Source organism: Azospirillum lipoferum 4B, assembly GCF_000283655.1.
In the GTDB taxonomy this organism is placed as follows: domain Bacteria; phylum Pseudomonadota; class Alphaproteobacteria; order Azospirillales; family Azospirillaceae; genus Azospirillum; species Azospirillum lipoferum_C.
The window spans coordinates 120,344-522,500 of sequence record NC_016585.1 but is presented as its reverse complement, the minus strand read 5'-3'; the positions used below and the strand labels follow the sequence as shown (position 1 = coordinate 522,500).

General features: G+C 67.4%; 359 protein-coding genes, 5 tRNA genes, 4 pseudogenes, 2 riboswitches and 2 other annotated features (2 of these 372 cut by a window edge). Of the genes and pseudogenes, 160 read left to right on the top strand and 208 right to left on the bottom strand.

What is annotated here, in order from left to right:
- The 4 genes in view from AZOLI_RS16170 to AZOLI_RS16155 are tightly spaced (at most 37 nt apart) and all read right to left on the bottom strand, a layout consistent with a single transcriptional unit that may run on beyond the window.
- Positions 1-695, bottom strand: partial view of a sulfate/molybdate ABC transporter ATP-binding protein gene (locus tag AZOLI_RS16170; protein ID WP_014188239.1) — the 5' portion only. It extends 343 nt beyond the left edge of the window; the window shows 695 of its 1,038 coding nt (coding positions 1-695); it begins with the start codon at positions 693-695; its stop codon lies off the left edge, out of view.
- Positions 696-726: 31 nt separating this feature from the next.
- Positions 727-1,578, bottom strand: coding sequence for a sulfate ABC transporter permease subunit CysW (gene cysW, locus AZOLI_RS16165; protein ID WP_085938486.1), 852 nt, complete (start codon positions 1,576-1,578; stop codon positions 727-729).
- Positions 1,579-1,615: 37 nt separating this feature from the next.
- Complete coding sequence (gene cysT, locus AZOLI_RS16160; protein WP_014188237.1) at positions 1,616-2,533, bottom strand: sulfate ABC transporter permease subunit CysT; 918 nt, start codon at positions 2,531-2,533, stop codon at positions 1,616-1,618.
- 3 nt (positions 2,534-2,536) lie between these two features.
- Positions 2,537-3,544 carry a sulfate ABC transporter substrate-binding protein gene (locus tag AZOLI_RS16155; RefSeq protein ID WP_014188236.1) on the bottom strand — a complete coding sequence of 336 codons (1,008 nt, stop codon included), beginning with the start codon at positions 3,542-3,544 and terminating at the stop codon, positions 2,537-2,539.
- A 479-nt stretch (positions 3,545-4,023) separates the two neighbouring features.
- Between AZOLI_RS16155 and AZOLI_RS16150 the strand changes: the two genes are divergently transcribed.
- The 5 genes from AZOLI_RS16150 (at position 4,024) to AZOLI_RS16130 (ending at position 10,538) form a co-directional block, all read left to right on the top strand.
- Positions 4,024-5,838, top strand: a complete 1,815-nt coding sequence (locus AZOLI_RS16150; protein WP_014188235.1) for a hypothetical protein — start codon at positions 4,024-4,026, stop codon at positions 5,836-5,838.
- Positions 5,839-6,034: 196 nt separating this feature from the next.
- Positions 6,035-6,697: an HAD family hydrolase gene (locus tag AZOLI_RS16145; RefSeq protein WP_014188234.1), complete on the top strand. Its 663-nt coding sequence runs from the start codon at positions 6,035-6,037 to the stop codon at positions 6,695-6,697.
- Between the two features lie 749 nt (positions 6,698-7,446).
- Positions 7,447-8,526 (top strand): aldose epimerase family protein, encoded by a 1,080-nt coding sequence (locus AZOLI_RS16140; protein WP_014188233.1) that lies wholly within the window; start codon positions 7,447-7,449, stop codon positions 8,524-8,526.
- A 70-nt stretch (positions 8,527-8,596) separates the two neighbouring features.
- Positions 8,597-10,096 (top strand): pyruvate kinase, encoded by a 1,500-nt coding sequence (gene pyk, locus AZOLI_RS16135; protein ID WP_014188232.1) that lies wholly within the window; start codon positions 8,597-8,599, stop codon positions 10,094-10,096.
- Between the two features lie 115 nt (positions 10,097-10,211).
- Entirely contained in the window at positions 10,212-10,538 is a 327-nt protein-coding gene (locus AZOLI_RS16130; RefSeq protein WP_014188231.1) for a hypothetical protein, read from the top strand.
- Positions 10,539-10,559: 21 nt separating this feature from the next.
- Here the strand turns inward: AZOLI_RS16130 and AZOLI_RS16125 are convergent, their stop codons facing one another.
- The 5 genes from AZOLI_RS16125 to AZOLI_RS16105 are packed head-to-tail and all read right to left on the bottom strand — an operon-like array spanning position 10,560 to position 14,700.
- Positions 10,560-11,273, bottom strand: a complete 714-nt coding sequence (locus AZOLI_RS16125; protein WP_014188230.1) for a histidine phosphatase family protein — start codon at positions 11,271-11,273, stop codon at positions 10,560-10,562.
- Positions 11,270-11,668, bottom strand: coding sequence for a DUF6285 domain-containing protein (locus tag AZOLI_RS16120; protein WP_014188229.1), 399 nt, complete (start codon positions 11,666-11,668; stop codon positions 11,270-11,272). The genes AZOLI_RS16125 and AZOLI_RS16120 overlap by 4 nt, the downstream gene beginning before the upstream one ends.
- Complete coding sequence (locus tag AZOLI_RS16115) at positions 11,665-12,711, bottom strand: phosphotransferase family protein (RefSeq protein WP_014188228.1); 1,047 nt, start codon at positions 12,709-12,711, stop codon at positions 11,665-11,667. The genes AZOLI_RS16120 and AZOLI_RS16115 overlap by 4 nt, the downstream gene beginning before the upstream one ends.
- Complete coding sequence (locus AZOLI_RS16110) at positions 12,708-13,904, bottom strand: acyl-CoA dehydrogenase family protein (protein ID WP_014188227.1); 1,197 nt, start codon at positions 13,902-13,904, stop codon at positions 12,708-12,710. The genes AZOLI_RS16115 and AZOLI_RS16110 overlap by 4 nt, the downstream gene beginning before the upstream one ends.
- Positions 13,905-13,920: 16 nt before the next feature.
- Positions 13,921-14,700 carry a glucose 1-dehydrogenase gene (locus AZOLI_RS16105; RefSeq protein WP_014188226.1) on the bottom strand — a complete coding sequence of 260 codons (780 nt, stop codon included), beginning with the start codon at positions 14,698-14,700 and terminating at the stop codon, positions 13,921-13,923.
- Positions 14,701-14,860: 160 nt separating this feature from the next.
- Between AZOLI_RS16105 and AZOLI_RS16100 the strand changes: the two genes are divergently transcribed.
- Positions 14,861-15,571: a TetR/AcrR family transcriptional regulator gene (locus tag AZOLI_RS16100; protein WP_014188225.1), complete on the top strand. Its 711-nt coding sequence runs from the start codon at positions 14,861-14,863 to the stop codon at positions 15,569-15,571.
- A gap of 227 nt (positions 15,572-15,798) precedes the next feature.
- Here AZOLI_RS16100 and AZOLI_RS16095 read toward each other — a convergent pair whose 3' ends face one another.
- The 3 genes from AZOLI_RS16095 to AZOLI_RS16085 all read right to left on the bottom strand — a co-directional run bounded on the left by AZOLI_RS16095 (position 15,799) and on the right by AZOLI_RS16085 (position 18,716).
- Positions 15,799-17,004 carry an ABC transporter substrate-binding protein gene (locus tag AZOLI_RS16095; protein ID WP_014188224.1) on the bottom strand — a complete coding sequence of 402 codons (1,206 nt, stop codon included), beginning with the start codon at positions 17,002-17,004 and terminating at the stop codon, positions 15,799-15,801.
- A gap of 37 nt (positions 17,005-17,041) precedes the next feature.
- A complete protein-coding gene (locus tag AZOLI_RS16090) occupies positions 17,042-17,974 on the bottom strand; it encodes a 3-keto-5-aminohexanoate cleavage protein (RefSeq protein WP_014188223.1) in 933 nt (310 codons plus the stop codon).
- Positions 17,975-18,059: 85 nt separating this feature from the next.
- Positions 18,060-18,716 (bottom strand): TetR/AcrR family transcriptional regulator, encoded by a 657-nt coding sequence (locus AZOLI_RS16085; RefSeq protein WP_014188222.1) that lies wholly within the window; start codon positions 18,714-18,716, stop codon positions 18,060-18,062.
- 214 nt (positions 18,717-18,930) lie between these two features.
- Between AZOLI_RS16085 and AZOLI_RS16080 the strand changes: the two genes are divergently transcribed.
- The 4 genes from AZOLI_RS16080 to AZOLI_RS16065 all read left to right on the top strand — a co-directional run bounded on the left by AZOLI_RS16080 (position 18,931) and on the right by AZOLI_RS16065 (position 26,085).
- Positions 18,931-20,475, top strand: a complete 1,545-nt coding sequence (locus AZOLI_RS16080; protein ID WP_014188221.1) for a fatty acyl-CoA synthetase — start codon at positions 18,931-18,933, stop codon at positions 20,473-20,475.
- 537 nt (positions 20,476-21,012) lie between these two features.
- The gene (locus AZOLI_RS16075; RefSeq protein WP_014188220.1) at positions 21,013-23,319 is read left to right on the top strand and encodes a 3-hydroxyacyl-CoA dehydrogenase/enoyl-CoA hydratase family protein; all 2,307 of its coding nucleotides are present in this window, start codon (positions 21,013-21,015) and stop codon (positions 23,317-23,319) included.
- Positions 23,320-23,330: 11 nt separating this feature from the next.
- Entirely contained in the window at positions 23,331-25,118 is a 1,788-nt protein-coding gene (locus tag AZOLI_RS16070) for an acyl-CoA dehydrogenase C-terminal domain-containing protein (RefSeq protein ID WP_014188219.1), read from the top strand.
- Between the two features lie 130 nt (positions 25,119-25,248).
- A complete protein-coding gene (locus AZOLI_RS16065) occupies positions 25,249-26,085 on the top strand; it encodes a universal stress protein (RefSeq protein ID WP_014188218.1) in 837 nt (278 codons plus the stop codon).
- 34 nt (positions 26,086-26,119) lie between these two features.
- Here AZOLI_RS16065 and AZOLI_RS16060 read toward each other — a convergent pair whose 3' ends face one another.
- From AZOLI_RS16060 to AZOLI_RS15990, 15 genes are all read right to left on the bottom strand, one after another.
- Positions 26,120-26,809 (bottom strand): TetR/AcrR family transcriptional regulator, encoded by a 690-nt coding sequence (locus tag AZOLI_RS16060; RefSeq protein ID WP_014188217.1) that lies wholly within the window; start codon positions 26,807-26,809, stop codon positions 26,120-26,122.
- A 70-nt stretch (positions 26,810-26,879) separates the two neighbouring features.
- Positions 26,880-27,761, bottom strand: coding sequence for a sugar phosphate isomerase/epimerase family protein (locus AZOLI_RS16055; RefSeq protein ID WP_014188216.1), 882 nt, complete (start codon positions 27,759-27,761; stop codon positions 26,880-26,882).
- Positions 27,761-28,921, bottom strand: a complete 1,161-nt coding sequence (locus AZOLI_RS16050) for a dihydrodipicolinate synthase family protein (RefSeq protein WP_014188215.1) — start codon at positions 28,919-28,921, stop codon at positions 27,761-27,763. The genes AZOLI_RS16055 and AZOLI_RS16050 overlap by 1 nt, the downstream gene beginning before the upstream one ends.
- 184 nt (positions 28,922-29,105) lie before the next feature.
- Entirely contained in the window at positions 29,106-30,257 is a 1,152-nt protein-coding gene (locus tag AZOLI_RS16045) for a Gfo/Idh/MocA family protein (protein ID WP_014188214.1), read from the bottom strand.
- Complete coding sequence (locus tag AZOLI_RS16040; protein ID WP_014188213.1) at positions 30,254-31,618, bottom strand: hypothetical protein; 1,365 nt, start codon at positions 31,616-31,618, stop codon at positions 30,254-30,256. The genes AZOLI_RS16045 and AZOLI_RS16040 overlap by 4 nt, the downstream gene beginning before the upstream one ends.
- A 192-nt stretch (positions 31,619-31,810) precedes the next feature.
- Positions 31,811-32,635, bottom strand: coding sequence for an ABC transporter ATP-binding protein (locus AZOLI_RS16035; RefSeq protein ID WP_014188212.1), 825 nt, complete (start codon positions 32,633-32,635; stop codon positions 31,811-31,813).
- 49 nt (positions 32,636-32,684) lie between these two features.
- Positions 32,685-33,701: an ABC transporter substrate-binding protein gene (locus AZOLI_RS16030; RefSeq protein WP_044551451.1), complete on the bottom strand. Its 1,017-nt coding sequence runs from the start codon at positions 33,699-33,701 to the stop codon at positions 32,685-32,687.
- Between the two features lie 96 nt (positions 33,702-33,797).
- Positions 33,798-34,607, bottom strand: a complete 810-nt coding sequence (locus AZOLI_RS16025) for an ABC transporter permease (RefSeq protein ID WP_014188210.1) — start codon at positions 34,605-34,607, stop codon at positions 33,798-33,800.
- 270 nt (positions 34,608-34,877) lie between these two features.
- Positions 34,878-36,197: a hypothetical protein gene (locus AZOLI_RS16020; protein WP_014188209.1), complete on the bottom strand. Its 1,320-nt coding sequence runs from the start codon at positions 36,195-36,197 to the stop codon at positions 34,878-34,880.
- A gap of 126 nt (positions 36,198-36,323) precedes the next feature.
- Complete coding sequence (locus AZOLI_RS16015) at positions 36,324-37,025, bottom strand: ABC transporter ATP-binding protein (protein WP_014188208.1); 702 nt, start codon at positions 37,023-37,025, stop codon at positions 36,324-36,326.
- Positions 37,022-38,722, bottom strand: a complete 1,701-nt coding sequence (locus AZOLI_RS16010) for a branched-chain amino acid ABC transporter ATP-binding protein/permease (protein WP_014188207.1) — start codon at positions 38,720-38,722, stop codon at positions 37,022-37,024. Before AZOLI_RS16010 ends, AZOLI_RS16015 begins: the two co-directional genes overlap by 4 nt.
- A 139-nt stretch (positions 38,723-38,861) precedes the next feature.
- A complete protein-coding gene (locus AZOLI_RS16005) occupies positions 38,862-39,734 on the bottom strand; it encodes a branched-chain amino acid ABC transporter permease (protein WP_014188206.1) in 873 nt (290 codons plus the stop codon).
- Between the two features lie 4 nt (positions 39,735-39,738).
- On the bottom strand, positions 39,739-40,875 hold the full coding sequence (locus tag AZOLI_RS16000) for an ABC transporter substrate-binding protein (protein ID WP_014188205.1): 1,137 nt from the start codon (positions 40,873-40,875) through the stop codon (positions 39,739-39,741).
- Positions 40,876-40,946: 71 nt separating this feature from the next.
- Positions 40,947-41,061: riboswitch (TPP riboswitch) on the bottom strand.
- Positions 41,062-41,094: 33 nt separating this feature from the next.
- The gene (locus AZOLI_RS15995; protein ID WP_014188204.1) at positions 41,095-42,009 is read right to left on the bottom strand and encodes a DMT family transporter; all 915 of its coding nucleotides are present in this window, start codon (positions 42,007-42,009) and stop codon (positions 41,095-41,097) included.
- A 243-nt stretch (positions 42,010-42,252) separates the two neighbouring features.
- Positions 42,253-42,585: a (2Fe-2S) ferredoxin domain-containing protein gene (locus tag AZOLI_RS15990; protein WP_014188203.1), complete on the bottom strand. Its 333-nt coding sequence runs from the start codon at positions 42,583-42,585 to the stop codon at positions 42,253-42,255.
- Positions 42,586-42,771: 186 nt separating this feature from the next.
- Between AZOLI_RS15990 and AZOLI_RS15985 the strand changes: the two genes are divergently transcribed.
- From AZOLI_RS15985 to deoA, 6 genes are read left to right on the top strand one after another with little or no spacing between them, the layout of a single operon-like run.
- A complete protein-coding gene (locus tag AZOLI_RS15985; protein WP_014188202.1) occupies positions 42,772-43,911 on the top strand; it encodes an ABC transporter permease in 1,140 nt (379 codons plus the stop codon).
- A gap of 3 nt (positions 43,912-43,914) precedes the next feature.
- Complete coding sequence (locus AZOLI_RS15980) at positions 43,915-44,889, top strand: ABC transporter permease (RefSeq protein WP_014188201.1); 975 nt, start codon at positions 43,915-43,917, stop codon at positions 44,887-44,889.
- A 4-nt stretch (positions 44,890-44,893) separates the two neighbouring features.
- Complete coding sequence (cdd, locus tag AZOLI_RS15975) at positions 44,894-45,313, top strand: cytidine deaminase (protein ID WP_014188200.1); 420 nt, start codon at positions 44,894-44,896, stop codon at positions 45,311-45,313.
- Positions 45,314-45,328: 15 nt separating this feature from the next.
- Complete coding sequence (locus AZOLI_RS15970) at positions 45,329-46,162, top strand: purine-nucleoside phosphorylase (RefSeq protein WP_014188199.1); 834 nt, start codon at positions 45,329-45,331, stop codon at positions 46,160-46,162.
- Positions 46,159-46,986 carry a deoxyribose-phosphate aldolase gene (gene deoC, locus AZOLI_RS15965; protein ID WP_014188198.1) on the top strand — a complete coding sequence of 276 codons (828 nt, stop codon included), beginning with the start codon at positions 46,159-46,161 and terminating at the stop codon, positions 46,984-46,986. Before AZOLI_RS15970 ends, deoC begins: the two co-directional genes overlap by 4 nt.
- Before the next feature lie 3 nt (positions 46,987-46,989).
- Positions 46,990-48,309, top strand: a complete 1,320-nt coding sequence (gene deoA, locus AZOLI_RS15960; RefSeq protein ID WP_014188197.1) for a thymidine phosphorylase — start codon at positions 46,990-46,992, stop codon at positions 48,307-48,309.
- Positions 48,310-48,483: 174 nt separating this feature from the next.
- Here deoA and AZOLI_RS15955 read toward each other — a convergent pair whose 3' ends face one another.
- On the bottom strand, positions 48,484-49,626 hold the full coding sequence (locus AZOLI_RS15955; protein ID WP_014188196.1) for a nicotinate phosphoribosyltransferase: 1,143 nt from the start codon (positions 49,624-49,626) through the stop codon (positions 48,484-48,486).
- A 448-nt stretch (positions 49,627-50,074) separates the two neighbouring features.
- Here AZOLI_RS15955 and AZOLI_RS15950 point away from each other — a divergent pair, with 448 nt between their 5' ends.
- From AZOLI_RS15950 to AZOLI_RS15935, 4 genes are all read left to right on the top strand, one after another.
- On the top strand, positions 50,075-50,575 hold the full coding sequence (locus AZOLI_RS15950) for a flagellar basal body-associated FliL family protein (protein ID WP_014188195.1): 501 nt from the start codon (positions 50,075-50,077) through the stop codon (positions 50,573-50,575).
- A gap of 121 nt (positions 50,576-50,696) precedes the next feature.
- A complete protein-coding gene (gene gor, locus AZOLI_RS15945; protein ID WP_014188194.1) occupies positions 50,697-52,064 on the top strand; it encodes a glutathione-disulfide reductase in 1,368 nt (455 codons plus the stop codon).
- Positions 52,065-52,215: 151 nt separating this feature from the next.
- Positions 52,216-52,698 carry a hypothetical protein gene (locus AZOLI_RS15940; RefSeq protein ID WP_014188193.1) on the top strand — a complete coding sequence of 161 codons (483 nt, stop codon included), beginning with the start codon at positions 52,216-52,218 and terminating at the stop codon, positions 52,696-52,698.
- A gap of 283 nt (positions 52,699-52,981) precedes the next feature.
- Entirely contained in the window at positions 52,982-53,884 is a 903-nt protein-coding gene (locus tag AZOLI_RS15935) for a manganese catalase family protein (RefSeq protein ID WP_014188192.1), read from the top strand.
- Positions 53,885-54,077: 193 nt separating this feature from the next.
- On the opposite strand, the gene AZOLI_RS15930 is transcribed toward AZOLI_RS15935, so the two are convergent.
- A complete protein-coding gene (locus tag AZOLI_RS15930) occupies positions 54,078-55,442 on the bottom strand; it encodes an AmpG family muropeptide MFS transporter (protein WP_162488222.1) in 1,365 nt (454 codons plus the stop codon).
- Between the two features lie 305 nt (positions 55,443-55,747).
- On the opposite strand from AZOLI_RS15930, the gene AZOLI_RS15925 reads away from it, so the two are divergent.
- The gene (locus AZOLI_RS15925) at positions 55,748-57,139 is read left to right on the top strand and encodes a class II 3-deoxy-7-phosphoheptulonate synthase (RefSeq protein WP_014188190.1); all 1,392 of its coding nucleotides are present in this window, start codon (positions 55,748-55,750) and stop codon (positions 57,137-57,139) included.
- A 57-nt stretch (positions 57,140-57,196) separates the two neighbouring features.
- Here the strand turns inward: AZOLI_RS15925 and AZOLI_RS15920 are convergent, their stop codons facing one another.
- From AZOLI_RS15920 to AZOLI_RS15905, 4 genes are all read right to left on the bottom strand, one after another.
- Entirely contained in the window at positions 57,197-57,652 is a 456-nt protein-coding gene (locus tag AZOLI_RS15920; protein ID WP_244442590.1) for a flagellar basal body-associated FliL family protein, read from the bottom strand.
- 115 nt (positions 57,653-57,767) lie between these two features.
- The gene (gene panC, locus AZOLI_RS15915; RefSeq protein ID WP_014188188.1) at positions 57,768-58,649 is read right to left on the bottom strand and encodes a pantoate--beta-alanine ligase; all 882 of its coding nucleotides are present in this window, start codon (positions 58,647-58,649) and stop codon (positions 57,768-57,770) included.
- Positions 58,650-58,789: 140 nt separating this feature from the next.
- A complete protein-coding gene (locus AZOLI_RS15910; protein WP_014188187.1) occupies positions 58,790-58,954 on the bottom strand; it encodes a hypothetical protein in 165 nt (54 codons plus the stop codon).
- 230 nt (positions 58,955-59,184) lie between these two features.
- Positions 59,185-59,259, bottom strand: a tRNA-Val gene (locus tag AZOLI_RS15905).
- A gap of 188 nt (positions 59,260-59,447) precedes the next feature.
- On the opposite strand from AZOLI_RS15905, the gene AZOLI_RS15900 reads away from it, so the two are divergent.
- Entirely contained in the window at positions 59,448-60,329 is an 882-nt protein-coding gene (locus tag AZOLI_RS15900; protein WP_014188186.1) for a DUF3108 domain-containing protein, read from the top strand.
- On the opposite strand, the gene AZOLI_RS15895 is transcribed toward AZOLI_RS15900, so the two are convergent.
- The 34 genes from AZOLI_RS15895 to AZOLI_RS15730 form a co-directional block, all read right to left on the bottom strand.
- Complete coding sequence (locus AZOLI_RS15895) at positions 60,274-60,507, bottom strand: hypothetical protein (protein ID WP_044551446.1); 234 nt, start codon at positions 60,505-60,507, stop codon at positions 60,274-60,276. The two genes, AZOLI_RS15900 and AZOLI_RS15895, sit on opposite strands and share 56 nt — an antisense overlap.
- Positions 60,508-61,606: 1,099 nt before the next feature.
- Positions 61,607-62,788, bottom strand: coding sequence for an ImmA/IrrE family metallo-endopeptidase (locus AZOLI_RS31270; protein ID WP_014188184.1), 1,182 nt, complete (start codon positions 62,786-62,788; stop codon positions 61,607-61,609).
- Positions 62,789-63,014: 226 nt separating this feature from the next.
- A complete protein-coding gene (locus tag AZOLI_RS15885) occupies positions 63,015-63,260 on the bottom strand; it encodes a hypothetical protein (protein WP_014188183.1) in 246 nt (81 codons plus the stop codon).
- Positions 63,260-64,021, bottom strand: a complete 762-nt coding sequence (locus tag AZOLI_RS30820) for a lysozyme (protein ID WP_014188182.1) — start codon at positions 64,019-64,021, stop codon at positions 63,260-63,262. The genes AZOLI_RS15885 and AZOLI_RS30820 overlap by 1 nt, the downstream gene beginning before the upstream one ends.
- 73 nt (positions 64,022-64,094) lie before the next feature.
- Complete coding sequence (locus tag AZOLI_RS15875) at positions 64,095-64,574, bottom strand: DUF4376 domain-containing protein (RefSeq protein WP_162488221.1); 480 nt, start codon at positions 64,572-64,574, stop codon at positions 64,095-64,097.
- 2 nt (positions 64,575-64,576) lie between these two features.
- Positions 64,577-66,397 (bottom strand): SPRY domain-containing protein, encoded by a 1,821-nt coding sequence (locus tag AZOLI_RS15870; protein ID WP_014188180.1) that lies wholly within the window; start codon positions 66,395-66,397, stop codon positions 64,577-64,579.
- Entirely contained in the window at positions 66,394-67,305 is a 912-nt protein-coding gene (locus AZOLI_RS15865) for a hypothetical protein (protein WP_014188179.1), read from the bottom strand. Before AZOLI_RS15865 ends, AZOLI_RS15870 begins: the two co-directional genes overlap by 4 nt.
- 3 nt (positions 67,306-67,308) lie before the next feature.
- Positions 67,309-68,883 (bottom strand): hypothetical protein, encoded by a 1,575-nt coding sequence (locus tag AZOLI_RS15860; protein ID WP_014188178.1) that lies wholly within the window; start codon positions 68,881-68,883, stop codon positions 67,309-67,311.
- Positions 68,883-75,629 (bottom strand): phage tail tape measure protein, encoded by a 6,747-nt coding sequence (locus AZOLI_RS15855; protein ID WP_014188177.1) that lies wholly within the window; start codon positions 75,627-75,629, stop codon positions 68,883-68,885. The genes AZOLI_RS15860 and AZOLI_RS15855 overlap by 1 nt, the downstream gene beginning before the upstream one ends.
- Before the next feature lie 30 nt (positions 75,630-75,659).
- The gene (locus AZOLI_RS30700) at positions 75,660-75,893 is read right to left on the bottom strand and encodes a hypothetical protein (RefSeq protein ID WP_014188176.1); all 234 of its coding nucleotides are present in this window, start codon (positions 75,891-75,893) and stop codon (positions 75,660-75,662) included.
- Positions 75,894-75,916: 23 nt separating this feature from the next.
- A complete protein-coding gene (locus AZOLI_RS15845) occupies positions 75,917-76,303 on the bottom strand; it encodes a hypothetical protein (protein ID WP_014188175.1) in 387 nt (128 codons plus the stop codon).
- Positions 76,304-76,387: 84 nt separating this feature from the next.
- On the bottom strand, positions 76,388-76,864 hold the full coding sequence (locus AZOLI_RS15840) for a hypothetical protein (protein WP_014188174.1): 477 nt from the start codon (positions 76,862-76,864) through the stop codon (positions 76,388-76,390).
- A gap of 77 nt (positions 76,865-76,941) precedes the next feature.
- On the bottom strand, positions 76,942-77,361 hold the full coding sequence (locus tag AZOLI_RS15835; protein ID WP_014188173.1) for a hypothetical protein: 420 nt from the start codon (positions 77,359-77,361) through the stop codon (positions 76,942-76,944).
- On the bottom strand, positions 77,361-77,663 hold the full coding sequence (locus AZOLI_RS15830) for a head-tail joining protein (RefSeq protein ID WP_014188172.1): 303 nt from the start codon (positions 77,661-77,663) through the stop codon (positions 77,361-77,363). The genes AZOLI_RS15835 and AZOLI_RS15830 overlap by 1 nt, the downstream gene beginning before the upstream one ends.
- Before the next feature lie 6 nt (positions 77,664-77,669).
- Positions 77,670-77,999: a hypothetical protein gene (locus AZOLI_RS15825; protein WP_014188171.1), complete on the bottom strand. Its 330-nt coding sequence runs from the start codon at positions 77,997-77,999 to the stop codon at positions 77,670-77,672.
- 3 nt (positions 78,000-78,002) lie between these two features.
- A complete protein-coding gene (locus AZOLI_RS15820; protein WP_014188170.1) occupies positions 78,003-79,028 on the bottom strand; it encodes a major capsid protein in 1,026 nt (341 codons plus the stop codon).
- A gap of 12 nt (positions 79,029-79,040) precedes the next feature.
- Positions 79,041-79,400: a head decoration protein gene (locus AZOLI_RS15815; protein WP_014188169.1), complete on the bottom strand. Its 360-nt coding sequence runs from the start codon at positions 79,398-79,400 to the stop codon at positions 79,041-79,043.
- Complete coding sequence (locus AZOLI_RS30425) at positions 79,397-79,918, bottom strand: hypothetical protein (RefSeq protein WP_014188168.1); 522 nt, start codon at positions 79,916-79,918, stop codon at positions 79,397-79,399. The genes AZOLI_RS15815 and AZOLI_RS30425 overlap by 4 nt, the downstream gene beginning before the upstream one ends.
- Complete coding sequence (locus AZOLI_RS15805) at positions 79,915-80,754, bottom strand: S49 family peptidase (RefSeq protein ID WP_052315461.1); 840 nt, start codon at positions 80,752-80,754, stop codon at positions 79,915-79,917. Before AZOLI_RS15805 ends, AZOLI_RS30425 begins: the two co-directional genes overlap by 4 nt.
- 15 nt (positions 80,755-80,769) lie before the next feature.
- The gene (locus tag AZOLI_RS15800) at positions 80,770-82,380 is read right to left on the bottom strand and encodes a phage portal protein (protein WP_048816526.1); all 1,611 of its coding nucleotides are present in this window, start codon (positions 82,378-82,380) and stop codon (positions 80,770-80,772) included.
- The gene (locus tag AZOLI_RS15795) at positions 82,380-82,613 is read right to left on the bottom strand and encodes a phage head-tail joining protein (RefSeq protein ID WP_014188166.1); all 234 of its coding nucleotides are present in this window, start codon (positions 82,611-82,613) and stop codon (positions 82,380-82,382) included. Before AZOLI_RS15795 ends, AZOLI_RS15800 begins: the two co-directional genes overlap by 1 nt.
- On the bottom strand, positions 82,610-84,694 hold the full coding sequence (locus AZOLI_RS15790) for a terminase gpA endonuclease subunit (RefSeq protein ID WP_014188165.1): 2,085 nt from the start codon (positions 84,692-84,694) through the stop codon (positions 82,610-82,612). The genes AZOLI_RS15795 and AZOLI_RS15790 overlap by 4 nt, the downstream gene beginning before the upstream one ends.
- Positions 84,678-85,208 carry a terminase small subunit gene (locus tag AZOLI_RS30695; protein WP_014188164.1) on the bottom strand — a complete coding sequence of 177 codons (531 nt, stop codon included), beginning with the start codon at positions 85,206-85,208 and terminating at the stop codon, positions 84,678-84,680. Before AZOLI_RS30695 ends, AZOLI_RS15790 begins: the two co-directional genes overlap by 17 nt.
- Before the next feature lie 89 nt (positions 85,209-85,297).
- Positions 85,298-86,044, bottom strand: a complete 747-nt coding sequence (locus AZOLI_RS15780; RefSeq protein WP_014188163.1) for a hypothetical protein — start codon at positions 86,042-86,044, stop codon at positions 85,298-85,300.
- A 69-nt stretch (positions 86,045-86,113) separates the two neighbouring features.
- Positions 86,114-86,380 (bottom strand): hypothetical protein, encoded by a 267-nt coding sequence (locus AZOLI_RS15775; RefSeq protein ID WP_014188162.1) that lies wholly within the window; start codon positions 86,378-86,380, stop codon positions 86,114-86,116.
- Complete coding sequence (locus AZOLI_RS15770; RefSeq protein WP_014188161.1) at positions 86,377-87,168, bottom strand: DNA-methyltransferase; 792 nt, start codon at positions 87,166-87,168, stop codon at positions 86,377-86,379. Before AZOLI_RS15770 ends, AZOLI_RS15775 begins: the two co-directional genes overlap by 4 nt.
- A 73-nt stretch (positions 87,169-87,241) precedes the next feature.
- Positions 87,242-87,748 carry a host-nuclease inhibitor Gam family protein gene (locus tag AZOLI_RS15765; RefSeq protein ID WP_014188160.1) on the bottom strand — a complete coding sequence of 169 codons (507 nt, stop codon included), beginning with the start codon at positions 87,746-87,748 and terminating at the stop codon, positions 87,242-87,244.
- Between the two features lies 1 nt (position 87,749).
- Positions 87,750-88,748 carry a tyrosine-type recombinase/integrase gene (locus tag AZOLI_RS15760; protein WP_014188159.1) on the bottom strand — a complete coding sequence of 333 codons (999 nt, stop codon included), beginning with the start codon at positions 88,746-88,748 and terminating at the stop codon, positions 87,750-87,752.
- Positions 88,745-88,927 carry a hypothetical protein gene (locus AZOLI_RS15755; protein WP_014188158.1) on the bottom strand — a complete coding sequence of 61 codons (183 nt, stop codon included), beginning with the start codon at positions 88,925-88,927 and terminating at the stop codon, positions 88,745-88,747. Before AZOLI_RS15755 ends, AZOLI_RS15760 begins: the two co-directional genes overlap by 4 nt.
- A gap of 12 nt (positions 88,928-88,939) precedes the next feature.
- Positions 88,940-89,194, bottom strand: a complete 255-nt coding sequence (locus AZOLI_RS15750; RefSeq protein WP_014188157.1) for a hypothetical protein — start codon at positions 89,192-89,194, stop codon at positions 88,940-88,942.
- 103 nt (positions 89,195-89,297) lie between these two features.
- Entirely contained in the window at positions 89,298-90,065 is a 768-nt protein-coding gene (locus AZOLI_RS15745; RefSeq protein WP_014188156.1) for a hypothetical protein, read from the bottom strand.
- A gap of 10 nt (positions 90,066-90,075) precedes the next feature.
- On the bottom strand, positions 90,076-90,351 hold the full coding sequence (locus AZOLI_RS15740) for a hypothetical protein (RefSeq protein ID WP_014188155.1): 276 nt from the start codon (positions 90,349-90,351) through the stop codon (positions 90,076-90,078).
- 125 nt (positions 90,352-90,476) lie between these two features.
- On the bottom strand, positions 90,477-90,713 hold the full coding sequence (locus AZOLI_RS15735; protein WP_244442589.1) for a helix-turn-helix domain-containing protein: 237 nt from the start codon (positions 90,711-90,713) through the stop codon (positions 90,477-90,479).
- 7 nt (positions 90,714-90,720) lie between these two features.
- The gene (locus AZOLI_RS15730) at positions 90,721-91,293 is read right to left on the bottom strand and encodes a hypothetical protein (RefSeq protein WP_044551429.1); all 573 of its coding nucleotides are present in this window, start codon (positions 91,291-91,293) and stop codon (positions 90,721-90,723) included.
- Between the two features lie 752 nt (positions 91,294-92,045).
- Here AZOLI_RS15730 and AZOLI_RS15725 point away from each other — a divergent pair.
- From AZOLI_RS15725 to AZOLI_RS31260, 4 genes are all read left to right on the top strand, one after another.
- Positions 92,046-93,152: a DNA cytosine methyltransferase gene (locus AZOLI_RS15725; protein WP_014188153.1), complete on the top strand. Its 1,107-nt coding sequence runs from the start codon at positions 92,046-92,048 to the stop codon at positions 93,150-93,152.
- A 62-nt stretch (positions 93,153-93,214) separates the two neighbouring features.
- Complete coding sequence (locus tag AZOLI_RS15720) at positions 93,215-94,297, top strand: DUF262 domain-containing protein (protein ID WP_014188152.1); 1,083 nt, start codon at positions 93,215-93,217, stop codon at positions 94,295-94,297.
- Complete coding sequence (locus AZOLI_RS31265; protein ID WP_014188151.1) at positions 94,294-95,049, top strand: MAE_28990/MAE_18760 family HEPN-like nuclease; 756 nt, start codon at positions 94,294-94,296, stop codon at positions 95,047-95,049. The genes AZOLI_RS15720 and AZOLI_RS31265 overlap by 4 nt, the downstream gene beginning before the upstream one ends.
- Positions 95,006-95,467, top strand: coding sequence for a very short patch repair endonuclease (locus tag AZOLI_RS31260; RefSeq protein WP_429725905.1), 462 nt, complete (start codon positions 95,006-95,008; stop codon positions 95,465-95,467). The genes AZOLI_RS31265 and AZOLI_RS31260 overlap by 44 nt, the downstream gene beginning before the upstream one ends.
- A gap of 73 nt (positions 95,468-95,540) precedes the next feature.
- Here the strand turns inward: AZOLI_RS31260 and AZOLI_RS30420 are convergent, their stop codons facing one another.
- The 10 genes from AZOLI_RS30420 to AZOLI_RS15675 form a co-directional block, all read right to left on the bottom strand.
- Positions 95,541-96,239, bottom strand: coding sequence for a DUF3102 domain-containing protein (locus AZOLI_RS30420; protein WP_014188149.1), 699 nt, complete (start codon positions 96,237-96,239; stop codon positions 95,541-95,543).
- 4 nt (positions 96,240-96,243) lie between these two features.
- On the bottom strand, positions 96,244-96,864 hold the full coding sequence (locus tag AZOLI_RS15705; RefSeq protein WP_014188148.1) for an AAA family ATPase: 621 nt from the start codon (positions 96,862-96,864) through the stop codon (positions 96,244-96,246).
- The gene (locus AZOLI_RS30415; RefSeq protein ID WP_014188147.1) at positions 96,861-97,679 is read right to left on the bottom strand and encodes a hypothetical protein; all 819 of its coding nucleotides are present in this window, start codon (positions 97,677-97,679) and stop codon (positions 96,861-96,863) included. The genes AZOLI_RS15705 and AZOLI_RS30415 overlap by 4 nt, the downstream gene beginning before the upstream one ends.
- A gap of 318 nt (positions 97,680-97,997) precedes the next feature.
- The gene (locus AZOLI_RS32550) at positions 97,998-99,224 is read right to left on the bottom strand and encodes a Shedu anti-phage system protein SduA domain-containing protein (protein WP_162488220.1); all 1,227 of its coding nucleotides are present in this window, start codon (positions 99,222-99,224) and stop codon (positions 97,998-98,000) included.
- 297 nt (positions 99,225-99,521) lie between these two features.
- A complete protein-coding gene (locus AZOLI_RS15695; RefSeq protein ID WP_014188144.1) occupies positions 99,522-100,091 on the bottom strand; it encodes a hypothetical protein in 570 nt (189 codons plus the stop codon).
- A complete protein-coding gene (locus tag AZOLI_RS15690) occupies positions 100,091-101,134 on the bottom strand; it encodes a hypothetical protein (protein ID WP_014188143.1) in 1,044 nt (347 codons plus the stop codon). Before AZOLI_RS15690 ends, AZOLI_RS15695 begins: the two co-directional genes overlap by 1 nt.
- Positions 101,135-101,435: 301 nt before the next feature.
- Positions 101,436-101,603 carry a hypothetical protein gene (locus AZOLI_RS32545; RefSeq protein WP_162488219.1) on the bottom strand — a complete coding sequence of 56 codons (168 nt, stop codon included), beginning with the start codon at positions 101,601-101,603 and terminating at the stop codon, positions 101,436-101,438.
- A complete protein-coding gene (locus AZOLI_RS15685; RefSeq protein WP_014188142.1) occupies positions 101,603-101,881 on the bottom strand; it encodes a hypothetical protein in 279 nt (92 codons plus the stop codon). The genes AZOLI_RS32545 and AZOLI_RS15685 overlap by 1 nt, the downstream gene beginning before the upstream one ends.
- 3 nt (positions 101,882-101,884) lie before the next feature.
- A complete protein-coding gene (locus AZOLI_RS15680; RefSeq protein ID WP_014188141.1) occupies positions 101,885-102,751 on the bottom strand; it encodes a hypothetical protein in 867 nt (288 codons plus the stop codon).
- Between the two features lie 1,057 nt (positions 102,752-103,808).
- On the bottom strand, positions 103,809-104,072 hold the full coding sequence (locus tag AZOLI_RS15675; protein WP_014188140.1) for a hypothetical protein: 264 nt from the start codon (positions 104,070-104,072) through the stop codon (positions 103,809-103,811).
- A 129-nt stretch (positions 104,073-104,201) separates the two neighbouring features.
- Here AZOLI_RS15675 and AZOLI_RS15670 point away from each other — a divergent pair, with 129 nt between their 5' ends.
- From AZOLI_RS15670 to AZOLI_RS15610, 14 genes and pseudogenes are all read left to right on the top strand, one after another.
- Positions 104,202-104,522, top strand: a complete 321-nt coding sequence (locus AZOLI_RS15670; RefSeq protein WP_014188139.1) for a hypothetical protein — start codon at positions 104,202-104,204, stop codon at positions 104,520-104,522.
- Between the two features lie 651 nt (positions 104,523-105,173).
- Positions 105,174-105,560 (top strand): ribbon-helix-helix domain-containing protein, encoded by a 387-nt coding sequence (locus AZOLI_RS15665; RefSeq protein WP_162488218.1) that lies wholly within the window; start codon positions 105,174-105,176, stop codon positions 105,558-105,560.
- Between the two features lies 1 nt (position 105,561).
- Positions 105,562-105,744, top strand: a complete 183-nt coding sequence (locus AZOLI_RS15660; RefSeq protein ID WP_044551418.1) for a hypothetical protein — start codon at positions 105,562-105,564, stop codon at positions 105,742-105,744.
- A complete protein-coding gene (locus tag AZOLI_RS15655) occupies positions 105,741-106,091 on the top strand; it encodes a hypothetical protein (RefSeq protein WP_014188137.1) in 351 nt (116 codons plus the stop codon). The genes AZOLI_RS15660 and AZOLI_RS15655 overlap by 4 nt, the downstream gene beginning before the upstream one ends.
- Positions 106,092-106,145: 54 nt before the next feature.
- Positions 106,146-106,343 (top strand): hypothetical protein, encoded by a 198-nt coding sequence (locus tag AZOLI_RS32540; RefSeq protein ID WP_146191605.1) that lies wholly within the window; start codon positions 106,146-106,148, stop codon positions 106,341-106,343.
- 46 nt (positions 106,344-106,389) lie between these two features.
- Positions 106,390-107,220 (top strand): tyrosine-type recombinase/integrase, encoded by an 831-nt coding sequence (locus AZOLI_RS15650; RefSeq protein ID WP_014188136.1) that lies wholly within the window; start codon positions 106,390-106,392, stop codon positions 107,218-107,220.
- A gap of 253 nt (positions 107,221-107,473) precedes the next feature.
- Positions 107,474-108,826, top strand: coding sequence for a bifunctional UDP-N-acetylglucosamine diphosphorylase/glucosamine-1-phosphate N-acetyltransferase GlmU (glmU, locus tag AZOLI_RS15645; RefSeq protein ID WP_014188135.1), 1,353 nt, complete (start codon positions 107,474-107,476; stop codon positions 108,824-108,826).
- Positions 108,827-108,878: 52 nt separating this feature from the next.
- Positions 108,879-110,705: a glutamine--fructose-6-phosphate transaminase (isomerizing) gene (gene glmS / locus AZOLI_RS15640; RefSeq protein WP_014188134.1), complete on the top strand. Its 1,827-nt coding sequence runs from the start codon at positions 108,879-108,881 to the stop codon at positions 110,703-110,705.
- Positions 110,706-110,987: 282 nt separating this feature from the next.
- A pseudogene (locus tag AZOLI_RS15635) lies at positions 110,988-111,333 on the top strand (IS5/IS1182 family transposase); the annotation flags it as partial.
- 370 nt (positions 111,334-111,703) lie between these two features.
- The gene (locus tag AZOLI_RS15630; protein ID WP_014188133.1) at positions 111,704-112,279 is read left to right on the top strand and encodes an RNA polymerase sigma factor; all 576 of its coding nucleotides are present in this window, start codon (positions 111,704-111,706) and stop codon (positions 112,277-112,279) included.
- Between the two features lie 20 nt (positions 112,280-112,299).
- Positions 112,300-113,364, top strand: a complete 1,065-nt coding sequence (locus AZOLI_RS15625) for a FecR family protein (RefSeq protein WP_014188132.1) — start codon at positions 112,300-112,302, stop codon at positions 113,362-113,364.
- Positions 113,365-113,591: 227 nt separating this feature from the next.
- Positions 113,592-116,081, top strand: coding sequence for a TonB-dependent siderophore receptor (locus AZOLI_RS15620; RefSeq protein ID WP_014188131.1), 2,490 nt, complete (start codon positions 113,592-113,594; stop codon positions 116,079-116,081).
- Positions 116,078-116,368 (top strand): hypothetical protein, encoded by a 291-nt coding sequence (locus AZOLI_RS15615; RefSeq protein WP_014188130.1) that lies wholly within the window; start codon positions 116,078-116,080, stop codon positions 116,366-116,368. Before AZOLI_RS15620 ends, AZOLI_RS15615 begins: the two co-directional genes overlap by 4 nt.
- Positions 116,365-117,912, top strand: a complete 1,548-nt coding sequence (locus AZOLI_RS15610; protein ID WP_014188129.1) for a PepSY-associated TM helix domain-containing protein — start codon at positions 116,365-116,367, stop codon at positions 117,910-117,912. Before AZOLI_RS15615 ends, AZOLI_RS15610 begins: the two co-directional genes overlap by 4 nt.
- A gap of 358 nt (positions 117,913-118,270) precedes the next feature.
- On the opposite strand, the gene AZOLI_RS15605 is transcribed toward AZOLI_RS15610, so the two are convergent.
- Positions 118,271-118,347: transfer RNA gene (locus AZOLI_RS15605), tRNA-Arg, on the bottom strand.
- A 226-nt stretch (positions 118,348-118,573) separates the two neighbouring features.
- Between AZOLI_RS15605 and AZOLI_RS15600 the strand changes: the two genes are divergently transcribed.
- The 8 genes from AZOLI_RS15600 (at position 118,574) to AZOLI_RS15565 (ending at position 127,376) form a co-directional block, all read left to right on the top strand.
- Entirely contained in the window at positions 118,574-119,659 is a 1,086-nt protein-coding gene (locus AZOLI_RS15600; RefSeq protein WP_044551795.1) for a LacI family DNA-binding transcriptional regulator, read from the top strand.
- Between the two features lie 7 nt (positions 119,660-119,666).
- Complete coding sequence (locus AZOLI_RS15595; protein ID WP_014188127.1) at positions 119,667-120,710, top strand: ABC transporter substrate-binding protein; 1,044 nt, start codon at positions 119,667-119,669, stop codon at positions 120,708-120,710.
- An 8-nt stretch (positions 120,711-120,718) separates the two neighbouring features.
- Positions 120,719-121,594: an ABC transporter permease gene (locus AZOLI_RS15590; protein WP_014188126.1), complete on the top strand. Its 876-nt coding sequence runs from the start codon at positions 120,719-120,721 to the stop codon at positions 121,592-121,594.
- A 5-nt stretch (positions 121,595-121,599) separates the two neighbouring features.
- On the top strand, positions 121,600-122,403 hold the full coding sequence (locus tag AZOLI_RS15585; RefSeq protein WP_014188125.1) for an ABC transporter permease: 804 nt from the start codon (positions 121,600-121,602) through the stop codon (positions 122,401-122,403).
- Positions 122,404-122,415: 12 nt separating this feature from the next.
- Positions 122,416-123,465 (top strand): ABC transporter ATP-binding protein, encoded by a 1,050-nt coding sequence (locus AZOLI_RS15580; RefSeq protein WP_014188124.1) that lies wholly within the window; start codon positions 122,416-122,418, stop codon positions 123,463-123,465.
- Between the two features lie 162 nt (positions 123,466-123,627).
- The gene (locus AZOLI_RS15575; protein WP_014188123.1) at positions 123,628-124,446 is read left to right on the top strand and encodes a phosphodiesterase; all 819 of its coding nucleotides are present in this window, start codon (positions 123,628-123,630) and stop codon (positions 124,444-124,446) included.
- 88 nt (positions 124,447-124,534) lie between these two features.
- Positions 124,535-125,521: an ABC transporter substrate-binding protein gene (locus tag AZOLI_RS15570; protein ID WP_014188122.1), complete on the top strand. Its 987-nt coding sequence runs from the start codon at positions 124,535-124,537 to the stop codon at positions 125,519-125,521.
- A gap of 121 nt (positions 125,522-125,642) precedes the next feature.
- A complete protein-coding gene (locus AZOLI_RS15565; protein ID WP_014188121.1) occupies positions 125,643-127,376 on the top strand; it encodes an ABC transporter permease in 1,734 nt (577 codons plus the stop codon).
- Positions 127,377-127,381: 5 nt separating this feature from the next.
- Here the strand turns inward: AZOLI_RS15565 and AZOLI_RS15560 are convergent, their stop codons facing one another.
- Positions 127,382-128,398: an oxidoreductase gene (locus AZOLI_RS15560; protein WP_014188120.1), complete on the bottom strand. Its 1,017-nt coding sequence runs from the start codon at positions 128,396-128,398 to the stop codon at positions 127,382-127,384.
- A 118-nt stretch (positions 128,399-128,516) separates the two neighbouring features.
- Entirely contained in the window at positions 128,517-129,590 is a 1,074-nt protein-coding gene (locus AZOLI_RS15555; protein ID WP_014188119.1) for an NAD(P)-dependent alcohol dehydrogenase, read from the bottom strand.
- 599 nt (positions 129,591-130,189) lie between these two features.
- Between AZOLI_RS15555 and groES the strand changes: the two genes are divergently transcribed.
- From groES to AZOLI_RS15535, 4 genes are all read left to right on the top strand, one after another.
- Positions 130,190-130,507: a co-chaperone GroES gene (groES, locus tag AZOLI_RS15550; RefSeq protein ID WP_014188118.1), complete on the top strand. Its 318-nt coding sequence runs from the start codon at positions 130,190-130,192 to the stop codon at positions 130,505-130,507.
- 19 nt (positions 130,508-130,526) lie between these two features.
- Positions 130,527-132,152: a chaperonin GroEL gene (groL, locus tag AZOLI_RS15545; protein ID WP_014188117.1), complete on the top strand. Its 1,626-nt coding sequence runs from the start codon at positions 130,527-130,529 to the stop codon at positions 132,150-132,152.
- A 458-nt stretch (positions 132,153-132,610) separates the two neighbouring features.
- Positions 132,611-133,750, top strand: coding sequence for a PQQ-dependent sugar dehydrogenase (locus AZOLI_RS15540; RefSeq protein ID WP_014188116.1), 1,140 nt, complete (start codon positions 132,611-132,613; stop codon positions 133,748-133,750).
- Positions 133,751-133,785: 35 nt separating this feature from the next.
- Positions 133,786-134,268, top strand: coding sequence for a GNAT family N-acetyltransferase (locus AZOLI_RS15535; RefSeq protein ID WP_014188115.1), 483 nt, complete (start codon positions 133,786-133,788; stop codon positions 134,266-134,268).
- 151 nt (positions 134,269-134,419) lie between these two features.
- Here AZOLI_RS15535 and AZOLI_RS15530 read toward each other — a convergent pair whose 3' ends face one another.
- The 7 genes from AZOLI_RS15530 to AZOLI_RS15500 are packed head-to-tail and all read right to left on the bottom strand — an operon-like array spanning position 134,420 to position 141,360.
- Positions 134,420-135,481, bottom strand: a complete 1,062-nt coding sequence (locus tag AZOLI_RS15530; protein ID WP_014188114.1) for an ABC transporter substrate-binding protein — start codon at positions 135,479-135,481, stop codon at positions 134,420-134,422.
- A gap of 39 nt (positions 135,482-135,520) precedes the next feature.
- Positions 135,521-136,648, bottom strand: coding sequence for an NAD(P)/FAD-dependent oxidoreductase (locus tag AZOLI_RS15525; protein ID WP_014188113.1), 1,128 nt, complete (start codon positions 136,646-136,648; stop codon positions 135,521-135,523).
- Complete coding sequence (locus AZOLI_RS15520; protein ID WP_014188112.1) at positions 136,645-138,243, bottom strand: NAD(P)/FAD-dependent oxidoreductase; 1,599 nt, start codon at positions 138,241-138,243, stop codon at positions 136,645-136,647. Before AZOLI_RS15520 ends, AZOLI_RS15525 begins: the two co-directional genes overlap by 4 nt.
- Positions 138,231-138,521, bottom strand: a complete 291-nt coding sequence (locus AZOLI_RS15515; protein WP_014188111.1) for a (2Fe-2S)-binding protein — start codon at positions 138,519-138,521, stop codon at positions 138,231-138,233. Before AZOLI_RS15515 ends, AZOLI_RS15520 begins: the two co-directional genes overlap by 13 nt.
- 40 nt (positions 138,522-138,561) lie before the next feature.
- Complete coding sequence (locus tag AZOLI_RS15510) at positions 138,562-139,356, bottom strand: ABC transporter permease (RefSeq protein WP_014188110.1); 795 nt, start codon at positions 139,354-139,356, stop codon at positions 138,562-138,564.
- 7 nt (positions 139,357-139,363) lie between these two features.
- Positions 139,364-140,269 (bottom strand): ABC transporter permease, encoded by a 906-nt coding sequence (locus AZOLI_RS15505; protein ID WP_014188109.1) that lies wholly within the window; start codon positions 140,267-140,269, stop codon positions 139,364-139,366.
- The gene (locus AZOLI_RS15500) at positions 140,269-141,360 is read right to left on the bottom strand and encodes an ABC transporter ATP-binding protein (RefSeq protein WP_014188108.1); all 1,092 of its coding nucleotides are present in this window, start codon (positions 141,358-141,360) and stop codon (positions 140,269-140,271) included. The genes AZOLI_RS15505 and AZOLI_RS15500 overlap by 1 nt, the downstream gene beginning before the upstream one ends.
- 190 nt (positions 141,361-141,550) lie before the next feature.
- Between AZOLI_RS15500 and AZOLI_RS15495 the strand changes: the two genes are divergently transcribed.
- The 9 genes from AZOLI_RS15495 (at position 141,551) to AZOLI_RS15460 (ending at position 149,254) form a co-directional block, all read left to right on the top strand.
- A complete protein-coding gene (locus AZOLI_RS15495; protein ID WP_014188107.1) occupies positions 141,551-142,408 on the top strand; it encodes an IclR family transcriptional regulator in 858 nt (285 codons plus the stop codon).
- Positions 142,405-142,584, top strand: coding sequence for a DUF2256 domain-containing protein (locus AZOLI_RS31240; protein WP_081505967.1), 180 nt, complete (start codon positions 142,405-142,407; stop codon positions 142,582-142,584). Before AZOLI_RS15495 ends, AZOLI_RS31240 begins: the two co-directional genes overlap by 4 nt.
- Before the next feature lie 362 nt (positions 142,585-142,946).
- Positions 142,947-143,957 carry a BMP family protein gene (locus AZOLI_RS15490; RefSeq protein ID WP_014188106.1) on the top strand — a complete coding sequence of 337 codons (1,011 nt, stop codon included), beginning with the start codon at positions 142,947-142,949 and terminating at the stop codon, positions 143,955-143,957.
- A 17-nt stretch (positions 143,958-143,974) separates the two neighbouring features.
- Positions 143,975-145,543: an ABC transporter ATP-binding protein gene (locus AZOLI_RS15485; protein ID WP_044551407.1), complete on the top strand. Its 1,569-nt coding sequence runs from the start codon at positions 143,975-143,977 to the stop codon at positions 145,541-145,543.
- Positions 145,533-146,582 (top strand): ABC transporter permease, encoded by a 1,050-nt coding sequence (locus AZOLI_RS15480; RefSeq protein WP_014188104.1) that lies wholly within the window; start codon positions 145,533-145,535, stop codon positions 146,580-146,582. The genes AZOLI_RS15485 and AZOLI_RS15480 overlap by 11 nt, the downstream gene beginning before the upstream one ends.
- A 6-nt stretch (positions 146,583-146,588) precedes the next feature.
- Positions 146,589-147,512 (top strand): ABC transporter permease, encoded by a 924-nt coding sequence (locus AZOLI_RS15475; RefSeq protein ID WP_014188103.1) that lies wholly within the window; start codon positions 146,589-146,591, stop codon positions 147,510-147,512.
- Entirely contained in the window at positions 147,512-148,804 is a 1,293-nt protein-coding gene (locus tag AZOLI_RS15470; RefSeq protein WP_014188102.1) for an amidohydrolase family protein, read from the top strand. The genes AZOLI_RS15475 and AZOLI_RS15470 overlap by 1 nt, the downstream gene beginning before the upstream one ends.
- Positions 148,805-148,820: 16 nt before the next feature.
- A complete protein-coding gene (locus tag AZOLI_RS15465; RefSeq protein WP_014188101.1) occupies positions 148,821-149,066 on the top strand; it encodes a DUF4258 domain-containing protein in 246 nt (81 codons plus the stop codon).
- Positions 149,063-149,254, top strand: coding sequence for a DUF2283 domain-containing protein (locus AZOLI_RS15460; RefSeq protein ID WP_014188100.1), 192 nt, complete (start codon positions 149,063-149,065; stop codon positions 149,252-149,254). The genes AZOLI_RS15465 and AZOLI_RS15460 overlap by 4 nt, the downstream gene beginning before the upstream one ends.
- 63 nt (positions 149,255-149,317) lie before the next feature.
- On the opposite strand, the gene hisC is transcribed toward AZOLI_RS15460, so the two are convergent.
- Positions 149,318-150,409, bottom strand: coding sequence for a histidinol-phosphate transaminase (hisC, locus tag AZOLI_RS15455; RefSeq protein WP_014188099.1), 1,092 nt, complete (start codon positions 150,407-150,409; stop codon positions 149,318-149,320).
- Positions 150,410-150,557: 148 nt separating this feature from the next.
- Positions 150,558-151,454, bottom strand: coding sequence for a chorismate mutase (locus AZOLI_RS15450; protein ID WP_014188098.1), 897 nt, complete (start codon positions 151,452-151,454; stop codon positions 150,558-150,560).
- Positions 151,455-151,648: 194 nt separating this feature from the next.
- Between AZOLI_RS15450 and metX the strand changes: the two genes are divergently transcribed.
- The 4 genes from metX (at position 151,649) to AZOLI_RS15430 (ending at position 154,683) form a co-directional block, all read left to right on the top strand.
- Entirely contained in the window at positions 151,649-152,881 is a 1,233-nt protein-coding gene (metX, locus tag AZOLI_RS15445; RefSeq protein WP_014188097.1) for a homoserine O-acetyltransferase MetX, read from the top strand.
- Positions 152,882-152,901: 20 nt separating this feature from the next.
- On the top strand, positions 152,902-153,513 hold the full coding sequence (metW, locus tag AZOLI_RS15440; protein ID WP_014188096.1) for a methionine biosynthesis protein MetW: 612 nt from the start codon (positions 152,902-152,904) through the stop codon (positions 153,511-153,513).
- A gap of 77 nt (positions 153,514-153,590) precedes the next feature.
- Positions 153,591-153,842, top strand: coding sequence for a DUF3072 domain-containing protein (locus AZOLI_RS15435; RefSeq protein ID WP_014188095.1), 252 nt, complete (start codon positions 153,591-153,593; stop codon positions 153,840-153,842).
- A gap of 274 nt (positions 153,843-154,116) precedes the next feature.
- Positions 154,117-154,683, top strand: coding sequence for a PRC-barrel domain-containing protein (locus tag AZOLI_RS15430; protein WP_014188094.1), 567 nt, complete (start codon positions 154,117-154,119; stop codon positions 154,681-154,683).
- A 37-nt stretch (positions 154,684-154,720) separates the two neighbouring features.
- On the opposite strand, the gene AZOLI_RS15425 is transcribed toward AZOLI_RS15430, so the two are convergent.
- Positions 154,721-156,157, bottom strand: a complete 1,437-nt coding sequence (locus tag AZOLI_RS15425) for an MFS transporter (protein WP_014188093.1) — start codon at positions 156,155-156,157, stop codon at positions 154,721-154,723.
- Between the two features lie 147 nt (positions 156,158-156,304).
- Between AZOLI_RS15425 and AZOLI_RS15420 the strand changes: the two genes are divergently transcribed.
- On the top strand, positions 156,305-156,490 hold the full coding sequence (locus AZOLI_RS15420) for a hypothetical protein (protein ID WP_014188092.1): 186 nt from the start codon (positions 156,305-156,307) through the stop codon (positions 156,488-156,490).
- A 3-nt stretch (positions 156,491-156,493) separates the two neighbouring features.
- The gene (locus AZOLI_RS15415; RefSeq protein ID WP_014188091.1) at positions 156,494-156,691 is read left to right on the top strand and encodes a hypothetical protein; all 198 of its coding nucleotides are present in this window, start codon (positions 156,494-156,496) and stop codon (positions 156,689-156,691) included.
- A gap of 407 nt (positions 156,692-157,098) precedes the next feature.
- Here the strand turns inward: AZOLI_RS15415 and cueR are convergent, their stop codons facing one another.
- Together cueR and AZOLI_RS15405 are read right to left on the bottom strand one after the other, a co-directional pair.
- Entirely contained in the window at positions 157,099-157,485 is a 387-nt protein-coding gene (gene cueR / locus AZOLI_RS15410; protein ID WP_044551783.1) for a Cu(I)-responsive transcriptional regulator, read from the bottom strand.
- An 8-nt stretch (positions 157,486-157,493) separates the two neighbouring features.
- Positions 157,494-159,947: a heavy metal translocating P-type ATPase gene (locus AZOLI_RS15405; protein ID WP_014188089.1), complete on the bottom strand. Its 2,454-nt coding sequence runs from the start codon at positions 159,945-159,947 to the stop codon at positions 157,494-157,496.
- 159 nt (positions 159,948-160,106) lie between these two features.
- On the opposite strand from AZOLI_RS15405, the gene AZOLI_RS15400 reads away from it, so the two are divergent.
- Entirely contained in the window at positions 160,107-160,667 is a 561-nt protein-coding gene (locus AZOLI_RS15400) for a hypothetical protein (protein ID WP_014188088.1), read from the top strand.
- Positions 160,668-160,743: 76 nt separating this feature from the next.
- Positions 160,744-161,388: a trimeric intracellular cation channel family protein gene (locus tag AZOLI_RS15395; RefSeq protein WP_014188087.1), complete on the top strand. Its 645-nt coding sequence runs from the start codon at positions 160,744-160,746 to the stop codon at positions 161,386-161,388.
- Positions 161,389-161,550: 162 nt separating this feature from the next.
- On the opposite strand, the gene AZOLI_RS15390 is transcribed toward AZOLI_RS15395, so the two are convergent.
- On the bottom strand, positions 161,551-162,813 hold the full coding sequence (locus tag AZOLI_RS15390; RefSeq protein ID WP_014188086.1) for an ABC transporter substrate-binding protein: 1,263 nt from the start codon (positions 162,811-162,813) through the stop codon (positions 161,551-161,553).
- Between the two features lie 278 nt (positions 162,814-163,091).
- Between AZOLI_RS15390 and AZOLI_RS15385 the strand changes: the two genes are divergently transcribed.
- Both AZOLI_RS15385 and AZOLI_RS15380 read left to right on the top strand, forming a co-directional pair.
- On the top strand, positions 163,092-163,856 hold the full coding sequence (locus AZOLI_RS15385) for a metallophosphoesterase family protein (protein ID WP_044551781.1): 765 nt from the start codon (positions 163,092-163,094) through the stop codon (positions 163,854-163,856).
- 252 nt (positions 163,857-164,108) lie between these two features.
- A complete protein-coding gene (locus tag AZOLI_RS15380; protein WP_014188084.1) occupies positions 164,109-164,843 on the top strand; it encodes a substrate-binding periplasmic protein in 735 nt (244 codons plus the stop codon).
- A 51-nt stretch (positions 164,844-164,894) separates the two neighbouring features.
- On the opposite strand, the gene AZOLI_RS15375 is transcribed toward AZOLI_RS15380, so the two are convergent.
- The 3 genes from AZOLI_RS15375 to AZOLI_RS15365 all read right to left on the bottom strand — a co-directional run bounded on the left by AZOLI_RS15375 (position 164,895) and on the right by AZOLI_RS15365 (position 166,399).
- A tRNA-Pro gene (locus AZOLI_RS15375) sits at positions 164,895-164,971 on the bottom strand.
- A gap of 203 nt (positions 164,972-165,174) precedes the next feature.
- Positions 165,175-165,251, bottom strand: a tRNA-Pro gene (locus tag AZOLI_RS15370).
- Between the two features lie 131 nt (positions 165,252-165,382).
- The gene (locus AZOLI_RS15365; protein WP_014188083.1) at positions 165,383-166,399 is read right to left on the bottom strand and encodes a polyprenyl synthetase family protein; all 1,017 of its coding nucleotides are present in this window, start codon (positions 166,397-166,399) and stop codon (positions 165,383-165,385) included.
- A 117-nt stretch (positions 166,400-166,516) separates the two neighbouring features.
- On the opposite strand from AZOLI_RS15365, the gene AZOLI_RS15360 reads away from it, so the two are divergent.
- The 3 genes from AZOLI_RS15360 to AZOLI_RS15350 are packed head-to-tail and all read left to right on the top strand — an operon-like array spanning position 166,517 to position 168,439.
- Positions 166,517-166,723 carry a putative signal transducing protein gene (locus tag AZOLI_RS15360; RefSeq protein ID WP_014188082.1) on the top strand — a complete coding sequence of 69 codons (207 nt, stop codon included), beginning with the start codon at positions 166,517-166,519 and terminating at the stop codon, positions 166,721-166,723.
- 32 nt (positions 166,724-166,755) lie between these two features.
- Entirely contained in the window at positions 166,756-167,502 is a 747-nt protein-coding gene (locus AZOLI_RS15355; protein ID WP_162488216.1) for a tRNA1(Val) (adenine(37)-N6)-methyltransferase, read from the top strand.
- Positions 167,503-167,551: 49 nt separating this feature from the next.
- Positions 167,552-168,439 (top strand): S49 family peptidase, encoded by an 888-nt coding sequence (locus tag AZOLI_RS15350; protein ID WP_044551397.1) that lies wholly within the window; start codon positions 167,552-167,554, stop codon positions 168,437-168,439.
- Positions 168,440-168,447: 8 nt separating this feature from the next.
- Here AZOLI_RS15350 and AZOLI_RS15345 read toward each other — a convergent pair whose 3' ends face one another.
- The 8 genes from AZOLI_RS15345 to AZOLI_RS15310 all read right to left on the bottom strand — a co-directional run bounded on the left by AZOLI_RS15345 (position 168,448) and on the right by AZOLI_RS15310 (position 176,440).
- Complete coding sequence (locus AZOLI_RS15345) at positions 168,448-168,855, bottom strand: hypothetical protein (RefSeq protein ID WP_014188079.1); 408 nt, start codon at positions 168,853-168,855, stop codon at positions 168,448-168,450.
- A 211-nt stretch (positions 168,856-169,066) separates the two neighbouring features.
- Positions 169,067-169,555, bottom strand: a complete 489-nt coding sequence (locus AZOLI_RS15340; protein WP_014188078.1) for a YajQ family cyclic di-GMP-binding protein — start codon at positions 169,553-169,555, stop codon at positions 169,067-169,069.
- 99 nt (positions 169,556-169,654) lie between these two features.
- Entirely contained in the window at positions 169,655-170,371 is a 717-nt protein-coding gene (locus AZOLI_RS15335; RefSeq protein ID WP_014188077.1) for a hypothetical protein, read from the bottom strand.
- Positions 170,372-170,463: 92 nt separating this feature from the next.
- Positions 170,464-171,477 (bottom strand): peptide ABC transporter ATP-binding protein, encoded by a 1,014-nt coding sequence (locus AZOLI_RS15330; protein WP_014188076.1) that lies wholly within the window; start codon positions 171,475-171,477, stop codon positions 170,464-170,466.
- Positions 171,477-172,466 (bottom strand): ABC transporter ATP-binding protein, encoded by a 990-nt coding sequence (locus AZOLI_RS15325; RefSeq protein ID WP_014188075.1) that lies wholly within the window; start codon positions 172,464-172,466, stop codon positions 171,477-171,479. The genes AZOLI_RS15330 and AZOLI_RS15325 overlap by 1 nt, the downstream gene beginning before the upstream one ends.
- Positions 172,467-172,470: 4 nt before the next feature.
- Positions 172,471-173,394, bottom strand: a complete 924-nt coding sequence (locus tag AZOLI_RS15320) for an ABC transporter permease subunit (RefSeq protein ID WP_014188074.1) — start codon at positions 173,392-173,394, stop codon at positions 172,471-172,473.
- 9 nt (positions 173,395-173,403) lie between these two features.
- Entirely contained in the window at positions 173,404-174,414 is a 1,011-nt protein-coding gene (locus tag AZOLI_RS15315) for an ABC transporter permease subunit (protein ID WP_014188073.1), read from the bottom strand.
- Positions 174,415-174,841: 427 nt separating this feature from the next.
- Positions 174,842-176,440, bottom strand: a complete 1,599-nt coding sequence (locus AZOLI_RS15310; RefSeq protein ID WP_014188072.1) for an ABC transporter substrate-binding protein — start codon at positions 176,438-176,440, stop codon at positions 174,842-174,844.
- A gap of 371 nt (positions 176,441-176,811) precedes the next feature.
- Here AZOLI_RS15310 and AZOLI_RS15305 point away from each other — a divergent pair, with 371 nt between their 5' ends.
- Positions 176,812-177,792 (top strand): DMT family transporter, encoded by a 981-nt coding sequence (locus AZOLI_RS15305; RefSeq protein WP_014188071.1) that lies wholly within the window; start codon positions 176,812-176,814, stop codon positions 177,790-177,792.
- 75 nt (positions 177,793-177,867) lie between these two features.
- A complete protein-coding gene (locus AZOLI_RS15300) occupies positions 177,868-178,734 on the top strand; it encodes a ChbG/HpnK family deacetylase (protein WP_044551778.1) in 867 nt (288 codons plus the stop codon).
- Positions 178,735-178,740: 6 nt separating this feature from the next.
- Here AZOLI_RS15300 and AZOLI_RS15295 read toward each other — a convergent pair whose 3' ends face one another.
- Both AZOLI_RS15295 and AZOLI_RS15290 read right to left on the bottom strand, forming a co-directional pair.
- Positions 178,741-180,375 (bottom strand): AMP-binding protein, encoded by a 1,635-nt coding sequence (locus AZOLI_RS15295; protein WP_044551777.1) that lies wholly within the window; start codon positions 180,373-180,375, stop codon positions 178,741-178,743.
- A 355-nt stretch (positions 180,376-180,730) separates the two neighbouring features.
- Entirely contained in the window at positions 180,731-181,234 is a 504-nt protein-coding gene (locus tag AZOLI_RS15290; RefSeq protein WP_044551392.1) for a hypothetical protein, read from the bottom strand.
- 1,012 nt (positions 181,235-182,246) lie between these two features.
- Between AZOLI_RS15290 and AZOLI_RS15285 the strand changes: the two genes are divergently transcribed.
- Positions 182,247-183,050 carry a response regulator gene (locus tag AZOLI_RS15285; protein ID WP_014188067.1) on the top strand — a complete coding sequence of 268 codons (804 nt, stop codon included), beginning with the start codon at positions 182,247-182,249 and terminating at the stop codon, positions 183,048-183,050.
- 142 nt (positions 183,051-183,192) lie between these two features.
- Here AZOLI_RS15285 and purU read toward each other — a convergent pair whose 3' ends face one another.
- On the bottom strand, positions 183,193-184,059 hold the full coding sequence (gene purU / locus AZOLI_RS15280) for a formyltetrahydrofolate deformylase (RefSeq protein ID WP_014188066.1): 867 nt from the start codon (positions 184,057-184,059) through the stop codon (positions 183,193-183,195).
- Between the two features lie 221 nt (positions 184,060-184,280).
- Here purU and AZOLI_RS15275 point away from each other — a divergent pair, with 221 nt between their 5' ends.
- A complete protein-coding gene (locus tag AZOLI_RS15275; protein ID WP_014188065.1) occupies positions 184,281-184,667 on the top strand; it encodes a hypothetical protein in 387 nt (128 codons plus the stop codon).
- A 321-nt stretch (positions 184,668-184,988) separates the two neighbouring features.
- On the opposite strand, the gene AZOLI_RS32895 is transcribed toward AZOLI_RS15275, so the two are convergent.
- Positions 184,989-185,156 (bottom strand): hypothetical protein, encoded by a 168-nt coding sequence (locus tag AZOLI_RS32895; protein WP_167331745.1) that lies wholly within the window; start codon positions 185,154-185,156, stop codon positions 184,989-184,991.
- Positions 185,157-185,413: 257 nt separating this feature from the next.
- On the opposite strand from AZOLI_RS32895, the gene AZOLI_RS15270 reads away from it, so the two are divergent.
- The 3 genes from AZOLI_RS15270 to AZOLI_RS15260 all read left to right on the top strand — a co-directional run bounded on the left by AZOLI_RS15270 (position 185,414) and on the right by AZOLI_RS15260 (position 188,525).
- The gene (locus tag AZOLI_RS15270) at positions 185,414-186,268 is read left to right on the top strand and encodes an N-acetylmuramoyl-L-alanine amidase family protein (RefSeq protein WP_014188064.1); all 855 of its coding nucleotides are present in this window, start codon (positions 185,414-185,416) and stop codon (positions 186,266-186,268) included.
- A gap of 94 nt (positions 186,269-186,362) precedes the next feature.
- A complete protein-coding gene (locus AZOLI_RS15265; protein WP_244442584.1) occupies positions 186,363-187,076 on the top strand; it encodes a BON domain-containing protein in 714 nt (237 codons plus the stop codon).
- A gap of 12 nt (positions 187,077-187,088) precedes the next feature.
- A complete protein-coding gene (locus AZOLI_RS15260; protein ID WP_014188062.1) occupies positions 187,089-188,525 on the top strand; it encodes a hypothetical protein in 1,437 nt (478 codons plus the stop codon).
- Positions 188,526-188,862: 337 nt separating this feature from the next.
- Here AZOLI_RS15260 and AZOLI_RS15255 read toward each other — a convergent pair whose 3' ends face one another.
- From AZOLI_RS15255 to AZOLI_RS15225, 7 genes are all read right to left on the bottom strand, one after another.
- On the bottom strand, positions 188,863-189,861 hold the full coding sequence (locus tag AZOLI_RS15255; RefSeq protein WP_014188061.1) for an NAD(P)H-quinone oxidoreductase: 999 nt from the start codon (positions 189,859-189,861) through the stop codon (positions 188,863-188,865).
- A 430-nt stretch (positions 189,862-190,291) separates the two neighbouring features.
- The gene (locus tag AZOLI_RS15250) at positions 190,292-191,227 is read right to left on the bottom strand and encodes an IclR family transcriptional regulator (RefSeq protein ID WP_014188060.1); all 936 of its coding nucleotides are present in this window, start codon (positions 191,225-191,227) and stop codon (positions 190,292-190,294) included.
- Between the two features lie 123 nt (positions 191,228-191,350).
- Positions 191,351-192,241, bottom strand: coding sequence for a succinate--CoA ligase subunit alpha (gene sucD, locus AZOLI_RS15245; protein WP_014188059.1), 891 nt, complete (start codon positions 192,239-192,241; stop codon positions 191,351-191,353).
- 1 nt (position 192,242) lies between these two features.
- A complete protein-coding gene (gene sucC / locus AZOLI_RS15240; RefSeq protein ID WP_014188058.1) occupies positions 192,243-193,442 on the bottom strand; it encodes an ADP-forming succinate--CoA ligase subunit beta in 1,200 nt (399 codons plus the stop codon).
- Positions 193,443-193,741: 299 nt separating this feature from the next.
- Positions 193,742-195,016 (bottom strand): formyl-CoA transferase, encoded by a 1,275-nt coding sequence (gene frc, locus AZOLI_RS15235; RefSeq protein WP_014188057.1) that lies wholly within the window; start codon positions 195,014-195,016, stop codon positions 193,742-193,744.
- Positions 195,017-195,078: 62 nt separating this feature from the next.
- On the bottom strand, positions 195,079-196,842 hold the full coding sequence (gene oxc, locus AZOLI_RS15230) for an oxalyl-CoA decarboxylase (protein ID WP_014188056.1): 1,764 nt from the start codon (positions 196,840-196,842) through the stop codon (positions 195,079-195,081).
- Between the two features lie 44 nt (positions 196,843-196,886).
- The gene (locus AZOLI_RS15225; protein ID WP_044551388.1) at positions 196,887-197,576 is read right to left on the bottom strand and encodes a GntR family transcriptional regulator; all 690 of its coding nucleotides are present in this window, start codon (positions 197,574-197,576) and stop codon (positions 196,887-196,889) included.
- A gap of 294 nt (positions 197,577-197,870) precedes the next feature.
- Here AZOLI_RS15225 and AZOLI_RS15220 point away from each other — a divergent pair, with 294 nt between their 5' ends.
- Positions 197,871-198,704: an IclR family transcriptional regulator gene (locus tag AZOLI_RS15220; RefSeq protein ID WP_014188054.1), complete on the top strand. Its 834-nt coding sequence runs from the start codon at positions 197,871-197,873 to the stop codon at positions 198,702-198,704.
- A 390-nt stretch (positions 198,705-199,094) separates the two neighbouring features.
- On the opposite strand, the gene AZOLI_RS15210 is transcribed toward AZOLI_RS15220, so the two are convergent.
- The 5 genes from AZOLI_RS15210 to uraH all read right to left on the bottom strand — a co-directional run bounded on the left by AZOLI_RS15210 (position 199,095) and on the right by uraH (position 205,177).
- On the bottom strand, positions 199,095-199,337 hold the full coding sequence (locus tag AZOLI_RS15210; RefSeq protein ID WP_044551381.1) for a hypothetical protein: 243 nt from the start codon (positions 199,335-199,337) through the stop codon (positions 199,095-199,097).
- 165 nt (positions 199,338-199,502) lie between these two features.
- Positions 199,503-200,423, bottom strand: coding sequence for a LysR family transcriptional regulator (locus tag AZOLI_RS15205; RefSeq protein WP_014188053.1), 921 nt, complete (start codon positions 200,421-200,423; stop codon positions 199,503-199,505).
- A 236-nt stretch (positions 200,424-200,659) separates the two neighbouring features.
- Positions 200,660-202,729, bottom strand: a complete 2,070-nt coding sequence (locus tag AZOLI_RS15200; RefSeq protein WP_014188052.1) for a methyl-accepting chemotaxis protein — start codon at positions 202,727-202,729, stop codon at positions 200,660-200,662.
- A gap of 209 nt (positions 202,730-202,938) precedes the next feature.
- On the bottom strand, positions 202,939-204,708 hold the full coding sequence (gene gcl / locus AZOLI_RS15195; protein ID WP_014188051.1) for a glyoxylate carboligase: 1,770 nt from the start codon (positions 204,706-204,708) through the stop codon (positions 202,939-202,941).
- 118 nt (positions 204,709-204,826) lie between these two features.
- The gene (gene uraH, locus AZOLI_RS15190; RefSeq protein WP_014188050.1) at positions 204,827-205,177 is read right to left on the bottom strand and encodes a hydroxyisourate hydrolase; all 351 of its coding nucleotides are present in this window, start codon (positions 205,175-205,177) and stop codon (positions 204,827-204,829) included.
- A 321-nt stretch (positions 205,178-205,498) separates the two neighbouring features.
- On the opposite strand from uraH, the gene puuE reads away from it, so the two are divergent.
- Both puuE and uraD read left to right on the top strand, forming a co-directional pair.
- Positions 205,499-206,428 carry an allantoinase PuuE gene (gene puuE / locus AZOLI_RS15185; protein ID WP_014188049.1) on the top strand — a complete coding sequence of 310 codons (930 nt, stop codon included), beginning with the start codon at positions 205,499-205,501 and terminating at the stop codon, positions 206,426-206,428.
- Positions 206,429-206,436: 8 nt separating this feature from the next.
- Complete coding sequence (uraD, locus tag AZOLI_RS15180) at positions 206,437-206,949, top strand: 2-oxo-4-hydroxy-4-carboxy-5-ureidoimidazoline decarboxylase (protein ID WP_014188048.1); 513 nt, start codon at positions 206,437-206,439, stop codon at positions 206,947-206,949.
- 201 nt (positions 206,950-207,150) lie between these two features.
- Here uraD and AZOLI_RS15175 read toward each other — a convergent pair whose 3' ends face one another.
- The 7 genes from AZOLI_RS15175 to oxlT (AZOLI_RS15145) all read right to left on the bottom strand — a co-directional run bounded on the left by AZOLI_RS15175 (position 207,151) and on the right by oxlT (AZOLI_RS15145) (position 214,504).
- Positions 207,151-208,545, bottom strand: a complete 1,395-nt coding sequence (locus AZOLI_RS15175) for an NAD(P)(+) transhydrogenase (Re/Si-specific) subunit beta (protein WP_014188047.1) — start codon at positions 208,543-208,545, stop codon at positions 207,151-207,153.
- 4 nt (positions 208,546-208,549) lie between these two features.
- On the bottom strand, positions 208,550-208,969 hold the full coding sequence (locus AZOLI_RS15170; protein ID WP_014188046.1) for an NAD(P) transhydrogenase subunit alpha: 420 nt from the start codon (positions 208,967-208,969) through the stop codon (positions 208,550-208,552).
- A 13-nt stretch (positions 208,970-208,982) separates the two neighbouring features.
- Entirely contained in the window at positions 208,983-210,152 is a 1,170-nt protein-coding gene (locus AZOLI_RS15165) for a Re/Si-specific NAD(P)(+) transhydrogenase subunit alpha (protein WP_044551768.1), read from the bottom strand.
- A gap of 218 nt (positions 210,153-210,370) precedes the next feature.
- Positions 210,371-210,844: a CBS domain-containing protein gene (locus tag AZOLI_RS15160; RefSeq protein ID WP_014188044.1), complete on the bottom strand. Its 474-nt coding sequence runs from the start codon at positions 210,842-210,844 to the stop codon at positions 210,371-210,373.
- A gap of 88 nt (positions 210,845-210,932) precedes the next feature.
- Positions 210,933-211,958 (bottom strand): 2-dehydropantoate 2-reductase, encoded by a 1,026-nt coding sequence (locus AZOLI_RS15155; RefSeq protein ID WP_014188043.1) that lies wholly within the window; start codon positions 211,956-211,958, stop codon positions 210,933-210,935.
- Between the two features lie 227 nt (positions 211,959-212,185).
- Positions 212,186-212,929, bottom strand: a complete 744-nt coding sequence (locus AZOLI_RS15150) for a sulfite exporter TauE/SafE family protein (RefSeq protein WP_014188042.1) — start codon at positions 212,927-212,929, stop codon at positions 212,186-212,188.
- Positions 212,930-213,199: 270 nt separating this feature from the next.
- The gene (oxlT, locus tag AZOLI_RS15145) at positions 213,200-214,504 is read right to left on the bottom strand and encodes an oxalate/formate MFS antiporter (protein ID WP_014188041.1); all 1,305 of its coding nucleotides are present in this window, start codon (positions 214,502-214,504) and stop codon (positions 213,200-213,202) included.
- 525 nt (positions 214,505-215,029) lie between these two features.
- On the opposite strand from oxlT (AZOLI_RS15145), the gene AZOLI_RS15140 reads away from it, so the two are divergent.
- The gene (locus AZOLI_RS15140; protein ID WP_014188040.1) at positions 215,030-215,473 is read left to right on the top strand and encodes a GNAT family N-acetyltransferase; all 444 of its coding nucleotides are present in this window, start codon (positions 215,030-215,032) and stop codon (positions 215,471-215,473) included.
- A gap of 85 nt (positions 215,474-215,558) precedes the next feature.
- Here AZOLI_RS15140 and AZOLI_RS15135 read toward each other — a convergent pair whose 3' ends face one another.
- Complete coding sequence (locus AZOLI_RS15135) at positions 215,559-215,774, bottom strand: hypothetical protein (RefSeq protein WP_014188039.1); 216 nt, start codon at positions 215,772-215,774, stop codon at positions 215,559-215,561.
- A 379-nt stretch (positions 215,775-216,153) separates the two neighbouring features.
- Between AZOLI_RS15135 and AZOLI_RS15130 the strand changes: the two genes are divergently transcribed.
- Complete coding sequence (locus AZOLI_RS15130; protein ID WP_014188038.1) at positions 216,154-216,609, top strand: CBS domain-containing protein; 456 nt, start codon at positions 216,154-216,156, stop codon at positions 216,607-216,609.
- A gap of 71 nt (positions 216,610-216,680) precedes the next feature.
- On the top strand, positions 216,681-217,610 hold the full coding sequence (locus AZOLI_RS15125) for a histone deacetylase family protein (protein WP_014188037.1): 930 nt from the start codon (positions 216,681-216,683) through the stop codon (positions 217,608-217,610).
- 206 nt (positions 217,611-217,816) lie between these two features.
- Here AZOLI_RS15125 and AZOLI_RS15120 read toward each other — a convergent pair whose 3' ends face one another.
- Together AZOLI_RS15120 and AZOLI_RS31225 are read right to left on the bottom strand one after the other, a co-directional pair.
- Complete coding sequence (locus AZOLI_RS15120) at positions 217,817-219,517, bottom strand: pyruvate, phosphate dikinase (RefSeq protein ID WP_244442583.1); 1,701 nt, start codon at positions 219,515-219,517, stop codon at positions 217,817-217,819.
- Positions 219,518-219,525: 8 nt separating this feature from the next.
- Positions 219,526-220,101, bottom strand: a complete 576-nt coding sequence (locus AZOLI_RS31225) for an NAD(P)-binding domain-containing protein (RefSeq protein WP_014188036.1) — start codon at positions 220,099-220,101, stop codon at positions 219,526-219,528.
- A 499-nt stretch (positions 220,102-220,600) separates the two neighbouring features.
- On the opposite strand from AZOLI_RS31225, the gene pyk (AZOLI_RS15110) reads away from it, so the two are divergent.
- A complete protein-coding gene (pyk, locus tag AZOLI_RS15110) occupies positions 220,601-222,067 on the top strand; it encodes a pyruvate kinase (protein ID WP_014188035.1) in 1,467 nt (488 codons plus the stop codon).
- Between the two features lie 36 nt (positions 222,068-222,103).
- On the opposite strand, the gene AZOLI_RS15105 is transcribed toward pyk (AZOLI_RS15110), so the two are convergent.
- Entirely contained in the window at positions 222,104-222,793 is a 690-nt protein-coding gene (locus AZOLI_RS15105; RefSeq protein WP_014188034.1) for a GntR family transcriptional regulator, read from the bottom strand.
- Between the two features lie 162 nt (positions 222,794-222,955).
- The gene (locus AZOLI_RS15100) at positions 222,956-223,597 is read right to left on the bottom strand and encodes a thiamine phosphate synthase (RefSeq protein ID WP_014188033.1); all 642 of its coding nucleotides are present in this window, start codon (positions 223,595-223,597) and stop codon (positions 222,956-222,958) included.
- 351 nt (positions 223,598-223,948) lie between these two features.
- Between AZOLI_RS15100 and oxlT (AZOLI_RS15095) the strand changes: the two genes are divergently transcribed.
- Entirely contained in the window at positions 223,949-225,256 is a 1,308-nt protein-coding gene (gene oxlT, locus AZOLI_RS15095) for an oxalate/formate MFS antiporter (RefSeq protein ID WP_014188032.1), read from the top strand.
- Positions 225,257-225,434: 178 nt separating this feature from the next.
- On the top strand, positions 225,435-225,734 hold the full coding sequence (locus AZOLI_RS15090; protein WP_014188031.1) for a cupin domain-containing protein: 300 nt from the start codon (positions 225,435-225,437) through the stop codon (positions 225,732-225,734).
- A 19-nt stretch (positions 225,735-225,753) separates the two neighbouring features.
- Here the strand turns inward: AZOLI_RS15090 and AZOLI_RS15085 are convergent, their stop codons facing one another.
- On the bottom strand, positions 225,754-226,149 hold the full coding sequence (locus tag AZOLI_RS15085) for a DUF1636 domain-containing protein (RefSeq protein ID WP_014188030.1): 396 nt from the start codon (positions 226,147-226,149) through the stop codon (positions 225,754-225,756).
- Between the two features lie 132 nt (positions 226,150-226,281).
- The gene (locus AZOLI_RS33645; protein ID WP_275451545.1) at positions 226,282-226,410 is read right to left on the bottom strand and encodes a hypothetical protein; all 129 of its coding nucleotides are present in this window, start codon (positions 226,408-226,410) and stop codon (positions 226,282-226,284) included.
- 283 nt (positions 226,411-226,693) lie between these two features.
- Positions 226,694-226,921: riboswitch (cobalamin riboswitch) on the bottom strand.
- Positions 226,922-227,074: 153 nt separating this feature from the next.
- Between AZOLI_RS33645 and AZOLI_RS15080 the strand changes: the two genes are divergently transcribed.
- The 5 genes from AZOLI_RS15080 to AZOLI_RS15065 are packed head-to-tail and all read left to right on the top strand — an operon-like array spanning position 227,075 to position 230,479.
- Positions 227,075-227,761, top strand: coding sequence for a DUF1826 domain-containing protein (locus AZOLI_RS15080; RefSeq protein ID WP_014188028.1), 687 nt, complete (start codon positions 227,075-227,077; stop codon positions 227,759-227,761).
- Positions 227,748-227,873: a hypothetical protein gene (locus tag AZOLI_RS33640; RefSeq protein ID WP_275451543.1), complete on the top strand. Its 126-nt coding sequence runs from the start codon at positions 227,748-227,750 to the stop codon at positions 227,871-227,873. The genes AZOLI_RS15080 and AZOLI_RS33640 overlap by 14 nt, the downstream gene beginning before the upstream one ends.
- A gap of 1 nt (position 227,874) precedes the next feature.
- Positions 227,875-228,645, top strand: coding sequence for a metal ABC transporter ATP-binding protein (locus tag AZOLI_RS15075; protein ID WP_014188027.1), 771 nt, complete (start codon positions 227,875-227,877; stop codon positions 228,643-228,645).
- Complete coding sequence (locus AZOLI_RS15070) at positions 228,642-229,526, top strand: metal ABC transporter permease (protein ID WP_014188026.1); 885 nt, start codon at positions 228,642-228,644, stop codon at positions 229,524-229,526. The genes AZOLI_RS15075 and AZOLI_RS15070 overlap by 4 nt, the downstream gene beginning before the upstream one ends.
- Before the next feature lie 32 nt (positions 229,527-229,558).
- Complete coding sequence (locus tag AZOLI_RS15065) at positions 229,559-230,479, top strand: metal ABC transporter substrate-binding protein (protein ID WP_014188025.1); 921 nt, start codon at positions 229,559-229,561, stop codon at positions 230,477-230,479.
- A 341-nt stretch (positions 230,480-230,820) separates the two neighbouring features.
- On the opposite strand, the gene AZOLI_RS15060 is transcribed toward AZOLI_RS15065, so the two are convergent.
- Positions 230,821-230,913 (bottom strand) — tRNA-Ser (locus AZOLI_RS15060).
- Between the two features lie 296 nt (positions 230,914-231,209).
- Here AZOLI_RS15060 and AZOLI_RS15055 point away from each other — a divergent pair.
- The gene (locus tag AZOLI_RS15055; RefSeq protein WP_014188024.1) at positions 231,210-231,446 is read left to right on the top strand and encodes a hypothetical protein; all 237 of its coding nucleotides are present in this window, start codon (positions 231,210-231,212) and stop codon (positions 231,444-231,446) included.
- Positions 231,447-231,485: 39 nt separating this feature from the next.
- On the opposite strand, the gene AZOLI_RS15050 is transcribed toward AZOLI_RS15055, so the two are convergent.
- Entirely contained in the window at positions 231,486-233,234 is a 1,749-nt protein-coding gene (locus AZOLI_RS15050; RefSeq protein ID WP_014188023.1) for a PAS domain-containing sensor histidine kinase, read from the bottom strand.
- A gap of 165 nt (positions 233,235-233,399) precedes the next feature.
- Positions 233,400-234,851 (bottom strand): Asp-tRNA(Asn)/Glu-tRNA(Gln) amidotransferase subunit GatB, encoded by a 1,452-nt coding sequence (gene gatB / locus AZOLI_RS15045; RefSeq protein WP_014188022.1) that lies wholly within the window; start codon positions 234,849-234,851, stop codon positions 233,400-233,402.
- A gap of 231 nt (positions 234,852-235,082) precedes the next feature.
- Between gatB and AZOLI_RS15040 the strand changes: the two genes are divergently transcribed.
- Positions 235,083-235,808: a hypothetical protein gene (locus AZOLI_RS15040; RefSeq protein WP_044551760.1), complete on the top strand. Its 726-nt coding sequence runs from the start codon at positions 235,083-235,085 to the stop codon at positions 235,806-235,808.
- On the opposite strand, the gene AZOLI_RS15035 is transcribed toward AZOLI_RS15040, so the two are convergent.
- Complete coding sequence (locus tag AZOLI_RS15035; RefSeq protein ID WP_014188020.1) at positions 235,789-237,048, bottom strand: diaminopropionate ammonia-lyase; 1,260 nt, start codon at positions 237,046-237,048, stop codon at positions 235,789-235,791. The two genes, AZOLI_RS15040 and AZOLI_RS15035, sit on opposite strands and share 20 nt — an antisense overlap.
- Before the next feature lie 157 nt (positions 237,049-237,205).
- The gene (gene fliN, locus AZOLI_RS15030) at positions 237,206-237,508 is read right to left on the bottom strand and encodes a flagellar motor switch protein FliN (RefSeq protein ID WP_014188019.1); all 303 of its coding nucleotides are present in this window, start codon (positions 237,506-237,508) and stop codon (positions 237,206-237,208) included.
- A gap of 258 nt (positions 237,509-237,766) precedes the next feature.
- On the opposite strand from fliN, the gene AZOLI_RS15025 reads away from it, so the two are divergent.
- Positions 237,767-238,609: a sulfurtransferase gene (locus tag AZOLI_RS15025; RefSeq protein WP_014188018.1), complete on the top strand. Its 843-nt coding sequence runs from the start codon at positions 237,767-237,769 to the stop codon at positions 238,607-238,609.
- A gap of 1 nt (position 238,610) precedes the next feature.
- On the opposite strand, the gene murJ is transcribed toward AZOLI_RS15025, so the two are convergent.
- Positions 238,611-240,161, bottom strand: a complete 1,551-nt coding sequence (murJ, locus tag AZOLI_RS15020) for a murein biosynthesis integral membrane protein MurJ (protein WP_014188017.1) — start codon at positions 240,159-240,161, stop codon at positions 238,611-238,613.
- Between the two features lie 132 nt (positions 240,162-240,293).
- Between murJ and AZOLI_RS15015 the strand changes: the two genes are divergently transcribed.
- Both AZOLI_RS15015 and eno read left to right on the top strand, forming a co-directional pair.
- Positions 240,294-241,076: an alpha/beta fold hydrolase gene (locus AZOLI_RS15015; RefSeq protein WP_014188016.1), complete on the top strand. Its 783-nt coding sequence runs from the start codon at positions 240,294-240,296 to the stop codon at positions 241,074-241,076.
- Between the two features lie 147 nt (positions 241,077-241,223).
- Complete coding sequence (gene eno / locus AZOLI_RS15010; RefSeq protein WP_014188015.1) at positions 241,224-242,501, top strand: phosphopyruvate hydratase; 1,278 nt, start codon at positions 241,224-241,226, stop codon at positions 242,499-242,501.
- Between the two features lie 196 nt (positions 242,502-242,697).
- On the opposite strand, the gene AZOLI_RS15005 is transcribed toward eno, so the two are convergent.
- From AZOLI_RS15005 to AZOLI_RS14995, 3 genes are all read right to left on the bottom strand, one after another.
- On the bottom strand, positions 242,698-243,774 hold the full coding sequence (locus AZOLI_RS15005; RefSeq protein WP_044551371.1) for an extracellular catalytic domain type 2 short-chain-length polyhydroxyalkanoate depolymerase: 1,077 nt from the start codon (positions 243,772-243,774) through the stop codon (positions 242,698-242,700).
- 7 nt (positions 243,775-243,781) lie between these two features.
- A complete protein-coding gene (locus tag AZOLI_RS15000) occupies positions 243,782-244,729 on the bottom strand; it encodes an extracellular catalytic domain type 2 short-chain-length polyhydroxyalkanoate depolymerase (protein ID WP_162488213.1) in 948 nt (315 codons plus the stop codon).
- A gap of 308 nt (positions 244,730-245,037) precedes the next feature.
- Positions 245,038-245,565 carry a peroxiredoxin gene (locus tag AZOLI_RS14995; RefSeq protein ID WP_014188012.1) on the bottom strand — a complete coding sequence of 176 codons (528 nt, stop codon included), beginning with the start codon at positions 245,563-245,565 and terminating at the stop codon, positions 245,038-245,040.
- Positions 245,566-246,035: 470 nt separating this feature from the next.
- Between AZOLI_RS14995 and AZOLI_RS14990 the strand changes: the two genes are divergently transcribed.
- The gene (locus AZOLI_RS14990; RefSeq protein WP_244442581.1) at positions 246,036-247,667 is read left to right on the top strand and encodes a type I secretion system permease/ATPase; all 1,632 of its coding nucleotides are present in this window, start codon (positions 246,036-246,038) and stop codon (positions 247,665-247,667) included.
- An 84-nt stretch (positions 247,668-247,751) separates the two neighbouring features.
- Positions 247,752-249,167: an HlyD family type I secretion periplasmic adaptor subunit gene (locus tag AZOLI_RS14985; protein ID WP_014188010.1), complete on the top strand. Its 1,416-nt coding sequence runs from the start codon at positions 247,752-247,754 to the stop codon at positions 249,165-249,167.
- Between the two features lie 209 nt (positions 249,168-249,376).
- Here AZOLI_RS14985 and AZOLI_RS14980 read toward each other — a convergent pair whose 3' ends face one another.
- Positions 249,377-249,706, bottom strand: a complete 330-nt coding sequence (locus tag AZOLI_RS14980) for a hypothetical protein (RefSeq protein ID WP_244442580.1) — start codon at positions 249,704-249,706, stop codon at positions 249,377-249,379.
- Positions 249,707-250,088: 382 nt separating this feature from the next.
- On the opposite strand from AZOLI_RS14980, the gene AZOLI_RS14975 reads away from it, so the two are divergent.
- From AZOLI_RS14975 to AZOLI_RS14960, 4 genes are all read left to right on the top strand, one after another.
- Positions 250,089-251,924, top strand: a complete 1,836-nt coding sequence (locus AZOLI_RS14975; protein ID WP_014188008.1) for a PHA/PHB synthase family protein — start codon at positions 250,089-250,091, stop codon at positions 251,922-251,924.
- A 170-nt stretch (positions 251,925-252,094) separates the two neighbouring features.
- Positions 252,095-254,134 carry a serine/threonine protein kinase gene (locus AZOLI_RS14970; RefSeq protein ID WP_162488212.1) on the top strand — a complete coding sequence of 680 codons (2,040 nt, stop codon included), beginning with the start codon at positions 252,095-252,097 and terminating at the stop codon, positions 254,132-254,134.
- A gap of 38 nt (positions 254,135-254,172) precedes the next feature.
- The gene (locus AZOLI_RS14965; protein ID WP_014188006.1) at positions 254,173-254,664 is read left to right on the top strand and encodes a hypothetical protein; all 492 of its coding nucleotides are present in this window, start codon (positions 254,173-254,175) and stop codon (positions 254,662-254,664) included.
- A gap of 54 nt (positions 254,665-254,718) precedes the next feature.
- Positions 254,719-254,952, top strand: coding sequence for a hypothetical protein (locus tag AZOLI_RS14960; RefSeq protein WP_014188005.1), 234 nt, complete (start codon positions 254,719-254,721; stop codon positions 254,950-254,952).
- 6 nt (positions 254,953-254,958) lie between these two features.
- On the opposite strand, the gene bla is transcribed toward AZOLI_RS14960, so the two are convergent.
- Entirely contained in the window at positions 254,959-255,846 is an 888-nt protein-coding gene (gene bla / locus AZOLI_RS14955) for a class A beta-lactamase (RefSeq protein ID WP_014188004.1), read from the bottom strand.
- 175 nt (positions 255,847-256,021) lie between these two features.
- Between bla and AZOLI_RS14950 the strand changes: the two genes are divergently transcribed.
- The 4 genes from AZOLI_RS14950 (at position 256,022) to AZOLI_RS14935 (ending at position 261,433) form a co-directional block, all read left to right on the top strand.
- Entirely contained in the window at positions 256,022-256,258 is a 237-nt protein-coding gene (locus tag AZOLI_RS14950; protein WP_014188003.1) for a hypothetical protein, read from the top strand.
- A 465-nt stretch (positions 256,259-256,723) separates the two neighbouring features.
- A complete protein-coding gene (gene adhE / locus AZOLI_RS14945) occupies positions 256,724-259,432 on the top strand; it encodes a bifunctional acetaldehyde-CoA/alcohol dehydrogenase (protein ID WP_014188002.1) in 2,709 nt (902 codons plus the stop codon).
- Between the two features lie 74 nt (positions 259,433-259,506).
- Positions 259,507-259,752, top strand: a complete 246-nt coding sequence (locus AZOLI_RS14940) for a hypothetical protein (protein ID WP_044551364.1) — start codon at positions 259,507-259,509, stop codon at positions 259,750-259,752.
- 58 nt (positions 259,753-259,810) lie between these two features.
- Complete coding sequence (locus AZOLI_RS14935; protein ID WP_014188000.1) at positions 259,811-261,433, top strand: ABC-F family ATP-binding cassette domain-containing protein; 1,623 nt, start codon at positions 259,811-259,813, stop codon at positions 261,431-261,433.
- 61 nt (positions 261,434-261,494) lie between these two features.
- Here the strand turns inward: AZOLI_RS14935 and AZOLI_RS14930 are convergent, their stop codons facing one another.
- On the bottom strand, positions 261,495-263,186 hold the full coding sequence (locus tag AZOLI_RS14930) for a methyl-accepting chemotaxis protein (RefSeq protein WP_014187999.1): 1,692 nt from the start codon (positions 263,184-263,186) through the stop codon (positions 261,495-261,497).
- 499 nt (positions 263,187-263,685) lie between these two features.
- Between AZOLI_RS14930 and AZOLI_RS14925 the strand changes: the two genes are divergently transcribed.
- The 13 genes from AZOLI_RS14925 (at position 263,686) to leuD (ending at position 278,094) form a co-directional block, all read left to right on the top strand.
- Positions 263,686-264,549: a GntR family transcriptional regulator gene (locus AZOLI_RS14925; protein ID WP_014187998.1), complete on the top strand. Its 864-nt coding sequence runs from the start codon at positions 263,686-263,688 to the stop codon at positions 264,547-264,549.
- Between the two features lie 5 nt (positions 264,550-264,554).
- On the top strand, positions 264,555-265,799 hold the full coding sequence (locus tag AZOLI_RS14920; RefSeq protein WP_014187997.1) for an ABC transporter substrate-binding protein: 1,245 nt from the start codon (positions 264,555-264,557) through the stop codon (positions 265,797-265,799).
- A gap of 110 nt (positions 265,800-265,909) precedes the next feature.
- Positions 265,910-266,782, top strand: coding sequence for a branched-chain amino acid ABC transporter permease (locus tag AZOLI_RS14915; protein ID WP_014187996.1), 873 nt, complete (start codon positions 265,910-265,912; stop codon positions 266,780-266,782).
- The gene (locus AZOLI_RS14910; protein ID WP_014187995.1) at positions 266,779-267,777 is read left to right on the top strand and encodes a branched-chain amino acid ABC transporter permease; all 999 of its coding nucleotides are present in this window, start codon (positions 266,779-266,781) and stop codon (positions 267,775-267,777) included. Before AZOLI_RS14915 ends, AZOLI_RS14910 begins: the two co-directional genes overlap by 4 nt.
- Complete coding sequence (locus AZOLI_RS14905; RefSeq protein ID WP_014187994.1) at positions 267,764-268,510, top strand: ABC transporter ATP-binding protein; 747 nt, start codon at positions 267,764-267,766, stop codon at positions 268,508-268,510. Before AZOLI_RS14910 ends, AZOLI_RS14905 begins: the two co-directional genes overlap by 14 nt.
- Complete coding sequence (locus AZOLI_RS14900; RefSeq protein WP_014187993.1) at positions 268,503-269,216, top strand: ABC transporter ATP-binding protein; 714 nt, start codon at positions 268,503-268,505, stop codon at positions 269,214-269,216. The genes AZOLI_RS14905 and AZOLI_RS14900 overlap by 8 nt, the downstream gene beginning before the upstream one ends.
- A gap of 110 nt (positions 269,217-269,326) precedes the next feature.
- A complete protein-coding gene (locus AZOLI_RS14895; protein WP_044551756.1) occupies positions 269,327-270,214 on the top strand; it encodes an isocitrate lyase/phosphoenolpyruvate mutase family protein in 888 nt (295 codons plus the stop codon).
- On the top strand, positions 270,211-271,956 hold the full coding sequence (locus tag AZOLI_RS14890) for a hydantoinase B/oxoprolinase family protein (protein ID WP_014187991.1): 1,746 nt from the start codon (positions 270,211-270,213) through the stop codon (positions 271,954-271,956). The genes AZOLI_RS14895 and AZOLI_RS14890 overlap by 4 nt, the downstream gene beginning before the upstream one ends.
- A 20-nt stretch (positions 271,957-271,976) precedes the next feature.
- On the top strand, positions 271,977-274,049 hold the full coding sequence (locus tag AZOLI_RS14885) for a hydantoinase/oxoprolinase family protein (RefSeq protein WP_014187990.1): 2,073 nt from the start codon (positions 271,977-271,979) through the stop codon (positions 274,047-274,049).
- A complete protein-coding gene (locus tag AZOLI_RS14880) occupies positions 274,046-274,660 on the top strand; it encodes a cysteine hydrolase family protein (protein WP_014187989.1) in 615 nt (204 codons plus the stop codon). The genes AZOLI_RS14885 and AZOLI_RS14880 overlap by 4 nt, the downstream gene beginning before the upstream one ends.
- On the top strand, positions 274,657-276,066 hold the full coding sequence (locus AZOLI_RS14875; RefSeq protein ID WP_014187988.1) for an FAD-dependent oxidoreductase: 1,410 nt from the start codon (positions 274,657-274,659) through the stop codon (positions 276,064-276,066). Before AZOLI_RS14880 ends, AZOLI_RS14875 begins: the two co-directional genes overlap by 4 nt.
- Entirely contained in the window at positions 276,063-277,484 is a 1,422-nt protein-coding gene (leuC, locus tag AZOLI_RS14870; protein WP_014187987.1) for a 3-isopropylmalate dehydratase large subunit, read from the top strand. The genes AZOLI_RS14875 and leuC overlap by 4 nt, the downstream gene beginning before the upstream one ends.
- Position 277,485: 1 nt before the next feature.
- Entirely contained in the window at positions 277,486-278,094 is a 609-nt protein-coding gene (gene leuD, locus AZOLI_RS14865) for a 3-isopropylmalate dehydratase small subunit (RefSeq protein WP_014187986.1), read from the top strand.
- Between the two features lie 22 nt (positions 278,095-278,116).
- Here leuD and AZOLI_RS14860 read toward each other — a convergent pair whose 3' ends face one another.
- The 7 genes from AZOLI_RS14860 to AZOLI_RS14830 are packed head-to-tail and all read right to left on the bottom strand — an operon-like array spanning position 278,117 to position 284,540.
- Complete coding sequence (locus tag AZOLI_RS14860; RefSeq protein WP_014187985.1) at positions 278,117-279,004, bottom strand: NAD(P)-dependent oxidoreductase; 888 nt, start codon at positions 279,002-279,004, stop codon at positions 278,117-278,119.
- Positions 279,005-279,050: 46 nt separating this feature from the next.
- Complete coding sequence (locus AZOLI_RS14855) at positions 279,051-280,310, bottom strand: TRAP transporter large permease (protein WP_014187984.1); 1,260 nt, start codon at positions 280,308-280,310, stop codon at positions 279,051-279,053.
- Entirely contained in the window at positions 280,307-280,867 is a 561-nt protein-coding gene (locus AZOLI_RS14850) for a TRAP transporter small permease (protein WP_014187983.1), read from the bottom strand. The genes AZOLI_RS14855 and AZOLI_RS14850 overlap by 4 nt, the downstream gene beginning before the upstream one ends.
- The gene (locus AZOLI_RS14845) at positions 280,867-281,850 is read right to left on the bottom strand and encodes a TRAP transporter substrate-binding protein (RefSeq protein WP_014187982.1); all 984 of its coding nucleotides are present in this window, start codon (positions 281,848-281,850) and stop codon (positions 280,867-280,869) included. Before AZOLI_RS14845 ends, AZOLI_RS14850 begins: the two co-directional genes overlap by 1 nt.
- A 56-nt stretch (positions 281,851-281,906) precedes the next feature.
- Entirely contained in the window at positions 281,907-282,953 is a 1,047-nt protein-coding gene (locus tag AZOLI_RS14840; RefSeq protein WP_081505965.1) for a transketolase family protein, read from the bottom strand.
- On the bottom strand, positions 282,908-283,783 hold the full coding sequence (locus AZOLI_RS14835) for a transketolase (protein WP_014187980.1): 876 nt from the start codon (positions 283,781-283,783) through the stop codon (positions 282,908-282,910). The genes AZOLI_RS14840 and AZOLI_RS14835 overlap by 46 nt, the downstream gene beginning before the upstream one ends.
- A gap of 7 nt (positions 283,784-283,790) precedes the next feature.
- Positions 283,791-284,540 (bottom strand): SDR family NAD(P)-dependent oxidoreductase, encoded by a 750-nt coding sequence (locus AZOLI_RS14830; protein WP_014187979.1) that lies wholly within the window; start codon positions 284,538-284,540, stop codon positions 283,791-283,793.
- Between the two features lie 208 nt (positions 284,541-284,748).
- Here AZOLI_RS14830 and AZOLI_RS14825 point away from each other — a divergent pair, with 208 nt between their 5' ends.
- A complete protein-coding gene (locus AZOLI_RS14825; RefSeq protein WP_014187978.1) occupies positions 284,749-285,696 on the top strand; it encodes a LysR substrate-binding domain-containing protein in 948 nt (315 codons plus the stop codon).
- Between the two features lie 37 nt (positions 285,697-285,733).
- Here the strand turns inward: AZOLI_RS14825 and AZOLI_RS14820 are convergent, their stop codons facing one another.
- The 3 genes from AZOLI_RS14820 to AZOLI_RS14810 are packed head-to-tail and all read right to left on the bottom strand — an operon-like array spanning position 285,734 to position 290,273.
- On the bottom strand, positions 285,734-286,105 hold the full coding sequence (locus AZOLI_RS14820) for a rhodanese-like domain-containing protein (protein ID WP_014187977.1): 372 nt from the start codon (positions 286,103-286,105) through the stop codon (positions 285,734-285,736).
- Positions 286,102-289,350 carry an efflux RND transporter permease subunit gene (locus AZOLI_RS14815; protein WP_014187976.1) on the bottom strand — a complete coding sequence of 1,083 codons (3,249 nt, stop codon included), beginning with the start codon at positions 289,348-289,350 and terminating at the stop codon, positions 286,102-286,104. The genes AZOLI_RS14820 and AZOLI_RS14815 overlap by 4 nt, the downstream gene beginning before the upstream one ends.
- Complete coding sequence (locus AZOLI_RS14810) at positions 289,347-290,273, bottom strand: efflux RND transporter periplasmic adaptor subunit (RefSeq protein ID WP_014187975.1); 927 nt, start codon at positions 290,271-290,273, stop codon at positions 289,347-289,349. The genes AZOLI_RS14815 and AZOLI_RS14810 overlap by 4 nt, the downstream gene beginning before the upstream one ends.
- Positions 290,274-290,507: 234 nt before the next feature.
- On the opposite strand from AZOLI_RS14810, the gene AZOLI_RS14805 reads away from it, so the two are divergent.
- From AZOLI_RS14805 to AZOLI_RS14795, 3 genes are read left to right on the top strand one after another with little or no spacing between them, the layout of a single operon-like run.
- Positions 290,508-290,711, top strand: a complete 204-nt coding sequence (locus tag AZOLI_RS14805) for a YgaP family membrane protein (RefSeq protein ID WP_014187974.1) — start codon at positions 290,508-290,510, stop codon at positions 290,709-290,711.
- A 29-nt stretch (positions 290,712-290,740) separates the two neighbouring features.
- On the top strand, positions 290,741-291,100 hold the full coding sequence (locus AZOLI_RS14800; protein ID WP_014187973.1) for a carboxymuconolactone decarboxylase family protein: 360 nt from the start codon (positions 290,741-290,743) through the stop codon (positions 291,098-291,100).
- Positions 291,101-291,120: 20 nt separating this feature from the next.
- Entirely contained in the window at positions 291,121-291,558 is a 438-nt protein-coding gene (locus AZOLI_RS14795) for a DUF2141 domain-containing protein (protein ID WP_014187972.1), read from the top strand.
- Here AZOLI_RS14795 and AZOLI_RS14790 read toward each other — a convergent pair.
- The 3 genes from AZOLI_RS14790 to AZOLI_RS14780 are packed head-to-tail and all read right to left on the bottom strand — an operon-like array spanning position 291,536 to position 294,214.
- On the bottom strand, positions 291,536-292,453 hold the full coding sequence (locus AZOLI_RS14790) for an alpha/beta hydrolase family protein (protein WP_014187971.1): 918 nt from the start codon (positions 292,451-292,453) through the stop codon (positions 291,536-291,538). The two genes, AZOLI_RS14795 and AZOLI_RS14790, sit on opposite strands and share 23 nt — an antisense overlap.
- 24 nt (positions 292,454-292,477) lie before the next feature.
- The gene (locus AZOLI_RS14785; protein WP_014187970.1) at positions 292,478-292,834 is read right to left on the bottom strand and encodes a DUF5368 domain-containing protein; all 357 of its coding nucleotides are present in this window, start codon (positions 292,832-292,834) and stop codon (positions 292,478-292,480) included.
- A 15-nt stretch (positions 292,835-292,849) separates the two neighbouring features.
- Positions 292,850-294,214: an NAD(P)/FAD-dependent oxidoreductase gene (locus AZOLI_RS14780; RefSeq protein ID WP_014187969.1), complete on the bottom strand. Its 1,365-nt coding sequence runs from the start codon at positions 294,212-294,214 to the stop codon at positions 292,850-292,852.
- Positions 294,215-294,330: 116 nt separating this feature from the next.
- On the opposite strand from AZOLI_RS14780, the gene AZOLI_RS14775 reads away from it, so the two are divergent.
- A complete protein-coding gene (locus AZOLI_RS14775) occupies positions 294,331-294,762 on the top strand; it encodes an ArsR/SmtB family transcription factor (RefSeq protein WP_162488211.1) in 432 nt (143 codons plus the stop codon).
- 111 nt (positions 294,763-294,873) lie between these two features.
- Here AZOLI_RS14775 and AZOLI_RS31215 read toward each other — a convergent pair whose 3' ends face one another.
- The 15 genes and pseudogenes from AZOLI_RS31215 to AZOLI_RS14700 form a co-directional block, all read right to left on the bottom strand.
- On the bottom strand, positions 294,874-295,422 hold the full coding sequence (locus AZOLI_RS31215) for an IS5 family transposase (RefSeq protein ID WP_275451542.1): 549 nt from the start codon (positions 295,420-295,422) through the stop codon (positions 294,874-294,876).
- A pseudogene (locus tag AZOLI_RS33635) lies at positions 295,380-295,628 on the bottom strand (transposase); the annotation flags it as partial. The pseudogene AZOLI_RS33635 and the gene AZOLI_RS31215, both read right to left, overlap by 43 nt.
- A gap of 78 nt (positions 295,629-295,706) precedes the next feature.
- Positions 295,707-296,405, bottom strand: a complete 699-nt coding sequence (locus tag AZOLI_RS14760; protein ID WP_014187967.1) for a class I SAM-dependent methyltransferase — start codon at positions 296,403-296,405, stop codon at positions 295,707-295,709.
- A gap of 87 nt (positions 296,406-296,492) precedes the next feature.
- Positions 296,493-296,969, bottom strand: coding sequence for a hypothetical protein (locus AZOLI_RS14755; RefSeq protein ID WP_014187966.1), 477 nt, complete (start codon positions 296,967-296,969; stop codon positions 296,493-296,495).
- Positions 296,966-298,345, bottom strand: a complete 1,380-nt coding sequence (gene pelG, locus AZOLI_RS14750; protein ID WP_014187965.1) for an exopolysaccharide Pel transporter PelG — start codon at positions 298,343-298,345, stop codon at positions 296,966-296,968. The genes AZOLI_RS14755 and pelG overlap by 4 nt, the downstream gene beginning before the upstream one ends.
- A 215-nt stretch (positions 298,346-298,560) precedes the next feature.
- On the bottom strand, positions 298,561-300,144 hold the full coding sequence (pelF, locus tag AZOLI_RS14745) for a GT4 family glycosyltransferase PelF (protein ID WP_014187964.1): 1,584 nt from the start codon (positions 300,142-300,144) through the stop codon (positions 298,561-298,563).
- Positions 300,141-301,277 (bottom strand): tetratricopeptide repeat protein, encoded by a 1,137-nt coding sequence (locus AZOLI_RS14740; protein ID WP_014187963.1) that lies wholly within the window; start codon positions 301,275-301,277, stop codon positions 300,141-300,143. Before AZOLI_RS14740 ends, pelF begins: the two co-directional genes overlap by 4 nt.
- Complete coding sequence (locus AZOLI_RS14735; protein ID WP_014187962.1) at positions 301,274-302,674, bottom strand: GAF domain-containing protein; 1,401 nt, start codon at positions 302,672-302,674, stop codon at positions 301,274-301,276. Before AZOLI_RS14735 ends, AZOLI_RS14740 begins: the two co-directional genes overlap by 4 nt.
- A gap of 14 nt (positions 302,675-302,688) precedes the next feature.
- Positions 302,689-303,333, bottom strand: a complete 645-nt coding sequence (locus AZOLI_RS14730; RefSeq protein ID WP_014187961.1) for a hypothetical protein — start codon at positions 303,331-303,333, stop codon at positions 302,689-302,691.
- Positions 303,334-303,377: 44 nt separating this feature from the next.
- Positions 303,378-304,949: a tetratricopeptide repeat protein gene (locus AZOLI_RS14725; RefSeq protein WP_014187960.1), complete on the bottom strand. Its 1,572-nt coding sequence runs from the start codon at positions 304,947-304,949 to the stop codon at positions 303,378-303,380.
- 205 nt (positions 304,950-305,154) lie between these two features.
- Positions 305,155-308,133 (bottom strand): tetratricopeptide repeat protein, encoded by a 2,979-nt coding sequence (locus AZOLI_RS14720; protein ID WP_014187959.1) that lies wholly within the window; start codon positions 308,131-308,133, stop codon positions 305,155-305,157.
- Positions 308,134-308,140: 7 nt separating this feature from the next.
- The gene (locus AZOLI_RS14715; protein ID WP_014187958.1) at positions 308,141-310,435 is read right to left on the bottom strand and encodes a polysaccharide deacetylase family protein; all 2,295 of its coding nucleotides are present in this window, start codon (positions 310,433-310,435) and stop codon (positions 308,141-308,143) included.
- Complete coding sequence (locus AZOLI_RS14710) at positions 310,432-311,346, bottom strand: endo alpha-1,4 polygalactosaminidase (protein WP_162488209.1); 915 nt, start codon at positions 311,344-311,346, stop codon at positions 310,432-310,434. Before AZOLI_RS14710 ends, AZOLI_RS14715 begins: the two co-directional genes overlap by 4 nt.
- 40 nt (positions 311,347-311,386) lie before the next feature.
- Positions 311,387-312,328 (bottom strand): SDR family oxidoreductase, encoded by a 942-nt coding sequence (locus AZOLI_RS14705; RefSeq protein ID WP_014187956.1) that lies wholly within the window; start codon positions 312,326-312,328, stop codon positions 311,387-311,389.
- Between the two features lie 116 nt (positions 312,329-312,444).
- The gene (locus tag AZOLI_RS14700) at positions 312,445-312,834 is read right to left on the bottom strand and encodes a response regulator (RefSeq protein WP_014187955.1); all 390 of its coding nucleotides are present in this window, start codon (positions 312,832-312,834) and stop codon (positions 312,445-312,447) included.
- Positions 312,835-313,174: 340 nt separating this feature from the next.
- Here AZOLI_RS14700 and AZOLI_RS14695 point away from each other — a divergent pair, with 340 nt between their 5' ends.
- Entirely contained in the window at positions 313,175-313,798 is a 624-nt protein-coding gene (locus tag AZOLI_RS14695) for a glutathione S-transferase family protein (RefSeq protein ID WP_014187954.1), read from the top strand.
- A gap of 144 nt (positions 313,799-313,942) precedes the next feature.
- Here AZOLI_RS14695 and AZOLI_RS14690 read toward each other — a convergent pair whose 3' ends face one another.
- The 7 genes from AZOLI_RS14690 to AZOLI_RS14660 all read right to left on the bottom strand — a co-directional run bounded on the left by AZOLI_RS14690 (position 313,943) and on the right by AZOLI_RS14660 (position 322,671).
- The gene (locus AZOLI_RS14690; RefSeq protein ID WP_014187953.1) at positions 313,943-315,172 is read right to left on the bottom strand and encodes a phenylacetate--CoA ligase family protein; all 1,230 of its coding nucleotides are present in this window, start codon (positions 315,170-315,172) and stop codon (positions 313,943-313,945) included.
- Positions 315,173-315,382: 210 nt separating this feature from the next.
- The gene (locus AZOLI_RS14685) at positions 315,383-316,237 is read right to left on the bottom strand and encodes an ABC transporter ATP-binding protein (protein WP_014187952.1); all 855 of its coding nucleotides are present in this window, start codon (positions 316,235-316,237) and stop codon (positions 315,383-315,385) included.
- Positions 316,238-316,327: 90 nt separating this feature from the next.
- Entirely contained in the window at positions 316,328-317,620 is a 1,293-nt protein-coding gene (locus AZOLI_RS14680; RefSeq protein ID WP_014187951.1) for an ABC transporter substrate-binding protein, read from the bottom strand.
- Positions 317,621-317,673: 53 nt separating this feature from the next.
- Positions 317,674-318,747 (bottom strand): branched-chain amino acid ABC transporter permease, encoded by a 1,074-nt coding sequence (locus tag AZOLI_RS14675; protein ID WP_014187950.1) that lies wholly within the window; start codon positions 318,745-318,747, stop codon positions 317,674-317,676.
- A 7-nt stretch (positions 318,748-318,754) separates the two neighbouring features.
- Positions 318,755-319,642, bottom strand: a complete 888-nt coding sequence (locus AZOLI_RS14670) for a branched-chain amino acid ABC transporter permease (RefSeq protein ID WP_014187949.1) — start codon at positions 319,640-319,642, stop codon at positions 318,755-318,757.
- Positions 319,643-319,828: 186 nt separating this feature from the next.
- Positions 319,829-321,775 carry a long-chain fatty acid--CoA ligase gene (locus AZOLI_RS14665; protein WP_014187948.1) on the bottom strand — a complete coding sequence of 649 codons (1,947 nt, stop codon included), beginning with the start codon at positions 321,773-321,775 and terminating at the stop codon, positions 319,829-319,831.
- The gene (locus AZOLI_RS14660; protein WP_014187947.1) at positions 321,775-322,671 is read right to left on the bottom strand and encodes an ABC transporter ATP-binding protein; all 897 of its coding nucleotides are present in this window, start codon (positions 322,669-322,671) and stop codon (positions 321,775-321,777) included. The genes AZOLI_RS14665 and AZOLI_RS14660 overlap by 1 nt, the downstream gene beginning before the upstream one ends.
- A 200-nt stretch (positions 322,672-322,871) precedes the next feature.
- Between AZOLI_RS14660 and AZOLI_RS14655 the strand changes: the two genes are divergently transcribed.
- A complete protein-coding gene (locus AZOLI_RS14655; RefSeq protein WP_162488208.1) occupies positions 322,872-324,599 on the top strand; it encodes an AMP-binding protein in 1,728 nt (575 codons plus the stop codon).
- A 90-nt stretch (positions 324,600-324,689) separates the two neighbouring features.
- Positions 324,690-325,259: a TetR/AcrR family transcriptional regulator gene (locus AZOLI_RS14650; protein WP_014187945.1), complete on the top strand. Its 570-nt coding sequence runs from the start codon at positions 324,690-324,692 to the stop codon at positions 325,257-325,259.
- Positions 325,260-325,366: 107 nt separating this feature from the next.
- Here the strand turns inward: AZOLI_RS14650 and AZOLI_RS33630 are convergent, their stop codons facing one another.
- From AZOLI_RS33630 to AZOLI_RS14625, 5 genes are all read right to left on the bottom strand, one after another.
- Positions 325,367-328,363: a methyl-accepting chemotaxis protein gene (locus AZOLI_RS33630; protein WP_014187944.1), complete on the bottom strand. Its 2,997-nt coding sequence runs from the start codon at positions 328,361-328,363 to the stop codon at positions 325,367-325,369.
- A 274-nt stretch (positions 328,364-328,637) separates the two neighbouring features.
- On the bottom strand, positions 328,638-329,132 hold the full coding sequence (locus AZOLI_RS14640) for an Lrp/AsnC ligand binding domain-containing protein (protein ID WP_014187943.1): 495 nt from the start codon (positions 329,130-329,132) through the stop codon (positions 328,638-328,640).
- 160 nt (positions 329,133-329,292) lie between these two features.
- The gene (locus tag AZOLI_RS14635; RefSeq protein WP_014187942.1) at positions 329,293-330,900 is read right to left on the bottom strand and encodes a sensor histidine kinase; all 1,608 of its coding nucleotides are present in this window, start codon (positions 330,898-330,900) and stop codon (positions 329,293-329,295) included.
- On the bottom strand, positions 330,881-331,753 hold the full coding sequence (locus tag AZOLI_RS14630; protein WP_081505964.1) for a response regulator transcription factor: 873 nt from the start codon (positions 331,751-331,753) through the stop codon (positions 330,881-330,883). The genes AZOLI_RS14635 and AZOLI_RS14630 overlap by 20 nt, the downstream gene beginning before the upstream one ends.
- A 28-nt stretch (positions 331,754-331,781) precedes the next feature.
- Positions 331,782-332,444, bottom strand: a complete 663-nt coding sequence (locus AZOLI_RS14625) for a hypothetical protein (RefSeq protein WP_014187940.1) — start codon at positions 332,442-332,444, stop codon at positions 331,782-331,784.
- A gap of 844 nt (positions 332,445-333,288) precedes the next feature.
- Between AZOLI_RS14625 and AZOLI_RS32890 the strand changes: the two genes are divergently transcribed.
- The 3 genes and pseudogenes from AZOLI_RS32890 (at position 333,289) to AZOLI_RS14615 (ending at position 335,341) form a co-directional block, all read left to right on the top strand.
- Entirely contained in the window at positions 333,289-333,462 is a 174-nt protein-coding gene (locus AZOLI_RS32890; RefSeq protein WP_014187939.1) for a hypothetical protein, read from the top strand.
- A 693-nt stretch (positions 333,463-334,155) separates the two neighbouring features.
- Positions 334,156-334,338, top strand: a pseudogene (locus AZOLI_RS33820) (IS110 family transposase); the annotation flags it as partial.
- Position 334,339: 1 nt separating this feature from the next.
- Positions 334,340-335,341 carry an IS110 family transposase gene (locus AZOLI_RS14615; RefSeq protein ID WP_275451546.1) on the top strand — a complete coding sequence of 334 codons (1,002 nt, stop codon included), beginning with the start codon at positions 334,340-334,342 and terminating at the stop codon, positions 335,339-335,341.
- Positions 335,342-335,406: 65 nt separating this feature from the next.
- Here the strand turns inward: AZOLI_RS14615 and AZOLI_RS14610 are convergent, their stop codons facing one another.
- The 4 genes from AZOLI_RS14610 to AZOLI_RS31205 form a co-directional block, all read right to left on the bottom strand.
- Positions 335,407-337,410, bottom strand: a complete 2,004-nt coding sequence (locus AZOLI_RS14610) for a sensor histidine kinase (RefSeq protein ID WP_044551337.1) — start codon at positions 337,408-337,410, stop codon at positions 335,407-335,409.
- Between the two features lie 80 nt (positions 337,411-337,490).
- Positions 337,491-338,267, bottom strand: coding sequence for a response regulator transcription factor (locus AZOLI_RS14605; RefSeq protein ID WP_044551334.1), 777 nt, complete (start codon positions 338,265-338,267; stop codon positions 337,491-337,493).
- 593 nt (positions 338,268-338,860) lie between these two features.
- Positions 338,861-340,092 (bottom strand): IS3-like element ISAli4 family transposase gene (locus AZOLI_RS14600; RefSeq protein ID WP_085938476.1). Its coding sequence is split into 2 segments (ribosomal slippage): positions 338,861-339,798 and positions 339,798-340,092, totalling 1,233 coding nucleotides; the frame shifts between segments, so codons are not numbered across the junction.
- Positions 339,692-339,808: a sequence feature (AL1L pseudoknot), on the bottom strand. Its footprint overlaps the gene before it by 117 nt.
- A gap of 84 nt (positions 340,093-340,176) precedes the next feature.
- The gene (locus AZOLI_RS31205; protein ID WP_044551732.1) at positions 340,177-340,350 is read right to left on the bottom strand and encodes a hypothetical protein; all 174 of its coding nucleotides are present in this window, start codon (positions 340,348-340,350) and stop codon (positions 340,177-340,179) included.
- A gap of 407 nt (positions 340,351-340,757) precedes the next feature.
- Between AZOLI_RS31205 and AZOLI_RS14585 the strand changes: the two genes are divergently transcribed.
- The 5 genes and pseudogenes from AZOLI_RS14585 to AZOLI_RS14565 all read left to right on the top strand — a co-directional run.
- Positions 340,758-350,765 (top strand): ELWxxDGT repeat protein, encoded by a 10,008-nt coding sequence (locus AZOLI_RS14585; protein ID WP_014187935.1) that lies wholly within the window; start codon positions 340,758-340,760, stop codon positions 350,763-350,765.
- Between the two features lie 74 nt (positions 350,766-350,839).
- On the top strand, positions 350,840-351,211 hold the full coding sequence (locus tag AZOLI_RS33275; RefSeq protein ID WP_048816523.1) for a hypothetical protein: 372 nt from the start codon (positions 350,840-350,842) through the stop codon (positions 351,209-351,211).
- Positions 351,208-351,474, top strand: coding sequence for a TolC family protein (locus AZOLI_RS33270; RefSeq protein ID WP_244442591.1), 267 nt, complete (start codon positions 351,208-351,210; stop codon positions 351,472-351,474). The genes AZOLI_RS33275 and AZOLI_RS33270 overlap by 4 nt, the downstream gene beginning before the upstream one ends.
- Positions 351,475-351,524: 50 nt before the next feature.
- A protein-coding gene (locus AZOLI_RS14570) for an IS3-like element ISAli4 family transposase (protein ID WP_085938476.1) occupies positions 351,525-352,756 on the top strand; the annotation gives its coding sequence in 2 pieces (ribosomal slippage) (positions 351,525-351,819 and positions 351,819-352,756; 1,233 coding nt in all).
- Positions 351,809-351,925, top strand: a sequence feature (AL1L pseudoknot). It overlaps the preceding gene by 117 nt.
- Positions 352,757-352,794: 38 nt before the next feature.
- Positions 352,795-353,586: pseudogene (locus AZOLI_RS14565) on the top strand (transposase); the annotation flags it as partial.
- Between the two features lie 558 nt (positions 353,587-354,144).
- Here AZOLI_RS14565 and AZOLI_RS14560 read toward each other — a convergent pair.
- A complete protein-coding gene (locus AZOLI_RS14560; protein WP_044551328.1) occupies positions 354,145-354,537 on the bottom strand; it encodes a hypothetical protein in 393 nt (130 codons plus the stop codon).
- Between the two features lie 110 nt (positions 354,538-354,647).
- Here AZOLI_RS14560 and AZOLI_RS14555 point away from each other — a divergent pair, with 110 nt between their 5' ends.
- Entirely contained in the window at positions 354,648-355,301 is a 654-nt protein-coding gene (locus AZOLI_RS14555) for a Wadjet anti-phage system protein JetD domain-containing protein (RefSeq protein ID WP_014187932.1), read from the top strand.
- A 107-nt stretch (positions 355,302-355,408) separates the two neighbouring features.
- On the opposite strand, the gene AZOLI_RS14550 is transcribed toward AZOLI_RS14555, so the two are convergent.
- Positions 355,409-355,777 (bottom strand): hypothetical protein, encoded by a 369-nt coding sequence (locus AZOLI_RS14550; protein WP_014187931.1) that lies wholly within the window; start codon positions 355,775-355,777, stop codon positions 355,409-355,411.
- A gap of 103 nt (positions 355,778-355,880) precedes the next feature.
- Positions 355,881-358,232 (bottom strand): tyrosine-type recombinase/integrase, encoded by a 2,352-nt coding sequence (locus tag AZOLI_RS14545; RefSeq protein ID WP_162488205.1) that lies wholly within the window; start codon positions 358,230-358,232, stop codon positions 355,881-355,883.
- A gap of 661 nt (positions 358,233-358,893) precedes the next feature.
- On the opposite strand from AZOLI_RS14545, the gene AZOLI_RS14540 reads away from it, so the two are divergent.
- The 7 genes from AZOLI_RS14540 to brxL all read left to right on the top strand — a co-directional run bounded on the left by AZOLI_RS14540 (position 358,894) and on the right by brxL (position 373,332).
- Positions 358,894-359,691 carry a hypothetical protein gene (locus AZOLI_RS14540; RefSeq protein ID WP_044551321.1) on the top strand — a complete coding sequence of 266 codons (798 nt, stop codon included), beginning with the start codon at positions 358,894-358,896 and terminating at the stop codon, positions 359,689-359,691.
- 1 nt (position 359,692) lies between these two features.
- Positions 359,693-360,256, top strand: coding sequence for a BREX protein BrxB domain-containing protein (locus tag AZOLI_RS14535; RefSeq protein ID WP_014187928.1), 564 nt, complete (start codon positions 359,693-359,695; stop codon positions 360,254-360,256).
- Positions 360,253-363,699 carry a BREX system P-loop protein BrxC gene (gene brxC, locus AZOLI_RS14530; protein ID WP_014187927.1) on the top strand — a complete coding sequence of 1,149 codons (3,447 nt, stop codon included), beginning with the start codon at positions 360,253-360,255 and terminating at the stop codon, positions 363,697-363,699. Before AZOLI_RS14535 ends, brxC begins: the two co-directional genes overlap by 4 nt.
- A 312-nt stretch (positions 363,700-364,011) precedes the next feature.
- Positions 364,012-367,233: an Eco57I restriction-modification methylase domain-containing protein gene (locus AZOLI_RS14525; protein WP_343206317.1), complete on the top strand. Its 3,222-nt coding sequence runs from the start codon at positions 364,012-364,014 to the stop codon at positions 367,231-367,233.
- On the top strand, positions 367,230-368,972 hold the full coding sequence (locus tag AZOLI_RS14520; RefSeq protein WP_014187925.1) for an AIPR family protein: 1,743 nt from the start codon (positions 367,230-367,232) through the stop codon (positions 368,970-368,972). Before AZOLI_RS14525 ends, AZOLI_RS14520 begins: the two co-directional genes overlap by 4 nt.
- Positions 368,969-371,284, top strand: a complete 2,316-nt coding sequence (pglZ, locus tag AZOLI_RS14515; protein ID WP_014187924.1) for a BREX-1 system phosphatase PglZ type B — start codon at positions 368,969-368,971, stop codon at positions 371,282-371,284. Before AZOLI_RS14520 ends, pglZ begins: the two co-directional genes overlap by 4 nt.
- The gene (brxL, locus tag AZOLI_RS14510) at positions 371,281-373,332 is read left to right on the top strand and encodes a BREX system Lon protease-like protein BrxL (RefSeq protein WP_014187923.1); all 2,052 of its coding nucleotides are present in this window, start codon (positions 371,281-371,283) and stop codon (positions 373,330-373,332) included. The genes pglZ and brxL overlap by 4 nt, the downstream gene beginning before the upstream one ends.
- 221 nt (positions 373,333-373,553) lie before the next feature.
- Here brxL and AZOLI_RS14505 read toward each other — a convergent pair whose 3' ends face one another.
- The 8 genes from AZOLI_RS14505 to AZOLI_RS14470 all read right to left on the bottom strand — a co-directional run bounded on the left by AZOLI_RS14505 (position 373,554) and on the right by AZOLI_RS14470 (position 384,479).
- Entirely contained in the window at positions 373,554-374,825 is a 1,272-nt protein-coding gene (locus tag AZOLI_RS14505; protein WP_014187922.1) for a hypothetical protein, read from the bottom strand.
- Positions 374,822-376,081, bottom strand: coding sequence for a hypothetical protein (locus AZOLI_RS14500; protein WP_014187921.1), 1,260 nt, complete (start codon positions 376,079-376,081; stop codon positions 374,822-374,824). The genes AZOLI_RS14505 and AZOLI_RS14500 overlap by 4 nt, the downstream gene beginning before the upstream one ends.
- Before the next feature lie 7 nt (positions 376,082-376,088).
- On the bottom strand, positions 376,089-379,118 hold the full coding sequence (locus AZOLI_RS14495) for a DEAD/DEAH box helicase (protein ID WP_014187920.1): 3,030 nt from the start codon (positions 379,116-379,118) through the stop codon (positions 376,089-376,091).
- The gene (locus AZOLI_RS14490; RefSeq protein WP_044551314.1) at positions 379,115-379,924 is read right to left on the bottom strand and encodes a serine/threonine-protein kinase; all 810 of its coding nucleotides are present in this window, start codon (positions 379,922-379,924) and stop codon (positions 379,115-379,117) included. The genes AZOLI_RS14495 and AZOLI_RS14490 overlap by 4 nt, the downstream gene beginning before the upstream one ends.
- A gap of 30 nt (positions 379,925-379,954) precedes the next feature.
- Positions 379,955-382,006 carry a protein kinase domain-containing protein gene (locus AZOLI_RS14485; protein ID WP_014187919.1) on the bottom strand — a complete coding sequence of 684 codons (2,052 nt, stop codon included), beginning with the start codon at positions 382,004-382,006 and terminating at the stop codon, positions 379,955-379,957.
- Between the two features lie 306 nt (positions 382,007-382,312).
- Positions 382,313-383,047 (bottom strand): hypothetical protein, encoded by a 735-nt coding sequence (locus AZOLI_RS14480; RefSeq protein ID WP_014187918.1) that lies wholly within the window; start codon positions 383,045-383,047, stop codon positions 382,313-382,315.
- Between the two features lies 1 nt (position 383,048).
- On the bottom strand, positions 383,049-383,888 hold the full coding sequence (locus AZOLI_RS14475; protein WP_162488204.1) for a hypothetical protein: 840 nt from the start codon (positions 383,886-383,888) through the stop codon (positions 383,049-383,051).
- Between the two features lie 75 nt (positions 383,889-383,963).
- Positions 383,964-384,479: a hypothetical protein gene (locus AZOLI_RS14470; protein WP_014187916.1), complete on the bottom strand. Its 516-nt coding sequence runs from the start codon at positions 384,477-384,479 to the stop codon at positions 383,964-383,966.
- Positions 384,480-385,001: 522 nt separating this feature from the next.
- Between AZOLI_RS14470 and AZOLI_RS14465 the strand changes: the two genes are divergently transcribed.
- Together AZOLI_RS14465 and mobF are read left to right on the top strand one after the other, a co-directional pair.
- On the top strand, positions 385,002-385,298 hold the full coding sequence (locus tag AZOLI_RS14465; RefSeq protein WP_014187915.1) for a hypothetical protein: 297 nt from the start codon (positions 385,002-385,004) through the stop codon (positions 385,296-385,298).
- Positions 385,298-388,564 carry a MobF family relaxase gene (mobF, locus tag AZOLI_RS14460; protein WP_014187914.1) on the top strand — a complete coding sequence of 1,089 codons (3,267 nt, stop codon included), beginning with the start codon at positions 385,298-385,300 and terminating at the stop codon, positions 388,562-388,564. The genes AZOLI_RS14465 and mobF overlap by 1 nt, the downstream gene beginning before the upstream one ends.
- 189 nt (positions 388,565-388,753) lie before the next feature.
- On the opposite strand, the gene AZOLI_RS14455 is transcribed toward mobF, so the two are convergent.
- The 4 genes from AZOLI_RS14455 to AZOLI_RS14440 all read right to left on the bottom strand — a co-directional run bounded on the left by AZOLI_RS14455 (position 388,754) and on the right by AZOLI_RS14440 (position 391,845).
- Positions 388,754-388,936, bottom strand: coding sequence for a hypothetical protein (locus AZOLI_RS14455; protein ID WP_044551308.1), 183 nt, complete (start codon positions 388,934-388,936; stop codon positions 388,754-388,756).
- 263 nt (positions 388,937-389,199) lie between these two features.
- On the bottom strand, positions 389,200-389,787 hold the full coding sequence (locus AZOLI_RS14450; protein ID WP_014187913.1) for a rhodanese-like domain-containing protein: 588 nt from the start codon (positions 389,785-389,787) through the stop codon (positions 389,200-389,202).
- A gap of 46 nt (positions 389,788-389,833) precedes the next feature.
- On the bottom strand, positions 389,834-391,117 hold the full coding sequence (locus AZOLI_RS14445) for a CAP domain-containing protein (RefSeq protein WP_014187912.1): 1,284 nt from the start codon (positions 391,115-391,117) through the stop codon (positions 389,834-389,836).
- 26 nt (positions 391,118-391,143) lie between these two features.
- Positions 391,144-391,845: a thioredoxin family protein gene (locus AZOLI_RS14440; RefSeq protein ID WP_014187911.1), complete on the bottom strand. Its 702-nt coding sequence runs from the start codon at positions 391,843-391,845 to the stop codon at positions 391,144-391,146.
- A gap of 139 nt (positions 391,846-391,984) precedes the next feature.
- Here AZOLI_RS14440 and AZOLI_RS14435 point away from each other — a divergent pair, with 139 nt between their 5' ends.
- Positions 391,985-392,341, top strand: coding sequence for a helix-turn-helix domain-containing protein (locus AZOLI_RS14435; protein ID WP_012978168.1), 357 nt, complete (start codon positions 391,985-391,987; stop codon positions 392,339-392,341).
- Between the two features lie 39 nt (positions 392,342-392,380).
- On the opposite strand, the gene AZOLI_RS33265 is transcribed toward AZOLI_RS14435, so the two are convergent.
- Positions 392,381-393,082 carry a hypothetical protein gene (locus tag AZOLI_RS33265; RefSeq protein ID WP_014187909.1) on the bottom strand — a complete coding sequence of 234 codons (702 nt, stop codon included), beginning with the start codon at positions 393,080-393,082 and terminating at the stop codon, positions 392,381-392,383.
- A gap of 503 nt (positions 393,083-393,585) precedes the next feature.
- Between AZOLI_RS33265 and AZOLI_RS32980 the strand changes: the two genes are divergently transcribed.
- The 7 genes from AZOLI_RS32980 (at position 393,586) to AZOLI_RS32525 (ending at position 397,509) form a co-directional block, all read left to right on the top strand.
- Positions 393,586-393,909 carry a hypothetical protein gene (locus tag AZOLI_RS32980; RefSeq protein ID WP_193353751.1) on the top strand — a complete coding sequence of 108 codons (324 nt, stop codon included), beginning with the start codon at positions 393,586-393,588 and terminating at the stop codon, positions 393,907-393,909.
- A gap of 9 nt (positions 393,910-393,918) precedes the next feature.
- Complete coding sequence (locus tag AZOLI_RS31195; protein WP_014187907.1) at positions 393,919-394,320, top strand: hypothetical protein; 402 nt, start codon at positions 393,919-393,921, stop codon at positions 394,318-394,320.
- Between the two features lie 810 nt (positions 394,321-395,130).
- Positions 395,131-395,430 carry a hypothetical protein gene (locus tag AZOLI_RS14420; protein ID WP_014187906.1) on the top strand — a complete coding sequence of 100 codons (300 nt, stop codon included), beginning with the start codon at positions 395,131-395,133 and terminating at the stop codon, positions 395,428-395,430.
- Positions 395,431-395,491: 61 nt separating this feature from the next.
- Complete coding sequence (locus AZOLI_RS30685) at positions 395,492-396,226, top strand: helix-turn-helix transcriptional regulator (RefSeq protein WP_014187905.1); 735 nt, start codon at positions 395,492-395,494, stop codon at positions 396,224-396,226.
- Between the two features lie 285 nt (positions 396,227-396,511).
- Complete coding sequence (locus tag AZOLI_RS14410) at positions 396,512-396,967, top strand: hypothetical protein (RefSeq protein WP_014187903.1); 456 nt, start codon at positions 396,512-396,514, stop codon at positions 396,965-396,967.
- A 15-nt stretch (positions 396,968-396,982) separates the two neighbouring features.
- Positions 396,983-397,294 (top strand): hypothetical protein, encoded by a 312-nt coding sequence (locus AZOLI_RS31185; RefSeq protein ID WP_014187902.1) that lies wholly within the window; start codon positions 396,983-396,985, stop codon positions 397,292-397,294.
- Positions 397,295-397,368: 74 nt separating this feature from the next.
- Positions 397,369-397,509 carry a hypothetical protein gene (locus AZOLI_RS32525; protein ID WP_162488203.1) on the top strand — a complete coding sequence of 47 codons (141 nt, stop codon included), beginning with the start codon at positions 397,369-397,371 and terminating at the stop codon, positions 397,507-397,509.
- A 226-nt stretch (positions 397,510-397,735) separates the two neighbouring features.
- Here AZOLI_RS32525 and AZOLI_RS32520 read toward each other — a convergent pair whose 3' ends face one another.
- Complete coding sequence (locus tag AZOLI_RS32520; protein WP_162488202.1) at positions 397,736-398,245, bottom strand: hypothetical protein; 510 nt, start codon at positions 398,243-398,245, stop codon at positions 397,736-397,738.
- A 454-nt stretch (positions 398,246-398,699) separates the two neighbouring features.
- Between AZOLI_RS32520 and AZOLI_RS14400 the strand changes: the two genes are divergently transcribed.
- The 3 genes from AZOLI_RS14400 to AZOLI_RS32515 all read left to right on the top strand — a co-directional run bounded on the left by AZOLI_RS14400 (position 398,700) and on the right by AZOLI_RS32515 (position 400,608).
- Positions 398,700-399,350 (top strand): hypothetical protein, encoded by a 651-nt coding sequence (locus tag AZOLI_RS14400; protein ID WP_014187900.1) that lies wholly within the window; start codon positions 398,700-398,702, stop codon positions 399,348-399,350.
- A 76-nt stretch (positions 399,351-399,426) separates the two neighbouring features.
- On the top strand, positions 399,427-400,104 hold the full coding sequence (locus AZOLI_RS14395; protein WP_014187898.1) for a hypothetical protein: 678 nt from the start codon (positions 399,427-399,429) through the stop codon (positions 400,102-400,104).
- 228 nt (positions 400,105-400,332) lie between these two features.
- Complete coding sequence (locus AZOLI_RS32515) at positions 400,333-400,608, top strand: hypothetical protein (protein ID WP_044551290.1); 276 nt, start codon at positions 400,333-400,335, stop codon at positions 400,606-400,608.
- 208 nt (positions 400,609-400,816) lie between these two features.
- On the opposite strand, the gene AZOLI_RS14385 is transcribed toward AZOLI_RS32515, so the two are convergent.
- Positions 400,817-402,157: the 3' portion of a DUF6538 domain-containing protein gene (locus AZOLI_RS14385; RefSeq protein WP_065814230.1), read on the bottom strand. It continues 804 nt past the right edge of the window; 1,341 of the gene's 2,145 nt are visible here — the last part of the coding sequence; the start codon falls outside the window, past its right edge; its stop codon occupies positions 400,817-400,819.

Sequence of the window (402,157 nt, the reverse complement as noted above, 5' to 3'; positions counted from 1 at the left end):
AAGGCGGAGGCCGGGTGGTCGTAGACCTCCGCCGGGGTGCCGATCTGCTCGATCCGGCCCTGGTTCATCACCACCACGCGGTCGGCCAGTTCCAGCGCCTCCTCCTGATCGTGGGTGACGAAGACGGAGGTGATGTGGATGTCGTCATGCAGCTTGCGCAGCCAGCGCCGCAATTCCTTGCGAACCTTGGCGTCGAGCGCGCCGAAGGGCTCGTCGAGCAGCAGCACCTTGGGCTCGATGGCCAGAGCGCGGGCGAGCGCCACGCGCTGGCGCTGGCCGCCCGACAGCTGCGCCGGGTAACGGCCGGCGAAGGGCGACAGTTGCACCAGTTCCAGCAGCTCGGTCACGCGCCGGCGGATCTCGGCGCTGCCCAGGCGCTGGCCGCGTGGACGCACCTTCAACCCGAAGGCGACGTTTTCGAACACGGTCATGTGCCGGAACAGGGCGTAGTGCTGGAAGACGAAGCCGACCTGCCGGTCGCGCGGCTTCAGCCCGAGCGCCTCCTCCCCGTTCAGCAGAAGCCCACCCGCATCGGGGCTTTCCAGCCCGGCCATGATGCGCAGAAGCGTCGTCTTGCCCGAGCCGGACGGGCCGAGCAGGGCCAGAAGCTCCCCCGACTTCACCTCCAGATCGATTGAATCCAGTGCGGTGAAATCGTTGAAGCGCTTGGTGATTCCTGAAACCTGGATCGCCATCGGTCGCGTTGTCCTCTCCAGAATCCGGCGATCAGTGCCGGGCCGCCGCCAGCTCGTCCCCGAATCGCCACTCCAGCGCGGTCTTCACGACCAGCGTGACCAGGGCCAGCATGGCCAGGAGCGAGGCGACCGCGAAGGCGGCGACGAAATTGTATTCGTTATAGAGAATCTCGACATGCAGCGGCATCGTGTTGGTCTCGCCCCGGATATGGCCGGAGACGACGGACACCGCGCCGAACTCGCCCATCGCGCGGGCGTTGCACAGCAGCACGCCATAGAGCAGCGCCCACTTGATGTTGGGCAGCGTGACCCGCCGGAAGGTCTGCCAGCCGGAGGCCCCCAGAACCAGCGCCGCTTCCTCCTCGTCGGAGCCCTGTTCCTGCATCAGCGGGATCAGTTCGCGCGCCACGAAGGGGAAGGTGACGAAGACGGTGGCAAGCACCAGCCCCGGCACCGCGAAGATGATCTGGACGCCCATGTCGCGCAGATGGGTGCCGAACAGGCCGTTCATCCCGAACAGCAGCACAAAGATCAGGCCCGAGATCACCGGCGAGACGGAGAAGGGCAGGTCGATCAGCGTGATCAGCAGGTTCTTGCCGCGGAAGTCGAACTTGGCGATGCACCAGGACGCGGCGACGCCGAACAGCAGGTTGGCCGGCACCGAGATGGCGGCGACGATCAGCGTCAGTTGGATCGCGGCGACGGCATCCGGTTCGACCAGCGCCGTCCAGTAGGCGTCGAACCCGCGGCGCAGCGCCTCGACGAACACCGCCACCAGGGGCAGCAGCAGGAACAGCGCCAGGAACAGCAGGGCTCCCCCGATCAGCGCGGCGCGGACCCAGGCGGGTTCGTTCAGGGCCGATTGCGCGGGCGGCATGGGCATGGAGGCCGGCGCGGAAATACCGGTGCGGGCCGGGATCTCAGCGGGCATGGCGCGACCTCATCCACTGCTGCAGAAGGTTGAGGATCAGGAGCATGACGAAGGAGACGCCCAGCATGGCAGTGCCGACCGCGGCGGCGCCGGCATAGTCGTACTGCTCCAGCTTGATGACGATCAGCAGCGGCAGGATCTCGGTCAGGCCGGGCATGTTGCCGGCGATGAAGATGACCGACCCGTATTCACCGACGCCACGGGCGAAGGACAGCGCAAAGCCGGTCACCAGCGCCGGCAGGACCGCCGGCAGGATCACGCTGCGGAAGGTCTGGAAGCGCGAGGCGCCGAGGGAGGCCGCGGCCTCCTCCTCCTCCGCCGGCAGGTCCTGCAGGATCGGCTGGACGGTGCGGACGACGAAGGGAAGGCCGATGAAGGTCAAAGCGATGGCGATGCCCAGCGGCGTGAAGGCGACCTTCAGGCCGAACAGCTCGTTCAGCGGCCTGCCCAGCCAGCCGTTCGGTGCATAAAGCGCGCTGAGCGCGATGCCGGCCACCGCGGTCGGCAGGGCGAAGGGCAGATCGACCAGCGCGTCGACCAGCCGCTTGCCGGGAAAGTCGTAGCGCACCAGCACCCAGGCCACCAGAAAGCCGAACACCGCGTTGGTCAGCGCCGCGGCGAAGGAGAGGCCGAAACTGACCTCGAACGCGGCGATCACCCGGGGCGTGGTCACCGCCGACCAGAAGCCGCTCCACCCCAGACCGCTGGCCCGCAGGATCAGGGCGGCCAGCGGAATCAGCACGATGAAGCCGAGATAGGTGAGCGTGAAGCCCAGCGTCAGCCCGAAACCCGGAAGCACGCTCGGCTTTCGGAAGAGGGGCTTCCGGAAGAGGGGAACCGGCGCGCGGACCGTCACCGCGCCACCCTTTCCCGCCGGAGCGCCGTCGCTGCCGGCAGCGGCGACCATGGATCAGCGCCCCTTCTGGAAGATCTGGTCGAAGACACCACCGTCGGAGAAATGCTTCTCTTGCGCGGCACGCCAGCCCCCGAATTGGTCGATTGTGACCAGCTTAACATCGGCAAATCGACCCGCATACCGGGTCGCGAGCTCCGGAAGTCGCGGGCGGTAATAGTTCTTGGCCGCGATCTCCTGCCCTTCACGGGTGTAGAGGAATTGCAGGTAGGCCTCGGCCACCTTGCGGGTTCCCTTGCGGTCGACGACCTTGTCGACGACGGCGACCGGCGGCTCGGCCAGGATCGACAGGCTGGGCACCACGATCTCGAACTTGTCGGCGCCGAATTCCTGCAGCGACAGATAGGCCTCGTTCTCCCAGGCCAGCAGGACGTCGCCGATCTCCCGCTGGGTGAAGGTCACGGTGGAACCGCGGGCGCCGCTGTCCAGGACCGGGACGTTCTTCAGCAGTTGCGACACGAATTCCTTGGCCTTGCCCTCGTCGCCGCCATTCGCCTGCAGGGCGTAGGCCCAGGCGGCCAGATAGTTCCAGCGGGCGCCGCCGGAGGTCTTCGGGTTCGGCGTGACGACCTGGACGCCCGGCTTCACCAGATCGTTCCAGTCCTTGATCCCCTTCGGGTTCCCCTTCTTCACCAGGAACACGATGGTCGAGGTGTAGGGGGCGCTGTTGTTCGGCAGGCGGGTCTGCCAGTCCTTCGGCAGCAGGCCGGCATCGGCGATGGCGTCGATGTCGTATCCCAGCGCCAGGGTCACGATGTCGGCGTCCAGCCCGTCGATGACCGACCGTGCCTGTTTGCCGGAGCCGCCATGCGACTGGCGCACGGTCAGGGCACGGCCGGTCTCCGCCTCCCACTTTCTGGCGAATGCCTTGTTGAACTCGACATAGAATTCCCGCGTGGGATCGTAGGAAACGTTCAGCAGCGTATCCTTGGAACCGGCTGCGGCAACACCCAGCCAGGCCATCGTCAGGCCGGCGGCGAGAAGGGTGAGGCGGCGAAGCGGCATCGTGGGGGTCTCCTTCCGTGTTTCCTGTATTGCACGAAATTCTTTAGTGGTATCCGTGTCGTTTTTTCTATTGCTGCTATAGAGTTTGCCCATAGGCGCGTTGCTTGGGAAGTGGTTTTTTCGCGTTTGTCCGCAGGAAAATTGCGGATGGCGATCAACCCTATGGCGTTAAAGCGGAAAGCTCCTCCGGCGACCTCGTTCGGCACGCCATGGCGGACGCTGCGCCGGATGGGGAACCGCATCCGGAACCGGCAACTTTGCCAGCCCTGCCCTGTTGATTACCGACAGATCGACGAATTCAGGAGCACACACGATGGCTGGCCCTTTCCGGAAAGTAGGCACTGAACTCCCGAAGGCCGGCACCTCGCGGGGCTTGGGTCGTCCCGCCATGTGGACAATTCTGGGCATCCTCGCGGTCATGGCCCTGCTGCTGCTGTTCTTCCCGACCTGGTGACGGGGCGGCCGGCGGGGAGGACGCCATGCTGGTCTATGGCGACCGGGACACCAGCGAGGATCCGCGCCGCACCATCGCACGGCTGGAACAGGGGCTTACCCGTGTCGCCCGGCTCGGCCGCGGAGCGGAGCGGCACGGCGCCCTGGTAACGTTGTTCATCGAAGCGGCGGAACTGGCGCAGGGTCTTGCGGATTGGGAATTCCACAGCAACGGCGAGGATGATTGCACGCCGTTGCAGCAGGCGGCCATGACGATTGTCATGGACCTCGCCCATCGCGTCGCCCGGTCCTGGCGGCCGGTGGAGCGGCAGGAAACCGCGGTTCCGCTCGACCCGCATCCTCTGGAAAGCCTCGCCGCTTTCCCCCTGCCGGTCATGATCCGCATGCGGCGGGCAGAGGGCTATGCCTTCTACAGCCTTTATCCCGAAGCCTACCTGGAGGCCGCAACGAAATTGCCACCGAGCTTTTCCGCCGGCCCGGTGGTGATCGGTCTGCGCAGCATCGGCACCGGACTGGCGGCTTTGGCGTCAGTGGCGCTGAAATCCTGTCCACCGATAACGCTGCGCCCGGTGGGGCATCCGTTCCGGCGGGAATTGCGGATCTCGAACCGGCTGCGCGCCAGGATGATGGCGGATCCAAGCACCGGTTACGTCATCGTGGACGAAGGGCCGGGGCTGTCCGGCAGTTCCTTCGGCGCGGTGGCCGACTGGCTTGAAGCACAGGGCGTCGCCGCGGACCGGATCGCCTTCCTGCCCGGCCATGGCGGCGAGCTCGGCCCCCAGGCATCCGAGCAGCACCGCCGGCGCTGGGCCGCGGCAGCGCGCCCGGTGGTCGATTTCGATTCGCTGTTCCGGTCGGGCGACGGGCCGTTCCCACCACTGGAGCGCTGGTTCGAGGATTTGCTCGGCCCGCCAATCGAACCGCTGGAAGACCTGTCGGGCGGGGCGTGGCGGCGGATGCACAACTCCACCGGCTCCCTCCCGGCCAATCCACGGCAGGAGCGCCGGAAGTTCCTTCTGCGCACCGGCAGCGGCCCGTGGCTGCTGAAGTTCGCCGGCCTGGGCCGGGCCGGGGCGGACCTGCTTGAACGCGCCCGTACGCTCCATGCTGCGGGTTTCACCCCCGAACCGGCGGGTCTGCGCCATGGCTTCCTTGCCGAACGCTGGCTGGAGGATGCCCGCCCGCTGACGGATGTTGCGCCGGGAGCCGTGGACCGCCTCGCCGATTATCTCACCTTCCGCGCCCGGCATCTGCCGGCCCTTCCGGGCTCCGGCGCACCCCTGCCCGACCTGTTGACCATGGCCCGCACCAATGTCGCGGAGGCGCTGGGCAGCGATGCCGCCATGGTGCTGGACCGCTGGACGCCGGACCGGCTCGCCGGGTTGGAGACCGCCATACGGCGCGTGGTCACCGACAACCGGTTGCATCGCTGGGAATGGCTGCGGCTGCCGGACGGGCGCCTGATGAAGGCCGATGCGCTGGACCATGCCGCCGCGCATGACCTGATCGGTTGCCAGGATGTCGCCTGGGATGTGGCCGGCGGCATCGTGGAGTTCGACCTGTCCGATGCGCAGGCGCGCACCCTGTGCCGCGCGGTTGACGCAGCCGTGGGGCTGGACCGGCGGCTGCTGGAGTTCCTCCTGCCCTGCTACATCGCCTTCCAGATCGGCTATTGGACCTTCGCCATGGGCAGCGATCCATCCGCCGCGGCCGAACGCCGGCGCTACGAAGACAAGTGGCGCCGCAGGGGTGGCAAGGTCGCCGTCCAATCGTCAGCCCCGTTTGGGGTAGCGCCTGCGTCGAAGGGCAGCAGACCGGCAAACGGGCTTTCCAAGGCTTGAGCATACTAATATATTGCAATCGGTGCCGCAGCCTGCCCCATATTTTGCCGCACGGCCGCTTCCAGTGACCGTTCCATGGGGCAGCTTCCGGATGCTCCACTCGGACCGAAGGCCCGCCATGCTATTATGGCCGGCGGCTTCCTTTCCGTCCTGCGGATGCTCCCCCCTTATCGAGACCTGCAAACGGGACCTGGATATGACCTTGCCCTGCCAAGCGGTCCTGTTCGACTTCGACGGAGTGATCGTCGACTCGAACGCGATCAAGCTTGAAGCCTTTCTCAGCCTGTACCGCGGGCATGGCCCGGAGGTGGACCGGGCAATCGCCGATTTCTACCACCGCAATGGCGGGTTGCCGCGGGGGCAGATGCTCCACCACTTCGACCGGGAATTGCTGGGTCTGCCGCGGGACGAGACGCGGATCGAGGACATGGTCCGGCGCGTCGGCGCGATGGTGGAAGACGCCGTCACCGCCTGCGAGGAGATCCCCGGCGCGCTCGACTTCATTCGCCGCAATGGCGAGCGGCACCCGCTGTTCATCGCCTCCGGCACGCCGGAGACGGAACTGCGGCGTATCGTGGAGCGCCGCGGCTGGACGCCGCTGTTCGCCGAGGTCGCCGGCAGCCCCCGCCACAAGACCATCGTCGTCGCCGACCTGATCGCCCGCCACGGCATCGACACCAGCCGCAGCGTCTTCGTCGGCGACGCCCTGACCGACCTGGAGGCGGCGCAGACCAACGGCCTGCCCTTCATCGGCATCGTCCGCCCCGGTGCGGAGACTGTCTTTCCCGCCGGAACCCACATCGAACCCGACCTGACCGCGCTGGAAAGCGCCATCGCGACGGTTCTGGGCCGGGCGTGAGCATTCCGCGCCGAGGCAATCGCATTTGACCGGCTGTTTCCCATGAGAGAACATCTGTCATCCCCGCGCTGGCTCTATCGGATGCACAGATCTCGCATTTGCGAAAGGACAGCAGCCTTTGGCAGCGAGTGGCCCTTCTCCCCTTGCGGGAGAAGGGTTGGGATGAGGGGTGCGGCAGGCCGAAGGCCAGGGAAATTCAGTTTGCGCCCCCTCACCCCAACCCCTCTCCCGCGAGGGGAGAGGGGCTGTCCTCAATGCCAAGCTGCACGTCATTTCGCAAGTGCGAGATCTGTGTATCCCATAGCGCGCAGGCGGGGATGACGAGATTCCTTGCGTGCGCTCATGCTCGCCAGATGCGATTTCCCTGATCTGTCGACGCGGAACAACCGGCCGTCGGCCACGATCCCGGTCGGTTCTATCCGCCATACTGACGGCTCCTGACGCGAGCTGGTCAGGATCAAGAGCTTCGAAGGCAAGGGCAATCCCCCACCTCACGCCCCGAAGCTTCGCAAAGTTTCCCAGCCTTACCACCCGCCCCCTGCGGCATACTGTCCGCACCGTCGTGAAAATGCCGAAGCGGTTTGCCTTCGGCTCTAATATATTAGTATAATAATACCACGATGCTTCCGGTGAGGCCCAAACCATGACCGCGGACCCATTGGAAACGGCACTGCTCCTGCGCGTCGTGATGATCCTGGGGCTGCTGCTTCTCGGTTTTCTGTAATTTCTTCCACGGGGATGCCTGGACCATGGCGACCTACACCGACTTAAAGCGCGACGATTACCGCGCCACCATCGACGGCAAGCCGGTGGACCTGTTCACCCTGCGCAACGGCCGGGGCATGGTGGTGCGGATCACCAATTACGGCGCCAAGATCGAACAGATCCTGGTTCCCGACCGCGACGGCACGCTGGGCGACGTCGTCCAGGGCTATGACACCATCGATGGCGCGATGGGCGGCCAGCCCTCCATGGGCTCCTTCATCGGGCGCTACTGCGGGCGCATCGACGGCGGACGCTTCACGCTGGACGGCGTGGAGCATCAGGCTTCGGTCAACAGCCCGCCCAACACCGTGCATGGCGGCCAGCGCGGTTCGCGCTTCCGCGTCTTCGACGCCCGACAGTTGGACGAATCCAGCCTGGAGCTGACCTACGTCTTCCAGGACGGCGAGGAAGGCTTCCCCGGCACCCTGCCGGTGCGGCTGGTCTATTCGGTCGGCGACGACAACGCCCTGACCATCGCCTGGACCGCTGTGGCGGCCGACAAGACCACCATCGCCAACTTCACCGACCACACCTTCTTCAACCTGTCGGGCGATCTCGGATCGTCCATCCTCGACCATGTCGCCACCGTCCATGCCGGCCGCTATCTGGCGCTCAGCGACACCGCGGTGCCGACCGGCGAGGTGGTGGACGTCACCGGCACACCGCTGGACTTCCGTACCCCGGCGGCCTTCGGCGACCGCATCGACGCCGACGACCGCATGCTGGCGCTCGGCAAGGGCTATGACCTGCACTATGTGATCGACAAGCCGGCATCCGGTTCGGCGCCGGCGCTGCAGGCCCGCATCCTCCACCCCGGCAGCGGCCGGACGCTGGAGGTGCTGTCGACCGAGCCCGGCCTTCAGCTCTACACCGGCAATTTCCTGGAGGGCAAAGCCCCCCGCGACGTCGGCAAGGGCGGCACGCTCTACACCAAACACAGCGCCTTCTGCGCCGAACCGTCGAAATTCCCGAACTCCGTCAACATTCCCTCCTTCCCCTCGACCGTGCTGCGCCCCGGCCAATGGTATGCCGGGTCCATCGTCTACCGGTTCGGGGTGGCCTGAGGCGGCGACGCCGCCCGCCCCCCTTCCTGTCCCGCACGGCCACCATCTTCTCTTCGGAGCCTGTTACCCCATGAGCACTGCCAAGCCGATCCGCCGTTACCGGCAGACGAAAATCGTCGCCACGCTGGGTCCGTCCTCCTCCTCGCCCGCGATGATCCGCCGCCTGTTCGAAACCGGCGTCGACGTCTTCCGCCTGAACTTCAGCCACGGCAGCCACGAGGACCATGGCGAGCGCGTCCGCGCCATCCGCGCGCTGGAGGAGGAGACCGGCCGCCCCATCGCCATCATGGCCGACCTGCAGGGACCGAAGCTGCGGCTCGGCCGCTTCGCCGACGGTCCGGTGACGCTCACCGCCGGCCAGTCCTTCTGCCTCGACCTGCTGTCGGAGCCGGGTGACGCCCGCCGGGTCGGCATGCCGCATCCGGAGATCTTCGCCGCCCTGGTGCCGGACGCCGAACTGCTGCTGGACGACGGCAAGGTGCGGCTGCGGGTGACCGCCTGCGGTGCCGACTTCGCCGAGACCGTGGTGGTTTCCGGCACGAAGCTGTCCGACCGCAAGGGCGTCAACGTCCCCGGCGTGGTGCTGCCGCTGTCGCCGCTGACCGCCAAGGACCGCGCCGACCTCGACTTCGCCCTCGACCAGGGGGTCGATTGGGTGGCGCTCAGCTTCGTCCAGCGTCCCGAGGACGTGGCCGAGGCGCGCAAGCTGATCGGCGGCCGCGCCGCCCTGCTGTCCAAGCTGGAGAAGCCGCAGGCGATCCAGCATCTCGACCGCATCGTCGAGATGTCGGACGGCGTCATGGTGGCCCGCGGCGACCTGGGCGTGGAAATGCCGCCGGAGGATGTGCCGTCGATCCAGAAGCGCATCGTGCATGCCGCCCGTCTGGCCGGCAAGCCGGTGATCGTCGCCACCCAGATGCTGGAATCGATGATCTCCGCCCCCGCCCCGACCCGTGCCGAGGCCTCCGACGTCGCTACAGCGGTGTTCGACGGCGCCGATGCGGTCATGCTGTCGGCGGAAACCGCGTCGGGCGAGTATCCGATCGAAGCGGTGGCCATCATGGACCGCATCGCCCGGCGGGTCGAAGGCGACACGCTGTATCGCACCATGATGGACGCGCAGCACGCCGATCCGGAGCAGACCGCGTCCGACGCCATCACCGCCGCCGCCCGTCAGGTCGCCCACACCATCAAGGCGGCGGCCATCGCGACCTATACCAGCAGCGGCTCCACCACGCTCAGGGCCGCCCGCGAACGGCCGGAGGTGCCGATCCTCTGCATGACCGAAAAGGCCGCCATCGCCCGCCGCCTCGTGCTGGCCTATGGCGTCCACGCCGTGCTGACCGAGGATGTGCAGAATTTCTCCGACATGGTGCACAAGGCCGCCCGTCTGGCCTTCGTCCATGGGTTGGCCGAGGAAGGGCAGCGGCTGGTCATCACCGCCGGCGTTCCCTTCGGCATGCCGGGATCGACCAACATCCTGCGCATCGCCTGGGTCGAGGCGCCGAGCCGCCAGGACCGCGAGCGCGATAGCCTCGCCCGCCAGACGATGGAGCTTACCGAAGCCTGATCGGCAGCAGGGCGGGCGGCAGACCCTGCGGCCCGCTGAACCCGCAACACCTTCCGGCGCCGGCTGTTCTGGTACGGGAATGCGTCCCGCCAGGACACCGACCCGGAGGATACCCATGGCAAAGACCACCACCGACCACGACGAGATCCGCCGCTGGGCCGAAAGCCACGGCGGCAAGCCCGCTGTCGTCCGCAGCACCCATGACGAAGACGGCGGCAAGAACCGCAAGACCGGCGTCGGCCTGCTGCGCCTGATGTTCCCCAAGGCCCGCCAATCCGACCATGGCGAGTTGGAGGAAATCGACTGGAACGAATTCTTCCAGCAGTTCGAGGACTCTCAGCTGGCGCTGCTCTATGAAGAGGGCTCCAACTTCAACAAGCTGATCGGCCGCGATACCGCCGAGAAGCGCGAACATGGCGACCACAAGGCGGCACGGCACTGACGGACTGCCCGGCGGCGGCCGTCAGTCCAAATCCAGCAGCGGACCGAAGGCCTCCTCCAGGCTGGTGCGGTGGAGGTTGAGCTTTGCCGGGTTCCCGGGGGTCAGGTTCACGGCACGGATCAGGCGGCGCAGCACCCGGCCGTCGGCCACATCGACGTCGATGATGTTGATGCAGCCGTAATCCTGTTCGAAGGCCGACAAGGCGGACAGCCCGGCCCCGCAGGCCCAGGACAGCAGCATGCGGTTCACGCCGTCATGGGCGGCCAGCGCCAGATGGGTCCAGCCGGGTTCCAGCACCAGCGCCTCGATGGCCGGCACCACCCGGTCACGGACCGCGGCGAAGCCGTCGCCGCCGGCAAAGCTGCCCTCTTCCGTCGCCGCATCGAAGCCGTAGACATAGGCGGCCTCGCGCTTCTCCTTCGGAACGCCGGCCAGCCGCCCGGCGCGGATTTCCAGGAAGGCCGGATGGTCCTCCACCGCCAGCCCATGCGGTTCGGCGACCAGTTCCGCCGTCTGCCGCGTCCGGGCGAGGCCGGAACAGAGCACGCGGTCGAGCGGCACGGCGGAGAGCAGCCGGCCGGCCGCCCGCGCCTCTTCCCGTCCGCGCTCGGTCAGGGCGGCCAGCTTCGGGTTCAACGGCTTGCCATCGGCATCGTAATAGGCGACATGGCCGTGGCGCAGCAGATACAGCCGCCGCCGCGCGACGGTGCCGTCCAGCGGGGCGAACAGGCTCATCTTACCGATCCCGGCGCATCGGATCGGGACGTTTCCGCCGCCAGCCGCTTCGGATTGCTCACCGCCAGCCTCGCCCGCGTGATGTCCTTCAGCACCGCCCGCAATGCCTGCTGCCGCTCGGGAGAATCGAACCGTCCGGCGTCGATGTCGGTGCAGAGCCGGGGCAGCAGCGCCCGCAGATCGCCCTTGGCATCGATGAGCTTCCCCACCGCGTCGGCAAGCTCCGCGTCGGCCTTGCCGCCGGCCGCCAGTTCCCGTTCGGCCACGCCGAGCGCGTTGGCGATCATCAGCGCGGTGAAGCGCTGGTCGGCCGGGATCACCGGCAGGATCGACTCGCGGAAACTGCGCAGCGCGATGGCGACGAGGTCGCCGGCCTTGGAATCGTCGTTGATCATAGGAAAACTCCGCGCGCCGCGACGGCGTCCAGGTGCAGCAACAGGTCCATTTCGATCTCCGGCAGCATCCGCCCGGTCAGCGCCAGTTCCAGCGACGGTTCGGTGCCGGAGATGTGGCGATTGGCCTGCTGGATGGCGATGACCGCCCAGCGCATGCAGGCCGCCGCTTCCCAATAGGCGACGGCATGCGGGTCCACCCGGCGGCCGGCGGTTTCCTCATAGCCCGCATAGAAATCGGCGCGGTCGGCAATGCCGCCGGCCTCGCGGTCGTTGCGGCCGAAGCGCCAGCAGGCGGCGCAGAACCAGCCCAGATCCTCCATCGGGTCGGACCAGCCCGCGAACTCCCAATCGATGATCGCGGACAGCTGGCCGCCCTTGACCATGTAGTTGCCGGTGCGGTAATCGCGGTGGCACAGCACGAGATCGCCCACCGGCGGCGCGTTCCGCTCCAGCCAGCGCAGGCCATAGGTCAGAACCGGATCGGTCACGGCATAGCGCCCGGCCCAGCGGCGGAAATCGTGGGCGGCCTGCAACGCCGCCGTCGGTTCGGGCAGGGCCAGGAACTCCAGCCCCGCGGTTCCCGGCCGCACGCGGTGGATCAAGCCGAGCTGACGCCCGAGTTCGCGAGCCAGATCGCGTTGCGGCTCCTCGCTCTTGACGATGCGGAATCCGGCGGCGATGCCCGCCGCCCGCCGCATGATGTAGAAGGGCGCGCCCAGCATCGCCGGGTCCGATCCGACGAACAGCGGCTCCGGAACCGTGGCGCCGGCCGCGAAGACGGCGCCGAGAACCGCCGCCTCCTGCACCTTGCCGAGGCTGGCCGACACGCCGGAGGCGGAGCCGGTGCGCAGCACGCAGGCATGGCTGCCGTCCAGCCGCCCCCCGTCAATATCCAGCGTCACCGCCAGATTGAGCGAGATGGCGCCGCCGCTGAGCCGCCCCTCCTCCGTCACCGTCACGGACTTGGCGCCGGCCTGCCCGGCCAGCCAGGATTCCAGCGCCGCCTTGCGCTCCGCGGTCAGGCCGGTGTCGCCGCCGCTCATCGCCAGCCCCAGAAATCGTCACCCTCGGCCAGATAGCTGCGGCTCAGCACCATCTTGTGGACCTCCGACGCGCCGTCTACCAGTTTGGCCTGACGGGCGTAGCGGTAGATCCATTCCAGCACCGTGTCCTTGGAATAGCCGCGCGCGCCGCAGAGCTGGATCGCCGTGTCCGCCGCCTTGAACAGGGTGTCGGCGACCTGCACCTTGGCCATCGACACCTCCTTGCGGGCATAGCTGCCGCTGTCCAGCGCATGGGCGGCCTTCATGGTCAGCAGCCGGCCGATCTCGATCTGCATCGCCGTCTCGCCCAGCATCCACTGCACGCCCTCATGTTCGGCCAGCGGCATGCCGAAGCTCTCGCGCTCCTTCACGTAAGCCGCGGCGATCTCCAGGCAGCGCTTGGCAAGGCCGGTCCAGCGCATGCAGTGGGTCAGCCGCGCCGGCCCCAGGCGGATCTGCGTCGCCTTCAGCCCGTCGCCGACCTTCATCAGCACGTTCTCGTCCGCGATCTCCAGCCCGTCGAAGATCAGCTCGCAATGGCCGCCATGCTCCTCCGGCCCCATGATGGGGATGCGGCGCTCGATGTGCCAGCCGGGCTGGTCCTTGTCGAACAGGAAGGCGGTCAGCCCCTTGCGCGGATCGTCGGACGTGCGGGCCATCAGGATGAAATGCTGCGCCGCGTCGGCCCCGGTGATGAACCACTTGCGCCCGGTGACGACCCAACGGTCGCCCTTGCGCTCCGCCCTGGTCTTCATCATCGACGGGTCGGAGCCGCCGCCGGGATGCGGTTCGGTCATGGCGAAGGCGCTGCGCACCCGGCCCTCGACGATGGGGGCGAGCCAGCGCTCCTTCTGGGCCGGCGTGCCGACCATGCTCAAGAGCCGCATGTTGCCGTCGTCGGGGGCGGCGGCGTTGAAGCAGACCGGGCCGAAGATGGAGCGGTTCATCTCCTCGTAGCAGGCGGCGACGCCGACCATCGGCAGGCCCTGCCCGCCCACCTCCTTCGGCAGTTGCAGCGTCCACAGGCCAGCGGCCTTCGCCTTGGCGCGCAAGGTCGCCAGGGGGGCGTCGGCGATGTTCTCATGCTCGTCCCAGTTGGCGCGGTCGGCCTCGACCGGGAGGATCTCCTCCTCGACGAAGGCGCGCACCCGGCGGCGGGTGTCGTCCAGCTCCGGGGGAAGGGTGAAGTCCATGGAACGGCTCCGTTCACTAGAGGGAGGACACCAGATGGCCACCATCGACGGCGAGGACCGATCCGGTCATGTAGGCGCCGGCATCCGACGCCAGCAGCAGAAGCGGCCCGTCCAGATCGGCCAGCCGACCGAGCCGGCGCTGCGGGATGCGCTTGACCAGCGCCTTGCCGGCGTCGCTGGCGAAGAAATCGGCGTTCAGTTCGGTCTCGACATAGCCGGGGCAGAGCGCGTTGACGCGGATGCCGTGGCGGGCCAGTTCCAGCGCCATCGCCTTGGTCAGATGCACCAGCCCGCCCTTTGCGGCGATGTAGGACGACACATGGCCGGCAACCCGCATGCCGAGGATCGACGCGATGTTGACGATGGCCCCGCCCCGACCTCCGCCCTGCGCGTCGTCGCGCATGCGCTGCGCCACCGCGCGGGCGACGCGGGCGCAGCCGGTCAGGTTGGTGTCGATCACCCGGTCCCACTCCTCCTCGCTCATGTCGAGGAAGGGGCGGGTTGCGGTCACGCCGGCATTGTTGACCAGAATGTCGATGCGGCCGTGCCCGTCCCAGGCCTGCGCCACCGCCGCGGAGACGGAGCCGGCATCGGTGACGTCCATCGCGACGACCTGGGCGGTGCCGCCGGCGGCCTCGATAGCGGCCTTCGTCTCGGCCAGCGCGTCGGTGCGCCGGGCGGCCAGCGCCACGCGGGCACCCGCCTTCGCCAGGACCCCGGCGAAATGGCGGCCCAGGCCGCTCGACGCGCCGGTGACCAGCGCCGTCCTGCCGGTCAGGTCGATGGTGAAGCTCATGCTTCCTCCGGTGATTGGGCCGTGGTTGGGATTTTTGGTGGGCGGCGCCGCAGGCGCTCCGAACAGCGAGCTTGAAAAAACGAGCGAGCGCTCGCTTTATATTCCTGACGGCCGTCTTGTGCAAGAACGATTAGCGTCACGAACGATAGGACCCGACCACATGAGCAGCTTTCAGGAGTTCCAGGCCCGGCACGATCTGTCGATGGAGGCGCTGTGCGCCCGCATCCTGGAACGCCATGCCGCGACGATCCGGGTGAAGAAGCCGGCGGTCGCCATCGCCAACCTCGCGCGCATCGTGGAGACGACGCTGACGCTGGCGAACCGCAAGGGCTTCCATTCCATGAGCCTGCGCGACCTGACCGAACAGTCGGGGCTGAGCATGGGCGCGCTGTACGCCTATTTCGACAGCAAGGACACGCTGCTGATGATGATCCTGGGTCAGGTCGTCGGCGTGGTGGAGGAGGTGCTGGACAACCCGCCGGAAGCACTTGCGACCGATCCCGCCGGCCGGCTGCGCTGGCTTTTGAAAACGCACCTCTACCTGACCGAGGCGATGCACCCCTGGTTCGTCTTCGCCTACATGGAGGCGAAGGCATTCTCGAAGGAAGGGCGCGAATTGGCCGTCAGCAGCGAGATGATGACGGAATCGATGATCGCCGATGCGCTGGCCGACGGCGTGGCCTGCGGGCTGTTCGCGGTGCCGGACGTGACGATGGCGGCAGTCCTTATCAAGCCGATGCTTCAGGACTGGTACGTGAAGCGCGCCAAGCACCGCCGCCGCGGCGTCACCCCGGATCTCTACGCCGAGCAGCTGATCGCCTTCGTCGAGGCGGCGGTGGGATCGAGGAGGGTCCAGGCGGCGGGGCGCTGATCCTAAGATGTCGTCTGTTAAAGCCCCTCTCCCCTTGTGGGAGAGGGGTTGGGGTGAGGGGGAGCAAGTTAGATTTCCAACGGCCTGCGGCCGCAGCACCCCTCATCCCAACCCGCGGGTCGGCAAAACGCCGTTGGCGTTTGGCCGATCCCGCCCCGCAAGGGGAGAAGGGCATTCGTAACCGCAATGTGGCTGCTCGGACCTGAGTACGATATCTTTGGTCCGACTTACTTCACCAGCGGGCAGCCACCCTTGTCCATCGGGCGGTAGGCCTCATCGCCCGGGATGGTGGTCAACACCTTGTAATAATCCCAAGGCCCCTTGGATTCGGCCGGGGTCTTCACCTGCATCAGGTACATGTCGTGGACCATGCGGCCGTCGGCGCGCAGCTTGCCGCCCTTGGCGAAGGCGTCGTTCACCGGCGTCGCACGCATCTTCTCCATCACCGCCTTGGCCTCGTCGGTGCCGGCGGCCTCGATGGCCTTCAGGTAATGGCGCACGGCGGAATAGCTGCCGGTCTGGATCATGCTGGGCATCTTGCCGGTCTTCGCCATATAGGCCTTGGCGAAGGCGCGGGCATCGTCGTCGCGGTCGGCGTTCCAGCCATCCATCAGCACCAGCCCCTGCGCCGCCTGCAGCCCGAGGGAATGCACGTCCGTCGGGAACATCAGCAGGCTCGCCAGGGTCTGGCCGCCCTGCGGCAGGCCGAACTCCTGCGCCTGCTTGATCGAGTTTGCAGTATCGCCGCCGGCATTGGCGAGCGCGATGACCTTCGCCCCCGACCCCTGCGCCTGCAGCAGGTAGGAGGAGAAGTCGGCGGTGTTCAGCGGATGCCGGACGGAGCCGGTGACCTTGGCGCCGTTGGCCTTCAGCACCTCGGTCAGCGACTGCTCCAGCGCATGGCCGAAGGCGTAGTCCACGGTCAGGAAGTGCCAGCTGTCGCCCAGGATCTTGGCGCCCGCCTTGCCCATGCCCTGGGCCAGCGCATAGGTGTCGTAGGTCCAGTGCGCCGTGGTCGGCGAACAGGCCTCGCCGGTCAGCTGCGCCGCTCCGCCGCCGGAGATCAGGAAGATGCGGTTCTTGCGCTTGGTGATGTCCTGCACCGCCAGCGCGACGGAGGAGGTGGGGACGTCGACGATGACGTCCACCTGCTCGGTGTCGATCCACTTGTTCACCAGCGACGCGCCGATGTCCGGCTTGTTCTGGTGGTCGGCGAAGATCACCTCCACCCGCCTGCCGGCGACCTTGCCGCCCATCTCCTCCACCGCCATCCGCACCGCCTCGACCGAGCCCATGCCGGTCGGGTCGGCATAGACGCCGGTCATGTCGTTCAGGACGGCGATCTTGACCTTGTCGTCCGAGATCTGAGCCTGTGCAGCCCCGGCGATCAGTGCGGCGGAACAGACACCGGCGGCCAGAATCCAGCGTTTCATGGATGTTTCCTCCCTGTTGGTTTGTTTTATCGGTCGGTCAGAAGGCGACGTTGTCGCCGCCCTTGGTCTGCAGCATCGCCCGCGCCTCCTCCGGCGTGGCGATCTCCAGGCTCAACTCTTCGAGGATGCGGCGGATCTTGGCGACCTGTTCGGCGTTGGAGGTCGCCAGCTTGCCCCGGCCGGCATAGAGGCTGTCCTCCAACCCGACGCGGACATTGCCGCCGAGGATGGCGCTCAGCGTGACGAAGGACATCTGGTGGCGCCCGGCGGCCAGCACCGACAGGTAATAGTCGTTGCCGAACAGCCGGTCGGCGGTGGCCTTCATGTGCATCAGGTTTTCCGGGTCCGGGCCGATGCCGCCGAGGATGCCGAAGATGCATTGCGTGAAGAAGGGCGGCTTGACGATGCCGCGGTCGGCGAAATGGGCCAGATTGTAAAGGTGGCCGACGTCGTAGCACTCGAACTCGAACCGGGTGCCGACGTCGCCAAGCTCACGCATGCCGCGCTCGATCTGGGCGAAGGTGTTGGACAGGATGAAGTCGGTGGTGGACTCCAGATAAGGCTTCTCCCAGTCGTGCTTGAAGCTGCCGAACTTCGCCGCGGCGCCGGAGATGTTGAAGTTCATCGACCCCATGTTCATCGACGCCACTTCCGGCTGGGCCCGCTTCGCCGCGGCCAGCCGCTCGTCCAGCGTCATGCCCAGCCCGCCGCCGGTGGTGATGTTCAGGATGGCGGCGGTCTGCTGCTTGATGCGCGGCAGGAACTCCATGAACAGGTCCGGCGAGGGCGAGGGCTTGCCCGTCTCGGGATCGCGGGCATGCAGGTGGAGCATCGCCGCACCGGCCTCCGCCGCCGCCACGGCGTCGCGGGCGATCTCGTCCGGCGTGACCGGCAGATGCAGTGACATGGTCGGCGTGTGGATCGAACCGGTCACCGCGCAGGTGATGATGACCTTGTCGGCGCGCTTCATGGGTGTCTCCTCCCTCGTTGTTCGTGATGTCGAGGCCGATTGGCGGCAGGCAGGCACGATGGCGACGGAGGCGCGTCGGGACCTGTCAGGTTGGCGGGCGTCCGTCTCCGGACGATGCGGCCTTGCCCAGTCCGTTCATCAGCAGGTCGATGCATTGGCCGGCGATGTCGTGGGCGCTGAGACCGCCGTTCGGTTGGTACCAGCGGGCGATCCAGCTGAGGGCACCCGCCACGGTGAAGGCGGCGATCTTCGGATCGCAGGGGGCGATGCTGCCCTCCTCGATGCCGCGTTCGATCAGGCGGCGGAACTTGCGGTCGATGCTGCGCTTCAGGGATCGCAGCGTGCGGCGGCTTTCCTCCGTCAGCGGCTCCTCGCCGACGCGGATCACGCACATGCCGAAATCCATGGTGACGATCTCGGCATATTTGCGCATCACCGCGATCAGTTCGTCATAGGTGCTGCCATCATGGCCGCTCACGTCGTTCGAGGCCTCGTCGAGCATCTCCAGCCCGATGCGCACGCATTCGAACAGGATTTCCTCCTTGTTCCGGACGTAATAATAGATGGTCGGCTTGGTGACGTTCAGCCGCCGCGCGATGTCGTCCAGCGAGGTGTTGTGATAGCCCATCTCGTTGAAGGCCCGCGCCGCCGTCCGCAGCACGGCGACGCGCTTCGCCTCCCGCTCCGTCTGGCGGTCGGCCGATGCCTTCCAAGGCGATTCGCTGTCTAAAGAATCCTGCATCGCGTCATCACTCCGTTCCGGCACGCGCTCATCCCCCAGCCTTTGCATTCCCCTCCGCCAATGTCCATCGCCCCGAAAGCCGCCGCCGCAGCCATGGCCGATTGATCGCCACACGCACTGTTGACCAGCGCATCGATCTGCCCCATCCTACTCACAAGTAACATGCCTTCCAACAAGTATGTTGAGGGCGCAAACAATGAGGGAGGAGGAACGCATGGACAGCATCGCCACGGCCCGGACCGACAGCATCGGCGCGGCGCTCGCCCGCAGCGCCCGGCGCAACGCCACGCGGACCGCCCTGACCTACGAGGAGCGGGACTGGAGCTTTTCCGGACTGCACCGTGCCGCGCTGCGGGTGGCGCGGCGGCTGGGCGACCTCGGCATGCGTCCCGGCGACCGGGTGGCGGCCTATGGCCGCAATTCCGACGCCTATGTGATCGCCTGGCTCGGCTGCGCCGTCGGCGGCTTCATCCATGTGCCGATCAACTACGCCCTCACGGGGGAGGAGCTGTCCTATATCGTCGAGCAGTCGGGCGCCCGCATGCTGCTGCACGACCCCGACCTCGCCGCGAACCTGGAGGGCGTGCGCGCCGCCGGCCGGGTGGAGCGGTTCGGCACGCTGACGGGCGGTGATGCCGGCGGCCTGGACATCCTCGCGGTGGCGCTCGACGAAACGGCCCCGGCGGAAGTCGATGCGGCGGTTCGCGCCGACGATGTGGCGCAGCTTCTCTACACCTCTGGCACCACGGCGGCGCCGAAGGGGGCGATGATGACGCATGGCGCGCTGCTGGCGGAGTATCAGAGCTGCATCTACAGCTGCCGCCTGGACCAGGACGACCGCTCGCTGGCCGCCTTGCCGCTCTATCATTCGGCGCAGATGCATGTGTTCGTCATGCCGCAGCTGCTGATCGGGACGACGACACGGCTGATCCAGGCCCCGGCGCTGAAGCGCTGCCTGGAGCTGATCGAGCGCCACGGCATCACCTCCTTCTTCGCGCCGCCGACGGTGTGGGTCGGGCTGCTGCGCCATGCCGATTTCGACGCGCACGACCTGTCCTCGCTTCGCAAGCTCTATTACGGCGCCTCGATCATGCCGGTGCCGGTGCTGCAGGAGTTGCGCCAGCGCCTGCCCAACGCCCAGGCCTTCAACTGCTATGGCCAGAGCGAGATCGGGCCGCTCGCCACCGTCCTGCGGCCGGAGGAGCATGAGGCGCGCCCCGCCTCCGCCGGGCGTCCGGTGCTGAATGTCGAGACGCGGGTCGTCGATCCCGACATGAACGATGTGCCGCCGGGCACCCATGGCGAGATCGTCCACCGTTCCCCCCAGCTGATGGTCGGCTATTGGGGCAAGGAGCAGGAAACGGCGGAGGCCTTCACCGGCGGCTGGTTCCATTCCGGCGACGTCGGCTATTTCGACGAGGAGGGCTATCTCTTTATCGTCGACCGCATCAAGGACGTCATCAACACCGGCGGCGTCCTGGTCGCCAGCCGCGAGGTGGAGGAAGCGATCTACACCCATCCGGCGGTGGCGGAGGTGGCGGTGGTCGCCCTGCCCGACCCGAAATGGATCGAGGCGATCAGCGCCTTCGTCGTGCTGCGCGATGGCCAGACCGCGACGGAGGAGGAGCTGGTCGCCCATGTCCGCCAACATCTGGCCCATTTCAAGGTGCCCAAGCGGATCGAGTTCCTCGATACCTTGCCCCGCAACACCGCCGGCAAGCTGCTGAAGCGCGAACTGCGCAAGTCCCACAGCGCCTGAGCGTCTTTATCGGTGGATATCGCGTTTGATGTTCACGCGCTGCGAAAGCCCTTCTCCCCTTGTGGGCTATGGCATTCACACATCTCGCCTCTGCGAAATGACGGCAACCACAGGCGGTGAAGGCCCTTCTCCCCTCGCGGGAGAAGGGTTGGGATGAGGGGTGCGACCGGCTGAAAGCCCGTGGAAATCAAGTTTCCGCCCCTCACCCCAACCCCTCTCCCGCAAGGGGAGAGGGGCTTTTCTCAATGTCAAGTTGCACATCTTTTCGCAAATGCGAAATGTGTGAATGCCGTAGCCCCTTGTGGGAGAGGGGTTGGGGTGAGGGGTTGCAAGCCTGATTTGCATCGGCCTTCGGCCGGGCAGCACCCCTCATCCCGCCCCGCAAGGGGAGAAGGGCATCCGATATGGATGCGTGACTGTTCGACGTTCAATGCGATCGCCCAACCTACCCCCTTGCACTCAAGGACCCAATGCGATGAACCACGCCTTCGCCGCGGGCAGCACCCGCTTGCCCGCCACTCTCCCGGAGCGCGCGTGATGAAAAGGGCGATCCGCAAGGTCGCGGTGATCGGCGCCGGCTCCATGGGATCGGGCATCGCCGCGCAATTCGCCAACGGCGGCGTGCCGGTTGTGCTGCTCGACGTCGCCGGCCCTGAAGACGACCGCACCGCCCCGGCCCGTGCCGGCCTGGAACGGCAGCTGAAGGCGCAGGGCTTCATGGACCCGTCCGCCGCTGAATTGGTCAGCGTCGGCAGCATCGAGGACGATCTGGACGCCGTCGCCGACGCCGATTGGATCGTCGAGGCCGTGGTGGAGGATCCGGTAGTCAAGCGCCGGCTGTTCGCCCGGCTCGATGCGCTGCGCAAGCCGGGAGCGGTGGTGTCCTCCAACACCTCCACCATCCCGCTGGCGCAGTTGACGGAGGGGGCGTCGGAGGCCTTCCGCCGCGACTTCGTCATCACCCATTTCTTCAACCCGCCGCGCCACATGCGGCTGATGGAGCTGGTCGCCGGCCCGGACACCGCGCCGGAGACCGCCGCACTGGTCCGCGATGCGGCGGAGACCGTGCTGGGCAAGACCGTGGTGGATTGCCGCGACACGCCGGCCTTCATCGCCAACCGGTTGGGCTGCCATTGGATGTCGGTCGCCGCCATCGAGGCGCTGCGCCACGGCCTGACGGTGGAACAGGCGGATGCCATGGCCGGTGCGCCATTCGGCGTGCCGCGCACGGCGATCTTCGGGCTGCTGGACCTCGTCGGCATCGATCTGGTGCCGCTGGTGTGGGGCAGCCTGCTGGGCGCCCTGCCCGCCGCCGATGCCCATCACCACCACGATTTGACCGCAGAGCCACTGATCCGCCGCCTGATTGCCGAGGGACGGATCGGCCGCAAGGCCAAGGGCGGCTTCTACCGTCTCGCCCCCGGTAGCAAGGCGCGCGAGGCGCTGGACCTCGCCACCGGGGAGTACCGCCCGCAGGTGGACGCCACCGCCAACCGCGATCTGGCGGCGCTGATCCGGCAGGAGGATGCGGCCGGACGCTATGCCTGGGCGGTTTTGTCCAACAGCATCGCCTACACCGCCGCCGTGGCGGGGGAGATCGCCGACGACGTGGCGGCCATCGACACCGCCATGCGGCTCGGCTATGGCTGGGCCGAGGGGCCGTTCGCGCTGGCCGACCGGGTGGGCTGCGCCGCCATCGCCGACCGGCTGGCGGCGGAGGGGCGCGAGGTGCCGCCGCTTCTCGCCGCCGCCGCGGTTGAGGGCGGCTTCCACCGCCGCGCCGATGCCGGGCGGGAGACCCGAACCACCACCGGCGCCTGGACGCCCGTCCGCCGCCCGCCGGGCGTGCTCGACCTTGCCGAGATGAAGGAGCGCGGGCCGCGCTTCGCCGGCAACGGCTCGGCGTCGGTCTGGGATTTGGGCGACGGCGTCGCCTGTCTGGAGTTCCACACCAAGATGAACGCCATCGACCAGCGCATCCTCGCCACGGTCGCGGAGGCGGCGGAGCGGGTGCCGGCGGAGTTCCGCGCCCTGGTCCTCTACAACGACAACCCGCGCGCCTTCTCCGCCGGGGCCAACCTCGGCTATTTCGTCGAGCGGTTGGAGGCGGAGGACTTCGCCGCGCTGGAACGCTTCGTCGAGCAGGGGCAGGCGGCCTTCCGTGCGCTGAAGCATGCCGCCATCCCGGTGGTCGGCGCGCCGGCCGGTCTGGCGGTCGGCGGCGGCTGCGAGGTGCTGCTGCATTGCGATGCCATCCAGGCCCATGCCGAGACCTATATCGGGCTGGTCGAGTTGAAGGTCGGCATCATTCCGGGCTGGCGCGGTACGGCGGAACTGCTGCTGCGCTGGGGCCGCAGGTCCGACCGGCCCGCCGGTCCGAAGGGAACGTCTCAGGCGGCATTCGGGACCATCGCCGGAGCCCGCATCACCGGTTCGGCGCTGGAGGCGCGGACGCTCGGCTATCTGCGGCCGGAGGACGGCATCACCATGGGCCGCGACCGGCTGCTCGGCGACGCCAAGGCGAAGGCGCTGGCGTTGGCCGAAGGCTACCGCCCGCCCTGCGTGGGCTCCGTCACCCTCCCCGGACCGGCGGGGCGGGAGGCGTTGCAGGCCATCGTCCGGGGCTGGCGGCTGGACGGGCGGGCCAGCCCCCATGACGAACTGGTCGCGGACTGGCTGGCCGGCGTGTGCTGCGGCGGATCCGAGGCTGGGCCGCAGACTCCGGTCGATGAGGACACACTCGCCGCGTTGGAGCGTGAGGCGCTGTCCGCCCTGATCCGGGAACCGGCCACCCGCGCCCGCATCCGGCACATGCTGGACACCGGCAAACCCCTGCGGAACTGAGGAGCACCATCATGGCCGTGTATCAGCCGCCGCTTCAATCCATGCGCTTCCTGGTCCATGAGGTGCTCCATGCGCCCGCCGTGCTGGCGGATGCCGGCTGGGAGGACATGTCGGGCGACCTGTTCGACGACGTGCTGGCACAAGCCGGACGCATCGCCGCGGAGGTCCTGTTCCCCCTCAACCGCTCAGGCGACGAGGAGGGGGTGCGCGTCGAGGCGGACGGCGTGCGCATGCCCGCCGGCTTCGCCGACGCCTACCGCGCATGGCGGGAGGGCGGCTGGAACGGGCTGGCCGGCGATCCCGCCTATGGCGGACAGGGCATGCCGGCGCTGCTCGACACGCTGGTGACGGAGATGGTGTGCGGCGCCAACCTCGCCTTCAGCATCGTGCCCGGCCTGACCCAGGGCGCCATCCGCGCCATCGCGGCGCATGCCGAAGAGGCGCTGAAGGACGTGTATCTGCCGCGGATGATCTCCGGCGACTGGACCGGGGCGATGGCCCTGACCGAGCCCCACGCCGGCACCGACCTCGGCCTGCTGCGCACGCGGGCCGAGCCGGCGGCGGACGGCAGTCATCGCCTGACGGGCCAGAAGATGTTCATCTCGTCGGCCGACCACGACCTGACCGACAATCTCGTCCATCTGGTGCTGGCCCGCCTGCCCGATGCGCCGCCGGGCACGCGGGGGATCAGCCTGTTCCTGGTGCCGAAGCGTTTGCCGGACGGATCCCGCAACGGCTGGGCGGTGCTGTCGTCGGAGCAGAAGATGGGCCTGCACGCCTCGCCCACCTGCGTGGTCTCATACGAAGGGGCGGTGGGCTGGATGGTCGGGCAGCCGCACCGCGGCCTGCCGGCCATGTTCACCATGATGAACCACGAGAGGCTGTTCGTCGGCATCCAGGGAATCGGCGTCGGCGAGTGCGCCGCGCAGTCCGCCCTGGCCTATGCGCGCGAGCGCGAGCAGGGACGGGCTCCCGACGGGCCGCGCAATCCCGACCGGCCTGCCGATGCGATCATCCACCTGCCCGACGTGCGGCGGATGGTGCTGACCGCCCGCGCGCTGACCGACGCCGGCCGGGCGCTGGCCGCCTGGACCGCCCTGTGGATGGACCGCGCCCATCACTCCGGCGACCCCGCCGTGGTGGAGGAGGCGGAGGACTGGGCGGCCCTGCTGACGCCGGTCATCAAGGCGGCCGGCACCGATTTCGGCTTCGAAGCGGCGGTGCTGGCCCAGCAGGTCATGGGCGGCCACGGCTATATCCGCGACAACGGGGTGGAGCAGCTGGTCCGCGACGTGCGGGCGACGCAGATTTACGAGGGGACCAACGGCGTCCAGGCGCTCGACCTCGTGCAGCGCAAGCTGACTCTGCATGGCGGCCGGCCGGTCGCCCGCCTGTTTGCGGCCATCGACGCGGCGGCGAGGGAGCTGGAGGCCGAACCGCTCACCCGCGACATCGCCGGCCCGCTGCGCGACGCGGCGGAGCGGCTGCGCGGAACGGTGGCGTGGCTGGCGGAGGCGGGGTCACACAGCCCCCTCGCCCCGGCGGCAGCGGCGACGGACACGCTGAGACTGATGGCACTGGTGACCTATGGCTGGATGTGGGGGCTGATGGCGACGGCGGCGGCACGGCGGCCGGAGGGCTACGACCGGGCCTATCTGGACGGGCGGATCGGGCTCGCCCGCGTCTTCGCGAACCGCCTGCTGCCCGAGACCGCGGCGCTGGAGCTGCGCATCCGCAGCGGCCACGACAGCCTGTTCGATCCCGGCCTGCCGGCCGACCTCGCCGCCCTGGACGGTTAGCCCCGAAGGACATGGGTTGACGCAGGTCAAGGCGGATTCCGCGGAGATCTGCTTTCCTTGTGGAATGGCACCGGTTCAACCAGGAGCGCCCCGATAACGGCCGACGCCGCCTGCTTTGGGAGGACGCGACATGAAACTGCGGATGCTCGTTCCCCTTCACACCTATCCCGACGGCAATCCCGACAGCATCGCCCGGCAGGTGGCGATGTATGCCGGTCACCTGCAGGCGGATGTCTGCGCTCTCGCCTGCAACATCGACCTGCCGAACCCGTCCAGCATCCTGGGCTCCCTGGCCATCAACGTGCCCGCGATGATCCGGGAGGCGAAGGCCGGAAGCCGCGCGCGGTCGGCGGCGCTGATCGACGCCATGAGGGCCGAGCTGGACCCGCTGGGGATCCCGCTGCGCAGCCTGGAGGCCGAGCGCTATCCAGCGGAGTTCGGCGACGTCATCGCCCGTCAGGCGCGCTATCACGACATCGTCCTGTTCGGCTTGGGCCGGCGCGACGGACTGCCGCGCCTGACCGCAGAAGCCGTGATCTTCGGGTCCGGCCGCCCCACCCTTCTGGTTCCGGAAACGGCGCCGACCGAGGCCCCGGACCATGTGGTGATCGCCTGGGACGGCGGGAGTGCCGCCGCGCGGGCCGTATCCGATGCCCATCCATTCCTGCGCCGCGCCGGAACGGTCAGCATCGTCACGGTGGCCGGTGAGAAGCCTCTGGCGGACGACCATGCGGGCGAACGGCTGGCGGAGTATCTGGCCGATCACGACATCGAGGCCCAGCCGTCCCGGCTGCAGGGCGACGACCGACCCATCGCGGACATCCTGCAGGCGCATGTCCGCGATGTGGGCGCGGGGCTGCTGGTGATGGGAGGCTTCGGCCATTCCCGGATGAGGGATTTCGTCCTGGGCGGCGCCACGCGGGGAATATTGGAGGATCTTCGGGTTCCCGTGCTCGTCTCGCACTGATCGCCGCAGACACTGCATTCGCCGCCACCGGCGGTCAGGGCCGCAATGCCTTCAGGACCAGTTCCACCATATGGCCGAGCCGCTCCTCCCGCGCCGGTTCGGCCAGCAGGTCGCGGCCGAAGATGACCGACAGCGTGTGGACGTTGGACAGGTAGAAATAGGACAGTCCGGCGATGGAGATATAGAGCTGCACCGGATCCACCCCGGCCCGGAACACCCCCTGCTCCACCCCGCGCGCCAGCACGTCGGCGATCATCTGGACGAAGGGCGAATGCATCGACTGGACATGGGCGGAGGTCTTCAGCAACTCCGCCCGGTGCAGGTTCTCGATGTTCAGCAGCGCCATGAATTCGGGGTGATCGATGAAATACTGCCAGGTGAATTCGATCAGCCGCGCGATGGCCTCGGGCGGGGCCAGCTTCTCCAGGTTCAGCGTGCGTTCGGTGGCGCGGATATGGGCATAGGCGCCTTCGAGGACCGCCAGATACAGCTCCTCCTTGTTGCCGACATGGTAGTAGAGCATGCGCTTGTTGGTGCCGGCCTGCTCGGCGATGCGGTCGATGCGGGCGCCGCCCAGGCCGTAGCGTGCGAACTCCTCCGTCGCGGCGGCCATGATGCGGGCCCGCGTCCCTTCCGGATCGCGGGTCGCCTTGGCCGGCGTGGCAGCTCTGTTCGGCGTCGGTGCGGGCTGCACCGGCTCGGGTGCGTCGGTCAGGCTGTCCATGCGGGAAGCCGGCTCCTGCGATACGGGTAGGTTGCGGTCTTCCCCGATGGTAGAGCGTCGGCCGGCGAATTCAAACCACGCTGCGGTGCCGCTCGATGCAGGTGTCCAGCACCTCGCCCATCGGCTTTTCCCACCAGTTGCCTTGCGAAAAGATCTCCACCTCCGAAAAGCCGGTGAAGCCGCTTTCCTCCACCCAGCCGCGGATGCGCGGAATGTCGATGACGCCGTCGCCCATCATGCCGCGGTCGAGCAGCAGGTCGGTGGTCGGCACCAGCCAGTCGCAGACATGGAAGGCCAGCAGCCGTTCCCTTCCGGCACGGCGGATCTGCGCCTCCAGCTGCGGATCCCACCAGACATGATAAACGTCGACCGCCACCCCCAGCGCCCCCGACCGCCCCGGATCCAGCCGGTCGCAGAGGTCGAGCGCCTGGGCCATCGTGTTCACGCAGGCGCGGTCGGCGGCATACATCGGGTGCAGCGGCTCGATGGCCAGCGGCATGCCGGCCTCGCGGGCATAATCCAGCAGTTCGGCGATGCCGTCCTCCACCTGCGAGCGGGCGAGGGCCAAGTCCTTGCTGGCCGGCGATCCGGGGCGGGAATATTGCGGCAGTCCGCCGACCACCAGCACGAGGCACACCGCCCCCAGCGCCGCCGCCTCGTCCACCGCGCGCCGGTTGTCGTCGCGGACCTCCGCCGCCTTCGACGGGTCGGCCGGGAACATGCCGCCGCGGCAATAGCCGGACAGCGCCAGTTCCCCCGTCCGCACCGCCCGCACCGCAGCGTCGAGCCCGACCGCCGCCACCTGATCGCGCCAGGGCGCAACCGCGCGGATGCCGCGGCGGGTGCAGGCGTCGAGGATCTCAACCAGATCGCCCTGCTTGCGGACCGTCGCGGTGTTGATCGACAGCCAGCGATGATCTCCGGAGAAGTCTCTTGTCTTGAAATCGGGCATCACGAAATCCCCCGCACCGCCAGCACCGCCGCCATCCGCTGCGCCGCCCGGTCAGGATCGGACAGCAGCCCGGCCTTGTCGGCCAGCCGGAACAGCTCCGCCAGATGCAAGGTGGAGCGCGTGCTCTCCTGCCCGCCGACCATGGTGAAGTGGTCCTGATGGCCGTTCAGATAGGCCATGAAGACGACGCCGGTCTTGTAGAAGCGGGTCGGCGCCTTGAAGATGTGGCGCGACAGCGGAACGGTGGGGGCGAGGATGTCGTGGAACGCCGCCTGGTCGCCGTCGGCCAGATGGGCGAGTGCCGATGCTGCGGCCGGCGCGATGGCGTCGAAGATGCCGAGCAGCGCGTCGGAATGATGCTGCCCGTCGCCCTCGATCAGCTCCGCATAGTTGAAGTCGTCGCCGGTATACATGCGGACACTACTTGGCAGGCGCCGCCGCATGGCGATCTCCTTGTCCTTGTCGAGCAGCGAGACCTTGATGCCGTCGACCTTGGACGCGAAGTCGCCGATGATCGACAGCGCGGTGTCCATCGCCGCGTCGATATCCTTGGTGCCCCAATAGCCGGCCAGCGCCGGGTCGAACATGTCGCCCAGCCAATGCAGGATCACCGGCCGCTTCACCTGCGACAGGATGCGGCCATAGACGCGGACGTAATCCTCCGGCCCCTTGGCGACGCGGGCCAGCGCACGCGACGCCATCAGAATGATGCTGCCGTCGAGATCCTCGATGGCCTCGACCTGCTCCTCATAGGCGCGGATGACGTCGTCGATGCCGCGGGCGTTTTCCGGCGGCAGATGGTCGGTGCCGGCGCCGCAGGCGATCACCCCACCGCGCGCCTTGGCGGCCGACAGTGAGCGGCGGATCAGCTCCAGCGAGGTCGGCCAGTCCAGCCCCATGCCGCGCTGCGCCGTGTCCATCGCCTCGGCGACGCCGAGACCGAGATCCCACAGATGCTCGCGGAAGGCGATGGTCCGGTCCCAGTCGATGGCCGGGGCCAGCCATGGATCACCCTCCGCCAGCGGGTCGGCGACCATATGGGCGGCGGCGAAGGCGATGCGGGTCAGCGGCCGCTCGGTGCGGGCGGGAAAGCCGCGCGGCGGGGAGAGGGTGTAGGTCTCGATGCTGCGGTCGGGACGGGGGAGGTGGATGGTGGGCATGGGATGGGGTTCCTGGGTAGGTCGTCGCCGCGTGCCCCCTCCCCATCCCTCCCCCACCTTCGGTGGGAGAGGGGGTAGGAGCTTCGCGGGAGTTCAGCGGCAGTCCCCTCTCCCGCCCTCGGCGGACCGAAGGTCCGTCCGATAGCGGGGGAGGGTTAGGGAGGGGGCATCGTCAGCCGACGCCTCACCCCTCGATGGCCGGCACATCCACCCAGCGGCGCTCGCGCCAGCTCTGCAGCGCGCATTCCACCAGCTGGACGCCCTTGGCGCCTTCGATCAGGCCGTGCCGGTACGGCGCATCCTCCACCACATGGCGGATGAAGGACTCCCACTGCACTTTGAAGCCGTTGTCGAACACGGCGTTGTCCGGCACCGGCTGCCAGGTGTCGTAGAAGTCGATGGTCTGCTTCTGGTCGGGGTTCCAAACCGGGCGCGGCGTGCCCTGGCGCGGCTGGATCACGCAGTCGGTCAGGCCGGCGACCGCCGAGCCGTTGGTGCCGTCGACCTGGAAGGTCACCAGATCGTCGCGATAGACCCGCGTGCACCAGGAGGAGTTGATGGTGGCGATAACCCCGCCCTCAAGCTCGAACATCGCATAGGCGGCGTCGTCGGCGGTGGCCTTGTAGGGCTTGCCCGTCTCGTCCCAGCGTTCCGGAATGTGGGTGGCGCCCAGGCAGGAGATGCTCTTCACCTGCCCGAACAGATTGTCGAGCACATAGCGCCAGTGGCAGATCATGTCGAGGATGATGCCGCCGCCATCCTCCTCGCGGTAGTTCCAGGACGGGCGCTGCGCCGGCTGCCAGTCGCCCTCGAACACCCAATAGCCGAACTCGCCGCGCACCGACAGCATGCGGCCGAAGAAGCCGCTGTCGCGCAGCATGCGCAGCTTTTCCAGCCCCGGCAGGAACAGCTTGTCCTGCACCGTGCCGTTCTTCACCCCGGCCTCCGCCGCCAGACGGACGACGCGCAGCGCCTCGTCCAGGTTGGTGGCGATGGGCTTTTCGCAATAGACATGCTTGCCGGCGCGGATCGCCTTTTCCAGCAGGGTCGGGCGCATCTGGGTGGTGCCGGCATCGAAGAAGATTACGTCGTCGCGGTTTTCCAGTGCGGCGTCGAGATTGTCGCTCCAGCGCTCGATGCCGTGGCGGTGGGCCAGTTCCTGCATCTTCTCGGCATTGCGGCCGACCAGGATCGGGTCGGGCATGACGCGCGTGCCGTCGGACAGGGCCACGCCGCCCTGGGCGCGGATCGCCAGGATCGAGCGGATCAGGTGCTGGTTCATGCCCATCCGCCCGGTGACGCCGTGCATGATGAGGCCAAGGCGCTTGGTGCTCATGGCGGAACTCCTTCGGAAAGCGCTGATGTCGGGTTTGAAAGGGGCGACAGGCCGGACCAGTCGGGGTCGGCGATATGAGCGAAGCCGGGGCCGGACAGCGGCGCCGTCGGCAGCCGCCCGGTGCCGGTGGCGAGCCTGACCGTCCCGTCGGCGTCGCGGGCGTAGAAGCCGGGATGCGCGGCGAGGAAGGCGTCGGCCTCCGCCTCGCTGCCGAAGCCCTCGCCATACTGGTGGCCGTTGCGTTCGGCGTGCGGGATTCCGAGGAAGGCGACCAGGGCGGTGTCCTGCTGCACCGACAGCCCGGCTTGGCAGGTCAGATCCTCCGCGGAGATGAAGTGCGGCGGCCCCCACGCCCCACAGCGGGCGCGGTTGAGCATCGCCTTGTAGAGGCCCTTGCAGGATTTGGACGACACGCCGCGATAGCCCATGGCGCGGGCGCGCGGAAAGGCGTCATAGCCGTCGTCGGACTCGTCGATGATGACCGGCGCCCGCTCCGCAACCGCGCCCAGCGGCCGGGCAAGCGCCGTCTCCCGTGCGATGGGCTGCTCCAGATAGGCGAGTGCGTTGCGGAAACCGGCCAGCGCCGGGGCAGCGTCCAACCGGTCGAGAAGCTCCGCGACATGACCGGCATCGCGGTATTGCTCATTGCCGTCCAACGTGGCGCGGTAGCCTGGAACGGCCCTCTCCAGCACGGCCGACAGTTCGCCAATCCGGTCGATGTCGGCGGAAACGTCGCCGCCCAGCTTGATCTTGAACCAGCGCAGCGGTGAGCGCTCCAGCAGGGCACGCAAGTCGTCGGGTTTGTCCAGCAGGCCGACGGTGTGACGCAGTTCCACCTCGGCAAGCGGGGAGAGGTCCCGCAGGAAGCCGTCCAGATCGCAGCCGGCGAGATCGGGCGTCAGCCGTGCATCCAGCCCGGCGGCATTGCCGCCCAGCCCGTCGAATGCATTCAGGCCCAGCACCCGCAGCAGCCCGTCGAACACCGCCTTGTCGATCTGCGCCGGCCCGAAGGCGGCGGCCAGCTTCGGCTCCAGCGCCGGGCTGTAGGCGGCGTGATGACCGAAGGCGGTGTCGAGCCGGTCGTCGGACAGATAGGCGTCGCGCGCTTCGATCAGCGAGCGGCGCAGGCCGTCCACCGTCTGGGCCGGGCTGCGGTCGCGCCGCTTGTCGAACCATTTCGGCATCATCATCTCGGCGGTCGCCCCCCAGGCCTCGCCCTGCCCCTCCACGTCGACCAGGGCGCGGACGAAGGCCTGCGGGGCGGCCTCCACCGTCACCGCGCCGAAGCGGAACGGCTTCACGAAACGGACCGGCCGCTCGTACAGCTCGATGGCGCGGATGCGGAGACGGGGGGCGGGCATGGTTGAGAGTCTTTCGTGGTGATGGGGCATGCCCCCTCCCTCCCACGGCTTCGCCGCGGGTCCCTCCCTCCCCCGCTTCGCGGGAGAGGGGAGGATTCGCAAGGTGGCGGAGTTCCCTCTCCCGCGATCGGATCGGCCTTCGGCCGACCGAGGGCGGGAGAGGGTTAGGGAGGGGGCAATCGCAGCCGGCGCCTAATCCAGATGCCCCTGCGCCGCGAAATGCTTGCGAATGGTTTGGGTCAGCTGGATGAAAACCGGGTCGCCCATGACGTCCAGCGTCCGCGGGCGCTCCAGCGGGACCTCGTAGGTGGCGGCGATGGTGCCGGGGCGTTCCGACATCACCATCACCCGGTCGGCCAGGAACACCGCTTCGGGGATGGAGTGGGTGATCAGGATCACCGTCTTGCCGGTCTCGAACTGGATGCGCTGCAGCTCGACATTCATCCGCTCCCTGGTCATGGCGTCGAGCGCGCCGAACGGCTCGTCCATCAGCAGGATCTTCGGGTCGTGCACCAGCGCCCGGCACAGGGCGGCGCGCTGCTGCATGCCGCCCGACAGCTGCCAGGGGTATTTGTTCTCGAACCCCGTCAGCCCGGTCATCCCGATCAGCTTGTGCGCGCGCTCCAGGTAGCGCTCCCGCGGCAGGCGGCGGATTTCCACCGGCAGCATGATGTTGCGCAGCACCGACCTCCAGGCCAGCAGGGTCGGGCTCTGGAAGACGATGCCGGTGTCGTCGTGCGGCTCGGTCACCACGTCGCCTTCGATGCTGATGGTGCCGCTGGTGACCGGCAGCAGCCCGGCCAGCATCTTCAGCAGGGTGGACTTGCCGCAGCCGGACGGGCCGACCACCACCAGGAACTCCCCCGGCCGCACGTCGAAGCTGATGGGGTGGAGCGACGGCACCTCGCCGTCGCGGCTGCGGTAGGTCTTGCTCACGCCGTCGATGCGGATCAGCGGCGCGCCGGACAGGCGCTGCGTTTCCGCCTCGCCCACCAGTTTCAACTGAGGCTGTGCCATGCTCTCCTCGTCGTGCCTTGCGGGGGGCCGGTCAGTCACCACGGGTCGGTCACTTGGCGGCGGCGTTCATCGCCTTCGCCGCGGGGTCGGCCGGCAGGAAGTCGCGGGTGTAGAAGCGCTTGGGGTTCTCCTTGGCCGAGGCGTCCAGCCCGCCATATTCGACCAGCAGCTCCACCGTCTCCTTCATGTTGGCGTCGGTGACCTGGAAGGGCCGCATGCCCTGCGTCTCCTTGGTGCGGTAGAGCGGGATGGTCAGCTCGAAGCCCTCCTGCAGGGTGTCGGGCTTGCCGCCCTTGGGGTTGGCCTTCAGGATTGCAGCCGCGGCCTCCTTCGGCGCCTTCTCCGCCTCCTCCACCGCCTTGGTGGTGGCGGCCATGAAGCGGCGGACGAGGTCGGGGTTGTCCTTCAGCGTGTCGGTGTTGGCGATGATGCCCGACGAGACCATGTTGACGCCGTAATCGGCGAAGCGGATCGGCGTCACCGACTTGCCGGTGGCGTCCTTGATCTTCATGCTCTGGTCCATGACATAGCCCAGCAGCAAATCGGCCTGTCCGTTGATGACGGCGTTCAGCTTGGTCTGGGCGTCGCCCGACACCACTTCGAAGTCACGCTCCTTCAGGCCGGTCTTCTTCAGGAACAGCGGCCAGATCTGGGACATGCTGTCGCCCGGCGTCATGGCGACGATGCGGTTCTTGATGTCTTCCGGCTTGCGGATGTTCTTGTCGCTGAAGCCCATCGCCGACATCGGGCTGGTCTGCAGCAGCACGCCCGGCGAGGTCACCGGCGCGCCCTTCACCGCGGCCTTGATCATGGTCGGCACGTCGACATAGCCGAAGGTGACGCCCTTGGCAGCGACCAGTTGGGTGGTGATCGCCGAGCCGCGGCCCTCCTGGATTTCCAGGTCGATGCCTTCGGCCTCGTACAAGCCCTTGTCCTTGCCGTAATAGAAGGGCGCGTGTTCGCCGTAGACGTACCAGTTCAGCATCAGCGTCACCTTGTCGGCGGCCTGCGCCGGCAAGGTGGAGGCGGCAAAGGCGCAGAGCGCCGCGACGATGGTTTTCTTCATCACGACCGGTGTCCTCCCATGGGTGGTGGATCGCCCCGTCGGCCGGCGCTGTGCGGCGTCGGGGTTCTTGTCGGTGAATCGGGTTTTGGACTGACGTCAGACGGTGGGGCTGAACTTGTCGCGCTGGCTGGCATGCCAGGGGATGGCGAAGCGTTCCAGCACGTCGATGACCCAGAACAGCAGCACGCCCATCAATGCCAGCACGGTCAGCGCCGCGAACATCAAGGGCAGTTCGAAATTGCCGATGGAGCGTTGCAGGACGAAGCCGATGCCGGAGTTGGAGCCGACGAATTCGCCGACCACCGCCCCCACCACCGCCAGGGTGATGGAGACCTTCAGGCCCGCGAAGATCGCCGGCAGCGCATGCGGCAGGCTGACCATCCGGAAGGTCTGCAGCCGCGACGCCTTCATCGAGCGGGCCAGATCCATCATCTCGCCATCCACCGACTTGAAGCCCTGCACCGCCGAGACGACGACGGGAAAGAAGCCCAGCAGGAAGGCGGCGATCACCTTCGGCATCAGGCCGAAGCCGAACCACACCACGAACAGCGGCGCGATGGCGACCTTGGGGATCGACTGCGAGAAGACCAGCAGCGGGTAGACATAGGCCTCCACCGTGCGCGATCCGGCGATCAGCATCGCGATGGGAATGCCGAACAGGACCGACAGCGCAAAGCCGCCCAGCGTCGCCGTGAAGGTCGGGACGGATTCGGACAGCAGCCGCGGCCATTCATCGATCATCGCCAGCACGACATCGCCGGGCTTCGGCACCAGATAGGCGGGCACCCCGAACAGCCGGACCGACAGATCCCACAGAACCAGCAGGATGACCATCAGCAGGATGGGGCGGACCCAGTCGGAATTGAGCAGGCGCAGCGCTGCGCCCGAGCGTGAGCGACGTTCCATGCGTCTTCTCCGGCCGGCGGGCTCAGGCAGCCGAGGGAGCGGCCGCAATGTTTTAACCGGCTGGTTAAAAGTACGCCCGCCCCGCCCGGCCGGTCAACGCATACAATGGTGATAGCGGATTGTTTTGTACGCGGAGCACATGGCGGCCGCGCCAGCCATCGACGGTCGACGACTTCCCGTGAAGTCCCGACCGCAGAAAGCCATGTTCAGTACATTTCCGGAAAGCGGCGGCACGGGAAGCCGGCGGCGGCAGGCCAGCCCCAAGAGGCGTCAGGGCTTGCCCGGCTGCGGCTTCGCCTGCGGTTTCACCGTGGGAGGAGCGGAGCCCGCCTGAGATGCGGCGGGGGGAGCGGCCTCGGCTGCCGGCGGTGCGGCGGGCGGTGTGGCCGGCGGAGTGGCGGGCGGTGTGACGGATGCGGCGTCCCCCGGTGCCGTGGCCGGAGCGGTGCCGGCGCGGCGCAGGACATGGGCGAGGTTGTCGCGCACCTTGTCGGCCAGCGCGAAGTCCGGTTCGGCCGCCTCGTGGAAGATCACGGTGAACAGGCGGCGCTGCGACAGCAGGAAGTTCAGCGTGACGTGCAGCGTGCCCTGGGGCATGGCGCAATCGACCGAGCCGGTGCGCAGCCAGACCGAACCGGCCTGTTCGGACGGGTTCAGGCTGACGGTCGGGGTGCCTTCGCACCGCTGCTTCATGGCATCGGCGAAGCCGTCCGACAGTTCGTCGATCCTGGCGTCCTCACCCACCGCGCGTTCCCGGATGCCGCCGACGATGGGGCCGAAGCGCCAGGCGACGTCGGCCGGGCGGCGCTCCTGCGGGATCTTGTCCATCGGCACCAGTTCGGCATCATGCACGCCGGCCGCGGTCAGCAGGCTGTCCAGCCCTTCCGGCAGACGGTTCTTCTTCTCCGCCGGGCGGCCCGCGGCGACCTTGATCGGCGGAACGTTGCCGCCCTTGTCGACGCAGGTCCTCAGGTCGCCCAGCACCTTCTTGGTGCCGGACAGCTTGAAGGCGATGCGGTCGGTGGCCGACGACACCACCAGTTCGTTCCCGCCCATCAGGGCATTGACCAGTTCCTCGTCCTTGCCGTTGGAGACCACCAGCATGTCCGGCTGCGAGGCGATGGCGATCCGTTCGCGTTTCAGCTTCTTGTCGACCTCGATGGTGACCGGCCATTCGCCGCCCTTGGGCAGGTCGGCGCCGGGGATGCCGATGCCGATGTTGGTCTCCCCCTGCGGACTGCGGGCGAACATCAGCACATGGCCGGAGGTGAATTCCCCCTCGGCCACGCAATAGGCGAAGCTGCCGTCCTTCTTCTTGGCGGCGCCGCCATCCCAGCTTTCGATCAGTTCGCCGGGGCCCTCCGGCTTCGCCGGCGCTGCGGTTCCCTGTTTCTCGGCCGGCTTGTCGCCGGGCCTGGCATCCTGCGCCGGGGCACCGGGGACCACGATCTCGGCCTCGGGCGTCGGCAGGCCGTAATAGACGGCGGGCGGAACGCTCGGCTCGACCGGCACCAGTTCGGCCATCGCCGGAGCCGACGCCACACCCAGCAGGAGAAGCGCGGACAGCGAAGCGACGGAACGGGCGGTCATGACGAGGTAATCCATAGATGGTTGCGGCGGCGAAGCTATCCGTGCCCGCCCCCATCCGCAAGCCCAACCGCCCATCCTGTTGCAGGAGACAGACACCTGTTGCACAGGACACGCAGGGGATTTGCGCTAAACGCCGAAGAAGGCCTCGCGCAGCACCTTATCCGACAGCGACGCCACCGGCCCGTCCCCCACCACGCGCCCCAACCGCAGCAGGACGGCGCGCGGGGCGACCGTCAGGGCGCGCGCCGCACTCTGTTCGGCCAGCAACACGGCGGTGCCGGCGGCGGCGATGCGGCCGACCGCGGCGAACACCTCGTCGGCCAGCTTGGGCGACAGGCCGAGCGACGGTTCGTCCAGCAGCAGCAGGTGCGGCCGGCCCATCAGCGCGCGGCCGAGGCTCAGCATCTGCTGCTGGCCGCCGGACAGGCGCCAGGCGCTGTCCCGGCTCTTGACCGCCAGATCGGGGAACAGGGCGAAGACGCGCTCGACATCCTGCGCGCGGTCGCGGGCGGCGGGCAGGCCGGCGACCTCCAGATTGTCGCGCACGCTCATGCCGGGGAAGACCCGCCGCCCCTCCGGCACATAGCCAATGCCGCGCCGGACCCGCACCTCCGTCGCCAGCGGCCCAAGGTCGCCGCCGTCGAAGCGCAGCTCCCCCTGCGCCGGCACGAGGCCGAGCAGCGCCTTCAGCAGCGTCGACTTTCCCGCCCCGTTGGCACCGAGCAGCGCCACCGTCTCCCCCGCCGCGACGCTCAGCGAAACACCATTGAGCGCCGTCGCCCCGCCATAGCCGGCGGTCATGCCGCGGATGGACAGCAGCGCGCTCATGCGGTTCCTGCCCGGCCGAGATAGGCCGCCGCCACCGTCGCATCCCGGCGCACCCCATCGGCCAGGCCGTCATAGATCACCTGCCCACGGTCGAGGCACAGCACCCGGCCGGCCAAGGGCAACAGGAAGCCCATGTCATGCTCCACCAGCAGGACCGCCATCCCCTCCCCCGCCAGTTCGCGCAGCAGGGCGGCAAGTTCCGCCTTCTCGCCGTCGGTCAGCCCGGCGGCGGGCTCGTCCAGCAGCAGCACGGCGGGCCGGCGGACCAGGGCGCGGGCCAGTTCCACCCGCCGCCGCAGCGCCGCCGGCAACCCGTCGCAGCCCTGCCCGGCAAGCTCGCCGACTCCCAGCCGGTCGAGCGCCCAGCGGGCATGCGCCTCCGCCGTCGCCGCGTCGGGATCGACGGCAAGGCGGGCGGCGGCCACTGCGTCCAGCACGCCGGCCCCTTCCGGCAGGATCGCCGCCTGGAAGCTGCGGGCCAGCCCGGCACGGGCCAGACGGTCGGCGCGGGCACCGGTGACGTCCCGTCCGCCGAGCCACACCCGCCCGGCATCCGGCCGCTCCAGCCCCGACAGCAGGTTGATGACCGTCGTCTTGCCCGACCCGTTGGGGCCGATCAGCCCGGTGATGCCGCCCGGCCGCAACTCCAGCGAAACGCCGTCCACCGCCCGCACGCCGCCGAAGGACTTGACCAGTTCCTCCACCGTCATCCCGTCTATGGCAACGGGCGGCGGCGGTTCGCGCGCCTCCGGCAGGGCACGGGCCGGACGGCCGAACAGGCGGCCGGCGGCACGGTCGAGCAGTCCGGTCAGCCCGTCGGGCGCCAGCAGCACGGTCAGCAGCAACGCCGCGCCATAGACGACCAGATAGCCGCGCTCCAGAAAGCGGAACCATTCCGGCAGATGCAGCAGCAGCACGGCACCCAGCACCGCGCCGGCCATCCGCCCCCGCCCGCCGACGATGGCGATGGTGAGGATGGAGACCATGACCGGGAACTCCAGCACCTCCGGCGAGACGACGCGCTGGGTGTGGACCGCCAGCGCTCCGGCCGCACCGGCGAACAGGGCGCTGATGCCGAAGGCCGCCAGCCGCAGCCGCCCGACGTCGAGCCCCAGCGTTCCCGCCGCCAGCGGATCGTCGCGCAGCATGGTCAGCGACCGTCCGAGCCGCCCGCGCGCCAGCCGCCACCCCACCAGCCCGCCGAGCGCCACCAGCCCCCAGACCAGCGCCGCCATCGGCAGCCCGCGCGGCACCGTCCAGCCGAACAGCACCACCGCCGGCACCCCGGCCAGCCCGTTGGAGCCGCCGGTCAGCTCCGGCAGGTTGACCGCCAGCAAATGCAGAACCTGCGCGATGCCCAACGTCGCCAGGGCGAAATAGTGGGATTCCAGCCGCAGCACCGCCAGCCCGACCGGCAGCGCCAGCAGGAGCGGCACCAGCATCGACAGCGGAAAGGTCGCCTCGAAGCCCAACCCATAGCGGCTGCCGAGAATGCCCGTCACATAGGCGCCGACACCGAAGAAGGCGCCCTGGGCGAGCGACAACGCGCCGCCGAGCCCGAAGACGATCTGGAACCCGAAGGTCGCCAGCGCATAGACACCGGCAACTGTCAGCACGCGCAGCCCATAGGGAGAGGCGAAGGCGAACGCGTAGACCAGCAGGGCGAGGGCGCCGGCGAGCAGCGCAAGCTTCTCCACCCCGACACTACTCCCTCTCCCCCCCGGGGAGAGGGTTGGGGTGAGGGGGACGCGCCGCGAGGATCGTTCGGCAAACGAATCCCCCTCACCCTGACCCTCTCCCCGGGGGGGAGAGGGAATCTTCACCGGGGGACGCGGCTCAGCCACGGCGGCGCACCGCTTCGCCGAACAGGCCTTGCGGCCGCAACACCAGGATCGCCAGCAGCGTCAGGTACAGCGCTCCCAGCGCCACTGGGTAGGACAGCACCGACGACACCCCCACCTCGAACAGCGCGATCAGCAGCGCCCCCACCACAGCCCCCGGCACCGACCCCCAGCCACCGATGGTTACCGCGATGTAGGCCTTCAAAATCAGGTCCCCGCCCGCGGTCGGCGTGACGAAATAGCGGTTGGCGAGCAGCAGCCCCGCCGCCCCGGCACAGGCGGCACCGATGGCGAAGGTCACCAGGATCATCGCCGTGACCGGCACGCCGCAGGCCCGCGCCATCTCCGGGTCCTGCGCCGTGGCGCGCAGCCGGCGTCCAAGCTGCGTGCGGGCGAACACCCATTGCTGCGCGCCGATCAGCAACGCCGCCACCGCGACGATGGCGAGCGACTGCTCCGGCACCGCCAGCCCGCCTATGGAAAGGGTGTCGTCGCCGAGCAGCGGCGGCGCAGCGCGCGGCTCCGGCCCGAACAGGATGGCGGCGCCGTTCTGCAGGATGATGCCGATGGCGATGGTGCTGATGAAGACCGACACCGGCGGCCGGCGGCGCAGCGGCAGATAGGCCGCCAGCGCCAGCAGCAGCCCCAGTCCCGCCATCAGCGCCAGCACCACCGGCAGCAGGGCGATGCCCGGCAGCGGGATCAGGGGCGCCAGCGCCACCGCCAGCAGCCCGCCGGCCATGACCAGATCGCCCTGGGCGAAATTCACCGCCGAGGTGGCGTTCAGCACCAGCACGAATCCCAGCGCCACCAGCGCATAGGCCGCCCCCAGCGCCACCCCGTTGACCAGCAGTTGAAGCGCCGCCATCCGCTCACTTCGCCGCGAGTGCGGGGTCGTCGTAGCGCTTCGCCAGCACCGGCACGCGGCTGGTCCCGTCATAGCAGACGATGACGGCGGAATGGGCCATGTTGCCCTTGCCGTCGGACTTGTAGGTCATGGCGAGGCCCTTGAAGGTCTCCGACGACAGAGCCTTGCGGATCGCGTCGGGGCCGCGGGCGCCGGCCTTCACCGCCTCCAGCACCATGGTCATGCCATCATACTGGCCGAGCGCGAAGGCATCCGGCTCCTTGCCGAAGACGGTGCGGTAGGCATCGGTAAAGGCCTTGACCTCCGGCGTGCCGCCGGAGATGGGCGAGGCCGCGGTCTCGGCACAGACGCCCTTCAGCTCCGCCGGTTCCAGCAGGGCGGCGGTGCTCGGCTGATGCATGGCGGAGCCGGCGACGATGGGCACCGCCACCCCGCTGGACGCCGCCTGCCGCAGCAGCAACGCGGTCGGGCCGGAATGCAGATGCAGCACCAGCACGTCGGGCTTGGCGGCCAGCGCCTTGGTCAACACCGGCAGCAGGTCCTTGGCGGCGGGGTCCACCCCCTCCTCGAAGACGGGGGTGACGCCCAGAGCCTTGAAGGCGGCGTCGAGATGGGTCTTGCCGCTCTGGCCATAGGCGGTGGTCTGGTAGATGACGGCCGGCTGCCGCTTGCCCAGCTCCTCCACCACATAGCGGGCATGGGCGGCCTTGGTCACGGCATCGCCGGGGAAGAAGCGGAAGACCCAGGGGTTGCCCTGCTCGGTGATCGAGGCGGTGCCCGAGACGGTGACCAGCGGCAGCTTCAGCTCCTGCGCCAGCGGCAGCATCGCCAGCATCTGGGTGCCGAGCATGCTGGCGGCGACCGCCCCGACCGTGCCGCTGCCGGCCGCGCGCTCCAGCGCCGTCACCGCCGCCTCGGGCGAGGTGCCGGTGTCGACGACTTCGGAGGCGATGGCGATCCCGGCCGGGGTCTGCTTCAGCGCCAGGACGGCACCGTTGCGCTGGCTGGTGCCCTCCAGCGACAGGAAGCCGGTCAGCGGCACCAGCACCGGAAAGGACAGCGTGTCGTCGGCGCGGGCGGCGGACGACAGACAGGAGGATGCGGCCAGCAGGCCGATCAGAAGGGGAAGCGCACGCCGCATGACCGAAAACTCCTCAACACGCGCCGGCAAGCGGAGCGACGCGGAGGGGACGGGGCATTTACGGCCGGTCCGTCGGGTTCCGGTCGGCTCCCTTCGCCGGCATGACCCGGATCAGGTTCGATGGGTGTTGTCTCAGCCCGCGCATCCGCCGATCCGGCATCCGCACAGGCACCCCAGCCGTGAACAGGCGGCGAGAGTGTCGCCGCCGGCCCTGTCCTGTCAAGAACCCAGCCGGCGGCGCGCCACCATGGTTTCACGATGCAGGATATAGAGCCCGCTGCCGATGATGACCATGGCACCGAGCAGCACCGGCGCGGTCGGCAGGTCGCCGAACACCATCCAGCCGAACAGGCTGGCCCAGACCATGCCGGTATATTCGAAGGGCGCCACCACCGCCGGCGGCGCGCGGCGGAAGGCCTGGGTCAGCAGCACCTGCGCCCCCGCACCCAGCACCCCGACCAGCGCCATAAGACCCAGCGCGTCGGCGGTCGGCGCGATCCAGACGGGAACCGTCAGCGCGCCGCTGACCACCGTCGTCGTCAGCAGCAGATAGAGCACGATCGACGCGCTGGTCTCGGTCCGCGACAGGCCGCGCACGGCCAGCGCCGCCAGCGCATAGAACAGCGCGGCGCACAGCCCGACCAGCACCGGCACCAGCGGCGCCCCGGCCGACGGCTGCGCCATCACCACCACGCCGCCAAACCCGACCACCACCGCCACCCAGCGCCGCCAACCCACCGGCTCCCCCAGCAGCGGGGCGGACAGCGCGGTGATGAACAGCGGCCCGGCGAAGCTCAGCACATAGACATCGGCCAGCGGCAGTTCCCGGAACGCATAGAAGAAGCATCCCATGGAGATCAGCCCGGCGAAGGCGCGCCAGACATGCCCCCAGGGCCGCTGCGTCCGCATCGCCGCGATTCCGCCGCCGCGCCACAGGGTGTAGCCGCCCACCAGCAGGAAGGCGACCAGCGAGCGCACGAACATCAACTGCGGCACCGGGTAGCCGGCGGTCAGGAACTTGATCAGCGTGTCCATCGCCGCGAACAGCAGGATCGCGGCCAGGAAGCAGCCGACGGCATAGGGAACCGAATCGGCCTCGGCAGGCAGCAGGTCGGCGGTTTCGGCGTCGGTCATGGGATCGGTTCGGACGGGCAATGGCGGAGGTTGCCCACAATATGGGCAAATCCGCCCGCGTCCCAATGCCGCAACCGCAGGTCTGATAGGCGTGGGATTTTGTTAAGCGTCGGCTGACGGTGCCCCCTCCCTAACCCTCCCCCGCTGGGCGGGGGAGGGGACAAGTGCTTGTTCGGGAAGGCTGCGGCAGTCCCTCCCCCGCCCAGCGGGGGAGGTTAGGTGGGGGCATCCGAAGCCTCCGCCTCACCGCGTCAGCACCATCACCAACCGCTCCACCGGCGTGTCCCCGACCAGATGCGACTCGACGATCTCGTCGATGTCCTCCGGTGTTTCCGGGCGATACCAGATGCCCTCCGGATACACCACCATCAGCGGCCCGGCGGAGCAGAAGCCGAGGCAGCCCGTCATCGCCATGCCCACATCCGTCAGGCCCTTGCCCTGGATTTTCTGGTCCAGCCGCTGCCACAGCGGATGCGCCCCCTTGGCGGCACAGCTGCCGCGCGGATGGCCGGGCGGGCGCTGCTGAGCGCAACAGAAGACATGGTGGCGGAAGGTCTGCGGCAGGTCGAGCGGCATCGGGCATGCTCCATAACCATAATTTCCATATGGGTAAGAAGCATGCCAGAATGCTGCGCTGCGGCAAGACTTTTGTGACGCTTCCAAGTCCTCGCCCCTCTTGGCTTTTCGGCGTGACGAAATGCTTGGTCAGCGGCGGGGTTGCCGGTTAAGACTCCCAGGCAAGGGGCAATCCAGGAGACGCCGGTGCTGCTGAGCGGGTCGGGGAAGGGGCAGCCGGGCGCCGTGCCGGGCTGGGTCGGGTATGCGCTGCTGCCGGTTCTCAACCTCGTCGCGGCCTTCGTGCTGTCGGGGCTGGTGATCCTGGTGATCGGCGAGAATCCGGTGGACGTGCTGTCGCTGTTGGTGACGGAGGCTCTGGGTTACCCGGAGGCCATCGGCTACACCCTTTATTACACCACCAGCTACATCTTCACCGGGCTGGCGGTGGCCATTGCCTTCCATTGCGGGCTGTTCAACATCGGCGGCGAGGGGCAGGCCTATCTGGGCGGGCTCGGCGCCGGGCTGGTGGCGCTGGCGCTGACCGGCTGGCCCTGGCCGGTGGTGGCGCTGCTGGCGATCCTGGCGTCGGCCCTGTTCGGCGCCGCCTGGGCCTTCATCCCGGCCTGGCTGCAGGCCAAGCGCGGCAGCCACATCGTCATCACGACGATCATGTTCAACTTCATCGCCGCGTCGATCATGACCTGGCTGCTGGTGGACGTGCTGATCCGCCCCGGCAGCCAGTCGCCGGAAACACGGGAGTTCGATCCCGGCGTCTGGCTGCCGTCGATGGACCGGGCGCTGGGCTGGATCGGCATCACGATTCCGGCCTCGCCGCTGAACCTGTCCTTCCTGTGGGCGCTGGCCTGCTGCCTTCTGTTCCATCTGTTCCTGCGCCGGACCCGCTGGGGCTACGAGCTGCGCACGGTGGGCCGGAACGAGCGGGCGGCGGTCTATGCCGGCATCTCGCCGGCCCGCAACATCGTCATCGCCATGCTGATTTCCGGCGCGCTTGCCGGCTTCGTCGGCGTGAACGAGATCCTGGGCGTGCAGCACCGGGTGATCCTGAACTTCACCGGCGGTGTCGGCTTCGTCGGCATCGCCGTGGCGCTGATGGGACGCAACCATCCGGTCGGGATCATTCTGGCGGCCTTGCTGTTCGGGGTTCTGGCGCAGGGCGGCGGCCAGCTGTCCTTCGAATACCCCTCGATCAACCGCGAGTTGGTGATGGTGATCCAGGGTCTGGTCATCCTGTTCGCGGGTGCGATGGAAAACCTGTTCAAGCCGCAGGTGGAGGCGCTGTTCCGCCGCCGCGGCGCCGCCGCGGTCGAGACGGGGAGGAGCTGAGCGATGGAGGACGCGCTTCTTCTGGCGTTGCAGCTGCTGGGCGCCACCGTCCGGGTGGCGACGCCGCTGGTGCTGGCGGCCTTCGCCGGCATGTATTGCGAGCGGGCCGGCGTGGTCGACATTGGGCTGGAAGGCAAGATGCTGGCCGGCGCCTTCTTCTCCGCCGCCGTCGCCTCGGCAACCCTCAACCCCTGGCTCGGGCTGCTGGCGGGCATCGCCGCGGGGGTGACGCTGGCGATGGTCCATGGCTTCGCCTGCATCACCCACAACGGCAATCAGGTGGTGTCGGGCATGGCGATCAACATCCTGGTCGCCGGGCTGGCGCCGACGCTGGCCTATGCCTGGTTCCATCAGGGCGGCCAGACCCCGCTTCTGCCCAACCAGGCGCGCATCCCCGCGGTCGATCTGCCGGGAGTGGACGCGCTGGCCGGCGTGCCGGTGCTGGGGCCGATCTATCGCGAGCTGTTCAACGGCAACAACATCCTGATCTGGGTGACGCTGGTCCTGGTGATCGCCACCCATTGGGTGCTCCACCGCTCCCGCTTCGGGCTGCGGCTGCGGGCGGTGGGCGAGAATCCGGCGGCGGTCGACACCGCCGGCCTGTCGGTGGCGACGCTGCGCTATCAGGCGCTGCTGGTGACCGGCGTGCTGACCGGCATGGCGGGGGCCTACCTGTCCACCGGCCATGGCGCCGGCTTCGTCCGCGACATGACCGCCGGCAAGGGCTATCTGGCGCTGGCGGCGCTGATCTTCGGCAAATGGCGGCCGGGGCCGACCCTGTTCGCCTGCCTGCTGTTCGCCTTCACCGACGCGGTGCAGGTGCGGTTGCAGGGCGTCGAGCTGCCGGTGATCGGGGTCATTCCGGTGCAGTTCATCCAGATGCTGCCCTATGTGCTGACCGTGCTGCTGCTGGCCGGCTTCGTCGGCAAGGCCATCGCCCCGAAGGCGAGCGGCATCCCCTATGTCAAGGAGCGCTGAGGCCATGACCGACACGCCCGAGCTGGCACGCCTGATCGAAGCGGCCCGCGTCGCCCGCGAGAACGCCCACGCCCCCTATTCCAAGTTCAAGGTGGGTGCGGCCATCCTCGGCGAATCGGGGCGCATCTTCGCCGGCTGCAATGTGGAGAACGCGGCCTATCCGCAGGGCCAATGCGCGGAATCGAGCGCCATCGGCGCCATGGTGACCGCCGGCGACCGCCGCATCCGCGCCATCGCCGTGATGGGCGGCGAGGCGGGAGCGGAGGAAATCTGCACCCCCTGCGGCGGCTGCCGCCAGCGCATCCGCGAATTCGCCACACTGGAAACGCCGATCCACATCTGCGACCCGGCCGGGCTGCGGCGGACCTTCCCGCTGGAAACCCTGTTGCCGGAATCCTTCGGCCCCACCAATTTAGCCTTCTGAGCGGAGTTTCCCGACATGACCGCAGCCCGCGCCGCCGCGGACATCCTTCACCGTGCCTCCGGCCACCGGCCGCGGGTCGGCATCGTGCTGGGCTCCGGCCTGGGCGGCATCGCCGACCGCATCGCCGATGCGGTCGCCATCCCCTACACCGACATCGCCGGCTTCCCCGTTCCCAGCGTGTCCGGCCATGCCGGGCGGCTGGTGGTCGGGCAACTCGGCGGGGTGGAGGTCGCCTGCATGCAGGGCCGCGTCCACGCCTATGAGGGCAATGGTTTCGACGCGCTGAAAACCGCGGTGCGGGCGCTGAAGCTGGCCGGCTGCGACACGCTGGTTCTGACCGCCGCCGTCGGTTCGCTGCGGCTGGAGGTCGGACCCGGCCGGCTGATGGCGATCAGCGACCATCTGAACCTGCTGGGCGCCAACCCGCTGACCGGCCCGAACGACGAGGCCTTCGGCGAGCGCTTCCCCAGCATGACCGACGCCTGGGACCCGGAGCTTCGCGGCCTGCTGAAGGATGTCGCCGCCGGGCTCGCCATCGATCTGGCGGAGGGCGTCTATGCCGCCTATCCCGGCCCGTCCTTCGAGACGCCGGCCGAGGTGCGGATGATGAAGCTGCTGGGCGCCGACGCGGTCGGCATGTCCACCGTCCCGGAATGCATCGTCGCGCGCCATTGCGGCCTGCGGGTCGTCGGATGCGCCGTCGTCACCAACCTGGGTGTCGGGCTCGGCGACGGACCGGTCGACCATCGCCAGACCCTGACCGCCGCATCGGCGGCAGCCGCCGACCTGGAACGCCTGCTGGTCGGTTTCCTCGAACGCCTGCATGAAAAGGACGGGTCCCGGTCATGAAACTGTCTGCCGACCTGCAAAGCGCGCTCGACGCCAGCGCGAACGCCCCGTCCGACGCCGATCTGGCGCGCCGGGCCGTGGGCATGCTCGACCTCACCAGCCTGAACGGCGACGACAGCGACCGGGTGGTGGAGGCTCTCTGCGCCCGTGCCGTGACGCCCGTCGGGCCGGTCGCCGCGGTCTGCGTCTGGGCGCGCTTCGTGCCCACCGCCCGCAAGGCGCTGGAGGGCACGCCGGTGAAAATCGCCACCGTGGTGAATTTCCCAACCGGCGAGGCCGACGCATCGTCGGTGGCGGCGGAAACCCGGCGCGCCATCGCCGACGGGGCCGACGAGATCGACGTGGTTCTGCCCTACAAGGCCTTCATCGACGGCGCCCGCACCCAGCCGATGAATGTCGTGAAAGCCTGCCGCGAGGCCTGCGCCGACAAGGCCCTGATGAAGGTCATCCTGGAATCGGGCGCCTTCCCCGACGCCGAGCTGCTGGCCTGGGCGGCGCGTGACGCCATCGCCGCCGGTGCCGATTTCCTCAAGACCTCCACCGGCAAGACGCAGCCGGCCGCCACCCTGCCGGCGGCGGCGGTGATGCTCGACAGCATCTATGAATCGGGCAAGACGGTCGGCTTCAAGGCCTCCGGCGGCATCCGCGACGCGGCGGAAGCGGCGCGCTATCTGGCGCTGGCCGACCAAATCCTGGGCGAGGGCTGGGCGACGCCGCAGACCTTCCGCTTCGGCGCCTCCAGCCTGCTCGACGCGCTGCTGGCAGCCGCCGGGCATGGAAAGCGGGAAGGCGAGCGCGAAGCGGCCCCGGCGGGAGGGTACTGAGCAATGCTTCCACAAGAGATCGTCCGCGCCAAGCGCGACGGCCAGCCGCTCGACGCCGCCACCATCCAGGACTTCGTCCGCGGCATCACCGACGGCCGCGTTTCGGAATCCCAGGCCGCGGCCTTCGCCATGGCCGTCTTCTTCCGCGGCATGAGCCTGGACGAGCGGGTGGCGCTGACCCGCGCAATGCGCGATTCCGGCACGGTGATGGAGTGGAAGTCGCTGGGCCTGCCCGGCCCGGTGATCGACAAGCATTCCACCGGCGGCGTCGGCGACAAGGTCAGCCTGATCCTGGCGCCGATGCTGGCCGCCTGCGGCGGATTCGTGCCGATGGTGTCGGGCCGCGGCCTTGGCCACACCGGCGGCACGCTCGACAAGTTCGAGAGCATCCCCGGCTACCGCGCCAAGCCAGACAACGAGCTGCTGCGCCAGGTGGTGAAGGAGGTCGGCTGCGCGGTGATCGGCGCCACCGACGACATCGCCCCGGCCGACAAGCGCCTTTACGCCATCCGCGACGTGACGGCGACGGTGGAGTCGCTCGACCTCATCACCGCGTCGATCCTGTCGAAGAAGCTCGCCGCCGGGCTGGACGCGCTGGTGATGGACGTGAAGTTCGGCACCGGCGCCTTCATGCAGCGATTCGAGGATGCCGAGGCGCTGGCGGACAGCATCGTCACCGTGTCGATGGGCGCCGGCCTGCCGGCGGTCGCCCTGCTGACCGACATGAACGAGGTGCTGGGCCGCAGCGCCGGCAACGCGCTGGAGATGCGCGAATGCCTCGCCATCCTGCGCGGCGAGGCGGCCGACCCGCGGCTCTATGAAGTGACGGCGGCGCTGGCAGCGGATCTGCTGGCGCTTGCCGGGCTGGCGCCGGACGCCGCGGCGGGACGGGTCATGGCCGACCGCTCCATCGCCAGCGGCGCGGCAGCGGAGCGCTTCGCCCGCATGGTGGCGGCGCTGGGCGGACCGGCCGATTTGCTGGAGCAGCCGGACCGCCATCTGGAAAGCGCGCCCATCGTCCGCCCGGTCTTCGCCGAGCGCGCCGGCTTCGTCGGCGCCATCGACACCCGCGGAGTCGGCATGGCGGTGGTGGCGCTGGGAGGTGGCCGGACCAAGACCACCGACGCCATCGACTTCGCCGTCGGCTTCGACGACGTCGCCGGGCTGGGCGACGCGGTGGGTCCCGGAGAGCGGCCGCTGGCGATCCTGCACGCCCGCACGGAGGCGCAGGCCGAGGAGGCGGAACGCCGCCTGAAGGCGTCGGTCACGGTGACGGACGCCGCACCGGAGCGGGGGCCGCTGATCGCTAAGCGTCTGGGGTGAAGGATAACGCCCTCTCCCGCCCCGGGAGAGGGAGGGGACCCGCGCCGTCAGGCGTGGGGAGGGTGAGGGGCTATCCGAACATGGACCTGATCCTTGGATCACCCCTCACCCTTCCCAAGCTCCGCTTGGGCCCCTTCCCTCTCCCGGGGCGGGAGAGGGAGGATTATCCGCAACCTAACGCCGGAACAGGAACTCGCGGCCGACCTTCACGCGGCGTTCGCCGTCATACTCGATGATGTCGGCGGTGGCGTAGGTCTCGGTCCAGCGTTCGGGCAGGTAGCTGCCGGTGCCGATCACGTCCACCGGGGCGTTGGCCTCCGCCATCAGGCGGCACTTGGCCGGGCCGAAGCCGCTGCTGGCGACGATCTTCACCGCCGGGAAGCCGGCCTCGTCCAGCCTTTCGCGCACGTAATGGATCGCCGCCGCCGACACGCCGGTGCCGATCAGGTAGCGCAGCTGCGTCTCGTCGCGATAGCCGCGGATGGCGTGCGGCGCATGGCGCTCCAGCACGGCGTAGGAGCCGGGCGGGTCCAGCCCCTCGACGAAGCGCCCGCCGGAGGTGTCGAGCCGCAGCGCCAGCTTGCCCTGGGCGGCGAGCTGCGGGAAGCGGCGGCAGACCTCCAGCCCGTCGGTGATCTCGCGGCCGAAATAATCGACCAGCACGGTCAGCGACAGGTCGGGGAAGGTCTCGTGGAACATCTCCGCCGCGCGCACGGTCGAGCCGGCATAGCCGATCAGGGCATGGGGCATGGTGCCCATCCCCTTCTCCTGCCCGAAATAGGGGGCGGTGGCGTCGGTGGCATTGCCGATGAAGCCCTTGGCCCCGACCTTGCGCTTGGCCCGGTCCGAGCCGACGGAGGCGGCATAGGCCATCATCTCCGCCATTTCCGTCCCGGCGCAGTGGCGCGCATCCATGGCAAGGAAGGCGACCTTCGGCAGGTCGGCGCACATGGTGAAGGCGTTGTAGGCCGCGACGCTTGCCGGCCCCAGCTTCTGCAGGAGGATCGTCTCGCAATCGACCAGATGATAGAAGGAGCCGGTGACATACATGATCGGCTCGCCGGCGCCGACCCATTTTCCCTCGGGGTAGTTCAGCTCGATCTGGAACGTCGTGTTGCGCTCGCGCGCCACCGCCTCCAGCCAGTCCACCGCCAGGCGCGGGGCGCAGACCACCGGACGCCGCATGAAGATGGCGTAGGTCACGGTCTTGTCGCCGAACTTGCCCACCGCTTCCCTGGTGCGGCGGAAATAGGTGTCCGTCCAGTCGGGGACCTGGGCGGAGGTCGGGTTGAGGGCGGTCGGCCCTTTGCCGGCCATCCCGCTTCCCGCTGCCCGGCTGCCAACTGATCGGTTGTCGGTGCTGCTCATACCGGTAACCCTCGCCTTTCGTCCCTGTCCCCGCCGGTGTCTGCGCATGGCATTGCGACGCTTCGTTCTGGATGGCCCGGCCGCCGGACAGGACAGCCGGCCGGTTGTGTTGGAATCCCAGCATTATACGCCCCGGGCAGGCGGGGGAAGAGGCTTCCCATCCTGCCAACCGGTAACGGATGGCAGAGTTGCATTTTCCGACGGGAATTCCGCTGCCGGCATTCCTGGCATACAGGTCAAATGCTCATGAAATCACCCCGCTGCTGCCGCAATCGTTGGCGCCCTTCGCCTGCCGTATTCATAGAAAAACCAGATCAAATACCATTATTTGACCTGCCACTTCCGCGCTTTTAAAGTCGTCCTACAGGCTTCGATCGCAACAGGGCGGCTGCACGGAATGGCGAACACGACCGCGACCGCCGAATCGGCTTCGCCCGCCCTGCCCTCCTTCGATGGGACGGGGAACCGGATCGTTCTGGTGCTGATCGGATTGATGCTCGCCTTCGCCGGCGCCGGGGTCGGCGGTGCGCTGCTGCTGCGCCCGGCCCCCGCCCAGGGCGCCTTCGCCGCGCACCGAATCGACGCCGCTCCGGCCCCGGCGGTCTATGCCGTCCTGCCCACCCTGACCCTCACCCTGAACGACGGCCGCCGCCTGCAGGAATTGCGGCTGCGCGCGGTGCTGGAGTTCGACCCGGCGACGCCGCTGGAAACGGTCACCCCGCACCTGCCGCGCATCGCCGACGCCATCAGCCGGCGCCTGCTGGAGGCCGATCCGGCCGAACTGCGCGGCGCCGACGGGCCGGTCTATATCAAGGATGCGCTGCGCCACGTCGCCAACAAGACCATGCGGCCGCTGAAGCTTCGGCAAGTGCTGATCCAGGATATGCTGCTGCGCTGACGGCGCGCTTCCCAACGCCCCTCGCCTCCCCATATCCTGCCCGACCACATCCGGCAGGCCCGCGACCGTTCGCGGGACCCGTTCGTGGCGTTCAAGCGTCAAGTTGCGGAAGGAGACGGCCGTGGCCGAGTTCGATTTCGACCTCTTCACCATCGGGGCGGGGTCCGGGGGCGTCGCCGCAAGCCGGCGCGCCGCGTCCTACGGCGCGAAGGTCGCGATCTGCGAAGGCAGCCGCGTCGGCGGCACCTGCGTGATCCGCGGCTGCGTGCCGAAGAAGCTGCTGGTCTACGCCGCCCAGTTCCGCGACGGTTTCGAGGATTCCTGCGGCTATGGCTGGAACTCCCACACGCCGGCCTTCGACTGGGAAACGCTGATCTCGCGCAAGGACCGCGAGATCGACCGGTTGAACGGCATCTACATCACCATGCTGAAGAACTCCGGCGTGACCCTGTATGAGGGGTTCGGCCGGATCGTCGACCGCCATACGGTGGAGGTCGACGGCAAGCGCTACACCGCCCGCAACATCCTGATCGCCACCGGCGGCTGGCCGTCGCTGCCGCCGATCGAGGGGATCGAGCTCGCCGCGACCTCCAACGAGGCGCTTCACCTCGAAAAGCTCCCCCATTCCGTGCTGATCGTCGGCGGCGGCTACATCGCCGTGGAATTCGCCAGCATCTTCCGCGGGCTGGGCTCCGAAGTGACGCTGATGATCCGCGGCGACGAGTTGCTGAACGGGTTCGACGACGACATCCGCGTCGCCCTGGCGCAGGAGATGCGCAAGCGCGGCATCAACATCGTTTCGCGCTGCAAGCCGGTAAAGCTGGAAAAGGGGGCCGGCGGCTATACCCTGACCGACCATATGGGCCGCGAGCATTCGGCGGGGCTGGTTATGGCCGCCACCGGCCGGCGCCCCAACACGAAGAATCTCGGCCTGGAAGAGGTCGGCATCACGCTGAACGAGGCCGGCGCGATTCCGGTCGACGACTGGTCGCGCACCAGCGTGGACAGCATCTATGCCATCGGCGACGTCACCGACCGCATGGCGCTGACCCCCATCGCCATCGCCGAGGGCCGTGCGCTGGCCGAGACGCTGTTCAACGACAACCCCATGCATATCGGCTACGACAATGTGCCGACCGCGGTGTTCTCGCTGCCGCCGCTCGGCACCGTCGGGCTGACGGAGATGCAGGCCCGCGCCAGATACCCGCAGGTCGACATCTACAAGGCCGGCTTCCGCCCGATGAAGCATACCCTGTCCGGCCGGGACGAGCGGGTGCTGATGAAGCTGGTGGTCGACGGCGAGAGCCAGCGCGTGCTGGGTTGCCACATGATGGGCATGGACGCGCCGGAAATGATGCAGCCGCTGGCCATCGCGCTGAACTGCGGCGCCACCAAGCGCGACTTCGACCGAACCATCGCGCTCCATCCCTCCACCTCGGAGGAATTCGTGCTGATGCGCGAAAAGGCGGAGCCGGAAAAGAAGATCTGAGCGGCCCGGCGCCCCGGTCCCTGCATCCGAATGCAAGGCCGGGGCGCTGATTTTCCTTCCCCGGCGGCAGACCGGCGAAGAGGCTGGACTTCTCTCGAATGCAATTCCTAAAGTGCCCCGATATAAGACTTTATCGGGAGTTTGTTTGCAAATGCGCGGAATTTTGGCGGCGTTCGCCGGCATGGCTGTCCTGGCGTCGGTCGCAACGGCCCAGGCCGACACGAAGATCGGCGTTTGGACCGTGCAGCTCGACAAGGACTGCGCGATCTCCCAGGAATGGAAGACGGACAGCAAGGACACCGCCGGCGTGGGGCTTGCCTACACCAACCAGGGACAGGCCATGGTGATGGTGTTCCGGGACACCGGTTGGAAACTGAAGGAGAAGGAGACGCTGTCCATCTCCCTGGCGGTCGACAAGTCATGGAGCGAGAAGGTCCAGGGCGTCGCCGTCGACAGCACGATGGCCGCCGTCGGCCTGCCCGCCTCCGCCACCGCGATCAACGCGCTGATGAACGGCAATGAACTGTACATGGAGATGGATGGGAAGAGCGACGATTACGCCTACACCTATTATCTCGACGACACCCGCAAGGCGATTTCGGCACTCGACGCCTGCCGCGCGCAGGCCAAGTAAGGCTTGCCGCAGAGCGGTTAAAGGATGGCGGAGGCCGGCAGAATGCCGGTCCCCGTCTCCCACGCCCCTTCCAGCCCAGCCAGTACACACCGGTCGATATAATACGCCGGCGCAGGACGATCTTCTGGAACGCTTCCAAAGTCTCCCGGTTGAGGACGGGTGAGCGATCCGGAACGGCCCCTCCTGCTGGTTTCCCCTGCATCCCCGGCGATGGGCCGGTCCGGATTTCTCCGATCCTCGGCCCCCGCCAGGCGGGCCATCAGACGCAGGAGGAGTCCCTCGCATGTTCATGCACAACAAAAAGCTCATGTACACGGTGCGCGTGTCGGAGCCCAACCCGGTGCTCGCCAGCCTGATGCTGGAACAGTTCGGCGGCCCGCAGGGTGAACTCGCCGCGGCCATGCGCTACTTCACCCAGGGTCTCGCCGACGAGGATCCGGGCCGCAAGGACATGCTGATCGACATCGCGACCGAGGAACTGAGCCACCTGGAAGTGATCGGCTCCATCGTCGCCATGCTGACCAAGGGCGCCAAGGGCAAGCTGGCCGAGGGGGCGGAGGAAACCACCGACCTCTATGCCAACATCACCCAGGGCAACGGCAGCCACACCCTGTCGCTTCTGTATGGCGGCGGCCCGGCCCTGGTGAACTCGGCCGGACAGCTGTGGACCGGCGGCTACATCGACAGCATCGGCGAGCCGACGGCCGACCTGCGTTCCAACATCGCGGCGGAAGCGCGCGCCAAGATCATCTACGAGCGCCTGATCAACGTCACCAACGATCCGGGCGTGAAGGATGCGCTGGGCTTCCTGATGACCCGCGAAGTCGCCCACCAGAAGAGCTTCGAGAAGGCGCTGTACGCCATCGACAACAACTTCCCGCCGGGCAAGCTGCCGGGCAAGCCGGAATATACCGACAAGTACTACAACATGAGCCAGGGCGAAGGCGACATGCGCGGCCCCTGGAACCAGGGCACCCAGTGGGAGTTCGTGGACATCAAGGGAACCGACGCCCCGGTCAACGGCGGCGACGGCAACCCGACGGTCAAGCTGGCCGCATCCGAAATGGCCGCGGTCAACGCGGTGGCCGCCCGCACCATGTCCAAGCCCGACGCCGATCCGATCACCGGCGCCGACCTGGGCGCCGGGCCGGGCGCCGGCAAGACCAAGACCACCACCGGGGGCTGACCACTCCCTTGAGCGGCGCATGCCGAGAAAGCCCCTCTCCCCTCGCGGGAGAGGGGTTGGGGTGAGGGGTCGCAAATCCATAACTCCCAGCGGGCTGCGGCCGTCGCCCCCCTCATCCCAACCCTTCTCCCGCAAGGGGAGAAGGGCATCCGTGATGGAGCGTGCCTGCTGGAGCTGTAAACCATAGTGCCAGTTACTGCGCGGGGACGGCGCTCTCCCGGTCCCGGCGGTGCAGACCCATCAGCCAGACCAGCAGGCACAGCGCCGGCAGGGCGCCGGCCATCGACAGCAAAAAGAAGCCGATCCAGTCCATCCGCTCCGCCAGCCAGCCGGACGAGGCGCCGAACAGGTCGCCGCCCAGCTTGTAGAAGCTCGACAGCAGCGCGTACTGGGTCGCCGTGTAGGCGACGTTGCACAGCCCCGACAGATAGGCGACGAAGGCCGCGGTGGCGATGCCGCCGCAGACATTGTCGATCACCACCGTCACCGCCAGGATCGAGACGTCATGGCCGGTCCAGGCCAGCAGGACATAGCCCAGGTTCGACACCATCTGCAGGATGCCGCCGATCATCAGGCCGCGCAGCACCCCGACCTTGCCGACCAGAAGCCCGCCCAGCAGCCCGCCGGCGATGGTCGCCCACAGGCCGAACAGCTTGCCGACCGTGGCGATCTCCGACTTCGTGAATCCCAGGCTGATGTAGAAGGTCGACGACATCTGGCCGGCCAGCACCTCCCCCAGCTTGTAGCTGGCGATGAAGGCCAGGATCAGCACCCAGGCGCGCCGCTCCATGAACTGCAGGAAGGGCGCCACCACTGCGCCATAGAGCCAGGCGAGCGCCACCGCGCTGCGGCCCGACAGGTGCGGCCGGCGCGCCAGCCACTCGGCGATCAGCCTTTCGCGGGCGCTGGGCGGCGGCTCCTTCGGTTCGCGGCACAGCAGGATGGTCGCCATCCCCACCAGCACCAGCGCCGCCATCGCCTCATAGGCCGTGCGCCAGCCATAGGCCTCCGCAATGAACAGGGCGCCCGCCCCTGCCGCCATCAGGCCGAAACGATAGCCCAGCACCAGCACCGCGGCACCGGCGCCCTGCTGGTGCTCCTCCAGCACCTCGACGCGGTAGGCGTCGACGACGATGTCCTGGCTGGCCGAGCAGAAGGCGACCAGCACCGCGCACAGGGCGGTCCACCACAGATCCTGTCCGGGATCGGTGGTGCCCAGCCCCAGCAATGCCGCGATCAGCGCTGCCTGTGCCGTCAGCGCCCAGCCGCGCCGCCGCCCGAACAGCCGCGTCATCACCGGCAGCCTCATGCGGTCGATCAGCGGCGCCCACAGGAACTTCAGCGCATAGGGCATGGTGACCAGCGCGAACAGGCCGATGTTGGTCCGGCTGACGCCTTCCTCGGTCAGCCAGACACTCAGCGTGGCCCCGGTCAGCGCCAGCGGCAGCCCTTCGGCAAAGCCCAGGAACAGGATCGCCAGCACGCGCGGGTCGCGGTAGACCGCCAGGGCCTGCCCCCAGGAGGACAGGCGATTTGCCCGCCAGGATGTCGCTTTCACCAAAATGGCTCCTCTCGGGCAATGATTGAGGCCAATGATCGGGGGGCGGTGACCGGTTGCCCCGATGTATAAAGGGCGCAAGCCCCCGCCGCCAGCGGCGCCGACGCGAACTTCCTTTCATCTGAAATCACTCCCGGTGGCGGAGCGTCGGGTGCCGCGGCACAGCATTGCCGGCAGCCGGGCCGAAACTGTGGAAAAGTTACCGCGAGTCGCGCTATAGAGTACCCCCCAACGGGATTCGCCGCCGGTCGTTCGCCGCCCGCCCGGCCCCCGTTCCGCAATCGTCAAGGAAGAGCAGGCGCGTCATGGTCGAGCGTTGGACACCCGCCAGTTGGAAGACGAAACCGGCGAAGCAGTTGCCGACTTATCCCGACCAGTCCAAGGTCGAGGCGGTCGAGCAACGTCTGTCCTCCTATCCGCCGCTGGTCTTTGCTGGCGAAGCCCGCCGGCTGAAGGCCAAGCTGGCCGAGGCCGCTGCCGGCCAGGCCTTCCTGCTGCAGGGCGGCGACTGCGCCGAGAGCTTCGCCGAGTTCCACCCCAACAACATCCGCGATACCTTCCGCGTCCTGCTGCAGATGGCCGTGGTGCTGACCTTCGGCGCCTCGATCCCGGTCATCAAGGTCGGCCGCATGGCCGGCCAGTTCGCCAAGCCGCGGTCGGCCGACATGGAAGACATCGGCGGGGTCGAGCTGCCGTCCTACCGCGGCGACATCATCAACGGCTTCGATTTCACCAGCGAGGCCCGCGTTCCCGATCCGGAGCGCATGATGCAGGCCTACACCCAGGCCGCCGCGACGCTGAACCTGCTGCGCGCCTTCGCCCAGGGCGGTTACGCCGACCTGCACAAGGTCCATCAGTGGACGCTGAGCTTCGTCGAGAAGTCGCCGGCCGGCGAGCATTTCCAGGAGCTGGCCACCCGCCTGGACGAGGCGCTGGCCTTCATGGCCGCCTGCGGCATCACCGCGGAGACGACGCCGCAGATCCGCGAGACCGACTTCTTCACCAGCCACGAGGCGCTGCTGCTGCCGTTCGAGCAGGCGCTGACCCGCGTCGACAGCACCACCGGCGACTGGTACGACGTGTCCGCCCACATGCTGTGGATCGGCGACCGCACCCGCCAACCCGACGGCGCCCATGTCGAGTTCCTGCGCGGGGTGAAGAACCCGATCGGCCTGAAATGCGGCCCGACCACCGACCCGGACGAGCTGATCCGCCTGATCGACATCCTGAACCCGACCAACGAGGCCGGGCGCCTGACGCTGATCGTGCGCATGGGCTCCGACAAGGTGGCGGAGAAGTTCCCGCCGCTGCTGCGCAAGGTTCAGCGCGAAGGCCGCACGGTGGTGTGGTCCTGCGACCCGATGCATGGCAACACGGTGAAGTCGACCACGGGCTACAAGACCCGGCCCGTGGACCGCGTGCTGGCCGAGGCGCGCGGCTTCTTCGAGGTGCATCAGGCCGAAGGCACCCATGCCGGCGGCGTGCATTTCGAGCTGACCGGCCAGGACGTGACGGAGTGCACCGGCGGCGCCCAGGCGATCACCGACCACAATCTGGCGCTCCGCTACCACACCGCCTGCGACCCGCGCCTGAACGCCAGCCAGTCGCTGGAGCTGGCCTTCCTGCTGGCTGAAAAGCTGAAGGAAGGCCGCCAGTCGCGCGACGCCCAGCGCCGCGCCGCCGTGGCGGCCGAGTGATAGGGGCAGAGTGATTGGAGCGGGCGGGCGTCCTCGCGGCGCCTGCCCCGCCCTTTTCTACCGCACCACCATCCGGTCCAGCAGAATCTCCTTCACCCGCACGCCGCGCAATTCGCGGTCGAGCACACCGGCGATCGTGCTCTTCATCAGCTTCGCCCCATCGGCGCCCGTCAGCTGTTGCGGGTCGATCTGGCGCATGCGGTCGGACAGTTGGTCGGAGATGCGGGGGACGAAGGGATCGGCGACCTTGCCGTCCACCGTCCGGTCGATCTCAAGCAGAACCTTGACGTCGACCATCCGCGCGCCGCCTCCCCCCAAGGTGAAGGTCATCATCGGCAGGGCGGCGTATTTCTTGTCGCCCCCCGGCTGTGCCTGGGGCGCAGGTGCGCGGTTCTTGCTTGCCACCACGGCACCCGTGGTGCCGAGTGCTGCCAGCAGCAGCAGCAGGCCGAACAGAACCAGCGGCATCAGGGACACCGTTTCCCCATGCCGGTTGCGACGGACGAGCCGCAAGATCGCCTTTCCGCCCCCGATCACGGGGGTCAAAAGTCCCATCGCCGGCGATTCTAAGCCTGCAACAAAGGCCGGTCAAATGCCGATCGAACCGTGCAGGAAACAATCCGCCCGATCAGCCGGCGGGCGCAACCGGTACGTTGTCGATCAACCGGGCCTTGCCCATCCAGGCGGCGGCCAGGAGACGGGCCGGGCGGACGACGGCGGTCACCGGCTCCAGCGTCGCGGCATCGCGCAGCTCGACATAGTCGATGGCGCCGAATCCAGCCTCGGAGATGCGGCTGCGGATCCCGGTTAGAACACCCTCGGCCTCGGCCCCGCGGGCCAGAGCCTCGGCCGCCGCGGTCAGTGCCCGGTGCAGCTCCGGAGCGCGTGCGCGCTCTTCGGCGCTGAGATAGGCATTGCGGGAGGACATGGCGAGCCCATCGACCTCGCGCACCGTCGGCAGTCCTTCGACGCGGACGGGGATGTCGAGATCGCGGGTGAAGCGGCGGATCACCATCAGCTGCTGATAGTCCTTCTCGCCGAACACCGCGACATCGGGCAGGGCCTGCAGGAACAGCTTGGTCACCACCAGGGCGACGCCACCGAACATCTGCGGCCGGAAGGCACCGCACAGCCCCTCCGCCGGGCCACCGACCGAGATGGCGGTGGCAAACCCCTCCGGATACATGGCGCGTACGGTGGGGGCGTACAGAGTGTGGCAGCCCGCCGACAGGAGCTTGGCGGAATCGCCGGCCTCGTCACGAGGATAGCGGTCGAAATCCTCATGCGGAGCGAACTGGGTCGGGTTGACGAAGACGCTGGCGACCACCCGGTCGGCCAATTCCCGCCCGCGCCGCACAAGGCCCAGATGCCCGTCATGCAGTGCCCCCATCGTCGGCACCAGGGCGACGGTCAGCCCCTGCGCACGCCAGGCCGCGACCTGTGCTCGCAGATCCTCGACCGTCCTCAGGATCGGCAGGTCGCTGGAGGTCTGGGCGGCGGTCAACGTCATGGCGGCGGTCCTTGCGCGTCGAATTCGCGGGCTGGATAACGCGTCGGACCGTTCCTGTCCAGAAAAGCTTTCCCTAAGACAGACTGTTGCCGAAGCGGCGGCGAAGGCATCCCCTTCCCCGCCGCGTCGACCCTGGAACATCAGCGCTTGATGGTGATGCCGACCAGATAGGCCAGGTTCGCCCAGGCCAGCAGCGTGGCGAGCAGGGCGGTGAAGGACGGGACGAAAACCACCGAGCCGATGATGATGGCGAGGACCACGACGAGCAGGGCAACAGAGAGCAGAGCGATGCGGGTATCGTCCATGAGGTGAGGCTTTCCGAAACGGGTGACAGGGAATGACCCTATCTACCGTATTGCAACGCAAACGGGGCTGATCTGCGTCAATCGACCGCGGATTCGCCCGCTATATAAGAATTATATAATGCGCGTTTTTCCTGTGGCTCCGCCGCGCCTCACCGCTTGCAGCGGCTGCGCCCCTGGCAGAATGGCCGGGAAAGGAAAAGGCTCCGGACTTTCGTCCGAAGCCTTTTTGATGGTGGGCGCGACAGGGATTGAACCTGTGACCCTTCGCGTGTGAAGCGAATGCTCTCCCGCTGAGCTACGCGCCCGAACCCTGAAACTCTTTGCCCCGTTCCGTTCAACCGATCCGGCTGACTTTCCCGGGAGCGTCGCGACCGTCTGTCGTCGGCCCCGCCGCTGCGGTGGGCGGGTTTCTACGGCCTTCCCTGCCGGGTGTCAAGCACCAGATTCATCACCATCTTAAAAAAGATTTCGCCGCCCGCAGGAGCCCCGGACCGTGCCCCATCCCAGCCCTCACCGCCTCCCCGACCGTTTCGGAACGGCCCTGCTGGCCGCCGGCCTGTCGCTCCCCCTGCTGACACTCGCCGCACCGGCGGCCATGGCAGAGCCGGTGAGGGCGACCTACCGCGTGTTCGTCGGCGGCGTCACCGCACTGGACGTGGATGCGACGCTGGAGGTGACCGGCGACCGCTACCGGATCGCGGTGTCGGCGGTGACCGGGGGCACCATCGGCCGCCTGTTCAGCTGGAAGACGGAATCGCAGAGCGACGGCCACCGCCAGGGCGAGGACCTGAGGCCGGCCAGCCACCGGCAATCCAGCCAGTTCCGCGGGGAGCCGCGCTCCGTAACGCTGACCTACGGGCCGCAGGGCGATGTATCCGCCACCGTCACTCCCCCGCCGGAGACCGACGACCGCGAGCCGGTGCCGCCCGCCCTGCAGCGCGGTACGCTGGACCCGCTGTCCGCCGTGCTCGACCTGCTGCTCGCGGTGGGGGCGAGCCAGCATTGCGACCGCTCGCTGCCGGTGTTCGACGGCCGCCGCCGCTATGACATGATGTTCACCGAGGTGGGGCGGCGGATCGTCGATCCGTCACGGTATTCGGTCTTCTCCGGGGTCGCCCAGCAATGCCGGGTCAGCTACAAGCCGGTGGCGGGATATGGCAAGTCGGGCCCGACCGGCCGCTTCTGGCAGCGGAGCAACCCGGCCGACCGGCCGCCGGTGGATCTGTGGCTGGCCCCGGTCGCCGCCGGCTATCCGCCCCTGCCGGTGCGGCTGGAGACGGACAGCGATTTCGGCAGCGTGGTCGCCCACCTGACCGGCGTCACGCCGCCATCGCCAGAGCGCCGGAGCGGAGCAGTCCGGCCGCCGATCCGTTGACCGTCACGGAGGTCATGGCCCCGACGGGCGAGCGGGTGTCGAGGATCAGGTCCGACGGCTGGATGCCGGCGCGCCGCATCGCCTCGCTCAGCGCCCCCGTCGAAGGCCAGAGCAGACGGCCGTCCAGTTCAAGCAGCGTGCCCTCCAGAAGAGCCGCATAGCCGCCCAGTTTTCCCATATGAACGATCCGAGCCATGCGAGAGACCATGGTGGATTTCCTTCCCGTTGGGAATCGCCGCAGGGCGGGGGCGATGGCGGCATGATGCACCGCCGCCCGGTCCGCACCCGGCAGGTTCTTGATTGCTTGTCTTGCCTGCCGGATGCGGCCAGCGTCAGTGGCAGGAACGTGGCGGAGATGGCCAGAGAACCGGCCGTCACGGCATCGTCCTGCAACATGGAACCCCTCCCGGATCGACCCTAATACTGTAGGGGCTTTGCCGCCGTCGCGGGCGCATCCTGAGGGATACCGCAGCTGTCCAAAAGGATAGTATCTGCGTATGCACCGCTCCGTTGCCCCGGCGGTTGCCGCGCTTGGCGGACCGCCCGCAGCTTTTGAGGCAAGTAAGGCGGGTCGGCGAAACGGTCAGGGACAGGCCGGTGCCCCTTCATACGCCATGGGCAGATCCCTACCGAAGCGGCTATTTCCGGCGTCCGGGCAGGACATGACCATGGCGCGCGCGGCTATGACAGATTGAAACAATCTGCAGAAAACTAGAATTTTCAATGGGTTAGACAAGGAAGATATACGTCTTTTCCTTTGATGGGCGGTCGCGGTGAAGCGGCCGCCCGTTTTGCATATGGTTCCACAGTCCCTTAGGATACGGTTTTCTTACTAAGAGCGCTGATTAGGACTGGTCCGAAGCTAAGCAAAATCAACGGTCTCAACCTGCCAGACGAGCATTTGACGGGAACTTTAAAGAAATAAGAATTTTCCTCACATCACTGAGAACTGTTCGACGAATTCGCATAGTTTTATGCATACTTCTCCGCAGAGAAGCGTAAAGTAAATAATATAGAAGAGCTTACATTATCACCGCTTTATTTGTCGAATTTAAAAAAATATGCTCACTAATATTTTATTGTGAATTTCAATCATCTCCCAAAACATAACATATTATTACGCAAATATGTTAACCTGACAGGTATAAGATTACGGAATTTTGTGCACGCGGTGACATCGTTGCAACCGCACTTTCTGTGTCAGAGAGCTCCAAAGCCTTCAGCAAGGAAGCACCTTCCTAAAGGCACTGAAGCCAAACTGCACAAATAGGTGCCATTCAGATGAGAGAAAGCCAGTCCACGCGAGCCTCTTCGCGGGGGGACAACTTCACCCCACCCACATGATGCATACCCAGCATTACGGGTTCAACAGCAGCCCAGATCACTTGCACGATGTCAAAAAAATCTTTTCTCATAGCAGAATACTGTTCATGGAACTCCTCGGGCGCAAAGCTATCGAATTCTCCAATGCGGATGATGCGCTCATGAAAGGGCGGATGGATCTTACGGGGAGGAAACGCGGTATTACCTGTCTCGAGTACGTGCCTAGCCCGTCGCACTAATTCGAGTGCTCCAAGCATCAGCACCGCACCAACTCCCGACGTTGCGAATGCATTTGGTGGTTCGCTAAGGCATCCGATCACCATTGAGATCATCCGTGCGAAGGTGTCGGCGTCATGCTCCATAGCAGTCCCGTCGCCCGACGGGCTGGAGCTTTCCACCACACCATGCATCAGAACGTGATGTCCATATTCATGAGCCACAGCAAAAAGCTCCATCGAATATAGTATACTCACTCTGGTGGATAACCTTTCATTGTCGATAGGCAATCTTGGTAACTTCATCATCTGACCTTCTATTGCGTAATGGGCGATTAATTCACTCCATATTGCGAGCATAATGTTATCATTGGCCAAAAGAACGCGTACACACTCAGGATCACAGTTTATGACTTTTTCATCCTCACTTCGCGAGTGTGACAGCAATCTGGTCACTAGAATTGCTACTTGGTTGCAGAACGAAAGGAACGGAATAGCAAAATCGATAATGCTAGCATCGGTCGCCAGCACCTCGCTCTGGTAGGCGTGCAACCCACTTGTTACGGAGACGCCCACAACAACGCCCTCACGCATGGGTATTTTGCATTCAGCACAAGCCTTATCAATTTTGCTAACGATGTCTTTGATTACTCGGCTCCCCGTAGGGTCGTCGTACTGTGAAATATCAGCTGTTGTTACCTCTTTCATAACTTTGTCGGCAAGGGCCTCTGCTTCTTGCTCACTGGATGTATAGGGTCGAGCAAGCTTGATCATCCGATCGCGACCTGTCTTCATGTACTCATGAAAACCCTCCCGAGCTTCTTTTGCGAAGCTATCACGACCGTAATCTGCCTCCTGCCTTTGCCGTCTATAGTCCTCTGCCGCAACCCGTCCGGGAACTTGCTTCTCATCCTCAGACATGATTCCCTCTTTATAAATGATCGCGTTGCTCTCCTACACATCGAGTGGGCAACGAGCAATGAATTTGTACGCACAGCGGTTGCAGTCAAAAGCCGACTTCGGTCAGAGGTATCCCGCCGCACAACCGGGCATGAGTCAGTTTGTGCGTCAGCAGTTGTTCGGCCGTAGCATCGTTGAACATATCGACCCGGCTGGTGTAGATCGGCAAAAGGCGGCACAGCCCTCCTCAGTCCCGGCTCCACCGGTCGTGCAGCCGTTCAGCAGCGCCAGCAGGATGCTGGCGCAGATCATCCTCAATCCCATGGCGCACCTCTGCGTTCCGGAGTGCCTGCGTGGTCGACTCGAGGACGGCGTCCTGCCGCCCGGCTTGGCGCTGAAGCGCGCCGAAGGTGGCGATCCCCGCCAGCACCAGGCTGGCGAGGATCAGGCCGGCGGCCACCCGGCCCCAGCCCGTGGTGAGGAAGGCCAGCATCAGGCCGCCTTGCGCTGGTCGTCCCAGCGCCGGTAGAGCATCACCGCCACCGCCAGCCCCAGCAGGGCGGCCACCGCCCAGCCCAGCGCGCCCGACGGCAAGGTCTCCAGCAGCCCCTTGATGGCGGTCGAGACGTCGCGCGCCTGGTCCAGCAGGACGGCGACGCCGGCGAGGCCGAGCGCACCGCCACCGCTGACGGCGCTGACCGACTTGGCCATCGGCTTCATCGCCGGTGCCGGCTCGGCAACCCGGCTCACCGGGTGGACCTCGTCCGACAGGAACAGGGCAGCCTCGGCCGCCCGGCGCTTGACCAGGCCGGGCATCACCTTGCCGTTGCCGCGCGTCCATTTGGCGAACTCGGCCGCGGCGCCGGCAGCGTCACCAAGGTTCAGCTTGCGCAGCAGGGTGGAGGGCTGGCCGCTCTTCAGAGTTACGAACCCGTCCTTGCCGGCGTCCTTGCCCTTGGCCTTCCGGCCGGCCCCGATGTTCATGACGAAAGCCACCAGCGCCCCGCGCTGGTTGTCGGTCAGGTCCACGGTGACGGCGCGGTCGACCACCGCCGCGGCGGTGTCGAGGTCGGCCTGCAACAGCCGCTCGGCCTGCGCCTTGTCGATGCGCAGGCCCGGCCGGACGTCCGGGCCGGTGTGGCCGTAGCCGATCGTCCAGGGAGCGCCGCCGGTGGCGGGATCCGGGTAGGCGGTGAGGCGCAGGCCTTCGGCCTCCTTCACCAGGTCGACGGCGGCTTGCGGAATGGCACGCATGGGATCCTCCAGGCATGAAAAAGGCCGCTCGCTGGCGGCCGGGTGGATCAGGGGTTGGAGTGTTGTCGCGGCGTCAAGGCCAGCCGGTGGCGATGTCCACAGCCCAAACCGCAACGGCTGTTTCCGCCGCGTCGATGTCCGCGATCAGGTCGAGTTCCCGGTCGAAACACGCTTGCACGTAATCGGAAACGGCATCCCCGATGGCGATCACCTGCCCGCTGGTCAGGGTGACTTCGCCTTCCGGTCCCTTCCATCGGTGGAGACGCTCCGGATACTTCTCCGCCGTGCGGTACTTCCCATTGAGCAGCGTCTTGGAGCGGTCATCGGTAGCGATGAAGGACCCGTCCGGCATCGTGATGCCGCTGCATTCCCGTTCCCAGCGCAATGCCGCAAGTGCTTCCTTGCGTGCGGCCCTCACCTCCGCCAGGGGAATCGGCTCGATGCGCTGCACCAGCTCGACGCCACCGGCCCCGTCGGGCATCTCATCGAAAGCGTCCGGAACAGGACGATGGGTCGCCGGATCGTACGGCGGGCATGTCTTGATCATCGTCATCCTCACGAAATCTGAGTGAACCCAGCCGGGGCAGAGTAGGACCATTGTGCCGCGGTAAATCTGGCGGTGGCTTGGCCGCCGTTCTTGAGCGTGATCGCCGGATAGAATGTTGCGGCAGAGATGGAAAAGGCAGGGTTGGCGCCCGTCGCCGGATTACCGGATGCCTGCCACACGCCATTTATGGACAGCCAAACTTTGACTGTGCCGGGCGTACTCACGTCATCGTAAGCGACGCCGACAACATGTCCGGCCGTACCCCAAGACGAGCTGTAAGCCGATTGCGACGAGTTGTTGAGTTTGTTGCCGGTGTCGCTCGCAAACCCGTAGCCGTTGGCGGATGTCGCGAGACCGAATGTGGACCCAAATGTCGCCGCCGCGGTCGCTATGCCGACGATGGCGGTAAGACCGGACGTGGCGACGATGTCGAGGGCGACTTCGAAATACTTCTGCCCCGACAACGCCACGGTGCCGCGGCCCGACTGCATCGCGCCACCGCTGGCAACCGACGCGGTCAGGCCACCGTTCGTGATGACCAGCCCGCTTTCCTTGTCGGTGGACGACAACACGCATGATGATCGCGTGGTCTGCGTCAGCGCCTTCCACGCCGACGCGGTGCAGGTGATGATAGCCCACTGCCCGGCCAAGAGCGTCAGCGTCGAGCCACCGTTGATCAGCTCCGAACCGCTCGGATCGACGATGACGGCCCCGGTGCTGTTGTTCCACGCCGCGAACGTGAACCCGTTACCCGCCATCGCCGCAGCGGTGAGCGCCAGCGTCAGACCGGCCGTGCACTCAATCAGCTTGCCCGCGTCGGTAGACAGCACGGTGTAGGAGGCCGACAACGTGGCGGGCGTGAAGCCGCCGGAAATCGGCAGGCCACCTACGGTCGGGCGCCGCGCAAAATCGACGATATCGCCATCTTTCAGCACCATAACTTCCGTTGCCACGGTGGTGCCCAAGCGGTTTTTGTGATGGAAGACCACCAGCGCGCCATCGCCGGCCCTTGAATAGACGTGCCAGTCTGGCCCAGACCCGGGGGTAAGCGTCAGTGCACTTCCAAACCCGTCGCCACGATCACCCACCGTCAGAGCGCCGTAGACCTTGGCTGCGTTCGGAGAGGCCCGAATAACTTCAGCGCCGCCGCCAACCATGCTCAAGCTGTCAGCCCCACCGACCTGCGCAAGGCCGGTGTTGCTATCGCCGGAAACTGCCAAGCCGGGCGCCGCAAGCGTCCCCGCCGGAAGGGTGGCGCCGCCGGCATCGCCCTTGTCGCCGGACCGCACCCAACCCAGCGCAATGGCATCGCCTGCGCCAAATCCACCGGGTCCGCCGATGCAGGTCACGGCGACCGTCCGGTAAGCCCCCGCGCCCGAAACGCCTGTAACCTGCAGGTCGAGGTACTTGGAGGCATCCCCAACCGCCACCAACCGCGCCCGCGCCTTGGTGGCCGAGCTGCTGCTGCCCAGCTCCGACAGCATGGCGCCGATACCGGCGCCGGCGGAGTCGGTGGCCGACACCAGCAGGCTGTAGCTGCCCAGCGCCGGAGTGGCGGTGGTGGCGCGCAGCTTGCCGGCGCCGGGGTCGGCCGCCGCGGTGGCGGCATCCCAGACCAGTGCAATGGTGGATTGCGCGGCGGCGATGGTGCCGGCGACCTCCCCCACCCCGTTGGCCACCGTGCCGATGTCCTGGATACAGGGTTCCCAATTGGTCGCCATGCCGCCGACACCGGACATGCCGCCCGGATTGTCGGCGCTGTAATCGTTGCCGTTGTAGTAGCCCAGCAGCCGCAAGGCCGCCGCCAGCATGGTGGCCAGCGTCGTCATGTCGTCACCTCACCAAGGGAAATCGTGGCGGCGCTGTGCAGGTCGTTCAGGTACTTCTGGCTGAAGTCCTCGATGACCTGGAAAAGCCCGCCGTAGCGGTAGCAGTCGAAGGCGCTGTCGGTGTCCGGCAGCCACACCGCCGGCCGGTCGGCGTCGAGGAAGGTGACCAGGTCGAACAGGCGGTCGCGGTCGCCGGCCTCGTTGACGGTGCGGTCCAGAGTGGCCGTGCGCCGGCCGCGCCCGGGCTCCACCGCCACCCCGCCGCCGGCCAGCTCGGTCACCTTGCCGCCGCGGCGGTAGCCCTCCGCCGACGCACCGACATGGCGGTCGATTGCCAGGCTGTCGCCGGCCCAGCCGAAGCCGATGCGATAGGCCTGCTCGGTGGTGCTGTAGCGGCTGCCGGTCACCCGGTAGGCCGGGCCGTAGATCGTCCAGCGCAGCACCTGCGCGCTGCACAGCGGCATCGTCACATGGATGTTGGTCGGGTAGCGCAGGAACTCCCGGGCGCCCAGCTGGCCCAGCACGGTGTTCTCACCGCCGAAGCGCAGCGTCTTGGGATCGTGGAGCCCAGGCAGCACCAGGCGGTCGATGCCGCCGGCGAACTGCGTGCTGAAGGCCAGCGAGGTCCGCGCGCTGGTCTTGAACGCCTCCAGCCGGATGCGGCCGGTCTTCCACAGGTTGGTGCGGTAGAGCCCGGCATAGGTCAGGTCGATCGGCCGCGGCCACTCCCATTCCAGCACCACCGGCTCATCCCGGGTGCCGATCCGGGTGGACACCGCGGCGTCCACCAGCGGCAGCGTCTTCAGCGCATCGAGCGGCGCCGTTGCCGCCCAGTCGGCAGCAACGCCGGTGATGGCGCAATCCTGTTCCGACAGCTCGTTGATATGGGCCAGCAGTCCGGTCGCCATGGCTCACCGCGCCACGTAGAGGGTGGCGCCGCCGCTGCGGTCGGCGACGGTGCGGCCATAGACCACCACCGGCGCCCCCTCGGCAAAGCCGGCGATGTCGTCCTCCACCGTCACGGTGTCGCCGATCCAGACGCCGGGCGCCCCGTCCAGCGCCGGCAGCTCGTAAAGGGTGGGCGGCGCCGACAGCTCGGCCACCCAGGCCGGCAGCTCGGCCGCGGCGTCGGCGCTGAAGGTCAGGGCGGTCTCGACGGTGGCCACCTTGGCCGCGCTGCCCCAGGCGGCGGCGATGGTTTCGTCCACCGTTGACGGCACCTCCACCCACTCCTGGGTCCAGCGGGTGGCGTCGGCCGCCGAGGCGTCGCTGGCGGCGCTGCTGGACGGGCTGGGGTTGTGGGCGCAGCGCAGCACCACCTGTTTGGCCGGCGGGTTGTGCTGGCCCTCGACATACTGCAGGCCCGTGGTGGTGCCGGCGGCGGCACTGTAGGCGCGCACCGCCGCCGCGGCGGTGGGACGGGGAACGCGGGTCACCACCAGCTGGCCGGCGGTGCCGACATACCAGCCGCCGCGCGGCACGCTGCCGACGAATTTGGCATAGGCGGCGGCGTGGGTGGTGGCGTCGCCGGCGGCGAGGAACAGCCCCACCGTGCGCGGAACGGCGTCCATGCCGGCGCTGTCCACCGTGCCGGCCAGCCCGGCGTCGGTGGCCAGGGCGGCGATCAGCTCGCCGATGTAACGGCGGTAGACCCCGCCGAAAATCCGGCCCAGCACCTCGACGCGGAAGTCGGCATATTTCACCGTGGTGGTGACGATCCCGCTGGCGAGGTCGACCGTGAAGTGGGCGTTGTCGCTCGGCACCCCGGCGGCCTCCCTGGTCACCGCGACACCGGAAGACCAGCCACGCGGCACGTCCTGCACCGGTTTGCCGCCGCCGACGGACCAGCGGTGGAAGCCGTCGACGATGCCGAGATAGGTCGGCCGCGCCATCGGGCAGTGCCCGAGCGGCAGCTCCTTCAGCGTGTCCTTCAGCTCGGCCGGCCCCTCATAGCCGCCGGTGCCCTTGTAGCGCTCGGTCTGGATCGGCGTGTCGTAGTCGAGGCGCCGGTCGTAGATCGGCAGGGCGATCTCGGTGCGCTTGGGTTTGGGCTGACCCACCCGGGCGGTCCAGACGGTCACCGCCTCGGCCAGCGGCGCCCCGTCCTCGATCTCGCGCTCGGTCACCGACTGGATGACATAGTCGCCGCTCAGCAGCAGGTTGAGCGGCCGGTCGTCGAGGGCGACGCGCAGCCACTCCCCGCTGTCGAGGTCCTGCAGGGTGGCGAAGCGCTGCGCCGGGTTGCGGGTGGCCTCGTTGCGCAGCACCAGGTCGCCGATCCGCAGCTCGGCCTGCCCGTCCGCCGCCCCCAGGCTGCCGATCGACACCGACGCGTCGGCGCCGGCGGTGACCAGCGGCAGCCAGGTGACGTTGGGCGGATCGTCGGCCGGGCCGGACTGGTAGCCGGGGAAGCTGGCCAGCGGCAGCCGGTGGCGGTGGCCGCTGGGGCGGTGGAACAGGGTGAGGTCGACGAGACGCACCGTCATCAGGCGGCCCTCCGGGTGTTGGCGAGTTTTCTGGGCAGGTCGCTGGTGGCGGCCTCGACGCGGGCCAGCAGGGCGGCGGCATCGGCGCCGATGCGGGCGCGCTGGGTGAGGGCGTCGCGGCCGATGGCGCGGACCTCGTCGCGCAGGCCCTCCACCGCCTCCAGCAGCTCGGCCACGCCGGCGCCGCCGGCATCGAGGTCGGGACGGCGGAAGGAGACCGTCGGTGCCGGCGGCTCCAGGCCGCTGCCGGGCAGCCGGAGGTCGAGCGCCACCGGGATGCGCCGGCCGTCCGGCAGCGGCACATGGGCCTCGGCGCTGTGGGCGCCTTCCGACACCCACGCCAGCTGCGGCCCGTAGGAAATACCGCCGGTGGCAAAGCCCGGGATGCCGGCGGCCCGGGCCTGCGCCAAAACATTCGCCTCGAAAGCGGGCCGATGGCCAAGTGCCGCCCAGGCGTTCAAGCCGCTGTCGATCCCACCGTCGTAACCGGCGCCGCGAACTGCTGCGAGCCGTTGCGCCTCCGTCAGTGCATCCCATGCCCGTTGCACCGTTTCGGAGGCGGCATAGCGAGCCCCGCCGGCGATGGCGGTGACGTCGGCGCCGAAAGTGCTTGCGCGCTGGGTGGAGGTGGCCAGCCACAGATTGAAGGCCTCGTCCAGCTGGCCGCCCCAACCCATGGCGCGGGCGATGCCGTGCTGCTGTTCGGCCGACAGCCCGTCCCAGGCCGACTGCACCGCCGCCGGCGCGCTGTAGTGCGGCCGGTTGTCGTTGGTGCCGGTCAGCTGCATCAGCGGCGTCAGCGCCGCCTGCCAGACGGCATAGCTCTGGTCCATGACGTCGCGCAGGCCGGACAGGCTGCCGAGCTGGCGCTGCCCGATCGCCGCGGCCTCGGCGCGGGCCTTCTGCAGCTCCTTCAGCTGGTCCTGCGCCACCTGCAGGTCCTGGGTGGCGGTGTCGAGGCTCAGCCCGCCGGTGTCGCCCAGCTCGGCAAAGACCTTGTCGACCTTGTCGAACAGCACCGACGCGGTGCCGCCGCTGGCCGCCTTCTCCAGCGCCACCAGGGTGGGGCCGACCTGCAGCAGGGTCTGCCGGGCGGCGCCCTTGTCGGCATCGGTCGAGCGGCTGTCCTTCAGCACCGCATAGGCGGCGTCGAAGCGGTCGGTTGCCTCCTGGATCTTCTGGCGCGGCGCCAGCGGCGAGTCGTCGCCTTCGCGCAGGGCGGCGCGGGCGTCCTTGAACTGCCGGGCGGCCTGCAGCAGGGCGATGGCGCCGGACTGGATGGAGTCGACCACCTGCTGTTTGGCGGCGATCTCGCGGTCGTAGGCGTCCAGCAGGTCCTGCTGGGCCAGGGTGAAGGCTTGGCTCGCCCGCTCGGCCATCTGCACCAGGCGCAGCTGGGTGGTGTCGTAGCCGGCCGCGGTGGCGGCAGCCAGGGCGGCGGCCTGCTGGGCGTCCAGCGCGATCAGCCCGGCACCGCGGCTGTTGCCGAGCGCCGCAACCATCCGGCTGGCGATGTCGCTCTGGTAGGAGGCAAGCGCCTTGGCCTTTTCCGCCGCCGTCTGGGCGGCGTCGGCGCTGTCCTGCCACGCCTGGGTCAGATAGCCCACCATGCCGGTGTACTGGTCGCCGGTGATGGTGCCGTCGTAGAGCGCGCTGTTCAGCCGGCCCAAGGCGGCCCGCTCGGCCTCGATGGTCAGCGTTCCGGCGGAGGCTGCCCGCTCCACCCCCTCGATGGTGGCCGCAAGGGCGGTCACCGCCGCGTCGGTGCGGTCGAGCCCCAGCCCCTGCAGCCGGTCCAGCGCGCTGGATTTGGCGTTGGGGTCGATCAGCGCCTCGATGGCGACGGCACCCTGCCGCTGCACATAGGCCACCGCGTCGGCGTAACTGTCCTGCAGGCGTCGGGTGTAGCGCGCCGCCAGCTCGGCCACCTCGCCGGTGGTGTAGCCGAGCGACAGCAGGGCCGGCCGGAACTGTTCGAACTCGATCTCGGCTTGCTTGGTCGCCGCGGCCATGCCCACCAGCGGCTTGGTGGCCGGGCCGAGACCCATCATCGCCTCGATGCCCTTGCGGGCGGAGGCGGTCAGCTCGGTCTCGGTGACCAGCCCCAGCTCGCTGGCCTTGCTGCGCCAATCGGTGATGTTGGTCTTCACCGCCTCGCCGATGGACTTGGCGTTCTCGGTGAAGGTCTTCAGCAGGTTGGCCGTCGGGTCGAGCGCCGCGTTCATGGCGTCGAACTGCACGCGGAAGCCCTGCGCGAAGTTGACGTCGGCCATGAACTCGTTGATGTCGTCGGTGGTGCTGTTGGCGACCGCCTTGGCGACGTCGGCCGACACGCTGACGAGGCCAGCCTCGATGTTGTGGCGCAGCCCGGCGATCACCGCCTCGTCGAGCGTGGCGAAGGACTCGCCCAGCTGACCGCCGGCACCGCCGTTGCGGACGCGGAACTTGCCCTCCTTCGCCTCGACGGCGATCCCGAACGCGCCGTTGGTCTTTCCGCCGGTCAGCGCGATGAACTGCTTGGTGGCGGCGTCGATGCTCTGGAGCAGCTGCTGGGCCTGCTGGGGGTCGCCCTCATTGTCCGTCGCCGCCCCCGCCCCGGTTTGGCGGGTGTCGGTGTATTCGACCGCGGCACCAGCCGCCGGCGCGCCGCGGTTCTTGCCGAAGAATCCCTGCAGAATCTGACCTGCAATCGCCGCGACCGGCGCGAAGGGTTGCAGGCCGGGGATGAACGACATGACAGCCGCAGCCGTGTTGCCGATGCCGCTGACCACCTGGCCGTTGGCGAAATTCATGATTGCGCCGACGCCGTACATGCCGCCGCCCAGCATGTCGCCGTATGTGACGCCACCGGCGCCGGGCGACCCGGCCAGGGGCATCGCCTCGCTGGCCAGCTCGCGGGCGCCGGTGCCGATCCCGGCAGCCTGCTGTGCCACCTGCCCGGTGTTGAGCACCGCGCCGCCGCCATAGGCCGGGGTGTTGAGCCAGCTGGCGGCGCTGCCGATGCCGCCGCCGAGCTGGCGGTCGAGCCAACCGCCGGACGCCTTCGACACCAGGTTGCCGAGACTGAGGGAGCCCGACCCGTTGGAGCCGCCGGTCAGGCTGAAGCCGCCGCCGGACTGTCCCTGCTGCTGTTGCGAGCTGCCGCCGAACAGGTCGAACAGTGTGGGCAGGTTGGTGCCCATCGCCATGTTCTTCAGCGGATTGATGACGGCCATCTTCAGCGCGAGCTGCTGCAGCTCCACGCTGACGGTGCCGATGGCGTCGGCCCATGACAGGGTCGACTTGCCGGCCGCGGACAGCTTCTGCAGGATGGCGTCGAAGCTGCGATCACCGAACTGCTCCAGCTCCTGGTAGGCGGCGTTGGTCCGCTCCAGCGCCAAATTCTGCCGAGCGAGCGCTTCGGCGTTGGCCAGATAGGCCTGCCCCTCCCGGCTGGCGGCGTCGATGTTGCGCTCGCGCAGGTCGATCAGGGCCTGGGTGCGCGCCAGCTCCACCGCCCGCCGGTCGGCCGACGCACCGATCAGCTGCAGCTGCTGGCGTCCCAGCTCCAGCTGGTCGCGCTGCCGCTGAAGCATCGGCCCGGCCGCCGCGGCCGACTCCAGCTGCTGCGCCTGGGTCAGCAGCGCGATGTAATGGGCCTTGGCCTCGTTGTATTTTTGGGTGCCTTCTTCGCCTTCCTTCAAGGCGAGGGTATGGGCCTGCTCGGCCAGCTCCGCCGCCTTCACCGCCTGCGGCCCCTGCCCGTAGGCAGCCACCAGCGCTTTCTGGGCCTCGATCCGGGCCAGGATCGGCTGGGTGGACTCGGTGCGGAGCTGCTGCTGGGTCGAGCGCTCCTGTGCCTCCAGATTGGTCCGGGTGGCCGCCGACAATCCACGAACCGCCGCAGCCGCGACCTGGTTCTCGATCGTCGCCCGCCGGGTCGCTGCCTCGCCCTTGCCGGCAGCCGCGGCCAGCCGCGCCTGCGCATCGGTCTGCAGCTGCAGCTGCAGCGTACCCTGTGCCGCCGCCCCGGCCAGTTGCGCCTGCGACGACGATTGCAGCACGGCCCAACGCTGCTGCAGGTCGAGCGGCAGCGACTTCAGCACCGCCCCGAAATCCTTGGTCGTCAGCAGAGTCTTCGCCGTCTCCGCCCCAAGGCCGGGGTATTCCAGCGCGACCTTGGCCAGCTCGATGCGGTTCTGCGCGTGCGCCTTGGCCGCGTCGGTGACCGCACCGGCCAACAGGCGCTGCCCGTTGGCCTGCCGCTCCAGCTCGGCGGTCTGGTCCCGGGTTTCCAGGCCGACGATCGGGCGCAGCGTCGCATCGGCGGCGTCGCGCTTGCGCCGCCACAGGTCGAGATCCTTGGCGTCTCCGTTCGTCGGCTCCGGCCCGACCAGCTCGGCCAGCCGCCGCTGGTAGCCGGCCGGCACCTCCAACTGCTTGGACTTCGCCACCAGGTCCGCGAGCTTCGCCGTCAGTCCGGCGACCTCACCGCCCATGCTCTGGAAGCCGGATGCCGCCGTCGCCGCGTCGGTGCCGACACCGAGCACGGCCTTGGCCGCATCGTCGGCGGTGCCGTCCAGCAGCGCCAGCCCGGCCTCGGTTTCCTTGACCTCCTGCTTCGCCTTGGCCAGCGGGGCGGCCCACTCCGCGAAGGCCTTGACCAGCGGCTTCAGCCGGGCGTCCTGGCTGGCCAGCTTGTCGATGGCGGCGAACAGCGCCTCGGCGTCGATGGCGCCGGCGAGAAACTGCTGCTGAAGCTCGCGGGCCGGGCCGAAGACCTTGGCGGCGTCCTCCTTCGACAGGCCGGACTCGTAGGCGGCGCGGTCGATCTTGTAGGCACCGGCACGCGCATAGGTCTCTTCCTGCTTCACCGCCGCCAGGGCGGCGTCGCGGGCAGCCTCCAGGGTCTGACGACGCAGGGCGGCGACCGCCTCCGTCATCGTCTTCACCTTGCCGGTGCTGCGGTCGAAGGCGGCGTCGAAGTCCCGCATCGCGTCGCTGTGCAGACGCGTCGCCTTTTCCGACGCGGTCATCCCGCTGGAAAACACCGCGACCGCCGCGGCGCCCGCCAGCAGGGCGGCACCCACCGGGCCACCCACCAGGGCCATGGCTCCCGACAGCAGGGCCATGCCGCGCGAGGCGACCGTGGCCGCCACACCGGTGCCGGCGATGGCGGAGGCCTGGGCACTCTGCGCCATGGTCAGCGCGACCGTGGTCTCCGCCACCCGCGCATCGGCCGCCGCCCGCGCATTGCGGGCGGCGATCAGCGCCTCTTCGGCCTGCACCAGGCGCGCGGTCTTGCCGATGGCGGCGTCGAGCGCCGCCGCCGCCTCGTACTGCGTCGCCCGGGCAGCCAGGTCGGAGCGGGCCTTGGCCTGGGCAGCCTGCGCCGCGGCGACGTCGGCCGCCGCCGCCTCCACCGTCGCGGCGGCGCCGGCGCGCAGCGCGGCCTCCTTCTGCAGCAGGTGGCCGGTGTTGGTCAGCAACTCCTTGCGCAGCGCCACCTGGGACGCGGCGAACTGCCCGGCAGCCTGGATCGCCGGCCCGATGCCGCGGGCGACGAAGGCCGCGCCCAAAGCCAGGGCGGTGGCTTCCGCCGCCGCCGTCACCCGGTCGAAGTTGTCGGCCAGCCCGGCCATGGCCGGCTGCACCGCGGACAGCAGCCGGTCGCCCAGCTCGACGCGGTAGACCTCGGCCGCCGCACGCAGGCGGCTGGCCACCTGCTCCCCGGTCTCGGCCAAGCGGCTGTAGGCGGCCTCGGTGGCACCGGCCTTGTTCTGCAGCTCCTGCTGCGCGTCGGCGAAGGCGGTGCTTTCCCGGCTGGCCAGGGCCATCACCGGCAGCAGCGCCTCGACACCGCCGAACAGCAGGGCCATCGACTCCGAACTGCCGCCGGTCTTGTCGGCCACCTCCTGGAGGAAGCCGGCAAAGCCCTTCGCCTTCAGCGCGCCGGCGTTGAACTCCAGCCCCAGCGCGCGGGCGGTCGCGGTGGCTTCCTGCGACGGCTTCAGCACGGCGGCGATCACCGACCGCATGCCGTCCATGGCGGTTGAGGTCTTGATGCCGTTGGCGGTCAGCGCCGCGGCGGCGGCCATCAGCTCGTCCAGCGACACCCCGGTCTGTGCCGCGATCGGGGCGACCTGCCCGATGTAGGAGGCCAGCTCCTCGATGTTGGTCTTGCCGGCGGCGGCGGACGCGAAGAAGGCGTCGGCGACATTGGCCGCACCGCCGGCCGCTGCACCGTATGAATTGAGCACGGAGGTCAGGCCATCGGCGGCGGTCTGCACGTCGGTGACGCCGCCGATCGCCAGCCGGTTGGCCTCGGTCAGCACCGAGATGGCATTGGCCGCACTGTAGGCGCCGGCGGAAATGACCTCGTAGAGGGCCTTGGCCTGATCGGTCGGCAGCCCACCGAACTGCCGCGCCAGATCCTTGACCTGGGCGGCGTAGCGGCTGGTATCGGCCCCCTTCAGCAGCGTGCCGACCTGGGCAATGGCGGTCTGGAACGCCATTGCGGCCTTGGTGGCTTCCACCAGGGAATCGGCGGCTCCGGCGCCGAGCTGCACGCCGGCCAGAGCCACCACGGCGGTGGCGACGCCGGACGCGGACCGGCCCAGCGCGTCGAAGCTGCCGGCAGCCTTGCGCACGGACCCGTCGACGCGGCCGGCGAACCGGTCGACGCGGGCTTCCGCCTGCGACAGCACCCGCCGCAGGCCGCTGTCGTCCGCACCGACCGGCACCATCATGCCGGGGAAATCAGCCATGCCGGTCTCCGGAAACGAAAAGGGCGCCGGTCACCCGGCGCCCCTGCCCTTGCCCTGTTGTGGGCGCTTCAGGCCGAACACGGCCCGCGCCCGCTCCTTCAGCTCCGCCGTGTCCTTGGGCTTGCGCCTCTGGCGCTTGGCCCCGGGAGTGGTGGCGGCGAGGAAATCGACCTTCCCGTCCAGGGCCAGCTGGATGTCGGGGAACGGGGCGTCCAGCGCCTCGCTGCGCGACCATCCCAGCCAGCCCGTGGCGTACTGGAACATCCGGTCCACGTACTCCGCGAAGGTCAGCCGGCTTCCCCCGATGCGGCGGCCTCGCCATCCACCTTCGGTTCGGTGGTGCCGCCCTCGACCTTCGGCGCCTTGCCGCCGCCGGCGAGGAAATTCAGGAACAGCAGCACCTGCGGCGCGACGACGACGACACCCTCGGCGAAGATCGCCTCGGCGGTGGCCTCGGCCTGTTTGCCGACGCGGCCCGCCGCGGCGTTGACGACATTCACCAGCGTGTCGAAGTCGAAGGCGTTGGTGTTGCTGAAGGCCTGCTGCAGGCCGCCATACAGGCGGCAGATGGTGCGGCTGGCGCGGACGTTGGCGAACAGCTCGACGTCTTCGCCGTCGAGGCAGATGGTCATCACGCCGTGCGCGAAGCGCGGCGCCGTGCTGGGGGCGGTCATGGCAGGATCTCGCTGTGGACGGGGGGAAGGGCCGGCAGCCAGGGCGGGCTGCCGGCATCAGGGGTGGGAGGTAGGCGCCGGCGCTTACGGCGCGTCGGCCGCCACCTCGATCGGCTCGGCGTCGATTTCCAGCCCGACGCTGGCCTCGATCACCTTGTCGTTGCCGCCGATTTCGGTGGTGTAGGACATGACGTAGGCGCGCAGGTAGATCGTGGTCGGCGTGCCGCCGTCCGGGGCGTCGTCGAACTCGATCTTGATGTTGTAGGCCGCCTTGCGGTTCTTGGCCGCGGCGCGGATCGCGATCTGGCCGGCGCCGGTCGGAACGCGGGCCAGCTTCAGCGTGCCCGAGCCATAGTCGACGGTGCCCTTCTTCTTGTGGACGGCACCATCGCCCAGCGTCTTGTAGGTGACCTTCTCGAAGGTCTCACCGAAGGCGCCGATATCCTCGATCTCTTCGACCTCGGTCCAGGCGAGCGCCTTGTACTGCGCTTCGGTGGTGCACAGGGCGGTGGTGGAAATGAACAGGCGCGTGCCGGCGCTCTGAACAGCGTTGCCGCTCATGGGAATGCCCCTCCTTCGGGCAAAGAAAAGCCGCCCGGAATCCGGGCGGCGGGGAAGCTCCGGAGGCTCCGGAAGGCTCAGGCGTCGGGCTGGCCGAACTTGGTCTGGTAGGTCACGGCGAACTGCAGGCGGGTGACGCCGGCCTTCAGCTCGCCGCTGGTCAGGCGGTCGGTGACGGTGCGCAGCAGCTCGATGCGGTCCAGCGTTCCGCCGAACTTGCCGCCGGCGGCGATGGCCCGCTCGATGCGCAGCGCCATGGCGTCGAGCTGGTCGTCCAGGTCGGCGCCGGCGCGGACATAGCCATCGACATAGAGGTCCATGCGCCGCATCTGGCGCCGGCTGCCCATGGTGAGTTCCTGGGTCGCCTCGTCGGGCGTGAACAGGCCGATGCAGGGCAGCGCGTCGGCCGGCAAGGGATCGTCCCGGTTGGCGGTGACGGGAGCGATGGAGGCAAGCGCCGCGGCGATGGCGCTGCGGATGCGGGTGCGGGCGTGCATCAGCGCGCCTCCCGCAGCAGCAGGACGGTCATGCCCTGCCCGTCCGGCCGCGGCTCGGACACCGTGAAGGTCAGGCCGCGCAGCTCGACGGCGGCGCCGGCGGGCACCGGCCCGCCGATGTCGGCGTCGACCACGGCCAGCGAGGTCATCAGGGTGGAGACCGGCCCGTCGTCCGTCTCCACCTGATAGTGCCGGCGGTCGAAGATGCCGATGACGGTGACGTCGGAGCGGCCGGCCCGGCGGATCACCGCCGGCTCACCGAAGGCGGCGATGCAGGCGGCGTTGAGGTCGTCGAAGACCATGGCCGGTCAGCCCTGCAGGGCGGCCCAGGCCCGGTCACGCTGGTCAGCGGTAATGTCCACCCCCAGCAGCTCGCCCAGCGCCTTCAGCTCCGGCTTGCCGCCCCTGAAGTGCTTGGCATTCGCCGGGTCCAGCTGGCCGATCGCCGCGATGATGCGGTCGAGCGGCAGCCCGTCCTCCTCGATCCCGTCGCCGGCCTTCACCCAGCGGGCGAAGCCGCGGGCCACCAGCGAGGCAGCCTGTTCGTCTTCCGGGTCCTTGACCTCGATGACGGCCCCCGGCCGCAGCGTGGTCTCCTTGGCCACCTTCACGGTGGCCAGCAGGCGCAGCTTGGCCATGGATCACCTCACCGTCGCGGCCATGCAGGCGTTGGGACGCCGCGGGTAGACCAGCGGCGCCGACTGGCTCAGCAGCAGGCGCCGGCCCGGGTTCTCTTCGATCCAGCTCTTGGGGAAGACCTCCAGGGCCTGATAGCCGGCGCGCGGGTCGAGGATGGCGCCATGGGCCTGGGTGCCCTCCATGGCGCCGGTGGCGCCCAGCAGCACCGTGTGGTCCGGCAGCAGCGGCTTGGTGACGCCGCCCTCGGTGTAGGTGTCGTTGTAGGTGTACAGCTCAACCATGCCGATCCGGCCCTTGTAGACCGGGGTGCCGGGCACGCCGGGCTGGAAGCCCATCTGGACGATGGCGGCCTGCCCCAGGTTGCGGTCGAGCACCTTCTCCAGCTTCGGGTCGGCCTCGAACAGCGCCCAGGCCTTGGCGTCCATCACCACGACATTCACCGCGGCGCCGGACTTCTGCCCCACCAGGTCGATCCATTCCGACAGGTCGGCATAGGGCGACACGCCGGCCTCGCCCCAGCGGGCGCCGGCGGACAGCACCAGCGACAGGTCGCCGGCGCGTTGGAAGTCCACCAGCACCTCCGGGTATTTCTCGCCCTTCACCACGCATTTGCCGGTGCGCAGGACCTCGGCCGCCATCACCTCCTTGCGGCGCAGAATCTGGGTCAGCTGGCGCTGCAGCTTGGCCCCCAGGATCGCCTGTTCGCGTGCCGCGGCCGACAGGCTGCCGGCCAGCGGTTCGCCGGCCAGCCGGCGCAGCGGCTCGTCCGGCTTGATGTCGTGCAGCGGCTTCACATAGGCCGGGGCGAACATCTTGGTTTCATAGCCGGTGTCGGTGCCGACGCGGCCGGCGGCCAGCGGCGAGACGAAGGGAGCGACCTCGATGTCGTCGACCTCGACGTCGAAGATGATCTTCTCGGTATCGCTGAAGCTGGCCAGCGGGAAGAACATGTCCAGCAGGAAGCGGGGAGCCTTGGCGCGCAGCGACCGCAGCACCCCCAGCATGGCGAGGGTGGAGTAGATGTCCATGGGTGGGTGTCCTCAGAGGAAGATCGACAGGTCGCGCAGCGCGTCGGCCGCCGACGCGGCGGAATGGCCGGCGCCGAAAGTCAGCTCGCCCGCGTTGAACTCGCCGCTCAGGTAGACGACGGCAACCACGTCGGACAGGCTGGCGTCCACCGGCTCGGCCAGCACCGCGCGCACCGCTTCGGAGCCGTCGCTGGACGCGGCGGCCGACAGGGTGAACTTGCCGCCGGCGGCGATTCGGCCGAGCACGGCACCGGCGGGCAGCACGCCGGCGCCGCTGGCGATGGTCACCAGCCGGGTGACGCGCGGGAAGTCGCCGGCGATCAGGGACGGCAGCGGCTGGCTGGTTTGGGAGGAGAAGCTGGCGGGGGTCATCGGGTGCCGTCCTTCTTCGCAATGAGCCCGACGGCGGCCATGCTCGACAGCACCGCGGCGGCGGCCTTCTCGTCGTCGCTCAGGCTGCCGGTGTCGGTGGAGGCGCCGACGGTCGGGTTGGGGTGGGCGTCCATGGCGGCGAGCGCCAGCGGGTTGCCGGTGGGGGTGGAGGCGCCGGGCGCGGTGGCGCCGATGGGGGCGGCCTCCAGCGCGGCGCAAGCGGCCTCGACCGTCAGGTCGGTGTTGAAGGCCAGATGGGCGGCGAGCTGGACGCGGCCGGCAGCGGCCGGCGCGGCGAAGATGGCGGCGCAGCGCTCGCGTTCGCTCGGTGCGGCGGCCTGCTGGCTGCCGGCTTTCGGTTCGTCACCGTCCGCCGGCTTCTCCTTGTCGTCCTCCTGGTCCTGCTGACCGGACTCTTCGCCCGCCTTGGGCGTGCTGTCGGTGCCCGCCTGGGTCTCCCCGTCCGCCGCCTTGGAGCGGCCGAAGGGGTTCAGGTGAGCGAAGCTGAAAGTCTTCACTGGATGTCCCTCACATGATCCACCAGAGCCGCAAAGGCCTGGTCGGGTGGCAGGACCGCATCGGCCAGCCCAAGGCGCACGGCCTCGGCAGTGCCGACCGGCCCCTCGAAACAGCGGGCCTCGGTGGCGAGGACCGCCGCCACGTCGAGCCCGCGGGCGCGGGCGACGGTTTCGGCGAAGAGCTGGCGCAGCGCATCGACCTGCCCCTGCCAGTCGGCGCGCACCGCGTCGGGCAGCGCGGCATAGGGGTGGCCGTCGGTCTTGTGGGCGCCGGACTGGATGAGGGTCGGTTTCAGCCCGGCCTCCTCCAGCATGCGGGAATAGTCCCAGTGCATCAGCCAGACGCCGATCGATCCCACGCCGCCGGTGCGCGGCACCGCGATGCTGTCGGCCGCGCAGGCGATGGCGTAGGCGGCGGAATAGGCCTCTTCGCTGCAGATGGCTCCCACCGGCTTGGCCGCGGCTTTCTTGGTGGCGACGATCCAGTCCACCAGGTCGAAACAGCCCTGGGCGATGCCGCCGCCGCTGTCGATGTCGAGGCAGACGGCGCGCACGTCCGGATCGGCGAAGGCGTGCGCCAGCTGAAAGCGCAGCCCGTCGTAACCGGTGGCCCAGCTGGCACCGATATAGCCCAGCTTGGGCACCAGCAGCCCGGCGACCGACACCACCGCCACACCCCGGTCCACCTCGTAGGGCCGGCGCGTGCCGTTAACCTCGCCCAGCCGGGTGCAGCCGGCCGGCAGCTCGGCCCCGGCCCGGGTCAGCTGCACCATGCGCGCAGCCGCCGTCTCGGCCCAGGCTGGGGCCACCAGCACGGGCTGCATCGTCTTCAGCATGTCGGGTGGACTCCGTTACGCGCCGGCGGCTGCCGGTTCGGGCTGGGCGTTTTCAATCGGGTCGGGCGTGGGCATGAAGTTGACCTCGGGCAGGGTCAGCCCGCGCGCCTTCAGCGCCTCCTGTTCCAGCGCGATCTGGTCCAGCAGGTCGTCGAGGTCGCGGCCCTGGTCCAGCGCCTCGTCGCGCAGGGTGGAGATGCCGAGCCGCACCCGCATCGCCGCGGCGGTGATTTCCTTCACCGGGTCCACCCAGCCGCGCGCCGGACCGCGCCACACCCCGCGCAGCCACGCCTGCCGCCGCGCCCGGCTTTCCGAGAAGCCCGGCAGGTCGATGTAGCCGCGCCACACCGCCTCCTCCAGCACCAGGTCGAGCGTCGGCCGGCACCAGGTCAGCGTCTTGTGCATGCGCAGGAACAGCACGAAGCGCCAGCCCTCCAACAGCGACGCGCGGGCGCTGGAGTAGTTGGTCTTGGAGAAGTCGCGCATGAAGGTCTCGTAGGTCATGCCGATGCCGGTGGCGATCAGCCGGCTGACCGTGGTGACGAACCCGTCCATCCCGGCGCTGGGGCGGTTGGACGAGTAGCCCTTCAGCGACTCGCCCGGCAGCAGCCGCGGGATGGCGCCGCCCGGGCCGATGCCGAGCTGCACCGACGGCTGGGTGTTGCGCATGTCCATGTAGCTGTTGGCGTCGCCGAACAGGTCCAGCAGCGTCTGCCCGTCCGCCGGGCTTTCCAGCACCGCGGCGATCACCGCGTTGACCACCGCCGCCTGCAGCTCGGCCCGCTGGAACCGGGCGCGCTGCTTCAGCTCGGTCATCACCGGCGCGAACACCGAAACGCCGCGGTGCTGGCCCGGCCGCTTCTGGTCGAAGGAGTGGATCACCACCCGCCGGCCGCCCGGCCCGCGCAACGGCACCCGCTGCCACTCCGCCGCCGCCATCGCCCAGGGCATGAACAGGTCGCCCGGATGGCTGCTGCGGATATGGTAGGCGACGGGTGCGCCATACCCGTCGATCTCGACACCGTCGCGCAGGCGCGGATCGCCGATGCGGTCCTGCGGGTTGGACAGCCGGTCCGCCTCCACCGTCTGCATCACGGTGGCGAAGCGGCTGCCCAGCCGGCGCTGCCGCTCCGGCAGCCACAGGGCCAGTTGCAGGCTTTCGCCGGCGACGAGGTCGGACTGCACCGACTGGCGCAGCATCGCGCCGAAGGGCAGCTGGCCGGTGACGTCGCAGGCGTCGCGGTCCTCGCTCCACTCGTGCCAGATGGATTCGATCCGCCGGGCGGCGTCCTGCGCCTGGTCGCGGCCGATGCCCAGCGCCCGGTAGTCCGGCATCGACTGGAAATCCAGACCGAAGCCGATGGCGCTGTCCTTCAGCGACTGGACCGCACCGGAGACCAGGGCGTCGTTGCGCTCCAGGTCGCGGGCGCGGGCGACGATGGTCTGGCGGTCGCCGTCGAGGTCGGCATCGGGCGAGCCCGCCGCCGGCGTCCAGTCGCGCAGCTCGGGCGCGTTGCCCGATCCGGCGAGAAAGGCGCCCATCGCTGCCTGCGCCCGAGCCCGCCGGATCTCGGCCTGCGGAATAGGCCGCCCGTGTTGGTCGAGGATGACGGGAGCGGTGGCCATCAACCGATCATCCGGACATAGGGCGACACCGCCGGACCGCGCCGGCCCTTCGCCGCGGCGATCTGGCGCTCCAGCGAGGCGATGTAGCTGGCGAGCTGGGTGGCGTTGGCCGGGGCGTATTCGACCACGCGGTCGCCGAAGCGCACGCTGACCTTCTGCTGGCCGATCCGCAGGGCATGGTGCGCGGCCCGCGCGTCGGCGAGCCACGCCTCCAGGATGGTGACGTCGGTCATAGGTAGAGTTCCCCTTTGTCGGTCGAGGCCGGCGGCGTCGGTGCCGCCGGTTGGACGGCTGCGGCCGGCCGGCTCAGCCGGCGCGCCCGCTCCACCGCCGCGGCGATGGCGTCGGCCGGAGTCGATTCCGTCATGGTCTCGCCGGCCGTATCGCCGGCTTCAGCCGGTGCCGCCTCGATGTCGGCCTCGCCCAGCTTGACGTATTTGCCGGACAGGGCCTGCAGGCCGCACACCGCGGCATAGGCGTAGACGAAGCACACCCCGGCCTCATGGGCCTCGGCCGGCTTCTGCCACACCGTGTATTGCTGGCCGCGCGGAACGATCAGCTTCTCGCGGGTCAGCTGGGCGAAGAACTCGTCGTCCAGCTCGCGGGCGCCGTCGATGGCGGCTTGCGGAAAATGCACATGGCGCGGCCCGGCCTTGTCCACCGCCAGGCTGCCATAGGCCCAGTCCCGCGCGGCGTTGCCGCCGATCATGTACCAGACATGGCCCAGCTTGCTGGACGGCTTGCGCGGCCACACCCTGCCCCGCTGGCCCCGGCTTTCCGACCGGCCCTTGATCGCCCACACCCGCCGGGAGCGGCGCTTGTTGGCGAAGGCGTAGACCTCCTGCGTGTGATGGCCGCCCGAGTCGATGCAGCTGGCCCGCACGTCCAGCGTGGTGCCGTCCGGCTTGCGGTAGCGGCGCAGCAGCACGCCCTCGTCCAGCGCCGCCCACACCTCGCCCTTGGCCGGATCGCCGGCCAGGACGAAATGGCCGATCAGCCAGACCTCCAGCCCGCGGCCCCAACCGTAGACGGAGGCCTCCAGCCGCGGGTTCACCGTGCCGGACTGGACGTCCACCCCGACGGTGATGAACTCGACACCCGCCGGCACTTCGGCCGGGTACGGCTCCATGCGGTCGATGAAGCTGCTGCTCTTGACCTCCTGCCCGTAGGTCGCCCGGTAGGGGCGGCCCAGCCGCAGGTTCATGAAGGGCTGCACCAGACTGGCCGGATCGGCCTGCGCCTCCAGCCACTCCTGGACGATCACCGTCCAGGCGGCGTTGGGGTTGAGCGACATGCCCGTCCACAGGTGCATGCCGACATGGCCGGGCACCTTTGCCTTGGCGGTCGGGCGCCACTCGCCGTTGGCGTCCATCCACGCCTTGTGCCGCTCTTCGATGATGCAGCCGCAGGTGCCGACGTACCACACCTTGTCCAGGGCGCCCTCGGCGTCCAGGCTCCATTTCAGCCCGTGCGGCACGTCCGGCCCGCCCCAGTCGAGATACTGCCAGCCGTCGAGCTGGCCGGCGGCGTCCGAGCATTGCGGGCACGGCACGAAGTAGCGGCGCTGGTCGGAAGCGAGCCACAGCTTCCACACCCGGCTGGTCTCGTACAGCAGCGGGGTCGAGCCGCGCACCATCGAGCGGTTCCAGAAGGTTTCGCCGCGCGTCCAGAACAGCTTCAGCTTGTCGCCCTGGGTCTTGGCCCCGGGCGTCCAGCCGTCGCCGTCGATTTCGTCGGCGAACAGGAAGCGGGCCGAGTAGCGGCGGAAGGCATCGTCCGACGCGGCGCCGACCACCCGCACGCTGGCGCCGTTGCTCAGCTGGTAGAAGGCGGCGTTGTCCTGTTTCTCCCCCTTCTTCACCGGCCGCATCAGCGGCTTCAGCACCGGCGTGTCGCGCAGCATCGGCGCGATTTCGCCGCTGCCGAAGTCTTCGGCGTCCGGTACGGTGGGTTGGGCGATGGCGCACAGCGTCGGGTCCTGGTGGAGGTGGTAGCCCACCGCCAGCGTGGCGCAGCGGGTGTAGCCGACGCGCGCCGCCTTCAGCACGGTCAGCAGCGGCACCGCCGGATCGCACATGGCGTCCAGCAGCCCGCGTTGATAGCCGTAGAGCGTCACCTTGCCGTGCTCGGCCCCGGTGCCCTTCGGGATCCAGCCATAGCGTTCGGCCCACACCGAGCCGCTCATGCGTTCCTGGAACTTCAGGCTGCCGTCGAACAGGGCCAGCAGCGCCCGGCGCAGCTCGCCCCGTCCGGTCCGGTAGTCGCCGTGACGGTGGGCGCTGACCCGCGCCGCCGCCTCATGCCCCCGGTTCATCGCCCACCGCAGCGCCCCAGCTCTTGACCAGTTCGTCGCGGGCGGCGTCGAAGGCCCGATTGATTTCCGTCTCGGCCATCGCCTGGATTTCCGGCGCCCCGGTCATCGCCGCGGCGCGGCCGGCGATCTTGGCCACCGCGTTGGACAGGCCGGTGCGCAGCCCAATGCAGAAGCCGGCGACGTCGGCCGCGGCCTCATGGCGGTTCACCACCTCATTCAGCGCCTCGTCGGCCTTGATCTCGGCCACCACCGCATCGGCCACCGCCTTGCGGCGCTTGGCCTCGTCGGCGGTGATGACGCCGATCTCGCCCTCATAGCCGGCGGCGACGTCGGCCACGGCGCGGTCCACCAGCCAGCGGTGAACGTCGGCCGTCGCAAAGGCCCATTCCCGGCCCTTGGCCCCCTTCTCCGCGAAGGGGCAGCCGTCGCGCACCCAGGCGTCGACGGTGGGCAGGCTGACGCCGAACAGGTCGGCCAGCTCCGCCCGGTTCACCCGTTGGCCCGGTTTGGACATAAACAAAAACCTCGATCCGAAAATTTCTCAGAGGGTGGACCGGTGCGGCCCGAATTACCCTCGTGGGTGGTACCCCCCGGAAGGACCCGTCACCGCCGGGCGGCGAAGCGGGCGTTGACCGTCCGCACCGCCTCCTCCAGCCGCCGGCCGATGGTGGCCCGCACCGCCCGCTCGACGATGTCGTGGAAGCGGAAGCGCGGGCGGTAGCTCGGCGCCCGGACGAAGATCACCACCGGCCGGGCGTCGGCGCCGTCGCGCCGGTAGATGCCCGGCGGCAGCCCGCCGGCGTTGCCCGGCAATGCTGCGAAGTAGCCGTTGCGCCGCCGCTTCTTCCGGCTGCGGGCGCTGTCGCTCCGGTTGGCGCTGTAGCCCTGTTCCCCGAAGGCCCGGGTCTGCGACAGGATGCGCACCACCTCCGACCGCCGCATGTTGCCGTAGGCGTCGAGGCTGGCCTCTTCGCCCGGAACGGCGAACATGCCGGCCGGCAGCAGACCGGCTGCCCGCAGCTGGCGCTCCATCCGCTTGTCCCGGCGCGGCCCGCCCTCGACGTTCGGCAGCAGGTAGCGCGCCGCCGGCGTGCCCTTGCCCCAGTCGTCCTTGAAGCCCACCCAGGCCACCGGGTCCGCCTTGCTGGCGGGCCGGACGAAGGTGGCGTTGACCGTGTAGGGCGTCGGCCGGTCGAAGGCCTCCGGCAGCGCCCGCTGCACCGCCAGCTTGGCGTCCTGCGCCGTCCTGGTCAGCGCCATCGGCAGCGCGTAGCGGGTGAGCTGGTCGCCGTACTGGCGGATGGCCGCCTTCACCTGCTGGGCAGAGGCCCGGATCCGTGCGTAGGCCATGGTGTTGCCTGTCCTTGGTCAGCGGGCAAAGTGTTCACGCGTGAACACTTTGGAGCGGCTGAAACCGCCTTACGGCTTGGGGGGGCGGTCGCCGTCAAAGTGTTCACGCGTGAACACTTTGGACTGGCCCCGGGCGCGGGCACGGAGGTCAAGGAGGAACAGCACGCCGCGGCCCAGGACGATGGCCAGGGACAGGTAAACCGTCACCCGCTGTGCCTCGCCCTGGACATCGCCAAGCCACATCCACATGCTGACCAGATAGCCCCAGATGACGCCGTCCACGGCGATGCGCTGGGTGTTGAGGTTGGCCATCAGCCCCTCCAGGTCGAAGCTCATGCCGCCATCTCCTCGGCAAGGTTGGCCAGCCGCTGCCAGCCGGCCTCGAAATAGCGCCGGTCGCGCTCGATGCCGATGAAGCGCCGCCCCGTGGTCAGGGCGGCATGGCCGGTGGAGGCGCTGCCGAAGAACGGGTCGAGCACCGTTTCACCGGGCGGACAGACGGTGCCGATCAGCTCGGCCAGCAGCCCGACCGGCTTCTCCGTCGGGTGGGCGCCCAGCCGCACCGGCGCATGGCGCAGCACGTTGGCCACGTTGCGGCGCAGCGGCTCCGTACCCTTGCCCTTGGTGAAGTGGTGGATCAGCTCATGCTGGTGGCGGAAATGCGTCCCCATGCCGAAATAGGTCTTGTCCCACACCAGCAGCCCAACCCGCTTCAGGTCGGCGCTTTCCATCGCGTCGGCCGCATGGCCATTGAGGAACAGCGCGGCCTCGCCTCCGTCGATGGCATCGGCCAGATGATCGCTCATGCGCCAGTCGATGAAGGCCAGCACATGGCCGCCCGGCTTCAGCACCCGCTGCCACTCCATGGCGCAGCTGCGCAGCAGGTGGAGGAAGCCGCGCGTGCTCAGGCTGTCGGAACCGAACCACCGGTCACCGCCGCCCTTGGTCGACCGCGTCATGGTCTTGCCGTAGGCGGTGCGGCCGGCCTCGCGGGTGGCGCCGCTGGAATAGGGAACGTCGGTCAGCACCAGGCTGACCGAGCTGTCGGGAAGCTCCCGCATCCGCTCGATGCAGTCGCCCAGCATCAGCGTCGCGGCGCCGATCGTCACGGAATGGGAGGTCATTGCGAAACCCTTGGATTTCAGCCGTTTTTCAGGGGTCAGCTTGCGATAATGCGGGTTTTCGCAAGCTTAGGACTCAGGCCGCCGACACCGTCAGCGGCTTGACGAAGAAGGCATCGTCGCCCCCCTCGATGGAGACGCCGGGAATGGTCACCGCCACCTTCGGCTCCGCCAGCAGCGCAGCCCGGTCGACCTCACTCTTGGTGCGGATGAAGCGCCGCAGCTTGCGGTCTTCCTCCAGCAGCGTCAGCAGCGTGTCGGCGTCCGCCACCACCAGCTTGGCCGTCGTCTTCTTCACGCCCATGGTGCCGGTGGACAGCGCCACCGACTTCTTGGTCCCGCTCAGCAGGCTGGCCCGGTTGGCGTCGAAGTAGCCGCGCAGCAGTTCCGTGTCGGCGGCGATGGCCGTGCGCAGCGGCGCCGCCGCAGTCTCATAGGCGAGATTGGCCTGTGCGACTGCCACGTCCAGCGAGGCCTTCAGCCGGCTCAGCTGCACCTGCGCAGCGCCGATCCGGCCCACCACAGCCGCAGCCTGGTCCTGGGTGCGCACCCGGCGCACGGGAGCGGCGACAGTCTCGCCCATGTCAATCCTCCGCAATGAGCGCCGCCATCTGGCCAGCCAGGTCGGCGCGGTTGTCATCATAGGTCTGCAGCACCCGGACGTCCCGGTGCCGCGAGAAGCGCTGCACCGCCCGGATGTTGCCGTTGCTGGCGTCCAGCGCCGCAGTGATGGCCGAGTGGCGCAGCCCGTGCGGCCGGGTGGCGATGCCCACCCCGGCGCCCAGTTCTCGGATGACCTGGTACACGGCGGCGCCGGTCAGGCGCCCTGTGCCTCGGCCGGCGGCATCGAGGCGGTGGAACAGCGGTCCGGCGGCCTTCCCCCGCACCGCAATCCACGCCTCGAGCGCCGTCCTGGTGGCGGCCGGCAGGGTGACCCGCTCGCGCTGGGTCCGCCCCTTGCCCAGCACCGCGACGGTGCCGCGCCGGCTCTCGTAATGCTCCAGGTCCAGCGACACCACCTCGCCGCGGCGCAGGGCCACGTCGTGCAGCAGCCGGACGATGGCGGTATCGCGCAGGCCTTTGGCGTCGGTGCGTTCCTTCGCCTGGGCCACCATCGCCCGCACGCCGTCCCGCCCCGGCCCCCGCGTGTCGCGGTAGGTGACGGAGTCGACGTTCTCGATGTCGAGCGCCCAACTGACCAGCCCCAGCGTGTTGCCCAGTCTGACCACCGACCGCAGGGCGGCCAGCCGGCGGTTCACCGTGGCCGGCTGCAGGCCGCGCCGGACCATGTCGTTGCGGTAGCCCAGCGCCAGAGCGTTGGCCTGCCCGTGTTCCACCGCCAGCAGCATCCGCACCGCCTGTTCGGCGGTGGCGGCGAAGGCGGCGAGCCCGTCCTGCCGGGCCACGAAGGTCCGGAAATCCTCATGATCCCGCCGGTAGGCCCGAACCGTGTTGGCCGAGCGCCCGGCATAGAAGGCGTCCAGGAGGTGCTCCTGGATGCGGTCCAGCCGCAGCGCCGGGGCGTGGCGGGCGTCGCTGACGTCCTGTCCGGCCGGATCGCCCGGAAGGACGGGAAGGCTCATCCGTCGAGCGCGTCGCGCAGCTCGGCCACGGTCATGTCTTCCGGCAGCTCGCGCAGCGTCGCCGCGACCTGCTGCCGGAAGAACTCGACCGCACCGTCCGACGGGCACACCGCCGCCGGGTCGTTGTCATGGGTGAGGCCGGCACCGGCGGCGACCGCCTCGCGGATCAGCTCGTCCATCCTGCTGTCCTGTCAGGGAAGCCGTGCGACCGCCCGCGCATCGGCCAGCCGGCCGGCGGCATGATCGCGCAGCATGTCGAAGAGAGGCGCGCAATCCTCCACCAGCTCGATCAGCCAGGGCGCCCGGATCCAGCCCTGCGCGGTCCGGATCTCGATGGCCTCGATGTCGGCGCGGAAGGGTCCGCCCTGGTAGATGATGCGCACGGCGAAGTGACGATCCACCGGGCCGAGCTGAAGGCACAGCCCGCCGTCCCATTCGGTCCGCATGGCCAGCCCCCGGACAGCGGAAGGCCCGCCGCGGCAGCTGCCGGGCGGGCCTTCCTTCACACGCAATTCGTCCCGCTCACCCTGTCAAGGAATTGACCTTTCGTCAAGGATAATATTCCCATGGCGCAGCCGGCGCGGTGAAGCCGGTCAGCACATGATCGTGCAGGCCCCAGCCGCCGATCCGCTCCAGCAGCGCCGTCATGCCGGCGTGCCAGCCGGCATAATCGGTGTTGGCCTCGACGATCTCGGCATCGCTGTGGGCGGGCTCCAGCGGGCACCACTTCACCTGCACCTGCCGGCGTCCATCACCGAAGGTGCGAAAGTGGAAGCCCCGCTCTTCCTCGACGATCCGACGCTGCCCGCGGGCGTCGAACAGCGACTGGCCGCGCAGAAGGTAGCGCTTGGCCAGCTCGGATCGGGTCGGCACGAACTCCCACCGCTCGGCCGTGACATGCCGGTAGCGGCCGCGCGCTTCGCTCGGCCGCTTCACCGCGACCAGGGGCGGCACCAGCGGCAGCCAGTCCGGCCGGGTGCCGGAGCGGCCATGGAAGCGGACGAGGCGCCGCTGCCATGGATCCAGCCACCCCACCGCGTTGGCGACGGCTTCCGCATCGGGATGGACCGTCACGGCGATGCCGCGCACCGGCCCGCCACCATCCACCCGGTCGCCGGTTTCATGACGGCGCAGCAGCTCGGCCACGCCGTCGCCGCTCACCCCTTGCGGTTCCCATCCATGATCGTTCGCAGCGGCCTCGATGTCGAAAAGGCCGGACTGGACGCGGTCGGCCTGCTGGTCGCGCAGCGCCCAGGTCACCAGGATTTCGAGGTCGAGGCGTCGGCGGGTGTCGCAGCGGGCGAAGGCGATGGCCATGGTCCAGCCCTCACGCCGCCGCCTGGGACATCCCCGGCCCCAGCAGCCGGGCCACCCCGGCCACCAGCGTGTCCAGGGCCTCCATCGGAATCAGGCCGGGGTCGATCCGCCCGCAATCCTGCAGATAGCGCGCCTTGGCGAACAGGTCGTCGGCCGACACCACCTCGCCGGCCGCCAGAGCTTGCTCCAACTTGCCCCGCAACCGGTCGGCCGTCTCGCATTCCGCGCAACCGGCCAATTGTTGATAGGCGAGGAACACCGGCATCAGCGACGCGGACTTGGACATGGGCAACCTCCGGGCAATCCCCCGGCACGATGGCGCCAGACCGGGGAGTTAGGATTGTTTGCCCAAAAAGGATTACCAATTCCTTGCTTAACGCTGAATGGCCAGAATTTTATTCGGACTATTCCTCACTTTGTTGCCAGACGTTCGGCTGCAAGGGCATGAGCGCCCATACCCGATTCCTTCTCGATCACGCGCAGGTAGGACTCCACGGCAGCATCCGGCTCCCGGCGGCCCTGTTCCCAATCCTGAAGCGTGCGCAGAGGGATGCCGAAACGTTCGGCGAACGCCGTCTGCGACAGCCCGGTCGAGCGGCGCACCCGCTTGGCCAGAGGCGGGTGCTTCATCGCGGCGAGAGTATCCACGCGCTCCCTACCCCACCCTGCCCGCCTGGGCGGCGATGGTCTGGCGGATGAGGGTCGTCTCACGCTCCAGGATTTCGGCGACGGTGTCGAGGGGGGAGTTGATCGCCTCGGTCGCGGCCTTCAGTGCCGTCAGGGCGTCGCTGTGGGCCTTGATGGCGTGCATCAGGCGGAAGCCCTCCTGCCGCAGCTCGGGCGGCAGGGCGCGCAGATGGGCAAGCGCGAGGTCCATGCTCTCCTCGCGCGTCCGGGCGGGCGGCGGGGGCAGAGCGGCGGGCTCATGCGGCCGGTCGGCAGACAGCGAGGCGATGTCGATCCGCTCGCCCCGGCGCAGACGGTCGAGCGCCCGGTCGGTCAGGGCGGAGCGCACCCGTTGTTGCTCCTCCTGCCCGATCCGTCGGGCGCGGCGGTCGATGGCGTCGAGGTCGGCGCGGGTGAGGGCCGGAGCCAGGGCGGAATGCACGGCCCCGCCGGTCACGGCGTCGAACAGCTCGACCATCTGGATCGTCACCAGCGCGGCGCGCTCGGTGTCCGACTTCGCCGTGATGTAGAGCGCTTGCCGTTTGGTGAGATAGAAGCTCATGGACGGACGGCCCCGCCCGAATTTCCGATCAGCGTCGGAAATTACCTCTCCGAACCTACCGAGCGCGTCCATGTGCCGCTCGATCAGCCGGCGGATGGCGTGGCGGTCCGCCATGCCCAGCGCTTCGGCAAGCCGAAGGTCACGGATGCGCGGCTCGTGATTGATCGTGATGTCGATATCGGTCGTTGATAACGCGGGCAAAGCTTGCCCGTTGTCGCTCATGGTTTCCACGGCGAATGCCCTCCTGTGCGGCATGACCGACGGAGGACCGCTTATCAAGGCAGCCCTGGCGCCGGGGGCTGATAACCTGCACAGGTCAGGCCGGACTATTCCCCTTGCGGGTGTTGTATTATCCGACCCCCGGCAAAGGGGCATGCTCCGGACAGAGTCCAGGCATAAAAATAGCCACATCGCGAAAAACGCGCGGGTGGCTTGCCGCCTGTGGGGAGTTATCAAGCTCCGGCCCGAAAGATCGCTCCGTTGGGGGCGCAGCGTCAAGGATGGCATTCACCTTCCCTCTGTCCATAGACCGCCGCTCAGCACAACCCAAGGCCGAGGAGGAGCGATGAACCGACCTCTTCGACATCCAAAACGATATTTCCTGGACCCTACTCTGATTTTTCCTCGCACCGCATACTCGATGGGTCGTTGCCCCTTTCCACCGAAGGCTCTAGATATGGATGGAAGGCGGCACGGGACGCTGCCGATCTGGTGTTCACGACGGCCGCCGTGTTTCGGACTGTATGAGAAAAATGGACCAGACGACGACATCGACGGAAGGAACCAGCAGCGACTCGATCGCAGTCGTTGACCTGTTCTGTGGCGCTGGTGGCCTCGCCTATGGCCTGAAACAAGCCGGACTGCATGTCGCGGCAGGCGTGGATCTCGATCCTTCATGCCGCTTCCCCCTGGAAACCAATACCGGGGCAACGTTCGTATGCAGGGACGTCTCGGCCGTGACAGCCGACGATGTGATCGGGTGGTTCGGCGAGGCTTCGATTCGGGTACTGGCAGGCTGTGCCCCGTGCCAACCCTTCTCGACCTATTCGCAAAGCCGTAAATCCGAAGACAACCGATGGACCCTTCTGCGGGAATTCCAGCGGCTCGCGGTCGCAATCCGTCCCGAAATCGTGACGATGGAGAATGTTCCTGGTCTCGCCAACCAGAGCATATGGAAGGAATTCGTCGCGGCTCTGGAGGCAGAGGGCTACAAAGTCACTTGGCGAGAGGTGCTGTGTACGGAATTCGGTGTGCCTCAGAACCGCCGCCGCTTGGTCCTCCTGGCCTCTCAACTGGGTAAGATCGAACTGGCCGGGCCGGATACGAAGGACCTTCGCACGGTAAAGCAGGTGATCGGTGAACTTCCTGCGATAACCGCCGGAGGAACACACCCTGATGATCGCCTCCATACCGCTTCGTCCCTGAGCCCGATCAACCTTCGCCGCATTCGCGCGTCGAAGCCCGGCGGAACTTGGCGCGATTGGCCCAAGAGCCTTCGGGCGAAATGCCATGTGCGAAAGACTGGCAAGACGTATCCAGCGGTCTATGGTCGGATGGAATGGAACAAACCCGCGCCGACCATGACGACCCAGTGCTATGGCTTCGGAAACGGTCGTTTCGGGCACCCCGAACAGGATAGGGCCATCAGTTTGAGGGAGGCTGCTCTTCTGCAATCCTTCCCTCCCGATTACCAGTTCCTCGACGCTGACGACGAGGTCACCTTCAATCGTTTGGGAACGCTGATCGGCAACGCAGTTCCGCCGAAGCTGGGAGAGGCGATCGGGCATTCGATTCGTACCCATCTCAGTCAAGTGCGTGATGGCCTACCCCCACCTCAAGGGCAGTTGTCCTTGTTCTAAAGTTCTTCCCGTCTGACGGTCGATGAGCTATGTAGCTTGGGGCCGTCAATGGGAGAAAGTAAATGGCGAGATCGCCCCGGACAAGGAACCTCTTCTCACAGGAAAGAGCCGAGGCGGCAGAGACCGAGATCATCGAGCGCTCTCGACGCATTGATTTTTACATGACCGAGTACTCTGTTGAGTATCTTGCGGACAAGATGAACCAGGGGCGTTTCGTGATCCCTGAGTATCAACGTGAATTCACCTGGGAATCAGAAAGACAATCCCGCTTCATAGAGTCCATCATCATGGGGCTTCCCATACCGTTCATCTTTTTTTGGGAGATGGAAAGTGGGCAGCTTGAAATTGTTGATGGTTCTCAGCGCCTCAGGACTATCCAGCATTACGTTAACAATGATTTGAAGCTCACCGAACTTGAAGAAATTCCGTCTATATCTCACACATATTTTTCTGACCTCCTTCCATCTCGTCAGAACAAGATTTTAAATCGATCGATCAGAGGCATAGTCCTGAACGAGCATGCCGATGATCAAGCTCGTTTCGATATGTTCGAGCGCATCAACACCGGGAGCAAGGTCACGAACACGGCGGAAGTTCGCCGGGGTGCTTTGCGTGGCCTGTTCCAAGATATGGTCACTGAGCTTGCCGACAGCGAAATTCTAGGTAGGCTTGCGCCAATCTCAAAGAAGTCAAAAAACGAGAGAATCAATGAAGAGTTGGTCGCTCGGTTCTTTGCTTATGGGGATGGGCTGGAAAATTATAAGGACAGCCCATCAAGGTTTATATTCGACTACACCAAGAGGATGAACGAAAAGTTCATTGAAGAGGCAGAGCTTTCGGCGATCTATAGGCGGCGTTTCTACGAGACATTGGAGTTTGTGGAGCGTGTCTTCCCAAATGGCTTCAAGAAAACAGCTGGAGCGACGACCACTCCGCGTGTGAGGTTCGAGGCCATAGCCATTGGGAGTTATCTTGCACTGAAAATTAACCCGCAACTAGCCCAGAATTGGCAAGCAATAGACGTATCCCCATGGATTGACGGAGACGATTTTAAAAAGAAAACCACATCAGACGCAGCAAATGTTAAATCCAAGCTTCAGAATAGAATGGATTTTGTCAAGGAAGCTCTGACAGGTGCATTATGATTGATGAACTCTCAAATAAATTTGAGGAGAGATTTGGAGAGATTTCAGCCTATCTTGATTTTCTGGATGGTATCGAAGCCGTAGTGCGCTCCGGCGTACCTCGCATTGGAGATGGAAACAATTTTGTAGTGACCACCCAGCAGCAGAGAATCCTGTATTCCGGCGTCTACCTACAACTCTACAATCTTGTAGAGGCGAGCATAACAAGTTGCCTGGACGCCGTAAGCAAAGCTGCAATGGAGGCAGCTCGTTGGACTCCCGGCGATCTCACCAACGAGCTGCGCCGGGAATGGGTAAAGCATGTGGCCCGAACCAATATCGATATGGGAGCGGATAAACGCCTGGAAGAAGCGCTCGTCCTCTGTGATCACTTGGTTGCTGCGTTGCCTGTCGACCCTTTCGACATCGATAAGGGTGGAGGTGGAAATTGGGACGATGCCGCCATATTTAGAATAGCCGATCGCATCGGATGCAGACTCGACATCAGCGCAACGGCAAAAAGCGGTGTGAAACGTAAAATAAGGAATGATCTGGGAGCTATGGCCCTAATCGTTCATCTAAGGAACAAATTGGCTCACGGAAACCTTTCCTTTGCTGAATGCGGCCAAGACGATGGCGTGCAAGATCTACGCGCACTTTCAAACAATGTTGCGGCTTACCTTCGTGAGGTCGTTCAAGCCTTCATAAAATATATAAAGGAGCATCAATATCTCCGCCCGGAACGAAGACCAGCCAACCAAGCCAACGCCTAACAAGCAGGATGCTGCGCCCTCGCCTGAACGATCTGCTCTCATGGCGCGCATAGGTCCGCGCGACTCCAAACCAGAGATGATCGTCAGACGCTTGGCGCATGCACTTGGATACCGCTATCGTCTGCACCGGCGGGATTTGCCTGGGACTCCGGATATGGTGTTCCCTCGTCTCCGGAAGGCGATCTTTGTTCACGGATGCTTCTGGCATCGTCATGATGGATGTAAATATTCAACCACCCCCAAGACAAGAACCGATTTCTGGGAAGATAAATTCAAAAAGAATACCGAGAGAGACACCAGAAAAGAACAAGAGTTGCGCGCATTGGGCTGGGATGTCCTGACCATTTGGGAATGTGAGACTCGCAATCCAGATTTCCTGAATAAAAAGCTGTCCCGCTGGCTTGGCTGCGAAAACTGATTGCAGGAACCATCTGTTTCAATCCCTGCAATGCCTGGATCCAAACGAAATTGCCGGTCGGGCCGGCGGCACGTCATGCCGCGTCGGAAGCCCCCCGCAGCACCGCGTTATGCAACTCCACCACATGCCGGACCACGTCCGCCGCCGCCGGATCGGGCGCCACCATCACCAGCAGGTAGCGGCGCACGCCGTCCAGCTCGACGGTGATGGCGCCGGGATCGTCCGGGTCCGTGCTCCAGGGCAGCGACAGCGCCGCGGCGAAGCGCGACTCGCGGGGTGGCGGGGGCGGTGCCGGCGGGCGCGCCGGCGGCGTCACCGCCGGCACCTTCAGCGCCTCTACCTCCCCTCTCGTCACCGCCGGGTGGATCGTGCCGGCGTCCAGGGCCTGCTGGCGGGTGTCGTTCGGCAGGGTGGCGATGGCGTAAAGGGTGCTCATCGCTTCCGGCAGACGGTCCAGAGGCACCTGCCCCTCGTCGACGAAGGCGGCGATCTCGCGCAGCTTGCGGGCGGTGGAGGTGCTGAACGGAAGGTCGGTCGCCACCATCGCCTCGTACTCGCCATGGGGCAGAGCCGCCTTGGCCTCGTTCAGGCGGCGGCCGACGGCGATGGTCGCCTCCAGCGCGTTCGACCATTCGCGGCGGATGTCGGCGGCGAACTCGGCCCGCGTGGTCAGCGGGCGCGGGGTGGCCAGCATCGACAGGCGGGCGTCGCCCAGGCTGCGGCGGGCGGGCGGCCTGGGATTGTGCTTCGGCCCGGAACCGGATCGGGACATGGGGTCAGCCCTCCATCGCGGCGGACAGGTGGAGCCAGAGGTCGCGGAACAGCGGGCCGGTGCGGGTGCCGGGGATCTCCGCGGTGCCCAGCCCGGCGATGAAGCTGCGCGGCACCTCCTGAAGCTGCGGGATCTCCACCGGCGCCACCGCCCCCATGGCGGAGACGATGGCGCGGGCGTCGGCGGTCTCGCGAAGGCGCGGGACGACCTGGCTCAGCAGCAGACGCAGCGGCCGGCGCCGGGCGCGCAGGTAGGGCAGCATGGCCTGCATGCTGACCAGATCCTCCGGGCCGGGGCGGACGGGCACCAGCACCAGATCGGCGCAGTCGAACAGCAGGGCGGTCGCCTGGGGGAAATTCTCCACCGCGGTCGGGGTGTCGATCACCAGCAGGTCGAGGCCGTGCGGAGTCGGCCGCTCCGTCACCGCGCCCAGCGGGCGCTGTTCGTGGATGATCGGGGCGGCGTCGGCCGGGCGCAGGCCGTGCCAGTGGGTCAGCGAGCCTTGCGGGTCGGTGTCGAGCGTGCCCACCCGCCGGCCGGCGACGGCGGCCGCGACGGCCAGATTGCGGACGGTGGCGGTCTTCGGCCCGCCGCCCTTCCCCTGGACCACCAGGATCGTCCTCATGCCCGGCCCCCCTGCCCGGCCCGGCCCGCCTGGGCGGCGATGGTCTGGCGGATGAGGGTCGCCTCGCGTTCCAGGATTTCGGCGATGGTGTCGAGCGGGGAGTTGATCGCCTCCGTCGCGGCCTTCAGCGCCTTCAGGGCGTCGCTGTGGGTCTTGATGGCGTGCATCAGGCGGAAGCCCTCCTCCCGCAGCTCGGGCGGCAGGGCGCGCAGATGGGCAAGCGCGAGGTCCATGCTCTCCTCGCGCGTCCGGGCGGGCGGCGGGGGCAGAGCGGCGGGCTCATCCGGCCGGGCGGCGGACAGCGAGGCGATGTCGATCCGCTCGCCCCGGCGCAGACGGTCGAGCGCCCGGTCGGTCAGGGCGGAGCGCGCCCGTTGCTCCTCCTCCTGCCCGATCCGGCGGGCGCGGCGGTCGATGGCGTCGAGGTCAGCGCGGGTGAGGACCGGCGCCAGGGCGGGATGCGCGGCCCCGCCGGTCACGGCGTCGAACAGCTCGACGATCTGGATGGTGACGGTGATGGCGCGTTCGGTCTCGGCCTTGGTGCAGAGATAGACGGCCTGCTTCTTCGTCAGCCAGAACTCGGTGGCGGGGCGGCCCCGTCCGCGAATTTGCGGTACGGTGCCGCAAATTCCGCCAAGCCTTTCCAGTGCCTCGCGGTGCCGCTCAATCAATTGGCGGATATCGCGGGGTCTTCCGAAGCCCAGCGCCTCGGCCAAGCGCAGATCCAGAATGCGCGGCTCGCCGTTGATGGCGATATCGATGTCGGTTGGTGATAAGGCGGGCATGATCTGCCCATTGTCGCCCATGCTTTCCATGGCGAAGCCCTCCAAGTCGGCGTTGCCGGCGACAGGAAGGCTTCTGAGGACCGCCCTGGTGCCGGGGGTTCAGAACCTGACTTGGACAGGCCGGACTATTCCCCTTGCGGGTGTTGTATTATCCGACCCCCGGCGAAGGGGCATGCTACGGACAGAGTCCGGGCATGAAAAGGGCCGCATCGCGAAAAACGCGCGGGCGGCCTGCCGCCAAGTGGAGGTTCTGAGGCTCCGGGGAGAAGGGTCGCTCCGTTGGGGGCGGGGCGTCAAGACAATGCGTTATAAGATGACATTGGTATGATAGAGCTTTCTACAATTAGTCTATTTATAAAATTGCGCCGAAACCCCATCCACCAAATCATCAAAATTCATTATACTAATATCTCTATAGTCAGAAACAATCTTTCTCCAAATATCTCCCTCAAAATCCCCTCTCCTTCCAACAACAACCCAGCGACGAGGCTTAATAACATTAAATCCATACTTGTCAAAAAACCACTTCCTGTTATTTGGATCATCGAAATACTCTGCATAATTTCTTGTTTGAGAAATATATGAGTTTAGCCAAGCAGAAAAGCTTTCTCTATTTTTTCTTCCTACAATAACATCGCCAGCGATATCAGGCAATTTAAACTCTACAATATCAGCGTACCCATCAGGATGTATTACAAAAAAATCTGGCTTGATAGATTCTCTGCGCTCGCTTTGCCATTCGCATATAAGCTCTGATGCAATTCTCGTCGCACCAAATTTCATTGTAAGAATGAACTCGTTTTCAGGTTTCGAAAGAAATGACGTAATATCTGTTTCTCTATTTCTTCTGTTTCCCCAAATCTCGATAAATCGGTTAATTTTCGGCAATTGCACGTACTTAAAATCGTCAGGCATGGGGTAAATGTATTTTGCATCATTCTCAACCAAACGCCTAACATTAGAAATGTTAAATCCAAACAACAATGCTCCATCCCTCCTTTCAGTAAAAATTGGAAAAAAATCCATCCACTTGATATGCCTTACAATCAATCCCGTTTCATCAGCATCAAAAAAACGGCTATTGACTATTCTACAAAATTTTCCAATCTGAGGCTTAGGATATCTCATATTGAAAAAAGTATAATTATTTTGCGCCTCAACATTCCAGCCAAGATTATGCATTTTTTCCCACCCTCTATTTGTAGGAAAAATCATATCTTCATTCATCTCAGCAAGAGGGATTTCAAAATTAGAGTTGGAGTCTGATTTAAAACCAATAATGTCCTCCAAAATATTATCAGTGTTAAATAAGATAGAAATCTTTATATCCCCAACCCCTTCTTCAGGAAGCCTGTCAATAACTTCGCTTCCACTGTACTCAACAGCAACGTGTGTCTTGCCCCAATATACTGAAATGTATTCAGGATTGAGCAAAAAACCCGTAAATTTACTAATCAAATGAGGATTGTGGGATAAAAAATTATACAGCGGCTGATAATAATGTCTCGTCAAACGAGCGATAAGATCATTGGTTGCAGCATAAATCATTCCATCCCTATCAAGAGAGCTTTCCATGGTAACACCTTTCGGCCTTAGAGTTCAGCGCTCGCAGAAACACCACATAATGCCACATTCTTCTTACCTATCAACCATGAGCCGCTTTCGATAAGCGAACAGCACGTTTCACTAATTTTTTGACGAGCAAGCTCCAACACGCCCAAGTGGCAATTTTTCTCAAGTAACTAATAATAAGACAATTCTATTCGCAGAATTTCATATATATTACGAAATAATTTATATCTGCTGCACAAAATATTTATGGGCTTTATATGAATATAAAGAAATAATTTTCAACACAATGCACAAACGCAATTACTGTTCCGACCATGGTTGAGGGTCAGCAGAGCTAATCTTCCTTAATCCTGCCGAACGAATATCGGCTACCCTCTGGCTCGATGCCTTCGTTTCGGCCTCCAGCTTCTCTCGAACGCCTGAGGCATCGATCAGCTTCTTTTGCAGTCGGACAATGTCGTAATCCCGCCAGATCACATAGCCCATCCGGGCAACGCTCAATGCGGCCAGGGCGCCGATCGCCGCGGATACGCCTAGCCCGGTCCAATCGCCCCACAGCTTGGCCTCTTCCTTGACGACCGTCAGGGAAACAAGCGTGGTGATCAGAACCGCCTTGATGCCCACGATGTAGGCGTATTCCTTGGTCAGCGCCACGATGCTGCCGGTGAGTCGCGAACGCTCCTCCGGCTCAAGGCTTTTCCAATCCAACGTGGGCATGCCGCGATTGAGCCGGACCAGGATGGCGGCAAGCATGATGGACAGCGCGACGATCATCGGTTGGAAGGCATCGAACAGGCGCAGCAATGGCACTCCCCAGCCGAACAGTGCGGCTGTGGCCAATACGGCGCCTATCGTGACCTTCTGAATCATCAGGCTTCTATCTTCCCATCGTGAACAAAACGAGAATACACCTCTTGGATCTGTTCCGCCACGTTGGCGAATTCAAGGATGCTGCTGCCGGGGTGAGGCTGGTTGAACGGCATGCGCGTCCGCAGGATCGCATCCTCGTCCGACAGCTTACCGTCTTTCCCCTCGATCTGAACCTTCTCCTCCGTCAGCTCGGCCAGCTCGCTGGCAAGATCCTTGAGCTTCTCCCGCGATTGGACCGTCCGCTTACCGCGCACCTTCACCGCCGCATCGACCGCCAGATACTCGTCCGGTCCAAGGCTGTCGACCAGGGCGTCGGTCTTCGCTTTGCCGAAGATGGCTTCCACAACGGAGCGGGCCTTCTCAGACATATAGGACAGTTCGGACAGCGTGCGGGACGTCGTGACGGCTTTTTTCCGTGGTCCCTCTTCAGGAAGCATCACGGCCATTTGTGGAGCCGATTTCCCACTGACGCGCAAGCTGGTGATATCGCCAATGTCGCCGGCCATCTGGGTCTTGTCAAATTCAGCCTGGAGCCTGACCGCCACGTCGGCCGCCAGGGTGGAGGTCCGGGTTTTCAGCAGCCAGTCGATATAACCTTGAAGGAAATTGGCCGTCATCGACTGGGTTTTTATGAAGAACAGATGGTTCTTGATCGCCATCCAATAGCAAATTCCGCGAATGAATTTCGTGCCATTGGGAGCGGACCGTTCGGCAAGATTGTAGATCTCGGCAACGGTGATGTTCGACAGCTGAACCTGGGACGCCTGCATTTCGAGAAGGGCTTGGTAGTCGTGCTTCTGAACGAGGCACATCTCACCGAACACGGCACTCGACAGGTCAGCAACTTTGTTGAGCACGATCTGCCGCTCGCTCGGGTCGCCCGGATCGTAGAGCCGATCCGTCGCCCGCCCCCACAGGGCCACTCCCGAGGCGTCCGTCTGGCCCAGCGCCGTCCGACACAGGCTTTCCAGCGTGGCCCCCGGCACGCCCACATCGCTGGCGTCGAAGCGACGGTAATGAACCATGTGATACGCAGTCGCCATCTCGCTTTCCCCAAGCCGCTTTTCCAACCCTGCCTATCGGCAGTCCGCCCCCACCGTCCATTGATCCGGACCAGCGGAAACACAACCTTAGGGGACTTACGAAAGGCCGCCGAGTCAAGCGCAGAGAGGCCCCTGCGTCACAGGTAACTTTTCCGAAGGTGCGCAAGGAAACCAATGCCCGCCTACCGTGAAGGACGGGCAATCTGCCCTATCCGTGGAGGGTTCCCGTCACCGCCGCCGACCATGGCGAGGAAATCCAGCGCAGCATCGCCCCCCGCGCCGCCTGACCGGGCCGGCGGCGTCACTCCGCATCGGATCGCTGGCGCTCCCGGCGCAGGCCCGGCAGCAGGATCGTCACGCCCGCCCGCCGCCCCAGCAGCCAGCGGGCGGCGCAGCGCCCCAGCTCCCACCCGAAGCCGCCAAGCATGGCGGCGCCGAGCAACGCGAAGACCAGCCCCAGCGCGCCCATCACTGCTCCCCCTCAAGCTGTCGGCAACGCGGATCGGCGTGGCGCATCCGGATCAGGTCCGCTGTGGTCAACAGGCGCTCGTCCACCCGGTGCAGCGCACCGCAGCGATAGACCCGATGGCCGGCGGCGCGCAGGGCCTGGACGGCGCGATAGAGGGCGTCGCCCTCGCGCTGGGGCTGCACCGGCCGGTGGCGCGCGGTGTGGGGCGGATCACCCAGATCCAGGCGGAACTGCCGGTCGGGCCGGCGGCGTGACAGGGTGCCGAGCTGGACGGGCATGGCTCAGGCCCTCCCCTCGATCAGCGGGAAGGCCGAATCGGCGGCAATCGGCGGAACGGCGACGGCGATGTCCACCGCCTCGACCTGGAACAGCCGCAGCAGCTCCAGCTCGTAAGCCGCCCGAATCCGGTCGGCGACGCAGCGATTCGGCGCGGTGACGGTCAGTCTGCGATCCCCGGATAGCCCAAGCCGGCATCCCCGGAACCACGTCGCATGCTGGACGGCGCCGATCCGGCGGGCGATTCGGGCGTGGCCGTCGCGCTCGATGTCGGCGGCGGATGGCGGCGGGCTGGTGCCGGCGCTCGCGTGTGGGCTCGCGCGCGTGGGTTCACGGGTTTTATCACAGGGTTTGGCCGACTCCGGTGTCGGTCGATGAAGGCCGGTTCCGGCGGACGATCCGGGGGCGGTTGGCGGGCGTTCGGCGCTTTGGCCGACTCGCGCGTCGGCGACACTGGTGTCGGGCGATGGATCGTCGGACGGATCGGGGGCGTCGCCGGCCGGGCCGTCCTCGCGCTCCAGCCAGTCCAGGCACAGGCGCATGCGGGTGGGCTGGCCCCGGCCGCCGGCGCGGTCGCGGACGATGACGCCGGCGGCCAGCAGCGCGCTGCGCGCCCGCTCCACATCGCGGGTGGACAGGGCGCAGAGCCGCGCCACCGCCTCCACCCCGGTCCAGGTCAGCAGCAGGCCCAGCGCCTCGAACATCTGGCGGTTGACGCGCTCCAGCATCACCAGGGCGACCAGCTTGTCGCGCGGCTTCAGCGCCGGGCAGGCCAGAACGGCGCAGCGGAAGCGGCCGACGGTCTCGCGGAAGGCGGCTTGCGGTTTGGCGGCGGGGGTTGCGGGGGTGGTCGAGGCAGATGGCGAGGACATGGGGGCACCTCCCCGGCGGCGCGGTGGCCGGCCGGCGGCAATGCGGCTCCCTGCGGGCGCACGAGTCCGTGGCTGCAAGGAACAGCGGATTTTAATCCTGATTTCTGTTAGCCTCTGGACGCAGATCGCCGCTTTCCCGCCGTGGGCACGGCAGGGGCATGGGGCATGGGCGATGATTGCGGTCCTAGCGGGGCGGCCTCGGCGGGGCCGTCCCGTCTCAGGGCGGGGCGCGCGGATTCACGGCAAGGCTCCGGCGTTCACCGCCGCGCGGGTGCGCAACGGTGGGGACAAGACGGGTGCGGCGCGGCCACCGGCAAGGGCGGACGCTGGGCACCGGATGACGGGGGCTTACGGGGAAAAGCCGGCGCCGGTCAGGGTGGCGCGCGTGGCGATGCCATCGGGCAAAGCTCCAGGGTTCACCGGCGCGGGGGCGCGCGGCGTCGGGGGGTGAAGACGCGCATCGCTTCCGGCCGTCTGGCGGCCGAAAGCGGCGCGGTCTTCAAAGTCGATGGGGGCGGCTGACTGGCGACCGTCGAGCGGCCGCACGGCGGGCCGCGCGCCATGGCGCAGCCGGCGCGATGGCGGGTCAACGGGCGGGCCTCACGGTGGAAGCCGTTGGTTTTCTGGATAGATCTGGGATCCGAAGGGGAATTGGCTTTCGGGCAACGCCCGATCATGCGGATCCCCGATGCGGGGATGCCGGCCGCAAGGCATACAGGCGGTCGGTGGCGCGCTGCGCGTCGGTGAGGGCCAGATCAGCGGGGGCCATGGAAGACCCCAGGCAGGGAAAGCGGCCGGAGTCGGCTGGCGACTCCGGCCGCAGCCGTTCCGCCGGTACGGACAAGGAACCGGGCGGATCGGTGGCTGTGGCGACGGACGGCGCGGCGGACCGGACTCGGGACGCTCCCGATTGACCGGGCCGGGCGGCCGGCGCCTGATTCGGCGATGGGACAGTGTCGCCGCCAAGCCGGAGCTTCGGGGTTGCGCAGTCGCTCAGTGCGAGCGATGCTTCCCGCCGAAACAACCGAGGGTGTGGCGCCTTGCCGAGTCTCCCTGTTCATTTCCGCCTCTTCCTGCGCGGCTTTCCCAGGATGGGCGCGCAGAGGTCGCTGGCGGCCAGTGCGATGGGATCGGTCATGAAGTCGGGGGGAATCACCGCCTCCATGGCCCGCAGGGTCATGGCGGTGGGGTTGCCTTCCTGGCGAAGCACGTCACGCGCGGTGCTGGGCGGCACGGCGGCGGCTCGGCCGAATGACTGCGCGGTCCACCCCTGATGCCGGGCGAAGGCGCATATCCGATGAATCGAGGCATCGATGTGCATGACGTGCTTCATGCCCGTCAGAATTCAACGCTATACCGTGAATGTCAAGGGGGTGCGTCGGTGTTGCACGAGATAGAGTCATCGGTACGGCGTTCTCGCGCTTTTGCACGAGGTCCGCATAATGCCGACATGGAAACTGCGCCTAAGACCGACATCGCCGCAGCACTCAATCGTGTTCTGCTGACGCATAAAGAGCGTTTGCGGTCCAAGAACCATTGGGCTGGATTATCGAAGCTGCCAGCCACAACGGTTCTGGACGCATTCAATGGCGCGAACAGCACCATCGACACCTTGACCAAGCTTGCGGACGGCGCCGGCATGTCGCTGGCCGAGCTGCTGGCCTACGGCGACCCCGATTGGGAAATGCAGGTGAAGACTCGCCGGACCTTCCGCTCATGGTCTACCGAGGATTTCGATGCCCTGATCCGGGTTCTTGAGCGGCGCACCTAGCCGCTCGGCTCCGGCGCATTCTCATCCAGCGGTCGATCAAGGGCAGGATCTTGTCCGCGCCTTCGCGGCGACACAGCTGGGTCACCAGCTCGACCGCGCGGTCCTCGCGCGCCTTGCGATGCAATACGTCTTCGGTCGTTTCGTTCTTCGGTGTGTTCGGCACCGCCAACCCCCATAAATCAACACTCTACCTGGGCCGGCCCCGGCAGGCGGACAGGTGTGCGGCTGGGCACGGGTGTGCGCCCTGGCTCAGCACGGCTCATCGATGCGGTTGGCAGCCGCGTGGGTGGGGAGATGGCGTCTCCCTGCCTCCGCCTACCTGGATGGGAAGGCGCGAGGCCGCGGCATCCTATGGCACCACCCAGGCCAAGCAAAAGAAAAAGGTGCATCCTTTCTCGAACCATTTCCGAAGGTTGCGCGATTGCGACCGGCGGCGTAGGTGAACCCCGCCGAGCGGCACACAGGCGAGGCTCCAGAATGATCGCTTTACCGTGATTTTTGCCATTGACGAAATCACGGTATACCGACCATCCTAATACAGGGTATGGCGTGAACGCCAGCACCCTTGGATGCAGGTGTTGTGGAGAGCGACCGATGAAGGGAGCGATCAAAGCCCCGCTGCAACGCAGGGACGGGCCGCAGAACGTGCCGATGGACCGAAGCTTCGGCGATCTGTCCGGGAAGATGGAGCGCACGCTGCGCCACATGGCGCCGGCACTGCCCAAGGACGGCGCGACGCCGCTGGTCACCTACAACGTGGTGATCGCCAACCGCCGGACCTCGCACCGGACGTCCATGCGACTGGACGTGACGTCCTGGCTGTTGCTCGATCACATTGCCGAGCTGGAGGGCTACGCGAACCGCGACGTTCTGATCAGCGCGGTGCATGAGCGGTTCCACGCCACCGATCTGCCGCTCACGGCGATGGTGCGGCTGTTCCTGCAAACCTACACAGCGCCGGCAGCGGTGCTGGAGTTCCTGGGCGAGGCGCGGCGGCCATACGGGCGCGGCTTCGTGGTCAGCCCGCTGAAGAACTGAAATGACCGGCGCAGGGCAGGAGACAGTGATCGTCGCCGATCTCGTCCAGTGGCATCTGGAGGAAGCCGGCCGGGCCGAGCGGGAGGCGGGGAACACCAGCCTCCCCTTCCGTCGTCAGCGTCTGCTGTCCGCCGCGCGCTACCACCGCGACTGCGCCGAACTGGCGCGGGAGGAACTGCCATGAACATGACTCTGTCGGATTTCCTCGCGGGACCGGGCGGCGATCTGGTCCGCCGCCTCGGACTGCCGGCGGACCTCATTGCCGGCTGCTCGTGCTGGGCGATGCTCACCGCGGCGGCGATCGCCCACAACAGTCGGACCGACGGCGGTGTGTGGCGGGGGGCAGAGCAGCTGTTCGGCGTCCTGTCCTCCGGCGAGCGGGCGGTCCTGCTGGCACTGCTGGGGGCACTCGATTTCAGCAGCCTCGCGGACCAGCTCGCCAGCAGGTCCGGCACCTGGGCCCTGATGGACGTCACCCATGGCAGGCACCGCGACGCGGTCGCGGCCTGCATCCTTCGTCACGATTCCTGACATGCCCTTTCAACGGACTGGCCGCAGGGAGCGGCAAAAGCGGGAGGCGGACCGGTGAACGCCCAGGAACGCGAACTGGCCTTTCTCCGCCGCCGGGTGGCCGATCTGGAACAGGCGATCCGCACCCTGAGAGAGACATTCGACCGGGTATACACTCCCCGCGGTCGGCGTTTCGCCGATCCCGATCAGGCATTCGAAAGGGCAAGTCATGCCGCGCGAGAAAATCGTAAGGCGGCGCCTGGCAAGCGGTGAAGTGAGAGAATACCGCTATCCAGAGCGCCGTTACGAACCAAGAACCGTGGGCGCCATCGTCGAGGAATACCGGCGGTCGCCCGAATACACCAAGCTCGCCTCCTCGACGAAGAAGGACTATCTGGGCGTCCTCGGCAAGTTCGAGGAGGTGCTGCATGTGCCGATCAGTGATGTCCGGCGGCGGCACATCCTCGGCATGCGCGACAGCTACGCGGACCGGCCGGGGCTGGCGAACAGCATCGTCAGCATGTGGTCGATCCTGCTGAAGTTCGCAGTCGACCGGGAATATGTGCTGGCGAACCCGGCCGCCGGCGTCGAGCGGTTGCAACTCGGCGAATGGGAGCGGTGGCCGGACCGGGCGGTCGATTTCGCCCTCACCCACTTCAAGGAGCCTATGCGCCGCGCCGTGGTGCTGGCGCTCTACACCGGCCAGAGGTCATCCGACCTGATCAAGATGCGGTGGGATGACTATGACGGCTCCGCGATCCAGGTTACCCAGAAAAAGACCGGTACCCGGCTGTGGGTACCGTGCCACGCGGACCTAAAGGTTGAGTTGACGGAGTGGAAGAGAAACGCTACCTCCGTGACAATACTGGTTAACCCCGCTTCCGAACAGCCCTGGAACAGAATAGGATTTTCCAATGCCGTACGTCTGGCAATCAAAGCTCATCGGGAGCTGAAGGGTTACGTGTTCCATGGACTGCGGAAAGCCTCTGCCTCGCTGCTGGCGGAGGCCGGCTGTTCGGCTCTGGAGATCGCGGCCATCACCGGGCATATGTCGCTGAAAAACCTCGAAATTTACACACGTCAGGCGGACCAGAGACAAAGGGCGAACGCCGCCATCGCGAAGCTGGAAAATTACCGACGGAAAACGTAGGAAAATTGGGCAGGTAACCCGTTGGAAACATTCGTTTATTGCAGATTGAAACAAAAGTTGACTTGGGCTTCCTTCGCGCGCTGTGGCACACCACTCTCGGAATTGCCGATGGCGCAGTGCGCACTCCGGAAGATGCGTCGCCCGCAGGATCAGTGATGTCTTAACCTTTCGCCGCTCAAGTACGACGTTTTCATCGATCGATTTCCTTCCACCCTGTCCCGTCCACACCCAAGGTCCGACCAGGAACACCACCATGGCCCAACGTCCGCTCGCCTGCGTGATCCTCGCCGCCGGCAAGGGCACGCGCATGAAATCCGATCTGCCCAAGGTTCTGCACCGGGTGGCCGGCCGGCCGATGGTCGGACATGTGCTGGCCGCGGTGAAGGCGCTCGACCCCGATCATGTCGTGGTCGTGGTCGGCCCCGGCATGGACAGCGTCGCCGCCGCCGTCGCCCCCTACCCCACCGCCGTCCAGCACGAGCAGCGCGGCACCGCCGACGCCGTGCGTGCAGCCTTCGGCCTGCTGGAGGGGTTCACCGGCGACGTGATCGTCCTGTATGGCGACACGCCGCTGGTCACGCCCGATACGCTGCGTGCGCTGGTGCAGGCGCGCCGGCAGGCGGCCGACCCGGCGGTGGTGGTGCTGGGCATGCGCCCCGACGATCCCGGCGCCTATGGCCGCCTGATCCTGAACGCCCGCGGCGGGCTGGAGAAGATCGTCGAATATCTCGACGCCAGCGAGCAGGAGCGCGCCGTCACCCTGTGCAACGCCGGCCTGATGGCGTTCGACGGTGCGCGCATGTTCGACCTGATCGGCAGCGTCGGCAACGACAACGCCAAGTCCGAATACTACCTGACCGACGTCGTCCAGATCGCGCGGCGCGCCGGCATGGCCTGCGCCGTGGTGGAGGCCGCCCCGGCCGAGGTGGTCGGCGTCAATTCCCGCGCCGAACTGGCGGAGGTGGAAAAGCTGCTGCAGCGCCGCCTGCGCAAGGCCGCGATGGACAACGGCGCCACCCTGATCGACCCCGACAGCACCTTCCTCAGCGTCGACACCAGGCTCGGCCGCGATGTGGTGGTCGGTCCCGGCTGCTTCTTCGGCGCCGGGGTGACGGTGGGCGACCGGGTGGAGATCAAGCCCTACTGCCATCTGGAGGGCGTGCGCATCGACAGCGGCGCCGTCATCGGCCCCTACGCCCGGCTGCGTCCGGGTGCGGAGATCGGCCCGGACGTCCACATCGGCAATTTCGTCGAGGTGAAGAACGCGGTGATCGAGGCCGGCGCCAAGGCCAACCACCTGACCTATATCGGCGACGCCCGCGTCGGGGCCAAGGCCAACATCGGCGCCGGCACCATCACCTGCAACTATGACGGCTTCTCCAAGAGCCGGACGGAGATCGGCGCCGGGGCCTTCATCGGCTCCAACAGCGCGCTGGTCGCCCCGGTGGTCATCGGCGACGGCGCCATCGTCGGTGCCGGCAGCGTGGTGACGATGGCGGTGGAGGCCGACGCCCTGGTCGTTGCCCGCGGCAGCCAGAAGGCTTACGCCGGCTGGGCACAGCGTTTCCGCGAACGGAAGCAAAACGAGAAAGCGAAAAAGGCTTAAGGTCGGTTCGGGTCTTCTCTCCGGTCGGCATCTTTTCAGGAGCATCAGGTCCATGTGCGGCATCATCGGCATCAACGGCATCCACGACGCGTCCCCCCGGCTGGTGGAAGGCCTGCGCCGGCTCGAATACCGCGGCTATGACAGCGCGGGCGTCGCCACCCTGGTGAACGGCCATATCGAGCGCCGCCGCGCAGAGGGCAAGCTGAGCAACCTGGACATGAAGCTGCGCGACCAGCCGCTGTCCGGTACGGTCGGCATCGGCCACACCCGCTGGGCCACCCATGGCGGCCCGACCGAGAACAACGCCCATCCGCACGCGACCAAGCGCGTCGCCGTCGTTCACAACGGCATCATCGAGAATTACCAGGAGCTGAAGGACGAGCTGACCGGCCACGGCTATGTCTTCGAAAGCGCCACCGACACCGAGGTGATCGTCCACCTCGTCACCTATTACCTGGACCAGCAGGGCATGACGCCGGTCCAGGCGTCGGCCGCCGCCTTCAAGCGCTTCACCGGCGCCTTCGCCCTGGTGCTGATCTTCGCCGGCGAGCATGAGCTGATGATCGGCGCCCGCCACGGCACGCCGCTGGCCGTCGGCTATGGCGACGGCGAGATGTATCTGGCCTCCGACGCGTTCGCCCTGGCGCCGCTGACCAACCGCATCTGTTATCTGGAGGATGGCGACTGGGTCGAGGTCAGCCGCGCCGCCACCATCGTCCATGACGCCAGCGACGCGGTGGTCGACCGTCCGGTGAAGACCACCGCGGTGTCCGGCGCCCTGATCGGCAAGGACGGCTACCGCCATTACATGCTCAAGGAAATCTACGAGCAGCCGCAGGTCATCGGCGACACGCTGAACGCCTACATCAACCCGGAAACCGGCACTTTCACTCTGCCGGACTTCCCCTTCGATCTGGCCGGCGCGTCAAAGCTGACCATCGTCGCCTGCGGCACCGCCTATTACGCCGGTTTCGTCGCCAAATACTGGTTCGAGACGCTGGCCCGCATCCCGGTCGAAGTCGACATCGCCTCGGAGTTCCGTTACCGCGAGGCGCCGCTGCCGCCGGGCGGCATCGCGCTGTTCATCTCGCAGTCGGGCGAGACGCTGGATACGCTGGAGGCGCTGCGTTACTGCAAGCGTCAGGGCCAGAAAATCCTGTCGATCGTGAATGCGCCGGAAAGCACCATCGCGCGGGAATCCGACGCGGTGCTCTACACCATGGCGGGGCCGGAGATCGGCGTCGCCTCGACCAAGGCCTTCACCACCCAGCTGACCACGCTGGCCTGCCTTGCCGTCACCGTCGGCCGCGCCCGCGGCGCCATCGACCAGGAGCGGATGCAGCAGATCGCCCACGCCCTGCGCGAGGTCCCGGCCCGTGCCGCCGATGTCCTGGCCCATGACGAGCGGCTGAAGGAACTGGCGCAGGAGGTGTCGGAAGCCCGCGACGTGCTGTATCTCGGCCGCGGCGCCATGTATCCGCTGGCCCTGGAAGGCGCGCTGAAGCTGAAGGAAATCAGCTACATCCATGCCGAGGGTTATGCTGCCGGCGAACTGAAGCACGGCCCCATCGCCCTGATCGACGACAATGTGCCGGTGATCGTGCTGGTGCCGTCAGACGCGCTGTTCGAGAAGGTGGTGTCGAACGTGCAGGAGGTCTGCGCCCGCTCCGGCAAGGTCCTGCTGCTGGCCGACAGGAAGGGCATCGACAAGCTGAAGGACAAGGTCCGCTGGTCGGTGGAGCTCCCGGCCTGCGACCCGCTGGTGGCGCCGCTGCTGTATGCCATTCCGGTGCAGCTTCTTGCCTATCACACGGCAGTACTGAAGGGGACGGACGTCGATCAGCCGCGGAACTTGGCAAAGTCAGTGACCGTCGAGTAAAGCGAAAGGCGCTGAATATCGTATTGTTTGCGGAGAATAAAGTCTCATACTGAAGAATAAACCATCATACTTGAGAACAAAGCGTCATCCTGAATGACCTTGCACCGTCTGGGGATTCGGCGCGCCATCGAAAGAGGCAGCCGTACCCCGGCGGTGCCATGGCTCGCCGCCGTTACGCATTCGACGAGGACAGGATCGCCCTCTTCCACAAGGAAGGGCGCGGCACGGGACGAGACGACAATTACAAGCATTGGCTGACCGTGAAGGATGTGCCGTCATCCCAACCGCTTCGTCCGCTGGGCGGCCAAGGGCGTGTGGGAGGACCTCCTCCATGCGTTGCAGCGGCGGGTGGGCCGCGCCTGCCCAGGTGATGATCGACTCCACGGCGGTCCGCGCCCATCGTTCGGAAAGCGGCGGCAAAGGGGGGAACACGCCCAATATCCCGCCACGCGCCAACAAGCGCTGGAAAAACTGCTTCTCTCCCTACTTCCACCGGAACCGTAACGTCATCGAGCGCATGTTCGGACGCCTCAAGGATTTCCGGTGCATCGCCACCCGTTACGACCGCTCCGCCACCGACTTCATGGCCGCCGTCCACTTCGTGGCAACCGTCGCCTACCGGTTATGAGTCCGGACCCTAATCACCATGAGCGGCTGCGGTTCTGCAGGCTGCAACACCAGGATGCTAAAGACTGGACGGACATCAATGCGAAGGGGCAGCTGTCCAGCCTGCGACTGCGTCAGTGCGTGCGGTGCAAGTCTGTCCTCGCGGGGCCGCGGACCCGGCCATTGCGGCTGACATTGAGGATGATCTGGATGAACATCCTCAGGGCATCTCCCCTTGATACATGTCGTTGCGAATAATTCGCAATCTAACTACAGTTACGCCGTCATGCACCGGTCATGGCGCGGCCACGCCGCACTGCTTGTGGAGGATTGGGGCTAGGCCATGCCCGAACAGCATCGCATGAATGCACCGCTTCCCTGTGCGGTGGCGCATGGTTGACACCGCCAAGCCGACCCTGGATGCCGTTTTCATGGGGCACCGGGGAGCGCTCGTGCGCCTGCTGGTCCGCATGGTCGGCAGCGCGGCCACTGCGGAGGATCTGGCGCATGAGGCCTATCTCAAGGTTAGGGCGGCGGAACGCGAGCGGCCGGTCGAGCATCCCATTCCCTTCCTGTTCCAGACCGCGCGCAACTTGGCCTTCGACCATCTGCGGCGGGAGCGCCGGCACGCAGCGGTGGTGGTGCAGGACGTCACAGACGAGGGAATGGCGGAGGTCGCCGCTCCCTCGCCCTCTCCGGAAATCGAGGCCGGCGACCGCCAGCGCCTGGCCCGCATGGAAACCGCCCTGGCGGCCTTGAGCGAGCGGCAGCGCAGCATCCTGCTGCTGAACCGGATGGAAGGGCTGTCCCATGCGGAGATCGCCGAACGGCTCGACGTATCGGTCAGCACGGTGCAGAAGGATCTGAAGACCGCCCTGCTGGCCTGCCTGGAGATGTTCGCCCGGCTCGACCGCGAAGGATTACGGATTTCTCCTCGCCCGAACGTCTTATTAGGTGAAAGACCGTGACGGCACCACACGCGGGTTCCATGCCTGACGACACAGATCCCTCCCTGCCGCTGGAGCAGGCGCTCGACTGGTTCATCCGCCTGCAGGCAGATGACGCGGACGAAGTGTGTCGCCAAGCCTGCTCCGACTGGTGCGCCGCCGATCCCCGCAATGCCCATGCCTGGAATCTGACGCAGGGCATGTGGGCCTCTCCCCTCCTCACCGAGGCGCTGGCGTCGATCGCACCGCCGGATGTCATGCCCGGTGCCGGCCCGGCTTCCGCACCGCCGGCCGACGCGGCCATGCCCGCCCCGGTGCCGCAGCCCCGGCGGTCCCGATCGGGCAATCGATCGCGGTCCCGCCAGCCGGCGCGGCGCCGGACGATGGGCCGACTGGCGAAACGGGCGGCGGCGTGGGGGGCGGTCGCGCTGTTTGCGGTCGTGCTGGGATGGGCAGCCGACCTGCCCTTGCGCCTGCAAGCCGACCACCGCACCGCCACCGGCATGCAGGAGCGCGTGGTGCTGGCCGATGGCTCGCGGGTGCTGATGGACACCGGCACGGCGCTCGCCGCTGATGTCGATGAGACCGAGCGGTCCACCCGGTTGCTGCGTGGCGCCGCATTCTTCGAGGTGACGCCCGATCCCACCCGCCCCTTCCGGATCACGGCCGGCCCGGCCGTCGTCACCGTGGTCGGCACCGCCTTCGCAGTCCGCTATCTGGATGACCGGGTGACGGTGACGGTGCGCCACGGCACGGTCGATGTCGCACGGCCCGGCAGCCCCGCCGTGCGCCTGCGCGCCGGAGAGGAGGTGGCGGTCACCGCGACGGCCATCGGCGCCGGGCACCCCGCCGATCTGGCCGCCGCACTCGGCTGGGTCGATGGGCGGCTGGTCTTCGAGGACCGCCCGCTGGGCGAGGTGCTGGGCGAACTGGACCGCTACCATCCGGGCCTGATCGTTGTTCCGGACAGCCTGGCAAGTCGGCGGATCACCGGTAATTACCGGCTCGACGATCCGGTGAGGACCGCGGCATCCCTGGCCGAACTGGTGCGGGCCGAGATGCTGCGTGTGTCCGACGCCCTTCTGATCCTGCGCCCGCGCTCCTGACCGGGCGGCCTTTCCACTGCCACTGCCCTCTGCCGCCCTCTGCCGCCGCAGTCCATGTGCATGTGGCGATTCCAAGAACCCGCCAAAAATATTTTTCCGCTTTTCCCAGTTCGCGAACGTCAGGTCGGCATAGCATTCGGAATGCGTCGCAGTCGCAAATTGCGGCGCCTCTCCGGCCATTCGAGACGACGCGATCATGAGGAAAAGCCAGGATGGGTTGGGGGAGCATGGAAACGAGTGAACGGGGGCGCCGGGGGGCGGCCCTGCTGCGGGCGATGCTGCTGTGTTCGGCGACGATCGTCGTGGGAGCTGCTGCGGGGGACGGTGCCCTGGCGGCGTCGGCGAAGTCCGGCGGGCAGGTCGCCCAGGCCAACGGACAAACCTCGGGCGCGCAAATGGCGGGGCAGCGGTTCGACATCGCCCCTCAAGGGTTGGTGACCGCACTCAACGCCTTCAGCGCGGCCAGCGGCTGGGAGGTCGGGTTCCCGGCCGAAGTGGCGCGTGGCGTGATCTCGCCCGGCGTATCGGGCACCATGAGCGCCGACGACGCGCTGCGCCGGCTGCTGTCGGGCACCGGCGTCTCCTTCCGGATGACCGGCCCGGGCCGTGCAGTGCTGACGCGGCCGCAGACCGGCGGGGTGGTGCTCGATCCGGTGACGGTGCAGGGCACGCGCGAGCGGGCGACCGGCCCGGTGGTGGGCTATGTCGCCCGCCAGAGCGCCACCGCGACCAAGACCGACACGCCGATCCTGGAAACGCCGCAATCGGTTGCCGTCGTCACCCGCGACCAGATGGATGCCCAGGCGGCGCAGAATCTGGCGGACGCCCTGAACTACACGTCGGGCGTCACCACGGGGCGCAACGGCGAATCCTCCTCCTTCGGCGGTGACGGCATCTCGGTGCGCGGCTTCGGCGGCGACGGCACCACCGGCGTGTCCTTCAACGAGTATCTCGACGGGCTGCGGCTGAAGGGCAGCGGCTATCTGACCTCCGGCATCGATCCCTACCTGTTCGAACGGGTCGAGGTGCTGAAGGGGCCGGCCTCCGTTCTGTTCGGGCAGGCCAGCCCCGGCGGTCTGGTCAACATGGTGACCAAGCAGCCCTCCCCCGACGCCAAGCACGAAATCCTGCTGCAGACCGGCAGCAACGGTCGCAAGCAGGCCGCGTTGGATGTCGGCGGCGACGTCACCGGCGACGGCCGGCTGTCCTACCGCTTCGCAGGCGTCGGGCTGGACACCGAGACGCAGACCGACTTCACCGAGCGCCGCCGGCTGGCCGCCGCCCCGTCGGTGACCTGGAAGCCGACCGACGACACCAGCTTGACGCTCATCGGCCTCTACCAGCGCGACAATTTCGACGGCTCGCCGCTGAACTTCCTGCCGGCCCAGGGCACCCTGCTTTACAACCCCAACGGCAAGCTGCCGACCAGCTTCTTCATGGGCGATCCCAATTTCAACGAATGGGACCGCAAGACCATGAGCATCGGCTACCGGTTCGAACACCGGTTCGACGAGCATTGGACGGTGCGGCAGAATGCGCGCTACCTGCACAACGACCTCAGCTACAAGGGTCTCTATGCCGCCGGCCTACAGGCCGACCTGCGCACCATGCGGCGCAGTGCCTTCTCGCTCACCGAGCGCGCCGACGACCTGACCATCGACAACCAAATCCAGGCGACCTTCGACACCGGACCGCTGCGCCACACCGTGCTGGCAGGCGTCGACCACCAGCGTCTGAAGAGCGACACGGTGCGCGGGCTGGCCACCGCGCCGACCCTCAACATCTTCAACCCCGTCTATGGCCTGTCGATCGCCGATCCGCCGATCTACCAGAGCATCGCCACCCGCATCACCCAGACCGGCGTCTACGCCCAGGACCAGATCAAATGGGGCGGGCTGGTTCTGCTGATGGGCGGGCGGCAGGATTGGGCCGAGACCCGGCAGCGCAACCGGCTGAACCAGGGCACCTCGGCCCAGCAGTCCGATGCCTTCACAGGCCGGGTCGGCGCGCTCTACCTGTTCGACAACGGTCTCGCCCCCTATGCCAGCTACTCGGAGTCCTTCGAGCCGACCGCCGGCAGCGATTTCTTCGGCAGGCCCTTCGAACCGACCACCGGCCAGCAGTATGAGGCCGGGGTGAAGTACCAGCCTCCCGGCTCGAACAGCCTGCTCACCGTGTCGGCCTTCCACATCACCCAGCAGAACGTCACCACCGCCGATCCCCAGCACACCAACTTCAACGTCCAGACCGGCGAGCTCCGGTCGCGCGGCATCGAGGCGGAGGCGCGCATCAGCCTGGCCGAGGGGCTGAACGCGGTCGCCAGCTACACCTGGCTCGACGCCGAGGTGACCAAGAGCAACGACGTCAACCGCGGCAAGCGGCCGGTCGCCGTGCCAACCCATTCGGCATCGGCCTGGGGTGACTACACGGTGCAGGACGGCCCGCTGGCCGGCCTGGGCGGCGGCATCGGCGTTCGCTATGTCGGCTTCACTTATGGCGATCCGGCCAACAGCTTCAAGGTGCCGTCCCACACGCTGGTGGACGCCGCCCTGCGCTACGACCTGTCCCATCTGCATCCGCAGCTTCAAGGCATGCAGGCGGCGGTCAACGCCAGCAACCTGTTCGACAAGGAGTTCGTCTCGGCCTGCTCGCGGGCGACCAACTGCTATTACGGCCTGCGCCGCACCGTCATCGGCTCGCTGAAGTATTCCTGGTGAAACGGAAGGCCGAGATCGCGCTGCGGACCGTGACCGCCGTCGTCGGCGGATACGCCCTCGCGGCGGGGACGGCGGCGGCGCTGGCCCTGGCGCTGCCGGCCGTGCAGGACCGGTCGGAGGCGGTGCTCACCGCCACCATGGCAGGGTTGCTGCCCTGCGTCCTGACCGTGGTGATGGTGTTCGCCGCCGCCAGCGCCCTGCGCGCCCTGGCCTGGACCGCCGGCCTGACGGCCGCGGCCTGGGCGGCGGTCTCACTGTTGACAAGCATGACGGGGATCGGGTCGTGAACGGCAGCTTCCGCCTGTCGATGACGTGGCTGCACAATTGGGGCGGGCTGGTGGTCGGCTGGCTGCTGTTCTGCGTCTTCCTGACCGGAACCACCGCCTATGCCCGCCACGAGATCACCCGCTGGATGCAGCCCGAACGGGTCGAGGCCACGGACAGCCCCAATGCTGCAGCCACCGCCATCGCCACCCTGTCGCGCGAAGCGCCGCAGGCGCGCCGCTGGCTGATCATGCTGCCCGACGAGCGGGAGACCGCGACCCAGGTCTATGTCTACAACCGGCCGGGGGTGCAGCCCGGCTTCCGCCGGCTGGCGCTGGAGCCGGCGGACGGACGGCCGGTGCAGGCGCGGGCGACCTTCGGCGGCGATTTCCTCTACTACTTCCACTTCGACCTGCGGATTCCCGGCCCGGCCGGGCGCTATCTGGTCGGCATCGCCGGGGTGGCGCTGCTGGTGGCGCTGATCACCGGCTTCGTCATCCACCGCCGGGTCTTCTGGGATTTCTTCACCTTCCGCCCCGGCCGGTCGCGCACAAGGCTATGGATGGACGTCCACAACGCGCTCGGCATCCTGGTTCTGCCCTATCACGCGTTGATCACGGTGACTGGGCTGGTGCCGCTGATGCTGCTCTACCTGCCCTGGGGATTGCAGGCTGCGTTCGGCGACCGGCCGGCCGACTTCAACACCGCGGTCTATGCCGAACCGGTGCCGCCGCCCGCCTCAAACCGGGAGGCGCCCCTCACCGACATCGAGCCGCTGCTGGCGGAGGCGATCCGGCGCTGGGACGGCGGGCGGCCGGGACGGGTGGTCGTCGACAACCCCGGCGATGCCGCCGCCACCATCCTCATCAAGCGCACCGATTCCGACCGGGTGGCGATCACCCCGGAAGCCATCCTGTTCGACGGCACGACCGGCGCTGTGCTGAAGGTATGGAATGGAACGGGCGGTGCCGCGGCGACGCGGGCCGGCGCCTACGGCCTGCACATGATGCGCTTCGCCGACACGCCGCTGCGGCTGGCGATGATTCTGTGCGGGCTGGCGGGGACCGCGATGATCGGCACCGGACAGGTCTATTGGATCATCAAGCGGCGCAAGCGCGAGGGAGCGGCGTCCTTCGGCCTGCGTCTGGCTGATGGCGCCAATCTCGCGGTCATGGTCGGACTGCCCATCGCGATAGCTGTCTATTTCTGGGCCAACCGCCTGCTGCCCGCCAGGCTGGCCAGCCGCGAGACGCTGGAGGTTCTCGCCTTCTTCGCCGCTTGGCTGTTGGCGGCTCTGCACCCGGCGCTGCACGGCGTTAACCGAGCCTGGGGTGAGCAACTGGCCGTGGCGGCGCTGCTGTGGACTGCTCTTCCGCTGATGAACGCCCTTACCAGTCAAGCCCATCTCGGTGTGACACTGGCCCGCGGGCTGTGGGGGGTGGCGGGTATCGACCTGACCGCTCTAGCGACGGGAGGCCTCTTTGCGTTGCTGACCTGGCGCCGTTTCGGTGGCGCGCATTATCGGAACATCGGCAAACCGCGAGGGGCTCCGGCGCGGCACGGATGAACAACGCCCTCACCGGGTCGATCGCCAGGGCGCGGTAAGTCGTCGGCACTGCCGACTTGTCCGGAATTTCCGCCCCCGCCCCCTGCCTCGGCTTCGTGTGGCAATAACCGATGGATGGAATACCATCCCATACGTGTCTGTTGCGCCCGAGTCGGCTGGGATTGGACAATTCGTGGCGCATCGCCGATTGCCACATCACGTCGGCCAGCAAATCGTGGAGCGCGAGTTGACGACCGGACAATGTCCGCTACCGTCCACCGGCAGAAGCGAAAAAATGCGATAAAACCAAGTGGGGGGAGATACGCGCTAGAGCGGATTCAACTTTGAAATCAACGCTCTAGCGCAAATCGCAAATCTATGGCGGACCCGACGAGATTCGAACTCATGACCTCTGCCTTCGGAGGGCAGCGCTCTATCCAGCTGAGCTACGGGTCCATCGCTGGTGGAGGTGGAACATAGTCCAAGCCCTGCGGCGACGCAAACACTAAATTCAGCCTTTTTCGACGATACCGCAACGCTCCAATTCCGCCCCATGGAAACGTTTCCATTCTTCATGAAACCGTTTTCCTGACGTCACGCGATTGCAACACGCCGCCGTCACTCTGCCCCGCACCGGATCGGCCGGTGATGGAAGGACGGGTATTCGATGGTGCGGGACGGGATGCGGTTCACGGATGGACAGACGCCGCGGGGCACTGCCCGCGCGGTGGAGCGCGTGGCGACGATCCGCGATGTGGCGGCACGCGCCGGGGTGTCCATCGCTACCGTGTCGCGCGTTCTCAACGGCAGCGGCAATGCGACGCCGGAAACCATGGAAAAGGTCCGGGTCGCCGCCTCCGACCTGTCCTTCCGCCCCAGCACCATCGGGCGCAGCCTGAAGGCGGCGCGAACCCGCACCGTCGGCGTGCTGGTGCCGTCGCTGACCAATCCGGTCTTCGCCGAGAGCGTCGCCGGCATCCAGGAGGCGGCGGCGGAGGCAGGCTACAGCGTCCTGATCGCCTCCACCGATTACGATCCGGGCAAGGAATCCCGCGCCATCGAAGGGCTGCTGTCCAACCGGGTGGAAGGGCTGGTGCTGACCGTCGCCGACGCCGACCGCAGCGGCTCGCTCGACACACTGGACGAGGTGCGGCTGCCCTACGTCCTGGCCTATAACCAGCCTGAACGCCCATTCCGCGCCCATGTGTCGGTCGACAATGTCGCGGCCTCCCGCGCGGTGGTGGAGCGGATGGCGGTGCTCGGCCACCGGCGCATCGGTATGATCGCCGGGCGCTTCCGCCAGTCCGACCGCTCGCGCCGGCGCCATGCCGGCTGGCAGGCGGCCCTGGCCGACGCCGGCCTGCCGCCGGGTCCGGTGGTGGAGGTCGATTTCAACGATCTGCGGCTGGCCCACCGGCTGGCCCCCCATCTGGAAGGGCCGGAGCGCCCGACCGCCCTCTTCGCCTCCAACGACATGCTGGCGCTCGCAACCATCCGGGCGCTGCGCGACCTCGGCCTGTCGGTGCCCGACGATGTATCGGTCTGCGGATTCGACGGGATCGAGGTCGGCCGGCTGATGTCGCCCAGCCTCGCCACCCTGGTCCAGCCGGCCCGCGCCATGGGCGCCACCGCCTTCGAATGCCTGCGCACCGGCTTTTCCGGCGACCTGCAGGGTCGCGCCGTGATGCTGCCCTTTACCTTGCGTCCGGGCGAATCGCTCGGCCCGGCGCCTTCCGAACCGATCCAAACGCTTCCCGAACGGAGATAGCCCGATCATGTTGAAGCCGTTCCTGCCCCGCTCGTTGTTTCTGAGCGCCGCCCTTGGCGCTGTGTCGCTGGTTGCCGCCCTCTCCGCCACGGTCGCCCCCGCCACGGCAGCGGAACCGACCGCCATCTGCTACAACTGCCCGCCGGAATGGGCCGATTGGGCATCGCAGCTGAAGGCGATCAAGGCCGATCTCGGCATCACCGTGCCGTTCGACAACAAGAATTCCGGCCAGTCGCTCGCCGCCATGCTGGCCGAGAAGGACAAGCCGGTGGCCGACGTCGTCTATCTCGGCGGGCCGGTCGGCATCCAGGCCAAGGCGGCGGGCGTCGTCGCCCCCTACAAGCCGGCGGGCTGGGCCGGGATCCCCGACGGGATGAAGGACGCCGACGGCAACTGGTTCGCCATCCACAGCGGCACGCTGGGCTTCTTCGTCAACACCGAGGCGCTGGGCGGCAAGCCGGTGCCGCAGAGCTGGGCCGACCTGCTGAAGTCCGACTATTCGGGCATGGTCGGCTATCTCGACCCGACCAGCGCCGCCGTCGGCTATGTCGGCGCGGTGGCGGTCAATCTGGCGCTGGGCGGCGATTACGGCAGCTTCGACAAGGCGGTCGGCTGGTTCAAGGATTTGCAGAAGAACCAGCCCATCGTACCGAAGCAGACCTCCTACGCCCGCGTTCTGTCGGGTGAGATTCCGATCCTGATCGATTACGACTTCAACGCCTACCGTGCCAAGTATACCGACAAGGCCCCGGTCGCCTTCGTCATCCCGAAGGAAGGCACCGTGTCGGTCCCCTATGTAATGGCGCTGGTCAAGAACGGGCCGAACCCGGAGAACGGCAAGAAGGTTCTGGACTATGTACTGTCGGACAAGGGCCAGACCCTGTGGGCCAACGCCTTCATGCGCCCGGTCCGGGCCGAGGCGATGTCGCCGGAGACCGCGGCCAAGTTCCTGCCGGCCGCCGACTATGCCCGCGCCAAGCCGGTGGACATGGTCCGCATGGCCGAAGCGCAGAAGGGCTTCATGGACCGCTATCAGGCGGAGGTGAAGTGAGCGCCTGCGTGCAGGACGCTCCCCTCCCCCACCGGCCGGCGACAGGTTCGCCGGCCGGTGGGAGGTGGACGGGCGAACCGCTGCGGCTGGCGGCCCTGCTGGCGCCGGCGGCGGCGGTGTTCGCGGCCTTCTTCCTGCTGCCGCTGGTTCGCCTGATCCTGATCGGCGCCGGCGGGGCGGAGGGATGGTCGGCCTATGTGACCACGCTGGTCGATCCCGGCCATCTCGACAGCCTGCTGTCCACGCTGGCTCTGTCGGCCGGGGTGACGCTGGTGACGCTGGCGGTGTCGACCGTCGCCGGGCTGTTCCTGGTGCGCCATCACTTCCCCGGACATGCCCTGCTGGTGGCTCTGCTGACCTTTCCGCTGGCCTTTCCCGGCGTCGTGATCGGCTTCATGGTCATCATGCTGGCCGGACGGCAGGGGCTGATCGGCACGATCACCCAGGCGCTGACCGGGGGCAAGCTGGTCTTCGCCTATTCCATGGCCGGGCTGTTCCTGGGCTACGTCTATTTCTCGATCCCGCGCGTCATCCTGACGGTGATGGCGGCGGCGGAGAAGCTGGACCCGCGGCTGGAGGAGGCGGCGCGGTCGCTGGGGGCATCCCCCTGGCGCGTGGTGGCCGACGTCATCCTGCCGGCGCTGAAGCCGGCGCTGATCTCCGCCGGTGCCCTGTGCTTCGCGACCTCGATGGGCGCGTTCGGCACCGCCTTCACGCTTGCCACCCGGATCAACGTGCTGCCGATGACGATCTATACCGAATTCACGCTCCAGGCGAACATCGCCGCGGCGGCGGCGCTCAGCGTCCTGCTCGGCCTCATCACCTGGGCAGCGCTCGCGGTGGCGCGCAGCGTCGCCGGCACATCGGTTGCGGCGGCGGGGTAACGGCAATGCAGACTCTGTCGAATCGCCGGGGCTGGGGGTTCTGGCTGCAATTGGGCTTCACCCTGCTGGTCTGCGCCCTGCTGACCGTGCCGATGGTGATGTCGATGCTGGCCGGGCTGACCGCCAACTATTTCATCGGCCTGAAAAGCGGCCTCACCCTGCGCTGGGTACAGGAAGTGTTGCAGGTCTATTCCGGCACCATCCTGCTGTCCTTGCAGATCGCCTTTGCCTGCCTCGCCTGCACGCTGGTGCTGGGAGTGCCGGCAGCCTATGTGCTGGCGCGCCGCCCCGGCCGGATCGCCCGGCTGGTGGAGGAACTGCTGATGATGCCGGTCGCCATTCCCGGCCTCGCCACCGCTTTGGCGCTGATCGTCACCTATGGCGGCGTGGGCGATTTGCGCAGCAGCTGGCTGTTCATCCTGATCGGCCATGTGCTGTTCACCCTGCCCTTCATGGTCCGCGCCGTGCTGGCGGTGATGGGCTCCATCGACCTGACGACGCTGGAGGAGGGGGCCGCCAGCCTGGGCGCCGGCTTCCTGCGCCGCTTCGCCACGGTGGTGCTGCCCAACTGCCGCTCCGGCATCCTGGCCGGATCGCTGATGGTGCTGACCTTGTCGGTGGGCGAGTTCAACCTGACCTGGCTGCTGCATACGCCGCTGACCAAGACGTTGCCGGTCGGGCTGGCCGACAGCTATGCCTCGCTGCGGATCGAGATCGGCAGCGCCTACACCCTCGTCTTCTTCCTGATGATCGTGCCGAGCCTGATCCTGCTGCAGGGTCTGTCCAAGCGCGGCCGTCCGTCCGTTTGAGGCCACTTCCAGATGTCCGACAGCTTCCATCTCGACGCCGTGCCGATCCGCCTGGAGCGCTGCGGCAAGACCTTCGCCGGCAGCGCCCGCGCGCTGGAGCCGCTGGACCTCACCATCCGCGGCGGCGAGACCATCGTCTTCCTGGGCCCTTCCGGCTGCGGCAAGACCACCACGCTGCGCATCATCGCCGGGCTGGAGAGCCCCGATCCCGGCGGCCGCGTGCTGTTCGGCGAGGAGGACGTCACCGCGCTTCCCATCGAGCGGCGCAATGTCGGCATGGTGTTCCAGAGCTACGCCCTGTTCCCCAACATGACGGTGGCGGAGAACGTCGCCTATGGTCTGAAGGTGCGCAAGCTGCCCCGGCCCGAGCGCGCCCGCCGGGTCGAGGAGATGCTGGACCTGATGCATCTCGGCGAATTCGCCGGGCGGCGGATCGACCAGCTGTCCGGCGGACAGCGGCAGCGGGTGGCGCTGGCCCGCGCCCTGGTGGTGCGGCCGCGCGTGCTGCTGCTGGACGAACCGTTGACGGCGCTGGATGCCAAGCTGCGCGACAGCCTGCGGCTGGAGATCGACCGGTTGCTGCGCAGTCTGGGCATCACCGCCGTCTATGTCACCCACGACCAGGGCGAGGCGATGGCGCTGGGCGACCGCATCGTGGTGATGGCGAAGGGGCGTGTGGCGCAGATCGGCACCCCGCGCGAGATTTACTATCAGCCGGCCGACGGCTTCGTCGCCGACTTCATCGGCACGATGAACCGGCTGGGCGGCACGGTGCAAGGCGGGATGCTGTCGATTGGAGCGGCGACGCTGCCCTGGTCGGGGCCGGACGGTGCCGTGGAGTTGCTGGTGCGGCCGGAGGATCTGGCGCTCGCATCGGAGGCCGACGGGCATCTGGGCGGAAGCGTCGCCGCCGCGGTGTTCCTGGGCGACCGCACCCGTCTGGTGGTGGAGCCCACGGACGGGCCGGCGCTGACGGTGGACACCCTCGGGCGGAGCGAGCTGGGTCGCGGCGACCGGGTTTGGCTGCGCGTCGATCCGGCGAGGGTGCTGGCGGTGCCGTGAGTTCGGCCTTTGCAGCGACTTGCCCCCACCCCAACCCTCCCCCGCTTTGCGGGAGAGGGTGCCTAATGCGAAGCGGCGGCAGTCCCCTCTCCCTCGAAGAGGGGGAGGGTTAGGGAGGGGGCATCCGCCTCCAAATCAAACACTTAAGCCCAAGGCCCACCCATGATCATCGTCCAGATCACCGACACCCACATCAAGCCGCCCGGCCGCCTCGCCTACCGGCGCGTGGACACCGCCCCCTTCCTGGAGCGTGCCGTCGCCGCTGTCCTGGCGCTCAACCCCCGCCCCGACGTGATCCTCGCCACCGGCGACCTCGTCGATGCCGGCCATGCGGAGGAGTATGAGCGGCTGCTCGGCCTGCTGCGTCCGCTCGACATTCCGCTCTTCGCCGTGCCGGGCAACCATGACGAACGCGCCGGCCTTGCCCGCGCCTTTCCCGATCTGGCGGCGCGCGTCGGCGACAGCCCCTTCTTCCACTACACGGTGGAGGACTGGCCGGTCCGCCTGATCGCCATGGACACCGTTCTGCCCGGCTCCGGCGCCGGAGAGGTCTGTGCGGAGCGCCTGTCCTGGCTGGATGCCCGCCTGTCCGAGCAGCCCGACCGGCCGACAATCGTCTTCCAGCACCATCCGCCCTTCGCCACCGGCATCGGCCATATGGACCGGCTCGGCCTGAGCGGCGCCGACGCCATGGCCGCGGTGGTGCGCCGTCATCGCCAAGTGGAACGGGTGCTGTGCGGCCATCTTCACCGGCCGATCCAGGTGCGCTGGGCCGGCACCATCGCCTCGACCGCGCCCTCCACCGCGCATCAGGTGGCGCTCGATCTGCGCGACGATGCGCCATCCGCCTTCGTGATGGAGCCGCCGGGCTACCAGATCCACATGTGGCGCGCCGACACCGGCGTGGTCAGCCACACCGCGGTGATCGGCGAGTATGACGGCCCCTACCCCTTCTTCAAGGACGGAAAGCTGATCGACTGACTCGGGCTTTCGGCTTGGCTGTCACGCGCCTGTCACGGGCATGGCGTAAGACACAGCTCTCCCCGCTGCTCCCACGGAGACGACAGAGATGAAGGCGCTTCTCGCCACCCTCGCCACGGTCCTGACGCTTGCCCTCGGCCACACCGCATTGGCGGACGGCGCCACCGGCAAGCTGGTGCTCTACACCTCGCAGCTGGAGCCGGACGCCCGCCAGACGGTGGAGGCCTTCAAGGCGAAGAACCCCGGCGTCGAGGTGGAGTGGGTCCGCAACGGCACCACCGAGCTGATGAACAAGCTGCGCGCCGAGTTCGCCGCCGGTGCGCCGCAGCCCGACCTGCTGCTGATCGCCGACGCGGTGACGATGGAATCGCTGAAGGCGGACAAGCGGCTGCAGCCCTATGCCGGCGCCCCCGTTTCCGGCTACCGCCCCGGCACGCACGATGCGCAGGGCTACTGGTTCGGCACCAAGCTGATCACCACCGGCATCGTCTACAACACCGCCGCCCCGATGAAGCCGACCTCCTGGCAGGACCTGCTGAAGCCGGAGGCCAAGGGCACCACGGTGATGCCGAGCCCGCTCTATTCCGGCGCCGCCGCCATCCACATGGCGTCGATCAAGGCGCAGCCGTCGCTGGGCATGGCCTATTACGAGGCGCTGCAGCGCAACGCCGTCACCGCGGCGAAGGGCAACGGCGGCATCCTGAAGGATGTGGCCGGCGGGGCGAAGCTCTACGGCATGGTCGTCGATTACCTGCCGATCCGCGAACAGCTGAAGGGCGCCCCCGTCGCCTTCGTCTTCCCCAAGGAGGGCGTCAGCGCGGTCAGCGAGCCGGTGGCGATCCTCAGCACCGCCAAGAACCCCACTGCAGCCAAGGCCTTCATCGACTTCCTGCTGAGCCGCGACGGTCAGGACCTTGCCTCCCGCCAGGGCTTCCTGCCGGCGCTGCCGGGCGTGAACCCGCCGCCGGGCTTCCCCGATCCGGCGACCATCACCCTGCTGCCCTATGACCCGGCCAAGGCCCTGGCCGAGGACGAGGCGAACAAGCGCGCCTTCGCCGACCTGTTCGGCGGGTGAGGGTGCTTGTGCAAAGCAGGAAGTATCCCCTCCCCCCCGGGGAGAGGGTTAGGGTGAGGGGGGCGCGTTGCAGGGATCCTCAAGAATCGCGCACCCCGGCCCTCCGGTGAAAATCCACGCCATGCGTCCCCCTCACCCCGACCCTCTCCCCGGGGGGGAGAGGGAGATCGTCCCGGTAGGTCGAAGGGCGGGGGAAAGCACCCTGTCCTCCCTCCCCGGCTGGCCGCTGCTGGTCGGGCTGCTCGTGCTCCTGCCGGTCCTGCGCCTGCTGTGGGAGGCCGGCGATCCGGCGGTGATCGCGCGCGTGCTGGACTCCCCGGCCACTTGGCGGGCCACCGGCAACAGCATCGCCATCGCCGCGGGAGCCACTCTGGCGGCGGCGCTGATCGGCGGACCCTTCGCCCTGCTGATCGGGTTGACCGACCTGCGCGCCCGCACGGCGATGACCTTCGCCCTGATCCTGCCGCTGATGATCCCGCCGCAGATCGTGGCGATGGCCTGGACCCATCTCGCCGGCTCCGGCAGTCCGATCCTGAAACCGCTGGGTCTCGCCCCGCCGGTCGGCACGCCGAACCCGGTGCAGTCGGCGATGGGCATGGTGCTGGTGATGGGGATCGAACATGCCCCGCTGGTCTTCCTCGCCCTGCGCGCGGCGCTCCGTGCCATCCCCGGCGACGTGCTGGAGGCGGCGCGGGCCTCCGGGGCCGGTCCATGGCGCGCGGTGCGCGGCGTGGTGCTGCCGCTCTGCCTGCCGGGGCTAATCGCCGGGCTCGCCATGGCCTTCGTCGCGGCGCTGGGGAATTTCGGGGTTCCGGCGCTGCTGGGCGTGCCGGCCGGCATCCCGATGCTGCCGACGCTGATCTATCGGCGGCTTGCCGGCTTCGGCCCGTCCGCCCTGCCCGAGGTGGCGGTGCTGGCTGCCCTGATCGGCCTCATCGCCTGTCTGGGCATCGCCGCCCAGACCATCCTGCAATCGCGCATCGCCACCCGCCTGCCCGGCGGCGCCCGCCCGCTGGCGCCGCTGCCGCTCGGCACAGCCCGCGCAGCGGTCGAGACGATGGCCTGGGGCGTTCTTCTGCTGCTGGTCGCGGCGCCGCTGGCGGCGTTGCTGGCGACCAGCCTCGTCCGGGTCTACGGCCTGCCCATCGGTCTCGACACGCTGACGCTGTCCCATTACCGCGAGGTGCTGGCGCTCGATCAGGTCGGGCGCGCCTTCGCCAATTCGGTGCTGCTGTCGGGATCGGCCGCCTTGCTGCTCGCCCTGTTGGCGATCCCGCTGGCCCACACCATGGCGCGGGGCGGCGGTGCCGGGCGGATCGCCCGCGCGGTCGGCGTGCTGGTGGAATTGCCGCATGCCGTGCCGGGGGTGGTGCTGGGCATCGGCTGTATCCTGCTGTTCCTCAAGCCGCTGCCGGGGCTGGGCTTCAGCCTGTACGGCACGCTGTGGATCATCCTGGCGGCCTATCTGGTCCGCTTCGTGCCGCTGGCCCTGCGACCGGTGCAGGCGGCCTGCGCCGCGCTCGACCCGACGGTGGAGGAGGCCGCCCGTGCGCTCGGCGCCGGGCCGCTGCGCCGCCTGCTGACGGTGGTGGCGCCGCTGGTCGCGCCGGCGGCGGCGGCCGGCGGGCTGCTGGTCTTCCTGACCGCCTTCAACGAGCTGACCGTTTCCATCCTGCTGTGGTCGCAGGGGCGGGAGACGCTGGGCGTCGTCGTCTATGCGCTGGAGGAAGGCGGCAGCCCGACGCTGGGCGCCGCCCTGGGCGTCATCGCCATTCTGGTCGTGCTGGCCGCCATGCTCGCCGCCGGGGCGCTGGGCCGCCGCCTGCCGCCCGGCGTGGTGCCCTGGCGGGAATAGACATCTCAGGCTGGCAGCCCCGCCGCCTTGCGCACCGCCTCCAGCACCGTCAGCACGTCGCGCGCCTGCTCCGCCGTCACCGGCGGCGGTCCGCCGTCGAGGATCGCCGCCGCCACCCCGCGGTAGAAGGCGGGATAGTCGCCGCGCAGGGGCTCCACCCGCCGCTCCGTTCCGTCGGCCTTGACCAGCAGGGCGTGATTCTTCGGATCGTCCAGGCCCCAATCCGCTTCGGTCGGCATGCGACCGGCGCGCAGCGCCGCCTCCTGCCCGTCCATGCCGTGCTTCAGGAAGCTGCCGCGGTCGCCATGCAGCTGGAAACGCGGCCCCGGCCGGCAGACCACCGTCCCGCAATGAAGGATCGCCCGCATCGGGCCATAGCCCAACACGATGTGGAACCAGTCGTCGACCTGCGCGTCCGGCCGCTGGGCGCCGACATCGGCGAGGATGCGGTCGGGCATGCCGAACAGGGTCAGCGCCTGATCGATCAGATGCGCACCCAGATCGAACAGCACGCCCGATCCGGCCAGCGTCTGCTCCCGCCAGCCCTGCTTGATCTGCGGCCGGAAGCGGTCGAAATGCGCCTCGTAGTGATAGGGCCGGCCGACCTCGCCCTTCTCCAGGCAGGCGCGCAGCGTCAGGAAATCGTTGTCCCAGCGGCGGTTCTGGAAGACGGTCAGCAGCCGCCCCTGCCGCTCGGCCAGCGCGATCAGTTCGTCGGCCTCGGCCGCGGTGGTCGCCATCGGCTTGTCGATCACCACATGCTTGCCGGCCAGCAGCACCTCGCGCGCCAAGGGGGCATGGCTGGTGTTGGGGGTGGCGATCACCACCAGGTCGATGCTTGGGTCGCCGATCACCGCCTCGACCGTCGTCGTCTCCGCCCCCGGTGCGCTGCGGCGGATGTCGTCGGTACGCGAACTGGCGACCGCCTTCAATTGCAGGCGCGGCTCGCTCAGAATCAGCGGCGCATGGAACACCGACCCGGCAAGGCCGAATCCCAGCAGGCCGACCGACAGGCTCCTCATCGTCTCTTCCCTTCCTCAAGGCTGGCAACCGGCACAGCAGATGGGCGTCCGGCGGGGAGCGGCCAAGGGGCTATCGGCCAGGGCCGGGCGACGGCGCCCGGCCCCCAACGGTCCCGGCCTACGGCGTGATTGCCACCTTCAGCACGCCGTCGCGCTGGTGGCCGAACAGATCGTAAGCCTCCTCGATCCGGTCCAGCGTGAAGCGGTGGGTGACCAGCGGCTTCAGATCCACCCGGCGGGAAGCGACGACGGCCATCAGCCGGCGCATCCGCTCCTTGCCGCCGGGGCAGAGCGAGGTGACGATGGTGTGGTCGCCCAACCCGGCCGCGAAGGGTCCCAGCGGAATGCGCAGGTCGCCCGAATAGACGCCGAGGCTGGACAGCGTGCCGCCCGGCCGCAGGACGCGCAGCGCCGCCTCGAAGGTCGCCTGGGTTCCCAGCGCCTCGATGGCGACATCGACGCCGCGGCCATCGGTCAGCCGCATGATCTCCTCCACCGGATCGACGCTGCGGAAATCGACCACATGATCGGCGCCCATGCACCGCGCCATCTCCATCCGCTCCGGCACGGCGTCGACGGCGATGATGGTGGTGGCGCCCTTCAGCTTGGCCCCGGCGGTGGCGCACAGCCCGATCGGCCCTTGGGCGAACACCGCCACCGTGTCGCCGATGCGGATGTTGCCTCGCTCGGCCCCGGCGAAGCCGGTGGACATGATGTCGGGGCACATCAGCACCTCCTCGTCCGTCAGATCGTCGGGGACGGGAGCGAGGTTGACCATCGCGTCGGGCACCAGCAGATATTCGGCCTGGGAGCCGTCGATGCTGTTGCCGAAGCGCCAGCCGCCCAGCGGCTTCCAGCCATGCCTGGTGCCGGCGCCGTCCTGCGAATGACAGCCGCACAGGCAGGCGTTGCTGTGGCCGCTGGGGGTGATCGCCCCGGCGATGACCCGCTGCCCCTCGCGATAGCCGCTGACGGCCGAGCCCAGCTTCTCGATGATGCCGACCGGCTCATGTCCGATGGTCAGGCCGCGCGCGACCGGGTATTCGCCCTTCAGGATGTGGATGTCGGTGCCGCAGATCGTCGTCGTGGTGATGCGGATCAGCGCGTCGAGCGGTCCGACATCGGGGATCGGCTTGTCGTCCAGCACGATGCGGCCCCGTTCGACGAACACCGCCGCTTTCATCATGACCATGGCGTCCTCCCATTCTGGTGGCCGCCGGTTCCGGAGCTGTTTGGCGTGACCTTCGCAAACGGCCCGCGGCCGGCGCTGTGCTTCACGCTGGCCAGTATAGCGCAGCCGGGAGGACGCCGCGTTGATGCAGATTAAATATGAAGCGGAAGAGTGGGTTTCGATGCGTCGCCGCCCATCTTGACGCCCGCTGAAGCTCGATTAGATTTTGCCCGCGCCGGGGTGCCTCACGCTACCGGACCCTGGCATATTCGAAGACCGTGTCCTGCATGTTGCTCTGCGGAGGATGTGTGCGATGCCAGCGACCAGACCCTTGCATTCCCCAACCGGCCGGACCGGAGAGTGCGAGCGCCCGAGATAACGGCTGAACTCCGGCGCGGCCGACCGCAAAAAATCCCAAGAACATATCTTTTCCCGTGTCTGCAACGGCGGCCACGGGCACTCTGCGTTGCCCGATTGCTCCAAATAAAGCCGATTTTTCTTCTTCAAATTTCCTCTTGACTGCAAGGCCGGCCTGAGTAAATTCCCGAACCGAAAGCACGGCCCATTCGGGCGCGCTTGAGAAAGACCGACATTCGCTTAAGAAAAAGGAGTGTCACACCATGAAGTTCAAACCGCTTCACGACCGCGTTCTGGTCCGCCGCGTCGAATCCGACACCAAGACGAAGGGCGGCATCATCATCCCCGACACCGCCAAGGAAAAGCCGCAGGAGGGCGAGGTGATCGCCGTCGGTCCGGGCGCGCGGGACGAGGCCGGCAAGCTGGTGGCCCTCGACGTGAAGCCCGGCGACCGCGTGCTGTTCGGCAAATGGTCCGGCACCGAGGTGAAGATCGACGGCGAGGATCTCCTGATCATGAAGGAGAGCGACATCCTCGGCGTGATCGAGGCTGCCGCCGAACCCGCCAAGAAGGCCGCTTAAGCAGGGGAGGAACAGGACCATGGCTGCGAAGGACGTGAAGTTCGGCTCCATCGCCCGCGACAAGATGCTGCGCGGCGTGGACATCCTGGCCGACGCCGTGAAGGTCACGCTGGGCCCGAAGGGCCGCAACGTGGTGATCGAGAAGTCGTTCGGCGCCCCGCGCATCACCAAGGACGGCGTTTCGGTCGCCAAGGAAATCGAGCTGGCCGACAAGTTCGAGAATATGGGCGCGCAGATGCTGCGCGAGGTGGCGTCGAAGACCGCCGATCTGGCCGGCGACGGCACCACCACCGCCACCGTGCTGGCCCAGGCCATCGTGCGGGAGGGTGCGAAGTCGGTGGCCGCCGGCATCAACCCGATGGATCTGAAGCGCGGCATCGACATGGCGGTCGACGCCGTGGTGACGGAGCTGAAGGCCCGCTCCAAGAAGGTGACCACCAACGAGGAGATCGCCCAGGTCGGCACCATCTCCGCCAACGGCGACCGCGAGATCGGCGACATGCTGGCCCGCGCGATGGAGAAGGTCGGCAACGAGGGCGTCATCACGGTCGAGGAAGCCAAGAGCCTGGAGACCGAGCTGGATGTCGTCGAAGGCATGCAGTTCGACCGCGGCTACACCTCGCCCTATTTCGTCACCAACGCCGACAAGATGCAGGTGGAGCTGGACGACCCCTACATCCTGATCCACGACAAGAAGCTGTCCGGCATCCAGGCGATCATCCCGGTGCTCGAGAAGGTCGTGCAGTCGGGCAAGCCGCTGCTGATCATCGCCGAGGAGGTGGAGGGCGAGGCGCTGGCGACCCTGGTGGTCAACCGCCTGCGCGGCGGCCTTAAGGTCGCGGCGGTGAAGGCCCCCGGCTTCGGCGACCGCCGCAAGGCCATGCTGGAGGACATCGCCATCCTCACCGGCGGCCAGGTGGTCAGCGAGGATCTCGGCATCAAGCTGGACAGCGTCACCATCGACATGCTGGGCCGCGCCGGCAAGGTGGTCATCACCAAGGACAACACCACCATCGTCAACGGCGTCGGATCGAAGGACGACATCAAGGCCCGCTGCGGCCAGATCCGCCAGCAGATCGAGGAGACGACCTCCGACTACGACCGCGAGAAGCTGCAGGAGCGGCTGGCCAAGCTGGCCGGCGGCGTCGCGGTGATCCGTGTCGGCGGCGCCACCGAGGTCGAGGTGAAGGAGCGCAAGGATCGCGTCGACGATGCCATGCACGCCACCCGCGCGGCGGTGGAGGAAGGCATCCTGCCCGGCGGCGGCGTGGCGCTGGCCCGTGCGGTCGCGGTGCTGGAGAACGTCAAGCCGGCCAACGACGACCAGCGTGTCGGCGTGGAGATCGTGCGCCGGGCGCTGAGCGCGCCGGTGCGCCAGATCGCGACCAATGCCGGGGTCGACGGCTCGATCATCGTCGGCAAGCTGAACGACAGCAAGGAGTACACCGTCGGTTACGACGCGGCCAAGGGCGAGTGGTGCGATCTGGTGAAGGCCGGCATCATCGACCCGGCCAAGGTTGTGCGCACCGCCCTGCAGGACGCGGCCTCCGTCGCCGGCCTGCTGATCACCACCGAGGCGATGGTCGCCCAGCTGCCGGAGAAGAAGCCGGCGGTTCCGGCCCCCGGCGCCGACATGGACTTCTGATCCGGGCAACTTTCCCGACAGGCCTCCCAGCCGAACGGTTTCGGACTGGATTTTCCCTGGACGGGGCCGCGCCACACCGGCGCGGCCCCTCTTTTTTCTTGTGACCGGTCGGCTTCCCTGGCTCCGGCACCGGGAAGCACAGGATTGTTCTCGCCCCCTCCGCCGGCAGCGGGCTGCTGCATGATCTTACCGCCCAGCCCGGTCCCCTGCGGCTGGACTGACAGGAAGCCGCCTCCCCCAGTGGTCGCAGGCTCGCTTTACGACGAAGGGAATCCCATCAGCGGGACGGAGCCCATGACAGCCGAATACCTGTTCCGGCTGGCGCGAGCGTCGAAAAAGGAATGACAGTGTGTGGCCGTCATCAGTGCGGCCGGCCGGAGATTCTTTTGGCGAACCAACCTTGGCCGTTCGGCACGCACCCCCATCTGGAAGTCCAACCTGCCAACCGGAGGATCGTGATGCGCAGCACCCTGACCCTGTCGGCCGCCCTTCTTGCCGCCCTTGCCGCCTCGCCTTCCCTGGCCCAATCGGGCGGCGGGCCGGTGATCAAGACCGTCCAGACCAGCGCCGGCCCGGTGGCGGTCAGCCGCTTTGCCGACGGGCTGGAGCGGCCATGGGGCATCGATTTCCTGCCGGACGGCCGGGCTCTGGTGACGGAAAAGCCGGGACGGCTGCGCATCATGGCGCGCGACGGCTCCCTCTCCTCCCCGCTCGGCGGCACGCCGAAGGTTCTCGTCCAGGGCCAGGGCGGAATGTTGGATGTGGCGGTCGATCCGCAATTCGCCCAGAACCGGACGATCTATCTCGCCTATGCCGAGGCCGGCGACGGCGGCACCGCCGGGACGGCGCTGGGGCGCGGCACGCTGACCGACCGCGGGATCGAGAATTTCCAGGTCATCTTCCGCCAGTCGCCCAAGGTGGACGGCGGCAACCATTACGGCACCCGCATCGTCTTCTCGGGCGACGGCCACATCTTCCTGACGCTGGGCGAACGCTACAAATTCGATCCGGCGCAGAGCCGCGACAACACGCTGGGGAAGGTGGTGCGCCTGAACCGCGACGGCTCGCTGCCCAAGGACAACCCCTTCGCCGGCGAAGGCAAGGTGGCCGGCGCCATCTGGTCCTACGGCCACCGCAACATCGAGGCGGCGGCCATAGACCCACGCACCGGCTCGCTGTGGATCGCGGAGATGGGACCGTTGGGCGGCGACGAACTGAACCGGCCGGAAGCCGGCAAGAACTATGGCTGGCCGCTGGTCAGCTGGGGCAAGCATTACGACGGCCGCGACATCCCCGACCCGCCGACCCGCAAGGACCTGACCGACGCTGTGATTCATTGGACGCCGGTGATCTCGCCATCCGGCATGGCCTTCTACCAGGGAAGCCTGTTCCCGAACTGGCAGGGCAGCGCCCTGATCGGCGGCCTGAGCGCCAAGGGGCTGGTTCGGGTCGCCATCGACGGCACCAGCGCGAAGGAGGCGGAGCGCATTCCGCTCGACGCACGCATCCGCGATGTGGCACAGGGTCCGGACGGCGCCCTCTACGTGATCACCGACGCTTCCGACGGCGCGGTCCTGCGGCTGGCGCCGGCGAAATAGCCCCCAAATGGACGGGGCGCCAAGGACAGGGGCCGATGAGGATCCGCGATTACCGACCGTCAGACGCCCCGGTGCTGGCACAGATCTACGCCCGCTCCGTCCGCGGCATAGGCCCGCGCTTCTACACGCCTGAGCAGGTGGAGGCCTGGGCGGCGCTGGCGCCGACGGTGGAACGGGTGCGGGAGGCCTATGGCGACGGCCGCGTCGCCCTGGTCGCGGTGGATGACGACGACCGGCCGGTCGGCTTCAGCGATGTGGAGCCGGACGGCCACATCAACTTCCTCTACTGCGCGCCGGAGGCGGCCGGGCGCGGCACCATGTCGGCACTGGTCGACCTGCTGGAGGACCGCGCCGCGGCGCTCGGCTATCCCCGCCTGCATGTGGAGGCGAGCGAGGCCGCCCGCCCCTTCCTGCTGCGCCGCGGCTTCACCCTGGTGGCCCGCCGCGAGCTGCGGATCGGCGACGTGCCGATCCACAACTATGCGATGGAGAAGTGGCTGGGGAATGGCAGGGAATAGGCACAAGCAACGCTTGCCCCCTCCCCACCCCTCCCCCGCTTTGCGGGAGAGGGAACTCCGCCGCTCTCGTGCTTACCCCCTCTCCCGCGAAGCGGGGGAGGGTTGGGGTGGGGGCAACGATACAAGAACTCCCCCCAGATAAACTCCCCCCTTACCGTTCGATTTCCTTGTTCCAGCGCTGGTTCCAGTCCGGGCGCTTCTCGTTGATGACGTCCCAGTCCACCGTCACGGCGGTCTTCATGTAGCCCTGGAACTTGGTCATCTCGTCGGCGACGTCGGCCGGGGCCTTGACCGTGGTGTTGGACGGAATCTGCGCGCCGTACTGCAGGGCGGCAAGCTGCGCCTCCGGGCTCAGCAGATAGGCGGCGAGCTTCTGCGCGGCCTCGTTGTCCGGGTTCTTGGCGACGACGCATTCGCCGACCATCAGGACGACCGAGCCTTCCTTGGGCTGGACATACTCCACCGGGATGCCCTTTGCCTTCAGCGTGCCGACGCCGGTCGGGGTCAGCGGGAAGATGGCCGCCTCGCCGGTCTGCACCATTTCCGCGATCTTGGCGGAGCTGGGGATGTATTCCAGCACGTTCGGGCCGATGGTCTTGCGCCAGGTGGTGAAGCCCGGATCGACGTTGGTTTCGCTGCCGCCCTTGATGCGGTTGTACATCAGGAAGGCATGCAGGCCGAAGGAGCTGCTGGCAGCCGACTGGACGACGATCTTGCCCTTGTACTTGGCGTCGGCCAGATCCATCCAGCTGGTCGGCGGCGCCCAGCCCTTCTCCTCGAACATCGCCTTGTTATAAGCCAGCCCGGTCATGCCCATGTTGACGCCGACCGCCATGTCGCCCTTCATGCGCGAGGACGGATAGACCTGATCCAGCACCGGCGACGGTTCCATCTTCTGGCACAGGCCCATGCCGATGGCGCGGTACATCAGCCCGTCGTCCAGGAAGACGACGTGCATCTGCGGATTGTCCTTCTGCGCCTGCAGCTTGGCGAGGATGTCCGACGAGGTGCCGGGGACGACGACCACCTTGATGCCGGTCGCCTTCTCGAAGGCGGGGAAGACATGCTCGGTGTAGGTCTTCTCCATCGTGCCGCCGTTCATGCCGATATAGACCGTCTTGGTCTGGGCGGCGGCGGGGGTGGAGAGGGCTGCGGCCGCCGTGATGGCAACCGTGGCGAGACCGGTGAGCGACAGGGTACGCAAGCTGGGCATGCAGTCCTCCAATGGGCCAAGGGGTGAAGTCTTAGGCGGTCAGTCGGAAGTTGAGGGCGGAAAGCGGTCGATGCGGAAGGGCTCCAGCGGCATGGCCGTCTCGCCGGTGGTGACCAGTTCGGCCAGCGTCTGGCCGACGCCGGGGCCGATCTGGAACCCGGCACCGGAAAAGCCGAAGGCGTGGAACAGGCCGGAGGTGGTGCGGCTGGGACCGACGATCGGGTTGCGGTCGGGCGTGTAGCCCTCCACCCCGGTCCAGCAGCGGATGACGTGGGCGTGGCGCAGCTGCGGGAACAGCTCCGCCGCGTCGCGCATCAGGGTCAGCACGGCGTCGCGCTGCGGCCGGGCGCGGTCGGCGTCCAGCGCGAAGCCGCGCCCGCCGCCGACCACCATGTTGCCGCGCGGCACCTGCCGGCCATAGACGCCGCCGCCCTCCACCCCGATGTTGACGTCGAGGAAGCGGGGCAGCGGCTCCGTCACCGCCATGTTGGGGTGGAGCGATTCCAGCGGCACCGGTTCGCCGAAGGCTTCCGCCACCCGCCAGGACCAGGCGCCGGCGGTGTTCAGCAGGAAGCGGGCGCGGACCTCCAGATCGTCGCCGCTCAGCAGGACGAAGCGGTCGCCGTCCTTCTCCACCCGGTCGACCGGCGTCTGTTCGCGCACCACCGCACCCAGCCCGGCCGCGGCGTGGGCGAAGGCGGGGGAGACGAGGCGCGGGTTGGCATGGCCGTCCTCCGGGCAGAGCGAGCCACCGATGGCCCGGTCGCCCAGCGCCGGCCAGCGCCGGCGGAACTCCTCGCCCGTGATGATCTCCAGCCCCAGGCCGAAGCCCTGGCTGCGCTCGCGGTAGGCGATCAGCGACTCCAGATCAGGCTCGCTGCGCGCCAGCTTGAGATGGCCGGAGCGGATGTATTCGGCGTCGGTGCCCAGCAGTTCCGGCAGGCGGCCCCAGATGGCATGGGCGCGCTGGGACAGCGGCAGTTGCTCCAGCGGACGGCCCTGCCGGCGCACGCCGCCGAAATTGACGCCGCTGGCCTTGGCGCCACACCAGTCGCGTTCCAGCAGCGTCACCGACAGCCCAGCCTGCCGCAGGAACAGCGCCGCCGAGCCGCCGACGATTCCGCCGCCGACGACGGCGACGTCGCAGTCGATCCGTTCCCGCATCATGCGACCTCCCTGCCGCTGGAGCCCTCTCCCCCCCGGGGAGAGGGTTGGGTGAGGGGGACGCGCGGCGGAGCGCTTGTGGCGGGATGGGGCGTTGCGGATACCCGACCGGATCCTCGCGATGCGTCCCCCTCACCCTGACCCTCTCCCCGCTTTCGGCGGACCTCTGGTCCGCCTGTCGCGTCAGCGCAAACTTCGTTTGCGCGTGAGCGGGGGGGAGAGGGGACAACGGTCGCGATAGGAAGAGGCTTGATCGGCGGCTGCGCACGCAAACGCCCGACGCCATCCGGGCCGGTGCCGAGCGTGCGGGACAGCAGCTCCGCCGCGGTGGCGCCGCATATGCGACCCTGACAGCGGCCCATGCCGGCGCGGGTCAGCGCCTTGGCGCGGTTCATCTCACGGGCCTGTCCGCTGCGGGCGACCTCGCGCAGGGCGCCGGCCGTCACGCCTTCGCAGCGGCAGATCATGGTGTCGTCGGCAATGCTGTCGGCCCAATCCGCCGGGAACGGGAAGGCGGCGTTCAGCACCCGGCGGAAAGCGGCGATGCGGGTGAGCCGGCCGTCAAGCTCCCGCACCCGCGCACCGTCCACCGGCAACCCGCGATCCTCCAGCAGGGCCAGCGCCGCGCGCTCCCCCGCCAGTTCCGCCGCATCGGCGCCGGCGATGCCGCTGCCATCGCCTGCCAGATACACGCCCGGAACCGAGCTGCGCCCTGCCCCGTCCCGCTCTGGAATCCATGCCCGGTCGGCCTCGTCGAAACGGAAGCGGCAGCCGGCGAGGTCGGCCAGTTGCGTCTCCGACCGCAGCCCCAGTCCGAAGGCGACGGCGTCGCAGGAGGTGCGACGCTCCCGCCCGCGGGCATCGCGCCAGACCAGCGCATCGACCCGTTCCGCGCCCTCGGCACGCACCGGTCGGACGCCGTTGTGGATCGGCACGCCATGGGTGCGCAGCCAGCCGACGAACAGCAGCCCCTTCGCCAGCGTCACCGGGTCGCGCAGCATGCCGGGGGTGGCGCGCGCCTGCGCGGCGAAGGAGGTGGTGTCGAACACCCCCGCCACTTCGACCCCGGCCTTCAGATACTGGTAGGCGACCAGATAGAGCAGCGGCCCGGTGCCGAGGAAGGCCACCCGCCGGCCGACGGAACAGCCCTGGAACTTCAGCGCCACCTGCGATCCGCCCAGCGTGAAAACGCCGGGCAGCGTCCAGCCGGGGAAGGGCAGCACGCGGTCGGTGGCGCCGGTCGCCAGGATCAGATGGCTGAAGGGCAGAGTCTCGCTGCCGCCGTCGCACAGCAGGTCGAGCGCCCCATCCTCGCAGTTCCACACCAGCGTGCGCGGGCGGTAGTCCACGCGGTCGCGGATCGCCGCCATGGCGCGGTGGACCGCATCGGCCTTGCCCGCCTCGAACCCGTACAGCGCCGTCTTCGGCCGGGTGAAGCCTCCTTCCGGCGGCTGGCGGTAGATCTGGCCGCCCCAGCGCGCGGCTTCGTCCACCACCACCGGGCGCAGCCCGGCGGCGACCAGCCGCTCCGCCGCGCGGATGCCGGCCGGACCGGCGCCGACGATGACGGGAGGGAGAACCCCGCTCACGACGTCCACTCCCCGTTGCTGAGCAGCCGCATGCCGTCGGCGATGAAGGTGCCGCAGGCGCGCAGCCGCTCGCCCTCCTCCGTCCGCACCCAGCAATCCTGACAGGCGCCCATCATGCAGAAGCCGGCACGCGGGGCATCGGCGAACTCCGTGCGGCGCAGCCGCTCCCCGTTGGTGAGCATGGCGGTCATGACGGTGTCGCCCTCCAGCGCCTCCACCGGGCGCCCGTCGAGGGTGAAGCGGACCACGCGCCGGCCCTGTTCGGCCACACGCTGCAGCAAAGCCATGATGAATGGTCTCCGAAGAGAGGACGGCCGGAGCGGATGCTCAGTGCTGGCCGACGAGGATGCGGTCCAACCCATAGACACGGTCGAGCAGAAGCACGGCGACCGCGGTGATGCCGATGATCAGAGCCGACACCGCCGCCATCATCGGGTCGATGGATTCGGTGGCGTACATGTACATCCGCACCGGCAGCGTCACCGTGGACGGCGAGGTGATGAAGATGGACATGGTCAGCTCGTCGAAGCTGTTGATGAAGGCGATCAGCCAGCCGCCGGTGACGCCGGGCAGGATCATCGGCAGGGTGACGCGGCGGAACACCGTCGCCTCGCTGGCGCCCAGCGAGAACGCGGCCTGCTCCACGCTGCGGTCGAAGCCGGAGATGGCAGCGATCAGCAGGCGCATCACATAGGGCGTGACGATCACGATATGGGCCGCCACCAGCCAGCCGAAGCTACCCGTGGCGCCGATCACCGCGAACAGGCGAAGCATGGCGACGCCCAGCACCAGATGAGGGATGATCAGCGGCGACAGGAACAGCGCGTTGAGGAAGCCGCGGCCGGGAAACTCCCAGCGCGTGATGGCCAGCGAGGCCGGCACCGCCAGCGCCACCGCCAGCGTCGCCGCCAGGAAGGCCAGCCACAGGCTGTTCCAGAAGGACTGGACGAAGTCGGGGTGGTGGAACACCGCCTCGAACCAGCGCAGCGAAAAGCCCTTGGTCGGCAGCGACAGCGTGTTCTCGGGTGTGAAGGCGACGAGGCAGACGATGGCCAGCGGCGCCAGCATGAAGATGACGACCAGCGCATGGAAAAGAAGGGCGACGGGTCCGTTGCGGGTCATGGCATTCTCACCCCAGCCGGCGGCGGTAATGGCCTTCCACCATGCGGTGGTAGGTCAGCATGATGATCAGGTTGGCGGCCAGCAGGATCACGGCGACGGCGGCGCCCATCGGCCAGTTCAGGTCGCTGAGATACTGGTCGTAGACCACGGTCGCGACCATCTTCAGACGCCGCCCGCCCAGCAGGCCGGGGATGGCGAAGGCGCTGGCGCTGAGGCCGAAGACGATCAGGCTTCCCGACAGGATGCCGGGCAGGATCTGCGGCGCCACCACCCGGACGATGGCCGTCCCGCGCGAGGCGCCGAAGGACAGCGCCGCCTGCTCCACCGCCGGGTCCAGCTTCTGCAGCGAGGTCCAGACCGGGATGACCATGAAGGGCAGCATGACGTGGACCAGCGCCACCACCACCGTGCCTTCGGTATAGAGCAGCTTCATCCTGCCGATACCGAGCGCGATCAGCGCCGCGTTCACCGGCCCTTCCGGCCCCAGCAGCATGCTCCAGCCGAAGGCGCGGACCACGACGGAGACCAGCAGCGGCGCCAGGATCACCAGCAGGAAGATCGAGCGCCAGGGATTGCCCATGCGGCTGAGGATGTAGGCCTCCGGCACGCCGATCACCACGCAGATGGCGGTCGCCAGCGCCGAGATGCGGAAGGTGCGGAAGAAGATCTCCAGGTAATACTCGTCGGTCAGCACCGACAGGTAATGCTCCAGCGTGAAGCCGCCGGTGCGCCCGGTCGCATAGTCGAACTGGTTGAAGGACAGCAGCGCCGTCAGGAACAGCGGCGTCAGCACCAGCGCCACGAACAGCAGCGCCGCCGGCGCCGACAGGAACAGCGGGGCGGAGCGCACGCGGCGTTCCGGCGTCTCGTCGCCCGGCGATGCCGGGGCGGCGTCGGGAAGGGCGGCGCTCATCAGGTCACCTCGAGCGCGACATCGGGCGCCTCCGCCATGGCGCCGCGATGGACGCGCACCACGGACGGCGTCCATTCAAGGCCCACCGGCGCCCCCTGGTCGGCGGGGGCGGAGCCGTCGTTCGGCGTCACCACCATCACCGTGCCGAGCGGCCCGTCGATGTGATAGAGCCACTGGCTGCCCAGGAAGAAGCGGTCTGCGACCCGGCCGGTCAGCAACCCATTGGACGGCTGGGTCAACCGCAGCTTTTCCGGCCGGATGCACAGCGTCACCGTCTCGCCCACCGACAGGCCCGGCATTTCCACCGGCACGGCGATGCCGGCCAGCGACACCGTGGCGCCGGCACCGGTCGCCGTCGCAACCTTGCCCGGCAGCAGATTGGTCTTGCCGACGAAGCGGGAGATGAACTCCGTCTCCGGATGTTCGTAGATGCGATAGGGCTGGTCGATCTGGGTGATGCGCCCGGCCTCCATCACCACGACGCGGTCGCTGATCGAGAAGGCCTCCGCCTGGTCGTGGGTGACCATGACGGTGGTGGTGCCGACCTTGCGCTGGATCTCGCGCAGTTCGTACTGCATCGCCTCGCGCAGCTTGGCGTCCAGGTTCGACAGCGGCTCGTCCAGCAGCAGCACCGGCGGGCGGATCACCAGAGCGCGCGCCAGCGCCACGCGCTGCCGCTGGCCGCCCGACAGTTCGCGCGGGTAGCGCTTGGCATAGGGGGAAAGGTGGACCAGCGACAGCGCCTCTTCCACCCGCGGCTTGCGCTCGCCCTTGGGCACGCGCTGCATCTCCAGGCCGAAGCTGACATTGTCGAACACGGTCATGTGCGGGAACAGCGCATAGCTCTGGAACACGATGCCCAGCCCGCGGCTGTTCGCCTTGGCCCGCGTGATGTCGCGCCCGTCCAGCCGGATGGTGCCGGCCGACGGTTCGACGAAGCCGGCGATCATCTGCAGGGTCGTGGTCTTGCCGCAGCCGGAGGGGCCGAGCAGAGAGACGAACTCCCCCTTTTCCACCGACAGCGACACGTCGCCGACCGCGGTCAGCGGCCCGTAACGCTTGGTGATGTTTTTCAATTCGAGGAACGACACGGGGGAATTCTCCCTCTTGCTGACCCGGCCACTGTCTTTCGGGGCCTCACCTGTATGACCCGATGGTTCAGCGTCTCCCCCGATGGCGTCAATCCGATTTTTCCGTCAGTAGAAAAGATTTTGCAAAAGATTCCGATATGCGGAATAGATGGTGCAGCAAACATCACCGATTTTCACACGGAGCCGGAGCATGAGCGCCGATACCCGCGGCAAGCCGAACGAGAGTGCGGGCAGCGACGAGACGGGCGCGAAATCCAGCCTGCAGCGCGGGCTGGCGATCCTACGGCTGCTGGCGTCGTCGAACGAGACGGGGGCGCGGCTGACCGACATCGCCCGCGCGCTCGACCTCACGCCGCCGACCGTCCACCGCCTGCTGAAGATCCTGGCGGAGGAAGGGATGGTGGAGCCGGACCGCGCGACCAAGCGCTATCGCCTGGGCATCGACCTGTTCGGTCTGGCGGCGCAGGCCGGCAACCCCAACAACCTGCGCGACATCTGCCGGCCGATCCTGCTGCGCCTGTCCGCCACCCTGCGCGACACCATCTTCCTGCTGGTGCGCAGCGGCTTCGACGCGGTGTGCCTGGACCGCAGCGAGGGTCCCTTCCCCATCCGGTCCTTCACCGGCGACATCGGCGGCCGGGTGACTCTGGGCGTCGGCCAGGGCAGCCTCGCCATCCTCGCCTATCTGCATGCGGAGGAGCGGGAGGAGGTGATCCGCTTCAACCTGCCGCGCATGCAGGGCGTGGGCATCATCGACGAGGTCTATCTGCGCACGGAAATCGCACGCGTGCGGGATTTGGGCTATGCCAGCCGCTCCACCGGCCTGCTGCCGGGCATGTCCGGCGTCGCCGTTCCGGTGCTGGACCGCGACGGGCACGCGGTGGCGGCGCTCAGCGTCGGCACGATCAGCGAGCGGCTGAACGAGGAACGGCTGCCGGTGGTGGTCGACATCCTGAAGCGCGAATCCGCCGCCATCAGCCGCCAACTCAATCCCTTCGACCCGGTTCTGCGCCGGCCTGCCGCGGTGCTGGGTGGCGGTTCGGCATGAGGGGCGTGAAGAAGGCCGACCTCCCCGCCAAGATCTGCCCGGTCTGCAACCGTCCTTTCACCTGGCGGAAAAAGTGGGAGCGGGTGTGGGAGCAGGTGAAATACTGTTCAGACCGTTGCCGGGGCGACGCTCGCAGGCGCGGCCAGGGGTCGGAGGGCGACACGTCGCGATTCTGACCGGATCGCTAAGATAATGGCATATGGCGATAAACGCCCTCTCCCGCCCCGGGAGAGGGAGCTAAATGCGACGCGCCGCAATCCTGACCAAGTCGTCAAGACGCGTTGCCCTATTTATGGTCACATGCCAGCATTCTGACCGGCCGGATCACCGCATCCACAAAGCGCGTGGCGGTTCCGGCAGATGGCATTTTCATTGCATTTGCATGCGCGGCCCCGGTGGGATCGATGGATAGCGGGAGCATTCCCGAGTATTCATGTACCATGCGGGTCAGCCGCACTGCTGCCGACGATACGCGGCCAACGATACTCAGCGACGAAGGGGACTTACGATGTCGGTTCGGGGGATGGGGGATCGGGCAATGACGGTTCTGGGAATGACGCGCCGTGCAGTGCTGTGCGGCGTCGCCGCGGTGGCCTTCGCGGCGGTGGCCGGCGGCTCCCTGCCGGCACTCGCGCAAAGCAAGCTGAAGGTCGCCGGCATCTACACCGTTCCGATCGAGCAGCAGTGGGTCAGCCGCATCCATGTTGCGCTGAAGGCCGCCGCCGACCGTGGCGACATCGAGTATGTCTGGGCCGAATCGGTCGCCAACACCGACTATGAGCGCGTGATGCGCCAGTATGCCGAAGCCGGCCAGCAGTTGGTGTTCGGCGAGGTGTTCGGGGTGGAGCGCGCCGCCCGCACCGTCGCCAAGGATTATCCGAAGACCGCCTTCGTCATGGGCTCCAGCTTCAAGCCGCAGGAGCCGAACTTCTCGGTCTTCGACAACTACATCCAGGAGCCCGCCTATCTGTCCGGCATGGTCGCCGGCGGCATGACAAAGTCGAACATGATCGGCATGGTCGGCGGCTATCCGATCCCCGAGGTCAACCGCCTGATGAACGCCTTCATGGAGGGCGCCAAGGAGGTCAACCCGCAGGTCAAGTTCTCGGTCAGCTTCATCGGCTCCTGGTTCGACCCGCCGAAGGCCAAGGAAGCCGCCTTCGCCATGATCGACCGCGGCGCCGACGTGATGTATGCCGAACGCTTCGGCGTGTCGGACGCGGCCAAGGAGCGCAAGGTGCTCGCCATCGGCAACGTCATCGACACCCAGCCGCAATATCCGGACACCGTTGTCGCCAGCGCCCTGTGGCACATGGAGCCGTCGGTGGAGCGCGCCATCGCCGCGGTGAAGGCCGGCAGCTACAAGGCCGAGGATTACGGCCCCTACAGCATGATGGCGCACAAGGGCTCCAGCCTGGCGCCGCTCGGCACCTTCGAGTCGAAGGTTCCCGACGCGATCAAGGCGAAGGTCAAGGAGCGCGAGCAGCAGATCCGCGACGGCAAGTTCACCGTGAAGGTCAACGACGCCGAGCCGAAGTCGACGATGTGACGCCCGGCGCATTCCCGATGTCATCACCCGTGAAGGGCGGGCCGGAGGTCGTCCTCCGGCTCGCCGGCATATCCAAGCGCTTCGGTCCGCTGCTTGCCAACGACGGCATCTCGCTGACGCTCCGCGCCGGCGAGGTGCTGGCGCTGCTTGGCGAGAATGGCGCCGGCAAGACCACCCTGATGAACATCCTGTTCGGCCATTACGTCGCCGACGAGGGCAGCATCGAGGCGTTCGGCCGCCCCCTGCTGCCGGGCTCGCCCCGCGCGGCGCTGGAGGCCGGCATCGGCATGGTCCACCAGCATTTCACCCTGGCGGACAATCTGTCGGTGCTGGACAACATCGCCGTCGGCACCGAATCGCTTTGGCGCTGGCGCTCCGACCGGGGTGCGGCCCGCCGCCGGCTGCTCGACCTCTCCCAGAGATTCGGGCTGGAGGTTCGGCCGGACGCGCCGGTCGGCGACCTGTCGGTCGGCGAGCGGCAGCGGGCGGAAATCCTGAAGGCGCTCTACCGCGACGCCCGCATCCTGATCCTGGACGAGCCGACCGCGGTGCTGACGCCGCAGGAATCGGCCGGGCTGTTCGACACGCTGCGCAAGCTGACCGCCGACGGGCTCGCCGTGGTCTTCATCAGCCACAAGATGAACGAGGTCTTTGCCGCCAGCGACACCGTCGCCGTCCTGCGCAGCGGAAAGCTGGTCGCCACCCACGCCACCGCCTCCACCGACCGCGCCAAACTGGCCGAGTTGATGGTTGGCCGCAGCGTCAAGCCGCCTGCCCCGACCCCGCTCAGCCCTGGCGAGCCGGTGCTGGAACTGTCGGGCGTCACCGTCGCCTCCGGCCATGGCCGCCCGCTGCTGGACGGGGTCGACCTGACGGTGCGGCGCCATCAGGTGGTCGGCATCGCCGGTGTGTCCGGCAACGGCCAGACCGCGCTCGCCGAGCTGGTCAGCGGCCTGATCCGTCCCGACTCCGGCTGGCTGTCGCTGAAAGGCAGCGTGGTGGAGCATGGCGAACCGGCCGACATGGTGCGGCGCGGCGTCGCCCGCATCCCAGAGGACCGGCACAGCGCCGGCCTCGTCGGCGCCATGGCGGTTTGGGAGAACCTGATCGCCGAGCGCTATCACGACCGCGCCTTTTCCCGCTTCGGCGTGCTGCGGCGGGGGGCGGCGCGGGCCTACGCCCGCGAGGTGATCGAGGAGTTCGACGTCCGCTGCCCCGGACCGGATGCCCGCACGCAGCTGCTGTCGGGTGGCAACATGCAGAAGCTGATCCTGGGCCGCACGCTGGCCCATGGGCCGGACCTGATCCTGGCGAGCCAGCCGACGCGCGGGCTCGATATCGGCGCGGTGTCCTATGTCCACAGCCGGCTGCTTGACGCCCGCGCCGCCGGGGCCGGCGTGCTGCTGATCTCCGAGGATCTGGACGAAATCCTGGCGCTGGCCGACTGCGTCACCGTCGCCTATCACGGGCGCCTCACCCCGCTGCTGCCCCATGACCGGGTGACGGTCAGCCAGCTCGGCCTGCTGATGGCTGGGCATTGGGACGTTTTGCGCGACATTCTGCCGGAGACTGTTGATGCGGCTTGAACCGCGCACCGATACCCCGCTCGCCCTGCGGCTGCTGGCGCCGGTGGGCGCCGTGGTCGCGGCGCTGGCGCTCTGCGCTCTGCTGGTCGCCTGGACCGGCGCCCCGGTGCTGCGCGCCTATGGGCTGCTGTTCGAGGGCGCGGTCGGCTCCCGCTTCGCCCTGACCGAGACGCTGAACCGCGCCACCCCGCTGATCCTGACCGGCCTCGCCGCCGCCGTCGCCTTCCGCGCCAAGCTGTGGAACATCGGGGCGGAAGGACAGCTCTACATGGGCGCGCTGGCCGCCGTTGTGGTCGGCGGCGGTATGCTCGACCTGCCGGCTTGGGCGCTGATCCCGGTGGTGATGATCGCCGGCATGGCGGCCGGCGGCGTCACCCTGCTCGGCCCTGCGGTGCTGAAGGTCCGCTTCGGCGTCGACGAGGTGGTGACGACCCTGCTCTTGAACTTCGTCGTGCTGCTGCTGGTGTCGATGCTGCTGGAAGGCGCCTTGAAGGACCCGATGGGCATGGGCTGGCCGCAGTCGGCGCCGGTGGTCGAGACGGCGGAACTGCCCAAGCTGGTGGAGCGCACCCGCCTGCATGCCGGGCTCGCCATCGCGCTCGGCCTGTCGGTGCTGCTGTGGCTGGTCGATACCCGGACCATCTGGGGCTACGAGAACCGCGCGGTCGGCGCCAACCCGCGCGCCGCCGCCTTCGCCGGCATGCCGGTGACGCGGGTCATGCTGCGCACCGCCCTGCTGTCGGGCGGTCTCGCCGGGCTTGCCGGGGCGGCGGAGGTCTGCGGCTTGAAGGGCTATCTGACGCTCGACCTGTCGCCGGGCTTCGGCTACAGCGGGATCGTCGTCGCCATGCTGGCGCAGCTGCATCCCATCGGCGTGGTGGGTGCGGCGCTGTTCATCGCCGGCATCTTCGTCGGCGCCGACGCCATGAGCCGCGCCATGCCGGTTCCCAACTACATCGCCGACGTCCTGGTCGCCGCCAGCCTCTTGTGCATGCTGGTCGCCGGGCTGCTGGCGCGCTACCGGCTGCGGCGGGGGTAGGGGGTCATGGATTTCCTGTCGATCATCCTCGACATACTGCTATCCGCCGCCTTCTGGACCGCGGTGCTGCGCATCGCCACCCCCTATGTGCTGGGCACGCTGGGCGAGCTGCTGTGCGAGCGGGCCGGCGTGCTGAATCTCGGTATTGAAGGCATCATGACGCTGGGCGCCATGGCCGGCTGGATGGCGGTCTATCAGGGGGCCGATCTGTGGACCGGCGTGCTGGTGGCGGCATCCTGCGGCGCGCTGCTCGGCCTGCTGCATGCGGCGCTGACCGTACCGCTCGGCCTATCGCAACATGTGACCGGCATCGGCGTGACGTTGCTGGGGACCAGCCTGTCCTATTTCGTCTACCGCCTCGTCCTGCCGCAGGCCAGCACCCCGCCGACCGTCGAGCCGTTCCAGCCGCTGGGCCTGCCGGGCGCCCTGGCCCAGACGCCGCTGACCTACCTCGCCTTTCTTCTGGTGGCGGTGGTCGCCTATGTGCTGTACCGCACGCCGGTCGGGCTGGCGGTGCGGATGGTCGGCGAGAATCCGGCCGCTGCCGAGGCGCAGGGGCTGAACGTCACCGCCATCCGCATCGGCGCGGTGATGGCGGGCAGCGCGCTGATGGCGCTGGCCGGCGCCTTCCTGACCCTGTCGGCCTTCAACGCCTTCTTCTTCAACATGGTCAACGGGCGCGGCTGGATCTGCATCGCGCTGGTGGTCTTCGCCTCGTGGAGGCCGGGCAAGGCGATGCTGGGTGCCCTGCTGTTCGCGGTGTTCGACGCGCTGCAACTGCGGCTGCAGCAGGCGAGCGGCGGCGTCCTGCCCTACCAGCTGTTCCTGATGATGCCCTATCTGTTGAGCATCCTGGCGCTGGTTCTGGTGGCCCGCCGGGCCTCCTACCCGCGCGCCCTGATGATCCCGTACCGCAAAGGAGAACGCTGATGTTCGACCTGATCCTGCGCCGCGCCACCCTGCCGGTTGGCCGTGGCAGCATTGATGGCGGCATCGACATCGGCATCCGCGACGGCCGCATCGCCGCGGTCGAAGCGAATCTGGCGGGCGAGACGGTGGCGGAGATCGACGCCACCGGCCGGCTGGTCAGCCCGCCCTTCGTCGATGCCCATTTCCACATGGACAGCACGCTGAGCTACGGCCTGCCGCGGGTGAACCGGAGCGGCACGCTGCTGGAAGGCATCGCGCTGTGGGGGGAGCTGAAGCCGCAGCTGACCCAGGACGCCATCGTCGAGCGGGCGCTCGCCTATTGCGACTGGGCGGTCGGGCGCGGCCTGCTGGCGATCCGCAGCCATGTCGACATCTGCGACCCGCGCCTGCTGGCGGTGGAAGCCCTGCTGGATGTCAAGAAGCGCGTCGCTCCGTATCTCGACCTGCAGCTGGTCGCCTTCCCGCAGGATGGCGTTCTCCGTGCGCCGGGTGCCAAGGAGTTGCTGGTCCAGGCGCTGGACATGGGCGTCGACGTGGTCGGCGGCATTCCGCATTTCGAGCGCACCATGGCCGACGGCGCCGCGTCGGTCCGCCTGCTCTGCGAGATCGCGGCGGAGCGCGGGCTGCTGGTCGACATGCATTGCGACGAGACCGACGACCCGCTGTCCCGCCATGTCGAAACCTTGGCCTATGAGACGCAGCGGCTGGGACTGCACGGCCGGGTGACCGGGTCCCACCTGACCTCCATGCATTCCATGGACAACTACTATGTCTCCAAGCTGATCCCGCTGATGGCGGAGGCGCGGCTGGGGGTGATCGCCAATCCGCTGATCAACATCGTCCTCCAGGGCCGTCACGACAGCTATCCCAAACGCCGTGGCATGACCCGCGTGCCGGAGCTGATGGCCGCCGGCCTGACGGTCGCCTTCGGCCATGACTGCGTGATGGACCCCTGGTATCCGCTGGGCTCCGGCGACATGCTGGAGGTGGCGCATATGGGCCTGCATGTCGGCCAGATGACCGGCCAGGACGGCATCAAGGCCGCCTTCGACGCGGTGACGGTCAACCCTGCCCGCCTGCTGCATCTGGAGGGCTACGGGCTGGAGCCGGGCTGCAACGCCGATCTGGTGGTTCTGCAAGCCGGCAGCGCGGTGGAGGCGATCCGCACCCGCGCCGCCCGCCTGTTCGTCCTGCGCCGCGGCCGGATCGTCAGCCGCTGCGAGCCGGTGCAGGCGAGGCTCGACCTGCCGGGCCGGCCGGAGACGGTCGATTTCCTGCTGAACCGGGGGTGAGAGCGAGACAGCGCCAATGACGCTCAGCCTTACCGCTCACGCCCGTTTGACGATCCAAGAGCGGGGTTTGGCTCTGGAATGGATCGAACGCGCCATCGAAATCCCCGACCGGATCGAAGCCGATCCCAGCGGACCGGACGTATGGCGGTCGTTCAAGATCATCCCGGAAGCCGGCAACCGGATCATCCGGGTTGTTCATCGGCGGGACGGTGCGGATATACTGGTCATCACGGCCTTTCTAGACCGGGGAGCCAAGCTATGAACTCGCGATACGATCCCGAAGCCGACGCGCTGTTCGTGCGCTTTTCAGAGGGCACCATCATCGATTCCCAGGAGGTTGCCCCGGGCATCATTCTGGACTTCGACGATCAGAACCGGATCGTTGCTCTGGAGGTGCTCAATGCCAAGGAGAAGATGGCAGCCGGAGCGATACCAATCGCCGCGGAGTGAGAATCCAGCAAAAAGCCCACCGGAACGGTCGTTCCGGTGGGCTTTTCCTTGTCGGAAGGCCCATTACCCCTTCAAAAAGTCCCGCAGCGCGTCGGCCACCGCGCGCATTTCCTGCTCGGTGCCGATGGTGACGCGCAGGCAGCTCGGCAGGCCGTAGGAGGGCATCTGGCGGACCAGGATGCCGCGGGCCTTCAGGAACTGGCGGGCGGCCTCGGCATCGTCCTTGCCGGCGGGCTGGCCCTTGAAGTCGACCAGGACGAAGTTGGTGACGCTGGGGTGAACCGTCAGGCCCAGCTGCCGCACGGTGGCGGAGAACCACTCGCGCCACTGCTCATTGTGGCGGCGGGAGCGGTCGAGGAACTCGGCATCCTCCACCGCGGCGATGCCGGCGACATGGGCGGCGGTCGACACGTTGAAGGGACCACGCACCCGGTTCAGCACGTCGACGATCCCGGCCGGACCATAGCACCAGCCGATGCGCAGCGACCCCAGCGCGAAGATCTTCGAGAAGGTGCGGGTCATCACCACGTTGGGGAACTTCTCCACCAGCTCCTCGCCGGCGGTGTAGTCGTCCTTGTTCATGTATTCGGCATAGGCCGCGTCGATGACCAGGATGACGTCGGGCGGCAGGCCGGCATGCAGCCGCGCCACCTCCGACGCCGGCAGATAGGTGCCGGTCGGGTTGTTCGGGTTGGCGAGGAAGACCAGACGGGTGCGCGGGGTGACGCGGGCCAGCAGGTTGTCGACGCTGGCGGTCAGCCCGTCCTCCGGCGCCGTCACCGGGGTGGCGCCGACCGACTTGGCGCCGATCGGGTACATCAGGAAGCCGTATTGCGAATACAGCACCTCGTCGCCCGGCCCGGCATAGGAGCGGATCAGCAGGCTGATGATTTCGTCCGACCCGGCGCCGCAGACGATGCGGTCGGCATCCAGGTTGAAGCGCTTGGCGATGGCACCGCGCAACGCCGCCGAGGCGCCGTCGGGGTAACGGTGCAGGGTCGCGGCCGCCGCCGCATAGGCGTCCATCGCCTTCGGGCTCGGCCCCAGCGCCCCTTCGTTGGAGGCGAGGCGGATATGACCCTGATGCTCGCCGCCGACATAGGCGGCGATGTCGAGAATCCCCGGACGCGGCTGCGGGCCGTTCGGCTGGGTCATGGTCTGCTTACCTTCCGACAGATTGGATGGGCGTTAATGGAACGTTTGGAACGGTTTGGAACAGTCCTGGCGCCGCTGTTCAGTTTCAGGACACGGCGATGCAGGATAAGGCAGGATCCGCCCCGCCGGCTCGCCCCTTTCGCGCGCATCAGCCCAGAGCGAGCGGCACGGCATAGCCGCCGACGACGTTGACCCGCACCGGGATGTCGCCCGACCGTTCCAGCAGCATGGCAAGGCGGGGGTCGGCCTGCCCGACGAAGTCGGCGATCTCGACCAGATGGACGGATGGCCCGCCGGTGCTCATCCCGATGGCGTGGCCGGCCGGATGCCAGGTGCAGAAGCTGACCGGAGTCAGGCCGCAGGCCTCCAGCATGTCCTTCAGCCGGCCGCGGCTGAGGTCGCCGCCGATCTCGATGCTGAGCAGAGTGCGGTCGTCGCCGGTCGGCTCATGCGGGACGGCGGCGATGGCGAGCGCGTCGCGGTTCTCGCCGCGGGCATTGCCGCGCCCGCCGAAGGGCAGCCGCGCCACCACCTGCGGCCGGCCGGCGTCGGCGGACACCAGGAAGCGCCACCAGGGATCCGAATCGTCGTCGGCCGGATAGGGCACCACGGCGACGGTCGCCGTCCCCTCCGACACGGCGCGGAGCGCGGCGGCCGGGGTGTTGACGGCGGTCATCGGCACGAATCCGCCGAAATGGTCGCGGGCGACGTCCCAGAAGCCGCGGCGGTCCTCCGGCGCATAGACGGCGACGGCGAAGGGGCCCTGCATGCGGGTGAAGGCGGTGATCATCTCCCGCCAGATGCGCACCACGACCTGGGCCGGGAAGGTTCCGGCATGGCGGGCCATCAGGCGCCGCAGGATCGTCGCCTCCCGCGCCGGGCGCAGATAGACGGGCGGCGCCCCGTTTTCGGCCGCGCCATTGCCCTTCGCCGCCCCGATGCGTTCCACCACGGCGGCGCGGCGCATCAGCAGGTCATGGATCGCGTCGTCGATCTGGTCGATCTCGCGGCGCAAATCGTCGAGCGGGGTCCGGGCGGGGGCCATGGGTCAAGAAACCATCGAATGCAAAGCCGGTTAGTAGTAGTCCGCATGCGCTGCGAAATCAAAGAAAACATTGACACTCTTGAGCCCGGCTTCGTAGCTATACCCTCCCGTTCCGCCAAAGCTCACCGACGGTTTCCGCCAAGGCGCCGCAAGGCATCCGAATGCCGGAACCGCTTCCCAAGGCACGAAGCGACATGTCCGCGTCCCCCTCCGCGCCGCAGCATCCCCTGGTCACCCCCGCGGTCGCCGACAGCCCGGCCCCCGATGACCAAGTCATGCCGGGCAAGCGCGTGCGTCTGGCGGTGGACCGGCCGATGCGGCTGGACAGCGGCGTGGAGATCGGCGGCTTCCAGATCGCCTACCAGACCTACGGCACGCTGAACGCCGACAAATCCAACGCGATCTTCATCTGCCACGCCCTCACCGGCGACCATTTCGTGGTGGAAAAGCACCCCGTCACCGGCAAGCCCGGCTGGTGGGAAATGCTGGTCGGCCCCGGCAAGCCGGTGGACACCGACCGCTATTTCGTCATCTGCTCCAACGTGCTGGGCGGCTGCCTGGGCAGCACCGGGCCGAAGGACATCGATCCGGCCACCGGCCAGCCCTATGGCCTGTCCTTCCCGGTGGTGACCATCGGCGACATGGTGCGGGCACAGAAGCTGCTGGTCGAGCATCTGGGCATCGAGAAGCTGTTCTGCGTGATCGGCGGCTCGATGGGCGGCATGCAGGTGCTGCAATGGGCGGTGGCCTATCCCGACTCGGTGTTCTCCGCGGTGCCCATCGCCACCGCCGCCCGCCATTCGGCGCAGAACATCGCCTTCCACGAGGTCGGGCGCCAGGCGATCATGGCCGACCCGAACTGGCGCGGCGGCAACTATCTGCTGGAGGGCACCAAGCCGGAGGCCGGTCTGGCCGTCGCCCGCATGGCAGCGCACATCACCTACCTGTCGGAAGCGGCGCTGCACCGCAAGTTCGGCCGCAACCTGCAGGACCGCAAGGCGGTCACCTACGGCTTCGACGCCGATTTCCAGGTTGAAAGCTACCTGCGCTACCAGGGTGCGGCCTTCGTCGAGCGGTTCGACGCCAACTCCTACCTCTACATCACGCGGGCGATGGATTACTTCGATCTCGCCGCCGATGCGGGGGGTTCGCTGGCCAACGCCTTCCGGCCGGGCGGCGGGACGACGCCGGTGCGCTTCTGCCTTGCCAGCTTCTCCAGCGACTGGCTGTTCCCGACCTCGGAATCGCGGGCCATCGTGCATGCGCTGAACGCCGTCGCCGCCAATGTCAGCTTCGTGGAGATCGAAACCGACAAGGGCCACGACGCCTTCCTGCTGGACGAGCCGGAGTTCCATCAGGTCATCCACGGCTTCCTGGAGGGCTGCGCCGAGCATCGCGGCCTGTCCGCCCGCCGCCGCGCGCGCTGATTGGGGCAGAACGACCGACCATGGTGGACATTCGCGACGACCTGAAGCTGATCGCCGAGATGGTGGAGCCGAACAGCCGCGTGCTGGACGTCGGCTGCGGCGACGGCGCCCTGCTGGATTATCTGGCCCACGCCAAGAACGTCGACGGACGCGGCATCGAACTCAGCATGGACGGCGTGCGGCAATGCGTGGCGCACGGCCTGTCGGTGATCCAGGGCGATGCCGAGACCGACCTGAAGGACTATCCCGCCGACGCCTTCGATTATGTGATCCTGGGCCAGACCCTGCAGGCGATGCGGCAGCCGCGTGACGTATTGCAGATGATGTGCCGCATCGGCCGCCGCGCCATCGTGTCGGTTCCCAATTTCGGCTATTGGCGGGTGCGGCTGCAGCTGTTGCTGACCGGCCGTATGCCGGTGACGGAAAAGCTGGGCTACCAGTGGTGGGAAACGCCCAACATCCATTTCTGCACGCTGCGTGACTTCGTCGTGCTGACCGAGGAGATGGGCATCACCATCGAGCAGACCCGCATCCTCGACCATGCCGGCCGGGTCACCAGCCACGCCCATTCCGGTTTCGCCAACCTGTTGGGTGAACAGGGCGTCTTCCTGCTGAAGCGCAACGGCGGGTGAGTTTTCCGGCATGCGGGCGGGAACCTTCCGCCTGCGATGCTGTTCATGATGCGTTCTTTTTTGACGAGGTACGGATCATGACCGCCAAGCACACCGCCGATCCCCGCGACCAAGCGCGCGAGAATCCGAAAACCGGCGACGACACCTCCAACCGGGACAAGAACCCCGACGACTGGACCACCGGCGACGAGCCGATGACCGGCGCCCAGGCCTCCTACCTGAAGACGCTGAGCGAGGAGGCCGGGGAGTCCTTCGACGATGGACTGACCAAGGCGGAAGCGTCCAAGCGGATCGACGCGCTTCAGGACAAGACCGGTCGCGGGAAGTAATCCCGGATTTGTATTCCTCTCCCCCCCCGCTCACGCGCAAACTTCGTTTGCGCTGACGCGACAGGCGGATCGCAGATCCGCCGCAAGCGGGGAGAGGGTTAGGGTGAGGGGGACGCGCGGCGGGACCTTTGGGAAAGCCACGCCGTGCATCCCCCTCACCCCGACCCTCTCCCCGGGGGGGAGAGGGAGAGATCCGCAATTACCCCCCGGCAACCCATGGGCATGTCGGGCTGTTAATCAGGGTGATACCGAATCCGAACGGAAGGGTCGCCCCATGCTCCGCCCGATCTTGCTTCTGCCCGCCGCGCTGCTGCTGATGACCGGCACCGCCATGGCTCAGACCGCGCCGGCTCCCGGCACCCCCGACACCATGGCGCAGGGCGCCGCCCCGCCGCTGATGACGGCGCCGCGGCCGGACGACCAGCCGACCACGGGGCCGGTCGCTTCCCCGCCGGGCGTCAGCGGCGAGGCCCCCTCACGGGAAATGCAGAACCAGGCTCCGCCTGCAGGTTCGCCGCCGGTGGCCGCCCTTCCCTCTGCTTCCCTCAACCCCGATCAGGCCCGGTCGATGGTGGGGACGGAACTGCGCACGCGCGACGGCCAGCCGGGCGGCCGCATCCTCGACTTCACCCTGAGCCAGCCGGGCGACCGGATCGACCGCGTCGTCGTCGCGCCGAACGATGTGCTGGGATTGGGCGACACGCTGGTCGCGCTGCCGGCCGGCGCCCTGACCAACGGGCCGAATGGGCCGATGCTGGACATGGAACAGGCCGACATCGGCAAGGCACCGACCTTCGCCTATGGCAGCGAGCCGACGGTGACCCGCCCCGACAACCGGTAAAGCCGGACGGCCAATAACGCCCAACGGCCGGAGAGGCTCAGGCGGCCGGGCGGCGGCGGAAGAGGCCGGTCAGGCAGGCCACCGCGCACAGCCCGGCGCCCAGCCAAAGCACGGTGACGCTGCCGTCCGCCTTGCCCACCGCGCTGAAGACCAGCCCTACCGTCGCAGCACCCAGCGTCTGGCCCAGCAACCGGCCGGTCGCCTGGATGCCGCTGGCCCCGCCGCTGCGCTCCTTCGGCGCGCTGGTGACCAGCACCTTGTTGTTCGGGGTCTGGAACAGGCCGAAGCCGAAGCCGGCCAGCGCCATCCGCCACACAACGTCCAGCGTCGACGGATCGGGCGGCAGCAACGCCATCAGCGCCAGCCCGCTGGCGAACAGCGCCAGGCCGACGGCGGCCAGCCGCGTCGGCTCGTAGCGGTCGGCCAGTCGGCCGGAGATCGGCGCCACCAGCGCCACCATCAGCGGCCAGGGTGTCATCAGCAGCCCGGATTCGGCCAGCGACCGGTGCAGCACATCCTCGAAGAAGAAGGGCATCGCCACGAAGACGATGTTCTGCGAGGCGAAGGCGCAGACCGAGGTCACCACGGTCAGGGCGAAGACCGGCCGGCGCAGCAAATCCACCGGCAGCAGCGGCGCGGTTTGCGACAGCTCCCGCCGCACCAGCGTCACGCCCAGAACCACCGCACCGGCCAGTTCGGCGGCGACCAGCCAGCCGGGCTGACTGCCGTCCACCCCCTTGAAGCCGATGATCAGCAGGCCGAGCATGCCGGCGTTCAGCAGGGCGCTCACCCAGTCGAAGCGGTGGCCGGCGGGGGTGGAGACCGGCATCGCCCGCGCCGCCACCGCCAGCGCGGCCAGCCCCAGCGGCACATTGACGGCGAACAGCCAGGGCCAGGAGGCGACCGACAGGATCAGTGCCGCCAAGCTCGGCCCCGCGGCGGAGGACACCGCGACGATCATCGCGTTGTAACCGACCCCGCGCCCGAGATGGGAGGACGGGTAGATGTGGCGGACCAGCGCCAGATTGACGCTCATGATCCCGGCGCCGCCGATGCCCTGCAGGACACGCGCGGCGGTCAGCACCGGCAGGCTGGGCGACAGGGCGCAGGCCAGCGAGGCCACGGTGAAGACGGCAAGTCCGCCCCAGTAGACCTTGCGGTAGCCGATGATGTCGCCCAGCGACGCCAGCGGGAACAGCGAGACGGTGACCGCCAGCTGATAGGCGTTGACCACCCAGATGGCACCGGCGGCATCGACGCCGAACTCGCGCTGGATGGTCGGCAGGGCGATGTTGGCGACCACGCCGTCCAGCACCGCCATGATCAGCGCGACGGTCATCGCCGCCATCGCCCAATAGCGTTGCGGCACCGGCAGCCCGTCGGCGACGGCCGGCGGCTTCGGGACAGCGGACTGGGTGGCGGACGGGGTGGCGGAGACGGTCGGCATGGGGGGACTGGACATGCCGGTCAGCATAGAGGCCGACCGCTGTTGCGCGGTCGCAGCAATTTCGCATGAAAGCATTGCGGAAGCCGAGCGCAGGGGTGGGACTATGTCAGACCGGAACCCCTCCCCCGCCCTCCTGTTGGAATGGGACGCGAGCCAACATCAAGGAGCGCCACCATGACCAAGCACATCCCGCCCGTTCCACCCGAGGGCCGCAGCGACAAGGGTCCCGGCGAGCCGGCGACCAGCGCCTCGCCCGACGACGGCGCCGGCAACCGCGGCGCCCCCAACACCAAGGAACAGGGCCAGCCCGGCAATACCCGGCAGAACACCACCCACCAGGGCTATCAGCAGGATCGGTGAGGCATGACCAAGCACAGCGAGGCCACCGACCGCCACCATGGCGGTCCCGGCAGCAGCCACCAGAACGCCGACAAGCCGGAATCGCCGCCGGAAAAGCACCCGCATCCGGGTGAACCGACCAACAGCCGCCATTCCGGCAGCTCCAGCGGCGGCGGCGAACGCGACATCCACCACACGCACGACCCGAAGACGAAGCGGTAGGAGATAGAGCCCTCTCCCCAAGGGGATTCCCCCTCTCCCCCCCGGGGAGAGGGTCGGGGTGAGGGGGAAGCATGGGGTGGATTTTTCGATGACAGGGGCGTGGCTTCAGTTTCGATAGGTCACGCCACGCATCCCCCTCACCCTAACCCTCTCCCCGGGGGGCTATGGCATTCACACATCTCAGCGTCACTTAAAACGTTGAAATAAAGCAATTTTGTCGGCCGTCATTCCCGCGAAGGCGGGAATCCAGCCACATCCGCCGCTGATCTGTGGAGTTTCCTGGATCCCCGCCTTCGCGGGGATGACGCAAAGTTCCTTTTGTCTCAGAAGCTTAGCGATGCCTGGAGTTGTGTGAATGCCATAGCCCCCGGGGGGGGGAGAGGGGATTGTTGGGGGGGTGGCGTTCATCACGACGACAAGTCCTTCAGGATCGGGCATTCCGGCCGTTCGTCGCCGTGGCAGGCGTCGGCGAGCTCATGCAGCGTGTCGCGCATCGCCTGGAGTTCGGCGATCTTCGCCTCCAGTTCGTCGATGTGCTGCAGCGCGATCCGCTTGACCTCCGAACTGCAGCGAGTGCGGTCCTGCCACAGCCCGACCAGCTTCTGGATGCGCTCGATCCCGAAACCCAGCGTCCGCGCCCGCTTGACGAAGCGCAGCACGTTGACGTCCGTGCCGCTATAGACGCGGTAGCCCGACGCCGTGCGCCCGGCCTCCGGGATCAGGCCGATGGATTCGTAATAGCGGATCAGCTTGGCATTGACGCCCGATGCCTTGGCGGCGTCCCCGATGGTCATGCCGTCCTTCATCGCGCATCCTCCCGCTTCGGCGGTACCCAGCCGCGCAGGGTCAGGGCGTTCACCACCACGCTGACCGAACTGAGCGCCATCGCCGCCCCCGCCAGCACCGGGCTGAGATTGCCCGACGCCGCCAGCGGAATGCCGATCACGTTGTAGGCGAAGGCCCAGAACAGCCCCTGCCGGATCTTCGAATAGGTCCGCCGCGACACGTCGATGGCCCCGGCCACCAGCCGCGGGTCGCCACGCATCAGGGTGACGCCGGCGCTGTGCATCGCCACATCGGTGCCGGTCGCCATGGCGATGCCGACATCGGCCGCGGCGAGCGCCGGGGCGTCGTTGATGCCGTCGCCGACCATGCCGACGATTTTGCCCTCCCCCTTCAGTGTCGCGACCACGGCGGCCTTGTCGCCGGGCAGCACCTCGGCGAACACCCGCTCGATGCCGAGCGCCGCAGCGACGGAGCGGGCAGCGCCCCAGCCGTCGCCGGTCACCATCACCGGCTCCACCCCCTGCGCCTTCAGCGAGGTGACCGCCGTCACCGCGCTGTCCTTCACCGTATCGCCGAAGGCGACGAGGCCGAGCAGGCGCGGCGCATCGCCGACCTCGATCAGCCAGGACAGGGTGCGGCCGGTCGTCGCCAGCGCCTCCGCCTGGGCGGCGAGAGCGCCCGGCTGCAGTCCGGCCTCCTCCACCGCGCGGGCATTGCCGAGTTGCAGGCGCCGTCCCGCCACCGTACCGGCGACGCCGCGGCCGGGCAGCGCGCGGAAGTCGCTCACCGACTCCGCCGCCATGCCGGCCGCCTTGGCCCGCTCCCGCAGCGCGTGGGCGAGCGGATGCTCGCTGCCGGCCTGGAGCGCGGCGGCGAGACGCAGCAGGGACGGGCCGTCCCCCCCATCGGCCGGGAGCAGGTCGGTGACCTGCGGCTTGCCCTCCGTCAGGGTGCCGGTCTTGTCGAAGGCGATGGCGGTCAGGGCATGGGCGCGCTCCAGCGCCTCGGCGTCCTTGATCAGGATGCCGTGGCGGGCGGCGACGCCGGTGCCGACCATGATCGCGGTCGGCGTGGCCAGACCGAGCGCGCAGGGGCAGGCGATGACCAGCACCGACACCGCGGTGACGATGGCCGCCTCCAGATCGCCGCCGACGATCCACCAGCCGGCGAGCGTCAGCGCCGCCACCGCCAGCACCGCCGGGACGAACACCGCGCTGACCCGGTCGACCAGCCGCTGGATCGGCGCCTTCGATGCCTGGGCGCCTTCCACCATGCGGACGATCTGCGCCAGCATGGTTTCGGTGCCGACCGCCGTGGTCTCCACCACCAGCAGGCCGTCGCCGTTGATCGAGCCACCGGTGACGCGGGCTCCCGGCTCCTTGTCCACCGGCAGGCTCTCGCCGGTCAGCATCGACTCGTCGACGCCGCCGGAGCCCTCGACCACCCGGCCGTCGACCGGCACCCGCTCGCCGGGCCGGACCACCACATGGTCGCCGACGCGCACGCGCTCCACCGGCACTTCGGTCTCCACGCTGTCGCGGCGCAGCCGGGCAGTCGCCGGCCGCAAATCCATCAGGGCGCGGATCGCCGCCGCGGTCTGGCCCTTCGCCCGCGCCTCCAGCCATTTGCCGAACAGCACGAAGGTGATGAGGACCGAGGAGGCTTCGAAATAGAGATGCGGCTGGTGCCCGTCATGCGCGGTCAGCATCAGGTAGAGGCTGAGCCCCCAGGCCGCCGAGGTGCCCAGCGCCACCAGCAAATCCATATTGCCGGCCCCCGCCCGCACCGCGTTCCAGCCGGCGCGGTAGAAGCGCGCGCCGAGCCAGAACTGCACGATGCTGGCCAGGACCAGCTGCACCGAGCCCGGCAGCATCCAGTCCGCCCCGAACAGGTCACCGACCATGCCGGCCAGCAGCGGCAGCGACAGGGCCGCGGCGATCAGCACATGGCGCAGGTCGCGCCGGCCACGGTCGGCCCGCGCCTCCTCCTCGGCGTTGCCGCCGTCCTCGACGACCGGGGCGGCGCCGAAGCCGACCTTCTCCACCGCAGCGATCAGATCGGCACTGTCGAGGCTGCCGGCAAAGGCGACGACATGGGCGCGCTCGGTCGCCAGATTGACCGCAGCGGACTCGACGCCCGGCAGCCGGCCGAGCGCCTTCTCCACCCGGCCGGCGCAGGAGGCGCAGGTCATGCCGGTGACCGACAGGTCGAATTCCCGCCGTTCCGCCTGGAAGCCGGCGGCCTCCACCGCCTCGGCCGCGGCCTTGGCGTCGGGCCGGCCGGCGAAGGTCAGCCGCGCCCGCTCCGTCGCCAGATTGACCGAAACGGCGGTGACGCCCGGCACCCGGCCCAGCGCCTTCTCCACCCGGCGGACGCAGGACGCGCAGGTCATGCCCGACACGCCGAGGTCGAGGTCGGTCGGGGGTGCGGCGGCGGTCGCCGCGCTGCTGCTGGTCTGGGTCGTGGTCATGCCGGTTCTCCTTCGATTCCGCTCGGCATGGAGTGATATGGGGCTTCCAACCATTGGAAGGTCAAGGGGCCGATCGACGCAGAGTCGCCGATTCATGAACAAAAGGCCCGACGGGGGCGTTCGTGTCCTGACCGCAAGCCAGAGGAAGGGACCAGCCCCTTGACCCGCCTGACCATCGCCGAGGCGCAGAGCCGCGTTTCCCGCATGCTGACCCATGACGTCGTCGAGGATCTGCGCGCCGTGGAGTATGAGACGCCGCCACTGGCCGACGCCCCGTCCGCCACGCCGCTCTGCGAACTGCGGCGGGCGGAGGTCACCTTCAGCCACGCCCCCGGCTCGCCCGACTGCCTGTATCGCATCGGCGCCTTCGGCGATTCGCTGCTGATGAGGCTTCAACTGAATGTCTGGCGTTTCGTCGCGATCTATCAGGTGCCGGTGAAGGACCCCATCGACAGCAACACCATCGCCCCGCATTTCGAACGCTGGGCCATCGGCGCCGGCCATGCCGGCTGGACCATCGGCTGGCGCGACGGCGTCGATCCGTGGAAACAGGAGGTGCGGGTGGTGGAGACCTATTGCTACGCCATGATGCCGGAAGGCTTCCTGGACGATCCGCTGACTCAGCTCTATTGGCGCACCGACCTGCTGCAGATGACCCGCGCCTTCATGCTGGAAGCGCGGCGGATGGGCATCCGGCTGTCGGCGCCCGATTCGGTGTAGCACAGGTTTCGCTTGGCGCCGCGGGGGCGGCCGTGCTCAATCGGTGGGCATTTCCTTCCCCCATCCGAGCCCCGTCATGCCGCCGCTTCCCATTCCGATGCCGACCGACCTGTCCATCCTGCTGACGGTGATGGATTTCGTCGGCGTGTTCGTCTTCGGGCTCAGCGGCGGCACGCTGGCGGTGCGCAAGCGGCTGGACCTGTTCGGGGTGATGGTGCTGTCGCTGGCCGCCGCACTCGCCGGCGGGGTGATGCGCGACCTGCTGATCGGCGCGCTGCCGCCCGCCAGCCTGCACGATGACCGCTATCTGATGGTCGCGCTGGCCGCCGGATTGACCGCTTTCCTGTTCCACAAGCCGATCAACCGGCTGGGCAAGCCGGTGATGGTGCTGGACGCCGCAGGGCTGGCGCTGTTCACCGTCGCCGGCTGCGGCAAGGCGCTGGCCTATGGGCTCAGCCCGCTGCCGGCAGCTCTGCTGGGCGTGATGACGGCCTGCGGCGGCGGGGCGATGCGCGACATGCTGGTGGCCGAGGTTCCGCGGGTGCTGCGCGAGGAGATCTACGCCATGGCCTCGCTTCTGGGCGCCGCGGTGGTGATCGCCGGCCAGGAGCTGGACCTGCCGCCGGTGCCGGTCGCGGTGGCCGGCGCGCTCGCCGTGTTCGTGCTGCGCGTGGTCAGCGTGCGGCGGAACTGGAGCGCGCCGAGAGCGCCGGGGAGCTGAAGGAAACCCTCTCCCGCCCCGGGAGAGGGAGGGGACCCGCCGCGAAGCGGTGGGGAGGGTGAGGGGGATGCGCGGCAGGACGTTTGTTGAAATCCCGCCGCGCTTCCCCTCACCCCGACCCTCTCCCCGGGGGGGAGAGGGGGATTCTCCGGGATCGCGACCTTACCCCCGCTTGCCCCAGCCCGGCATCGGGAAGACCGGGTCGGCTTCGGCCGAGGCCTTCGGCAGAACGACGGTCGGGCGCAGCTTGTGGTTCTGGATGCAGGCGGACACCAGGCTGGTGTTCTGGCCCTTGTCGTCGAAGGTGATCGCCGGGCCGACCATCAGCTTGTCCGACAGGTTGGTCTGGCGCAACGCCGCCAGCAGGGCCGAGGACTCCGCGGTGCCGGCGCGCTTGAAGGCGTCGGCGGCGACCAGGATCGCCTCGAAGGTGAAGGCGACGTTGAAGGCATAGCCCTCGAAGCGGTCATTGGGGAACTGCTTCCTGAAGGCCGCCTCGACGCGCTTGGTCATCGCCGCCTTGGGATCGTACCAGGGCAGGTTGGTGATGGCGTAGTCGGCGTATTTGCCCAGCACCTTGTAGAACTGCTCGTCATACAGGCCGGGCGAACCGGGCGAGACGATGCCCTTCGGTTCCCACCGCTGCTTCACCATCTCGCGCACCATCATGATGGCGTCGTTGGCGCGGGTGGTGACGATGGCAAGCTCGGCACCGGTGGCCTTGGCCTTCGCCACCTCCACCGCCAGATCCTGCGCCTTGGGGTCGTAGGCGATCGATTCCAGGATCTGGAAGGGCATGTCGAGCTTGGGGAACAGCGCGTCGATGGCCGCCTTGTTCGCCATGCCGAAGGTGTCGTTGGCATGCAGGAACACCGCGGTCTTCGGCGTGGTGCCGGTGGCGGCGAACAAATCCTTCATCAGCGACATCCCGTTCGACACCAGCATGGTGGAGGTCGGGAAGTTGCGGAAGACGGTCTTGTAGCCCTGCTCCGTCAGCTTGTCGGCGGCGGCGATGTTCATCACCAGCGGCACGCCGCGCTGCTCGCACACCTGGGCGGCGGCGGCGGTCTGGCCGCTGTCGAAGGCGCCGACGATCACATGGGCGCCGTCGTTGATCAGCTTTTCCGTGCGCGAGCGGGCGACGTCGGCGTTCGATTCGGTGTCGGCCGACATCACTTCGATCTTGTAGCCGAGGTCGGACAGCACCGCCGGCGCGATGTCGGCGCCGCGCTGGCAGGCCTGGCCCGCCTGGGCCAGCAGGCCGGAGCGCGGCAGCAGCACGCCGACCTTCAGCGTGGTGTCCTGGGCGAAGACCGGAGCGCGGCCGAAGCCGGCCAGCACGCCGCCGGCGATGGCGGCCTGGCCGAGCGTGCGGCGGGAAAGGGCGAGTCCTCCGGTGGAGCGGTTCTTATGATCGTTGGTCATGATGCGACGGGGCCTTTTGGCTGGACGCGATGCGACTTTGGTCGACCGAAGAGTCCACCGGCACGGCCCTTCCTGTCAAAGTGGAATCGCCGAAGCCCTTCAATGCGCAAGGAAATGGCCGGGACGGAGAGCAAGTGGCGTTTTGCGGTGCAACAGGATGATCCTTTTGAAGAGGCACTTGAAGGAGGCACGGCCCGCCCAAAAGTTACGGAACGGGTTGTGACGAATTAGAGACCGATCTCGTGTTGAGCTTGGCACGCAAACTGTGGGCGGAGGCCATGTCGGGCGCTCCCTCGGCCGGTCCCTTCGGTGGCCGGGCCGGACCCGCGTCCGTGCCGCGCGGCATGCGAGTCTATGCGGTCGGCGACATCCACGGCCGGCTCGACCTGCTCGACCAGATGCTGGGCCAGATCGCCCACGACGCCGGTCAGGCGCCGAACCTTCTGAAATACCTTGTCTTCCTTGGCGACTATGTCGACCGCGGGCCGGATTCGCGGCTGGTGATCGAACGGCTCGCCTGCGGTCTGCCACCGGTCTTCGGCGCCGTGTTCCTGCGCGGCAACCACGAGGACACCATGCTGAGCTTTCTGTCCGACCTGCGCATCGCACCCGGCTGGCTGACCTATGGCGGCGACGCGACACTGGAAAGCTACGGCATCCCAGCGCCCGATCCCGACGCCCCGCCGGAGCATCTGCAGCAGGCGCAGACGATGCTGAACGGCCTGCTGCCGCCCCACCACCGCGCCTTCCTGACCGGGTTGCGCAACCACCTGACCATCGGCGACTATCATTTCGTCCATGCCGGCATCCGCCCCGGCATTCCGCTCGACCGGCAGGAGGACAAGGACCGCCTGTGGATCCGCGAGACCTTCCTGGCTTCGCGCGCCGATCACGGCAAGATCGTCGTCCACGGCCACACCATCGCGCCCGAACCGGAGCTGCTGCCCAACCGCATCGGCATCGACACCGGCGCCTATGCCACGAACCGGCTGACCGCCCTGGTTCTGGAGGGGACGGAACGGCGCTTCCTCTGCACCGTCTGATCGCCGCCGCCACCCATGGGTGGCATGGCTAAGAAACGATTAAGCCTCCGATGGGTTGCCCGGCAATTTGACAGGAGCGCCCGCGAACTACACCTGTTGAACGTTCGCCCACGATGCACCGGACCCCGACGGATTCCGCGGCGGCCCGGTGTCGTCAACGAGGTGTCGATACAAAACGATACTGTGCGGAACGCGGTCTCCCGGCACCATCCCAGTCCGGGCGTGCGTCACCGCCAGCTGGGGAGGATACGCATGCGGGCCAACCTTCTCGCCGCAGTGGCCGCCGTGCTGTCGGCCACCGCGGCTTCGGCCGGAGCCGAAACGCTCACGATCCACAGCGTCGATGCACCGCCGCTGACGATGGACAAGCCGGACGGGCCGGACCAGCGCGGCTTCATCGCGGACATCACGCTGGAAGCGCTGAAGCGCGCCGGCTATCGAAGCCAGATGAGTTTCATGCCGTGGAAGCGCGGGCAGCAGGAGGTCGCCGAAGGCGAGAACCTGCTGATCATCCCGCTTGCCCGGTCCCCGGCACGGGAGGCACACTATACCTGGATCGCCAACATCTTCACCGTGGATCGCAGCTTCGCCGCGGTGGGCAAGTCGATCGACAGCTACGATCAGGCCAGGACCGAGCTGACCAGCATCATCGTCGGCCAGGGCACCGCCCAGGAAGAGCTGTTGAAAAGCAAAGGCTTCCCGCCGAGCCAGCTTCGCATCATCAGGGTCGGACAGAAGGAAACCGAAGTCCTCAGCGCGAATGGCGACGAGGCCTGGTTCAACGGGACGCCGGAAACCCTGTGGAAATGGAAGAAATCCGGTCGTCCTGAAAAGATCGTGATCGGCAAGGCCCTCGACCGGGACGACGTCTATCTCGCCTGCTCGCTCAAATGCTCGCCGCAGATCGTCGAGAGGCTGAAGGCGGCGGTCGACGGCATGAAGGCCGACGGAACCGCCCAGCGCATCATCGATGCCTATCTGGAGTAACCGCCCCAAATGAAAAAGGGCTTCCGGATATCTCCAGAAGCCCTTTATCGATGGTCGGAGAGAGAGGATTCGAACCTCCGGCCCCTGCCTCCCGAAAGCAGTGCTCTACCAGGCTGAGCTACTCTCCGATCAGGTCACCGGCGGGCGGTGCCGTCCGCCGGTGGAGGGGGTGTATAAACGGTTCCGCACCGCCGCGCAATGCAAAGTCACAGGCGGGATGCTGCATCTTTGCCATTCCCGAAACACATGAAGTCAGGCGCTCTCGCTGCCGGGACTCCTGGGCGCAGAACGGAAAAAGGGCTCCTGGATTTCTCCAGAAGCCCTTTATCTATGGTCGGAGAGAGAGGATTCGAACCTCCGGCCCCTGCCTCCCGAAAGCAGTGCTCTACCAGGCTGAGCTACTCTCCGGTCATGTCACCGGCGGGCATGTCGTCCGCCGGTGGAGGGGGTGTATAAACGGTCCGGCCCCGGCGCGCAACGCAAAAAATGCGTCATCGTCAAAAAGATCCGGACCGCCGCCCACCCCCCTTGCCGCACTCTCAGAAATCGCGATCGATCACGAAATCAATGACTTCCAGCAGGGCCTGCTTGATCGGCCCCTCGGCGAACAGCCCCAGGCTGTCGCGCGCGATGGAGCCGTAATGGCGCGCCCGCTCCACCGTATCCTTCAAGGCGTTGTGGCGGGCCATCAGCGCCTGGGCATGTTCCAGGTCGCCGTCCTTCTGGTCGAGCTCCTCCATCACCCGGCGCCAGAAGGTGCGTTCCTCGTCGTTGCCGCGGCGGAAGGCCAGCACGACCGGCAGGGTGATCTTGCCCTCGCGGAAATCGTCGCCGACGGTCTTGCCCAGCTTCGCCTGCAGGGCCGAATAATCCAGCACGTCGTCGACCAGCTGGAAGGCGATGCCCAGATTCATGCCGTAATCGTAGAGCGCCAGCTCCTCCGCCTGCGGGCGGTTGGCGACGACGGCACCGACGCGGCAGGCGGCGGCGAACAGCTCGGCCGTCTTGCCCTTGATGACCTCCAGATAGGCCTGCTCGCTGGTTTCGGTGTCGTTGGTGGTGCGCAGTTGCAGCACCTCGCCCTCGGCGATGATGGCCGAGGCGCCCGACAGGATGCGCAGCACGTCGAGCGACTGCACCTCCACCATCATCTCGAAGGCGCGGGAGAACAGGAAGTCGCCGACCAGCACGCTGGCCTTGTTGCCGAACACCGCATTGGCCGAGGCCATGCCGCGGCGCAGGTCGCTTTCGTCGACGACGTCGTCATGCAGCAGGGTGGCGCTGTGGATGAACTCCACCACCGCGGCCAGCAGGCGGTGATGCTCGCCCTGATAGCCGCACATGTTGGCGGCGGCCAGAGTCAGCACCGGGCGCAGGCGCTTGCCGCCGGCTGCGATCAGGTAGCCGGCCAACTGGGGAATCATCTCGACCTGCGACTGCATCCGGTCGAGGATGATCTGGTTCACGGCGCTGAGGTCCTCGGCCACCAAAGCGGTCAGGTCGTCGAGCGGGGTAGACTTGCGCCGTTTCGGCTCGAAGTTGGTCACGACCGCCAAGGTCGACTCCACGGGTGATTGACGCCAGAATTTGCGCTAGGGAGCATAACGGCCTAGCCTCTTCGGTCAAGTCCGCAGGGGACCGTTCTTTCGAGACGCCCATTCCTCCGAGACACGATGATCGAGCTGCTGCGCACCACCGACCCCGTCCGCCTGTCCTGGCTGGTCGCCCTGCTGGCCGACGCCGGGATCGAGACCATCGTGCTGGACACCCATACCAGCATCCTGGAGGGATCCATCGGCGCCATCCCGCGGCGGCTGATGGTGGACGGCGACGATGCCGACCGGGCCGTCCGCATCCTGCGCGAGGCCGGCGAAGCGTGAGTGACGACCTCGTTCCGCAGGCGGAAGCATCCTTGGACCCACACGCGCAAGCACAGCCGGATTACCTGCTGAACGGGCGGGTGCGGCTGCTCCAGCCCGATGGCGGCTATCGTGCCGCCATCGACCCGGTCTTCCTCGCCGCCATCACCGCCGCGACCGATGGCGAGCGGGTGCTCGACGTCGGCACTGGCACCGGGGCTGCGGCACTGTGCCTCGCCGTCCGGGTGCCGGGCGCCGCCGTCGTCGGGCTGGAGCAGCGGGCCGACGCCTGCGCCTTCGCCCGCCGCAATGCGGTCCTGAGCGGGGTCGCCGAGCGGGTTGAGGTGGTGCAGGGCGACCTGCTGGCTCCGCCCGACGGCTTGCCCGCCGGCGGATTCGACCGGGTGATGATGAATCCGCCCTATCTGAAGGCCGGCGCGGCCAGCCGCCCGCCCGACGACTGGAAGGCCGCCGCGAACATGGAGGGAGCGGCGCGGCTGCCGGACTGGATCCGCTTCGCCGATGCGATGCTGAAGCCGCGCGGCACGCTGACGATGGTCCATCGCGCCGACCGCATCGACGACATCCTGCAGGCGCTGCGCGGCCGGTTCGGCAGCCTCGTGCTGGTGCCGCTGTGGCCGAAGCCGGGCGTGGAGGCCAAGCGGCTTCTGCTGGTCGCGCGCAAGGGCGGCAGGGCGCCGGCCCGGCTGACCGCCGGCCTGACCGTCCACAAGGCCGAAGGCGGCTACAGCCCGGCGGCGGAGCGGGTGCTGCGCGATGCGGAAGCGCTTATTTTTTAGCGCGGACGGAGCCTTTCAAACGGAAGACTTCAATCCCATCTCTGCCGGCATGAGCCTCAAATCCCTTCTCGCCAAACTCCCCTTCGGCCCCTGGCGCAAGGCCGGGCCGCTGGTGTCCGTCGTCCGCCTGACCGGCGTCATCGGCCAGGGCGGCCCGTTCCGCTCCGGCCTGTCGCTGGCCGGCGTCGCCCCGCTGCTGGAGCGCGCCTTCGCGCCCAAGGACCAGAAGGCGGTGGCGCTGATCGTCAACTCGCCGGGCGGGTCGCCGGTGCAATCGGCCCTGATCGCCAAGCGGATCCGCGATCTGGCGGAGGAGAAAAAGGTGCCGGTCTTCGCCTTCTGCGAGGATGCGGCGGCATCGGGCGGCTATTGGCTGGCCTGCGCGGCTGACGAGATCTGGGCCGACGAAAGCTCCATCGTCGGGTCCATCGGCGTCGTTTCGTCGGGCTTCGGCCTGCATGGGCTGATCGAGCGCCACGGCATCGAGCGGCGCCTCTACACCGCCGGCGACAAGAAGGTCCTGCTCGACCCCTTCTCGCCGGAACGCGAGGACGGCGTCGCCCATCTGAAGGCGCTGCAGGCCGACATCCACGAGGCGTTCAAGGCGATGGTCCGCGACCGGCGCGGCACCCGACTGACCGGGTCGGAGGAGGAGCTGTTCTCCGGCGCCTTCTGGGCGGGACGCAAGGCGCTGGCCCTGGGGCTGATCGACGGGCTGGGCGACCTGCGCTCGGTCATGCGCGGCCGCTTCGGCGAGAAGGTGCGGCTGCGCGTGGTGCAGCAGGAGCGCGGCATGCTGCGGCGACTCGGCCTGCGGACGGGGGGAAGCGCGCCGCTTCATGATGCGGGAGCGCCGGAAGCCTTCGCCGACGCCCTGGTTGCCGCCGCCCGCGCCTCGCTGGACGACTGGGCCGCGCGGGCAAGGCTGGGGCTATAGGCTCAAACTCACGCCGCCGAGTTCTGGGTCATCAGGGTGGTCAGCCAACGGAAGTTGGAGCCGTCGCCGGCCTGGATGGCGCTTTCCACCACCTGCATCGCGGTGGCCGGGTCCTGGGGATCGGGCACCGCCGCTGCGGCGTCCATGCCGAAGTCGGCCTGCCCCACATCCTGGGCGAACAGGGTGACCGCACCGACGCCGAGGCGAACCGCGGGCTGGGCGTTCGGCACGACTCCCGTTCCGTCCGCACCGGAGGTGCCACCCTCCCCCACCCCGTTCAGGGTCTCCAGCATCGCCGCGAACTGGCCGGCCAGCGCACCCGCCTGCCGGGACGCAGGCGTCCCTTTGCGCTCCAGGACGTCTTCCGCCCGGATGCGCATCGCTTGCGTGGCCTCGCTGTTGGCCATCATCGACATGGGACCATCCCCTGCGGTCAGTGGCGAACCGCAGGGGTACACGCAAAAATCACGCCATCAACACAACCGGCGGATCGCAAAGGTCAGGGGCGCCCCTGCGACGAATTGACCGGCAAAAATTTCCCAGCAGCCCGGCAGAAGTTACCCAGCGGCCGGCAAGGCTTGCCCATCCGCTGCGACTCGTCAGTCGCGGCCAATCAATCGCGGCCAATCAATCGCGAAAGTTCTGGTACTGCAGCGGCTGCTCAATGCCCAGCCGCTTGACCAGGGCGATGGCATCCTGCAGATCGTCGCGCTTCTTGCCGGTCACCCGCAGCTCGTCGCCCTGGATCGAAACCTGGACCTTCATCTTGCTGTCCTTGATCCCTTTGACGATGCTCTTCGCCAGATCCTGCGCGATTCCCTGCTTGATCGTCACGGTGTGGCGCAGCGCGTCGCCCGCCGCCCGTTCCGGCTTGGCGGAGAAATCCAGCGCCGCGGCATCCAGCTTGCGGCGGGTCACATAGACGCGCAGCAGCTCCTGCATCTGTTCCAGCTTGGTGGCGTCGTCGGCCAGCAGAACGATGTCGTTCTCGGTCCGCTCGACCGTGCATTTCGAGCCCTTGAAGTCGAACCGGGTCTCGATCTCGCGGCGGACGCCGGCGATGGCGTTGTCGACCTCGTGGACGTCCGTCTTGGACACGATGTCGAAGGACGGCATGGCGGTTCTCTCCTGGATAAGGACTTGTCACGAACGAATCGGGCGCACCGTAAAGAAGAGCGGCGCCACACTCAACAGCCGCCTGACGACCGGCACATCTCATTGCGAGGGTGGGCGGAACGGCAGGACGATCTCCCGCAATTCCTTGCCCGGCAGCAGCAGGGTCGCCACCGCCCGGTCGGGCTCGAACCGCCAGCTGCGCGCATCCTGCAACTCGGGACCGTCGCACTCCGCCGAAAGATCGGGGCCCAGCGCCGTCCGGCAGGCGGCGATGGCGGCCTTGGGCCAGGACGGGTCGCCGAACATCTGCGCCAGCGTCGGCACACGGCTCCGCTGGAGATCGACCGTCAGCCCCGCGGCATAGCGGAAGCCGTTGCCTTGCACCCCTTCGCCGAGGAACTGGACCGACAGCACACCGGGAGAAACGGCATAAACATCGGCCGTCAGGATCAGCTCGGCCTCCATCCCCTCGGGCAGTTCGGTCGCCTCCGTCCGGAACGCGGCAAGCTCGCCCTCGACGAAGCGGCGGAGTGTCTCGTTGAAGAAGGCCGCGCCGGGCGTGGCCGGGTCGGCGATCTCCGGCCGCTCGGCACGGATGTAAAGGCGGGTTCCGGGCTTCCCTTCGGTCAGCGGAACGGTGCATAGCCGGGCGCCGAGCGCCGGATCGGCCCGCAGGGCGGCAAGCTGCCTCGCCTGCCGTTCGGCTTCTTCCGCACTGCCGGATTGGGCACAGGTGAAGCCGGCCGCCGGTACCGGGCCGGCGCCGGCAAGCAGAAGCGGCAGGAAGAAGAGAGCGGCGGCGGAAAGGCGGGCCATGCTGCGGCGTCCATCGGGAAGGAGACCGCAACAGTGGAGCAAAGATAGCCCGGCCGCCGCAACAGCGGCCGGGGTCGACGGCTTCCCGCCGTTCAGTTCATCTCTTCGGCGTAATGGCAGGCGACCAGCCGCTCGTCGACACTGCGCAGCGGCGGAACCTCCGCGGCGCAGCGGTCGGTGGCGAAGGGACAGCGCTTGTGGAAGGCGCAGCCCGGCGGCGGGTTCAGCGGAGACGGCAGCTCGCCCTTCGGCACCACCCGCTCCAGCCGCAGGTCCGGGTTCACCCGCGGAGTCGCCGCCAGCAGGATGCGGGTGTAGGGATGGCGCGGCCGGGTGAAGACCACGTCCTTGGCGCCATGCTCCACCGGCTTGCCCAGATACATCACCATCAGCGAATCGGCGATGTGCCGCACCACGCTGAGATCGTGGGAGATGAACAGGTAGGCGAGGTTCAGCTCTTCCTGCAGATCCATCATCAGGTTCAGCACCTGCGCCTGGATCGACACGTCGAGCGCCGACACCGGCTCGTCCGCCACGACGACGCGCGGGTTCAGCATCAGCGCGCGGGCGATGGCGATGCGCTGGCGCTGGCCGCCGGAGAACATGTGCGGATAGCGGTCGACCTGATCGGGACGCAGGCCGACCTTCCCCATCATGGCCACCGCGCGGTCGCGCCGCTCGTGCTTGTCCATGTCGGTGTTGATCACCAGCGGCTCGGTCAGGATGGATCCCACCGTCTTGCGCGGGTTCAGCGAGCCGTAGGGGTTCTGGAAGACCATCTGCACCGTGCGGCGCAGTTCCTTCATCTCCGCCGCACTGCGCCCGACGACCTCACGGCAATCGTAGAGAAGCTCCCCCGAGGTCGGCGGTTCGATCATCGTCACGGCCCGCGCCAGCGTCGACTTGCCGCAGCCGGATTCGCCGACGACGGCCAGCGTCTTGCCGGCCTGGAGGCTGAAGGACACGCCGTCCAGCGCCTTCACCGTCGCCAGCGGCTTGAAGGCCCCGCGCTTGACGGCATAGTGCTTGCGCAGGTTGCGGGCTTCCAGCACGACCGAACGCTCGGCGGCGGCCTCGACGATGGGGAACTCGGATTCGGTGCTCATCACAGCGCCTCCCCGGCGGCGAGATGGCCGTCCGGCAGCGGGTAGAAACAGCGGGCGCGCCCATCGTCCACGTCGAACAGGGCCGGGCGCTCGGCACGGCAGCGGTCGTCGGCGAAACGGCAGCGCGGGCTGAACAGGCAGCCGGCCGGCCGGTCGGCGATGCCCGGCACCATGCCGGGAATGGTCGGCAGCCGACGCTTGCCCAGCGCCCGCTCCGGCAGCGCGTCGAGCAGGGCGCCGGTGTAGGGGTGGCGCGGCCGCTCGAACAGCGAATGGACCGGCCGCGTCTCCGCCACCTGCCCGGCATACATCACGACGACGCGCTGGGCCGTCTCCGCCACCACGCCCATGTCATGGGTGATCAGGATCAGCGCCATGCCGCGCTCGCGCTGCAGCTGGACCAGCAGGTCGAGGATCTGCTTCTGGATGGTGACGTCCAGCGCCGTCGTCGGCTCGTCCGCCACCAGCAGGCGCGGGTTGCAGGCGATGGCGATGGCGATCATCACGCGCTGGTTCATGCCGCCCGACAGCTGGTGCGGGAAGGCGGACAGGCGGGTCTCCGGAGCGGGGATGCCGACCTGCTCCAGCAGGGCGATGGCGCGGTTGCGCAACGCCTTGCCGGACAGCCCCTCATGCACCCGCAGGGTCTCCATGATCTGGAAGCCGACGGTGAAGCAGGGGTTCAGGCTGGTCATCGGCTCCTGGAAAACCATGGCGACGTCCTTGCCGGTGATCTTCCGGCGCTGGGCGGCGGGCATGGTCAGCAGGTCCCTGCCGGCGAACATCATCCGGTCGGCGACGACGTGGCCGTTGGAGCCGAGAAGCCCCATCACGGCCAGCGAGGTCACGGACTTGCCGGAGCCGGATTCGCCGACGATGCCGACGACCTCGCCCTCGTCCACGGTCAGGTCGATGCCATCCACCGCGCGGAAGGTGCCGGCGCGGGTGGTGAACTCGACCGACAGGTTCTTGATGTCGAGAAGAGGCATGGGGTCAACGCTTCAGCTTGGGGTCGAGCGCGTCGCGAAGACCGTCGCCCAACAGATTGAAGGCCAGCACGGTCACCAGGATGGCGATGCCGGGCCAGGTCACGACCCAGGGGGCGCGCTGGAGGAACTGCAGCGAGGAGGCCAGCATGGTGCCCCATTCCGGCGTCGGCGGCTGCGCGCCGAGGCCGAGGAAGCCCAGCGCCGCGGCGTCCAGGATGGCGGTGGAAAAGCCCAGCGTCGCCTGCACGATCAGCGGCGCCAGGCAGTTCGGCAGCACCACGATCAGCATCAGGCGCAGCGGACCGGCCCCGGCGACGCGCGAGGCGATGACATAGTCCTTGTTCACCTCCGCCAGCACGGCGGCGCGGGTCAGGCGGGCATAGTGCGGGATCACCACCACCGACACCGCCAGCATGGCGTTCACCAGCCCCGGCCCGAGGATGGCGGCCACCACCACCGCCAGCAGCAGCGAGGGCAGAGCCAGCAGGATGTCCATGGCGCGCATGATCAGCACGTCGGCGATGCCGCCGAAGAAGCCGGCCAGCAGGCCCAACCCCAGCCCGACGGCCAGCGACAGGGTGACGACGATCAGGCCGATCATCATCGACAGCCGGGCGCCGAACATCAGGCGCGACATCATATCGCGGCCGATGTCGTCGGTGCCCAGGATGTAGGTCCAGCTTCCGCCCTCCTGCCAGACCGGCGGCGTCAGGATGGCGTCGCGGTACTGGATGTCTGGGTCGTGCGGGGCGATCACGCCGGCGAAGATGGCGATCAGCGCGATCAGCACGATCACCACCAGACCGGCCAGCGCACCCTTGTTCTGCCTGAAATGATACCAGAACTCGGTCAGCGGATGCGGCGGGCGCGAGACCGCGACCGTTTCCGGGGTGGCGGGTTCTGCGTTGGTCGAGAAATCAGCGGACATGGATTGGCCTCACCGCGCGTGACGGATGCGGGGGTTGAGGACGCCGTAGAGCACGTCCACCAGCAGGTTGACCAGGATCACCGAGGTGGCGATCAGCAGGACACCGCCCTGCAGGGCCGGATAGTCGCGGCGGTTGATCGATTCGATCAGCCATTTGCCGACGCCCGGCCAGGAGAAGATGGTTTCGGTCAGGATGGCCCCGCCCAGCAGCGTGCCGACCTGCAGGCCGATGACGGTCACCACCGGGATCAGCGCATTGCGCAGCGCATGCATGCCGATGACCCGGCCGTCGGCCAGACCCTTGGCGCGGGCGGTGCGGATGTAATCCTCGCCCAGCACCTCCAGCATGGCGGAGCGCGTCATGCGCGCCACCACGGCAAGCGGCACGGTGCCCAGCACGATGGTCGGCAGAACCAGATGGCCGAGAGCGGAGCGGAACGCCTCGTATTCGCCGGCCATCAGCGTGTCGATCAGCATGAAGCCGGTCACCGGCTCGACGTAATGGATCAGGTCCAGGCGTCCCGACACCGGGGTCCAGCCCAGCCCGACCGAGAAGAACAGGATCAGCAGCAGGCCCCACCAGAAGATCGGCATCGAATAGCCGGTCAGGCTGATGCCCATCACGCCGTGGTCGAACAGCGATCCGCGCTTCACCGCCGCCAGGATGCCGGCGGGCAGCCCGACCAGCGTCGCGAACAGCATCGCGCACAGCGCCAGTTCCAGGGTGGCCGGGAACAGGGCGATGAACTCGCTCAGCACCGAATTGTGGGTGACCAGCGACAGGCCGAAATCACCGGACAGCACGTTGCCGACATAGTCGAGGAACTGCTGCCAGAGCGGCCGGTCCAGACCCAGTTCATGGCGAAGGGCGGCCAGCCGTTCGGGCGCGATGCCCCGTTCGCCGACGCGCACCTCGATGGGGTCGCCGGGAACCAGCCGGATCAGGATGAAGGTCAGAAAGGTGATGCCGAGAAAGGTCGGAATCACCAAGCTCACCCGCGTCAGGATGAAGCGAAGCATCGACGGGTACTCGTTTTTTAAAACTGTGGTGAAAACTGGAACGGAGCGCTGCCTCGACAACGCCCCGTTCCGTCAGGGGCACTTGCCCCACCCTGGCTCTTCCCCCGTTTGGGCACTACCGGACGCATACACCTTCGGTCGCTCGCAAGTCACCGGACTTCATGGGCCTTGCGTCATCCCCGCGAAGGCGGGGATCCAGGATACTCCGCGGATCAGCCGCCGAGCCGGCTGGAGTCCCGCCTTCGCGGGAATGACGGCCGAGGAAACCCGTGATCTCCGGTGGCCTGCATGGTCCTCAGATGCTGCGTCCCATAGCGCTTTCGCAGGGAAAGACACTGTCGCCCGATTCAAAGGAAGGCGGGTGCATGACGAGCACGCTCCCGCCCCCGCACTCAAACCGCGCCCTTCCGGGAAAGGGCGCTACGCATCACTTCAGGTCGACGCCCTCGAAACGATGGATTCCGAACGGATCCATCTTGTAGCCGACGACGTTCTTGGCGAGGCCCATGTAAACCACCGAGTGGGCGATGGTGTACCAGGGGGCCTCTTCCTTGAAGATGACCTGCGACTGTTCGTACAGCTTGGTGCGCGCGGCGATGTCGGTGGTGCGCTTGGCCTGGACGACGAGGTCGTCGAACTCCTTGTTGCACCACTTCGACAGGTTGTTGCCGCCCTGACGCGCCGCCTCGCAACCCAGCAGGGTGTAGAGGAAGTTGTCGGGGTCGCCGTTGTCGCCGGTCCAGCCGAGCATGCCCATCTGGTGCTCGCCCTGCTGCATGCGCTTGCGGTACTCACCCCATTCGTACTGCACGATCTTCGCCTTGATGCCGACCTTGGCGAGGTCGGCCTGCATCATCTCGGCGATGCGCTTGGCATTGGGGTTGTACGGGCGCTGCACCGGCATCGCCCACAGATCGGTCTCGAAGCCGTTGGGGTAGCCGGCGTCGGCCAGCAGCTTCTTGGCGCGCTCGACGTCGTACGGATAATCCTCGATCGCGGTGTTGTACGACCACATGGTCGGCGGGATCGGGTTCTTGGCCGGGACACCGGCGGCCTGATAGACCGCGGCGACCATCGCCTTCTTGTCCATCGCCATGCTGACGGCACGGCGGACGCGGACATCGTCGAACGGCTTCTTCGTCACGTTGAAGGAGACGTAGCCGACATTCAGGCCTTCCTGCTCCTGAACGACGATCGAGCCGTCCTTCTTCATTGCGTCGATGTCGGCCGGGTTCGGATACGGCATCACCTGGCACTCGCCGGCCTTCAGCTTGGCCAGACGAACCGCCGCGTCGGGCGTGATCGCGAACACGAGATTGTCCAGCGGCTGCCTGCCGCCCCAGAATTGCTCGAACGCCTTGTAACGAATGACGGCGTCCTTCTGGTAGGCGACGAACTGGAAGGGACCGGTGCCGACCGGAACCTGATCCAGCTTCTCCGGCGTGCCCTTTTTCTGCAGCATCGCGGCATATTCGGCCGACATGATCGGCGCGAACGGCATGGCGAGGTTCGCCAGGAACGGCGCCTCGACCGCGTTCAGCGTGAACCTGACCGTCAGGTCGTCGACCTTCTCGATCGACTTCAACAGCTTGGGCATCGCCATGTCGTTGAAGTAGTCGTAGGCGCCGCCCGACACCTTATGGAAGGGATGATCCGTCTTCCACTGGCGCTCGAACGAGAAGATCACGTCGTCGGCGTTGGCGTCGCGGGTCGGCTTGAAATCGCCGACGCTGTGCCACTTGGCACCGGCGCGCAGCTTGAAGGTGTAGACCAGGCCATCGTCTGAGATGGTCCAGGACTCGGCCAGGCCGGGAACGACCTTCGTGCCGCCATGCTCGAACTGGACCAGATTGTTGTAGACCGGGAGGGCCACGTCGAAGCTGGTGCCGGTCGTGTTCAACATGGGGTTGAAGTTTTCGGGGCTGCCCTCGGAGCAGTAAACAAGGGTCTTCGCCGCCTGGGCCGGCGCCGACAGCGCCAGCGCCGCGGCCATACCAAGCCCGGCACCCAGCAGGATGCGCTTCATTCGTCTTGCCTCCCGATTCCGGTTGGAGCGTACGGAAAATTTGCCAGAACGCCTTTGGAAATAGCGTCGACATTTGGCGCGTGCCCACGGCACCTGTCAACGTCAACATGCATACGTGGCTATACCGTGGCGCAGAGCTCAATTTGTGCCATCAATACGTCCGCATGGACACAGTTTCGACGCCAAAATTGAAACAGTTGCAAAGCCAACCATCCGGTTGACCGAATCGACAGGTCTCTTACCCTGCGAATCAGGTTATCCGGGTGGGCAGCCGCGGCTTTACCCGCAGCCGACGGGATCCGGCCGGCTGCCATGCACACCCGCCGTGAATCCCGGCCCCGGCCGCCATGCTAGGCTGGGTTGCACCATCCATGGAACCCCTTTCGGACACCGATCCGTCGATGCCCTTCCAGTCCCTGACGTCCTCCCTGCGTTCCGGCCCGCTGGCCGCCTACAGCCTTTACATCGTCGGATCGGCTCTGCTCGCCTCCAACCCGGTGGTCGGCCGGGCGGCGGCGCATGTGGTGCCGCCGATCGGACTGGCCTTCTGGCGCTGGCTGATCGCCTTCCTGATCGTGCTGCCCTTCGCCCTGTCCGGCCTGCTGGCCCATCGCCACCGGCTGAGGGAGGAGTGGCGCCGTTACCTGCTGCTGGGCGTGCTGGGACAGGGGATTTCCGGTGCCATCGTCTATTACGGGCTGGAACGGACCAGCGCCACCAACGCCAGCCTGATCTATGCCACCAGCCCGGCGATGATCCTGGCGCTGGCCGCCGTCTGGCTGGGCGACGCGATCCGGCCGCGGCAGATCCTCGGCATTCTGCTGGCAATGGCCGGGGTTCTGGTGATCCTGACCCGCGGCGATTTGGAGGCTCTGCGGCACCTGTCCTTCAATGTCGGCGATCTTCTGGTGCTGACGGGGGCGGTGTCCTGGTCGGTCTACACCATCCTGCTGCGGCAATCGGGCACACCCCTGCCGGTGGTCACCGCCTTCGCCGCCAACGCGCTGGCCGGCGTCCTGGTGCTGGCGCCCTTCTATGCGTGGGAAACGGTGGCGGTGCGGCCGGTGCCCTTCTCGGCCTCCACCATCCTGTCGATCGTGGCGGTGGCGCTGTTCGCCTCGGTCCTGGCACTTCTGGCCTATCAGAAGACCATCGCGATGATGGGGGCTGCCCGCGCCTCCACCGCACTGTATGTCTCGCCGCTGTGGGCGGCGCTGGCGTCCTGGCTTCTGCTGGCGGAACCGCTGCAGGGCTTCCACCTGATGGGGGTGCTGCTGGTGCTGCCGGGCGTGATGCTGGCCACCCTGCCCGCCCGCAAACCGCGAGCGCAGGCCGCGTCCGAAGCCGCTTGATCGGCAAGTCGCTTGATCGGCATCGCCGGCCCGCCCATCCTGGCCGGACTCCCCTGTCCCCAAGCCCATCCGGCCATGCCCCAGAACGCCCCGACCCCGCTCCTGCTCTGTGCCGACGATTACGGGCTGGCGCCCGGCGTCAACACCGCCATCCGCGACCTGATCGCCCGCGGGCGGCTCACCGCCACGTCGGTGATGAGCCTCTGCCCGCATTGGCGGACCGACGCCGCGGCCCTCTGCGCGTTGAAGGACAAGGCGGATGTCGGGCTGCACTTCACCCTGACCGACCAGCCGCCGCTGGGACCGATGCCGACGCTGGCGCCGGACGGACGGCTGCCGCCGCTGGGTCGGCTGATGGGATGGGCCTATCGCGGGAAATTGAATGCACCGGCCGCGCGGGCCGAGATCCGTGACGAACTGTCGCGCCAGATCGCCGCCTTCACCGACGCCTGGGGCGCCGCCCCCGACTACATCGACGGCCACCAGCATGTCCACCAGCTGCCCGGCGTGCGCGACGCGGTGGTGGAGGCGCTGGCAGCATTGCCCGGCGCCTATGTCCGCCTGTGCGGGGAGCCGGTGGCGGCGGTCCTGCGTCGCCGTGTCGCGGTGCCGAAGACCCTGCTGATCGGCGGGCTCGGCGGCGGGCTGGCCCGCATGGTGCGGGAGCGCGGCATTCCGGCCAACGACCGCTTCGCCGGAGTCTACGACTTCGCCGGCAGCCGCCCCTTCGCCGAACTGATGGCGCGCTTCCTGGAGGGTATGGGTGGCCGGACCCTGGTGATGGTCCACCCCGGCCTGCCCGACGAGGAGTTGCGCCGGGTCGACAGTCTGGTCGAGCCGCGGCGCACCGAATACGACTATCTCCGCGGGCCGGAGTTCGCCGCCCTGCTGGAACGGCGCAACATCCGGCTGACCCGCTTCGCCGGCCTGTGCGCCGGGTAGGCCCCCCTACTCGGCCTCGTCCGGCTGCCAGGCACGGCGGCGCAGCTTGAAGCGCTGGACCTTGCCGGTCTCCGTCCGCGGCAGCGCGTCGAGAAACTCCACCGCGCGCGGGTATTTGTAGGGCGCGATGTGGTCCTTGACGAAGCTCTGCAGCTCCTCGGCCAGACGCTCGTCGGGATAGACGCCGTCGCGGAGCACGACAAAGGCCTTCGGGATGGTGCCGCGCACGGGATCGGGCGCCGCGATCACCGCGCATTCCTGCACCGCGTCATGGCTGAGCAGGATGTTCTCGACCTCCAGGCCGGAGATCTTGTAGCCGGCCGAGACGATCAGGTCGTCGGTGCGGGCGTGATACCAGAAGAAGCCGTCCTCATCGACGTGGAAGGCGTCGCCGGTCAGGTTCCAGCCCTGCTGGACATAGCTTTCCTGCCGCGGGTCGTCGAGATAGAGACAACCGGTCGCACCGCGCACGGCCAGCCGGCCGACCTGTCCCGGCGGCAGCCGGCGGAACTGGTCGTCGACGACCATCGCCTCGTATCCCGGCACCGGCTTCCCGGTCGAGCCGGGCCGGACATCGCCGGGCACGGCATGGAGGACCGCGTTCAGCAGCTCGGTGGTGCCCAGGCTGTCGAGGATCTCCAGCCCGGTCGCATCGCGCCAGCCCTCGAAGGTCTGCCGGGGCAGCGGCTCCCCGGCGGAAACGCAGAGCCGCAGGGACGCCAGCCCCTTGGCCAGCGCCGGATCGGCGGCCATGCGGCCGATCATGCCACGGTAGACGGTCGGCACGGTGAACATCACCGTCGCCCTGTGCCGGGTCGCCGCCTCCAGCAGCCGGTCCGCGGTTCCGCGCTCCAGCAGGATCACGGAGGCGCCGATGCGCAGCGGGAACAGCAGCAACCCGCCCAGCCCATAGGCGAAGGCCAGCGTCGGCGAGCCGCAGAACACGTCGTCCGGCCCAGTCCCCAGCACCGAGCGCGGCGACAGGTCGGTGATCGCCAGCAGATGGCGGTGCAGGTGGGCCGCCGCCTTCGGCGTGCCGGTGGTGCCGGAGGTGAAGGCGATCAGCGCGACGTCGTCCTGCGCCGTGTCGGCAGCGTCGAAGCCCGCCGGCTTTGTGGCGATGCGGTGTTCCAGCTCGCCGTCGCGGAAGCCGACGATGCGCAGCGACGGCAGCGCCGCCTCTTCCAGATCGTCGAGGAAATGGGTGTCGCACAGCGCCATGTCGATGGCGGCGCGCTTCAGCACGTCGGCAAGTTCGGGCGCGCGCAGCAGCGGCATGGTCGGCACCAGCACGCCGCCGGCCTTGATTACCGCCAGCCAGCAGGCGGCCAGCATCGGCGTGTTGGGGCCGCGCAGCAGCACCCGGTTGCCGGTGACCAGCCCGTAATCCTCCGTCAGGACACGGGCGATGCGGTCGACGGTGTCGCGCATCCGGCCGTAGCTCCACACCTCGCCATCGCCGCCGATCAGGCAGGGGCGGCCGTCCCAGCCGCGCTCGCGCCAGCCGTCGATCAGGACGGAGGCGGCGTTGAGACGTTCGGGATACTGGAGTTCCGGGCGTTCGAGAATCAGGTCGGGGCGCTGGGACGGAGCCGGCAACCGGTCGCGAGTGAAGCTGTCGATATGTCCTGAGGGCGCCATGCGCTGGGATGCCTCCACCCGTTGGATCACGGGAGGAACGGGGCCGGCGTGATCGGTGGACGGGTTGACCCGCCACACGCGCGGTTCAGACACGGCCATGCCGTCGGCCGGCGCAAAAGCGCATCCCTTCATGGGCAATGCTCCATCTCCCCCCGCAGAGGACGCATGAACACGCCTCCGTCTTATCTTTTATGATCCGACTATAGTGCCAGGGAGCGGATGTGAGCCATGCAACGAACGAATGGTGGGTGCACCATCAATCGCCATTCATGCTGGGACAAATGGTCGAAAACGCCGGTTTTCCGTTGGTAAGACGCACGTTTCGCAACGAAAGTATGGGGCCGCCCAGAAAAACTCATCCGTTCTGCAGATAAAGATCGATCTCGCCCTGTTCCATGACATGGGCGGTGCCGTGGATGATACCGTTCGCCACCTGAATGATGCGGTGGATCATCGCGACGGAGGTCTGGCAGTCCATCCGGAGCTTGTCGGGGTCGCCGCTGTCGATGTCGGTTCCGATCCGCTCCAGCGTGTGGGCGATCACCTGATGGGCCTGGACGATGGTGTCCTCGAAGGGGCGGCGGAACTTGGACGGCACATGGCCGTAGGCTTCGATGGCCAGTTCCTTGTCGGAAAAGCCGCTGTCGCGGAAATGTTCGGCGTAGCTCTTGGGTTGCCAGATGCGGCATTCCTCCAGCATGTCCGGCATGTCCGGGATCATCTCGATCAGCATCACGATTTCGTTGAAGTGATTGAGATAATCGGTCGCGAGCAGAGTCTTTTCGGAGATGTTGGTTCCGCGCACGCGATCCCGCCACCGGCCGAAATCGGCCAGTTCATCCGGCGGAATGCCGTCCATCAGGGACCGATCCAACTCTTGGTCTTCCATGCACAAACCCGGACCCGATGCGGCAGCTAAGCGGTGCTCTGGCGCAGTGTTTCGGCGCGATGCTCAGGCCGGGAGACCGGCACGGATCGGCCGCTCTTCCACACCGACGGCACGCTTCAACGGTGAAGCGATGTCCTTAACGTTGGATTAAGCGCGTTGCAAGCATCGGGTTGCGAAAGCCCCCTATTGACGTGCGGAAACGGTGGACTAGATCGGATCGCGCAAAATCCGAATCGATTTGGAGCGTGAATCCGATCGCCAAACATAAAGCTACAGCGTCGTGCGTTTCATAGTAAACGCACGACGCTGTAGCCGGCCGGGCACAAAAAATCGCCGCCGGCACCAGCCCGCATGCTGCGGCAGCGCCCGGCGGCGATAAGGACTGGCGATTCAGGGAGGAATCACACCATTGATCGTTCAAACAGGACTACCGGCGGTTGGTTCCCACCTGTTTCAGTCGGATTTCCACCCGCGCATCTGTTGCAAAGAAAAAAGCGCCGGCCTGGGGGATGGCCGGCGCTTTCGAGGATCGGGAACACTCGCCTTGCCCTCAATACGCACATCGCCTGAGGGCAATGTCAAAGTAGCCGGCTAAGTCTTTCAGAACGGTTAAAACTCCCACTCCGCCACCCCCTATGCGGGGGTGGTCATAGGCCGCCTTTCCAAGCCGTCGGAACATACCCTGCCGGCTTTCATACTATGCATAGAGAGTAATTCGTTATCGGTATCTCGAATAAATCTTTCGGGTTCACTCCCGTTAGGCCGTGGACTGCGCCATATGAATTTGACCGTTGCAGGCCGGGATGCGTCAGTCTGTGCATCGAAACAACGTCAACGGCAGCGGGGCCATCACCGGCACCGCCCGCCGCATTCGCCGTCGGACACGCAAACCGGGTAAGGCGCCGCTACAGCCGGGTAACCGGGGGCGGCACAACGGTCAGGACGCCAGGAACACGCGCCGCAGAAAGGCACGGGGAGAGAGATGGAGCAGTACACCGGTCACTTCATGCAGCATTTGCCCTACCTGCGCCGCTATGCCCGCGCGCTGACCGGGACGAACGGGCGGGGGGACGCCTTGGTGACCCGCACCCTGGAATGGTATCTGGAGGCGGACGAGGATGAGACCGGCCGTGGCGAGGGTCTGTCGCGCGGTGCGCTCTACCGCCATCTGAACAAGCTTCAGGATGAAGAAGGCGCGGTGCCGGCGGTCGCCCCCTACCATCCGGTCGAATCCGCGCTGATGACGCTGGACGAGACCGACCGGCGGCTTTACCTGCTGGTCAATCTGGAGGATCTGCCGGTGGGTGACGCCGCCGCCGTCCTGGAGCTTGCCCCGGAAGACGCGCTGGAACGGCTGACCCACGCCCGCGAGCGCGTCCGCGCCCGCCTGACCGCCACCATCCTGATCGTCGAGGACGACGCGATCATCGCCTATGATCTGGCGGAGACGGTGCGCGGCATGGGCCACATCGTCTGCGGCAACGCGGCGACGATGGACGAGGCGCTGGCCCTGGCGGCGGAGCATCGGCCTACGCTGGCGCTGATGGATATCCGGCTGGCCGACGGCGACAACGGGCTGGAGGTGGCACGCGCGCTGCGGGCCCGCCGTTTCCTGCCTGTGATCTTCGTCACCGCCTTCCCCGACGATCTGGCAAAGCACGGGCTGGAGCATCTGGGGCCGGTCATCCCCAAGCCCTTCACCCGCGACCAGATCGAACAGGCGATCACCCGCGCGGTGTTCATGCCGCAGCCGGAGGACGCCCGCGAGACGGCGCAGCCCCACTGAGGGGCGGCGCCGCATGACCAGGGTGGCTTACAGCGTCGTGCGTTTAATATGAAACGCACGACGCTGTAACTTTATGTTTGGCGATCGGATTCACGCTCCAAATCGATTCCGATTTTACGCGATCCGATCTCGCGGAAGAGGCTCAGCGGAAAACGACGGTCTTGTTGCCGTTCAGCAGCACGCGGTGCTCCACGTGGTAGCGGACGGCGCGGGCCAGCACGATGTTCTCGATGTCGCGCCCGATGGCCACCAGGTCGTCGGGCGTCATCGTATGGTCGACTCGCTCGGCCTCCTGCTCGATGATCGGGCCTTCGTCGAGGTTCGAGGTGACATAGTGCGCCGTGGCGCCGATCAGCTTCACGCCTCTCGCATGCGCCTGATGGTAGGGCTTGGCGCCCTTGAAGCTGGGCAGGAAGCTGTGGTGGATGTTGATGACCCGGCCGGCCATCCGCTCGCACAGGGCACCCGACAGCACCTGCATGTAGCGGGCGAGCACGACCAGGTCGACCTTCTCCTCCTCCACGATCTCCAGCAGGCGGGATTCCTGCTGCGCCTTGTTGTCGGGGCCGACCGGCAGGTGGTGGAAGGGAATGTTGTGCCAGGCCGCCAGCTGGTAGAAGTCCCGGTGGTTGGAAACGATGGCCGGGATCTCGATCGGCAGGTAGCCGGTGCGGTAGCGGTACAGCAGGTCGTTCAGGCAGTGTCCGAACTTCGACACCATGATCAGCACGCGCGGGCGGCGCCGGGCGTCGTGGATCTTCCAGGTCATGCCGAAACGTTCCGCCACCTGGGCGGCGAAATCGGCCTCCAGCTGCTCCCTCGTCGGCCCGGCGTCGCTGCCGTTGAAGCTGACGCGCATGAAGAACAGGCCGGAGATGCGGTCGCCGAACTGCGCGCTGTCGATGATGTTGCAGCTCCGCTCCGCCAGGAAGCCGGACACCGCGAAGACGATGCCGACGGTGTCGGGGCAGGAAACGGTGAGGATATAGTCGGAGCCGGTCTCAGACATCGCGCGTCCACCATGACGTACAGCATGAAAAGGGGGAGGCTTCCCTAGCACGAACGCCACGATGTTGCACCCGCTTCATGAGCGGTCCCGCACATGGCTGCACCGTCAAGCGGGATTGTCCCCGATATCGGGCGGCCCACGCCGCTCTGGCGCCGGCCGCCCGGCGGTGCGACAATCGACCGGGCGCGCAACGCGCGGCAGCAACAGGGCGGGGTCACCCCATGGCATCCGGCGGCAAGATCATCGGCGAATACAGCAAGGGCAAGGTCGACAAGCTGCTGACGGCCGATGCCGCGGACAGCAGCCGGAGCCAGCGCATCCGCCGCTTCCTGGAAAACATGGATGCCGCCATCCTGGAGGCCAATTGCGAGGTCATCGGACGCGAGCTGCCGAACCTGGACCGGGACTCCTTCCTGCGGATGGCGGTGCGGGTCGCCGAACTGCGCGCCGACTATATCCGCGCCGGCCTGCACATGTCGGAGGCCCGCCATCCGGAACCGTCGTCCGTCGCCGAACTGGCCCGCCTGCGTACCGCTTACGAGGAGATGCTGGCGGTCTACGAGGCGGCAGAGCGGGTGATCGAACGTGGCTACGCCAAGCTGGGGTGAGTCTCACGAGTATCTTGAGGAGAACACCCTCAGCCGTCATTCCCGCGAAAGCTGGGATCCATCCGTTTCAGCCGCTTGATTGCGGAGTTTCCTGGTTCCCCGCCTTCGCGGGGATGACGGCCGAGAAACGGATCGGCCTGAACAGGAAGGGCACGGCCCGAATGCCCGTCTTCTATCGGAATGTCCGAAAACAAAAACCCCTCCCCCGCGGTCTTGCGGAGAAGGGGGGGCGACGGATCGATCTAGAAATCGGTCACGTCGAATTCGGTGGCAACCTCCACAGCGATGCCCGGCGGCCGGAGAAGCGGCCGGGAACCGGGGTCAGACGTCTTGGAAATGCTCCAACTCACGTCGCAGGCTGGTTGCCTCCTGCCGCAGGCCGACGATCCGGCGTGCATCAGGCCTCGGCTGCTGTTCCTCGCGTTCGAGCTCACCCTCGACTTCGCGCTGCTCTTGCCGGATGATGTTGAACAGGGCTTTCCTCAACATCGACACCTCCCGAGCTGATCGCTAAAATTTTAGCGCTTTCCCAGACCGCCATCAAGCAACCATTCACATCTGTCGAATCCTCGATCCGTCAAGTCTGCCCGGATGGCGGGACGCCCACAAATATTCAGGAATGGTAACCTGCCCGGCCTTGACAACACTTAATCGTGCCCGCATTGGTTAACGAATCGGGGTAGAGCAACGGACAGGGCGATCGCACGTCGCAGCCTTCCTCCACTTGCAGCACGGTATATTTCGCCATGGATCGTCGACAGCTGCTTGGGCTCGGACTGAGCAAGCTTTGGTTAACCGCATTCGGCACGGCGGGGCTGGCGCTGGCGCAGCCTCTTTCGTCCGGCTCCGCCCTTGCCGGCCAGCAGCGGCCGGAGCGCAAGCCGTCCGGCGGCACTTCGCCGCAGACCGCCCCGAGATCGCGGCTGGTCATGCTCGATCCCGGTCATGGCGGCGCCGACCCCGGCGCCATCGGCACCCGCGGCACCCACGAGAAGGCGGTGACTCTGGACATCGCCCGCGAGGTCGCCCGCCTGCTGGCCCAGCGGCACGGCATAACGGCGAAGCTGACGCGGCGCGACGACCGCTTCCTGGCGCTGGACGAACGGGTGGCATTGACGCGCAAGGCGGGAGCGGACCTGTTCGTGTCGATCCACGCCGACAGCGCCCCCAATGCCGACGCCCGCGGCATGTCGGCCTATATCCTGTCCGAAAAGGCGTCCGATGCCTTCGCCTCCCGCCTTGCCCAGCAGGAGAACGAGGCGGACCGATTCGGCAAGCGGGGGACGGGCAACGCCAACCGCATCGTCAAGGATATCCTGCTGGACCTGACGGCGCGCCACACCCGCCATGCCTCGCTCGCCGCCCGCCAGCTTCTGGTGGAGGGAGCGGGAAAGGAGCTTCGCCTGCTCGACAACCCGATGCGCGCGGCGAATTTCGCCGTGCTGAAGGCGCCGGACGTGCCGTCGGTGCTGGTGGAGACCGGCTTCCTGTCCAACCCCAAGGACGAGGAAATCCTGAGAGACCCCACGGCGCGACGGGTGGTTTCTAGCGTCCTGGCGCGAGAGATCGCGAGCGTGCTGTCCAGCCCAGCTTTCGCCTGATTCTGCCCTGAGACTGCCCGAGGCGTTGCGGCAATCATCCCTTCGCAGCCGCAGCGACTGCAACATCCGTGCATCACCTGGGGACAAAGTGACGATGACTGCTGAAGGCTCCGAATTTCCCCATTGCAAACGCCGTTCCGCCGTGACTTTTTCCGGCCGCGCGCCGCATCCGCCCGGCGCTCGGCACGCTGGCGAAGGGAGGCACGCTGTGACGGGTTTGAGCCGCCTTGGGACATTGTTCGCGCTCGCCTGCACGGCCGGTTTTTCGCTGGCCGGCTGCGGCCCCCTGCTGCTCGGCACCGCCGGCAGCGCCGCGGTCGTGGCGTCGCAGGAGCGCGGGTTCGGCGGGTTCGTCAGCGACACCGAAATCCGTGCCCGCATCAACTCGCTGTGGCTGCAGCATTCGGTCGACATGACCAACCGGATCGGGTTGACGATCGACCAGGGCCACGTGCTGCTGACCGGCCGCGCCGCCGACCCGCAGATGCGGCTCGACGCGGTGCGCCTCGCCTGGCAGGCCCAGGGCGTCAAGGAAGTCATCAACGAGATCCAGATCGACAACGGCTCCAGCATCGTCGACACCGCGCGCGACACCTGGATTTCAACCCAGATTCGCAGCCGGATCACGTTCGATGCGGATATACATAGCCAGAACTACAGCATCGATACCGTCGATGGCGTTGTCTATCTGATGGGTGTCGCCAGTTCACAGGAGGAGCTGGACCGCGCAATCCAGCACGCCCGTTCGGTTCCCAACGTTCAACGCGTCGTCAGCTACGTCCGTCTGCTCTCAAACCTCCAGGGTTGAAACCCGACCGCCATGGCCTCCGCCCTTTCCCGCCTCCTCGCCGCACTCCGCACCGCCACCGTCGCCGCCGCCCTGATCCTTCCGGCGGCGGCGGCCGTGGCCGGTCCCGTTCCGGCGCAGGACGCGGCGACGGCCGAGGCCGTGACGGCGGGCACCGCGACGGAGGAAGGCGGCGGGGCGGACAACCCGACCGCCGGAACGCCCGGCCCGGCCAACCGCATGTTCGTCCAGGCGCTGCAGCTGATCCGGCAGGCCGACAACACCTTCGACGTCGCCGAGGAGTCCCGCCTGCTGAAGGAGGCGGACAAGCTGTTCAACGAGATCGTGACGAAATACCCCGACAGCTCGCTGGCGGTGCAGCTCGTCACCAACCAGTTCGTCGGCGACTTCGACTTCTACGAATTCCGGTCGCGCATCCGGGCGCTGGTCTGCAACGACGCGCTCGGCAGCCTGTGCTTCCTCCACCGCATCGGCGAGATGCTGCCGCCGGTGGAAACGCCGATCAACGCCGCGCGCTGGGACTGGCTGTCGCTGGCCGTCGCCTACCAGCAGCTGGGCGATCCCGGCCGCGCCAAGGAGATCATGGCGCCCTTCGTCAGTGCGGTGCGCCGCGGCGGCGTCGCCGACAGCTCCGGCCAGGACCTGTTCGTCGCCCGCGCGCTGTCGCTGATGGGGCAGACGCCGCTGGCGCTCGACATCACCCGGCAGATCAACGACTGCTCCACCCGCATCTACAACCTCGCCGACATCGCCAAGGCGGCGTCCTGGCGCGGCGACGCCGCGCTGACCAACGCGCTGGCGGACGAGGCCAAGAGCTACGCCTCCAGCCACAACTGCGCCTGGGAGCTGGGGCTGGTCGCCCAGTCGCTGCTGCGCGCCGGCAAGGAGGCGCAGGCCCGCACCCTGTTCCTGAACACGGTCGAGACGCAGTTTTCCAAGTTCAAGGAAACCCTCGGCGACTGCTGTCCGCCGGAGCTGGCGGTGGCCGCCGCCGACATCGGCGAGCCGAAGCTGGCGCTGGGCCTGCTCAGCACCGTGCAGGACGAGAATCCCTGGACGATCCCGGCCGTGCTGGGGCGGCTGGCCAAGCGCGGCGAGACCGGCATGGCCGTCGCCTATGCCGAGCAGGTGGCGGACATCGACACCCGCGGCGAGGCCTTTGCCGAACTGGTCGAGGCCGCGATGAAACGCGGCGAGCCGGCCGCGGCCAACGACCTGATGAACCGCCTGAACAAGCTGGTCGACGATGCCGCCGGCCGCCGGCCGGGGTTGCTGGCGCAGCGGGCCAAGGCGGAAAAGGCCTTCTACAACGACGACCGCTGGCGCCGCAGCTTCCAGCTGGCGATCAACGCCGCGGAAAAGGCCAGCAACTTCGTCCGCCGCGACATCGGCGCCCCGCTGCTGGCCGCGCTGGTCCGGATCGAAACCGGCCTGCCGATGCTGGATTGAGGGGGCGGATTCCCCCTCTTCCCCCAGGGGCTATGGGATGCACAGATCTCGCATTTGCGAAAGGACGTGCAGCTTGGCATTGAGGACAGCCCCTCTCCCCTCGCGGGAGAGGGGTTGGGGTGAGGGGCGGAAACTTGATTTCCACGGGCTTTCAGCCGGTCGCACCCCTCATCCCAACCCGCGGGTCGGCAAAACGCCGTTGGCGTTTGGCCGATCCCGCCCCGCAAGGGGAGAAGGGCTTTTCACCACCTGTGGTTGCCGCCATTTCGCGGAGGCGAGATGTGTGAATGCAAAAGCCGGGGGGGAGAGGGGATGTTTGGGGCGGAGAGGGACCGCATCACCCCACCGCCAGCACCAGCTTGCCGACATGCTGGTTGCTCTCCATCAGCCGGTGGGCGTCGGCGGCCCGTTCCAGCGGAAACACCTCGTGGACGACCGGCTTGATCCGCCCCTCGACGATCAGCGGCCAGACGCGGGCCTTCAACTGCTCGGCCACCGCCTGTTTGTAGGCGACCGGGCGCGCCCGCAGGGTGGAGCCGGTCAGCACCAGCCGCTTGGTCATGACGGGGAAGAAGTTCACCGTCGCCGTCGCCCCGCGGACGAAGCCGATGCAGACATAGCGCCCCTCGACCGCCAGCGCGTCGATGCTGCGGGCGACGTAATCGCCGCCGACGATGTCGAGCACGACATTCACGCCCGCCCCGCCGGTCGCGTCCTTGACCACCGCGACGAAATCCTCCGTGCCATAGTCGATGGCGCGTTCGGCGCCCAGCCGGACGCAGGCCGCACATTTCTCCGGCCCGCGTGCGGTGGCGAAGACCCGCGCGCCGAAGGCGGCGCCCAACTGGATCGCCGTGGTGCCGATGCCGGACGTGCCGCCATGGACCAGCAGCGCCTCGCCGGGCTGGAGCGCGCCGCGCTCGAACACGTTCGACCAGACGGTGAAGAAGGTTTCCGGCAGGGCCGCCGCCTCTGCCATCGACAGGCCGGCCGGGATCGGCAGGCACTGGGCGGCGGGCACGACGCAGAATTCGGCATAGCCACCGCCGGCCAGCAGGGCGCAGACGGGATCGCCGATGGACCAGCCCTCCACCCCCTCGCCCAGCGCATCGACAGTGCCGGCGACCTCCAGGCCGGGAATGTCGCTGACGCCCGGCGGCGGGTTGTATTTGCCGAGCCGCTGGAGCACGTCCGGCCGGTTGACGCCGGCCGCCTTCACCGCGATGCGGATCTCGCCCGGCGCCGGATCGGGAACCGGGCGGCGCGCCGGGACCAGCACCTCCGGCTTGCCGGGCTGGCTCACCTCAATTGCCGTCATGCTTATGGTGTCTGTCATTCGGATCGCTCCCCTGCCCTGTCGTCGTGATTGGGCCCGCTGAAAGTTATTGCGAGGGCACTCTGTCGCCGTGGCGGACGGCCCGTCCACGCGGCGATGGATCCGATTTCGTCCTGCGGAAAAAACAAAAAAATGGCCGTGCTGCACACAGCACGGCCAGTCTCCGAGAGAAGCGCGAACATGCAAAACAACACATCCGCCCGATGAGAAAGGAACGCCTTTCCCGAGACAGACAATCGCACCAAACCGGCGCCAATTCCCGAGAATTCGACCTCTTTTCCATTCCGTGGAAACGGCTTTTTAGGCAAGAAAGAAGGCCGCACTCCATCGGGAACGCGGCCTCTAGTGCGCCAGGGAGGATATTCTGACGTGCACCACCTGCCGTCAGCTCTTGGCGTCTCGTAAATTGCTTGACCGTGTGCAGGCTGGATCAGTTCGGGACCGGGACGCGTCCGCCCAGTTCCTGCGTCACCGCGGCGGCGGCGCGCTTGACCATCTCGCCCAGGGCGCGCAGCCGCGCGTCCTCGATGCGCCGGCTGGAGCCGGACAGCGACAGGGCGCCCATCACACGGGAATTCTCGTCGAAGATCGGGGCGGCGACGCAGCGCAGGCCCGACACCCGCTCCTCCTGGTCCAGGGCATAGCCGCGGGTCCGCACCAGCGTCAGGTCGCGGTACAGCGCCGGCAGCGAGGACAGGGTGCTGCGGGTGAACTGGCGCATGCCGCGCTGGGTCACGATGGTCTGCACCTTGGTCTCGGTCATGCCGGCCAGCAGGGCCTTGCCCACGGCGGAGCAGTGCAGCAGCGTGCGGTCGGTCTGCGGCACCGCGACCTGGGCGGCACGGGGGCCGCCGACGCGGGCCAGATAGATCGCCTCGCCATTCTCCTCGACCGCCAGATTGACGATCTCGCTGCTCTCCTCCATCAGGCGGCGCATGCGCGGACGGGCGACGTCGACCAGATTGCGGGTCTTCAGGAAGTTGGCCCCGGTCATGTAGGCCTGGACGCCGACCACCCAGCCGCGCGCGCTCTGGTCGAAGCGGACATAGCGCTCATACTGCAGGGTCGTCAGCAGGCGGTGGGTGGTGGAGGGCGACAGGTGTGCGGCCTCCGCCAGCTCGGTCAGGGTCATCGGACCGTCATTGGCGCCAAGGATGGTCAGAATGTTCAGCGCGCGGCAGAGCGACTGCACCACCTGACCGCGCTCGGCCTTGGCGTCGGCCTTGCCGTTGTCGTTCTTCTCGCGCGGCGCCTCGATGATCGCCGTCTTGATGATCGCCGCGGCGCCCTCGCTGGGGTCGTCGTGGATGATCCGGCGTGCGATGGCGGCGGCGGTCATGCTGTTGGTGTGGGCTTGCGCTTTCATGTCCCATCTCCCTCGGGGTCCGGCGCGTTGGTTGCGCCTGTCTGTTGCGGCTGATGGCGTGAGTGACAGAAGCTTCGCTTGAACCGCGGGACCGTCGCGGACGGCGGCCCCGCGGCGTACCGGTCAGTTCTTGAAAATCGACTGCATGGTGGAGCCCAGGCTGGCGGGGCTGTCGGCGACGGCGATGCCGACCGACTTCATGAAGTCGATCTTGAAGTCGGCGGTGTCGTTGCCGCCGGAGATCACCGCGCCGGCATGGCCCATGCGGCGGCCCGGAGGAGCCGTGCGGCCGGCGATGAAGCCGACGACCGGCTTCTTCGTGCCCGACGCCTTGATGAACTCGGCGCCGCGGACTTCGGCGTCGCCGCCGATCTCGCCGATCATGATGATGCCCTCGGTCTCCGGATCCTTCACGAACAGCTCCAGGCTGTCGACGAAGTTGGTGCCGTTGACCGGGTCGCCGCCGATGCCGATGCAGGTGGTCTGGCCGAGGCCGGCCGCCGTGGTCTGCGCGACGGCCTCATAGGTCAGCGTGCCGGAGCGCGAGACGATGCCGATCTTGCCGCGCTTGTGGATGTGGCCCGGCATGATGCCGATCTTGCACTCGTCCGGCGTGATGATGCCGGGGCAGTTCGGGCCGATCAGGCGGGTCCCAACTCCATTTTTCCGGGAGCCGTCGAGCGCGCGCTTGACGCGGACCATGTCCAGCACCGGGATGCCTTCGGTGATGCAGACCACCAGCGGGATCCCGGCGTCGATGGCTTCCAGGATCGCGTCCGCGGCGAAGGGCGGCGGCACGTAGATCACGCTGGCGTTGGCACCGGTCTTCTCCACCGCTTCGGACACGGTGTCGAAGATCGGCAGGTCGAGATGCTTGGCGCCGCCCTTTCCCGGGGTCACGCCGCCGACCATCCTGGTGCCGTAGGCGATGGCCTGCTCGGAGTGGAAGGTGCCCTGGGCTCCGGTGAAGCCCTGGCAGATCACCTTCGTGTTCTTATCGACGAGAACGGCCATGTTACGCGGCCTCCTTCTTGACGGCGGCGACGATCTTCCGGGCTGCATCGTCGAGATTGTCGGCGGACAGGATCGGCAGGCCGGAGTCGGCCAGGATCTGCTTGCCGAACGCCACGTTGGTGCCCTCCAGCCGGACCACCAGCGGCACATGCAGTTTCACGTCACGGGCCGCAGCGACCACGCCCTCGGCGATCACGTCGCAGCGCATGATGCCGCCGAAGATGTTGACCAGGATGCCTTCGACCGCGCTGTCGGACAGGATCAGCTTGAAGGCCGCGGTGACGCGCTCCTTCGTGGCGCCGCCGCCGACGTCGAGGAAATTGGCCGGCTCGGCACCGTAGAGCTTGATGATGTCCATCGTCGCCATGGCGAGGCCGGCGCCGTTGACCATGCAGCCGATGTTGCCGTCGAGCTTGACGTAGTTCAGCTCGTGCTTCGCCGCCTCGATCTCCGCCGGATCCTCTTCGGCCTCGTCGCGCAGGGCGGCCACGTCCTTGTTACGGAACAGCGCGTTGTCGTCGAAGCTCATCTTGGCGTCGAGCGCCAGGATGTCGCCGGCCCCGGTGACGATCAGCGGGTTGATCTCGACGATGGCGCAGTCGAGATCGGTGAACGCCTTGTAGGCGGCCTGGATGAACATGGCGGCGGCACCGACCTGCTTGCCTTCCAGGCCCAGCGCGAAGGCGACCTTGCGGGTGTGGTGGCCCTGGATGCCGGTGGCCGGGTCGATGGCGACCTTGACGATCTTCTCCGGCGTGTTGTGGGCGACCTCTTCGATCTCCATGCCGCCTTCGGTCGAGGCGATGATGGTGACGCGGCCGGTGGCGCGGTCGATCAGCAGGCCGAGATACAGCTCGCGCTTGATATCGGCGCCTTCCTCGACATAGAGGCGCTTGACCTCTTTGCCCGCCGGGCCGGTCTGCTTGGTCACGAGGACGTGGTTCAGCATCTCGGCAGCGTTGGAGGCGACCTCCTCGACCGACTTGACGACGCGGACGCCGCCCTTGCCGGTCGGGTTGTCCTGGAACCGGCCGGCGCCGCGGCCGCCGGCATGGATCTGCGACTTCACCACCCAGACCGGACCGCCCAGCTCGCGGGCGACCGATGCAGCCTCTTCCGGGGTGAAGGCCACGCCGCCACGCGGAACGGCGACGCCGTACCCCCGCAGCAGTTCCTTGGCCTGATACTCGTGAATGTTCATGGCTTGCGTCTCTGAATTTGTCTTTTGGAGGCCGCGGGGAGCCGGAAATGCATCGGCTGACGGGCGGCGGATTTTTTGAAAGTCCGGGCTTCGGCTCTCAGGCGACCGGGAAGGGGACGGTCGGGGAAGAGGGGAAGCGGGGAAGCGGGGTAGTATTTTGAAGGCACTATGCGTGGTGGCGTTTTGCCCCCTCCCCGACCCTCCCCCGCTTCGCGGGAGAGGGAGTAAGTGCAAGGTCGGCGGCAGTTCCATCTCCCGCGAAGCGGGGGAGGGTTAGGGAGGGGGCAGCGGAGCGAAACTTACTCCGCCGCTAACCGCTCCACTACGCCGATGGCGCCGCTGTCGCGGATGTCCATGATCTCGCGCTCGCTGAAGCCCAGCACGTCGCGCAGGATCTCGTCGGTATGCTCGCCCAGCAGGGGGGAGCGGGTGACCTCTGTCGGGCTGTCGGACAGCTTGATCGGGTTGCCGACCGTCAGGTAACTGCCGCGGGTCGGGTGCTCCACCTCCACCAGCGTGCCGGTCTCGTAGAGCGACTTGTCCTCGGCAATCTCCTTCATCGACAGGATCGGGCCGCAGGGGATGTCGTACTTGTTGAGGATGTCCATGACCTCGAACTTGGTCAGGGTCTTGGTCCATTCCTCCACCGTGCCGAAGATCTCCATCAGGCGCGGCAGGCGGGCGACCGGGGTGGCGTAATCGGGATCGGTGATCCACTCCTCCTTGCCGATGACCTTGCAGATCGACTTCCACACCGGGGCCTGGGCGATGAAGTAGATGTAGGCGTTGGGATCCGTCTCCCAGCCCTTGCACTTCAGGATCCAGCCCGGCTGGCCGCCGCCCGACGCGTTGCCGGCGCGCGGCACCGTGTCGCCGAACTCGCCGTTCGGGTATTGCGGGTATTCCTTCATCGGCCCGTGGGCCAGACGCTGCTGGTCGCGCAGCTTGACGCGGCACAGGTTCAGCACGGCGTCCTGCATGGCGGCCAGCACCTTCTGGCCCCGGCCGGTCTCCCGGCGCTGGTAGAGGGCGGTGACGATGCCGAGCGCCAGATGCAGGCCGGTGCCGCTGTCGCCGATCTGGGCGCCGGTGACCATCGGCGGGCCGTCGTCGAAACCGGTGGTCGAGGCCGCGCCGCCCGCACACTGGGCGACATTCTCGTACACCTTGCAGTTCTCGAACGGCCCGGGGCCGAAGCCCTTGACCGACGCGACGATCATCGCGGGGTTCAGCTCCTGGATGCGTTCCCAGGTGAACCCCATGCGATCGAGTACGCCGGGGGCGAAGTTTTCGACCATCACGTCGCAGGTCTTGATCAGAGCCTCCAGCACCTCCTTGCCCTTGGGCGTCTTGGTGTCGAGGGTGATGGACCGTTTGTTGTGGTTCAGCATGGTGAAATACAGGCTGTCGGCGTCCGGCAGGTCGCGCAGCTGGCTGCGGGTGATGTCACCCTCGCCCGGCCGCTCCACCTTGATGACGTCGGCGCCGAACCAGGCCAGCAACTGGGTGCAGGTCGGCCCCGACTGCACATGCGTGAAGTCGAGAATCCGCACGCCCTGAAGTGCCTTGCCCATGTATTTCTCCCCCCTGCTTTTCAAAGTCGTGATGGTCGGCCTGATTTTTGGAGCCGTCTTTCTTAGGACGGCATCTTGCGGACCGAGCTGGTCGGGTTCAGGCTGCCGATGTTGCCGCTTTCCGTGCCGGCGGCCGGATCGATGACGGCGTTGATCAGGGTCGGACGGCCGCTGTCCATCGCCTCGGTCACGGCGCGGTACAGCTCGTCGGGATTGGTGACATGCACACCGACGCCGCCGAAGGCCTCCATCATCTTGTCGTAGCGCGAGCCGGGGACGAAGACCATCGGCGACGGGTCGGCCCCGCCGGTCGGATTGACGTCGGTCCCGCGATAGATGCCGTTGTTGTTGAAGATGACGATGCAGACCGGCAGGTTGTAGCGGCAGATCGTCTCCACCTCCATGCCGGAGAAGCCGAAGGCGCTGTCGCCTTCCACCGCCAGAACCGGCTTGCCGCTTTCCACCGCGGCGGCGACGGCATAGCCCATGCCGACGCCCATCACGCCCCAGGTGCCGACGTCCAGCCGCTTGCGCGGCTCGTACATGTCGATGATGCCGCGGGCGAGGTCGAGGGTGTTGGCGCCCTCATTGACCAGCATGGCGTCGGGCCGCTCCTTGATGACGCGGCGCAGAGCGCCGAGCGCACCGTGGAAGTTCATCGGCGACGCGTTGCTCATCAGCTTCGGCGCCATCTTGGCGACGTTCTGCTCACGCTTGGCGGCGACGGTGGCCATCCAGTCGGTCGGCGGGGTCAGCCCGCCCTCGATCCCCTTCAGCAGCACTTCCATGACGGACGCGATGTCGCCGACCAGCGGAGCATGGATTTCGACGTTGCTGTCCATCTCCTTCGGCTCGATGTCGATCTGGATGAACTTCTTGGAGCCGGGCTTGCCCCAGGTCTTGCCCTTGCCGTGCGACAGCAGCCAGTTCAGCCGCGCGCCGACCAGCATGACCACGTCGGCTTCCTGCAGCACCAGCGAGCGGGCGGCGCCGGCCGATTGCGGGTGGGTGTCGGGCAGCAGGCCCTTGGCCATGCTCATCTGCAGGAAGGGGATGCCGCTCTTCTCGACGAAGGCGCGGATGGTGTCGTCGGCCTGGGCATAGGCGGCGCCCTTGCCGAAGATCACCAGCGGACGCTTGGCCCCCTTCAGCAGGTCGAGCGCGCGGTTCACCGCCTCGGCCGAGGGATATTGCGCCGGGGTCGGATCGACCACCTTGACCAGCGACTTGGCGCCCTCGGCCGCATCCATGACCTGCGAGAACAGCTTGGCCGGCAGGTCGAGGTAGACGCCGCCCGGACGGCCCGACACCGCGGCGCGGATGGCACGCGCCACGCCGATGCCGATGTCCTGGGCGTGCAGGATGCGGAAGGCGGCCTTGCACAGCGGCTTGGCGATGGCGAGCTGGTCCATCTCCTCATAGTCGCCCTGCTGCAGGTCGACGATCTCGCGCTCCGACGAGCCGCTGATGAGGATCATCGGGAAGCAGTTGGTGGTGGCGTTCGCCAGCGCGGTCAGGCCGTTCAGGAAGCCCGGCGCCGACACCGTCATGCAGACGCCCGGCTTCCTGGTCATGAAACCGGCGATGGCGGCGGCGTTGCCGGCATTCTGTTCGTGCCGGAACGAGACGACGCGCATGCCCTCGGCCTGCGCCATGCGCAGCAGGTCGGAAATCGGAATGCCGGGGACGACATACAGATTGTTGATGTCGTTGAGCTTGAGCGCGTCGATGACGAGCTGGAAGCCGTCGGTCAGCGCCGGCGCGTCTTCGACAACAGATGCTTCCGTGGCCTGGTTCTTAGTGATCGTTGCAGCCGCAGTAGACATATGGGTGACTCCTCCCCGAGGCTCCGAAAAAGGTTCAAAGTTGGTTAGTCGAGGAAGGCGCAATGCCGTTCCACGTACTGTGCGAGACCGAGCGTGTGTTCCCGCACCCGACGTTCCGCGAGATCGGCATCGCGGGCGGCCAGCGCCTCGATGATGTCCCGATGCTCGTGGATGGACTGGTCGGCACGGTCGCCGAGGCCCATGGTCGCGCGGCGGATCGCACGCATATGGATGAAGAAGCGATCGGTCAGATCCGAGATCAGCGCGGAGCCCGAAGCCTGGACGATGCTTTGATGGAAGACGATGTTGGCGTCGGAATACTCGGCGACATGTTCCGCCAACTCGGCTTTCGTGTATTTGTCGAAGGCGGCATGCAGGAGTTCCAGCTTTTCCGTGGTGGCGTTTTCGACGAACAGGCGCGCCGCCATGCCTTCCAGGGCGGCACACACCGTGATCATCTCCACCAGTTCGGCCTTCGTCTTGCGCACCACGAAGATCCCGCGCCGCGGTTGGGAGCGGATGAACCCCTCCTGTTCCAGCAGCGCCATCGCCTCGCGCACCGGGGTGCGGCTGACACCCAACGCTTCGCACAGCCGGCGTTCGTCCAACCTGATCTCGCTGCTCTGGCCGTAGATGTTCATCTGCGTGATGGCCTGGCGCAGCGACTGGTAGGCCTTGGCCTTGAAGCTCATCCCCTGTTCCAGGGGTTCGACACTGAATCTATCGCGGTTCATCACGGTTCCGACCCTTTGCGCGCCGACGCCGGCGGCGCCGCTTGTTGTCGTGAGCGTTCTTGTGCGAGCGTTCGGATGATCGCCCTCTGGTGCGTCGTTTGGAGCGGCGCGTCGTTTTGAATTATCGATACGGTATACCAGATGCCAGACACCCGCAAGGCCAATTGCGGGAACATCGAACTATTTCCGTCGCCGACGGAGTTGGGGGCAGTTTCGTTCGTTTTTTCTGGTCAATGCGCGATAATCGCCCTATTTTGGCGCTTCAGGATCGTTTCTCGGGGAAGGGACCCGCGCATGGCCGAAACCCAGCATCTGGCCGGGGCCGCAGACAAGACGCCGTCCGCTGCGGCGGAAGAGGCGTCCGACCCGAACTTCATGACCTCGCTGGCGCGCGGCCTGTCGGTGATTCGTGCCTTTACCGAACGCGAGCCGAACCTGACCATCGCCGACATCGCGAAGATCACCGGCCTGCCGCGGGCGGCGGCGCGGCGTTGCCTGCTGACGCTGATGCAGCTGGGCTATGCCGGGTCGGACGGCCGGACCTTCTATCTGAAGCCGAAGATCCTGGCGCTGGGCTATTCCTTCCTGTCCTCGGCCCCGCTCGCGACGATCCTGGATCCGCTGATCGAACAGGTCAGCGGGGCCGTGCAGGAATCCTGCTCCGCCGCCGTGCTGGACGAGGATGACGTGGTCTATATCGCCCGCGCGGCGACCAAGCGGATCATGTCGGTCGGGCTGAATGTCGGCAGCCGCCTGCCGGCCTATTGCACGTCGATGGGGCGTGTCCTGCTGGCGGCCTTGCCGGAGCCGGAATTGGACGCCTACCTGTCGCGCGTCCCGTTGAAGCCCTACACGGAACGCACCATCACCGCGGCGGATGCGCTGAAGCGCGAGTTGGAACGGGTGCGCGACCGCGGATTCTCACTGGTGGACCAGGAGCTGGAACTGGGCCTGCGCTCCATCGCCGTGCCGATCCGCACCGCTGCCGGCGGCGTGGTCGCGGCGATGAACATCAGCGCCCAGGCCGCCCGAGTCACCTGCCCGGAGATGGAGGTGCAGTTCCTCCCCCACCTGCACCGGGCGGCGGAGGATGCACGGGTCCTGCTGGTGCGGTCGCGCGGGGTGTGAGGAAGGTGCCGCGGCGGATATCGACCGACGACGCGGATCGCCCAACCCTGATCGCTCCCCCTCTCGTCGCCTGTTCCGGGATGGATTCCCCGACTGCGACCGGGCAGCGGGCCAGCGCCCGCTCCACCACCAATGTCTTCAAGGGGCGCGGAATGCGGGTGCGGTCGATCCAGACCACGGTGATGCCGGCGGCCTTGCATTCGGCGGCGAGCTCCCGCCCATTCTCGTAGCGGTGCTGATCCAGCATCGGCCAGCAATCGAGCCGGCGGTAATCGAACGGCTGCCCCGCCTGAAAGTCTATGAATCCTTGGAAAAGCTTGGGGTGAAGCAGGACCGGCTTGGCCTGGCGCCAGGACCGCGCACCGTGGATGCGGTTGTTGGTCACGCCGCTCATTGCAGGGTCAGCGACGACGGCGTGGAGGTTTCGCCGACCGCCTCACCCAGGCGCGCCAGCAAGCGGCTGGTGCTGACGGGACCGTTAAGGGTGGCGAGGCGATTGACCGCCTCCACCACCATAGCCCAGGCCAGGGAGCGTTCCGGCACGTCGTCATTGCACCACAGGGTGCGCACGATGGCGACCGCACGCATGAAGTCTTCGGGAACGCTGAAGGGATCGTCGGCACTTCCAGCCATCGCCTGTCCTCAGGGCAGAATATGAAACGTTATATCGTTACATTTTCTACTCTGCACAGTTCGGCCACGGCTGGCAAGACCGGCTGTCGCAGGGCAAGGGATCACGTCGAGTCCGGGAGGCTCCCCTCCGGACTCCAATGCCCGATCCGGCAACGGGGGATGCGGTCAGACGATCGTATCCGGCGAAATCGCCGTCAGCGCAGCCTTGATCTTCGGCACCATATGGTCGGCGAAGGCACGCACCTTGGCCGGCACCAGCGCGCGGTGGGGGTAGAGCACCGCCAGCGTCACCGGCTCCGGCGGAAACTCCGGCAGCACCGGCACCAGGGCACCGCTGGCGAGATGCTCGGCCACCTCCCACAGCGGCTTCATGGCGATGCCGCGGCCATCCAGCGCCCAGCCGGTCAGCACGTCGCCATCGTCGGCATCGAAGCGGCCCGACACCGGCAGCTTCACCGGCTCGCCACCCTCCAGCACGCTCCATTGATATTGCTGGGTGCCGGGGAAGCGCAGAAGCAGGCAGTTGTGCCCGGACAAATCCGCCGGCACCGATGGCCGGCCGCGCTCCGACAGGTAGGAGGGAGCGGCCACCAGAACGCGCCGCACGTCCGCGATCTTGCGCACGACGAAGCTGGAATCCTTCAGCGCCGCCATCCGCACCGCCACGTCCACCGCCTCGCGCAGCAGATCGAGCAGATGGTCGGACAGGCGCAGCCGCACCTCCACCAGCGGGTGGGCGGCGCAGAAATCCGGCACCAGCGGCGACAGGATGCGGCGGCCGAAGCCGAGCGGCGCCGTGACCCGCACGCTGCCCGACGGCACGCCGGATCCGGCGGCGATGCTGCTGTGGGCGCGCTCCACCGCCTCAAGAACCTCCAGGCAGCTCTGGTAGAAATCCATACCGGTCTCTGTCGCCTGCAGCTGCCGGGTCGTGCGGTTCAGCAGCCGGACGCCGAGATGGGCTTCCAGCTGCTGGATGCGGTGGCTGACCATGGCCGGCGACATGCGCAGGTTCCGTCCGGCGGCCGACAGGCTGCCCAGCTCGACGACGCGGACGAAGATGCGCATGTTCTCTAGCAACGCCATTCTGACGCGGACTCCCTGCCGGACCGTTGGTTACGGGACGGCGGGAACGCTAGCACGCCCCCCGCGGACGGGGAATTGCGCATCGCAACATGCCTAGATCGGATCGCGTAAAATCGGAATCGGTTTGGAGCGTGAATCCGATCGCCAATCATAAGGCTACGGCATCGTGCGTTTCATAGTAAACGCACGACGCCGTAGACCGATGGACGCCCGGCCCGACCGGCTGGGATGGGGGATCACGCCGTCCCCATCTTCCGCATCAGTTCGCCGGTCGCCCGTTCCAGCTCCTCCGTGCGGATGGCGACGTTGCCGGCCGCCCCCTTCGTTACGCCGGATGCCTCGCCGATCATCCGCGCCGATTCCGACAGGCTGGCGACATTGCGGGCCACCTCATCCGATCCGACGGCCACCTGCTGGACATTGTGGGCGATCTCGCGGGTGGCGGCCTCCTGCTCCTCGACGGCGGCGGCGATGGTGGTGCCGAAACCGCTCATCTCGGAAATCGTCTTGGAGATCCGGGCGGTTGCCTCGACCGTTTCCGAGGAGACCTGCTGGATGACGGCGATCTGGGCGGCGATCTCCTCCGTCGCCCGCGCGGTCTGGGTGGCGAGCGCCTTCACCTCGCTGGCGACGACGGCGAAGCCCTTTCCCGCCTCCCCGGCCCGCGCCGCCTCGATGGTGGCGTTCAGCGCCAGCAGATTCGTCTGGCCGGCGATGTTCTGGATCAGCCCGGTCACTTCGCCGATGCGGCGGGAGCTTTCGGCCAGCCGCTCTACGGTCACGCCGGTGGCCGCGACCTCGTTTTCGGCATCGCGGGCGATGGCGATGGACCGGGTCACCAGCCGGGCGATCTCGGCCACCGATGCGGACAGCTCGTCAGCGGCCGAGGACACCGCCTGGACATTGGCGTTTGCCCGCGCGGTCGCATCGGAGGCCGCCGCCGTCCGGTTGTGCCCGTCGGTGGCAAGGCCATGCATCGCTTCGGATTCCGAAAGCAGGCGGGAGGATGCATCGGTCAATGTCGCGATCACTCCGCGCACCGTGCGCTCGAACTCGCCGGCGACCTCGACGATGCCCTCGCGGCGGCGGCGTTCGGCCTCCTCCTCCAGGCGCTTCTGCTCCGCCTCCAGCCGGCGGGCTTCCAGCGAGTTCCGCTTGAGGATTTCCACGGCGCGGGCCATCGATCCGACCTCGTCGCCGCGCTCCGCCCCCTCGACCGCGGGGGTCAGGTCACCTTCGGCCAAGCGGGTCATCGTGCCGGTCAGCCGGCCGAGCGGACGGCCGACGGACCGGGCCGCCGCCCAAAGCCCCGCGCACAGCAGCAGGAAGCCGGCGCCGGATGCGGCGAGCATGACCAGCCGTATCCGCTCCGCCGCGCTCATCACCACATCCAGCGGCACGTCCACCACGACCGCCCAGCTTTCCTTCATGCCCGGGAAGCGCACCGGCGCCACGCTGCGCAACAGGTCGCTGCCATCCGCCGCGACGGTACGGAGCGACAGGCTCCCCTCCGTCGCGACGCGCGTGACGGCATCGAGCAGCGCGCGGTCCTCGACCGGCTTGCCAAGCTTCCCCTCGTCGGCATTGACCACCCACAGGCCGCCGCCAACCAGCGATACCCTGCCGACGCCGAAGGGACGCAGGGCGGCCGACTGTTCGCCGAGTGCGGCAAGCGACTGATCGACGGTATAGATGCCGACCGGCTTGCCGCCATGGCGCAGCACGATGCTGGCCGTCGTCATCAGCACGTCCTTGCCGTTCACCGGATAGGTGTAGGGCGGCGTCATCAGGCTGCGGTTCTCGCGGATCGGCTTGTCATACCATTCCTCGGTGCCCGCCTCCTTGGTCATGACGAGCTTTTCGACCTCCACGCCCGCCGGCCCATGGAAGAAGTAGGGCAGCATGCGCCCGCCCGCACCGGAATAAGGATGGTCCTTGAAATCGGCGTCGCGTCCCTCCAGCCCGTTCGGCTCGAAGGCCAGCGCCATGCCGACCACGTCCTTGCGGGCACCCAGCGCCCCCTTCGTCAGATCGCCGAGCAGGTCGCGGCTGGTGTGCCCGGCATTCAGCAGTCCCTGGACGGCCGACGCGGCGCCCTCGGCCGCAGCGACCGGCGCACCGATCTGGGCACCCGCCCGCTCGGCCACACCCTCGGCCAGCGCCGTCATCTCGCGGGACGCGCTCCGCTCCGCTTCGCTCTCCATCGCGTTGGAGCCGATCCACGACACCCCCGCCAAGGCGGCGAAGGCGATCGGACCGGCCACAACCAGCAGCTTGCTGCCGATCGATACATCCACCCACTTCATGACTAGCCCCGTGAAGCTGCTCGACTGCCTTGCCGGGGACGATAATGAAGCCATGTTACGACCACGCGTCGTTTACATGACATGCAGCAGCACCCCGTCGATTCCGCCGGAGCGGCGGTCTGCGCCCCGATTGCGCTGCGTCCCGAACGCAAAAGCCGCCGGAGCGCATCGGCGCCCCGGCGGCTTTCCGGTCGGACGGGATGGGGCCGTCAGACCAGGACGGTCTCGCTTTCCTCCACCGGCAGGTCGAGGATTTCCTCGAACTCGTTGACGCTGTCGATGTCGGTGCCCATGGCGATGTTGGTCACCCGCTCCAGCACCAGCTCGACGACGACCGGCACCCGATACTCGTCCATCCAGGCCTGGGCCTGGGCGAAAGCGTCCTGGATGCGGTCCGGTTCGGTGACGCGGATCGCCTTGCAGCCCAGCCCCTCGGCCACCGCGACATGGTCGACGCCATAGACGCCGATCTCCGGCGCGTTGATGTTCTCGAAGGACAGCTGGACCTGGAAGTCCATCTGGAAGGCGCGCTGCGCCTGCCGGATCAGGCCGAGATAGGCGTTGTTCACCAGCACATGGATGTAGGGCAGCTTGTGCTGGGCGCCGACCGCCAGCTCCTCGATCATGAACTGGAAGTCGTAGTCGCCGGACAGTGCGACGATCCGCCGCTGCGGATCGGCGACGCGGACGCCGAGCGCCGCCGGCAGGGTCCAGCCCAGCGGGCCGGCCTGACCGCAGTTGATCCAGTGGCGCGGCTTGTAGACATGCAGGAACTGTGCGCCGGCGATCTGCGACAGGCCGATGGTGGTGACGTAGGTGGTGTCCTGGCCGAAGGCGCTGTTCATCTCCTGATAGACGCGCTGCGGCTTCATCGGCACCTGATCGAAGTCGCTGCGGCGGTGCATCGACCGCTTGCGGCCCTGGCAGTCCCTGACCCAGCCGCCGAGATCCTTGAAGCGGCCCTCCGCCTTCCACTCCTTCGCCACCTCGATGAACATGTCGAGCGCGGCGCCGGCGTCGGAGACGATGCCGAGATCCGGCATGAAGACGCGGCCGATCTGGGTCGGCTCGATGTCGACATGCACGAACTTGCGGCCCTTGGTGTAGACCTCGACCGAGCCGGTGTGGCGGTTGGCCCAGCGGTTGCCGATGCCCAGCACGAAATCGGACTTCAGCATCGTCGCGTTGCCGTAACGGTGGGCGGTCTGCAGCCCGACCATGCCGGCCATCAGCGGATGGTCGTCGGGGATGGTGCCCCAGCCCATCAGCGTCGGGATCACCGGCACGCCCAGCAGCTCGGCGAATTCCACCAGCTTGTCGGACGCATCGGCGTTGATGATGCCGCCGCCGGCCACGACCAGCGGACGCTCCGCCGCCGCGAACATCGCCAGCGCCTTCTCGACCTGGGCACGGGTGGCCGAGGGCTTGTAGACCGGCAGCGGTTCGTATGTCTCGTCGTCGAATTCGATCTCCGCCATCTGGACGTCGATGGGCAGGTCGATCAGCACCGGGCCGGGACGGCCGCTGCGCATCAGGTGGAAGGCCTGCTGGAAGACATAGGGCACCTGCGCCGGCTCCAGCACGGTCAGCGCCCATTTTGTCACCGGCCGGGCGATGTCGGGCACGTTGATGGCCTGGAAATCCTCCTTGTGCAGGCGGGCGCGCGGCGCCTGCCCGGTGATGCACAGGATCGGGATGGAATCGGCGATGGCCGAATAGAGGCCGGTGATCATGTCGGTGCCGGCCGGGCCGGAGGTGCCGACGCACACGCCGATGTTGCCGGCCCTGGCCCGTGTGTAGCCCTCCGCCATGTGCGAGGCGCCCTCGACATGGCGGGCCAGGACATGGCGCATGGTGCCGCGCCGCTGCATCGCCGCGTAGAAGGGGTTGATCGCGGCGCCGGGGACGCCGAAGCAGACGTCGATGCCCTCCCGCTCCAGCACCCGCACCGCCGCTTCCGCCGCCGTCATTCTCGCCATCGCTCGACTCCTCACCAAACGCGATTGTTCGTGAGGACAGCTAAGCGCGCCAATGGTGTGTGCGGCAAACCAATGGGTTGCCTTTTCCACAGGCTGGAAAGCGGCACCGAAAGGGGAATCAGCTGCCGCGGTAGGTCGAATAGGCCCAGGGCGAGACCAGCAGCGGCACGTGATAGTGCTGTGAGGCGTCCCTGATGCCGAAGCGCAGCGGCACCTCGTCGATGAAGTCGGGGCCGTCGCCGGTGATCGTGCCGATGCGGCGGAAATACTCGCCGGCCATGAACAGCAGCTCGTAGCGGCCGGGCTGGAAGGCGTCGCCCTGCAGCGCCGGGGCGTCGAGCCGGCCGTCGGCGTTGGTGGTGAACTCGCCCAGCACGGTGCCGCTGTCGAGTGCGGTCAGCCGGATGCGCATGCCCGGCGCCGGACGCCCGGCGGCAATGTCGAGGACGTGGGTGGTCAGGCGGCCCATGGGTGGGTGGTCTCCATTTTTCAGGCATCGGCTTCGAATGCCCCCACCCTGACCCTCCCCCGCTGGGCGGGGGAGGGAATCGGACCTTTGTCGGTGTTCGGCGGCAGTCCCTCCCCCGCCCAGCGGGGGAGGTTAGGTGGGGGCATCGTCAGCCGACGACATTTCACACCCCACAGCTTAAGCCCAACCACCCGCCCCTGCCCACCCGCGGAAATCCGGAAACTGTCTTCAGCCCCGCGCCCAATCGCCCGATTGAACCCCCTGCCGCCAATGGCTTAGCGTAGTCCCCGCTTCGACCGCAGCGTTAAGAGCGAGACGACGATGACCGAGACCGCCCATCCCCAGGGCTACCCCCGCGACATGATCGGCTATGGCGCCACCCCGCCGCAGGCCAACTGGCCGGGCGGCGCCCGGGTGGCGGTGCAGTTCGTCATCAATTACGAGGAGGGCGGCGAGAACTGCGTCCTCCACGGCGACGCGGCGTCGGAAACCTTCCTGTCGGAGATCGTCGGCGCCCAGCCGATCCCCGGCGCCCGCCACATGAACATGGAATCGATCTACGAATACGGCTCGCGCGCCGGCTTCTGGCGGCTGCACCGCATGTTCACGGAGCGCAACCTGCCGGTCACCGTCTATGGCGTCGCCATGGCGCTGGAGCGCAACCCGGAAATCGTCGCCGCCATGAAGGCCGCGGGGTGGGAGATCGCCACCCATGGCTGGCGCTGGATCGACTACCAGCATCTGCCGGCGGAGGTCGAGCGCGATCACATGCTGCGCGCCATCGAGGTGCACACCCGCGTGACCGGCGAGCGTCCGCTTGGCTGGTATCTCGGCCGCTGCAGCCCCAACACCTGGCGACTGGTCGCCGAGGAAGGCGGCTTCGTCTACAACGCCGATTCCTACGCCGACGACCTGCCCTATTGGGACGACAGCCATGGCCGGCCGCAGCTGATCGTGCCCTACACGCTCGACGCCAACGACATGCGCTTTGCGACGAACCAGGGCTTCAACAGCGGCGACCAGTTCTTCGCCTATCTGAAGGACAGCTTCGACACGCTCTATGCGGAGGGCGACAGCGCGCCGAAGATGATGTCGGTCGGCCTGCATTGCCGTCTGGTCGGCCGGCCCGGCCGCGCCGCGTCGCTGGCCCGCTTCCTCGATTATGTGCAGGGCCATGACAAGGTCTGGGTGGCGACCCGGCTGGACATCGCCCGCCATTGGATCGCCGAACACCCCTACGCCCCGAAGTGAGGCTTCCGATGCCCTACAGTCTCGACGATCTGAACCGTATGGACCGCGCCGCCTTCGTCGCGGCGCTGGGCGCGGTGTTCGAGGAAAGCCCCTGGGTGGCCGAGGCCGCCTGGGACCAGCGACCCTTCGCCGATGCCGCGGGTTTGCGCGCGGCGATGACCGGCATCGTGCGCGATGCGGGAACGGAGCGGCAGCGGGCGCTGATCCTGTCCCACCCCGACCTCGCCGACCGCGCCAGCCGCCCGGCCAATCTGACCGCCTTCTCGCAGACCGAACAGGCGAAGGCCGGCTTGAACGAGCTGACCGAGGCGGAGGCGGAGGAGCAGCGCGACCTGAACCGCGCTTATCGCAAGCGTTTCGGTTTTCCCTTCATCATGGCGGTGCGCTTCAGCAGCAAGCAGGAGATCCTGGCGGCAATGCGCGAGCGCGTGGCGAACGAGCCTGAGGTGGAGTTCGGCCGGGCGCTGGAGGAGATCTACAATATTGCCGGGTTCCGGCTGGACGATCTGGTGGTGGGATAGCGTCCGCTGGCGAATGCCCCCTCCTAACCTCCCCCGCTGGGCGGGGGAGGTACTGCCGCTGCCTTCCCGATCAAGCACTTATCCTCTCCCCCGCCCAGCGGGGGAGGGGTAGGGTGGGGGCACTCGAAGGCGATACCCCTAAAAAACAGAAAGTGCGCCGCCCCAACCGGAGCGACGCGCCTTCTCATAGAACAGCCCCCGTCACGCCTCCATCGCCTTCACGACCTCTTCGGTGACCTTCTTGGCATCTCCGAACAGCATCATGGTGTTCGGCCGGAAGAACAGCTCGTTCTCCACGCCGGCATAGCCCGCCGCCATGCCGCGCTTGATGAAGAACACCGTCTTGGCCTTCTCCACGTCCAGGATCGGCATGCCGTAGATGGCGCTCGTCGGGTCGGTCTTGGCGGCCGGGTTGGTCACGTCGTTGGCACCGATGACGAAGGCGACATCCGCCGTGCCGAAGTCGCGGTTGATGTCCTCCAGCTCGAACACCTCGTCATAGGGGACGTTGGCTTCGGCCAGCAGCACGTTCATGTGGCCGGGCATGCGGCCCGCCACCGGGTGGATGGCGTATTTCACGTCGACGCCCTCATGCTTCAGGCTGTCCGCCATCTCGCGCAGGGCATGCTGGGCCTGGGCCACCGCCATGCCGTAGCCGGGCACCACGATCACCGACTGGGCGTTCTTCATGATGTAGGCGGCGTCCTCGGCCGAGCCGGCCTTGACCGAGCCCTGCGGACCCTTGGTGGCACCGCCGGCAGCGGCACTCTCGCCGCCGAAGCCGCCGAGGATGACGTTGAAGATCGAGCGGTTCATGCCCTTGCACATGATGTAGGACAGGATCGCGCCCGAAGAGCCCACCAGCGCGCCGGTGATGATCAGCAGGTTGTTCTGCAGGGTGAACCCGATGCCGCAGGCCGCCCAGCCGGAATAGCTGTTCAGCATCGAGATGACCACCGGCATGTCGGCGCCACCGATCGGCAGGATCAGCAGGAAGCCGAGAGCCAGCGCCACAAGCACGATCAGCCACATCGCCGCCGACGAATTCGACTGCACCAGCCAGATGATCAGGATGACGGTCAGCACGCCCAGCGCCGCGTTCAGCGGATGCTGCATCGGGAAGACCAGCGGCTTGCCGGTGACGAGGCCCTGCAGCTTGGCGAAGGCGACCAGCGAACCGGTGAAGGTGATGGCGCCGATGGCGGTGCCGAGCGCCATCTCGACCAGCGAGCCCTTGGCGATGGCGCCGGCCACGCCGATGCCGTAGGCCTCCGGCGAGTAGAAGGCGGCGAGCGCCACGAAGACGGCGGCGAGACCGACCAGCGAGTGGAAGGCGGCGACCAGCTGGGGCAGCGCCGTCATCTCGATCTTCTTGGCCACCACATAGCCGATGGCGCCGCCGATGGCGATGCCCAGCACGATCATCCAATAGGACTGGACGATGGGGGATGCCAGCGTGGTCAGGATGGCAATGGTCATGCCGACCATGCCGTAGATGTTGCCCTGGCGCGAGGTCTCCGGGCTGGAGAGCCCGCGCAGCGCCATGACGAAGCAGATGGAGGCGACGAGATAGAGAAGGGCCGACAAGGTTTCCATGGTCTTACTTGCCCTTCTTCTTGAACATGGAGAGCATGCGCTGGGTCACGAGGAAGCCGCCGAAGATGTTGACGCTTGCCAGGATGACGGCGAGGAAGCCGAGAACCTTGGAGAAACCGAAGCCGGCCGGACCGGCGGCGATCAGCGCGCCGACGATGATGACCGAGGACACGGCGTTGGTGACGGCCATCAGCGGCGAGTGCAGAGCCGGGGTGACGCGCCAGACGACGTAGTAGCCGACGAAGCAGGCCAGCACGAGCACCGTCAGGCCGGTGACGAAGAAATCGCCGTGGCCGGCAACTTCGCTGACGGGAACCGGCGACAGCTGTGCCACCTGCACGGCCAGCGCGTCGACCTGATTGGTCAGCGACGCCAGGGTTTCACGGAATGCGGCGATGTTGCTTGCGGGATCCGGGTGTTCCATGGGATCCGCCTCCTCACGCGGGTTGCGCTTCGCGGGCGTCCGCGAAGGCAGGATGCACGATGGCGCCGTCGCGGGTCAGCGCGATGGCCTTGACGATCTCGTCGTCCCAGTTGACGGCCACGCCCGTCTCCTTGCCATGCAAGGAGGTCAGCAGCGCCAGCAGGTTCTTGGCGTAGAGCAGCGATGCGGACTCGGCGATGCGGCTGGCGTAGTTGGCATGGCCGACGATCTTCACGCCGTTGGCCGTGGTCACCACCTCGCCCAGCTTGGCACCCTCGACGTTGCCGCCCTGCTCCACCGCCAGATCGATGATGACCGAACCCGGCTTCATCGACGCCACATGCTCCGCCGTCACCAGGATCGGCGCCTTGCGGCCGGGGATCAGCGCGGTGGTGATGACGATGTCCTGCTTCTTGATGTGCTCGGCGACCAGAGCGGCCTGCTGGCGCTTGTAGTCGTCGGACATCTCCTTGGCGTAGCCGCCGGCGGTCTCCGCCTGTTTGAACTCGTCGTTCTCGACCGCGACGAAGCTTCCGCCCAGCGACTGCACCTGCTCCTTCACCGCCGGGCGCACGTCGGTGGCCGAGACGATGGCGCCGAGGCGCTTGGCGGTGGCGATGGCCTGCAGGCCGGCGACGCCGACGCCCATGATGAAGGCGCGCGCCGGCGGAACGGTGCCGGCGGCGGTCATCATCATCGGGAAGGCGCGGCCGTATTCCGAGGCGGCATCCACCACGGCCTTGTAGCCGGCGAGGTTGGCCTGGGAGGACAGCACGTCCATGACCTGGGCACGGGTGATGCGCGGCATGAACTCCATGGCGAAGGCGTTCACGCCGGCATCGGCATAGGCCTTCACATGGTCGCGGCTGTTGTAGGGGTTGAGGATGGCGAACAGCAGCGCGCCCTTGCGCATCAGCGCCAGCTCGTCCTCGCCACCTTCGGCGGCGATGAGCGGCCGCTGCACCTTCAGCACTATGTCGGCATCGGCCAGTGCCGAGGCCGCATCGGCGGCGATGGCGGCCCCCGCCGCCTCAAAGGCCGCGTCGGTGATGCTGGAACCGAGGCCGGCCCCGCTCTCCACCACCACGTCCAGCCCGAGAGCTTTGAGCTTCTTGACGGTTTCGGGAGACGCAGCGACGCGGCGCTCGCCCGGGCGGCGCTCCCTGGGTATGGCGATCTTCATGTCGTTTGCTTTCGAAGGCCAGCGCCGGCAGCAGGCATGGGACAGCAGACAGGGGGTGGCGGCCATGGCCCGCCCTCATCCGTCCACCCACATCGGTCCACCCGCTTCCGGTTCATGGCCGGGGATGCGCCGAAGCGGCGAAATTCACAAAAAGGCACTGTCGGGCGGGCGAAGCCGCGCGACCGGCGACGAAACCGCGCCGGCCACGCACGCGCCGCCTACTGGTTGGCGACGACCGGAAAGTCCCAGCCGTCCGACCCGGCGGCTGCGACCGGGGCGAGGTCGTCGGCCCGCATGTCTTCCAGCTGCTGGCGGATCAGGTCGCGGACGCTGACGACACCGACCAGGGTCGATCCCTCCAGCACCGGGACATGGCGGATGCCATGCTCGTCCATCAGGCTCAGCACATGGCGAACCGGGTCGGACGGGCTGCAGCAATAGGGATCGCGCGTCATCAGCGCCGACACCGCCTGCTCCAGGATGCCGGGCCCGCGGTCGACCAGCGCGCGGACCACGTCGCGTTCGGAAATGACGCCGACCACCGTGTTGCCCTCGGTCCGGCAGACGTCCTTGACCACCAGTGCCCCGGTGTTCTCCGCCTTCATCAGGCGCAGTGCGGTGGCGACGGTTTCGTTGATGCGCACCATGCCGATGCGCGTGCCCTTCTTGCGGAGAATGTCCTCGACCTTCATGATGGTCCTCCCCCATTCCATTGCGGCCGGCCCGGTCCTTCGGGATCCGCGCCGGCCGCGCCACCTGCGTTGCTCAGCGGTGCCCTGCTTACTGGGCCGCCACCACTTCCGGTGCCGGAGCCGCCGCGGGCTGCGGCCGGCTGTAACAGCCGGCGGTCTCGCCCCGCTGCTTCACCAGGGCGAGCACCACGTCGATGGTCGGGGTGGCCACGCCGACCATGCGGCCCATCTCCTGGACGACCGACAGCAGCGGGTCGATCTCCATCGGCCGCCCGCGCTCCAGATCCTGCAGCATGGAGGTCTTGTGCGCCCCCACCGCGGCGGCCCCGTTGATCCGGCGTTCGACATCGACGCGGAAATGGACCCCCAGCCTGTCGCCGATCTCCTTGGCCTCCAGCATCATCGCCTTGGCGACGGCGCGGGTTTCGGCATCGCCGCAGATGACCTCCAGCGTGCCGTGGGTGAGCGCGCTGATCGGGTTGAAGCACAGGTTGCCCCACAGCTTCAGCCAGATCTCGTCGCGGATGCGGTCGAGCACGGGGGCGCGCAGGCCGCCGGCCTCCATCGCCTTGGACAGGGCGACGACGCGGTCCGACGTCGACCCGTCAGGTTCGCCGAGCGAGAATTTGTCGCCATAGACATGCTGGATGACGCCGGGCTCCACCACCTCGGTCGCGGGATAGACGACGCAGCCGATGGCGCGCTCCGGCCCCAGCCCCTTCCACTGAACCGCACCGGGATCGACCGTCTCCAGCGTACGGCCGTCGAACGCGCCGCCGGTGCCGTAAAAATACCAATAGGGGATGCCGTTGACGGCGGTGACGACGGCGGTGTCCTCACCGAGCAGCGGCTGCATCGCGGGGACGACGCCGGGGACGGAATGGGCCTTCAGCGCGATGATGACGTAGTCCTGCGGGCCGAGTTCGGCCGGGTTGTCGGTGCAGCGGGGGTGGACGACGGTCTTCTCCTCCCCCATCAGCAGGGTGACGCCGTTCTCGCGCATCGCCGCCAGATGCGCACCGCGCGCCACCAGACTGACTTCGGCACCCGCTTGGTGCAGGCGAACGCCGAGATAGCCGCCGATGGCCCCGGATCCGTAGATGCAGATCTTCATGCCGGATTCCCCTCTCCCCCGATTTCGCTTTTTGAATGCTGTGGGGCTGGACGACGCCAGCCTGCCCACACCGGCCGCATCCATCGGCTGACCGGTTGCTATTGCAGCGGCATCCAACAGTCTGTTGCGCAAACTGTGCCTGGAGTTTGGTATACCACATACCGTATGTCAATGCGGAATGTGGGGGGACTGACGAGAATACGGCACCTGCTTTTTCTCCAACCGGATCAGGCTCCCTTCGCAAAGAAGTACAGGGTCAGCGCCGTTCCGATGAGGACGACCAAAGTCTTCAGACTCTTCGGATCGACCCGTTTCGCCCCCCTGGCGCCGGCATAGCCCCCCGCCATCGCCGCCACCGCCATCACCGTCGTCTCACGCCACGACACCGCTCCGGCGACGATGAAGGCGCCGACCGCCGCCGCATTCATCAGCATCGCCAGCAGCAGACGCAGCCCGTTCATGGCGTGGATGTCGCGCAGGCCGAACAGGGTCAGCGCCGCCAGCATCAGAAAGCCGATGCCCCCACCGAAATAGCCGCCATAGATCGAGATGACGAACTGCACGACCAGCACGCTCCGCCCGCCCAGCCGCAGCCGCGATACGATCCACGGCGCATAGGCCCCCACGGCGAAAACGGCGGTTGCGAACAACAGCAGCCAGGGCACGAAGCCCGCGAACACCGCATTCGGCGTCAGCAGAAGCAGCAAGGCGCCGATCAGCCCGCCGACGAGGCTGAGAACGGCGAAGACCGGGACATTCACCTGACCGCCGGCCGCGATCTCGCGCCGGTAGGCCCAGCTGCTCACCGCCTGCCCCGGAAACAGCGCCACCGTGCTGGAGGCGTTGGCCGCCACCGGCGGCACGCCGGCAAACAGCAGGGCCGGAAAGGTGATGAAGGCTCCACCCCCGGCAATGGCGTTCAGCGCGCCCGACGCGAAGGCGGCGAGCATCAGGACGACGAGACTCAGCATGATCGACCCATCCCTTTCGATCCGTGTTGACCGGCGCCTTCGTATTCTGTATACAGAATATCAGCCTTTGAAGCGGGCTTATGCCGGGATGCGGGATCTCCGATGCGGTTCATGCGAACCCGCTCCCAGAACGCGACAAACCGACGCCGGGACCAATGCGGTGGCCCCGACGCCGGTTTGTTTCGCAGCCGGTTTGCACTCCGGCGGCCAGACAATCTCTAAGCCCTGCCGTGGCTGGCCCCCCGGTCGGCCACGGCAGGCTCCCCCCATTCAGTCGGCACCCTCGGTCACCAGCTTGCCCATCGGCTGGCGGGTGTCCTCGGCGATCTGGCGGGCGCGCATCGGCTTCAGGACGAACAGGGCCATGAAGGCGGCGATGGCGTTGACCGCGGCGGCGAAGAAGAAGACCGTCTGCCAGCTGCCGGTGGAAGCCACGATCACGTTGGCGAAGGGAACCACCAGCGACGCCGTGCCCTTGGCGGTGTAGAGCAGGCCGGCGTTGGTCGTCGCGAACTTCGACCCGAAGCTGTCGGCGCAGCAGGACGGAAACAGGCTGTAGATCTCGCCCCAGGCGAAGAACACCAGACCGGTCAGGACAACGAAGGCGACCGGATGATGGCCCCACTGGTTCAGCGCCAGGATGCCGACGGCTTCGATGGCGAAGGCAACGAACATGGTGTTCTCGCGGCCGATATGGTCGGACACCCAGCCGAAGAAGGGACGGGTCACGCCGTTCAGCACACGGTCGATGGTGAGCGCGAAGGTCAGGGCCGGCAGGGTCAGGCCCATGATGCTGACCGGCATGCCGTCGAGGTGGAAGTCCTTGGCGATCGGACCGAGCTGGGCCGTGGCCATCAGGCCGCCGGCGGCAACCATGACGAACATCAGGTACATCACCCAGAAGACCGGCGACTTCAGCGTCTCCTGCGGGGTGTAGTTGCGGCGGCTCTGCACGATGTTGGACTTGTTCTTCGGCAGCAGGTCCGGGTTCGGCTCCTTCAGGAACCAGGCCAGCGCGAAGACGATCAGGCCCTGGCCCAGACCGAACACCAGGAAGGTCTGCTCGAAGCCCGAGGTCTGGATCATGTTGGCGATCGGCACCACGGTCAGCGCGGAGCCGGCGCCGAAGCCGGCTGCGGTCAGGCCGGCGGCGAGACCGCGGCGGTCGGGGAACCATTTCAGCGCGTTGCCGACGCAGGTGCCATAGACGCCGCCGGCGCCGATGCCACCGATGGCCGCACCCAGATAGAGGAGTGCCAGCGAGTCGGCGACCGAGTTGATGGCCCAGGCCAGCGCGCACAGAATGCCGCCGATCAGAACGACGATGCGGGGTCCAAATTTATCGACGAACCAGCCTTCGACGGGGACCAGCCAGGTTTCGGTCACGACGAAGATGGTGAAGGCGACCTGAATGGCGGCACGACCCCAGTGATACTTTTCTTCGATGGGGTTTACGAACAGCGTCCAGCCATATTGCAGGTTGGCGATCATCGACATGCAGATCACGCCGATGACCAACTGCATCCAGCGGCCGCCGAGCGGTGCGCCATGCGCCTCCGAATTCGTATGCTGCATCTATCTATCTCCTCCTAGGAAGCGGTTTTGTGCCGGTTCGGGCGTCGCTTCTGTTTTGATGCTTGAGCGTTTGTTTGACGCTTCAGAGTTCTGACGCGGTTCTTTGCTGTCGGTGGCCGTGCGGCGAGGATGCGGCCTCGGGGCACTCCACTGCTTTCGGGGGCGGTTTTTTGCCCCCCGCCAGACCGATGCGGTCCTGGGTTCGGTCTGGAATTATCAATATGGTATACCAGATGCCGAGCAGCAGACAAGTAGCTAGTCGGTCACGCGAACTGTTTCCGTTCCCCGCATTCGGGGCGGCTGGTATGCGGCTTCGGCATACGAATTTTCCGCCACGCGGAAAGCGGCGCTGCCTGCCTTTGGGCAACGGACGCATTGGCATATGGTATGCCAGCGTCGGCGGTGGACGAGCCCTGAAGGTCACCGGCCGAACCTGTTCCGAGAGCACGCTCTCAGAACCCGGCCTCAGGGGCCGACGCTCAGGCCCTTCCCGGCAGAACCCATTTTGATAAGGAGTCGACCGCCATGGACCAGCAGCAGAACATCGAGATCGCCGTGGCGCGGGACGATGCCGATATCGCAGCCAGCTACCCGGTCATGAAGGAGCTGCGGACCCACATGACCGACGCCGACGCCTACCGCGCGCAGATCCGCCGGCAGATGGACGACGGCTACAACCTCGCCCTGCTGCGGTTGGACGGCGAGATCGCCGGCTGCGGCGGCTTCCGCGTGCACGAGACGCTGTCGCGCGGTCGTTACATGTATGTCGAGGATCTGGTGACCAGCGCCGCCAAGCGGTCCTACGGGCTGGGCGACAAGCTGTTCGACTGGCTGGCCAACGAGGCGCGGGAACGCGGCTGCGCCCAGATGGAGATCATCTCCGGCATCCAGCGCGGCGAAGCCCACCGCTTCTATCACCGCAAGCGCATGACCATCAAAAGCTTCCAGCTGGTGCTGCCGCTCGCCTGAGACAGCGCAGGCACACAAACAAAAAGACGGCCTGAGGAGGCCGTCTTTTTGTGATGCCGCTGTTGCGGGTGCAGAAAGGCGTTGCTCAGAAGGCGCGCGGGAAGCTGGCCCAGGACGGACCCGGCGGCAGTTCGTCTTCCTGTTCCTTCAGGTCGGCCTCGGTCGGGTTGGCGAGGCGAAGCGGCGCCGCGGAGAAATCGCGCTGCGACTTGCCGGCATTGGCGACCTGCATCGACAGGATGTAATGGACCGTGCCGCCGAAGACGGACAGCACAAGCGCCAGAACCAGGATTTCCAACATGTTCATCGCTCCATGTGTCTCGGTGGGGTGCTTTTTTTGATTGAACGGCTTCGGCTTGGCCGGAGTGTTATGGCGCGCCGCAGAAGGCGGATCAAGTTTTTTGGTATACAAAGTACATGATACCGGTCATGCGCATACCGCATGCACTCATCCATTTGCATGCATAGCAAACATACCGCATAGCCAACTTTATCGCTCTGATCCCTTCGCGCAATGGATCCAACAGCTTGAGCCTCGATGGGCTCCGCCATTCCCGATTGGCAGACGAAATTGTTTGATTGGCGTACTGTATTTGGCATACCATATTCATAGCGTGGTGCGATCTCAGCGCCCCGCCGCCCCATCAGCCGTTCAGCCGCCAGCCGACAGGAGCCACGCCATGAACGTCGAACATATCCTGCGCACCAAGGAATCCCGCGTCGTCGCCGTGCGGACCAGCGCCACGGTCGCCGAAGCCATCGGCCTGATGAAGGCTGAGAACATCAGCGCCCTGGTCGTCAAGGACGTCTGCCGGACCGAAGGCAACACGCTGGCCGGCGTCCTGTCGGAGCGTGACATCGTCCACGCCCTGCTGGACCGGGGGGCGCCGCTGCTGTCCATGCCGGTGTCGCAGCTGATGACCCGCCAGCCGGTGACCTGCGCCCCGTCCGACAGCGTCCGGCAGGCCCTGCAGCTGATGGACCGGCATCATATCAGGCATCTTCCGGTTCTGGAGGACGGCCATCTGGTCGGCGTCGTCAGCGCCCGCGACTTCACCCGCCTGCAGTTGCAGGAGCTGGAAGGCACGGTCGCCGCGGCGCCGGAGCCGTCGGCGGGCACCGCCTACGCCCACTGATCCACCGCCCCGAACCCGGCGCCGCCGCCCACCGAGGCCGGCGGCGCCTTTCCCATGGGAGAGGCTGCCCCGTGACCACCCTGATCTTCACCCATCACGACTGCTTCGCCCACGACACCGGCCCCGGCCATCCGGAGGCCCCGGACCGGCTGGCCGTCGTCTGGCAGGTCCTCGACCGGCCGGAGTTCCGCGCGTTGGAGCGCCGGTCCGCCCCCAAGGCCGATGTGGATCAGCTGTCGCGCGTCCATGACCGCCAGTATGTGGAGGCGGTTCTGGCCGCGGTGCCCGACGAGGGATATCGCCGGCTGGACGGCGACACGCTGCTGTCGCCGGGGTCGCGCGGAGCCATCCTGCGCGCGGCGGGCTCGGTCTGCGCCGCGGTCGATGCGGTGCTGGCCGGTGAGGCGACGAACGCCTTCTGTGCCGTGCGCCCCTGCGGCCACCATGCCGAACCGGCCCGCGCCATGGGCTTCTGCGTCTTCAACAACATCGCGGTCGGGGCGGAACATGCCCGCAAGATCCATGGGCTGACGCGCGTCGCCGTGGTCGATTTCGACGTCCATCACGGCAACGGCACCCAGGCGATGTTCGCCGACGATCCCGACCTGTTCTTCGCCTCCACCCATCAGTCGCCGCTCTATCCCGGCACCGGCAATTCGTGGGAACGCGGGGTGGACGGCAACATCCTGAACCTGCCGCTGGAACCCTACAGCGGCTCCGTCGAGTTCCGCCAGGCGGTGGAGCGCGCGATCCTGCCGGCGCTGGAGGCATTCCAGCCCGAATTGCTGCTGATCTCGGCCGGCTTCGACGCGCACAAGCGCGACCCGCTGGCCCAACTCGGACTTACGAACGAGGATTTCGAGTGGGTGACCCGCAAGCTGGTCGATCTCGCCGACCGGGTCTGCGGCGGACGTGTCGTTTCGGCGCTGGAAGGCGGCTATGACGCGACCGGTCTGGCGGAGGGGTGTGCGGCGCATCTGAAGGCATTGATGCGGGGGTGAGATTTGGGGGGTTAGACCCCCACCCTGACCCTCCCCCGCTGGGCGGGGGAGGGAACAAGGGCTGATGCGAAAGAGTGGCGGCAGTCCCTCCCCCACCCAGCTCTCGCACAAAGCTCCGCTTTGTGCTGACGCGGCAGGCGGACCGTAGGTCCGCTGAGAGTGGGGGAGGTTAGGTGGGGGGTTAACTCCCCCACACCCCACAACTCTCAATCCGCCGCGAGCCCCACCCTGCAGTCACGCGCCCATTCCAGCAGGCGCGCGACGGCGCCATCCGGCTCTGGCCGTTGCAAGGGGGCCGTGCCCAGCACCACCGCCCCGTTGCTGCCGTCGATGGTCAGCAGGTCGCCGGTGCGGACCGTCACCTCGCCCACCTGCATCACACCCGCCTCGACATCGATCCGCAGGGTGCGGGCGCCGCAGACGCAGGGACGGCCCATGCCGCGGGCGACGGTGGCGGCGTGGCTGGTGAAGCCGCCGCGCGCGGTGACGACACCGGCCGCGGCATGCATGCCGTGGATGTCCTCCGGCGAGGTTTCCGGCCGGCACAGCACCACCGGTGCGCCGCCGCGGGCCAGACGAATGGCGTCCTCGGTCGTGAAGGCGGCCCGGCCGGTCACCGCGCCGGGCGAGGCCGGCAGTCCCATGGCGAGCGCGCCGGCCAGCGCCTCGGGCGCCAGGGTGGGGCGCAGCAGTTCGTCCAGCGCCTGGGGATCGACGCGGCGCACCGCCTCGTCCCGGCTGATGATCCCCTCCTCCGCCATGTCGACGGCGATGCGCACGGCGGCTTCGGACGACCGCTTGCCGCTGCGGGACTGCAGGATGAACAGACGGCCGGACTCGACCGTGAATTCGATGTCCTGCATGTCGCCGAAGGCGCGCTCCAGCCGCTCCGCCACCGCGCACAGCTCGGCGAAGACCGCCGGCTGCCGGAGTTCCATCGAGCGGTCCGGTTGCGGTTGGGCGGCGCTGAGCGGATCGGGATCGCGGGTGCCGGACACCACGTCCTCCCCTTGCGCATTGGCAAGGAACTCGCCGCACAGGCCGGGGGCGCCGGTGGAGGGATCGCGGGTGAACAGCACGCCGGTGCCGGAATCCTGCCCGCGGTTGCCGAACACCATCGCCTGAACCGTCACCGCCGTGCCCATATCCTCCGGGATGCCATGCAGGGCGCGGAAGGCCACGGCCCGCGGATTCATCCAGGAGCGGAAAACCGCCGCCACGGCCATCCGCAGCTGTTCCGCCGGATCCTGCGGGAAAGGCCGGCCGCAGCGCGTCTCCACCAGCTGCAGGAAGCGCGGCAGCAGGCCCTGCCAGTCCTCCGCCGTCAACTCGCCGTCGCGCTGGAGCCCCCGCTCCTGCTTGTGCTCCTCCAGCAGATCCTCGAAACGCTGGCCGGGCACGCCCATGACGACGCAGCCGAAGGACTGGACCAGCCGCCGATAGCAGTCATGGGCGAAGCAGGCATCCCCCGATGCCGCCGTCAGCCCCGCCACCGTGCGGTCGTTGAGCCCCAGGTTCAGGATGCTGTCCATCATGCCGGGCATCGACACCGCCGCGCCTGAGCGGACCGACAGCAGAAGCGGCCGGCCGGCATCGCCGAAGCGCCCGCCCGCCCGGTCCTCCAGCGACGCGATCGCCTCGTCGATGGCGGCACACAGGACGGCCGGCAGCGGCTCCCCGGCGGCCAGCCCCTGCCCGGCCTCTGCCGCGATGATGAAGCCCGGCGGCACCGGAATGCCGAACCCGGCCATCTCCACCAGCCGGGCGCCCTTGTTGCCCAGGCGATCCACATCCGCCCTTCGGGAGAACCCGGCACCGAAGGGGACGATCACCTCCGGCTGGCGCGCGCGGTGGGGCACGGCTATGGCCGGGGTGGGAAGGCGGGTGGCGGTAATGTCGGACATCATGGCTCTGGTCATCCCGCGCTCAACGCACAATCGGCCTCGTCGAAGGCCATCAGGCACAGCAACCGGTGCAGCCCATCCGGATCGTCGCCGGTCCGGTCGGCAGTCCGCCCTGCGCTCCGCGCCAGACGGGCCCGCTGCCCAGCCCCTGGACCACCGGCCCGCTCGACTGTGGAGGTAAACAGCCGCAGCAGCGATTCCGCCCACGCGCAGGCCGCATCGCTGCCGCCAAGGTCGATTCTGTACCCCTTCGCGCCGCCGCTGACCGGTGCATCGACCAGTTGCCCACCCAGTTCCGCGATGCGGGCGGCGTTGGCCGCAGCCTGTTCCGGCGACAGGGAGGACAGGTCGATCAGCAGTTCACCACCGGACAGACCTGCGGCAAGGCCGTCGTCGGCGAACAGCGCCCTTTCCACGGCGCTGGCATCGGGCAGCAGCAGCATCACGGCGTCGCACCGCTGGACAAGGGCGCGGAGCGACCGGCAACCATGGGCGTGGGGATGGCGATGGAGCCGGTGCCCCACCTCCCGCAGCCTGTCCATGATCGCATCGGCCACCTCCCCACCCCCGATGAACCCGATATCCATTCCGCGATCCTCCCGCTTCCTCCCCAACGCCCTATTGGACGGCAGGGTGTCGAAGGAGAGCTTCGTTGCGCGCATCGCATCGCACAACAGGACCATCGCGCAATTTTCACATCGCGGAAACCCGCCTAAGCTTGCCTATTCTTACCCGAGCCTAACATGTTCGGCCGATGTCTCCAGTGGCAAAAAGCCGCATGCCGCCGGTATCCGCCAGACCGGACCGGCCGCCGTCTCAACCAGCCGTGGCAGAATCGGCGGCGGCAACTGATCTCCGGCCGTAGCAGGGTCATCCGCGTGGCATAGACCAGCCGCCGATGCCCGGCCCTTCGCCCGTCCATGCGCGGCGGGAGGAACCACTCTCACGATGCGGAATACAGGAGGGGCGGCGTTTGACCGTCCGGCCTATCCCTTCCAGCATCCCGCCATCATCGCCATTCAGCGCGTCATTATTCGCCAGTCCCGCCCCTCCGCGTCGAGGGCCGGGCGGAGGAAGGCTGTCGTCATGCCGTTTCACCGCAGCACCAAGATCGTCGCCACGCTGGGTCCCGCCAGTTCGTCGGAAAGCCAGATCGCCGCCCTGGCCCAGGCCGGCGTGAACGTCTTCCGCCTGAACGCCAGCCACGGCACCCAGGCCGAACATGCCGAGCGCTACGCCCGCATCCGCGCCGCCGAGGAGCGGCTGGGCCGGCCGATCGGCGTGCTGCTCGACCTCCAGGGGCCGAAGCTGCGGGTCGGGACCTTCGGCGTCGGGCCGGTGGATCTCGCCATCGGCGACCGCTTCCGCCTGGATCTGGACCGCCGGCCGGGCGACAGCCGCCGCGTCTGCCTGCCCCATGCAGAGGTGTTCGCCAGCCTGGAGCCGGGGTTGGACCTGCTGCTGAACGACGGGCGAATCCGGCTGCGCGTCCTGGACTGCGGCCCCGACTTCGCGGAGACGGAGGTGGTGGCCGGCGGCACCCTGTCCGACCGCAAGGGCGTCAATGTGCCGGGGGCCGCGCTGGCGCTTAGCGCGCTGTCGGAGAAGGACCGCAGCGACCTCGCCTTCGGGCTGGAGCTGGGGGTGGACTGGATCGGCCTCAGCTTCGTCCAGCGGCCGGAGGACATCCTGGAGGCGCGCGAGCTGATCGGCGGGCGCGCCCATGTGATGACCAAGATCGAGAAACCGGCGGCCCTGCCGACGCTGGACCGCATCATCGAGCTCTCCGACGCGGTGATGGTGGCGCGCGGCGACCTGGGCGTCGAGTTGCCGCCGGAAGACGTGCCGGGCCTGCAGAAGCAGATGATCCGCCTCAGCCGTGCCATGGGCAAGCCGGTGATCGTCGCCACCCAGATGCTGGAATCCATGGTGTCGGAACCGACCCCGACCCGCGCCGAGGCGTCGGACGTCGCCAATGCTGTCTATGACGGGGCCGATGCGGTGATGCTGTCCGCCGAATCGGCCTCCGGCCGCTATCCGGTGGAGGCCGTGGCGATGATGGAGCGCATCGTCCGCCGGGTGGAGGGCGACCCGCTCTACCGCCGCATCATGGACGCCGACCACCCGAGCCCGGAGGCGACCGCCCCCGACGCGCTGACCGCCGCCGCCCGCCAGGTGGCGGAGACCATCAGCGCCGCCGCCATCGTCACCTACACCACCACCGGCTCGACCACGCTGCGCGCCTCGCGCGAACGGCCCGGCGTGCCGATCCTCGGCCTCAGCGCGCAGCATGCGACGGCGCGGCGGCTGTCGCTGGCCTGGGGCGTCCATGCGGTGCTGACCGACGACGTGGCGAATTTCACGGAGATGGTCGGTCGCGCGCTGACCGCCGCGGCGGATGCCGGGATCGGCCGGCCGGGCCAGTCGCTGGTGGTGACCGCGGGCGTTCCGTTCGGCACGCCGGGCAAGACCAACGCCCTGCGGGTGGTGACCATCGGCGGGGAGGATGCGCCAATGGCGGAGGCGGTGCAGAGGGAGGTGGTGGTGGCGTGAGGATGGTGGGGGCAATCAGCGAGGACCTACCCCCCTTCACTCCAGAAAATCGCAGTGCTTCTGCACATGCGCGGCCAGACCCATGGTGTGCTCGCGTACCAGCCGTTCGGCGAGGTCGGCGTTGCGCTCCTCCAGGGCCTTGATGATGGCGCGGTGGTCGTGGATCGAGCGTTCGGCCCGGTCCTCCTGGCCGATGGTCAGCTTGCGGATCGCCCGCATGTGGATGAACAGGTTGTCGGTGACGTCCTGGATCAGCTTCGACCCGCTCAGCTGGATGATGCTCTTGTGGAAGGCGATGTTGGCGTCGGAATATTCGCTGACATGATCCTTCGGGCTGCGCTGCTCGAAGCTGCCGAACAGATCCCACAGCTTGTGGATTTCCGCCGCCGGGGCGTGCTCGGCGGCCATGCGGGCTGCCATGCTCTCCAGCGCCGCCCAGACCTGGATCATCTCGATGATCTCGGTCTTGGTCTTGCGCACCACGAAGATGCCGCGGCGCGGCTGCAGGCGGATGAAGCCCTCCTGCTCCAGCAGGGTCAGCGCCTCGCGGATGGGAGTGCGGCTGACGCCGAGCTTGTCGCTGAGCTGCCGCTCGTCCAGCCGGATCTCGCGGTCGTGGTCGTAGATGTCCATCTCCGTGATCGCCTGCTTCAGCGCGTGATAGACCTGACTGCGGAAGGTCGTTCCGGTGTCGAGGGGCTGAACGTTGAGAGCGGGAACGGTCATGAAATGGATGTCCTTATGTCTCGCCGGCTGTTGCGGCGCGCCCGGTCAGGCTCCGGCCGATCAGGCGCGGGCGCTGGTCCTTCGGTGTTTTCGTATCCTACATACCAGATGCTTGCAAGGCGCTGAAATGTCCAGGGGGGCGCGGCGGAAGCCCGCCTGATTTCAACCGGGGCGCGACGGCGCGGTTCTGCCCGCCGCCACCGCAAGCAGCGGCCCCAGCGCCTGCGGATCGCGCATCGCCAGCCCCATCACCGCCACCCCGGCGGCACCGGCGGCAAGGCAATCCGCCACCGCCTGCACCCCGTCGATTCCCCCCAGCGCAACCACGGGCACTCCCCGCCCCGCCCATCGCCGCAACCCCGAGATGCCGAGACACGGCCCATAGCCCGGCTTGCTGGCCGACGGGAAGACCGGCGACAGGGTGAGATAGTCGACCTGCCCGCGCGCCCGCTCCACCAGATCGGCACCGTCCGAGTCGTGCCCGGACAGCCCGATCAATGCCGCCGGTCCCAGCAGCGCACGCGCCGCCGCCGGGTCGGAGCCTGTCGGCAGATGCACCCCGTCCACCCCCGCTTCCGCCGCCAGCGCCGCGTCCCCGTGCAGGGTGATCCTGGCCCCCCGGGGCCGCGCCCGCTGGAGCAGCACGCGGGCCAGAGCCAGACGGTCGGCATCGGCCAAGTCCTTGTCGCGCAAGGACAGCCAGCGCAAGCCGGACGCGAAGAGGCGGTCCGCCAGCTCCGGCAGCGGCAGGGTTGAGAGGTGCCGGTCGGTGATCGCCAGCAGCGGCGGCACGGGCACGGGCATAGGTCCAACTCCCTCCAATTCGGCCGAGCACGATCGCAAGGCTTAGCCAATTCGGCCGGATTCCGGATCCGGAGTTTTCCGATCCGCGGAAATCTGACGGAATCCGCTGGATAAAAAGCGGATCGCCGCGGCGCGGCAAAATGCTTTGTATTGACACTGTTCGTCAAACTGATGATCGTTAAGGCGGGCATGGGGCATTTGGCATGCCAGCAACTATAAGTTGTCACCGAGCCGCCCCGTCCCATGGCCTTCTCCGGACCAGACACCAAAAAGCGCACGGCAAAGCCACGAAAAAGCAAAAGGTCCGGACGTCCGAACAGGTCTTGTCGGGTGAAAACGGGGAGGAAACACATGGTGCGTGAGATGCACGGCAACACCGCCCAGGTCGCGCCCTGGGGCGGGCGCTGGATGCAGCTGGCCATCGGCATCGTCTGCATGTCGATGATCGCCAACCTGCAATATGGCTGGACCCTGTTCGTCGAGCCGATCGACGACAAGCATGGCTGGGGTCGCACCGCGATCCAGGTGGCCTTCACCATCTTCATCGTCACCGAAACCTGGCTGGTGCCGGTGGAGGGATGGTTCGTCGACAAATTCGGTCCGCGCATCGTCGTGGTGGTCGGCGGCGTTCTGTGCGCCCTGTCCTGGGCGCTGAACGCGGTGGCGGATTCGCTGACTCTGCTCTATCTCGCCGCAGTGATCGGCGGCATCGGCGCCGGCGGCGTCTATGGCACCTGCGTCGGCAACGCCCTGAAATGGTTTCCCGACCGCCGCGGCCTTGCCGCCGGCCTGACCGCCGCCGGCTTCGGCGCCGGCTCCGCCCTCACCGTGGTGCCGATCGCCACCATGATCGAGACCTCCGGCTTCGAACAGACCTTCATGGTCTTCGGGCTGGGCCAGGGGCTGGTGATCCTGGTGCTGGCCTGGTTCCTGGCCGACCCACCGATGTCGGGCTATGCCCGCGGCACCGCGACCGCCGCGGCCGAGCGCCGCCACTTCACCCCGCAGGAGATGCTGCGCACCCCCGTCTTCTGGATCATGTACGCCATGTTCACCATGGTCGCCGCCGGCGGGCTGATGGTGACGGCGCAGCTCGGCCCCATCGCCGCCGACATGGGTCTGGTCGATGCGCCGGTCAGCATGCTGGGCCTGACCCTGCCGGCCCTGACCTTCGCCCTGTCCATCGACCGGGTGATGAACGGCATCACGCGGCCGTTCTTCGGCTGGGTGTCCGACCATATCGGCCGCGAGAACACCATGTTCATCGCCTTCGCCATCGAAGCAGCGGGCGTGATGGCGCTCAGCGCCTATGGCGCCGACCCGCTGGCCTTCGTCATCCTGACCGGCCTCGTCTTCTTCGCCTGGGGGGAGATCTTCAGCCTGTTTCCGGCCTGCTGCGGCGATACCTTCGGCTCGCGCTTCGCCGCGACCAATGCCGGGCTGCTCTATACCGCCAAGGGCACGGCGGCCCTGCTGGTCCCCATCGGCAACCTGATGGTCGAGGCGACCGGCAGCTGGCAGACCGTCTTCTACAGCGTCGCCATCGTCAATGCGCTGGCCGCCTTCCTCGCCCTGTTCGTCCTGAAGCCGCGGCGCGCCCGCTACATCGCCGCCGCCACCGGCACGGCACCGCGCCTGACCACCCGGCTGGCCGACTGACCGCAGCCGGAAGGACGCCTGTTCCGGCGCATCTGCCCTTGGGGCCGGATCGGACGGCAAGGAATCACCGATGGAAGCGGTGCGGCGGGCCAAGGTGCCGCACGGCTTTCCTTCCGGCATTTCAAGGCTTTGCGTGCTACGCTCCACGGACAGGTTCGAACGATGGATGAGGAATGCGATGAGCACGCGCCCACAGGCCGTTTCGGTGACGCATGTCGAAGGCGAACGCACCCGTGTCACCGAATGGCGTCTGGTGCCGGGAGCCGAGACCGGTGCCCATGTCCATGGCTATGACTATGTGATCGTGCCCATCACCTCGGGTGCCTTCACCATAATGGATCCGGACGGATCGGAGCGGCAGTTCCCCTTGGAGCCGGGACGGTCCTACTTCCGCAAGGCCGGCGTCAGCCACAATGTCCTCAACAACGGCACCGCGGACATCGTGTTCGTCGAGGTCGAACTGCTCCAGGAAGGCTGAAGCCGGCCGGGCAAGCGCCTTATCGGTCGGGGGGCGCGGGAATCCGGGCGACGAAGCGCCCTTTGACGCCCTCCGGCCAGTCCCTGTACGCAACGACCCCGCTGTCGGTCGCGCCATAGGCCCGCAGATAGCCGACGAGCGCTTCGACGGCCGACCGCTCGGGCGGCAGATCGCCGAGAACATAGCCCATGCGCCCCGGCGAACGGATGTGGACGACGCAGGGGCGGCGGCAGCTCATCAGGCAGCGCATGGTGCCGACACGGACCTCGTCGGCGCCGGCGGAGGCGAGAACCCCCTCGAGCAGGGCGGCGAACATCGCTCCGGTCCACCCGGTCTCCGGCTCCGCCGCAGGTCCGGTGCCGGACCCGGTTCCGGGCTGCCGGCAGGTTTCGCAAACGATCACCTCGATGGACATGGCTGGTCAGTCTCCGGACTGGATCATGGTTGGACATTGGGGAAGCACCACCGGGATGTCGGCGGCCCGCGTCACGGCGAAGGGCGCGGAGGAAGCGCTGCTCATGGATTGGAATCTCCCGGAAATGGCGGGTCAGACGCGCGCGGACAGGCCGGCATAGGCCGAGCGGTCCGGCGCGGCGGCCGCAACCCCGAGACCGGACGCAAAGCCGACCGGGGCGAACCGCAGGCGCAAATGCTTGATGGAACGGCTTGTCTGCATGCTCTGCCACGTCCTGCTGCAGGCATGGAGGCGGGTTCGGACAAGCGGTGCGGCCGCAAAGCCACCCGTCCGGGGCCACACATCCATGCCGGCCCCGGAGACCGGAGCCATTGAACGGGCGTTGCCGAACGGACGCCACGACGCGAGAACCCGCGCCTGGAGAACCATTCACCCGCGACATGCTTCAGGGAGGATCGATCATCCCGGACTCCGGCCGCGGCAACGCCAATGGACGCGTCACCACGACGGGTTTCCGCACCTTCGACACACCCCGATCGAAGGCAGAGTGACGCTGTCGGAGGCAGGTCTCCTGGCTCGCGGGTCGTCATCCGGCACCGCCTTCCCGACCGGGATCCATGGATCTCCGGTCAGTGGCTCGTTGGCACCGACTCGCCGCTCACAGTTGCGGGGACAGCCACGGCTTGCATCAGGCCTGGACGCCTGTCGCTTCCGTCGTTCCCTTTTAATCTCCCGGCTTGCACCTGGGAGAACCGCCGACAATGCCTGTGGTGATAGAGGCAGGCCGCGGCCCTGTCAACCGCCGGCCGTTCGGGCCATGCGGACCGGTCGGGATGCCGGTTCTCGCCGCCGGGATCGGCCGCACAAAAGCGCTCTTGTCTATCACGTTATGATATAACATAACGTATGCGAGACACTGATCCCCATGGACCGCATGAGCAGCCTTTCCCACTCCCTGGCTCCCGTGACAACGCCCCATCCCCAGCGACGGGAAGGGGATGGTCACGTCGCCCTGTGCCGCACATCCGGCGCGCTGTCCGCAATTCTCCGGTCCGGCGTGACTCTGGCCGTGTGGCAACGCCGTCTGCCGGCCGGAATTGCCGCCCAATGCGCAAGGCTGGGAACGGTCGACCGTCCGTCCTTCCGTCTCGCCACCACGGCAGAGGATGCGGCGGAGGATCTGGCCGCGGCCCTGCCCTCCCGCTGGATCGATGGGCCGCTGCTCCGCGACATCGTCCGCCTGGTGCAGGTCTACACCGACATCGTCGGATGCCCGGCGATCCGGCTGCGGCTCGACAGCGTGGCCGATGACGGTTGCCGGTTCTTCCATGTCGACCATGTCGGCCTGCGTCTGCTCTGCACCTACCAGGGGAGCGGAACGCACTGGCTGCCGAACGGGGCCGTCATCCGCTCCGCCCTGGGCCGGGGCGACAACGATGCCGTGCTGCCGGACCCCCGCCATCTCCGCACGCTTCGCGCCGGTCACGTCGCACTGTTGAAAGGCGAGGAGTGGCCCGGCAACCGGGGGCGGGGTCTCGTCCACCGTTCGCCCCCCGCCGACCCGTCCGGCGCGCCGCGTCTGCTGCTCTGCCTCGACCATGACGACCATTGACCGCCCGCGCTCGCCGTTGGCCGCCTCCGCACCGGCACGGGTCGCCGTGGCCGCCCTCCTCTGCGCCCTCCTCTGGCTGGCCGTCTTCTGGGCGCTGGACTGGACGATCTGACATGACGTTCTTCAATCCCGATGCGATGGCGCCGCCGCTCATCCGCCTGACCGACCTTACCCTGGGATACCGGCGGCACCCGGCGGTTCACCACCTGAGCGGCGGCTTCCGGGACGGCTCGCTTACCGCCGTGGTCGGCCCGAACGGCGCCGGCAAGAGCACCTTGCTCAAGGCGATGGTCGGCGCCTTGCGCCCGCTCGACGGCCGGGTGACGCTGCATGGCCTGACCGCCGCCGACATTGCCTATCTGCCCCAGCAGGCCGAGATCGAACGCGATTTTCCCATCGACGTGCTCGACACCGTCCTGCTTGGACATTGGCGGCGGGTCGGGCTTTTCCGGTCCATCGGGCGCGCATTGATGCGGCAGGCGGAAGAGGCGCTGGCCGCGGTCGGCCTGTCCGGCTTCGAACGGCGCCCGATCGCCGCCCTGTCGGCCGGCCAGTTCCAGCGCGTGCTGTTCGCCCGCCTGCTGCTGCAGGATGCCCGCCTGATCCTGCTCGACGAGCCCTTCACCGCCATCGACGCCAGGACGACCGCCGACCTGCTCGATGTCGTGCGCCGCTGGCATGGCGAAAGACGCACCGTGGTCGCCGTGCTGCATGACCTGGAGCAGGTCCGCAGCCATTTTCCCGACACGCTTCTGCTGGCGCGCGAGCCGGTCGCCTGGGGCAGCACCGCCGATGCGCTGGCCCCCGCCAACCTCATCCGCGCCCGCGCCATGGCGGAATCCTGGGATGACAAGGCCGCCCTCTGCCGGAGGTCCGCGCCATGACCCTTTACGACTTCGCGGTCGGCCCCTTCCTGGAATTCGCCTTCATGCGCCGCGCGTTGGCCGCCTGCCTGGCCCTGTCCCTCGGTTGCGGCCCGGTGGGGGTTCTTCTGGTGTTGCGGCGGATGAGCCTGATGGGCGACGCCATGTCCCACGCCGTGCTACCCGGCGCCGCCATCGGCTTTCTCGCCGCCGGCCTGTCCTTGTGGGCGATGAGCATCGGCGGCTTTCTCGCCGGGCTGGCGGTGGCGCTGCTCGCCGGGCTGGTGTCGCGGGTCACCGCCTTGCGCGAGGATGCCAGCTTCGCCGCCTTCTATCTGATCTCGCTGGCCGGCGGCGTGCTGATCGTCTCGCTGCGCGGCAGCAACGTCGACCTGATGCATGTGCTGTTCGGCACCATCCTGGCGGTGGACGACGCCGGTCTGCTGCTGGTCGCCGGCATCGCGACCGTCACTCTGCTGACGCTGGCTCTGCTCTACCGCCCGCTCGTGGTGGAATGCTTCGACCCCGGCTTCCTGCGCACGGTCGGCGGCACGGGAGGGCGGCTGGGCGCGCTGTGCCACCTGCTTTTTCTGGTGCTGGTCGTCCTCAACCTCGTCGGCGGTTTCCAGGCGCTCGGAACGCTGATGGCCGTGGGGCTGATGATGCTGCCGGCCGCCTCCGCCCGCTTCTGGGCCGAGGGGATCGCCACGCTGGCGCTGACCGCCATGGCGCTGGCCTTCGCGTCGGGCATCGGCGGGCTGCTGCTGTCCTTCCACCTCAACCTGCCGTCGGGACCGTCCATCGTCCTGGCCGCCGGGGCCGGCTATCTGCTGTCCCTGACGATGGGTCCCATCGGCAGCCTGCGCACACGCTGGTTTCCCGGCCGGCATCTGGAGGCCTGATGTCCATGGCCCCATCCAAGGAGAACTCCCCGATGAAACGCATATTCGCCGTTTCGCTGACGGCGGCGCTGGCGCTGCTCGCGCTTCCCGCGCTGGCCGAACCGGTGAAGGTGGTCGCCACCTTCACCATCCTCGGCGACATGGTCCGCCAGATCGGCGGCGACGAGGTCGCGGTGACGACCCTGGTCGGCCCCGACGGCGACGCCCATGTCTACGAGCCGACCCCCGCCGACGCCCGTGCGCTCGGAACCGCCAACCTCGTCGTCGTCAACGGTCTGGGGATGGAGGGCTGGATCGACCGGCTGGTCAAGGCCTCCGGCTACAAGGGACCGGTGACCGTCACCAGCACCGGCGTCAAGCCCATCGCCGGCGAGGAGGAGCATGACGAGGCGGGGCACGAGGAGCATGGTCACGGCCACGCCCACGATCCGCATGCCTGGCAGTCGGTCGCCAACGCCAAAATCTACGCCGACAACATCCTGAAAGGTCTGGTCGCGGTGGCTCCGGCCAAGGCCGACACCCTGCGGGCGAACCATGCCGCCTACAAGGCCAAGCTCGACGCGGTGGAGGCGGAGATCAAGGCCGCGCTGAAACCGATCCCACGCAAGGACCGCAAGATCGTCACCTCGCACGATGCCTTCGGCTATTACGGCAAGGCCTACGGCGTGACCTTCCTCGCCCCCGTCGGCATGTCGACCGAAGCGGAGGCGTCGGCCGGCGACATCGCCAGGCTGATCCGCCAGATCAAGAAGGAGAAGATCAAGGCCGTCTTCGTCGAGACCATCGCCGACCCGCGCCTGCTGGAGCAGATCGGACGGGAGACCGGTGCGCGCATCGGCGGCCGGGTCTATTCCGACGCGCTGTCGCCGGCGGACGGGCCGGCCGCGACCTACATCGACATGATGCGCCACAATCTGAGTCAGTTCACCAAGGCGCTGGCGCCCGCGTCCTGACGGTGCGGTGGGACGGGGTGAGGATTGTCCCCGTCCCGTCCGGCTCCGTTCGGCCCCTGTCACGGCCGATGTCACGGCGCCGGTTGGGGCTGTGGGTCCAGCGGCCTATCGCTGCAGTTCTACGCCGCGATTCAGTAGGGACTTTGATGGGGGCCGGATGACAGGTGCGGGTGTGCAAAGCCGGTCGACATGATGGGCGGGACCGCTACCCATCAACGGCCCCATCATTGAAACGCGCATCCCGGCGTTCGACGACGAGCCGCAGAGGTATTGCTGCGTCGTCGGGAGCGTTGATTTTGTCTGACTTCTTGATGCGCGGCGAAGCGGCGCGAGTGCCAAGATGGCGGAGGGGATGGGATTCGAACCCACGATAGGGCTTTAAACCCTATGACGGTTTAGCAAACCGTTGCCTTCAGCCACTCGGCCACCCCTCCAGCCAGTGCGGTGTCCCGTGGGGCACCGCTGGCGTGGGGAGGTTTCTAATGGCCAGCCGTAGCCTTGTCAACGCTTACGGAGGCCAAAATCCGCTTTTCCCGAAAAACGATAGGAAGGGACAAATCTGTATAAAATTTTAGGTACTTTTTAACGGTCGTCGGTTATGATGCGACCATGAGCAACAAAAAACCCAACAGGAAGCCTGGGTGACGCTCAACTCCGTCGTGCGAGGTCGATTCCGAAAGGCCCGCCCCACAGGACAGTGACGCCGCACCCCGATGCCGTGGAGGATTCGATGACCCTGTCACGCCGTTGCGCCGAAACGCTGATCGACCTCGTCGAGATCAAGCTGAGCTGCCTGGAGATCACCGACCGCGAAGACCAGCGGGAAAAGGAACTGCTGCAGCGGTGCGTTCAGGAACTGAATGCCGAACTGCGCGGCGAGAACGGGGCGCTCGCCAATTTCGCGGCTCCCAAGCGCCGCGGCCGCCGGCCCAAGCATCTCCAGTTCCACGAGCTGCACGTCGCCTGATCCGTCTCCCCGTCCGGCCACCGGACTTTTGCCGCCGGATCAGCTCGGTACCGGTTCCTCGGCCGGCGTCGGCTGAACCGCCGGGGCTTCGCGGGGCAGAAGGATGGTGAAGCGGGTCCCCTGCCCCGGCCAGGACTGGACGGACACCGTTCCGCCCAGCGGGCCGGTGACCGTGTTGAACACGATGTGCAGGCCAAGACCGGAACCGCCCTGCCCCCGCTTGGTGGTGAAGAAGGGGTCGAACACCTTCGACAGATGCTCCGGCGCGATGCCGGCACCGTCGTCGATGAAGTCGATTCGCACCCGCTCGGCTCCATCGGGCTGCGCAGTGATCCTGATCGTACCGGTCGGCTTGTCACCCGTCCGGTCGCCGTCGCCATAGGCATGGACGACGGCATTGATCACCAGATTGGTCAGCACCTGCCCCAGCGCGCCGGGAAAGCTGTCCATCGTCAGTTCGTCGTCGCACTCCACCGCCACCTTCAGGTTGGTGCGCTTCAGCCGCGGACGGAGCGAGAACAGCAGTTCGCGGATGTAGCTGCCCAGCTCGAACACCCGCCGGTCGCCGGAAGACTGGTCGACCGCCACCTGCTTGAAGCTCTGCACCAGCGAGGCGGCGCGGTCGATGTTGGCCATCAGCAGGCGGCTGCTCTCGCTCAACCCGTCCAGGAACTCCAGGAAGTCCGACCGGCGCAGCGTGTTGCCGGTGAAGCGGTCGCGCAGGATCTGCGCCTGTTCGCCGATATGGCTGGCCGCCGTCAGGCCGATGCCGATGGGCGTGTTGATCTCGTGCGCGACACCCGCCACCAGCTGGCCGAGCGAGGCCATCGTTTCGGCCTGGATCAGGCTTTCCTGTGCCTCGCGCAGGTCGGCAAGCGCCTGTTCCGCCTCCTCCCGCGCCTGGACCATCGCCGACTCGGCGGCCTTGCGGTCGGTGATGTCGTAAAGCCAGGTCAGTAGAGCCGCCTCACCGTCCAGTTCGATGCTGTTCCAGGACGACAGGACCCAGACGACGCTGCCGTCGGGCCGGCGGAAGCGGATTTCGGCATTGCGGAAGGGACCTTCGCGGTCGAATCGGGCGATCAGCGCGTCACGGTCGGCAGGATCGGCATAGAGATCGGCCACCGGCGTACGCATCAGCTCGGACCGGTCGCGCCCCATCAGCCGGACGGATTGGGCATTGCAGAACAGCCAGCGGCCGTCGCGCGTGGTGACGTTGACCGCGATGGGCGCCGCCTCCATGATCTTCAGCAGCCGTTCCTCGCTGGCGCGCAGCCGTTCCTCCTGCCGGCGGGCTTCGGTGATGTCGGTCATGATGCCGGCATAGCGCACCGCCCGGCCGGTCTCGTCGCGAAAGGCGCGGCCCTTGGCGGCGATCCACACCCAGCCGCCGCCTTCGTGCCGCAAGCGATAGGAATAGGCGTAGCTGGTGGTCTCCCCCGCCAGATGCGAGGCGATGTGGGCCAGCACCCGCTCGCGGTCGTCGGCGTGCAGCCGCTTCTCCCAGAAATCCGGCGGCATCGGCGGCCGGGCGCGGTAACCCAGGATGCGCGGGAAGGTGTCCGACCACCAGCAGGTGCCGGCCACCAGATCGGCATCCCACACCGCAGCGCCGGTCGCCTCCAGCGCCATCTCCAGCCGTTCGCCGATGTCCGGTTCATGGATGGCCGGCTTTGGCGCGGCGTTCCGGCGGGCGGACCGGCGCCCGGCATACAGGCCCAGCAGCACCCCCAGAAGACCGCCGACGGCGATACCCGCCAGCGCCACCATCTCCGGTTCTGCCGCCATGGAACCTCCGCCGTTTCCAGCACTGTGGCGATAACAACCGGGAAAATTCAACTGGGGCTTTGCCGCATCGCGGCGTGGCACCCAAGAAAGAAAGCCTCTCACACGGGCGAGAGGCTTTCTTTCGGACAGTAGGGCGATTGCGGTCCGTCGAACGGGTGCGGGCGCTTACCCCTTCAGCTTCTTGGTCAGGATTTCGTTGACCATCGCCGGGTTGGCCTTGCCCTGCGTCGCCTTCATCACCTGACCGACGAAGAAGCCGAACAGCTTGTCCTTGCCGCTGCGGAATTCGGCCACCTTGTCGGGGTTGGCGGCCAGGACGGCGTCGATCGAGCCCTCGATGGCGCTGGTGTCGGTGACCTGCCGCAGCCCCTTCTTCTCGACGATGTCGGCGGCCTTCTCGCCGGTCTCGAACATCGTCTCGAACACTTCCTTGGCGATGCGGCCGGAGATGGTGTTGTCGGCGATCAGGTCGATCAGCCCGCCGAGATTCTCGGCCGACACCGGGCTCTCCTCGATCTCCTTGCCGGCCTTGTTCAGATAGCCGAACAGCTCGCCGGTGACCCAGTTGGAGGCCAGCTTGGGATCGCGGCCCTTGGCAACCGCCTCGAAATAGTCGGCTTTCGACTTCTCCGAGACCAGCACGCCGGCGTCATAGACCGACAGCTTGTAGTCCTCGATGAAGCGGGCCTTCTTGTCGTCCGGCAGTTCGGGCAGCGACTTCTTGATGTCCTCCACCCAATCCGCATCGAGTTCCAGCGGCAGCAGGTCGGGATCCGGGAAATAGCGGTAGTCGTGCGCCTCTTCCTTCGACCGCATGGAGCGGGTCACGAACTTCGTCGTGTCCCACAGGCGGGTCTCCTGGTCGATCTTGCCGCCTTCCTCGATGATCTCGATCTGGCGGCGCGCCTCATACTCGATGGCCTGCATGACGAAGCGGATCGAGTTGACGTTCTTGATCTCGCAGCGGGTGCCGAAGGGGTCGCCCGGCTTGCGCACCGACACATTGACGTCGCAGCGCATGGAGCCTTCCTCCATGTTGCCGTCGCAGGTGCCGAGATAGCGCAGGATAGACCGCAGCTTGCGCACATAGGCGCCCGCCTCCTCCGAGCTCCGCATGTCGGGTTCCGACACGATCTCCATCAGCGCCACGCCCGACCGGTTCAGGTCGATGTAGGTCTTGGACGGGTGCTGGTCGTGCAGCGACTTGCCGGCGTCCTGTTCCAGGTGCAGGCGGGTGACGCCGACCGTGCGGCTGGTGCCGTCCGGCAGGTCCAGCACGATCTCGCCCTTGCCGACGATCGGCTGCAGGAACTGGCTGATCTGATAGCCCTGCGGCAGATCGGCGTAGAAGTAGTTCTTGCGGTCGAAGACCGAGTTCAGGTTGATCTGCGCCTTCAGGCCCAGGCCCGTGCGGACCGCCTGTTCGACGCAATATTCGTTGATGACGGGCAGCATGCCGGGGAAAGCGGCGTCGACGAAGCTGACCTGGCTGTTCGGCGCGGCCCCGAATTCGGTGGCGGAGCCGGAGAACAGCTTCGCGTTCGAAATCACCTGGGCATGGACCTCAAGCCCGATCACCACTTCCCAATCGCCCGTTTCACCCTGGATGTACGACATCGTTCCGCTCTTCGACGTTCACGGCACGGGACGGGCCGTGGACCGCCACGATAACGGGCGCCCCGGCCATACCCTTGGAATCCTGTTTCTTCTAACGCCCTTTGCGCCCGCGCGCACGCTTTATCGCGCTGCGGCTTTTCTACCCCCATTGTGCAGTCCGCCACGGACGCTCCGTTAACCCTCGGGCAAGCTTTGGCCGCCACGCTGAACGGGTCGAGCGGGGAGGTCGTGATGTCGGTTCAGGCGCTGGGGCGGAAGATCGGGTTCGGTGTGGCCCTGGGCGGGCTGCTGGTGGCGGGCGCCGCGTTCAGCCATGCCGCCACGCAGCCGGCCGCCACGCAGCCGAGCTCCACTCACCGGGCCAGCGTCTCGCTCACCCCGGTGACCGTCAACCCGGCGCCCGCCGCACCGGCCTCTGCCGAATTCCCCGACGCCATCCTGTCGCGCAGCGACCAGGGCGAGGCCACGGTCCTGCGGTTGGACGGCATCATCACGCCGGGGGCGGAGCGCCGCTTCGTCGATGCCCTGCACGCCCTGCCTGCACGCCATCCGGTGGTGGTCGAACTGTCGAGCCCCGGCGGCTTCACGGCGGCGGGATATCGCATGATCGACGCGGTGCTGGCCGAGCGTCAGGGCGGCCGCCCGGTCGCAACCCGGGTGCGCGACGGCGACTCCTGCGAAAGCATGTGCGTCGGCCTCTATCTGGCCGGCTATCCCCGCTATGCGGCCCCGCGTGCCGAGTTCATGGTCCATGCCCCGCGCATGGCGGAGAACGGCCGGATGACCATGCGGTCCACCCAGGCGATGGTGCAGCGGCTGGTGTCGCTGGGCGCCTCCCCGGCCTGGATCCAGCGGGTGACGGCGGCCGGTGGCTTCTCCGGCGCCCGTGACTACCGCGAGACCGCCGACCGCCTGACCGCCGACGGCGCCAACATCGTCACCGACCTGCTGCGCTGACCGGGTCTTCGGCCACCATCTCCGGCGAGCGGCCGACGATCCGCTCATAGACCTCCGGATCGGTCGCCCCCTCGGTCCCGAACACCAGCACGCGGGCGTCGGGCGCGAGGCCGAGGGCGAGCCGCACATCCTCATGCGCGGCGGCGCAGAGCAGCCCGGCCAGCCCGGCCACACCCGACTCGCCCGCCACGATCGGCCGGCCGCCATGCTTGCCTTCCGCCAGCTTGCGCATGGCAGTGACGGCACCCTCGTCGGGAATCGTCAGAAAATCATCGGCGCCACGTTCCAGGATCGCCCAGGCCAGCAACGAGACCTCGCCGCAGGCCAGCCCGGCCATCACCGTGTCCAGGTCCCCCTCCGACCGCATCGGCCGGCCGGCGACGGCACTCTGGTACAGGCAGTCGGCGTTGTGCGGCTCCACCACCACGAAACGCGGACGCTGGCGGCCCCAGCTTTCCCACAGATGGCCGCAGACCGCCGCCGGCAGACTGCCGACGCCGCCCTGGACGAAGACATGGGTCGGCCGTTCGCTGGCGGGAAGCTGGGAGATCGCCTCCTCCACCATCACGGTGTAGCCCTGCATCACGTCGCGCGGGACATCCATATAGCCGGTGTATGAGGTGTCGGAGACGACGAACCAGCCCTGCTCGGCCGCATCGGCGGCAGCCCGGCGCACCGCATCGTCATACGACCCGTCGATCACCACCACCCGCGCCCCGTACGCCTCGATGGCCGCACGGCGCCCGGGCGAGCAGGCGGCCGGCACGTACACCACGCAGTTGCAGCCGAACACCTGCGCCCCCCAGGCCACCGAACGGCCGTGGTTGCCGTCGGTCGCGGTGGTCACGGTCAGCGTACGCGTCACCCGGGCATAGCGGCCGACGACGAGATCGAGCGCCGTCACCGGCACGCCCGGCACCCGCGCCGTCACCTCCCGCGCCAGCAGCCGCAGCACGGCGTACGCCCCGCCCAGCGCCTTGAAGCTGCCCAGGGCGAAGCGGGCGCTTTCATCCTTGTACCAAATCCGGTCGATCCCGGCCTCCCGCGCCAGGCCCGGCAGGGAGCGCAGCGGCGTCGGGGCATAGCCGGGCCAGGCGCCGATCTCCGCCATCGCCTCTTCGAAAGCGGCGCGGCTCAGGATCGCGCGTTCGGACGGGCCGTAGGCCCGTTCATGGTCGGCGCGGGGGTTCGAATGGAGGCGCGGCAGGCAGGAGGAGGGGGAGACCGCTTGGTGGGGCATGGCTTGGCTCTCCGGGCCGGCCGGTGAGCGCCGTCGTCCGCGACGGCACATCCCGCGACCGCGCACAACGAGACCAGATGCCATCGCCCGCCGTCAAGACTCCAGCGTGAGCGCGGCTGCTACCGAATGAAGCATCGCCAAGGTGGAAGCGCGGCGCTCAACGCTTCCATTCGCGGCTGGACTTGATGAAATCGGTCAGGGTGACGCCGATCTTGTCGTCGATGATCGCCACTTCGCCACGGGCGACCAGAACGCCTTCGACATAGACGTCGGTCGGGTCCTTCAGATGGCGGTCGAGTTCGACGACGGCGCCGCGGCCCAGCTTCAGCAGGTCGCGGACGCGCAGCATGGCGGTGCCGATGACGACCTTGATCTCCACCGGTGCGTCGCCGATGGCGAAGGACGAGGCATCGCCGTCGTTGGGATCGGGCGCGCCGAGCAGGTCGTCGATGTTGGCCATGGATGTCCAAGCTCCCACGCCGCAAAGGGGCGCCAATTACACGAACGTTCTACTCTACACCCCGACCGGGTAGCCGGGCAACGCCACCGACCGGCGGGCTTTGCGACAAGATTGGGCTTTCCCCGCCCAGGCGCTTCGCCCACACTGTCGGCCCGCCCGCCGCGGCGGGCATCGCCGGCCTGCAGGACCATTCGTTGCGGTCAGGCAACGACTGAGGCAACGCATGGGCAACGACCAACCGGAACCGGATTCGCCGTGATGACCGACAGCAGCATTTCTCCGCTTGTGGACATTTCCTGGCTGAAAAGCCGGCTCGACAGCCCAGGAATCGCCGTCCTGGACGTACGGACCCCGCCCAGCGGCGGCTTCGTTCCGGGAGCGGTTCATTCCGACTACGCAACGGCCGGCTGGCGGACTGTGGTCGGCGGCGGGGCGGGGATGCTGCCTGAACCGGCGGTGCTGGAGGGGCTGATCGGCGGTCTCGGCATCGGCAACGGCGACCATGTGGTTCTGGTGGCCGCCGGCGCCAATGCGTCGGACATGGGCAACGCCACCCGTGTCTATTGGACCTTCAAGATGCTGGGCCATGACGCGGTGTCGGTGCTGGACGGCGGTTTCGCCGCCTGGACCGCGGCCGGCGGCGCGGTGAATCCACTGCCGGCGGACCGCAAGCCGGCGACCTTCACCGCCCGTCCCCGCAACGACCTGCGCGCCACGCTGGATGACGTCGAGGCGGCGGTGAAGGCCGGCGGCACGCCGCTGCACGATGCCCGCTCCGCCGAGCAGTTCGCCGGCAAGGCCAAGAGCCCGCAGGCCCGCGCCGCCGGCACCATCCCCGGCGCGGTGAACCTGGACATCGCCCCGCTCTTCTCGGCGGCGGAGCATCGCTTCGCCTCGGCCGAGACGGTGAAGGCGATGGCCGACCAAGCCGGGCTGCCGCTGCAGGACCAGCCCATCACCTTCTGCAACACCGGCCACCTCGCCTCGGTGTCCTGGTTCGCGCTGAGCGAAATCGCCGGCGTTCCAGGGGTCCGGCTCTATGACGGCTCGATGTCGGAATGGAGCGCCGATCCGGACCGCCCGCTGCAGAGCGAGGGCTGAGTCACGACCTGGTGCTACGGCGGCGCAGACGGCCGAGGTCGCTGCGCCGCACCAGCCCCAGCAGCACGGCCGCGACGGCATAGACCGCCAGCCCGACCACCGCCAGCACCAGCAGCCCGCCCAGCCGCTCGAACAGCCCGGTGGCACCCAGCCACGGCGCCAGCCGTTCGGTCGCCAGCCACAGGGCGCCGGCCATGGCGGATGCTGCGATCACCATGCGCGGCAGGTTGCGGGTCAGGCGCGCATCGGCTCGGAACAGGCCGCGGCGGTGCAGCAGCAGCGCCAGCAGGCCGGCATTCACCCAGGCGCCGACGGAGGTGGCGACCGCCAGCCCGACCTGGGCCAGCGGCCCCATCAGCGCCAGCTTCAGCGCCACGTTGATGCCGACCGCCACCAGCGCCACCCGCACCGGCGTCGCCGTGTCCTGGCGGGCGTAGAAGCCGTTGACCAGACTGCGGATCACCACGAAGGCCGGCAGGCCCAGCGCATAGGCCTGCAGGGTGAGCGCCGACGCGGCGGCGTCCGACGGACCGAAGGCGCCGCGCTGGAACAGCACCGACAGGATCGGCGTCCCCGCCACCAGGAAGGCGATGGCCGCCGGCAGGGTCAGCACCAGCGACAGCTCGATGGCGCGGTTCTGGCTGTCGACCGCGCCGGCCTCGTCACCGCTCTTGATCCGCTTGGACATTTCCGGAAGCAGAACGGTTCCCACGGCGATGCCGATCACCCCCAGCGGCAGCTGGTTCAGCCGGTCGGCATAATAGAGGTAGGACACCGCCCCCGTCGGCAGGGCCGAGGCGATCAGCGTGTCGGCGAACAGGCTGATCTGCGTCAGGCCGGATCCCAGCGCTGCCGGCCCCAGCACCGTCAGGAAGCGCTTTACGTCGGTGGACAGGCGCGGCATCACCGGCCGCAAGGTCATGCCCGCCCGCCGCGCATCCCAGGCCAGATAGAGGAACTGCGCCACGCCGGCGGCCAGAACGCCCCAGGACAGCGCGTGGCCGGCGCTGGGCATCAGCGGCGTGCCGACCACAAGGGCCGCGATCAGGCTCAGATTCATCAGGATGGGGGAGGCGGCGGCGGCGCCGAAGCGGCTCATGCTGTTCAGCACCCCGCCATAGAGCGACACCAGCGAGATCAGCAGCAGATAGGGGAAGGTGATGCTGGTGAACAGCACGGCCAGCCGGAACTTCTCCGGGTCGTCGGCGAAGCCGGGGGCGAAGACCGTCATGAATTGCGGCATGAAGGCCAGAACCGCCAGCAGCAGCACCAGCTGCACGATGACCAGCAGGGTCATCACCTCGTCGGCGAAGCGGCGGGCGGATGCTGCGCCGTCCTGCACCAGCTTGCCGGAGAACAGCGGCACGAAGGCGGAGTTGAAGGCGCCCTCCGCGAACAGGGCGCGGAAATGATTCGGCAGCCGGAAGGCGACGAAGAAGGCGTCGGCCACCGGCCCGGCGCCGAGCAGCGCCGCGGTCAGCACGTCGCGCAGGAAACCGAGCACCCGGCTGGCCAGGGTCAGGCCGCCGACGGACAGGATATGACGGAACACGATGGCAGAGTCGCTTCTGTGATGCGGATGATGCCCGGCGGCATCCTAGCGATGCGACCGCGTTCGTCATAGGATCGCGGCCCGCATTCGTCCAGAACCCATCTCCGACCTCACCGGACAAAGGCCCCAGACATGCCGCAGCAAGCCCTCCCCCTGACCTATCTGGAAGCCGGCGAAGCCAATGGCGGAACGCCGATGCTGGTTCTGCACGGCCTGTTCGGCTCGGCCCGCAACTGGCAGACGCTGGCCCGCCGCTTCGGCGAGAGGCACCGGGTCTATGCGCTGGACCTGCGCAACCACGGCGGCGCACCCTGGGCCGAGGGCATGAGCTATCCTGAGATGGCGGACGACGTGCTGCGCTTCCTGGACGACCGCGGATTCGCCCGCGCCACGGTGGTCGGCCATTCGATGGGCGGCAAGGCCGCCATGGCGCTGGCGCTGGCCCATCCCGACCGGGTCGAGCGGCTGGTGGTGGCCGACATCGCCCCCGTCGCCTACACCCACACCCACGCCCCCTATGTCGCCGCGATGAAGGACGCGAAGCTGGAAGGCGTCACCCGCCGCCCGGAGGTCGAGGCCCAGCTGGCCGACGCCGTGCCGGAAGCGCCGCTGCGCTCCTTCCTGATGCAGAATCTGGTGCTGGAGAACGGCGTCTTCTCCTGGCGGATCAACCTCGATTCCATCGGCGCGAACATGGAGGGGCTGATCGGCTTCCCCGATTTCGCCGGTGCCCGCTATGACGGCCCTGCCCTGTTCATCGGCGGCGGCGCCTCCGACTACATCCGGCCGGAGCATCACGACGCCATCCGCCGCCATTTCCCCAAGGCGGAAATCCGCATGATCGAGGGGGTCGGCCATTGGCTGCATGCCGAACGTCCGGCCGAATTCGCGGCCCTGGTGGAGGGTTTCCTCTGATTTCCGCGGCGAAACTCAGCATTTGCGCAGAGTTGTAAGCCGAAGCAGATATTGCATCGCCCGGACGTCGGGGCTATCAAGCCTGCGCGCCTTAAAACGCGGCCTGCGAGACAACGCGGCTGCCATTCCTCGAAGGATCGACCGATCATGAGCGTCATCACCGAGATTCACGCCCGCGAAATCCTGGACAGCCGCGGCAACCCGACCGTGGAAGTCGACGTTGCGCTGGACAGCGGCGCCTTCGGCCGCGCCGCGGTGCCGTCGGGCGCCTCCACCGGCGCCCATGAAGCCGTCGAGCTGCGCGACGGCGACAAGGGCCGCTTCGGCGGCAAGGGCGTGCTGAAGGCGGTCGAGTCCGTCAACGGCGAGATCTACGACGCGCTCGCCGGCCTGGACGCCGACGATCAGCGCGCCATCGACCTCGCCATGATCGACCTGGACGGCACCGAGAACAAGAGCCGGCTCGGTGCCAACGCCATCCTGGGCGTGTCGCTGGCGGTCGCCCGCGCCGCCGCCGAGGATGCCGGCCTGCCGCTCTACCGCTATGTCGGCGGCGCCTTCGCCTCGCTGCTGCCGGTGCCGATGATGAACATCATCAACGGCGGCGCCCATGCCGACAACCCCATCGACATCCAGGAATTCATGATCATGCCGGTGGGCGCCGAGACCGGTGCCGACGCCATCCGCATGGGTTCCGAGATCTTCCAGTCCCTCAAGAAGAAGCTGAAGGACGCCGGCCACAACACCAATGTCGGCGACGAGGGCGGCTTCGCCCCCAACATCGGCTCCACCGACGAGGCGCTCGGCTTCGTCATGAAGGCCATCGAGGCTGCCGGCTACAAGCCGGGCGACGACGTGATGCTGGCGCTCGACGCCGCCTCGACCGAGTTCTTCAAGAACGGCAAGTATGAACTGGCCGGCGAAGGCAAGTCGCTGTCGCCGGAGCAGATGGTCGCCTACTGGTCCGATCTGGTCGGCCGCTTCCCGATCATCTCGATCGAGGACGGCATGGCGGAAGACGATTGGGAAGGCTGGAAGGCGCTGACCGACGCCATCGGCAACAAGGTGCAGCTGGTCGGCGACGACCTGTTCGTCACCAACCCGAAGCGTCTGGCCCAGGGCATCCGCCAAGGCGTGGCGAACTCGATCCTGGTGAAGGTCAACCAGATCGGCACGCTGTCGGAGACGCTGGAAGCGGTCGATATGGCGCACAAGGCCGGCTACACCGCCGTGCTGTCGCACCGCTCGGGCGAGACCGAGGACAGCACCATCGCCGACCTCGCCGTCGCCACCAACTGCGGCCAGATCAAGACCGGCTCGCTGAGCCGTTCGGATCGTCTGGCCAAGTACAACCAGCTGATCCGCATCGAGGAGCAGCTGGGTGTGGCCGCCCGCTTCGCCGGCCGCGGCATCCTGAAGGCCTGAGTGCGGTAAGTTGAAAAAGCCCCTCTCCGGGTTGCCGGAGAGGGGCTTTTTTATTGGCTGGAGTGTGGGCTTCGATTGCCCCCTCCCTAACCCTCCCCCGCCTTCGGCGGTGGAGGGGACTGTCGCCGCTTCGCAAAAGGCACCCTCTCCCGCGAAGCGGGGGAGGGTCGGGGTGGGGGCAAGCGAACGCCGACCCTCACTCCCCGACCAGCGCGCCGATCATCTTGCGGACGGCGGTCATCTGGAAGCCGCCCTTGCGGGCGAAATCGTAGCCGGTGTAGCCGAACCAGTCCCAGCAGGCCTTGGGGTTGGAGGTGGGCTTGGCGGCGCCGTCGATCTGCGGGTACAGCACGACGATGTTGTTGACGTCGGCCCAGCGGTTGTAACCGGCATGCACGGCGAAATGATCGCCGATCAGGTTCGATGCCATCTGGCAGCCGTGGAAGGCGACATGGATGCGGCAGGTCTGCTTGCCGCCCTCGCAGGCTTCCGGAACATAGACATAGCCGGTCTTGGCCATGCCGCTGCGGCTGGTGTCGCCGACGAAGGGAGCCTGGTTGAACAGCTGCGGCTGGCGGGCCGCGGCGGGAGCGTTCGGGATCTTGGCGTCGGCGTAGAAGAAGCGGACGATGGCGCCGGCCTGATCGTACTGGCAGTTGTTGATGTATTCGCTCTTCTCACCCTCTTTCGGGATGAAGTCGCAGGCGGCGCCATAGCCGTCGGTGATGTAGGCATGCGCCGCCTTGGGCAGCTTCACATAGGTGAAGTTGGCGTCCGTCACGCCCAACGCCTTGTAGAACCGCTCGGTGGCGTCGGCGACCGGACGTTTCACCGTGATATCGTTGTCGCCGTTGAACAGGTAGATCTTCGACTGCGCCATGTTGGACAGCGGGTCGATGTCCTTCGACGTCTCGCGGGCCTTGGCATTGGCGACCAGCGCGTCGACATTCGGCGCGCCCATCGCCACGTCCATGCAGCGCTTCAGCGCCACCACTGCCGGGGCGATGCCGCCTTCCGACACTTCGGCACAGTCATAGGGACCGCCGGCGACGATGCCGGCCGCCTTGACCAGACCCGAATAGGCGACCTGGAACTGGCCTGCCATATAGGCGCCGGAGGAAATGCCAGACACCGTGGTCTGCGCCGGATCGATCTTCAGCTTCAGATCGGCCAACTTGACTTGAGCGCTGCTTTGGGCGGCGGCGGGAACAGACGCCAGGACGACGAAGGCCGCCAGCGCCGATTTCAAAATGACTTGGCTGGAAATGGTCATGGGAGGGTCACCTTTGCCCTGCAAGAGTTGTCAACATCGCATGGACAGCGGCGATCTGTGCCCCGCCCTTCGTTGCGTAATCCGTCCCCGTCGTGCCGATCCAGTCCCAGCAGGCAATCGGGTCCGCCGAACGGCGGGGTGACAGCTGCGGGTAGAGCACGATCAGATTGTTGTTGGCCGCCCAGCGGTTGAAGCCGGCGCCGGTGGTCACCGCGTCGCCAACCTCCGCCGCGGACTGGCGGCATCCGTGAAAGACGATATGCACCGCGCAAGCCGATCCCCCCGCACAGGCCGGCGGCACAAAGACGTAGCCGGTCGGCGCCAGCCCGGTCCGTTCCGGATCGCCGAAAGGGGTCTGGTCGAAGGGGCTGGCCGCCGGCAGGTCCGGGGCGGGCGGGTTCAGGCCGCCATAGATGTGCGACAGAATCCGTCCGGCCTGGTCGTAGTCGCCGCAGGCATTGACGTAGGGGCTGCGGTTGGCGTTGCAGTCGTTGGGTGCGCCCGGCGAGATGAAGCCGTTGCCGGCCTCCAGACCCGCATCCAGGCGGATCCGGTTCGCCGGGACGCGGGCGGCGCGGTAGAAGGCCTCCGCCTCCTCCACCGCCTTGCGGTTCACCACCATGTCGGCACGGCCGCTGAACAGGTAGACCTGGGCCTCCGGCAGGCGGTCGAGAGGATCGATCGCCCCGGCGGCGGCCAGCGGCTGCGCCGCCTCGTACAGCGACTGCCCGCGCGGCCAAAGCGCGTTGCCCTGCATGCAGGACGCCGCCAGCAGCGGATTCTCCGCGGCACAGAGGAACGGACCGCCGGCAACCAGGCCGACGCCGGTGATCTCGGTGGAATGGGCGACATGGAACTGGAGCGCCATGAAGGCACCCGCCGCCAGACCCGATGCCGAAGTCTTCTCGATGACGACCTTGCGCGGCAGAAGCGGAGGCGCCGGTTCGCCGGCCATGGCGCCCGGCCAATCGGCGAAAGCTGCAAGCAGCGTCAGCGCTGCAATCCATGCAACCAGGATATTCCGGGCCCGCCGATACGATGCCACCTGCTACGCCTCATCCGCGATGATCACTGCGGAAGGTAGCAAGGCAACGGTATTTGTCTATCGAAAAGGATCAGGCCCCATCCGATGCACGCACATGCAGGATGCTTTGCAACCTGCCCGGCCGCGGACGGGGCCGAATGGCGTTCGGCGGCCATGGGAAAGGCCGGCGGAGCCCCCGCCCCTCCGGCCTTCCGTCATCGGCCGTCGAATCGGCGGCGTCAGCCGCGCAGATAGGCCAGCACGTTTTCCGGCGAGGATTCGCCGTAGGGATCGCCGTTCTCGCCCTCGTCGTTGATGCCGGGCTCCTCGAACCACTTCTCGACAACGCCGTCCTTGACCACCATGGCATAGCGCCAGGACCGGAAGCCGAAGCCCAGATGATCCTTGTCGATCAGCATGCCCATGCGGCGGGTGAAATGGCCCGAGCCGTCGGGGATCAGCTTGACCTTCTTCAGGTTCAGGCTCTTGCCCCACTGGAACATGACGAAGGCGTCGTTGACGCTGAGGCAGTAGACCTCGTCGACGCCGAGATCCTTGAACTCGTCGTAAAGCCGTTCGAAGGCCGGGCACTGCTCGTTGGAGCAGGTCGGCGTGAAGGCGCCGGGCAGCGAGAACAGGACGACGCGCTTGCCCTGGAACAATTCGTCGCTGGCCACGTCCTGCCAGCGGAACGGGTTGGGGCCGTCCACGCTTTCGTCGCGCACACGGGTCTTGAACACCACCGAGGGGACCTTGCGCCCTTCCATTCTCATCTCCGGATATGGTTTCGACTGTGTCGGCCAATGGGGTGAGCCGCGCCGCATCCGGACCGGCCGGGTCCGACGCCGGCCACGATACCGGCTCCGTCCGCCTCGTCCAACCGGCAATAAGTCATGCACCCCCTTCCGGCAAAATGCCGCAAGACGGACCGTAAGAGCAGGTAAGTCCGGGGTAGAGCTGCGCAAAAGTGGTGGCATCCCGTGGCAATCCTGTGACGCTTCCGAATGTTAATGTCCCATTTACCAAGATCGCGTTCCCTGAGCCCGCCTGCATCCAGTGGGCACTGCGCCGACCGGTGACAATTGGAGGGCTGTTTATGCCTATTTCGACCAAGTCCAACACTATGCAAGGGACCGGTATCGATAAGCCGGAGGCGGCTTTCAACCGCTCTTATTTTACCAGGGTACTTGTTAGTGCATTTATCTTCAGTGCCACCATCAACGCGCTGATGCTGGCCATGCCGCTTTATTCGCTTCAGGTGTTCAGCCGGGCCATTCCGTCCGGCAATTACGACACCCTGATCATGCTGACCCTCATCGTGGTCATGGCGCTGACGCTGAGCGGCGTGCTGGAGATGGTGCGGTCGCGCCTGCTTGCCCGTGCCGGCAACGCGCTGGAGGTGCGGTGGCGCCGCCGGCTGACCGCCGACGCGCTGGACGCCGCCGGCCGCGGCCGGCCGGACAACGGCCCGCTCGCCGACCTGATGGAGCTGAAGGCCGCCTTCGCCCGTCCGTCGCTGCCGGCGCTGATGGATCTGCCCTGGGCGCCGCTCTACGTCATCGGCATCTACGTGATCCATCCGATGCTGGCGCTGGTCCTGGTCGTGTCGATGGCGATCATGGCGGTGATGGGCTGGATCGGCTATGTGGCCGTCAAGGACGTCAACGACGAAAGCAAGCTGCCGGCCGGCCGCGCCCAGAAGCTGTTCGAGGCCCTGGCCTCCCGCTCCGACACCGTGCGCGGCCTGCGCATGGGCGACACCGCGCTCGATGCCGTCAACCGCGACTTCCTGACCGCCAGCGCCCTGCAGAACCAGGGCTATGAGCGCAGCGCCTCCATCGGCGCCGCCACCAAGTGGGTCCGCATGGTCCTGCAGATCGCCGTGACGGGCATCGGCGCCTGGCTGGTGATCGAGCAGCACCTGTCCTTCGGCGGCATGATCGCCACCTCGATGCTGGTCGGCCGCGGCCTCGCCCCCATCGAACAGACCGCCGGCGCCTGGGGCGGGCTGGTCCGTTCCGCCCAGGCCGTCCGCCGCCTGCTGCCGCTGCTGAAGCGCCTGTCGCGTGAGCCGGAGCGTCCCGCCGTCCCGGTGGAGAGCGAACGCCTGACGGTGGAGAATCTGCTGTTCGTCTCCCCCCGCGACCAGAAGCCGATCCTGCGCAGCGTCACTCTCTCCATCGAGCCGGGCGAGACCGTCTGCATCGCCGGCCCCAACCGCTCGGGCAAGTCGGTCCTCGCCCGCCTGCTGGCCGGTGTCGCCCTCCCGTCGGCGGGGACGGTGCGGCTTGGCGGCCTGTCCGTCGCCACCCTGACCCCCGACGCTCCCGAACAGGGCATCGGCTACCTGCCGCAGCAGGTCGATCTCCTGCCCGGCAGCATCGCCGACAACATCGCCCGCTTCACCACAGCCACCCGCGAACAGGTGGAGGAGGCCGCCAAGTCCGTCGGCATCCACGAGTGGATCGAAAGCCTCCCCATGGGCTACGAGACCGAGGTCAACGACCCGCTGTCCCCGATCACCGGCGCCAGCGCCCGGCTGATCGGCCTTGCCCGCGCCGCCTTCGGACAGCCGCCGCTGATGGTGCTGGACGAGCCGACCGCCGGCCTGGACGAGCTGGGCATCAAGGCCGTCCGCGCCTTCGTGGCGGCCGCCAAGCAGCGTGGGGCGACGACCATCGTCATGACCCACGCCCCGATCTTCGTCGACATGGCCGACCACACCTATGTCCTGAAGAACGGCATGGCGATGGAGCTGCCTCGTCCGGAGCAGCAGCAGGCACAGCCCGGTGCCGTCAACCTCGCCCGCCTCCGCAATCTCGGCCCTCAGGCCGGTCCGTCCGCCACCACGGCAGGGGCCGCCGGCTGACCGCCGGCACCGCCCCCAAGCCCTGAGCATCCGGCCCCGTTCCCCGGCTGGCGACGCCCGACCCGACAGAGCCAAGGAAGTCCCATGACCACGATGACCACCGGTTTCCCCACCCCGCTCTCCTCCGACACCGGTCCCGAGACCCCCGCCGGCAAGCCGTCGCGCAAGACCGCGACCATCACCTCGATCCATGCGCTGCGGGCGGCGATGCCGGAAACGGGTGTGCGCAGCCTGCTGCTGGGCGGCTTCCTGGTCCTGGCGGTCGGCTTCGGCGGCATGACCGGCTGGGCGGCGGTGGCCCCGCTGCACAGCGCGATCAGCGCCGTCGGCTCGCTGGCCCCGGAAACCGGCCGCAAGGTGGTGAAGAACACGGAAGGCGGCGTGATCAGTGCCATCCTGGTCAAGGAAGGCGACCGGGTCGAGGCGGGTCAGGTCCTGATGCGGCTGGACAGCACCGAGGCGCAGACCCGGCTGGAAATGCTGAACGTCGCGCTGTTCGACACTCTGGCGTCGGAAGCCCGCCTGACCGCCGAGCTGTTCGAGAAGCCCGCCATCGAGTGGCCGGCCGAACTGGCGGCGCGCCGCGCCAATGAGCCCGCGGTCGACACTGCCATGCAGAACCAGGAGAAGCTGTTCCAGGTCCGCCGCAACCAGCTGGAGACCGAAACCAAGCTGACCCAGGACCGCATCGCCACGCTCGGCGACGAGGTGAAGAGCCTGGAGAAGCAGCGTGCCTTCCTCGCCCGCGAGATCAAGCTGTCGGACGAGGACATCGAGATCACCCAGGGCCTGCTGGACCGCGGCAACTCCACCCGCACCAAGCTGGTGGCGGCGCAGAAGGAGAACGCCCAGCTGCACGCCCAGGACCATGAGCTGGAAGCCCGCATGTCCCAGTCGCGCCAGCAGGCGGTCGAGGCACAGGGCGATCTGATCCGCCGCCGCAGCGACTTCCGCGAGAAGGTGCTGATGGAGCTGGAGAAGGCGCGCGGCGACGCCCAGAAGCTGGCCGAGCAGATCCGCGACGCCAGGAACCGCCTGGACAACCGCACCATCAAGGCGCCCGACGCCGGCAACGTCGTGATCTACGGCCACCCGGCCGTCGGCGGCACCATCACCGCCAACGAACCGGTGCTGGACATCGTCCCCGACGACAAGGCCCTGCTGGCCGAGGTCCGCATCCAGCCGAAGGACATCAAGTCGATGGCCGTCGACCTGCCGGTGAAGGTGCAGCTGACCGCCTATGACAGCCGCGTCGTCGGCACAATCGACGGCACCGTGTCCTACGTCTCGGCCGACCGCCTGACCGACACCGCCACCCGCCAGGACTATTATCTGGCCCGCATCCGCCTGAAGGACGCCGATTCCCACGAAGTCGGCCACCTGAAGATCAAGGCCGGCATGCCGGTGGAAGCCCGCATCGTGCTCTCCCCCCGCACCCCGCTGGATTATCTGATCCAGCCGCTGAGCCAGTCCTACGTGAAGGCGTTCATCCAGGAGTGATGGGTTCTTGAGGGGGAAGGCGCTTTGCCCCCTCCCCGACCCTCCCCCACCTTCGGTGGGAGAGGGTGCCTTATGCGAAGCGATGACAGTCCCCTCTCCCGCGGAACGCGGGGGAGGGTTAGGGAGGGGGCATCGTCAGCCATCCCCTCCCTACACACACAAAAAGCCCCCGGCCATCCCGCCGGGGGCTTTTCATCTACCCAACACCCTCAACCCCGTCCCGGCCGCAAATCCGGCTTCGGCGGGACCGGCAGCGGTTCCGGCACCGGGATCGCCTCCGTCTGCTCCTTGGTGCGGCGCGATGCCGCACGGTCCTGGGCCAGACGGTCCATCGCCTGCCGGCGCTCCGCCTCCGTCGACAGATCGGTCGGGCGCGGGGGAACGGTACCCAGATTCGGATATTCCGTGCGCTCGCCGGTCATATTCCGGATGGGCGACGTATTGTCGCTGACCGGCGAGGGCTGGCCGGTGACGGCGCCCAGAAGGCCGGTGTCCAGCGCCCGGTCGCTGCAGGCCGTCAGCCCGAAAACCATTGGCATTACAAAGATCAGGGAGCCGAACACCCGTCCGACCGCCGCGATGCCCCGACCGACCTCCTGTCTGCCCGTCACCATCATCCTTCCCCGTGTCTGGCCGCGACGCCGCACTTGTGCGACGATCCGTGAAATGAAATGTTCACACCAGCGGTGTATGAGAGGTTCCGGATTTCTCCCGCACCGCACCAGAAGGCCGGACCGCCGCACGCAACCCACAGCGACATGGTGCAGAACGCCCCCTGAAAACATCGACCGCAAGCCTGTATAGCCGCCCGTCCGCAAGGCCCAAAGCCCTATCTGGTACAAGCCGGGCACTGTGGATGACGGTGACCGACACGACGTGACCGACGACGCGACACCCGCCCAAAGAAGAAGGACCGTGCTCATGGCCGAGACCAAGGCCCCCCCCCAGGCTTCCACCCCGGCTTCCCCCCAGGTGCCCGACGTCAAGCTCCCCGACCCGGTTGAGATGTCGCGGGCGATGACCCGCATCGCCGAACAGAGCCAGCGGCTGGTTTCCGAATTCCTCGCGCGCCAGGCCTCCGACGGCGCCGGCCCGAAGAGCCCGGATCCGATGGGCGTCGGCCATGCCTTCCTTGAGATGACCACCCGCATGATGGCCGATCCGGCCAAGCTGATGCAGGCGCAGATGACGCTGTGGCAGGATTACCTGACCCTGTGGCAGCGCACCACCCAGCGCTTCTTCGGGCAGGAGACGCAGCCGGTCATCGCCCCGGCCAAGGACGACCGCCGCTTCAAGGACGCCGCCTGGGACGAGAACACGCTGTTCGACTTCATCAAGCAGTCCTACCTGCTGAGCGCCCGGTGGATGCAGTCGACCGTCAATCAGGTCGAAGGGCTGGACGACCACACCGCCAAGAAGGTCGATTTCTACACCCGCCAGTTCGTCGACGCGATGGCGCCCTCCAACTTCGTCATGACGAATCCGGAGGTCCTGCGCGCCACCATCGAGAGCGGCGGCGAGAATCTGGTCAAGGGGCTGGAGCATCTGCTGAAGGATCTGGAGCGCGGCAAGGGCGAGCTGCGCATCTCCATGACCGACTACGACGCCTTCCAGCTGGGCAAGAACATCGCGGTCACGCCGGGCAAGGTCGTCTTCCAGACCAGCCTGATGCAGCTGCTGCAGTACACGCCGACCACGCCGGACGTGAACAAGCGCCCGCTGATGATCGTGCCGCCCTGGATCAACAAGTTCTACATCCTGGACCTGCGCGAGAAGAACAGCTTCATCAAGTGGGCGGTCGACCAGGGCCACACCGTCTTCGTCCTGTCCTGGGTCAACCCGGACGAGACGCTGGCGGCCAAGGGCTTCGAGGACTACATGGTCGAAGGCCCGCTGGCGGCGCTCGACGCCATCCAGAAGGCGACCGGCGAGAAGGACGTCAACGCCATCGGCTATTGCCTGGGCGGCACGCTGCTCGCCTCGACCCTGGCCTATATGGCGGTCAAGAAGGACGACCGCATCAAGTCGGCCACCTTCTTCACCACCATGCTGGACTTCGCCGAGGCCGGCGAGCTGTCGATCTTCATCGACGAGGAGCAGCTGACCTTCATCGAAGGGCAGATGGCCGAGCAGGGCTATCTCGACGGCGCCAAGATGGCGACCACCTTCAACATGCTGCGGGCCAACGACCTGATCTGGTCGTTTGTCGTCAACAACTACCTGCTGGGCAAGGACCCGTTCCCGTTCGACCTGCTGTACTGGAACGGCGACAGCACCCGCATGCCGGCGGCGATGCACAGCTTCTACCTGCGCAACATGTACCAGAAGAACATGCTGGCGCAGCCGGGCGCGGTGTCGCTGAAGGGCGTTCCGATCGACCTGACCAAGGTCAAGGTCCCGGCGCTGTTCCTGTCGGCCCGCGAGGACCACATCGCCCCGTGGAAGAGCACCTACAGCGGCGCCCAGCTGTTCAGCGGCCCGGTCAAGTTCGTGCTCGGCGCCTCCGGCCACATCGCCGGCGTCGTCAACCCGCCGGCGGCCAACAAGTACTGCTACTGGACCAGCGACAAGCTGGCCAAGACCTCCGACGAGTGGCTGGAGAAGGCGACGCAGACCCCCGGCTCCTGGTGGCCGGAATGGAACAAGTGGGTCGGCCAGTTCGCCGACGGCAAGGTCCCGGCCCGGCAGCCCGGCGACGGCGCCCTCCCCGCCCTGGAAGACGCCCCCGGCTCCTACGTCAAGGTCAAGAACGAGTAACCTTGCGGCCGCCCGATTATCCGCACGGAAAACCCCCGCCCCTCCCGGCGGGGGTTTTCCTTTCCGGGCCAATCCGATAGTGTTACGCATGCGCATGTTAAGGGTTTGTTTGCCCTTTTTACGCCACCTAAGGCCTGCGCATATTCGCACGCCCCGGGGATCCGCCGTTCATGCCATCCGACGCCCAGACTGCAACGATGGGAACCGCCGCGATGGCGAACGCCGAACCGGTCAAGCTCGCCGAACGCTACGAAATCCAGCCCGGCGCGCCGATCCCCCTGCTGAATGCCGTCGGCGGCAACGCCTTCACCGCCAAGGCGCTGCGCGAGAAGCGGATCGAGCCCTTCGCCATCATCTGCCACGGGGCGATGCTGCCGCGGATGGACATCTGCTCCACGGTGGGCAGCCTCGACAACGCCACCCACATGCGGCTGCTCGATTGGGGGCTGGTGGACTGGCCGCAGGACCGCGGGCGGCGCTATTGCCTGGTGTTCGAGCGGCCGGGCGGCAAGCGGCTGATGGGATCGCTGCACGACACGCTGGACCCGATGCCGGAAGACCAGCTGACCCGCCAGATCGTCCACCCGCTGGTGTCGGCGCTGAAGGAGCTGTCGAGCCGCGGCGTGGTCCATGGCGCGATCCGTCCGACCAACCTGTTCTACCGCGATCTCGCGGGCGGCGGGCTGATGCTGGGCGACTGCGTGTCGACGCAGCCCGGCTACGGCCAGCCGGTCCTGCTGGAGACGATCGAGCGTGGCATGGCCAACCCCGCCGGCCGCGGCACCGGCATCGTCGCCGACGACCTCTATTCGCTGGGCGTCACCCTGCTGATCCTGGCGCTGGGCCGCAACCCGCTGGCCGGGCTGGACGACGACGCCATTCTGCAGGCGAAGATGGAGCGGGGATCCTATCCGGCCCTGGTCCAGCAGCACCGGCTGCCGCTGGCGATCAACGAGGTGGTACGCGGCCTGCTGGTGGACGATCCCAAGCAGCGCTGGACCCTGAACGACCTCGATTTGTGGGTGGCCGGCCGCCGGCTCAGCCCGAAGCAGCCGCAGATTTCCCGCCGCGCCGCCCGGCCGCTGGAGTTCCAGGGGGCCGAATACTGGCACTGCCGCACGCTGGCCCGCGCCTTCGCCCGCCATGCCCCCGCCGCCGCCAGCGTCATCGAAAGCGGCGAGCTGGACAAATGGCTGCGCCGGTCGATGGGCGACGAGGTGCGGGCGGAGGCGGTGAGCAACGCCATCCAGACCGCCTCCAGCGGCAAGGGCGGCAGCCAGGGCGACCGGCTGGTGGCGCGCGTCTGCATCGCGCTCGACCCCACCGCGCCCATCCGCTACCGCGGCCGGGCGATGATGCCGGACGGCATCGCCACCATGCTGGCCGACGCCTTCATGCGCGGCGAATCCCCCCAGGCGGTGGCGGAGGTGATCGCCAACCAGCTGCCGATGTTCTGGGTCAACGTCCAGGCCGACTTCAAGCCGGAATTCGTGCCGCTGGTGCAGACCTACGACCAGCTGCGCGGCTTCCTCGACCGCTCCTCCCACGGGCTGGGGGTGGAGCGCGTGCTGTACGAGATGAACCCGACGATGCCTTGCATGAGCGCCCTGGTCGCCAAGCAGCTGCCGACGACGCCGGCGGAGTTGCTGCGGGCGCTGGACTGGATCGCCGCCGGGGGCGAGCGGCACAAGGACCCCATCGACCGCCAGATCGCCGCCTTCCTCGGCGCCCGCAACAAGCGCGGGGACGAGCTGCTGTTCACCCAGCTCGGCAGCGGGGTGGAGCCGATGCGGCGGGTCATCGCCATGCTGACCATTCTGTCCGACATCCAGGCCCGCACCGGGGTGGACGGGCTGACGCATCTGGCCTCCTGGGTTGTGGCTCTGCTCGATCCCGCCTTCCGCCGCTTCCACAACCGGCCCCAGCAGCAGGAGGTGCGCAAGATGGCCGACGCCGCCGCGCACAACGGCCGGCTGACCGAACTGCTGAAGGTGGTCGACGATCCCGAGGCGCTGCGCCGCGACCGTCTGGAATTCGAAGCGGCGCAGATCGCCTATCGCGAGGCGGATGCGGAGATGGACAAGATCCGCCACACCATCTCCGACCGCAATGCCATCATCGAGACGTCGGGCCGGCAGGTCGCTGCCATCGTGTCGAGCCTGCTGTCGACCGTGCTGGTCGCCGGCATCATCCTGTTCTTCGCCTTCTGACCGGATCTCATAAAATCTGAATCGACGGGGGGATCGCCATGGCGCGCAAGAGAAAGAAGAAGGGCGGCGCCCTCACGCTGATCCTGCTGATCATCCCGGCGGCGCTGATCGTGCTGCCGACCACCATCCTGTTCGGGGTGGGGATGATCCCGACCATCGTTGCCTATGTCATCGACCGCGATCCCGACAAATCGGCGCCGATCACCGTCGGCGGGCTGAATTTCTGCGGCTGCATGCCCTTCGCCATCGATCTGTGGAAGCACCAGCACACCATCGGCGCCGCCGCGAAGATCTTCGCCGACCCGCTGGCCTGGCTGGTGATGTATACCGCCGCCGCCGTCGGCTGGGGCCTTTATTACGGCATCCCGCCGCTGGTCGCCGGCATGGAGATCACCCGCGCCGAAAAGCGGGTGGAGGTTCTGAAGCAGAAGAAGGTGGCGCTGGTCCAGGAATGGGGGCCGGACGTCGCCGGCGACTATTTCGACGAGTCCGGCGGCCTGGAACCGGGCGCCGAAGCGGAAGGCGCGTGAGGGAACCCGATTCTCGCGGCAGGCCGCCCTTGCAACCGGGGCCGGCGGCGGGGCATGATCGGCGATATGGTCCGCGAGGTCGGCCAAGGGGTCGGAATGTTCAGCGTCAGCCAGGATGAAGCCGCCGCCATTCAGAAGGCGTTTCACGAAAGCGGCGAATGGGCGGCGGTCGTCGAATTGCGGCGGCATTTCCCCATTCAGGACAATGTGAACGCCCTGAACGCCGTACGGGCCATCGTCAGATGGGCCCGGCCGCCGCATGCGGCTCCCGCCGATACGCCGGTCTGACCGGCGTCAGCCGACGATGCCCGCCACCGCCCGCGCCACCTCGGCGTGGATCGAATCATGCTGCTTGAACTCCTTCGCCGTCTGGGTCAGGTAGCTGGCGACCAGCAGCGGCGGGCGGTTCTCCGGCCAGAGGATGGCGATGTCGTTGGCGGTGCCGTTGGTGCCGGTTCCGGTCTTGTCGCCGACGCGCCAGCCGGCCGGCAGCCCGGCGCGCAGCCGCTTGTCGCCGGTCTTGTTGGCGATCATCCAGTCGGAAAGCTGCCGGCGGGAGTCCGGACGCAGCACGTCGCCCAACAGCAGCCGTTCCATGCTGCGCACCATGGCGGCGGGGGTGGTGGTGTCGCGCGGATCGCCGGGAATCGCGGTGTTCAGCGTCGGCTCGTTGCGGTCCAGACGGGTGGTCTTGTCGCCGATGCCCCGCAGGAAGGCGGTGAGGCCGGCCGGGTCGCCGACGCCCGGCAGCAGCAGGTTGGCCGCCACATTGTCGCTGAGCGTCATCGCCGCCTCGCACAGCTCGGCCACCGTCGGCGGCGTGCCGTTCAGCCGGGTTTCCGCGAAGGGCGCATAGGGCACCAGATCGGCCGACGTCACCGGAATTCGCCGGTCCAGCCGTTCCCTGCCCTGATCCACCCCCTTCAGCACGGCGGCAGCCAATAGAAATTTGAAGGTGCTGCACATCGGGAACCGCTCGTCCACGCGCCAGCCCTGCAGCCGGCCGCTTCCGGTGTCGAGCATCGCGACGCCCAGCCGTCCGCCGGTCCGCTCCTCCAGCACCGCCAAACGCTCCGCCAGCCCATCGGCCGCAGAACCCTTGCCTTTCGCCGCCTGCGCCGCGGTTGCGGAGAACAGCAGCGCCCCGCCCGTCGCCACCAGGAAACCCCGTCTTCCGATCATTGCGACCACTTTCCTTGCCGTTGCGATGGCCGGACGATAGAAACCGGGCGCCGCACGGGCAAACGAGGTTTCCTCGCGGAAGCCACAAATAAAACTAATGGCGGAAGAGCTTCCCCGGTCCGGCGGCGCCATGGCACCCTATGGGCCGCCAGCGATGGGCGAAGGGAGCAGGCGGATGCCGTTGCGTCAGGACATGGAGACCGGCCGGTTCGCGGCGCGGGCCGAGGATGGCACCGTCCATTCGGTCGTCGAGGTCACCAGCTACATCCAGATGGTCACCTTCCGCGGCCCCGCCGGCTGGGTGCCGGAAGGGAAGAGTTACCGCCTGGACGGCGGCGAGGCGGTGGAGGAGACGGCGGACGGCGGGTTCCGCATCGCCGCGACGGGGCTGGCGCTCCGGCGGATCGGCTGAGGGCCTGCGGCCTCACGCCGCGGCCGTGGCCGCGACAAGGGCGTAGGCTGTATCCCGCCACAGATGTTCAAGGATTCTGAGCGGCGGCACTGTCCCACGCCTGCTCTCAACGGCCGCGGGGCGAAGGCCATCGACTCCGTCCAGCCCTGAGAGCCAAACAATCCCGCCGATTCTCATCATTTCATCGATTTTTTGAAGCGATCATCGCCAGAAATCCTGCATCTATATTTTATGTAGTTAAACTACATTACGAATTCCAGAGCCATAATATGATCAATGCTTAATTTATGATCATAGACTTCCCAGCACATGATCCATATCAATCATTCGCCAAGTGGTATGACCACTCTTGCGAACCCATCAGGGACGATGTAGGTTTCCTACATACCGCATGGAACCGCGATATGGCGGGTTCCGGGCCCGTTTGCCGGCCGCATGGCGACACCCGACGGGAGACGCCCGATCATGGTTACGACTGTCAAATCCCTCACCGACCTGAACGCCCTGATCTCGCGGGTGAAGGCGGCGCAAGCGCGCTTTGCCGAGTATCCGCAGGAGAAGGTCGACCTGATCTTCCGCAGCGCGGCGCTGGCCGCCGCCGACGCCCGCATTCCGCTCGCCAAGATGGCGGTGGCGGAGACCGGCATGGGCGTGATGGAAGACAAGGTCATCAAGAACCACTTCGCCGCCGAATACATCTACAACAAGTACAAGGACGACAAGACCTGCGGCGTGCTGTCGGAAGACGACGACGCCGGCATCCTCACCATCGCCGAGCCGGTCGGCCTGATCTGCGGCATCGTCCCCACCACCAACCCGACCTCCACCGCCATCTTCAAGGCGCTGATCGCGCTGAAGACCCGCAACGGTCTGGTGCTCTCCCCCCATCCCCGCGCCCGCAGATCGACCTGCGAGGCCGCCCGCCTGGTGCTCGCCGCCGCGGTCGAGGCCGGCGCGCCCGAGGACATCATCGGCTGGATCGACGAGCCCTCGCTGGAGCTCTCCAACGCCGTCATGCACCATCCCGACATCAACCTGATCCTCGCCACCGGCGGGCCGGGCATGGTCAAGGCCGCCTATTCCTCCGGCAAGCCCGCCATCGGCGTCGGCGCCGGCAACACCCCGGCCGTCATCGACGAGTTCGCCGACATCAAGCGCGCGGTGGCCTCCATCCTGATGTCCAAGACCTTCGACAACGGCGTGGTCTGCGCGTCCGAACAGTCGGCGGTGGTGGTCGATGCCGTCTATGACGCGGTGCGCGACCGCTTCGCCCATCACGGCGGCTACATCCTGTCGGCCCGCGAGGCCGACGCGGTGCGCAAGGTTCTGCTGACCGACGGCCATCTGAACGCCGACATCGTCGGCCAGCCCGCCCACGCCATCGCCGCCATGGCCGGCCTCACCGTGCCGTACGCCACCAAGGTGCTGATCGCCGAAGTCACCGACATCGCCGACAGCGAACCCTTCGCCCACGAGAAGCTGTCGCCCACCCTGGCGCTCTACCGCGCCAAGGACTTCCCCGAGGCCTGCGACAAGGCCGCCGCCCTGGTGGCGCTGGGCGGCATCGGCCACACCTCGGTCCTCTACACCGACCAGGACCAGCAGGCCGAGCGCATCCGCCATTTCGGCGACAAGATGAAGACCGCTCGCATCTTGATCAACACGCCGTCGTCGCATGGCGGCATCGGCGACCTCTACAACTTCCGCCTCGCGCCGTCGCTGACGCTGGGCTGCGGGTCCTGGGGCGGCAACTCGATCTCCGAGAATGTCGGGCCGCAGCACCTGATCAACAAGAAGACGGTGGCGAAGAGGGCGGAGAACATGCTGTGGCACAAGCTGCCCAAGTCGATCTATTTCCGCCGCGGCTGCCTGCCCTTCGCGCTTGAGGAGCTGCGCGGCAAGAAGCGCTGCCTGATCGTCACCGACCGCTTCCTGTTCGAGAACGGCCATGTCGCCGACAGCGTCCGCGTGCTGAAATCGCTGGGGCTGGAGGTCGAGACCTTCTTCGAGGTCAGCGCCGACCCGACTTTGGCGGTGGTGCGCAAGGGCGTGGCTCTGGCCAATGCCTTCCAGCCCGACGTGATCCTGGCGCTGGGCGGCGGCTCGCCGATGGACGCCGCCAAGATCATCTGGGTGATGTACGAGGCGCCCGAGGTGGCGTTCGAGGATCTGGCGCTGCGCTTCATGGACATCCGCAAGCGCATCTACACCTTCCCCAAGCTGGGCGTGAAGGCGCAGCTGGTGGCGGTGCCGACCACCTCGGGCACGGGCTCCGAAGTCACGCCCTTCGCGGTGGTGACCGACGAGCGCACCGGCACCAAGTATCCGATCGCCGACTACGAGCTGACGCCGACGCTGGCGATCATCGACGCCAATCTGGTGATGGACATGCCCAAGGGCCTGACGGCGGCGGGCGGCATCGACGCGGTGACCCACGCGCTGGAGGCCTATGTCTCGGTGGTGGCGAACGAGTACACCGATGGGCAGGCCTTGCAGGCGCTGAAGCTGCTGAAGGAGAACCTGCCCTCGGCCTACCGCAACGGCTCGAAGGACCCGAAGGCGCGGGAGCTGGTGCACAACGCGGCGACGCTGGCCGGCATCGCCTTCGCCAACGCCTTCCTGGGGGTGTGCCATTCGATGGCGCACAAGCTGGGGGCGGAGTTCCACATTCCGCACGGCATCGCCAACGCGCTGCTGATCGCCAACGTGATCCGCTACAACGCGGCGGACATTCCGACCAAGCAGACGGCGTTCAGCCAGTATGACCGGCCCAAGGGGGTGGCGCGCTATGCGCAGATCGCCCGGCACCTGGAGTTGGGCGGCAGCCGCGACCATGAGCGGGTCGAGAAGCTGATCGGCTGGGTCGAGGAGCTGAAGCAGGCTTTGGAGATCCCGGCCTCGATCCAGGCGGCGGGGGTGCCGGAGGCGGCGTTCCTGGCGCGGGTCGATGCGATTGCCGAGGCCGCCTTCGACGACCAGTGCACCGGCGCCAACCCGCGCTATCCGCTGGTCGCCGAGATCAGGCAGCTGCTGCTCGACAGCTACTATGGACGCGCCTATGCCGAGCCGTCCGCCCAGGATGCCGCTCCTGTCCAGGCCCAGGCCCAGGCCCAGGCGAAACCCGCCGCGCGCAAGGATGGCGGTGCCCGCAAGGAAGCGGCGCTCGCCAAGTGACAGCGGGATGGGGGAGCCCGCCAAACCGGACTCCCCCGCCCTGCTCCAACCCGTCTCATCCAAGGATCAAAACCATGAGCAAAGCGATCATGTGGGCCGAAAGCGACGCCCGCGGCTTCCAGACCGAATGCCTGTTCAACGAAGACAACCGCAGCTACGAGGTGCTGGTCTGCGCGCGCGCCATGGGCGTCGACCGGGCGGAGAGCTTCCCGGTGGTCGAGGATCCCGGCCTTGGCATGAGCGCGGACGACCTGCACCGCTCCATCCGGCTGGCCGACCGTCTGGTCTCGGAAATGGAACGGTCGCTCGGCGACTGCTGACCGGCCGGTGCATCCTGTGGCATAAGGGGCCAACCACGCCACGGGATATCAGCCGGATATGATTCGTTTCGACAATGTCAGCAAGCAGAATGGTCACCGCATTCTTTTCCTGGAGGCCTCTGCGGCGCTGAACCGGGGTGAGAAGATCGGTCTCGTCGGTCCCAACGGTGCGGGCAAGACCACCCTGTTCCGCATGATCACCGGCGAGGAGCAGCCGGACGGTGGGCAGGTCGCCATCGAGAAGCAGGTCAGCATCGGCTATTTCAACCAGGATGTCGGCGAGATGTCCGGCCGCAGCGCCGTGGCCGAGGTGATGGACGGCGCCGGTCCGGTCAGCGTCGTCGCAGCCGAACTGGCGGAGCTGGAAGCGGCGATGGCCGACCCGGACCGCGCAGACGAGATGGACGCCATCATCGAGCGCTACGGCGAGGTGCAGGCGCGCTTCGACGAGCTTGGCGGTTACGAGCTGGAGGGCAAGGCGCGCGAGGTTCTGGCCGGCCTCAGCTTCAGCCAGGAGATGATGGACGGCGATGTCGGCGGCCTGTCGGGCGGCTGGAAGATGCGCGTGGCGCTCGCCCGCATCCTGCTGATGCGGCCCGACGCCATGCTGCTGGACGAGCCGAGCAACCATCTGGACATCGAAAGCCTGATCTGGCTGGAAGGCTTCCTGAAGGGCTATGAGGGCGCCCTGCTGATGACCTCGCACGACCGCGAGTTCATGAACCGCATCGTCACCAAGATCATCGAGATCGACGGCGGAACGCTGACCAGCTATTCCGGCGACTACACATTCTATGAAAAGCAGCGGGCGCTGAAGGAGAAGCAGCAGGAAGCGCAGTTCGAACGCCAACAGGCCATGCTGGCGAAGGAACTGAAGTTCATCGAGCGCTTCAAGGCCCGCGCCTCGCACGCTTCCCAGGTGCAGAGCCGGGTGAAGAAGCTGGACAAGATCGAACGCTTCGAGCCGCCCAAGCGCCGTCAGGTGGTGACCTTCGACTTCCCGCCGGCCCCGCGCTCCGGCGACGACGTCGCGGTTCTGAAGAACGTGCACAAGGGCTATGGCAGCCGGGCGATCTACCAGGGGTTCGACCTGACCATCCGCCGCAAGGAGCGCTGGTGCGTCATGGGCGTCAACGGCGCCGGCAAATCGACGCTGCTGAAGCTGATCGCCGGCGCGACCGAGCCCGACGCCGGCACCGTCACCGTCGGGGGCAGCGTCAGGATGGGCTATTTCTCCCAGCACGCCATGGAACTGCTGGACGGCGACCAGACCATCTTCGAATCGCTGGAGGCCCATTTCCCGCAGGCGAGCCAAGGGTCGCTGCGGGCGCTGGCGGGCTGCTTCGGCTTTTCCGGCGACGATGTGGAGAAGAAGTGCCGCGTGCTGTCGGGTGGCGAGAAGGCCCGGCTGGTGATGGCGATCATGCTGTTCAACCCGCCGAACTTCCTGGTGCTCGACGAGCCGACCAACCACCTGGACCTAGACACCAAGCAGATGCTGATCGCGGCGCTGGGGGCATATGAGGGCACCATGCTGTTCGTCTCGCACGACCGGCATTTCCTGGCCGCGCTGTCCAACCGCGTGCTGGAGCTGACGCCGGACGGCATCCACCAGTATGGCGGCGGCTATACCGAATATGTGGCGAGCACCGGCCAGGAAGCGCCGGGCCTGCACAGCTGATCCGAAAGCACCGGGAGTTTGGACGGGAGCGCCGGCCGCCGGCACGACGCTCCCGCCTGTGTCACGCCGCCTTGATCGACGACAGGAACTGCTCCACTTCGAGCCGCAGGGTTTCGGACTGCCGGGCCAGTTCACCGGCGGCCGACTGGACCTGACCAGCGGCGCTGCCGGTCTCGCCCGCGGTCTGCGTCACCTGGGTGATGTTGTCGGAAACCTCCTGCGTGCCGACCGCGGCCTGCTGCACGTTGCGGGAGATTTCGTTGGTCGCCGCCCCCTGCTCCTCGATGGCCGCCGCGATGGCGGTGGAGATGTCGTTGATGCTGGTGATGGTGCCGCTGATCCCGCCGATGGCGGCGACGGCGCCGGAGGTAGCGGACTGGATCGCGGCGATCTGGCTGGCGATCTCGTCGGTCGCCTTGGCTGTCTGGGCGGCCAGCGACTTCACTTCCCCGGCGACGACGGCGAAACCCTTGCCCGCTTCGCCGGCCCGCGCCGCCTCGATGGTGGCATTCAGCGCCAACAGATTGGTCTGGCTGGCGATGTTGGTGATGAGGGCCACAACGTCGCCGATGCGCTGGGCGGCATCGGCCAGGCCGCGCACCGTGTCGTTGGTCCGCGACGCCTCTTCCACGGCCTGCCCGGCGATGCGGGTGGAGTTGGCGACCTGCTGGCTGATCTCGCGGATCGAGCTGCTCATCTGCTCCGTCGCGGTGGCGACGGTCTGCACGTTGGCGCTGGTCTGCTCCGCCGCCGCCGCGACGGCCCCGGCCTGGGAATTGGTCTGCTGCGCCATCGCCACCATGCTCTGCGCCGTCGCGTCCAACTCGGAGGCGGCCGACGACACGGTGCGCAGGGCGGAAGCGGCCGCACGGTCGAAATGGGAGATCAGCTGCTCGATCTTCTCGGTCCGGCGCTGCTTGGCCGCCTGCTCCGCCGCCTGCTCCGCCGCCATCCGGTCGGCCTGCACCAGCCCGTCCTTGAACACCTGGACCGCGCGGGCCATGGCGCCGAGCTCGTCACCCCGCCCGGTGCCGGTGACCTCGGTCGACAGGTCGCGGGCTGCAAGCCGGCTCATCGTGCCGGTGATCGCCTGGATCGGCCGCGACACCGTGGCGATCATCATCCAGGCAGCCCCCAGGCAGACCACCATGGTGATACCGAGCGCCACGACGATCAGGATTCTGCTGCTCAGATAAATCTGCTCGCCGATGGTGGCCGCCTGGGCTCCGTTCCTGGTGTTGAACTCCGTCAGTTCGTCCAGCACCTTCTTGGCCGCCCGGTACGCCGTGCGTGAGTCGCCACGATAGAGCGCCGCCGCCGCCTCGTTCTGGTTCCCGCGGGAGAAGGGCAGAAGCTTCTGCTGGCTGATGGACAGGTAGCTTTCCCAGAGCGTGACGAACTTCCGGTAAGTCTCAGTTTCCCATCCCGGTGTCAGGAGCGCCGCATAGGCCTGCTTTGCCGTTGCAAGGTCGCTCAGCGCCACCTGCATGGTGTCTTCCTCGACCTTCATGTCCTCGGCCGTCAGCGAGGAGATGTGGGCGCCTTCGAGAATCCGGTAGAAATCGAAAGCCGCACGCAGCTGGCCGATGGTCTTTACGCTGGGCAGCCAGTTGTCCCGAACTTCCGCCGCTTCGTGGTTCACGCTGGACAGCCGCTCGATGGCGAAGACGCCGAGGCCGAGAGTGAACAGCATGACCAGGGCAAAGCTGACCAGCGCCTTGGCCCGGATGGTGGTGTCGGTGACCCATGACATTCGTCTGTCTCCCCCTGTTGACGTCTATGCACGGTCCAGTTACGGAAATAACCACTCCATAATAAAAGACATACCATTTCAAAGCGAAGATTGAAGCTAAGGGAAACCCTGATTTCACGACAGCGCTTTCATATTATTACATTCCAGCAACAGGGTAGAGCTTCATTTCGAACTCGCAGAAAGACAATTCCGATTGATGCAAGAAAAATTGCGCAAAGCCGGAATTTCGCTTCTTTTGCGTTCGCTTGCCACAACGACGCATCGCTCTGTGACGATCCTTTGTTCCTCAGACCGGCTTGGATCGGTCCCGGCACCGATTGCAGGTCGCGTGCCCCCGGTTCGACTCCGGGCAACCGATTCGCACCTCTGCCGCTCGTCTGACGAACCGTTCACGCTCCGAACATCGCCGTTGACCAAACCTGTATTATAGATCATACAGGTTCCTGTCTGATGCAGCGACAGAAGCCGGTTTCCAACGGACAGGGGGAGGCGGAGCACCGTGAAGTCGGCGGTCGAACCTTTGAAGGCGCGCAGGATCTATCTGCTGCTGCGCGACCGCATCGTCGCCGGCGAACTGCCGCCGGGCGCGCGCCTGCCGGGCGAGCCGACGCTGGCGGCCGAACATGCCGTGTCGCGGGTCACCGTGCGCCGTGCGCTCGACCTGCTGGAAAAGGAAGGGCTGGTGCAGCGCAAGCCCGGCTCCGGCACCTTCGTGCACGACACGCGCACCGTCCGGCCCATCGTCGCCGACCTGTCCAACGTGCTGTCGCACCTGATCGACATGGGGCGCAGCACCGACGTGAGGCTGCTGTCCTTCGGCTATCTGGTACCATCCGACACCATCGCCGCGAGCCTGGGGCTGCGGCCGGGGGAGCGGGTCCAGCGGTCGGTGCGCGTGCGGCTGATCGACGGGGAGCCCTTCTCCTACCTGACCACCCATGTGCCGGAATGGATCGGCCTGACCTATTCGGAAGCCGAACTGGCGGCGCGCCCGCTGCTGGAACTGATCGAACGGTCGGGCGTGGAAACCGACCGGGCAACCCAGGCGATCAACGCCACGCTGGCCGGGCCCGAGGCCGCGGCGGCGCTGGATCTGGAGATCGGATCGCCGCTGCTGACGCTGACCCGCATCGTCTACGAGCCGTCGGGCCGCGGCGTCGAGCATCTGCACGCGCAGTACCGGCCCGACCGCTACAGCTTTCACATGGATCTCGTGCGCACCGGCAACGACGGCGAACGGCGCTGGAGCCCGGCGCTGGGCTGGCCGCGCAGCAGCGACAAGAACAAAGCCGACAAGACCAACAAAGGCAAATCGGGCGAAAAGCCCACCCGCGCGCCGCGGGTCATCAAACAGAGGAGTTGAGCGTTATGGGACGTTCGGTTCAGGACCCCGCGCTTTGCGGGATTTCCCGCCGCACCGTGCTGAAGGCCGGTGCCGCAGCCGCCGCCTTCGCCACGGTGCCGGTGGCCGCCCCGTCGATCCTGCGGGCGCAGACCCCGGCGGTGAAGATCGGCATCCTTCAGCCGGTGACCGGCGCGCTGGCCCATGACGGCGACCTCGGCCGTCTGGGGGCCGAAATCGCGATCAACGAGATCAACGCGGCCGGCGGCATCAAGTCCCTGGGCGGCGCCAGGATCGAGATGGTGTTCGGCGACGCCCGGTCCATGCCCGAAGCCGGCACGCAGGAGGTGGAACGCATGCAGGCGGAAGGCGTGTCGGCCATCGTCGGCGGCTTTGCCAGCCCGATCTGCCTCGCCGCGTCGCAGGCGGCGGCACGCTACGACCTGCCCTATCTGGTCGATGTCGGCGTGTCGGACCAGATCATGGCGCGCGGCCTGACCAACACCTTCCGCTTCAGCCCCGGCTTCGGCAAGGTCACGCAGGTGGCGCTCGACAACCTGACCGCCATCAACGAGCGGGCGGGCAAGCCGGCCAGGACGGTGGTGCTGGTGCATGAGGACGGGCTGTTCGGCTCCGGCCTCGCCAAGCTGCTGCAGACCGAACTGCCCAAGCGCGGCTTCGAGGTGCTGGAAACCATCGCCCACCCGACGCCGGCGCGCGACATGTCCAACGTGGCGCTGCGCATCCGTTCGCTGAACCCGGATCTGGTGATCCCGTCGAACTACTACGGCGAGTTCGTGCTGCTCGCCCGCACGATGCAGCAGCAGCGCATCAAGCCGAAGGGCATCTACGCCATTCTCGGCGGGGCGGCGTCGAACGGACGCTTCGTCAAGGAATTCCCGCAGGCGGCCCAGAACGTCATCGACTGCAACCACTGGCACGATCCGAAGAACCCCAAGGCGCTGGCCCTGCGCAAGGCGGTGGAAGGCCAGGGCAAATCCTTCGCCTACAATGTGCCGCTGAACTATTCGAACCTGCTGCTGCTGGCCGACGCCATCGAACGCGCCGCCTCCACCGACCGCAAGAAGATCATCGAGGCGCTGAACGCCTCCAGCTTCGCCGGCCACATCATGCCCTATGGCCCGACGAAGTTCGTGAACGGCCAGAACGAGGGCGCCACCCCGATCAACACCCAGATCCAGGGCAGCGACATCAAGGTGATCTTCCCCGAAGCATTCGCCGAGGCGAAGGCCAACTTCCCGGCGGCCTGATTCCCTTTTTTCGCCGTCGCACCTCCGCAGTCCCCTTGCCCGTCCAGGCTTGGCCGCGAACCGGCCGCCCGAACGGGCGAGGGGGTCATTCCCCTCATGCGCGGGCTGCCATGTATTCACCTCAGATCATCCTGGAAGCGGCGCTGAACGGTCTGATGACCGGTGCGGTCTATGCGCTGATCGCACTCGGCCTGACGCTGATCTACGGCGTGCTCCACATCATCAACTTCGCCCACGGCGCGCTGCTGACCTGCGCGATGTTCGCGGTCTGGGGCGCCTGGGCCGGGCTGGGGATCGACCCCTATCTGGTCATCCTGCCGCTGGTGCCGCTGATGTTCGCGCTCGGCTACGGCCTGCAGCGCTTCGTCGTCGGGCCGGCCAGCCATGGCGACGACGGCAACATCCTGCTGGTAACGCTGGGCCTGTCGATCATGCTGGAGAATGTGCTGCTGGCGCTGTTCCAGTCGGACACCCGCACGCTCGACACCGACTATTCCTTTCAGGTGGTGGCGCTGGGGCCGCTGCTTCTGTCCTACCCGCGGGTGATCGGGCTGGGGATGGCGGTGGCGGTGACTGGGCTGTTGTGGCTGGTGCTGAACCGCACCGACACCGGCAAGGCGATCCGCGCCGTCGCCAAGGAAAAGCTGGGCGCCAATCTGGTCGGCATCGACGTGCCGCACATCTATGCCGTCACCTTCGGGCTCGGCTGCGCCTGCCTTGCCGTCGCGGCGGGGCTGCTGATGCCGACCTTCTACGTCAACCCGCGCATCGGCGGCGCCTTCGTGCTGGTCGCCTTCACCGTGGTGGTGCTGGGCGGCATGGGCTCCATCCCCGGCGCGCTGCTGGGCGGCCTGTTCATCGGCGTGGTGGAGAGCCTGTGCGGCCTGTTCCTGGGCGACAGCCTGGGCCAGATCGGCATCTTCCTGATCTTCATCGCCGTGCTGCTGGTGCGGCCGACCGGACTGTTCGGAGCCAAGGCATGACCGCGCGCGACCTGATCCCGATCGCCGTCCTGACCATCCTGGCCGCCCTGCTGCCGCTGGTGGTGACGTCCAGCACGGTGCTGAACTTCCTGGTCTTCACGCTGATCGTATCGCTGGGCGCGCAGGGCTGGAACATCCTGGGCGGTTTCGGCGGCCAGTTCAGCTTCGGCCATGCCGCCTTCTTCGGCACCGGCGCCTATGTGACGGCGATCCTGCAGCTGCGCTATGGCGTCAACGCCTGGGCCGGGCTGGTGCTGGCGACGGCGGCGGGCGGAGCGGTCGGCTGGACCATCGGTTTCCTCAGCTTCCGGTCGGGCCTGCGCGGCTCCTACTTCGCGCTGGTGACGCTGGCCTTCGCCGAGGTGTTCCGCATCCTCGCCAATGCCGCCTCCTTCACCGGCGGTGCGGCGGGGCTGCTGATCAAGCTGGACGTCCGCGCGGTCAACTTGCAGTTCGACGACCGCGCCGTCTTCTATTGGCTGGTGCTGGCCTTCGTCGCCGCGGTGCTGCTGCTGACGCGCTGGATCCAACGGTCGCGCTTCGGGGCGCAGCTGGTTGCGGTGCGCGAGAACGAGGACGCCGCCAAGGCGCTGGGCGTCGACAGCCTGAAGGTGAAGCTGCGCGCCATCGCCCTGTCGGGTGGCGTGACGGCGCTGTCCGGATGCCTCTATGCCCAATACTTCCTCTACATCGACGCCAACATCGCCTATGGCAGCTGGATTTCGGTGGAGCTTCTGCTGGCCCCGATCATCGGCGGCGTCGGCACCGTCTTCGGCCCGGTGGTGGGGGCGCTGACCCTGCACGGGCTGGGCGAGGTGGCCAAGCAGTTCGCCGGCCGCATCCCCGGCATCGACCTGATCGTCTTCGGCGGCGTGCTGGTGCTGGCCGTCGCCTTTGCCCGCGGCGGCATCCTGGGCCTGCTGGAGCGGCTGCGCGACCGCGGCCGCGGGATGGTGGCGCGCGGACCCAAGGAGGTTTCCCATGCTGGCCGTTGACGGCGTCTCCAAGCGTTTCGGCGGGCTGATGGCGGTGGACAGCGCGACGCTGGCGCTGGAGCCCGGCGGCATCATCGGGCTGATCGGTCCGAACGGGGCCGGCAAGACCACTTTGTTCTCGATGATCTCCGGCTTCATCGCCCCCACCGACGGACGCATCCGCTTCGAGGGCACCGACATCACGTCCGAGGAGCCGCACCGAAGGGCGGAGCGCGGCATCGGCCGCACCTTCCAGATCGTCCAGCCCTTCGCCGGGCTGACGGTGTGCGAGAACATCGCGGTCGGCGCCTATCTGCGCCATGCCAAGCGGGCCGACGCCACCGCCAAGGCGCGCGAGGTGGCGCGCCGTGTCGGGCTGGGGCCGGAGCTGGACCGGCCGGCCGGCGGGCTGACGGTGGCCGGGCGCAAGCGGCTGGAGCTGGCCCGCGCGCTCGCCACCGAACCGAAGCTGCTGCTGCTGGACGAGGTGCTGGCCGGGCTGAACCCGTCGGAGATCCGCGACATCATCCCGGTGATCCGGGGCATCCGCGACGAAGGGGTGACGATCCTGATGATCGAGCACGTCATGCAGGCGGTGATGAACCTGTGCGAGCGCGTCTATGTGCTGGCCCAGGGCCGCATGATCGCCGAGGGACCGCCCGCCGCCGTCTGCGCCGACGCCCGCGTGATCGAGGCCTATCTCGGCCACGGCGCCGCCGCCCGGCTGAAGGCGGAGGGGGCGGCCCATGGCTGAGCAACTTCTGGAAATCCGTGGCCTGAAGACCGGCTATGGCGCGACCGAGGTGCTGCGCGGCATCGACATGGCGGTTCGTGACGGCGAGATCGTCACCGTGCTCGGCTCCAACGGCGTCGGCAAGACGACGCTGAACAAGGTGCTGTCGGGCGTGCTGCCGGCCTGGACAGGCGAAATCCGCTTCGGCGGCACCCGCATCGACGGCAGGTCCGCCGCCCGCATCGTGGAAGAGGGGCTGATCCAGGTGCCGGAAGGCCGCAAGATCTTCCCCAACCTGTCGATCCGCGAGAATCTGGAACTCGGCAGCTACCGCCGCGGCAAGCCGAACCGGGCGCGGAACCTGGAGCGCATCTTCGCGACATTCCCCCGGCTGAAGGAGCGCGAGGCGCAGTTCGCCGGCACCCTGTCGGGCGGCGAGCAGCAGATGCTGGCCATCGGCCGCGGCATGATGGCGGAGCCGCGTCTGCTGATCCTCGACGAACCCTCGCTCGGCCTTTCGCCGCTGGTGGTGGAGGAGATGTTCGGGCTGATCCGCAAGCTGAACGCCGACGGGCTGGCGATCCTGCTGGTGGAGCAGAATGTCGTCCAGTCGCTGGAGGTCGCCCGCCGGGCCTACATCCTCGAAAACGGCGTCTTCGCGCTGTCGGGACCGTCCGACGAGATCGCGCGCGACCCCGAATTGAAACGCACCTATCTCGGCCTGTGAGCGATGCCCGCTCCGGCCCTCTCCCGACATCTTCCAACCCTGACCCGGCGGTGCCGCGACCGTATCGCGGACCGGCGCCGGGGGGAGCGCTTGACATGACCGTCCCCAGCATCAGTTTCCGGGACCGATTGGCCCAGGACCGCGTCGTCCTGGCGCCCGGCGTCTACGACGCCTTCACCGCTTCGATGGCGGCGCGTGCGGGTTTCGAGGCGTTGTATCTGTCCGGTGCCGCCATCGCCTACACCCGGCTCGGCCGGCCCGACATCGGGCTGGTTTCGGTCAGCGAGGTGGCGGACACCATCGCCCTGGTGCGCGACCGGGTGCCGACGCCGCTGATCGTCGATGCCGATACCGGATATGGCAACGCGCTGAACGTCCAGCGCACCGTGCGCATGTTCGAGCGGGCCGGCGCCACCGCCTTGCAGCTTGAGGACCAGAGCTTTCCCAAGCGCTGCGGCCATCTGACCGACAAGGCGGTGATTCCGGCCGGCGAAATGGCCGGCAAGATCAAGGCGGCGGTCGATGCCCGCGCCAGCGAAAACACCCTGATCGTCGCCCGCACCGATGCGGTGGCGGTGGAGGGCGTCTCCGCGGCGCTGGACCGCGCCAGGCTCTATGTCGAGGCCGGCGCCGATGTGCTGTTCGTCGAGGCGCCCAAGAGCCGGGAGCAGCTGTCCGCCATCGCCGCCGATCTGGGCGGCATCCGCCCGCTGCTGGCCAACATGGTGGAGGGTGGGCAGACGCCGATCAGCTCCGCGGCGGAGTTGGGCGCGCTGGGCTATCGGCTGGTGATCTTCCCCGGCGGCATCGTGCGGGCGCTCGCCCGGCAGGCGCAGGACTATTACGCCTCGCTGGCGCAGCACGGCACCACCCAGCCATTCCGCGACCGCATGTTCGATTTCAACGCGCTGAACGACCTGATCGGCACGCCGGAGATGCTGGCGCTCGGCGAAACCTATAAGGACTCTGGCCCCGCGAAGCGGGAGGACGCAGCATGACCACCAGAAACACAGCAATCGATCCCGTCACGCTCGCCGTCCTGAAGGGCCGGCTGGAGCAGATCGCCGACGAGATGGACGCGACGCTCTACCGCTCCGCCTTCAACCCGATCATCGCCGAGGCGCGCGACGCCTGCCACGGCCTCTACCATGCGGAAACCGGAGCCACGCTGGTGCAGGGCACCAACGGCCTGCCGATCTTCGTCGGCGCCATGGCCTTCGCGGTCAAGGCAGTGATCGACAAGGTGGCGCGCGAGGGCGACCTGCATCCCGACGACATCTTCCTGTTCAACGATCCCTATGACGGCGGCACCCACCTGAACGATTTCCGTCTGGTGCGGCCGATCTTCCGCAATGGCCGGCTGTTCTGCTGGATGGCGTCGGTCGGCCACTGGCTCGACATCGGCGGCAATGTGCCGGGCAACTTCAACGCCCGCGCCACCGACAGTTTCCAGGAGGGCGTGCGCATCCCGCCGGTGAAGCTGGTCAAGGCCGGCGTGATGAACCATGATTTGCTGGCGATCCTCGCCGCCAATTCCCGCGTGCCGGTGTCGAACTACGGCGACCTGAACGGCCAGCTGAACGCGCTGGATCTCGGCGTGCGCCGCTTGACCGAACTGCTGGACGAGCATGGCGAGGAGACGGTCGCCGCCGCCTTCGACGCCTTCACCGCGCGGGCCGACGCGCTGATGCGCAGCGCCATCGGCAAACTGCCGGACGGCGTCTACAGCTTCGAAGACTATCTCGACAATGACGGCATCACCGCCGACAGGCTGCTGATCGCGCTGGACCTGACCATCGCCGGCGACCGGATGACGCTGGACTTCTCGCGCTCATCCGCCCCCTGCGCCGGGCCGCTGAACATCGCCTATTCGACTGCGGTGGCCTGCTGCTACGTCGCGCTGAAGCATGTCTTCACCGACGTGCCGGCCAATGCCGGCTGCCTCAACCCGATCACCTTCGTCATCCCGGAAAGCACCCTGCTGGCGGTCAAGCCGCCCAAGCCGGTCGGCGGCTATACCGAGACCATCCTGCGCGTCATCGGCGTGGTGTTCGGCGCCTTGGCCCTCGCCGACCCGGCCCGCGCCACCGCCGCCCCCTTCGGCACCATCAATGCCCTGTCGCTGGCCGGCTACCGCAAGGACGGCTCGCGCTGGGTCATGTTCTCCTTCTTCGGCGGCGGCCTGGGCGGCAATCCGGAGACGGACGGGCTGAACCACGCCAACAACCCGATCTCCACCGCCACCATTCCGCCGGTGGAAATCCTCGAAGCCGCCTATCCGGTGATGTTCACCCAATGGGCTCTGCGCCCGGACTCCGCCGGGGCCGGCCTGCATCGCGGCGGGCTGGGCGCGGTCTACGAGATCGAGGCGCTGACCGACGCCGACGTCTTCCTGCTGGGCGAGCGCGGCGTCTTCGCCCCCTTCGGCGTGGCCGGCGGCACCCCTGCGGCGTTGAACCGCTTCACCTGGCAGAGCGACGAGGGCGAGAAGTCGCCACCGCTGGCCTCCAAGGTCACCGACGTGAAGATCCGCGACGGCCAGCGCGTGCGGCTGGAGACGCCCGGCGGCGGCGGCTGGGGCGACCCGAAGCGGCGCGATGCGGAGGCCGTGGCCCGCGACGTGCGGCTCGGCTATCTCGGCCGGGAGGCTGCGCGCACCGCCTATGGCGTGGCACTGACCGACGACGGCGCGCTCGACATCGCCGCCACCGCAAGCTTGCGCGAATTCCCCGCCGCCTGACGATTCCGGGATCCAAGACCATGAGCAACGGTATCTCCAAGGGTGCAATCGTCGGCGTCGATGTCGGCGGCACCTTCACCGACCTGTTCCATTACGACGAGGCGCGCGGCAGCTTCCGCACTGCCAAGGTCCCGTCCAACCGCGGCGACGAGGCGGTCGGTTTCCTCGCCGGCCTGCAGAGCTTCGGTCCGGTTGCGGAACTGGGCTCCATCGTCCACGGCACCACCGTCGGCACCAACGCTCTGCTGGAGCGCAAGGGCGCCAAGGTCGGGTTGATCACCACCGCCGGCTTCCGCGACGTGCTGGAGATGCGCCGTCGCGACCGACGCCACACCTGGGGCCTGTGGGGCGATTTCGTGCCCGTGGTCGACCGCGACATGCGGCTGGAGGTGGCGGAGCGCACGCTGGCGGACGGCACCATCCGCACCGAGATCGACCCGGAGGAGGTCCGCGCTTGCGCCCGCAAACTCGCCGACCAGGGGGCGGAGGCGCTCGCCATCGTCTTCATCAACGCCTATGCCAACCCGGCCAACGAGCTGGCGGCGCTGGCGGCCGCACGCGAGGTCTGGCCGAACGCCAACCTGGAATGCTCGTCCCGCATCCTGCCGGAAATCCGCGAATTCGAACGCACCTCCACCACCGCGCTGAACGCCTATCTCCAGCCGGTGGTCGGCAGTTATCTCGCCAAGCTCGACAACGCACTGGCGGGGGAGGGGTTCGGCGGCCGCTTCCACATCGTCCAGTCGAACGGCGGCGTGATGTCCACCGACACCGCGCGGCGCCTGCCGGTGCGCACCGCCCTGTCGGGGCCGGCGGCGGGCGTCATCGCCGCGGCGGCGATCTCCAAGGCGGCGGGTTTCCCCAACGTCATCACCGGCGACCTCGGCGGCACCAGCTTCGACGTGTCGCTGGTGGTGGAGGGGCACACCATGCTTGCCGCCCAGACCACCATCGATTTCGGTCTGGTCGTCCGCACGCCGATGATCGAGATCACCACCATCGGCGCCGGCGGCGGCTCCATCGCCGGGGTCGATCCCGGCGGCATGCTGCAGGTCGGGCCGGAGAGCGCCGGTTCCAGGCCGGGGCCGGTCTGCTACGGCCAGGGCAACACCCGCCCGACCCTGACCGACGCCAATGTGCTGCTCGGCCGCATCAATGCCGAGCGCCCCATCGGCGGCAAGCTGGCGCGCCTCGACGTCGATGCAGCCCGCACCGCCATCGCCACCCATGTGGCGGAGCCGCTCGGCCTCGACGTCATGGCGGCGGCGGAAGCGGTGGTGCGCATCGCCAACAGCAAGATGGCCGGCGCCATCCGCCTCGTCTCCATCGAGCGCGGCCATGACCCAGCCAAATTCGCCGCCGTGCCCTTCGGCGGCGGCGGGGCGCTGCATGTCGGCGCGCTGATCAAGGAGGTCGGCTTGAAAGCGGCGCTGGTGCCGCGCTTCCCTGGCGTGACCTCCGCACTCGGCTGTGTCATCGCCGACATCCGCCACGATCAGGTGCAGACGGTGAACCTGCCGCTGGCGGGCATCGACGCCGGATCGCTCGACCGCCGCATGGTGGAGGAGGCGGCAGCGGCCCGCGCCGTGGTGGAGTCCGCAGGGCTCAGCGTCGAACGCATCGACCTCGTTTTCGAACTCGACATGCATTACATCGGCCAGACCCACACGGTCGCCGTGCCGCTGCCGGTGTCGGTGGAGAACGGCACCACCGGGATCGACGAGGCGACCATCCGCGCCGCCTTCGAGCGGGCCTATCAGGCGTCCTTCAGCCGGCTGCTGCCGGGCGTCGGCGCCAAGATCGTCAATCTGCGCACCGCCGCCATCGGCCGCCGTCCGCATTTCGACCTCTCCACGCTGGCTCCGGCCGCCGGGACGACGGTGGAGGGCGCCTATGCCGGGTCGCGGCCGGTGTGGTTCGACGGGGCTTGGCACGAGACTGCCGTCTACAACCGCCTCGACCTGCCGGTCGGCACGGCGATCCAGGGGCCGGCGATCCTGGAACAGCCGGACGCCACCACCGTCATCGACCCTGACCTGTCCGCCCGCGTCGACGGCTACGGCAACGTCATCGTGGAAAGGAGCGCCCGATGAGCACCACCGGGATTCCTGTCGAGCGCACCGCCCTGCTGGTCTGCGACCTTCAGAACGACTTCCTCCATCCCAACGGCGCCTATGGCCGCGCCGGACAGACGGCGCCGGAGATCCTGGCGCTGCCGGAGCGGGTGAAGCCGCTGGCCGACCTGCTGCGCTCGCGCGGCGGCTGGGTGATCTCCACCAACTTCACGCTGGTGCCCGGCCGCGGCGGCGAGCCGATGATCTCGCCCCACCTGAAGACGCTGCGCCCCTTCCTGGCCAAGGGCGACTTCAAGCCGGGCAGCTGGGGGCATCGCACGGTGGACGCGCTGCAGCCCGTCGATGTGGAGGTGGAAAAGGTCGCCTATTCCGCCTTCTACATGTCGCGGCTGGAATGGGTGCTGGCAAAATGCGGGGTGGAGCGGCTGCTGGTCTGCGGCATCGTCACCAATGGCGGCGTCGCTTCGACCGTGCGCGACGCCCATGTCCGCGAGTTCGACGCCATTCTGCTGGAGGACGGCACCGCCGCCTTCAGCCGCGAGGTGCATGAGGTCTCCGTCGCCGCCCTGCGCCCGATCTGCCGGGTGGCGACCGTCGCCCGCATGATGGTGGAGGTGGCAAGCTCATGAGCCGCATCCTGCCCGCCGACGGCGTGGAGTTCGAGTTCACCGTCCCCGTGGTGGTGATCGGCGGCGGGGCGGCCGGCATGGTCGCGGCGCTGGCCGCCCACGAGCAGGGCGCGGGCGTACTGGTGCTGGAACGCGATGCGCTGCCCCAGGGCTCCACCGCCCTGTCGGCCGGGCTGGTCCCGGCGCCGGGCACCCGCTGGCAGCGCGACGCCGGGATCGAGGACAGCCCGGAACGCTTCGCCGCCGACATCATCGCCAAGGCGAAGGGCGAACCCGACCCGGCCGCGGTCGCCCGCGTCGCGCAGGCCGTAGGGCCGGCGCTGGAATGGCTGGCCGACCGCTACGGCCTGCCCTTCTCGGTGGTGGACAATTTCAGCTATCCCGGCCACAGCGCCCGCCGTATGCACGGGCTGCCCAGCCGGTCGGGAGCGGAGCTGATCGACCGCCTGCGCGGTGCGGTGGAGACCGCCGGCATCGACGTGCTGTGCGAGGCGCATGTCACCGCGCTCTATGCCGACGGCGCGCTGGTTCGCGGCGTCGAGATTACCCGTCCGGACGGCAGCGTCGAGCGGGTCGGCTGCGGCGCACTGATCCTCGCCTGCAACGGCTATGGCGGCAACAGGGCGCTGGTCGAGCGCCATGTGCCGGAACTGGCCGACGCGCTCTATTTCGGCCATCCCGGCAACCAGGGCGACGCACTGCTGTGGGGCGAGGCGCTGGGCGCCGCCACCCGGCACCTGTCGGGACACCAGGGCCACGGCTCCGTCGCCCATCCCGCCGGCATCCTCGTCACCTGGGCGACGATCACCGAGGGCGGCGTGCAGGTGAATGCGCAAGGCCAGCGCTTCTCCAACGAGGCGCAGGGCTATTCGGAACAGGCCGCCATCGTGCTGCGCCAGCCCGACGGCATCGCCTGGACCGTGTTCGACGAGCGCATCGCCGCCATCGCCCGCCAGTTCGAGGATTTCCGGCAGGCCGAGGCGATGGGCGCGGTGCTGAGCGCCGACACCCCCGCCGAGCTTGCCCGGCTGATGAGGATCGACGCGGACGCCCTCACCGCAACGCTGGCAGACATCGACCGGTTGAAAGCGACTGGCGGAACCGACTGCTTCGGCCGCGACTTCACCGGCGCGGCCCCGTTGGTCCCGCCCTACCGCGCCGTCCGCGTTACCGGCGCGCTGTTCCACACCCAGGGCGGGCTGGTCGTCGATGACGAAGCGCGCGTTCTGGACGGCAATGGCGCGCGCCTGCCCAACCTCTATGCCGCCGGCGGGGCTGCCTGCGGCGTGTCGGGATCCAAGGCGTCCGGCTATCTGTCCGGCAACGGCCTGCTGACCGCGGTGGCGCTCGGGCGCATCGCCGGCTCCGCCGCAGCAAGCGCCGCAAAGGAGGAAACCAACCGATGACCTCGCAGCCACGCAGCCTGTTCGAAAAGGTCTGGGACGCCCATGTCGTGGCGACCCGGCCCGACGGTCAGGCCCTGCTCGCCATCGACCGTCATTTCCTGCACGAGGGCTCCTTCCACGCCTTCGGCATGATCGACCATGCCGGCCGCAAGGTGCGCCGGCCGGAGCTGACCTTCGCCGTCGCCGACCATTACGTGCCCTCGCACAGCCGGGCCAAGCCGATTGCCGACCCCGAGATCGCCAACATGGTGACGATGCTGGAGGCGAATGCCGGCCGTCACGGCCTGCGCCATTTCGGCCTGCACGACCCGGCGCAGGGCATCGTCCATGTGCTGGCGCCGGAACAGGGGCTGACCCTGCCCGGCCTGACCATCGTCTGCGGCGACAGCCACACCTCCACCCATGGCGCTTTCGGCGCGCTGGCCTTCGGCATCGGCGCAACCGAGGTGTCGCATGTGCTGGCGACCCAGACCCTGTGGCAGCGCCGGCCCAAGACCATGCGGATCACCGTGGACGGGGTGCTGGGGCCGCATGTGACGGCCAAGGACCTGATCCTGGCGGTGATCGCCGTCATCGGCGCCGACGGGGCCGCCGGCCATGTCATCGAATATTCCGGCAGCGCCATCCGCGCCCTGTCGATGGAAGGCCGGCTGACCGTCTGCAACATGTCGATCGAGGCCGGCGCGCGGGCCGGCATGATCGCCCCCGACGACACCAGCTTCGCCTGGATCGAGGGACGGCATTACGCCCCCAAGGGCGCGCTGTTCGACCGGGCCGTGAAGCATTGGCGGACCCTGCCCAGCGACGACGGCGCCGTCTTCGACCGCGAGGTGACGCTGGACGCCGCCGCCATCGCCCCGGCGGTGACTTGGGGCACCAGCCCGGAAACCGCGGTGCCGGTGACGGCGGCGGTTCCCGATCCCGGAGCCGAGGCCGACCCGGTGCGCGCCGGCCAGATGCGCAAGATGCTGGATTACATGGGTCTCGCCCCCGGCATGGCGCTGGAGGATGTGCCCATCGACCGCGTCTTCATCGGCTCCTGCACCAATGCCCGTCTGGAGGATCTGCGCGCCGCCGCCGCGGTGCTGCGCGGCCGTCGCGCCGTGGTGCCGGGGCTGGTGGTTCCGGGCTCGGTCCCGGTGCGCCGTCAGGCGGAGGCTGAGGGGCTGGACCGCGTGTTCATCGACGCCGGTCTGGACTGGGGGGAGCCCGGCTGCTCCATGTGCGTGGGCATCAACGGCGACCTCGTTCCGGCGGGGGAGCGCTGCGCCTCCACCACCAACCGCAACTTCCCCGGCCGCCAGGGGCCGAACGCCCGCACCCATCTGATGAGCCCGGCGATGGCTGCCGCCGCCGCCGCGACCGGCAGGCTCACCGATGTCAGAAAGCTGGATGTCCGCAAGCTGGGAGCGTCATAGAATGGACCCCTTCGTCACGCTGACCGCGCTGGCGGTGCCGCTCGACATCGCCAACATCGACACCGACCAGCTTCTGCCCGCCCGCTTCCTGAAGAAGCCGCGCAGCGCCGGCTACGGCAACTTCCTGTTCCATGACGAGCGCAAGCCGGGCTTCCCGCTCGACGACCCGGCCTATGCCGGTGCGCGCGTCCTGGTGAGCGACCGCAATTTCGGCTGCGGCTCCTCGCGGGAGGGGGCGGTCTATGCACTGGTGGATGGCGGCTTCCGCTGCGTCGTCGCGCCCAGCTTCGGCGACATCTTCGCCGCAAACGCCGCCAAGAACGGCCTGCTGACCATCACCCTGCCGGAGGATGCGGTGGCGACGCTGCGCCGCCAGCTTCAGGAGAAACCGGGTGCCGTCGTCACGGTCGATCTGCCGGCCCAGACCTTGACTGGCCCGGACCGGCGGGCGCTGTCCTTCGCCATCGACCCCTTCAAGAAGGAATGCCTTGTCGAGGGCCTGGATGACGTGGCGCTGACCCTGCGCCATCAGGATGCCATCGACGCCTTCGACCGGTCGGACGCCCAGGCCCGGCCGTGGGTGGTGCCGGGGGTGGTGCCGGGGGCCTGAGAAGGGCTCCCGGACCTCAGTCTCAGCGCGGCAAGGGCGTGCCGTTGACCGCGTGGTAGCTGCGGATCACCTGGCTGTCGTCCATCGACCCTTCGCCGCGGCCGGAGGTCGCCAGGAACATCTGATGGGCGACGGCGGCCAGCGGCAGGGCTGCCTTGGCGTCGCGCCCGGCCTCCAGCACGATGCCGAGATCCTTGACGAAGATGTCGACGGCGCTGGTGATGCCGGGCTCCGCCTCCAGCATGCGGGGCCCGCGGTCCTTCAGCATCCAGCTCGATGCCGCCGACCCGCTCATGATTTCCAGCAGGACCTTCAGATCGACGCCGACCTTGGCGGCCAGCGCGAAGGCCTCCGCCACCACGGCGATGTGGACACCGCACAGCAGCTGGTTGACGGTCTTCACCGTGGCACCCTGCCCCGGCCTTTCGCCGACGTGGAACACCTTGTCGCCCATGGCGGCCAGGACCGGGCGCACCCGCTGCACCGTCTCCGCCGGAGCCGCCGCCATGATCGACAGCGTGCCGGCGACCGCACCCACCACCCCGCCGGAGACGGGGGCATCGACGAAGCGGCGCCCGGCCGCCTCCACCCGCTGCGCCAGGGCGGCGACTGCGCCCGGCGGACAGGTCGCCATCAGGATCACCGCCGCGCCGGCCGGCAGGGCCTCCAGCGCGCCGTCGGCGAAGAGGGCGGCGTCGGCCTGGGCGGCATTGACCACCATCAGCACCAGCGCGTCCGCCCCCGCCGCGGCCCCGGCGGCGCTGGAGGCGCTGGTCCCGCCCACGCTCTCCAGCGCCTGCACGCTTTCGGCCCGCATGTCGAAGCCCCGGACCCGGAAGCCCTTCGCCAGCAGATTGCGGGCCATGGGCATGCCCATGGAGCCGAGGCCGATGAAACCGACTGTCGTCATCGCTTGAATGTCCTTGGAATGGGCCTTGGATGGAGGTACGGCCGGCTCAGTACAGGATCGTCGCCGGCACGTAGGACACCAGCCCCAGCACGATCAGCGCCACCAGATAGAAGGGCCACAGCTCGCGCACGATGGCGCCGATGGGCTCGCGGGAGATGGCGGCGGAGATGAACAGGGTGGTACCGATGGGCGGAGTGAACAGGCCGATGCTGAGATTGACCGCCATCATGATGCCGAGCTGGATCGTGTCCATGCCGATGGCGCTGCCGACCGCGACGAAGGTGGGGCCCAGCAGCAGGATCGCCGCCGGCAGGTCGAGGAACATGCCGACCACCAGCATGATCAGGTTCATCGCCAGGATGATCAGCCACGGCTCCTTCAGCACGCTTTCCGCATAACCGGCGACCGCGTTCGGGATGGCTTCGGTGATCAGCACATAGCCGACGAGGTTGGAGGCGGCGATGACCAGCATGACCACGCCCGTGGTCACGACCGTTCCCATCAGCGCGGCGTAGATGCGCTTCACCGTCAGGTCGCGGTAGATCAGGATGCTCACCAGCAGGGCATAGGCGACGGCGATGACGCTGACCTCGGTCGGGGTGGCGATGCCGAAGCGCAGCAGCACCAGGATGAAGGCCGGCATCAGCAGCGCCGGCAGCGCCGCGACGGTGGCGGTCCCCAGCGCCCGCAGCCCGCCCTCGCTCTTCAGCAGGGGGAAGTTGCGCATGCGGCCGCTGACATAGCAGACGATCATCATGCCGCCGGCCAGCATCAGGCCCGGCAGGATGCCGGCGAGGAACAGCGAGGCGATGGAGGCGTTCGACACCGCCGCATAGAGGATCAGCGGGATCGAGGGCGGGATCAGCCCGGCGATCACCGACGAGGAGGCGGTTGCCGCGGCGCCGAAGGCGGCGGGATAGCCCTCGCGCTTCTGCCAGGGGATCAGCATGGAGCCCAGCGCCGACGCCTCGGCCACGGCGGAGCCGGACACGCCGCCGAAGATGGTGGAGCCGACGACGGTGACCTGCGCCAGTCCGCCGGGATAGCGCCCGACCAGCGCGGCGGCGAAGCGCACCAGCTTCTGGCCCAGCGTGCCGCTCATCATCAGCGCGCCGGACAGGATGAAGAAGGGGATCGCCAGCAGCGGGAAGCTCTGGGTCGGCTGGAACAGCTTGATGACGGAGATGACGGTGGGAACGGAGCCCATCGTCATCACGGCGGCACCGGAACTGATGACCAGCGCATAGCCGACTGGAAAGGAGAGCAGCAGGAGAAGGGCGAAAACGGCGACCATCACGACGGTCATAGCTCTTCCTCCGACACATGGGCGCGGACGGACCGCGGATCCTCGGCGATCAGAAGGCGCAGGAAGGTGGTGACGGCGGTCAGCCCGACCCCGACGAAGCCGGCGATCAGCGACAGGTAGGCCCAGCGGGCGCTGACGCCCGTCACCGGATAGACCTCGCTGCCGGTGATCTCGATGACGGCGAGGCCGATATAGGCGAGATAAAAGAAGGTCGCTGCCACCACCACCTGCATCGCCAGCAGCAGCGACCGCGCCGCGGTGCGCGGAAGCATGTCCAGCAGCAGCGTGACCGAGATGTGCGCGCCCTTCTGTGCCGCCAGCACCACACCGCCCATCACCAGCCAGGGGAACAGCAGGTTCGGCAGCTCCGACGGCCAGCCCATGCCCTGGGTGGTCAGATAGCGGACCACGACCTCGGCCCCCAGCGACAGGAACAGCACGACCAGGGACAGGATCGCCACGGCCGCGGCGCTGGCGGAAATCGCGCCGTCCGCCGCCTGGAGAAGGGTGGCGGGAAGTCCCGCCACCTCATGCTCCCGCTCGTGGGAAACCGTCATCACGGCGCCGCCCCGGCCGCAGCTTCCTTGCGGACCAGCGCCACCAGCTCGGGGAACTGCTTCTCCCACTTGTCGTAGACCGACTTGGTCTTGGCGACGAAGGGCGCCGGATCCACCGTGTTGAACTTCACGCCCGCGTCCTCCATCTTCGACCGCAATTCCTTGTCGGCCTTGGCCGACATCTCGCGGTTCAGCTTGCCGGCTTCCGCCGCCGCCTCCAGCACCGCCTGCTGATCGGCCTTCGAGAAGGTGTCGAACACCATTTTGCTGGCCAGCAGCGGGGTCGCCTCATACTTGTGGCCGGTCAGCGAGATGTATTTCTGCACCTCGAACAGCTTGGAAGAATGGATGTTGGTCAGCGGATTCTCCTGCCCGTCCACCACGCCCTGCTGGAGCGCGATGTAGAGTTCGGAGAAGGCCAGCGGCGTCGGGTTGGCGCCCAGAGCCTTGAAGATGTCGACGGTCATCGGATCCGGCGGCGTGCGGATCTTGATGCCGGCCAGATCCTCCGGCTTGGTGATCGGGCGGGTGTTGTTGGAAACCTGGCGGATGCCGTTGTCCCACATCGCCAGCAGCACCAGACCCTTGGTCTTCGACGCGTCGTCCAGCTTCTTCGCCACCGGGCCGTCCAGCACCTTCCAGGCCTGCGGCAGCGACTGGAACAGGAAGGGCAGGCCCAGCACGGCATATTCCGGCACGACGCCCGAGGTGGTCCCCTGCGAGTTGGCGCTGAAGGCCAGCGTGCCCAGGCGCATGCTGGTCAGCGCCTCGACGTCGTCGCCATACTGGGCGCTGCCGCCGACCTCGATCTTCACCCGGCCCTGCGTCTTCTGGGCGACGAGTTCCGCGAACTTCAGCGAGGCTTCCGCCTTCGGGTTGCCGGGGGCCGCGTTGTGGGCCAGACGCAGGACCTGCTGGGCCCAGGCGGCGGGCGACGCGACCAGGGCGGTGCCCACCATCAGCGACAAGAGCAGCTTCTTCATCGGATTCCTCTCCCTATGGACGTTTGTTGGTTGATCGGGTCGGCTGAACGCTTGTCTCAGAGCCAGCCCTTGATGCTGGCCGCCATGGCGTCGGTGGAGATGCCGTAGAGGTCGTGCAGGGTCGGCAGGGCGCCGGCCCTCAGGAACTCGTCGGGCAGGCCGATCTGGCGGAAGACCGGGGCGACGCCGCCGCGCAGCAGGGTGCCGGCCACCGCCTCGCCCAGCCCGCCGATGACGGTGTGGTTCTCCGCCACCACCACCATGCGGCCGGTGCGCCCGGCTTCACGCAGGATGGTCTCGGTGTCGAGCGGCTTGATGGTGGGGACGTGCAGCACGGCGACGCCGACCTTGTCGGCCTCCAGCCGCTGCGCCACCTCCAGCGCCCGCATCGTCATGATGCCGGACGAGATGACCAGCACGTCGGCGCCGTCGCGCAGCAGCTTGGCCTTGCCGAGTTCGAATGTGTAGTCGTACTCGTCCAGCACCAGCGGAACGTTGCCGCGCAGCAGCCGCATATAGACCGGGCCGTTATGCGCGGCCATCGCCGGCACCACCTGCTCGATCTCGTGCGCGTCGCAGGGATCGATCACCACCATGTTCGGCATGGCGCGGAACAGCGCCAGATCCTCGGCCGCCTGATGGCTGGGGCCGTAGCCGGAGGTCAGGCCCGGCAGGGCGCAGGCGATCTTGACGTTGCGGTTCTCCTCCGCAATCGTCTGGTGGACGAAGTCATAGGCCCGGCGCGAGGCGAAGACGGCGTAGGTGGTGACGAAGGGCATCATGCCCTCATGCGCCATGCCCGACGCCGCCCCCATCAGCAGCTGTTCCGCCATCCCCATCTGATAGAAGCGGTCGGGATAGGCCTGGGCGAAGATGTGCAGATCGGTGTATTTGGCGAGATCGGCGGTCATGCCGACGATCTCCGGCCGCTGCTTCGCCAGCTCGACCAGCGTATGGCCGAAGGGCGCCGGTTTGGTCCGCTGCCCTTCCGCCGCGATCGAGGCGATCATGGCGGAGGTCTTCAGGCGCGGCTTTGCGGTGGTGTTCGCAACGGTGCTCATGCGGTCCTCCCGGCGTCGAGCGCATCGAGCGCCAGCTGCCATTCGTGCGCGTCGACGCGGATGAAGTGGTTCTTTTCGCGGGCTTCGAGGAAGGGCACGCCCTTGCCCATCTTGGTGTCGCAGACGATCATCCGCGGCTTGGCCTCGGGGTGCGACTTGGCGGCGTCGAAGGCGGCGACCACCGCGTCCATATCGTTGCCGTCCACCCGCTGGACGAACCAGCCGAAGGCCTCCAGCTTGTCCACCAGCGGCTCGAACGCCATCACCTGGGTGGAGGGGCCGTCGGCCTGCTGGTTGTTGACGTCGACGATGGCGATCAGGTTGTCGAGCTTGTAGTGGGCGGCCGACATGATGGCTTCCCACACCGACCCCTCGTCCAGCTCGCCGTCGGAGAACAGGGTGTAGACGCGGCTCGCCGAGTTCTTGCGCTTCAGCCCCAGCCCGATGCCGACCGCGATGCTGAGGCCGAGGCCGAGCGAGCCGCCCGACATCTCCATGCCCGGCGTGTAGCTGGCCATGCCCGACATCGGCAGGCGGCTGTCGTCGCTGCCGTAGGTCTCCAGCTCTTCCGCCGGGACGATGCCGGCCTCGATCAAGGCTGCGTAGAGCGCGATGGCGTAATGGCCGTTGGACAGCAGGAAGCGGTCGCGCTCCTCCCAATGCGGGTCCTCGGGCCGGAATTTCATGGCGTGGAAATAGGAGACCGCCAGAACGTCGGCGATGTCGAGGGCCTGACCGATATAGCCCTGCCCCTGCACCTCGCCCATCAGCAGGGCGTTGCGGCGGATGCGGTAGGCGCGTTCGGCCAGCGGCACATTGTGCCCCAGCGGGGTGGTGTCGAGTGCGGTGTCCACGGAAGGTGTCTCCAGCATTTCGGGATCAGTGGATCAGCATGCCGCCGTTGACGTCGAGCGTGGCGCCGGTGATGTAGGAGGACAGCTCCGACGCCAGGAACAGGCAGGAGCGGGCCACATCCTCGGCGTCGCCCAGGCGGTTCAGCGGGATGCCCTTCAGGATTTCCGCCCGCAGCTCGTCGGTCAGCTTGCCGCCGGTGATGTCGGTCTGGATCAGGCCCGGCGTCACCGAATTGACGCGGACATTGTCCGGCCCCAGTTCGCGCGCCATCGCCTTGGCGAGGCCCAGCACGCCGGCCTTGGCCGCGCTGTAGTGCGGGCCGCCGAAGATGCCGCCGCCGCGCTGCGCCGACACCGACGAGATGCAGACGATGGAGCCGGACTTGCGCTCCCGCATGTGGGGGACGACCGCCTGGCTCATGTAGAGCGTCCCGCGCAGGCTGACGTCGGTCACCGCCTCGTAGTTCTTCGGGCCGATCTCCATGAACTTCAGCGGCTGGGTGATGCCGGCATTGTTGACCAGCACGTCGATGCGGCCGAACTCCTCGACCACGCGGGTCGCGGCGGCGAAGCAGGCGTCGCGGTCGGTCACGTCGCAGGCGTAGCCGCGATGAGCCTCGCCCAGTTCGGCGGCGGCTTCGGCCGCCTGGGCGCCGTCGAGGTCCAGGATGATCGCGCGCCCGCCATGCAGCGCGAAAAGCCTCGCGGTCGCCCGGCCGATGCCGCGGCGCGACGCGGCGCCGGTGATCACGCAGACCTTGTTTGACAGCAGCATGCTCGCTCCCTTTGTCGAAGCAGGCTCCGCCGTGGCGGCCAAAGTCATGCCGCGGGCGGAGCGTCGGTTTCGCTCGGTTGTGGTGATTTCGCTGCGGCCGACCGATGATTCGTTCAGCCGATGATTGAGGTGATCCTATGGTCTTGAGATGAATTCGACAAACGAATAAGATCGCTCATTGTTGAGCAGAATTCATCTAAATGGCGCGATGCGGAAACGGGTCTCGATCAAGGCTTTGCAGGCGTTCGAGGCTGCTGCGCGGCTCGGTTCCTTCGCGACTGCGGCGGAGGATCTCGGACTGACGCCGTCGGCGATCAGCCATCAGGTGAAAATCCTGGAGGAACAGCTTGGCTTGCCGCTGTTTCATCGGGTGCACCGGTCGGTTGCGCTGACCGATGCCGGGCGCAGCTTCGCCACCGAGATCGTCGGCGCCTTCGCCCGGATGGAGACCGCCATCCGCAACGTCACCACGTCCGGCAGCGGAACAGAGATTCTCACCGTCCGCTCGATGCCCAGCTTCGCCACCCAATGGCTGATGCCGCGGCTGAACCGGGTGAAGGCGCTGCACCCGGCCATCGACATCCGGCTTCAGGCCTCGGTCTCGCCCATCGACCTGACGGCGGGCGCGGTGGACGTGGACATCCGCTACAACCCCGGCCCGCCGCCGGCCGGCTGCATGCTGGAGCAGTTCCCGGAAGACATCATCGTGCCGATGTGTTCGCCCGCGCTGGCGGACGGGCTGGTCCCGATCCGCGAGCCGAAGGATCTCAGCCGCCACATCCTGATCCATTCGGAGGTCAACATCGTCGGCTGGCGCGACTGGGCGCGCCGGCACCGCGGCGTGCAGCTGGACATGGACCGCGGCCTGCGTTTCGACCGCTCCTTCATGGCGATCAACGCCGCGGTGAACGGCATGGGGGTGTGCCTGGACAGTCTTCTGCTCGCCCGGCAGGAGCTTCAGTCCGGGCAGCTGGTCGTCCCCTTCCCCACCCGCGGCCTGCGGGCGCAGGGGCATGGCTTCGTCACGCTGAAATCGACCGCCGACCTGCCGAAGATCCGGTTGTTCCGCCAATGGCTGTTCGGCGAGCTGGATGCCTGCCGCCAGTGGGAGGAACAGTATCTCACCTCGCTCGGAACGCCCGCCGCGGGGGATTGACCCCGAACGGCGGGCGGCGGGCGGCAGGCGGAGGCGGTCAGCCGTAGGACTTCGGCTCGATCACGCCGGTGGTGGGGTTGAGGCCGAGGATGGGCAGCTTCGCCTCCTTCCAGGCATTCAGCCCGCCCTTGACGTGATGGACCGTGCCGGCACCGGCCTCGATCATGCGTTGCGCGGCCATGCCGGAACGGCGGCCGGTGCCGCATTGCAGGATCACCATCCGGTCGCCCCACATGGCCGGGAACGCCTTCGGATCGAAGGTGACCAGCGGATAGAGCAGCGCGCCGGGAATGCGCTCCGCGCCATATTCGTAGGGCTCGCGGACATCGACGAGGACGGCCTCGCCCCGGTCCAGCCGCGCCTTCGCTTCCGCGGGGTCGAGGTCGACGATCTTGTGTTCGGTGCTCATGGTACTGCCCTCTCGGTTTTGGACGGGGTGCCGCCGCGAAGCGCGACGTAGATGGCGGGGATGACCAGCACGGTCAGCAGGGTGGAGCTGGCAAGCCCGAACAGCATGGAAATCGCCAGCCCCTGGAAGATCGGGTCGGTCAGAATGAAGGCCGCCCCGATCATCGCGGCCAGCGCCGTCAGCAGGATCGGCTTGAAACGGATCGCCCCGGCCTCCAGCACGATGTCGCGGATCGGACGGCCGTCATTCCCCTTGGGATCGTCGCGCAGATGGCGGATGAAATCGACCAGCAGGATGGAATTGCGGACGATGATTCCGGCCAGCGCGATGAAGCCGATCATCGAGGTTGCGGTGAAGGGCGCCGCGAACAGCCAATGGCCGATCAGGATGCCGATCAGCGTCAGCGGCACCGGGACCAGGATGACCAGCGGCAGCTTGAAACTGCCGAACTGGGCCACCACCAGCAGATAGATGCCGAGGATGGCGACGGCGAAGGCCGCCCCCATGTCGCGGAAGGTGACATAGGTGATCTCCCATTCGCCGTCCCACAGGATGCTGGGCCGGGTTTCGTCCGCCGGCTGGCCGTGCAGCCGCACCTCCGGCGGACGGTCCAGCCCGACGGCGCGCCAGTCGATCTCCGACAGGCGGTCCTGCACCGCCAGCATGCCGTAGATCGGCGCCTCGAAGCTGCCGGCCAGCTCCGCCTGCACCATCTCGGCAAAGCGGCCGTTATGCCGGAAAACCAGATGGGAGGCCGGCTCCCTGGTCATGGTGACGAGGTTGCCCAGCTCCACCGATCCGCGCCGGCCGGGCACCGGCGTCGCCAGCACGCGCTCCGACAGGAACAGGTCCGATTTCGGCAGGCGGACGGAGATCTCCATCGGCAACCGCCCGGCGCCGCGATGGGAATAGCCGACCGGCACGCCGCCGAGCAGCGCCTGCAGCGTGTCGTAGACCGCCTCCTCCTCCACGCCGAAGAAATCCAGGTTGCCGTGGTCGAGGGCGAAGCGCAGGCGCTCCCCCGGCTGGCGGACGGTACCGTCGATATCGACGATGAAATCGACCTGCCGGAACGCCTCGCGCACCAGAGCGGCGGTCTTTCGGCGGGTGTCGGCATCCGGGCCGTAGACCTCGGCCAGCAGCGTGGACAGCACGGGTGGCCCCGGCGGAACCTCCACCACCTTCACCACGGTCCCCGCCGGGAAGGGCACGGCGGCAAGCCGCCGGCGCAGGTCGATCGCCACCTCGTGGCTGGAACGCAACCGTTCCGTCCGAGCCGCGAGAGTGACCTGCAGGTCACCCTTGTCCGGCTGGCGGCGCAGATTGGATTGGCGGACCAGGCCGTTGAAGTTGAAGGGAGACGCGGTGCCGGCATAGGCCTGGATGCCGGTCAGCTCGGGCAGGCCGGCGATGCGGTCGGCGGCGGCGAACAGCGCGCGCTCCGTATCCTCCAGCGACGCACCCTCCGGCAGGTCAACGACCACCTGAAGCTCCGACTTGTTGTCGAAGGGCAGCAGCTTGACGGTCACGTCCTTGCTGTAGAACAGCAGCAGCGAGGCCAGCGTGGCGACGCCCACCGCCAGCAGGAAGATCCAGGCCGACCGCTTGCTGCGCACCACCGGCCGCGCCGCCGCCAGATAGAGCCGGCCGAGGCGTCCGCCATGGCCGCCCCCATGATCGCCCCCATGATCGCCATGCGCGGGCGGCATCTCGCCGCGGCGCAGCTTCACCATCAGCCAGGGCGTCAGCACCATGGCGACGAAGAAGCTGAACAGCATGGCGGCCGACGCATTGGCCGGGATCGGGCTCATGTACGGCCCCATCATGCCGGAGACGAACATCATCGGCAGCAGGGCGGCGACCACCGTCAGGGTGGCGACGATGGTGGGGTTGCCGACCTCGGCCACCGCCTCGATGGCGGCCTGGATGCGGGAGCGGCCGTCGCGCATCGACCAGTGGCGGTCGATGTTCTCCACCACCACGATGGCGTCGTCCACCAGGATGCCGATGGAGAAGATCAGCGCGAACAGGCTGACGCGGTTGATGGTGTAGCCCATCGCCCAGGAGGCGAACATGGTCAGCAGGATCGTGGTGGGGATGACCACGAAGACCACCGCCCCCTCGCGCCAGCCGATGGCCGCAGCCACCAGCAGCACGATGGACAGCGTGGCGAGCGCCAGATGGAACAGCAGCTCGTCCACCTTCTCGTCGGCCGTCTCGCCATAGTTCCGGGTGACGGCGACCTCCAGCTCCTGCGGCAGACCTGCGGAGCGCAGGGAGTGCAGACGCTCCAGCACATGGTCGGCGATGACCACGGCGTTGGCTCCCGCCCGCTTGGCAACGGCAATGGTCACCGCCGGCACGCGGGTCAGCCCGCCCTTGCCGTCCGGCACCATGTGCCAGGCCCGCGCCTCCTCCGGCCGGGCACCGACGATCACGTCGGCGACGTCCTTGACATAGACCGGGCGCCCGTCGCGCGTGGTCAGCAGCAGCAGGCCGATGTCGGGAACGCCCTGCAGGGTCTGGCCGGCCACCACCGGCAGGCTGCCGCCGCGCGAGCGCAGCTGTCCGACCTGGAAGGAGCGGTTGGCGTTCTTCACCTTGTCGACCAGCTGGTTCAGCGTGACACCGGCCAGGGCGAGGCGTTCCGGGTCCGGCTCCACCCGGATCTGGTCCGGCCGGCCGCCGACGATGTAGGTCAGGCCGACATCCTCGGTCTTCACCAGCTCGGCAAGCATGCGGTCGGCCGCCGTCCACAGCGCGTTGTCGTCCCAGCGCGCCGCCGCTTCGGCGCGGGGAAACAGCGTCAGCGTCAGGATCGCCACGTCGTCGATGCCGCGGCCGACGACCAGCGGTTCCGGAATGCCGAGCGGCATGCGGTCGTAATTGGCGCGCAGCTTCTCGTGCACGCGCAGGATGGCATTGTCGGAGGGCGTGCCGACGACGAAGCGCGCCGTCACGACGGCGCCGTCGTCCATCGTCTGGCTGTAGACATGCTCGACGCCGTCGATCGCCTTGACGATCTCCTCCAGCGGCTTGGTCACCAGCTCCACCGCATCGTCGGCGCGCAGCCCGTCGGCGCGGACATGGACCTCGACCATCGGGACGCTGATCTGCGGCTCCTCCTCGCGCGGGAGGGAGAGCAGGGCGACCGTCCCGACCACCAGCGAGGCCAGCAGCAGCAGAGGGGTCAGCGGCGAGCGGATGAAGGTCCGCGTCAGCCAGCCGGACAGGCCGAGCCTCATCGCGCCGCCCCCGCCTTGACGATCACGTCGCCGGGCCGCAAGCCGGACAGGATCTCGATGGCACTCGAACCTTCACCCGGAACCGGGCGGCCGACCTGAACCGGGATCTCGACCCCATCGGCGAGGCGCACCATGTCCAGGCCCAGCCGCCGGGCCAGATAGTCCGGCGGGATGAGAATCGCCTCGCGGCTGCCGGTGGCGACCAGAACCCGCACCCGCTCGCCGACGAAATAGTCGCCGAGACCGGAGACCTCGGCATCCGCCACCACCTGCCCGTCCTCCAGTTCGGGATAGACCCGGCGCACCGTTCCGCGGACGAGGCCCGCCGCTGGGTCCGGCGCGAGGCCGCGGGCGCCGACCAGAACGGGATCCCCTTGCTTCATGAAGCGGGCGTGACGCTCGGGCAGGCGCAGGCGCAGCACATAGCTTTCCGTGGCGATGGTCGCCACCGCCTCCCCCGGCAGCACCACGACGCCGTCGACCAGCGGCACCTGCAGCACCCGGCCGGCCGCCGGGGCCAGCACGTTGCCTTCGCGGAGCTGCTGTTCCACCACGGCGCGGTCGGCCTTCATGGCGGCCATCTGGGCGCGGACGACGTCGAGCGCGGTCGTCGCATCGTCGAGCTTCTGCTGGCTGCCGATGCCGGTGGCGCGCAGCTGGCGGGCACGGTCGAGTTCGATCTCCGCCTGACGCTGCTGCGCCTGGAGCGACTGCAGGCGGGCATCCAGCGCCGCGATCTGCAACGGCAGCTTCGGGTCGCCGACGGTGGCGATCACCTGCCCCACCTCCACCCGGTCGCCTTCCCGCACCGTCAGGCCGGACAGGGTGCCGCCGATCCGGGTCCGCGCCTTGGCCTGACGGACGCTGTCCACCGTGGCGAACACGGATTTCAGATCCTCGACGGGACGGCTTTCGACCGTCATTCGGCCCTCCTCCGCCGCCGCAAGCGGAGCGGAAAGGCAACACAGCAGGAGGGCGAGGATGGGAAGCGCCGGAAAGGCGCTCTTGCGGGTGCACATGATGGGAAGCCCTGGCCTCTGGCTCTCGGTTTGACGCTTGACCTATTAATAAGATAAATCTAATTTAGCGTCAACGAATGCATTGGCGGCCCGCCGGACAAGGCGGCGCCCCGGCCGGACCCTCTTGGGAGTGGACACATGAACATCGACCGCATCGTCATGGCCTTCGCCGGAACCGTCATCCTGGCCGGCCTTGCCCTGTCGCAACTTTACAGCACGGCGTGGCTGTGGCTGCCCGCCTTCGTCGGCGCGAACATGCTGCAGGCCGCCTTCACCGGCTTCTGCCCGCTGGCCATCGTGCTGAAGAAGGCCGGCGCCCGCCCCGGCTGCGCCTTCAACTGATCTCCACCGCTCACAGAAGGATACGGATCATGCACAAGAACTGGCCCGACATGACGGTCGAACTGTCCGGCGCCATCCGCGAACTGCGCGGCGGCGCGCCGGAGGTGATGAAGGCCTTTTCCGGCATCGCCCAGGCGGCGCTTAAGGCGAACGCGCTCGACACCAAGACGAAGGAGCTGATCGCGCTGGGCATCGCCGTCGCCATCCGCTGCGACGGCTGCGTCGCCTTCCACGCCGAGGCCGCGGTGAAGCAGGGCGCCACCCGCGAGGAGATCATGGAGACCATGGGCATGGCCGTCTATATGGGCGCCGGCCCCTCCGTCATGTATGCCGCCCAAGCGTTGGAAGCCTATGACCAGTTCGCCGAAAAGGCCAAGGTCACGGCCTGATCGATGGGACGGGGACGACCATGAACCACCTCGCGCTTCTCCTCGCCGCCGCGACCCTGGCCGCGGCCGGCATCGTCACGGGCGGCACGGCATTGGCGGCGGATCTCGCCGTTTCGGTCGGCCCGGTGCGGGACGCGGCGGGACAGGTGAAGGTCGTCCTGTACGACCGCCCGGACGCCTTCCGCAAGGAGGCGCAGAGCCGCGCCATCCAGACGGTTCCGGCGGTGCCCGGCACGGTGGAGGTGGTCTTCCGCGACCTCCCCGCCGGCACCTATGCGATCATGGCCTATCATGACGAGGACGCGAGCGGCGACCTCAACCGCTTCCTCGGCATGATTCCCACGGAAGGCTATGCCCTGAGCAACGATCCCGAGGTGACCGGCCCGCCCTCCTTCGAGGCGTCGGCCTTCGCACTCCCGGCGGCGGGCTCCAAACTCAAGCTGTCGCTGCGCTATTGAGCGGGGCGGACAGATGCTCGCTTAGGAAGGCCAGGACAGGGGCCATCACCTCCTCCATCCGGTCCACCGTGTCATGGCCGAAGCCGGGCAGGATCGCCAGCCGCCCCAGCCCCTCGGGAAGGGCGGCGGCGATGGCCTCCGAGTCCTCCGGCGGCGTGATGGAGTCGTCGGCGCCATGCAGGACCAGCGTCGGGCAGCGGACACGCGCCGCCGTGTTCACCGGTGCGATGCCGTCGAAGCGCTCGCCGATCACACGCTCCACATAGCGGCAGATCAGCCAGCCCAGCGGCCGGTAAGGCACGCGATGCAGGGCGAGAAAGCGCCGCATGACGATTTCCGGATGACGGAAGGCGGCCAGCGACACCACGGCGGCCGGCTCGCTCAGGCGTGCCGCCGTCAGCAGCGCCGCTGCGGCCCCCACCGAATGGCCGAGCAGGGCGATGCGCCCCGGACTCGCCTCCGGCTGCCGTTCCAGCCAGTCGAAGGCGTGGGCCAGATCCTCGGCGAAGCGCGGCATGGAGGAATGGCCGTCCCGGTCGCTGCGGCCGTGGTTGCGCGCATCCACCAGCAGAACGCCATAGCCCGCCTGCCGCAACGGTGCGGCGACCGGCAGCATGTCCTCCGCATTGGCGCCCCAGCCGTGCATCACCACCAGATGGGGAGCCGGGCCGCCCCCCGGCGGCAGGATGTGCCACGCGAACAGGCGGCGGCCCCGCTCCGTGACGATGGAGGCGGACCGGTACGGCAGGCCGGCGTCGGCGGGCGTCCCGACCTCCGGACGGCAGGGAATGCGGAAGCCGCGATGCACCAGCGCCCGGACGGCCAGCGGAAGTCCGAGCGCCAGCGCCAGCGCGGCACCGGTACCGGGACCGAGACCGGGATCCAGCCAGCTCATGGCGTCTTTCCGGTCATGCCGGCGTCAGTGCCCGTGCGGCGCCTTCCAGGCGAACAGCCCCTGGACCGCATAGGCGAGAATGGTCGCGCCGACCAGCCCCACGCCCCAGATCAGGCCGACCAGCAGCCAGTCCACCGGCCCGCCGGCGTCGGAAAAGCCGGAGATGGTCACCGTCGCCATCAGGCCGAGCGCGGCGAAGCCGCCCAGGACACCGACGATCTCGGACCGGACCAGCCGGCGGCTGACCAGCCCGCCTTCGTGCAGCAGCACGGCGACGAAGGCGGCCAGCCCGGCGATGCCGAGCGCCGGCAGGATCCACAGAAGTGGGCCGAGCATTTCCTGGAACACCACCAGGAAGACCGCGAGATCGAATTCCTTCATGCTGTCGTCCTCCGCTTATGCCTGGCCGCGCAGCATCGACACATAGGTCGGCTTCAGCGCCATGGTCTTCATGACCCAGGTCACCCACAGCTCCTCCAGCGGCGCAATGACGCCGGGGAAGGAGGGAACGAGGTTGTCCTCGTAATCGAATTCCACAAGCATCGCCCGGCCCAGCCGCGTGATCAGCGGACAGGAGGTGTAGCCGTTGTAGACGCTGGCCGAGGTCGTGCCCTGGATGCTGGCGATCAGGTGGTCCACCGCCACCGGCACCTGCCATTTCACGCTGGCCGCCGTCTTGCCCTTCGGAACGCCCGCCACGTCGCCGATGCCGAAGACGTTGGGGAAGCGTTTGTGCCGCAGGGTCGGCTTCTCCACCTCCATCCAGCCGTCGCCGGCCCAGACGCCCTCCTGCCAGCGCAGCGGGCTGTTGCGCACGGCGGCCGGGGCCCGCATCGGCGGGACGACATTGATGAAGTCGTACTTGAATTCGGCCGTGCCGGTCGGGGTCTTGTAGGTGGCGATCTTGCGGCCGGGATCGATCGCCGTCATGACATGGTCATAGGCGACCTTCACCTGCCGGTCGCGGAACAGCATCCGCACTTTCTCGGAGACGATGGGAACGCTGAACAGGCCCTTGTTCTGCGCGGTGTAGATCAGCTCCGACTTGCCGCGCATGCCATGGCGGCGCAGGTAGTCGTCGGTGATGAAGGTGTATTTCAGCGGCGCGCCCGCACATTTCATCTCGGTGGCCGGACGGCCGAACAGGCCGACACCGCCGGTCTCGGCAAAGCGCGCCATCTCCTTCCAGGTCACCACGGCGGCGGCCGGACCGGCATAGACGCTGCCCAGCCCATCCTTGCCGATCAGATCGGTGTTCATGCCTTCGATGGCGGCATAGTCGAGATGCAGTCCCGTCGCCACCATCAGGAAGTCGTAGCGGATGGCCCGGCCCGTGTCGGTGACGACCTTGTTCGCCACCGGGTCGAACTCCGCCACCTGCTCCTCGATCAGGGTGACGCCGCGGGGAAGATAGTCGGCGGTCGTCGAGACGACGTAGCCCTGCGGCTTCAGCCCGGCGGCCACCAGGGTGAAGCCCGGCTGATAATAATGTTCCTTGCGGCGGTCGATCACCGTGATCGTCGCACCGTCCAGCCGTTCGGCAAGGCGGGCGGCGGCGGCCAGACCGGCGGCGCCTGCACCGGCGATGACGATGTGGGCCTTGGTCGCGACCTTCGGCGGCGGCTCCGCCGCCCTGGCGGGTGCGGACACCGCCATCAGCGTCGCCGCGCCGGCACCGGACAGCGCCAGCATCTTGCGGCGGCTCAGCGGAGAATCGAAACCCAAGATCGACCCATCGCGCGGCGGGACTTCCTTCGTCATGCGCTTTCCCCCGGAATTCAGTGTCGTCCGCGCGCCGGCCCGGCATGAGGACGCGCCTTGTTTATAAGAAAAATCTTATATTGCTGGATGGCAATACAATCAAGCGAATTCGGGGTATGCCGGTTATCGCTTTGCAGGTGGCCGCCCTTTGGATTAAGAGCGACAGCCTCACCGGTCCGCAGCCATCCCGAGCAGCCCCCGAATCATCGATGCCGATCGCAGATACCGAAATCGCGGATGTGGCCCGCCTGCTCGCCATCCTGGGCGAGCCGTCGCGGCTGCGCATCGTCCGGGCCGTCTGGGAAAGGCCGCAGGCGGTCAACCGGATCGTCGAAGCGACCGGGCTGAAGCAGGCGAACGTGTCGAAGCAGCTGGGTTGCCTCGTCGAGGCGGGCATCCTCGGCCGGCGCCGCGACGGGGTTTCGGTGATCTACTTCATCGCGCTGCCGCTGGTGCGGGACCTTTGCCGGCTCGTCTGCGCCGGCGTCCGGCAGATCAATGACGGGAAGGCACGGATGCCGCCGAACGAAGAGGTCCAGCGCGTTTAGAGTCCGTCTGGTGCTTATTGAAGCACCAGACGGACTCTAAGCTTATGGTTTTCCGTGTGATTCACGCTTCAAGCGATTCCGCTTGAACCGATCTCACTCTAGGGCGTGTCGTCAGTTGAGCCAGATGACAGCCGACACGAGGTAAACAGCCGCCAAGAAAGTGCTGGCAAGCTTGTCGTATCGAGTTGCCATGGCTCGGAAGCCCTTCAGCTTGTTGAAGAATCGCTCGACGAGATTACGTTCGCGGTACAAGGCGAAATCGGTATCGCGGGCGATCAGCCGATTAGCCTTGGACGGGATGACGGGGACGATGTCGCGCTCCTTCAATGCGTCGATCAGGGCGTCGCCATCATAGGCCTTGTCGGCGATGAGGGCCTGCGGCTCGACCGCGTCGAGCAGAGGGGCGGCTTGGCTGAAGTCAGAGGCCTGACCGGGGGTCAGGGAGATCGCCACCGGGTTGCCCAAGGCGTCCACGATGGCATGGATCTTCGTCGTCAGCCCCCCTCGTGATCGGCCGATGGCTTGGCAGGCGCCCCCTTTTTTCGCGCCCCGGCGCTGTGCTGGTGGGCGCGGACGATGGTCGCGTCGAGCATCATGTACTCGTTGTCGCTGTCCTCGGCCAGGGCTTTGAAAAGGCGCTCGAACACCCCGCTCTCGCACCAGCGGCGGTAGCGGCGGTGGGTGTTCTTCCAATCCCCGAACCGGGTGGGCAGGTCGCGCCAGGGAATGCCAGCCCGGTAACGGTACAGCACCGCCTCGACGAACAGGCGGTTGTCCTTCGCCGTCCCCCCGACATGGCCTACCCGCCCCGGCAGAAAATCCTGGACCCGCTCCCACTGATCGTCGCGCAAAGCATAGCGTCGCATTCGTCGGCCCTCCCGTCAGCCGACCCTCTATGAATCACGCATTCCTACCGCTGGGAATCCCATAACTGACGACACGCCCTAGGAAGCCGGCTTTTCCAGGATGGTCAGCCGGGCCGGCTGGTCGAAGAAGAAGAAGCCGTCGCGCAGGGTCGCCAGCTCGTGGAAGCGGGCGCGCAGGACATCCTCGCCGGCGGCGACGCGGCTCTTGCGGGCCGCATCGATCAGCCCCATCCGGGTGGCGAACGCCTCATAGCCGTCGAAGCGCACGGGGTTGAGATAGACGACCTCCTCCCGCTCGACGAACAGGCCGGCGGCGCAGGCGCTTCTGACCGACGCCAGGGCGGCGGCACGCACCTCCTCCTCGTCCTCGACCAGCCGGGTCAGCTGGAAGAAGGGGCCGTCGGCGATGGGCTCGTTGACCAGCACGAGCCCGCCCGGCAGCAGCACCCGCGCGGCTTCGGCGAGGGCGTCGGCCATATGCTCCACCGGAACATGGTGCAGGCTGTTCATGAAGACGACGCAATCGGCGGAGGCGTCGGGCAGCGGCAGGTCCTGCCCGACCCCCTCGACGTAGCGCTCGTTCCCGGCCGGTTCGGCGGCACGGGCGCGCTCCAGCATCTCGGCACCGCACTCGACGCCGATCACCTGGGCGCCCAGCCCGGTCAGCGCGCGGACGAACCCGCCTTCACCGCAGCCGACATCGGCGATGCGGCGGCCGGCGAGATCGAGGCGCTCGGCGATCACGTCCAGGGCCTTGCGGCGGATGGGCTCGCTCATGCGTGATTCTCCCTTGGCAATCGCCCCATGGTCGCGGGGCAGGCTCGCATATATCGCATGAAGCGGTCCAGCCCGAAGCGGTGGCGCTCAGCCGCCGATGTAGTGCGGCATCAGCTTCGCCTGATCGCCGACCCAGACGCTGCAGCGGCTGTCCTGGTTGCGGAAGAAATAGGCCTTGCCGGGCTGGCGCCGGTTCTGCGGATCGACCAGGTTGGCGCCGCCGGAAAAGGCGACGCCATAGCGGAAATCCGGCGTCGCCGCCCAATAGAGGCCGTCGATCTCCTGCAGGAAGGCGCCGCGCTGGCACAGGTGCGACAGGGTGCGGTCGAAGGTGGCAAGGCCCTTCACCCCCTCCGGCAGGGCGTAGACGCGGCGGCTTTCGGTGCGGCGCGGGCGGGGCGCGTGACCGGGCGGCGGGGGTTCGTAGGCGCGGAAGGGCGGGCGCAGATGGCCGGGGGCGGTGCGGTCGGTGGGCAGCACCTCCTGCGCTCCGGCGGACAGCGGAAGCAGGAGCGCAGCCATCAGCAGGCCCATCGGCAGGGCGGTGAGGAAGCGGCGGGTCATCGTACCGACGGGTTGTTGGCGACGAAGGCGAAATAGGGCAGCCGCCGCACCGCGTCGGCCACCATCAGATAGGCGACGGCGAAGGCGACCAGCGAGCCGAGGAAATAGCCGTAGCCGTACCACGGGAAGCCCAGGCGGCTGAACAGCAGGGTGAAGCCGCCATTGGCTGCCAGATAGACCAGCTGCGCCGTCAGGTTCCGCCCCCGCAGGTCGAAATAGGCCAGGATGACCGTGCAGAACAGGAACATCACCTGGAAGAAGGCGCCCAGCACGCCGAAGCGGAACATGCCGATCTGCTGGTACTGCAGGCCGATGGCGCCGATGATCGTCGGGGCCAGGAAGATGCAGACGGCACAGACCGCCCCCTGCAGGATCACCAGATTGCGGCTGCTGTCCAGCAGGGCGGCGATGATGGATCGGTGGTTGCGCGCGATCTGGTCGAAGGTCGCGTGCTTCTGGATGTCGCGGTAGAAGCCCTGGTAATGCTCGAAGAATCGGGTCTCGATGTTCACCGTGAACAGGGTCAGCGCCGGCAGCGTCGTCAGATAGGCCACGAACATGGCGCCGTCATAGGCGCTGTAGATCGTCATGGCGCCGGAGACGACCTCGCGTTCCGGTGCAAACCACATGATCCATTTGTCGGTCCACACCGCGGCATTGGCGAACAGGCCGATCGACGCCAGGTCCCAATAGCGGCGGAAATAGCTGAGGAAATCGAACAGCCGGCCGACGGGATAGGGATATTCGGCAAGCACCCGCGCGATCAGCCCGAACTGGATCGCCGCCAGCCCGGCGGAAAAGCCCCAGACCATGCCGGCGGCGCCATAGCGGTCGCCCAGCAGCAGCGTGGCGGCCATGCCCACCGCCATGCCGACGCCGAAGGCGACGGTGACCGCCAGATAATCCTTCAGCGCCGACAGGAAGATCGACACCACCCAGATGCCGCAGACCAGGAAGAAGTTCGCCAGCCCGCCCAGCATCACCGGCAGCGGCAGCCCGCTGAACAGCGGATAGAAGGGACCGGCGGTCAGCCCGGCGATGGCATAGGCCAGCCCAAGCGTCGCCAGCAGCATGCCCGGCGCCGCCTCCACCTCCTTGGCATAGATGGCGTCGGCGAGATAGCGGGTGGCGACCATCACCAGCGGCCCGGTCAGGACCACCGAGAAGCAGAAATTGTAGATCACCACCACGCGGAACAGCGTCAGCTGCTCCCCCCCCACCAGATCGCGGCCGAACAGCGTGATGCCGGCCAGCGCCAGGATGGTGAACATCCACGGCCCCGAGGTGATGAAGGCGGAATGGGCGTAGCCCTGCAGCACGCCCAGCAGGTCGTCGCGCCGGGCCAGCCGGCGGAGCGCGAAGCCGATGCCGGCCATCTCAGGCGGCCCCGCTCAGGGTGACGGCGGACTGGTTAGGAATGGAAAGCTGGGGCATCGAATCGTCGGTCCAAAACAGCGGCTTTCAGTTGCGGATGCCCTTCTCCCCTTGTGGGGCGGGGGCCGAAGGAGGCCAAAGGCATCCGTAGGTTTCGCGGGTTGGGATGAGGGGTGGGGCCGGCCGCAAGGCCGGTGCGATCCGGATTTGCGCCCCCTCACCCCAACCCCTCTCCCACAAGGGGAGAGGGGCTTTGTTTGACTGTGGTTGGGGCATGCGATACCGGCCGGGTCGGCATGGCGATGTGCTCGTCATAGATGGCGCGGTAGATGCGGTCGATGGCGACCTTGTCGTAGGACTGGGCGACGCGCCGGGCGATGGCCTGGGCGCAGCGCTCGCGCCACGGGCGGTCGAGCAGCAGGGCGCGCAGTTCCCGCGCGGTGTCGAGCGGGCTTGCCAGCGGCGTCACCGCCCCGCCCGGCCCCAGCGGCGGATCCTCGTCCGGGCGGCCCAGCAGCAGCTCGGCGCAGGACCCGACGTCGGTCGCCACCGTCGGCACGCCGGATGCGCCGGCCTCCAGGATCACCAGCGGCTGCGCCTCGCTGACGCTGGTCAGCGCGATGGCGTCGACCCGGCCCAGCCACTCGGTCAGCTTGACCCGGCCGGCGAAGATCACCGTCTGCTCCAGCCCCAGATGCGCCACGATGGTGCGGCATTCCTCGACATAGCCGGGATCCTCCTCCAGCGGCCCTAGGATCATCGCCTTCAAATCGGGGATGTCCTCGCGCAGGATGGATGCCGCGCGGATGTAGGTCTTCACGTCCTTGATCGGCACGACGCGGCCGATCAGCGCGATGGTCGGCGGGCGCGGCTCCGGGTCGCGCCGGACCTGGGAATAGCCGGCATAGTCGATGCCGTTGGGCACGATCGTCAGCTTGGCCGGATCGGCGCCCTGGCGGCGCTGGAACTCCTGGTTTCCACCGTACAAGGTGATGATGCGGTCGCAGGCGTCGTAACAGGCCTTGGAGTAGCTGGCGAAGGTGTCCAACCACAGATCCCGCAGGTCGCGCTTCTTCCGGTCGAGCACCAGGGAGGTGTCGCCGCCCTCGAACAGCCATTCGGCCATCAGGATCTCGATGCGCCGCTCGTTGGTGTAGATGCCGTGTTCGGTCAGCAGCGCCGGCCGCCCGGTCTCCAGCCTCGCCCGCGCAGCGAACAGCCCGGCATAGCCGGTGGACACGGCATGATAGACGGAGGCCTGCGGCATCGGCACCAGCAGCGTGGCGAACAGCCCGCTCATCAGGGCGCGGCTGCCCCAGAAATATTCCAGGAAGGAGGCGTCCGGCAGGGCGGCCCTGCACATGCGCACCACCATCTGGAAGGCGTGCTCGGAGTTCAGCAGCGCCCGCTTGCCGACCCGGCCGCGCCGCGGCGCCAGCAGCCGCAGCACCTCGGCCACCTCCGCCAGCCCGCCGCCCTGCTGCAGCCGGCCGAGCGGCGTCTCCAGCGCCGCCACCAGCCGCGCCGTTCCGGGCTGCCAGCGCCAGCCGGCGGGCGGGTCCTGGAGATAGACATGGGTCAGGCCGGTGACGTTGGGCGGCAGCTCGTAGGCCAGCCGGCGGGCGCCGCGGTCGGCGACCAGGGCGACGATGTGGAAGGTCAGGTCGGCGTGGGAACGGATCAGGTCATGGGTCCAGGTCGACACGCCGCCCGCGACATAGGGATAGGAGCCCTCCATCAGCAGGCAGACGTCGGCCTTGGGGGCATGGGGCGCCTCGGGCAGGGAAGAGTTGCGGCTCATGCGGCAAGCTCCGTCGCACCGGCTTCCGGGGGAACCGCCTCCGGCGGTGTCGCGGCCGAATCGCCGCGCCACAGCGCGAAGACGTCGCGCAGGGTGTGGGGCAGTTCGGCCTCGTTGCCCAGCAGGTCGGGCCGGCGGCCCGGCAGCGCCCGCAGCTCGGCGAACCGGCCCAGCCGGAACAGGCTTTCGGCGTACCAGTAGAGGATGCGGCGGTCGGGCGTGCGGTCGACCAGCGGCTCCAAGCGCTCCGCCGCCTCCGCCGCCAGTCCGCAGCGCAGCAGCAGCCGGCCGAGGTCGAGGCGGATGCCGTCGTCATCGGGGGCGAGATCCAGGCTGCGGCGATAGCCCTCCAGCGCCTTTTCCCGAATCTCCGCCTCGCGGTTGGCATCCAGCAGCCCGCAGAAGGCGTAATCGTCGAGATGGCGGGCGAGCGCGGCCAGGGCGTCCGCATCCTCCGCCCGGTCCCGCGCGGCATGGTCCAGCGCAAGCCAGCGCTCGTTGAACTCATGCTCCACCCGTGCGGTGGCGGTGGCGGCCTGGACGCGGACGGACGGATCCGCGTCGGCGAGACCGGCCTTCAGCGCTGGGGTGAAGGCGGGGCGGAAATGGCGGGCGACCAGCGCGATCACCGCCTGCTTCTGCTGCGGCGAGCCCATCCACATCACGTCGGTGAAGGACTCGCCGGCGGCGAGGTGCGCGTTCTCCCGCCCGCTCACGATCAGCTCGTACAGCTCGCGCGCCGGGCCGATCTCGCTGTCGGGAAAGAGCGAGAGATACCAGTCCTGGAACCCGGTGGCATAGCGGCTGAACAGCGCCAGCAGCGCCGCGGTCGCCACGGTGCAGGCGGCCCCGACCGGACCCAGCGGCACCATGGTGACCAGCAGAAGCCCGGCCAGCCGCAGGTCGCGCCCACGCCGCACCAGTCCGCGCACCCAAAGCCCGACCAGACCGCAGAGCGCCAGATGCAGCGCCGCGCAGACCGGCAGGCCGAAGGCCAGATCCGAGAGAGCGAATGCCGCCACCGCGGCGTCGAGCAGACCGGCGGACGGCGCCACCAGCAGCAGTTCGCCCACGCCGGCGGACGGCCGGTCGCCGGCAAGACCCTCGGAAGCGGCGGAGGACGGGGTGCTCATTGCGCCGCCTGTCCATCCGCGGGAGCTTCGATCCGCCGGGTGGTGAAGCCGATGGTGATGTCGGCCAGGGCAGCCGGCAGGGCCTGCCGGACGGCACGCTCCAGCTTCGCCTCCACCAGCCGGGCGCCGTCCAGCGGCGTGCCGGCCAGCACGACGCCGAAGGACGTTCCCTGATGGCCGAAATCGCAGGCGAGGTCGGTGTCGCGCAGGCTGCCGCGCACCGCCTCGCCGATGGCGGCGGCAAGCTCCGCCCGCTGGCCCACCGACAGGCGGGATATGCCGACGGGGCGGATGGTGATGGCCGTGGTCTCGAACCCCATGCGGCGCCCGAGCAGCGCCAGGAATTCCGCCTGACGGCCGATGTAGCTGGAGGAATAGAGCGCGTCGTCGGTGAACACCCGCTGTTCGTTGGCGGTGCGGTACTGGCGCGCCTTGGCCAGCGCGGTGCCGATCCATTCGCACAGGATGCGGAAATTCTCGACCGTGTTGACGCTGAGGTCGGTGAAGCCCAGGCTTTCGATCTTCACCATGCCGACGACCTCGCCGGTGTCGCTGCTGGCCAGCGGTCCGGCCAGAATGCCTTCGCCGGCCAGGATGCGTTCGTCCTCGGCCCGGTTGACGCAGACCTGACGCTGGCGGGCGATCACCTGCTGGAACAGGGCGGTGCCGCTGTCGAACCAGCGGGCATAGGTGTCGGTGTCGTCGTCCCAGCCCTCGTTCGTCACCGATTCCAGCACGTCGTTGTTCAGCAGGAACAGCGAGAACTTCTCCGGCTTCATGACGGTGCGCACGAGGTCGGCGACGCCCAGCATCACCTCCCCCTCGTCCAGCCGGTCGATGGACTTGGCGGCCTGATAGAGGGTGAAGACGGTGCGCAGCTGGCCGGCGACACGGGTCTCCAGACTCTCCTTGACCGATTTCAGGGCGCGGTAGGAGCGGGCGATGGCCTCCGCCTCCTGCCGGGCGGCGGCAAGGCCGGCGCGCAGCTCCTCCCGCTCGCGCAGATGGCGCATGCGCAGCTCGCCGAACAGCACGGCGGCGACCAGCCACAGGATCGGCTCGCGCGTCAGGGTGAAGAGATGGTCGTACAGGTCCTGGGTGATGCCGGCGTCCGGCACATTGCCCAGCCGCAGCGCCACTGTCGCGGCCAGCGCCGCCAGAACGCCCTCGTTCGTGCCGTACTGGATCGCCAGCAGCAGGACCGGGATCCAGAAGGGATGCGGCTGCACCCCCTCGAACCGATGGCCGGAGCCGAGCCAGACATCCAGCCCCAGCACCACGCCGAAGAACAGCACGAGTTCCAGCAGAGCCACCGGACGCAGGCCGAACCAGCGGCGGCGGGGCGCACCGTCGGCGGGGATCGTGGCTGCCGGGACGGCGGGGGGCTGGCTGCTCATCGTCGGGCCGGGCCTCAGGGAGTGGCGGCGACCACCGGCCGCAGGCTGTCGATCATGCGCGCCACCACGCGCTGGGCGACGTTGTTGACGCTGTCGCGGCTGAAATAGCCGCGCCCGGCCTCCGACTGGCTGGAGGTCCAGAGAACGGCACCATCGGAGACGCGCACCAGCCGGGCGTTCAGCCCGACCACCGGCTCTTCCCGCAGGCCATGCTGATAGCCGTATTCCGACACGCTGCCGGCCAGCACCGCGTCCACCGCCAGCGCCCGGCCGGCGGCCTGCGCGTCGAGCGGGGCATCGGCCTGGGAGTCGGACGCCGCGGCGGGGCCGGCATCGGCGGACTTCAGCTCCGACAGGCGGCTGCGGACCCGGCCGGCCTCCACCATGCGGACACCGCCGACGCCGTACAACTCGGTGGAGACGAGATCGGCGGCGATCTGGCCGGCATTGGGATGGTTGGTCAGGTTCTCGAACGGCAGAACGGCGACGGTGGCGCCGGCCGGCAGCGCGGCACCCGGCTGGGCGAAGTCACGGCTGTTGATCCGCCCGACGCTGCAGCCCGCCAGCAGCAGCCCGGCCAGCAGCAGCGCGCCGCAGGCTTGTATTCCCTTGGTTTTCATCCCCATGGCCGTCGGCCCCATCGCGTCACGCATCCCCATTCCGCTGTTTCCCTTCCTTTAACCATGAAGACGTTGACACACCGTCAATAACGCCAGACCAGAGTGACGCCTGCGCTGTTCACCGCACTGGCCGTGCCGCGGGCGGTGGAGCGGGCATGGGCGGCGCGAAGCCCCAGTTCCAGCCCCTCCGCCGGCTCCCAAGCCAGGGAAACCGCGCCCTGCGGGCCGCTGCGCCCCCGGCGGTCATAGGCGTAGCCGAGCTGCGCGGCATAGCGGACATAGTCGGCGAGATGGTCCTCGACATTCACCTGGAGCGCGTGGACCTCGCGCGTCGCGGCCGGCAGCGGGATGTAGGCCTGTCCGTCCGCGTTCTGCCGTTCCTCGCGGTGGCCGACATATTCGGCGTCCAGCACATAGGCGACGCTGGCGAGCGGCCCGGCGGCGTTCAGGACGTAGCGCAGGGAGCCTTCCACCGTGGCGCTGCGCGCCAGATCGGCGGCCCCGGCCAGCCCATAGCGGTTGTAGCCGGCGCCGAACGACAGCGACCAGCGCTCCGACAGCCGGTCCTCATGCTGCAGGAAAAGCCGGTCGCGCCGGCCGCCGCCGACGATGCCCTCCAGGAAGGCGAAGCTGGGCTCGCTCCAGGCGAAGCCGGCGCGGGTCTCCCCCTCCTCGTCGCGCCAGCCGTGGGTGTAGCCGGCGCCCAGCGTCCGCGGCGCGGCGTAGACGGACAGGGTGGAGCGCTGCAGCTCCGGCCAGTCATGGACCAGCGCCGCCTCCAGACGGGTGCGCGCGCCGTGGAAGGGCTCCAGCCGGCCGTCGGCGCGCTGGGCGGCATCGACATCCACCTCGCGCCGTTCCAGCCCCCAGGTCAGGCTGGTGGACCGGCCAAGCTCCTGCACGCCGCCGAGACGCGCGATGCGCTGCATGTCGGCGTTGCGCACCTGTTGCCAATCGACGTCGAGGCGGACGCGGTCGGCATTCGCGTACAGAAGCAGCGCCTTGGCCCCGACCAGCGACGGCTCGCCGGGCGTCAGCTCCAGCGCGCCGTCATAGGCCGTCGCCGCCTCGCGCCAGCGGCCGAGCCGCTCCTCCGCCTGACCCAGCAGGGCGGTGGACTGGGCGTCCCGCGGGTCTCGCGCCAGCAGGTCGCGCAACAGCTCCCGCGCCGGCCGGACCTCCCCGCCCTCCATCATCGTCACTGCGCGGAAATAGTCGATGCGGCGCTGCGCGGCACGGTCGGCCGCCTCGGCCTGCGGCGTCGGGCGCGCGGCGGGGGAGCGGCTCAACGCAATGGTCACGCCCCTGGGGTTTGCCGCGATGTCGGCGGCGACGCCGGCTGACGGGACCAGGACGACGCTGTCATAGCCGTAGAGGATGTTGTCGATCCAGGACTCCAGCCGCTCCGGCACGCGGTCGAGCGCCACATCGCCGAGCGGCCGGCTGAAGCGCAGAACGATCTCGCGGCCCTGGCGCTCCACCTCGGTCGCGACCGGAGCGGGCCAGCTCAGGGTGAAGCGGGCGGCGCGATCCTCCCGCACGGTTTCCAGACGGGCGGAGGACGGCGCCGGCTGGGCGTGGATGGGGGTGGCGGCGAGGAGGACGGCGAGGAGGGCGAGCGTGAGCGCTTTCGATCCCCTCTCCCCCCCGCTCACGCGCAAACTTCGTTTGCGCTGACGCGACAGGCGGACCTCCGGTCCGCCGAAAGCGGGGAGAGGATTAGGGTGAGGGGGATACGCGGCTGGAATTCTCGGGAAGTCACGCCACGCATCCCCCTCACCCTCCCCGCGCCGATGGCGCGGGGTCCCTCCCTCTACCCGGGGGGGAGAGGGGGTGGAGTGCGTCAAGGCGCGGAAATCATCACGGAAGGGCCAGGACACGGCGGGCCTCCGGCAGTCGTCCGTTTTCGATCAGCATCGATGCATAGTCCGCCGTCAGCTGCCGGTCGCCGGGATGGCGCTTGCGCAGGGAGTCGAACAGGGCGACGGCCTCGTCGACCTTGCCCAGCCGGTTCAGCAGGTTGGCCTCCGTCAGGACCGCCGCGTCGTCCCGGCCGCCGCGGGCGCGGAGCTGGGCCAGCGCGATGCGGTAGAAGGGCAATGCCGCGGCGGGACGCTTCAGGGCGGTCAGAGTCTCGCCCAGGAAATAATGCGCCTCGTGATCGTCGGGGCCGCGCGCGGTGTAGCGGCGCAGCAGGCGCTCGGCATCGGCAAGGCGGTTCCCGTCGAAGGCCAGCATGCCCAGCTGGCGCAGCGCGTCGGCATCCTCGGGCTTCCTTGCCAGCAGGGCCGTCCAGGCCTCGGCGGCGGCGGCGCGCTGGCCGGTCTGTTCGGCGAGGCGGGCATAGCGGCGCAGCCGGTCGGGCGTGGCGTCCTCGCGCAGGGCGGCACGGACGGCGACCGCCAGTTCCCTGCCCTTGCCGGCCGACGCCAGCGCCTCGATGTAGGGAGCCTGCAGCGCCGGCTGGACCGGCGGACCGGCGGGCGTCGCGAGGCTTGCGGTGACGCGGGCCCCGCCGCCGAGTTCGGCCAGACGGTCGTACCATGCCGCCTGCGCCTCCGGGCCGGCTGCCGCCTTGGCCCGCGCCTCCAGCCAGTCCAGCGCCGCGGCTGGCGGGCGCGGCCCCCACAGATAGGCGAGCTGCCGGAAATCCCCGCTCTGCGGCCCCTGCATCGCGGCCAGCCGCTGCAAAGCCCGCGTCGCCCCCGTCTTGTCGCCGAGCGCCAGCAGGGCGAAGGCCGGTTCGCGACGCCGCTCCACCGGCAGGCGGTCGTCGGTGGCGCGGGCCAGCAGGTAGCGGCGCAGCTCCGCCTTGCGGCCCAGCGTTTCCAGCGTACTGCGGTAGAGCGAATCCTCCGCTTCGGCCAGCGGGGCGGCGGCGGCCTGCCGTTGCAGCAGGGCGGCAAGGTCGGGCAGCGCGTTCGCCTTGGCCGCGGCATCGGCATAGACTGCCAGCCAGACGCCGCCCAGCCGTTCCGCCCGCGCGCGCAGCAGCGGCAGGGCGGCGCGGTAGGCCTTGTGGTCGAGCAGCAGATAGGCGATGCCCTGCTCCTCCGCGTCGCTCAGGCCGCCCTTTGCCAGCTTGGCGGTCAGGTGGCGGGCCAGCTCCTCCGACCGGCCGGCGCCGTCGAGCGCCGCGATGTAGGCGGCTTCGATCTCGGCCCCGCCCCGGTCCAACAGCGGAGACAGCAGCGGCAGCGCCTCCGCCGGTTTGCCGGTCGCGGTCAGGGCGATGGCGAGGGCCAGACGGCTGCGCGGCGAGGGGTCGAGCGCGAAGGCGCGCTGTGCTGCGGCCAGCGCCAGCGGGGCGGCGCGCCGGTCGGCAACGGCCCGTTCGGCGGCGCTGCCGGCGATGTCCTGCAGCAGGGCGACGGGCAGCACCGGCCGGGCGGCCAGCCAGTCGGCGACGGCAACCGGGTCGCCCGCCTTGGCCGCCAGCCTCGCCCAGCCCTGCTCGGCCGCCGGAGAAGGCTTGGCCTGCCGGTGCGCAGCGAACCAGTCCAGACCGGCGGGCGCGCGCTCCAGGTCGATGAACAGGGCCGCCAACTCCTCCAGCTGGTCGTCGGGAACCGCATCGAACGGCGCCAGACGGTCGAAGGCGGCAGCGGCGGCGGCACGGCGGCCGGCGCGGTCGAGAATGCGGATGGCGGCCAGCCGGTCGCCGAGGGTCAGCGCGCTCCCGGCCAGACCGCGCTCCGCCCAGCGCGCGGCGGCATCGGCATCGCCGCGGCCGAGCGCGATGTTCGCCGCCAGCACCGGGTAATCGGCGAGGAACCCCTCGCCCAATTCGCGATGCAGGCGGTCGAGGAAGGGGCGGTCGCCGTCGCGCAGCGCCGTCTCGGCCAGCCCGGCCAGCACCCAATCCGGCGCCAGACGCAGGTCGCGGCCCTTCGCGGCCCGCAACGCCTCCCGCGCCTGCCCGGCATTCATCTCCAGCGCCAGCAGCCGGCCGAACTGGGAATCCTCCACCCGGCCGGACAGCGCCGACAGGCGGGTCCGCGCCTCTTCCCGGCGGTCTGCGGCGATCAGCAGGTCGACGTAGGTCAGCTCAAGTGCCAAAACGGGCGTTCGACCTGTCACCTGCGGCTCGATCAGCCTCACGCCCAGGTCCGGCCGGGAGGCCGCCGCCAGCTGGCTCGCCAGACCGATCATGTCGGCGACGGTCGGCTGCTCGCCGAGCCAGCGCCGGGCGCGGCCGAAGGCATCCTCCGCCCGGCCGAGGTCGATCAGCAGGCTCATCAGCAATTCGCGGCTGTCGGCCCCGATGTTGCCCCGGGCGCGGTCGTCGGCGTGCAGAAGCCGGTCCACCGCGCCGGCATGGTCGCCGCGCGCCGCCAGCAGCGCCGCCAGCTCCTGCTGGGCCTCGACATCCTCGGGCGCCAGCGCGCAGTAGCGGGCCAGCGCTTCGGCCTTCAACGCCATCCGGTTGCGGAATCCGGCGGCATAGGCCAGTTCGCGATAGAGGTCGGCGCTGTGCCGCAGCTCCGCCAGGACCGCCAGGTTCTCCAGGTAATCGCCCGGCCGCTGGGCATCCTGGTAGAGGCGGTTCAGCAGCTCGCGCGCCTCGACGGAGGTCGGCTCGGCGGCGACGAACTCCTCGGTCAGCGCGATGGCGCGCTCCACGTCGCCCTGGGCCAGCGACAGGCGGGTCAGCGGCATCACCGTGGCGCCGCCACGGTCGCCGGCGGCATAGCGCTCCTCATAGACGGCGCGGGCGCTTTCATAATCGCGGTCGCGGAATTTCTGCAGGGCAAGCTCGCCGCCGCGCGGGATCAGCAGCAGGCTGGCGCCGATGCCCGCGATCAGCACCAGCAGGACGACGAGGATGTTCGCGCGCATCGCCGCCCTACCCCGCCGCGCCGCCGGAGGGACGAAGGATGGGACGAAGCCGCAGGATCAGCGGGTCGATGCCCGACAGCGGGACGGTCAGGGCCAGCCGGCCGTCGTCATCGGCGGTCGCGCTGCCGGTCCACAGGACGGCGCCGTCGCGTTCCGCGGTGATCGTCCAGGGTCCGGGACGGGGAACCCGCCACACCATGGCCCCCTCGCCATAGCCGGTGGCGGCGACGCGGAAGCCCGCGCCCTCCCCCGTCCCCTCCCCCGCCAGCGCCGAGAAGGCCCAGCGCCCCTCGACCAGATAGGGCACGGGAGCGGGCGGATCGCGGTCGGCCCGGTCGATTTCGGCGAGCGCCACCACCGGCTCCGCCACCGCGGGGTCGAGCGCGACATAAAGGCTGCCCTGGCTGTGGCGCTGGCCCAGCACCCCGGTGGAGCGGGTGAAATCGACCGCGGTGGCGCTGGCCCGGTCGAAGCGCAGCGTGTTCAACGCCCCGCGGTCGCGCACGCGCCAGCGCCGTCCGCCCTCCAGCGGCTCGAACCGGGCGGTGTAGAAACCTTCGGCGATGCGGGCGTAGATGGAGGCGGCGACCGGTGCCAGCTCCGTCGCGCGGGCGGCGGTCAGCACCGAAACCAGCGCATTCAGGCTGGCCGCCTTCTGGCCGCTGTACATGTGGTAATAGACGTTGAAGGGCTTCAGCCGGATGGGAGCGCCGGCATGCCGCATGGTGTTGACCAGATTGCGGTAGCCGTAGAAGCGGTTGGTCCACAGGTCGGTGTAGGTGTTCTCGTTGCTGCCGGCGGCGTAGATCTGGCGTTCCGTCCCCACCGGCAGGCCGACGGGCGGCAGGCCGGTGATGGAGGGGAAATCGGCGTCGAAGCGGGCGTCGCCGCCGTTCATGTTGACGCCGCCCGTCTTGCGCACCGCCGCCAGCGCGTCCTCGAACGGAGAGGTGTCGCCCGACCATTGCACCAGCACCGCCCGCTTGCCGGCCGGGGCCAGCCGGGTGAAGTAATCCAGCGCGCCGCCGATCTCCTGGTCGAGGTCGAAGGGCTGCTGCAGATAGGCGCGCGGAACGGCATAGCGGCCGATGTCCGACACCTCGCCCGCCGTCTCCGCCGCGTGGTCGTCGCTCTTGGTCGGGCGGTATGTGCCGTCGCGGTCGAGGAACGGGGCTTCCTTCTGCCGGCTGTAGTCCTTGAAGAAAATCCACTGGAAGGGATGGGTCCAGGTGTGGCTGGCCGGTTCGACCTGCGGCAGGGCGAACAGTGTCTTCGCCGCCTCGACCGACTGCGGCGTGCCGTTCCAGGTCGGGTCGAGGTCGCCGACGATGGGGGCGACGGTCACCGGCAGGTCGGGAAAGGGCTCGATGGCGGCGATGCGCACCATGTCGGCGGACAGGACCCGCTTGGCGGCATGGGGCGTCACCTCCGTCACGTTGCGCCAGCCGTCGCCGTCGATGTGGCTGAAATAGATCCGCCGGCCCGACAGGGTGGTGACGTCGGGCTTCGGCAGGTCGTCGGTGGCGAAGGCGTTCCGGAAGAAGGCGAAGGGATCGACGATCCATTGCCGCCGGTTGTACTCGGCGTCGAAATAGCGGTCGTAGCCTTCGGCCGCCAGCCCGCCGGCCGGGCCGGTCACCACCAGATGGCTGTCGCTGGCCGGATCGTCCGCCCGCCGCATCACCAGATGGGAGGAGACGCGGGCATCGGTCTTGCGGAACAGCGGATAGCCGGGCAGCACGCCCGACAGCGTCCGTTCGAAACCGATCGTCCCATCGGCCAGTGCCGGCTTCGACCGGTAGGTCAGGTCGGAAAAGCCGTCGTCGTCGCGCAGCCCGAAGCGGGCGAAGAAGCGGTTGGCGAGCGCCAGCGGCACCGGCCTGCCGCCGCGCTCCAGCCGCACCCCCGGCTGGCCCAGCACGGCGAAGCGGACGCCGCGGTCCATCGCCCGCCCCACCCAGTCGATGTAGGCGGCGGCATCGGCGAAGGGCTCGCCGGCGAACCAGGTGACGACGCCGCGCAAGCCCGGATAGCGCGACAGATCGGGCAGGCCGTCGGCGACGTTCCAATAGACGACCGACAATCCCAGATGGTTCAGCGGCAGTTCCACCATGGTGTGGATGCGGCTGAGGCGGATCGTGTCCTCCTCCCGCAGGTCGACCAGCGCCAGGATGGTGCGCGGCACCTCCTGCCGGAAGGCTGCGGCCGCAGGCGGCGCGCTGGCCGCCGTGGCGGGCATGGCCCACGGCAGCAGCAGGCCGAGCGCCAGCGCTGCCGCCACCGCTGTGGCGATGCGCCTCACCGGGCCGGCTCCGGGATCAGGCGGTCCAGTTCGACCGTGGAGACATAGGGGGAAAAGCCGTTGGCCCGCTGCAGATCGTAGATGGCCCGCACGCCCGCCGTGTCGGCTGGATCCCAGTAATCGAGCGTCAGTAGGCCGAGACGCGGGTTCGATGCGCCGGCGGCCTTCAGCGCCTCCACCTGGAACCGGTAATCCTCCGCACTCTGGCGGTGCGGGCGCCTGGCGGCGAAATCCCAGCCGGCATAGACGCTCTCGCCCAGCACATGGGTCAGCAGCGGGGCCGTCTGCGGCAGGATCTCATAGGCGCGGTTCTGCGTCAGGCCGATGTCCGGCCAGTTGCGGCGGATGGCCCGCACCAGCGCCGCCGCGGCGTCGGTCATGCCGCGCCAGCGCTTGGGCTCGGTGCGCTCCAGATGCGGCGGGTTGTCGAGCGTGTCGAGGAAGACGCCGTGGAAGCCTTCGCGCAGGATGGCCGGCACCAGTTCCTCCACCACCAGCTTGACCCAGCGGCGGTCGCGGACATCGACATAGAAGCTGCCGGGCCAGTTGGGGTTCTCCTGGTCCAGGATGCCCCAGCCCTTCACCCGGCCGAACCATGGCCGGTGAGTCTCCACCTCCCCCACGCTGAGATAGCCGAACAGGGTCTTGCCGCGGTCGGCCAGCGGCTGGAGCGGCGGATGGGTGCGGCTGTCCAGGACCAGCAGCCGGTAGGGCTGGAAGGCCGACAACGGAGCCGCATCGGCGTAATAGACCGCCCAGGGAGAATTGGGGGATCGAGTGGCGGAGGATGGAAAAGCCGAAGCCTGGCCGGTCCCGGCGGCCCGCAGCGGGCGGTTGGGCAACGCCAGCGACGCCGCACCCGACACCAGCCCCGCGGCGACTGCGCGCCGCCCGATCAGACCACCGATCACGCCACCCCAACCCCTCTCGACGCTCATCCGACCCGAGCGGTCAACCGAGCCACGCCAGCGTCTCGCGCAGCCCGTCCTCCAGCGCCGTGTCGCAGCTCATGCCGAAGGCGGCGATAAGGCGCGACGGATCGCCGATGGACACCCGGATGTCGCCCGGCCGCGCCGGTCCATACCGGCGGTCGAGCGGACGGCCCGATAGCTCCCCCAGCACCTCCGCCAGCCGGTTCACCGTGGTCGGACGGCCGGTGCAGACATTGAAGACCGGTGCGCCGGACCTTGGAGTGTCCATCGCAGCCGTCAGATATCGCACCAAGTCCTTTACGAAGATGAAATCCCGCACCTGCTGGCCGTCCCCATTGATGGTGATCGGCTCCCCCCGGGCGATCCGGCCGGCGAAGATCGAGATCACGCCGGAATAGGGCGATTTCGGGTCCTGGCGCGGGCCATAGACATTGAAGAAGCGGAAACCGGTGGTCGGCACGCCATGCACGATGTCAGCCACCCGCGCATGCAGCTCGCAGCCCAGCTTGTCGGCGCCATAGGCGGACAGCGGGCGGGTCGCCGCATCCTCGGATAGCGGCATGGCCGGATTGTCGCCATAGACGGCGGCGGAGGAGGCATAGACCACCGGCACCGGCCCCTTCGCATTGGCGCGGCGGGCGGCGTCGAACACGGCGATGGTGCCGGACAGGTTGGCATGGTGGGTTTCCAGCCACGCCTCGCGCGAGCGGTCGACGGAGGCGACGGCGGCCAGATGGAAACAGCCGTCCACGCCGTCACCGTCGGAGCCGGCCATCGCCGCTTCCACCGCCGCCGCGTCGGCGACGTCGCCGACCGTCACCGGCACGGAAGCGGGCAGGTTCTCGCGCTTGCCGGTGGACAGGTCGTCCAGAACCCGCACCTCGTGTCCGGCGGACAGCAGCCGCTCGATCAGGTGCGAGCCGATGAAGCCGCAGCCGCCGGTAACCAGATAACGCGCCATCGCTGCAGCTCCCTCCGCTCTTGCGTGTGTGGTGGTTCTTCCGCAGGCGCCGGCTTGGCGGATCTCACGCCATAGCGGACATCACGGAAGACGGGTGATCCCTGCCTGGACAGCGGTCATGCGGCAGTCAGGAAACCGGCGACGGTGGCCTGGAACTCCTTGGGCTTGATCGGCTTGGAGACATGGCCGTCGAATCCCGCATCGGCCAGCCGGCGCTTGTCGGCGGGGGTGGCGAGGTTGGTGACGGCCAGCACCGTCGTCGCGGCGAGGTCGCCATCGGCACGGATCTGCTTAATCAGCTCAAGCCCCGACAGGCCGGGCATGACGATGTCCATCACCACCAGATCCGGCGCCGTCTCGCGCATCAGCGACAGAACCGACGTGGCGTCGGACGCCTCGACCACGGCGAAACCGCCTTCCTCCAGGCAGCGGACGAAGAGCTTGCGCATCAGCACATTGTCTTCGACCACCAGGATCGTCCGCGTCTTGTCGACCGTGTCCACCATCTTGCCATCCGGACCTTGGTTCCGCGCCCCGTGCGGCCGGCCATGCGGCGCCGGCCGGCGCACAGGACCACATACGGCATATCCATGCGGCATTTCGCATATAACTCATTGTCTACGGCTTTTGGTTTCGCCGGTCAAGCCGCCCACAGCTTCGGAGAGGGGCAGTCACACCGATGGTGTGCGAGGCTTGTTGCAGCCGTGCCATGACTATTGGAGCAGCGCTTTCCTCTGGCGTCACCGGCCCGGTTGAGGCCATCCTCCCGGCAAAGCCGGAGATCGAACGTCCGCAGGATCATCCGGGGGGACCATCCGGGTCCGCAAACCAGGGAGAAAGAGCATCGTGACAGCGCCCTTCATCCTCTACGGCAATGTGAATTCCCAGCCGGCGACCCGCGTGGCACTGTTTTTCCGGCTGGCGGGCATCCCGTTCCAGTACCGGCATGTCGATCTGCGCAACGGCCAGCAGAAATCGGCGGATTATCGGGCGATCAACCGCTTCGGCCGGGTGCCGACGCTGGTGCATGGCGACCATTCGATTTCCGAATCCAGCGTAATCCTGACCTATCTGGCCGAACAGACCGGGCAGTTCGGCGGCCGTGACGAGGCCGAGAAGCTGCGGCTCGCCGAATGGCTGAGCTGGCTGGCCGACGTGCTTCTGCCGGTGCAGCGCGCCCGCGCCGTGCGCAAGTTCAACGGCGACGCCAACGCCCTGCCCTGGCTCGACGCCTCCGCCGCCACCGGCATGAAGCTGTTCGACGAGCATCTGGCCGGCCGCAGCTTCATCGAGGGCGACCGGCTGACCATCGCCGACATCTTCGCCTTCCCCTGGATCGACCTGCTGAACGAATCCGCCATCGAGGCCAAGGACTACCCCAACGTCCAGGCCTGGGCCGACCGCATCCGCGCGCAGCCCGGCTACAAGCCGCAGTACGAGCTGATGCCGTCTGCGGACGCGGAGTGCTGAGGCAAGTGTGACGGGGTGCCGGCGGCAGGTGCCCCCTCCCTAACCCTCCCCCGCTAACGCGGGAGAGGGAACTCCGCCGCTCAAACGCTGACTCTCTCTCCCGCAGAGCGGGGGAGGGTTGGGGAGGGGGCAGAGCTGCGACACTCACCCCCGCGTGTCGTCGATCACCTTGCCGTCATTCGGCAAACTCCCCGGCGCCACGAACTCCACCTTCCCATTCAGCTTGGTCACCGCCGCCAGCGTCTCGCGGATGGCGGCGGCGAGATCGTCTCCGCTCTCCTCCGCTTCGCAGCGCAGCGTCATGGTGTCGCTGGCGTCCTGGCGACCGACGACGAGGCGACCGCGGGAGATCTGGGGATGGCGGCGCAGCACCTCGGCGACCTGACCGGGGTGGACGAACATGCCCTTGACCTTGGTGGTCTGGTCGGCGCGTCCCATCCAGCCCTTCAGCCGCATGTTGGTCCGGCCGCAGGGGCTGGTTCCCGGCAGAACCGCCGACAGGTCGCCGGTGGCGAAGCGGATCAGCGGATAGGCCGGGTTGAAGATGGTCACCACCACCTCTCCCACCTCGCCGTCGGGAACCGGGTCGCCGGTGCCGGGGCGGACGATCTCGACGATGCAGCCCTCGTTCACCACCAGACCCGACCTTGCGGTGGTCTCGTAGGCGACGATGCCGAGGTCGGCGGTGCCGTAGCTCTGGTAGACCTCCAGCCCGCGCGCCTCGTAGAAGGCGCGGGCGTCGGGCAGATAGGGGCCGCCCGACACGGCGGCGATGCGGATGGAGGAGACGTCGAGCCCCAGCGCGTCGCCCTTCTCCAGGATGATCTTCAGGAAGTCGGGCGTGCCGATATAGCCGCGCGGCTTCAGGCTGGCGACGACCTGCGCCTGCATTTCGCTGTTGCCGGTGCCGGCCGGGATGACGGCGCAGCCGACGGCGTGCGCGCCCGTCTCGAACATCGAGCCGGCCGGGGTCAGGTGATAGGCGAAGCAGTTGTGGGCGAGGTCGCCGGCGCGGAAACCGGCGGCGAACAGCGCACGGGCGCTGCGCCAGGGATCGACGCCATGCGGCTCCGGATCGTGGATCGGGCCGGGCGAGGCGAAGACGCGGGCCAACCGCCCGATCTCCACCGCCGCCAGACCGCCGAAGGGCGGATTCTCCTGCTGCAGCGCGATCAGGTCGGCCTTGCGCGTCACCGGCAGGGTGGCGAGCGACGCGCGGTCATGGATCGCCGCCGGGTCGATCTCCGCCAGCAGCCGGCGGAAATAGGGGGCGTTGTCCTTGGCGTGGTGCAGATGGGCGGGCAGCGCCGCGAACTGCTCGGCCTCGCGCCGGTCGGAGGAACGGGTTTCGAGGTCGTCGTAGAAGTCGGTCATGGTCGTTCGTCCGTTCAGGGGTCGGCCGAGGTGACGCGCATTGCTCTGCCATCCTCTTTGCCCCCTCCCCATCCCTCCCCCGCTCCGCGGGAGAGGGGGCAGGACGCTTGCGGGAGTGTTGCAAGGAAATGGCGGCAGTCCCCTCTCCCGCGATCGGACCGGCCTTCGGCCGGCCGAGAGCGGGGGAGGGTTAGGGAGGGGGCAAAGCAGTCAAATCCAGCGCTTGCGCCGCTTGAAGCTTTTCAAATTCTTGAAGCTCTTGCGCTCTTCGTTGCCGCCGCCGAGGTAGAATTCCTTCACGTCCTCGTTGTTGCGCAGCTCTTCGGCGGTGCCGTCCAGCACGACCTTGCCGTTTTCCATGATGTAGCCGCGGGTCGCGGCCTGCAGCGCCATGCGGGCGTTCTGCTCCACCAGCAGGATGGTGACGCCCAGATCCCTGTTGATCTGCTGGACGATGCTGAACACCTCCTTCACCATCAACGGCGACAGGCCCATGCTGGGCTCGTCCATCAGGATCAGCTTCGGCCTTGCCATCATCGCGCGGCCGATGGCCAGCATCTGCTGCTCGCCGCCGGAGAGATAGCCGGCAAGGCCGGTGCGCTCCTTCAGCCGGGGGAAATAGCTGAACACCATGTCCAGGTCGTCCTTCACCCCGTTGTCGCGGCGGGTGTAGGCGCCGAGGCGCAGGTTCTCCAGGCAGGTCATATCGGCGATGATGCGCCGGCCCTCCATCACCTGGAAGATGCCCTTGCGGACGATCCGGTCGGGGTCGATGCCGTTGATGCGCTCGCCGTTGAAGGTGATGTCGCCGCGGGTGACCTCGCCGTCCTCGGTCTTCAGCAGGCCGGAGATCGCCTTCAGCGTCGTCGACTTGCCGGCGCCGTTGGCGCCCAGCAGGGCGACGATCTCCCCCTCCGGCACCTCCAGGCTGAGGCCGCGGAGCACGAGGATCACGTCGTTGTAGACGACCTCGATGTTGTTGACGGACAGCATCATCCGCTTCGCAGCCGTGACGGGCGGCACAACTGGAGCGTTGGTCGAAGCGGCCGTGGCGGTGGTCTGCATGCGGCACCTGAACTTTCCGAAAGATGAACCGGTCGGAAGAAGGGGGGCGCCCCAGCCGATGACGTACGGGGGCGCCGGGTACTCAAGGACTTACCAGCCCAGCCATTCCGGCTTGCGCGGGACGTCGACGGTGGTCAGCTTCTCCAGCTTGATCGTGCCGGCCTTGACCAGCTCGTCCACGCCGGCGCCGGTGTCGCCGCCGACCTTGGCGCGGTAGATGTTGACCGCCGTCATGCCGCGGTGGTCGTTCTCGGTCCAGGTCGAGGGAACGCAGACCCCCTCCAGCCCGGCCGGGACCCAGTCCTTCTTCTGATACATCGCCTTGCGGATGTTCGGACCGGCGACGCCGCCGTTCTTCGACGCCCAGTCCATCGCCTCCTTCATGATGAAGGCGGTGCAGACGCCGGCCATGTAGTGCACCGGACGATAGGCGGTGCCGGCCGCGTCGGACATCTTGGAAATGTCCTTCAGCGTCTTCATGCCCGGCGCGTCGCCGTTCCAGGTGACCGCGGTGCGCATCGGGAACACCACGCCGTCGGCGGCGGCGCCGGCGGCCTTGGCGGCGTTCTCGTCCATGCCCCAGACATTGCCCATGAACTGCACCTTGGCGCCGACCGTCTGGCAGGCCTTCAGCACCGAGATGTTGGAGCCGGCGGTGTTGCCGAGATAGGCGTAGTTGACGCCGGACTGCTTCAGCGTCAGGCACTGGGCGGTGTAGTCGCCGGGGGTCAGGGCGAACTGCACGGCCGGCAGCACCTCGAAGCCCAGCTCCTTGGCCAGCTGCTCGCCGGCTTCCTTCGGCGCGTTGGGATAGGGGTGGTTGGCGCCCATATGGACGTATTTCGGCTTGCCCTGGCCGCCCTGCTTCTTCCAGTCCTCAGCCGCCCACATCAGCATGCCGCGCAGCGCGTCGGAATAGGAGGGACCGTAGAAGAAGTTGTAGGGCGCCGGCTTGGAGCCGTGCGGGCCCTTGCCGGTCGGGTCGGTCAGGTGGCCGGAGTAGGAGCCGGAGTAGGCCGGGATCTCGTCCTTGCCGACGAAGCCGGTCAGCGCCTCGGTGTCGGCGGTGCCCCAGCCCTGCAGGGCTGCGATCTTGTCGCTGCCCGAGGACCATTTCTTGTACTGGCTGATGGCGCGCGGCGCCTGATAGCCGTAGTCGACGGTGTCGACGGCCAGCTTGGTGCCGTTGATGCCGCCCTTGGAGTTGATGTAGGCGAGCGCATCCGCCACGCCCTGCGCATAGGGCACGCCGACGTCGGAGGTGGCGCCGGACTGGTCCGCCAGATGGCCGACCGGGATGTCGGCCCAAGCGGAGGTGACGCCCGTGGCGGTGGTCGCCAGCAGGAGGGCCGAAGTGGCGAAAAGCGCGGTCTTGATCGACATGGTGCGTTGACTCCCCATTCTGTTCTGTTTGTTGACCGGCAAAGCGTCGAAACTCAGTGCGAGAAGGGATAGAGCTTCCAGTAGGCCTTGATCTGCTTCCAGCGGTGGGCCAGCCCGTCGGGCTCGAACACCAGGAACAAGATGATGACGAGGCCGATCGACATCTCGCGCAGGAAGGCGATGTTGTCCTTCAGGTTCAGCGCGGTATCGATGGCGGTGCCGCTGACCAGCTTGGTGAGCGCCTGCATCGCCTCCGGCAGGAAGACCATGAAGGCGGTGCCCATCAGCGTGCCCATGATAGAGCCCAGCCCGCCGATGATGATCATGCCCAGGAACTGGATCGAGAAGAGGATGGTGAAGCCCTCCACCGACACGAACTGCAGGTAATGGGCGTAGAGGGCGCCGCCGATGCCGGCGTAGAAGGCGGAGATGCCGAAGGACATCGTCCGGTACTTCGTCAGGTTGATGCCCATGATCTCGGCGGAGAGATAATGGTCGCGCACGGCCACCAGGGCGCGGCCGTCGCGGGTCCGCATCAGGTTGGTGGCGAGGATATACATCACCACCAGCGCCACCAGGGCAACGTAGAAGTACCGCTCGTCGGTGTCGAAGGCGAAGCCGAAGATGGTCAGCGGCTCGGCGATGGTGCCGGCGGTGCCGCCGGTGAACCAGTCGGCCCGGGCGAAGAAGTCCTGCAGGATATACTGCGCCGCCAGCGTGGCGATGGCGAGATACAGGCCCTTCAGCCGCGCCGCCGGCATGCCGAACAGCAGCCCGACCAGGGTGGTGACCACGCCCGCCAGCGGGATGGCCAGCGCCACCGGAACGCCCAGGCTGTTGTTCAGCCAGGCCGACGCGAAGGCGCCGAAGCCGAAGAAGGCGGAATGGCCGATGGAGATCTGGCCGGTGAAGCCGACCAGGATGTTCAGGCCGAGCGCGGCGATGCCGAGATAGCCGATCTGGATCAGCAGGCTGAGCCAGTAGCGATCCATGAAGGCCGGGCAGGCCAGGAGCAGAACCACGCCCAGGATCGCGAAGTTGCGGCTGGTCTTGGTCGGGAAGATGGTGGTGTCGGTCCCGTAGGACGTCTTGAAATCGCCGCTCGGGATGATGCTGATGTTCGCCATTTGGGCCTCACACGCGCTCGATGTCTTTGGTGCCGAACAGGCCGTAGGGCTTGATCATCAGGATGGCGATCAGGACGTAGAAGGGCGCGATCTCGTACATGTTGCCCCAGTTCAGCCACTGGCTGTCCAGGTAGTGCGCCATGTTCTCCAGCACGCCGACGATCAGGCCGCCGACCACCGCGCCGATGACGCTGTCGAGACCGCCCAGGATCACCGCCGGGAACACCTTGATGCCGAAGAAGGACAAGGCCGACGACACGCCGTTGACCACGCCCACCGTGACGCCGGCCACCGCCGACACCATGGCGGAGATCGCCCAGCTCATCGCGAACATGTGGCGGACCGAGATGCCCAGCGACTGCGCCACCTGCTGGTCGAAGGCGGTGGCCCGCATGGCGAGGCCGGTCCGCGAGTATTTGAAGAACCAGCCGAAGCCCGCCATGATCAGGATCGAGATCAGCAGCGACATCACGTAGACGGTCTGCACCTCCAGCCCGAACAGGTTCATGGTGGGGCTGGCGAAGATCGGCGGGAAGGGCTTGGCGAAGACGCCGAACATCCACTTCATCGCCGCCTGGAAGACGATGGACAGGCCGATGGTCACCATGATGACGGAGATGATCGGTTCGCCGATCATCGGCCTGAGCACGACGATCTGCAGGATGACGCCGAAGGCCAGCATGAAGACCAGCGTGATCGGGAAGCCGATCCAGAAGGGCAGCTGCCAGCTGGTCAGCAACCACCAGCAGGTCCAGGCGCCGATCAGCAGGAATTCGCCCTGGGCGAAGTTGACGATGCGGCTGGCCTTGTAGATCAGCACGAAGGACATGGCGACCACGCCATACAGCGCGCCGACGATCAGGCCGTTGACGAGAAGCTGAAACAGAAGGGTCATGGCGTGGCCTCTTTCTGTCCCTCTCCCGCCCCGGGAGAGGGTGGCCCGAAGGGCCGGGTGAGGGTGCTGCAAGGATCAGGGCGCCCGCTTCTTGCCGGCCCCCTCACCCTCCCCATGCTCCGCACGGGTCCCCTCCCTCTCCCGGGGCGGGAGAGGGTGATGTTTGCGGTTCGCATCGCGCTCTCCTCACGCCGCCACCGGCTGCGGCTTCTTCGCCGCGGCGGCCGGAGCCAGATCGATGACGGTCAGCGTGGTGCGGATGCGTTGCTTGGTGCCGTCCTGGAAGGCGATGGTCGTGTCGACGTCGATCTTCGGCTGGCCGGCATAGATGCTGTCGATGATGGTGCCGTATTTCTCGGCGACGACGCCGCGGCGCACCTTGCGGGTGCGGGTCAGCTCGCCGTCGTCGGCGTCCAGCTCCTTGTAGAGCAGCAGGAACTTGGAGATGCGCTGGTACTCCGGAAGCGTCTGGTTCACCCGCTCCACCTCCGCCCGCAGCAGGTCGTAGACCTCCTGCTTGGACGACAGGTCGGAGTAGGTGGTGAAGGCGATGCGGTTCTTTTCCGCCCATTTCGACACGATGGAGAAGCGGATGCAGATGATCGCCGACAGATACTCGCGCTTGTCGCCCAGGATCACCGCCTCGGCCACATAGGGGCTGAACTTCAGCTTGTTCTCGATGTATTGAGGGCTGAAGCGGTCGCCGTGTGCGGTGGTGGCGATGTCCTTGATGCGGTCGATGATGACCAGATGCCCCTTCTTGTCGAAGAAACCGGCATCGCCGGTGTGCATCCAGCCGTCGCGCATGTCGGCGACGGTCGCCTTCTCGTTCCGGTAATAGCCGGCGAACATGTTGGGGTGGCGGGTGACGATCTCGCCGACGCCGTTGTGGTCGGCGTCGATCACCTTCACCTCGATGCCGTCGTCGAAGGGCACGCCGACCGTGTCGAAATCCACGTCGTTGCCGCGATGGACGGTGTAGGCGCCCATCGTCTCGGTCTGGCCGTAGATCTGGCGCAGCGGCACGCCGAGCGCCTGGAAGAACTTGAAGGTGTCGGGACCGAGCGCCGCGCCGCCGGTCGCCGCCGATTTCAGGTTGGTGAAGCCCAGCCGGTCGCGCAGAGCCTTGAACAGGATGGCGTCGGCCATCGCCGAGCGCTGCCCCTTCGCCAGCGCCTCCAGCCCCAGCCTCATGCCGAGTTCGTACATCTTCTGCTTGAAGGGCGAGGCATCCATCATCCGGGCGCGCACGTCGGCGGCGATGGCCTCCCACAGGCGGGGGGCGAACAGGACGAAGGTCGGCCCGATCTCGCGGAAGTCGTGCATCATCGTCTCGGCTTCCTCGACGAAGTTCACGCGCATCCGCGACACGATGCCCATGCCGACGGCATAGACCTGTTCCATGATCCAGGACAGCGGCAGGACCGAGACATACTCGTCCTCCGGCCCCTTGGGATCGGCGGACAGGTAGCTGGCGACATGGCGGATCAGGCGCCCCGCCGGCAGCATCGCCATCTTCGGGTTCGAGGTGGTGCCCGACGTGGTGCAGAGGATGGCGACATCCTCGCCCTTGGTCTCCGCCACCATGCGGTCGTAGAGGTCGGGCTGCGCGGCCAGCAGCTCCTCGCCCATGCGGATCAGGTCGGTGACCGGCATCAGGCGGAGGTCATGGTATTTGCGCATGCCGCGCGGGTCGGAATAGATGATGTGCTGCAGCGTCGGCAGCCGGTCGGCGAGGTTCAGCAGCTTGTCGACCTGCTCCTCGTCCTCAGCGAACACCACCTTCACGTCGGCATAGGTGATGAGGTAGGCGACCTCCTCGTCCAGCGCGTCGCGGTAGATGCCCAGGCTGTAGCCGCGCACGGCGTGGGTCGCGACCTCGCCCATCACCCAGTCGGGGCGGTTGTCGCCGAGAAGCCCGACCACCTCGCCCGGCACGACGCCGAGCTTGGTCAGCCCGAGCGCGAAGGCACGGACACGGGCCTGCACCTGGTCCCAGGTGAAGGTCCGCCAGATGCCGAAATCTTTCTCGCGCATGGCGATTTCGCCGCCATGGTCGCGGGCGTGCAATGCCACCAGCTTCGGCAGGGTGTCGTAGACGGCCAGATCGGGAAGATGAGAAAGCGCGGCCATCACGCGACCTCCTTCCGGGCCGGCGGAACGGCGGCGACGGGCTCCTCCTCCTCGTCGTCCTCGCCCAGATAGGCGCGGCGGACGCGGGGATCGGCCAGGACCTCCTCCGGCCTGCCTTCGGCGATCTTCTTGCCGAATTCCAGCACCATCACCCGGTGCGAGATGTCCATGACCACGCCCATGTCGTGCTCGATCATGACCACGGTCATGCCGAATTCCTCGTTCAGGTCGACGATGTAGCGGGCCATGTCCTCCTTCTCTTCCAGGTTCATGCCGGCCATCGGCTCGTCCAGCAGGATCAGGTCGGGCTTCAGCGCGATGGCGCGGGCCAGTTCCACTCGCTTGCGCAGGCCGTAGGACAGCGTGCCGGCGGTGGCCTTGCGCACATGCTGGATTTCGAGGAAGTCGATGATCTCCTCCACCTCGCGGCGGTGGGCCAGCTCCTCCTTCCTGGCGCCGGTCAGCCAATAGAGCGGCCCGGTCAGGAAGTTGTTCTTCAGCAGGTGGTGGCGGCCGACCATGATGTTGTCGAGCACGGTCATGTGCCCGAACAGCGCCAGATTCTGGAAGGTGCGGCCGATGCCGAGCGAGGCGCGATGGTTCGGGGTCATCCCCGTCACGTCGCGGCCCTTGAAATAGACCTTGCCATCGGTCGGCCGGTAACGGCCGGAGATGCAGTTGACCATCGAGGTCTTGCCGGCCCCGTTCGGGCCGATGATCGAGAACAACTCGCCCTTACGGATGCCGAAACTGACGTCGGTCAGCGCATGGACGCCCCCGAAGCGCAGATTGACGCCCCGAGCCTCGAAGATGGTCTCCGCCTGGGTGGTGGGCGACTTTTGGCCAGGGGAATTTTGGCCAGGGCCGGGGTGTGGTGCGACGGGCGCGCCTGACATTTCCTCCTCCGTTGCTGTTGGTACCGCTTCTCGGGGTCACGACCCGGCTCTTCGGTGGCCGGCGAGGTCCATATTGTGGACCGTTTCATGAGCAACTTCCGCACTATATACCGGGTTCTTGTCTGTTTTCAACACTGACATTCCGCCATTGCATGTTTTTTGACGCGACAAGCCGCCGCTTGGTCCATATGATGGACCTCATGAGCAGTCACGCCGACATCGCCACACCTCCCGCGGCCCCGAGCGGGGCGGGCGGCACCCAAAGCCTGGAACGGGCCATCGCCCTGCTGCGCGCGGTCGCCGACGCCGGCACCGACGGCGCGCGGCTGGCCGACCTGATGGCCGCGGTCGGGCTGTCGAAGGCGACCGCCCACCGGCTGCTGATGGCGCTGGCACGCGACGGGCTGGTGGAGCAGGACGGGCGCAGCAAGCGCTATCACCTGGGGCCGGATCTGGTGGCGCTGGGCGATCTGGCGGCGCTGCGGCACCGGCCGGCTCCCCCCACCCCTGCCCTGCCCCAGCCGCCGGAAGCAACAGCGCCAGCGGAGATGCCGCCGGCCCTGATGGTGAGGCCGTCGGCCTTCCTGCGGCCGGAGTATCGCGGCGAGTCCATCGCGCTGGCGGCCCTGCTGTGCGACCGTCATGTCCGCACCGCCGACGGCGCGCGGGCGGCGCTGCTGCATGAAAGCGTGGCGGGACAGACGACGGAGCTGAGCTTCGCCCGCCTCGCCCACGATTCGGCGCGCTTCGCGACGGTGCTGGCCGGCATGGGGGTGGGCCAGGGCGACCGGGTGGCGGTGCTGCTGCCCAAGGGACCGGAGCTGCTGATCACGGCATTGGCGATCTGGCGGCTGGGCGGCGTCTATATGCCGCTGTTCACCACCTACACCGCATCGGCGGTCGCCTACCGGCTGACCGACAGCGATGCCCGGGCCATCGTCACCAACGGCTTCCTGCGCCGAAAGGTGCCGCGCGACAACAGCCGGCCGGTGGTGACGGTGGAGGGCGACGAGGCCTTCGGTCCCGACGCGGTGCCCTTCTGGTCGTCGCTGCACGAGGCCGCCCCTCTGGCCGAGGTGGCGCGCTATCGGGAAGGCGATGCCTTCGCCCTGATCTACACGTCGGAATCCGAGCCGACGCCGCTGGGCGTCTCGCTGCCGGTCAAGGCGCTGTCGGGGATCGAGCAGTACATGCGCATCGGCCTCGATCTGCGCGACGACGACATCTACTGGAACATGGCCGATCCCGGCTGGGCCTATGGCGCCTATTACGGGCTGGTCGGGCCGCTGCTGCTGGGGCGGACGACGATCTTCTGCGATGGCCCCTACGACGTGCGGCAGGGCTACCGCATGCTGACCAAGTTCGGCGTCACCAACCTGACCGCCGCGCCGTCGCAGATCCGCGCCTGGCACGGCGCCGATCCCGGCGTGTCGCACCAGTTCGCGCTGCGTATCCTGTCGGTGGTGGGCGAACCGCTGCCGCCCGACCTGATCGCCTGGGCCAACCGGACGGTGAAGGTCCCCTTGCTCGACCAGTATGGCCAGCGCGAGACCGGCATCTTCATCGTGAACCGCTACGATCCCGACGGAATCGGCCGTTACGAATCCGAGGGGGCCGACGGTGGGGAGGCCGCCCAGCCGCCCAGCGGCTCGCTCGGCCGGCCGATGCCGGGATTCCGCGTCGTCATCCTCGACCCCGACGGGCGGGAGGCGCCGGCGGGAGGCGCCGGCGAACTCGCCATCGACGTCGACCATTCGCCGCTGTTCTGGTTCGAATCCTATGCCAACAACCCGCAACGCACCGCCCAGCGCTTCCGCCACGGCCGGCGCTATTACCTGACCGGCGACCGCGCCTTCCTGGACGGCGACGGCAACATCCATTACCGCGGCCGGGCGTCGGACGCGATCCAGATGCAGCAGGGCGAATAGGCAGCGGCACCGGTTTTCGGGTATAGATCGCCCTTCAGAATGCTGCGGCGGAATGCGGCGGCGGACGCCGGGGGAGCGCGAAGGACGGGTATGGAATCCAAGACGAAGAACCGCGAATCCTGGCTGGCCGCCGCCTTCGCGGCGCTGGCCGAAGGCGGCGTCGACAAGGTGCGGGTGGAGGTGCTGGCGAAGGCCCTGAAGGTCACCAAGGGCAGCTTCTACTGGCATTTCCGCGACCGCACCGAGCTGATGAACGCCCTGCTCGACAGCTGGAAGCTGGGCCGCATCGCCGCCATCAAGGAACAGACCCGGCTGGACGGGCGCGAACCGGCGCAGCAGCTGCGCGACCTGCTGGCACTCTATGGCGGCAGCAAGCCGCGCGGCATGGCGATAGAATTGGCGGTGCGCGACTGGGCGCGCCGCGATCCCGAGGCGGAAAACGTCATTGCCGAGGTCGACCGCGAGCGCCTGCACAGCGTCGCCGGCCTGTTCGCGGCCTTGGGCCTGGCCCCCGATCAGGCCTTCGCCCGCGCCTATCTGTTCTACGCCTTCGCCTTCGGCCAGGGGCTGCTCGCCCCCGGCGCCGCCGCCGACCGGGCGGAGGTGGTGCGGGCGATCTGCGCCGACGTGCTGGTGCCGGAGGCGCAGACGGCCGCTTAGATCGGATCGCGTAAAATCGGAATCGATTTGGAGCGTGAATCCGATCGCCAAACATAAAGCTACAGCGTCGTGCGTTTCATATTAAACGCACGACGCTGTAGGAGGAATCAGGACCTATAGGCCAGCCGCAGATTGCCCCAGTGCCTGCCGCGCACGACGATCGGCGCATCGACCTCCTTCAGGCGCACCATCTGGCCGCCGCCCATGTCGCGGCGATAGGCCTGCAACAGGAACGGCCGGGTGTTGCGTGCGGCGGCAAGGCCCGAGCGGTCGGCGAAGACGCGCCGGTTGCGGCAATGGGCGGTGTTCCAGACGACGTCGCCCGGCCGTTGCGGCTCGGAATAGCGGCTGTTGTGGGTCGGCACATAGCCGATGTTGTTGGTCGCCACGCAAAGCTGAAAGCGGGGGTTGGAGGCCAGGACCGGTTCCTGGATCGCCGGAAACAGGCGGTCGGTCAGCTCGGTGAAGGGGGCCAGCGCCTGTTCGGGATCGCTGCCGGGAATGGGAGTGAGGTCGGTGGAGAACAGCGCCTCCTCCCCGATGGCGCCGCTGGACAGAGCGCCTTCCAACGCCTTGGACAGGGCCGCCGCGGTGTCCTGCGCGGTGCGGATGATCTCGGCGTCCGCCTCCACCATCGCGCGATAGGCCCGGCCCAGCCGGTCCGCCTGACCGTCCGACCGCTCGTCGAAGGCCAGATGCAACCCGAGGTCGCTGATCCCGGCGACGACGGCCGGCAGGTCGCCGACCTCGCGCAGCGAGACGGTCAGCCGCATCTGCTCGGCAAGCGGCGGAAGCCCCTTGGCATCCACCAGCATTCCCTCCAGCGACAGATCCAGCATGGTGGTGTCGCGGCGGTCGCCGGCCAGGACCAGCGTGACCGGCTCTTCGCAGGGGATGCGGTCGGACAGGCGGCGGTCGCCGGCAACCGACTGGCGCAGGGCGATGACCAGACGGCGCTTCAGGTCGGCGACCGCGGTCTGGGTATCGGCCATCCGGCGGGTGACGTCGGTGGCGATGCCGGTGATCCCGTCGGCCTGATCGCGGATGCTGAGGACGCTGACCGACACCTGCGAGGCACCGCCGGCCGAGTTGGTGGCGCTGCGCCCGATCTCCCCGTTGGCGGCGGATTGCTCCTCCACCGCGGCGGCGGTGGCGGCGGCGGCCTCGTCGATTTCCTCGATCACGGAAATGACGGTCTGGATTGCCGTGACGCTGCCGCCGACCGCCTGCTTCAGCTGGTCGATCTGGCGGGCGATGTCTTCGGTCGCCCGCGCCGTCTGGTTGGCGAGCGCCTTCACCTCGCTGGCGACGACGGCGAAGCCCTTGCCGGCCTCCCCTGCCCTCGCTGCCTCGATGGTGGCGTTCAGAGCCAGCAGGTTGGTCTGGCCGGCAATCGCGTTGATCAGGTTGGCGACCTTGGCGATCTCCTCCGTCGCCAGTTCCATCTGGCCGATGGCGGAGGCGGAACCGCGGGCGCTTTCCACCGCCCGCCGGGCCACCTCGCTGGAGCGGGCCGCCTGCCGCGCGATCTCGTGCCCGGCGCTGTTCAGCTCCTCCGTCGCGGCGGCGACCGACTGGGCGTTGGCGCTGGCCTGCTCCGAAGCGGCCGACACCACCATCGTGTTCTCCCGCACCACGCCCAGGGCCTGCAGCAGATGCTGAATGCCGTCGCCGGCCCGGTTGCTGGCCAGTTCCACCCCCATCCAGGTCGCATCCAGGTCGCTTTCGATCGACTTGCAGGTCTCCAGCAGAGCCTGGCGGGTCAGCGCCTTCTGCCGCAGTTCGGTCTCGTGTTTCTCATGGGCGCTATAGGCCAGCTTCGCCTTCATCGCGTTCAGTTCGGACGCCACGCGGGCGAATTCCGGCACGGCGATCGGTGTCATCGGATCGGTGAGAGCGCCGCGGGCGATGCGCTCGAACGTCTGTTCCAGGACCGATAGCGGACGGCGCACCGTGCGCAGGATCAGCCAGCCGAACAGGGCGGCCAGCAGGCAGCTCAGCAGAACCGCCGTGTCGACCATGGCGATGCGAAGCCCGTGGTCGGCTTCTGCCTTGTCGAACTCCTCCCGCGCCACCCGGATCTGCAGTTCCAGCAGCGCGTCCGACACCCGGCGCAGTTCGGCGAAGGCGGGACGGACGGTGCCGCGCAGATGGGCGTCCAGCGCCGCCCCGTTCTTCTCCCGCGCCAGGGCGATGGCCGGGCCGATGCCGGACTGGAGATAGGAGCCCACCAGCGGCTTGAACCGGTCGGCGAGGACCGCCTCCTCCGGCGTCAGGTAGGTGGCGAGATAGGCGGTCAGCAGCTGCTGCATGGCGGCGGTGTTGGCAGCCACGTCCGCTTCGATGGTGGCGAGGTCGCCGGTTCCCCTACCCGCCTGAAGATTGCCTGCCTTAAGATCGCCAGCCTGAAGATCGGCGGCGAGATCGGTCAGGCGCTGCCGGCTGTCGCGGGCGAGATTCTGGATTTCGCCGATCTGATAGGCGGGAACCGTCCGGTCCTCGTACACCGTGCGAAGCGACCGGTTGGACGCCTCCATGCCCTCCAGGCCGAGCCAGCCGGCCAGCAGCATCGCCAGGATCAGCAGCACCATGGCCCCGGCCAGACGGCCGGACAGGCTGGACCACGCCTTGGCGGCCGCCCGGGCCGCGCGGCTGCGGCGGACGAGCGCGCCATGGCTCAGCGCCACCGCCGCCCGACCGTCCCGCATGGCGGCATACAGGGCATCGGCCGCCGCCACCTCGTCGCGCGACGGTTTCGAGCGGATGGAGATATAGCCGGTGACGGCACCGTTCTCGATCACCGGGGTGACGTTGGCGCGCACCCAGTAATAATCGCCGGACTTGGTCCGGTTCTTCACCAGCCCTTCCCAGGGCCGGCCCGACTTCACGGTCGCCCACAGATCGGCGAAGGCCTCCTTGGGCATATGCGGATGGCGGACGAGGTTGTGCGGAGCGCCGATCAGCTCATGTTCCTCGAAACCGCTGATCTCGACGAAAGCCTGGTTCACGAAGGTGATCCGCCCGCCGGTGTCGGTGCGCGACACCAGGGGAACGCCGTCGGTCAGATGGACCTCGCGGTCGGTGATCGGGGTATTGACGCGCATGACGCGGTTACGCTCCAGCCAAAGTCTCGCAGGAAACGGTCGGGCGTGGAGGCGCGCTCGGCAGCGCCGGACGATCACGTCCGTCGCCCCCCGGACCGGACGGTGCGATGCAAGCGGCATGCCGCCCGATATTGTCAGCAATCAAACAACCTGGAGGGCGGAACGCAACGGCCGGTCTGTTTCCATCCGAGTGGATCGTCGCAAAATGCGTCCGGAAAAGAATGGCGGGCGCGGCACACAGTGCAAACTGGCAAAAGCTATGCAGTCTAACTGTTCAGCCGCGCAACGAGCCGGCGGACAGTCCGTCGAGCGGGATGGCGGTGACGCTCTTGACCTCTTCCATCACCGCATAGGTGTGGGTTTCCCGCACGCCCCGCGCGGTGGACAGCAGTTCGCCCAGGAACAGGCGGTATTCGTTCATGTCGCGCACCCGCGCCTTGACCAGATAGTCGAAGCCGCCGGCGACCATGTGGCATTCCATGATCTGCGGCATGCGCAGCACGGTGGCCTTGAAGTCGTCGAAATTATCGGGCGTGGTGCGGTCCAGCACCACCTCGACGAAGACCAGCATCCCGGCCTCCAGCCGGTGCGGGTCAAGCAGCGCGACATAGCGCTGGATGATGCCGTCCGCCTGCAGCCGCTTCACCCGCTCCAGGCAGGCGGCCGGGCTCAGGTTGATGCGGCGGGCCAGCTCGACATTGCTGAGGCGTCCATCCTCCTGCAGCTCACGCAGGATCTTGATGTCGGTGGAATCGAGGCTGCGGTCCATCGGCGGCTCGGAATGCTGTTCGGCTGGCCGCCCCGATCTTCGGGCAAAGAACGGGGCCACCGCGGAACCGACCATAGCAGGAACGGCGATGACGGCGCCACTCCGAAGCCTGTTTGCCGGCGCCGGCCCCCCGTCATGCGCCCCCGTCATGCGCCCCCCGTCACGCCGCCAGCGGCAGCATCACCGTCATGCGCAGCCCGCCGGTCGGGCGGTTTTCCGCGCTGACGCGGCCGCCGAAGGCCTCGATGTTGCGGCGGACGATCCACAGGCCGATGCCGAAATGCGCGGCCCCGGCCAGATGGGCGGCCGATTCGTCCTCCGGCATGCCGCGGCCGGGTTCGCGGTGGGAGAAGTAACGCTCGAAGATGCGCTCCAGGTTGGCGGGATCGACGCCCGGCCCTTCGTCGTCCACCACCAGCTCGGCCCAGCGGCCGTTGCGGGTCAGGCGGACGCTGACGGCGGAATCGGCCGGCGAGAAGCTGACGGCGTTCTCCACCAGATTCTCGACGATGGTCTCCAGCGTCTCCTCGCTGGCCCGCACCACCAGCCCGGCATCGATGCGCGAGCGCATGTGCAGGCGCTGTTCAGCCAGCAGGCCGGTATAACCGCCGGCCATCCGCTCCACCAGCGATGACAGGTCGACGCGGCGGCGCGCAGGCGCCAGCAGGTCGGCCGCCGCCTCGTCCATGCGGCGGGCGAAGGAGACGAGGCCGTCCAGCTTGTCCAGCGACTTCTCGATCATCGTCAGCGCGCGCTGGCTGCGGGCGTTCTCCGCCGGCAGGGCGCGACGCAGCGGCTCCACCGACTGGCGGATGACGGCGATCGGCGTCTTGAAGGCGTGGGCGTTGTCCTCCGCCGCGCGGCGCAGCGACTGGGCGCTGTCGCGCAGGGTGGAAACGAGACGGTCGAAATCCTCCGCCACCCCGGCCAGTTCCGGCACGGTGTTGCGTGCGGCGAAGGAGGCGCTGCGGTCCTGATGGTCGGGGGTATCCTCGCCGCCGACGATGCGGCGGGCCAGATCGCCGAAGCGGTTCAGGTTGCGCCAGATGCCGGCGAGCACCGCCAGCACCAGCGCCGCCATCGCCAGATAGATCGCCGCGGCGGCCTGGACCGCCGGCGTGCTCCAATAGGGACGGCCGATGGAGGAGGAGATGTAGGCTTCGGTGGCGTGGCTGGTCACCAGCGCCCAGCAGCCGAAACTGGTCTTGATCGGGGTGATGGAGGACAGCACCTCCTCCCCGCCTTCGGCATGGGGAACGCGCATCGCCAACGTGGAGTTGCCGGCGCAGCTCGACCCCAGCCGGTCCAGCACCCCCTGTTCGAGCAGCAGGCGCCGTTCGGCATCGATGTCGGTAGTCGACAGGCTGGGCGCCGCCGCGACATAGAAGAAGGGTTCCGGTCCGGTCCTGACCGCCGCGGTCCCGGTGGCCGCCACGCGCGGCCGCACCAGCAGCTTCAGCCGGGTGCGGTCGTCGCCGTAGCGGGCCAGCGCGCTGCTGAGGCTGGGCAGCGCCGTGCGGTCGACGCCCAGAAGCTCCGGTTCGAGAGCGCGGGCGATCAGCTCGCCCTGGCGCTGGGCGCTCTTCAGCAGGAGCTGCTGCGAGGCCTCGTCGGCGCGCTGGAACTGGTCGTAGAGCAGGACCGGCACGGCGACGAAGACGACGGTGAGCAGCACCAGGCGGCTCGCCATCGAACGCCACAGCCAAAGCAGGCGGGCGGACGCTTGTCTGGGCGCCCGCATCGCGAGGTCACTCGGCAGCAGCGCCATCGATCAGCATGTCCTCGCTCATTCCACCGCGCTGGCCATTGCGCGTGCCGGTGCCCGGGGCATTGTCCACGCCGTCCTCGTCGCCACCCTGGCCGGCCGGGTTCTCACCCTTGCCCCAGCGATAGCCGAAGCCCGGGTAATTCTCGATGCAGGCGAAGCTGGCGTCGACCGAGCGGAACTTCTGGCGGATGCGCTTGATGAAGGCGCGGACGTTGGCGCGGTAGCCCGACGGGCCGTAGCCGGCGACGAAGCCCTTGCCGTGGACGAGGTCGTAGATCTCGCGGTAGGACACATCCTCTTCCGGGCGGGTCGACATCAGCTTGACGATGTTGAACTCGGTCAGCGTCAGGTCGATGCGCTTGCCCTTCCAGAAGGCGCGGCTGTTGTCCAGGCGCAGCTCCAGCTCGCCCAGGCGATGCATGGTGGCGGCGCCGCCGGCCTCCGCCTCGTCGGCACCCTTGACCGCATCGCCCTTGGTGCCGTCCAGGATCAGGCGCATGCGCTTCAGCAGGATCGACAGGCTGCGGGACTTCTCCACGAAGTCCAGCGCGCCGCCGGCCAGCGCCGCCTCCTCATAAATCTGGTCGGACAGCACGGTCAGGAAGATGACCGGGGTGGCGATGCCGCGGGCGCGCATCTGGCGCAGGACGTCGATGCCGTCAAGCTTGGGCATGCGCCAGTCCAGCAGGACGATGTCGACAGACCCGCCGCCGGCGAAGAAATCGAGCGCCGGCTCGCCGCGGTCGAAGGTGATGACCTCGTATCCCTCATCGCCGAGGTTGAGGCTGAGCGACTCACGGAACAGATCGTCGTCGTCCACCAGGGCGATGCGGCCAATGGTCGGTTCGGTCATTGCTGACATTCCCTTGTTCGACTCCGCCTTACTGAACCCCGGCGCGGACAGGGCGCCCTGCGTCAGCGTGAGCGAGGAGTTGGGCGAAGCATCGGTGGTCGGCGTCAGGGACATTTTGGCTGCTCTTCATATCGTAGGAGAGGGCGCGGAAGTCCTGGGACGAGGTCATATCCATGAAGAAGAAGACCTTGAGGGTGCAGTCACCCTTGGAATACCGCCAGATTTTGGCGGGAGGCGCCTCTTCCCTTGCAACAGGGGACCCCAGGAGGTTGAGAGTCTGGACTTCGTCCAGCCCGACAAGGCTGTCGGGGTCGGCGTTGGCGGTTGCGGGAGGGGTGGGCGTCTGCCCCACGGCCGCCAGCTGGGTGGCGGCCGTGTTGGCATCCATGCCGGCCGCCGCCACGTCGCCGTTCGTCACCGGGGGACCCGGCTGCGGCAGCGGCAGGGTCGGCGCCAGCGATGCGGCGTCGGGACTCTTGCGGACCGGCTTCTGCTTGGGCACCGGCGGGGAAGCCGGACGGGCCTTCGGGTTGGCTGCCGACAAATCGGGTCCGCCCCATCCCGGCCCGACCGTGTTGGCCGGGCAGCCGGCCAGCAGCAGGACCGCGACCAGCAGGCCCGCATGTCGGCCCCGGCCGGCGGCGTAGGCGCCGAACTGCGCCACATCGCGGAGGACTGCCGGCACGGTCATGGGGGCGAGCCTTTCAAAAACTGGAGGGGCAAGAACTTGAGGGACAAACACGAGGCGGTCGGCTATGGCGGCATGAACACGGGAACCGGCCATTTCCATCCGTTCGCAAAATTCACTTCGCGTCTGAGTTGGAGTTGACCGCGTCCGATGACCATAAAATCAGTCTATCCTGGTTAATGGCGCGTTAAAGCCACAGCAGATACCCCCATTTTGCGAAAGACTACCAATATTTTGCGGAGTTTCGTTTGAATTTCGAGCGAATGAGACAGGCAACTCCCCGTGCTTTGCTCAAAAGTGGTATGCAATCTGGTCAAGTCCATTCTACGTCGACCGCTTTGTGGGGTACAGGCGGAGGGCGACAGGACGTGACAGGAATGAGGCGGGAAGATGGCCGGGATCGGACGGGAATGAGGCCGTCGCGGGCGGAAGGCCAAAAACAGCCGGCCCAAAAAACAATCGGCGGCGGAGCCACCCGGGTATGGCTCCGCCGCCGCTCAGCCGGACGGGCAACAGGTCATTCGTCGGCGCGCATCACAGCGGCCGCAAGGCGTTGCCTCTGGAACTCCAGCCGTGGTTCCGGCCGGCCGTCAGGCCGGTCGGCGTCGTGGGAACAATGCATTTTCGGCACCATCCATCACGGCAGTCATCATGCGCCGGACGGACGGCGCGGTCAAGTTTGTATTACGTACAATTTAGAAGTCCCGCTATCCGGCCGATATGGCGAGGCCATGCAGAGGACCGCGCCACTGCCCGATGCCGCCCGATGGAGCACGGCCCAGGGAACCGATGGGCGCGGCGCCAGTTCTTTCCAGACATGATCCGTCCCGGCGAATGGAGCTGAAGCATGCCACTGATCCTGCTGCTGATCCTTGCGATCGTGATTGCCCAGATCGGATTCTGGGACACCCTCGGTGCCCTTCTCGGCGGGGTGGCGATGATCGTGCTGCTCATCCTGCTGCTGGGGGCCCTGGCGGTTCTCGGCGGCCGTTACCTGATGTCGAGGGCGCGCGGCGGATGAAATGGAGCGGCAAGGCGCTTACGGGCGTTGCGCCGTCCCATTTCATCCAGCGGACCGACCGGGATGCGTACTCGTGCTGTCCCCCTGCCCCTCGGGCGCTGGGCTGGAGGCGCAGCTTCATGGCGACCTGCTGGCGATCCTGGAGGCGTGCGCCGAGGCGGACCCGAAACGCCGACAGCCCGCCTCGTTGGAGGCGGGCTGTCAACTGTCGGTGGTTGCGGGGGCACGCAATAGCCGAGAGCGACAGTTCTTGGCGGTTACGATCTGATATGGATGGGAAACGAGACGGCTCACCACATGTATTCAGTGGATCTCCAACAACAACACCACAGGCATATGGATGCTCGACCTCTACGAAGCTCTCGTCTTTATCTTGGACGAACCGGCCTTCTGGATCCGAACCTGAAAGGACCAGAGTCCCAGAGTGCGAAAAGTCGAGCCCGTTCTTGTATGTTCTGTGTCCGCCCTTCTGGCTGCCCCGCGGTTGAGAGGGGTGGGTTCGGAAGAGGGGTGTCGTCGCCCGTTCCGGAGTTCGGCCCCGCGCCATAGATTGGCACCCTCGTCCGTTGCCCCGGGACCCGCACGGTATCACGACGCATCGGCACCGACCCGCCGCGGGCGCCGCATTCACAAGGACAGGTGCCGGTAACGGCTCCGAGGCTCTTCGCGGCCCGTAATGACAGGAGGGACGCCATGACCTTCGTTGGCATCGACATCGACGCGGAAGTCCATGCCGCCGCCGCGGTGAACGATCAAGGCTCAACGGTGTGCAAGCCGTTCCGTTTCACCGCGGACCAAGCGGGACATACCGCACTGTTCGCCGAGCTTGAGCGGCTGGCATTGATTCAGCTCGTCGTGCTGGAAGCCACCGGACACTATTGGAAAAAACCTCGCCGCCGCGCTGGTCGCCCGCGACCTACCGGTGGCCGTCCTCCACCCGCTGCAGTCCGCCCGCTTCCAGCAGGAAGCGCTGATGCGCACCAAGACCGACGCACTCGACGCCCTGGGGCTCGCCCGCCTCGGCCAGCAGAAGCGGCCACTGCCGGCAACCTTGCCTGATCAGGCCACCGAGCAGTTGCGCGAACTGGTCCGTCATCGCGACCGCCTTGTCCAAGACTGCGGCGACCGCGTGCGGCAACTCCATCGCCTGCTGGACCTCCCTTTCCCCGAGTTCAAGCACCATGTCGCCCTGCTGGACACGGCACTCGCCCTGACGATCCTGAAAGCGTTCCCGACCGCGACGGATGTCGCCGCCGCCATGCCCCGGCGTCTGGCCAAGCTGCGCAACGGACCGCGGCACCTCGTTGGCGACGCGTTGGCGCGCCAGCTGATCGCCGCCGCCAAACAGACCGTGGCCGCCCAGAGCGGCGATGTCTATCGCGTGCGGAACCGGCATGCTTGCGAGGATCTGGCGCTCTGGCGCACCCGGCTTCTCGCCATCGACGCGATGATCGAGACGTTGCTCGACGATCATCAGGTCGGTCGTCTGCTGACCTCCATCGAAGGAATTGGCACGACAACGGCGGCGCGTCTGGTGGCCGAGCTCGACGATCCCGCGCGGTTCCGCTCGCCGGATGCTTTGGCCTCCTACATTGGCCTCGTTCCGGCCCTCAAGCACTCCGGCAAACAAACGCCGAAGCGGGCGGGGCTGTCGCCGATCGGCAAGGCGGCCTTGCGGCGGGCGCTGTGGATGCCAACACTTCACGCGGTGCAAGCCAGTCCCTGGCTACGCGCCTTCTACGATGGCCTGCGTACCCGCGGAAAACCGGGCAAGGTCGCGCTGATCGCCGCGATGCGCAAGCTGATGGTCGCCGTCTGGACCGTCGCCAAACAGCGGCGCGCCTGGTCGCCCTCACCACCTCAGGAGACGACCGCCTGAGCCCCAGCGGCCGGTCTGGCCCCAACCCGCTTTGTCGCTTCACATACGCCACGGTATCTATGGCGTCACCCCTCTACAGGATTGGCGAAAACCGGCAAACACAGGCGGAACATGCACTGTCCCGGGTCCCCTGACTCGAGTTCCAGCTTACCCTTGTGCAGTATGGCAATCTTATGGGCCAGGTAAAGACCCAGCCCTATGCCGACAACGGTGCGTGCTCTAGGGGCACGATAATACTTGTCAAAGATGTGCGGGATAACCGACGGCGGGATCCCTGGTCCTCGGTCGGTGATACGGAAGATGGCAATAGAGTCCTCTATGCCAACTGTGATCTCGATCGGCTTTTCGACACCACCGTATTTTTGGGCGTTGTCGAGAAGATTGATGACGACAGTGCGCAACAAAAGCAGATCGGCATGCACCGGCACCGGTTCCGGGGCATGGACCAGCACATCGGGGCCGTCGGGCGGCAGTTCCATGACGACGTCCCGCGCCAACCGGGCGAGGTCGAGAGGACGCAGATCAACCGCAAGGCTTGGTTGGTCGAAGCGATCACGCTGCAACCCAACTTCGATCAGTTCGACAAGGCGATCAGCAGACCGGCGCATGCGATCCAGCAACGTCGTTTGTGATGGACCGGGCACTGCCGCGCTCAATTCCATGACGTCGATACCGGCGCGGATCACCGACATCGGTGTGCGGTATTCATGCCCGATCATGTCGATGAACTGGATCTGGTCCTTGGCAGCCTGCCGCTCGGCAGCGAGAGCCGCCTCCACCTCGCGTTTGGCGCTCACCAATTCGCGGGTCTGCTCGTCAATGATCCGCAGCGCACGTTCTTCAGCCGCATGTGAAGCCGCCAGGGCCGTCGCCTGAGCCTCCCGTCGGGCGTTCTCCGCGTCACGCATCCGGGTCATCATCGAGATGTTCATCAACACGATATGGAGAAGGCTGGCGATAAAGTAGAACTGTTCGGTCCACCAAGTGTTCGGAATCAGCCCGAGGGCTCGCATGATCGAGACACCACCACCGCACAAGGCCGGCGCAAAAGCGATCAGAAAACGCCGGGCCAGGATGTCGCCACGCAAAGCCAGCTTAATGCTGAAAGACGTATCGGCGATGATGAGGGCCAAACCAATGAACTGGCCAGCCGTGGCCCCCGATCGATAATCGCCGAAAAGGACCGGGATGACGGTCAACGGGCACAACGCGCCGAGGGTGAGAATGGTGGCTCGCCCCCATGGTGCTTTCTCCCGAAGCCGAAGGAAAGTGACGACGAAGAGCGCCCCGCAGGTCAAGCTGGTTGCGTTGCTGATCGACATCCATAGCTTCGATGTCGGCGCGAAGGTCTCGGGCATCAGCGACGCCAATGTATTGCTGATGGCCATGTGATTGATAAGAAGTGACAGGACGTATCCAGCGTAGTACAGATTCAATCTTTCTCGCAGCCAGATAAACCAGAGCACATTAAAGATAAAAACCAGAGCAAAAGAGCCGTATATCAGGCCATGAAACAGGGAATGGTTTGATACTGTCGCCGTCAACGACCGATCATCAAAGATGGCGCCGCGGAAACTGACCACCGTCGCACTGGTGACGCGCGCGTACACGTCCCGTACGGCACCGGGCGGCAGATTGAAGGAAACCAGCAAATTGCTGTTGGCCACTCGGTGCTCGGGGACCGGCACCATGGATCCGACGGATTGCCGCTGAAAATCCTCGGGTCCATGGGGCTTGTCCGTCGTCGCGATATAAAGGTCTATTCGATCGATAATCGGCGGAAGCAGGTCCAGAATCCAGTGCCCGGCATCAGGCCCAGGTTGACGCAGACGAAAGCGGACCCAAACCGCATCCGATGTGTATCCCGCGCCAAGGGTCAGGGGAATCGGGAGGAAGGTCGCTGAAAGCGCATCGGCAAGCGTCATCTGACCCGTCGGATCCCGCATCGCTTCCAAATGCCCGGATATCGACAGTGGGGTCTGGGCAGCCACCAGATCGATGGGCGGTTGGCGATAGCCCGGTTCCTCTGCCCTGGCCGAAACCATCCCCGCCAACAGCAGCAGTGCCATCGCCCACAGCCAAAGGCGAGTTCGCGACGCAGTTTGTCTGTTCGGAAGCTGATGTAGCGGCATAAATGGCAACCGACTCCCTATCGTATCACCACCGGGGCTGAAAACAGATAACCCACCCCATGGACAGTCTGGATCGGCGTGGTGTCGTCGCCTACCAGTTTGAGCTTGCTGCGGAGCCGCCGAACGAGGGCTTCCAGCGCACGGTCACCGTCCAGGTTGTTCGCGTAGCCCAAAGCGTCGTGCAAGACCTCACGGATCACCGGCTCCCCTGGTGATCGGCACAAAATAGTGACGAGGCGCATCTCTTTGGCGGATAAATGCATCGGTTGACCGCCAGGGGCCGAGATCGTCCAACCGCTGTTGTCGATCAGCCAATGAGGCCCCTGGCTGTCCGGCACGGGGACTGGCGCCGGGGCAGGGATGACGGTCACCGCTGCCTCGGGGTGCGCGGGAACTGATGTAGCCCGCAGTCGCTGGATTAATCCACGGGCGGCAACGGCCAACTCGCGGCAGTCGATCGGCTTGGCAAAGAACAAATCGGCACCATTTTCAAAGAAGCGCAGACGTGTGTCGGGCGCAGTATTCGCCGTAATGGCGATGATCCCAATTGCTGTCTGCTGGCGCAGAAAACGGGCGATTTCCATGCCGTCCAAATCGGGAAGCCCAAGATCGACGATGACAACGTCAACTTTGCGCTGCCCAAGAAGCCGGTACAGCTCAAGTGCGGAGCCGACTGCTTCGACACGGAAGCCCTGAAGCGCGAGGCTCTGCACCAAAAGAGCCTGAAGGTCTGGGTCGTCTTCCACGATGACTATAGATCGCTCGTGATGACCACTGACATACGGCTCCAACATGAAATGATAGGCTCCTACAATTTGATAAAAAAATACAGAGCTTGGCCGCCAGTGTCCATATTGAGCAGCAGGTCTCGGTATGAGTCGGGCAGCCGGCGCTGGGAAGGGGAGCGACGTGTTGCATCGAGGAGAGAAGGGCAAGATTTTGCCCCAGCCCCAGTGCTGATCAGGCGACGCGGACAGAGTTCGCGCGTCCGAGGTCGGGGGCGGTTGAGGACCACGACGCCGATGGCCACCTCCGCCGCTTGAGCGTCGTCGGTATGGAAGCGCAACGCAGGTCCGAGCACCTGCTTACAGTGGCCGATATGTCATCGAGCTTCTCCTTTTGATTGTGCCTGCTGGCCGTCTGCCACGCCATCCGGCTGGTCTCGGCAATCACCTGGATGTGGCGGTCCGTTCTGGCATGCCGGGCGATGGTGGAATGGTAGCTGCGCTGGCCCTTGCGGGCTCCGGCACCGGTCGGTCGAGGCCAAGCAGCAGCAGGACGGAGGCGATCAGCCCTTCAGTCTGGCGCAGTGCCAGCCGAAACACAGCGGGCGGCATCAAGGCCGGTGTGAACCGCGCCGGTTTTCCCGGAGACCATTTGTGTTAAATCACGCCGCCATGGCGACGTCCTCGGTTTGAGCATAGTAGCGCGCTTCGGCCTCGGCGGGCGGAGTGTTGCCGATGGGTTCGAGGAGGCGCCGGTGGTTGAACCAGTCGACCCATTCCAGAGTGGCGAACTCGACAGCCTCCAAGGTGCGCCATGGCCCGCGGCGCCGGATCACCTCGGTCTTGTAGAGACCGTTGATGGTCTCGGCCAACGCGTTATCGTAGGAATCGCCAACGCTGCCCACGGAAGGCTCGACCCCAGCTTCGGTGAGACGCTCGGTGTAGCGAATCGCAACGTATTGCGATCCCCTGTCGGAGTGATGGATGAGGCCGCTGCCCTTGGCCGGTCGGCGGTCGTGAAGTGCCTGTTCGAGCGCATCCAGAACGAAGCCGGCGTGGGCTGTGCTGGACACCCGCCAGCCCACGATGCGGCGCGCGAAGGCGTCGATGACGAAGGCCACGTAGACGAAGCCCTGCCATGTCGATACGTACGTGAAATCGGCCAACCACAGGGCGTTTGGGCGTGGCGCCTGGAATTGGCGGTTCACCCGGTCAGCAGGGCATGACGCCGCCCGGTCGCTGATCGTGGTGCGCACCACCTTGCCACGCATCGCTCCTTTCAAGCCCATCTGCTTCATCAGTCGAGCCACTGTGCAGCGTGCCACGTCGATACCCTCCCGCCGCAACTGCCGCCAAACTTTACGTACCCCATAGACCTGGAAGTTCGCGTCCCAGACCCGCCGGATAGCCTCCCTCAGCACTGCGTCGCTTCGCGAACGGGCCGGCGCCTTGGACGGATCGGCCTGTCGGGCGGCATGGGCGTAATAGGTGGACGGGGCGATCGGCAGCACTCGGCAGATCGGCTCGACCCCGTGAACGGCGCGGTGCGCGTCGATGAAGGCGATCATTTCCGGAACGGGCGGTCGAGCTCCGCCTGGGCGAAATACGCCGACGCCTTGCGTAGGATCTCATTCGCCTGGCGCAGCTCCCGCACCTCACGCTCCAAAGCCTTGATCCGTTCCTGCTCGTCCGTTGTCGGCCCCGGCCGCTTGCCCTGGTCACGCTCGGCCTGCCGGACCCAGCCCCGCAGCGTTTCCGGAGTGCAGCCGATCTTCGCCGCGATCGAACTGATCGCCGCCCACTGCGAGGCATGCTCGCCTTCGTGCTCGAACACCATCCGAACCGCGCGCTCGCGCACTTCAGGGGCGTATTTGGGTGATGCCTGTTTCGTCATGAGGACCCCATCCTCTCAGGAAATGGGGCCTCCGACAAACCCGGGGCGGTTCAGTGCGATCGCCAGGTCGGAGCAGCTGGGCTGTCAGCCCGGCGTGCTGCGCGGCGCCGCCTTCCAATGCGCGATCGCCTCGTCGGAGACCCAGACGGTCAGGCTGCCGCGCCGGCGCAGCGATGCATCGTACTCGGCCCAGTTCGTCACCTTCCGCTTCGGTCGCGAGATGTGATGGCGACGATCGGCGTTCACCTTGTCCGGCATCGCGGGAAATCCGGCTGACGAACAACGGGCCATGGCTTACCCCACCAGATCCATCCGTGCAACAACGCGCCTCTGCGACCAAGCCCCCAAATCCGAACCCAAAACCCAACGAATCCTGACGGATCCCGATGGAATACCTTGAATCATAACAATAAAAAGTCAGATTCTGTTGGTTGACTTTCAACTATATTTTGATTATTTTCCAATTATATTAATATGCTATAAATAAAATTTTGTGAACAATCAGAATTTCATCGATTTAATATTAAAATATTGGTGCCACGCGGTTTGTTTTACGGTGAAATTTCTTTTTATTATTCTGAATAGGTTGCGAGTTGATGGTTTTTTCTTTGGGGCGATGAGTTAGCGCGAGACCTCCATTGTCCGATCGACAGGCGGGAGCGGTGATGAGTTTCTCGTTCATATGGACGAAGGGTTCGGCGAAAAAGGCCCGAGCGGCGGGCAAGCCGGTGGTCCGGCCGCCGCTGGGCTTCGCGCTGGAGCCACGGTTCATGTTCGACGCAGCCGGCGCCGCCACCGCCGATCAGGCGACGGCCGGCGACCATGCCGCCGATCCGGTGGCTGCCAGCCACGACAGCACCGACCACAGCGCCGGCCCATCACTGGCCCAGGCGGTCGCCGAGGTCACGCCCGCCGCAACCGCCCCGGTGGAAATCCGTGCCGCCGACCCGGCACGAAACGATGGCAGGAAGGACGTCGTCTTCGTCGAGACCAACACCGCGGGTTACCAGACCCTTGTGGACGGGGTGAAAGCCGGCGTCGAGGTGGTGCTTTTGGATTCCAACCAGGATGGCCTGTCGCAGATGGCGGAATGGGCGAAGACCCACACCGGCTATGACGCCATCCACATCATCAGCCACGGCGCAGAGGGGCAGATATCGCTCGGCTCGGTGACGCTGGACAGCGCGACGGCGGAATCGCGGAGCGCGGACCTGGCGGCTCTCGGGGCGGCCCTCAAGGCGGATGGCGATCTTCTTCTCTATGGATGCTCCGTCGCCTCGAAAACGGGGAGCGCGTTTATCGCCACACTGGCCGATCTCAGCGGGGCCGATGTGGCCGCCTCGACAAATCCCACGGGAGCAACCGCGAAAGGCGGCGACGGTCTTCTGGAGTTCAGCCACGGCACCGTCGCGGACGGTGCAAGATCCATCATCTCTTTTTCCGGTTTCGATGGGCTGCTGTCCACTCCGGATACCACCCCGCCGACCGTTGACGCCGCGAATTCCGTCCCCGCCCACGGTACCACCGCGGTGGCGGTCGATGCGGACATCGTCATCGATTTCAGTGAGAACATCGCCCTCGGGACGTCCGGTAAGATCACCCTGTACAACATGACCTCCCGGCTGAACACGGCGGTCTTCGACGTTTCGACGGCTTCGGGCGGCGGCATCACGCTGAGCGACGGCAGCACCCTGACCATCAGCGGCGACAAGCTGACCATCAATCCCAGCGGCATTCTGGCTTCCGCCAGCCAGTTCACCGTGCTGTTCACCGCCGGTTCCATCACCGACACGGCCGCCACGCCCAACCCGATCGCCGCGGTCACCGATGGCACGGCCTACAGCTTCACCACCGGAATTCGCGTCATCTTCAACGGATTCGATAACACGGCGGGTGGGGAATTGTTTGCCACCGACGGCACCACGTCTGGCACCTTCCTGCTGAAGGACATAAATCCCGGAACCAACAGCTCCGATGCCCAAGCCATCGTCTTGCTCCCCAATGGCAAAATGCTGTTCAGCGCCAATGACGGGACGAATGGCACCGAACTTTGGATCACCGACGGCACAGCGGCCGGCACCGTTCTGGTCAAGGATATCAACGGCGGCAGCGGCGGCTCGAACCCAGGACTCATCACCACACTGTCGAACGGCAAGATCCTGTTTGGGGCGACCGATGCCACAAACGGCAACGAGCTTTGGATCACCGACGGCACGCAGGCCGGCACGACCCTGGTGAAGGACATCAATCCCGGCAGCGGCAACAGTTCCTTGAGCAATTTGATTGCATTGAACGATGGCAGGATGCTGTTCGTGGCCGATGACGGCACACACGGACGGGAGCTTTGGATCACGGACGGGACCACGGCCGGGACGGTTCTGCTGAAGGATATTCAAGTCGGTTCCTCCACTTCCAATCTTAGCAATTTCACCAAGCTGTCGAATGGATCCGTTCTGTTCCTGGCCGATGACGGCACAAACGGACAGGAGCCGTGGATCACCGACGGGACCACGGCGGGGACGGTTCTGCTGAAGGACATCAATGCCGGTTCCACAGGATCCTCTGCCTCATCCTTCGTTGCGCTTCCGAACGGCACGGCCTTGTTCGGTGCGACAAACGGCTCAACCAACAATGGGTCGGAGTTGTGGATCACGGATGGCACAGCCAACGGCACGGTCCTCTTGAAGGATATCGAATCTGGAACGCCAGGTTCTTCTCCGACAAATTTTGCGTTGCTGTCGGACGGCAAGGTGCTGTTCAGCGCCAGTACGTCCACGACCGGCCGGGAGCTTTGGATCACCGACGGGACAGCCAACGGCACCGTTCTGGTCAAGGACATCAACAGCGGCAGCTCGGGCTCCAACCCGACGTCCATCACGGTCATGCCGAACGGCAAGGCCGTGCTCGCGGCCACGACATCCACGTCAGGACAGGAGCTCTGGGTCACCGACGGTACGGCCAACGGCACCACGCTGTTGAAGGAGATCAGAAGCGGAAGCAACGGTTCCAGCCCGACAGTGCTGACCCTGCTGGCCGACGGCAGGGTCATGTTCAAGGCCAACGACGGCACAAGCGGTTCCGAACCCTGGATTACCGACGGGACGACGGCGGGCACCTTTTTGCTGAAGGACATCAATTCAGGCAGTCTCAGCAGTTCCGTCAGCTACATCGTATCCTTCAAGCCGCTTGCATTGAATCAGTTGCCGGTCATCGGCAATTTGGGCAGCGATGCGGTGACGGTCGCTCCCACCGACGACGCCACGGTCATCGACCAGGGCACGGCCGCCAGCGCCTCCGACGCCGATGCCGCCAGCTTCAACGACGGCACGCTGACGGTGTCGATCGGCACGGGCCGGGTCACGGGCGAGGATTTCCTGGGAATCCGCAACCAGGGCACGGCCACCGGGCAGGTCGGGGCTTCCGGCGGCACGGTCACCTATGGTGGTGCCGTTGTCGGAACCTACACCGGTGGAACCGGCGCCGACGATCTGGTCGTCACCTTCAACGGCAGCGCCACGGCGGCGGTCGTTTCGGCTGTGTTGCAGAACATCACCTTCGATACATCGGGGACCACGTCCGGCGACCGCACCGTGAATTTCACGCTGACCGACGGGATCGGCGGCACGTCCAGCACGGCAAGCGTCACGGCAACCGTCGCCAACGCCAACGCCCCCCCGGTGATCGGCAACCTGGACGGCGACAGCGTCGCCTGGGCCGGCGAAGGCCAGACGGTGCTGCTGGATGCCGGCACCGCCGCCACCGCATCCGATACGGAGAACGGCGCCGGCAGCTGGACCGGCAGTGTCCTGACGGTCCGCCGCTCGGTCTCGGGCACGGCGACGCCGCTGCCCTCGGACATCTTCTCGTTCAACAGCAACGCCTCCTTCTCGGAGAGCGGCGGCAGCCTGCTGGATACGGCGAACTCCAATGCCGTCTTCGGCACCGTCACCAACGCGAACGGCACCCTGACCGTCACCTTCAACGGCAGCGCTACCGCGACGCTGATCCAGACGGTGATGCGGAACATCCTGTACCGGAACGACACGCCGACCGGCGACACCGTCATCCGCTACAGCCTGACCGACGGCAACGGCGGCAGCACCACCGCCGACGTGACGGTGACCAGCGACACCATCTATGTCACCAACACCGCCGACGATGCCGGCACCGGCGTGGCCGATGGCGTCGGCCTGCGCGAGGCGGTGGCGATCGCCCTGGCCGACACCACCGGCAGCCAGACCATCAAGTTCGCCAGCGGGCTGGCCAACGGCACCATCACGCTGGGCTCCGGCCTGGCGGTGACGGAAAACCTGACCTTCGACTCCGACGCCGCCAGCGGCCTGACCATCGCCGGCAGCACCATCACCGTGTCGACCGGAACGGTGCTGACCATCAGCAACGGCGGCAGCGACACGCTGACCGTCTCCAGCAAGCTCTCTGGCAGCGGTGCGGTGACCAAGAGCGGCGCCGGCACGGCGACGCTGAGCGGCAGCAACGACTACAGCGGCGCCACCACCGTCAGCACCGGCACGCTGACGGTCGACGGCGGCATCGGCGACAGCAGCGCCGTCACGGTATCCAGCGGCGCCACGCTGGACCTGTCCGGCAGCGAGACCATCGGGTCGCTGGCCGGCGCCGGCAGCGTCACGCTGAACGGCAACACGCTGACAACCGGCGTCGCCAACAGCAGCACCAGCTTCGACGGCGTCATCAGCGGCACCGGCGGCCTGACCAAGACCGGCACCGGCACGCTGACCCTGTCGGGGGCCAACAGCTACACCGGCGCCACCACCGTGTCGGCCGGCACGCTGACGGTGTCGGGCGGCTCGGCCATCGCCGACGACAACGCGGTGTCGGTCAGCTCCGGCGCCACCCTGGCACTCTCTGCCGCAGAGACCATCGGTTCGCTGAGCGGTGCCGGCAACGTCACGCTGGGCGCCAACACTCTGACCGTCAGCCCGTCGAGCGGTTCCACCAGCTTCTCCGGCGTGCTGTCCGGCACCGGCGGCCTGACCAAGTCGGGTGCCGGCAGCCTGACCCTGTCGGGCGCCAACACCTACACCGGTGCCACCACCGTGTCCGGCGGCACGCTGACGGTGTCCGGCGTCTCGGTCATCGCGGACGGCAGCGCGGTGACGGTGGCGAGCGGGGCGACGCTGTCGGTGCCGGACACGGAAACGGTGGGGTCGATCGCCGGAGCCGGCGCCATCGTGCTGGGCGGGACTCTGACGGCCGGCGGCAACAACACGTCGACGGAGTTCAGCGGCGTCATCAGCGGCTCCGGCGGCGGGTCCCTCGTCAAGCAGGGCAGCGGCACGCTGACCCTGTCGGGAACCAACACCCACAACGGCGGCACCAGCATTTTCGCCGGCACGATCATCGCCGCCTCCACCGGCGGTCTGGGTGCGTCCGGCGTCGATCTGGCCGCCGGCACGACGCTGAGCTTCGCGGTGACGGGGAGTTTCGGCAACTACATCCAACTGAGCGGCGCCGCCACCATCGATGTCGGCTCGGGATACACCGCCACCCTCAGCAACACCATCGACGGCTCCTTCGACCTGACCAAGTCGGGGGCCGGCACGCTGACCCTGTCGGGCAGCAGCACCTACAGCGGCAGCACCACCGTGTCGGCGGGGACGGTGCTGGTGACTGGAGCGCTGGGCGACACCAGCGGGGTGACGGTGGCCTCCGGCGCCACGCTGGGCGGCACCGGCAGCATCTTCGCCAGCGGCTCCTCCAACACGCTGACGGTGGCCTCCGGCGCCACGCTGGCCCCCGGCGTCGCCGGGACCAACAACGGCATCGGTTCGCTGACCGTCAACGGCAACCTGTCGATGAGCGGCACCCTGGCGGTCGAGATCGCCGGCACGACCGCCGGCTCCGGCTACGACCAGGTGATCGTCAGCGGCGGCGTCACGCTGGCCAGCGGCTCCAGCGCCGTCACAGTCGCCCGGGTCAACAGCTTCGCCGCCGTCAACGCCGCCACCTACACGGTCGTCAACCAGACCGGCAGCGGTGCGGTGTCCAACACCCTGTCGGGGCTGGCGCAGGGCGACACGCTGAGCACGAACGGCGACCTCTACACGGTCGATTACGTCGGCGGCACCGGCAACGACCTCGTCGTGACCGCGCTGGTCAACCCGACCGTCTCGTCGGTCAGCGCCACCACCGCCGACGGCACCTACAAGGCCGGCAGCACCGTCACCATCACCGTCACCTTCAACCGGGCGGTGACGGTCACCGGCACGCCGGCGCTTGCGCTGGGCATCACCGGCCGCAGCGCCACATACAGCGGCGGGTCGGGGACGACGGCGCTGACCTTCACCTACACGGTGCAGGACGGCGACAACTCGGCCGACCTCGATTATGCCTCGACGGGTGCGCTGACGCTGAACGGCGGCAGCATCGCCGACAGCTCCACCAGCCTCGACGCGATCCTGACGCTGGCCACCCCGGGTGCGGCCAACTCGCTGGGCGCCAACAAGGCGATCGTCATCGACACCGCTGCGCCCGGCGCATCGAGCGCGCCGGACATGACGGCGGGCAGCGACACCGGCAGTTCCAGCATCGACAACATCACCAAAACCACCACCCCGACCTTCACCGGCACGGCGGAAGCCAACAGCACGGTCACGCTGTACGACACCGACGGTACCACGGTACTCGGCACCACGGCGGCGGACGGCAGCGGCAACTGGTCGATCACCAGCACGCCCCTGTCGGCGGGTACCCACACCGTCACCGCCAAGGTGACCGACGCGGCGGGCAACGTCTCCAGCGTCTCGTCGGGGCTGGCGGTCACCATCGACACCAGCGCCCCCGGCGCGCCGGGCACTCCGACCCTCGGTTCAGGCAGCGACACCGGCACGTCGGTCGCCGACGGGATCACCAGCACCGCCACCCCGACCTTCACCGGCATCGCCGAGGCCGGATCGACGGTCACGCTCTACGACACCGACGGCACCACGGTGCTGGGCACCGGCACCGCCGACGGGTCGGGCAACTATTCGATCACCGTTTCGACCCTGACGGCGGGTACCCACAGCGTCACCGCCAAGGCCACCGACAGCGCCGGCAACGTCTCCAGCGTTTCACCGAGCCAGTCGGTCACCATCGACGCCACCGCGCCGACCGTCTCGTCGGTCACCGCCTCGACCGCCAACGGCACCTACAAGTCGGGCGACACCGTCACCATCACCGTCGCCTTCTCCGAGGTGGTGCATGTCACCGGCACGCCGACGCTGGCCCTGAACAGCGGCGGCACGGCGACCTACGCCGGCGGATCGGGCAGTTCCACCCTGACCTTCACCTACACGGTGGGCAGCGGCGAGACGGCGGCCGATCTCGACTACGGCTCGACCGGCGCGCTGTCGGGGACGATCAGGGACACCGCCGGCAACAGCGCGACGCTGACCCTGCCGGCAACCGGCGGCGGGACGTCGCTGGGCGGGGCGAAGGACATCGTCATCGACACCACGGCCCCGACCGTCTCGTCGGTCACGGTGCCGGCCGACGCCACCTATCTGGCCGGCGGGGTGATGGAGTTCACCGTCACCTTCTCCGAAGCGGTGACGGTCGGCGGCGCACCGACCTTGCCGATCACCTTCGACAACGGCGAGGTGGCGCAGGCCGCCTATGTGTCGGGATCGGGCGGGCGGACGCTGACCTTCCGCTACACCGTGCCGGCGGACAAGAGCGACGCCGACGGCATCGTGGTGGGCCGCGCGGTGGTGCTGAACGGTGGCAGCATCAAGGACGCGGTCGGCAACGAGGCCACCCTGACGCTGAACGGCACCCCCGGCACCGGCGGGGTGAAGGTGGACAGTGTGATCCCGACGGTGGATCTCGTGACCTCCCCCACCGCCAACGGCTCCTACACGACCGGCGACACGGTGACGCTGACCGTGACCTTCTCGGAAGCGGTGACGGTCACCGGCGCGCCGACCCTGTCGCTGAACACCGGACGCAGCGCCACCTATGCCGGCGGGTCGGGCGGCAAGACCCTGAGCTTCACCTACACGGTGCAGTCCGGCGACACCGCCGCCGATCTGGACGCCGGGGCCTTGAGCCTGAACAGCGGCACCATCAAGGACGCGTCGGGCAACACCGCGACGCTGACGCTGCCGACGACGGGGGCGGCGGCGTCGCTGGGCGGGTCGAAGGACATCGCCATCGACACCACCCCGCCCAGCATCGTGAACGTCGTCGTTCCGGCGGACGGGATGTATGGCGTCGGCAGGACGTTGAGCGTCTTCGTGCAGTTCAGCGAGACGGTGGCGGTCGCCGGCGGCACCCCGTCGATCCTGATCGACGTCGGCGGTGTGACGCGCGAGGCGGTCTACAACGCCGTCGGCAGTACCAACACGGTCCTGCGGTTCGACTATGTCGTGCAGGCGGGCGACAACGACCTGAACGGCATCGAGGTCAAGCAATTGTCGATGCACGGTGCCACCATCGCCGATCTGGCTCGCACCCCGGCTCCGACCACGCTAAACGGCGTGCCGGGAACCCAGGGCGTGCTGATCGACACGGAGGCTCCCGCCGCACCGTCGGCTCCGGTCCTGGCGGCCGGACAGGATAGCGGCGCGTCGGCGACCGACGGGCTAACCAACATCAACCGCCCGACCATCAGCGGCACGGCGGAGGCCGGATCGACCGTGACCGTACTGGTCTTCGGCGTCGCGCTGGGCACCACGACGGCCGACGCCAACGGGCAATGGAGCTTCACCTTCGCCACCCCGCTGGCCGACGGCGCCCGGTCGATCACCACCACGGCGACCGATCTGGCGGGCAACGTCAGTGCGGCCTCGCCGCCCCTGGCGCTGACCATCGACGCGACCGCGACGGCGCCGGCGGCGCCAGGTCTGGCGGCGGGGTCCGACAACGGCTCCCCGACCAGCGACCGCATCACCAGCGTGACGCGCCCGACCCTGACCGGCACGGCCGAGCCGAACAGCACGGTCAACGTCATCCTCGATGGCGCCCTGATCGGCACGGTGACGGCGGGAGCCGACGGGATTTGGAGCTTCACCGTCGCCACCGCACTGTCGGACGGCGACCACAGCGTCCAGACGACGGCGACCGACCGGGCCGGCAACACCGGCACATCGCCGAGCCAGAGCTTCACCGTGCGCACCACGACCCCGGCGGCGCCGGGCGCCCCGACGCTGGCGTCGGGCGACAGTGGCGCCTCGTCGAGCGACGGTCTGACCAACGTCACCCAACCGACCTTGCAGGGCACCGCGACGGCCAACGGCACGGTGACCGTCTTCGTCGATGGCTCGGCGGCCGGCACCGCGCGGGTCGATGCGTCGGGGGGCTGGAGCCTGACGCTGGGCAGCGCCCTGTCGGACGGCACGCACCGCGTCCAGGTCAGTGCCACCGACGCGGTCGGAAACGCCGGCACACAATTGTCCGACGCCCTGGTCATCACGGTGGACACGCGCGGCCCGACGGTGTCGGTCGGCGGCACCGCGCCGAGCCTGGGCACCGGCGCGACGGTGTCGATCGGCAGCGGCGTGTCGCTGTCCGACGCGAGCGCGCTGGACCGGGTGACAGTCACCCTGACCGACGCGCGGGCGGGCGACGAGTTGGTGATCGGCGCGTTGCCCGACGGCATCACGGCGACGCGGGACGGCAACCGGATCGTGCTGTCGGGCGTCGCCTCGGTGGCGGATTACCAGGCGGCGGTGCGGGCGATCGGCCTTCGGTCGAGCGCCAGCGACCCGAGCTTCGCCGGAGCGGCGTCGAGCCGGTCGATCAGCGTGTCGGCACGCGACGCCGCCGGCAACGAGAGCGGATTGGCGACGATTGCGGTCACGGTGCCGGGCAGCGCGGTGCCGGCGACGGCCCCGACGACGGCCAACAGTCCCTCGTCCGGTTCGTTTTCCAACCCGTTCGCCGGATCGTCCTCGGCGCCGGCGTTGCCTGGCGACAGCGGCGGCCTGACGAACGGTTCGTCGAGCACCGATGCGGGACGTTGGATCACGCTGGGCAGCATCAGCGGCGGCTCGTCGAGCAGCGACGCCGGGCGTTCGATCACGCTGAGCAGCATCGGCGGGCAAGGTTCGGGTGGCAGTGGCAGCAGCTCGAGCAGCCTGTCGGGCGGCATCGGAAGCTCCGGCTCCAGCGGTGGCAGCGCGCTGGGCGGGGGCTTGGGTGGTGGTTGGGGCGGTGGCCTGGGGGCCGGCGGTGATGGATTGGGTGGAAGCGGCCTGGGCAGTGGCCTGCCGGGGAGCCCCAACAATGGAGGCATCGGCACCGGCACTCCTTCCGGAACTGGTCCCACCGATGGGAACGGCCAGCCGCGCGGCCAAGCAGGTCCCCGCACCGGCACGCCACAGCGCGGCACCGCGCCGGACCAGGGGGCTCCCGGCCGGGGCCAGGGCAATGCCAACCAAGGCAACGCACCGGCCGATGAAGGCCGGGGACAGCCGCCGAATCCGCAAGGCCAGGATCGAGGCGGCACCGATGCTCCGGACGGTTCCACCTCCCGGCAGGACGTTGGACAACGGGGAGGCGGAACGGGCGGCCAGGCCGACGTAGCGCTTGTGGGCCGGGTTTCGCCGGGCTTCGCCCATCAGGTGGCCCGCGCCTATGGTGGCCCGGCTGGGGCCTCGGCCCTGCTGGCGGCGCTCGCCAACCATGTCCTTCCTGAAAGCCGGGCCTCCTAGCGGCGATTCGGCTGCCGGTACAGCCGATTCCCTCCGCCTCGCCTTCTTCACGCCAAAACGGATCACGCCTCCCCATGAAGACTCCGACCGTCCGCCTTCGCCGCCCCCGGCTGTCCTCGGCGCTTCCGGCCACCGCGCTGTGCGCATCCCTTCTGGCCGCCGGCTGCGCGGTAACGCCGGAACCGCTGATGGCCGCCGACAATCTGGCCCGCGTGCGCACGGATCTGAGCGTCGCGCTCGCCCCGCAGGAGCCGGTGACCAAGGCGATCTCGATGCACGAGGCGATGGCGCAGGCCATCAAGTACAACCTCAACGAACGCGTGAAGGTGATGGAGACGGCGGTCGCCAGTCAGCAGCTCGACCTGTCGCACTACGACATGCTGCCGCGCGTGGTGGCGCGGCGGGCTATGTCGGGCGCAACAACGACAGTGGATCGGAAAGCCTGAACCTCGCTACCGGGCGCCGCACCGGTGATCTCGGCTTCACCTGGAACGTGCTGGATTTCGGCGTCAGCTATCTGCGGGCGCGGCAAAGTTCCAACCTTGTGCTGGTCGCCGACGAACGCCGCCGCCGCGTCGTCCAGGGCATCCTTCAGGACGTGCGGACCGCCTATTGGCGGGCGGTGGCCGCCGAGCGGCTGCTGGAGCGCATCGAGCCGCTGGAACGCCGTGTCGAAGGCGCGCGGCGCGACGCCCGCACGCTGGAGTGAACCGCCCCGGGTTTGTCGGAGGCCCCATTTCCTGAGAGGATGGGGTCCTCATGACGAAACAGGCATCACCCAAATACGCCCCTGAAGTGCGCGAGCGCGCGGTTCGGATGGTGTTCGAGCACGAAGGCGAGCATGCCTCGCAGTGGGCGGCGATCAGTTCGATCGCGGCGAAGATCGGCTGCACTCCGGAAACGCTGCGGGGCTGGGTCCGGCAGGCCGAGCGTGACCAGGGCAAGCGGCCGGGGCCGACAACGGACGAGCAGGAACGGATCAAGGCTTTGGAGCGTGAGGTGCGGGAGCTGCGCCAGGCGAATGAGATCCTACGCAAGGCGTCGGCGTATTTCGCCCAGGCGGAGCTCGACCGCCCGTTCCGGAAATGATCGCCTTCATCGACGCGCACCGCGCCGTTCACGGGGTCGAGCCGATCTGCCGAGTGCTGCCGATCGCCCCGTCCACCTATTACGCCCATGCCGCCCGACAGGCCGATCCGTCCAAGGCGCCGGCCCGTTCGCGAAGCGACGCAGTGCTGAGGGAGGCTATCCGGCGGGTCTGGGACGCGAACTTCCAGGTCTATGGGGTACGTAAAGTTTGGCGGCAGTTGCGGCGGGAGGGTATCGACGTGGCACGCTGCACAGTGGCTCGACTGATGAAGCAGATGGGCTTGAAAGGAGCGATGCGTGGCAAGGTGGTGCGCACCACGATCAGCGACCGGGCGGCGTCATGCCCTGCTGACCGGGTGAACCGCCAATTCCAGGCGCCACGCCCAAACGCCCTGTGGTTGGCCGATTTCACGTACGTATCGACATGGCAGGGCTTCGTCTACGTGGCCTTCGTCATCGACGCCTTCGCGCGCCGCATCGTGGGCTGGCGGGTGTCCAGCACAGCCCACGCCGGCTTCGTTCTGGATGCGCTCGAACAGGCACTTCACGACCGCCGACCGGCCAAGGGCAGCGGCCTCATCCATCACTCCGACAGGGGATCGCAATACGTTGCGATTCGCTACACCGAGCGTCTCACCGAAGCTGGGGTCGAGCCTTCCGTGGGCAGCGTTGGCGATTCCTACGATAACGCGTTGGCCGAGACCATCAACGGTCTCTACAAGACCGAGGTGATCCGGCGCCGCGGGCCATGGCGCACCTTGGAGGCTGTCGAGTTCGCCACTCTGGAATGGGTCGACTGGTTCAACCACCGGCGCCTCCTCGAACCCATCGGCAACACTCCGCCCGCCGAGGCCGAAGCGCGCTACTATGCTCAAACCGAGGACGTCGCCATGGCGGCGTGATTTAACACAAATGGTCTCCGGGAAAACCGGCGCGGTTCACTGAGCTGCTCAAGCGCGCCTTCCTGGGCTGGCTGCGCGGCGAGCGCGACCACTGCAAGATGGCCGCCGTCCCGACCGTGGGGCAGGAGGACGCCAAGCGGCCGAGCCGCGAGCGCGAGGCCCTAGTCGGGGAGCGCACGCGGATCGTCAACCGCATGAAGGCAACCCTGGTCCGTCTGGGCGTCCGCGACTTCAACCCGACGCTCAAGAAGGCGCCGGAGCGGCTGGAGACGGTCCGGACCCCCGAAGGGGAGCCGATCCCGCCCAACGCCTTGGCCGAGCTGCGCCGCGACATGACCCGCTTGGCCTTGATCCGGGAGCAGATCGAGGCCATCGAGCGGGCGCGCCTGGAGCAGTTGGAGCGCATGCCGGTGACCGGCTCCCACGCTATGGTACGCCTGCTGGTCCAAGTCGTCGGTGTCGGGGTCGAGACCGCCGACATGCTGGTCCACGAGGTGCTCTCGCGCGATCTCCGGGACCGCCGCGCGGTGGCGCGCTACGCCGGCCTGACTGGTTCGCCCGACGAGAGCGGCTCCAAACGCCGGGACAAGGGCTTGGCCCGCTCGGGCAATGCCCGGGTCCGCCGCGGCATGATCCAGTTGGCCTGGCGCTTCCTCATCTTCCAGAAGGACAGCGCCCTGGCGCGCTGGTACCGCCAGCGCACCGAGAACGCGCGCGGCGCCTGCAAGACGATGGTCGTGGCACTCGCCCGAAAGCTGCTGGTGGCTCTGTGGCGGTTTGCAACCACGGGCGCGGTGCCCGACGGCGTGGTCCTGCGCCCGACTGCGTGACCGCCCCCGAGGGAGGCATAGAGAGATCCGGCACCCACCGGCCCAGCCGCCGTTGGGTGCCGCCGACGATCCGAGGTGGCGGGGTCCCGCGTAACTGCATGGCCTCCATGCCGACCGTGAGAATGGGTCCGCCGCCCCGGAGCCTCGCCGCCGATGCGCATGGCTGCATCATGGTTCGGGTCCAGCCGGACCCACCGGATACAAGGACGCGGCGCGATGGTTCGCGCCCGATGGCGGGCTCCCCTCGGGACGAAGGCAAAAAGACCGCTCGCCGCGGGGCAGCCCCGAAAGCGAGGCTTTCGGGGCGAACGCAGCGTGTTCCGGCCGGCGTCCGCCTCAAGGGCGCGCCGCACCACTCGGCGCCACGGGCGCCGACCGTGCGCGCCCTTGACCCGGCCCCCGTCCTGCGCAGCGGCCACGGTGCGATTGAGTTGCGGGACTGGAGGGAGGAAACGGAGATAACCGGCTTGACAGCACCGAAAACCCCATACAAGCAGTTACCGCCAATGAGCTGATAAGGACAATACGTCAGCTCATTGTCACATCCTCTGCACCGTATCAGCATCCGCTGCCGTAATCGCGCTTGTCTGTCACCGCGGCGAGGAGCTGTGCCGCCAGGCCGGGCTGATCAAGCTGGGGCCGGTGGCGTTGGACGGCACGAAAGTGAAGGCCAACCCGGCGCTGGACGCAAACCGCATAGCCGGCACCATCGCGGAGCAGATCAGCCGGATGCTGACGGAAACCGAGATGGCCGATGCCCAGGAGGACCGTCAGTTCGGGACCGAGGCCGGCGGCCCGCCCATGCCGAAAGACCTGGGCTGCCACGTCGACCGACAGGCCCGCCTGAAGGCGTGCCCGGAGAAGCTGGAAGCCCGCGCCACTGCGGTCGCCGCCCGTCAGAAGGAGAGGATCGCGGCGCGGGAGGTCGAGGAGCAGGAAACCGGAAAGCACAAGCGGGGCCGCAAGCCAAAGGAGCCTGCCCCGAGCGTGGACCCGGACGCGCTGGCGAACCCAACCGAGCCAGCAAGATCGTCGAACGGCACCGGACCGGGCTGGTGCGGATGCTGCGCTCGGTGGCACAGGCCGACGCCGAGGACGCGGAGGGCGCCCCGTCGTCGGGCCTCGCGCCAACGACGGACGAGGGGCTGTCCGATGACGAGCTCCTCGCCCGCTTCGGCCTGACGCGTTTCCCGGCCCCGGTCTTCCTCAGCGGTCCGGTGACCGTACGCTTCGGGAACGCTCCGGAGGACGGCCTGCTGCCCGGCACGGCCCCGCCCTTCGTGGCTGTCCAGCGCGAATGGCTGGACGGGCTGTCCTGGGACGGCGAAGGCCCCTTTTCGATTCTGACGGTCGAGAACCTCACGTCCTTTCACCGCCAGGTGCGCGAGGCGCGGCAGGCGGACGTGTGCGTGGTCTACACCGGGGGTTTCCCGAGCCTCACCGTGCTTCGGGCGCTGCGCCATCTGCTCCGCGCGGCCCCGACGCCACCCCGCCTGTTCCATTGGGGCGACGTCGACGCCGGCGGCGCGCGCATCGCCGGACATCTGGAGGACAGTCTCGGGGCCGCGGTCGTTCCCCACCTGATGGACGCATCGACCGTGCGGCGTTTCGGGCGCGCCGGCCGCACCGCCGACCTGACAGCGCTCAGCCGCCGTCCCGGAGCGGCCGGGATCATCGCTCGGACGATTGTGGAAACCGGCCTCCTACTCGGGTAGGAGGCCGTGGATCCAGTGCCCGTTGGCAACGCTTTCGGTAGCGCCCCCCATCAGCGCGGCAGGCAGCGTCCGGCATCATCCACAAAGGGAAAGGGTGACCGATCTCGCTATTCGCCCGGCGCCGGATCGCGTTCCGGCACCAGCGGAGCGAAAGTCCAGGATGTGTAGCCCCGGCGATCGAGATAGTGTTTGCGGGCGAGGATTTCCGCCAGCTCGTGCCCGCTGATCTCATCATTCTCCATGCGACAGGACAGGCTACGGAGCGCCTTGGTCAGCTTGAGCGATTTGTCCAGCGCCTGATCCAACCCCTCGAGCATTGCTTCGAGCGACTCTTCGTGTTTCGCCAGCGGCACGGCCGTCCGATAGACAGCCAGCATGGCATCAGCGGCTGCGTCACTCACCTTCTTCAGCGATTCCACATCACGCTTCAGCGTGGCGATGAGGATCATGCACTCCGTGTCGATCGTGTCAGTCATGCGTTCCGTTCCTTACCGAGGGCACCACGTCCTTGCGGTGCCGGGAAGGGAAGATCGGTTCGCTCGTCGGGGGCGTCCTCCAAATTTGCGGAATCTTCCCCACTCACGCGCCCGGCGGCAGCACCAGGCACAGCTGGCCGTCGACCATGGCCGTGTGGAGGCGGTAGTTGATCGACGCGATCGCCTCGGTCAGCTTCGCCAGCCGCGCGCCCTTGTAGTAGCGGTTTCGGGTCTGCCCGTGCTGCGCGTGCCCCATCAGCTCGCTCACCCGGACATCCGGAACCTCGCGGTTGAGCAAGTGCGTGTCGAAGCTGTGGCGAAACGAATGAAACGAAAGCCGTTCCCGCTTCATCCCAATGTACTCGAGGTAGCGGCTGAACCATTCCCCAAGGTTTTCGCCGGCGCACGTCGCCTTTTCTGGCCGGAGGCCGGGGAACAGGTCCCGTTTGCCGGCGCGTTTCTGCGCGTCGACGTAGTCGAGGAAGCCGAGTTCGAGCAGCAGCGGGTGGATCGGAATGATCCGCTTCGAAGAGGGGGTCTTCACGCTCTTGCCGTCCTCAGGTATGACGTCGATGCACCAGATGCCGACGGTGGGAACACCGTCCGCGTCCTTGGGCGAGAACCGCCGCAGACGGGGCCACGGCCCCGACGGATCGTCGAGATCGACATCCCAGTCGGTGAAGTCCTCCTGATCGAAGCAGCGCAGTTGGATGTCGGTGGTCAGCAACTGCGCCGCTTCGCCGAGCCGCACGCCCTCGAGGGCAGCCAGCAGCGGAATCCAGAACTTGGCGTCCTTCACCGTGTTGGAGCCCGGACGATGCCGGTAGTCCACCCCGGCGCAGCCGGTCCAGCACGGGCTGGCGAACAGCTTGCGCATCTCCGCGCTCGAGAAGGCTTCCCGATCGGCGTTGGCCGCGCGTCCGATGTCCTTCTGATCGTAGCGGATCTTGAGATCGAGCAGATCCCGGTCAATCGCCACCTTAATTGTGGTCCGGAGCCAACGGAGCAGCCCCTTGATCTTGTCGAGATGCTTGTTGACGGTCTTCATCGACAGGCGCGGCACCTCCGCGTCGCGCATCTCGTGGGCCAGATTGTCGCGGTCGAGCTGTCCGTCCTCCGCACGCGCCATCACCGCAGCCTGCTGGGACGCCGTCACCGCGTCGGCCCTGGCGACGGCCTCGGCGCCGGTCATGTTGCGATAGGTGCCGCGGCCGAACAGGTTCGGAACCCGGTGCAGTTCCCCCCGGAACCGCAACAGGTCTTCTTCCGTCACCTCGACGGCACGGCGGTCGCCGATGAGGCTGGTGAACAGCTCCGCGGCAACGCGGTAGTTCCGCTCCTCCTCCTTGCACAGAGCTGCTGTCTTGTGGGGGTTCGTATCCCGCTGACGGCGGCGGACCCATTCGCCCATGGCCTGCTGGATCGTCCAGTCCTTTGCCGGGCTGGTTTTCTGCGGCTGTGGGCTTGCTTCCACCGTCGTCGCTTCGGGCGTCCGGTCGACAACGCTGGCAGCGGGGCCGGTCGAGCCCGCTGAAGCCGCGGCAGAGGACGTCGTGACGAGCACGGACGCCGCCGCAGCGACGGCGGGCTGAGCGGCCTGCGAGTGCGGGTGGGCTTCCACCTCCTTCCGGTTGGGCACCGGGCTGGTGTTGGGTTCAACGGGGTCAATTGATGCCACGGGGGCCGCGACCAAGGAGGACTGCACCGCCGGCTGCGCAGGCATGACGGTCGGCACCAGCGCCGGTGCCGACGGCGCCACGACGGTGGCAGGCCGCCCCTCGACTCCGGGAACCGCAGTGCCAGACGGTGCGCCTGCCGGCATGCCGACCGCCATGCTGCTGGCCGGCAAGGGCGGCAGGACGTCCTCGAGGTCGTCGTAGTGATTCTGCTCCCGTTCGGCGTTGATGCGGTGAATGCGGGGAAGCCCGCGCAGCACCAGTCGCGCGAGGTAGCTGTGCTCGGCCGTCTCCGCCGCCGGCACCGGCAGGCCGACGGTGACTGCGCGCTCGAGCACCGCGCGGGCGGCGTCGAGCCGGTTGTGCCGGACGGCGTCCTCGATGGTGGCGACGGCGTCGAGTTCGGCCTGGACCCGCCGGGCGATCTCCTCCGGCCCCCGCTCCCCGCCCAGGGCACGCGCCACCTCAGCCCGTTCCAGCTCGCCGAGCAGGATCGGTTGGAGGAGGGCGCGGAGCGCGCTGGTGTCGATGGTGCCGGCCTGCATGACCTCGCCGAGGAGTGCGAGCACGGCATCGACCACGACGCTGAGACGCCGCCCTCGCTGCCGTGCGAGGCCGGGCATATTGGTCCGCAGGGAGAGGCGTATCTCCCGACCAGCAATTTTTTTCGACGAATTTTCCGGGGCGCCTTCATCCCCGACCGCAGCCCCACACACCGGCAGGATCCGGCGCCACCAGTAGACGGATCCGCGGCGGTAGAGATGGACCCCAAGCGACATCCCCGGCACTCCCCTGTGAAGGGCGCCGAACCGTCGTTGGCACAGGCCGATGGCACAGTTGGGGGACCAGCCTGCTGGCTTCGCCCTAAGTGCCTGATGTGCAAGGATTTCTAGGAAAGGTTGGTTGGGGGACTAGGATTCTGAACTCCCGTCCGCCCGCCTCGTCACGACCGCTCAGAAAGCCAGTTCCGCCGCCGTTCTCCTGATTAAAGGTGATCGCTGGGCACCAGGGAAGGGGCACCAGCTTGGGCACCAGAGTGGCGCAGTAGTTGACGCTGAGGGCCAGCCCTCACGAAGCCAGTCAGTGCCACACTCAAGCGATGTCTACTCAATGAGCAGACAAAGAACATTCCACCGGCAAGGCTATAGCACGCTACCATGCTCAAGCCGAGGTCGTCGGCAGGGCGGCACCGCCCAACCAGTAGCTTTCGACAGGTCCGGCGCGGATCACCGTGCAATGCCGATCGACCTCACTGGCATGCGCTTCATCGCTCCCTCAACTTTATCCTGCGATGTATGAAGCGGAGTGTTCGGAAGAGGAAGCCGACTACGCCGGGCTCAGGCTGTTAGCTCACCAGAAAGCCGGCAAACTTGCCGGCTTCCCTGTTGCGCTTTCTCATCGATGACATCATGGTGGTATCACACGATCGCGGATACCCCAATGGCTGCCGTCTCTTTCACGAGCTTCTTCCCGGTGGGACGCCCGTTCAAATCGGGCGTTGGGCTACGGCCGCATGCGGGTGGCACGCATACAAGCCGTACGATCATGCTTGCGGAGCTGTCGACCCTGCTATCGATTGAGCCGCAACCGTCTGATCGCGCCGAGTATGCCGAGTTGATCATCCAGGACAATCGGCTTGGCAAGCAAACGGCCGCAACACGCCGACTGAGCTACACCAGGCTCGGAGAGCTGTACGCCCTGGACCCCACGGTCCCGCTGTTCCGAATTCTACGACGGCTGTGGCGCTTGGACGAGACCAGCCGGCCCCTCCTCGCCCTTCTGGCAGGTCTGGCGCGGGACCCGCTCTTGCTGGCAACAGCGCCTGCCGTACTGCAACTCAGGCCGGGCGAAGACTTGCAGCGGGGTGCCGTACGGTCGGCCTTGCTCAACACCTCCGGTGATCGGCTCAGCGCAGCAGTGCTCGACAAAGTGCTGCGCAACACAGCCAGTTCTTGGACGCAATCCGGTCATCTGATCGGACGCACTTTCAAGCGGCGACAGCAGGTCATCGCGACACCGATCACCGTGGCCTTTGCGCTGTGGATCGCCTGCCAAGCTGGGTTCAGCGACACGGAAGCCTTCCAGAGCGGATGGGTCAACACACTCGACCTGGAGCAGCCGCATGCCCTGCGCCTGGCAGGCGAAGCGCGCCGCCTGCGACTGCTTGATATGGACATCGCCGAACAGGTCGTGACGCTCGATTTCGCGCGCCTCGACGGGACCTTCTGGGAGCGCTGACATGGCGAGAATCGAAGATCTTGCAAAGGTTTACGAACGCCACATCAAATTGCCGTGGCAGCGTACCGTCGCGGGAGCGCAGCGCATCGTCATGCTCGTCTATGAGAAGGAAGCTGAGCGCGCCCTGAGGGCGCGCCTCAAGAACTTCGAGATCGCCACGGCTGAAGCCGGCAAGACGTGGCGAACGGTCGACATCACGGACAGCTTTGCTGCCTGGATGGCGGGCGAAGAATACCGCGACGCGTACTTCGAGATGCCGGAAGACCTGCAACTGAAGCTGGATGCGGAGTTCGCCGGCTTCGTTGCCGATCGCATTCGATTGGCGCTGACCGACCCGGCCGTTGATGAGGACACGGTCGTTGCGGTCATCGGCGCCGGCTCACTCTTCGGCTTTACGCGCCTTTCGCGCGTGTTGACCCTGGTTGAGCCGGACATTCGCGGCCGGTTGCTGGTCTTCTTCCCGGGGCAGTATGAGGACAACACGTACCGCCTGCTCGATGCGCGGGATGGGTGGAACTACTTGGCCGTGCCGATCACGATGCACGGAGGGGGAGCACAGTCATGAAGCTGAAGGATGTTCTGCTGCGCGATCCGGGCCAGACGCGTCTTGCCAACAACGGTCAGGCTCGCCTGGTCGACGACCGCGACACTGAGAAAGCCATGCTGGAGCTGCGGGAGGAGCTGAAGAGCTTCGTCTGCGAGGGCCAGTACGCCGACGGGATGATCAAGATCCTCCGCGCCTTTCTCAATGGCGGCACCAGCCTTCCCGGGGCCTGGGTTTCCGGTTTCTACGGCAGCGGCAAGTCGCACCTGCTGAAGATGCTCTGTCATCTGTGGCAAAACACGGCATTTCCTGACGGCGCCACCGCCCGCGCCCTCGTCCCCAGCCTGCCGGACGAAGTGAAGGAGCTCCTCAAGGAACTGGACACTCAGGGGAAGAGGGCCGGCGGGCTGCTCGCCGCCGCCGGGGCCATGCCCAATGGGGGCACGGATGCGGTCCGCCTGACCATCCTGTCCGTCATCCTGCGCGCGGTCGGTCTGCCGGAGCAGTATGCGCCCGCCCGTTTCTGCCTCTGGCTGGAAGAGCAAGGCAAGCTCGATCACATACGCGACGCGGTGAAAGCGGCCGGCAAGGACTTCAATGCCGAACTCAACAGCCTCTATGTCAGCCCGCTGATCGCCAATGCACTGATGTCGGCCATCCCGGACCTGGCCACCGGCCCCGGTCAGGTCCGGCTTCTGCTCCGCGAGCAGTTTCCGCAGAAGCTCACCGACATCACGACGACGGAATTCCTGGATGCCGCGCGGGCTGCCCTCAGGCTCCGCGGCCACGACGGCCAGATTCCGTTGACCCTGCTGGTCCTGGATGAGGTTCAACAGTACATCGGCACGGTCCATGACCGGTCGGTGCTGGTCTCCGAAGTAGCGGAGGCGGTGTCGAAGCAGATGAACGGCCGCGTCATGATCGTCGGCGCCGGCCAGAGCGCGCTGAGCTCGGCCCCCCACCTTCAGCGTCTGATGGACCGGTTCACCGTCCGGGTGCCGCTGTCCGACATTGATGTGGAGACCGTCACTCGGAAGGTCCTGCTTCAGAAGAAGCCCGCCGCACTGGGGAATGTGCGCAGCACGCTGGACACCCATGCCGGCGAGGTCTCCCGCCAATTGAGCGGCACCCGCATCCAGGAGGGCCCGGAAGACCGCGCCGTCATCGTGGATGACTACCCGATCCTGCCGGTCCGCCGCCGCTTTTTCGAGGAATGCTTTCGCCAGCTGGATGCGGGGGGCACCCAGAGCCAACTGCGCTCGCAGCTCCGCATCGTCCATGACGCCCTGCACAAGCGGGCGGACCGGAATCTGGGGACCCTGATTCCGGCCGACGAGCTCTATGAGGCGCTCGCGCCGGAGCTGGTCAACACCGGCATCCTGCTGCGCGAGATCAACGAGCGCATCCTCCAGGTTCGGAAGGATGTGGGCGATCTGGCCGCGCGCATCTGCGGCGTGGTGTTCCTGATCAACCGGCTGAAGCGCGAGGCCGGTATGGACACCGGCATCCGCTCGACCAAGGAGCACATCGCCGACCTGCTGGTCGATGATCTGACCGCGGACAACGGCAGGCTCCGGGCGGACGTCGACGAGATGTTGAAGCGACTGGTCGACCGGGGCGACCTGATGCCGGTGGACGAGGAGTACCGGCTTCAGACCCGCGAGGGTACCGAGTGGGACCGGGAATTCCGGGCTCAGCAGAACCGGGCCGCCGCAGACACCTCCACCGTCTATTTCCGCCGCGAACAGTTGATCGGAGCGGAGTTCGAAAGCGCGATCAAGGGCGTGCAGCTGCTCCAGGGCGACGCGAAGGAACTCCGCAAGCTCGCCATCCACCGTGGCGACACGCCGCCGCCGGCCGAGACCAGCGTCATTCAGGTCTGGATGCGGGACGGCTGGACGAGCACGGAAAAGCAGGCCCAGGACGCCGCGCGCGCCGCCGGCAACGAAAGCCCGACCATCTTCGTCTTCATCCCACGGGCGCATCCGGACGCCTTGAGGGACGGCATCCGGGACATGATCGCCGCCAAGGCCACGCTGGATGCCAAGGGCATTCCCTCCACCAAGGAAGGCGAAGAGGCCAAGCTCAGTATGGACAGCCGGCTGAGCATCGCGACCAAGGCCGTCCAGACCCTGGTTAAGGAGATCGTCGGCCAGACCAAGGTGTATCAGGGCGGCGGAAACGAGGTCATGCGCCTGACCGTGGCCGACCAGATCGAAGCGGCCGCAGAGGATTCGCTTGTCCGCCTGTTCCCCCGCTTCAAGGAGGCCGACAGCGGTCACTGGGAGACCGTCTTCAAGCGGGCGCGGGAGGGAGCCGACAATCCGTTCCAGGTGGTCGGCCATGCCGGCGCCCTGGAAACGCACCCGGTCTGCCAGCAGGTGCTGACCACCATCGGCGCCGGCCGGAGCGGCTCCGATATCCGCAAGGAGCTTCAGGCACCGCCGCTCGGCTGGCCGAAGGAGGCCATCGATGCGGCGCTGGTCGCCCTGCACAGCGCCGGGGTGGTCACGGCCGTGGCCAACGGGGAGGTGATCGCCCCGAAACACCTCGACCACAACCGCATCCCCAAGGCCGACTTCCGGAAGGAGGGCTTCACGCTCAGCGCCACGCAGAAGCTGGCCCTGCGGAAGCTCTATCAGCTGCTCGGCGTCCCCAATGCAGCGGAACAGCTGGCGGCGAATGCGCCGGAATTCCTCTCCAAGCTCAAGGGCCTCGGCGCGGAGGCGGGCGGCGCTGCCCCCCTGCCCGCATCGCCGGACACCAAGGACATCGCCGACATCGAGCATCTGGCCGGCAACGAGCGGCTGAACGCGATCCACGCGAAGGCCGCGGACTTCACGGCCAGGATCGAGGCATGGACCGCGCTGAAGGAGCTGAAGGACAAGCGCCTGCCGGCCTGGACGGTGCTGGATCGCCTGTCCGGCCACGCCCGCGGCCTGGACGGTGCCAAGGACCCGCTGGAGCAGGTGGAGACGATCCGGGACAAGCGGCTGCTGCTGGACGGGACCGACCACGTCACGCCGGTGCGGGCCGCCCTGGCCGCCCTCCTGCGGGAGGAGGTCGGGACGCTCCATGCCGCGCACCTGAAGGCGCATCGGGCGGCGGAGGCGGAACTCGCCGGGAACGTCCTGTGGGGCCGGCTCGCCGCCGACCAGCAGGCCTCCATCCTCGCGGATGTCGGGCTGACGGCGCCGGCGGACCCCAACCTGTCCTCGGACGAGACGCTGTTGCAGCATCTCGACCGCAAGCCCCTGCCCACCGCCCGCGCCGAAATCGACGCGGTCGCCGGCCGGGTTCAGCGGGCGCTGGAGAAGGCGGCCAAGCTGCTGGAGCCCAAGGTCCGCATGGTCATGCTGGAGCGCACCACGCTGAAGACGCCGGAGGAAGTCGAGGCGTGGCTGGCGAAGGCGCGCGCGACCCTGACCGACGCCCTCGGCGACGGTCCGGTGATGGTGAGCTGACGAAAAGCATGCGAGCACAAGAACGTCTGAAAGGGAGCCTGTCCGATGGCATCGCTGGCGCGTGATCTTCGCCGCAATCTGGAGACCAGGGTCCGCGAAGCGCGGGTGCTGGCGGAGGTCGGGGCGCGCAAGGCGCTGGAACGGCTGGGGGTACATCTGTCCGCCAGCCCCGGCTATCTGACCGACCAGGAGAAGAAGCTGCGCGCCAAGCTGCGCGCCCATGCCAAGCGGCTGGGCGACGAGCGCCGCTCCGACGGCAGCCAGGACATCAAGCGGCTGGTGCCGGAGGTGGCGTACGAGCACTGGCACCGCATGCTGTTCGCCCGCTTCCTGGCGGAAAGCGACCTGCTGATCGACGACGGGCTGGCGCTTACCCTTGCCGATGTCCAGGAACTGGCGCGGGAGCAGGGAAAGGACTGGCTGGAGCTCGCCGCCGGCTATGCCCAACGCATGCTGCCGGAGATCTTCCGCAGCGAGGATCCGGCGCTGGCCCTGGCCCTGCCGCCGGAGACCCGCTCGGCGCTGGAGGACCGGCTGAAGGCGTTGCCGCCCGCCGTGTTCCGGGCCGACGACAGCCTGGGCTGGGTCTATCAGTTCTGGCAGGCCGACGAGAAGGAGAGGGTCAACAAGTCGGGCGGGCCGATCGGGGCGGACGAGCTGCCGGCCGTCACCCAGCTCTTCACCGAGGACTACATGGTCCTGTTCCTGCTGCACAACACGCTGGGGGCGTGGTGGGCCGGCAAGATCCTGTCGGCGAACCCGGCGCTCGCCGCCGGGGCGGCGGACGAGGCGGAGCTGCGCGCGGCCTGCGCCCTGCCGGGGGTGGACTGGACCTATCTGCGCTTCGTCCGGGAAACGCGGGAGGATGGCGGCGAGGGCGACTGGCGCCCGGCGGCCGGCACCTTCCCCGGCTGGCCCGGGGATGTGAAGGACATCACCTTCCTCGATCCCTGCATGGGGTCCGGCCATTTCCTGGTCTTCACCCTGCCCATCCTGGCGGCGCTGCGCATGGCGGAGGAGGGGCTGAACCGGAAGGACGCCGTGCTGGCGGTGCTGCGGGACAATCTGCACGGGCTGGAGATCGATTTTCGCTGCACCCAGATTGCCGCCTTCAATCTGGCCTTCGCCGCCTGGCGCCTGATCGGCGAGTACGTGCAATTGCCGCCCTTGCATCTCGCCTGCTCCGGCCTTTCCATCGGCATGGCGAAGCAGGATTTCCTGAAGCTGGCGGACAAGGTGGCCCGCGCCGCCGACCCGCAGGCCAGGACCGACCTGCTGGGCGCGGAGGCGACGCTGCTGAACGCGCAGGTGGACAGCCGCATCCGCACCGGCCTGTCCCGCCTGTATGACCTGTTCGAGAAAGCGCCGGTGCTGGGTAGCCTGATCGAACCGCGTCGGGCCGGCGGCGACCTGTTCGCCGCCGACTGGGACCTGCTGGAACCGATCCTGACGCAAGCGCTGGCCGACGGCAGCGACGAGGTAGCAGAAATGGCCGTCGCCGCACAAGGCCTTGCCAAGGCGGCGGAGTTGCTAGCGAATCGGTATGTGCTGGTGGCGACAAACGTACCGTATTTGGGACGTGGAAAACAGTCAGACTCGTTGCGAAACTGGATAGATGAGCACTATCCGAGATCAAAAAACGACATTGCTACCGTCTTCATGGAGCGGCTGTTGGAGATAATTGTCCCAAATGGGACTTTTAGTACCGTTGCGCCGGATAATTGGCTTTTTTTACCAGCCTATCGTGATCTGAGGAAAACATCCCTGATCAAGAACGGATTAGATATCTGCGCCCTACTTGGTCCGGCTGCGTTCCAAGATATGAATTGGTGGGCAGCGCGAACAGGGCTGTTCGCTATGTCTCGTAGGAGCAACATTGTAACATCGCACATCAATCTCATTGATGCCGGAGAGAATAAGAGCATCTCAGTGAAAGAGGCAATACTCTCCGGACAAGAAGGTGGCGGGTTCACGGTGCTTCCATCCTCGACTGCGTTGGTCGGCAAGGATTCGCGCCTCGACCTTCAGGGCGGGCACAAAGGAAATATTATTGGCCATTTCGCCAGAGCATCTCAGGGATTAAAGACTGGCGATGACGACCGACTGGTGCGCAGTTTCTGGGAAACCCCAGCGTTGACGGAAAACTGGCATCCAATGCAGTCGACATCTCAGGAGCAAAAGAACTATGGCGGACAGTCCAACGTTATCTGGTGGGCTGATGGAGGATCAAGCGTAGCACGGCGGCAAGGAACGAAAGCCTGGGGAAATATTGGTGTTTCTATCGGCCAAATGCGGCTGCTACCCGCAACCATCTATGGCGGTGAAATTTTTGACAGTAATGTTTGCGTTCTCATTCCGAACAACAGGGAGCACGTATCTGCACTGCTTTGCTTTGCTCATTCTGGTGAACTTACTAAGCGAGTCAGAAAAATTGAGCCAGGCAGTAAGGTGAACAATGGCACTTTCGAATTGATCCCCTTCGACCTCGCCCACTGGCAGAGGGTCGCGGCGGAGAAATACCCGGACGGCCTGCCGAAGCCGCATTCCGACGACCCGACCCAGTGGCTGTTCAACGGCCATCCCGTCGGCTCGGACGATCCGTTGCAGGTGGCGGTGGCCCGGCTGCTGGGCTATCGCTGGCCGCGCCAGACCGGCAGCAGCTTCATGGACTGCCCGGCCATCACCGAGCCGGACGGGCTGGAGCCCCATGCCGACAGCGACGGCATCGTCTGCCTGTCCCCGGTCAAGGGGGAACCGGCGGCGGCGGAGCGCCTGTCCGCCCTGCTGGCCTCCGCCTATGGCGCCGACTGGACGCCGCAGCGCCTGACCGCCCTGCTGTCCGCCGCCGGCGACGGCAAGGCGCGCGACCTCGACGCCTATCTGCGCAACCATTTCTTCAAGCGGCATGTGGAGCTGTTCCAGAACCGGCCCTTCATCTGGCATGTCTGGGACGGGCGGCAGGATGACGGCTTCCACGCCCTGGTGAACTATCACAAGCTGGCGGCCCCCGGCGGCGAGGGCCGGCGGACGCTGGAGAAGCTGGTCTATACCTACCTGCGGGAATGGATCGACCGCTGCCGGACGGAGGTGAAGGCGGGTGCCGATGGAGCGGAGGGCCGGCTGGCCGCGGCGGAGCATCTGCGCGGCCGGCTTGAGGCCATCCTGGAGGGGGAGCCGCCCTACGACATCTTCGTCCGCTGGAAGCCGCTGCGCCGTCAGGCCATCGGCTGGGAGCCGGACGTCAATGACGGGGTGCGCATGAACATCCGCCCCTTCCTGACCGCCCGCCCCCTGGACGCCAAGTCCGCCACCGCCTGCATCCTGCGCGTCACCCCGCGCATCAAGTGGGACAAGGACCGCGGGAAGGAGCCGACGCGCCCGAAGGACGACTATCCCTGGTTCTGGAACTGGGATCAGAAGACGGCGAATTTCGCCGGCACGGGTGACGAGCCCGACGGCCAGCGCTGGAACGATCTTCATTACAGCAACGACGCCAAGCGCGCGGCGCGGGAACGGAAGGGGGGCGAAGCATGAAAGCCGCAGTTGAACTGGTCGACCAGAGGGTCGGCGAGACCGTCGAGGCGTTGCGTGACCGGCTGGCGGGCATCATCGGCATCACGCCGACGGACACCGGCCGATACTTGGATGTTGATGAAAGGCGCCTGCGTTCGGCAGCCCTGACCGTGCTCACCCTGAAGCTCTATTGCGGCCTTGACGATGCGGATGCGCTCGACGCGGTGGTGGACGGCAAAGACGATTATGGCGTCGATGCGATCGTCGTGTCGTCAGTGACCGGCACGCGATTCAAGCTGACCTTCATCCAGAGCAAGCTTCACGATCGGCTGGACGGTGCCTGCAATTATGAACAGGGCGCCGTTACGGAAATGATATCGGCGCTGGAGACCTTGCTGGACCCCGACGCGGAGTTCGCCGGCAACTCACGGCTGACCCGGCAGGTGGACCATTTCCGCAAGCTGCTGCGGGAAGGCCGCATTCCCGATGTCACGGTGCTGATGGCGAGCAACGGGCGCACTTGGGTCGATGCCGTCGAGACGCGGATCAAGGACGCCGTCCGCAGGAAAAAGCTCCCGTCCAAATGGATCCATTTTGGCCCCACGGAGATGCACCGCCTTTGGCATCCGACCGAACCCGTGAATGACACGATAAAGCTGCAGGGGAAGTACCTGGAAGAGGAAATCGGCGGACACAGGGTAATCATCGGAAAGGTTGCTGTACAAGAGATTGCGCGGTTGGTTAAAGAATACGACATTCGGCTTGTCGGACGGAACGTCCGGTATTTTCTCGGCGCGGAAAAGGACTCGGTCAACTCCGAAATTGAGAAATCCCTCCAAACGAACGACGATTGCGGGAACTTTTATTTCTACAATAACGGATTGACCATTACTTGCGATCGCGTCGATTATCATCAGGGGGCACATGAGAGCCCAATTCTGCAGGCTGACAATATCCAGATTGTGAATGGCGGACAGACCAGTCTCATCATTGGCCGCGTTCTGGGCGACGAGACGCCCGCGCCCGGTGCGTGCGTGCTGACCCGCATCTACGAACTGCCGGAAAACAAGGAACTGGTCGAGCGCATCACCTGGGCGACCAACAATCAGAACCCGGTAACTCTCTCCGATCTGAGAGCGAATGACGAAGTGCAGATTCTTCTTGAAAAATCGATTGAGGAACTCGGCTATCGGTACCGCCGCAAGCGGCTTGACCGACCAATTGCTCCTAAGGAGTTCACCAGCCTCGATGTGGCCCGCTCCGTCTACGCAGTGTGGCGCAGGAAAATTATTGACGTACCGAATGAGTCCGCTCTCTTCCGCGAGCACTATGACAATGTGTTCACCGGATCGCTCAACGGGGCGCAGGCAATTCTTGCCTGCCTGATCCGGCAGCAGGTCGAGCGACTTTATATCAAGGAGTCGTTTCCAGAAAGACATACAGAGGACCGGCTGCTCCGTGAAAACAAAAGAAGGAGAGATACCTTCTTCAAAGCGGCTGGCATGCTGCTTGGAAAGTGGGTTATCGATAACGTCTGCTCAAGAGATCTATCGCAACTTGATCATCGCAAATTTCTTCACGCGGTTGATCATCTTGAGAAGGGTGCAGAATCTTTCCTTCTGACCGAATTCAGCAGGCTCAAGGATACATACAAGGATCCCGAAGAAAATCCGTGGCGTGCTTTTCCAAATCTGGTCAATGAGGCGCAGGACACCCCTGAGAAGCGCTCCGACGCCCGCGAAGCCGGGCAAGCGGTATGAGCCCCAAGACCCTGCTGGAGGCGATCCAGCACGGATTGGCCGATGCAGGGAAGACAGCCGATGGCGTCGCGCCGCCGGCCGCCATCCTCTGGACCGATCCGGACGGGCAGTGGCGGCCCCTGGTCGAGCCACTGCGCAAGCTGGTGCCGCACCTGTATGCGCTGGGACCCTATGACCCGGAACACAAGACGGGGCCTGCGATCTGGCTGAAATGCGTCGTCGACCGCGCCTTGCCCGATCTCGACCTGCCGGCGGATGCCATCCCCGTGCTCTACCTGCCGGGGGTGGCGCGCGCGGTGCTGCGCTCGGCGGAGGACTGTCCGCCCGCCCATCAGCCGCTGGTGGAGCTGTGCTACCGCGGCCAGACCTGGCACCACCGGAACGGCCGCGACTGGACGGTCGAGGGGTTCGTGGAGGCGGTTCTGGAGATCGACCTCGCCGGCGATCAGGCCACCCGCAAGGCGTTGTTGCGGATGCTCCCCCGTGTGGCCACCGAACCCGTGGTTTCTCTCCTCGGTCGCCGCATCGATGCAGAGAACCTGCTGAAGCTTGACGTGGATGACCCGGTCGGCGACCTGCTGAGCTGGATGAGCGAGCCGGGGGCCTTCCGCCAGCGTTGCGACGACGGGAAATGGCAGTCCATCCGCCAGCTCTGGCTTAAGACCTACGGCTTCGACCCGGAAGCGGACGGCGTGACGGCAGCCGGTGACAAGCTGGTGAATGACCAGTCGCCGACCTGGGCGGGCGTTTGGCGGCGGTTCTGTGCCGCTCCCAAACTCTATCCGGGCCTCTCCAAGGTCCTGCGCATGTCCTACAAGGACCTGTTCGCCGGGAGCGACCGCAACCCCCGCTTCAATGAGGACGGCGAGGTAAAACTGCGGGCCGGGCTGGAGGCCGCGGTCGACCTGCCGCATCAGGACGCCTGCGACAAGGTCATCGCCCTGGAAGCGGAGCACGCCGACCGACGCAACTCCCCATGGGCTGAACTGGGCGAGAGCCCCCTGGCGGACGCCTTGCAGCCGCTGGCCAAACTGGCCCAGATGGCGCGGTCCGGCCTGGGCGGCGCCAATGCCGCCGCGATGGCGGACGCCTATGCCGCCGACGGGTGGCGCTGCGATCGCGCGGCGCTGGAGGCTCTGACCAAGGCGATGGCGCACAAGCCGCAAGCCGGGTTGCTCTGCCGGGTCATCCGGGCCCTGTATCTGCCCTGGCTGGATCAGTCGGCCCGCCATCTCCAGGACCTGCTGGGGGCCTCGGATACAGCGGCGTCCGCGCTGGTCCATCCGTTCACGCCCGAAGCCGGGACCTGTTTCCTGTTCGTGGATGGACTCCGCTACGACGTCGCCATGGCGCTAAAGGAGCAGTTGGAGGGGCTGCAACTTCCCTGCACCGCAGGGCATCGCTTCGCGCCGCTGCCGACGGTCACTGCCACGGCCAAACCCGTCGCCATGCCGGTCGGGCCGATCATCGGGCCGGGCGGCGCACCGGAGGACTTCTGCCCCCACCTGTCCGGAACGACGGCGGCGGCAGGCGTCCTGAAGCTGCGGCAAGCGTTGGAGCAGAAGGGCGCCGTCATCGTCGCGCCGGCAAGCCCGCAGGGACCGGCCAGAGCCGGCGACGTCGGATGGTGTGAGACCGGCAAGCTTGATGAGTTGGGGCACAAACTCGACATCGGGCTCGTCCGCCAGATCGAAGACGAGTTGTCCGACTTGGTCATGCTGATCGACAGCCTTCTTTCGGTCGGCTGGCCCCGCGTGCGCATCGTCACCGACCATGGCTGGCTGCTCATGCCGGACGGGCTGCCGAAGGTCGACCTGCCCAAGTCGGTGACCTCGGCGAAATGGGCGCGCTGCGCCGCCGTGAAGGACGGCGCCTCGCCGGGGGCTGCGACCTTCCCCTGGTACTGGGACCCACATGTCCGCATCGCCATGCCACCGGGGGTCGGATCCTATCTGGCCAATGCGGCATACGCTCACGGCGGCATCAGCCCGCAGGAGTGCGTCATTCCCGAATTGACCGTTTCCCGTGGCGCGGCGCCCATCTCGGCCACCATCAAGCAGGTGGGTTGGCGTGGCCTGCGTGTCCGGATCAAGGTCGAGACCTCCACGCCGGGACTGGCCGTGGACCTTCGCCAGAAGCGAAACAATCCGGGCACCAGCATCGCCGCCTCCGTCAAGGAGCTGAAAGACACCGGTGAGGCCAGTCTGGCGGTCGAGGACGACAGCAACATGGGCACGGCCGCCTTCGTCGTCGTTCTCGACACGGATGGCAATGTGATCGCGGCGCAGATGACGACCGTCGGAGACGAATGATGAACGTGGAAATGGACAGCCTGGACCGGCTTGGCGCTGCTGCCTTCGACGGCTTCCTCGTGCGCAAGGACTTGGTCCGCCGGTACGCCCGGCAGTACCCGGTGCCGACCTACGTCGTCGAATTCCTTCTCGGCCGCTACTGCGCCAGCGTGGATGAGGAGGAGATCGCCGAAGGTCTGGAGATCGTTGAAAAGCAGCTCCGCGACCGGACGGTCCGCACCGGGACGGAGGAGCTGTTCAAGGCCCAGGCGCGCGACCGCGGCTCGGTCAAGATCATCGATATCGTCAAAGCGCGCCTGGATACGAAGAACGACTGCTATATCGCCGAACTGCCCAGCCTGACGCTGCGTGACGTGCGCATCGATGACAGCGTCGTGCGCGAGAACGAACGCATGTTGACCGACGGCTTCTATGCCGAGGTCACTCTGTCGTATGATGCCATCATCGCGCAGGAGAAGGGCGGCAGGCCCTTCGGCATCGAGGCGCTGCGCCCGATTCAGCTCTCCAAATCCGATGCGTTGGAGGTACTTGCCCGCGGCCGCGCCAAATTCTCCACCCGTGAATGGCTGGATTTTTTGATCCGCTCCGTCGGCCTTGAGCCATCCTCCCTCACGGATCGGGCAAAGCAGGTCATGCTGCTGCGCATGGCCCCCTTCGTGGAATCGAACTATAACCTCGTGGAGCTGGGTCCACGTGGTACCGGCAAGAGCCACCTGTTCCAACAAATCTCGCCCTACGCTCACCTGATCTCCGGCGGCAAGGCCACGGTCGCCAAGATGTTCGTCAACAACTCGTCGGGCGAGCGCGGCTTGGTGTGCCGCTATGATGTGGTCTGCTTCGACGAGGTTGCCGGCGTGTCCTTCGACCAGAAGGACGGCGTCAACATCATGAAGGGTTACATGGCCTCCGGCCAGTTCAGCCGGGGGAAGGAGAACATCCGGGCCGAAGGGGCCATCGTGATGGTCGGTAATCTGGATGTCGACCTGGAGCAGCAGCAGAAGATCGGACACCTGCTCGGTCCGCTGCCGCCGGAAATGCGCAACGACACCGCCTTCATGGACCGCCTCCACGCCTATGTGCCCGGTTGGGACTTCCCGAAGCTCAGCCCGACCGAGCACCTGACCGACCACTTCGGCCTTGTTAGCGACTTTATCAGCGAGTGCTGGAGCCGGCTGCGCAGCGTCAATCGGACTCAGGCGCTCGAGCGCGTCCACTTCGGCGGCGCCCTAAGCGGCCGCGACATCGAGGCGGTGCGCAAGACATTCAACGGTGTTGCCAAGCTGCTCTTCCCGGACCCGGACACGCCGATCCCGGATGAAGATCTGGAGTGGATCGTCCGACTGGCGCTGGAGGCCCGCCGGCGGGTCAAGGAGCAGCAGAAGCGCGTGTTCAAGAGCGAGTTCCGGAACACGCACTTCAGCTATACCCTGGGAGCCGATGGGGTGGAGCAGTTCGTCTCGACGCCCGAGCTCCACAGCGACGAAGCCATCGAGAGCGATCCCCTGCCCCCGGGTCAGGTCTGGGCGGTGGGCGCCTCGGCGGAGACGGCGCCGGGCCTGTATCGGCTTGAGGTGACCTGCGGACCTGGAAGTGGCGTGAAGATCCTGAATCAGCCGACACCGCCGGCACTCCGGGAGAGCGTCAAAGTCGGCGAACAGAATCTCTACGCCCGCTCGCGCGAAATGGTCGGCGATCGCAATCCGCGTGAGGAGGAGTTCTCCATCCAGATGCGGGCTATGGACAGCGATAAGACTGGGGCCGGTCTGGGCCTTCCCGTTCTGGTCGCGCTTTGCGGTTCGCTGCTGGGTCGGAACAGCCGAGGAGGAACGATCGTGGTCGGCTCGCTGAATCTCGGCGGGTCGGTCGAACTCATTCCCAACGCGGTGCGCATCGCTGAATTGGCTGTGGACCGTCAGGCACAGACGCTCCTGATGCCGGTCAGCGCCCGCAAGCAGCTCAACGACCTTCCCGATGAGCTGTGGACCAGGATCAGTATTGAATTTTATAAAGACGCCGCGGACGCGGTCTTCAAGGCGCTAGAAGATTGATTTGCCACGATTGTTCCAGGTGTACTGCAAGCGTGTTTGCTTACTGGGCTGGCAGAGCGTGCGCGGCAATGGCAGCGTTCCACGCATTAACCTTGATTGGCGACTGAGCTTCTACCGAGCCCGCGGACACCCTGTCGGTCATTTACGGGAGTGACGATGAGTTAATCTGCCTATTCGATGGGATCGGCGGGCAAAGTTGCTCGCCAATCAGACTCGACGCCCTATCGTTTAGGAGCACCTGACCGAAGCCACGATATGACCACGATACCAACTGCCAGCGCGGTGGCAATCGTAGCAGGTCCCCAGAAATGGAGCGGACTTCCGAGCTTATCCAGGTCGAGCTGGAGGATCGTCGCTACGGTGGTGGCCGGCACGGCGAGGGACGCGATGGCCGTCAGCGCCGTCAGGATCGCCGATTCCCGTCGCTGGCCCATGAGCTGCTCGACCTTGTCCCGTTCGGCGATGTCGCGGTTGATTGTCGACGCCAGCTCGTCCACGGCCGCCCGATCCATGAAGAAGCGGTATAGCCGATCCCCGATCGGATAGGTGGACGCCTTCGACGGCATGTAGATCCGGCGGAACTCGGCAAGCTCACGGCGAAGGTCGAGACCCTCGCTGCCGATGCCGGCGTCGGGTAGGCCGGCAAGCCGCTCCATGAAATCCCACAATCGGACTTGCTGATGCGCCGTCAGCACGACCAGCAGATGGTAGTAGCGGTCGATGTTGACCGTCAGCGGCGTTTCGCCTGCGGCATAGAACAGCGTGCGGGCGCCGTGCTGGCCGACCAGCCAGTTCCGCCAGACCGCCATGGTGTTCCCGACCAGCCGTTCCTGTTCCGGCACCGCAAGGGTGTAGTCCGGACGTGCCGGCGGAAGTCCGGCAAGCAGGGCCGCCGTCAGGGTGTCGGGCTCGACGCCGTCCGCGGCGTCCCGCGTCACCATCAGGATCAGGGGCACGTCATGGCCGAACCAGTCCAGTTCCTCCGCCGGTTCCACGCCCATCGGCAGCAGCCGGCGCACGACACCGCTCAGCGGCATCACGCCGTCGCCGACGTGCCAGTCCGGAAGATGTTCGGATACGGTTCGCGGAATCCAGGCCGGCAGGGCGCGGTTGAAGCGCAGCACCTCGTCGGCCGTCAACAGGTCGGCAGCTTCGACGCGGAGCAACAGGAAACCCCATTCGCCCAGCGCCAGCAGATCAACGACCCGCAGAGCCGCCGCCTTAGCCCCACAGCGCAACTCCGTCGGCGGCACCGCTTCCATTCTCCAGCGCCGCCCATGGTCGAAACCAAGCCTGCGGCGCAGTCCGCCGAGGAAGAAGCGCGCCTGATCGTCCGGAGTGCCCCATGTCGGGCCGGCTGCACCGCCGGCGAGGCCGGTCCAGCCGGTCGGCGGCGCGGCGGCTCCAGCCAGAAGCCCGGTCCGGACGGGCACGAGCAGCCAAGCGGCGAGACGGAATCGTGCATCCGCGGGCAGGGAATCGGCAATGCTCATGATTCGACCAGCTCCACCTCGTCGAGATGCCGAAGAACCTGTCCGTCCCCATGGCGTTCAGCCAGAACCCGAACCCGTCCGGGCTCGTACCCGGCGGCCTCGAGGGCATCGCACATGTCGGCCCCCACAGTCGCCGCACGCTTGGCGCGCGGCGTGGCATACCAGCGATCGGCCGCCTCACCGGCGATGCGCAGGGCGCGGGCATCGCGGCACAGCGCAGGCTCGTCCGTCGAAAGATACATGCAGGCCCCGTCCAGCATGTCACGGCGGCGGTCGTCCGGTCCGGTGGCCCGGAACTCCCAGATGGGAAGCGCAGGCTGATCCGGCGTGCCGAGGCGGGAAAGCCAGGACCGGCCCTGAAGGGTCAGCGGCTTCGGCGGCGCCAGAGCCGTCACCCGCGCCTCGATGCCGCGCCGCTCGGAAACGAACGGCGCGCCCTCCAGGGCGACGCCATGCGCGGCAAGGGCTTGGGCCAGCCGATCCCTTGCGTCGTGGCTCTGAGCCAGCGCGATGTCCATCTCCGGGACCAGCAGGTCGAGCATGCCATCCAGGGCGAGAGCGGTGGCGGAGCCCAGGCGGAGTTCCCCCATCCAGCCGCCTCCGGGGTCCGCCGCCAGCACGAGGCCGCCCTCGACGAATCTGCCGATGCCGTCGCCCACCGAATTGATGGCGACTGCCTCGTCCGGAATGCCGAAGCGGGCCAGGGCTTCGCGTCCGCCTTCGTTCCGCATCGCGTCCAGCCGCAACGACAGGATCCGGTTCGGAACTCCGTCCCGCGGTTCCAGGAAGCGCCGCCCGAAAAGGTTCGACGCGGCCTTCTCCGGCGCAAGCCGGGGAAGATCGTACACCTCGCGCGGCAGCAGATGTCCGGTCAATCCACAGACGAGCAGCGCCCGCTCGACATCCTTGACCAGCGCGCCTTCGCGCAGCGACAGGTCCCCGAGTTCCGTCGTCCGCAGCTCCGTGCCGGCAGCGTCGATGAGCCCTAGCCCTTCCAGCCGGTCGAGGAGCTGACCCGCGAACCGTTCCCGCACCGCCAGCAGCGCGTGGAGGTCTTCCGTCCGGTCGATGCCGGCGGAGATGACGGCGAGGAACGCCAGTTCGATCTCGGACATGTCCCCCCGCGAGCGCTCGCGGAGAACGACCTGGACCTCGATCACCGGGTACAGGACCCGGCCGATCAGAAGCGGACGGGCTCCGGCGGCGACGGCGGGAACGACGAAGCGGTCGAAGGGGATGAATCGCCTTGGCTGCATGCGTGACCTACTCGCCCGTCAGGGTACGGGCATCGATGAACTGTCCGTGCCTGCGCGCGTGCGTGCGCAGGCCTTCCATTGCCGAGCGGAAGGCTTCCTCCTTCGCCACGGGGTCTTTCCGCCGCCTCGTCATCGTCGCCATGTCGGCGATCAGCACGAGCTGATGCCTGGTCCGCGTCATTGCCACGTTGAGACGGCGCCAGTCGGATAGGAAGCCGATGACGCCTGCGGAGTTCGCCCTGGTCAGCGTCACGATGATCAGCTTGCGCTCCTGTCCCTGGAAGCTGTCGACGCTGGCCACCACGTCGCGGGCCGGCAAGGTCAGTTCGGCGATCGGCCCTCCGACGGCCCGTGCCTGGTCGAGCGCGCGGCGGACCTCCTCGACGTGGCTCTTGTAAGGCGCGATGATGCCGACCTCGCCATCCATGGCGACGTCCGGTCTTTCGGCTAGAACCCGGTCCAGCAGCGAGACGGCCAGCTCCGTTTCCAGACGATTGCCGAGCACCTCCGTCCTGCCGCCGGCGCGTCGGGAGCTTTCGCCGCGGCGCGGGTGCAGGCTGGTGTCGACCAGCACCAGCGGCGACGTGAAGGCACCGCACAGCGGTGTCGCCGCCATGCCGGGACCGGCATGATAGCGGCCCTCGTAGAAGCTGGACGAGATGAAGTCGCTGATGACGGCGGGACAGCGGAACTGGGTGTCCAGAACCGCCTTGCGGTCGTCCGGCACGCGCCCCCACAGATGCTCGAACCAGCTTACGTTCATGAGCCCGTCGTCCTCGACGTAGCGGGCCGTCAGGGCGTCACGGAATTCCGGCTTGACGATGGGCGGCAGCTGCTTGTGGTCGCCCACCAGAATCGCCTTCGGCGCGCGCGACAGGGGCACGATCAGATCCTGGACCTGGATCTGTCCCGACTCGTCGGCGATCACAACGTCGAACTGCACGTCACGGAAGGCGGCGCTGGTATGGATTCCGATGCAGGTCGCCCCCACCACGTCGACGCCGGCGATGAGCTGGGGATAGAGGGTTTCCTGCCGGCTCTCGGCGACGGCGTTCCGCCAGCGCCCGACCAGCAGACGGAGATCGGCAAGGCGTCGCGCATCCTCCAGCAGCCGCTCCCGCGCGCCGAACCGCAGCGCCTCGACGTTCAGCGTATCCCAAGGGCGAAAGCGGGGCGGCAAGGACGAGTCCGGGATGGGCGGCAGCTGCGAGCGGAACCGGGCACGCGCCGACGCGGCCTGACCGGCCAGCGCGTCGACATCGGCCTGCAGGTTGCCCAGCCGCGACTGCGCCGCGGCCACGGCCTGGTCGGCCAAGCGCTTGCGCTCTCCCGCAGCCGAAAGCGACTTGGTGGCGAACGGTTCCTTCATAGTGGCCCAGAGTCCGCCGACGCGGGCGAAGGGCGCACGCCAGCCGCTGGCGGAGGCGGCCTCCTGCTGCCGGACCAGAAGGTCGTTCAGAGCCTTGCGCTGCTCTTCGTACTCGGTGCCGGCCGCAGCCGCGGTCTCCCTGGCCTGCCGAAGGTCGGCGCCGATCCGGGACAACGCCGAACGGGCGTCTTCCTGCCTGCGTTCCACCGCCGCCAGTTCCGCAAGCGCGGCGTCCTGCCGCGCGATGGCGGCCGGCGCCTGTTCGGCCCAGGCTGCCGCAGCATCGAGGTCGGCGAGGACCGTCTCGACATCGGTCAGCAGCCGCTTCTGCAAGGTCGCCGCGCAGTTGTCGATCAGGAAGGGCTGGACCGCGGTCGAGACCTTGTGTTCCTGACCGAGGCGAACGCAGGTGGTGGCGGGATCGCGCGCGAGGCGCTCCAGCACATTGTCGACCGCCTTGTTGTTCTGCGACGTGACGAGAATGCGCTTGCCCTCGGCCACCAGATGCCTGACCCAGGTGAGAATGACCGTGGTCTTGCCGGTCCCCGGCGGTCCGAGCACGAGGAAGACGTCCGGGCTGCCGGCGGCCCGGTTCATCGCCTCCTGCTGCGACGGCATGGGCGTCGCGCCGGGAGGCGGTTCGACCGTGGGAGCGTGGAAGGGAGGAAACGGGTGCTCTCCCCCCAACAGGGGAAGGAGCCAGCGGTTCGCCGCCTGCCCCGTGGCCAGACGGTCGATGACCTGTTCCCGAACCCGCCTGAGGACCGGCGGATTGGCGAGGCGCAGTTCCCCCGTCGCAGGGAGCGCCGCCGCATCGATCTGGCGAGGCACCGAGACGATGATCTCGCCCGTTCCGGCCTCCAGATCCCGCACCTGCATCTGCAGCGTATCGCCGCTCGCCATGTCCATGCGTTCCAGCATGGCGGCCTTCCGCTCGATCAGCCGGCGGTGGTCGGCTTCCGGCAGGGTCAGGCGGAACTGTTGCTGGACATTGCCACGATGCGCTTCGGCCCGCCGCGCCACATACTGGAAGGGCGGCTCGGCCCTGAGTTCCTCATCCTCCAGCTCGTGGGCAATATCCGTCACCTGGCGGAGAAGGTCGGCCGCCCACGCCACTCCCGATTCCCCGATTTCGGCGTCGGACCCCGCCTCGCCTTCGCCTTCGTCGTCCTCGTCAACCGTACCGCCGCCGGCGGAGGCCGGAGGGGCATTGAGGATCCAGCGGACATAGTCGCCCGACCGGTAGGCGTCGGCACGCTCCTCGAACCGCTGGCGCAAAGCGGTGCCGCTCACCAGCTCGACACCCTGCACCCGTACCCGCCCGCCCGCTGCCAGGATGCCGGACTTGTCACCGCCCAGGGCCGGCTTCACGCCGTTCTTGCTGAGGATCAGTTTCGGTGCTTCCCCGTCGGGCGCCCAGGCGGAAATGAGAAGGCGTCCGGTAAGGATGTCGACGAAGGTGCGGCCACCCTCGCGAGCGGGCCGGCAGCGCACGCAGCACATCGTCGCCTGCGCAAGTTCCGCGGCAAGCTGGTCGAGGCTGGGAACGGTCGCGCCCGGCCAGCGCCCGCGGAAATCGGCGGCGTTCCGCGGCAGCAGGATGGGGAGAGCGCCCGGAAGCGTCACCAGCGATGCGGGATGCCAGAAGGACAGCCGGTCGGCAGTCATGACCGGGCTCCGGCCAACTGCGCCTTCAACTCCTGCGCGGAACGCGGCCTCCGATCCGGACGATAGGCGAGCGCCCGCAGAATGACGGCCTCCAACGCGGGTGTAACGCCGGGAGCAAGCGCACACAAGGTTCCGGGACCGACGCCTGACCACCCGTCGCCGTCGCCGAAATAGCGGAATTCCTGACCCGTCATAAGCCACCAGGCGATGGCACCGACGGCGAACAGGTCGGTCCGCTGGTCGAGGGGGAAGTCCGGCCGGTCGGTCTGTTCGGGCGCGGTGTAGCCGGGCGTGCCCTCCAGACCGCCGCGGCGCTCCAGGGCGAGGCCGAAGTCGATCAGCGCCACGCCTTTACGGGGGTCTCGCGGATCGCGCAGCAGGATGTTCTGAGGCTTCAAGTCGCGATGAAGGTGCCGTACGCGATGCACCCAGCTCAAGGCCTCGCAGATGTGCCGCAGGATCTCGACGCGCGATGCGGCTTCGGCGGGTCCGCGGACCGGTGCCGCGGAAACCGCGCCGGACAGCGGCGTGCCATCCATCCAGTCCAGCAGCAGAAAGCCGAAGCCGTCCTTCTCGAAGTAGGCGCGGTATCGCGGAAAGCGTTCCGGATGGTTGAGCTGGCGGTTGAGCGCCGCCATCTCCCGGCGGATCGCCCCTCCGTTGTTCCGCTCCAGGCTGAACTGCTTCAAGGCATAGGTGAGGCCGTCCAGGCTGCTGCGCACCTTGAAGAGCGCGCGGCCGGTGTCCGCCATGGGATAAATCTCGGCAAGGATGTCGAGGCGAAGGTCGAGACTGACCGTCAGCATGATGAGTATCCGGGTGCCCGCGCCATCGCCTCAACTCCAGCCCGAGACCAGATCGACGAGGGCGCGGCCGGTCGGCCGTTGGATCGGGTCGGGAGACAGCAGCCGCTTGAGGTCGGCCGCAGCGGACGGCGGCAGCGCCATGCCGGCGGCGACCTTCTCCCAGAAGCCCGGCTTGCCGCGGCGGACGGCGAGTTCCTGGAAATCGCGGAACGGCAGCGTGCCGGCCAGCATGCGGATGGCCAGCGCACCCAGGCTGTAGCTGTCGGTCGCCTGTCCCAGGACTCCCCCGACGAACACCTCGCGCGCCTGATACTGCTGGTCGAAAAGCCGCCGGGCGTCGACCAGCAGCGTCGCCACGCTGTCGAGCCGGGCCAGTTCGAAGCCGGTCAGAACGGGGCGTCCGTCGCGTACCCGCAAGCTCTTCGGCGTGATGCCGCGGTGGACGACGTCGGCGCCCGCGAGGAGCGCAAGCAGCTCGGCCAGATCCCGCAGGATCGCGAGCCGTTCGGCCCGCGGCGGGTCGCCGGCCAGCCATTGGTCGAGGTCGGGGGACTGCACGGCCTCGAGGATGACATAGTAGGCATCGCCATCCTCGCCGTGCCCCAACAGGCGCTCGAGGCGGGGATCTTGCGGCAGTTCGCTGAGGATCTCCGCCTCGCGGCCGAGAGCGGCCAACGCGGCGTCCCGGTCGCCGCGCATCAGGCTCTTGAGACGGTAATGCTTCAGCAGAACGGGCTTGCCGCGGTTCGACCGTCCGGTGTGCAGCGCGTGGTATCCCGTCTCCTGGGCCGGCTTGCGGTCGAAGCTGTATGATCCGATGCGCCACGCCTCCGGATCCTCGGCCTCCTCCTCCTGCCCGGCGGCCAGCCGCCCGGCCACCTCTTCGATCTCCGCGGGCGAGAGAAGGCGGACGCGGCCCCCTTTCGACTGGGTCCGGAACGGTTTGAGAAAGTCGGCGAGAAGCGCCGGGAAGCGTGCGGTGCCGGCCACCATCACCTCGCCGGAGATCAGCGGCGCGGCATCGATCTGCCCGGAGGCGCGGACTCCGAAGACCTGGGCCCCGGGGTTGGTGAAGACCACCGCGGCCATCTTGCGCTGCCAGGGCTCCAGCGGCAGGTCCGGCACCCAACCGCTGATGTGGCGCAGCGCCTTCTTGAGCTTGTACACCGGATTGGATTCCGGCTCGCGGCGGTGCGTCCGCATGCCGGCGCCCGATTCCAGCGGGATCTCGATCCGCCCCCAATGGTCCTTCAGTTCGAGGAGCACGAGGCCTTCGGGGATGACGAGCACGCCGTCGGCGAGATACGACGCGCGAGCGCGGTCCACGGTCATGCTGCCGAGGATGCGGAAACCCGGGTAGCGGTTCGAGCGGAACAGCGCGTCCGCCAACTCCGCAAGACCGCGCCGCTCATGGTCGTGACCTTCCTGCACCCCGACGAAGGGGTCGTAGGGCCAGTGGTCGCGCTGGAAGTGCAGACGGCGCTCGAAAGGAAAGACGAGGAAGCTCCAGTCCGAATCCGTGCACACCCGCTCGCCGAGCGCACGCCAGTCCGCGTTGGTCGCCGATTCCCCATGCTGCGCGACCGCATGGGCAAGGCGTTGCGGATGCAGGCCATCCGTCGCCAGCACATGGAAGCCGTCCTTGGGCATCGGCAGGGTACATGTAACGATGCGCGGAGCGCCATCCTGGCCGAGGGCGGAGAGCGGCTGGGTGGTCGCTTCGATGGCGAGCCGGGCGCGCTTTGGGTTGGAGGCGTCGACCAGCGCAAGGTTGCCGACCGTGGCGACCTCGTACCCGTCACCGACCGCCCGGACCAAGGCGGCGACGGCCATGAGCCGGGCCGTGCTGAAGCTCCGCAGGCGTTCGTGCATGCGGTCCAGGATCGCTTCGAGCGGGATGTCGCGGGTCTCCGACCCGAGCGACTCCAGCACCTCGACGCACATGTCCGCCGCCAGCTTCGGATAGGAGCATCCGGAAACGCCATCGATCACTGCGGCAAAGCCCTGGTCATGCCGAATGAACATGCGGTCGGCGGCATCGGGGGGAGGGGCAGCGGGAAGGAAATCCTTGAAGTGCAGCATGCAGCCATCGTTTGTCTAGAAACGGCTCTGCGCAACTCCTATCATAAGCTGTAACAGCTCTCCAGATCGATTCCATGCCAGGAATATGAACCACACCGTCATGCGTTGTGAGTGTCGCTGGAATGCTCCCAGGAGAACACATATCGCCGCACAGCCCTAATCCGTGAACTCTTGCGAATGCTCACATCGGTCAGTTATTGGTATAGCAAATGGCAACGTACTGAGCTTGTGGTCGAAGTGGTGGATGAGGCCGCTGCCCTTCTGCCCACAGCGCCGAACTTGGCGTGAATATTGGTACTCAATCAACTATCTGCGAGACGAGCTTTTCTGGCGACAGAGATTCTCCAGCACCTCTCCCCTTCTTTCAGGATCTGCAAATAGATCAGTCAACAGATCAACGCCTCTCTTCTGAACAAGCGGATCTTTCGTATTAATTGAATATAGAAATGTGCCAACAACTTTGATGCGCAACTTCTCACGCTCCTCCTTATCTGCGGAAGATGTCGCATCATTCACTTCGAGACTTTGCCACACATCTATCATCTGTCGGGGCATCTCCACCCGCTGCCGCAGTTCGGCAAGAGGTACATCCACAAATTTCGCTGTTCCAATTTCATTGATCCGTTGCAAAGCAATCTGCTGCTCGGCAGCCAAAGGTACCCGTCCTTCGGCCAGAGCTTGGTCGATAGCCGCCGAGATCTGGACCAGACCACCCGACATCATCGCAAGAACGCCGGCAACTGCGAGAAGGCTGGCCCAGACAGCCGCATCTTTCCAGCTCTGCCGCCGCAGCAAAGCGCTGACCGCGGCCTCGGATTCGACGTTGCTCTCCACCATCAGCTCCCGCCTGTCAGCCGCCGGGAGCAACAGAACCTCCTCATCACTGCAGAGATAGATCCTTCGCTCGGCTGGCGGCAGGCTGCGGATATGGCAGATCAGACGATTCCGATCACCCACATAGTCCTGGTCGACCTCCGCCCGACGGCGCGCCAACTCCTCAAGGAAGAGGTGGTGTGGGGTCATGCCGCCAGCCTCGCTCATGTCAGACCGTCCCCCGCTCTTCGATCAGCGTGCCGCTGATCGCAGCCATGACCTTCGTCACCCAATCGGCGTAGGACCTGACGGCGCGGGCGGACATGGCCCGCGTCATGCCGTAATCCGCCTCCAGGTCCATCCGCGTGAGCTTCAAGGCTTTCACCAAGCGCATCGGAATCTTGCCATCGACGATGCGCCACATGTCGCTCAGGCAGCGTGGAATCGGCAATATCCGGATTCCCTCGCCTTCCACCCTCTGGAGATCGACCCAATCCTCAAAGCTTGCACGCGGGGGGCCATTGAGGACGAGGTACCGCTCCGCGCCCGGAAACGCCCTGACCTTGTCATACAGCACGTCCAAGGCACCGGTCATTGCTTCCCGCTCCGCCGTTGCGACAGCTACCAGGAGCAGGCGGTGGCCGCGGTCAATCACGTCGGTGGAGAAGTCCGACAAGCCCGCCCACTCGGCGAAGGAGGCAATCTCGTTAGCGCCGACGTCGATGACGACGTTGCCCTCCGCGGTCCGGTCAGTGATCTCGTCGTAGGTGGCGAGCGCTCGCGAGGCATCCTCGGCGGCTTCCTGCAGAGACGGCGGCTGCACACGATGGACGGCGTCGCCGTAGATCTGTGACAGCCGCGCGCTTGACTCGATCTCGATGTACCCCACCCCGGCGCCGCGGGAAATCAGCGTTTCGCCGATGGCGGTGGCGATGGTCGTCTTGCCGACGCCGCCGCGCTGGTTGGCGACGATGGCGACCAGCGGCCGGGGCTCGATGCAGGGGACCATGGGGGATTCGGCCGGGGTGGTGACGGCCGTCGGGACGCTGTCCATGCGCTTGGTCATCATGACCTCCATTCAAGAGGGAGCGGCGTCAGCGCGCCTCCCTGCTTGGGACTTGGAGTCGGATTGCCAATGGCGCAATCAGAACAGAGTCGGGGCAAAGGCGGATTTTCCTCTAATCGGTGATTTTTTTACCGGTGGTACCGCCTTCGACCGCCGTTGATGCGGTTCCAAGAGGCGATGCTCGTAATCGGGGGTGTCGGCGGTCCGATCCTGCACCGAAGGAGCGATCTGTCGGGGTTGAGCGATGGGGATGCCCTCCTTCTGCCATTCCGCCATGCTGCCCTGCTCGCAGCGCGTTACCATCGGAGCGGCGGACGGTTGCGTCCGGCCCGGTCGTCCGACCGGGCGGCGGATGCCGTGGTCCAGGCGCTCGACATCGCCAACCATCCGGCAGAGCGCCGCGCCATTGATGGGCGCTCCGGACTTCCATCGGACCCCCAGGCTGGCCAGCGTCTCGGCGATCACCGCCCAGGAGTCGCCGTCCTGGCGTGCCTTACGGATGTCCTTCAGATGAGCACGGATCAAATCACGCACCGTCGGCTTCGCTGCGGCCTGCGCGACCCGGCGGGCATCCCAGAAGCTGGGTGTCGTCATCGTGAGCACCTCTCCTCCAAATCCTACAGGGACATGGGAGAGACGGACATCGCGCGCTCGTGACGGAGCGAAATATCTGGAAGGGAGGCGCGGCCCAGCGCCGGAGTCGCCGGGCCGCGCCATTGGATCGAACAGCAACCTGGTACCCGGAGGGACGGATGCGGGCATATCGACACAGGATGGAAAGAGCATCGGCAACGGGTCTGAGGAAATCCAAGTTATTGACCATGAATTGACCAGTCAATGATTATTCATTCACACACACCCGTGCATTGAAATGCGGAATTGTACCGGCGCGGCACGATCCAGCCCTTGCTGGCTTTGCTTTCCGGCTGGTTAGGGTGCCGTAACGGGTTCCTATCGTCACGATGGATTTGGACGCCCGGCTCCGGCGGATAGCCCACCCTCATCGACTAGCAATGTGTCGCCGGCCCGCTCGGACGAGGTGCCTAAACCTGGTTCGGCGGGGTTCCGCGCCAAGCCCATATGGAGGGCGGGAACCGACGTCAGCGAGATCATCACATGGCCAGAATCCGGACTGGATACGAGCGCGTCCCGCTGGACGTGCCGGACGACCTGATGCAACGCGTCCGCCAGCGGCGGGGACGCGGCACCGATGCCGGTACGATGTTGCGCCTGCTTGAGCAGGCTCTGGATCTGGAGGAGGAACGCGCCGAGATCGCGTCCATGCGGCAGGAGATGAGGGCCATGATGGAGACAATCCGCGCTGCCACCGATGCCATCGCGTCCACGACGGACGACCTCCGCGACGGCGTGCTGACCCTGCTGGACCGCCGCGTCCCACCGACGAGGCGCTGATGCTGAGCATCCGGAAATCCGTCAACTCTGCCTATTACCTGGAGGAACTGGGTTGGTCAACCGACCCGACGACCGGCTACTACACCCGTACAGGTGTCGGCGGGCCCGAGCCGGACGGCGTCTGGTACAACCCGAGCGGTCAGTTCGGCGTGGCCGATGGTGCAACCATCGATCCCCTGCTGTTTGCGCAACTGCATGCCGGATTCGATGGCGATGGACGCCCGCTGGTGCGCAATGCAGGTGTCCCAGGCCGAAAGGAGGGGGAGCGACAAGATGCCAAGCGGGTGTCGGGATTCGACATGACTTTCTCGGCACCGAAGTCGGTCTCGCTCCTGTGGGCGTTGTGCCCGGAACCCGTCCGGCAGAAAATCGAGGACGCCCACCGGCACGCCGTCCACACCGCCTTGCGCCACATCGAGCAGCGCCTGCCGGGCCGCATCACTGTGGCTCGTTGGCAGCATGGCGCCTCCCGGCCAACCATAGAACGCGACGATGATGGGCAGGAGATGTCGCAACCCGGTGACATGCAGCTACACACGCATGGATTCGTTTTGAACTTGGTCTCATGCCCCGATGGCAGGACCAGGGCGCTGGACGCCGCCCCGCTCTACGCCAACAAGCTGGCACTCGGCGCCATATATCGAGCGGCATTGGCCCACGATCTGCGCACGCGGGTGGGTGTCGGCATCCACATCATTGATGACACCTTCGAAGTCGAGGGCGTGCCGTTCCTTCTGATCGACGAATTCTCGAAGCGATCGCGCGCCGCCTGCCGTGATTTGACCGTACAGGGCCGCACCGCAGCAAATGCGCGCGAGAAGGAGGTTGCCATCCTGCGGACGCGCTGTGGCAAGGACTACAGCGAAACCGCCGAGGCGCGCCACCGGCGCTGGCGCCGCGAAGCCACTGCTGCCGGGTTTCCGCCCGACACCCTCGACACGGTTTTCGTGAGCGGTCAGAACCTGACCGACCAATCGGCCCTGGACGGTTTGGTGGACCTTGCCAGCGAGGTGACCGAGACGAGCAGCGTGGTGCCGGAGGCCCGTATCTGGCAGCGGGTGGCCGTCGCGATGCAGGGGATCGGCGACTATGACGCCATCGCCACCGAGGTTGAGCGCCAGCTTCAGCAGAATTTTCTCTGCATCGGCGAGGATGGACGCGGACAGCCACTCTACACCACGCCGGCAATGATCGACGCCGAGCAAGCGGTGGAGGATGGTGCCAAGCACCTGGCTGGAAACGCGAGACACAGGCTGGACCAGCACGTCGTCGATGCCGTGCTGGCGACCCAGGCGCACCGACTCTCCGACGAACAGCGCGCCGCGGTGGTGCAGGCCACCACCGGTCCGGACCTCGCCGTGATCGAAGGGGGAGCCGGCACTGGCAAGAGCCATGCCCTGACCATCGTTGCCCGCCTCTATCAACAGGCCGGACGCCGCGTTGTCGGAGCCGCCGCTGCGTGGCGTGTCGCGCGGCAACTTGGCGAGGATTGCGGGATCGATTCCCGCGCCACGATGAAGTGGGTGACCGACCTGCGGCTCGGCCGCGACCGGTGGGACCGAAACACGGTCCTGATCCTGGACGAAGCCGGCATGACCGACGCCCGGGAACTGCGCACGATCCTCGACGCCGCCATCAAGGCGGAGGCCAAGGTCATCCTGACCGGTGACCGGCGCCAGCTCACCCCGGTCGGTCCGGGCCCCGGCCTGGAGCTGGCAGTCGGGGCCGTCGGCCGTTCGATCCGGCTGCGGCAGGCGCGCCGGCAGATCGACCCTCGCGACCGGGACATCGCCACCTGGGCGGGTGACGGCGACGCGGCCAAGGCATTGGCGGCTCTGGACGAGGCTGGCCGGCTGCGACTCGTTGAGGGGTGGCAGGCCACACTCGACAGCACGGTCGCCGATTGGGCCGCGTTCTCCGCCACCCATCCCGACCGCAATACCTTGATTCTCGCTCAAACCAACGCCGAGGTGCGGCATATCAATGCACAGGTGCGGGCGGTGTTGAAGGAGCGCGGCCTCGTGTCCCGGCAGCCGGAAGTGCTGATCCGGGCAGGCGCCGCCAGCGGCACGGCCCATGACCTTGCTCTGGCACCGGGAGACACCATCCGCTTCTACCGCCGGGACAATGCACTGGATGTCATCAACGGCACGATGGGAACTGTCGTCTCGATCGCCGCGACCGGGGATGGCCACGCCGACCTGGAGGTCGCAATTGACGACCGACGCGTTCGCTTCAGCACCCGCCAGCTATACGATTCAGATGTCGGACACATCCTGCTCGGCCATGCCTACGCCAGCACGGTGCACGGTGCCCAGGGGCTGACGGTGGACGACGTCTGGGCGGCGATGGCTCACGGCACGCGGACCGGCACCAGCAATTCCACCTATGTGATGCTGTCGCGCAATCGCCATCACGTGCGGCTAGTTGTCAACCGGACGGCGATCGAGGACGACATCCGCGACCGGAGCGGCGGGCGCCGTCGTCCAGATCGTGAGGCGGTGATAGCCCGGATGGCTGCCGATCTCGCCCGTCCGGCGGTCCAGCACTCCGCTTTGACAATCCTGCGCCGATCGGCCGATCCGATAGTGGAAGCGACATCGAGCACCGACAGCCTCCTGCGGGCCGCCGCCGGGCTGCGGGCGGCGTTGCGCACCTTGCGCAACCGCATGGCAGCCAGTGCCCGGCATGCCCACAGCACCGTCCGCGCGGCCACGTGGATTGAACGATTCCGTACATCGTCCGGTATCGCCACCCTGCAGGAGGACCCTCCCGGCCCGGAGCCTGATCTGCTGGATCACCTCCGCCAAGCCATCGAGCGGAGGCTGGGCGCCAGCGGACCGTCCAGACCCCGGGTCATCGCTGGAGTCCGTCGGTTGGCGCCGATCCCGCACCGCCTGTTGGATATTGCCGCCAACGGATGGCGCATACGACTCCGCGACACCGGTGGGCAAATCAGAGTGTCAACGACACAGCACTCCACCCATCCGGCCCCGCCATCCGTGGTCGACGAGGTGTACCGGGCGATCGGCTGCGAGACACGCCGCCGTCGCTGGACGGACCACGATATCCAGGCCGACGATGCGCTGGCGGAACGGCTGCGCGAGGGCTACGCCCCCATTGTCACGCCGCCGCCTGCCCCCTCGGCCAAGCCAAAGCGACGGATTGGACACAAGGTGGCTCCAATCATTCCACCGGACCTCACCGGACCGGATGTCAGCCGCAGGAAGCCGCAGCGGCGTCGCAGCGGGCGTGACGAACGGTGACCCATCCCAATCTGCCCAGTACCTATGGAACGGTGCTTACATTGGATCAGATCAGGACGCCAAAACATGAGAGCAAAGCACAGCCCCCTTCCTCGGACGAGCCTGAGGCCCCTCCAATTCGCCAGTCGCCGCACGGGCCGCACGGCAGGTTCTTTGCGCTATCGACAGCAAGATCGACGTGACGAAGCTTCACAGGACACTGTCGGCGGTATCCGATTCATTCGCGAGCGGGGCGTCAAGAAGGTGGTCCAGCGCGGCGAGGTCCTGATCGTCAGGCGGTACCCTCAGCGCCGCGAGCAGCAGTACCACCAGATCAGCGTCGAGATCGTCATCGAGGGTATCGGCCGAGACTGCGACTTTTCGCGATGTCATGATGAAGCTCCAGCAGCCAATTCACGTGGCGCCATCCATATTGACCAAACGATGTGTGTGCGGGCGGGCGCCATATTCCGCAGCCCCGATGTTCGCTAGAAGGTTGGCCGGCAGCCTGCCTGCGACGAACACCTCCGGGTCCTGGCGCTTCTTCGGCTATCCATCTCATGCAGATCGTCCCGCTGTCGCCCGGTAGCCTGAGAAGCATCACGGATATCGGCCGGCACCTTCACATCTCCTTCGTTGGGTTCTGTCATGGATGCCTACCAGCCAGCGACGGCCGGCGCCATCGGCAGCCCGGCCGCCTTCCATGCCTCGATGCCGCCGCGGTACCAGAGGACGGACCGATAGCCGAGCGCTGCCGCCCGCAGCGAGGCATTGTAGGACAACCAGCATTCCGCTGACAGGCAGTAGAAAACGACCGGCCGCTGCCGGTCGCCGCCGGTGAGCTGGGCCAACCGGTCACCGAGCTTGGCCTGCAGCGGATCGTCGAAGCTCTTGCCCAGCCCCGCGTCCACCAGCCAGACCGACTGCGGCAGACCCGGGTGTGCGGACCCGCCCAGAACGTCGACCAGCACCACCGACGGGTCGGCGGTGAGCAGCCGCAAGAGATCGGCGGTCGAAATGGTCCGCGCGCCCGGAACCGTCGTCGGCGTGCGGGCGTGATAGCCGCCGACCAGCAACGTGCTGCGCGGCGAAATGCCCCAGTCGGCAGCCTCGTCGGCATAGACCCTGTCAGTGAGGGCGATGCTGGCGAGCTGGGAACGGTCGGTGGGGCGGGAGGTCTGGCAGGCCGCCAGAGACAGGGTGGCGGCGCAAAGCGTAACGGCAACCCACTTCAATCTGGTCATACTGCCCTCATGGATATTGGAGAACGGTGTAGAATGCTCATGCTCATCAGACCGGCACGGCGAAGGCGAGCATCAGGCTCTGTGCATCGGAGCCGTGGAACGGCACCATCCCGATCCCCGGCAGCGGGGCCGCCAGGGGAACGGCGGGCACTCCAGCTGCCCAGGTGAGGTCGGCGGGCGCCTCGGCCAGCCGTCCAAGTATCAAGCTGCCCTCCTCAACCGGAGCCGAGAATTGCAAGCTGTCGACTTCCGACCCGGCCAGCGGAGCACCCTGGGCGGCGGACGGCGGGATAGCGGTCCTGCGATGCTCGTGGTAACCGTACTCGACATAATGGCGCGTCGCCGCCGTCAGGTCGGCGCCGAAGGCGGCGGCGATGTCGGGATTCGCCCGCTCGTAGGCCGCGGCGTCGAAGCCGTCGAGACGGCGCTGCTCCATTCGACCGGAATCGATGTAATGCCGGGAAGCGGCATCGCGGTCGGAGCCGAAGGCGGCGAGAAGATCGGGGTTCGAGGCGAGGTAGGCGTCCGCATCGAACGCCGTCGCGCTGCGCCCCTCCCGCAGGCCAGACTGGATGTAATGGTTCTCGGCCGCCTGGGCGTCGCTGCCAAAGGCGGCCATCAGGTCGCCATAGCCGGCAAGATACTGGTGGGGGTTGAAGGCCGTCGTCGACCGGCCCTCGCGGGCACCGAACTGGATGTAGTGCGACTGCGCGGCGGCAGTGTCGGTGCCGAACGCCTGGGCGAGATCAGCATTGCCCGCGAGGTAGCGCAGCGGGTCGAAGCCGTCGATGGCAGGCCCCCCGGTGGGATCGGCCTCGCGGCCGAACCAGATCGCCGCCGAGTTCTTGTAGACGGCGACGCCGACAGCGTTCCAGCTGTAGGACTTCCAATCGCCCTGGTTCGTCATGACCGCATTATGGCCGGAGCTCATCTTCCAGGCGGTGAGGAGAACGGAGGCCGTCTGCTCCGGCGTGCTGCGTACGACGCTGCCGGTCCCGGTGGCGAGGATCTCGAAGCCGTAACCGGCATAGCCGGTGCCCAGACGCGCCGGCGCATTCCAGATGGCGCCATAGGTGTTCGGGTCCTTGGCATTGTACGCGGCGTCGCTCCAGCTATGGGCGCGGTTCTCGCCCGGCAATTGGTCGGACACCGCGGTGCCGAGATTGTCGGCGATGTCGACGACATGGCGGGCCGCGGTGGTGGTCAGAGCCTTCGACAGCGGGATGGCCGGCAGCCCCAGTTGGGCCCGGTAGTCCATCAACTGGTCGTAGAGGACGATCTCGGCGCTGCTCAGGCCGTCCTGGGCGGTGGGGGTGTAAATGTTCACCATGGCGGTGGCTTTCCGGAAGCGCAGGATCAGGAGCAGGAGGCGTCGAGGCTGCGGGCGAGCGTCCGGGCCTCCTCGCCGACGGTGGACAGGGCGGCCCCCTTGCAGAGCAGCACCGCCTCGACATAGTCGCCGAAGCGAGGCTCCCGCCGGCCGGCGATGCCCTTGCGCTCATAGAAGCGTTCGTAGCGGTGGGTCGAGGTCCACAGCACGGCGATGACGCCATTGGGATCGATGACGACGGTCAGCGGCACCGGTTCGATCTCCTTGGGCGCCGGCAACTCGTCCTGGCTCGGTTGGCGACCATCCTGGACCGCGACGATGTGCGGGTCGAAGCCGTTGCTGCGCTGGTGGGCGACGTCGCGCTGCATCTGTCGCTGCGGGTCGGCGCCGGCGGGGCTGGCCCGGCTGACCGCCACCATCATCACCACGGGGACCTCGGGGTGGACCCGCATGAAGGCATCCAACCCCGGACGTTCTGCCAGACAGGGCACGCACCAGTCGGCACCGCGCTTGAACAGGAACCAGCGGCCCCGGAACTCATCGGTGCGATGGGCGATGCCATCCTCGCCGTGATAGCGGAAGACGGGCAGCCGATCGCCGGCGGCGAAGCCATAGGATTGGGCCTGGACCGGAGACACCGCCAGCATCGTCACGGAAGCCGCGAACGCCGGCGCCGCGGTGAACAGGATGGCGCCGATCCGAACAGCAGCAGAGAAGACGGACGGCATGATGGCTCCCCGGCAGTGGCAGGTCCGGGCCGACCGCCGTCGCAGTTCGGCTTCAGTCTCGACCTGATTTCAAGTGATCGTTGCATAATAGGAATTCGTTTCGTGGTCAAGCCACTCACCCGGAACGAAACTCCGGCTCATGAGCGATGACCTGAAACGTAGGATAGGAAAACGGTTGCGGGCCTTGCGCGAGAGCCGGGCCCTCAGCCAGGAGGACGTGGCTGCGGCGATCGACCGCAGCGTTGAGACGGTGAGCAACATCGAGCGCGGCCGGGTGCTAGCGGCGCTGGAGACGCTCGACCGCCTGTCGCGCCGCCTGGACGTGCCGCTGGTCGACTTCTTCGACGACGGCGAGGCGGTGGTGTCACCGGCCCGGGCCGCCACCGACATGCGGCTGCGCGAGGTGCTGCGCGGCCTGAGCGACCGGGAAGCCGAGGTGGCGCTCCGGCAGGTCGAGGCCCTGACCCTGCTGCGTCCGGACGGCAAGCGGCCATAGCCGGCACTGGTTGAGGGATGACCTCGCGCAATCGACCGCCTATGCCGACCGCAGTTGTCCCAACAGGGTGAAATGTCGGGCGAAGGGATGGAGATAGCGTCGCCGGACCAGGGCGACGACCGCCGCGATGACGGCAGCCGCCATCGCCCAGGGCGGTGCCGGGCCGTTGACCACCGTCATCAGCGTGTCCTCGATGCCGAAGGATTGGACAAAGGCCTCCCGCTCCAGAATCAGCGAGGCACCGCGCCGGAGCAGGAATGCGGCGAAGAGGTAGCCACCGACGGCGGTCAGGCCATAGAGCAGGACATGCAGGATCATGCCGATGGCCGGGCTGGCGGCGAAGCAGCCATGGAGCAGGCGGGCCTCGACCAGCTCCAGACTGAGCATCGCCGAACGCGACTGGAAGGCGAGTCCGATGAACAGACCGAGAAGCGCGATCTTGACCATCACGAGGAGGAGCAGGCCGATCAGGCCAGTCTCGAATCCGCCAAGGATCAGGTCGGCCACGGTGTTGACCAGCCAGATCAACGCCCCGGCCAGAACTAGATACGTGGCTCCGGCGATGGGACGCAATGCCGCGTTGGCTAACAGCCACCCTGTACTAAGGATGGCGGCGACCAGCAGGCCGATGATGCCGCCGCCGATCTGGCCGAAAGTCTCAGCGTCACGTTCGGATTGGAGCTTGGATTCCGCATCGGCCAATGCCTCGGCATAGGTCTGGCCGTAACCGGTCACGGTCATAGAGAGGGGTCCTTCTGAAGGGATGCAGCCGGCACAGGCATATCCGGCGCTCCTGGCACATCTGCGACTGGCGATACCGACGGCGGGACGGAGCCCGCGCGGAGCATCCGGCGGATGGAAGGCTGCATTCCGGGTTGAATGCGAAATTAACGTAGTTTATTTATATAATATAGGTTCAAGCCGGAATCAATTTCGGGTGCGAGGCTGCGGCATCTTGCCTGCGCCAGCGCGCCCCAAGCACCTCAGGCCGGCGGAATGCCGACCGTCGACGGACAGGAGCCTGCTATGGGCCTTTGCGATACGATGATCGTCCGGGTGCAACTCCTGAACGGCTTGCCTGACGGTCGGTGCGGCCATCGCTTCGACGCCCCAGGCATCGACCTTCACAGGCAGGAGCCGAACAGCACCTCCGGCAGCACTCGGTCTGGACGCCTTGTCGGCCAAGCTGGAGAGCGCAAGCCATGACCCCGCCCATCGAACCGTATCACTTCCAGGAGAGGTCCATGCTCGACCCGATCCGCACCCAGGCACTGCGCACCGTGATCGACAGTTTGCCCCTCACGGGGCGCCAGCGGGATCTTGCGGACGAAACCATCGCCTCGCTGTTGCCCGAGGAGGCTGACGCTATGATCCGCTTGCACCAGGATTTGGTCGAAAATCTCCCCGCCGCCCGGGCGGCAATCGATCACATCACGGGGGCGCGGGGCGCGGGACAACCCAACGAGTCAGCGTCTCAGACAGCGTCCACGATGACGGTCCCTGGTCGTTTCCTTTCCATTGAAGCATCTCGTCCTTCAACTGGGCCATCCCAAGATGAAGACATATGAATAGCGGATATGCCACTGACCTTCTTCAACTGCTCACCGTGCGATGTGGCATTGAGCATTCTGGCCGTCTCATCAGACCAGGGTTCCCCAGGAAATGTCGAGATCCTGGTATCAAGTATCGGATCGGATGGTTCGTTCTGCATCACAGGCGGTGAAACCTGCCATCTGACGTTTGGCCCCAGCGTGGATTGGCTGGTCGAAATCAGCCGTGCCGTCATGTGGAGCGCCATAGATATGTATCGTGATGAGTACATCAAGCACTGGTGGGAATGGGGACACTTCTTTTCAAACATCTTCGGCTACAGCCCAAATACTCCGCATTGGGAAGACTCGTTAAAAAAGTGGACACTAACTGCCCACGAACGGATGCGGCTTGCCGCCGCCATCGATCAACAAACTGCGAAGACGTAGTAAATGGGAGTTTACTATCATCTCGTTCGGAGTTGGCGACCGCTACGCACAGATATGTCGCCACTCGCCGACACCAATAGATTGCGCAGTTCAGGAGGCTCCACCACAGGAACCGAATGACCAAGGAAGACAACGATGGTTGAAACGGAGAAGAAGCAATGACAAAAGACGGTGTGATTTCCGGCTTCAGAACACTTGATCCGGAGTATCGCATCATTCCGCGTCGGCCTTGCGGCGATGTCGTTCCCCAGCGGAGATGGTGGAGGCGGACCCTGCCATCCGTGACAAAGTTCACCGCAGGCAGCGATGGTCCGTGGGACCGCTGCGCCCGCTGCGGAATGTGGCGGGACCAGGACCGTCTCGGCCCCGGTATGTGGCTTTGTGCCGGCGAGTATGGCCTGTGCGGAATGTGCCATCACGTTGTGATGCGCGAGATCGACCGGCACGCCCATCGGGAGGGGTCGCTGAATGTCTACGACTACATGGAAAGCTTGTCGGCAGGATGGCCGAAGCGAGGACTGAGATCGCAGAGAGCCGAGAAGGTTGCGGCGCAGACTCAGCAGTATTGTCTACCGGCATCATCGACTGAGCCGCTCGATGACCGGCCGGAGCCGTCCACCACGATCACCCGCCCGCGCGGACGCGGGCGAGGCGCCGAGTGTCAGAGCCAGCATCAATCCGACCTCCTGAACCTGGAATGAACGACCAGGAGAGCGTGGACGGGGCGGCATCCGGCCGGACCGCGGCCGCGCCCTGCGGCGCCGCGGTCCAGCCGGACGCCACCCCGTCAATCAATCCAGGTCCAGTTTCATGAAATCCATGCAACCGCCCTTCGAATCCGCCGCCGCCCGCATCTGCCGGCTACGTCGGATTGCCGAGCGTGCGGAGCGCGACTGCGCCGCCAACGGCGGTCGTCCCGACCTGCTGCTGCGCGCGGCTCTGCACCACCACGCGGCTGGTGACGTCGACATTGCGAGGGAGCAGGCGGAGACGATCGTCGATCGAGCCGACAATGACCCCGAGTACGCGCCGCTCTGGCTGATCCGCCAAGCCCGGGATCTGATCGCCCGCATCGACGGCACGGATGACGCTTCGCGTGTAGTCGGCTGACCCACTTCGATCTTCGCAACACTCGTCGCCTAAACACGTCCTGATCCAAGATGAGGTCGCAATGCCCGACTCACTGTTTGGCCTCCCGGTTCCAACGAACGAAACGCCACATGTCGTCGAGGATCACCCGCTGCCCACACCAAGAACCGCCGTCATTATCGCCAGCGACCGGTTTGCCTTGCAGGGCATCGTCGTGCTGCTCGGGCAGGTCGATTCCATTGACACCATAGAGGCACACGACAGCCTGGACGCTGCGATGGCTGGACCGGCCGCGGCACTCATCATCATCCATGCCGCAACGGTCGGCCTGACCACACCACAGGTGACGGCACTGGTCGAGCACAGACAGGCCGGAGTTCTCCTTGCTGCTGGAGGTTGCGGAGGCGGTGGTTTGGCAACGCTGCGGGCCGCCGGAGCACGCGGACTCCTGACCGGGACGGAAGCGCCCACGTTGTGCGCCAGCCTATTCCAACTGGTCCTTGCCGGCGGCTGGTGCTGGCCTGCAACAGAGGCAATCGATCCGAATGAGAGCGCGGCTTTGCCCAACAACCCCGGCTCTGCGTTCGCTCTTACCGCAAGGCAGCAGGAGGTTGCGGCGGAACTGGCGCGCGGCCACAGCAACAAGGTCATCGCTGCCACGCTCGGGATGACCGAAGGGACGGTCAAGGTGCATCTCACCGCGGTCTTTCGGACGCTCGGCGTCAGCAACAGGGCAATGGCGGTTGCTCGCTTGCTTCCCGTGCTGGGCGCTGCGGCTCGCAGGATGAGCTCAACTGAACAGGGTGAGAAACGCTGATGACCATGCGGCGGACGAAACCCTCTCTGATGAAGCACGTGCCATCGTCCGCCGAGACCTGTCGATGCGCGCGTTGCGGCATCTGGCACGATCAGGACCGCGCCGGTCCTGAAACTTGGCTCATCGTCGGACCGCCTGACGATACCGATACCTTCGGACTTTGCAGCCGCTGCCGTATCGCAATGATGCGGCGACGGCCGCACTACCTCGACCCGGATACGTATCTGACCTTACTGCCGTCCCGCTGGCCGCGCCGGGGACGTCAAAACCAATAGGACCCTGATCATGGCCCGCTGTTACACCGCCGCCGACAGGGAAGCGGCTCAACGCATCGTCCAGGCCATTGTGCCTCAGAGATTTGTCGTCGGCGTCAGCCCCCATGTCATAGACGGCAAGCTGTGGGTGAGGGTTGATGATGCACCTTTTCCCGCTTTCCTGCCGCGGCGGATCATCCGCTTCGGGAAGAGTATTTCTTACAGCATCACCGCCCCCGACACCCTGACCTATCCGCCTTCCGTCGCTGCCGTATTCCTGGACATCCGCGCGGCACTCTCGGCCTCGGGGATTGACGAGGTGGACATCAGTCTGTCGCAAGCGGCCGCAGCACGGCAGGCTAAACGGATCCTTGCCCTGGCCTACAGCGCCCATGGACGCATGCGACTGGCCGGACTGCTTGCCGCGGCCGGATTGAGCGACGAGGCGGTCGCCGATCAACTCGACTGGCTCGACCGGACCTCGTAAGAAGAAGGCCTTGTCATGCTACTTTCCGACAGCAGGGATCGCCAGGAAACGCCGATTGGACGCCTCGCCCACCGATGGATGGTCGATAACTGTCCGACTGACTGTATTGAAAATGAACAAGAAACGGCCGACCGCTCCGATCGCATTGCCGACGCACTGGAAAGCTTGATGAAACTGTCGGCGACGAATTGGATGGATGCCGAGGCGAAGCTCCTGGTCTTGTCCATCCGCTTACGTCAAACAGCCACTACAGCCGATCCCGAGTCATTGCTGCTGGCTCATCTGGCTGCCAGCATACAGCATGATCTGGTCCGTCTACGCCTCTGAGCGGTCCGGCTTGAACATGCACCGCCGTATTGCGCGGATATAGTCGGTATCGTGGACTTGGCGTGGAGAGACAAGTGACACGCTCGAAGGGCATCCTTGGCGACACGCCGCGCTTCTACTGCGGCCAAGCGCAGACCGCCAAGGTGGCCGTCGGTGTCGCGGCCCTCAAGTGCACGGTCAATCTCGGACACGCGGCGACCGTCCTTGGATCCTGATCATCAGGGGGCAAGAGCAATCTCTTGCCCCGCTTGCCTCGTTGCAGTACGTCACTGATCGGCTGAGGGACAAGAGCCTGGCCGATCCACACCGGGTCGGAGTTCAGGGTGGCCCTGTACCGACTGATCGCCATCAGCAAGGGCCATGAAGGGTATCCCGAACTTGATCCGGAATGACGATGGCCCCATCCAGGGTTATCATCACCGCTCTGGATCAGTGAGTCGTTTAATCACGACTGATGGATCTGATCAAAGAGCGAGAGTCGAGATCCAGCCTTCTTCCCCAATAGTGCGCAAAAGGTAGGTTCACCTCACTGCTTTGGGTCGCGTGCGCGGCCTGCATGCGCTCGTGCGCAGTTTCGGGCATCCGCATCGGTTCGCCGCAGAAGGTGCATGTGCATTTGATATCATCATCATCATGGGTCGGTGCAGGCACCCAGTGCAGCGCATTGCACTCATAGCAGAACTCCACCACGTAATGTACCGGCCCGTGTAAGTAGCGCACCTGCGCGCATTCTATGTTGTACTCTGCTTGGATCACTTGCTCAATGAGTTGCCACACCTCTGCTTCGATGCGCGGACCCAAGGCGTGTATCGGTCCTATGTGTATACCAATGAGTTCGTCGATCTGCTCCCGTATGAATTCGACGCGCTCCATGAGGGCAGTCACGATAGCGAGACCATCCTCAGCACCGACATCCGTTTCAACGTTCGATATGCCCTTGCTTTCATCCATCGCAGCAGCCTCCATCATCTCGAGAGCACCGGCATGGAGGAAAGGCCTGCCCCATATCCGGAACATGCCGTTTACGAGAACCCTCCTCCGCAAGGGGGGATGGGACGTCGACCTCCGATCAGCAAGGGGGGAAATGCACATCAACGTGCGATTCTCGGACCTGTCATTCAGTTCAGGACGTCCACCGCACTTGGAGTAGCGCCCAATGGCGTCCGAAGGGCCGTTCCCGCAGTCAGCTGTCAAACAACTTCAGGAGATGGAGGTGATTCGCCGACCTGTTGCACGGTCAACCGGCACGGGGGAAACCCAGATTCCGCTGTAGTCAAGACATTTATTTACGCAAGAGTTCCTCAGAGGAAGAACGAGTAGACCGCGAGGCGGAGCGCCGGAGCACCCTGAACGTGACGCCACAAAACGAGGGATGGGCCCACGTCGGCGTCAACAGGAGGCGGTCATGCACCCCACCATCCCGTACCCGCTCGACGGGATCACCGCCAGCACGCTGGCGGGTCTGCGCGGCGCGTCCGCGCTCGGCATTACCATGATAGCCGTGACCGACGGCGCGGTCGAGGTCTGGCCGGACCGCATCCATCACGACACCCTGGAAGCGGTCGGCGTCCTGACACTCGCGGCGCTGGACGAGGAGTACGCCCGCCTGCGCTTTCCCGCCGAGCCCTACAGCCTCGGCTGGTTGGTGGACAAGGCGATGTGCTTCGACCACCGGGAGCAGACGGCGATCGTCGGCAGCGTCCCGCCGGCAGGCTTCCGCGGCGGGACGCGGCCCCACTTCAGCGCCTCGGCGGACCGTATCATCGAGCAGCAAGGGCTGTCGGGCCTATGGCGCCGCTCCGGCCGGAGCGGAACCCACTGCGACCTGCGCCCGATCGACCTCGAAGCGTACGCCCGCGCCCTGCGACACGCGGATTCAGTGCGACGGATCACCGCCCTGGTCCTGCTGGGCCTGTACAATGCCAACATGTTGCGCGCCGTCGCCAAGCGCACCCTGCGCATCGGCGCCGTTGATGCGCTCGGGATCCTGCGACGGACGGCCCCCGACGCCTGGAGCGACGCGCTGATGCTGCTCTCCCACTACCCCGGCTGGTAGAGCCGCCTCCAGAACGAGGGATGCCTCGACATGGGGCATCCGGCCTGTCTTGGATCGAGCACGGGAGTGCGACCACATGTCCATCATGTCGAAGACCGCGCCGGAGCAGGATCCGGTCACCTTGAACGTGACCGACGCCCTGGCTCACCGGCAGAACGCCCCGGTGGGACCGTGGCAGCCGAACCAGATCTCCGCGAGCGCCGCCCACTCCAACACCCCCACCTCGACGGAGCAGCCCGACGCCGCGCGGGCGACCAACACGATCACTGACAGGATCACCGGCGAAATCAGAGCGATGTCCAGTTCCTTGACGGTGCAGGAGATCCTCACGGCGTTGGGGTTCCAGGCCGACGAGATCGCTGGAGCCCGGACCTATGTCAGCCGGCGCGACCGACAAACTCATCCGCCCGGGCGGTTCGACAGTGCCGGCCGGTTCTGGGCCGAGGAGCATTTCCCCTGCTGCGCCGGGCTCCGCTCGCCATCGCGGGCCTATCCTTATCCGCAGATGACGCATTGCCGGTCGCTCGACCACGTCGCTCACCTGCACAACGCGCATCGCGCCCGCGTGCGCGCGGCCGTGCGCCTCCTGGATGACCTCGGGGCGCTCTCCTTGGTGGACATCGACGTGTTATGGCAGCGCTTCGGCCAGGTCATTCGGCGGTCAGCCAAGGCGGCCCTCGACGACGCCGGGGACACGATGTCGGCACACGAACGCATGCGTCTCCACCGGTTGGCCGCTCCCAAAAAGTGCTGATCCGACCACAAACAAATCGCCATCCCCCTCACCGGTACACCGGTGAGGGGGATGGCATGAACCGGTCGTAGCCTGCCTGCCATACGGCCGTGCGCCGTGGCCGGCAAGCGCACTCGCGGGCGGCACCCTCGGAACGGAAAATGAAGCGTGCCCACTCGACCTCACCGAACAGGTTGGGCGCGGTGCGAATTCCAGATTGCGGCTTCGGAAAACGGCGCGGAGTGATAGATGATTGAGCGGGGCGATGTGGTGATCCGCTTGGGAGGCCAGCGACTGGTCGTAATGATCTGCGGCGACTGCTTGAATGATCTGTGTTTTGTCAATGACCTGGGGGAGCCGTCAAGAGACGTGGAGAAAATACAAACAGCAATCACTCGGATTGACGGTGCCGTGATGATTCTGTTCGGCGACAAATGCAGCCAACGTGAACTGTCAGGCCATGAGCGCATGTGGCTGATATCACGGCTGCGCGTGGCGAATTTGCTTGCTGAACTTGCGGGCTGATTTAACGCGTTTCATTGCCCGTCTGAGCATTGTGCAGCAAGCGTTTCACCGCCTCGGAATCTCGGCACACCGCCGTCGCCATGCCCTTGGTGGGGAAGCCATCGGCATAGCGGGGATCGGAGCGCTTCGGCATGTCCGCCCTATAACGCCCCGGATCACTGCGAGCCAACCTGCAATAGACGGCGCTGGCGCCCGCGCCGAATGTTGATCAGACATCCAGATAGCTGATATCGAACTGCCAGAGGTCCAGAGCCTGCTGCAGATCGGCGAGGCTGAGACCCGCGTTGTAGTCGTCCGTGGTGATGTCACCGGCGATGCTGTGGCCGAGCAGTGCCTTGATCATTGTTTCGTTGCATCGGCGGCGCAGAAGGTGGGTATTCACCGTCGTGCGGAAGCTATGAAAATCCAGTCCTGGCTTGTAAATCCCGATCGCTCGGCGGTACTCCGTCCACCACAGGCTGTACGCGTGGCCGTACGTGCTGAAGCCGCCGCCGCGTTTCAACTCCGGGAAAAGCAGGGGAGAACCCTCGGCCCGACGGGCTTGGGCATACTTCAGGAGACCGATCCGGATCAACGAAGAGTGGACGGGTACCGTGCGAGCACTCGCCGCGGTCTTGAGTTTCCGCCCCGCACCTTTCCGGATGCGGAAGACGGCGATGCCGTCCTCCTCGTCGACATCCTCCGTCTGCAACTGGAGGATCTCCTCCAGCCGCATTCCTTGGTGCGCGGCGATGAGGGGACCCCAGAACCGGGCGTCGCGCGGCGGCGGGCTGTCGGAAGCCGTGGCGCGCAAACGATCGTCGACGCAGCCGGCCCACGCGGGTGAGCGGAACAGGCTTTCCAACTCATTCACCTCGTACGCGAGCCGCTTCCGGCGATGCTCCTTGACCAGCGCCTTGTCATAGTACTCGCTGGCGAAGACAGAGGCATCCTCCTTGCGGTCCAGATACTTCATTCCGGCTGTGAAGACCACGTTCAAGAAATTGATGTGCTTGTTGACCGTCGCCAGCGAGTAGCGTGCGACGTGCCAGCTGTCATCGTCTTCATCACGAAAGATGCCATGCACAGAGTTCGGATCCACCTCTTCGTCGTTCAAGGCCTGTTCAAGGGCATTCGCCTCGGCGACCAAGTCCGTAATCGTCAGTTTCGCGAACCTCCCTTTGCCAGCCAGCTTCGGCACATCGAGAAGAAGCGCCTTGTAGTCGCTCGCGTCCGCGCTCGTCACTTGGTCGATGGGCACATCGCCACGATATTCGACAAACATCCGGATGCTGGTGGTCGCATCCGCGATGGACTTATCGTTCCACCCCTTATCCCGCTTCAATTTGATGCACTTCTGCAGCATCTCCGTGATCGTGGGCGCCGCCCTGCCGATCATGGGCGCAGCAGGAGGCGTTGTAGGCGCCGCGGCGGGTATGAAGGCCGCTGCCGGTTCACCCACCGTCTGGCGAGGCACGAGGAGTGCCTCCGGCGAGGTCAGCACGATCTCCGGCAATTCACGCTCATCCGTAGCCGCTTGCCCATGCACGGCGCCAAGCACAGACAAGGC

Coding starts and splice junctions, on each gene's coding strand:
- AZOLI_RS15595 (WP_014188127.1), top strand. CDS start 119,667: ATGTTGAAGCCGTTCCTGCCCCGCTCGTTGTTTCTGAGCGCCGCCCTT.
- AZOLI_RS16125 (WP_014188230.1), bottom strand. CDS start 11,273: ATGAGCCTGTTCGCCCCGCTGGACGGCACCGTCGCGCGGCGGCGGCTG.
- AZOLI_RS15530 (WP_014188114.1), bottom strand. CDS start 135,481: ATGCCCAGCTTGCGTACCCTGTCGCTCACCGGTCTCGCCACGGTTGCC.
- AZOLI_RS15480 (WP_014188104.1), top strand. CDS start 145,533: ATGCGGCTTGAACCGCGCACCGATACCCCGCTCGCCCTGCGGCTGCTG.
- AZOLI_RS15805 (WP_052315461.1), bottom strand. CDS start 80,754: ATGCTGAAGACGATGCAGCCCGTGCTGGTGGCCCCAGCCTGGGCCGAG.
- AZOLI_RS15065 (WP_014188025.1), top strand. CDS start 229,559: ATGAAACGCATATTCGCCGTTTCGCTGACGGCGGCGCTGGCGCTGCTC.
- AZOLI_RS15540 (WP_014188116.1), top strand. CDS start 132,611: ATGCGCAGCACCCTGACCCTGTCGGCCGCCCTTCTTGCCGCCCTTGCC.
- AZOLI_RS14395 (WP_014187898.1), top strand. CDS start 399,427: ATGTCCATCATGTCGAAGACCGCGCCGGAGCAGGATCCGGTCACCTTG.
- AZOLI_RS14480 (WP_014187918.1), bottom strand. CDS start 383,047: ATGAGCGAGGCTGGCGGCATGACCCCACACCACCTCTTCCTTGAGGAG.
- AZOLI_RS14470 (WP_014187916.1), bottom strand. CDS start 384,479: ATGACGACACCCAGCTTCTGGGATGCCCGCCGGGTCGCGCAGGCCGCA.
- AZOLI_RS14630 (WP_081505964.1), bottom strand. CDS start 331,753: ATGACCGAACCGACCATTGGCCGCATCGCCCTGGTGGACGACGACGAT.
- AZOLI_RS15155 (WP_014188043.1), bottom strand. CDS start 211,958: ATGAAGATCTGCATCTACGGATCCGGGGCCATCGGCGGCTATCTCGGC.
- AZOLI_RS15955 (WP_014188196.1), bottom strand. CDS start 49,626: ATGGCCGGCAAAGGGCCGACCGCCCTCAACCCGACCTCCGCCCAGGTC.
- AZOLI_RS15475 (WP_014188103.1), top strand. CDS start 146,589: ATGGATTTCCTGTCGATCATCCTCGACATACTGCTATCCGCCGCCTTC.
- AZOLI_RS14740 (WP_014187963.1), bottom strand. CDS start 301,277: ATGAGCACCCCGTCCTCCGCCGCTTCCGAGGGTCTTGCCGGCGACCGG.
- AZOLI_RS14860 (WP_014187985.1), bottom strand. CDS start 279,004: ATGACGACAGTCGGTTTCATCGGCCTCGGCTCCATGGGCATGCCCATG.
- AZOLI_RS15870 (WP_014188180.1), bottom strand. CDS start 66,397: ATGACGACGCTGGCCACCATGCTGGCGGCGGCCTTGCGGCTGCTGGGC.
- AZOLI_RS15285 (WP_014188067.1), top strand. CDS start 182,247: ATGGAGCAGTACACCGGTCACTTCATGCAGCATTTGCCCTACCTGCGC.
- AZOLI_RS15025 (WP_014188018.1), top strand. CDS start 237,767: ATGACCGACAGCAGCATTTCTCCGCTTGTGGACATTTCCTGGCTGAAA.
- AZOLI_RS14555 (WP_014187932.1), top strand. CDS start 354,648: ATGCTGCGCTCGGTGGCACAGGCCGACGCCGAGGACGCGGAGGGCGCC.
- AZOLI_RS15345 (WP_014188079.1), bottom strand. CDS start 168,855: ATGTCGATGATGGCCAACAGCGAGGCCACGCAAGCGATGCGCATCCGG.
- AZOLI_RS15515 (WP_014188111.1), bottom strand. CDS start 138,521: ATGGCTTTGCTGCAGCGTGTGGCCGAACAGGGCCGGCGCGTGGTCCGC.
- AZOLI_RS15385 (WP_044551781.1), top strand. CDS start 163,092: ATGTCGGGCGCTCCCTCGGCCGGTCCCTTCGGTGGCCGGGCCGGACCC.
- AZOLI_RS15865 (WP_014188179.1), bottom strand. CDS start 67,305: ATGGCGACCGGACTGCTGGCCCATATCAACGAGCTGTCGGAACAGGAT.
- AZOLI_RS16060 (WP_014188217.1), bottom strand. CDS start 26,809: ATGGACAGCCTGACCGACGCACCCGAGCCGGTGCAGCCCGCACCGACG.
- AZOLI_RS14625 (WP_014187940.1), bottom strand. CDS start 332,444: ATGACCGTGCCGGCAGTCCTCCGCGATGTGGCGCAGTTCGGCGCCTAC.
- AZOLI_RS16045 (WP_014188214.1), bottom strand. CDS start 30,257: ATGAGCACCAAGCGCCTTGGCCTCATCATGCACGGCGTCACCGGGCGG.
- sucD (WP_014188059.1), bottom strand. CDS start 192,241: ATGGCCGTTCTCGTCGATAAGAACACGAAGGTGATCTGCCAGGGCTTC.
- AZOLI_RS14435 (WP_012978168.1), top strand. CDS start 391,985: ATGAGCGATGACCTGAAACGTAGGATAGGAAAACGGTTGCGGGCCTTG.
- AZOLI_RS14975 (WP_014188008.1), top strand. CDS start 250,089: ATGGCCGAGACCAAGGCCCCCCCCCAGGCTTCCACCCCGGCTTCCCCC.
- AZOLI_RS32550 (WP_162488220.1), bottom strand. CDS start 99,224: ATGGAAAGCTCTCTTGATAGGGATGGAATGATTTATGCTGCAACCAAT.
- AZOLI_RS31265 (WP_014188151.1), top strand. CDS start 94,294: ATGATTGATGAACTCTCAAATAAATTTGAGGAGAGATTTGGAGAGATT.
- AZOLI_RS14950 (WP_014188003.1), top strand. CDS start 256,022: ATGCCGTTGCGTCAGGACATGGAGACCGGCCGGTTCGCGGCGCGGGCC.
- AZOLI_RS30820 (WP_014188182.1), bottom strand. CDS start 64,021: ATGCGTGCCATTCCGCAAGCCGCCGTCGACCTGGTGAAGGAGGCCGAA.
- AZOLI_RS15050 (WP_014188023.1), bottom strand. CDS start 233,234: ATGGCGGCAGAACCGGAGATGGTGGCGCTGGCGGGTATCGCCGTCGGC.
- oxc (WP_014188056.1), bottom strand. CDS start 196,842: ATGTCTACTGCGGCTGCAACGATCACTAAGAACCAGGCCACGGAAGCA.
- AZOLI_RS15925 (WP_014188190.1), top strand. CDS start 55,748: ATGGTCGAGCGTTGGACACCCGCCAGTTGGAAGACGAAACCGGCGAAG.
- pyk (WP_014188232.1), top strand. CDS start 8,597: ATGAGCACTGCCAAGCCGATCCGCCGTTACCGGCAGACGAAAATCGTC.
- AZOLI_RS15770 (WP_014188161.1), bottom strand. CDS start 87,168: ATGACCTCCCATTCCGTGACGATCGGCGCCGCGACGCTGATGCTGGGC.
- AZOLI_RS33265 (WP_014187909.1), bottom strand. CDS start 393,082: ATGACCGTGACCGGTTACGGCCAGACCTATGCCGAGGCATTGGCCGAT.
- AZOLI_RS14550 (WP_014187931.1), bottom strand. CDS start 355,777: ATGACTGACACGATCGACACGGAGTGCATGATCCTCATCGCCACGCTG.
- AZOLI_RS15795 (WP_014188166.1), bottom strand. CDS start 82,613: ATGACCGACGTCACCATCCTGGAGGCGTGGCTCGCCGACGCGCGGGCC.
- AZOLI_RS14420 (WP_014187906.1), top strand. CDS start 395,131: ATGAAATCCATGCAACCGCCCTTCGAATCCGCCGCCGCCCGCATCTGC.
- AZOLI_RS15450 (WP_014188098.1), bottom strand. CDS start 151,454: ATGGCCCCCGCCCGGACCCCGCTCGACGATTTGCGCCGCGAGATCGAC.
- AZOLI_RS16120 (WP_014188229.1), bottom strand. CDS start 11,668: ATGATCAACGACGATTCCAAGGCCGGCGACCTCGTCGCCATCGCGCTG.
- AZOLI_RS15035 (WP_014188020.1), bottom strand. CDS start 237,048: ATGCCCCACCAAGCGGTCTCCCCCTCCTCCTGCCTGCCGCGCCTCCAT.
- AZOLI_RS15075 (WP_014188027.1), top strand. CDS start 227,875: ATGACGTTCTTCAATCCCGATGCGATGGCGCCGCCGCTCATCCGCCTG.
- AZOLI_RS14665 (WP_014187948.1), bottom strand. CDS start 321,775: ATGGCCGCGCTTTCTCATCTTCCCGATCTGGCCGTCTACGACACCCTG.
- groL (WP_014188117.1), top strand. CDS start 130,527: ATGGCTGCGAAGGACGTGAAGTTCGGCTCCATCGCCCGCGACAAGATG.
- AZOLI_RS14700 (WP_014187955.1), bottom strand. CDS start 312,834: ATGGTGGACACGGTCGACAAGACGCGGACGATCCTGGTGGTCGAAGAC.
- AZOLI_RS15820 (WP_014188170.1), bottom strand. CDS start 79,028: ATGGACATCTACTCCACCCTCGCCATGCTGGGGGTGCTGCGGTCGCTG.
- AZOLI_RS14880 (WP_014187989.1), top strand. CDS start 274,046: ATGAGCACCACCGGGATTCCTGTCGAGCGCACCGCCCTGCTGGTCTGC.
- AZOLI_RS14485 (WP_014187919.1), bottom strand. CDS start 382,006: ATGCTGCACTTCAAGGATTTCCTTCCCGCTGCCCCTCCCCCCGATGCC.
- AZOLI_RS15205 (WP_014188053.1), bottom strand. CDS start 200,423: ATGGCGTTGCTAGAGAACATGCGCATCTTCGTCCGCGTCGTCGAGCTG.
- AZOLI_RS15015 (WP_014188016.1), top strand. CDS start 240,294: ATGCCGCAGCAAGCCCTCCCCCTGACCTATCTGGAAGCCGGCGAAGCC.
- AZOLI_RS16040 (WP_014188213.1), bottom strand. CDS start 31,618: ATGCCCGCCCCCCGTCTCCGCATCCGCGCCATCGAGCTGTACGAGCGG.
- AZOLI_RS14815 (WP_014187976.1), bottom strand. CDS start 289,350: ATGAGGCTCGGCCTGTCCGGCTGGCTGACGCGGACCTTCATCCGCTCG.
- AZOLI_RS15740 (WP_014188155.1), bottom strand. CDS start 90,351: ATGTCCAAGTCCGCGTCGCTGATGCCGGTGTTCCTCGCCTATCAACAA.
- AZOLI_RS15535 (WP_014188115.1), top strand. CDS start 133,786: ATGAGGATCCGCGATTACCGACCGTCAGACGCCCCGGTGCTGGCACAG.
- AZOLI_RS14980 (WP_244442580.1), bottom strand. CDS start 249,706: ATGCCAATGGTTTTCGGGCTGACGGCCTGCAGCGACCGGGCGCTGGAC.
- AZOLI_RS16030 (WP_044551451.1), bottom strand. CDS start 33,701: ATGAAGAAAACCATCGTCGCGGCGCTCTGCGCCTTTGCCGCCTCCACC.
- AZOLI_RS14505 (WP_014187922.1), bottom strand. CDS start 374,825: ATGAGCATTGCCGATTCCCTGCCCGCGGATGCACGATTCCGTCTCGCC.
- AZOLI_RS15135 (WP_014188039.1), bottom strand. CDS start 215,774: ATGTTGGAAATCCTGGTTCTGGCGCTTGTGCTGTCCGTCTTCGGCGGC.
- pyk (WP_014188035.1), top strand. CDS start 220,601: ATGCCGTTTCACCGCAGCACCAAGATCGTCGCCACGCTGGGTCCCGCC.
- fliN (WP_014188019.1), bottom strand. CDS start 237,508: ATGGCCAACATCGACGACCTGCTCGGCGCGCCCGATCCCAACGACGGC.
- AZOLI_RS14940 (WP_044551364.1), top strand. CDS start 259,507: ATGAGCAAAGCGATCATGTGGGCCGAAAGCGACGCCCGCGGCTTCCAG.
- AZOLI_RS15005 (WP_044551371.1), bottom strand. CDS start 243,774: ATGACCATTTCCAGCCAAGTCATTTTGAAATCGGCGCTGGCGGCCTTC.
- AZOLI_RS14990 (WP_244442581.1), top strand. CDS start 246,036: ATGCCGCTTTATTCGCTTCAGGTGTTCAGCCGGGCCATTCCGTCCGGC.
- AZOLI_RS16020 (WP_014188209.1), bottom strand. CDS start 36,197: ATGACCGCCCGTTCCGTCGCTTCGCTGTCCGCGCTTCTCCTGCTGGGT.
- AZOLI_RS15040 (WP_044551760.1), top strand. CDS start 235,083: ATGTCGGTTCAGGCGCTGGGGCGGAAGATCGGGTTCGGTGTGGCCCTG.
- AZOLI_RS33645 (WP_275451545.1), bottom strand. CDS start 226,410: ATGCAGACAAGCCGTTCCATCAAGCATTTGCGCCTGCGGTTCGCCCCG.
- AZOLI_RS14400 (WP_014187900.1), top strand. CDS start 398,700: ATGCACCCCACCATCCCGTACCCGCTCGACGGGATCACCGCCAGCACG.
- AZOLI_RS14785 (WP_014187970.1), bottom strand. CDS start 292,834: ATGAAGGAATTCGATCTCGCGGTCTTCCTGGTGGTGTTCCAGGAAATG.
- AZOLI_RS15835 (WP_014188173.1), bottom strand. CDS start 77,361: ATGCACGCCCGCACCCGCATCCGCAGCGCCATCGCCGCGGCGCTTGCC.
- AZOLI_RS15470 (WP_014188102.1), top strand. CDS start 147,512: ATGTTCGACCTGATCCTGCGCCGCGCCACCCTGCCGGTTGGCCGTGGC.
- AZOLI_RS14720 (WP_014187959.1), bottom strand. CDS start 308,133: ATGCGCGCGAACATCCTCGTCGTCCTGCTGGTGCTGATCGCGGGCATC.
- AZOLI_RS33630 (WP_014187944.1), bottom strand. CDS start 328,363: ATGCGCGTCAATACCCCGATCACCGACCGCGAGGTCCATCTGACCGAC.
- AZOLI_RS14680 (WP_014187951.1), bottom strand. CDS start 317,620: ATGTCGATCAAGACCGCGCTTTTCGCCACTTCGGCCCTCCTGCTGGCG.
- AZOLI_RS15435 (WP_014188095.1), top strand. CDS start 153,591: ATGACCGCCAAGCACACCGCCGATCCCCGCGACCAAGCGCGCGAGAAT.
- AZOLI_RS14920 (WP_014187997.1), top strand. CDS start 264,555: ATGGGACGTTCGGTTCAGGACCCCGCGCTTTGCGGGATTTCCCGCCGC.
- AZOLI_RS15485 (WP_044551407.1), top strand. CDS start 143,975: ATGTCATCACCCGTGAAGGGCGGGCCGGAGGTCGTCCTCCGGCTCGCC.
- AZOLI_RS16130 (WP_014188231.1), top strand. CDS start 10,212: ATGGCAAAGACCACCACCGACCACGACGAGATCCGCCGCTGGGCCGAA.
- AZOLI_RS14970 (WP_162488212.1), top strand. CDS start 252,095: ATGCCATCCGACGCCCAGACTGCAACGATGGGAACCGCCGCGATGGCG.
- AZOLI_RS15360 (WP_014188082.1), top strand. CDS start 166,517: ATGATCGAGCTGCTGCGCACCACCGACCCCGTCCGCCTGTCCTGGCTG.
- AZOLI_RS32545 (WP_162488219.1), bottom strand. CDS start 101,603: ATGGGCGCGCTGGGGCTGGTCTTCGCGTTGCTCGGCGCCGCCATGCTT.
- AZOLI_RS15405 (WP_014188089.1), bottom strand. CDS start 159,947: ATGACCACGACCCAGACCAGCAGCAGCGCGGCGACCGCCGCCGCACCC.
- deoA (WP_014188197.1), top strand. CDS start 46,990: ATGCTTCCACAAGAGATCGTCCGCGCCAAGCGCGACGGCCAGCCGCTC.
- uraD (WP_014188048.1), top strand. CDS start 206,437: ATGCCCTACAGTCTCGACGATCTGAACCGTATGGACCGCGCCGCCTTC.
- AZOLI_RS15935 (WP_014188192.1), top strand. CDS start 52,982: ATGTTCATGCACAACAAAAAGCTCATGTACACGGTGCGCGTGTCGGAG.
- AZOLI_RS14850 (WP_014187983.1), bottom strand. CDS start 280,867: ATGACGGTTTCCCACGAGCGGGAGCATGAGGTGGCGGGACTTCCCGCC.
- AZOLI_RS15055 (WP_014188024.1), top strand. CDS start 231,210: ATGACCCTGTCACGCCGTTGCGCCGAAACGCTGATCGACCTCGTCGAG.
- AZOLI_RS16085 (WP_014188222.1), bottom strand. CDS start 18,716: ATGCAGGATTCTTTAGACAGCGAATCGCCTTGGAAGGCATCGGCCGAC.
- AZOLI_RS15120 (WP_244442583.1), bottom strand. CDS start 219,517: ATGATGTCCGACATTACCGCCACCCGCCTTCCCACCCCGGCCATAGCC.
- purU (WP_014188066.1), bottom strand. CDS start 184,059: ATGTCTGAGACCGGCTCCGACTATATCCTCACCGTTTCCTGCCCCGAC.
- AZOLI_RS15555 (WP_014188119.1), bottom strand. CDS start 129,590: ATGGTCATGATGAAAGCGGCGGTGTTCGTCGAACGGGGCCGCATCGTG.
- AZOLI_RS15085 (WP_014188030.1), bottom strand. CDS start 226,149: ATGTCCATCGAGGTGATCGTTTGCGAAACCTGCCGGCAGCCCGGAACC.
- AZOLI_RS15815 (WP_014188169.1), bottom strand. CDS start 79,400: ATGACCCCCGCCAGCTTCTCCTCCCAAACCAGCCAGCCGCTGCCGTCC.
- AZOLI_RS14685 (WP_014187952.1), bottom strand. CDS start 316,237: ATGCAGACCACCGCCACGGCCGCTTCGACCAACGCTCCAGTTGTGCCG.
- AZOLI_RS14810 (WP_014187975.1), bottom strand. CDS start 290,273: ATGACGGTCGAAAGCCGTCCCGTCGAGGATCTGAAATCCGTGTTCGCC.
- brxC (WP_014187927.1), top strand. CDS start 360,253: ATGAAGCTGAAGGATGTTCTGCTGCGCGATCCGGGCCAGACGCGTCTT.
- AZOLI_RS15760 (WP_014188159.1), bottom strand. CDS start 88,748: ATGAGCCTTCCCGTCCTTCCGGGCGATCCGGCCGGACAGGACGTCAGC.
- oxlT (WP_014188041.1), bottom strand. CDS start 214,504: ATGCAGCATACGAATTCGGAGGCGCATGGCGCACCGCTCGGCGGCCGC.
- AZOLI_RS15580 (WP_014188124.1), top strand. CDS start 122,416: ATGTCCGACAGCTTCCATCTCGACGCCGTGCCGATCCGCCTGGAGCGC.
- AZOLI_RS16015 (WP_014188208.1), bottom strand. CDS start 37,025: ATGAGCGCGCTGCTGTCCATCCGCGGCATGACCGCCGGCTATGGCGGG.
- AZOLI_RS15330 (WP_014188076.1), bottom strand. CDS start 171,477: ATGAGCACCGAATCCGAGTTCCCCATCGTCGAGGCCGCCGCCGAGCGT.
- pelG (WP_014187965.1), bottom strand. CDS start 298,345: ATGGCCGGCATCGGCTTCGCGCTCCGCCGGCTGGCCCGGCGCGACGAC.
- AZOLI_RS16110 (WP_014188227.1), bottom strand. CDS start 13,904: ATGGACTTCACCCTTCCCCCGGAGCTGGACGACACCCGCCGCCGGGTG.
- AZOLI_RS15895 (WP_044551446.1), bottom strand. CDS start 60,507: ATGGGAAAACTGGGCGGCTATGCGGCTCTTCTGGAGGGCACGCTGCTT.
- AZOLI_RS16055 (WP_014188216.1), bottom strand. CDS start 27,761: ATGCCCGATTTCAAGACAAGAGACTTCTCCGGAGATCATCGCTGGCTG.
- AZOLI_RS32980 (WP_193353751.1), top strand. CDS start 393,586: ATGCTCGACCCGATCCGCACCCAGGCACTGCGCACCGTGATCGACAGT.
- AZOLI_RS15490 (WP_014188106.1), top strand. CDS start 142,947: ATGACGGTTCTGGGAATGACGCGCCGTGCAGTGCTGTGCGGCGTCGCC.
- hisC (WP_014188099.1), bottom strand. CDS start 150,409: ATGACCCAGCCGAACGGCCCGCAGCCGCGTCCGGGGATTCTCGACATC.
- AZOLI_RS15150 (WP_014188042.1), bottom strand. CDS start 212,929: ATGCTGAGTCTCGTCGTCCTGATGCTCGCCGCCTTCGCGTCGGGCGCG.
- AZOLI_RS15885 (WP_014188183.1), bottom strand. CDS start 63,260: ATGCTGGCCTTCCTCACCACGGGCTGGGGCCGGGTGGCCGCCGGCCTG.
- AZOLI_RS14910 (WP_014187995.1), top strand. CDS start 266,779: ATGACCGCGCGCGACCTGATCCCGATCGCCGTCCTGACCATCCTGGCC.
- glmU (WP_014188135.1), top strand. CDS start 107,474: ATGGCCCAACGTCCGCTCGCCTGCGTGATCCTCGCCGCCGGCAAGGGC.
- AZOLI_RS15670 (WP_014188139.1), top strand. CDS start 104,202: ATGGAAACTGCGCCTAAGACCGACATCGCCGCAGCACTCAATCGTGTT.
- AZOLI_RS15225 (WP_044551388.1), bottom strand. CDS start 197,576: ATGAACCGCGATAGATTCAGTGTCGAACCCCTGGAACAGGGGATGAGC.
- bla (WP_014188004.1), bottom strand. CDS start 255,846: ATGATCGGAAGACGGGGTTTCCTGGTGGCGACGGGCGGGGCGCTGCTG.
- AZOLI_RS15505 (WP_014188109.1), bottom strand. CDS start 140,269: ATGAGCGCCGCCCTTCCCGACGCCGCCCCGGCATCGCCGGGCGACGAG.
- AZOLI_RS15860 (WP_014188178.1), bottom strand. CDS start 68,883: ATGACGGTGCGTCTCGTCGACCTCACCCTGTTCCACCGCCCCAGCGGC.
- AZOLI_RS14475 (WP_162488204.1), bottom strand. CDS start 383,888: ATGATGACCAAGCGCATGGACAGCGTCCCGACGGCCGTCACCACCCCG.
- puuE (WP_014188049.1), top strand. CDS start 205,499: ATGACCGAGACCGCCCATCCCCAGGGCTACCCCCGCGACATGATCGGC.
- AZOLI_RS14450 (WP_014187913.1), bottom strand. CDS start 389,787: ATGACCAGATTGAAGTGGGTTGCCGTTACGCTTTGCGCCGCCACCCTG.
- AZOLI_RS14535 (WP_014187928.1), top strand. CDS start 359,693: ATGGCGAGAATCGAAGATCTTGCAAAGGTTTACGAACGCCACATCAAA.
- eno (WP_014188015.1), top strand. CDS start 241,224: ATGAGCGTCATCACCGAGATTCACGCCCGCGAAATCCTGGACAGCCGC.
- AZOLI_RS14995 (WP_014188012.1), bottom strand. CDS start 245,565: ATGGAAGGGCGCAAGGTCCCCTCGGTGGTGTTCAAGACCCGTGTGCGC.
- AZOLI_RS15210 (WP_044551381.1), bottom strand. CDS start 199,337: ATGGCTGGAAGTGCCGACGATCCCTTCAGCGTTCCCGAAGACTTCATG.
- AZOLI_RS31225 (WP_014188036.1), bottom strand. CDS start 220,101: ATGGATATCGGGTTCATCGGGGGTGGGGAGGTGGCCGATGCGATCATG.
- oxlT (WP_014188032.1), top strand. CDS start 223,949: ATGGTGCGTGAGATGCACGGCAACACCGCCCAGGTCGCGCCCTGGGGC.
- AZOLI_RS14640 (WP_014187943.1), bottom strand. CDS start 329,132: ATGGACCGCAGCCTCGATTCCACCGACATCAAGATCCTGCGTGAGCTG.
- AZOLI_RS14930 (WP_014187999.1), bottom strand. CDS start 263,186: ATGTCATGGGTCACCGACACCACCATCCGGGCCAAGGCGCTGGTCAGC.
- AZOLI_RS14500 (WP_014187921.1), bottom strand. CDS start 376,081: ATGCAGCCAAGGCGATTCATCCCCTTCGACCGCTTCGTCGTTCCCGCC.
- AZOLI_RS15160 (WP_014188044.1), bottom strand. CDS start 210,844: ATGAAGGTCGAGGACATTCTCCGCAAGAAGGGCACGCGCATCGGCATG.
- AZOLI_RS15800 (WP_048816526.1), bottom strand. CDS start 82,380: ATGGCCACCGCTCCCGTCATCCTCGACCAACACGGGCGGCCTATTCCG.
- AZOLI_RS14905 (WP_014187994.1), top strand. CDS start 267,764: ATGCTGGCCGTTGACGGCGTCTCCAAGCGTTTCGGCGGGCTGATGGCG.
- AZOLI_RS16155 (WP_014188236.1), bottom strand. CDS start 3,544: ATGCCGCTTCGCCGCCTCACCCTTCTCGCCGCCGGCCTGACGATGGCC.
- AZOLI_RS15130 (WP_014188038.1), top strand. CDS start 216,154: ATGAACGTCGAACATATCCTGCGCACCAAGGAATCCCGCGTCGTCGCC.
- adhE (WP_014188002.1), top strand. CDS start 256,724: ATGGTTACGACTGTCAAATCCCTCACCGACCTGAACGCCCTGATCTCG.
- AZOLI_RS15705 (WP_014188148.1), bottom strand. CDS start 96,864: ATGAGGACGATCCTGGTGGTCCAGGGGAAGGGCGGCGGGCCGAAGACC.
- AZOLI_RS15000 (WP_162488213.1), bottom strand. CDS start 244,729: ATGGCCGGCGAACCGGCGCCTCCGCTTCTGCCGCGCAAGGTCGTCATC.
- AZOLI_RS14900 (WP_014187993.1), top strand. CDS start 268,503: ATGGCTGAGCAACTTCTGGAAATCCGTGGCCTGAAGACCGGCTATGGC.
- AZOLI_RS14410 (WP_014187903.1), top strand. CDS start 396,512: ATGGCCCGCTGTTACACCGCCGCCGACAGGGAAGCGGCTCAACGCATC.
- AZOLI_RS14760 (WP_014187967.1), bottom strand. CDS start 296,405: ATGAGCGAGCCCATCCGCCGCAAGGCCCTGGACGTGATCGCCGAGCGC.
- AZOLI_RS15415 (WP_014188091.1), top strand. CDS start 156,494: ATGACCAAGCACAGCGAGGCCACCGACCGCCACCATGGCGGTCCCGGC.
- AZOLI_RS15305 (WP_014188071.1), top strand. CDS start 176,812: ATGGAACCCCTTTCGGACACCGATCCGTCGATGCCCTTCCAGTCCCTG.
- AZOLI_RS32520 (WP_162488202.1), bottom strand. CDS start 398,245: ATGGATGAAAGCAAGGGCATATCGAACGTTGAAACGGATGTCGGTGCT.
- AZOLI_RS16115 (WP_014188228.1), bottom strand. CDS start 12,711: ATGAGCGGCGGCGACACCGGCCTGACCGCGGAGCGCAAGGCGGCGCTG.
- AZOLI_RS15780 (WP_014188163.1), bottom strand. CDS start 86,044: ATGGCCTACGCACGGATCCGGGCCTCTGCCCAGCAGGTGAAGGCGGCC.
- AZOLI_RS14795 (WP_014187972.1), top strand. CDS start 291,121: ATGAACCACCTCGCGCTTCTCCTCGCCGCCGCGACCCTGGCCGCGGCC.
- AZOLI_RS32515 (WP_044551290.1), top strand. CDS start 400,333: ATGATTGAGCGGGGCGATGTGGTGATCCGCTTGGGAGGCCAGCGACTG.
- leuC (WP_014187987.1), top strand. CDS start 276,063: ATGACCTCGCAGCCACGCAGCCTGTTCGAAAAGGTCTGGGACGCCCAT.
- AZOLI_RS15525 (WP_014188113.1), bottom strand. CDS start 136,648: ATGATGCGGGAACGGATCGACTGCGACGTCGCCGTCGTCGGCGGCGGA.
- AZOLI_RS15755 (WP_014188158.1), bottom strand. CDS start 88,927: ATGGACGAGCTGATCCGCGAGGCGGTCGCCGCCGGTGCCGGCCTCACC.
- AZOLI_RS14490 (WP_044551314.1), bottom strand. CDS start 379,924: ATGCTGACGGTCAGTCTCGACCTTCGCCTCGACATCCTTGCCGAGATT.
- gcl (WP_014188051.1), bottom strand. CDS start 204,708: ATGGCGAGAATGACGGCGGCGGAAGCGGCGGTGCGGGTGCTGGAGCGG.
- AZOLI_RS15950 (WP_014188195.1), top strand. CDS start 50,075: ATGGCGAACACGACCGCGACCGCCGAATCGGCTTCGCCCGCCCTGCCC.
- AZOLI_RS15295 (WP_044551777.1), bottom strand. CDS start 180,375: ATGGCGCCCTCAGGACATATCGACAGCTTCACTCGCGACCGGTTGCCG.
- AZOLI_RS16145 (WP_014188234.1), top strand. CDS start 6,035: ATGACCTTGCCCTGCCAAGCGGTCCTGTTCGACTTCGACGGAGTGATC.
- AZOLI_RS15775 (WP_014188162.1), bottom strand. CDS start 86,380: ATGAGCTTCGACCTGGAGGGGCTGATGGCCAACCTCAACACCCAGCGC.
- AZOLI_RS15140 (WP_014188040.1), top strand. CDS start 215,030: ATGGACCAGCAGCAGAACATCGAGATCGCCGTGGCGCGGGACGATGCC.
- AZOLI_RS16065 (WP_014188218.1), top strand. CDS start 25,249: ATGAAACTGCGGATGCTCGTTCCCCTTCACACCTATCCCGACGGCAAT.
- AZOLI_RS30700 (WP_014188176.1), bottom strand. CDS start 75,893: ATGTTCCAGTACGCCACGGGCTGGCTGGGATGGTCGCGCAGCGAGGCG.
- AZOLI_RS14755 (WP_014187966.1), bottom strand. CDS start 296,969: ATGACCCGCCGCTTCCTCACCGCCCTGCCGATGGGCCTGCTGATGGCT.
- AZOLI_RS15275 (WP_014188065.1), top strand. CDS start 184,281: ATGGCATCCGGCGGCAAGATCATCGGCGAATACAGCAAGGGCAAGGTC.
- brxL (WP_014187923.1), top strand. CDS start 371,281: ATGATGAACGTGGAAATGGACAGCCTGGACCGGCTTGGCGCTGCTGCC.
- AZOLI_RS15100 (WP_014188033.1), bottom strand. CDS start 223,597: ATGCCCGTGCCCGTGCCGCCGCTGCTGGCGATCACCGACCGGCACCTC.
- deoC (WP_014188198.1), top strand. CDS start 46,159: ATGAAACTGTCTGCCGACCTGCAAAGCGCGCTCGACGCCAGCGCGAAC.
- AZOLI_RS15830 (WP_014188172.1), bottom strand. CDS start 77,663: ATGGTCTTCGACGACCTCAACGCCGCCTGCATCGCCGCCTTCGGTGAG.
- AZOLI_RS31240 (WP_081505967.1), top strand. CDS start 142,405: ATGAGGGGCGTGAAGAAGGCCGACCTCCCCGCCAAGATCTGCCCGGTC.
- AZOLI_RS15310 (WP_014188072.1), bottom strand. CDS start 176,440: ATGAAGCGCATCCTGCTGGGTGCCGGGCTTGGTATGGCCGCGGCGCTG.
- AZOLI_RS30685 (WP_014187905.1), top strand. CDS start 395,492: ATGCCCGACTCACTGTTTGGCCTCCCGGTTCCAACGAACGAAACGCCA.
- AZOLI_RS15255 (WP_014188061.1), bottom strand. CDS start 189,861: ATGACAGACACCATAAGCATGACGGCAATTGAGGTGAGCCAGCCCGGC.
- AZOLI_RS15425 (WP_014188093.1), bottom strand. CDS start 156,157: ATGCTGACCGGCATGTCCAGTCCCCCCATGCCGACCGTCTCCGCCACC.
- AZOLI_RS14465 (WP_014187915.1), top strand. CDS start 385,002: ATGGCCAGAATCCGGACTGGATACGAGCGCGTCCCGCTGGACGTGCCG.
- AZOLI_RS15090 (WP_014188031.1), top strand. CDS start 225,435: ATGAGCACGCGCCCACAGGCCGTTTCGGTGACGCATGTCGAAGGCGAA.
- leuD (WP_014187986.1), top strand. CDS start 277,486: ATGGACCCCTTCGTCACGCTGACCGCGCTGGCGGTGCCGCTCGACATC.
- AZOLI_RS16025 (WP_014188210.1), bottom strand. CDS start 34,607: ATGGAACGTCGCTCACGCTCGGGCGCAGCGCTGCGCCTGCTCAATTCC.
- AZOLI_RS15340 (WP_014188078.1), bottom strand. CDS start 169,555: ATGCCGTCCTTCGACATCGTGTCCAAGACGGACGTCCACGAGGTCGAC.
- AZOLI_RS16140 (WP_014188233.1), top strand. CDS start 7,447: ATGGCGACCTACACCGACTTAAAGCGCGACGATTACCGCGCCACCATC.
- AZOLI_RS14670 (WP_014187949.1), bottom strand. CDS start 319,642: ATGACCCTTCTGTTTCAGCTTCTCGTCAACGGCCTGATCGTCGGCGCG.
- AZOLI_RS15730 (WP_044551429.1), bottom strand. CDS start 91,293: ATGAGCTTCTATCTCACCAAACGGCAAGCGCTCTACATCACGGCGAAG.
- AZOLI_RS14660 (WP_014187947.1), bottom strand. CDS start 322,671: ATGTCAGGCGCGCCCGTCGCACCACACCCCGGCCCTGGCCAAAATTCC.
- AZOLI_RS15080 (WP_014188028.1), top strand. CDS start 227,075: ATGGACCGCATGAGCAGCCTTTCCCACTCCCTGGCTCCCGTGACAACG.
- AZOLI_RS14885 (WP_014187990.1), top strand. CDS start 271,977: ATGAGCAACGGTATCTCCAAGGGTGCAATCGTCGGCGTCGATGTCGGC.
- AZOLI_RS16070 (WP_014188219.1), top strand. CDS start 23,331: ATGGCCGTGTATCAGCCGCCGCTTCAATCCATGCGCTTCCTGGTCCAT.
- AZOLI_RS14790 (WP_014187971.1), bottom strand. CDS start 292,453: ATGAGCTGGCTGGATCCCGGTCTCGGTCCCGGTACCGGTGCCGCGCTG.
- AZOLI_RS15395 (WP_014188087.1), top strand. CDS start 160,744: ATGCCGCCGCTTCCCATTCCGATGCCGACCGACCTGTCCATCCTGCTG.
- AZOLI_RS15675 (WP_014188140.1), bottom strand. CDS start 104,072: ATGCACATCGATGCCTCGATTCATCGGATATGCGCCTTCGCCCGGCAT.
- AZOLI_RS15495 (WP_014188107.1), top strand. CDS start 141,551: ATGAGCGCCGATACCCGCGGCAAGCCGAACGAGAGTGCGGGCAGCGAC.
- AZOLI_RS14545 (WP_162488205.1), bottom strand. CDS start 358,232: ATGTCGCTTGGGGTCCATCTCTACCGCCGCGGATCCGTCTACTGGTGG.
- AZOLI_RS14915 (WP_014187996.1), top strand. CDS start 265,910: ATGTATTCACCTCAGATCATCCTGGAAGCGGCGCTGAACGGTCTGATG.
- AZOLI_RS15510 (WP_014188110.1), bottom strand. CDS start 139,356: ATGACCCGCAACGGACCCGTCGCCCTTCTTTTCCATGCGCTGGTCGTC.
- AZOLI_RS15560 (WP_014188120.1), bottom strand. CDS start 128,398: ATGAGGAGCCTGTCGGTCGGCCTGCTGGGATTCGGCCTTGCCGGGTCG.
- AZOLI_RS14735 (WP_014187962.1), bottom strand. CDS start 302,674: ATGAGCAGCCAGCCCCCCGCCGTCCCGGCAGCCACGATCCCCGCCGAC.
- AZOLI_RS32890 (WP_014187939.1), top strand. CDS start 333,289: ATGCCACTGATCCTGCTGCTGATCCTTGCGATCGTGATTGCCCAGATC.
- mobF (WP_014187914.1), top strand. CDS start 385,298: ATGCTGAGCATCCGGAAATCCGTCAACTCTGCCTATTACCTGGAGGAA.
- AZOLI_RS15745 (WP_014188156.1), bottom strand. CDS start 90,065: ATGGCCATCGCCTTCGCCCGCTGCGACACCCGCCGACGCCTCGACCTC.
- AZOLI_RS31270 (WP_014188184.1), bottom strand. CDS start 62,788: ATGTCTGAGGATGAGAAGCAAGTTCCCGGACGGGTTGCGGCAGAGGAC.
- AZOLI_RS15660 (WP_044551418.1), top strand. CDS start 105,562: ATGACCGGCGCAGGGCAGGAGACAGTGATCGTCGCCGATCTCGTCCAG.
- AZOLI_RS14985 (WP_014188010.1), top strand. CDS start 247,752: ATGACCACGATGACCACCGGTTTCCCCACCCCGCTCTCCTCCGACACC.
- AZOLI_RS14440 (WP_014187911.1), bottom strand. CDS start 391,845: ATGCCGTCCGTCTTCTCTGCTGCTGTTCGGATCGGCGCCATCCTGTTC.
- cueR (WP_044551783.1), bottom strand. CDS start 157,485: ATGACCATCGGGGACGCCGCCAAGGCATCGGGCGTCAATGCCAAGCTG.
- AZOLI_RS31195 (WP_014187907.1), top strand. CDS start 393,919: ATGCCACTGACCTTCTTCAACTGCTCACCGTGCGATGTGGCATTGAGC.
- AZOLI_RS14520 (WP_014187925.1), top strand. CDS start 367,230: ATGAAAGCCGCAGTTGAACTGGTCGACCAGAGGGTCGGCGAGACCGTC.
- AZOLI_RS16100 (WP_014188225.1), top strand. CDS start 14,861: ATGAGCAGCTTTCAGGAGTTCCAGGCCCGGCACGATCTGTCGATGGAG.
- AZOLI_RS15765 (WP_014188160.1), bottom strand. CDS start 87,748: ATGGGCGAGACTGTCGCCGCTCCCGTGCGCCGGGTGCGCACCCAGGAC.
- AZOLI_RS15855 (WP_014188177.1), bottom strand. CDS start 75,629: ATGGCTGATTTCCCCGGCATGATGGTGCCGGTCGGTGCGGACGACAGC.
- AZOLI_RS14455 (WP_044551308.1), bottom strand. CDS start 388,936: ATGACATCGCGAAAAGTCGCAGTCTCGGCCGATACCCTCGATGACGAT.
- metW (WP_014188096.1), top strand. CDS start 152,902: ATGGTGGACATTCGCGACGACCTGAAGCTGATCGCCGAGATGGTGGAG.
- cdd (WP_014188200.1), top strand. CDS start 44,894: ATGACCGACACGCCCGAGCTGGCACGCCTGATCGAAGCGGCCCGCGTC.
- AZOLI_RS30695 (WP_014188164.1), bottom strand. CDS start 85,208: ATGTCCAAACCGGGCCAACGGGTGAACCGGGCGGAGCTGGCCGACCTG.
- AZOLI_RS15995 (WP_014188204.1), bottom strand. CDS start 42,009: ATGACCGACGCCGAAACCGCCGACCTGCTGCCTGCCGAGGCCGATTCG.
- AZOLI_RS15460 (WP_014188100.1), top strand. CDS start 149,063: ATGAACTCGCGATACGATCCCGAAGCCGACGCGCTGTTCGTGCGCTTT.
- AZOLI_RS15665 (WP_162488218.1), top strand. CDS start 105,174: ATGGACCGAAGCTTCGGCGATCTGTCCGGGAAGATGGAGCGCACGCTG.
- AZOLI_RS14780 (WP_014187969.1), bottom strand. CDS start 294,214: ATGACGAAGGAAGTCCCGCCGCGCGATGGGTCGATCTTGGGTTTCGAT.
- AZOLI_RS15685 (WP_014188142.1), bottom strand. CDS start 101,881: ATGCCCGTCCAGCTCGGCACCCTGTCACGCCGCCGGCCCGACCGGCAG.
- AZOLI_RS33275 (WP_048816523.1), top strand. CDS start 350,840: ATGAAGACTCCGACCGTCCGCCTTCGCCGCCCCCGGCTGTCCTCGGCG.
- groES (WP_014188118.1), top strand. CDS start 130,190: ATGAAGTTCAAACCGCTTCACGACCGCGTTCTGGTCCGCCGCGTCGAA.
- AZOLI_RS15845 (WP_014188175.1), bottom strand. CDS start 76,303: ATGACCGCCCCCAGCACGGCGCCGCGCTTCGCGCACGGCGTGATGACC.
- AZOLI_RS14835 (WP_014187980.1), bottom strand. CDS start 283,783: ATGCTGGAGACACCTTCCGTGGACACCGCACTCGACACCACCCCGCTG.
- AZOLI_RS14655 (WP_162488208.1), top strand. CDS start 322,872: ATGAGCAGTCACGCCGACATCGCCACACCTCCCGCGGCCCCGAGCGGG.
- AZOLI_RS15380 (WP_014188084.1), top strand. CDS start 164,109: ATGCGGGCCAACCTTCTCGCCGCAGTGGCCGCCGTGCTGTCGGCCACC.
- AZOLI_RS16000 (WP_014188205.1), bottom strand. CDS start 40,875: ATGCGGCGTGCGCTTCCCCTTCTGATCGGCCTGCTGGCCGCATCCTCC.
- AZOLI_RS14965 (WP_014188006.1), top strand. CDS start 254,173: ATGGCGCGCAAGAGAAAGAAGAAGGGCGGCGCCCTCACGCTGATCCTG.
- AZOLI_RS15320 (WP_014188074.1), bottom strand. CDS start 173,394: ATGTCCGCTGATTTCTCGACCAACGCAGAACCCGCCACCCCGGAAACG.
- AZOLI_RS14830 (WP_014187979.1), bottom strand. CDS start 284,540: ATGCTGCTGTCAAACAAGGTCTGCGTGATCACCGGCGCCGCGTCGCGC.
- frc (WP_014188057.1), bottom strand. CDS start 195,016: ATGGGCAAGGCACTTCAGGGCGTGCGGATTCTCGACTTCACGCATGTG.
- AZOLI_RS14445 (WP_014187912.1), bottom strand. CDS start 391,117: ATGGTGAACATTTACACCCCCACCGCCCAGGACGGCCTGAGCAGCGCC.
- gatB (WP_014188022.1), bottom strand. CDS start 234,851: ATGTCGTACATCCAGGGTGAAACGGGCGATTGGGAAGTGGTGATCGGG.
- AZOLI_RS16105 (WP_014188226.1), bottom strand. CDS start 14,700: ATGAGCTTCACCATCGACCTGACCGGCAGGACGGCGCTGGTCACCGGC.
- AZOLI_RS15220 (WP_014188054.1), top strand. CDS start 197,871: ATGGCCGAAACCCAGCATCTGGCCGGGGCCGCAGACAAGACGCCGTCC.
- AZOLI_RS15980 (WP_014188201.1), top strand. CDS start 43,915: ATGGAGGACGCGCTTCTTCTGGCGTTGCAGCTGCTGGGCGCCACCGTC.
- AZOLI_RS15565 (WP_014188121.1), top strand. CDS start 125,643: ATGCGTCCCCCTCACCCCGACCCTCTCCCCGGGGGGGAGAGGGAGATC.
- AZOLI_RS16150 (WP_014188235.1), top strand. CDS start 4,024: ATGCTGGTCTATGGCGACCGGGACACCAGCGAGGATCCGCGCCGCACC.
- AZOLI_RS15300 (WP_044551778.1), top strand. CDS start 177,868: ATGCCCCAGAACGCCCCGACCCCGCTCCTGCTCTGTGCCGACGATTAC.
- AZOLI_RS15840 (WP_014188174.1), bottom strand. CDS start 76,864: ATGAGCGGCAACGCTGTTCAGAGCGCCGGCACGCGCCTGTTCATTTCC.
- AZOLI_RS14800 (WP_014187973.1), top strand. CDS start 290,741: ATGCACAAGAACTGGCCCGACATGACGGTCGAACTGTCCGGCGCCATC.
- cysW (WP_085938486.1), bottom strand. CDS start 1,578: ATGCCCATGCCGCCCGCGCAATCGGCCCTGAACGAACCCGCCTGGGTC.
- AZOLI_RS15350 (WP_044551397.1), top strand. CDS start 167,552: ATGAGCCTCAAATCCCTTCTCGCCAAACTCCCCTTCGGCCCCTGGCGC.
- uraH (WP_014188050.1), bottom strand. CDS start 205,177: ATGGGCCGCCTGACCACCCACGTCCTCGACATTGCCGCCGGGCGTCCG.
- AZOLI_RS14960 (WP_014188005.1), top strand. CDS start 254,719: ATGATCGGCGATATGGTCCGCGAGGTCGGCCAAGGGGTCGGAATGTTC.
- AZOLI_RS32895 (WP_167331745.1), bottom strand. CDS start 185,156: ATGTTGAGGAAAGCCCTGTTCAACATCATCCGGCAAGAGCAGCGCGAA.
- AZOLI_RS14675 (WP_014187950.1), bottom strand. CDS start 318,747: ATGGCGAACATCAGCATCATCCCGAGCGGCGATTTCAAGACGTCCTAC.
- AZOLI_RS15625 (WP_014188132.1), top strand. CDS start 112,300: ATGCCTGACGACACAGATCCCTCCCTGCCGCTGGAGCAGGCGCTCGAC.
- AZOLI_RS15430 (WP_014188094.1), top strand. CDS start 154,117: ATGCTCCGCCCGATCTTGCTTCTGCCCGCCGCGCTGCTGCTGATGACC.
- AZOLI_RS16050 (WP_014188215.1), bottom strand. CDS start 28,921: ATGCCCACCATCCACCTCCCCCGTCCCGACCGCAGCATCGAGACCTAC.
- AZOLI_RS16035 (WP_014188212.1), bottom strand. CDS start 32,635: ATGGCACAGCCTCAGTTGAAACTGGTGGGCGAGGCGGAAACGCAGCGC.
- AZOLI_RS31205 (WP_044551732.1), bottom strand. CDS start 340,350: ATGCCGGACAAGGTGAACGCCGATCGTCGCCATCACATCTCGCGACCG.
- AZOLI_RS15940 (WP_014188193.1), top strand. CDS start 52,216: ATGCGCGGAATTTTGGCGGCGTTCGCCGGCATGGCTGTCCTGGCGTCG.
- AZOLI_RS14775 (WP_162488211.1), top strand. CDS start 294,331: ATGCCGGTTATCGCTTTGCAGGTGGCCGCCCTTTGGATTAAGAGCGAC.
- AZOLI_RS14875 (WP_014187988.1), top strand. CDS start 274,657: ATGAGCCGCATCCTGCCCGCCGACGGCGTGGAGTTCGAGTTCACCGTC.
- AZOLI_RS15790 (WP_014188165.1), bottom strand. CDS start 84,694: ATGAACCGGGGGCATGAGGCGGCGGCGCGGGTCAGCGCCCACCGTCAC.
- AZOLI_RS15630 (WP_014188133.1), top strand. CDS start 111,704: ATGGTTGACACCGCCAAGCCGACCCTGGATGCCGTTTTCATGGGGCAC.
- AZOLI_RS14705 (WP_014187956.1), bottom strand. CDS start 312,328: ATGGCGCGTTATCTGGTTACCGGCGGCTGCGGCTTCATCGGCTCGCAC.
- AZOLI_RS14935 (WP_014188000.1), top strand. CDS start 259,811: ATGATTCGTTTCGACAATGTCAGCAAGCAGAATGGTCACCGCATTCTT.
- AZOLI_RS15600 (WP_044551795.1), top strand. CDS start 118,574: ATGCGGTTCACGGATGGACAGACGCCGCGGGGCACTGCCCGCGCGGTG.
- AZOLI_RS15720 (WP_014188152.1), top strand. CDS start 93,215: ATGGCGAGATCGCCCCGGACAAGGAACCTCTTCTCACAGGAAAGAGCC.
- AZOLI_RS15170 (WP_014188046.1), bottom strand. CDS start 208,969: ATGGAACACCCGGATCCCGCAAGCAACATCGCCGCATTCCGTGAAACC.
- AZOLI_RS15325 (WP_014188075.1), bottom strand. CDS start 172,466: ATGCCTCTTCTCGACATCAAGAACCTGTCGGTCGAGTTCACCACCCGC.
- AZOLI_RS16080 (WP_014188221.1), top strand. CDS start 18,931: ATGGACAGCATCGCCACGGCCCGGACCGACAGCATCGGCGCGGCGCTC.
- AZOLI_RS15655 (WP_014188137.1), top strand. CDS start 105,741: ATGAACATGACTCTGTCGGATTTCCTCGCGGGACCGGGCGGCGATCTG.
- AZOLI_RS15250 (WP_014188060.1), bottom strand. CDS start 191,227: ATGAAAGCGCAAGCCCACACCAACAGCATGACCGCCGCCGCCATCGCA.
- AZOLI_RS15570 (WP_014188122.1), top strand. CDS start 124,535: ATGAAGGCGCTTCTCGCCACCCTCGCCACGGTCCTGACGCTTGCCCTC.
- AZOLI_RS14730 (WP_014187961.1), bottom strand. CDS start 303,333: ATGGGGATGCGTGACGCGATGGGGCCGACGGCCATGGGGATGAAAACC.
- AZOLI_RS14820 (WP_014187977.1), bottom strand. CDS start 286,105: ATGAGCACCGAACACAAGATCGTCGACCTCGACCCCGCGGAAGCGAAG.
- AZOLI_RS15680 (WP_014188141.1), bottom strand. CDS start 102,751: ATGTCCTCGCCATCTGCCTCGACCACCCCCGCAACCCCCGCCGCCAAA.
- AZOLI_RS15175 (WP_014188047.1), bottom strand. CDS start 208,545: ATGGAAACCTTGTCGGCCCTTCTCTATCTCGTCGCCTCCATCTGCTTC.
- cysT (WP_014188237.1), bottom strand. CDS start 2,533: ATGGTCGCCGCTGCCGGCAGCGACGGCGCTCCGGCGGGAAAGGGTGGC.
- AZOLI_RS15690 (WP_014188143.1), bottom strand. CDS start 101,134: ATGGCGACTGCGTATCACATGGTTCATTACCGTCGCTTCGACGCCAGC.
- AZOLI_RS15585 (WP_014188125.1), top strand. CDS start 121,600: ATGCAGACTCTGTCGAATCGCCGGGGCTGGGGGTTCTGGCTGCAATTG.
- AZOLI_RS15200 (WP_014188052.1), bottom strand. CDS start 202,729: ATGAAGTGGGTGGATGTATCGATCGGCAGCAAGCTGCTGGTTGTGGCC.
- AZOLI_RS15990 (WP_014188203.1), bottom strand. CDS start 42,585: ATGCCGCTCGACCTGCCGCAGACCTTCCGCCACCATGTCTTCTGTTGC.
- AZOLI_RS14855 (WP_014187984.1), bottom strand. CDS start 280,310: ATGACCGTCGTGATGGTCGCCGTTTTCGCCCTTCTCCTGCTGCTCTCC.
- AZOLI_RS16075 (WP_014188220.1), top strand. CDS start 21,013: ATGAAAAGGGCGATCCGCAAGGTCGCGGTGATCGGCGCCGGCTCCATG.
- AZOLI_RS30420 (WP_014188149.1), bottom strand. CDS start 96,239: ATGTCCCGATCCGGTTCCGGGCCGAAGCACAATCCCAGGCCGCCCGCC.
- AZOLI_RS15105 (WP_014188034.1), bottom strand. CDS start 222,793: ATGACCGTTCCCGCTCTCAACGTTCAGCCCCTCGACACCGGAACGACC.
- AZOLI_RS15315 (WP_014188073.1), bottom strand. CDS start 174,414: ATGCTTCGCTTCATCCTGACGCGGGTGAGCTTGGTGATTCCGACCTTT.
- AZOLI_RS15420 (WP_014188092.1), top strand. CDS start 156,305: ATGACCAAGCACATCCCGCCCGTTCCACCCGAGGGCCGCAGCGACAAG.
- AZOLI_RS15290 (WP_044551392.1), bottom strand. CDS start 181,234: ATGGACGGCATTCCGCCGGATGAACTGGCCGATTTCGGCCGGTGGCGG.
- AZOLI_RS15970 (WP_014188199.1), top strand. CDS start 45,329: ATGACCGCAGCCCGCGCCGCCGCGGACATCCTTCACCGTGCCTCCGGC.
- AZOLI_RS14585 (WP_014187935.1), top strand. CDS start 340,758: ATGAGTTTCTCGTTCATATGGACGAAGGGTTCGGCGAAAAAGGCCCGA.
- AZOLI_RS14650 (WP_014187945.1), top strand. CDS start 324,690: ATGGAATCCAAGACGAAGAACCGCGAATCCTGGCTGGCCGCCGCCTTC.
- glmS (WP_014188134.1), top strand. CDS start 108,879: ATGTGCGGCATCATCGGCATCAACGGCATCCACGACGCGTCCCCCCGG.
- AZOLI_RS15165 (WP_044551768.1), bottom strand. CDS start 210,152: ATGAAGATCGCCATACCCAGGGAGCGCCGCCCGGGCGAGCGCCGCGTC.
- metX (WP_014188097.1), top strand. CDS start 151,649: ATGTCCGCGTCCCCCTCCGCGCCGCAGCATCCCCTGGTCACCCCCGCG.
- AZOLI_RS15825 (WP_014188171.1), bottom strand. CDS start 77,999: ATGGCCAAGCTGCGCCTGCTGGCCACCGTGAAGGTGGCCAAGGAGACC.
- AZOLI_RS15335 (WP_014188077.1), bottom strand. CDS start 170,371: ATGGCCCGCCTTTCCGCCGCCGCTCTCTTCTTCCTGCCGCTTCTGCTT.
- AZOLI_RS14540 (WP_044551321.1), top strand. CDS start 358,894: ATGGCTGCCGTCTCTTTCACGAGCTTCTTCCCGGTGGGACGCCCGTTC.
- sucC (WP_014188058.1), bottom strand. CDS start 193,442: ATGAACATTCACGAGTATCAGGCCAAGGAACTGCTGCGGGGGTACGGC.
- AZOLI_RS16005 (WP_014188206.1), bottom strand. CDS start 39,734: ATGGCGGCGCTTCAACTGCTGGTCAACGGGGTGGCGCTGGGGGCGGCC.
- AZOLI_RS15875 (WP_162488221.1), bottom strand. CDS start 64,574: ATGACGATGATCAAGACATGCCCGCCGTACGATCCGGCGACCCATCGT.
- AZOLI_RS15270 (WP_014188064.1), top strand. CDS start 185,414: ATGGATCGTCGACAGCTGCTTGGGCTCGGACTGAGCAAGCTTTGGTTA.
- AZOLI_RS15070 (WP_014188026.1), top strand. CDS start 228,642: ATGACCCTTTACGACTTCGCGGTCGGCCCCTTCCTGGAATTCGCCTTC.
- AZOLI_RS14840 (WP_081505965.1), bottom strand. CDS start 282,953: ATGGCAGCTGGCGCTCGATGCGCTCGACGCCGGGAGGACCGCATGAGC.
- AZOLI_RS15695 (WP_014188144.1), bottom strand. CDS start 100,091: ATGATTCAGAAGGTCACGATAGGCGCCGTATTGGCCACAGCCGCACTG.
- AZOLI_RS15465 (WP_014188101.1), top strand. CDS start 148,821: ATGACGCTCAGCCTTACCGCTCACGCCCGTTTGACGATCCAAGAGCGG.
- AZOLI_RS14845 (WP_014187982.1), bottom strand. CDS start 281,850: ATGAAGAAGCTGCTCTTGTCGCTGATGGTGGGCACCGCCCTGGTCGCG.
- AZOLI_RS30415 (WP_014188147.1), bottom strand. CDS start 97,679: ATGGAAAGCATGGGCGACAATGGGCAGATCATGCCCGCCTTATCACCA.
- AZOLI_RS16095 (WP_014188224.1), bottom strand. CDS start 17,004: ATGAAACGCTGGATTCTGGCCGCCGGTGTCTGTTCCGCCGCACTGATC.
- AZOLI_RS15750 (WP_014188157.1), bottom strand. CDS start 89,194: ATGCGGACCGAATGGGACGGCGGGCTGTGCCTTCAGCTCGGCCCGGTG.
- pglZ (WP_014187924.1), top strand. CDS start 368,969: ATGAGCCCCAAGACCCTGCTGGAGGCGATCCAGCACGGATTGGCCGAT.
- AZOLI_RS14635 (WP_014187942.1), bottom strand. CDS start 330,900: ATGGCGCTGCTGCCGAGTGACCTCGCGATGCGGGCGCCCAGACAAGCG.
- AZOLI_RS14805 (WP_014187974.1), top strand. CDS start 290,508: ATGAACATCGACCGCATCGTCATGGCCTTCGCCGGAACCGTCATCCTG.
- AZOLI_RS14890 (WP_014187991.1), top strand. CDS start 270,211: ATGACCACCAGAAACACAGCAATCGATCCCGTCACGCTCGCCGTCCTG.
- pelF (WP_014187964.1), bottom strand. CDS start 300,144: ATGAGCCGCAACTCTTCCCTGCCCGAGGCGCCCCATGCCCCCAAGGCC.
- AZOLI_RS15575 (WP_014188123.1), top strand. CDS start 123,628: ATGATCATCGTCCAGATCACCGACACCCACATCAAGCCGCCCGGCCGC.
- AZOLI_RS14495 (WP_014187920.1), bottom strand. CDS start 379,118: ATGACTGCCGACCGGCTGTCCTTCTGGCATCCCGCATCGCTGGTGACG.
- AZOLI_RS15265 (WP_244442584.1), top strand. CDS start 186,363: ATGACTGCTGAAGGCTCCGAATTTCCCCATTGCAAACGCCGTTCCGCC.
- AZOLI_RS15620 (WP_014188131.1), top strand. CDS start 113,592: ATGGAAACGAGTGAACGGGGGCGCCGGGGGGCGGCCCTGCTGCGGGCG.
- AZOLI_RS14525 (WP_343206317.1), top strand. CDS start 364,012: ATGCTGTTCGCCCGCTTCCTGGCGGAAAGCGACCTGCTGATCGACGAC.
- AZOLI_RS14690 (WP_014187953.1), bottom strand. CDS start 315,172: ATGACCGACTTCTACGACGACCTCGAAACCCGTTCCTCCGACCGGCGC.
- AZOLI_RS15260 (WP_014188062.1), top strand. CDS start 187,089: ATGGCCTCCGCCCTTTCCCGCCTCCTCGCCGCACTCCGCACCGCCACC.
- AZOLI_RS14825 (WP_014187978.1), top strand. CDS start 284,749: ATGCGGAAACGGGTCTCGATCAAGGCTTTGCAGGCGTTCGAGGCTGCT.
- AZOLI_RS15725 (WP_014188153.1), top strand. CDS start 92,046: ATGGACCAGACGACGACATCGACGGAAGGAACCAGCAGCGACTCGATC.
- AZOLI_RS15390 (WP_014188086.1), bottom strand. CDS start 162,813: ATGACCAACGATCATAAGAACCGCTCCACCGGAGGACTCGCCCTTTCC.
- AZOLI_RS15910 (WP_014188187.1), bottom strand. CDS start 58,954: ATGGACGATACCCGCATCGCTCTGCTCTCTGTTGCCCTGCTCGTCGTG.
- AZOLI_RS14610 (WP_044551337.1), bottom strand. CDS start 337,410: ATGGCACTGCTGCTGTTGGCGGGGATGGTTTCGGCCAGGGCAGAGGAA.
- AZOLI_RS14605 (WP_044551334.1), bottom strand. CDS start 338,267: ATGTTGGAGCCGTATGTCAGTGGTCATCACGAGCGATCTATAGTCATC.
- panC (WP_014188188.1), bottom strand. CDS start 58,649: ATGACGTTGACCGCCGCCCAGACCTCCAGCGACCTGCCGATCCTGAGG.
- AZOLI_RS33640 (WP_275451543.1), top strand. CDS start 227,748: ATGACGACCATTGACCGCCCGCGCTCGCCGTTGGCCGCCTCCGCACCG.
- AZOLI_RS31185 (WP_014187902.1), top strand. CDS start 396,983: ATGCTACTTTCCGACAGCAGGGATCGCCAGGAAACGCCGATTGGACGC.
- AZOLI_RS16090 (WP_014188223.1), bottom strand. CDS start 17,974: ATGAAGCGCGCCGACAAGGTCATCATCACCTGCGCGGTGACCGGTTCG.